Raw genomic sequence first — 354,886 nt, 5'->3', positions numbered from 1 at the left:
GCTGCGCCTGCTCGGCCCAGAAACCATCAGAATCCTCAATAGAACGCGCATACATCGCATCATAAGACGCACCATCAACATGCGCGCCAGAAACAATCGATGATGATGGCGGATAGGTTTTACTCATGGGGGTGTCCTCCTCAAACTTTGGGGGCAGGGAATAGGTCCCGGCCCCCAAGATCAAGACCGATCAAGGTCGCAAGGAGGCCGGGGCGCAATCAGATTGCGAGATATTCGGCGCGCAGCTCTTCATTTTCGAGAACTTCGGCGGCGGAACCGTCAAAAACGATGGATCCGGTGTCGAGAATCACCGCGCGGTCTGCCAGTTGCAGGGCGCGCACAGCATTCTGTTCAACGAGGATCGTTGTCATGCCCTGTTCCTTGATCACGCGCAGAGTCTTTTCGATCTCGTCCACGATTACAGGTGCAAGGCCCTCGTATGGCTCGTCCAGAAGCAGAACCTTTACGTCGCGCGCAAGGGCGCGTGCAATGGACAGCATCTGCTGTTCGCCACCAGAGAGGGTGACACCTTCCTGATTGCGGCGTTCACCGAGACGGGGGAAGAGGTCATAGAGGCGATCGATCGACCAGCCGATGGGCGGTGCGATCTGGGCCAGCTTCAGGTTCTCTTCCACGGTCAGGCCGGGGATGATGCGGCGGTCTTCGGGCACAAGGCCAAGTCCAACACCGGCCGCCTCATAGGACTTCATGTTGTGAAGCGGCTTATGGTCGAGCCAAATCTCGCCCTTGTTGACCTGCGGATCATCCAGCCGGGCAATGGCGCGCAGCGTCGTGGTTTTGCCCGCACCGTTCCGGCCGAGAAGCGCGAGAATTTCGCCTTCGTGGACGTTAAAGGAGATGCCCTGCACGATATAGCTTTCGCCATAGTAGGCATGCATGTCCCAGACCGACAAAAAGGCGGGTGCCGTTTCGGCGTGGTTTGCGTTCTTGGAGAAATCCGGACGAACGTTCATGGTTCTTGCTCCTTATGCGGCTTCGCCAAGATAGGCTTCCTTGACCTTCGGATGGCCCTTGATGTTCTCGGGGCTATCCTCGACCAGGGGTGTTCCCTGCGCCAGAACCGTGATCCGGTCAGCGAGGGAGAATACCACATGCATATCGTGTTCGATGATCGCGATGGTGATGTCGCGCTTTTCCTTGATCTCCTTGAGAAGATCGATGGTGTTGTTGGTGTCCGCACGGGCCATGCCCGCTGTCGGTTCATCCAGCAGCAATAGACGTGGGTTCTGCACAAGGCACATCGCCATTTCCAAACGGCGTTTGTCACCGCGTGACATGGCCGCCGAATGCATGTTCGCCTTGTCGAGCATGTTCACCTCTTCGAGCATCCGCTCGGCATCGGTGCGCAGCTCGGCTTCGCTGGCGACGGATTCAATGGCGTGCAGCCGGAATGCGCCGTCGCGTTTGGCGAACAGGGGGATCATCATGTTTTCCATCACCGAAAGATCGCCAAAGATCTCGGGTGTCTGGAAAACGCGGGAAATACCCATCTGACAGATCTCGAACGGGGTGCGCCCCAGAACCGAGTTGCCGTCGAACAGGACCGATCCGGTATCCGGGATCAGTTTGCCGACCAGGCAGTTCAGCAAGGTGGACTTGCCCGCCCCATTGGGGCCGATGATCGCGTGACAGGTGTTCTCCTTGACGGAGAGGTTCACATCACCAAGCGCCTGCAGACCGCCGAAGCGCTTGTTGACGTCCTTGACTTCAAGAATGCCCATTTGGCTGTCTCCTCACTCTGCAGGTTCAGTTTTGGCGGACTTGCCGCTGTCGTCATCGCTGGCTTTCTTACGGCCAAACAGGGCCGCAATCCGCTGACCGCCTTCAACAAGGCCGCCGGGCAGGAAGATCACAACGCCCATGAAGATCAGGCCAAGTGTCAGGTGCCAGCCCTTGCCGATGAACGGGTAGATGATCGCAACCACGAAATCTTCGAGACCATCGGGCAGGAAGGCAAACCAGCCGTGCAGGATGTCCGAGTTGATCTTGGAAATGATGTTTTCCATGTACTTGATCGCACCGGCGCCCAGAACCGGCCCAATCAATGTGCCGACACCGCCAAGGATTGTCATCAGAACCACTTCGCCCGAGGCTGTCCAGAACATCCGTTCCGCACCGGCGAGTGGGTCCATCGATGCCATCAACGCACCCGCCAGACCCGCGTACATGCCCGAGATCACAAAGGCAGCCAGTGTGTAAGGCTTGGGGTTCAGACCTGTGTAGTTCAGGCGCTGCTGGTTGGATTTGATCGCACGCAGCATCATGCCAAACGGCGAGCGGAAGATGCGGATCGACAGGTAGAAGGCTACCAGCATCACAATGGCTGCAAAGTAGTAGCCTACGTTGAAGGTGAAGACCCAAGAGCCCAGCACCAGTTCAGCACTGTCACGCATTTCCAGACCGAACAGACCCGGGACCGGGATGTTGCCTCCGGCTGTCTGGCTCGTACCGAGGATCCGCGGATCGTCGAGCGCCAGTTGAAGCCCGGTTTCGCCACCTGTGATGGGCGTCAGAACCGAATAGGCGAGGGCAAACATCATCTGGGCGAACGCGAGTGTCAGGATCGAGAAGTAGATCCCCGAGCGACGCAGCGAGATGTAGCCGATCAGCAGAGCAAAGAGCCCGGACATCGCAACAGCGAGGATGATGGCTGGCAGCACGTTCATGCTGAGCAGCTTGAACATCCAGACCGCTGCGTAGGAACCCACACCCAGAAAGGCTGCGTGACCAAAGCTGAGGTAGCCAGTCAGGCCGAACAGGATGTTAAAGCCGATGGCAAAGATGCCAAAGATCACAAAACGCTGCATCAGGTCCGGATAGCCTGCGTTGAACTGCGCCATGGCGCTGCCTTCGGGGAAGGGGTTCAGCAGGAAGGGGGCGAAGGCGACCAGCACTGCGACCAGCAGCAGAAGGCGCGCGTCTTTCTTTTCGAGACCGAACATGGATCAGTCCTCCATCACGCCTTTGCGACCCATAAGGCCACGGGGACGTGTCAACAGAATGATGATGGCGACCAGATAGATGATGACCTGGTTGATGCCGGGAATGATGTCGATGACTTCACGCATCGAAGCAAAGCTTTCCAGAATGCCGAGAACGAAACCGGCCAGTACAGCGCCGGGCAGCGAACCCATGCCGCCGACAACGACAACCACAAAGCTCAGTACGAGAAAGTCCATTCCCATGTGGTAGTTCGGCGAGTTGATCGGCGTGTACATCACACCCGCAAGACCAGCCACCGCTGCGGCCAAGCCGAACATGATGGTGAACCGCTTGTCGATGTTGATGCCCAGAAGGCCCACGGTTTCACGGTCTGCCATGCCGGCGCGAACGACCATGCCAAAGGTGGTGAATTGCAAGAAAGCAAACACGGCACCGATGATGAGCGCGGCGAAGGCAAAGTAAACAAGTCGCCAGTACGGATAGATGATCGTGTTTGGATCAAATCCAAGCATCGCACCAAAGTCGAAGGATCCGGCGAAGGCCTGCGGGGCAGGCGTCGGGATCGGGTTCGCACCGTAGTAGTACTTGATGATTTCCTGCAAAACGATTGCCAGACCAAAAGTCACGAGGATCTGGTCCGCGTGTGGACGCTTGTAGAAGTGCTTGATCAGGCCACGCTCCATGATCACACCAACGGCGATCATGACAGGGATCGCAAACAGGATTGCGAGCGGCACGGACCAGTCGATGATCGCAGCACCGGTGGATTCACCAAACCAGTCGTATATGTACGGAACGTCTTTCGTTTTGGGATTTCCCAGAAAGTCCGTTTCGCCCGGCACCAGCACTTCATGGCTGAGGCTGAACAGGCGGCTGAGCGTGACGGCGCAGAACGCACCGATCATGAACAGAGCACCGTGGGCGAAGTTGACGACACCCAAGGTGCCGAAGATCAGTGTCAAACCTAGCGCGATAAGCGCATAGGCCGAGCCCTTGTCGAGCCCGTTCAGGATTTGCAGGATTATTGCGTCCATTGTCCCACCCTTTGCGGTCGGATTGCGGAAAGATAAAAGGCCCAGGTCGGGCCGACAGGGAGAAGTGTGCGGGACAGGCGCATTGCCTGTCCCGCGAAACAGCGTCGCTTACGCGCCGTTGTTGCAGGTGCCCAGAGCGCCGCCCTGGAACTGCGGGTGGTCAGGTGCGTATGTAACCTGATCAACCGGCGTCACCTCGACGATTTCCAGAAGGTCGAATTCGGAGGTCGGGTTTTCTTTACCCTTCACAACGAGAACGTCCTTGAAGCACTGGTGGTCGTCTGCACGGTACAGTGTCTTGCCGTTGCCGAGACCGTCGAATTCGTAACCTTCGAGCGCTTCTGCAACCGCACATGGTGCGAACGAGCCTGCACGCTGAACAGCATCTGCATAGAGCAGGGTCTGAACGTAGCATGTGTGCGCGGCCTGCGACGGCGGGAAGCCGTACTTGGTGCCGAACGACTTGACGAATGCTTTGGAGCCTTCGTCCTGCAGCGACCAGTGCCAGTTTGTGGAACCAAAGATGCCCTTAACGTTGGCACCGGCACCCTTCGCCATCAGGCGCGAGTAGAGTGGAACAACGATCTGGAAGTCTTTGCCGTTAACCTGCTTGTCGCGCAGACCGAACTGAACAGCATTGGTCAGCGAGTTGACCATGTTTCCGCCGTAGTGGTTCAGAACCAGTGTATCGGCACCGGACTGCAGAACAGGCGCGATGTAGGAGCTGAAGTCAGTCTGTGTCAGCGGTGTTTTCACAGCTGCAACAGTTTCCCAACCCATGGCTTCGGTCGAAGACTTAACCGCTTCTTCCGTTGTGTAGCCCCAGTTGTAGTCGGCTGTCAGGTGATATGCCTTACGGTCGGTGCCGTATGCATTCGCCAGAACGGGCGCGAGCGCCGCACCGGACATGTACGAGTTGAAGAAGTGACGGAAACCGTTGGCCCGCTTGTCTTTACCCGTTGTGTCGTTCGAGTGGGTCAGACCCGCCATGAAGATAACGCCGGCTTCCTGGCAGAGCGCCTGTACAGCAACGGCCACACCCGAGGACGAACCACCGGTGATCATGATTGCGCCGTCTTTTTCGATCATCGACTTCGCCGATGCGCGAGCAGCGTCAGATTTGGTCTGCGTGTCACCGGTTACGTACTCGACCTTGCGGCCCAGAATGCCGGTGCCGTCCAGAACTTTGGAGCTGAACGTCGACATCATGCCGCCGTCGCCACCACCATTCAGGTGCTCTACCGCCAGTTCGTAGGCGCGCAGTTCGTCTGCACCTTCGTCTGCGTAGGGGCCGGTCTGGGGTACGTTGAAGCCCAGTGTAACGGAGCTGTCGCCCGGTGCGTTTGTGAAGCCAGAGTGGCTCGCAGCGGACAGATACGTCGGTACGGCAAGGCCTGCACCTGCAACGGCGCCGGTCTTGAGCACGCCGCGACGTGTCAGATTGGTCTTGGACATGTAATCCTCCCATTTCGTGATAGGCGAGGCCGGGCTCCTCTTCCCGGCAACGCGCGCACTTTAGTGCAAAGTCAGTATCGCAGGCCTATGTAAAGACGCGCAACAAGCCGTTTTGTCGCAACGATTTTTTTGTCAATGACTGAAAAGAATTCTGCGGTATACTGTAAAGAAATTGATACTGCATCGCAGAAAGCCTTTGATTCCGAACCCAAAGGCGGAAAGGTTGAATATGGCGCGCGACACACTGACCGGCAGTCGTATCCGTGAAAGACGTATTGCCAGTGGTGTAAAACAGGCCGAATTGGCCCGCGAGGCTGGTATCTCAGCCTCCTACCTCAATCTGATTGAACACAATCGGCGCAGAATCGGCGGCAAGCTTTTGTTGCGCATCGCAGAGGTGCTGCAAGTCGATGCCGGACTGCTGGCAGACGGGGCTGGGGTCAGTCTGATCGAAGCGTTGCGAGAGGCGGCGTCGGACATGCCCGGCGCTGGTGCCGAGCAAGAAAGGGTCGACGAATTTGCAGGGCGCTTTCCGGGGTGGGCGCAATTGCTGGCCGACAGCCGGGGCAGGATTGCGGCGCTCGAGCGGACAATCGAAACGCTCACGGACCGGATGACCCACGATCCGCATCTGGCGGCCTCGCTGCACGAGATGCTGTCAACGGTTACAGCGATCCGTTCAGCCGCAACCATCCTCGCCGAGCCGGGAGACATTGAACCCGAGTGGCAGGCCCGGTTTCATCGCAATATCTTTGAAGACAGCGCGCGGTTGGCCGATACGAGCCGGGGCTTGGTTAGCTATCTCGAAGCAGATGAACGCGAAACCACGCGCGTTGGCAGCCCTCAGGAAGAAATGGACGATGTGCTCGAAGAGTTGAGCCATCATGTTGCCGATCTTGAGCAGCCACAGTCCGATCTGGCCGCGATCAGTAAGGAGCTGGGCAAAGGGTTGTCCGCGCAGGCTGCTGCCTTATTGCAAGAATGGTTGTCGCAATACCAAAAGGACGCGCAGGCCATGCCGCAAGATGCGGTGCTAAGCGCGGTGCAAGACCACGGGTTAGAGGTCGGGCGTTTGGCGGTTGCGACGGGCCTTGCCCCCTCGCTACTCATGAGGAGGCTGGCTGCAATGCCTGATGACGCGCTGCCACAGCCCGTTGGATTGGCTATTTGCGATTCGTCCGGCTTTTTGCGGTATCGCAAGCCGCTTGCCGATTTTCCGATGCCCAAATTTGGCGCGGCTTGTCCGCTTTGGCCGCTATATCGGGCTCTAAGCCGGCCAATGGTTCTGCTCCAGACCCCGATCGAGCAGACCGGCCGTCAGGATGCGCGTTTTCTGGCAGAAACAGTGGCCGAGCCTGTCGGGCCGATCGCCGTTGCCCGTGATCCGCTTTTCGAGGCCCATATGCTGATAACTCGGGATACCCAGTCGCGCGACGCATCGGTCGAGACGCCGCTGGGGGTCGGTGTGACCTGCCGGATTTGCGCCAAGGTGCAATGTCCGGCGCGGCGCGAGCCCTCGATCCTGGCAACGTCGACTTGAACGGTTTTTGACACTGGGTATGTTCGCGCACTAGAGTTGGCAGCGCGCGGAAGGGAAAGCCAAAAAAGCCCCCGCGACGGAGGGGACCAAATGCCAGGATCAGTCTTGTTGATCGAGGATGAGCCAAACATCATCGAAGCGATCAGTTTTATTCTGTCGCGCGATGGCTGGCGCGTGGATACGCATTCCAACGGAATTGATGCGGTCGATATCGTACGGCAGAAAGCGCCGGATGTATTGATCCTTGATGTGATGCTGCCGGGGCGGTCGGGCTATGACATTCTGCGCGATCTTCGGGATGACCCGCAGACCGCGGATCTGCCGGTGCTGATGCTGACGGCGCGCGGACAGGCCAAAGATCGGGAACTGGCCGAACGCACCGGCGCAAACCAGTTCATGACCAAGCCCTTTTCCAATGCCGAAGTTCTGGACGCGGTTCGCGCGTTGTCCGCTGCATGAATGACGCGGGCCAAAGCGACCAACTGGACCGAGAGATCGAAGAGCCGGTCGGCTCTGTTTTCCTGCAAAAACAGACATATCGGAGACGCAGGCTTGCCGACAGCGCCCGCGTGCTGCCGGTGCTTGGTTTGTTGCTGTGGATGGTGCCACTGCTTTGGGGGGCATCCGGAAAAGGCCAAAGCGCGTCCAGCGCCTTGATCTATATTTTCGCAGTCTGGGGCGGTCTGGTCGTCTGCGCGGCGTTTATCATTTTGTTGCTTAACCGACGTGATCAGGGACGTGCTCCGGATGAAGGGGCAAGCCGCGAGGCCGGGCAATGAGCACACTGAATCTTTTGATTGCGATATCGCTGGGTTACGTGCTGCTGTTGTTCGCTGTGGCCTTTGTCGCCGAACGCGCTGCGCGCCAGGGCCGTGGATCGTGGTTGCGTGCGCCGATTGTCTACACGCTGTCGCTATCGATCTATTGCACGGCGTGGACATTCTACGGTGCCGTTGGCTCCGCAGCGCGTAGCGGGTTGGAATATCTGACTATCTATTTGGGACCGACGCTGGTGATGATCGGCTGGTGGTGGATTTTGCGAAAGCTGGTCAGGATTGGCCGCAGCCAGCACATCACGTCCATCGCCGACCTGCTGTCGTCGCGCTACGGCAAATCCAACCTTTTGGGGATCGGCGTGACGATCCTCGCGGTGATCGGAACGACGCCTTACATCGCGCTTCAGTTGCAGTCCGTCACGCTGAGCGTTGAGGTCTTTGCGGTCGGGGCAGAAGAAACCGGCCCGACCCAGCCACTAACCGCGTTCTGGGTCGCCACCGGTCTCGCCGTTTTCACGGTCATCTTTGGCACCCGAAATCTTGACGTTAACGAAAGACACCACGGCGTGGTCATGGCCATTGCGGTGGAAGCGGTTGTCAAACTGGCGGCTTTGCTCGCAGTCGGGATCTTTGTGGTTTGGGGTTTGTCTGGCGGGATTGGTCAGACGCTGGAGCGGATCGACAACTCTGATCTGGGGTTGTGGCAGATTGATGGGGGCCGCTGGGTTGGTCTGACCATGCTTTCCGCAGCGGCCTTTTTGTGCCTGCCCCGCATGTTTCAGGTGCTGGTGGTCGAGAATGATAACGATGCGCAGTTGCGAACCGCGGCCTGGGCCTTTCCGCTCTACCTGTTGCTGATGAGTTTGTTCATCGTGCCGATCGCCGTCGTGGGATTGGATATTCTGCCAGAAGGCTCAAACCCGGATTTGTTTGTTCTGACAGTTCCGCTCAGTCAGGGCCGGGACGGGCTGGCCTTGTTTTCATTCCTTGGCGGGCTGAGCTCTGCGACATCCATGGTCATCGTGGCGGCCATCGCCCTGTCCACGATGGTGTCCAACCATGTTGTGATGCCCATCTGGTTGCGGGTGCGGCAGGGCATGGCCAGCCAGTCAGGCGACGTGCGGCACGTGGTTATCCTGTCGCGCCGGCTGTCGATTGGGGGCGTCGTGCTGCTGGGATACCTCTACTATGCGCTCTCTGGCGGCGGTGAAGCGCTGGCGACCATCGGGTTGGTTTCCTTTGTCGGGCTCGCGCAGGTTCTGCCAGCAATGCTGGGGGGCATCTTTTGGCGCGGTGCGACCCGCGTGGGCGCTTTGGCGGGTTTGACCGTGGGATTTGCGGTTTGGCATTTCACACTGTTTTTGCCCAGCTTTGGCGAAGACATGATTATTCCGGCCAAGGTATTCGAGTCCGGGTTCTTGGGGTTGAGCTGGCTCAAGCCTCAGGCGCTGTTCGGAATCGAAGGGCTCGATCCGCTGATGCATGCGGTGCTGTGGAGCCTTTCATTGAATACGGTCACATTCTTTGCCGCATCACTTCTGAGCTTTCCGTCACCCTTGGAGCGGCTTCAGGGCGCGCAATTCGTCAATGTTCGTTATGCGCCCGGGAGTGCACGCAGCTGGTCCGGTGGGGTCGCAGAAGCCGAAGATCTGATGGTGATGGCGCAGAGAATTCTGGGCGCGACCGAAGCGCAGGAACTATTTGCCCAAGAGGCGCAGCGGCAGGGACTGGGCGGGCATCTGCCGGATCCGACCCCCGATTTTCTGGAGTCGCTCGAGCGCGAACTTTCGGGTTCGGTCGGCGCGGCGACCGCCCACGCGATGGTGGGGCAGATCGTTGGAGGTATGGCTGTTTCAGTTCAGGACCTGATGGCCGTTGCGGATGAAACCGCGCAAATGATGGAATATTCCGCCCGGCTGGAGGCACAGCAAGGCGAGTTGACCCGCACGGCACGGCAATTGCGGCAGGCCAATGACAAGTTGACCCGGCTGTCCGTGCAAAAGGACGGGTTCCTGTCTCAGATCAGTCATGAGTTGCGTACGCCGATGACCTCGATCCGGGCGTTCTCGGAAATCCTGCGCGACAATACGGGCATGTCCGAGGTCGATCAGATCAAATATGCGAGCATCATTCATGATGAGGCGGTGCGCCTGACCCGTTTGCTGGATGATTTGCTGGATCTCAGCGTGTTGGAAAACGGACAGGTCAATCTGAACCTGAACGACACGACGCTGGCTGAACTGCTTGACCGGTCGCTGGCGTCGGCTATGGCTGATGGCTCAGGACGCGCGATGACCATTGTGCGCACCAAAGCGCGGGAAAAAATGTCACTGCATACGGATGCAGATCGCCTGACACAGGTTTTTATCAACCTGATCGCCAATGCCCGGAAATACTGTGACGCCGACACGCCACGACTGGAAATCCGCGTCAGCGAAATTCAGGGGCGTCATGTGGTCGACTTTGTCGACAACGGCTCAGGAATCGCACCAGAGGCGCAGGACGTGATCTTTGAAAAATTCGCGCGCGTAAGCGATCAGAAGGCCGGGGGTGCCGGGCTTGGTCTTGCGATTTCGCGGGAAATCATGACGCGGCTTGGGGGCGAAATCACCTATCTGCCGGGGCAGGGCGGGGCCGCATTTCGCGTGGTTCTGCCACGCCCAATGGCCTTGGCTGCTCAATAGTATTTATCATTTGCGCCAATAAACCGTTCCGCAGTCAAGCGCTTGGTAACCAAATCCGCGCATAGTCCCGTGCAACAGCATGATCGACAGGCATGGGTTTATTGATGGCAGAAGCCAGCTCAGGCGACGTTTTGGGCCGAAAGGCTCAGGCGGCACAGCGCGCAATGGAGGCGCATGGCATGTCGCCGTCCAAGGCGATCCGCCGCGCGTTGTCACGGGCGGCTGATGTGCTTTGGGATCTGGCGTTGGTTTGTCAGTCTGTCACGGTCGAATTGCGCGATCAGGATGGAGTCGTGGCTTGCCTTACGGATGATGATCTGCTGCTCTTGCTGGACGGGCCAGATGGCGCGTTGGGACTGGCGGCAATAGACCGGTCGGTTTTGACCGGCGTGATCGAGGTTCAGACCATAGCGCAAGTCACGACCATGGAACCGGAAGAGCGTTCTGTAACATCGACCGATGCGGCAATGGTTGCCCCCTTGATCGACGCGGCACTGGCCCGGTTTGCTGAAAATTTGCACGCAGACCCGATGCATTCTCAGGTAAAGGGATTTCAGTTTGGCGCGATGGTTGAGGACCGGCGCGCAGCCGGTTTGCTGCTGGATGCGCCGCAGTATCACAGTTTCGAGGTACAGGTTGATCTTGCACTGGGTCGGCGTAAGGGGACCATTCGAATTATTCTGCCTCAGGGCCATCAGCCCGCCGCGCTTGAGACCACTGAAGCGTTACAGGAGGGCGAGCCAAACCCACACGCGCATATGCTGGAGCAACTTCAAGTCAGGCTGGCTGCGGTGCTGGGGCGTATTTCGCTGCCCTTGGGCAAGGCCCAATCCCTCAAGCCGGGCGATGTTCTGACCATTCACCCTGACAGTCTGGAAGATGTGCAGCTGCAGGCGGCTCAGGGTCATTTGGTGGCCCGTGGGAAATTGGGCCAGCTCAATGGAATGAAGGCTGTACGCCTGACCTGGCCAATCGCAAGCGCTCCGGCCGGTGCTGAAGAGGCCACTGATATTGATGCTGCGGCGGCGAAAACCAAGCGGCCCAAGGCGGCTTCGAAAAAGTCGCGGAAATCCGTGACTAAAGAACCCACTGTGCCGAGCGAGCAATCACAAGCGGACGCGGAGTCGCTACCAGATTTGCCACAGGAAACTCCCGGTTCTTTGAATTTCGACGAAGCGAGCGCGGACCGCGAATTTGCGGATCTGGCCGATCCGCTTCTGGATTTTGAACAAAGCCTGTTGGACTGATCAGCGCTCTGGGCGCCTGTTCTCAGCCCGCTTGCGCGGCGAGAGCCTCGAGTGTTGGGCGCAATCCTGCCAGATCATACCCACCCTTGGCTGCTGAGGCGATGATTTCATCGCTGGGCGTGTCGCCTGCTGCCCCCAAGGCCCAAATGATTGTGCTGCGGGTACCGGAGGCGCAATAGGCCAGCACCGGACCCTCGGCACCGGTGATCAGCGCAGATTGCGCAGCGATGTTGTCCGGTGTCAGCGTTTGATGCGTGATGGGCAGGATTTCGAAAGCAATGCCCGCTTCGCGCACGGCAGCGCCGATGGCCTCGGCGCTGTGGGATGGCGGCACTTCTACATCAGGCCGGTTCGCAATGACCAATGTGATGCCCGCCTGTTTGATTGCTTCGATATCAGCAAAGTCAATCTGAGGGCTGACGAAATAGCTGTCGGTAATCTGTCGCATATCCATGTCCCGGGATTACTCTGCTGCCACGGTCCTGTCCAGACGGCTTCGCACCACCGGCAGGAGCGCCATGCCGGCCAGCATCGCCGCGAGGAAGATATAAAGCGAGCCACCGCCGTACGACAACGAAGCGATAACGGGACCAGGGCAAAGGCCAACCAGTCCCCAGCCCATGCCGAACATCACCGAACCGGCGATCAGCGATCGGTCGATGCGGGTTGGCGGCTTGGGAGGGAACGATGTGCCCAGCAGGGCTGAGCTGCGGCGCTTTGTGATCATCCAAGCGACGGCCATCGGAAGCATTGCGCCGCCCATGACAAAGGCAAGGGTTGGGTCCCAGTCGCCGAAGACGTCCAGCCATCCCTGAACTTTGCGGGTGTCGGTCATGCCCGAAATAAACAGGCCTGCGCCAAAGAAACCCCCGGCGATCAGTGCAAAAATCAAACGCATGTCAGATTACTCCAAGCAGGTGGCGGAAAATGATGACACCGATGCCACCAGCCAGAATGTACGTAACCGAGGCTATGATCCCACGCAGAGACAGCCGTGACATTCCGCAAACGCCGTGCCCCGATGTGCACCCGTTGGCGAGGCGCGTCCCAAAACCAACCAGAAGTCCGGCGGCGATCAGGACCGGGATGTTGTCTGTGACATGGGTGTCCACGCTGCCGAACAGCGGCATCAGCAAAACAGGAAGCGCTGCAACGCCGGCGAGAAACACCAAACGTTCCGCGGCATCCGAATGGCCGGAGCCGTCCACCAATCCGCCAATGATCCCGCTGGCGCCCATGATGCGGCCATTCGCGAGCAGAAAGATTGCCCCCCCTGTGCCGATCAACAATCCGCCGAGCAGGCCAAATATCCAGTCCTGTTCCATAGACCCATTTCCTTTTTGTCCGTTTCCCCGGTTCGCGTCGGGGGAGTGACGCGCAATCTGCAATCATCGTGCGCGTCATCGTGATTGAATTGCTTCAGAGCTTGTCGACAGGCACTTTCAGATAGACGTTGCCATCGTCGTCCGCTGGCGGCATTTGGCCCGCGCGCATGTTGACCTGCAAAGAGGGGATGATCAGCTTGGGCATTGCGAGCGTCGCATCCCGGCCATCGCGCATTTTGACAAAGTCCGCCTTGGACTTGCCTTCGCCGACATGCACGTTGAGCGCTTTTTGCGCGCCGACTGTTGTTTCCCAAGCGTATTCTTCGCGACCCGGGGCCTTGTAGTCGTGGCCAACGAAAATCCGGGTTTCCTCGGGAAGCGCCAGAATTTTCTGTACAGAGTCGAACAACAGCTCGGACGAGCCGCCAGGGAAATCGCAGCGTGCCGTTCCAAAGTCAGGCATAAAGAGCGTGTCGCCCACAAAAGCCGCATCGCCAATCACATAGGTCAGGCAGGCCGGTGTGTGGCCGGGGGTGTGCAGAACATCGCCGCGCATTTGGCCAATGTGGAAACTGTCCCCTTCTTCGAAGAGTTTATCGAACTGGCTGCCATCACGCTGGAACTCTGTTCCTTCGTTAAAGACCTTGCCAAAGGTGTCCTGAACAACGGTGATCCGGTCGCCGATGCCGATTTTCCCACCCAGTTTTTCCTGAATGTAGGGCGCCGCCGAAAGATGGTCGGCATGGACATGGCTTTCCAGAAGCCATTGCACTTCATAACCTTTTTCCTGCACGAAGGCGATGACAGCATCCGCCGAACGCGTGTCTGTCCGGCCCGAGCTATAGTCGAAATCCAGCACTGAATCGATGATCGCGCAGGCGCTGCCCTCGGGGTCACGCACCACATAGGAAATGGTGTTGGTGGCGTCGTCGAAAAATCCGGTCACTTCAGGTGTCATGTCGCATCCTTTCGCGTGTTGAAAACACATATACATTTTTGCGAATATGTTTCAAGCGCTTTTGGTGGTGAATGAAATTTTTTTGTGAGTTTGACCTGTGTCATGGGCCAGCGGCTCTGGTCGTTCGATGATCGCGGCAATTGAACGGAGGTCATCATGGCGCAGGAACTTTTGGCAAGGCTTGACGCATTGCGCGAACAGATAAACGCAGCGTCCGAGTCTGAGCGTGCGGAACTCTTTGAGCATCTGGATGAAATTGTTCTGACCCTCGAAAGTAGTGGGACCACGGTTCCTGTCTGGGCCCGGCAACGCCTAGCGGATCGGATCGACGAAAGCGTCGAAGCGCAATTTGACAATATGCCTTTCTAAACGCGCCATCTTTGGCGGCGGCGGTTTGAGTCCTGCAAGTCACGTTTGCGGGCTTGTTTTGGGCTTGGATGGCCAAACGCTTGCCTGACGCCCTGCATTGCCCACATACTTGCGCCAAAGGGCGCATCAAGCGCTGCGCAGAATGGGGCCGGACGCGTTCGACATCCGGTATGACAGGCAAATGGCAGACAAAATCGGCTATTCCGTTGACGCCGGGGTTGCAGTTCTGAGCATCCGCAATCCGCCGGGTAATGCTTTGTCGCAGGCGGTGCGCGAGAGCTTGATGGATGCCTTGGACAGTGCCGAGGAAGACGAGGCCGTTCGGCAGATCTTGCTGATTGGCGAGGGGCAGACATTTCCCGCTGGCGCAGACCTGAACGAGTTTGACAAGGGCATCGGAGAGCCGACGCTTCGCGATCTGTGTGAGCGTGTTGAATACTGCGAAAAGCCAGTCGTCGCTGCCTTGCATGGAACGGTCTACGGCGCTGGATTTGAACTGGCTTTGTCCGCTCACTATCGTTTGGCTGCAAAGGGCACCCGGCTGAGCCTGCCGGATGTGCGTCTTGGCTTGCCGCCTTCGGCTGGTGGTTCGCAACGGCTGCCGCGCCTGATTGGCGCAAAACATGCGTTGGGCCTTTTGCTTGAAGGCAAGATCTGGACCAGCGAGATGCCCGAGGCGCGTCCGCTGATCGACGGGAACGCAGACGGTGATCTGCGTCAGGCGGGGCTGCGGTTTTGCGCGGTGCTTGGCGACAAAGATCAAGGCCCACGCCGGCTCAGCGATGAGACGCGTGGCTTCATGGATATGCAGGGCTTTGTCGCGGCTGTCGCGGCAGCGCGGGAAGACTTGCCCACGGGCTTGGGCGAAGCGCCTGCGCGGATCGTGGAGTTGGTCGAGGCTGCAGCCTTGCTTCCGTTCGAGGCCGGGCTGGCCATGGAAGAAGACGCGTTCGAAACCTGTCTGTCGGCTGAGACTGCTCGGGGGTTGCGCCATTCGTTTGTTTCCGAATGGCGGGCGGCCCGGTTCGAGCTGAAAGGCACACATGTCGCTAAGAAAGTCTCTTGCATCGCCGTGCTGGGCGGCGGGCCATTGGCGCTGCAGATTGCCCTTGTGGCGCTCAATTCAGGTTTGACCGTGCATTGGGGGACACGAGACCAAAAGCGCGCCGGAGAGGGTGCCGACCAGATCCGCCAAATTTTCGATCAGAACGTTGCAAATGGCGCGCTGTCGCGAAAAGCGGCTGACGGACATATGAGACGCCTCAAGACCGGGGAAAGTGAAGACATGGTCAGCGGCGCCGACCTGATCGTGCATGCGGCACCGGGGCAGGGCAACGTGCCAGCCCCTGCCGAGATGGTCCGTGTGGTCGCGATGCCGGGGCGGGTGGATGAGGTCGGTCTCAGATTTGCGCCGCCGGTGTTCCACGCGCGCATGGCCGAGGTCGTTCAGGGCCCTGACGGAACCGCAACGCAGGTCGCCATGGCGCAGTCTTTGGTTCAGCGCCTCGGAAAGGTGCCGGTCCAGGTGCGGTCGCAGGGGGACAGCCTTGTTGGACGGCTGAGCATCGCGTTGCATCGGGCCGTCGATGGATTGGTGGACAAAGGCGCAGACCCCTACGCAATTGATGATGCTCTTCGTGATTGGGGCTGGCCAATCATGCCGTTTCAGAACCGCGATTTGATCGGGTTGGCCCAACCATCCAAGGCTGACCGCGGCGACGGTGGGGTCAACTGGTCGGCGATTTTGTTGAAAGAAGGCCGCAAGGGGCAGGCGGCAGGAATGGGATTTTATCGCTGGGTTGATGGCAAAGCTGAAACCGACCCGCAGCTTGCCAGCCTGCTCGAAGCCAAGCGTCCGTCCAAAACATGGAAGCCAGACGATCTGGTTGCCGCCGTCACCGGTGCTGTGGTCAACGAAGGCCTGCGTGCACTGGACAGCGGCATGGCGCAACGTGCGTCCGATCTGGATGTGGTCAGTGTCTTGGGCATGCAGTTCCCGGCATGGCGGGGCGGCATCATGAAGGCGGTTTCATTGCGCGGTTTGCTCGCCACACAATCTGCGCTCCGGGCCGTGGATCACCCCGATCAGGCGTTTTGGACGCCGATTGATCTCTGGTCAGAGCTCATCAAGAACGGCAAATCGTTCGATCAGCTCTGAACGGGAATTCCCCTGAACAGTGTCAGCCCAGAAAGATCCCCAGCACCACCATCATCAGGCCAATGACGGACGCAAACAGCGCGCCCATGTTGATCGGAACAACGCCGCGCACGACATCGCGCAGCTCTTCATCGCTCAGATCGGCCTTGCGCGCACGCCATACACGCAAAATGCACCAGACCAGACCAGCCAAGCCTGCCAGCGAAATGGCCGTTCCAGCCCAAACCATCCAATCCATTGTGCTATCCTTTGCGCATGTGGTTTCAGCGCTTTGCGCTACAAGAGCATGACCCGTCCCGCAAGCCCTTGATGGTTTGGCGTGGTCGGTGTAGCCAAACCCCTCCATAGGCAGGAGAGACCCATGCAGGATTCATCTGAAGGCAGCTACGGCGTCGCCGCTGGCGAATTGCGCAGCTTCATCGAACGGTTTGAGCGTTTGGAAGCCGAGAAGAAAGACATCGCGGATCAGCAAAAAGAAGTCATGGCCGAAGCCAAGGGTCGCGGCTACGACACCAAGGTGATGCGCAAGGTGATTGCGCTGCGCAAGCGCGATCAGGACGACATTGCCGAAGAAGAGGCGGTGTTGGAGATGTACAAAAGCGCGCTGGGCATGGCCTGAGCCAATGCGGCGTGTCAGGGCGCGATAACGGTCACGCCCGGCATGCTCGCAATGAGATCCATGTCCTGATCGTATAAATCGGTCAGGGCATCGACATAGGCTTCGTCCCAGCCGGGCAGGTCCAGTTCTTCTTCGATAGCCTCATCCAGCGCGTATTTGTCGAGAAACGCCGACATGACCCGGCGTTTCTGCATTTCGTTGATGTTTGGATGTTCTTTCAGAAATGCGCGGAACCGTTTCATACCTTCGGTGCTGATGATGTCGGAAAAGACATCGAACGCCCCGATGATTTTCCGGGTCAGTTCAATACCAGCCATCTCGCGAATGACTTCACCCCAGATCAGGGGGGTGTCTTCGTTGCACCAAACCGTGATTGGGACTTGGGGCACATCTGTACGGATGCGGCGGATCAAATCCGACCATCTGACGTAGGCGGGATCAACACCGTTCAGGAAGCTTTCCAAGGTTTCGTGCGGTGTCGCTGCAAAGACGGCAGGCAGAAATGTGGCCGGATCGCGCAACCCCATAAAGAGTTCGACTTCATCGCCCTGAAACAGGTCGCAGATCATTTGCAGGCGGCTTTCAGCCTTGCGATAGAGCCGCCCGCCGCCGAGCAGCAGTTTGGGCACCGAAAACAGGTTTTCGTGGCTCAGTACCAGCCGGTCGACGTTCTCAGGATCTACGGTAAGAATGGTGTCCAGCAACACATCGCGCGCGTCCGGGGCTGGTTCGGCATTCGCCATTGAATTGACCGCGTCGGTCAGAAGCTGGCGGTACTTGCCCGGTCCGGGCACAGCGATCCCCTCATGGCGCCAGGTGTCGGCGTTGCGCAACAGGCACTTGAGCACCCGGTCTTCGTCCGTGCAATGCACGCCAGTATGAAGAATTACCTGCATGTGTCCGGTTTTCCCGTTTGCTTTGCGCCGCAGTATAAGCGCTTTTGCAGTTACGAACAGGGCACAGGCACAGAGCAGCCCAATACGTGCCAGCGATCACACACTTCGTTTGTCATTGGCCTGCCGGGTCACCGGGCCCCTCAACAAACGGCTGTTTGCAGTGGTACTGGATGGGATAAAGAAAAATGGAAAAAACCCGAAGATTTACGCTTGCAACAGCGCGCCAGAATGCCTTATCAGGTGCGCGCAGTGCCCCTATAGCTCAGCTGGTAGAGCAACTGATTTGTAATCAGTAGGTCCGCGGTTCGAGTCCGTGTGGGGGCACCATTTTATTCATAAAAGAAACATTAAAACAAAGCCTTAGGCCTTACCGCCCTGGTTATGCCCACCCTTTTGCCCACCTTGCTGCCCTCGCTTCACTGTACGAAAAGACAAATCTGATCGAGCCAATCCTTGATGACACGATTGGCTGGCGCATAAGCCGATTTTGCTAACCATGCGCACGCGTTGACATCGCCCGCACGCTTCTCCAATGCCTAGCATTCTGGCATAGGACCGCAAATTGGGGACGGGGTGAAGTTTACTTTGGAGGTCGCGTCTGTCCCATTCATCGCTTAACCAGTCTGCATTTCCGTAGGCCGATTAAAGAAAAATAGACGAATGACACGCCCCGCCGACGCCGTGCAGGCGCTCCCCAAGAAAGAACTCGTTAACCTGCTCGTGACCATGCAAAATATGTTTCAGAATCCCCGCTCCACCGATCTATCGCACCTGTCACCGAATGCCCTAGATGCGTTAATCAAAGTGTTGCAGACAGAGGGCAAGCGCAGGCAGGGCAAGCCTACCGCTTGAGGCGCCACAGGGCGCTATAACCGCTGAGAGAAGCCCGCACCGCTTACCACCCCTGCGTTGATCCAAGCGTCGCCCTGCGCGCATCGATCGGGAACACCCCACCCAAGCAAACAGGGCAGGGCGCTACCCCCACCCCCCCCAAAAAAAAGCCGGGCGCGCGCTCTGAGGTACATGCCATCGCCCGCACGCCTGAAATTTTTCGATGTCGATTATTTTTTCCTTGGTATGACTGTCGCTGTTTTGGTAACGCGAGATATGACTGCGAAATTGGCCCAAAGCTTAACGCAGGTAGGTATTCGTCTTTTGTTTTATGTGGTGGTTTTGTGAGCAAGCTATACCAAATACTCGGTCTATTTTTTTTCTCAATCTCAATAGCTTTCCCTGGGCGCGCAGATCTTTTTGGGTTCAGTGATGAAACCTTACGGCCAAAAAAGCCGACTGTAGTAACAGAAGCTGAGCGAGCAGAGGCTTACGAAAAACTGGAGCGCCAGATGCCCGTCGCGGATGGCGGACTCAACACGGCCGTTGTCTTTTCATTTCTTCCGGCCGACGATTACCGGAAATCCCTCAGCCGCGTCGATTTCATGTTTCCCGCAGGGCCGGTGCTGCTCCGTCTCGTATGCAAAACAGGGCATCCTCCGGTTGCATATCTGCATGCTGAGGAGAAACAGCAGTTTCTTCATGATTTTCAAAGTGCATTCCGAATATGGATAAGCGAAAAAACTCAAGCCGAAAAATTGAAGTCTTTCGGCGCGGTTCCCTATCAACCCGTTGACGATGCGACTCTGAAGCTTAACGAGGAAGCCTCTAGGCACTTTCTCAAGCTCCTGCTTGGTAGCGGCTCCATTTCGACCGATGATCAATTTTTCGCAACGCTGGAATTCCGTGGCCGTGAAATCAGGTCATACTTGGATTTGACCTTTTCCCTGCCTTCCACTGAGGTTGGTGCATTTATATCAAACTATTGTGAGTAGGCATGTTCATACGAGGTGCTTGTTCGTTTTGGACGGACCAATGCAAATTGCAGAGTATGAAACAGCAATGCCCCCTCGATCCCGACAAATTCCCCGCAGCTTTTGCACTGTTTGAGGCCGCTCGCGAACACAAACCGCGCGGTTCCCGCATGTCATCAGCCACAATTTCTGCTCTATGCTTGATGTGTGTAGGAGAAGCCCGCTTCGCGCGCGAAGCGGCAAGGAACGCAGGCGTGACAGAGGAGAACTTTTCGCGCGCTCGCCGTTCAAAACATGGCGTTGCGCTCGCCAATACCCTCGCCCGCCTCTTCCGGGAAAACGCAGGTCAAAGGGCAATTCGCAACATTGTGGAGTTGGCAAATCAGCGGGAAAACTTGAGCGTTGCCATGCGGGCGAGTGAATGGCTTGCAGGAATCAACGGAGTTTCACCTGCGCAGAAGGTCGAACACGTAGGCAATGCAGCACAGCCATCCGCCGGGATGGTCATAATTCACCCTGACGCGGCGACCCCTGAATTGCTGGCGCAGATATTCCCGAAGACAGAGGACGGCCCAACGCGCCACTGAGGGCGCGCGAGAGCGGCCTTTGCGGTACTCTGGGGTCAGTTGCGGATAGGGGCGGAAGCCTGCGCTAAGTTTACCGGGATGTTGTTTCCTCGTTCCTCGACAGCTCAATCATTTTCTGAAGGTGCTTAGAGCATGAAGTGAAGAAGTCGGAAATCTCGCTGATGCTCGGAAGTTGGACCTCTACCACACGATGGGCCAAGTCAGCTTTTTTCCGGTCTTTCTCAGAATTGGAAAGACCATGCCAAGTGCTTAGGAAGTCACTATTTATGACCGCTGGAGCGGGATCAAGGTTCTCGTACATATCAGCGAGGCACCGATGCGCAAAAACATAGTCTCTTGGGTGCTTTATGAAACCGGCCCAAAATCTGACATTTTTGTCTGCGTCCGTCTCGGCGTACCAGTCGGAAGGCAAAGCCGCGCGGATGTATTCCCGTAGAATATCAAGATTTACCAGGAAAATGTCTGACAGCTGAGCGCAGCCTTTATTTGATCTTGGAGAGGACAGAATGCGATCAATCGACAGGACCAAATTCGCGATGTTGCAAGCTTCGGCAACATGAAAGACAATCTCTTTGCCGTCTTCAGCAATCAGTGACAGCTTTCCTGTAGGGTTAGAACACTCGTACAATTCACAAGACAAAGGCTCCCCATCGTGGGTTGTCAGCTTCGCGTCGAGCAGATCGCGAAGCTCGGAGAAAGTTCTCAGATCGTATGTCAATTCCACCCTCCTTGGCGCAGTATGGACCTGCCCTGCGTCCCAATCGATCTACTGTCTGTCTTGGAAAAAAACGCTGTGAGGCAGATCAAAGGCTTATCGGGCGAGTTATCCTGCAAGTTCAAGTGGGACAGAAGCCCCCAATTTCGTTAGCGCAGGATTCCGCCTCTATCTGCAACCGACCCCTATTCTGGCCCCGACGCACGCAAGCCCTCGGTAGGTTCTCAGCGGGTCTTTTCTGCGCTCATGAAGGTTAAAACCATACACAGCAGACCAACGCTCTCGCGACAGCGTCCCAACGAACAAGGCCCTAAGTCAGACTTCAGGAAAGGCTCAAGATCCTATCGAATCGAAACCATTTCAACCTATCAGTGGTTAAGTCTTGGCCTTTCAAGTATTCGACCTTTAGGCCTCTTTTGGTAACGTACTCAGCTGTAGCGATGGGCCGTATTTTGCGAGTTGTTACGACACCATCTGAATTTTGATATTCGATGCTCTTCACGCGCATCTCAGAGGGCGGAAGTTCTTGCCATTCCAGATCTGGAAAATTGTTTACCCACTCCCTTGGTGCTCTTTGTGGTTTGCCAGGGAGCTTGTTATCAGGGAACGCGCCCGCATCTAAGAAGTCTTCAAATTCGGCTTCTGTGATTACGTCCACGCCGATCTGAGATGCCTTCTTTGCCTTGCCAGTTTTTAAAGATGCGGCCACCAAATAGTTGGTATCGTATGTTACCGTCGTGGAAAATTCTGCATCCAAAGACTCTATTGCGGCTTTGGCTTCTTTTCGTGTAAATCCTACCAGCTTACCCGTCACACATACTTTCACTTAAAATCTCCCAAACAAACCCTGCTGCCCGACGAACAAGGCCCCAATCGCCCGCCCCCTTGAATGACGATACGACAAAAACCACAGCGCCGACCATATAAAACCGCCGATCAGTAGACGGAGATTGAAACCCAAGCCAAGTATGGCGAGTAATGTGTAAGCGTTCAGAATCATTGCGCTCACTCAGAGACCTAATGGATTTCCAGCATAGACGCAGCCACCCGTGTTGAAAGCGCCTGAGGCCAACAGGTTTTTTTGAGCGAAACACTTTTGAAGCGTAGATCGCGGTGCCATCCGATCCAATTGAGGTGTGGCCCCAAGGCGATCCTTTGTCGTTGCCCAAAGCCATAGGGCCTATGGCAGAGTCTTAGAAATTGACCACTTTATGTGCAAGGAAACCGCGTGCGCATTGATCACTTTTTGGGCAATGCTTCAACACCCAGTTAAGACGCGCATTGATCACTTTTTGGGCAAGGGTATTGGTCACTTTCTGTGCGGGGTTTTTGTTTTTTCGACCCAATCCCTCGTCGGTGGTTTCGAATTGTAGCGCAAGTGCGTCAGGCGATACTTCGCTGCCCGACCGTAGCCGTTGGATCCTAGATGCGCAGGCACCTGCAGGACAATGAAACCTGCGTCTACCAGTTGCTTAAACGCGTTTCGCGCTGTTTGGCGTGATCCCAAGCCCAAAGCCTTGCAAGCTTCGTTCTCCGACATCGCCGCGAGCTCGTCTGAAGATCCGAACTGGCGCTGGATCAAAACAAGATGCAGCTTGACTGCGTAGCCGGATAAACTGAGCCAAGCAACGCTTTCTATGATTTCGGCTGGATATCTGGCGAACCTGCCGCCTCGCTGTTCGTTTCGTTTGTCGCGTCCCATGATCCCACAGTCGTCGGGCGAAACCTTGTTAGCGGACCCGTTTTTGGGTAGGCTATGTTTGCTTGAGAGCGTCGGTTTCGGCGGTGCAAATTAGAGGCCCGGCGCAGGCGGTGCGACCGGGCCTCGCTATTTCAAGTGATTGCTAGATCGGCCTTTGCCTCTCGCCACGCGCCCAGATCGAACTGGGCAGCATTCTCGGGCAATGTCCGCAGCGTCTCAATCGCGTCAGGGGGTGCATCAGCGCTGGTCAGGTTCCGGATCAGCGCGCGAAGGGTGACGCAGAACGACTCGTTGCGCCACGCCCTCTGACCGCCGCGTTTGCGCTGAATGATCCATTGTATTCCATCCTTGCACACGATCACCCGCCAGCCATACCACGCTGCAACCACTCCGACGTAGCGATCGGCTGTTTCGCTAAAGGGATGGGTCATTTTTCTGACCCAGCGTGCGATTGCGCGTCCAGCAACCAACTTTCGACTGTTGATTTGCGCCAGCGGGAGGTTCGCCCCAATTTTATCGGAGAAGGGAAAGTGCCTTTAGCGATCCATCCCCAAAGTGTTGGTACAGAGATTTGAAGCCAGCCGGCTACCTCGTCGACCTTCAGCAAGAGATCGACACCAATATCCGGCCGTTCCAACTCGCGGCGCGTGCGTTCCTGCTTACCACTGGGTTCGGAAGGAATTGCATGAGGGTAGTGTTGATTTTTGAGTATAGTCACTGCTTAGCTCCATCTTGAAAGATGCAGCCAAACTGGGAAGTACGATCGCGTAGATCAAAAGACAAATTCTAGAGTATTGCCCTCCAATGTGCTTCGGCCTCTTTAATTGAAAGCCCGTTCATGCCTTCTGTCACTTTCGCCAGAGTTTTGTGGCGTCTCCTCCATATTGTTGCGATGGTGTTCTCAGCGATGTTGGCCGCGTCAAAACCGTTGAGAATATCATATGCGAATCGCTCAGCGGTCTTTCCGTAATCCACTCGCGTTTCACTTGAGGTAATTGCCACGTTCATGCGATTTAGCTCCTTAAGGCCGGTGACCAGAGCAACATCGCGAGCCTTGGTGGCATTGAGCTTCTTTCCGCGACACAACCGCATCACCCGCGCAATTCGCGATCGTGTCACCATATCCAATGGGAATTTGCGATCCTCAAGTGCCGGAGGTATCCCTTGCAACACCCATGGGCCCAAGTGCACGATGCAAACCCGCCAAAGAAAATTGGCCCAAAATATCCGATCTGCATCTAGCCATTGCATGCGGGCAGCATCTTCGGGATCAAGAGGCAAACGAAACAATTCCGTAGGCGCGTGGGTGTTGGCCGAATGTGCGAAATGAGCGGCTCGCTCTAGCCAAATTCGGGCGTGAAGCATGGCGTCTTTGTGTTGCGTCTCTGCCGAGGCCTCAAGGTCTTCGATGCGCAAGAGCGGCTTAGCCATCAGAGGCCGCCAATCGCACCAGGGCACCGCTTTTGCCCGTTACGTGATCTGTCCAGCGCTGCATAAGGACGCGACGTTGTTCGAGATGGTCAGAGCGCTGATATGCTGCTTGAACGGCGTTCAGAATCTTGTGGCCTAGGACTGTTTCGGCGACCTCATGAGAAGCGTCCGTGCAATCAGCCAGCCAGCTACGCAAGCTCGCACGGAATCCGTGCGGTCGTGCATCCAAGCCGCGCCGTTCCATATGTCGCGACATGCTCATGTCCGAAATTGGGTTTTTCGCCCGTGGCGACGGAAACAGCCATCCGTTTCGCTCATGTGCCCGTGCATCCCGCAAAACAGTCATTGCTTCGTCTGACAGGGGAACCCGAAAATCGCGGGTCCGTCCCAAGCGGCCTTTGATATACTCGGCAGGTACCGTCCAAACGTCGCCTTCAATCTGTTCCCAACGGCAATGCCGAGCTGCGGCTGATCGAACCCCTGTCAGGATGAGCAAGCGCAACGCCAAATGAACAACTGTTCCATCGGAAAGGCTGTCGTAGAATTCGGGCACCTCTTGCCAGTGCATGGCAGGAATATGCTGCGGCACGTGGCGGGTTTTCCCAAGAAGCGCTTTTGCCTTGTCCGTCGCTTGTAGATCGACATTCAGGTCGATGGCGGCCGCGTGTTTTAGAACCAAACCCAATCGATTGAGCGCCTTACGAGCCGTGTCCGCTTTGCTGTGCCAAAGCGGTTTAAGTGCCTCTTTGATGGCGTGTTGGTCTATTTGTGTCACCGGCAAATGTCCCAGCTTTGGGAGGATGTGTCTTTCGAGAGGGGAAAACCACCTTCCAGCCTTGCCGTCTCCTTTCAGATCGGCCTTGCGTGCCTCAAATGCGTCTCTCGCAACATCCTCTAATAAATAGAGATTGCGTTTGGCCTCGCGGCGTTGCTTGTCGCGCTCGATGATAGGGTCAGTTCCGGCTTTTGCGAGTCCGCGCCATTTATCCGCGATTTCGCGGGCCTGGGCGAGACTCACAGTGTCGATGCCCCCCAAGCCCATTTCACGTCGTCTCCCATGCACCGTGACGCGGAGAACCCACTGCGTGGACCCGCCCTCTCGGCAATGCACCCAAAGGCCTCCGCCATCGTTTAGCTTCGTGCCAGGTCTTAGGTTTCTGACCTGACGGTCCGTCAGTTTGTATCTAGCGGCCATACTTGCCTCTCACTAGTGTCCACCTTTATGTCCACCTTTTATAGTGAGACCCACTAATACGCCTTTCAAGTAAAATATACCGAAATATAGCCCAAATCGCTGAAAAACATTAGGAAATAGAGTGTGGGAGACCGTGAGGTGTTAATCTGGTGTGCCGTGTGGGGGCACCATTAAAATCAATGAATTGTGTGCGCTCTCGGCATGAGTTTGGATTTGGGTCACCATGTCGGAGCGATTGGTCGAGCCATATCCATCCAGAGTCGCTGCGCGAAAAACAACTCGTCTCGACTTAACACGTGCAAGTCAAAGGCTTCTGTTCTTGGCGAGGTGGCCACACTTTCCAATAGCAACGTTCAAATTCATTTCGGTTGCGTCAATGCAGAGGCTGGGAAGCGGTCGTTTGGTCGGAGCGCTCAATGGTTTGCGGACATCTTCACGGTAGACGTCTTCAAAGTGGCGGTTTGATGAATCGAGAGCTTAGCAGGATGCTTCGACACCAGATCTGTAGATATCGCCGGTCAGCCATGCTGGCCAATCGCGTTCAAAAAAGGATTTGTCGCCATCGTAGCATCGGTTCGCGACATCCGTGATGACGAAATTCGTGCCATCAAGACGGACTTTCAACTGGCTGTTCTTGTCGGCCTCTCGTTCGGTGCGAAATCGAACTTCGGGCAGCGGTCCTTGCACTGACATCGGCAATGATTCACCCAGTGGGTCGCAAATCGCCCGGGCGCCACGGCTGCCGCCGCCTTTTGCGATATAGTGATCGAGGGCAGCAAGCACGGCTTCTGACGCAAGCGCCATCTGCTGCCATTGAACCGCGCGGACCATCTCGGCGTTTCGCGCCACAGCGATACCTAAATCATGGATCCGGGTGTTCAGGGCGCGGGCGTCGGTCAAGGCGTCTGACACATCGGCTGGGTTGCACAGAATGCCGGCATGGTCGCTCATGCGGGCCTGCACATCGGCCCGGATGTCCTTCCAGGTCAATGGGCTGTCGCTTTTTCGGTGGCCCGTGACGTTGGATATGGCCGTTGCGGCAGCACCCGACACATCGGATTGCGAGGGCGCGCGCGCGGTACCCGCTGCGCCGATGTGTTCGGCGACCCGCGTGCCAAAGACCTGACCTGCATTCAGGGCTGAACCTCCGGGTCGGGTCGCACCATGTGTGCCCGAGGCCTCACCCACCGCGTAGATGCCTGGAATATTCGTACGTCCCCAAGTATCGACCGCGATCCCGCCATTCATGTGCTGGTTGTTGACCGCGAATTCCAAAGGATCTGCCGAAATATCAACCTTGTATCGCTTGTACAGTTCGATCGCGAGCGGGTTCATGTGGCGCAAGCGGTCAATCGGCAGCGCGTGATCCGCACCGGCGCTGCGCAAATAGTCAGCCACATCGCTGTCCAGGCGCTCCAGACTGAACGGGGCGTCAATCGGTTCTGGATTGCGATTGAAATCCATAAAGACACGGCGGCCTTTCTGGCCTTCACGGAAGATTGCAAGATCAATAAGGCTTGATTGAAAATCCAGCATACGGCTTGCGTGAAAGGGCCATTGGTATCCCTTGCGGAAAATGTTCGAGGCCATTTCCTGCGTAGTCCGATAGTAATCGGCCAGGAAATGACGTTCTGTGCCGTCGCCGTCGACCGAGTAGATGTGCGGGATGACCTGCACATAGGTTCCCGACAGGTTCCACGGGAATCCCTCTCGTCGGGTGCTGATGCCAAACTGGCTTTCGGTGATATTTGTCAGTTCCAGCCCGGCCTCGAGCGCCATGCCCAAGGTGCCGAAACAGCCATTCGGAAACACGCTGTCGCGATACATCTCGCCCGGGCCACCAGCGGCAAATACCAATGCGGAGCAGGGAAAAACAGCCAACCCATAAGGGTTCGCGTCGGTGCTTTCCTTGGGGCGGATGGCCAGCAACCCGGTCACACCCTGCGTGTTCTTCAGCACCTTGATCGCTGTCGTCTGGTTGAAAAACGGGATATCGAGGCGGATTGCCTCTTCGGCCAGAACCTTGACCATCAAGCGCGATGTACGGGGGCCGCATGATGTCGCGCGCCCAACCTCATCGTGGTCGGTCTGATAGCGCAACGTGCCGCCCAGATGATCCTGAGGCAAAGGCAGGCCCAGATACTGTAGCGAGGCCATCGCGCGGACCGAGCCGACAGCCTCGATATAAGCGGTGTCCTCATCCATGGCTCCGCCTGCGCGGATCGCTTCGGCCATGGCCTGAAAGTTGTCACCTTGATCCTTGGTATTGGCGGTGTGCAGGGTCTGTTTGTCCGAGCCGGAACAGGCCGACGTTCCGCCCCATGCGCTCTGACTGACGATCGTCACATCAACGCCGCGCCGCTTCATTTCGACGGCCGCGCGCAAGCCCGCTGCGCCGCTGCCAATGACCAGGGCGCCGGTCCGATAGACCGGCAGATCAAAATCACCGATCCGGATCGTCTCAGCGGCCTTTGGCGCGGGTTTCAGGCGCGGCATCACCACATCTGTCAGCGCATCCAAAATCTTTTGTGGGACGGATAAGGACATGATCGTTCCTTCGGTTCAGGGAATATCGACCCAGGCACGCTTGTCCGAGGAGGCCATGCAGGCATCCACGATCTGACAAATGTGGTGGCCGTTTTCGAAGGTCGGCCACATGGGGGCATTTGACGTGATCGATTTGATCACTTCGGCAATCTCGATGATCTTGCCTTCGTTGTAGCCAAGCGCGAAGTTCGGCAGCGGCAGAAAGGCTGCATAGGTCGGATGCTCGGGGCCGACGTCGATCTCGCGAAAACCGCGTCGTCCGGCTGCATCGTCGTTGGTGTAAAACCGCAGGCGGTTCACCTCGTCGAACGTATAAGAAAGGCTGCCTTTGGTGCCATAAATCTCGTAGGTCTGCATGAACTTGCGGCCCGTGGCGATACGGCTGAAATCAATCAGCCCTTTGGCCCCGTTTTCAAAGGTGCACAGGATGTTGGTGCCATCGGCGTTCGTGACGTCGCCCCATTCCGTGTCTTCGGTGATGTCGGGTGCCGCATCGCCATAGCCAAGACCTTCGATCTTGGGCCGTTTTGGTGCCGTGATGTAGCTGTCTGCGATCAGGGAAGACACCCTGCCGACCAGAAACTCCATGAAGCTGAACACATGGCTGCCCGTATCCCCGATAATACCAGTGGGCGCGAGGCTGCCATCGGCCCGCCACATGTATGGGGCCAGTGGATCGCCGTAGATGTCGATATGCTGGCAGGCCTTGAACAGTTTGATCTCGCCGATCTCGCCTGCGTCGATGATTTCCTTTGCCCTGTCATGGATCGGGTTTCGGGGGAACGAATGACCGACACGGGTGATCAGGCCCTTTTCACGCGCGATATCGGCCAGTTCGCGGGCCTGTGCGGCTGTGTCCGCCAAAGGTTTTTCGCAATAGACATGCTTGCCGGCGAGAAGTGCCGCCTTGGCAACATCGTAGTGCAAATTGTCGGGCAGACAGATGTCGATCAAGTCGACATCGGGGTCATTCACGGCCTGTTGCCAATCGCCAAGAATTTTTGCGCCCGGTGCGCGAAAGGCCAGATCCTTGGCCGCTGCGGGGTTCGCCTCGACAAGCGCAACAACACGGGCCGTTCCACCCTCTTTGCCGAAGAAGTGAGGAAAGCTCTGATAGGCCATTGTGTGGGTCTTGCCCATCCAGCCGGATGCGCCGAGAACGGCAACCTTTACCTCAGTCATGTCAGTGTCCTTTTGTTCAATCGCTGCTGGATGCGCGGATAACCAACCGCACAGGGCTGCGGGATTCGGGGGGTGGGGCCTTGCCTTCCTTGATCCAAGCAACAATCTGCCGCGCGGTTGAGGCGGCGAAATCGGGAATGTTGCAACTGACGGTCGTCAGCGGCGGGTAGCTGTCCTGCCCGTCTTCGATGTCGTCGAACCCAACCACGCGCAGTTCACGGCCCGCCTTGATCCCAAGATCGGGGCAGGCGGCCAGAACGCCTAGCGCAACGAGATCGTTAAAGCAGATGACACCGTCCACGCCCGGATGATCTTTGCGCAGCTGCACTGCCATGGTCTTGCCAAAAGCGCGGGTCGACTGCCCGGTCAGGATCAGGGGTTCATGCCCGTGTTCTTCCAAGACGGAAAGATACCCGGCCATGCGTTCGCGCGTCACGGGACGTCCTTCCAGACCTCCGAGAAAAGCGATTTTCTTGCAGCCCTGAGCGACCAAGTGCTCCGCCGCCAACCGCCCGCCTGTCAGGTAATCGGGCGCGAGCAGCGGAAAGGTACGTCCTTCGGGCTCAAGTGTGCGGAAGACCTGAAGGGTCGGGGTGTTGGCAGCCTCCAGAACGGCCAGCGTCGAGGCTTCGTCACCGTAGGCGGGCGAGATGATGAAGCCCGAAACGCCATGTTCCACCAATGACGATATCATCTGGCTTTGCAGCTTTGGGTCTTCATCCGAATTGGCAAGAACTGTTGCAAAACCAGCCTGTGCCAGCTCCATCTGGAACAGTGCGGCGAATTCGGTAAAGAACGGGTTGCGCAGGTCGTTGATAACAAGCCCGATCAGACCAGATGAAGAAGACCGCAACGTCGCCGCTGACCGGTTATAGACATAACCGATCTCTGCCATCGCCTTCCGCACAGAGGCGCGTGTCTCATCCTTCACCGAAGATGCACCTTGCAAAACAAGGCTGACGGTGGATTTCGACACGCCAGCCTGTTTGGCGACGTCCAGAATGGTGGGGCGGCTTTTCATGTGCAGGTCTCCTTTGCCTCCTACCTACACGTTTAGGTCTAGAACCAGAATGCCGTCGATCCCGCCGACGGCGTTCGCCACAAGCTGACCGCCCAGAGCCTTGTGTTCTTTGTTATCGGCATAGGTCTGCAATGCGTCCCAGCTGTCAAAGTCGATGACAAAGCCGTGCATATAGCCGCGTTCGATCTGTTCGGGGCTTTCGGACCGCCCACCGGTGAAGTTCGCAGCACCAGGCAGTTTATCGGCCAAAGCCGCCAAACCATCGAAGATGCCTTTGATGGTTTCCTCGGACACTTCGGGTTTGAACTTGGTCAATACGATATGGCGGATCATATGGTCATTCCTTGGTCTTGTTTGATCATGTCAGCGGCTTTCTCGCCGATCATAATGGTCGGGGCATTGGTGTTGGAGGAGTTGACGGTCGGCATCACCGAGGCATCCGCAACCCGCAGCCCGTCGATCCCATTGAACTGAAGTCGCGGGTTCAGAACGGCCCCATCATCGGCGCCCATCCGGCATGTTCCGGCGCAATGGTGCGAAGTCTTTGAATGCACGCAGATGAAGTTGAAGTAATCTTCGTCTGTCTTCACATCCGGTCCTGGCAGCCGCTCGGCGAGGATGTATTTGCTCAACGCGGATTGCGAAAGGATATCCTGAACCAGCTTCAGACCTCGGATCGACATTTCTCGATCATAGGGATCTGACAGATAGTTGGGGTCGATCAGCGGCATATCGCTGGGGTTGTCCGATTGGAGCCTGACGGTTCCCCGGGACCGTGGGCGAAGATGGCAGGCGTTCAGGGTCACGCCACCATTGCGCATCGTTGCAACGCCTGCCTCGATCCCGGTTCCAAGCCCCAGATGCATCTGAATGTCAGGGGTTTCGGCGCTCTCATCCGCATACCAGAAACCACCGGTTTCAAAGAGGCTGGAAGCCACGGGTCCTTTGCGGGTGAAGATATATTGCAGCCCGGCGAGAGCGCTGAGGTGCAGCTTGGCGAAGCGATCATAAGTGTGAGGCCCTGTGACCTCGCAAATTGCATAGAGGTCGAGATGGTCCTGAAGATTGGCGCCGACGTTGGGCTGATCATAGACCACGTTGATTCCAAGACCCGCGAGATGGTCTGCAGGCCCAATTCCCGAGAGCTGAAGCAGTCGGGGCGAGCCTATGGCGCCCGAGGACAGGATCACCTCGCGGTCTGCCGTAATTACGGTTCCGTCTGCCATCTCGACCCCGGTTGCGCGGCCATGTTCGACGAGGATGCGCTTTATCTGGGCTTTCATCTGGATGGTCAGGTTTCGCCGACCGCGCGCTGGCCCTAAGAAGGCCATCGCCGCCGAAGAGCGCCGGGCGTTTCTTTGGGTCAGCTGGTAGTAACCGGCACCGTCCTGCTTTTCTCCATTCACGTCAGTTGTCTTGGGAATGCCCATCTGTCCGGCAGCTTCGATAAAGGCATCGCAGATCGGCAATGGCGCAGCAGGCATCGACACGCCAAGCGGGCCGCCCTTGCCATGATAGCGACCGTTGTAGGTGTCGTTGTCCTCGGACTTTTTGAAGTAGGGCAGCACATCCTCATAGCTCCACCCGTCGCAGCCCATCTGCCGCCAGCCGTCATAGTCCTGAGCGGCCCCGCGGGTGTAAATCTGCGCGTTGATCGCGGATCCGCCGCCAATGACCTTGGCTTGGGTGTAGGTGAAAACCTTGTCCTGCATCGCCTTTTGCGGCGATGTCGACCAGCCCCAGGACCCAATGCCTTTTGTCATCTTGGCAAATCCTGCGGGCAGGTGAAAAAACGGATGACGATCGCTGCCGCCAGCCTCCAAAAGCAGGACGCGGGCGCTGGAATCCTCGGACAGACGGGCGGCAATGACAGACCCGGCAGAGCCACCGCCAATTACGATGAAATCATATCCTCGGGCGGTCATGCGGCAAACTCCGTCTCGGTGATGTGGCGCCCGGCCCTCAGGGCCAGGGCTGCAATGGTCAGCGCCGGGTTGACGGCGGCTGAGGTCGGCAGAACGGATGCATCAACAATGAAAAGGTTTGTGTGGTCGTGGCTCCGGCAATGGCTGTTCACAACGCTCAAAGCCGGGTTATTTCCCATCCGCGCCGTGCCGCATTGATGCGACGGTGTGCGCCGGTCAAAAGCCCTCGACAATACGATCGGGAACCCGACGCGCCGCAAAACGGCTTTGAGTTCTTTGACCAATTGAACATGCACCTCCCAATTCGAGCGCTGCCAATCGAGCTTGATTTGCCCATTTTTCAAGGTGACGCGGCTGGCGGGGTTCGGCAGGTCTTCGGACATGGCGTAGAAATCGAAACTGCGGGCGGCAACCATTTGGGCCAGCCAGCGCGGCATCCATGTTGTTGCAGCCAAGATCGGCCCGGTTATCTTACCCAGCATCTGAACATTGCCGAGCGGGGGCCGGCTATTCGTACCTTGGTAAAAATCGTTCAACATCAGTGTTTTCTGATAGATGCTGCGATTGCGTCGCAGCGGGTGCAGGGCCAAAACAGCTGAACAATTGTGGTTCATAAAGTTCCGGCCCACCTGATCTGACCTGTTTGCAAGACCCGTAGGGCAATTGTCGTTGGCAGACCGCAACAGGAGAGCTGCCGTTTGCACAGCGCCTGCCGCCACCACGAAGAGCGGCGCAGTAACCACTTCGCCGCTGTCGAGAACTGCAGCCGTCACGCGCCCGTTTGGATCACTTTTCAGCCGGTCTACAGAACTGCCCGTGCGAAGGATCACGTTCTTATGGTTCAGCGCTTGGGCCAATCCACAGGTCTCTGCATCCATTTTTGCACCGCAGGTGTTGGGGTAGGCATCCCATGTTGTCTGCCCAGCCGCCAACCATTTGCTCACGTCAACGCCCAGCGGGATAGACGAAGGATGCAGTCCCGCGCGTTTCAAGCGATCCCTCAGGGTTGCCATATCCGGTTCATCGCAGACCGGGGGATGCGGGTAGGCGCCGGAATGGAGCGGTTCGGTCGGATCCACAGAGGCATCGCCGTGCACTTGATACAAAGACTCAGCGCTTTGATAGTCGCGTTCCAGTGCGTCGTAGTTGATTGGCCAGTGGTCACTATCAAAATCGGTGGCGCGATACCGGATCAAGGCGGCTCCGTAGAACTTCGAGTTGCCGCCGACGCAATAGTAATTGCCGGGGTTGAACGGCCTATCCTGTCCATCCAACCAGGCTTCGTCGGGGCGGAAAACACCCTTGCCAAAAATTGCATCCACATCGCGATCCAAGGGCGAGGGGCGCAAAGGCTCACCCCGCTCGAGGATCAAGATCCGACGACCTGAAGGCGCCAACGATGCAGCCAGCGTCGCACCACCCATGCCGGACCCGATGATGACGATATCTGCATCCATCAGGGAACAATCCGCATTTCGGTTTCAGGATCAAAGGCTACCGCCTTTTCCATGTTCACAGCGAACGGGAAATCCGCGCCGGGACGCACATCGGCGTCAGATCGCATCCGGGCGATCACATCCTTTCCGCCAAGGGTCATGGTGACAAACGTGTCAGAGCCTGCAGGTTCTGTCACCACAATCCGGTTCGTCATGTGGGCGATATTGGCCGAGTTCCGATCCGCGGCATCTTCATCCGTGATCGTCTCGGGCCGGATACCCAACATAATGTCCCGGCCATTCCAGGCCGCCATATTGTCCTGACTGAAAGGCAGAGACGTCGTCGTTCCATCGTGCAGGGCGACGACGGCAACAGGCTTTCCTGCTTCCATGGCCACCTTTGCGGGTACGACATTCATCGCGGGCGAGCCCATGAATGTGGCCACAAAAATGTTGGCCGGGCTGTCGTATATTTCTTGAGGCGTGCCCAACTGCTGGACATAGCCGCCGTACATGACCGCAATGCGGGTTGAGAGCGTCATCGCCTCGATCTGGTCATGAGTCACATAGACGATGGTGGTGCCCAGCTTTTGGTGCAACTTCTTGATTTCAGTGCGCATATCGACGCGCAACTTGGCATCGAGGTTCGACAAAGGTTCATCGAACAGGAACACATCCGGGTCGCGCACCAAGGCCCGGCCCATGGCCACCCGTTGGCGCTGACCGCCCGATAATGCGCCGGGCTTGCGGTCGAGCAACTGCTCGATCTGCAGCAGCTCGGCGACCTCCTTCATGGCCTTGTCCCGCTCAGGCTTTGGGATGCCGTGCATTTCAAGGCCGAAGGTGATGTTCTGGCCAACCGTCATGTTCGGGTAAAGCGCATAGCTTTGGAACACCATCGCGATGTTGCGCTTGGACGGGTGGACCCCGTTCATGACCTGATCCTTGATGCGAATTTCGCCGCTCGAGATTTCTTCGAGGCCTGCGATCATGTTCAGCAGCGTAGACTTGCCACACCCCGATGGACCGACGAGGACAAGGAATTCGCCTTTTTCGACCGAGATGTCGACCTTGTGCAGCACTTCCACCGCCCCATAGGATTTGGTGGTGTTGTCGATGTCGAGAAAGCCCATTGCTATCGCTCCATTTCTTGAATTGGGGCGAGCGATAGGCACTCGCCCCAGTAGGTTTACAAAGCCAGTTGGATGGCCTCGACAAGTTGCTCGGCGGCCTCTTGTGGCGTCATGTCTGTATTAAAGAACTCGGTGATGACATCCGTTGCAGCTCCAACCACACTGGCCTGTGCGGCGTGGGTTCCGGCAAAGGTTGGCACGGCAGTTCCGGCAACGTCGGTTGCAGAAAACTCCGCCGCCGTCGCCCGCGCGCAAGCATCAAGAGAAGACATGTCCACGTCGGTCCGTGCCGGGATCGCACCTTTTGCCTGATTGAAGGCCACTTGCACGTCCGGGTCCATGATGGCGCTTGCCAGAGTTGCCTGTGCGCTGGCCGCTTCGGGGCGGGGCTGGGTAAAGAAGCTCAGCGAATTGACCAGATAAACAAATCCGCCGTCTCCATTTTTTGGCACCGGTATGCACGCGAAATCCGCGCCCGGTGCTTTGCCGGCATTGGTGAATTCGCCCTTGGCCCAATCTCCCATGATCTGCATCGCGGCTTCGCCGTTGATCACCATCGAGGTCGCGATATTCCAATCGCGCCCAGAGAAGTTTTCGTCGACCATGCCGCGAATTTCAGCCATTTGCGCGAACACGGCCCGCATCGTTTCAGACCCAAGGGCTTCCAGATCCAGTTCAACCAGAGCTTTTCGGTAAAACTCGGCCCCACCAACGCCGAGTACCAGCGCCTCGAACATATAGGCTTCCTGCCAAGCCTGACCGCCATGCGCGATTGGGATAATCCCTGCTTCGACAAAGCGCGGCGCAAGAGCATTGAACTCTTCCCAAGTGGTGGGGTAGGCGGCCCCGATGGCTTCAAAGGCAGACTTGGATGCCCAGATCATATCCGTCCGGTGCACATTCGTAGGCGCGGCGACATAGTTTCCATTGACCTTGTTGAAGTCCTGCACGGCTTGCGGGAGCACGTCATCCCAGCCTTCTGCCGCGGCTACGTCATTCACGTCGCCCAGAATGCCTTCATTCGCCCAATCGATGATGTTTTGTCCCAGCATCAACATGGCGGCGGGCGGATCGCCTGCGGCAATACGGGCCTGAAGCGCAGTTTTTGCCTGATCTCCACCGCCCCCGGCGACTGGGGCATCTTCCCATGCGACACCTGCTTCGACGACCTTGTCTCGTATCACGCCCAGTGCTGCCGCTTCGCCGCCCGATGTCCAGAAGTGCATGACTTCTACACTACCGTCGGCAAAGGATGCGGTCGGTGATAAGACCATGGCTGTCGCCATAAGCTTGGCAATCTTTTTCATTTGTGTTTTTCCTCTCACGTTGGGATCGGCTCACGAAACCGATGGTTGTTGATCTCAACATGGTCGGAAGCGATTGCAGTCGACTTCCGACCAACTCTTTTATCCTTTCACTGATCCAGCCATCAGACCGCGCACGAAGTAGCGGCCGGCGACGATGTAAACGAGAAGGGTCGGCAGCGCGGCAAGGATCGCGCCTGCAAAGTGAACGTTGTATTCCTTAACCCCGGTGGATGACTGAACGAGATTGTTCAAAGCCACAGTCATTGGCTGGCTGTCCGCCCCGGCAAAAGAGGCGCCGAACAGGAAATCATTCCAGATGTTGGTGAATTGCCAGATGATCGAAACCACCGCGATGGGCCCAGACGATGGTAACAGGATCCGCCAGAAGATCTGGAAGAATCCGGCCCCATCAATCTGCGCGGCGCGTACCAGTTCGGTGGGAAAGACAGCATAATAGTTGCGGAAATACAGGGTCGTGAAGCCGATCCCATAGACCACATGCACCAGCACCAGCCCCCAGGTTGTGCCCGCCAAACCCATCAGGCCCAGCATCCGCGCCATCGGGATCAGAACGATTTGAAATGGGATGAAGCAGGCAAACAACATCAGGCCAAACAGGATGGTATCCCCACGGAACCGCCACTTTGTCAGCACGTAGCCATTTAGAGCCCCGAGAACGGTCGAGATGGCCACAGCCGGGACGACCATCTTGATCGAATTCCAGAAATAAGGCTTCAACCCGGTCGGATCGACCCCGATCTGCGCTGATGACCAGGCCTTGGCCCAGGGATCAAGCGTGAAAACCTTCGGCAGGTTCATCATGCCGCCACCGGTGATTTCGTCCAGCGGCTTTACCGAGTTCACGACCATCACATAGAGGGGCAGCATGTAGAACAGCGCAAACAAAAGCAGGACAAGGTAGATCAGTGTCCGGCTTACCCGGCCGGTGCGAATGGCGGTGTCTTGGGTGGCAACAGACATTATTTCTTCTCCCGCAATTCGGCATAGAGATAGGGGATCATGATCGCGGCAATGGTCATCAGCATGATCGTGGCGGATGCTGCGCCAATTCCCATCTGGTTGCGGCTGAAGGTGTAGGAATACATGAAGGTCGCAGGCAGCTCGGTCGCACGGCCGGGTCCGCCGCCTGTCAGCGCAATGACCAGATCAAACGTCTTGATGGCCAGATGGCTCAGGATCACGAAGGCCGACAGAAAGGCAGGGCGCAACTGCGGGATGATGATCCGTCGATATAGGTTCCAGTTCGACGCGCCATCCATCTGGGCCGCCTTCAGGATCTCATTGTCGATGCCGCGCAATCCGGCCAGAAACATCGCCATGACGAACCCGCTGGTCTGCCAGACTGCCGCCAAAACGACCGTGTAAATGGCAAAGTCACGGTTTTTGATCCAGTCAAATTCGAACGTCGTCCAACCCCACGTCTGAAGCACGTTCTCAAGCCCGATGCCGGGATCCAGAAACCACTTCCACGCAGTTCCGGTCACGATGAACGACAGCGCCATGGGGTACAGGTAAATCGTGCGAATGACCCCTTCGGCGCGCACCTTCTGGTCTAGAAAGATCGCAAGGCTCAGACCCAGAACAGTGCAGATTGTAATGTATAGGGCAGCAAAGATGCCCATGTTCGTGAGCGAGATTTCCCAATGGCTGAGCCGCCAGAGCTTGGAATAGTTTTCCCACCCGACCCAGCCATAGGACGGCAGTAAACGGCTGTCGGTAAACGACAAATATACCGAAAAGACAATGAAGCCGTAGACAAAGACCAGAACCATGGCCAGCGATGGTGACAGCACCAGCTTGGGCAACAAGGACTGTAGTCGCGTCTTGAAATCCGCGTCGGCAGTATGTGCCATCACGCGCCCCCTTTAGGCTGAAGAATGAGATTGTTTCGAGTGCGGCAGGGCGGAGTGTTGTCCGCCCCACCACCGGGAGGAACGCGCAGGATTTACTGTGCGATTTCTACCGCTGTTACGAGCTCTTCGACGGCGGTTTCGCTGTCGAATTCACCGTTGAAGTGGGCCGTGATCACGTCATACATGGCGTTTTTCACAGCCGCTTCGTTGGCGTGGCCATGGGCCATGGAGCCAAACAGGTTGCCACTGGAGGCTGCCGCAGCCAGATCGGCCATGCCTTGCTTGCCGCAGGCGTCAAAGTCAGCGTCAGAGACGTCTGTACGGGCCGGAACCGATCCTTTGACAACGTTGAACGCGGACTGGAAGGAAGGTGACAGAATTGCCGAGGCAAGAGCCGCCTGTTCCGCAGACACCGAACCACCCTGATCGAACATCATGAACTGGTCGGCATTAAAGGTGACCTGATCCTGCGTGCCCGGGAAGCGGAAGCACAGGAAGTCTTCGCCCGGCACTTGGCCTGCATTCAGGAATTCACCCTTGGCCCAATCGCCCATCATCTGGAAACCGGCTTCGCCATTGATGACCATGGCTGTTGCAAGGTTCCAGTCGCGGCCCGAGAAGTTTTCGTCGACATTTGCGCGGATCACGGCCATCCGGTCGAACGCTTCTTTCATCGCGTCACCGCCCAGAACCTCTGGGTCAAGATCCACGAAGGCAGCCTTGTAACCGTCCGGTCCAAGCACAGACATTGCCACGCCGTCAAAGACAGTTGCTTCCTGCCAAGCCTGGCCACCGTGCGCGATCGGGGTGATACCTGCGGCTGACAGGGCTTCAAGCGCCGCGACAAAGTCCTCCCATGTTTCCGGCGCGGCGATGCCATTGGCGTCGAGAACCGCCTTGTTGGCCCAGACCCAATTGGTTGAGTGGACGTTCACGGGGGCGGACACCCATGCGCCGTTGACCTTTGCAAACTGTTGCAAGGCCGTTGGTACCACTTCGTCCCAACCTTCAGCGGCCGCGACCTCGTTCAGGTTCGCCAAGGCACCTTGGTTGGCCCAATCTATGATGTCAAAGCCAAGCCCCTGAACGGCTGTTGGGGCATTGCCAGCGGTGACGCGGGCGCGCAGCACGGTCATCGCCTGTTCACCGCCGCCGCCAGCAACCGGCATGTCGGTCCAGCCGATGCCCTGACCTTCCAGATCGTCCTTGAGCACGTTCAGGGCCGCAGCTTCGCCACCGGATGTCCACCAGTGCAATACCTCTACACCACCGTGTCCATCTGCTTTGACTGAACCGACAGTCGCCGCCAGTGCCAAGGCAATCGCCGTTGTTTTCAAATAAAAACGCATGTTGTTTCCTCCCATATCGCGTTGCGTTTGGGCGCGTCTTTTACGCGCTCATCGTTACCCAAGGTGTGCGGCTGTCGCGTCCCACGCGCATCACCAGCGATTTCACCTCGAGAAATTCGTCAAATCCGTATTTGCCGATCTCGCGGCCCTGGCCGGATTGCTTGACCCCGCCAAAGGCAAGCTCGGGGTAGCCATCCATCCATGTGTTCGTCCAAACCGTGCCCGCATGGGCGCGGCGCGAGAATTCGAGACAGGCGTGGATGTCATTGCTCCAGATCCCCGCGGACAGCCCGTAGTCGCTGTCATTGGTCAGCGTGATAGCCTCGTCGAGCGTCTTGAACGTGAGAACGGACAGGACCGGGCCAAAGACCTCTTCGCGGGCGATGGCCATATCGGGGCTGACATTCGAAACCACGGTCGGTTGGTAAAACTGTGGACCAAGCCCATCGATCGAAAGTGGCGCGCCGCCGATTTCAACCTTGGCGCCTGCCTTGATTGCGTCCTGCACATAACTGTTGATCTTGGCGTTGTGCTCAGCCGTGACGATCGCGCCCACCTGTGTGCTGTCATCCAGCGGGTCGCCAAAGCGCACCTGCCGGGACAGCGCGACCACGCGGGCCACAAAGGCCTCGGCGATATCCTCGTGCACGATTATCCGGCTGGAGGAATTGCAGCATTGGCCCACATTGAAATAGACGCCAAAAGTCACTGCATCGGCGGCTTGTTCAAGATCCGCATCTGGCATGATCACCTGCGGGTTCTTGCCGCCAAGCTCCAAGGCGACCTTTTTCAAAGTCCCGGAAGCGGCCTGCGTGATCAGCTTGCCCACGGCGGTCGAGCCGGTGAAGGTCACCATGTCCACGTCTTTGTGTGTCGACATCAGGCTGCCGACAGGTTGGCCGTAACCGAGCACGATATTGCACACGCCTGCGGGCAGGCCGGCTTCGATCAGCAATTCGCCCATCATCACTGTCGAAGACGGCGTCATTTCGGAAGGCTTCACAACAACTGTGCAGCCCGCGGCAAGGGCGAAGGGCAGTTTCTGGCTGAGGATCCAGAAAGGGAAATTCCAAGGCGTGATGATCGAAACGACACCGATAGGCTCTTTGACCACGACGCCCAGCATGTCCTCGCCCAGACTATTATGACTGTCGCCGTGGGACGTCCGCGCGAGCGATGCGGCATACCGCCAAAGGTCCGCAGCGCCGCCAACCTCGCCCCGCGCCTGGGAAATCGGCTTGCCGCTTTCCAGCGTTTCTTGCACGGCGATCCGGTCAACATTGGTTTCGATCAGGTCCGCAACCTTGAGAAGCACGGCCGCGCGGTCCCTGGCGGAAATCCGGCTCCAGATCCCGGCGTCAAAAGCGCTGCGGGCAGCGGCAATCGCGGCCTCGGATTCAGCCTCACCGCCCAGGGCGCTGCGGCTCACGACAACATCATGGGATGGCGAGACACGCTCAAAAGTCTCGGGTCCATCGACCCAAGCGCCGTCAATCAGGTGCCGGCCGGCGAAAGCCGGGGGCAGATCAAAGGCGGTTGCCGCATTGATGGTCAGATCTTTCATCTTTTATTGCCCTGTAAACTTGGGGGAACGTTTGGTCAGAAAGGCATCAACGCCTTCATTGCGGTCCGCGCTGGCACCGGCAGCCGCCGCGCCCAAAGCCTCGATTGCAGCGCTGCGGTCTTCGCCTACGGCACCGTGGATCATCGCCTTTGTGATTTCGTTCGAACGGGGCGACACATCAGCAAGGTCCGATGCGATCTGTATGGCGACGCCCAAGACGTCCTGAGCCACGTCAGCCGCGAAACCGATGCTCATCGCGCGCTCGGCCGAAATGCGGCGACCGAAAAGGGCCATTTCCTTTGCGACAGCTTCTGGCAACAACCGCATCAGGCGCTGCGTGCCCGACCAACCCGGCACGATCCCGACCTTTGCTTCGGGCAAGGCCAACGTCGCGTCCGGGGTCATCACGCGGATGTCGCAGGCCGCTGCCAGTTCAAGCCCGCCGCCGAAAGCATGGCCGTTCAACGCGCCAATCGTGGGTTTCGACAGCCGGGCGAGGCGATCGAAGATCCGATGGCCATTGCGCACCCAATCGCGGGCAAACTCTGCAGGCGACAGTGCGCCCCATTCGGCAATGTCAGCGCCGCAGCAAAACGCTTTCGCGCCCGCTCCGGTCACAATGACAGCGCGCGTGTTGGCGCTGCGGTCTATCTGGGTCAGGTGATCGTCAAGCGAAACCAGCATCGCCGTGGTCAAAGCGTTCAGCTTTGCTTCGTTCGTGACGGTCAGCACCGCGATGGCGCCTTTATGTGACAAGGAGATCGTACTCATAGCGCCAGCCCCATTGGTGTATCCGCCAACAGCGCTTTCGGCATGGTTTTTGCGTTCTCCGCGACCTGCACCCGGCCTTGGGACGGGCCTACGATATGTTCCTGTGGATCAATGCCGGGCATGATTTCAGTCGCGACCAAGCCGTTGCCCTGCAGTGAGATCACGCAGCGTTCGGTGACATAAATCACGTTCTGACCCTGCTCTCGGGCACGCCTGCCGGAAAAGGTCACATGTTCAACCTCATCCACCATTTTGGTGAACTTGCCGGGGGTTTCGATGTTGATGCCCTTGTCAGTCAGGCCAATCTTGGCCCCTGCTTCGAACCAACCGGAAAAGACGATGTTCTTTGCCTTGGCGGTGATGTCGACAAAGCCGCCGCAACCTGCAGTCAGATAGGGTTTCTTGCCTAGCTTGGAGACATTGACGTTGCCTTCGACATCGACCTCAAGGAACGACAGGAACGACATGTCAAAGCCGGCGCCCTGAAAATAGATGAACTGCTGGGGTGACGGAACAAATGCGTCTGCATTCGAGGCGCAGCCAAAGGCGAAGCCTGTCAGAGGCATGCCGCCCACGGCGCCTTGCTCAATCGCCCAGGTAACCGCATCCGGATGGCCTTCTTCCAACAGGACCCGCGGGACCATGGCGCTGATGCCAAAGCCCAGATTGGCAGTCATTCCGCGTTTCAGCTCCATCGCGGCGCGGCGGGCGATCACCTTTTCAACCCCATGTTCCGCATAAGAAAAGCTGCCCCAAGGGCGCATGATTTGACCAGAAATCGCAGGGTCATATTGCGTTTCCGTGGTCTGCTTCTGATCGGGGTCGATGACGACGCAATCAACCAGATGACCCGGCACGCGTACATCATGCGGACGCAGCGATCCGTTCGCTGTCACCCGTTTGACTTGCGCAATTACCAGACCGCCGTTGTTGCGCGCTGCAATGGCCTGCTCGAGCCCGCCCAGATAGGCGCCCTCATGTTCATAGGTCAGATTACCACGCTCATCGGCGGTGGTGGCGCGGATGATGGCAACGTCAGGCGCGATATTGGGAAAGTGCAGCCAGGTTTTGCCGTCAAACTCTGCACGCCGCACGATGGGGGAGGATGCGCCCCTTTCGTTCATGGCGCAGCCTTGGCGCATGGGGTCAACAAAGGTATCGAGCCCGACGTCGGTCAGAACTCCGGGGCGCATGGCTGCGGCCTCTCGGTGCATGTCGAACATGATGCCGGATGGAACGTTGTAAGCGGCCACCCTGTCTTCGACGATCATCTTCCAGATTTCGGGCATCGGGGCACTGGAGGGACCAGACGGGTAGGAGCCGGCCAGAACACGCGACAGCAATCCGTCTTTGGCGATGTGGTCCATGCCTTTCACGCCATAAACATCGCCGGCTGCGATCGGGTGCAGGGACGTGATGTTTTGTGGATGACCTGTCGTTTCAAACCGAGCGCCGATAGCGGCCAACACGGCATCCGGGCATCCCAGTGTCGAAGAGGAAGACACGGTCACGACGGCCCCATCGGCAATCTGCGCGACAGCATCTGAAACCGGCACCACTTTGTTCATCTTGTCCTCCCTGCATTCCACAATCATCTGATTTGGAACGTTCCATTAATTGCTATTGGAACGTTCCATTTTTGACAAGCAGAAATCTTTTCTGGGAAAATGTGTTCTACTACAGTGTATTAGGGGGATTCGTAGAGTTCGAGCGGCAGGCCGTCGGGATCTTTGAAGAAAGTGAACCGTGCTTGTGTGTAGGGATCGATTCGAACTGGCTCCACCTCAACACCCTGGGCTTCCAATTGTGAAATCACATCGTCAAAGTCTTGCACACGAAAGGCCAGATGCCGCAAACCACATGCTTCGGGGCGGCTTGGGCGAGCAGGGGGATTGGGGAAGCTGAACAACTCGAGCTGACCGCCATCGGCCAAGGCTAGATCAAGTTTCCAGGACGCGCGGTCCTCACGATAATTCTCGGCCAAGATTCGCAAACCCAGAACATCGCAATAGAAGGCTTTCGAAGTTTCGTAGTCTTGAACAATCAAGGCGGCGTGGTGAAAATTCAGTCGCATGGCTTTCCCGTGGTGGATCCCAGCAGGACCAGCGGTAACCCAATCGAGACAATTCGACTAGAGCTGTGTCGATCCCGCCATATGGCTGCAAAACTCAGCCTGCATACCCCTTTGGATTTCCCAATCCTGAGTTTTTGTTGATAGTCTAAAGCGCACCCATGGCCAGTTGGCAGCCGGCAACGATCGGTATGTTTGGGGCACTGAGGCAATGTATCTGGGCAAAGGGAAAACGCGTAAGGGACCACGTCGTTTTCGACATGTTAGTGATCCAGTGAGCCACAAAAGACGCGCGGTCCGGGACCCGTGGGCTTACCAGTCCTCTTCGCTCAACCCGAGTTTCTTGATCCGCGAGTAAAGGGTCGTCGGCTTGATCCCCAGCAATTCTGCGGCACCCTTTTCACCTGAAACCCGGCCACCGGCTTCCTTCATACAGGCTATGATATTCAAACGTCGAAACTGTTCGACCTCTGCCTCTGTCAGCAAGGTGGACTTGGGCAAAGCGCCGTGAACCACGTCGGTTTGTATTTCGACCTGCAGTTTTTCGGATTGCGACACGATGGCCCCGCGCTCAATCACGTTGGCCAGTTCGCGCACGTTGCCGGGCCAATGATACTGCTGCAGTTTCTTCATGGCGCCTTCGGTAACGACCGGAACCTTGCGACCAAGGCGTTTGCAGGCGATGCGGAGAAGATGAGCCGCCAGAATGGGTATGTCCTCAGGGCGATCCCGCAAGGGCGGGCAGACTATCGGAAAGACACCAAGGTGCAGCATCAAATCCTGCCGCAAACGCCCGGCCTGCACTTCGCGATCAACATCGCGACTTGTCGAAGCGATGACGCGCAAGTCGAGGCTTCGGGCGCGATCATCGCCCAAACGGATCACTTCGCGGTTCTGTAGCGCGTCCAGCAGATGGCCCTGTAGCTCGATGGGAATGTCCGCGACCTCATCTATGAACAATGTGCCGCCGTGGGCCAGTTCCAGCTTGCCCGGTCTATCCTTGAGCGCACCCGCAAAGGCCCCGCGCACCTGACCGAATAACTCGCTTTCTATTTTTTCGGGGCTCACGGCACCGGCTTTGAAGTGGATCATCGGACGACGTTTGCGGCTGCTTTCGTCATGAACAGCCGAAGCAACCAGCGACTTTCCGACGCCGTTCTCTCCATGGATCAGGACACTTGTGTCGGTGGGCCCCACCAATTCGATCTGCGTGATGATGCCCTGGATCGCCTCTGAACGGCCGATGATGTCGTGATGTGCGCGCTCAATACTGATCGCTTCTTGCAGATAGGCGTTTTCCTCTTCCAGCTGATCGCGCAGGGCGGCAACCTGATCCATTGCCTCGCGCAGTCTGCGTTCATTCTCCCAGCGTTCGGTGATGTCGCGAAAGATCACAACGGCGCCGACCAGCTGTCTGCCATCGTAAATCGGGGTGGAGACGTATTCGACCCGGATTGGCTTGCCATCCTTGCGCCAGAACACCTCGTCTTCGATCCGGTTCACCTGCTCATATCGAAAGGACTGGTAGATCGGGCATTCATGCGACGGGTAGTGATCCCCGTTCAGGTGGTGATGGTGAATTTTCGCGTGGATATCACGGCCAAGCAGATCTTCTGTTGTCCAGCCCAGCATTTCCTGCGCGGCACGATTAACGAATGTCGTTTTGCCGTCTGCGTTCACGCCGTAGATCCCTTCACCGGCCGCATTCAAGATCAGTTGGTTTTCGCGCTCCAGATCCGCAAAAAAGCTCTGCGCCCGCTGCCACTCAATAAGACCGCCATTGTAGATGTTCCCAGCCGCAACCTCTGCGGCGTGTTGATCCAGACTTTCCAGATCGAGCACATGCAAAAGGAGCATTTCTTTGCCGTCGTGCTCAAGCGAACGCGCTGTGATCTCGGATTGGAGCGGCCCGCCATCTGCGTTGTGCAGTGTCACCTGCCGGGTCCAGGCGCTGCCGCGATGCAGAACCTCGGTTATGAAGACCACGAAAGTATCCATTCCGTCAGCGACGAAGCGGGCGAAAGGTGAGCCTTGCAAAGCGTGATCGGCGAGCAGTGTTTTGGCCTCGGGTGTTGCGGCCAGAATGATGTCCTGAGCAAGGTCGATCACAACAGTGGGGCCAAAGGCACCGGCGAGCAGGGAATCGTAGGATGTGTCCGTATCAAGCATCCCAAGAGGCGATGCGGAAACCTTTCAAAGCTCAATACGAAATGTCGTAAATTACGAAAATTCGTAACAAATACGGTGTCTGCTGGCGATTATTGCCTTGAAATTAATCAATAAAACAAATTTTCAGAATATCGGCGAATGCCTTCATTTGCGGTTTTGACCCTGCCAGCATGTTGGAAACAACAACCGAGGGCACAACATGTCTATCAAGTCTCTGGGGAATCCCTTCTCTTCAAAAACTGATTTGCGGCACGCTGCCGACTGCAGCTGTCACACCTGTAAAACGACCCTGCCGGAGGTGGATGACAGCATCGATCTGTCCACTTCAGAAGGAATGCTGGAACGCGCGGTTGAAAGCGCGATTGTCCGGTCGGTCTTTGGCCAGAGCGACATTGGACGTCGGTCGTTTATGGGGATGATGGGCGGCTCCACGATGGCAGCTGCGCTTGCTTCGGTCTTTCCGCTCAACGAAGCGAAAGCCGCCATTCTGGATGAACTGGGGCCGCCGGAAAAAACAGACCTCAATATCGGTTTTGTCCCAATTACCTGCGCGACACCAATTATCATGGCGCAGCCTTTGGGCTTCTATGAACGCTATGGTCTCAATGCTCAGGTGATCAAGACTGCTGGCTGGGCTGTTGCGCGCGACAAATCGTTGAACGGTGAATATGACGCGTCACACATGCTGACGCCGATGCCCTTGGCGATGACGCTCGGCGCAGGCTCAGTTGCAGAGCCGTACATCATGCCGGCTGTGGAAAATATCAACGGTCAGGCCATCGTTCTGTCGAACGAGCATCTGGACAAGCGCGATCCGTCACAGTGGAAGGGCTTTACCTTCGGCGTGCCGTTTGAATTCTCCATGCACAATTTCCTGCTGCGCTACTACGTGGCCGAATTTGGTCTGGACCCTGACGTCGATATCCAGATCCGCGTTGTGCCTCCGCCAGAGATGGTGGCCAACCTGCGGGCAGGGAACCTTGACGGCTACCTCTCGCCGGATCCGTTTAACCAGCGGGCCGTTTACGAAGGCATCGGCTTTTTGCACCTGCTGACCAAGGAAATCTGGGAAGGCCATCCATGCTGTGCCTTCGCCGCGCCGCTTTCCTTTGCGACAGAGCTGCCAAACACCTATGGCGCGCTGCTGAAATCGATCATCGACGCAACGCAATACGCGTCAAACCCCGAAAATCGCAAAGAAATCTCGGCCGCGATTGCCCCAACGAACTATCTGAACCAGCCGGTCACTGTCATCGAACAGGTTCTGACCGGTACTTATGCCGACGGTCTGGGAGAGGTGAAACGTGTGCCTGACAGGATCGACTTTGATCCGTTCCCATGGCACTCCATGGGGGTCTGGATCCTGACCCAGATGAAGCGCTGGGGCTACATCGAAGGCGATGTGGATTACCGCGGCGTGGCTGAACAGGTCTATCTGGCTGCCGACTGCAAGAAGGTCATGGAAGACCTTGGCTATTCCGCGCCCGATATCACCTACAAGTCGCATACGATCATGGGCAAGACCTTCGATCCGGCGTCGCCAGAAGCCTACGTAGACAGCTTTGCAATCAAGAAAGGGTAAGGGATGGACACCTTATCCCTGAACCAACGCGCGGCACTGTTGTCTGTGTTCATGCTCGTTGTCGGCCTCCTGATATGGGAGGCCGCCATACCCGGCCAGAAAGCCGTGGGCGAGCTGACCGAATACGAACGTCTGACCGGTGGTGGTGCACCCAAGGCCGGTGTGCCCCCGCCCAGCGACGTGATCGCCAAGGCCTGGGAGCAGCTAAGCAATCCGTTCTATGATGCCGGGCCCAACGACAAGGGGATTGGTATTCAGATCGGATATTCAATCTACCGGGTCCTGACCGGGTATTTTCTGGCGGCTTTGGTTGCGATCCCATTCGGGTTTCTGATCGGGATGAGCCAAGTTGCCTACAAGGCGTTCAACCCGTTCATTCAGGTCTTGCGGCCAATCTCACCACTCGCGTGGATGCCTCTGGCGCTGTTTATCATCGGTGACAGCGAAGCCTCGGCCATCTTTGTGATCTTCATCTGCTCAATCTGGCCAATGTTGATCAATACGGCCTTTGGTGTCGCAGGTGTTCGCGAGGACTGGGTCAACGTTGCCCGTACGCATGAACTGAGCCCGATCAAAACGGCCTTTACCGTGATCCTTCCTGCCGCCGCCCCGACCATTGTGACGGGTATGCGGATCTCGATCGGGATCGCGTGGTTGGTGATTGTTGCGGCTGAGATGCTCGTGGGTGGAACAGGCATTGGCTACTACGTCTGGAACGAGTGGAACAACCTCGATCTGACCTCAGTCGTTTTCTCAATTCTCATGATTGGTGTGGTGGGCATGCTGCTGGATGCCTTGTTCGGCCTGCTTCAGCGCCGCGTGACCTACGCCGAATAAAGGAAGACCCATGAAGCCATATCTAAGCATCGAGAAACTCACCCAACGTTTTCCGGATGGAAACGGCGGCGAGCTGACTGTCTTCGAAGACTCCACCTTCGGGGTCGAGAAGGGCGAGTTTGTGGTGATCCTCGGCCACTCCGGCTGCGGCAAGTCAACGATCATGAACATCCTCGCGGGACTGGCCGAGCCAACCAGTGGAGGTGTCATCATGGACGGCCAAGAGGTGAAGGGCCCCAGCCTCGACAGGGGGGTGGTATTTCAGAACTATTCTCTGTTGCCCTGGCTGACGACGCTCAAGAACGTCACCTTCGGGGTATCTGCCCGCTATCCGGATTGGAGCAAAGCCAAAGTCGAGGCGCATGCAACAGAGTTCCTCGCCATGGTTGGCCTTGAAGGGGATGTCATCCACCGAAAACCCAGCCAACTGTCTGGGGGTATGCGTCAGCGTGTGTCAATTGCGCGGGCGTTTGCGAACCATCCAAAGCTGCTTTTGCTGGATGAGCCATTTGGCGCTCTGGATGCACTGACACGCGGCACCATTCAGGATGAATTGCTGAAGATCTGGGGTCAGATGGAGCAGACGGTCTTCATGATCACGCACGACATCGACGAAGCGATCCTGCTGGCGGACCGTATCTTGCTGATGACCAACGGCCCGCAGGCGCGCGTGGCCGAAAGCGTCGAGATCACGATCCCGCGTCCGCGCAACCGGACCGAGATCGTCGAACACCCCAACTACTACGCGATCCGCAACCATCTTGTGCAGTTCCTGGGCAAGAGATCGAAAGAACTGGCAGGTCAGCCCACCGAGCCGGGCCAATCCAATGCACCAGAAACTGTCCGCATCGACAAAACGGAAAGTGCAGACGAGCCAGAGGAAAAACGACCCGCCTTAAAGGCCGTGAACAGCTAACTTCGGAGGAGACCAACATGAAAGACCTCGCAATGACCGAAATGATGAGCAAAGAAGACGTTACCGCCATGATCCTGTCTGCCAAAAAGCAAGCTGGCATGACATGGGAAGAGATCGCTGAAAAGATCGACATGTCCCCGGTCTGGACCCATTCTGCCGCCATGGGGATGAACGCCTTTCCAGCCGACAAAGCCAAGCTGATGGTCAGCGTCATGGGCCTTCCGCAAGAGGCAGAAAGCGTTCTGGCCGAAAGCCCCACCAAGATCTGGGAACAGGCCGTGCCGACAGATCCCTGCATCTACCGCTTTTACGAAATCGTTGGCGTCTATGGACCGACGCTCAAGGCGCTGATCCAGGAAAAATTCGGCGACGGGATCATGTCCGCGATCGACTTCGACATGTCCGTGACCCGCGTCGAGAACCCAAAGGGTGACCGCGTGAAGGTTGAGATGTCGGGCAAGTTTCTTGGCTACAACTCGTGGTGACGGCACAATGACACGTTTGCCAGTGCCGCCTTTTACCTATGATGATGCAGTCAAGAAAGTGCGTATGGCCGAGGATGCTTGGAATACGCGTGATCCGGACAAGGTGGCGCTGGCCTACACGGCAGACACAAAGTGGCGCAACCGCTCTGAGTTCCTCAATGGCCGGGACGAGGTGCGCGATTTTCTGACCCGAAAGTGGTCACAGGAAAATGGGTATCGGTTGATCAAGGAAATTTGGGCACACGGAGATAATCGCATCGCCGTGCGCTTTTGCTACGAATACCACGACGAAGCGGGCAATTGGTTCCGCGCTTATGGGAATGAGAATTGGGAATTCGACGCGGAAGGCTACATGGCCGTGCGACACGCTTCGATCAACGACGTCGCGATTTCTGAGGAAGAACGCCTGTTCCACTGGCCCCAAGGGCCGCGCCCCGCAGACCATGACGGATTGTCCGAACTCGGGCTCTAGGATCAGAGCCCATTGAACTCCGCTTGGCGTCATGTTTCACGGCTCGAAAACCGAGCGGTGAACATGTCTGATCATTTCTGGCTAACGGATGCTCAGATGGCGCGTCTTGAGCCTTCCTTCCCCGAATTCTATGGCAAGCCTCGTGTCGTTGACAAGCATGTTCTGGGCGGGATAATCTTCTTCAATCACAATGGCTTACGATGTCTGGCTGCACCGAGTGAATATGGCCTGCACAAAGCGTTCTACAACAGTTGGACGCGTTGGAACGAGAAAGGCATCTTTGCCCAGATGATGGTCAGCCTAGCGGCCAATGCAAAATTGCCGCTTACACCCGTGAACTAGTTCAAACGTTGCAAAAGTGACAACGAGCTTTCTAAAGCCATCCGGGGAAATTGTAATGTCAGGGTAAGAAGGGGGAGTGCCGTCGGGATATTATGGAACACCGCCCGGTTCCGTGCCATCGCCGGGCATAGTTTGGGTAGTGGCCACTGATCAGCCTCTTCATTTGGTCCAGCGCCGCATAAGGCCAGAAGGCCGCTGCGCGGCTATAAACAGACGTATGCCTAGACCTGGCCGCTTTGGCTGACAAAATTTGACCGGTATGCCGATGGCGTTTGCTTCTGAAACCTTTTGAAGCGCCGCGCAAAATAGGATGGGTCCTCATATCCAAGCCGGTAACCGATCTCGGCGACGGGCATTTGGGTGAAGGCCAGAAGCCTTGTCGCTTCGGTCATCGTGGCCAGCTCGATATAGGCGGTTGCCCCCAAACCAGTGGCCTGGCGGCACAGCCGGCTCAGATGCCCTGTGCTGATCGACATCGCCTCAGCATAGTCTGAGGCTGTCCAGCCATCACAAAGATGGGTTTGGATCAAATCATCAAGCGCCAAGATGTGATCCGGCAAAGGGCTGCCAACGGTGGACCCGTTTTTTGCGGCGCCTTCGGCGATCAGGCTGAGCACGGAATGTGCCAGAGCCACCGAGAGCTGCGCGCGAAATCTGCTTGGCTTGGTTGCGGCACTGGCCAATTGATCCGAAAGCTGGCTCAGAGCCTTGCTGATTTGTCCGGTCTGCACGTCTGCCAGCAGGCCTTGGAATTCGGATCCCGACAGCCCCACAGATTTCACCACAGCGCTGGGCAGAGAAAACACCCGTCCTTGCGTAAAGGGCTCAATGTCGAAGGCATGGACTTTTTGCTCTGGAATAAAAAGGAATTGTCCGTCACAAAGCGTGGCTTGCAGACGATCGACCTGCGCCGCAACACGGCCGTGTTCCACCATGAATATTTGAGCCATATCCGCATGGCGGTGCGGAGAAATGCGCCAGCCATGGTTCGAGGCGCGGTCTACGAATTCTTCGCAATGAACGACGTCGGGGAACCGGTTGGTTTCCCCGAAGAGTGCAAACACTGGAATCGAATTTTGCGCGCCCATGTTCGAAAAGTACCAGAGTTGGCGTGACCGGTCCATTCCTGCACAGGGCGGCCCGCCGTAGGTTTGCCCAAGTCAGGGGAGGGACCGAGATGAAAACGCAAGTCGCCATTGTCGGTGGTGGGCCGTCCGGTCTGCTTTTGTCTCAGCTTTTGAACCGGGCCGGTGTCGATACCGTCATACTGGAGCGCTCCAGTCGGGATCATGTTCTGTCCCGGATCCGGGCGGGTGTCCTTGAGGCGGGCACTGTGGCTTTACTGCGCGAAGCCGGGGTTGCAGATCGCATGGACAAAGAGGGCATCCCGCATGATGGGTGTTTTCTGACGGACGACGACCTGATGGTTCGGATCAACTTTCGCGAACTGACCGGAACGTCTGTCATGGTTTATGGCCAGACCGAAGTCACCACGGATCTGTATGCCGCTCAGGATGCCATTGGCACGACGATCGTGCACGGGGTTGAGGACGTCGTGCTGAATGATCTGGAAACCTCGGCGCCTTTTGTCGAGTACACGCTGAGAGGTGAGCGGCGGCGGCTGGATTGTCTTTTTGTGGCAGGCTGCGACGGGTTTCACGGTGTAAGCCGCAGAACGATCCCGGCCAACAAACGGCGCGAGTTTGAACGGGTCTATCCCTTTGGCTGGCTGGGCATCCTGTCCCGCACTCCACCGGCCAATCACGAGTTGATCTACGCAAACTCGAGTAACGGGTTTGCCTTGGCCTCCATGCGCAGCGAGACCCTGAGCCGGTACTATGTGCAGGTGTCGCTGGACGAGAAGGTCGAGGACTGGAGCGATGACCGGTTTTGGGAAAGACTGAAATCCTGCCTTCCGCAGGAGGTTGCCGCGACAATGCAAACGGGACCTTCGATTGAAAAATCCATCGCACCGCTGCGTTCTTTTGTGTGTGAACCCTTGCGTTGGGGCCGTCTGTTTCTGGTTGGGGATGCCGCGCATATTGTGCCGCCAACAGGCGCCAAAGGGCTGAATTTGGCTGTGTCGGATGTTTTCTATCTGCATCAGGCGCTGATCGCAGCGATCAAACAAAACGATCCCGGCGGGATCGACCAATACTCGGAACGAGCGCTTTTGCGGATATGGAAGGCCATGCGCTTTAGCTGGCAAATGACAACAATGCTGCATCGCTTTGAAGGGGAAGACAGCTTTGCAGCCCAGATGCGCAAAGCAACGCTGTCACATCTAGCGCGATCTGAAACAGCGCGCCGGGACTTGGCTGAGAACTATATCGGTCTGCCATTCTAGAAGCGCAGCGCGTGTTCAGAACGCAGCGGTCTCTTGCACAGTTGCGGTCAGAGGATGTGCGCAAACGCGCAGTTTCACCGGTTGAACCCCCGCGGTGCGGCCATCACCTAAGAGGCCAGCAACGAAAGGTGATGCCATGAACTCCTCAATGCCGACCTATTTCATTTCCCATGGTGGCGGGCCATGGCCGTATTTGCCGAAAATGCGGGCTGTTTTTGCAAACCTCGAAACATCACTGCGAAAAATGGTCGAAGATCTGCCCGAAAAGCCAAAGGCAGTCTTGATGATCTCGGGCCACTGGGAAGCGGACGACCTGCAGATTATGGCCTCTGAAAAACCGCCGATGGTCTATGACTATCATGGCTTCCCGCCGGAAACCTACGAAGTGGTTTATCCTGCTCCGGGCGCGCCTGGGCTGGCGCAAAAGGCTTTGACGCTTTTGACGGCTCAGGGGATCACGGCGCATCTGAACACCGATCAGGGGTTTGACCACGGCACCTTTACACCTATGGAAATCATGTACCCGGACGCAGATGTCCCGGTCTTTCAGATCTCCTTGCTCAGATCCTATGATCCGGCTGACCATTTTGCGATTGGACGTGCCTTGGCCCCTTTGCGAGACGAAGGTGTGATGATCGTCGGCTCAGGTCTCAGCTTTCACAATTTGCGTATGTTCGGGCCTGCCGCAAAGGCGCCGTCCGAGGCCTTCGATGCATGGCTTGGTCAGGCTTTGGAAAAACCCGCAGAGCAGCGCACCGCAGCCTTGCTGGACTGGGAAAGCGCGCCCTATGCACGGGTCTGCCACAAGCAAGAGGATCATCTCGTGCCGCTGTTTGTTGCGCTGGGTGCCGCTGAAAGCGGTAAGGCAACGCGGATTTACCACGATGTTGGCTTGATGGGGGGGGTGACGGCGTCCAGCTACCGGTTCGACTAGGGCGCGGAACGGGCAGGGCGACCAGAGCTTGGTTTCAGTCTTTGGTGCCCGTGACGGACGGAATGGTGGGGTGGACCGTGCCATTCTGTTCCTTTGCCGCGACGGCGAGTGCCAAGGCCTGTGCCAGACAAATGGGTGCCGTGAGCGACCGAGAGATCAGGCTGCTGTGTTCTGGTGCGGTCAGCAGCACGGTCGCCGATTTCGCAAGCGGTGACAGCGTGCTGTCGGAAATGGCAACAATCGGCACGTGGCTGGCTGCGGCCTCTTCGGCTATTGAAACGACCTCATTGGCGTAGAACCGGAACGATACGGCTAGCAAGGCATCACTGGGCCGGATGGTGCGCGCGATATGTGTCGACAGCCCGCCGCTGGGATCAAGCAGCAGGCATCTTTTGCCTGCCATGGTCAAAAGGTAGCGGATGATCTCGACCACGGGGGCTGACCGCAGTTGACCGAGCAAATAGATGGTGTCCGCCCCGCTGATAATGTCAGCCGCGGACGATAGATCATTCGGTGTGACTTCGTCGAGCAACCCCTGAACGGAAGCCGCGTCACTGACCACCAGATCGCGAAAGAATTCAGCGTCTTCGAGATCTTCGCGGGACCGCATCTCCTTTTCGAGGGCATTGACCCGCGCTTCGAATCCCGGTGCTGCGGTCGCCAGCCTTTGCTGGAACAAGGCCTGCAGATCCTTGAATCCAGAATAGCCCAAAGACTGCGCAAAGCGGACAAAGCTGGATGCGTGCACACCCTGACGTTCGGCAATGGCGTTCACGGAATGCACTGCAACATCATTGGGGTTCTGGGTCAGATACTCAGCGATTTTCTGATAGGTCCGGCTCATTTGGTCGAACCGATCGTGGATCAGCCGGATCAGGCCCTCATAGTCGGCAGGTGCATCTGTTTTGGTCATTGGCCTGCGCCGTTCCCTGATTTGGTGATGCTATACATCGATCCAACGGCCCTCGGTTGAGGATTTATGGATTTTTTCCACGAGGTCCTGAATACGCAGCCCGTCACGGAACGAAAACAGTTCAGATCCGTTGCCAGCAATGGCGTTTACGTAGCCGGCCACTTCAATTGCCTTGAGATCGTTGAACCCGATTTGGTGCCCGGGCGCGACGCAAAAGTTGCCATAGGGCGGATGTTCGGGGGCTGCTTCGATCCGGCGAAATCCGCGACGTCCGGGTTTGTCGTCATTCGAATAAAAGTGCAGTTCGTTAAAGCGTTCCTGACTAAAGCACAGGGCGCCCTTCGCGCCATGAACTTCGAAGTCATGCTGCATCTTGCGCCCGGTCGCGATCCAATTGCCTTCGATTGAACCCGATGCCCCATTCGCAAACCGGACGAATGCTCGCCCTATGTCGTCAACTTCGATGGCCTTGTGTCCGCCCTTGCCGTCGGGGCGTTCTGTGATCGCAGTCACGCAATCCCCCAGCACTTTGGTGATCGGCCCCAAAAGATACTCAGCCGTTGCCAGCGCATGGCTTCCCAGATCGGCCAGTGCGCCGCCACCCTCCGGATCATGCCGAAAGGTATAAGGGCCCTGCGCGTCTGACATATAGTCTTCTGCGTGCAGTCCGCGATAGGAACGGATTTCACCCAGTTCGCCGCCCTCGATCATCTCTTTTGCGAGGCGGAACAGGGGGTTGCACAGATAGTTGAAACCCACCTGTGTCTTGACCCCTGCGGCTTCGGCGGCCTTTGTCATTTCCAACGCATCTGCCGCCAGTGGGGCGAGTGGCTTTTCGCAATAGACGTGTTTACCGGCGGCAATTGCCTCCAGCGCCATTTGCTTGTGCAGCGCATTGGGAGCGGTGATGTCGATCACATCGATCTCAGGGTTGGTCAGCATGTCCCGCCAATTGGACGTGGCATGCTCAAAGCCGAATTCGTGAGCGGCCTTCGCGGCGGCCTCGTCAGTGATGTCCGCAACGGTGTGCAATCTGATCTGGAAGGGCAGGTCAAAAACCTTTTGCGCCGTCGCAAAGCCAAAGACATGGGCCTTGCCCATAAAGCCAGAGCCGATCAGGCCAATCGAAAGTGTTTTCTTGTCAGTCATGTCAGGGCATTCCGGTTGACGATCAAAGCTGGATCAATCGTCTGGTTCAGATAGTTCATCGCATTTTCGATCGACGCGAGAGCCATGCGCTCACTGGCCTCTTCAGTCAATCCCGCGGTGTGTGGTGATAGAATTGTATTGCTCAGATCGGCCAGTGGCAGATCCGGGGTAGGGGGCTCTGTTTCGAAAACATCGATTCCTGCCGCATGCACGCGGCCGCTGGCCAGTGCGCTTGCCAGAGCCTTTTCACAAATGATGCCACCACGGGCGGTGTTGGCGATGACGATACCAGGCTTCATCGCGGCAAATTCAGGCTCGGCCAGCAGGGGTTTGTCCCCCCTTGGCAGGTGCAACGACAGATAATCAGCCCAAGCCAGCCCCTCTTTCAGAGATGCTTCTGGCTCTGCAGTATCCGTGGGCCAGCCGTTGGCTTGCAGATAGGGATCATAGGCTCGCACCTGCATGTCAAAACCACTGGCCATCTTGGCGAGCCGCTGCCCGGCGCGGCCAAATCCGATGATAAAAAGGTTCTTGCCGAATATCTCGCGCTGCTCCAGACGATTTCGCCAACCCCAATCGTCAGGATTTCGCACGGCTCTGTCTGCGCGAATTGCCTGCTTGGCCCCCGCCAACAGCTGCATCATCGCGTGTTCGGCAACAGATATAGAATTGACATCACCGGCCACAGCCAGCGCAATCTTGCGACTGTTCAGGGCCTGCAGATCCACCGCATCATACCCGACCCCATGGCGGGACACGACCTTCAGGCGTTTGGCCTTGGCGATGGTTTCCGCCGACAAAGGCTGGGTCCGGATGACCAGTGCATCGGCTTCGTCAATATAGGGCGCATAAGACGGTTCGGAAATTTCCTGAACATGCGTGATGTCCACGCCTTCGGCGCTGAGTTGCTCCAGCCGCGCGACGCCGCTGGGATGCAATTTTCCGGCAACCAGCAGACGGGGCATCAATAAATCCCGCCTTCTTCGGTTTTGCCTTCGCGGCCGGTCAGCGATCGCCACGCGCCAACGGACGTGGCGGCTGCCTGTGCCAGCAATCGTGAATCGCCACTGACCGTGGTCAGGTTGAAGCCCCAGCCGATGGCCTGGGCTGCATACTCGGCAGTCCCGCAATGAAGACAGGCCGCGATTCCATTTGCTTTGCAGACCGCGGCGATGCGCTGGATCAGTTCGATCATTTCCGGCTCTTGCCGGTCCAGCGCGGGCGGGAGCCGCCCTTGCTGCGTGCCCAGCGTCAGATCGGCGGGTCCGACATAGATGCCGTCCAGTCCGGGCGTTGCGGCGATCTCTTCCAAGTTTTTGACGCCGTCTGCTGTTTCGATCATGGCAAGCGCCAGTACTTCATCGTTGGCGTCGGCCCCATATCCAGGCATTGCCACAACCGCGCGGGTTGGCCCAAAGCTGCGCTGCCCCAACGGTGGATACCGCATGTAGGAAACGAATTCCTCTGCTTCGGTGCGGCTGTTGATCATCGGGCAGATGATGCCCATCGCGCCCGCATCCAGCGCTTTCATGACGTAGCCGGGGTCGCGCCATGGCACGCGGGCCATCAATGTCGCGCCCGAGGCCCGCATCGCCTGAAGCATCGGCAGGGTTTCCGAATAGTCCAGTGCGCCGTGCTGCATATCGATTGTGACACTGTCATAACCCTGAGCGGCCATGATCTCGGCGGTGAAGGGGTTTCCGATGGAGCACCAGCCATTCAGGACTGGCTGGCCCTGGGCCCAAAGCTGTTTGAGTTTGTTGGATTGCATGATGGACCTCAGAGAACGATTTGAGAAAGTTTGGTGTCGAGGTAGTCCTCGATGCCTTCGCAGCCGCCTTCGCGGCCAAGTCCCGAATAATTGGTGCCACCAAATGGCGCTTCGGACGCGGCCAGCGCAAAGGAATTGATCCCGACCATGCCTGCCTTCAGCGTTCTGGTGGCCGTGCGTGCGCGGTCTGCGCTGCGGGTAAATGCGTAGGCGGACAGACCCATTTGCGATGCATTGGCGCGTTCCAGCGCTTCGTCGTCATCACGGAAACGGGTGATTGCAGCAATCGGGCCAAAGTTTTCTTCGGCAAAGACCCGCATGTCATCGGTAACGTTGCTCAGCACGGTGGGTTCATAGAAATGGCCGGCGTCAAAACCTTTGGCGGGCTGTCCGCCGGCTTCAAGCACCGCGCCGCGTTGCACGGCATCCTGAACAACGGCGTCCACGTCCCGTAGACGCCCCGCATTGATCAGAGGGCCCATCTCGGTCGCCTCGTCTTGGCCATTGCCAAGTTTGATCGCTTTCGCCCGCTGGGCAAATTCGGCAACAAATGCATCGTGCAGGGACTCGTGCACAAAGAAGCGGTCGGGCGTTACGCAGACCTGCCCGGCGTTTCCAAATTTGGAGGGAACACAGGCATCCAGCGCCGCGCTTAGATCGGCGTCGTCAAAGATGATGCATGGCGCGTTGCCCCCGAGTTCCATTGAGACCTTTTTGACCGTGGCTGCGGCGTCGCGGATCATCTGCTGACCCACGCGGGTCGACCCGGTCAAGGACACTTTGCGAACGCGCGGGTCGGCCATGACGGGCTCATAGGTGTTGGCCGTCGAGCCAACGACGAGATTGACCGCGCCATCCGGAAAGCCGCCAGCCCGCAGGCAATCGACCATGATCATGGCCACGCCCGGCGTCTGCGACGACGGACGCAATACCACAGGACATCCCGCTGCAAGGGCAGGGGCCAGTTTGCGCGCAGGCAGCGAGGCTGGAAAATTCCATGCGGTAAACGCACCGACGATGCCCACAGGTTCCTTGGTTACCTCGAACCTGCCGCCCGGCACGCGGCTTTCGACAATGCGCCCATAGATGCGACGGGCCTCTTCGGCGTACCAGCGGAATTGATCCACCGACAATCCCCATTCACGGGCCGATTGTGCGATTGGTTTTCCGGTCTCAAGGGTGATCATCCGGGCCGCTTCTTGGCTGCGGGTGGCCATTTCATCAGCAACGCGATGCAGCGCATCAGCGCGTGCAAAACCGCCCATGTCTTGGAGCGGAGCAAGCGCCTCTGCGGCCGAATCAATCGCCTGTTTGGTGTCTTGAACCGACGCTGTTGCAACAGATCCCAACGCCTGTTCGGTCGCCGGTGAGTGCACTTCCGATTGCGTGTCGGAAGACCGCCAAGCCCCTTTAATATATAGGCCAAATGCGTCGTACATATGCGATTTTCCCCTTGGGTGATGGTCGTTGTCCCGCTCAGTTCTGCAATGGCTTGCAACAAATTCGAGCAATTTCGCAATAATCGTTGCAGACATTGAATTTTGTCAATAAGCATTCCAATGCGAGTTTTCGAACCGCCAGTGGAGGAGCCGAAATGACAGCAAAAACCGTCAAGCTGACAGTGGGTCAGGCGCTTGTGCGTTACCTGATCAACCAGCACACCGAAATCGATGGCGAACGGGTTCAATTGTTTGCCGGTGTGTTCGGTATCTTCGGGCACGGCAACGTCACCTGTCTTTCCGAAGCGCTGGAGCAGGTTCAGGATGTGCTGCCAACATGGCGCGGTCAGAACGAGCAATCGATGGCGCTTGCGGCGATCGGCTACGGAAAGGCGAAACTGCGCCGCCAGATCATGATCGCAACCACGTCCGTTGGCCCGGGTGCCACGAACATGGTTACTGCGGCAGGCGTTGCGCATGCCAACCGTTTGCCGGTTCTGCTGTTGTCCGGTGATACCTATAACAACCGGCTTCCGGATCCGGTGCTGCAACAGGTCGAACACTTCGGCGAGCCGTCCACAACCGTGAACGACAGTTTCCGCGCCGTGTCGCGGTTCTGGGATCGGATCACGCACCCAGCGCAGATTTTATCGTCTCTGCCGCAGGCGGTAGCGACCATGATGGACCCGGCCGATTGTGGCCCGGCGTTTATTGGTTTGCCGCAGGATATTCAGGAAATTGCCTACGACTACCCGGTTGCGTTCTTTGAGCCGACGCTTTGGACCATTCCACGCAATCGTCCGGATCGTGATCAGGTGGCGGCTGCGGCTGAATTGCTGAAAACTGCCAAGAAGCCTCTGATCATCTCTGGCGGTGGCGTGCGGTATTCAGGTGCTGGTGAGGCCTTGGCCGATTTCGCAAAGGCGCGCGGCATTCCAATGGCCGAAACCATCGCGGGCAAAGGCGCGGTCGTGCATGACCATCCTGCCTACGTCGGGGCAATCGGCATCGAGGGCACGGACGCTGCGAAGGTGCTGGCGGAAAACGCAGATGTTGTCGTTGCGGTCGGCACGCGGCTGCAGGATTTCACGACCGGGTCCTGGACGACCTTTGCGCCGGACAGTCGGTTCATCAATATCAACGCGGCGCGTTTTGATGCGCGCAAACATGGATCTCTGCCGGTGGTCGGTGACGCGCTTGAGTGTATCGCCGAACTGGATCAGGCGATTGGCGACTGGGTCTGTGAGCCTGCAAGGATGGACGAAGCGCGCGGGCTTTATGCAGACTGGAACCAGATGCTGGACGAAGGTCAGGCCGCGACCAATGCGGCTGTGCCGAGCTATGCGCAGGTCATCGGGGTGGTCAACAAAATCGCCCGTCCTGAGGATACAATGGTTACTGCGGCGGGTGGCCTGCCGGGTGAAACTGTCAAGAACTGGCGCGTGAAAGCGCCCAATACCTATGATTGCGAATTCGGGTTTTCCTGCATGGGCTACGAAATTGCCGGTGCTTGGGGGCACGCGATGGCCAAGGACGGTGACGGCGTTCCAATCGTCATGGTCGGGGATGGTTCCTACATGATGATGAATTCAGACATTCATTCGTCAGTTTTGTCTGGTCACAAAATGATCGTGGTTGTTTGCGACAACGGCGGGTTTGGCGTCATCAACCGTTTGCAGACCGGCATGGGTGTGCCCGGCTTCAACAACTTGTTGAAAGACAGCCGTGTTGTGAACAAGCAAAACCCGCGCCGTGTCGACTTTGCCAAACATGCCGAAGCCATGGGTGCATACGCGCGCCACTGCGACAGCCTTGCCGATCTTGAGGCGGCGATGGAGTGGGCGCTGACAACGGATGGCACGACAGTCATCAGCATAGAATCGGATGCCTACACGTGGACCCCGGGCGGCGCCGATTGGTATGTCGGGGTTCCGGAAATCAATGACCGCGAAAGCATCCGCGAGGCCCGCAAAGGACAAGAGGCGTTCCGCGCGAAACAGCGGCAGGGCATCTGATGGCTGCGGGCGAGGGATAAGTCAGTGAACCGTGTGGATGGAAAGGTCGCCTTGGTGACCGGCGGAACGCAGGGATTGGGCGAAGCGATCGCGCGCCAACTGGCCGAGGCCGGTGCCAAGGGTCTGGCCATCGTCGGCCGGGATCAGAGCAAGGGTGAGGCCACAGCCAGACGGATTGAAACCGAGACCGGTGTGCCTGTGCTGATGGTTGCGGCTGATCTTGCTGACATCGATGCGGTTCAGGGGATCGTTGCCGGGGTGGATCAGCGTTTCGGTCAGCTGGACATTCTGGTCAATGCCGCCGGGTTCACGGATCGCGGCAATCTGCTGAACACAACACCAGAGCTCTTTGATCAGATGATGGCTGTCAACGTCCGCGCGCCGTTTTTCTTGATGCAGGCGGCCATTGGTGTGATGGAGCGCGAGAATTGCGAAGGCCGCATCGTTAACATCGGTTCAACATCCGAGAGGGCAGGGCAGCCGTTTCTTGCGCCCTATTGTGCATCAAAAGGCGCATTGGCCACGCTGACCCGTCACGCAGGATTTGCGCTGATGAGAAATCGCATCCACGTCAATCAACTCGATATTGGCTGGATGGCGTCTGATCATGAGCGCAAGATCCAAATCGAAGAGACGGGTGATCCGGACTGGGAAGAAAAGGCAAAGGCCCAATTGCCCTTCGGGCGACTGCTCGATCCAAAGGAAGTTGCACGTGCCGTGCTGTGGATGGCTTCGGATGACAGCGGAATGATGACAGGGGCCGTCATCCACTATGATCAATCGGTTTGGGGCGGCTACGACGGACAGGCGCCTGCACCCGAAAACCCACTGAAACCGTGAATAAAAATGGGAACAATTGTTGAAGTGCAAACAGACGGTGGATAAGGTTCATATAGCGCTATCATCGCCTGGCGACGCGCTCAAAAAATACCGCTTTGCGAATGCGGAGTTGGTCACGACCCCACACGACTGGGGCAATAGGGTCTGAATTCAGACTTCCGGATAAAGCAAGGTGCGCCGGACACCACATTTTTGGGAGGAACCAAATGAAAAAAGTACTTCTTGCTGCTGCAGCAGCATCCATGGTGGCAGGCGCAGTTGTCGCCGAAGAACGCTATGTCATGATCACGCACACACAGGGTACAGACCCTTTCTGGCCCGTTGTTGAAAAGGGTGGTCGCGATGCAGCAGAAGATGTTGGCGCAACTCTGGAATACAACTTCGACGTATCCGGCGACATGGCGGCAATGGCCAAGCTGATCGAAGCTGCGGCTGCGACCCAGCCTGACGGCATCATCGTTTCGCTTCCTGATGCGGCGGCGCTTGGCCCTGCAATCAAGGCGGCTGTTGCTGACGGCGTTCCAGTTGTCACAATCAACTCCGGTCTGGAGTCCTCTGCAGAACTGGGTGCTCTGATGCACGTTGGTCAGCCCGAGCGTCTCGCCGGTGAAAAAGCAGGCGCACGTGCGGCGGCTGAAGGTGTGACCAAAGGCCTGTGCCTGAACCAGGAATCGTTCAATACAGCTCTGGTTGACCGTTGCTCCGGTTACTTTGACGGCATCGGCGGCGATCTCAACATGATCGACGTTTCGAATGACCCTGCACAGATCGAAACCCGTACAGCTGCTGCTCTTCAGGCAGACGAGTCGATCGACGGCGTTCTGGCTGTTGGCCCACACGTTTGTGAAGCGGCAACCAAGGCGATCGAAGCCGTTGGCGCTGACGTGCACCTCGCGTGCTTCGACCTCAGCCCAGGTGTTATGGACATGATCGAAGACGGTCGCGCCGCATTCACCATCGACCAGCAGCAGCGCCTGCAGGGCTACATGCCCGTTATCGTGCTGCATCTCTACAACAACCACGCTGGTCTTCTCCCAGGTGCGAACATCCCATCGGGCCCAGGTTTTGTTGATGCATCCAACGCCGCATCGGTCAAAGCCCTCGCTGGCGTCGACAGATAAAATCAGCACTGCAGAACATAAGAACAGGCGGCATCCAGTCGCCTGTTTTTTTAGCTAAAATCAGCGATTAGGAGAGGGGTGCATTCATATGGCTGACCGAAACGAAGCCGACCGGCTACAGCAAGAAACCAAGCTACAACGCGCGATGCGACGACCTGAAATTGGCTCGTTCCTCGTGATGGTTGTGATCATCATTGCTTTGGCCATCGCATCAGAAGGCAAGTCGTTCAACGCACTTGGTCTGAAAAATAACATCGCCATCATTGCGCAGTACGGGATCATTGCGACAGGCGCTGCGGTTCTCATGATTTCCGGTGAATTTGATCTGTCTATCGGATCGATGATCGGTTTTGCCGGTATGTCCATGGCGATGATGCTGAAATGGGGTCTGCCATTTGGGCTGGGCGAAGCGACACCCTTTACCGCCTTCTTGCTCACACTGGTCATGACGCTGGCGATTGGCTGGATCATTGGCAACGTTGTCGTCCGATCGGGGCTTTCGAGCTTTATCGTGACCCTTGCCTTCCTGTTCTTCCTGCGGGGCGTGACCGAAGTCAGCTTCCGTCTGATCAACAAATCCACACAGATTTCCGGCCTGCCGGACTACAAGGAAACCAGCTGGTTTGCCGACCTGATGGGCGGTGAAGTCTTTGGCTGGTTCTATGACCTCTGGTTCATGCTTGGCGGCAACTTAAACCGTCGCGGAGAGCAATGGGTCGAGGGCTTTGATGCGCGTTTCTTGTGGTGGCTCGTGATTGCCGGCGTTGCATACTTTGTGCTGAGCCGTACACAAATCGGAAACTGGATCTACGCGACCGGTGACAATCAGGACGCAGCCCGCGCCAACGGTGTTCCCACCAACAAGGTCAAGATCGGCCTGTTCATGTTCACCGCGTTCTGCGCAACCATGTTCGCAGCTTGTCAGGTGTTCGACACCAACACATCCGACGCGGCCAAAGGCAACTTGATGGAACTCTTTGCCATCGCGATTGCCGTTGTTGGCGGCACGCTGATGACCGGCGGTTTCGGTTCGATCATCGGTGTTGTTTTCGGGGCGATCACGGTCGGTCTCGTGGCCAACGCGGTGTTCTTTATTCCCGCGATCGACGGCGCTTGGTTCCGTGTGTTCCTGGGCGGCATTCTCTTGGCAGCGGTGTTTGCAAACGAACGCATCCGCAAACGCATCACAGGAGGGATTTGATATGGCTACCCCGTATCTTCGCGTCAAAAACCTGGTCAAGCGTTTCGGACCTTTCACCGCGCTGGGCGGTGTTGATCTGGACGTCTATCCTGGCGAAGTGCACTGCCTTTTGGGGGACAACGGTGCCGGTAAATCGACCCTGATCAAAACCTTGGCTGGTGTTCACCAACCGACCGAGGGCACGATCATGATCGACGACAAACCCGTCAATTTCCAATCGCCGCGTGATGCGTCTGATGCAGGGATTGGCACGGTTTATCAGGACCTCGCTCTGAACCAGTTGATGAGTGTCACGCGTAACTTCTTTATGGGCCGAGAATTGAAGGGCCCGTTGGGAACCCTGCGCATGGAAGAGATGAACCAGATCGCGCATGATGAAATGCTCAAGATCGGGATCGACTTTTCGGATCCAACCCAAGCGGTCGGCACCATGTCGGGTGGTCAGCGTCAGACGCTGGCGATTGCCCGGGCTATTTACTTTGGCGCTAAGGTTCTGATCCTTGATGAACCGACGTCGGCCTTGGGGCAAAAGCAGCAGATGGGCGTTTTGAAAACGATCAAGAGAGTCCGCGCGCGCGGCGATATCGCGATCATCTTCATCACGCACAACGAGCTGCATTCGCGCCTTGTTGGCGACCGCTATACCTTCCTCGCACTGGGTAAGGTGATCGGCTCTGGTGTGGCGTCTGAAATCGGTGACGAAGAAATGCGTCGTCTGATGGCAGGCGGCACCGACATGGGCGATCTGAAAGAAGAGCTTGCTGCGATCTGAAGCTGGCGACATGGCCTGAGGTTTCGGCAGGCTTTGTTCCAAAGATCCATAAGAGCCAGAAAAAGGCCCCACAGATATGTGGGGCCTTTCTTGTTGACCTGCCTCGGAACGGGTGGTGCCGGATTTTTAGTGCCGGTCTTGCCGTTCGCTGCCGCAGTTTGGAATTGCCTCAAATCATTCTGGGGTCGCTTTTGCTCGGTGGCTCATGATGCCCGTTTGAATGCCTTTCTCGAAAACGGTCGATGTCTTGGATCACTGTGTCTGGACCGTGATCTGGACCATTTCGTAAGGGTCCAGTTCGACGTTGAAGACTGGTGAATTATAGGAGTAGTCGGTCAGTGTCGCGCCAACATCGTGTTCGTTCAGATAGTATGGTTCACCGTCAACCATTACGGATTCTGCATTTTGCCAGCCCATGCCCGGCACGTAGTGGCGCCCATTTGACGTTTCACGATCGTAGCCAATAACAACGCCTTGTGCTGAGACGAAGTCTTCAATGATGTCCGTTAGATCAACTGTGAAATTGACTGGCTCTGTGGAATTGCTGCCAATGTAGAACACGTACTCGCCGTCACCTTCGTAGGCCGCGATTTCCATGCCATTATCTACACCGTCAATGTCCACACGGATCAATTCTTTGCCGGGCAGCACGTCAGACATAAGGTCAAAAATCGCGCCCCTCAGGGTCTCGACAACGCGGCCCTGATCATCGGTGCGCACTTCGCCGTCGTCAGCCGGGCCGCCCAAATCGTTTGACGTGTTGTGCACCACAGGCCAAACGTAGGCACCATCGACGCCCATTTCGACCATGTTTTCCACCATTTCAGTCAGGATCGACGTGCTGCGCAGACCGTTGCAGGGACAGTTGCCCATCCGCAAGTTCCACTCTGTGACATAGAAATCCAGATCCTGATCGAACCGGCTCTGCCAGATTTCAAAATCGACGTTCATGTAACGAACTTCGGCGCGTGAATCCTCGAAAGGAATTGGCGACTGGTTCCAGTAGTAGTGTTCCACCACACCGTCGATTTCAGCCAGAGCGGTTTCACTGAACTGGTCAATGATCTGGTTGTTGGAGTCGTACAAACGATCCATGAAGGGGCGGTCGTCATCCGTGCCGTTGAACTCGGATTGGCCGAATGTTGCGCCCATCTGCACCAGAATGTCTGCGTCTTCTTCGCCTGCTGCGGCGATGCCGCGGGCGAGGGCTTCGACGGCGATATTCGCGCGTTGGCCGTACTCGGTTTCGCCCATTGCCGCCCAGTATTCGTTGCCGACCTCGAAAGCGATGACGACGTCACCGTATTCGCGCATCACCAGTTCCGCCCAGCGGTCCAGATCTTCGCCATAACTCTCGAGAGGAGCGTTTGTTGTGGGGATGGTAAGAACCACCGAGCCATCGACCGAGTCGAGAAAATTAGTCAATTCAGGCCGAAGCTCGCCCTCATCCGTGAGAGCAGTAATGTCCAGCCAACCTTCTCCATCGGCCTCTCGAGGGTCAAACTCTGCTTGGCCTGAGGGAAACCTGACAGTGTCGACTTCAAATTCTTCAAGCGCGCTTTCGAAAGTTTCAGTTGGAATGCCGTTGTCGGTGTGCACTGAGTAGACGGCATCGACGCCGAACATGTTTTCTGACACGAAAAGCCCGGTGCGATCGAAATTTTCGGTGGTATCGGTAATGACCGGATCGTCTTGGACGGTTTCGTCGCTCTGATCATGGTCGTCTTGTGTGTCGTTGTCGTCTCCGCCCGTGTCCATTCCACCTGCAAGGGCAAGAAGCATTGGAGCGAGAAGTAGTAACGCAAAACCCATCTTGGTAAACCTCCGCTCTTAGTTGTTTGTGACCAAATTGTGATCTCTTTGGGGGAGGGGCAATTCCTCAAAATTCGAAAAGCGGAATGTGAAAAATGAAAAACGCCATGCAAATGTTTCGTCACGGCCCTTATTTTTATGACCATTTTCAAAACCGCGATGCCATTGGAAACAGTGTGTTTTTCTCTTGGCTTTGTGTCCCCAAACCCAAAGAAATCTGATGTGTGAGGCGGTGAAATCGGATCGATTGTGCCGAAATGAAGGCGACGGCGGTCTTGTTGCCGCGGCTTAGCTCTCTCCGTTTCGCGGTCTTTTCAGCTGGTGACCGGTTCGATTAAAAGGCAGCGAAAGATCTGGGGTGACAGGCAGCAGGAGAAGGCCATTGACGGTTTTTGCTTTGAACGGATTGGGACGGATCGGTAAGCTGGCCCTGAAGCCCTTGCTGGAGCGCGGGGCGGAGATTGCTTGGATCAATGACGCCGTTGGTGATCCGGCCATGCATGCCCATCTTTTTGAGTTCGACACGGTGCACGGACGCTGGGACGCAGCGATTTCAAGCGATGATGACAGTGTCACGATCGACCGCACCCGGCTGCCTTTTATCGGCACTCGCAATATCGCTGACCTGCCGTTGGAAGGCGTCGATGTGGTCATTGACTGCACGGGTGTGTTCAAAACCGAAAGCAAGATTGCACCGTATTTTGCTGGAGGCGTGAAAAAGGTCGTTGTGTCGGCCCCAGTCAAAGACGGCGATGCTGTGAACATCGTCTATGGCGTGAACCACGACATTTATGAGCCGGATCGCCACTCTATTGTCACGGCGGCCAGCTGCACCACAAACTGTCTGGCTCCGGTGGTCAAAGTGATCCACGAGGCTTTGGGCATTAAACACGGATCGATTACGACCATACATGACGTCACCAACACACAGACGATTGTGGATCGACCGGCCAAGGACTTGCGACGCGCGCGATCGGCGTTGAATTCACTGATCCCGACCACGACGGGCAGTGCGACGGCCATCACGCTTATCTATCCCGAACTCAAGGGACGGCTGGATGGTCATGCGGTTCGGGTCCCGTTGCTGAACGCGTCGTTGACGGACTGCGTATTCGAAGTCGAACGCGAAACATCGGTGCAAGAGGTCAATGCGCTGTTCAAGGCGGCTGCGGATGGTCCATTGCAGGGCATTCTGGGATATGAAGAGCGCCCGTTGGTTTCGACGGATTACACCAATGATGAACGTTCGGGCATTGTGGATGCGCTGTCGACCATGGTGGTGAACGGAACGCAGGTCAAAGTCTATGCGTGGTACGACAATGAAATGGGCTATGCGCATCGGCTCGTGGATGTCGCTTTGATGGTCGGGGACTCCCTTTGACGAAATCTGCCCCTGACCGGCCTGAAGGGACATCTGCATATATCGCAGTGACCGGCGCTTATTGGGCTTTCATGCTGACCGATGGCGCGCTGAGAATGCTGGTCTTGTTGCATTTCCACAAACTGGGGTTTTCCCCGGTCCAACTGGCTTATCTTTTTGTTCTCTATGAAATTGCCGGCGTTGTGACCAATCTGTCCGCCGGCTGGATCGCTGCGCGATTTGGTCTGACATCAACGCTCTATGCTGGTCTGGGTCTTCAGGTTCTTGCGCTTCTGGCGCTGACACAACTGGATCCGGCTTGGACGGTCGGATTTTCAGTGATCTTCGTCATGTTGGTCCAAGGGGCCAGTGGGGTGGCCAAAGATTTGGCGAAGATGTCGTCAAAATCCGCCGTGAAGCTACTGGCTCCGCAAGAGGGTGGGGCGCTGTTTCGCTGGGTTGCTTTGCTGACCGGATCGAAGAACGCGGTGAAAGGGATCGGATTTTTTCTGGGCGCTGTCTTGCTGGGCACGGTTGGGTTTGTTTGGGCCGTTTTGGTCATGACACTGATGCTGGCCCTGATCCTTCTGGTTGTTCTGTTCGCTATGCCGCCTGGCCTGCCAGCGGGGCGCAAAACGGCCAAGTTTTCCGAAGTTTTCTCCAAATCGGCCAATGTGAACTGGCTGTCTGTGGCACGCGTCTTTTTGTTCGGGGCACGGGATGTCTGGTTTGTGGTCGGGATCCCGATCTACTTCTACGCGGTTTTGTCGGATGGAAGCGAGGCAGGCAATCGGACCGCATTCTTTTTGATCGGCAGTTTCATGGCAGTCTGGATCATTCTCTATGGCGTGGTGCAAACATTGGCACCTCGAATGCTGAATGCGCAGATGCGATCCGAAACCGATTTGCTGTCATTGGCCCCCGTGTGGGCATGGCGGCTGGCCGTGATACCCGGTGGTTTGATGGCCGCAACGCTCTTTGCGCAGTCCGGTGAAACATGGCTGACCGGTGTTTTGGTGGCAGGGCTTTTGGTGTTTGGTGCCGTATTTGCGATCAATTCGTCACTACATTCCTACCTGATCCTGTCCTTTACCAAATCCGAGCGTGTGACGATGGATGTAGGGTTTTACTACATGGCTAACGCCGCAGGCCGATTGATGGGCACGCTTTTGTCCGGCGTGACCTATCAAGTCGGCGGACTGACCGCGATGCTGGGAACTGCCTGCGTAATGGTGGCGCTTGCTGCGGTCGCCAGCGGCAAGCTGGAATTCGAAAAGACGGCAGCTTAGTGGTCGCTCAAAGCAATTCTTCGAGACGCCGGGCCGCAATGCGCAATTCAGGCAATTGCCGCGCGAGGCTTTCAACGCTGTGTCGCTGCGTTGGGGCATGGATCGACAACGTTGTCTGCAGACGTCCCTGACTGTCATTGATCGGAACCGCGATGGCGGTCATTCCGATCATGAATTCTTCGTTGTCTGTTGCGTAACCGCGGCCACGGGTCAGGGCCAGTTCTTCGAACAAAGCATCCGTGCTGATGATTGTTTGTTCCGTCACCTTAGGCAGTTCGAGCCATTTGAGAAACCGGTCCAGTTTGTCGGACCGCAGGGATGACAGATACATCTTGCCACTGGCCGTGGCGTGCAGGGGCACTTTGGTTCCGACGGGCAGCTGAATGCGCAGGGGCCAATGGGTTTCGACGCGGTCGAGATAAACCATCCCGAAACGCCCAGGTGCGGCGAGGTTGCAGGTTTCCTCTACAACCTCGGCCAGCTTTTTCATGATAACCAGACGTTCGGTGCGAATGCGCTGCGATGACAGCGTATTGGCCGACAATGTACGCATCCGTTTGCCGGGGCCAAACGACCGGCCGTCAATGTCGCGCTGCAGGAAACCCTGTTCCTCAGCCGTTGTCAGCAGTCGATGCATTGTCGGCTTGGGCAGGTTCAGCGCATCTGCCAGCGACGATGCCGAGACAGGGACACCCGCCTGCGCAACTTCTTCCAGGATCAGAAGAAGGCGCAGGTTGGTTGGGATTTGACCCTTTTCAGCATTGTGACCGTCGTCTGGCATGCCATTCCTTATCTATCCGGTAGCAGGGCCAAGGCCAGCTCTGGCGTCAGTGAGACGAGAACCCAGACACTGATCAAGGCGATGAGATAAGGCACCGTGTAACGCAACAGCCTGAAATACGGAACACCAGTGACGCCGGATGCGACGTAAAGGTTCAGACCATAGGGTGGCGTGATAAAGCCAATGGATGCACCCACGAGGAAGATCACCGAGAAATGGATCGGATCGATGCCCACGCTGGCCGCGATTGGCGCCAGAATAGGAGCAAGAATGATCGTGACCGGCAGCGATTCCAGCACCATGCCCGAGAAGAACACGATGACCATCGAGGTGAACAGAACCGCGTAGTATCCACCCATGGACGTCACGAAATCACCGATCACCTGCTGGGCACCCAGCAGCGACAGGATCTGCTGCATGACAACCGACACGGCAATCAGCGGCGCAAGGATGCCGGTGATTTCCGCCGAGCGCATGGTGATGCCCGGGATCTGGAACAGGGTAAAGCCTTCGACGACCAGCTGTTCGGCATAGGACTTCTCTTCCCATGTCTTATCCTGACGCAATTTGAGCAGGCGTGTGATCAGGTAAGAAGCCAGACCCGCGATGATACAAAAGCCAACGGTGACACCCGCTGCTTCGGTGGGAGAGAATTTGCCGGTGTAGATGCCCCAGAGCACCAGACCGATGGCAAAGAAACCCAGCCAAGCGCCAAAGGCTGTCTTGAGCACACGGTTCAGCTGAAGCGGGATCAGGTAGCCCCAGCCGTTGATGCGGCAGATAATCCAGCAGGCAACCTGCATGCCGATGACCATCAGCGCACCGGGAATGATGCCCGCTACGAACAGATCCGAAATCGGCAGGTTCATCAGGAAGCCGTAGACAATGAAGATGATCGAAGGTGGAATGATGATCCCAACCGTGCCGCCCGCAGCCGCGGTAGCAGCCGAGAAGCGTTCGTCATAGCCGCCCTTGACCATTTCAGGATGCAGCATCGAGCCGATCGTCGCCGTGGTGGCCGAGTTCGAGCCGGAGATCGCGGCAAACAGACCGCAGGCCCCCAAGCTGGCCATGGCCAGACCGCCACGTAGCCATCCCAGACAGGCATAGGCAAAGTCTGATAGCCTTCGGGCAATGCCGGATTTGTTAATCAAATCCCCGGTCAAAATGAACAGTGGCATCGCGAGAAGCGCAAAGCCTTTGTTGAAGACGTTCAGAAGCTCAGCGCCCATGTTGTCGAGCGTAAGGCCCAGCACGAAAGAGCAGCCGACAACCCAGTAGGCGATCACGAGAAAGACCGGCACGCCCAGCATGAACAAGAAGGTGACCCCAAGCGAGATCAGTGTAACAAGAGTTCCGTCGGTCATCACACATCTCCCCCGATCACGGCTTGTTTGATCAGCGGCTCGCCGCTGCGCCAATTGCGAATGTCGTCCCGGATGTTCTGGATCGCGCGCCCCGCCATCAGCAAGGCCGCGAAGGGTGCGGTAATCAGGAACCACCAGAGCATCGTGTTGTCTGTGCCCAGAACGATCGCAAAGTTGGATGCGGACAGGGCTGTCTGGCGGGCGGTTGTCACGAAGAGGATCAGCGCAAAGCCGAACCACAGTGCAGCGTCCAGCCAAAGGCATGCAAATTGCGCGCCGCGCGGCATGGCTGTCCGGAACTCGGAAAAGCTCAGGTGTGTGCGCTTGCGAATGTTAAACGACGCACCGAACCATGCCATGATCATAAACAGCAGGGGCGGGATCGTTGTCGACCAGGGTTGTTGGTTGGAAAAGATAAAGCGATCCACAACACCCCAGAAAATAATGAATGCGATGGCCAGATAGCTGACGACCATGATTGTCCGCTCGAGAGTACGCTCGATGAATGGTACCTTTTGATAGACAACCGATACGAGCCAACCGCCAATGAGCAGGGCCACGATGCCCAGCCACCACGTTGCGTCGCTACGCAGCGCGTTGCGGATTTCAAAACTGTCCTGAGACATTAGCGCTGCAAAGATTGCGCTGATATCAGCCCACATAGGCCGTCCTCCTCCCATATGTTTTGCCTCGGCCGGTTTTCCGGTCTTTGGAGGCATAAAGGTCGGCCCTAGCGACTAGGGCCGACCCAATTCAAAGCCTAACGTGGCTTTAGCCTTTCCACCAGCGGCGTGGCTCTACGTTTTCAGCCAGCGTGATGTCATGCTCACGGACTGTGTCGTAGATTTCCTGGTAGGTGTCGATGCCACCGGCCCAGCCGTTGATGCGCTCACGCCACTGTTCCCAGAGCTGTGGCTGGAACTCAGGCGAGCACATTTCCTCGGCCTTGCGGATTTCCGCGTCGGACAGTGCCGCAACGCGAACGTTGTTCTTGGCAAAGATTGTGTCCGGACCCTGATGTGGGTGGCTGAAGCCGACAGTGTTGACCAGCGCCGCTTCGTTGGCCGCCTGAACGTGTACCTGTGTGAGGTACGACGCTTCCATGACGGCGTCCTGAAGCTGACCGTCCAGCTTGTCAAAGCTGGATGCGTTCATCGCGGTGTGTTCTGTACCGCAGAAGAAGCGCAGGTCGACACACTGGGATACAACCGGCGACATGTTGGCGTATGCCACGGCCGAAGCCCATGTTTCCGCGCCGTCGATCAGACCCTGCTTAAGGCCGTCCAGCGTTTCTTCCCATGCGACCGGAACCGGGTTCAGGTTCAGGGCGTTCATGGCGATACGGCCAAGCTGTGTCCCTGTCACGCGGTTCTTGGTGCCGGCCAGCTGCTCAACGCTGGTGACGGTTGGCTTGTCCTGCCAGGCAAGGCCCAGCTGGATGCCGCGCAGTTCTGCGTGTGTGAACAGGAACTTCAGGCCGTGACGCTTTTCGAAGGGGTCACGCAGCACTTCCTGGCTCTTGGGATGGTACATGAAGTAGTACTGATCCGCACGCGAGCGGAACATGTAGGCATAGTCCAGAACGTTCAGGTAAGGCGCGCCACCGGCAGAGTTCTGTGTGGACGCAGCGTAAAAGTCCACGATGCCCTGCTGCGCTTTTTCCACGCAGGACAGCTGACCACAGATCTGGTTGTTGCCGATGAATTCGATACGGATCTCACCGTCTGTACGCTCTTCGAGATCACGTGCGAATTCGAGGCAGCCAGCCCGTTCAATCAGAAGGTTCTGCGGGTTAAAACCAGCCGCGCCGAACTTCATTTGGAACTTTGGCTCTTTCTTGTAGCGCTTGTTGTACGTTGATTCTGCGGCCTGGGCGAGATTCGCCGCAGTCATTGCGCCGCCAAATGCACCTGCGGCCATAAGCGTCGAGCTCATGCCGTAAGTTCCTGCGATCTTGAAGAAATCTCGACGTGAGACTCCCTTGATGCGATCGTAAACTCCCATTGCTTTCCTCCCGTTTTAGCAATTATTGAGAATAACTGTTTCAAAAAAGGCTAGACCAGTATTTGCGATTTGCATAGTGTTTTTGCAGGACGGGGAGGAAATTAACGTTGGAAGCAGATTATGTGATCGTAGGAGCGGGCTCGGCTGGGTGCGTTCTTGCCAACAGGCTGAGCGCTGATCCAAAGGCCAAGGTCGTGCTGCTCGAAGCCGGGGGCCGGGATTTGAATCCATGGATCCACGTGCCGGTTGGCTATTTCAAGACGATGCATAACCCATCGTTGGATTGGTGCTATAAAACCGAGCCGGATCCGGGCCTTAACGGCCGATCCATCGATTGGCCGCGCGGCAAAGTGCTGGGTGGATCGTCATCGCTGAATGGTCTGCTTTATGTACGGGGGCAGGCCGAAGACTATGATCGTTGGCGCCAGATGGGCAATGTCGGCTGGGCATGGGATGACGTGCTGCCACTCTTCCGGCGCGCTGAAAACAACGAACGCGGCGCGGATGATTTTCACGGCGACGATGGCCCTCTGTCGGTTTCAAACATGCGAATCCAGCGCCCTATCTGTGATGCATGGGTCGCGGCAGCCCAAGAAGCGGGCTATCCATTCAACCCCGATTACAACGGTGCCAAGCAAGAAGGTGTTGGTTATTTCCAGCTCACCACGCGTAACGGTCGGCGGTGCAGCTCTGCTGTGGCGTATCTGAACCCGGTCAAGAATCGTGAGAATTTGCAGATCATAACGCGGGCTATGGCGACCAAGATTGTCATGGACGGCAAAAGGGCTGTGGCCGTGCGCTATGCGACCCGTTCTGGCGAAGAAGTGGAAATCCGGGCGCGGCGTGAAATCATCCTGTCAGGTGGAGCAATCAATTCGCCGCAATTGATGATGCTGTCAGGCATAGGCGATCCCGAGGCGCTCAAGGCACACGGCATCGATCCCGTGCACGCATTGCCGGGTGTCGGAAAGAACCTGCAGGATCATTTGCAGGCGCGGTTGGTTTACAAATGCAATGAGCCGACACTGAATGACGAAGTACGCAGCCTGATTAATCAGGCCCGGATCGCGATGAAATACGCGCTCTTCCGCGCGGGCCCAATGACCATGGCGGCCAGCCTTGCCACCGGGTTCTTGAAAACGCGTCCGGATGTTGCGACCCCGGATATTCAGTTCCACGTGCAGCCGTGGTCGGCTGACAGTCCGGGCGAGGGGGTTCACCCGTTCTCGGCCTTTACCATGTCAGTGTGCCAGTTGCGTCCGGAAAGCCGGGGCGAAATTCAGTTGAACGATGCCAAACCCGGCAGCGCGCCGAAAATCATTCCAAAGTATCTGTCCACGCAAACGGACTGCCAGACTGTTGTCGAGGGTGTGAAAATCGCGCGCAACATCGCGCGGCACGCGCCATTGAGTTCAAAGATCTCGGAAGAGTTCCGTCCGACCAGTGATCTGGATATGGACGACTACGAAGGCACCTTGGACTGGGCGCGCAACCACTCGGTTTCGATCTATCATCCTACCGGGACCTGCAAGATGGGCGATGGGCCAGATGCGGTTGTTGATCATACGCTCAAGGTGCACGGAATTGCGGGTCTTCGAGTGGCCGATTGTTCGATCATGCCGGAAATCGTTTCGGGCAACACCAACGCACCGGCAATCATGATCGGAGAGAAAGCCTCTGATCTCGTGCTCAACGAAGCGTCATAAATTGACTGCGCCGCAATCAAGCGGCGCATCATGCTCCTTGGATGTAGATTAGGCCGCGCGACTGGCGCGCTCACGTCGTCAGGCGTCGCGCTCCATGATCCACTCAACCTCGGGGGCCGGGACGAAACGCCATTTGCGCAGCGGACCGGCCATCACATTGAGATAGTACATCTCAAAGCCATAGGGCGCGCCGCAGGGGTGATGACCACGTGGAACCAACACCACGTCTCCGTCGCTGACTGCCATTGTTTCGTCTAGCTGGCCGTCATCTGTATAGACACGCTGCACACCAAATCCTGATGCCGGGTTCAGGCGATGATAGTAGGTTTCTTCCAGATAGGTGATGCGGGGATAGTCGTCTTCGTCATGGCGATGGCTGGGGTATGATGACCAATGTCCAGCCGGAGTGAAGACCTCTGTGACCAGAAGGCTGTCGGCAAAGTCTTCGTTTTCCATCGCGATGTTGTTGATGTGACGGGTATTCGTCCCTTTGCCGCGTTCGGTCAGGGTAATCCCGTCCGGTCCGATGCGCCGGGCTTCGTGGCCGCTGTGGCCGGGGGCGGAGCAGACAGCCAGAACACAGTCCGTTTCGGCAATCGCTTCCCATTCGGTGCCATTTGGAAGGTAAAGACAGTGGGGCGCGGTTTTTTCGAACACGTTCATCCGCTCACCCAGAACGCCCCAATCCTGACCGGCGCCGGTGATCGCGGCCTTTCCCTCGACCATAACAAGGATCACTTCGCGATCACCTGTTACCTCTGCTGCGCGATCACCCGGTCTGAGCCGATAAAGAGAAAATCCCACATACCGCCATCCCGCACTTTCTGGTGTGATCTGGTGGACCTTGCCTCGGGTTCCAAACGGTTTGCACAAAAGATCAGGCATGGGGTTTTCCTTGGTCTGAAGATCGGTTCGTACCGCTGATGAAAGACTGCGATCCGTTTTACCGAAAAACTACGTATTCGAAAGGCCGCACCTCGAAAACCCTGCTTCCGCAAAACGAACATCAGCATTTTCGTTCCGTCCGTGCCAGTGCTGCCAATAAAGCGAATCCAAAGCGCGCCCTTTCTGCAGTGCAGCGATGGTGTGCTGCTGGATGCGGTGCGTTGCTGTCTAAAAAGCAGGCACATGCCCCAAAAAGGTGCTTCAAAAGCAGGCAAATGACGCGAAGACAGGCTTAATTCTGGCCGTAAGCTAGGAAAGGTGGCTGCGCTGTGACCCTCTGCAATCGCCCGATTTGGGGCACAGGGAACCCGCAGAGGCGCATCTTGGCCGATACCTCCCCTGCGGGACACAACATCACTGCTGTCCGGGTCAGATAATCTGCTCTGACCCACCTTCCAAGAGCGGACATGCTTTTTTTGGAACGGAAAGACAGCGCATCTATGAAGGACCGTAAAATATGGTGAACTTCCGTACGCTTTCGACCGTGGCCGTAGCAGGTCTGCTGTCCACTACCGCTGCCTATGCCTGCGAAGCCCCGATCAAGGTGGGCGTTCTGCACTCCCTCTCGGGCACCATGGCGATTTCCGAAACCACTCTCAAAGACACAATGGAACTGCTCATCGAAGAGCAGAACGCCAAGGGCGGCGTTCTGGGCTGCCAGATTGAGCCTGTCGTTGTGGATCCCGCATCCGACTGGCCGCTGTTTGCTGAAAAGGCGCGCGAGTTGCTGACCGTTCATGAAGTGGACGTGATTTTTGGCAACTGGACGTCGGTCAGCCGCAAATCCGTTCTGCCCGTGATCGAGGAACTGAACGGCCTGCTGTTCTATCCTGTTCAGTACGAAGGTGAAGAAAGCTCCAAGAACGTATTCTACACCGGCGCCGCGCCAAACCAGCAGGCCATCCCTGCCACCGATTACTTCCTTGATGAACTGGGCGTTGAAAAGTTCGCGCTGCTGGGCACTGACTACGTTTACCCACGCACGACCAACAACATCCTTGAAAGCTATCTCAAGGGCAAAGGTATCCCCGAAGAAGACATCTTTGTGAACTACACACCCTTTGGTCATTCCGACTGGGCGACCATTGTTGCTGACGTTGTTGCGCTGGGCGCCGATGGCAAGCAGGTCGGTGTGATCTCGACGATCAACGGCGACGCCAACATCGGTTTCTACAAAGAACTCGCGGCGGCCGGCATCTCGGCGGATGACATCCCGGTTGTTGCGTTCTCGGTGGGCGAAGAAGAACTGTCTGGCCTCGATACATCGAACCTTGTCGGTCACCTGGCGGCCTGGAACTACTTCCAGTCGGCAGAATCCGAAGCCAACGACGCATGGGTCGCCGCATGGAAAGCCAAAATGGGCGAAGAGCGTGTAACCAACGACCCTATGGAAGCCCACTACATCGGCTTTAACATGTGGGTTAACGCGGTCACGGATGCTGGCACGACCGAAGTCGACGCTGTGCGCGCCGCAATGTACGGTCAGGAGTTCCCGAACCTGACAGGCGGTACCGCTGTGATGCTTCCGAACCATCACCTGTCCAAGCCTGTCCTGATCGGCGAAATAACAGCCGACGGCCAGTTCGACATCATCAGCCAGACCGCTGAGGTTCCGGGCGATGCATGGACAGACTTCCTGCCTGAATCGGCTGTGCTGGTTTCTGACTGGAAAGAACTGGGTTGCGGTATGTTCAACACCGAAACCGAAACCTGTGTTCAGTTGACTTCGAACTACTAAACACGACCGGCGCGCGGCGTCTCCTCCCTGACCGTCGCGCGCCACATTAATCCCCCAAAACCACCATCAAAACTCAGGCTGCCTCATGTTCCGAAGGCTATTGCTCGTTTGTGCCCTTGCCTTGCTGCCCGTCGGGTTTGCGCAGGCCCAAACACTTCAAGATCTGCTTCAGTCGCACGCTGACGAAGTGCAAAAACCGGGGCGTCGAAGCGTTGGTGTTTTGATCGACGATCTGGTCGCAAGTGAACTGCCCCAAGCCGTGACGTTTCTCGAAGCATGGCGCGACCGCGAGATCGTGCGACGGGATGCGGACGGTCTGTTCTTTCGGGGGCAGGGCAAAGACCCGGTCGCCCTGATTGATCTGGACACGGGCGAAGATGTTGGCAGTGTTGGAAAATCCGAAGTCAGCCAATCACGCCCCAATGGCGGAGTCCGTAAGCTGATCGGCGAAGCGCTGGTGCAATTCCAGTTGCTGGATCCGGATCTGACCAAACGCTCAGAAGCAGTCGACGCCATTGCACGCAGCATGGACGCAAGCCAGTTGGCCCCGTTGCAGGGCTCTATCGACGCAGAACCGGACGCGGCACTGAAGGCTAGAAAAGAACGCCTTGCAGGCATGCTGACCGCGCAGTTCGGCGCGACGACGCAGGACCGGGTGCTGGCGATTGAAAAGATCTCGACTGATCTTTCCGTAGATGTGCGCGCGGTTTTGAACAGGCTGCTGACAACGCAGTCGAATGTTGCTGCCGAACTGCCGGCAAACGCCAATATCGCCAAAGTCTTTGAACTGGGCGCTGATCTTTCGGCAGCCGACGCGTACGGGCAGCTTGTCGACGCGGAACTGGCGCCACCGCTTGTGGGGGCTGACGCAATCCGCGAAGCACTGGTTGCCAACATTGAAGACGGTGCGGTTGGCGGTGTTCAGGTGCACGCCTTGAACAATGATGCGGCCCGCGCGCAGGCCTATGCCGCGCTTGCCGGACAGGGTCTGGTTCCGCCCTTGGTCACCCAAGCGGATCAACAGGCCAGCATAGCCGCACATCAGTTTTTCGAAGTCTATGAAGAACCTGACACGGCCGTCACTGACGCGGCCCTGGCGGCGCTTGAGGCGATTGAAACGCGGGTTGGTGTTTCGCAGGCTGTCGATCTGGGACTCGATGCGCTGTCACTGGCCTCAATCTACTTTCTTGCCGCGATTGGCTTGGCCATCACCTTTGGGGTTATGGGCGTCATCAATATGGCGCATGGCGAATTCATCATGATGGGCGCCTACACCGGCTACGTGGTGCAGCTTTTTGTGCCGGATTACACGCTGTCCATTCTGATTGCCCTGCCGCTGGCCTTTGCGGTGACATTCGGGGCAGGGGTGACAATGGAGCGGCTGGTCATCCGGCATCTGTATCATCGCCCGTTGGAGACGCTATTGGCGACCTTTGGGATTTCGATTGCCTTGCAACAGCTGGCCAAGAACATCTTTGGCACGCAGGCGCGCCCGCTGACGTCTCCGGCATGGCTGGACGGAGCACTGGTGTTCAATGACGTGATTGCCATCAGCTATATCCGCATCGCGATTTTCGTCATGGCGCTGGTGTTTCTCGGGCTGATCCTGTTCGTTCTCAAGCGAACCAGATTGGGTCTTGAAGTGCGGGCTGTGACGCAAAACCCCGGCATGGCCGCCTCGATGGGGATCAACCCGGACCGCATCAACATGCTGACCTTTGGTCTGGGGTCCGGCATCGCGGGGATCGCAGGCGTGGCCATCGGGCTCTACGCCAAGGTCACATCGGAAATGGGGGCGGACTACATCGTTCAAAGCTTTATGACCGTTGTGGTCGGAGGCGTCGGCAACGTATGGGGCACTCTGGCTGGCGCCGGTCTGATCGGCGGTCTGCAAAAAGGCATCGAATGGCTGAACCCGTCGAACACCCTCGCGGCGCAGACCTACATGATCCTCTTCATCATTCTTTTCATCCAATTCCGGCCAAAGGGCATCGTTGCCCTCAAGGGCCGTGCAGCGGCGGACTGATCCATGCAGCGTTCCTTTATCGCACAAAACCCCTCGGTGCTCTGGTTTCTGCTGGCGCTGTCCCTGTTCACGCTGGGTGTCACCATCCTGTCCGAAGCCTTTGGGTCCGGTTTGATTTCGACCAGTTTTGTAAAGACGCTGGGCAAGACGCTTTGCCTGTGTCTGATTGCCGTCGCAATGGATGTCGTCTGGGGCTACTGCGGTATTCTCAGTTTGGGGCACTTTGCCTTCTTTGGGCTGGGCGGTTACGCCGTCGGGATGTGGCTGATGTACGCCCGAACAGAAGCGTTGATAATCGAAAGCCTTGCCAGTCAGCCGATCCCGCCAACCCCGCAAGAAATCAGCGATGCCATCGGCAACCAGATTTTCGGTGTTGTCGGAAGCTCAGAGTTTCCGTTGATCTGGGCCTTTGCCGATAGCCTGTTTCTGCAACTTTTGATGGTCGTGCTGGTGCCGGGCCTGCTGGCGCTGGTTTTTGGCTGGCTCGCCTTCCGCAGCCGGGTCACGGGCGTTTATCTGTCGATCCTGACGCAGGCCATGACACTGGCGCTGTCGCTCTACCTGTTCCAGAACGACTCGGGCCTGCGTGGCAACAATGGCCTGTCCGGGCTGCAAAACATCCCCGGATTTGAACAGACCGGACAAGCGACCCTGTCGATCGTCTTTTTCTGGGCTTCGGCCTTCGCGCTCGGGGCGGGCTATCTGTTCTTCGCCTGGGTCGTCTCAGGCAAAATGGGAAGCGTGATCAAGGGTATCCGCGACAACGAAGCAAGGGTCCGCTTCCTTGGCTATCATGTCGAAAGCTACAAATTGTTTGTCTTCACGATCACCGCGGTGGTCAGCGCCATAGCCGGTGCGCTGTATTACCCGCAGGCGGGCATCATCAACCCCGGAGAGATCGCCCCCATCGCCTCGATCTATCTGGCAGTGTGGGTGGCCATTGGCGGGCGCGGGCGGCTTTATGGCGCCGTGATCGGGGCGGCGTTTGTGTCGCTGTTGTCCAGTTGGTTCACCGGTGGCGGTGCCCCGGACGTCCCGCTTGGTTTCTACACGATCCAATGGACCGATTGGTGGCTGGTGCTGCTGGGCCTGTCGTTCGTCGCCGTAACTTTGTTCTTTCCAAAAGGCATCGGCGGTCTGTTTGACTATGTATTCAGGAAACCGTCATGAGCACGCTTTTGGAAGTATCAGGCGTTTCCGTCACCTTTGACGGCTTTCGCGCGATCAACAATCTGTCCGTTCAGTTCGCCGAGGCCGAACTGCGCGCCATCATCGGGCCCAATGGGGCAGGCAAGACAACCTTTATGGATATCGTAACGGGCAAGACCAAACCTGACGAAGGCCGGGTGATCTGGGGTGAAAAGAACCTGTCTTTGCTCGGGATGTCTGAGTCCGAGATCGCGCTGCAGGGCATTGGACGCAAGTTTCAGAAACCAACGGTTTTCGAAGACCAGACCGTGCGCCAAAATCTAGCCATGGCGCTGAAAAACCCGCGCAGCCCGCTGGCGGTTTTGCTGCACAAAAAGACCAAATCCAATGCGGAACGGATCGAGGCAATCGCCGAGCAGATCGGTTTGACCGATAGCCTGACCCGTATCGCTGGAGAGTTGAGCCACGGGCAAAAGCAATGGTTGGAAATCGGGATGCTCTTGGCGCAGGATCCACGGTTGTTGCTGGTCGATGAACCGGCTGCTGGAATGACGGTGGAAGAGCGCGAGAAGACGACGGATATTCTGCGCGAAGCGGCCAAGACCCGCGCGGTGGTCGTGGTGGAACATGACATGGAATTTGTGCGCCGCCTCGATTGCAAAGTGACCGTTCTGCACGAAGGATCGGTGCTGGCCGAAGGGAGCCTTGATCACGTCACGTCGAACCAGCGTGTCATCGACGTTTATCTGGGGCGCAGCCATGCTTGATGTTGAAAACCTGACCCTCCACTACGGTCTCAGCCAAATTCTGTTTGATGTGACACTGTCTGCCAAGGCGGGCGAGATCACCACCCTTATGGGCAACAACGGCGTTGGCAAAACCAGCCTGCTCAAGGCCATTGCCGGGCGCCATCCGGCATCGGGCGGCTCGGTTAGCGTGGATGGCAAACAACAGGGCCGCGCCACGGCCTTTGCTCTGGCGCAAAACGGTATCGCCTATGTTCCGCAGGGGCGCGAAGTTTTCCCGATGATGACGGTTCGGGAAAACCTGGAAACCGGATTTGCCTGTCTGCCCAAGTCAGAGCACACGATACCGGACGAGGTGTTCGACTTGTTTCCGGTTCTGCGCGACATGGAAGCCCGGCGCGGCGGTGATCTGTCCGGCGGTCAGCAACAGCAATTGGCGATGGCACGGGCACTGATCACACGGCCAAAGGTGCTCTTGTTGGATGAGCCAACAGAAGGCATTCAGCCCAACATCATTCAGCAGATCGGTGAGACGCTGAAAACGCTGCGCAGCCGCAGGACCATGGCGGTCGTGCTGGTTGAACAGAATGCGGATTTCGCATGGGGGCTGGCGGACAAGATCTATGTGATGGAGCGCGGCACCATCAAACGCGGCGTGCGCAAAGCCGACTACAGCAAGGCGGCGCTGTTGGACGATCTGTCATTGCAGGGGGCCTGATCGGTTCGTGTCACGATCGCGGTTCAGCGACAGACCCGCGCATGACGACGTGAGATTCCAGCTCTTTTCCTACGCCGTCGGTTTTGTTTTCGATCATGTCCACCAGCTGCTGCGCGGCCAGCCGCCCCATTTGGCGGTGCGGCACGTGAACAGTGGTCAGGGCTGGGGTGACGACCTGAGCAAGTTCGATATCGTCAAAGCCGGTTATGGACACATCATCGGGCACTGATAGGCCCAGTTCGGCCGCACCGCGCATTGCGCCAACCGCCAGAACATCGTTGCCGCAAAGCACGAGGCTGGGCCGGTTCGGGCCGGTCATGAGCGTCTTGAACGCCTCGGCACCTTCGTTGATGTCGTAGGAAACCTCGACGACATACAAATCATCAGCCGAAAGACCATTTTGTTCCATCGCGATCCGCGCGCCCTCGATACGCATGCGCGCACGGTCGTTTTCTGCACTGTGGGCTGAAATCATCGCGACGCGCGTATGGCCCATGCCAAGCACCTGCGTGGTCAGTGCGCGCATTGCGCTTCGGTTATCAAAGCCAATGGATGGGATTGCGGCGTCGGGATCGAATGACCACGCCGCCAGAACCGGCACCCGTTGCCTTTGCAGATAGTCGTATAACGCTTGATCCCGGTCATATCCGATCAACAACAAACCGTCTGCGCCGCGAGCCACCAGCGCGCGGACCTGCTCTTCTTCGGCTTCGGCTTGATAGGCCGAACTGGACACAAGCAACGTATACCCGTGATGATGCAGTTCTTCCTGAAATGCCTGCAAGCCGCGTGCAAAGATCGCGTTTTCCATCGTCGGAATGATCGCACCGACGGTAAAGGTGCGTTGAACAGCCATAAAGCGCGCTGCGAAATTTGGCGTGTAACCCAGTGTCTTGATGGCGCTGTCCACGCGTTCACGGGTTGGGGCGGATACCATCTTCGGATCATTCAGACAGCGCGAAACCGTCGCTGTCGAAACCCCGGCAGCGCGGGCAACGTCATCGAGGGTTGGCGGGGCAGGGTGATCGGACATGGGGCTGTGCGTTTCGATATTGGGTGTGCTTGTGAATAGGCCTTCGCAGTGTCGTGTAAAACCGGCTTCAGCGCAACGGCAGTATGTAAGCGCTTGCATTTTGAATGTAAGCGCTTACAGTGCGCCTACAGTCACTACGCCTAGGGAGGGCGCAACTGATGTTCCTTTATGCCTCTGTCGCCGTTTTTGTTGTTTACTTTTCGAACGTTACGATGGGCGCCTTTTGGGACACTGCGTTTCTAGGAGATGTGGGCGAGTCGCTGGTACTCTTCGCGGCAACACTACTTTTCGTTGTTGCGATCCTGAAAAAAGAAGCTGACCGAGACAACAAAAACGGTAGCTGACCAAGTCCATTGGGAGGATGAAGAATGGATAACGAAACACGCGAACTGGCATCTGCTGAGCGCCGTAATTTCCTGAAGCTGGCGGCTTCGGGTTCGTTCACAGCCGCGCTGGTCGCAGGCGCAGGCGGTATGTTGTGGTCGTCCGAAGCAGCAGCGCAAACCGCGAACGAAGAGCGGGATCGCGAAAAGGCAGCCGAGCATGTCATGACGATTGCTACGGCCTATGTGCTGGGCGCGTCGCGCAGCTATCCGATCATGCAGCTGGACCTCAAAGAGAATATCCAGAACGCAACCAACGGCAAAGTCTATGTCAAGCTCGCCCCCGGTGGTCAGCTGGGCGCAGGCGGCGCGCTGGTTCAGGCGGTGCAGGGCGGCACAATTCAGGCTGCACAGCATTCGCTGTCCAACTTTGCGCCATTCGCATCCACAGTTGACCTGATCAACATGCCTTACCTGTGTGGCTCCAATCAGCGCTTCACCAACCTCGTGACATCCGACTTCTGGAAGTCCTCGGTTGAGCCGAAGGTTGAAGAAAACGGCTTTAAAGCTCTTTTCTACATCAACATCGATCCACGTGTTGTTGCAGTCCGTAAGGGTGGCGCTGGCGCCGTTCTCACACCGGGCGATCTGGATGGCGTCAAGTTCCGCGTTCCAGGCTCCAAGATGCTGCAGCAGTACTACCGCATGGTTGGTGCAAACCCGACGCCAGTGGCATGGGGCGAAACGCCCTCTGCGATCAAGCAGGGTGTTGCTGACGCGCTGGATCCATCCGTGGGCGCGCTGTACGTCTTTGGCTTCAAGGACATCCTGAGCCACGTGACATTTACGCAGGCGGTTCCGGACAGCCAAGTTTACTCGTGTAACCTCGAGTGGTTCAACTCGATGCCGGCCGACGTTCAGGAAGGCATCATGTGGGGCGCAGAAATGACAGCGCACCAGAACCTCGCCAAGGTGCCTTCGGCGCGTTCCTATGCCATGGCTGAGCTGGCCAAGGCCGGTGTTGAATTCCATAGCCTGAGCGAAGATCAGCTGGGTGAGTGGAAAGAAGCGGGTGGCTACCAGCGTTCCGAATGGGACGAGTTCAAGAAAGAGCTGGCTGGTTCCATGGACAACTTCGCCAAGATGGAAGAAGCCGCCGGTACGCAGGGCAAGTACTACGTGCACGACGCCTAATTACATCCACCGGGCGCCGAATGCCGGCGCCCGGTTTTTCCCCCGAAAAATTAAAGCGTTACAGGCTGGCCAATGTATGTCGGCAGTTTCGCTTTGTCCGAAACCGGAGCGATCTGATGAATTTCTTGCGCACATTGGACAAGAACGCCGAGCGCTGGCTGTTGTTGGTCTTCTACGTCATGCTGGTTATCACGATGGCGATCGAAGTCTTGCGACGAGAGATATTTTCATACTCGTCCATCTGGGGCGAAGAGATCGTTCGGTATTCGTTCATCTATCTGGCCTGGATCGGAGCCGCAGCCGCCGTCAAGGAACGCGCACACATCCGGATCGACGTTCTGATGCATTACGTCGGGCCGCGCGTTAAGGCACTTCTCTACATTCTGGGCGATCTGGTGATGTTCGGCGTAGCCATCATCGCGCTCTACTGGTCGCTCGAAACGGTTCATGTGTCCGCGAAATTCGGGTCTGTCACCGACGGGCTTCGGGTTTCGAAGGTCTGGTTTCTGATGGCCGTGCCGGTTGGATTCGGCCTGATGATGATCCGGTTGGTTCAGTCGCTGATCCGCGATTTCAAATCTCTTCGTGACGGAACGCCCGTCTACGAAGGCGACACTTTGTTTGACTAAGGGCGGTACGCGACATGCTTTGGAATACAATGAACCAAACCGTCGAACTGGGCTGGGATTTCTATACACCCGTCATCCTGTTCGTCGTTCTGATCGCGCTGGCCGTACCTGTCTGGGCTGCCATCGGCACCTCTGCGATCCTCATGCTGGTGATGTCCGGTGACCTGCCACTCAGCCTTGTGGGTGAACGTCTCTTTACCGGGATTGATGCCTTTGCGCTCACCGCTGTCCCGCTCTTCATCCTGACAGGTGACGTGCTGGTGCGGACCGGGCTTAGCCGCAAGTTTCTGGATGTTGCCGAAGCCTTGACCCAGTTCGCCAAGGGCGGGTTTGGTTCCGCGACCGTTCTGGTGTGCGGCATGTTCGCTGCGATTTCCGGATCTGACGCGGCGGGCGCCGCTGCTGTCGGACGGATGACTATCGCGCGTCTGGTGGAGTCGGGCTATCCGCGGCCCTATGCCTGTGCGCTCGTCGCGGCGGGTGCCTGCACCGGGATCCTGATCCCGCCATCCATCGCCTATATCATCATCGGCCTTGTTCTGGGTATTTCCGCATCAACCCTGTTTTTGGCTGCGGTCATTCCCGGACTGGCCATTCTGCTGTCGATCCTCGCCACCAACGTCATCATGAACCGGCTTTATGGCTGGGAAGGCGGCGGCAACATCTCGATGAAAGAGTATTTTGCTAATCTTGCCAAAGCTCTGAAGTCGGGTTGGTACGCCTTTATCGTGCCGGGCATCATCTTCTACGGTATCTTCTCGGGACGGCTGACGCCGACCGAAGCAGGCGCGACTGCTGTCGTGGTGACCATCCTTATGGGCTTTATCCTGCGGACCCTGACCTTTGCCGACTTCCCGGCAATGCTGGTCAGCTCGGCCAAGGTGAATGGTGTTATCCTGCCGATCATCGCTTTTTCTGTGCCTCTGGCCGAAGCTTTGGCCATCATGGGTGTGCCGCAGGGTTTCGTGACATCCGTCACCTCGCTCACCAATGAGCCATGGTTGCTGATCCTGCTCATGATCGGAATCCTGATCGCGGCGGGTTGCGTCATGGAAACCACCCCGAATATCGTGATCCTTGCACCAATCCTGAAACCGCTTGCTGACAACATTGGCATGAATGAAATCCAGTTCTGCATCATGATGATCACCGCCCTGGGCGTCGGCTTCATCACACCTCCGCTGGGTCTGAACCTTTTCGTGGTGTCGGGGATCACCGGAGAAAGCATCCTGAAGATCGCAGCCCGCGCTGTGCCCTTCGTTCTGTGCATGTTCATCGTTGTTCTGCTGATCGCCTATGTCCCGGCGATCTCCACCACTCTTCTGCCTGATATCTACAAATAGAAAGACCAACACATGGCTCGTGAATATCTCAAGAAAGCTGCCCTGACCCCGAAGTCCGATGCTTCGTCAGTGCATGACACAGTCGTATCCATCCTCAATGACATCGAAGAGGGCGGGGATGCGAAGGCGATGGAATATGCCGCCAAGTTCGACCAGTACGAAGGCAACGTGCTGCTGACCGACGAAGAGATTCAGGCGGCAATTGCACTGGTGCCCGAAAAGCTAAAGCAGGACATCCAGTTCGCACATGACAACGTTCGCCGGTTTGCCGAGTTGCAGAAAAGCACCGTTGCCAATGTCGAAATGGAGATCCAGCCCGGTTTTGTCGCCGGTCAGAAAGCCATTCCCGTCGATGCAGCCGGCTGCTACGTGCCCGGCGGCCGCTACAGCCACATTGCCTCGGCCATCATGACGGTGACCACTGCGAAAGTTGCCGGCTGCAAGCACATCACCGCCTGTTCGCCTCCGCGCCCAGAGGTGGGCGTCGCCCCGGCGATCGTCTATGCGGCGCACATCTGCGGCGCCGACAAGATCATGGCAATGGGCGGAGTTCAGGGCGTTGCGTCCATGACGTTTGGCCTGTTCGGCTTGCCCAAGGCCAACATCCTTGTTGGACCGGGCAATCAGTTTGTGGCTGAAGCCAAACGCATCCTGTTCGGCCGTGTCGGTATCGACATGATTGCGGGCCCGACGGACAGTCTGATCCTCGCAGACTCGGGTGCCGATGCGCATATCGTGGCCACCGACCTCGTCAGTCAGGCAGAGCATGGTTACAACTCTCCGGTCTGGCTTGTGACGGATGACCGGGCTCTTGCGCAAGAGGTCATGACCCTTGTGCCTCAGCTTATCGATGATCTGCCCGAGCTGAACCGCGACAACGCGGCTGCTGCTTGGCGCGACTATGCCGAAGTGATCCTTTGCGCGGACCGCGAAGAAATGGCCGCAACTTCGGATGAATACGCGCCCGAGCATTTGACCGTTCAGGCCGAAGATCTGGATTGGTGGCTGGAGCATCTGACCTGCTATGGATCGTTGTTCCTTGGTGAGGAAACCACTGTTTCCTACGGCGACAAGGCGACCGGCACGAACCACGTTCTGCCCACATCGCGCGCTGCGAATTACACGGGCGGTCTTTCGGTACACAAGTACATGAAAATCGTCACATGGCAGCGCGCAACGCGTGAAGCCTCCAAAGACGTGGCGATTGCGACCGCGCGGATCAGCCGCCTTGAGGGGATGGAAGGTCATGCCCGGGCCGCGGATGTACGTCTGGCCAAATACTTCCCGGGTCAGAATTTCGATCTGACTGCTGAGGGCTGAAGACTGATGCGCGATCCTCGTGATCTGTTTGACCTGACCGGACGGGTGGCCTGCATCACCGGCGCCAGCTCGGGCCTTGGCCGACAAGCGGCCAAGGCTCTGGCCGCTGCGGGTGCGCAGGTTGTTGGCGTGGCACGCCGCGCAGATGCGTTGGACAGTCTGTGCGCCGAAATCGGTGACGCGTCCGCTTCGGTCGCGGCAGACATTGCGGATCGCGCGCAGATCGGTGCACTGGCTGAACAGATCAGCGTGCCTTTCGGGGCACCTGACATCATTGTGCATGCGGCTGGTTTGAACACCAGACAGGCGGCCGATGACGTGACGGATGACGGCTGGGATCAGACCCTGGCGATCAATCTGTCTGCGCCATTCTTCCTGTCGCAGGCGCTCGTGCCCGCGATGAAGGCCAAAGGATGGGGACGGATAGTGAACTTTGCCTCGCTGCAAACCACACGCGCTTTCCCCGGTGGTATAGCCTATGGTGCGACCAAGGCCGGGGTTGGCCAACTGACCCGCGCCATGGCCGAAGCATGGTCACCTTTCGGCATTACCGCCAACGCAATCGGTCCGGGCTTTTTCCCGACCGAACTGACCAAGGCCGTTTTCGATGATCCGGACCGGGCCGCGCGCAACGCGACGCAGACCTGCATTGGCCGCAATGGCCGCATGGAAGATATGGACGGACCACTGATGTTTCTGTGCTCGGATGCGTCGAGCTATGTCACGGGGCAGGTCCTAATGGTTGACGGGGGGTTCACCGCAAAATGAAGGCTCTTGTTTACGAAGGTGTGGAAACACTTGGATTTCGCGATGTTCCTGAGGCTGTGCCTGCCGCCGGAGAACATTTGATCCGTGTTGAGGCTGTCGGCATCTGCGGCTCGGATATGCACGCCTATCTGGGCCACGACGAACGGCGCCCTGCGCCTTTGATCCTCGGACACGAGGCCGCAGGCGTCATTGTGGGTGGGCCGCGTGATGGCGCGCGTGTGACAGTGAACCCCTTGGTGACCTGCGGGCGCTGCAAGGCTTGCACAACGGGCCGCGAAAACATCTGCGCAGAACGCCAGATCATTTCCATGCCGCCCCGCGAGGGTGCATTCGCGCAATACATCGTGATGGGCGACGCAAATCTGGTTGAGGTGCCGCAGGATGTATCCTTTGCAAAGGCATGTCTGGCGGAACCGCTGGCGGTCAGCTGGCATGCCGCGCGGCTGGCGTTAGAGGCTCTGCATAAAGACATGGAGCGCAAGGCGCTGGTGATTGGTGGCGGCGCCATCGGTTTGGCGGCTGCACTTGCACTTCGGGCCATGGGCGTTTCGGATGTCACAGTGGCCGAGCCGAATGATGCGCGGCGTGCCTATCTCGCAGGGCAGTGCGACCAGACGGTCGTCGCGCAGGCCGAAGGCAGCTATTCCGTTGTGATCGACGCGGTGGGCTATGCTGCTACGCGTGCATTGGCGTCGTCGCTTGCTGCTCCGGGCGGTGTGATCGCGCATGTCGGTCTGGGTGAAAACACCGGCGGTCTGGACGTAAGGCGGATGACCCTTCAGGAAATCACCTTTATCGGGACCTACACCTACACGGCGCAGGATTTTCGCGATACCGCTCAGGCCATATTTGACGGTCGGCTCGGCACGCTGGACTGGGCCGAAGAACGTCCGCTTAGCGAAGGGGCAGAGGCCTTTCGGAACCTGCGCGCAGGTACAGTCGCGGCGCCCAAAATTGTTCTGACACCTTGGCCTTGATCCGAACCCGAGACGCAACCGCAGGAAAAACAGATGTATAACAAGATCCTTGTTCCCATGGCGCTCGACCACGGTGTATCGCCGATGACATTGGGCATTGCCAAGGCGCTGTGCGCCAAGGGTGGTGAAATTGTTGCCCTGCACGTGCACGAAGCGCCGCAGGGCTCGGTGATGGCCTATCTCGACGAAGAGATCATCAACGAAGGCTACGCCCGCGCCCGCAAACAGCTTGAGGAAAAGCTGAGTGATGTTGACGGCGTGAAGGCGGAAATCGTCAAGGGACACACCTATCGAACCATCATTGACTATGCAGCGGCCGAAGGCGTCGATTGTATTGTCATGGGATCCCACAAACCCGGGCTTAGCGACTACTTGCTGGGCTCTACGGCCGCCCGAGTCGTGCGGCATGCGCCCTGTGCGGTACATGTGCACCGCCCCGGCTGACCCCATTCCAGAATATAGAAAACGCGCAATTCGCGCCCTAACCTGAAAGGCCCATAAGTCCATGAGCATCGACAAGAAGATCACTGATGATCTTGTCGCCAACGATATCTCTTTTGTAACCACGGTGCCCTGCAAGCAGCTTGCTGGCGTCATCGAAGAGATCGACCAGCGCGAAGAGATATTTCACATCCCCTCCAACAAGGAAGACGAAGGCATGGGCCTTTGCGCTGGTGCGTGGATGGGTGGTAAACGCCCGGCCATCATCATGCAAAACACAGCCATTGGTGTCACCATCAATACCTTGGCGACCCTGATCCAGTACTACCGGATGCCGCTGCCGATGCTGATCTCGTATCGCGGCGAGTTGCGCGAACCTGTGGCTTGTCAGGTCGAAATGGCCGTGCACACCAAGGCGCTGCTGGCACAGATGAACATTCCGACCTACCACTTCCACAACCAGTCTGACGTGGAAGAACTGGACATGATCCTCAAGTACACCTTCATGTGCAACAAGCCGGTCGCAATCCTGACCGACGCCAACTTCTGGGGAGGCTACGGAGACCAATGATCCGTTCTGAAATTCTCAAGGAAATCGCCCCGATCCTGCGCGACCAGCTGGTTGTCTGCAACATCGGCATTCCCAGCCAGGAACTGCACGCAATCGACGATCAGCCGACCAACTTTTACATGTTGGGCACAATGGGCCTGTCGTCTTCGATTGGTCTGGGGCTTGCTTTGGCACAGCCCAAAACCGTGATCTCGATCGACGGTGACGGCTCTGTTCTGACCAACCTTGGCACATTGCCAACGATTGGGAACAACATGCCTTCGAACTTCATTTTGATGATCGTCGACAACGGGTCCTATGGCTCTACCGGTGACCAGCCAACCTATACCGGACGCAAGACCGATCTGGCAGGCATGGCGCGCGCGGCAGGTTGCGACAACGTCGTCGAAGTGCAGGACGTGGACACGGGCAAAGCCCTGCAGGAAGCAATCGACGCACAGGTCGGCACCGTGATGATTGTCAAATGTGACAGCGGCAACGCGAAAATGCCTGTTATCACAATGGACCCTGTCGTGATCCGCGATCGCTTTATGAAGGCTGTCGAAGCCTGATGACAGCAGGGGCCATTCATAGCGCCGAGGACGCCCGGCGCATTGCGCGCCGGCGTTTACCTTGGATGGTCTTTGACTACATTGATGGTGCCGCTGGCACTGAAACAGGGGCGGCGCGCAATCGTGCCGCCCTTGATGCGCTGACTTTGCGGCCCCGGGTGTTGCAGGACGTCAGCCAGCGTTCGATGGCTTCGTCGGTTTTCGGGCAGGCCACGGAACGGCCCTTTGGTATCGCGCCAATGGGGATGTGCAATCTGTCCGGCCCCGGCGCTGATCTTATGCTGGCGCGTCTGGCGGCGCGCTACAAGATCCCCCATGGAGTCTCGACCGTTGCATCGACCCCGTTGGAGCAGATCATCGAAACGGCTCAGGGTCACGCCTGGTTTCAGTTGTACTTTAGCGGCGACGGAGCAGGCACTTTCAAGTTGGTTGAGCGGGCAAAATCCGCTGGATATCAAACACTTGTTCTGACGGTCGATGTCCCCGAAGTGGGGCGCCGTCCGCGCGAGTTGCGGCACGGTTTCAAGATGCCCTTCAAGATCGGTCCCCGTCAGTTCGTTGATTTTGCGCTGCACCCCCGATGGTCCATCGGGAGCCTCTTGGCAGGCAAACCGCAGATGGCAAACTTTTTGATGGACGGGTATGAATTTGACCGAACCGAAAGCCGTGCCAAGGCGGACTGGAGCACTTTGGCCCGTCTTCGTGATGCGTGGCCCGGCAATCTGGTCGTCAAGGGTGTGCTGGATTCAGAAGACGCGCTGCGCCTGAAACAAGAGGGCGTGGACGCCATTCAGGTGTCCAGTCACGGCGCGCGGCAGCTGGAAAGTGCCCCGGCGCCGATCGCCTGTTTGGCTGCCATCCGCGAAGCCGTTGGCCCGGACTATCCACTGTTTTTCGACAGCGGGTTGCGTTCGGGCGAAGACGCGCTCAAGGCCTTGGTGCATGGGGCGGATTTTGTGTTTTTTGGCCGCATTCTGCAGTTCGCAATCGCCGCTGCCGGTGAGGCCGGGTTGGAACGGTTGTGGGATGTTCTCAGCGATGAGATGTCGATCGCAATGGCGCAAACCGGGATGCGCGACCTGTCCGGGCTGCGTGGCGCTTAACCTGCTGAAATAAAAATAAAAAGCCCGACCTCCAAGGGAAGGTCGGGCTTTATTTTTTCGTGCCTACAGGCAACCCAAAGCGTTAGCCAATCTCGGCCAAACGCGCGAGCGCGTCCTTGATCTGGCGCTCTTCTTCCTCGCGTGCGGCAAGGTTGGCCTTGGCTTCCTCGACCACTTCTTCGGGCGCAGAGGCTGCAAACTTGGGGTTGTTCAAACGCCCGCGCAATCCGCCCAATTCCTTGGCCAGCTTGCCCAGCGTCTTTTCCAAACGCGCCTTTTCCTCGGCGACATCGATGATGTCTGCCAAAGGCATTCCAAAGGTTGCTCCGCCCGCGGGAACGGTCACGCAGCCTTTGGGGAAATCCGTGACTTCCTCAAGGCTTTCAATCCGGGCCAGCCGCTTGATCAGTGTCTCTCCGCGTGCCCACATACCGCGGTCACGATCGCCAAAACCTGTGGCCAACAACGGCACATATAGTCCGGCGGGGACGTGCATCTGCGCACGGGCCGAGCGAACGCCTTCGATCACGCCAATAACCCAGTCGATCTCGGCAGCTGCTTCTTCGTCGACCAAATCGGCGGCGGAATAAGCTGGCCAATCGCCGTGCACCAGCATTTTGGGCCGCTGTGCCAATGCGCCCCACAGCTCTTCGGTGATGAAGGGCATGAAGGGGTGCAGCATCAACAGACATTGATCGATGACCCAGGCCATGGTCTGGCGGGTTTCATCGGCCAAGGCCTTGTCTTCGCTGCTGAAAAGCGGCTTGGAGAATTCTACGTACCAGTCACAGACCTTGCCCCAGACAAAGGCATAGAGCGCGCTGGCCGCGTCGTTAAAGCGATATTCTTCCAGCGCCTTGTCCACGCTTTCGCGAACTTTTGCGGTCTCTCCAATGATCCAGCGGTTCAGCGTCGCCTCTGGCGTTGGCAGGCTGCCGTCCGAGCCAATGGCATCGTTCATTTCGGCAAACCGGCAGGCGTTCCACAGTTTGGTGCCAAAGTTCCGATAGCCTGCGATGCGATCTTTGGACAGTTTCAGAACGCCCCCGATCGAAGCCATGGACGCATTGGTAAAACGCAGTGCGTCGGCGCCGTATTCCTCAACGATTTCAAGCGGGTCGATGACGTTGCCGGTGGTCTTGGACATCTTCTTGCCCTTCTCGTCGCGGACGAGCTGGTGCAGGTAGACGGTGTGGAAGGGGATCTTGTCGTTCACCGCCGTCGACATCATGATCATCCGGGCGACCCAGAAGAACAGAATGTCAAAGCCGGTGATCAGCACATCACCGGGGTAGAAGCGTTTGAGTTCCTCGGTGTCCTCGGGCCAGCCCAGCGTGCCAAAGGGCCAGAGGCCGGAAGAAAACCATGTGTCGAGCACGTCGGGGTCCCGGGTCAGTTTGACCCCGGCACCCGCCTTTGCCTGTGCTTCTTCCTCGGACGGCGCACAGTATTCATTCCCCGCTTCGTCAAACCAAACCGGGATCTGGTGCCCCCACCAAAGCTGGCGCGAGATGCACCATGGCTCGATGTTTTCCAGCCAGTGGTAATAGGTTTTTTCGCCGCTCTCGGGCATGATCTTGATCTCGCCCGAACGCACAACATCCAGCGCGGGTCCGACAACCTTTTCGGCGTCGACGAACCATTGGTCCGTCAGCATTGGTTCGATCACGACCTTCGAGCGGTCGCCAAAGGGCTGCATGATCGGTTTGGCCTCGACCAGCGCGACCTCGGTCACGGGCGGCTCTTCTTCGCCTTTTTTCAGCTTGGGCTTGGGGCCAAGGCGCGGGTCGTCCGAGGTGGTCATGACTGCCAGACCGTCCTCGGTGATCTCGCGCACCACGGCTTCGCGTGCTTCGAACCGGTCCAGACGGCGCAGGTGATCAGGAACGAGGTTGATCGCGTCGGCTTCGGCCTCAGTCAATGTGCGTTCGCCGTTGGCCACGGCCATGGCAATCGCCGCCGCCTCCGCGTAGGGCGCGCCATCGGCACGCATCGCGCCGCGCGTGTCCATCAGGCGGTACATCGGAATGCCGCCGCGCTTGGCCACTTCGTAGTCGTTGAAGTCATGCGCGCCGGTGATCTTGACCGCGCCCGACCCAAAGTCCGGATCCGGGTAAGGATCGGTGATGATCGGGATCAGGCGCCGGTGCTCTTTGGGTCCAACCGGAATTTCACAGAGTTTTCCAACGATTGGCGCGTAGCGCTCATCGTCCACATGCACGGCAACCGCACCGTCGCCCAGCATGGTTTCGGGGCGCGTCGTCGCGATTGAAATGTAGTCGCGCTCTTCTTGCAGCACGACATTTCCATCCTCGTCCTTCTCGACGTAGGTGTATGTCACACCGCCCGCGAGCGGGTACTTGAAGTGCCACATGTGGCCGGCCACTTCGATGTTCTCGACCTCCAGATCGGAAATCGCGGTTTCGAAATGGGGGTCCCAGTTGACCAGCCGCTTGCCGCGATAGATCAGGCCCTTTTCGTACATGTCGACGAAAACCTTGATCACCGCATCGTGGAAGTTGGGCGAATTTTCGTGCCCGGTCCGGGGATCACCGGGCGCGCCAGCCATGGTAAAGGCGTTGCGGTCCCAATCGCATGAGCAACCCAGCCGTTGCAGCTGATTGATGATGGTGCCGCCGTATTCGCCCTTCCATTCCCAGACTTTTTCAAGGAATTTTTCGCGGCCCAGATCGCGGCGACCGGGCTGGCCGGTGTTGGCCAGCATCTTTTCCACCTGCAACTGGGTCGCGATGCCCGCATGGTCCTGTCCGGGCTGCCACAGGGTGTCAAACCCGCGCATCCGGTGCCAGCGGATCAAGATATCCTGCAAGGTGTTGTTAAAGGCATGGCCCACGTGCAGCGCACCCGTCACGTTGGGCGGCGGGATCATGATGGTAAAGCTTTCGTCACGCGATTTATTGGCCCCTGCACGGAAGGCACCGACATCCAGCCAAGCCTTTGTCAGCTTGGGTTCCGCCGTTTTTGCGTCAAAGCTTTTGTCCAGTGCCATGGCCATCAATCCCGTGTGTTTCTTGGCCGCTTGAGATAGCGGCAGAGGCCGAGAATGGAAAGGGTTCATTGCTTGGAAACATGGGCGCGATTGGTGGTTGTCAAACGCGCGATAAAAAAACGGCGACACTCTGGGAGGAGAGTGTCGCCGTTCGAAGTTACAGGCACCCCAGGGAGGAGGAGAGGGGCCCTGATCTGAATTCCTGCGGCGACGCTAGGGAGGAGGAGAAGCGCCGCCGCTGATGTGTCGGGCCCAGGGAGGAGGAGAGGGCCTTTCACGTTGGAGCCGAAGCTCCGAATTTGAGAGGTGGCTAAGGGAGGAGCGCCACCTCTTGTTTCGAACCGGTCAGGGAGGAGGAGAGACCGATCCGAAAAATCTTAGAGTTCGTACGCAGCCTGATAGGCGATGCGGCGGATCTCGGTGCGGTTCAGGCCCAGATCAGCCAGTTCGCGGTTGCTGAGTGCCGACAGCTCACCAAAGGTTTGTTTGTAGACACGGCGACGTGCGAGGCGGGCGCGCAGATCCATGCGCCACTCTTCAAAGCGGGCAGCCAGTGCGGATTGCAGCGATACATTTGCGTTGCTTGTGTAAGCCATTGTTCTCTACCTCGTTGAGGTTTTGCGTTTCGTTGAGACAAAGATGGGGTAAATGCTGCAGCTGCACAATGGTTAGCTGGGTAATGCTGCTATGCAGAAAATGCATGGCGCAGAAGCTTGATTTAGAAGCATTTTGCACAATTGAACGCCTTTCTCGTTATCTGCTCTTGCCCCCCCGGCCTAGTCACGCCACGTAAAGCGGCAGGTTGATGGGAGATCACGCATGTCAGACAAAACAGCAGCTGTAAAAGAGGCTTTGTCCCGATTGGTCTTGCCAGACGGCGGAGACCTCATTTCCCGTGATATGATTCGAGCGTTGACCATCGAAGGCGACTCGGTCCGGTTTGTCATCGAAGCGCCCAGCCCCGAAATCGCAGGTCAGATGGAACCGTTGCGTCGCGCTGCAGAAGCGGCAGTGGGACAGGTTCCCGGCGTTGCAGCAGTTTCGGCCGTCTTGACAGCGCATGGCCCCGCAGCCGCGCCGCCCAAGTTAAAATTCGGCGGCCATGCCAAACCTCAGGAGGGCGTGATGAAGCCCGCGGGGGTCAAAACAATTCTGGCCGTTGGCTCTGGCAAGGGTGGGGTTGGCAAATCGACTGTGTCCAGCAATCTTGCTGTGGCTTTGGCCCGGGCGGGTAAATCCGTCGGATTGCTGGATGCAGATATTCATGGACCCAGCCAGCCGCGAATGTTCGGACTGACCGACAAGCCTGCCAGTCCTGACGGCAAGACGATCATTCCTCTCAAGGCCCATGGCGTCACGGTCATGTCCATCGGATCAATGCTGGCCGAAGACAAAGCTGTTGTATGGCGGGGGCCCATGCTGATGGGCGCTTTGCAGCAGATGTTGATGCAGGTGGATTGGGGCAATCTGGACGTGCTTGTAGTGGATCTGCCGCCGGGCACGGGCGATGTTCAGCTCTCGCTGTGTCAAAAGAGCGAGGTGGCTGGTGCGATTGTCGTATCGACACCGCAAGACGTTGCATTGCTCGATGCGCGCAAGGCGCTGGATGCCTTTGCGACGCTTGAAACCCGCGTATTGGGTCTGATTGAGAACATGGCTGTATTCACATGTCCGCATTGCGGTGAGGACAGTCATATTTTTGGTCACGGCGGTGTGGCCGCAGAGGCCGCCAAATTGGGTGTGCCGTTGCTTGCGCAGTTGCCGATTGATCTGGACACCCGTTTGGGTGGTGATGGCGGTCAGCCGATTGCCCTCGGAGATAGCCCAATGGCTGAGGCCTATGCGCAATTGGCAGATCGTCTGATCAAGGGCGGAATCGTTTGATGCGATGCGCTCCGGTGGAGCAGACCAAATTCCGCGTCGTTTTGGGGAAAAATGGTGGCGTGGGGGAGACTTGAACTCCCGACCTAACGATTATGAGTCGTTCGCTCTAACCAACTGAGCTACCGCGCCACTCTGTGGAGCCGGTGGGTAAGGCACCGGCCCGGCATCGTCAAGCGGAAATTCGGGCCAAAACCCCGTGTATTTCTCTGCATGTGGCGTCCGGTAAACCAAGCCTGCGTTTTGGGAAAACTTGTTCCGCCTTTTGGGCAGGCAACTTGCGTTTCTACGCAGGATTTGACGGGGGATTTCAACACTTAGCGATGTGCTGGACCGTTATATGGCAGTCGAAGGCTTGTGGGCGACAAAATTGTAGACTGAAGCGCAGGCCCGGCCAATTGAACTGCAAAATTTCAGGTATTATCGCAAATCGTCGCTTCTCATGCAGGTATTTACGCAAATTTGGCGCAAATCGCCAGGAGGGTTTTGCAAAATTGGGCGCATTGTTCGCAAAACGGAAACAGTGCTCCGCGTTTTGGCGTGTCCCTATTTCACGATCTTTTCGTCTTTGACGAACATGTTTGCCCAAGCCCGGTCGACCAGTTCTGGCGTCATCTTGTAGGGAAGACCCTCAAAATCGCACACCGCAATCATTTGGTCGATCAAGAACACAGGCTGATAGTTTGCGTAGATGTTCTTGATGGTTGGGTACTTGTTCTTGAGCAAGTGAACCAAACCGGATTCGTCCAGTTGCATTTTCTTCTTCCTGGCAACCAGCGCAAAGATCTTGAGGAAGTCTTCTTGGCTTGGACCGTCGATTTTGATCTTGAAAAAGATCCGGCGTAGGGCCGCTTGGTCAAAAATCTCGTTCGGGTGAAAGTTTGTTGAAAAGATAACGAGCGTATCGAAGGGGACTTCGAATTTTTCACCGGACTGGAGGGACAGAATATCCTTGGATTCTTCCAGTGGAACAATCCAGCGGTTGACCAGTTTTTGCGGCGGTTCTGCCTGACGGCCAAGGTCGTCGACGATAAAAATCCCGCCCGTGGATTTCAGCTGAAGCGGGGCTTGATAGGTTCGGGCCGTCGGGTTGTAAACCAGATCCAGCATATCAAGGCTGAGTTCACCGCCTGTGATAACGGTTGGACGCTGGCACAGGACATAACGGCTGTCAAAGCGCGCCGTGCGCCGAAGCTGTGTGGGGTTGTGATCGTCTTCTTCGGCCGAGCTGTGAACGATTGGGTCATAAACCGTGATGACCTGTCCCGAATACTCGATGGCGCGTGGGACAAAGATCTTGTCGCCCATCGCGTCGCGAATGCCGTTGGAAATTGATGACTTACCGTTTCCGGGTGGGCCATACATCAGGATCGATCGGCCAGAGCCGACTGCTGGGCCAAGGTTGCCGATCAGGCTGTCCGGCAGGATCAGGTGGCCCATTGCGTTGGTCAGCTGGTCGCGGGTGATCTGAATGTTGCGGATCGACTGGCGCTTGACCTGTTCGCGGTAGGAGTCCAGCGGAACCGGCATGTGGCCAAAATATTCGGACTGGGCCAAAGCATCCAGAGCGCGGGCCTTGCCTGCATCTGTCAACTGGTAGGGCATTTCAGAGCTGACTTCGCCCGCTGCCCCCAAGGTGCCCATTGCTTCCAACAAACCCTGCGAACGGGCCATGTCGACCAGTTCCTGCGTAATGGGCATGGGCAGCGCGATCGCCTTGGCAAGATGTGTGATCTTGTTGGTGTTCTTGCGGAACATCGTTTTGAGAACAATGTCGCGCATCATGACCGGGGAAAGCCCCACGTCTTCCATGGTCTTTGGCGAAGGGGGCGCCATGACGGCGCTGGTTTGCATGTTCATCCTGCTCTGCCTGATTGCTGGATCGTTTCAAGCAGAATGAACTTGTTTTGTGGCGCTTTGTTGGCCACAGCGGGAAAGCTTCGGGGCAGGGGGGTGTTGCTGCGTTATCTTCCGAAAAAGATACCCATAATCAGATAGATGGCCAACGTGCCACCCAGCGCTAATCCCATTGGAAAACGCTTGCCGCTCTGCCAGCTGTGCCAATCTGGTGCCAACCTGCGCAGTGGCGACAGTTTTCCGATGCGATGGGTCACAAAGGCCGCCAGCAAATTTGCCGCGAAGAGTGCGAGCAGGAACCGCAAGTCCCCCACATGAATGAAGGGAGCCGCTGCGGCGGCGAACTTGGCATCGCCTGCGCCCATCGCGCCGCCTGCATTCAGCGCAATCCCCGCCACCAGCACCACAACGAGATGCATGTATCGCCACATGTATGCGTCGAGGGGCAGGGCGATCAATCCAACCAGTGCAAACACCAGAAAAAGAACCACAACCGTGTAGTTGTAGATCTTCAATCCGCGCATGTCGGTAAAACAGACGTAAAAACAGATGGGTAGGACGAACGGCGCAAACCAGAGCGCCGCGCTTGATGATATCAGCACACCGCGCCTCAGTTCGTGCGGGTTACGGTGGATTCCAGCGCCGAGAGGCTGCGAGCCGCGGCCTCAAAGTGCTGAGGATGCGTTTCGATTGCGTCCCGCAACAGGCCCTTGCCGATTTCGATGTCGCCGCGTTTGATCGCCGCCAGTCCAAGTGAGTGCAACAGTTCCGCGCGCTCGATCTGGCTCATTGGGATCACGGGCATAGTGTAGTTGCCCTGTGCACCACGTGCGAGGATCAGATTGTTCTTGGCCGTGAACAGGTTCCGGTCGTGGCGAATAGCGTCGTGGAACATGCGCTCCGCGCCTGCATAGTCGCCTCGGGTCAGTTTGGAGTAGCCCCAGTTGTTCAGAACCGAAGCAGGCTGCGTGGTCAGGCCGGCGGCTGTTTCATAGAAAGCGTCGGCTTTCTTCCAGTCCTTGTTTCCGTCTGCGATCATCGCTTCGAGGCGGTACCGCTTGTAGGTTTCATGGGTCGGCGGGATGGCATTCAGCACTTTTTCGGCGGCTTCCCAATCGTTTGATCGGATCAGGGCGTCTGCCAGCTGGACGCGATCTTCGTTTCCGCTGTCCTTATGTTCCACCACTTTTGCCCAGGCACGCTTGGCTTCATCGTGGCGCTTGGCGCGCACGAGCGAAAGCGACAGCCCACGCATCAGATCGATGCGGTCAGGGTCTTCTTGCGTTGCGCGCTGAAAGTAATTGACGGCTTCGTTGGGGTCTCCAACGGTCAGCATCACTTCGTTCAGGTTGGTTTCATCAACAACATTGACCCCGGCGAATTCGCGATCGACTGCTTCTTTGTCGATACCTTTTTCGCACGCGGAAAGAATGAACGCCCCTGCAATGCAGAGGGATAGTGTGATGGGGTGGCGCATGTTTCTGCGTCCTTTTACTGCTCTGCCTCTATCCTGATGTCGGCCGGATGAGGAATGACCCCCGTCCACGACGCACCAGTTTGTATTCTTGCTCTAGTTCAACACCATACAAGGAATTTTCTTGTTTTGCGAGCGCCAAGCGCAAATTGTCCCGAATTGAGTCACTTTGGCCATCATCCAGTGCATAAGCGCGCCGGAACATTTCGGCCGCTTCCGCGGTTTTGCCGCGTTCAATCAGCACAACACCCAGATTGTTCCAACCTTCGGGCCAATCCGGTTCTTCTTTTACGGACCGACGCAGCAGTTTTTCGGATTGGTTCAGGCGACCCAAGGCAAGGTTTGCCGACCCCAATGCGACCAGCACCTCGGCTGTCAGCCCGCGTTTGCCTGCCGCGCGGGTGAATGCTTCGAGAGCCAGCTCGTGTTGACCGGCTTCCATCAGGCGATGACCCACTTCCAGACCATCAACTGCTTCTCCGCGTGGATCCAGACCAGGGGCATAAACGGCGTCTTTCTTGACGCCGCCGCCGAACAGTCCGCCACCAAGAGGGCGATCACCAAAAGCCGAAGGGCCGCCCGAAGAACAGGCGGCCATTAGCAATGTGATTGTCATGCATCCCACGAGGGACAAGCGCATGGTCAGTTTCCGATATTGCCCATTTCCGTGATGCCCACCGCGGAAGGTCCGACCAAGATGATCAGCAGCGGCGGCACTGTCAGCATCATAGTCGTAAGCGTCATCTTTGTCGGCAACTGGTTTGCTTTTTCTTCTGCACGCATGACTCTTTTGTCACGCATTTCAGAGGCATAGACCCGCAAAGCGTCGGAAATTGATGTACCAAAGGTTTGTGCCTGGTTCAAAACCGTCACAAAGGACGACACATCCTGCACGCCGCAACGTTCCGACATGTCTTGCAGAACCTGCGTTTTGTCCTTACCGGCTTTCATTTCGTGGCTGATGATTTCAAATTCATCGGCCAGTGCCGGGTAGGACGCCTGAAGTTCCTTGGAAACGCGGACGATGGACTGATCCATGGACTGACCGGCTTCGACGCACACCAGCATCATGTCGAGCGCGTCAGGGAAACCGGACTGGATCTCTTCTTTGCGTTTTTCGACGCGCTTGTTGATCCAGTATTTTGGCGCCATGTAGCCTGCGGCACCAGGGCCGAGGATATACATCAGTTTTTGCTGCATGGTCGCTGTGGCGCCATCGACAAAAATGAAGAAATACAGAACGCCAACGCCCAGCAGGCCAAGACCCAGCGCAAATTGCGCGAAGTAATAGAGCTGTACCGCATCCTTGGTCCGATAACCCGCCTGCAGCAGCTTCATCCGGATCGATGAAAGTTCTTTTTCATCCTGCGGTTCAAGGAACTGGGCGTATTTGTTCAGCTTTTCGTTCTTGCGCTTGTCACGCAAAACGGCGCGCGTTTCGGCGTCCAGCCGCTGTTGACCCGTTTTCTTTAGTTTGTCCAACGGGTCAGGCTTGGAGGTCAGCATCATTGGAATAGTCGCAATGATGAGAAGTGCGGCGAGACCGGCGACGACGATAAGTGGACCCGCGGGGCCCAGCATATCGATGATCATGGTGTTAAGACTGTCAAACATTGGAAAGGTCCTTACACCTTGATGTTAACCAGAGCGCGCATCACAAAGATGTTCAGCGTCAGCATGATACCCACGATAAAGCAGGCCGGAATAAACCACGGGTGATCCAGCACCTCGTCGTAGTAGTCGGGCTTGGCCACCTGAATGAAAATCAGTGCGCCGACCGGGAAGCCGGACAGGAATTTACCGGACCACTGTGCTTCGGCTGTGATCGCCTTGACACGGCGGAACAGGCGGAAGCGGGCACGGATCACCTTGGCCAGACCTTCGAGGATCTCGGCAAGGTTACCACCAGCCTGCTGCTGAATGGCCACGGCAACGGCAAGGAAGCGCAAATCCTGCATATCGAGGCGCTCGGCCATGTGCTTTAGCGCTTCACCGACGTCACGACCGTAGGTCGATTCATCTGCGATGATGCCGAATTCGGTGGCCAGAGGGTCCTGAATTTCCTTGGAAACGATCGAGATCGCCGAACTGAAGGGGTGTCCGACCCGCAGCGAACGAACCATCAGTTCAACCGCGTCAGGCAGCTGTTCTTCGACCATGCTCAGACGTTTCTTGGCCTTGTGGTTCACCCACATATACACACCGCCAACGCCCATCATGGTTCCCATGAGCAACCGAACAGGAAGGCTTGCCTCGGTTCCGATGGAAAGCCCAAAGAAGGAAAAGACGCTGACGGCCCCCATCAGCATGATCAACTGTTGAGGTGTAAAGGCGATCGCGGCCTTTTGGGCTTTGTCTGCCAGCACGGAATACAGCGGAAGAGACCGCGATTTCATGTGCTGGTCCATCTCCTTGCGGAGCTTGGCGAGAACCTCTTCGCGATGAGAGCCCTTGTCGAGCATCTCAAGGCGGCGATTTACCTTGTTGTTCAGGCTGATCGATTTGCCAAAGGCGACCAGATAGACCCCTTCGACCAGGATCAGGACGCCGATGAAGATCATACCGTAAATGATCGGTGTTGCGGTCACTGGACTTACTCCGGTCTGAAGGGTTCGTAGATTGATGGCGGAATGTCATAGCCCCACATCCGGAACCGTTCCGAAAAGTGGCTGCGCACACCGGTGGCAGTGAAGTGGCCGATGATCTTGTTGTCTGGCGTCAGGCCGACACGCTGAAAGCGGAAGATTTCCTGCATGGAAATCACTTCGCCTTCCATCCCTGTGATCTCGGTGATCGAGGTCATCCGGCGCGAGCCGTCCTGCAGACGCGAAGCCTGAACGATCAGGTTCACAGCCGAAGAAATCTGGGACCGCATCGCTTTGAGTGGCATTTCGATGCCAGCCATCGCGATCATGTTTTCCAAACGGCTCACGCCGTCGCGGGCGCTGTTGGCGTGGATCGTGGTCATCGATCCGTCGTGACCGGTGTTCATGGCCTGCAACATATCGATGACTTCTTCGCCACGCGTTTCGCCGACGATGATCCGGTCCGGACGCATACGAAGGGCGTTTTTCAAACAGTCGCGTGGAGTAACGGCACCTTTGCCTTCCACGTTGGGCGGACGGCTTTCCATTCGGCCCACGTGGGTCTGCTGCAACTGAAGTTCCGCGGTATCCTCAATTGTCAGGATACGTTCTGCGTCGTCGATAAAGGACGAAAGCGCGTTGAGCGTAGTTGTTTTACCTGAGCCTGTACCGCCAGAAACGATCACATTCAGACGTGTCGCAACGGCGGCTTGCAGGTAGACGGCCATTTCTTCGGTGAAGGCACCGAACTTGACCAGATCCTCGATGCCCAGCTTGTCCTTTTTGAACTTACGAATGGAAACAAGGCTGCCATCGATGGCAACGGGTGGGACCATCGCGTTGAAACGCGAGCCGTCTTGCAAACGGGCGTCAACATAAGGGTTGGATTCATCGACGCGGCGGCCAACGGCCGAAACGATCTTGTCGATGATCCGCATCAGGTGCTTTTCATCTTTGAAGGTCACGTCCGAAACAGACAGCTTACCATTCTGTTCGATAAAGATCTGATGCGGTCCATTAACCAGAATATCAGAAATCGTTTCGTCCTTGAGCAAGGTCTCAAGCGGACCGAGCCCTTTGACTTCATCGTAAAGTTCGGAATTCAGGACACGGCGTTCTTCACGGTTCAGAACAATGCCGCGTTCCTGCAGCGCTTCAGCGGCAACAGCATTGATTTCTTCGCGCAGTTCCGACTCTGAAGCCTGGTCGATCGCAGCTAGGTTCAGGTTTTCCAGGAGGGCGCGGTGCAGTTCGAGCTTGATCTCGCCCAGACGCTCCTTGCGCTTTTTCTCTTTGTCCGCGGGCGCGGACTTTGCGGCAACCTTGGGCGCGGGTTTGCGCATGGCTGGCTTTGGCTTGTTGACTGCTGCAGCCAAATCGCCCGCTGCGGCCGCCATTGCATTTGCCGGGGCTTTTGCCGGAGCTTGCGCCGCGGGCTGCGGTGCCGGCTTGGGTGCCGTTTCGGCAGGTTTCTTGTAACGCGAAAACATGGATTACCCCGTCTCAGGCCGCTTCTTCATCGGCGCCGCCGATGCTGTTCAGCGTTTCGGCCAATTTTACAATTTCTTTGCGAAGCGGATTCTTGGCTGCGTGGCTTGCCAAAGGCAGACCATGATCACAGGCCTGATCCACGATCTTACCCCCGTCTGGGAACTGGATGTCGATAGAGATTCCAAGGCTTTCGGCCATACGCTTGACGCGGCTCTTGCCCTGCAAGTCAGTGAATTTCGGTGCGCGGTTCAGAACGAAACGCAGCTTTTCGAAGGGTAGATCTTCGGCTTGCAACGCCCGCTTGAGGCGCAGTGTGTTTTGAGCCGAGCGCATGTCCAGCCCGATGACTGCAAAGTAGACCTGCGCTTCGTTCAATACGGTTTCGGTCCACTGCACCAGTGTTCCGGGCATATCAACGATCACGTAGTCAAAATGCTCGCGGGCAACGTCCAGCAGTTTTTCAACTTCGCCAGCGCCCAGCATATCCAATGGCAAAACGTCGGCTGGCGACGTCAAGACCTGCATCTTGTCTTCAAAACTGACCAAAGCCTGGGCGAAACTTTCACCATCCATCGAGTCGACGTCTGACAGCAGTTCCATGACGGCTTCGCGGCGCGGCAAATCCAGGTATGTCGCAACCGACCCAAACTGCAGGCCAAAGTCCATCAGGCAAACCCGTGGGTTCTTTTCTTTGTTGGCCGTCGCCAATTCGTAGGCCAGGTTCACGGCAATCGTGCTTGATCCAGCACCGCCGGCAAGTCCTTGAACTGCAATGAGAACACCATCGCCATCGCCGCGCAGGCGTACGGTTTCGGCAGCCTCGGGTGCCGCTACGGGCTCTGGCATCCGCAGTCGCTCAACTGCGGCGGCCAGTTCACCTTCGGGCAGAGGGTAGGGCACGAATTCGTCCGCGCCGGTACGCAGCAACTGGTGCAGCGCGGCGGGCGTGACATCTTCGGCAATCAAGATCACCTTGATGCCTTTTTCCTTGGCGCCCGTGATGATCGTTCCGAGCCGGGCAATTTCCGGCTCGTCCTGTGAATCGATCGCCATCGCGACAAACTCAAGCTGCGATGCTTCTGGCTGGTTCATGAAAGGAAGGGCTTCTTCAAAACCCAGATCCCCCCAATGCTCACCAAGGATAAGCTCCATATCCTCGATCAGCAGATCGAATTCCTGCACGTCCCTGCTGATTGTGCAGGCAACGATCGGTGCAAGATCGTCTTGCGTCGGTGCAGTGCTGGTCATTCGCCTTACGTCCTTTGCTCTTGCGGCACCGGACCGTGGTATGGCTTTGAAACAATTTACCCACCCGTGTCCGGACCACCCGCGCCCTTTTTTGCGGGCGCATTGATCCTCTGAAAGCGACTTTGAATGGGAAAGGCGGCAACATTTGGGCCAAAAAACCGAAATTGTACGGTTTTTCTAGACGGTCCGGGCGCAGGTTGCCGATCAGCGCCCGGGTCTTTTCACATTATTCTGTGGTGATGAAGTCGCTGCCCTTGATGCCGGTCAGAACCGTAGCGGGCTGTGCAGAGCGCACGTATTCGCGATAAATCACTTCTGCGTATTTGCCGTCCAACAGAGCAGGGTGCCCGGCCACAAGACCCGAAACTTCGGTCACTGTGCGACGATTGCGGCGTTCTTTGCCTTCGGTCACGATCAGAGGCTGCGTTTCTCCGAAAGAAACCAGCGCTTCGAGGCGTGAACGCTCAACACCCTGTGACACAAGGTAGTTTACGACCGCTTTCGCACGACGAAGACCAAGGGCCTTGTTGTAGCCGTTGCTGCCGACTTTGTCGGTGTGACCGTAGACGCGGAATGTGATTTCCGGGAACTGGCGGATAAAGTTGGCTTGCTCACGCAGTGTATCACGCGCGCCGGCATCCAGCGCCGCGCTGTTGAAGGCAAAGTTCACGGTTGTCATGACTTCGGACGCAAAGCGCTGAGCCATGTCATAGGTGAACTGCTTTTCGCCGTTCTGATACTGCGTGTTGTTCATTGTGGCGTGACCAAAGTCACCCCCGTCGACCAGCGCGCCCGCTTCGTGGAAAAACTGGTTGTTGATCGACGCAGAGTTTGAATTCGTGCAGCCCGCAAGCAGAACACCTGTACAGGCGATCGATGCCAACACGTTGATTTTATAGTGTTTCTGCTTCATGATCCTCAATCCATCACATAGCCGTAGGAGCCGTTGAAATCCTGCTTAGCCACTTCGCCAGCGGCACCCTTTTTAGGGGCGCGGCCGTCTTGTGCGACGCGGCCGAACAGGAACAGGTCTTTTTCGGTGGGCGGGCGGACCCGATCGGTTGGAAGCGCCAGTGCCTCACCCTTGGTTGGTGTAACCAGGTGCGGCGTGACGATGACAACCAGTTCAGATTGCTCGCGTGTGTATTCCGCGCTTCGGAACAGAGCGCCCAGAACCGGAATGTCGCCCAGCCATGGCACCTGACCATTCAGGTCACGGAAGTCATCCTGAAGAAGCCCGGCAATGGCAAAGCTTTCACCGTCCCGCATTTCCACGGTGGTTTGTGCTTCGCGGCGGCGGAAGGCCGGTACGGTGATCGTTTCGAATTCGAACGTATTGTCGAAATCAAGCGCCGATACCGCAGCTTCCAGCTCAAGATTGATCAGATCGCCATCAACCACGCGCGGGATGAAGTTCAATTCAACACCGAATGGTTTGTATTCGATGGAAATCGTTCCGCCCTGCTGTGCAACTGGGATCGGGAATTCGCCACCCGCGAGGAATTTCGCTTCCTGACCAGACAAGGACACCAGATTTGGCTCGGCGAGTGTTCGAACTACGCCTTTTTGTTCCAGTGCTTCAAGCAGAATGCCTACTTCGAGGCCGCCTGCATTAAAGCCAAACAAAACAGCACCTTGCGATGCGTTTGATCCAGACTGCGGGTTCAGTTTTCCGACAATCGTATCAACGTCGGCCAATGGGGCCGCGTTGCCTGTGCCGATTTCCAGACCGAGGTCGCCGCCCAGAACAGATCCGCCTGTGCCGACCGAGGCGCGCAGTGTTTTTGCGACGGACCGGGACATTTCTGCAAACCGAACCTTGAGCATGACCTGCTGAATGCCGCCGACGCTCATCAGGTTCGAAACGCGCTCTGGCGCGTAGCGTTCGGCAAGATCCAGAGCCCGCTGCATGCGCATCGTGCTGGATACTGTGCCGGAAAGAACGATGCCATCATTGGCTGTACGCACTTCAATCGCTTCGTCGGGAAGGATCTGGCGCAGCCGCTCTTTGAATTCGGTCACGTCTGCCGCGACACGCACATCCACGTTTGTAATGAGCTGCCCCGCAGCATCCAGGATGGTCAGCGTTGTTGTGCCGGGCGCTTTGCCCAGAACATAGATCGTGCGATCCGACAACGAAGAGATATCTGCGATCGCCGGGTTGGCGATGCTCAGCTCTGCGAAAGGTTTCTCGCTTTCCACCACGACCGCTCGGTTCATCGGCACACTGAGCACCGATTCCGTTCCTGTTCGAACCACGCGCAGAGTTTCTGCCTGTGCGTGATGTGCTGCAGGAACAGCAGCCATGGTCAGCCCAAGCAGGGCCGCCTTCAAAAATCTGTCAATTTTCATGTGACCTGCCTCTCGATCACGCCTCGTTGTACAGGTCTAGCGCCTGCATTTCGTCAAACCATGCGTCAACTTTGGTTTTTATGCAAGAATCAATGACTTCTGGATTGGGATTTATGTGGATAACCCGCAACAGAGGCTTTTACGTCACGGAAACACAAACAGGGCGCCCCGCGGGACGCCCTGCCGTATCTCTTTGCTTTTGTGTTAGTTCGTGCAGGGGATTGGAACTTCGATCCGCTCACCGCCTTTGTTGATGCGGGTGGTGCAGACTTCGAGTTTGCGTTCCACTTTCTGCTCCTGACGTTCAATTCCGAGCAGCGACCGCTGGTCCACTTCGATGACTTCGGCCACCGTATCGTCGTTGAAGGACATCAAAGACAGGGACAACCGTCCTGTGCTCTGCGCTTGGGCCAGACCGGCGACCTGCTGGGGCGTCGCTGCAACGGTGACGGTGCGGGCAATGGTTGCGTCCACGTTGTCGGCGTTGGCCATCTGGTCAATCGCAACGAGACGTACACCGGTTTCGATCAGCTTGGTCACATCACCTTCGGGCAGATTGGGATCGTTGCCCGGTATCCGGCCTGTCCAGTATACGTCAACCCGGTCGCCGGGGCGGAGGAAGCCCGAAACACCTGTGGCTACGTCAACTTTAATGGCAAAGGCGCGCTCACCGCGCTTAAGTCTGGATGTGATTCCGGCGTCGCCACCCGGCTCACTGACCTTTACATCGAGAAAGGCCTCGAATTTTTCCATCGGGCGAACAGCCACGCGCGGACGGTCACCGGCAACGAAGACAGGGTTCTCTTCACCAAAGTGGCCATCTGGCAAAATCTCTTTGGGCCATGGTGCCAGCTGCACATCTTCTTCCAGGATCTCTTCACCATAAGCGATTGCCCGTGTGGTTACGTAGATCGAAGTTGTATCGACGGCTTTGGTTGCCTTTTCGCGTTCCACGGCCAGCGCGTTTTCATAGGCGCCGATGTAGTTTTGCGCCATGTAGACTGCAAAACCGGCCAAGCCGAGCCCAGCAATCAAGACAAGTCCAAATACAAGTCGCATTAGTCACCTCTAGGTTCATGGTGCAAACCCGCGAAATGCGGGCGATTGTTCAGGGTTTATCGACGTATTGTGGCCAAAACGTGCCGTTTCCGCGGTGCTTCCAAGAATTAGGATTCTAACTGGAACGTGCGGAACCGGACCCTAAAAATAAAAAAAAGGCTGTTCCCTTCTGGGCCAGCCTTTCTCGCGTAGTCATGGGACCGTTTCTGTTAGATCAGAAATCGTTTTCCGCTGCGATCGCGCCACCGGCAGATGACATCAGTGCATTGGAGTTGTCTTCAATCACAAAGAACGAGATCGCGGACATTCCAACAACTGCGGCTGTGATAACAACCCAGTCAACTGTGACTGCACCTGACTGATCTTCGCGAAAAGCTTTCAAGAAGCGTAACATTTTCGAACCCTTTCCTGCTCTTGGTTGGGTGATCCCGAGCCAACAAAACGGCTCGGGACGAAAGCTTGCGCGAGAAAGACTTAGAAGTCGTTTTCTGCTGCCACTGCACCACCGGCTGCGGTGATCAGAGTGCTGGCGTTTGTCTCGATGGTCGAGTACGCGGCGATCGCCAGGCCAACAACAGCTGCGGTCAGGACGACCCAGTCAACAGTTACGGCGCCGTCTTCGTCTTTGCGGAATGTGTTCAGGAAGTTCATCATTGTATCTCTCCAGATAGCCCCAATTGGGGTATGTTTTGTATGCCCCAGCTTGGGGAATGCCGGCGCGCCGAGCGCGCCGACCCGTGCGGCGATTTCGCCGCGGAAAACTTAGAAGTCGTTTTCTGCTGCCACTGCGCCACCGGCTGCGGTGATCAGAGTGCTGGCGTTTGTCTCGATGGTCGAGTAAGCGGCGATCGCCAGGCCAACAACAGCTGCGGTCAGGACGACCCAGTCAACAGTTACGGCGCCGTCTTCGTCCTTGCGGAATGTGTTCAGGAAGTTCATCATGGTTTCTCTCCGTAGATAGGTTTTTGCTCACGTTCACCGCCTCGTCGTTGCCCCGGGTCCTCTCTCACAAGCCCGGCGTCGTTGCGGTATGGGGAGTTATAGACTTCGGTTTGAGGCAAGAGTGTGACACGAATGGTTTGATTTTGGCGTTTATGCAGGGCAAATGAATGAACTTCGCAAGTCACTGATTTAATTATTAAATAATTGAAAAAATTGGTTAATTTCTCGAAATAGACGGGTTTTCCGCGCCTATTTGTGGCGGTCTCGTTCATGATTTGGCAACGATACTGGTAATAAATCGCTGTTTGTGCGAAAATCGGAAAAAAACAACCCTAGGCAGTGATCGAGCAAACCCATGGGATTCATTAAAATTGTGATGGTTGCGTGCTGCGCAGCCTTGGCGAGTCCTGCAAGCGCCGAAGAACCGGCGCCTTTCAAGGATTTTTCAGCCAAAAGGATCAAGGTGCCCAAGAAGGGTGTCGGCAAACGCATCACCGTTCAGATCGCGCCGCGCGCAAATCCAGCGGTTGCCCCGCCGCCCAAAGCGGCGCCTGCGCCCCGAGCTGCAACAGCTGCCGCAGCCGCGCCCAAAAAGGGCGCGACGAATATCGGGACATACGCATGGTATTGGCAGACCGTCTCGCCTGATCTGGCCAGTTCGGGCCCGGGCCGTTTGTCTACGGCGCTCTCGGCGCTGAACAAGGGGCCACAGGGACAGTCGGTTGCCGCGCCGCGTTTGCAGTCTCTTCAGGACATCGCTGCCGCGCATGGGCGCGACATTCTTTTGGCGACAGTCGGAACACGCGTTTCCCCGGCACTGGCATTGGCCGTTATCTCTGTTGAATCGGCTGGTAAGAAATCAGCGGTCAGCGGCGCGGGTGCGCAGGGGCTGATGCAGCTCATGCCGGCAACCGCCGAACGCTTTGGCGTGAAAGACAGCTTTGACCCCGTTCAGAACATCAAAGGCGGGGTCGCCTTTCTTGATTTTCTCATGGAGAAATTCGAGGGCGATCCGGTTCTTGTTCTGGCTGGTTACAATGCTGGCGAAAATTCGATCCCCAAACACGGGGGCGTTCCGCCATTTGCTGAAACCCGCGATTATGTGCCCAAGGTTCTGGCCGCATTCCAGACTGCCAAGGGGCTTTGCATGACACCGCCGGAACTGGTGTCAGATGGTTGCGTCTTTCGTGTTTCATCAAAACTGGCGTCGAACTGACGGATAGTCTTAGCCCGTCGCTGGCAATACGGCACCGGGGTTCATGATCCCATCGGGATCCAGCGCTTGCTTAATGGCGCGCATAGCCGCCAGTTTCGCGGGATCGCCATATTTCTGCAGATCTCCGACCTTGAGCCGGCCAATCCCATGCTCGGCGCTTACGGATCCTCCCATTTCATGGGCGAGATCGTGTACCAGAGTTTTGATCTGCTCACGCTCGGTAACGTGGTCATCGCGAGATTTTCCGGGAACCGGAAAGACATTGTAGTGCAGATTGCCGTCCCCAAGATGCCCAAAGCAGTTGATCCGCCATTCGCCCAGCCGTGCGAGCGCTGGTCCTGCCTTTTCAATGAAATCCGGAATGCATCCGAGGGGCAGCGAGATATCGTGGCTGGAAACCGACCCGATCTTTCGGTTGGCCTGAGGGAAGTTTTCGCGCAGCGCCCAGAATTCGGCCGCTTGCTGATGGGATTGTGCGATGAGACCGTCCGTGACCAAGCCTGCTGATACCGCCTCTTCGAACAACAACTCAAGGCTGGCTTGCGGGTCGAGCCCGCGTGGAAGCCCCAGTTCGATCAGGACACACCATTCCGGGGGTGACTGCCAAGGTTGGCGGATCTCGGGCAGGGTTTCCGCCAGAAAATCAAAACCGGTTCGGTGGAGCAGCTCAAAGGCGCTGATGTTCTCTCCCAGTTGGGCGCGCGCCAAGGCGAGCAGCGACAGAGCGATCTTGGGGCTTGGCACCATCAACAGGGCTGTTGCGTTGCTGTGCGGTCTTGGCTGAAGCTTGAGCGCGGCGGCTGTAATCAATCCGAGCGTTCCTTCGGCACCAATCAGCAACCCGCGCAGATCATAGCCCGTATTGTCTTTGCGCAACCGCTTCAGCCCATGCCAGATCGTGCCATCCGGCAAAACAGCCTCGAGCCCGAGCACCTGGTCACGCGCGTTCCCGTAACGCAGAACATTGACGCCGCCTGCATTGGTGCTGAGCAGACCGCCGACGCGGGCAGACCCTTCGGATGCGAGTGACAGAGCAAATAGTCTGTCAGCTTCTTGGGCCGCAGATTGCACGTCGGCAAGGATCGCTCCGGCTTCGACGATGGCCACATTCTCTTCGGGATAGAGAGCGCGGATTTTTGTCATGCGATCTGTTGCGATCAACAACGGGGCGGGGCCGTCTTGCGACACTTGTCCGCCAACAAGCCCGGTGCCGCCACCATAAGGAACCAGGCCAACACGCGCTTTGGCGCAAAGGGCCACCAATTCTGCGGCTTCATCCGTGTTACGTGGCAAAGCCAGCCAGCCCGCGTTGCCTGTCCAGCGACCGCGTGGTTCTTCGCGGTGGCGCGCTTCGGTGCGACGCAGTGTGTCCGCAGGAAACCGGGCCTGTACCATTTCGGCAAAGGCATCATCAGCGGGGTTGAGTGTCATGTCTGCTCCGGACTGTTTTCTTGCTGATACCGCAATCGGTCATCTTGACCAAGCGGGGCTTTGACGGCCGCCTAGTCGCGTTCGGACAGCCACCGAGGCTTCAGAACGACCACGGTTGGGCGCTTTGGCAGATCACGCAGGGAAATCTCGATTGACGCACTGTCGCGAACATCAACGGCAAAACTGTCAGAGATGTCGCTGAGGAATTCGCCAAGCCCGTACTCTGAAAACCAGTGCATCGGAATGATGACCGAGCTTTTCATGCGGTTGAGCATGGACACGACGGTGGGCAAGGGCAGGGTGTAGCCGCCATCAACAGGAACCATGACGACGTCCAAACGTCCGATCGCTGCGTATTGCGCGTCGCTTGGTTCATGATGCAGATGCCCCAGATGCCCGATGCACAGACCTTCGACTTCGAAGATGAAGATGGAATTGCCGCGCTCTTCGGTGCCGCCCCATTGGCTGCGTATATCCGTAGACACATTGCGCACCAGCATCTCACCCAGATCAAGATGGTGCTCGATCCCTTCGCCGTGGGCCTTTCCCCAGCCGGGCAGAACATGCGGAATAGCTGGATCGGGCGAGGCCGTCCAATGCGTGTCGTGGGCATGGTTCATTGTAACGACATCCGGGATCAACGGGGTATTGCCGATAAAACCGGTGTAATCGGTCACGGCGCTCAGGCCGCTGCCGGTCTGCAATAGAAATGATGCATGCGCGATATAGTGCAGCCGGACCGAGAACTCTGGCACCGGGTCTTTCCAACTGGCCTTGTGTATATACTGCAGTCCGGGCGCGCGATCGGCGATCGCGATGCAATGGCTTGGGCGTCGGTCTTGTTGTTGCGCCTCAACAGGCGCAGCAAGAGTGAGCGAGATCAGGGCAAGGCAGATCCAGCGAAGCATGGCAGGGCTCCTTTTGCGATGCTTCGAAAAGGGTAGCACGAATCCCGCCTTTGCCCAGAGCGCTAAGATTGCAGGCACGCGCAATGGGCCGTCGACCGCTAGCCGACGTTGGTGCGTCCACGTCGGTCCGTGCGCAGCGCTGCATAAAGAACGTGGGTGCGCCAACGACCGTTTATTTGCAGATAGCTTTGCGCCACGCCTTCATATTTGAAACCGGTCTGTTCTAACAAACCACGCGATGCAACGTTTTCAGGAAGACACGCTGCCTCGATCCGGCTGAGCTGCAGTCGTTCAAAGGAATGATGCACCATGGCCGCAATCGCTTCGGCCATATAGCCGCGCCGGGCATAGCGTTCGCCAATCCAGTACCCTAGGGTCCCGGCCTGCGCCGGTCCACGGCGTATGTTGTCCAATGTGATTGCCCCGATCAGGCTGTCATCATCGCGCCGCACCAGAAACAGCGGAACAGCCGTACCGGCATGGATCGAGCGGGCCGCCCAATAGACCCGGTTGGTAAAGCCACGCCTCGAAAGATGATCGTCGGCCCAGGTCGGCTCCCACGGTGTCAGAAACTCGCGGCTTTCGCGGCGCAGCGTGGCCCAGTGTGTGAAATCGGCGTGCGACGGCGGACGCAACGACAGGCGTTCGGTTTCAAGCCGTAACTTGCGCCGCAATGTCAGCATCAGGCCGCCCTGCGTCCTTCGATCTGGGAAAGATCAGGCGCGCCCGCAATTGGGCCATAGAGCGCCAAAGCAGCCTTGGCCTGTGTCGCCTGTTTTTCCGCATAGTCGCGCAGACCATCCAGCGTGACCGCGTCAATCTTTTCGACGGTCCGTGTGATTGGTGGGACTTCGCCCCAGATCTGGATCATACGCGCCATACGTTCGGCGCGGGAAGACGGGCTTTCCAGCCCCATCAGCAATCCGGCTTTCATCTGGGCGCGGGCCCGGTCCAGCTCGGCGATGGACATATCGGATGCGGCCCGTTTCATTTCGTCCACGGTCAATTCCAGCAAGGCTCCGACCTCTTGGCCCGAGGTGCCAGCATAGATCGTTGTCATGCCGGTGTCCGCATACGCGCCGCATTGCGCGAAGATGGTGTAGCACAAACCGCGCTTTTCGCGGATTTCCTGAAACAGGCGCGACGACATCCCGCCGCCCAAAGCGCCCGCATAGACCTGCGCCGTGTAAAAATCTGCGTCCCGATAGCCCGGCGACTCGAAGGCCAATGCCACATGGGCCTGCTCAAGGGTCTTTTCCCGTCGCGCTTCGCCGCCAACAAACTGTGCTGTCGCCGCCGCAAGCCCGGGCCGGGGGGCAAGATGACCGAACAAGGATTGGGCCTGTTCCACCAGCGCCGCGTGATCCACAGCACCTGCCGCCGAGACGATCAGCTGTTCAGGGCCATAGTGCTCTGTCACGAAACCGGACAGGTCATCACGCCCATAGGCTTGGACACGGGCGGCCTCGCCCAGAATAGTCCGGCCCAATGGCTGATCGGGATAGGCCTGTTCCTGCAACCAGTCAAAGATCACATCGTCAGGTGTATCGAGGGCCTGACCGATCTCTTGCAGGATCACATGCCGTTCGACTTCGATTTCGCGCTCGTCAAAGACGGGGTTCATAAGAATGTCGCCAATGACGTCCAGCGCAAGCGCTGTGTCCGGCTGCAAGACCCGCGCATAATAGGCCGTGACTTCGCGACTGGTGTAGGCATTGATATAGCCGCCGACGTCTTCGATGGCTTCCGCGATCTGCAACGCGCTGCGGGTCTTTGTGCCTTTGAACGCCATATGCTCCAGAAAATGCGCAATGCCGTTCTGTTCAGCGCGTTCATGGCGTCCGCCTGCAGCAACCCAAACGCCGAGTGAGGCGGATTGCAATCCGGGCATCGCTTCGCTGACGACGCGCACGCCGTTGGGCAGGGTGGTCAGCTGGACCGCTGTGGTGGCCTGCGCAGGCATGGGGGGCGCCGATAGAGAAGTCACGTTTTGATACGCTCCTGAATGAGGGATTCGAGGCTGGCCAGATCGTTGTCGACCCGTGTTACCCGTTCTGATCGCTCATATAGGTCTGCCATGCGGTTGGGAAGAGGCGGGCGAATGCCACTGGCCTTTTCCACCGCGTCCGGGAATTTCGCAGGGTGCGCAGTGGCCAGAGTGATCATGGGAACATCCGCCGCGCGCTGCGCTTCGGCCACGGCCACGCCAATAGCCGAATGGGGGCAAAGCAATTCGCCCATGCTGGTGTTGGCCTTTGTGATCCAGTCCAGTGTCTCTTGTTCTGACACCCGGCCGCTGTCGAAATGTTCCCGCAGCGCTTCCAGAGCACCCTGGCTGACACTGAAACCGCCTTGTTTCAACTCGTCCATCAATTGCGCAACCGCGCCGCCATCGCGCCCATAGGCGTCAAACAGGGCGCGTTCGAAATTCGATGAGACCTGAATGTCCATGGACGGGCTGATCGACGGCTCGACGGTTCCGGTCTGATAGGCCCCGGTTTTCATGCAACGATCCAGAATGTCGTTCTGGTTGGTTGCGATGACCAGCCTGTCGATGGGCAGTCCCATGCGCTTGGCGATGTAGCCGGCAAAGATGTCGCCGAAGTTGCCTGTCGGAACCGTAAAGCTGACGGCGCGATCCGGTGCGCCCAAGGAAACGGCCGACGAGAAATAGTATACCACCTGTGCCAGAACACGCGCCCAGTTGATGCTGTTGACACCGGCCAGCCGCACGCTGTCGCGGAACTCGAAATGATTGAACATGTCCTTCAGCCGCGCCTGACAATCATCAAAGCTGCCGTCTAGCGCCAGCGCATGCACGTTGTCTTCGGGGGGGGTCGTCATCTGGCGGCGTTGTACTTCGGACACGCGGCCATGGGGGTACAGAATAAAGACATCGACGTTCTTGAGCCCCTTGAAGGCCTCAATCGCGGCGCTGCCCGTGTCTCCGCTGGTGGCGCCGACAATGGTCACACGTTCACCGCGCCGTTCTAGCGCCTCTTGAAACAGCTGGCCAATCAGCTGCATGGCAAAATCCTTGAACGCCAGCGTCGGGCCATGGAACAGCTCAAGCAGGAAATGGTTGGGAGCCAGTTGCACCAGTGGAGCGCGCGCGCCATGGCCGAAACCGGCATAGGCCTTGGCAATCAAATCAGCAAAGACCGCGTCGGAGAATCCGTCACCCACGAAAGGCCGCATCACGCGAAAGGCCACCTCTTCATAGCTTTGCCCCTGCATGGCCCGTATGTCATCGATGCTCAGCTGCGGGATGCTTTCGGGTACGTACAAGCCGCCGTCCCGTGCGAGACCGGACAGCATAGCCTCTTCGAATGACAGGGCTGGGGATTGTCCACGGGTCGAGATATAGCGCATAGCTTCAGCTTTCTTTGCCGTTTACGCGGCGTCTGATCCAGACGCCGGTCATCAAGAGCCAGACCGCAGCCAGTGAAAACCACGTTATGGCGTATTGCAGGTGATCGTTTGGAATGCCGCCGGTGTCCACAGGCAGCGGCGTAATGTGCCCGTCACTGGGGCTTGCTTGCCGCACCACGACCAGCAGTGGCTCGGTTTGCAGAGCTTCGGCCATCTGTGCGACATCGCGGGCGAACCATGTATTCTTGTCCAGGTCGTTTTCCGGCGTGGCGCTGCTGCGCTCGTCTGGCCAGAGCAGGTTGCCCGCGATGCTGACCGGTCCGGCAAACAGCGCGGCATCCTTTTGGTCCACACGGGCAAAGCCGCGGTCCACCAGAACGCGGCGACCGTCGTCAGTCTGAAGAGCGCTGATGACGCGCCAGCCCGCGCCTTGCCGCTTCACTGACACCAGAACGAATAGTGCTGTGTCTTCCAGTGTCCCGGAAACAGCCAGCGGCAGGTATTGCTGTGCGGATGGCTCTATGACACGGGGCAGGGGCTGCGCCTCGCCGGCAATGGTGGTTTCGATTTCGTTCAGGATGCCGCGCTTCCAGTCGAGACGCTGCATTTGCCAGGTGCCCAAAGCCACCAGGATGCCCGCGCCAATCAGGCCGATCAGGATAGGGGCAAGGATGCGTTGCATGAAACCTCCGACGTGGTTCCGGGTTTAGCGCAGAACACGGCAGGCGCAAGCTCCGTGCGCTTCTTCTTTTTTCAAATACGCAAAAAACCACATCTGCCAAAAGCAAAACGCCCGGGCTGGACCCGGGCGTTTGCAATGTCGAAAGTCCGGTTTGATCCGGCAGATGCCTATCAGCCACCCCAGACGTAGACGGCTGCAAAGAGGAACAGCCACACAACGTCAACAAAGTGCCAGTACCAAGCAGCGGCTTCGAAGCCGATGTGCTGCTCAGGCGTAAAGTGGCCTTTCATCAGGCGCAACAGGCAGATGAACAGGAAGATCGTGCCGACCACAACGTGGAAGCCGTGGAAGCCTGTCGCCATGAAGAAGTTGGCGCCATAGATGTTGCCTGCAAAGCCAAAGGCTGCGTGCGTGTATTCATAGACCTGGAAAACGGTGAAGATCGCGCCCAGAGCAATCGCAATGATCAGGCCCCACTTCATGTCTTCGCGGTTGTTTTCATGTACCAGCGCGTGGTGGGCCCATGTGGCCGCGGCGCCCGAGCACAGCAGGATCAGCGTGTTGATCAGTGGCAGGTGCCACGGGTCAAAGGTTTCGATCCCTGCGGGTGGCCATACACCGTCGATCGCGGGGCTGATGCCGTCGGGGTGCATCGGGTACATCGCGTGTTTGAAGAAGCTCCAGAACCAGGCGAAGAAGAACATCACCTCGGACATGATGAACAGGATGAAGCCATACTTCAGACCGATGCGGACAACCGGTGTATGGTCGCCGATCTGGCTTTCGTCCACCACTTCGGACCACCATGCAAACATGACGTAAAGAACGGCTGCAAGACCGATCAGGAACATCCATGGGCCGTTTTCCTGCATCCACATGACGGCGCCGAACAGCATGACAAAGCCGCCAACCGCGCCGACAAGTGGCCAGATAGAGGGGTTGAGAATGTGATAATCGTGGTTCTTAGCGTGTGCCATCGGTTCCCTCGTTAGGCTTTAGTTCAAAGACGCATCAGCGTCAGAGTTGGTTTCAAGAGCGGCCTGCACGTTTTCGGGCAAGTCGATCTCATAGAATGTGTAAGACAGCGTGATGTGCTTGGAATGCTTTGCATCGCTGTCGTTGATGATGTCCGGATCAACAAAGAAGCTGACCGGCATCTGCATGCGTTCTCCGGGCATCAGGACCTGCTCTTCAAAGCAGAAACACTGGATTTTGCTGAAATACCCGCCGGCACCGAAGGGTGCAACATTATAGCTGGCGCTGCCCGCAATCGGCCGGTCAGTGGGGTTGTAGGCCTCATAGAAGGCCAGACCCTCTTCGCCGATGCGGATTTCCATCTCGGTCTGCATGGGTTTGAACTCCCATGGCATGCCGCGTTCGAGCGATGCATCAAAGCGCACCTTGATCGTACGATCGAGCACTTCGCCGGTTGTGGCCTCGGCGACACCCGTGGCACCGCCATAGCCCGTAACCCGGCAGAACCAGTCATACAGCGGCACAGAAGCCCATGCCATGGCGCCCATGAAAACCACGACGCCGACGGTTTGAAGAACCGTCTTGTTCTTGCCTTCAATTGCCATTTGTCACCTGACCTGATTGCATTTGAAAACCGTCAGAATTGACCTTCACCACGGTCAGCCCAAAGATGATCGCGATAAAGGCTGCCAGCACCAGTCCGACACCCAGATTACGTCCCGAGCGCCGTGTATGCAGTTCATGTTCGCGGCGCAGGCTCATGACAGCACTCCAAAGCGGACCAGCGCCGAGTCGATCAGGATCGCGCCAAAGTGTGCAAAGAGGTAGAGCAGCGACAGTTTGAAGAAGCTTTTCTCAACCTTGAAGTTGTCATTTTCAGAGTCGTCCTCATCGCGGCGGTAGATGTCCCATGCGCCTTTGAGGAACAGGGCGTTCAGCACCAGTGCCGTAGCCAGATAGACAGGACCGCCGATAGAGGTGAATGCGGAAGCAATCGCAAGACCCGCCAGCAGGATGGTGTAGACAAGAATGTGAACCCGCGTCGAGCGGCGACCGTGGGTCACGGTCAGCATGGGAACGGTGGCATTGTCATAGTCCATCCGTACAAACAGAGCGAGCGCCCAGAAGTGCGGGGGGGTCCACATGAATGTCAGGCAGAACATCAGGACCGCTTCGACGCTGACGCTTCCGGTTGCCGCGGCCCAGCCAATCATCGGAGGAAACGCGCCCGCCGCGCCGCCGATCACGATGTTCTGCGGGGTCAGACGCTTGAGCCACATGGTGTAGATGGCCACGTAGAAAAAGATGGTGAAGGCCAGCAGGCCAGCGGCCAGCCAGTTGGTGGCCAGACCCAGAAAGACAACGGCAAAGACCGACAGTGTCAGGCCAATGGCCAAGGCTTCGTCCCGGGTGACCTTGCCAGCGGGGATTGGCCGCTTGGCCGTGCGGCGCATCACAGCGTCAATATCCGCGTCATACCACATGTTCAGTGCGCCCGAAGCGCCGCCGCCCACGGCAATAAAGAGGATCGCACAAAATCCGACAAACGGATGCACAGCAACAGGTGCCGCAAGAAGGCCGACCAGAGCCGTAAAGACCACAAGTGTCATGACGCGCGGCTTGAGCAGCGCGAAATAATCGCCGAACTGCGCTTCGGCCTCGTAGGCCTTGCTGTCAAAGCTTGCGTCGCTCATGTGATCTTCCTTCGGAGCAGCGCAGGGCGCCGCGGCAAGAAAAGGGCAGGGCGCGCTGTATCGCGCGCCCCGCTGGATTAGTTTGTCAGCACTTCGCGGACGTCTGTGTACTCTTCGGCTTCGATGGAACGCGCCAGCCATGCCTCATAGGCTTCTTCCGACACGACCTTTACGGTGATCGGCATGTAGGCGTGGGCGATGCCACAGAGTTCCGAACACTGGCCAAAGTAGACGCCTTCTTGGTCAGCGTTGAACCAAAGTTCTGCCAGACGGCCGGGAACGGCGTCTTGCTTTACGCCAAAGGCTGGAATGGTCCACGAGTGGATGACGTCAGCACCGGTGATCTGCATCACGATGGTTTTGCCAACGGGAACCACAACTGCTGTATCGGTCGCCAGCAGGAAGTCTTTGTTGCTGTAGCCAGCTTCTGTCAGCTGTGCCTCGACCTCAGGTGTCATGCGGTTGTCGCCACCTGTTGCAGGAGAGCCGATCATGTAGCTGTCGTAGGCCAGATCGGTGCCAACATACTCATAGCCCCAGTACCACTGGTATCCGGTTGCCTTGATGACGACGTCGCCTTCAGGGATTTCCTGCTGCTTGAACAGAACCGGCAGCGAGAACGCGCCGATGAAGACCAGAATGAAGATCGGGCCAATGGTCCAGGCGATTTCAATCGGTGTGTTGTGCGTAAAGCTGCTCGGCGTTGGGTTTGCTTTGCGATTGTAGCGCACAATCACGTAGGCCATCAGCGCAACCACGAAAAGCGAGATCGCGGTGATGATGACCAGCAGCATACCGTCGAGCCACTGCAGTTCGCGTGCCAGTTCGGTTACCGCTGGCTGGAAGCCCAGTCCGCCATCGACCGGGCGGCCAACGATTTCAAGATCCTGCGCCAGAGCCGGCGTCGCTGTCATGGCGCCGAGAAGTCCGGCCATCATGGTTTTCAGTTGCATGTCTCACCTTGATCGGTTGTGCGTCATTTATTCTGTGCAAAGTGGGCGGTTCCATGGCTCGAAAGCGCGGACTCACTCCTCCCATTGCGTATCGCTTGCTTAAAACCATATTCTTGTGAACCGATAAAGCGTATCGCTTGCGGCAAACCGCCGCTTTTCTTGATCTGGATCAATTCAGAGGCCCCCATGACAGACGCACCCTTTCGCCCCTTCGAAACCCATCTGGACGCCGAAAACACGACGAAAATCGTGCGTGAGGCGCTTTCGGGGGCTGAAGACGGGGAATTGTTTCTGGAGCGTCGACGCTCGGAAATGCTGGTTTTGGATGATGGCCGTGTAAAAACCGCCAGCTACGATGCCGCCGAGGGATTCGGGCTGCGCGCCGTCAAAGGTGAGGTCGCGGGCTATGCCCATGCGACCGAAATCAGCGAATCTGCACTGAAGCGCGCCTCGGATACGGCCAGACTTGCGATTGGTGATGGTGGCGGGGTCATGGCGCCGCCGCCAAAGGGTACAAACACACGGCTCTATACAGATGTCGATCCGATTGCCGGTGCATCCTTTCCGGTCAAGCTGGAAACCCTGCGGGAAATTGATGCCTTCGCCCGGGATCTCGACCCGCGTGTGGTTCAGGTCACCGCAACCATCGCAGCGTCTTTGCAAGAGGTCTTTATCTTGCGCCCGGAAGGCGGCATCACGTCAGACGTTCGTCCAATGACGCGGGTCAATGTTTCGGTGATTGTCGAAGAAAACGGCCGCCGCGAATCCGGCACCGCCGGCGGAGGCGGACGCGTTTCGCTCGACGGACTGCTGGCGCCGCAGGATTGGCAGTCCAAGGCTCGCGAAGCGTTGCGCGTTGCCTTGGTCAATCTCGAAGCAGAAGCGGCACCCGCCGGTGTCATGGATATTGTGTTGGGCCCCGGATGGCCCGGTATTTTGCTGCACGAGGCAATCGGACACGGTCTGGAAGGCGATTTCAATCGCAAGGGATCATCTGCCTTTGCCGGTTTGATGGGGCAGCAAATCGCATCAAAGGGCGTGACTGTTCTGGACGACGGAACGATCCCGGATCGCCGTGGGTCAATTACCATCGACGACGAGGGCACGCCTTCGGGCAAGAACGTCCTGATCGAAGACGGCAAGCTGGTTGGCTATATGCAGGATCGCCAGAATGCGCGCTTGATGGGTGTTGATCCGACCGGCAATGGGCGGCGCGAAAGTTATGCGCACATTCCTATGCCGCGCATGACGAACACATATATGTTGGGCGGTGACACCGATCCCGGCGATATCGTCGCCGATCTGAAGGATGGCATCTGGGCCGTTGGTTTTGGTGGCGGGCAGGTGGATATCACCAACGGCAAGTTCGTTTTCTCCTGCACCGAGGCTTATCGCGTGAAAGACGGCAAGGTCGGTGCGCCGGTCAAGGGCGCAACGCTCATTGGCGACGGAGCAAGCGCATTGAAGCACATTCGTGCAATCGGCAACGACATGGCGCTGGATCCGGGAATGGGCAATTGCGGCAAACAGGGGCAATGGGTGCCGGTGGGTGTCGGCCAGCCGACGATGATGATCGGGGGCCTGACGGTTGGCGGCAGCGCATAAAGGCTGCATTGTTGTGTGGCGGGCAGCGCTGAGCCCCCTGCGGCTGAGTGGCAATCCAATTGCTTTGCGCAAACTGACCGGGCTTGGGCAAGGCGGGAATCGCTGCGCGTTTTCGTTATCGCTGGTTGCGCGTCAGTGTTCCGGAGCCGGGTCTGCGATATGACGGTACGCCAAACCAATACCTGGCCTTTGGGGCTGCAATCTGAACCGATTGCGTGGCAGCAGGTTGGGATGTGGCGGCCTTTGCTGGCTGTTCTTGCAGGTTTTGCGATTCCCGGTCTGATCGCTTGGGGTTTGATTTTGCTTGCCGGGGTCAACAGTGCCCCCAGCGCATTGCGGATACACATCCTGCTTGTTCTTTATGCTTGGGCGGGTTCGCTGATTATCGGCTGGTTGAGTTTGCCGCTGACATGGCCTTTGGCGTTATTTCTGGCCGTGAAAGGCTGGGCCGGAGCCACCATGGTTGCGCTTTGCGCTGTTTCAATCGGATTGGTTGGTGCGCACATCTTGTTGCACGGCGATTTGACCACCGAAGCCCCCGAGGCTTTGCCGCATCTCTTTATTGCTTTGGTGATTCAGGGATTGTGCGGATGGGCTGTTTTGTGGGGTTTGCTGAACCGAAGCCGGAAGGTGCCGTAGCCTCAGGGTGCGGATTTCTTGGAAAAATCATCTAGAATACAGAGACTTGGTAAATTTTTTGGCTGGGCTCAATCTGGGTTTACCCGCAATTAACCAGTCCCGTGCGAGCCATAGTATAGCAAGCAGACGGGGTACGTGATGCGCGACGACAGCTACTCTTCCACTCACCCCCCACTCCCACCCACCACGGAAGACGATCGTGTCTTGTGGCTCCGTCTCTTGCGATCACGGCGCGTTGGCGTTGCTACGTTCTGGAGATTGCTCAAGGAACACGGCACAGCCGCCGCCGCGTTGGAGGCACTTCCGGATGTCGCCCGTGCCGCCGGGGTTCAGAAATACCAGATCTGCCCCGAAGCAGTTGTGCATGCCGAACTCAAGGCCGCCCGGGCCCATGGCGCTCGTCTGATTTGCCAAGGTGATCCTCACTACCCGAATGACCTTGCCACGATTTCAGATGCGCCGCCTTTGCTCTGGTGCGTCGGGGATCCCGCTGTTTTGGCCAAACCAATGATTGCGCTGGTCGGGGCGCGCAACGCGTCTTCGCTGGGACTGCGTATGGCGCGCACTCTGGCCGAGGGGCTGGGGCAGGCGGGTTACGTGGTGACTTCGGGTCTGGCGCGCGGTGTGGACACGGCGGCGCATCTGGCCGCGCTGGAAACCGGAACGGTTGCGGTCATGGGCGGCGGGGTTGATGTGCTCTATCCATCGGAAAACACTGGGCTTGCTGAACGCATCGCCGACGAGGGCGGTGCCCGTCTATCCGAACAACCGATGGGGCTACAGCCCATTGCCCGGCATTTTCCGGTGCGCAACAGGATCGTGTCCGGACTGGCGCGCGCTGTTGTCGTGGTTGAGGCGGCAGCGCGCTCAGGGTCTTTGATCACGGCTCGAAATGCGCTGGATCAGGGGCGCGAAGTCATGGCTGTGCCGGGACATCCGCTCGATGCGCGGGCCGGGGGATGCAACATCCTGCTGCGCGATGGCGCGCGGCTTATTCGAAACCCTGATGACATTCTGGAAGCGATGCCTCCTGACGATTCCCCACAGGCCGAACTGCCACTGGACGCAGCCGCGCCTAACGTCCCCCAGCCTGAGTCGCAACGCCGCAACCTGTCGGAAACTGCGGCGCTGCACAGTCAGATTTTGTCCCGGCTGGGGCCCTCGCCGCTGGCCGAAGACCAGCTCATACGTGATCTCAGGGCGCCGGCCGCAAACGTTGCCCCGGCTCTGACGGATCTCGAATTGGACGGTCGAATCGAACGGCAGGCGGGGGGTCTTTTGGCGCTGGTGCCCGGGCGAGACAGGGGCTGATGCGCCGGGCATTTCCGGTCACAAAAGCGGCGCAGCTCTGTCGCAGAGCGGGCTTCGTTTCAGGCAGACAGAGCAGCCATGATTGACAATTCCCCCTTGCGCCCCACATCTTGCGCGGCCATATCCGGCCTGCGCCATTGCTGCGGCATGGCCTAAAATTTCGCTCCAAGGGGTTGTGCAACTTATGCCAGTCGTCGTCGTCGAATCTCCGGCTAAAGCCAAGACAATCAACAAATATCTTGGTTCAGACTACACTGTTCTTGCCTCATATGGGCACGTCCGGGATTTGCCCGGAAAAGACGGATCAGTCGATACCGAGAACGACTTTGACATGACCTGGGAGATCGCTTCTGATTCGCGCAAACACGTCGCGGCGATCGCCGAAGCATTGAAAACCGACAACGCATTGATCCTCGCGACCGACCCCGATCGCGAAGGCGAAGCGATTTCCTGGCATCTTAAAGAAGCGCTGACCAAGCGTCGCTCTATCAAGAAAGACACGGACGTCAAACGCGTTACTTTTAATGCGATCACAAAGGCCGCTGTGACAGAGGCCATGAACAATCCGCGGGACATCGATGCGCCGCTGGTCGAGGCCTATCTGGCCCGCCGTGCGCTGGACTATCTGGTGGGGTTCAATCTTTCGCCGGTCTTGTGGCGCAAACTGCCCGGTGCGCGCAGTGCGGGCCGTGTGCAATCGGTTTGCCTACGCCTCGTTGTCGAGCGCGAAATGGAGATCGAGGCCTTCAATCCGCGCGAGTACTGGCAGGTCAAAGCTCAGTTCACGACACCGCGTGGTCAGAGCTTTGAAGCGCGGCTTGTTACGCTCGCCGGCAAGAAACTGGATCGCTACGATCTTGAAAACGCAACGCAGGCAGAGATGGCTGTTCAGGCGGTGGCATCGCGTGCTCTGACAGTCACCAGCGTTGAAGCCAAACCGTCTTCGCGAAACCCTTCGGCACCGTTCATGACCTCGACCTTGCAGCAAGAAGCTAGCCGCAAGTTTGGCATGGGAGCCAAGCAATGCATGAATGCGGCCCAGCGTCTCTATGAAGCGGGTCACATCACTTACATGCGGACTGACGGGATCGATATGGCGCCCGAGGCGGTGCAGGCTGCACGCGACGCCATCAAAGACCGCTATGGCGACAGCTATGTGCCGGCCAGCCCGCGTATCTACAAGAACAAGGCCAAGAATGCACAAGAAGCGCACGAATGTATTCGCCCGACCGATATGGCTGCAGACGTCGAAAGCCTGCGCCTGTCTGAACCGGATCAGCGCAGACTGTATGATCTGATCTGGAAGCGTACGCTGGCGTGCCAGATGGCTGGTGCGCGGCTGGAACGCACGACTGTCGAAATCGGCAGCGACGACAAACAGGTTGGCCTGCGTGCGACGGGGCAGGTGGTTTTGTTCGACGGTTTCCTGAAAGTCTATGAAGAGGGACGGGACGAGCCTGTTGAAGACGATGACAAGCGTTTGCCGCAGATCATGCAGGGCGAGGCTATGGGCTTTGACGCCGGTGCCATGCAAACGCAGTTCGACAAGGCGGCTGAAAAGTCATCCGATGTGATCGACGCTGGTGATGCGGGCGGAATGCGCAAGAATGGCGCAGCGGTTCTGGCTGAAAACGGCGCCGTGCTGGGCAGTCAGAGCTTTACGCAACCGCCGCCGCGGTACACCGAAGCGACGCTGGTCAAAAAGATGGAAGAGCTGGGCATCGGTCGTCCTTCGACTTATGCCTCGGTCCTGTCGACGATCGAAGACCGTGGGTATGTGGCCAAGGAAAAGGGCCGCCTGATTCCGCAGGACAAGGGCCGTATCGTCACGATCTTCCTGCTCAATTTCTTTAAGCGCTATGTCGAGTATGATTTCACTGCGGCGCTCGAAGCGGAACTGGACCATGTCAGTGCGGGCGAAGCGGACTTCAAAGAGTTGTTGGCGCGCTTCTGGCGTGATTTCTCGGCTGCAATTGCTGAAACGTCCGAGTTGCGCATTTCCGAAGTTCTGGATGTGCTGGATGACGCATTGGCGCCGCAGCTTTATCCGCCACGTGACGACGGCAGTGATCCGCGCATTTGTCCACGCTGTGGCGCTGGGCAATTGCATCTCAAGACCTCGCGCACAGGCGGTTTTGTAGGGTGCGGCAACTATCCTGAATGCACCTACACACGGCCAATCGCCGGTGAAGGCGCCGAAGGCGATGAACGTGTGCTGGGCGAAGATCAGGGCGAAGAAATCTGGCTCAAAGCCGGTCGATTTGGCCCCTATGTCCAACGCGGAGAGCCGACACCGGAAAACAAGAAGCCGCCGCGGGCATCCTTGCCAAAGGCACGTGGGGATTTCCTGCCGGGCTGGTCGCCGGACGACATGACCTTGGAAAAGGCGCTGACGCTGCTGACCCTGCCGCGCGAGATCGGTATGCATCCCGAAGGCGGGGTTGTCTCCAGCAACCTTGGCCGCTTTGGGCCATACATCATGCATCAGCTGCCAGATGAGGCAAAGCCGGTGTATGTGAACCTGAAGGATTTTCAGGACGTATTCGAGATTGGGATGAATCGTTCGGTTGAGCTTTTGGCCGAAAAGCGCGCGAACCCTGGTCGGGGGCGCGGCTCGGCAGCCAAGCCGCTGCGTGAACTGGGCGAACACCCCGAAGGTGGTGGCGCCGTGTCGGTCATGGAGGGGCGTTATGGGCCTTATGTCAAATGGGAAAAGGTCAATGCGACGCTGCCCAAGGATGTAACGCCCGAGGACGTGACTATGGCGCAAGCAGTTGAACTGATTGCGGAAAAAGCAGCCAAGAAGGGCGGCAAGAAAAAAGCCGCGCCCAAAAAGGCGGCGGCCAAGAAGTCTACGGCCAAAAAGCCTGCAGCCAAGAAAACCGCCGCCAAAAAGTCGAGCTGATCTTTAATGCGGCCGGGTGCCTGCATCCGGCTGTTGCCGCGCTGCGGCATAATCGTTGACTTCGGGTCAGACTGACGCCACAACTCCCGCAATTCAGGTTCTAGGGAGTGTGACCATGAAAAAGGTATACGGCTCGGCTGCAGAGGCATTGGATGGCCTCGTGCACGACGGGATGTTGATTGCCGCAGGCGGTTTTGGCCTGTGCGGCATTCCGGAATTGCTGATCGACGCTTTGGTCGACAGCGGTGTCAAGGACATCACCGTTGCCTCAAACAATGCCGGCGTTGATGGTTTTGGTCTGGGCAAGCTTCTGGAAACCAAGCAAATCAAAAAGATGATGTCGTCCTACGTGGGCGAAAACGCCGAGTTCATGCGCCAGTATCTGTCAGGCGAACTTGAGCTGGAATTCAACCCGCAGGGCACTTTGGCCGAACGCATGCGTGCTGGCGGTGCGGGCATTCCGGGCTTTTACACCAAGACCGGTGTTGGCACCGTGATTGCCGAGGGCAAGGAAGTGAAACAATTTGGCGGTGAGGATTATATCCTCGAAGAAGGCATCTTTGCCGATCTGGCAATCGTCAAAGCTTGGAAAGCAGACACCACTGGCAATGCTATTTTCCGCAAGACAGCCCGCAACTTTAACCCGCCAGCCGCCATGTGCGGCAAGGTCTGCGTGATGGAAGTCGAAGAAATCGTGCAGCCGGGTGAGTTGGACGGCGATCACATCCACCTGCCGGGCATTTATGTGCACCGCCTGATACAGGGTGAGCATGAAAAGCGGATCGAACAGCGCACCGTGCGCACGAAGGAGGGTGCATAATGCCTTGGGATCGTAACCAGATGGCGGCACGCGCCGCACAGGAACTCGAAGACGGTATGTATGTAAACCTTGGCATCGGTATCCCGACGCTGGTGTCGAACTACATTCCTGAAGGTGTCGAAGTCACGCTGCAGTCCGAAAACGGCATGCTGGGTATGGGCCCGTTTCCGTTTGAGGGCGAAGAAGACGCCGACCTGATCAACGCGGGCAAGCAGACCATCACCGAACTGCCGCAGACGTCCTATTTCGACAGCTCGCAGAGCTTTGGCATGATCCGGGGTGGCAAGATCGCCATGGCGATCCTCGGTGCAATGGAAGTTGCTGAGAATGGCGATTTGGCCAACTGGATGATCCCCGGCAAGCTCGTCAAAGGCATGGGCGGCGCGATGGATCTGGTGGCCGGTGTTGGCCGTGTGGTGGTCGTGATGGATCACACCAACAAACACGGTGACAGCAAGGTCCTTCAGGCCTGCACGTTGCCTCTGACCGGAACCGGCGTTGTGGACCGGATCATTACTAATCTTGGAGTGATGGATGTCGTGGAAGGCGGTTTGAAGATCGTTGAACTGGCCGATGGCGTCAGCGAAGCAGACTTCCGGGCCGCCACTGAGGCCACCTTGGTCTGAGGCATCCTTGCGCAGAACACCAAAGGCCGCCCCTGCAAAGGGCGGCCTTTTTTATTCGATGGTCAGGCCGATCTTGCCGATATGGGATTTTGACAAAAAGGCTTCTTGTGCATCGCTGATGCGCTGCAACGGAAAGTGGTCGGCCAGCATCGGGTGAATTTCCCCGCGCTCGATATAGCCAACCAGATCGGTCAAAACGCTATCGGGTTGCCAAGTGCTGCCGGCCAAAGACAAGTCACGCAGATACAGCGTGCGCAGATCCAGTTCGACAATGGGGCCTGCGATTGCACCCGATGTCACATAGCGCCCACCTTTGCGCAGCGTTTCCAGCAGTTCTGGCCAGCGCGGGCCGCCCACCAGATCCAGCACTGCATCAAAGGCTTGATCCGGCAGCGGATCATCGCGCGTCAGTATTTCGTCAGCGCCCAGATCGCGTAGCGCTGCAGCCTTGCTTGGGCTGGTCTGTGCGGTCACATGCGCGCCGCGCCGTTTTGCCAATTGGATCGCCGCCGATCCCACACCGCCAGAGGCGCCCGTGATCAATACGCGTTCAGCGCCCAGGGCAATCCGCTGGATCATGCCTTCGGCTGTTGTGAAAGCACAGGGAAAGCTGGCCAGTTCCAGGTCGCTGAGATCGGATTGAATCGCAACGGCATCCTTTGAGGCAATCGTCGCGTATTCGGCAAAGGCACCGTCGCGTTCCGAGCCGAAGGTGGCAAGGCTGTAGGGGGCCTGTGCGTCCAACGGGGTGTGCATCGGGCGAACCAAAACCCGTTCACCAATGCGCGCTGGGTCCACCTCTTGGCCAACGGCCACGATGGTGCCACAACAATCGGCCCCTTGAACAAGTGGGAAATCCAAAGCGCCGGCCCAACCGCCATCGGCATCGGCGTCTTCACCAAATCCTGCGTTCGCGCCGGTTTCCGTATCACCGCGGACAGACTTTGAGTACCAGCCGATCCGCGTATTGATGTCCGTGTTGTTCACGGCAGAGGCCCCAACCTTGATCAGGACATCGCGTGCATCGGGGTGGGGGACAGGCAGGTCCGTGCGCCATTCCAATTTGTCCGGACCGCCATGGCCGGTCAGAACAACTCCCTTCATGAATTCGGGCACGGTCATAGGGCAGATCCTTTGCGCAAAAGTGCTTTCCTTTCGTTCAGCGCTATTGCCCGGACTGGTCCGGGTCAAGCATGACGGAAGGCTACAAAAATCAAAGCCGCGCACAAAAAAAGGCGGGCTCCGAAGAACCCGCCTGGAATATTGCGCCCGATTTGGGAGGAGAAGGGCGCAAATCCCTTTGTCTGCGATGCAGACTTACTTTGCCGAAGCCGCTTTCTTTGCGGTTTTGGTCATCTCGTCTGTGGCTTTCTTGACAGCGGCAGTCGCGTCTTCGGACAGGTCCTTGCCAGCAGCCATCATCAGCTCAACAGTGTCCATCTGGACTTTCTTCGCGATCTCAGCGAACGCGGCCATGTTTTCGGCTGCAACTTCTGCCTGAGCGGACGCGAAGTCGGTCATCGCCTTGGCGTAGTCGGCAGGCTCGGTCTTGGCTTTGGACATGTCTGCCAGCTTGGACAGGGTGTCTTTGGTCCACTTGGCGGAAATCTCGGTGGATTTCTCAGCCGCTTCCAGAGCAACGCCGGACAGCTTTTCGTTCAGAGTTGCCGAAGTCTTGAAAGCATCTTCCATTGCTTTTGTATCAACAGGGAATGCGCCCATCATGTCTTTCATCATGGTGGTGAAGTCTTGCGTCTTGGCCATCTTGAAATTCCTTTCAGTCGCTTTGCGGGCCCACCCCGCGTTTCTGCGTCTGAAAAGAATATGTATGCTGCAGTGCAGAAATTCAAGTATTTTTTCTGCACTGCAGCAAAAATGACTAACCTATTGATTTTGCTTGGCTGCTTTCAGCTTCACATAGGTGCCGGGGGCCGGGCAGATCGCCTTGTAGCTCGACTCACCGGGCGTTCTGGGGGCAACTTTCTTGCCTGAACGCTTTTTCAGCCAGGCCTCCCAGTGCGGCCACCACGACCCGTCATTCAGGGTCGCGGCCTCTTTCCAGCTATCAAAATCGCCGGTCAGATCATCATTCACATAGTGGCCGTATTTCTTTTTGCTGGGTGGGTTCACAATGCCTGCGATGTGACCGGACTGGCCCAGCACAAACTGCTTGGACTTGGATCCCATCATTTGAACGCCGCGGAAAACGTCCCGGGCAGCGGCAATGTGGTCTGTCTCGGCGGCGATGGACATCAAGGGGACATCCACATCCTTGACGCTGAGTTGTTCGCCGAACAGCTCGAAGGTGCCGCTGGCAAATTCGTTGCGTTGGCACAAACCGCGCAAATACTGCTTGAACATCTTTCCGGGCAGGTTCGCGCCATCGCCGTTCCAATAAAGCAGATCAAAGGCAGGGGGCGTTTCGCCCATCATATAGCTTTTGATCGCGGGGCCATAGAACAGGTCGTTCGAGCGCAGGAAGGAAAAGGTGCGCGCCATGACAAAGCTGGGCAGGATGCCTTCCTGATCGATTTCTTCCTCGATGCCAGTGGCGAAATCCTCGTGCAGGAAGGGCGTAAATTCACCTTGGTCAGAAAAATCAGTCAGCGCGGTAAAGAAGGTGGCCGATTTTACGGATTTGTCCCCGCGTTTCTTGAGCAGCGATAGGGTCAGGCTCAGTGTTGTGCCGGCGATGCAATAGCCAACTGCATTGACCTGCTTGGTGCCGCAGACGTCCTTGGCAATCTCGATGGCCTTTAGATAGCCTTCGGCGACATATTCTTCGAGACCGATGTCCTTGTATGCGGGATCCGGATTGATCCAGCTGACCACGAACAGGGTATAGCCCTGATCGACGACCCAGCGGATCAGGCTATTGGTCGGTTTCAGGTCAAGAATGTAGAATTTGTTGATCCAAGGCGGGAACAAAACGATCGGCGTCTCGTGGACCTTTTCCGTTGTTGGCGCATACTGGATCACTTCCATCATGCGGTTGCGGAAAATCACTTCGCCTTCGGCCGTTGCGATGTTTTCGCCGATTTCAAACGCGGTTTCATCCGCAAGGCGCACCACCAATTCGCCGTTGTTGGCCTCAAGATCGGCGACAAGATTTTCCATACCCTGTACCAGACTGTCGCCTTCGGTCTCGACCGCCTTCATCAAGGCGTCGGGGTTTGTCGCCAGAAAGTTGGTCGGCGCGAACATGTCGGTGATCTGCTGGGCAAAGTAGCGCAGACGCTGCTTTTCCTTTGGGTTCATGTCCTCGATCTGTTCGATCGCGGTGCGGATGCTGTCCGCATTGATCAGGTACTGCTGCTTGATGAAGTTGAAATAGGGATTGCTGTCCCAAAGAGGGTTGGAAAACCTGCGATCGGTTGGACCTGTGTCCTCGGGGGGCGACAGGGTGCCTTTGGCCAGAGCTGCCTGAGCGTCAACAAAATGGCTGAGCGTTTTGCCCCAGTACTGGACCTGCTGTTCCAGAACCTGCGCTGGATTGGCCATCATGTGCTGCAGATAGGCCTGGGCCGCATCGGTGTAGAGCGTTGCGTCCGGACTAGACAACGCAGCCGGGGTCGGATGGCGCCGGGACAGGGCATTCATCAGGCGTTGCTGCAGCTCTTCCATGCGGGCGAGGTTCGCTTCGAGTTTCTGCGAATTTTCTGCTGCGGCATCGACGTTCGTTGCCATAATGAATTTTCCCTTCTATGTTGCACTTGCAGCATAACGTGGTGCGTTCATCGCGGCAAAGCGACGAAATGGCTCGGTTGCCACATAATTGTGCACCGTCCCGCCCCCAAATGAACAGGAGTGCCGCAGATGCGTTACATGGCAACCTACGACTTGATGGAAACCATGCGCAATACCAACCAATGGTTGGGCGCAACGGCAAAATCCATGGCGTCTTATCCGGCCTGGGCCATGTTGCCCAACCCGGCGATACAATGGATGGCCGCCTGGGGCGAAGTGACGGAGCGCACGTTTGAGCGCATGGTCGTGAAACCGGACTGGGCGATTCGAACCTTCACCTGCGAAGACGGTAAGGATCACCTGGTCAACATCGAGACCGTGGTGGAAAAGCCTTTCGGGGATCTGATCCACTTTAACGTGGTCGGGCGCGAAGAGCAGCCACGCAAGATTTTGCTGGTGGCACCGATGTCGGGTCACTACGCGACGCTGCTGCGGTCGACGGTGAAATCGCTGATCGTGAACTGCGAAGTGTATGTGACCGACTGGCACAACGCCCGCGACATCCCGGTTTCTGCGGGCAAGTTCGATATCGAAGACTACACGCTGTATCTGATGGACTTCATGAAAGAAATGGGCCCCGATACTAATGTGGTCGCAGTGTGCCAGCCTGCACCGCTGACGCTGGCGGCGACCGCCTATCTGGCCGAGCTTGATCCCGACGCGCAGCCCCGGACGCTGACGCTGATCGGTGGACCGATCGACCCTGACGCCACCCCCACGGATGTGACTGACTTTGGCCGTCGTGTCACCATGGGCCAGCTTGAAGAAACGATGATCCAGCGTGTGGGTTTCAAGTATCAGGGCGTTGGCCGGATGGTTTATCCGGGCCTTCTGCAACTGGCGAGCTTTATGTCGATGAATGGCGAACGCCATGGCAAGGCCTTTTCCGATCAGATCACACGCGTTGCGCGCGGCGAGGCCTCGGACCACGATGCGCACAACCGTTTTTATGATGAATATCTGGCGGTCATGGATATGCCGGCCGAGTTCTACCTTTCGACGGTTGAGCGCATTTTCAAAAACCGCGAAATCGCGAAGAACGAATTTGTTGTGGCCGGACACAAGGTCGACATCGGCGCGATTACCAATGTGGCGGTGAAAACCGTGGAAGGGTCAAAGGACGACATTTCCGCGCCGGGCCAATGCGTTGCAGCACTGGATCTGTGCACAGGCTTGCCGGACAGCAAAAAGGCTGCGCATGTGGAAGAAGGGGCCGGTCACTACGGTATCTTTGCTGGCAAAAGCTGGCGTAACAACATCCGTCCTCTGGTGCTGGATTTCATTGACAGCAATGCGGCCGCTCCGGCGCCAAAAGGCAAAGCCAAGATAAAGCCGCCCAAGGCCGCCAACGTCGCATAGCGTTGTTGAATAGCGCGCCTTACGGCGCAACAGTTTCAGAACAGGCCCGCCTCTGGCGGGCCTGTTCCGTTTGGCGCCCTTGCCGGATGGATTGCGCTAAAGGCGGTGTCTGGGTGTCAGAGGCCTTCGAAAGCGCAAAGCGCATGGACTTCCATACCCAAAGCTTCGAGCTTCTTGCGTCCTCCGAGATCAGGCAGATCGACAATAAAGGCGCATCCAATGATTTCGCCGCCTAGCCGTTCGACCAGTTTGATCCCTGCCTCGGCCGTGCCGCCCGTTGCCAGAAGGTCATCCACCACAAGAATTTTTTCCCCCGGCTTGATGGCATCGTCATGAATCTCGACGATCGCCTCGCCGTATTCGAGCTGGTATTCCTCGGAAATCACGGCGCCGGGGAGTTTGCCTTTCTTGCGGATCGGAACGAAGCCGACAGACAGTTGGTGTGCAATTGCGCCGCCGAGAATGAAGCCGCGCGCTTCTAGGCCGACGACCTTATCGAACTGCATTCCGGCATAGGGATGCAGCAGTTGATCGATGGCAATGCGAAACCCGCGCGGATCGGCAAAAAGCGTGGTGACATCGCGGAAGAGAATGCCTTCATGCGGGAAGTCTACGATGGTGCGGATATAGTCCTGAACCTGTTTCATGTGGCTCTCCGAAGGGTGGCGGTCATGAGGCCCATACCGATCAGGGTGATGCCGCCAACGCGTGACATCCAGGCCTGAATCGATGGGCGGGTGATGCGGCTGCGCATGGCATTGGCCGCCAGCGCAAAGGCAAGGGCGTTCAGGCCAGCGATGCCGACAAAGGTTGCGATCATGATGATGGCCTGAGGCGCAAAGGCTGCGTTGGGATCGATGAACTGGGGCACAAAGGCGATAAAGAAGGTGTTGGATTTCGGGTTCAGCGCCGTCACGAGACTGAGATCGCGGAACACTTTGCCTGCGCTGGCGCCCTCGGGTTTGCGGGTCAGCATTGGTTCTGATCCGGCAGAGCGCAGCATTTTCACGCCCAGCCAAAGAAGATAGAGCGCGCCGGCCCATTTCAGAACCGAGAAGGCTGTTGCCGAAGCCAGAAAGACCGCGCCCAGACCGATGATCGAGACGGTCATCGCAATCAGGTCGCCAAATGCGACGCCAAGTGCAGAAGCGACAGCTACGCGCCGCCCTTGGGTCAGGGCATAGCTGAGGACCAGCAAAATCGTCGGGCCGGGCATAACCAGCAGCACGGTCGAGGCGATGGCAAAGCCAAGCCAGAGGGTCGGGTCCATGCGTTTACTCCCGCGGTGGATAGTGGCGGCGCAAGACCATAAGATCCTGAGGTCCGAATGTCTTTGACGCGTTGCTGTCTTCGGAAAAGATCGACACGCCTTCATAGGCCGGGTTGCGGATATCGGTCAACAGACCCAAGGACTGTGTGAGCTCTTCGAGCATGGCTGATTCATACTGGCGAATGGACAGCCGGGTGCCAAAGACGATGCGGGCGCGATCGATGCGTCCGGTCTTGCGCTCGGCCCAGACCATGACACGGGCTCCGCGGACCGTTGTCCCGTCCACCCCCTCGATGCCAGTTCCCGAGATCGGGGCCGCGCCGTCCGTATCGATGAAATAGATCCGGATATCGGCCTGCGCCGCCTCTGCGGCCAGTTGTAGCGTCAGGCCCATGCCCGCGTCGTTCAGATATTGCAGAGCGCGGGCAAGCGCCGCATGGGCGCGTTTCTGTTTGCCGCCGAGAAAGGCGCGATCCATTCGGGCGATACCAACAGTCACGGCTTGATCGACGGGCCAGCGGGAAAACCGTTTGGTGCAATCGCCACCCGGGGGCGCGCCGCAGGCGGTCAATCTGTAGAAGTCGTCGTCGCTCAGCAGACCATCGGTTTCAATGAATTCTGGCTGAGCGACAAGGGTACTTCCCAACAGGCAAAATAGGCCAAGGGCGATCAGGCGTAACATGATGGAGGCGCGGTCAGCTGGATGCTGTCAGCATTCGGCCAGCAACCGCGTCCAGTTTTTGCATCAACGCCGGATCCCGGGCCTCGGGCGCGGTCAGAATGGCAAATTCCAACGCGCGGTCGCAGCCATGCGGGCAGGGCGCGCGATCTGCGCCCAACAGTGCTGGCAGGCCACGCACAAGTGCGCGTCCCTTGTCGGCATTGCCCATCAAGGTCTTGATGATTTCGGTGACGTCGACCTCGCCATGGTCGGGGTGCCAGCTGTCGTAGTCCGTGACCATGGCAATCGAGGCGTAGCAAAGCTCGGCTTCGCGGGCGAGCTTGGCCTCGGGCATATTGGTCATGCCGATCACATCCGCCCCCCACTGTTCGCGGTACATTTTGGACTCTGCGAGGGTGGAAAACTGTGGTCCTTCCATTGCGAGGTATGTGCCGCCTTTGTGGATCGTGATGCCAGCGGCCTGACCGGCGGCGTAGCAGGCATCGCCAAGGCGGGGGCAGGTGGGGTGAGCGACCGAAACATGCGCGACGCAACCGGATCCAAAGAACGATTTTTCGCGCGCAAACGTGCGGTCGATGAATTGATCCACCACAACAAAATGGCCGGGCGCATATTCTTCGCGGAACGACCCGCAGGCGGAGACCGAGATGACGTCGGTTACGCCGAGCCGTTTCAGCGCGTCGATATTGGCCCGGTAGGGCACAGTGGTCGGGCTGTGAACATGGCCTCGGCCGTGACGCGGCAGAAAGGCCATGGGCACGCCATCCAGTGTACCGGTGAGAATCTGATCCGACGGGGCGCCCCAGGGGCTTTCGACAGATTGCCAAGTGGCATCTTGCAGTCCGTCGATGTCATAGATGCCCGATCCTCCGATCACGCCAATCATGGTTTTGGTCATTGATGCCTCCAATTGTTCGCGGTGAAGTTGCACTGAGTTCGACGCAATGAAAAGCCACCTTCGCATCAAAGTGATGTCCAAGTTTGCGCAGGTCTTAAGCAACCGCGATGCGATCGAGTGCGTTTTTGTTCTTTGATCTGCTGAACAAGGAAGCTGCCACCCCGCATACCCAAGAATACCGTGCAATTCCGGCCCGGGCTGCTATGACCTGCAGCCATATCGGCATTGCATCTGAGCGCTGGCCTTTCCCGGTAACAGGCAGTAAGACCCGCGCGAACAGGAAGGACCTCCACCCATGAAAAAAGCCATCCTGGCGAGCTTTGCAGGCCGCCTTGCCATGCCTGATTTGTCGCTGATGCCCGATGAAAAGCTGACCGTCGGCAGATTGCGCATCGAATTGCTGGCCGGTCTGACCGTTGCTTTGGCTTTGGTGCCCGAAGCGGTGGCCTTTGCCTTTGTGGCCGGGGTTCATCCGTTGGTGGGACTGTATGCGGCCTTTTTGGTTGGTCTGATCACGGCATTGATCGGTGGCCGGCCCGGAATGATTTCCGGTGCGACCGGCGCGCTGGCGGTGGTGATGGTGGCGCTGGTTGCGCAACACGGGGTCGAATATCTGTTCGCGACCGTGGTTTTGATGGGGCTGCTGCAAATCTTTGCGGGTGCCATGCAATGGGGCAAATTCATACGGCTTGTGCCGCATCCCGTTATGCTGGGGTTCGTCAACGGGCTGGCAATCGTGATTTTCCTTGCGCAGTTGGGACAGTTCAAAGTGCCCGGTTCGATGGAAAACACCGGTCACGGCATGGGTGGCGGCGAATGGCTGTCGGGAATGCCGCTGTATTTGATGCTGGCGCTTACGGCGCTGACCATGGCGATTATCTGGGTGATGCCGCGGATCAGCCGCGTTGTTCCTGCACCGCTGGCCGGAATTGCGGTGGTTGCGGCGCTGGTCATTGGCTTTGGTCTGGATGTGCCGCGCGTGGGCGATCTGGCATCCATCCAAGGCGGATTGCCGCCATTCCATATCCCGTCTGTTCCACTGAACCTCGAAACGCTGCAGATCATCCTGCCTTATGCCGTAATCCTCGCGGCAATCGGACTGATCGAAAGCCTTCTGACGCTGAACCTCGTGGGTGAAATCACCGGCAAGCGCGGTGGCGCGAGTCAGGAATGCATCGCACAGGGCATCTCGAATACGGTCACGGGCTTCTTTGGGGGCATGGGTGGCTGTGCCATGATCGGCCAGTCGATGATCAACGTGAAGTCCGGTGCACGTACGCGAGTGGCCGGTGTGGCTGCCGCGCTGTTCCTGCTGATCTTTATCCTGTTTGCATCACCACTGATCGAACTGATCCCGCTGGCCGCTCTGGTCGGTGTGATGTTCATGGTGGTGATCGGCACCTTCGCATGGAACTCGCTGACCATTTTGCGCAAGGTCCCCCTGATGGACGCCTTTGTCATCCTGCTCGTGACAGTCGTGACGGTCATGGAAGACCTTGCGGTTGCGGTGGTTGTCGGCGTCATCGTCTCGGCGCTGGCCTACGCGTGGAACAATGCGCGCCGCATCCACGCCAAGACCCGGGAGTCCAACACCGAAGAGGGCGCCAAGGTTTACGAAATCCAAGGCCCGCTGTTCTTTGGATCGAGCGATGGGTTCATCGAACTCTTTGACATCGAAAATGATCCCGACGCGGTGATCATCGACTTTGACAACAGCCGCGTCGTGGACCAGTCCGCGCTGCAGGCAATCGAAGCGGTGGCGACCAAATACGAGGCGGCTGGCAAACGGGTCAAGCTGCGTCATCTGAGCCGCGACTGTCACAAGCTGCTGAACAAAGCCGGGCACCTTGTGGTCGATTCAGACGATGATCCGGATTACGCGCTTGCCGTAGACTATGGCGTTCGTACCGGCATTCTCGGCGGGCACTGACTGACGTGATGCGACGTTGCCCTGCCGCATCGGCGGGGCAACAGATCATCCCAGACTGCGCAAATACGCCATAACCGAATCCCGAACCGATTGATCGCCGCGCGCGCGGGCCTCTTCGATCAACCCGCGAACAACCGTCAGGTCAGAGCGCATCAACAGGCTTTTGACCGGTCCAATCGATGCAGGACGCATCGAAAGCGTCCGAAAGCCGATGGCCGCGAGGCAGAGCGCCTCAACAGGGCGTCCGGCGTCTTCACCGCAGAAACTGAGATTGGTTTCAGATGTGCGGGATCTATCCGCCACCATTTCCAGCAGGCTCAGGAAACTGACGTTCAGAGTGTCATAACGCCTGCGAACCCGCTCGTTTTCGCGATCCGCTGCAAAGAAGAACTGTTTCAGATCATTGCCGCCTACGGACAGGAATTCGACTTCGTCAAAGAATTTCTGTGAGGCAAAGGCCAGACTGGGCGTTTCCAGCATCGCGCCGACTTCGATCCGTTCCGGCAGGACGTGTCCCAGCTTCTTTTCACGCGCCAGCGCCTTGTCCACTTCGGCGCGGGCAGCCTGCCATTCGTTGTACTGGGCAATAAATGGGAACATCACCGACAGGGGTCGCCCATCGGCCGCGCGCATCAGCGCCTGCAACTGCATCCGTAGCACGCCGGGTTTGTCGAGCCCCACACGGATCGCTCGCCAACCCAGGGCAGGGTTGGGTTCGTCATGCGGCTTCATGTAGGGCAGTACTTTGTCTGATCCGATGTCGAGGGTACGGAACACAACCCGGCTGCCCTTGGCTGCGTCCAGAACCCTCGAATACAAGGCGGCCAGTTCATTTCGGCGCGGCATCTGGTTGCGCACGAGAAACTGCAATTCGGTGCGGAACAGCCCCACGCCCTCCGCGCCCGAGCTCTCCAGCGAAGGCAAATCCGCCATAAGACCCGCGTTCATCAACAGATTGATCCGTTCGCCGCTGGCCGTCACACAGGCAGTGTCGCGGATCGACGCATAGCGTTCCTGCGCCTTGGTCTGCATCGCGATCTTGTCGGAAAAGGCCGCGCGCACGGTATCGTCGGGACGCAAGTGAACGATCCCCTGTTCGCCGTCTACCAGAATGGCGTCGCCATTGAGCGCTTCGTTGGTGACGCGCGAGGCATGGATAACCAGTGGGATAGCGAGGGCACGCGCAACGATGGCCGCGTGCGATCCGACAGAGCCGCCCTCAAGCACGACACCGCGCAATTTGCGTCCGTATTCAAGCAACTCACCCGGACCGATATTGCGGGCAATCAGGATCGGGTCATCCGGCATTTCAGAACCGGTCTGCTGGCCCTGACCTGTCAGGATGCGCAGCAAACGGTTGCTGAGATCATCCAGATCATGCAGGCGTTCGCGCAGATAGGCATCTGTGACTTGCGACATTCGTGCACGGGCTGCGGATTGCTCTTTTTCGACCGCAGCCTCGGCGGACAGGCCCCGGGAAATGTCGTCTTCCATACGCCGGAGCCAACCTTTGGAGTTGGCGAACATCCGGTAGGCTTCGAGCACCTGCACCTGCTCGGCATCGCCTGAGGCACCGGCCAGCATCGCGTCAACTCCGACACGCATCTTGTCGACCGCTTCGCGCAGGCGAGCGCTTTCGGCAACGGGATCATCGGCAACCATATTGGTGACGACGACACGCGGTTCATGCAGCCAGACATGGCCCATCGCCGCGCCTTCCTGTCCTGTGGCGCCACGGAACATCACAGGCTGAGTATGGCGGGCTTTCAGCGCGGCGCCTTCGCCGACAAAGACGCCCAGTTCGGTCATTTCTGCCAGAACCATTGCGACCACTTCGAGGGCATAAATCTCGTCCGCGGTGTATTCCCGTGCTTGCTTGGACTGGACCACCAGCACGCCCAGCTTTTCACCCAAACGCTGGATTGGAACACCGAGGAAGCTGGAGTAAATCTCTTCGCCGGTTTCGGGCATGTAGCGAAAGCCCGGCGCGCTGGGCGCATCGGCGGTGTTCACGACCTTGCCGGTGCGTGCGACCCGTCCCACCAGACCTTCGCCCAGCTTCATACGGGTTTCGTGCACCGCTTCGGCGTTCAGACCCTGCGTGGCGCAGAGTTCCAGCGTTTCATCGTCGCGGAACAGGTAGATGGAGCACACTTCGGTGCCCATGGAGTCGGCCGTCAAATGCGTGATCTTGTCTAGTCGCGCCTGACCCGCAGCCTCTTCGGCCATGGTGTCGCGCAACCGACCCAGCAGTTTGCGGCTTTCGCTTTCGAAACTGTCCGGCATTCTGCCTCGCATCCCCCCCGTCGTCGCTTTCGGTATAGCGGTCTTCACGCCTTGTTGGAAAGAGGCCGTTGCGTCTATTGCGCAGCGCCCGGTCTTCTGCTCGTTTTTTCAGCACAGGGCTAAACGGCCCCATGGCGCGCTCTTCAGGGTTTACGCGCGATGGTAAACAGCCGCGGGGCCGTGCCTTTTTGCAGCAGCGTTTCATCGATCACAAAGCCGGCTTTTTGCAAACGATCGGTCAATTCGACTTGTGAAAAAATGCTGACATGCGGCGCTTTGCCGATCAGCCGCATCAGGGGGATCATGACGGCCAGATACCACGGACCATCGCGCAGACAGGCGGTTTTGGCGATGAATAATCCGCCTTGCGGCAAACGGTCGAATATCTTTTGGATCATGGCGTCGGCGTTTGGCACCAGATGAATGAGGTTCAGCGCAAGAACCACATCGGGCGAAAAATCGGGCAAGCCCGCGCCATCGGCAACAGCAAAGCGCAGATGCTCTGGCGTCTCGGCGTCGCGTTTGGCATTGGCAATTTCGATCATCTTGGGCGACAGATCCGTCGCCAGATAGTCCTGCACATGCTTTGCGATTTCCAGCGCCGTGCTGCCGGTGCCGCAGCCCAGCTCCAGAACACGGTGTTCGGGTTTCAGGCGGTCTACAATCATATCCCGCGTCTTGTGATACCCTTCCAGGTTCTCGATCGGATCGCTGGCATATTTTTCGGCAATTTTGTCCCAGAATGCGGCTTCGGTCATGTGAAAAGGTCCTGATAAATTGCGGCGGTGCAATTGCCCAAAAGTAAAATGCGGGCCGTAGAGGTAACAGCCCCAAGCTGACGGAAACAATTTCCGTCCTCAAGCATGTAAGAATTGTATCAGCGAAAAAAAGCCCGCCATGGGGCGGGCTTTGGGATCAGGCTTTTTCCAGCTCGAAGGCGTCGTGCAATGCCTGCACCGCAAGCTCCATGTATTTTCGGTCGATCAAGACCGAAATCTTGATTTCCGAGGTGGTGATGACCTTGATGTTGATGCTTTCCTGGCTGAGCACCTCGAACATCTTGGCGGCCACACCCGCGTGGCTGCGCATGCCGATGCCCACCACCGATACCTTGGCCACATCCGTGTCCGCGATGATATCGTGGAAATTGATCGAGCCGGCGTCCTTGGCGTCCTGCATGGCCTTTTCCGCACGCGCCACCTGATTGGTCGGGCACGAGAAGGTCATGTCAGTACGGCCTTCCTCGGATATGTTCTGGACGATCATATCCACGTTCACGCCCGCATCGGCCAAGGGACCAAAGATTGCGGCCGCGATCCCGGGGCGGTCGGCGACGGAGACGAGAGTCATCTTGGCCTCGTCGCGTGAATAGGCCACTCCGGCCACGACATTGCTTTCCATGATTTCCTCCTCATCGCAGACCAATGTGCCTGCTTCGTCAGATTGTTCCTCAAAGCTGCTCAGAACCCGCAGCCGAACTTTGTAGCGCATGGCCAGCTCAACCGAGCGGGTCTGCAAGACCTTCGCGCCCAGACTGGCCAGCTCCAGCATTTCCTCAAAGGCGATCTTGTCCAGTTTGCGGGCTTTTTCGCAAACCCGTGGGTCAGTGGTGTAGACCCCGTCCACGTCTGTGTAGATGTCACAACGTTCCGCGCCGAAAGCAGCCGCAAAGGCCACCGCCGTGGTGTCCGAGCCGCCGCGGCCAAGCGTTGTTATCCGGCCCTCCGGGCTGACACCCTGGAACCCTGCAACCACGGCAACCTTCATGCCTTCGTCGAATTTGGCGAGGATGTTTTCCGGTGGAATAGCCTCGATCCGCGCAGCAGCATGCGCCGACGTGGTCTGCACCGGCACCTGCCAGCCCTGCCAGCTGCGCGCAGGCACATCCATCTCCTGAAGCGTCAGCGCCATCAGGCCTGCGGTGACGTTTTCACCCGATGAGACAACCGCATCATACTCGCGTGCGTCATAGAGCGGTGACGTCTCATCGACATAGCCAACAAGTTTGTTCGTCTCGCCCGACATGGCCGATACGATGACGATCACATCGTAGCCTTTGGCGACTTCGACACCTACGCGCTTTGCAGCGCGCCGAATGCGGTCAAGCGTGGCGACAGACGTGCCGCCAAATTTCATCACTAGAATGGGCAAGGGGCCTCTCCCCGGATAAACTTGCGCGGGGTTTAGGCCTGCGGCGCCAAAAGGGCAAGGTGTCAAAGGCGCCGCATACTTACTGAGGCACCTTCGCTGTTTCCGATTTCATTGGAGAATAAACACTCGCCGCTTCCCTTCGATGCTTTCTACATCCAGTGCAGGCTGCACTTCGTCTGCGGAGCCTTGGAAGGGCTGGGCGGTATAGACGGCTGTCACATCAATCGGCGCCGAAGCAAAGATTGTAAGGAAGCCGATGTTAATTCGACCGGTTGCAAAGTCGTTGCGCCCGTACATTTCGCCGAGTTTGGTACAGTCATCCAACGTTGCGTGCTGGGCACGGAGTGTAAAGTTCTCCGTTCCTTGCTTGTCGATCTGCTGAGGTTCGCGAATGATATCTTTGCCTTTGTTTACCAGCGGAATTATCGACTTGCGGAGTTGAACGTCGTCAAACGTGTTGACGATGTTGATTTCCGTTCTGTAACGCCCGTCAGCCACAACATGGCGGACGTTTTCTGTAATATCCGGCGCGAAATGCCAGCCGCACAAATATTTAATTGAATAGGCATACCAAACTGCCCGGTTCGCGATCTGCACATCGGCGCAGCTAGGCGTTAAAGGAACGGTCGCCACATCCGTTGCGGCGGTTAACGTGGCACAATTGCTCAACATTGACGGCGTTTGGGTCGCCGCTACCGTGAAGTCAACAAACATTGGGTCAATCCCGCCCGAAGGAGCACCATTGGCTGGGGCTGTAAACGTGCAAGTTAGGGTCCCACCCGCCGCCGTACAGGCCCAATTTGGTCCGCCAGCGGCCGAAACGAAGTTCAGTCCAATAGGATATGTGTCCGTCATTGTGATTTGCTGCCCTGCAGCCAATCCGGCGCCGTCGACATCAACAAGGACTTCAAAGCGCACGGTATCGCCCGGGAAGGCAAGGTCTGCGGGGGCGAGTCGATTTTTTTGGATCGTTAAGTTAGGAGCGGAGCGGCAAAGTGTGACGTCCATCGATGAGCCGCCACCCAAGTTGGACCACGTGTTCAAACCCGGGTCATTGTCCACAATGAACCCTTCGCTGCCGGGTAGGTAACTTGCTGCTATACCCAAAGAGGTCACCTGATCGAAGCTGGTCAGAATTGTTGCACCCGCCATAATGTCAACGCGCGCGATGTTGAAGCCGGGAGCAGAAGCGGAAGCGGTGCCTCTTATAGAAAGGCAATTCCCTGAGGGGGTTAGATTGCCAATTGGCGTGGAGATATAGGCATCATAGTACTCTTGGCCGCTGACGAGACCTGTGAAGTCTTTGTTGCCGCCGTTAAGCGGCGGCGAAAGCCGTATGTAAAGGCGCTGGTCGCTTGGGTCGAAAAGAGGCAGCAGTTCGGCACTCGGTGTTCCGGTTACTTCCCAAATACGAATATCGGTTGCATTTGGAATATCGATAAGCGGTCCAGAAGCGGTTTGAGCTGATGAAATGGATGCCGCAAAAGAGAATCCGGCGCAAAGCACCGCGTTTCGTAGAAATGAAAAAAGCATTTAGGTAACCTAAAAAAGTCAAAAAATAGAAATGAAGAGCCTTGAGTATAGCATAGGTTGAGCGCCGCTTCACGACATTTGAACCCATTTGCTATAAAGTCGTGTCGAGTCTAAGAGCTCAAAGTGGATGAGCCTCGCCATCCCAGGTTTCAAAGCAGCCTGTGGTGTCCAGTGACAAATGATCGAAGCGGCTGATCAGCCCATTCGCGGCGTCCACTGGTGTGATGTCAGCCGCGCCGCCGCCCATGTCCGTCTGAACCCAGCCGGGATGGTAGATCCCGACCGCGATTCCCTGTGGGGCGAGGTCGGTGGCCAGATTGCGTCCTAGGTTCAGCGCGGCTGCCTTGGAGGCGCGATAGATGTAGCTGCCGCCCGGCGCTTTGGTGTTTGAGCCCATCTGCGAAGAGATGATTGCCAATTTTGGGGCCTTGGCGGCGCGCAGGTTCGGCAGCAAAGTCTTGGCGGTCAGGAAGACGCCGGTGACGTTGACGGCAAAGGTCTGATCCCAAAGCGCGGGGGCATACCCGTCCTCAACGCTTTGGCCTTTTTCAAGGTAAACACCTGCATTGCAGATCACCAGATCAATGGCTGCGCCGTCGAGCTTGTCCGACAGCCTTTCGAAATCCGCTTGGCGTGTCACATCCAAGGGCCAGTCAGCATCACCCCGGGAGCAGGCGATAACCTCATCGCCGCGGTCGCGCATCTGGCGGGCCATTTCCGCACCGATGCCTCGGTTTGCACCGGTGATCAAGACGCGCATCAGTTGCTCTTTCTGGTTGGTGTGAAGGGGAGGGGCGCCACTGGAATGCCCTCTTCGATCAGCGCCTTGGCTTCGTCCCCGCGCGCTTCGCCCCAAATGGACCGTTCGGGCACGTCGCCCAGATGCATTGCACGGGCCTCTTGGGCAAAATCTCCGCCCACGTAGTCAGAATTGGCCTCTACATGGGCTTTCATTTCGGCGATTGCCTGTTCGGCAGGATTGGCGGGGGCGCTGAGAGGTTGCTGCGGCGATGCCGGTTCTTCCGCGGCCTTGTCAGATGCGGTCACGCGCGGTGCCATCAGCGCTTTTTTCACATCAGCAGAGCCACAGACCGCGCAGGCGACATGTCCTGCGGCTTGCAGTTTGTCGAAAGCACTGGCCGATTGAAACCAGCTGTCAAAGCTGTGGCCTTGCTCGCATTTGAGACTGTATTGGATCATTACCGTGCTCGTGGTTGCCCAACAGAAGGATAAGCATATTCCGGGCAGGTTCAAGCGTGCTAGGCGCCGGGCAAGACCTTCAGAATGCAATCCAAAAGCGCGTCCATGTCCATTTCAGGTTTCAGCAACGTGGCCTGTGCACGGGCAAGCGTTTGTTGATCGTCCCTCTCTTTCAAGCGGATCAGCGCTGCGGCCAGAGTATCGGCATCTTCGACTTCGTTTGACACGCGCGCCGCGGCCAGTGCCAGTGCCGGGCTGGCAAAGTTGCGCATATCCATGCCGTACATCAGGGCGCATTCAAACGCTGCTGGCTCATATGGTGTATGTCCGCCCTTGGCGACCAGAGAGCCTCCGATGAAAACGCGACCCGACAGGGCGTACCATTTGTGCATTTCGCCGAAGGTGTCCGCGAGGTAGACGTCGACGCCCTCCGGGGATTCCCGATTGCTCCGGCGGGCATAGCTGAAACCCGCCCTTTCGACCAAAGCCTCGATCGCCTCGATGCGGTTTGGATGGCGCGGGGCGAGGATCAGTTTTAGGTCTGGCAATTGGCCGCGGGCGATCTGATGCGCGTTGAGAATGATGCCTTCTTCGCCTTCATGGGTTGAGGCCGCCAGCCATGTATTTGCCCGGTCAAAGGCAGAGGTCAAACTGGCGTCGGGCAAATCCGCTTCGGGCGCTTTGTAAAAGGTCTTCAGGTTGGCGACCGTGGCCTCTGCCCGTTCCGGCAAGCCAAGGCCGCGCAGGCGCGCCAGACTGCCGCTGTCCTGCGCAATCACCAGATCGACCTTGGCCAATGTGGCCGCAGCAAGGGTGGGAACGTGTCCAAAGGTTTGTGCGGTTCCCTCGCTCAGCCGCGCCCCAAGCAGGATCACCGGGCCGGGGCACTGCGCGAAACGGTGTGGCCATATTTCGGATTCCAAACTTATGTGCGCCTCGACATTCCATCGCCGCATCATGCGTTTTGTGACCCATGACAAATCCAATGGGGCCGGACGTACGGTTATTTCTGCAAAGCCCCAGCGTCGCACCACATCCAGGCCCGAAGCCGAGTTGCATGTCACCAACCAACGCAAATCGGGCTGCGCCGCGATCATGGCCTCCAGCACCCCGCGTGCTGAGGCCAATTCGCCGTTCGAGGCGCCATGCAGCCAGATGTGTGGGCCCAGTTCGGGCTCGGACAGGCCCAATCGCGCCTGAACACCTGCCCAGCCTTCGCGGCGCGCTGCGCGAAACAGCTCGATCACGGCAAACAGACTGATCAGGATTCGATACAGCAGCACTCTGGCACTCCCAACTTCTCTCAGCGGATTAGGCCCTGCCATGGGACTTTGGCAACTGCCAATTCGCGTTGCGACGCCAGTTCAGGGATTGCGGAGTTTGGGAAGATGGTGCTGCTGGAGAGAATTGAACTCTCGACCTCTCCCTTACCAAGGGAGTGCTCTACCTCTGAGCTACAGCAGCTCCGTTGCCGAAGCGTGCGGGGTGATTAGACCCAATTGTTCGGTCGTGCAAGCCTTATCTGGACCCTTTTTCGCCCCTGCGTTAGGAAGGGCGCATGGAGCGGAAATCACCCACCCCCAAAGCAGGCCAAACCAGCCGGGATGACCGGTTGAAAGCGGCATTGAAAGCCAATCTGGCCAGACGCAAGGCGCAGGCACGCGCAAGGCATGCTGGCGGAGAGGCTGCGGCAGGGGACACGGGTCAACAAGGCCGGCAAGAGCAGAAGGACTAGGCAGGTATGGATTCGATTGTTGTAACGGGTAATGGTGCGCTGAGCGGCGATATACCGATTGCGGGCGCCAAAAATGCCTGCCTCACACTGATGCCAGCGACATTGCTGAGCGATGAACCGCTGACGCTGACCAATGCGCCGCGATTGTCTGACATCCGGACCATGACAGCGCTGTTGCAGTCTTTGGGGGCCGAGGTCTCAGCCTTGCAGGACGGTCAGGTGCTGGCGATGTCCAGTCATGATCTGAACAACCTGACTGCGGATTATGACATCGTGCGCAAGATGCGTGCGTCGATCCTCGTTCTGGGGCCCATGCTGGCCCGGGCCGGGCAGGCTGTTGTTTCGCTTCCCGGCGGCTGCGCGATTGGTGCCCGCCCGGTGGATCTGCACCTCAAGGCGCTCGAAGCAATGGGCGCTGATCTTGAGCTGCGCGATGGCTATGTCCATGCCAAGGCGCCGTCCGGCGGCTTGAAAGGTGCGGTTGTTGAATTTCCCTTTGTGTCCGTCGGTGCGACGGAAAATGCTCTGATGGCTGCGACGCTGGCCAAAGGCACAACGGTGCTGAAGAACGCGGCACGTGAGCCGGAAATCGTCGATCTTGCACAATGCCTTCAGAAAATGGGCGCGCAGATCGAAGGTGAGGGCACCAGCACCATCACCATTCAGGGTGTCGACAGATTGGGCGGCGGGACCCACCGTGTGGTCACAGACCGGATCGAATTGGGCACCTACATGTTGGCACCCGCTGTCTGTGGTGGCGAAGTGACCTGCCTTGGCGGCCGGATCGATTTGCTCGAAGCGTTCTGTGAGAAGCTGGATCAGGCCGGTGTGTCCGTTGAACAGACGGAAAAAGGGCTAAAGGTCAGCCGCAAGGGCGACCGCGTCCGCGCCGTGGATGTAACCACCGAGCCTTACCCCGGTTTCCCAACGGATTTGCAGGCTCAGATGATGGCCTTGCTGTGCACGGCCGAGGGCACGTCTGTTCTGGAAGAAAAGATCTTTGAGAACCGCTTTATGCATGCGCCCGAACTGATCCGCATGGGGGCCAGCATTGATGTGCATGGCGGTACCGCAACCGTGACAGGTGTTGATCGCCTGAAGGGCGCGCCGGTCATGGCGACAGACCTGCGTGCTTCGGTATCGTTGATCCTTGCCGGTCTGGCCGCTGAAGGCGAAACCATCGTGAACCGCGTTTACCATTTGGATCGAGGCTATGAGCACGTCGTGCGCAAGCTCGAAAACGTGGGCGCCAAGATAGAACGGATCAAAGGCGAATGACCGAAGACGCTCGTTTCGAAGACGCCGGGGACAAGCCGCTTTTTCTGGGGGCGATGGACACTGATGATCTTGGTGTTCTGTCTGCTCTGGTTCAGGACGCGGTTTTCCCGATCACCGAGATGCGCTGGCAACCAAAGCAGAGACGCTTGGGTTTTTTGGTTAATCGGGTGCGTTGGGAAGACGTGGATGCCGCCACACGCCGTGGGCGCCCGGTCGAGCGTGTTCAGTCTCTGTTGGTCATCGACACGGTGCTGAATGTGTCTAGCCAAGGGGTGGATCGTTCGGATCAGGACATGATCTTTTCGGTTTTGAACGTGAGCTTTGAGCCAAGTGATGCACCATCGGGCCATGTCGTTCTGACACTGGCCGGGGACGGCGCCATCCGGGCCGAAGTCGAAGCGCTGGAAGTGTCACTGCGCGATGTGACGCGCCCTTACAAGGCACCCTCTGGGAAAGTGCCGCAGCACCCTCTGGACTAAGCCAGCTCTCTGACCTTTTGCAGGGCCCAATGGCCAATGGTTAATACAAAGTTAACCTATCTGTCGTTCGATGGGGCGGTGGGCTTGCTATGACCAGGTTGGGGAGTGCGATGACAGAGGTGTCGTATGATCTAGACGCGCACCGCTTTATCACGGGCGTGTCAGACAGTTGGGATCAGTTTGCTTCGGAAAATTACGGCACCAAGGTTAGTTCCCGAGATGTGATTGGTCAGAGCATCTGGAGCATCGTGACCGAACCTGACTTGCGCATTTACACCAACGCCATTTTCTTTGCGGTCCGGCACTGGAACCATCCTTTGAAAATTCCGATGCGATGTGATGCACCCGGATTGATCCGCGACGTGATCATGGAAGTTGCGCCAATGCAGGATGATGGCTTGCGGGTTTCGCATCGCATCATGAGTGAGCGGCCGCAGCGGACAGCGGAAACCGGGGCACAGTGCACGATCTGTCACGCCGTGATGCATGACAAGAAAAACACTGGGTCGCAATTCGTGTGCCGGTCATGCCGGAGCTTTGCCAGCAATCTCATCAGTCAGCTTGGGCGCCGCTACGGCTCGGCTGGATGTGATCCCTCCGATACCTCTAGAGATCAATTTCAACCACACCACCAGCCTGCGCTGCGCGGCTTTGGCACAGGATAATGCGCTCTTGTCTCTGCGCCTTGGAAAGCACGAAGTCACGATGCTCGACTTCGCCGGAAATCAACCCGCACTGACAAACGCCGCAAATTCCGTCGCTGCATTTCACATCGATATGAATGCCTGCTTTTGCCAAGGCGTCAGTCCCGGTTTCATCTTCTGAAACAGTGACTTCCTGCCCGCTTCTAAGGCGTAACGTGAAGGGATAGTTTTCATATTCTGGCAGGTCAGGAACTGAAAAGTATTCAAAGTGGCGGGCGTCTTCGGGAAAGCCTGCGGCCTGCGCCGTGTCGAGTACGGACTGCATGTAAACCTCTGGTCCGCAGGTGTAGACATGCGCCCCGTCGGCATAGCGCAGCGTTTTGGTCAGATCGCAGCGGCTGCCTTCGTCCGAGACATGAATGTGCACGTTTTCGGCCCATGGCACCTGCGCCAGATCATCTAGAAATCCCGCTGTGGCGCGTGACCGAACCGAATAGTGCAACGCAAATGGTTTGCCCAAAGCATGCAGCCGATGTGCCATGGCAATCATAGGCGTGATGCCAATGCCCCCACCCATCAAAAAGGACATGCTGGCGTCTTCGATCAGTGGAAAGTGATTGATCGGCCGCGAAACGAACACCCGGCGACCCTGTGCAAAAATGCGGTGCAGCAGTTTCGATCCGCCACGCCCGGCGTCTTCTCGCAAAACGGCAATTTGGTAGGCGGATCTGTCAGCCGGGTTTCCCGACATCGAATACTGGCGCAGAAATTCCGGGGCCACGACAATGTCGAGATGCGCACCGGCCTGCCATTCCGGCAAGTCAGCGCCGTCCGGACTTCGGAACTCATACTTGGTCACGCCGTCGGCCATCACTTCGGCCTTTGACACTTCGACCCGCAACACCGGGCTGTCGGTGTCATTTGAGTATCGATGCACCACCGAGTCGTCGCCGGCAGTTCGGCGATTTTGATACTCTTCGGCAGTGACCATGGCCTGATAGGCTTCGATCCCGGCCTCGCGATCCATTGCGAATGGGTAAGGATAGGGGTGTGGCGCTAGAGGCGCGGGATATACCGCAAGGGTCTGATCCTCGTATTTCAGGTCCAGATCCTTTTGAAGGCTGCGTTCATTGACCGGCTTTTGGGTTGGTCGGTACGCGCCGTCGGGTTCCAGTTCGAGATCCCACCACCATTTCTTGACCGGGTTCAGCCCGCCGCGCCCCACGGCATCGTCCAATTTGGCCAAAAGCGGCGCCGCACCGGGCATGTTCATTGCGGCCCAGCGAAACGGCGCCTCGGCGAACAGGCCTTCCAGGTTCCAGGGGCAGGTCTTCATGCACCGCCCGCACATGGCGCCACCTTCGGTCGTGATGCGGTATGTTGCGCATTTCTGGCTGTCGCTTTTCCAGATTTCATAGCCATTGAACATCAGTTTCGGCCCGGCGGTGATCGCGCCCGACGGGCATTCGCGTGCGCACTTGTTGCAAGACTCGCAAAAGGATTGCAGGCCGAAATCGATGGGTTTGTCGTGTGTCAGGGGCATGTCTGTGGTGACGACACCCGATTTCAGGCGCGGCCCCAGAAAGGGGTTCAGGATCACCTCGCCGATGCGACTGACTTCGCCCAGACCGGCCAACAACAACAACGGTGGCTGCAGCACCTCTCCGTCCATGACGCTATGGGCCTTGGCAGAATAGCCCATACGCCGGATCAAGGCAGCGACAACGCCGCCCAGAAGCGAAAAGCGCAGATAGGCTCGCATGCTTTGGGCGACGGAAATCCAGTCATCGCCGGATGCGCCTTCCATGGTTTCGAAACCCTGATCGACGATCATGGAAATGGCTTGATCATGCGGAGGATTGATCGGTGCCCCTGTCGCGTCATGGCTATACCACGCCCAATTCGGACAGCGCGATATTCCTACGGCGTCCACACCCAGAAAATAGCTGACGGCCTTGATGTTTCGGGCGAAATTTTCCGGATCCGGGGTCTGACGGTCTGTCGCGGCTTCGCCATCCTGCAATAGGACAAAGGCCCCGAGCAATCTGCGCTGTGCCGATGATGTGGCCGATTTTCTGACGTAATATCCACCGGTTGCGCCGGCCTGAAGGGTTTTACCCATGTCGCCGAACTGTGCGCGCGCAAACATGTCCGCGCGCTTTGGAACCCGCGCGACGGCCTCTTCGTCGATGTAAGTGGTCGGTTTGTCGACCCGGCGCAGGGTTTCAAACGGATGAGGGCCATCTGCGTAGTTGCGGCCTGCATAGGGGTCCTGTGTCCGAGCCGATTTCGCACTGTGTGTTCCCAGCCTCCATGCCAGCCCGGATAGGACAGATCGGGGTTGTTGCGCCATCGGCAGCAAAGGTGCATCGGTATGCAGGCCCAGTGTTGTCGATACCGCAGCGAGCCCAAATCGACGCCCAAGCCACGGGATTTGACCATCCGGGCAGGCCAATCCGGCGGCGATAGCCAATTGGTTCAGGTCCAGATCAGACGTTGTTGCGGTATGGGCTTTGGCATCCCAGCCGAGCAATCGGATGTAATTCGCAATCACCGTCGCCGTTTCGGTTGCCCGCAAACATGCCCGGTGTGCCTGAGCGTCCTTGATCCAGTCATACCCGGCCTCATCAGGGCGGGGATCGCGGTGGTATTCGTAGACGAAGACCAATACATGTTCGTGCGCGTCTATACCCTTGGGCGGCGCTTCCATCGACTCTTTCAGATCGGCCATGATCATATCGATGCCCGAGGCGAGTGTTTTGGTTTGCCGGGTTCTGAGCGCCTCGGCCAAGGATTGAATGCCTGCATTCACAACGGGTTGCGATAGCCGGGCGCTGGCGGGTAGGCGACCGCATCCAACCATGGAGGCATCCGAAAAATAGCCGAATGCCTTCAGATGGTTGCTGCGTTCCAGTGGATCAGCGGGAATGGCGCTTTGGGCTTTGTTGACAAAACCGTCGCGGATGGCGTCCATCATCGCCTGGTGTTCAGCCATCGCGCCAACAACGGAATGGGGCTTGCCTGCGTCGAATGTCAAAGGTTCCCAAACCGGACTGTTCGAGACATCAGCCGATTTTCCGCGGGCCAGTCGTTCAAGCGGATAGGGGCCGAGATGAACGGGGCGATTTCGGTCCGAAAACAAGCGATTGGGCATTTGTGGTCCTCCGCAGCGCAGCCTAACGGGCTCCTGCGGCAGCGCAAGCGCTTGAGACCGCCGCCTGCGCGCTATATCAGGCCTGCGAACAAGGAGCCTGTTATGCCTGTCTTTCTGAATACGACCGACGCCGGTTTTGAAGCGGACTTTGAAACTTTGCTGGGGGCCAAGCGTGAAGACAGCCCTGATGTGGATGATGTCGTGGCCGGTATCATTGCGGATGTGCGCACCCGCGGTGATGCGGCGGTTCTGGACCTGACGGCAAAATTCGACCGGCTTGAGCTGAGTGCCGAGCAAATGCGGTTCAGCGCAGAGGAAATCGCGCAGTACTGCGCGCAGGTGCCACCGGCCGAGCGGGCGGCACTGGAACAGGCCGCCGATCGCATTCGCGCCTACCATATCCGTCAGATGCCAGCAGACGAAAGCTGGACAGATGAGGCGGGGGCGACGCTTGGCTGGCGCTGGACGCCGGTTTCGGCGGCTGGGTTGTATGTGCCGGGCGGGTTGGCCAGCTACCCGTCTTCGGTTCTGATGAATGCGATCCCGGCCAAGGTGGCCGGTGTTGGGCGTCTCGCGATTACGGTTCCGACCCCGGACGGGCAGGTCAATCCGCTGGTCATGTTGGCCGCGCAGATCGCAGGGGTCGATGAAATCTACCGGATCGGCGGCGCGCAGGCGGTGGCAGCGCTGGCTTATGGCACCGAAAGCATCGCTGCCGTGGACAAGATTACCGGGCCGGGCAACGCCTTTGTTGCGGCCGCCAAACGCCGGGTTTTCGGGAAGGTTGGCATCGATATGATCGCGGGGCCTTCAGAAATCCTCGTGATTGCGGATGGTGAAAACGATCCGGATTGGATTGCTCTGGATCTGATGAGCCAGGCCGAACATGACGAAAGCGCCCAGTCGATCCTGATCACCACTGATGCTGGATTTGGGCGCGCGGTATCAGATGCGGTGGATAATCGCCTGACGTCTCTCGAACGGCGCGAGATCGCAGCTGCAAGCTGGCGCGACTACGGTGCAGTCATCACGGTGCGCGATCTGGACGAAGCGGCGGCACTATCCAACCGATTGGCGCCCGAGCATCTGGAGCTGTGCGTATCGGACCCCGACGGTTTGTCGGAAAAGATCGAGCACGCCGGCGCAATATTCCTGGGTCAGTGGACACCGGAGGCCATTGGCGACTATGTCGGCGGTCCGAACCACGTTCTGCCCACCGCACGGTCGGCGCGGTTCAGTTCCGGTCTGTCGGTGCTTGATTTTCTCAAGCGCACCACATTGGCCAAGATGTCGCCCGATGCGCTGCGCGCCATTGGCCCCTCGGCTGAAGTGCTCGCGCGGTCTGAAAGCCTTGAGGCTCATGGCCTGAGCGTGACAGCCCGGTTGAACAAGCTGAACCGCTGACCGGCAGGATTGAGGCAGGATGGCCGCCCGCCTCCGCATGAGTGCGGGTTTTTCAGCCGAAGGGTGGAATTGTTTCACGACGTTCCGCCGGATTGTGCTGCAGCGCCGCAAGAGGTAATGAGGCAGGCAAGTACCGAGAGATCTGCCATGACCCGTATTGCCCATATCGAACTGGATGACGGCAACCTGCCGCCACCCACACCCGAGATCGAACAGGAACGCCGCGTGGCGATGTTTGATCTGATGGAAGAAAACTCCTTTGCGCTGCCCGCGCGTGATGATCGCGACGTGCCAGCGGGCCCCTACAATGTGGGCCTGTCCATCCGGGAAAAACGTCTCGTGTTCGACGTGACCACGGAAGGCCATGAAAAGGCAGCGGAATTTCATTTGTCCCTGTCGCCGTTTCGGCAGGTGGTCAAAGACTATTTCCAAATCTGCAAATCGTATTTTGATGCGGTCAAGACGCTGCCACCCAGCCAGATTGAAACCATCGACATGGCGCGGCGGGGGATACACAACGAAGGGGCGCGCATTCTGCAAGAGCGGCTGGATGGCAAGGCAGAGGTCGATGATGCGACAGCGCGCCGGCTCTTTACCCTGATCTGCGTTCTGCATTTCGGGGGCTGATTTGGATCAGTTGCCCCAATCCATCCTGTTTTGCTGCGATCACAATGCAGTCCGGTCACCTATGGCCGAAGGGATCATGAAAAAGCTCTATGGTCACGAAACATATGTTCAGTCCGTGGGCGTGGTGAATGATCTTGAGATTGATGGCTTCGCGATCGCAGTTTGCGAAGAAATGGGGGTCGAGTTGTCCCGCCACCAGTCACGGTCGTTTGAAGAGCTTGAGCAAATGGGTGAGGCGCTGTCGGGTTTTGATCTGGTTGTGGCGCTTTCACCTGCGTCGCAGCGCAAGGCGCTTGATATGACACGGTTCTACCACCTGACGGTGGAATACTGGCCGATCATGGATCCGACCGGGCTCGGCGAAACACGCGAAGCCAAGTTGAACGCATATCGACAGACCAGAGATCAGCTGGTCGATCGGCTCAGGGACAGATGGAAGGCAGAATAGAGGCCCGGACATGAGTGACACAGGCGCGGTTCTTCAACGCTACTTTGATTACTTCAATGCCGGTGATGTGCCCGGCATGCTCGACTGTCTCAGCGAAGACGTGGCGCATCATGTCAACGAAGGACAGGTGCGCAGTGGCAAAGGCCCGTTTGAAGCATTCTGCTTGCATATGAGCCGCTGCTACCGCGAAACCCTGACGGACATGGTGTTGTTCGAAAATGCTGATGGCACGCGCGGTGCGGCTGAATATATCGTCAACGGCACCTATCTGGAAACAGACGCGGGACTGCCCGAAGCAAACGGCCAGACCTACCGGCTGCCGGCTGGGTCGTTCTTTTCGCTGGATAACGGCAAGATCACACGCGTTGTCACCTACTATAACCTTGCCGATTGGGTGCGGCAGGTTTCGGAATGACCGGATCGGTGCATGTTCGGGTGCTGCAAGGGGCTGCGCTGGACACTGCACTGAATGATGTGGCGCGCCTGCGCATTTCGGTGTTCCATGATTGGCCGTATCTCTACGACGGTGATCTGGACTACGAACGTGGATACCTCGAAGCCTACAGAAACAATGATCGAGCGGTTCTTGTCGGCGCCTTTGATGGCGATCAGTTGGTGGGCGCTGCGACGGGCACACCGATGGCCGATCATGCCGAAGATTTCGCCGCCGCCTTTGCAAATCATCCCGTGCCACTTGAGCAGATTTTCTACTGCGCCGAATCCGTTTTGTTACCTGAGTACCGGGGGCAGGGCATCGGGCATCGGTTTTTTGATCTGCGCGAGGAACATGCCCGCGCTTTGGGCAGTCATTATTGCGCCTTTTGTTCTGTTGTCCGGCCCGACGATCACCCGTTGAAACCCGATGGTTACCGCGCGCTGGATGACTTTTGGCGTGGGCGTGGGTATGATCCTTTGCCGGGTGTGGTTGCACAGTTTGCCTGGAAAGACTTGGATCAGCCGGGCCAGACGCAAAAGCCGCTGCAATTCTGGATGCGGGCGCTGTGATCCGTAAAGGCTCAAATCGGAAAGGGCTCAAATGAAAGTCGCCGCCGCCGCATATCCCTGTAGCGATCTCACCAGTTGGGACGCCTATGTGCAAAAGATCACCGATTGGGTCAGCGAAGCAGCCGGGGAGGGTGCGCAGTTGCTGGTCTTTCCCGAATATGGAGCGATGGAACTGGCCACACTGGAAGGGCGCGAAACAGCGCTCGACCTCGAAGCCAGCCTTTATGCGGTGAACAAATGGGTGCCGCAGGCCGATGCGCTGCATTCCGATCTGGCGGATCGGTTCGGCCTGCATATCCTTGCCGCTTCCGCACCGGTTTTTGATGAGGCTATCAGCGCCCGCCCGGTCAATCGCGCCCGGTTGTTCGCGCCGGGCGGCGCTGTGGCGCATCAGGACAAGCAGATCATGACGCGCTTTGAGCGTGAAGTTTGGGATATTGCGCCCGGCGGCCCGCTTCAGGTTTTTGATACGGCCCTCGGCAAAATCGCAGTGCTGATCTGCTATGACAGCGAGTTTCCATTGCTCGGCCGTGCCGTGGCTGAGGCTGAATTGATTCTCGTACCTTCGGTGACAGAGGCGCTGTCGGGGCACAGCCGAGTTTGTATCGGCGCTGCGGCCCGCGCATTGGAAAATCAATGTGTCTCCGTGATGTCTTCTGTCGTGGGCACAGCGGATTGGAGCGAATCCATCGACGTTTCGACAGGGCGCGGCAGCGTTTTTGGCCCGCCGGACCGGGGTTTTCCCGAAAATGGCATACTTGCACAGGGTAAATTGAATGCGCCCGGTTGGACCTATGCAACCGTCGATCGAAGCGCGATTGCCGATGTGCGGGCGGATGGCGTGGTGCTGAACAGAACCCATTGGTCAGAACAGTCCGGCCGTGACATGGTGGCCGCAATCACGCCTCTGCGTTGATTTGCAGGCTTGAAATTACAGCAAAACCGCACCATATCGTAGCGCGCTCTGCATGTGGGCAGAGTGATATGTGAAGGAGAGAACATGGCCAAGGAAGATACGCTCGAATTTCCCGGTGTCGTGAAGGAACTCCTGCCCAATGCGACGTTTCGGGTCGAGCTAGAGAATGGCCATGAGATCATCGCACATACGGCAGGCAAGATGCGCAAGAACCGCATCCGTGTTCTGGCTGGCGACAAGGTTCAGGTAGAAATGACCCCGTATGATCTGACCAAGGGTCGGATCAACTATCGTTTCAAATAAGCGATTGCGGTGTGCAGACCGCTTGAAACGCGGCTGAGTACGCGTACGACAAAGGCCCTTTGCAGGGCCTTTTTCTTGTTAGGGTAGACCGATGAACGACAAACCCCGTCTTGTTCTGGGCTCTGGCAGTCCACGCAGGCTTGAATTGCTGGCGCAGCTGGGTGTGACCCCGGATGATATTCGCCCGCCCGATATCAATGAAGATCCGGCCAAGGGTGAACAACCGCGCCCGTATTGTGTGCGGCTGGCGCGTGAAAAAGCCATGGCGATAGGCGCGGATGATGACGAAATCGTCCTGTCTGCGGACACAACCGTTGCTTTGGGGCGCCGGATTTTGGGAAAACCCGCCGACGCTGGCGAAGCCGCGGCCTTCCTTTCGCTGTTGTCCGGGCGTCGGCACCGCGTCATTACAGCCCTTGCGGTCCGGCGTGGGGATCAGCTCTGGGAACGGGATGTGGTGACGCAGGTCAAGATGAAGGCGCTCTCGAACGAAGAACTAAACGCCTATCTTGCGACGAATGACTGGCAGGGCAAGGCTGGGGGTTACGCCATTCAAGGCCCGGCCGGGGCGTTTATTCCGTGGATAAACGGGTCCTTTACGGCGGTTGTCGGATTGCCGCTGGCTGAGACGGCGAATTTGCTTGGGGCTGCGGGCTATCCGCTTTACAAGCCAGCGCCATGAAGGGACGTACAATTGCCTTGGACCAATGGCAGGGTCGAGAAGCCGCCGCACTGATTGTTGACGGTCGCCTTGAGGATTTGCTGATTGGTCATGATTTTCCGAGGCCCGGAGCGATCTATCGCGCCGTGGCCGATCGCCCGGTCAAAGGACAAGGCGGTATGTTCATGCGCACGCCGGACGGCAACGCCTTTTTGCGGCAGGTCAAAGGTCTGAGCCCGGGGCAGACACTCTTGGTTCAGGTCACTGGGCATGCCGAGCCGGGAAAAGCCATTCCCGTATCGACCCGTCTGCTGTTCAAGTCGCGCTATGCCATCGTCACGCCGGGCGCACCGGGGATCAACGTCTCGCGCCAGATCAAAGACGATGATCTGCGCGAAGCGGCGTTGGAAGCGGCACATGACGCGCTGGCCGAAGTACCCTTGCCCGAAGGGGCCGGGCTGATCCTGAGATCGTCCTGCGGTCTTGGTAAACCCGAGGCAATTGCCGAAGACGTGGCGGCGATGGCGGGCCTGGCAAATGCGGTTTTGGCCGATACGGACGGCGGGCCGGAATTGCTGGTCGAGGGTGATGGGCCCCATGATTTGGCCTGGCGCGATTGGTCTGAACCGGCTGATCTTGATGACCAGCCGGGCTGTTTTGAACATCATGACCTGCTGGAGCAAGTGGAAGAACTGACTGGCCCACGCGTGGCTTTGCCTGGCGGGTACTCCATGCTGATTGAACCGACTTCGGCGCTTGTGGCGGTAGACATCAATACCGGGGGCGATACCTCAGGGGCGGCGGGTCTCAAGGCGAACCTTGCGGGATTGCGCGATTTGCCCCGGCAGCTGCGGTTGCGCGGTTTGGGCGGGCAGATCATCGTAGATCCGGCACCCTGTCCCAAAAAGGAACGGCGCCAGTTGGAGCAGGTGTTGCGGGCGGCGCTGAAACGCGAACAGACTGAGACTATTCTGGCCGGGTGGACGCAGCTTGGGCTTATGGAAATTCAGCGCAAACGCGACCGACTACCGTTGCGGGAGATCCTGAAATGAGTTGCCCGATTTGCGAGCGCGACAGCGATGCCAAGTTTCGCCCGTTCTGTTCCAAACGGTGCGCTGACGTGGACTTGGCCAAATGGCTGAGTGGCAGTTATGCCATCCCCTCTGACGATCCCGAAGATATGCAGACAGCAGCAGAAGCCTTTGAAGAACATCTGCAAAATCCACAACGCAAGCCGCACTGACCCAAGAGGCCCCGATGTTTGACGACGCCCTATTGTCCGAAATTCGCAGCCGCTTTGCCCATGTTGATAGCTGTCCCTTTACGGGGCCTCGGGTGTTTTTCGAAAACGCTGGCGGGGCGTTGACGCTGAACTCAGTGGTGGAAACCTCTGCGCGTTTTGCGGCGATTCCGGATAACCAGGGGCGCAGCAACGCAGCGTCCAAGGCGCTGGACGAGATCATCACCAAGATGCGCGCCGATACCGCACTTTTCTTCAACGCCAGCGGCGGTGCGGTGATGGTCGGCGAAAGCGGCACGGAACTGTTGTTCCGGCTGGTGCAGGATGCCTGCCTTGGGGCGAAAGAGGGCGGTGTCGTGATCGGCTCGACCGTTGAGCACCCCGCATCCCGCAGCGCCTGTGCGCGCTGGGCGGATGTGTCGGGTCGCCCGCATGTTCTGGTAGCGCATGACGATGCAACCGGGCAGGTGACACCTGACGCCTATGCGGCGGCAGTGACTGATCAGACCCGGGTCGCCACGATTTTGCATACGTCGCCCGTGACCGGCATGGGGATGGATGTCGCCGGAATCGCTGCCGCGATCCGGGCCAAGGCGCCTGATGCATTTATCATCGTAGATGGTATCCAGCATGCCTGTCACGGCGGGATCGACGTCGATGCCATGGGCGTCGATGGCTATGTGATCTCACCTTACAAGGTGTTTTCCCGCCATGGATATGGTGTGGCATGGGCGTCTGACAGGCTGACGGCCTTGGCGCATGACAGTCTGGTCGGCGGACCTTCGGGTAAATGGGAGCTGGGAACCCGTGACACCGGGGCCTATGCGACGTTTTCGGATGTTGTCGACTATTTCGACTGGTTGGGCACGCAGGTCAGCGATCGAGAGGATCGTCGCGAAAGAATTGTGGCTGCAGGTCACGCGATCCATGCCCACGAAGCCGGTTTGACCGATGCGATGCTCAACGGCACGGACAACCTGCCCGGGCTTGTTGATCTGCCGGGGGTCCACATTCTGGGCGGTGCTGACAATGCATCGCGCGAAGGGCTGGTCTGCTTCTGGGCCGACGGTAAACCGTCGGGCGATATCGTAGATGCACTGAACGAAGAGGGTGTCCGCACCCATATTCGTAAAAACGATCACTATTCCGGCAATATCCTTGGCCCGCTCCAGCAGGATGATTGCATCCGGGTGTCGGTGGCGCACTACAATTCTCTGGGCGATGTGCGTGCCTTTCTGGGGGCAATGCAGCGCATCCTGATGGGCTGATGCAGCGCGCCTCTGGACAGGGGCAGTCTGCCGTGATGGTTTGGAGCAATACGGCCATTGAACGGAAAAAGAATGCCTGACGGATTCCCCAGAATTGACAGCGTTGGTCTGGATGGCCTGCTGGTTCGATTTGGTGATCGGCTTGACGAAGCGGCCAACCGGGCGGCTTTGGCCTTTCGCGCGGCGCTGGAAAAGCAAACGCCGCAGGGCGTCGAGGAGTGCTCAACATCGCTGGTCTCTGCTTTTGTCCGATTTGATCCGGTTGCCGTTGCACCCGAAGCACTGACAACGGCGCTTTCGCAGCTTTTGAACACACGCGATTGGTATGCCGAACCCTTGCCCGATGGGCGATCCTTTATCACCATTCCAACGGTTTACGAGGAATCCTACGCGCCTCAACTGGGCGAAGTGGCCCAGCTGGCCGGGGTTTCAATCGATGAGGCGGTGACCTCGATTTCGAATTCGCGCGTGCGCGTGACGGCCATTGGTTTTGCGCCGGGGCAGCCCTATCTGGGTGCGCTTGATCCGCTATGGGACATCCCCAGACAATCCGCGTTGACGCCGCAGGTCCCGGCAGGGGCGCTGGTGCTTGCGATCCGGCAACTGGTGTTGTTCACCAACGCGGCGCCAACAGGATGGCGGCACGTTGGGCAAACGGCGGCGCCCTTGTTCAAGCTGGGCGCAGAGCGGCCATTTCTGCTGCGCCCCGGCGATGAGGTTCAGTTCGTCTCGGTCAGTGCTGAAACCTTTGAGGCCATGAAAGCCGCAGGTGATGGCGGTGTCGTTCGGGAAGCCCTGACATGACGCAGACGCTGCAAATCCTGAGCGCCGGGCCCGGTGTCACGGTCCAAGACAGCGGACGTTTCGGCTATCTGGGGCAGGGGTTGTCGCGTGGGGGGGCGTCGGATGTGCAGGCCCTGCACGAAGGCGCAGCGCTGTTGCGCCAACCGGTTGGTGCGGCTCTGGAAATGGCAGGCTTCGGTGGACGGTTTTCCTCGGACACGCCACTACGGATCGCACTGACGGGTGCGCCGATGCGGGCCACTTTGGATGGCGCGCCTTTGATCTGGAATGCCAGCCATCTGATGCCCGCCGGTTCAGTGTTGGATATCGGGGGCGCGACGCAGGGCTGCTATGGCTATCTCACGATTGGGGGTGGGCTGGATCTTCCGGTGGTTCTGGGCGCGCAAAGCACGCATCTGGTAGCCGGAATCGGCGCGCCGCTGGGTGCAGGGGATCAGCTGCCCATTGGTGCGGATCACGGCGATACAGTTGGGCATTGTCTTGACGTGACGCCGCGATGGGGCGGGGGCGTTTTGCGCATTCTGCCCAGCCTGCAGACCGAAGTTTTCCCAAAAGAACAAAGAGACCGGTTTGTCAGTTCGCGGTTCACCCGTGATACGCGGGGCAATCGCATGGGCATTCGGTTGGTTCCCGAAGGCGACGGATTCGGGCTCAGCATAGGCGGGTCGATCCTGTCCGAAATCATCGTGCCGGGGGATATCCAGATTCCCGGAGATGGCGCGCCTTACATCCTGATGAGCGAATGTCAGACCACTGGGGGCTACCCTAGGATCGGAACGGTTATTCCGGCAGACATGCCGCGCGTGGCGCAAACCGCCGCTGGCGCCGAGCTGCGCTTTGTCTTTGTGACGCGCCAAGAGGCGCTGGCCGCCGAAGAAGGCTATCGCAAACAGATTGCCGAGTTGCCGCGCAAAACCCGGCCGTTGGTCCGCGACCCTGCAGACATCGCTGACTTGCTGTCCTACACTTTGATCAGCGGCGTCATAACAGGAGAGGAAGAACCATGAGCATAGCGGTCGATCTGAATGCTGACATGGGCGAAAGCTTTGGTGACTGGGTTATGGGGCAGGACGACGCTCTGCTCGAAGTGGTCACATCGGCCAATGTCGCCTGCGGGTTTCATGCGGGCGATCCGGACGTGATGGCCAGCACCATGGCACTTGCGGTTCAGAACGGTGTGGGCATCGGCGCGCATCCCGGATTTGGTGATCTTCAGGGGTTTGGCCGCCGCCGCATGGATCTGCCGCATCGCGTGTTGGCGCACATGGTCCAGTACCAGCTGGGCGCTGCACAGGCGATGGCACGGGCCTCTGGCGGTCAGGTCCGACACCTCAAGCTGCATGGCGCTTTGTCGAACATGTGCTCTGAAGACGAAACACTGGCCCGCGTGTGTTACGAGGCCGCGCTGGCGGTTGATCCCGATATCATCATCATGGTTCTTGCTGCCACGGCGCAGCAACGCGTGGTCGAGACACTGGGCTGTCGTTGGGCCGGTGAGATTTTTGCAGATCGGGCCTACAATCCGGATGCGACGCTGGTATCGCGCGGTCTGCCCGGTGCGGTTATCCATGATCCGGCCTATGCCGCCGAGCGTATCCTCGGAATGGTTCAGGCGGGTGCGATCCTGCCTGAAAAGGGTGATCCGATCCCAGCTGCAATCGATACGATCTGCCTGCACGGCGATGGCGAGACCGCTTTGGAAATTGCGCGCACCGTTCGCAGCGTTCTGCAGGATGCGGGGGTGACGCTGCGCACTTTTGAAGGGCGCAGCGGCGTTTTTGGCTAATCTGAGGCCGTTCGCTTAGGCCTTGGCGCAATCCACGAGGGCCTGTGCCATTCCTCCCATCAGGGCTGCATACTGCCCTGATCCTTCCGGCAGGTCTGTGCCGGCGGGGTCCACTGCGATCGTCGGGACCGAACTATCCGCAACCGCTGCTACGAGATCTGTATCTGTTGAGGGATCCAGAATGATGCAGGCTGGTTTTTGTTCTTCGACGAGTTCCTTCAACTCTGCCAGACGGGCAGGGCCCGAGGCTTTGGCATCGCTGTCCGAAACGCTGCCCAAGACCTCGAGATCGAAAGCGGCTTCAAAGTACTGATATGCATCGTGGGCGACCAGAAGAGGTGCGCCCTCCAGTTCATTCAGTTGGGCCTCGATCGTGGTCCGAAGGGACATGATCTCAGATTTGGCCGATTCCGCGTTGGCCATGTAGGTGGTTGCGTTTTCAGGGTCGAGGTCGGACAGCGCCTTTGCAATTGCGTCTACCCAAACCGCCGCGTTTGCCGGGTCGAGCCAGAGATGAGGATCGACACCGTCATGGGCATGATCGTGTTCGTCATCGTGACCATGTTCATCAGCATGCTCTTCTTCGTGGTCATGCTCGTCTTTGTGCTCATCGGCATGGTCGTGTTCTTCGTCGTGTTCATGCTCGTCTTTGTGCTCATCGGCATGGTCGTGTTCTTCGTCGTGTTCATGCTCGTCTTTGTGCTCGTCAGCATGATCATGTTCTTCGTCGTGATCCTCTTTGTGCCCATGCTCATCCGCATGTTCATCATCATGATGATCCAAGCCGAAATCGTCTGCTTCGCGGTAGTTCAACCGGATTGTTCCATCCGTTTCGGACAGTGTGAGGCGCACAACATCCGGCGCAAGGGCATCAAAACTGCGCTCAAGGCCGGGAGACAGATCAGGGCCGATCCAAATGATCAGGTCAGCCTTTGCAATTTCCCGCGCTTGGCTGGGTTTAAGCGCAAGATCGTGAGTAGAGCCCGCTTGCGTCATCAAACGCGACGGGACTCCGAGATCGCCGGAAACCATGGCGGCAAGGCTTTGAACTGGCGCAATGTCTGTAATGATGGCCGGCGCATCGGCATGCGCGATGCTGGTGGAGCAAGTGATTCCAAGGAAAAGGGCAGTTTTCTTCACGGTTTAGCCTCACACTAGGGGGTGTTATGATATAACATTTCACACACTTGTACTGCGTTACATTATAACATATCAAGACCCAAACTGTACCGGAGTGGAAATTTGGATCCTGTCGGCTTTGAGTCTCATGACCACGATCACTGCATCAGCACGGCCCTGACCGTGGCCGAGGCCGAGTGCCGGGAAAAAGGGTTGCAGCTGACGCCGGTTCGCAAGCGCGTTCTTGAGCTTTTGTTGTCCAGACACAAAGCCATGGGGGCCTATGATGTGCTCGAGACCCTGCGCGAAGAGGGGCTTGGATCGCAGCCACCGGTGGCGTATCGGGCATTGGATTTTCTTGTCACGCATGGGTTTGCACATCGGATTGAGCGGCTGAATGCCTTCATCGCCTGCGCGCACCCGGGCGAAAGACATGCACCTTCCTTTCTGATTTGCCGTGGTTGCTCGGCCGTGGCCGAAGCGCCGGGCCGGCCAGCGGCGCGGGCTTTGCGCGGCGCGGCAGAAGACATGGGTTTTGTGCTGGAACGCGTTATGATTGAAGCCGAAGGCCTGTGCCCTGAATGCGCACACGAAGGGAGCGCAGCATGACTGCGCTGATCTCGGCCAGTGGTCTTTCGGTTGCGATGGGCGCGCGCCGTGTCCTGTCAGGCGTCAATTTTTCGATTGATCCGGGCGAAATTGTCACTGTCGTCGGCCCGAATGGTTCCGGCAAAAGCACTTTTCTGCGTGCCTTGATCGGGGCTTTGCCCGCAACGTCAGGACATGTGACCCGAAAGGCTGATCTGCGGTTGGGCTATGTTCCACAAAGCCTGTTTGTCGATCCCAGTTTACCGATCACCGTCGCACGGTTTTTGGACCTGCCGCGCCGACAGTCGGCGCAGGCGAAGCAAAGAGTGCTGCTTGAAGCGGGCGTCGAGGGCCTTGAGAAACGGCAGCTCGCGGATTTGTCCGGTGGCCAGAAGCAACGTGTTTTGCTGGCCCGCGCCTTGCTGGGTGATCCGGAGCTTTTGTTGCTGGACGAGCCGACGCAGGGGCTGGATCAACCGGGGTCCGCGGCCTTTTATCGCCAGATCGAAACCCTGCGGGATCAAAAGGGCTGTGCAATTTTGATGGTCAGTCATGAACTGCATGTGGTCATGAGTGCGTCTGACCGGGTCATCTGCATCAACGGGCACATCTGCTGTGAGGGCCATCCGGAGGTTGTGGCCCAAGCCGATGCATACCGGGCGCTGTTTGGCAGCGGAACGCGCGGGGCCTTGGCGCTTTACAGGCATGAACACAGCCATCATCACCACCATGACCATGACCATGACCATGACCATGACCATGAAAATGGACAGGAAAAAGAGGCTGTCTGATGCTGGATGATTTTCTTGTTCGGGCCGTTTTGGGCGCCGTTGGTGTTGCCTTGGCTGCTGCGCCTCTGGGTGGGTTCATCGTTTGGCGGCGCATGGCCTATTTCAGCGATGCAACAGCACATGCGGCGATCCTTGGCGTTGCGCTTGCCTTTGCCTTTTCCGCGTCGGTCTTTGCCGGAACGCTTGTTGTATCGCTGGCCATGGCGCTGCTTGTGGCGCGTTTGACGGGGCGTGGGCATGGATCTGACATGATCCTCGGTGTTGCCTCGCATTCCGCGCTGGCGATCGGTTTGGTTGCCGTCAGTTTCGTGCCGGGTGTCAGGCTGGATCTCGGATCCTTTTTGTTCGGTGACATCCTCGCCGTGACGCGAGGCGATCTGGCGTTGATCTGGGGGGGCGGGGCCGCAGTGGCCGCATTGATTGCTTGGCGTTGGCAGGCGCTGTTGACCTCGACGGTTTCACCCGATCTTGCCTATGCCAGCGGGATTGATCCCGAACGTGAAAAACAGGTGTTGATGCTGGCCATGGCCTTGGTCGTGGCTGTCGCGTTGAAAATCGTCGGGGCTTTGCTGATCGGATCCTTGTTGATCATACCAGCCGCCGCAGCGCGCCCGTTCTCCGGTACACCTGAACAGATGGTGGCTGGCACGGCTGTGCTCGGGGTGCTTTCTGCTTTGGGCGGTCTTTGGGGCGCTTGGGTGTTCGACACACCTGCTGGCCCCAGTATTGTTTGCGCTGCCGCCGCGCTCTTTGCGATCTCGCGCGTGTCAGAGGCGCTGCGCGGCGCGCGCGCCTAAACGATCCGGATGTCTTGCCCCGGCAGGGCCAGCCCGTCCAAACGGGTGCGCCAGCGTTGACCCGATGAAATCGGAACGGCGTCGGTCAAGGTTCCGGTCGTGACCACCTCACCTTGGGTCAGGCTGCTCGCTCCGGGCATGCGCGGGATTTCCGCAATCAGATGGGCAAGCGCGTGCAAGGGCCCCCCGAGCACGTCGGACGCGGCCCCGGTCAGAGTCTGATCCGGTCCTTCAAGCGTCAGAGAGAACTGTTCCAAGGCGGCAGGGGTGAAGTCCTTGGCTGGTACGCGCGGGCCCAGCCAAAGACTGCCATGCATGCCCTGCGCAGCTGCCGCATCGGGTGCGGTGAATGTCCAGCCGGGATAGATTGACGTTACGATTTCAAAGCCATGCGCGATCCAGTCGATGCAGTGCAGAAGCGCATGAGCAGACATGCCCGGTTCGGGGCTGCGTGCAATTCCGAAAACAATCTCGGGCTCAAGCCGCAGGTTTGGCAGGGCAGGCAACGCGACGCGTCTATCCTGAGGGATGTCGTGCAATGTGCTGTCCCAGACGTAGTTCCAAACCGGCGCATCCACATTGTAGATTGGCCAGATAGAGCGGTTGGTGAAGCCGATTTTGCGCCCGACGATCCGATCGCCGCGTGCAAGGCGTGCATCGGCGATGCGGCTGGCAACGGCATAGCCATCGTCCAAACCCATCTGTCCGCCGCTGTTGAGAGGCTGGCTTTCCGCGTTTCTATCGAAGCTGTCCAGAATACGCCGCGCGGCGTTGTTCTGGTCTTCGGGTGTCATGCGGAATGCGCGCCATCAGCGAGTGTTTTCACAAAGCTCAGCACTTCGTCGCCGCTCTTGCCTGAGGCCAGTTCAGCAACGATTGCACTGCCGACCACGCAGCCATCGGCGACACCGGCGATTTCCTCGGCCACGTCCGGGGTACGGATGCCAAAGCCGACAATGACGGGCAGATCGGTCTGGGCTTTGATGCGGGCCACTTCTGGGGCCACGTCGGCCGCCTGGGCCGCAGCAGCACCGGTGATGCCTGTGATCGACACGTAGTAGACAAAGCCCGATGTGTTTTGCAGTACCTTGGGCAGACGCTGATCATCCGTTGTTGGCGTCGCGAGACGGATGAAATTCAGCCCGGCGTTTTGAGCCGGAATGCACAGCTCTTCGTCTTCCTCGGGCGGTAGATCGACCACGATCAGACCGTCGATGCCCGCTTCCTTGGCGTCGATCAGGAACTGGTCTACGCCCCGGTTGTAGATCGGGTTGTAATACCCCATCAGAACGATCGGGGTTGTGTCGTCATCGGACCGGAACGCACGGACCATATCCAGCGTCTTTTCCAAGGTCATACCGTTTTCCAGCGCGCGCTGACCGGCCAATTGGATGGTCGATCCATCAGCCATGGGATCGGTAAAGGGCAGGCCGAGTTCGATGATGTCGACGCCGGCAGCTGGAAGGCCGCGCATGACGCTCAGCGCCGTTGCTTCGTCAGGGTCGCCGGCCATCATGTAGCTGACAAAGGCCTTTTTGCCTTCGGACTTGAGCCGTTCAAACGTTGCGTCGATGCGTGTCATGGCCTGTCCCTCTTGCCGTGTTGCCGAGCCGTGTTGCCGCAAGCGAACGGGAAAATCAATGGCGGATGAACTGGCATTTGTGTTTCCGCTGCTTCGAATGCGGCCGGAACGGCAATGAAAGCAGGCGGGCTTGCGTCATTGGCACTGGTTTTCAAAGGGCCGACTACAAAATGCCGCGCCATTTGACCCGTATCAAAGCGCCTGTGACGGCTGGCGGTTATTCTTGGGACAACAAAGGAAAGGGAACCGCATGACAGCCGCCACAACCGCATCGAAACAAACCAGCTCAAACAGCAATGTGCCCAAAGCGCCGCCGCCCATCGCCAGTGTTGAGGCCCCTGCCGCAGGGTCAGGGCCGGATGCGGCCCGGCGTGCATTTGAGACAGGGGAATACCCCTATTCTGAAAAACTGTCGCGGGGTGCCTATGAGGCGGAAAAGGCGGATTTGCAGGCCGAATTGCTCAAAGTGCAGCATTGGGCTCAGGAAACCGGGCAAAAGTTCGTACTGTTGTTCGAGGGTCGGGATGCTGCCGGGAAGGGCGGCACGATCAAAAGGTTCACCGAGCACCTGAACCCGCGACTTGCGCGCGTGGTTGCCTTGAACAAACCCACCGATGAAGAGCGCGGGCAATGGTACTACCAACGTTATCTGACGCATCTGCCAACATCGGGGGAAATGGTTCTCTATGACCGGTCCTGGTACAATCGGGCTGGTGTCGAACGTGTCATGGGGTTTTGCGAGCCAACGGAATACCTCGAATTCATGCGGCAGACCCCGGAACTGGAACGCATGCTCGTGCGTTCGGGTATACAGCTTTATAAATATTGGTTTTCCGTGACACAGGACGAACAACGCCGACGCTTCAAAAGCCGCGAAACGGATCCGCTCAAACAGTGGAAGCTGTCACCGATCGACAAGGCCAGCCTTGATAAATGGGACGACTACACCGAAGCCAAGGAGGCGATGTTCTTTTATACAGATACTGCTGATGCACCTTGGACCGTGATCAAGTCGAACGACAAGAAACGCGCGCGCCTGAATTGCATGAAACACTTTTTGTCGGCGCTTGATTATCCTGGAAAAGATCTGAACGTCGCGACCGCACCGGACCCGCTGATCGTGGGCGGCGCACGGCATGTGATTCACAAGGCCGATCACATTCTGGGCACAGCGTTGCATCCGGAAGCGCGAAAAACCTGACATTCGAATTGGCTCCGCCGCCGCGGCGTGACGCCAAGGGAGGGGGCAGGGCATTCGGTCGAGGAGGGCCGAATGCCCTGTTTTTAATTGAAAATTCACCCGCAGCCACCAGGCAACTGGCCCGCGATGTCAGTGTCTTTGATTTGGAGAGTGGAGATGGTGGGCGACCCTGGAATCAAGATTGATCTCAAATCTGAGGGTCCCATTCCTCTTTTGGAATCAAAGCACTACATGACGCTAAAATATCACCCATGAGTGCCCGGTACCGAAAATTGCGCTTTCGGTACCGAAAAACCAGAGAGAAATCCATGTCTACTCGTTCCGAACCAAAGCCATTAGGCGGCGGAATTCGCCGTCGTCAGAATCGCTCTTCCACATGTTGATGAACCGAGCCACAACCTGTAGATTTCCGGCCTCGTAGTGCCCGTCACTGTCTACTCGATCCAAAGAGGGGCGCAGTTGATCATCTGGCCCATCAGGCTGCAACGCGAGCCCTGTTATGGCGCAACGATGGTCGGTTTCGTCGAGTAGATCATTCAGGTGCGCAATCAGCGCTTCCTTGGATAATCGGAGTTCTTTGTTTTTGACGGTGCGGTCGACGGTTTGGCCATTCGATTGCTTCGCGGTCTGCTCTGCTTGATTTGCCATGGTCCACACAGCTTTGAACCAGTCATTCTTGTAATGCCCAGTGTTCTGCCGTTCCAACTTGCTCACCCACCAGAGTGCGTCCAGCGTCCACAAGTCAACTCCATGGTCCTTTGCAAGATGGACCAATACGGCATTGATCAATTCGTACTTCTCGCCTTCCGTTGCGCCGCGAGGGAAAGCAGGCCACACCCCTCGATCCCGCATTTCGGGCTCGCTGGTGCCGTTCCAAACACCATATCGATCTGGGTAAGCCACCAATAGGATGGGGGTCAGGGTCGCCCAGTTCACCCCGTCAATTTGCGCTGCCGCGGTGTCGAACCGCACCGACAACCGGTGCGACTCATCGATCAGCGTGGCGATGGCATCTCGCAGATTGTCCATGTCGTCTGCGGCGGGTCGCCCCAAGCGTTCAAGCCCTGACCAGTGGTGATTGTGTTTGAGGCTAAGGAAATCGAGATAGTCTTGCTCGGTCAAACGCGACGGATCACGGAAAAGCGGCCCAAATCGTTCCAAAACACCGTCTCGTTTGGCGACTGAATTTCGAATGTCTGGCAGGCTCAGAGCGTTGTCGATGTCAAAAAGCATGGATGTCAATTCTCGTCTAAAACTTTCTTGCAGGGTGCTCAGTCGGCGCTCGCTCGAAAGGTGGGCGCTTTCCTGCCGTTGGTCCCAACTACCACTATGCGGGGGCAGCAATCTCCGCTGTTACAACATTAAAGATGTGCCTAAAGATTTCAAATTTCTCTGGCGGGAACTGAGGAACCGTTTCGCTGGCGAAAGTCGTCTTACTTCCCCTAAATTTGATCACTGGGCCGCGCCCGACAATGTCGCTAGAAGAGAAATGGTCGCCTAAGTTATCGGCATCGCAGAAAAGGTGCTCGATTGATAGGCACGCCCTTTCGGTGCCTATGGGGTTGCCGTCCCCATCCAGTGCGAGCCTCTTAAGCGCATCGTGTTCTGGCACTGGCAACAGCATCGCGTAATGCGAGGTATGAGCAAGCTTCTTTGCCGTGCAGCGGTGAGGGTCGTCTTGGACTATGCTATCGGCGGTAAGGCGATACCAGTCAGCGTACGCTTCATCAAAGTCGAACAAGGCGAACATCTTTCGGTCTCCATAGCGATTGGAAAGCTCGCCGCTTGCAAATAGTGTCCGTAGAAAGGCTCTGCCGAATGTTGGAACAATGTCAATTCCGGGTCGCTCGTCAGGATAAAGCTTACGAATTGCTTCATCCAAAATTCGTTTGTCTGATGGGCCCTCCGTAAACAGAATTGCCCCAGTCGTGTTTTCGACAGTCTCGTAAATTCCAAGACTTGCTTCCGTCTCGCTTAATGTGATCAGGCCTGCCGAAAGAGTTTCTACTACACTTGCTTTGGGCTTCGACGTCACTCCAACCCCGTTTTCACCTATCTCAAATATCTGAATCTCTGGCTTCTCAGACTTTGTGATGGTTGAAGCGCTATGGCTGCTTAAAAGCACGTGATTTGTTTGTGCCGCTTCGGTTCCGGCGATGTCGACAACCTGCTTTAAGAACTCAAATTGCCATTCAGGATGCAGGAAAGAGTCTGGCTCGTCCAAAAGTGTTACGCAGTTTCGATCCTTAAACAGCTCGGAGATTGCAAAAATGTATATGGATTGGAATTGCCCATCACTGAAATCTTTGACGAGTATGGGTTGCCCGTTGTCTAACCCAATGGGAATAGACAACGATTTAAACATCCCAAGAGTTTTTAGGTTGTCGAGGCTTCGAAACAAATCGGAAGCGGTGGTATTTTCGAACTCTTTCGCAAACAAATCCCGGTTGATTGGGATGGAGTAGAGGTTTTGCTCAGGATTGAATATCGAGTCACGACTAAAACCGCCTCGCACGCAATTCAGTAGACGCTCGACAAATGCCAGTGAAATGCCTTGCGAGCCCCATAGGAAAGACTGGGTATCACCGACTTCTACCGTTTGGTGGCGAAAACGGGGTGGGGTAAGGGTCAGTGTGGCAGTCTCGGACGTGGCATCAATACCTAGCTTTGTGCAAACATACTGCCGGGCGGCGCAATCATCTGACTGCATTAGAAGAATCGAAAGAAGCATCTCCTTGTATTCAGAGCCAATGCTGATGAACTTTCGAGCCTCGTCGCCGGTCCATTTCTTGTTTCTCCGCGCATAGCTTTTGGCATAGGCCCTGACAGTTTTGTCAATGGTGTCGCTGTGACCCGAATAGTAGATGATGAGATTGTCAGGCACCGGGACAGAGCCAATGGTTGCCCGCTGTCTACCGTTGACGACCATTTGACCGTTTTCGTAGTGAATTCTGACTTCTTGCCCAGTGATTTCGTAGACCAAATCGAAGCTAAAACCGATTTGGCTTCGGCGCTTTACGGAAGAAAATACAAAGTGGAATACTTCGACCAATGCTTCAAAAAAGTTCGACTTTCCGGTGCCGTTTTTTCCGACGAAAATGTCTAGGAAACTTTCTCCATCGAACGACAAGGAGAAATTTTGGAGATTCTTGTAGTTGCTGATCCAAATGGACTTTAATCGCATGATGCTTAATGTACTTTTCCAGTAAGAGTGTCAGCCAAAGTGGCAATGGATTCATTTTTATCCACAATCTTCTTCAACAATTTATCGCAATACTCAAAGAGCGAGTCGATTTGATAAATGACCTCCTTTTGCTCTTCCCGTGGAGGAATGGGGAATGCTATGGAGGCTAGTTCTGTAGAGTTAACGTTTTTCAGGCCCACGCCGTGGCGTATTGGGAGTTCAATTTGATCACGCACGAAGCGGGATTGGCTTACATACCAAATATAGCGTGGGTCTACGAAGGCCGGGTCGATCCGCACACGGACCAAGTAGCCCGCGAAGGCGTATTCACGATCAAGCTCTGGAACCCAAGCAAACCTTCCAACAATTTCCAAACTGCCGTTTGAGCGAATAATCAAAAGGTCGTTTTGGCGAAGCGCAAGGTCCGAAAGTTCCTTTTCTTCCAGCGGTCCGAATTTCATATCCTCAAGAGTGACTTGCCCGCCGGACACATTTGGAATTCTTAAAACTGGCGTCTGACTGTCGTCACGGCCACATTTTTTTGAAGTGCCGTACCGAAGGTCGAATGACAAGCTACCTAAGTTCGACCATGCCCAGCTCGGCGGAATTGGAAACGGGGGCTCCACTTCTCGAATTTTTGACATGATTGTACGGTGCCTAGAATTCGCCGTTTGCATGTTGCTCTGAAAAAGCTGTTCCAAAAGAACCGATGCAGGTTCATCAGGCGAATATCGCTTGGTCAATAGCCCCCGGATGGCCAAGCTGAGAACCGCATCGCGTAGACATTCCACGCTCTCTTCAGTCGTGAAGAGCGTATCGAAATTGGTTTCGATGCGGTTCCAGTTTTCGGTGAGCTCTTCGGGGGATTGGCTGTTGGTGAGGGTGGCGAGGCAGGTTTCTACCAGCGTTTGATGCGCCTTGAGGCTGTCCTCGGTCTGCGCCTCCAGCGCATCACAAAGCGTCATCAGCTCTTCGACCTTGGCCACAATGCGGTGTTGTTCAGCCATCGGAGGGAATGGAACGGGAAGAGCTAAAACTGTACTGACGTTCAATTCAACTTGCTTTGTCGTGCCAGACACCAACGCGTCTTCGTGTGTGGGCTCAATTCGATTTTGAATTCCAGACGATGACAAGTAGATTTCCAAGAAACGGGGGCAATCTGACAGCATGCGAATGACAGTCACATGGGAGTCTGCAACCAAACGATCATCGGTTTCTAGGGGCAAAGTAACGACGCGACCGACGGTCCCGGTTCCTGTGGAGTTCCAAAGAACATCCCCATCCCGTAGAAAGCGTTCTTGGCCATAGCCCTCAATGCTGTCTTCGCGAATGAACCTTGCTTTATCTAGGTCAAACCCGTTCCATTGGACGCACTTTTGCGAAATGACCCTGACTGCACCACTGTCAGCATATTTGGGGCCTTTCCCACGTTGGATGTATTCCGAAACATCTTGAAGCCGCGCCCAACTCCACCCATGCGGGATCGGGAATGGAAAATCGCCCTCATGCAACTCGTCGAGCTTCTTTGCCGTCTTGGCAAGCTTCTGCTTGACGAGTTCCTCTCTTTTTCGGGCCAGTTTCGCAACAGCCCCGCTGCCATCTCCTTCATTCTGATATTGGGGAACAAGCTTCCCCCTTACCGCCAACTCCAAAATCAAGCTTCGGAGCTTTTGAATCCCGTAAAGGCCAGTTTTCTTGCTGTTTCCACGACCAGAGCTGGGCTTTGCTTCAGTTGCGGTCGTCCAGATATCTAAGTGATCGGTGATCAGTGTATTCACATTGGTCACGGGCGGTCCCCGCTCAATGCATCAGACAGGATGACCTTTAGCTGATCACGCAATGTTTGGATGTCGTTTTGTGCTATGCCGTAGTTGACCAGCAATTGGTCAGGATCGTGAGAAACTTGCTCATCTTCATGCGGGTTCTTCAGATCGAAGTTATAGTTGTTTGCAGCGAGTTCATCGGCGCTAACGCGCCATGCTTGCGGCGTCTCAACACGAGTTTTGAATCCGTCTGCTTCGTCCCCCCACCAGTCAATCTCGGGTTTGAACTCGTCAAACTCCATCGGCTTGGTTTTGTTGTAGGCTTTCACACCATTGGGGAGCGGGTGTTCATAGAACCAAACATCCTTTGTTGGCTCACCCTTGGTGAAGAACAGGATGTTGGTTTTGATCCCTGTGTAGGGCGCAAAAACGGTGTTGGGCAGTCTGACGATGGTGTGCAGGTTGCACTCTTTCAAAAGCTTTTCTTTGAGGGTTTTCTTGACGCCCTCACCAAACAAGAAGCCGTCAGGCAGAACCACGGCAGCGCGCCCATGTTTGCGTAACCGTCGGATGATGACTGCTATGAAAAGGTCAGCGGTTTCGCGCGTTTTCAAGTCCGCCGGAAAATTGGTCTCGATCCCATCTTCTTCGATACCGCCAAAGGGTGGGTTCGTTATGATAACATCGACGTGGTCTTTTTCGGTATAGTCTTTGTAGGGATAGCTGAGCGTATTATCGAGGTTGATATGGCGAGGCGTGTCGATCCCGTGAAGGATCATGTTGGTTGTGCACAGCATGAAGGGCAGTGGCTTTTTCTCAACGCCCCGGATCGTGCGGGCAAGCTCTTCGTTGTTCCGGCTAGTCTTGATGTAGTTGTCCCGTTTGTGATCAATCGCACATGTCAAAAAGCCGCCTGTACCGCAGGCAGGGTCAAAGACGACTTCGTCGAGCTTGGGGTCAACGCGGTTGACGATGAATTTTGTGACGGCACGGGGGGTGTAAAATTCACCTGAGTTCCCCGCGCTTTGCAGGTCCTTCAAAATCTGTTCATAGATTCCGCCAAACGTGTGCCAGTCACCAGAATTGTTGAAATCGATTTCGTTGATCTTGTTGATGACCTGACGCATCAACGTACCGCGCTTCATGAAGTTGTTCGCGTCAGCGAAGATGCGTTGAATGACTTGTGCCTGCTCTCGACGAGGGCTTTTTAGGAGTTCCTGAGACTGGAGCGCCGGGAATAGTTTTGATTGAACGAACTCCATAAGCTCGTCACCGGTCATTCCTTCGCGGTCACCGGCCCAGTTACGCCAACGCAATTTTTCGGGAAGCGGCGATTGATAGTCGTCTTCAATCAGCTCAAGTTCAGCTTCGCGGTCGTCAAGGATCTTTAGGAAGAACATCCAGACCATCTGTTCGATCCGCTGCGCATCGCCGTTGATGCCAACGTCCTTACGCATGATGTCTTGGATCGCTTTGATGATGCTTGAGATGTTTCCCATTAGCTGCCTGCCTGTCGGTATAGTTCTTGTTCTAGGTCCTTGAGGGCTTCCTCATATCCCGCTTTGCCGCCAAAGACATCCTTTATGATTTCGACTGGCGTCCCAATCCTGTCGAACGGACGCATTCGAAGGACACGTGCATCCTCAATGGCTTGGATGCCCTCATCGGCATATTTTTCAAGGAGCGCATCAAGCACTTGGCGAGCCTGATCGCCGTACTTGGTAAAGTAATTGCGCTTTTTGACATTGTTGGCGCGCTCTGACCTTGTCAAAGGCGGTTGATCAAAGGCCACATGAAGAACCAGATCGAAATCGCCGAAATCCTTGCCGACCTCTTGAGCAAGATTTTCGAGCAAAACACCATGCTCTTCCAGTTCTGCAATGATGGCTGCTTTCTTGTCTGCGCTGTTCCAGCGCTGGATGAAGTCATCCAATGACGTGAATTCGGAGCGAACCTGTTTACGGGCGAAATCACGATAGGATTCTGTGATCAGCTCGCCATCCGGTCCCATGAAACTGACCCGTTCGGCTAGAATGCTGACTTCGACACCGCTGACCCGGATTTTCGTCGTCCCGGTCGTTGAGATTTCCTCATCGTCGCTGTCGTCGTCGCTGGTTGGGTCAGGAGGTTCCGGCGGATCGGTGTCGTCGGGCTCATAAATCACAACGGGTTCACCATCGAAATCCGGGTCATTGAACAACTCGGTAGCCTTCTTGAAATCCATGATGGTGAAGTAGAACTTCCCGTGCTCTTCATCGACGCGCGTACCGCGCCCTATGATCTGCTTGAAGGTCGTCATCGATGTTACCGACTTGTCGAGCACGATGAGTTTACAAGTTTTGGCGTCGACACCCGTGGTGAGCATCTCCGAAGTAGTCGCTATCACAGGGAATTTGCTCTCAGGGTCGATGAAGTTGTCGAGCTCGGCTTTGCCCTCGTTGCTGTCTCCTGTGATACGCATGACGTATTTCGGATTGTCGATTGCAATCTGTCCTGCTGCATTGACGATTGCCTTTCGCATTCGCTCGGCGTGGTCGATGTCCTCACAAAAAATGATGGTTTTTCCGAATGGGTCGGTTGCGTTTAGGAGTTTGACAACGCGTTCGGCAACAAGCTTTGTGCGCTTATTAAGGACCAATATTCGGTCCATATCCTTTTGATTATACGTGCGTTCCTCAATTTGGTTCCCCAAATCATCAATAGCCCCGGCAGGAGGAGTCCAGCCTTCAATATCTTTGTCGATATCGATTCTGACTACTTTGTAAGGGGCGAGAAAGCCATCCTCGATGCCTTGTTTCAGGCTGTAGGTGTAGACTGGATCGCCAAAATAGGAACTACTTGAAACGTACTTCGTCTCTTTGGGAGTTGCCGTTAATCCGATTTGAATTGCAGAACCAAAGTACTCTAATATTTCCTTCCAAGCAGCATCATCTGCGGCGCTTCCCCTGTGACATTCGTCGATTACGATTAGGTCGAAGAAATCTGGAGAAACAGACTTGAAGGCTTTGTCTGCCTCATCGGGGCCGGTTAGAGCTTGATACAAGCCGAGATGGATTTCGTAAGAGGGGTCGACAGTTCGATTTTTAATCTTGGTCATGACAGAGCCAAAAGGCTTGAAGTCATTGACCAACGTTTGATCAATGAGAATATTTCTATCGGCAAGAAACAGAATGCGCTTCGCCGCGCCAGCCTGCCAAAGTCTCCAGATAATTTGGAACGTTGTGTACGTTTTACCCGTGCCAGTTGCCATCACAAGCAAGGCACGGTCTTGTCCTTTGGAAATTGCCTCCAGCGTTCGATTGATCGCCTCGGCCTGATAGTATCGCGGTTCCTTACCGGAGCCATCATCATGATAAGGTTGGAGAAGTAGATCATCACGAGTGTTCTCTATACCTCGAAATGCTCTGTATCTTTCCCAGAGGTCTTCAGGCGTTGGAAACGAACCAATCGGAATAGTCTGCTCTATTGGCTCGCCTTCGTTCGGAAATTTGTTGTGGCTTTCAAACGCGTCGCCGTTGGAGCTAAATGCAGACGGAACTTTTAGGATTTCGGCATAGCCCAAAGCCTGCTGCATGCCATGTCCAACGGTATGGTTGTTGTCTTTCGCTTCTACAATCGCGACAGGCAGAGAAGGCTTCCAAGATAATACATAGTCAGCGAATTTTTTCTTTTTCTTGTTCCTTGAGGAAAGGTTGCCGCGAACAATGATTGGACCCGGTGTTAATGTTACTTCGCGCCTGATCTGTGTGAATGGGTCCCATCCAGAACTCTTTAGAGCGGGGGTAATGAACAGGTCGCAGATATCAGATTCGCTTAGCTGCTTTTTTTCTTTGTCACTCAGCAATCGGAATCCCCTTGGAAAGCGGCTAATGTGTTGCGGGATTTTTGCCTAACCCGTAGCTTTTTCGCCCGTCACGTCAAATACTCCTCCATCTTAAGGTAACATACCGAAATTTCTAGCTGATTTCTGTATGCAGTTACTTGGCCTTTCTTGGCCGGGAGGGGATACCCCCCTTTGGGTCCCTTGGAGTTCAGTCCCGACCGCGAATGCCATTCGCTTGCGCTGAAATCGAGCGGATTGTGCATCTTCCAAGGTGGGGGCGCAACTACTGATACGATCTTCAACATTTGTTCTGCTCACCTCGACGGGAGAGCGCATTCTTCACCGCGACGTGTGAGACTACAAAGCCGAACTCGTTCTTGACGGTTTCCGCTATCCCGCGAAGGCTGGACCCCTTTGCTTTGAGGCTAACCATGCGGTCAATGGCTCGTTGTTCTGCCTCTACAGGCTCTAACATTGCCCCGCGACCCTCGCCTAGCTTTCGGAAGCCGAAGGGCGCAGTGCCGCCAATATGGCCTCCTTTGGCTTTCTTAGCGGCACGGCCTTCGTCCATACGCTCGCGGATCAGATCGCGTTCGAATTCTGCGACCATGGACAGAATACCCATCATCAGCTTGGAAGTTCCACTCGCCGTGACTGGATCTGCCCCGAAAGCGACGACGATCAGATCGATACCGCTTTCCTGCCATTCCTTGACGGTCGTCAGAGCATCGGCTGCTGATCTGAAAAGCCGGTCGATCTTGCTGCAAACCACGGTGTCACCCGATTGTAAGAGAGCGACCAGTTCTCCGCCTGCTGGGCGCTCGGACAGCGGGACAGAGCCGGAGATGCCTGCGTCCGTGAAGATGTGGTCCACGGACAGACCCGCGACTGTGGCGATTGCCTCGATTTTCCGCTCTTGTTCATCAAGCGACGTACCTTCTGCCTGATCCAAGGTGGACACTCTGGTCAGTCCATATACAGCCATTTTCGCCTCCATTTGTAAGTCTCTATATGATCACATGGCTTACATGATTCGTTAAGCCCTTTTACGAGCCTTACAGAAGGATATCAAAATTAAATTCCTTGACAGCAGAATAAGTTAGACATGATGATTCGGGTCAGGCTTGCTGACCTAAAGGCGATCTAGCACGCATTAGCGCGCGCCGCTTATCCCCTATGATACTACCAGAATTCTCACCGGAAAATGAGTATCGCTTGGCTCGCCAGAAAGTCGGGTCGTGTCAAAATAAAAATGGGGACACGTCAAAAAAGCAAAATGACCATCCGTCAAATCACAAAAACCGCGCGAAACACAAAATTTCCCAGATTCTGATAACAGGAAGATATTATTGCGCGACGCGCGAGCGCCCGGCGGAGTGTGATTTCTATCAATCACGTGGATTGGCGTAATAATGCGGGCTATTCACGGCAAGGGCCACGATAGCCCAAAGATTGTTGGCGTTTCGTTGCCTTAGCGGCGAGCAAATTGAACGGCGCGGCGGGGATTGTCTTGCCGGTTGGTGGTGTTTGCTTTCGGCGATGGTGTTAACGCACGGCGGGTACACAGCCTCTTATCCGTTTGCGGTGATTACTGGGGTTGCGGGGGTTGTTCGGCCCAACCGCCATGCATTCGCGTGTGTGTGTCGGACGACTCTCTCGGGTGTGTGCACACACACATTGATTTCTATACCTTGGGCACCTCTTAAACCCCAGCAACCCCAGCAAAAATCCCTAATCACCTGTAATCGTTTACGAAAACCTTGCTGGGGTTCGCTCCAAACCCCAGCAAAACCCCAGCAACTCCCGCTGACGCGGGGTGCATTCGCTTATCCCACCTTTTTCTTGGTCATTTCAAAGAAGGTGGTCCCGCTGCTTGAGTCCTTACCGTTCATAAAGTGGAGGTCCCACGCCACAAATGATCCGTTTCCATCCGGCTTGTGCACGGTGTGCGGGCGGCGTGCGATATCTTTGAACTTGCGCCCGATCATGGTTGGGTTGGTGTACCTCTGCGCTTCCTTGTTAAGTGGACAGCCGGGGATCAAAATGGGATCGCCACCGGTCGCGTCGCAACCAGTATTCGCGATACGCATCAGTGACTCAAAAACACCTTCGTCGCTTCCGGCTTTAAATTTGGTTCCGTCCGGATATGTTGAAAGCTCAACCATAAAGACATTCAGCATGTCAGTTTCAAAGTCGCCAGCTTGTTCCTCCAAATCTTTGCGGTTGGCGAGGAAACCCTTGAGGCCAGCATCCCGAAGGATGCCACCCATGATGCGGGACCACTTCTCGTAGCTGTTCAGGATAACGCGCTTGTCGCCCTTCATGCCCTTGGCGACCCAGTTCTGAATCAACGTCAGGCAGGCCCAGACCAGTTCACCGCGATTTCCTGCGATGTATTCCATGATGTCATCGTGACGCCAGCCAGAACGTTCTCCCGGTTTTGCCACCTTGGCATCCAGATCGACCATAACCAACCGGCGGATCAGTTCTTGGGACATGCGGACGTTGTTACCGCACAGCACCCACACAGCGCGTACCTCAGCCTCAGCCATTTGAGACTTACCGAGGATACGTCCCCGGACCTTTGGTGCGGTCAGGGCGGAAGCGAACGTACCGCTATTCACATCCTTGTCGATATTGTCAAAGTACACGACGTTTGCGCCGTCGGCGATCAGGGTCAGAAGTGTTTTCTGCATTTCTTCGTTGTTCGGCGGAATAGGTTGTGCCGGGGTGGCCTCGCCATGTGCGATGGTCGAACAGACGTCGGTCAACAGCGACGCACCAGTGCCGGGCGTTGGCTTCGTCAGGAGGTGCCCCGGCGTCGGGCCGTCAATCAGTTCGCGGCAGAACATCAGCAGCAGCATCGACATGAGATTTGTAACAGCGGGGATGCCTTCTGGGTCTTTCGGATCGAGTGCCTTGGCGACGATCTCGTCGCGCTGCATCCCGCCCAACGGGAAGTCTGCGAACACTTCTTCCACAAGCAGGCGCTTTGCTTCGGAGACTTCTTCATCCGTCGGTACGTCACTGACTTGTGGGATATCCAAGTTGCCATTGTTCCAGTAGAACAGGCCACTTTCGTGGTATCCCGGAGTCGAGATAAGAGACCCATCCCGTGCAAACGTCGGCGTCGTCACCAAACCGCGAAGTTTAGGGTAAATAGTGTGCGCAGATGAATAAAGCTGCGAAACTACGTCCTTGGGTGCGGCAACTTCTTTACGACACTCGACGTCACCCATGGTGGACACATGCTGCCACTTGGTGAAGTGGTTCAACTCCGCTGAGAATTGCTTTTCCGTCAACATACGGATGCGAGGGATACACTCAGCATTCTCGTCGATCCGGGCAACTTCGTCGATGTAGTGGAACAGGCGTGGACGCTTGGCATTTGCGTCTTGAATACGCTTCTCGCCCCAACCGACCATGTCTCCAAAGTCCCATTGATTAACAACTGGTACGGTATCGTTATCGCCACCTTCCTCTTCGTCCCGTTCCCGCCGACGGAGAGCGATCTCTGCCCGAACGTCACGCCACATCTTATCAACTTCCTTCGGTGTGAACACCGTCACCCCCTTGCTGCGCGCGGTGGTGCCAAGCGCCTGCGTGATGCGCTTACAGGTCGCGGAATCCCGCCCCAGTTTTACCTGTTTTTTGAGGAACTTTTTCAGGTCTTCGGTTGAGGAATTTTCGTTGATACCCGCCTCCGAAATCAATTCGGCGACTTCGTCTTTTGTAAGGCTGATGGGCTGGGGTTCTTCTTCTGGCTCCAAGTCTTCATCCGGCAACGGAATGTTCCATTCGTCATCAGTCAGAACGTCTTCCGGGAACCATCCTTCATCGACCATTTCTTTGACGAAATGCAGCTTGTCGCGGCCTTTACACGCATCGTGTTGGCAGAACACAGTCCAGAACCCTGACTCACATTCATCGGGATTCCGGGCCATGGTGGCGGTACCACCTTCGGAAGAGTGTTCATGCTCGAACGGACATTCGAGGTGGACAGTCCCAGCCTTCTCACCGCCCGCCACGCGAACCTTGTCAGCGCAGTATGTTTCGATCACATCTGCCGCCATCCAGCGTTCTTTGTGCTTGGTATGCCAACGATTGAGGTTGAACCCGCTATCCGTGATGAACCGCTCGCGCTTACCTGTTTCAATATCTCCGCCAACTGTCGCGAACGGGTCACCCGGATCACGTTCTTTGACATACCGCGCCTTGCTGTACGGCTCGATTTCTTCAAACCGAAGCGGACGGCCCATGACTACAGCCGCGTACCATTCCGATCCTGCCTTATGGCGCGGCGTGAAGAACAAACGATTCACATCGGTTGATGTGGCGTCGAAAGACACGTCCAGCAGGTTGACGGCAACACCGGTCACGGCGTCCGCCCAGACGTCTTTCCACTGATTCACAGTCGCGCCCAGATCAGCCAGTTCAACAGGCTCCCACAGGGGAAGGATCACCCGGAACTTGTCGAGCGGGCGCGTCTTGAGGATCGTACGCAATCCGTCAGGAGTTTGCTTGCGAAGATCAATAATCTCGATGGATTGGATGAAATCTTCGTCGTAGCGATCCTTGTGGTGCTCACGCATGTAGATTTGGATTTGAGCCCGGTTCGGGCTTTCGTCCAGCTTGAGCTTGCGGATGATGTCGTCGTGCTTCAACACAAGTTCTGTGGTCTTGTTACGGAACGATGTGTACAGGATAGCGAACAGATTTTTTTCTTTCAGCTTGTTCTTCACTGCTTCCAGTTCTGCGCCGCTGTCGATATCGAGTCCGACTGCATACATCGTCTTGATTGCGCCATCCTTGCGGGCACCGTCGATGGCATCTGCCAGAACCAGCGAAGAGCCTTCTTTGGCCTTGGCTTCCGGGTGACGGGTCAAACCCCATTTTTCTGATACGGTCTTGCCGTTCAGTTTCTCGCCCTTTTCAGCGCCGATGAGCCACGCCAGCAGCGGCATTTCAACCCGTGCCCACTTGCCGTCTTGTGTGTTGCGGTTGTCGCGCTGTCCCCAGAGTTGTCCCTGCATGAAGACGAACGGCTTCTGCAACAGCGCCTGCATGTCCGGGTGATCCACACCCAGAAGCTCAGCGTCATTCATCATCTGGGGTTCATCCCCGACGGCGCGGGCTACCAGTTCATGCAGATAGTGCAGTTCGCCTTCCTGTTCTTCGATTTCCCAGCCTGTACCGACTGGAATCGCCTGTGCGAATTCCTCGGGCACATCCGAATAGGACACCGGCTCTTCGAGAACGTAGACGCCGAAAGCTTTGTCACCGTTGCGGGCTACCAGCGTGGCCATTTCAAGAGGCAGTTCGTCGGACCCGACGGCGTAGCATTTGCCGTCCAGAACCATATCCAACTGAGGGTCCGACATATCCAACGGTGCGGGATCATCAATTTCCCGTTCCGCAACGTCGTTAAAGACGACAACGCCTTCGGTAGTTTCGAAGATAACATGGGCGATTTCTTTGATCCCAGCACCGTTCAGCAGGGCGTCCACTACCACCCCACCCGCGTCAGCGGGTGAGCAACTCGCATTCAAATTTGTCACTTAATCTGGTCTCCATAGGTGCCGTGTAGCCTTGCAACACAACGTGTCTTCGGCTAATCTGGCGTTACATCAAGTTTTAGACCCGCCTCGTTTGGTTCTTCACCAAACATGCCGCGCCAACGGCAGGCGGGTCGATTTCGTTTTACAGCCGCAGCAATTTCGAATCAATGGATGTCGGCCGGACAAGAAACCGCGCCCGCTCCGAGATCAATGAATTGGCACATGTCAATATAATTTCGCGCGCAGCTAAAAATTCCGACTTGCACATTTTGTGACCACTTCTGATGCGATGCCTAAATATTGATTAATGAAACATACATCACATGATTGTGAGGTGTGTTTCATATCTCGTTTTCGGCTAAAACTGCAACCAGCCATCATTTACGCCCACTTGCCGCAGGCCTGATGTGACTTCACTACCCGTCATTGGGGGCGACCGATCCAGCGCCCATTCCAATACGTCATCCACGCTAAACATGCGCCCTGATGCTTCCCAATGAGCAATCAAAGCCGCGCGCAGATCGTCTTCATTCGTACACTCGACCCGAAGCCCAGCCGCCCTGCTAATCACGGTCGCGGGCAAATGGACGCAGTCCACGTCCAGCCCAGACCCGCTGTAGAAAGTGCCAAGCGGGCCAAGGTGAAAGGTAGAGTGTTTCGGGCGACTCATTCAGAGTTCCATTGTTCGAGAAGAGTTGCGGGCAGTTTGACTGGCATAGTTGGTTCGCGGTCTGGCGCATCGGTCCAGCGGACTTTACGACCTTGCGCGCTACGCGCGCGGATACCACACAGGCGGAGTGCCCAGTTCACGTCTTCCACACCGTGCAAAGCGCGAAGATCGTCGGCATCAACGTCCGCATACTGAACGTCTGCATAGTGAACCTTGGCAAAGATGTGCGCATCAATCGCACGCGCCAGTTCAAAGACTTCGCCGGGATTTTCAGCATATGCGCATGTCTCGGCGAATGCGGCTGCCATATCATCTTGCCCGTCCGGCATAGCTTCAAGCACTGCCAGATGAATACGAGCGCGCGTAGCGCGGTTCATGAAGAGGTTCATGTCATTGTTCCATTCGTTGTGTCCTCTTTGTCGGGTGAGAGGGATTGGGTGAAGTTGGGCCGGAATGACCCGTCGGGTTCGTTGTTGCTGCGACCGGAGCGAGCCCGGCACGCCGGAGAAAACGTGCCGGGCGGCTCAACGTCTGCCCACGTGTGGCAAACCTCACACGCGGCGCTGGGCAGGCTATTTGATACCCCCGCAACGTGGACAAAAGCCGTTCTGGTTGGCACGGAAAAGCAACTGAGCGGTCAGCAACAAATCTGGGTCATGATCGGGAACCCCGCCGTTCATTTTGTCTTCTGTGTCGGGCAGAACGTCTACGTACAAACGTGCAAGTTTCGAAAGGGCGGCACTGCAAACATCTGCCTCCTTACCCAGTGCGCGTAGAATTGGTTCGACCTGTTTGCCCCGTGCACTGTCAAGCCGCGCTGAAAGATCCGCGATCTGTGCCTTCGATTGTCGAACAACATAGATCAGGGACTCGGCGGTGCCAGTCATTGCAGGCACTCACATGGACGCAGACGAGCGATGTATTCCGCAACGGGGATCGTGGGGCCATCGTCTGCCGTTTTCGGGACACGGTTTTCGACGCGGTGGGCCCGCCCGGCGTGTGTCACAACACAGCGGCGTAGGTTTTGAGCGGTCGCAGCACTTCCGGCGCGCTGGGCGGCGGTGGCTGCACGCATAAGCGTCTGAGTGGTGTCCTTCATGATACTCGACAGGGACTCCGCTGTGATTGGTTCCGGCCTGTCCTCAGAAGCTGTTTCTGCGATCTGCCGTGCTTTCAGGTAGGCGATGCGGTCGGCACAACGTTTGGCCATCCGCGATGCTTGTACACGCGCAGAAGCGGTCGGTGCTGGCTTCGGGATTCCTTCTGCTGACTCACACCATGCCGACAAGTAGGTTTCTCCAAAGGAGACCAGATTTGCGAACCGCTCGTCACGCTCGCGAGGCATCGGCTGCGCAGCGGTGTCAGGCACGGTTCAGGCCCTCTTCGACGAATGTGTCGCGGCGCTGTTGCAGTTCCCCGGCCCGTTCGAGCCGAAGCGCTTCGCCCGTGTTGAGGGATGCATAAAAATCCTGTTCAAGCTTGGCGCGCAGTTCGGCAGAGGCGAAAGCGATGTTGCGTTGCGCGACCTCAGAACCCGTGACCAGATCGGACACGAGCGCAGAAATTGCCTTTTCATCATCGGCCCGGATTTCGAGGTCACTTCCACTAACGACATGATGAAACACGCGCGGGTCGGAAAGAAGTTCGTCGTTCAGAATGTGCCGCACAGTGATTGGTTTCAACTGCGGATAGCGTTTTGCAAGGGCAACCTCTGCACGAACGCGAATAGCATTCAGGCGTTCCCGTTCGGCGTGGTGGAGGCTATCCAGTGTGATGCGAGGATGGTCAGACATGTTGGGATTCCGTGTTCCGTTGTTTGAGGTCGATTTGGGCAAGGTCGCGCTCCATCCCACGGGTGAAGAAAGGTTGCTGCCGCAGTACCGGCAGAAGCACCCGCAAGGTCCAATAACGGCGTCCATTGCCGCCCTTCGGTCCACGGGCTTGAATGAAGTTGTTCGATAGCGCGGGATCAGTCAGAAGGTTGCGCATGGCGTAGCCAGTCAGGCTACAGACATGCTGAATATCCCGCGCACAGATCGTGTGATCTTTCATGTGCAGCGTCTCAAATTTTGGATGATGAGCGCCCCACCGGGGCGGTGACGGCCTTCACCGAAGGCAGTCTAATCTATGTCAGGAACACTGCCATAGTGAGCTTCAAATGTCAAGATTGACCGGGTCACGGTCGGCGGTTGGGTGCATCAACTCCGAAGCCGAAACTAAGCAAGACGCAGAAATCGAACGTTCTGCAAATTGCCAATCAGTCGCGTGGGTCCGCTTGCTCAACCCACTTTCGCAACAAATCGAAACTGGGACCGTCATCATAGTGGCGGATTGCGCCGCTTTCGACATGCCCAAGGATAGCGCGCCTGACGTCTTTGGGAGCGCCCGCGCGCCGCATTGCGTTCTGGAAAGTAGATCGCAGCGAATACAACGTTTTTCGCCGGTCAGTAATCGGCTGAGCCATTTTGGAGCGTACCAACCGCGAGAAGTTATGCCGAAGCACCGTCACGGTGTCCGTCTGGGCTTCCCCTGTTTTGCTATTGTGGAAGGCGGCGAGCCCACCCGCGTGAAGCCACGCCGGGAAATCGGCGATCTCAGGGTGTAGCGGGATTACACGCCACGAGCTTTTCGTCTTCCCGCCTTCGACGCGAATAGCTCGGTCGTCAACTTGATCCGGGCGCAATGCCATGAATTCGGCGGGGCGCATCGCAGTATGTGCCAAAACGCGCACAGCCATTCGTAGCGCGTCTCTGCGCTCATCTGACAGGCCTCGCACAGGTTGCCCCCACACGTCATCCAATGCCGCAAAGATGCGCGACACCTCATCAATATCAAAGGGCAGCCACTTCATTTCTTCAACCGCGCGACGTTCCTTGGGCAACTTGACACTGACCATTGGGCTGATTTCTATCAGTTCCTCGTCCACAGCGTAGCTAAACAGGCCCATGATCGGCGTGAATTCTGCCCTGATAGAAGAGGGGAGAAGTGGGCAACGTTTGTTCTTTAAATGGTCGCGATAATCGCGGAGCATACGCGGCGTGACCTGACCGACAGGAATGTCCCCAGTCTTCGCAACAAGTCGTTCGATTGTTCGCCGATATTTGTCTTCTGTTTTCTTTCGAAGCTGCGCGAACCGAAAGAACTTCTCTGCGACCTTGTTCAAGGTGTCCGGGTTTCGCGCTACGCGCGCTATCCGACGTTCCAGCAGCATTTTTGCGACATCAAAGGCGTCACGGTCTTCCGGAGCGCTTGGCGGTTGCACGTGATCACCAAACAAACTGCGATGAACATCAACCAAACGGTCATGGTATTCATCGTCGTCCATTGGTTCAGAAAACGGAGCGAACGAAATTCTGGATTTCGCGGCGTCGGTGGCATCCGCAACAAGAGCTTTGAATTCGGGGTGGGGCGGGAGTTCGACCTTGAAATCACCATCAGAGCGCGCCAACCGCCCGAGCAAGTTACGCACGCCGTCAATGTCGTCTTGCGTAGGGTTCATGTCTTTAGCGCGTTCATGATCGAACGCGGCTATCCAGCGATCCGCTTTCTCCCACGCGGGTTCGTCGTCTTCCCCATGAATTTCGAAGAATTCTTCCTCTTCCGTTTTAATGCCGCTCGTATGGCACCATTTTTCGTAGGCGGCGTCCTCCGCAGCCTTTCGGGCAGCCTTTTCGCCTTCGCGTTTGTGGCGCTGGGCAGTGCGATAGTCCTGACGCTCTTCGGGGCTCTTGAGGCGTTTGAGAAGGGTGTCGTGATCTGACTTGATTTCCTTCAAACGATCATAGGCTGTGTCGAAGTCGTCACCCAACGGCGCACGCCACTTCTTGCGCCCGACAGCGGTCTGAAATTCGAGCGGCACTTTGCGCTGATAGAAGTATCTGCCGTGCTCAATGAGCATGAACTTGGGCTTGGTTTGGGCCATGTCGGTACCGAAAAACTGGGTTTGGGTACCGAAAATAGGCACCAATTACGCCCATTATAAGGCGGAAATGCTTATTTTCCAACGCTCTAAGGAAAGTGGTGGGCGACCCTGGAATCGAACCAGGCGTGCGTCTCCGCGAGGGAGTTACAGTCCCCTGCCACACCTTGCGGCCTGTCGCCCACCGGCGCCGGGCTAACCCGGCGTGAGGGGGTGATTACAATCGGCCTAAAGGCGCGTCAACACCAAATTGACCACACTTGGCCTTGCGAGTGGGGCTTCGCCCGTGCAAGGGAAACAGACAGCAAAAAAGGCAAGCGCATGTCGAAGAAACCAAAGTGGGTTGTGGCCAAGGAACAGGCCAAAAAAGCGGCCAGTTCCGAAACGGTCTGGTTGTTTGGCTTGCATGCAGTGCGCGATGCTCTGGTCAATCCTGCACGCGAACGTCTGCAATTGATCGTGACGCCAAACGCTCAGGTCAAACTGGCCGACGCGATTGCCGACGCCGGTATTGAACCAGACGTGCAGGATCCACGCCGGTTCCGGGCTCCGATTGATGCTGGATCTGTGCATCAGGGCGCGGCGATGGAAGTCAAACCGCTGAATTGGGGCCGTCTCGAAGATGTTGCTCTGCGCGATGGTCCGGGGGCTCCGCGGCTGGTCTTGCTGGACCGCGTGACAGACCCGCACAACGTGGGCGCCATTCTCAGGTCTGCCGAAGTGTTTGGCGCCCGGGCCGTGATTGGCACAAAACATCATTCAGCCCCTGAAACGGGCGCCTTGGCCAAGACCGCCTCGGGCGCGCTGGAGCGTCAGCCCTATCTCAGAGAGACCAATTTGGCTGACACGATCCGCAAGTTGCAGGACATGGGCTATTTTGTCGTCGGGCTGGATGGAGAAGCGCCACAAACCATCGAAGAAGCGATGGCGGATCGGATCGACCGACCCGTGGCTTTGGTTCTGGGGGCAGAGGGGCCGGGGCTACGGCCGAAAACCCGTGAAACCGTCGACGCCTTGGTCCGAATCGACTTTGCGGGCGGCTTTGGTTCGTTGAATGTCTCAAACGCGGCGGCTGTCGCCCTTTACGCCACACGATCACCGGGCTGACGCCCCCGCGACGGCTTGTGATTGGCTGATGCGTGCATAAATATGGCGCATCGGCAGGACCGGGCCAAAAATGGCACAAAGCGAGAGACAGGATGCCCCAGACTAAGATTGCCACATGTTGCTACTGTGGAACGCGCGCGGCGCTGGTTCTCAGAGGCAAGGACCGACATGAGCTGTCCTGTTCGTCCTGTGGGGCCCAATTGCACGACATGAAAATGTTGCGCGCGGACGCAGTGGATGGACACGCGCATCCAACACCGATGTCCCGTCGCAGAACCCGCGCCGAAGTTCATGCAACGCCATTGCCGGCGTGGGAACGCGAGGCGCTGAGCAATGCGCGCCGCAGCAAACCCAAAAAGAAAAAGCGCAAAAGCCTGGCCAAACGGTTCTTTGAAGAAGCGTTTGACGTGATCGAAGACATTCTGGACTGAATTGGTGCTGTTTTGTCGGCTCGTTCCTTTCCGAGGTCGATGCGGCCAATGACGCGGGGGCACTTGATACGACATCAGGCCGGGTGCGGCGGCTTTGCACTGGCCTTTGCAGCGCCGCTGTCCTATTTGCGAAGCAGCAGATGGAGGCACCATGGCGGATTATGAAACCCCTGGTCCGGTTGAAGAGAACTGGAAAGACGCGATTTCCTCGGTTGAGGAAATCATTGATGACGCCCGCAATGGCCGGATGTTCATTCTCGTGGATCATGAGGACCGCGAGAACGAAGGTGATCTGGTCATCCCGGCACAATGGGCAACGCCCGATGCCATCAACTTCATGGCACTCTATGGCCGCGGTCTGATCTGTCTTGCGATGACATCGACGCGGATCGAGGAATTGGGCCTGAGCCTGATGTCGACCAACAACAGTTCGCGTCATGAAACGGCCTTTACAACCTCTATCGAGGCCCGCGAAGGCGTGACAACCGGCATCTCCGCCGCAGACCGCGCGCGCACTGTCGCTGTCGCAATCGATGCGTCCAAAGGCGAGGCCGATATCGCAACGCCGGGCCATGTGTTCCCGCTGCGCGCCCGTGCAGGCGGCGTTCTGGTGCGTGCCGGGCATACAGAGGCTGCGGTGGATATTTCGCGTTTGGCGGGGCTGAACCCGGCTGGCGTGATCTGCGAGATCATGAACGAAGACGGCACCATGTCGCGCCTGCCTGAACTGGTAGCCTTCGCACAGCGTCACGGTTTGAAGATCGGTACGATCAGCGATCTGATTTCCTATCGTCGCCGCAACGACAATCTGGTGCGTGTGCAGAACGAAGAGCAGATCCAATCCGAGTTTGGCGGCGATTGGACAATGCGCATCTACACTGACGAAACACATGGTGATGAGCACATCGTTCTGACCATGGGGGATCTTTCAGGCCCTGAGCCGGTACTGGTTCGGATGCACGCCATGGATCCGCTGCTGGATGTGATCGGGACAGGCCCCAAAGGCCGCGCGCATGAATTCCAGCATGCGATGATGGCCGTCGCAGAAGAGGGGCGCGGCGTCGTCGTTCTGCTGCGGGACACTTCGATGAAAATGGACCTGCACGATGAAGTCAGCCCCAAGACGTTGCGCCAATACGGGCTGGGTGCGCAGATCCTGTCGTCGCTTGGTCTGTCAAAGCTGACCCTTTTGACCAATTCGCCAACGCCCAAGATTGTTGGCCTCGAAGCCTACGGCCTTGAGATTGTCGGAACGCAAAAGATATCGGAGCTGGGCTGATGGCATCTTCTGAAACGCACTACACACTGCCGCGGGCGGAGTTCGATAAACCCGTCAAGATCCTGATCGTCGTTGCGCCGTACTACAAGGACATTGCCGATGCGATGGTTTCCGGTGCGAAAGCCGAGATCGAGGCCGCAGGTGGTGACTGGGATCTCATCGAGGTTCCCGGCGCGCTGGAAGTGCCGACAGCGATCGGTATCGCCGAGCGGATGAGCAATTTTGACGGCTACGTTGCGCTGGGTTGCGTCATTCGCGGCGAAACCACCCACTATGACACGGTTTGCAATGACTCGAGCCGTGGGATCACATTGCTGGGGCTTCAGGGGCTTTGCATCGGAAACGGGATCCTGACGGTCGAGAACTATGAACAGGCCCGCGTGCGGGCCGAAGTCGACGAACAAAACAAAGGTGGCGGCGCGGCCGCTGCGGCCTTGCACCTCGTGGCGCTGGCCCGTAAGTGGGGCGGCGCGCGCAAAGGGGTCGGATTCGCACCGGCGCGTGACGAATTCCAGATCGCGGGCGAAGGCAAGGGGCCAACCACTGCATGAGTGAAATCTCGGGCAACCAAAAGCGCAAAATGAAAAGCGCATCAAGGCTTTATGCCGTTCAGGCGCTGTTCCAGATGGAGGCGTCCAGCCAGCCCGTTGATGACGTGCGCCGTGAATTTCTTGAACACCGCTTTGGTGCGGTCACGCCCGAAGGCGATGAGATGCTCGATGGCGATATCGCGCTGTTCAGCAAGGTGATCGAAGAGGCTGTGAACTGGCAGGCCCGGATTGACCAGATGACGGATCGGGCACTGGTGGCCAAATGGCCAATTGCGCGGATTGACCCAACGCTGCGGGCGCTGTTCCGCGCCGCTGGGGCAGAATTGGTAGCAACCGACACTCCACCAAAGGTGGCGATCGTCGAATATGTTGATGTAGCACGCGCCTTTTTCCCGGACGGACGAGAGCCGAAGTTCGTGAACGCTGTGCTGGATCACATGGCACGCGAAGCCAGACCCGAAGCTTTCTGAGGTCGGGCCGGGGTTTCGATCCGACGCCGTTTTGACCTGTTACAGCAACGCTCTACGTTATATTCTTTACGTGGAATGTAATGCGGGGCGCTCAATGCCAAAGCTGATCAAATTATACATGCGTCATGTGGCGATCGGCTTTGGGCTGGCTGCGGTTTTCGTTGCCATGCTCTTGGGGTTCAACGTTGCCAATCTCAAGCATCTGGTCACGCATTCGGATGTTGGGCTGCTGGCCGTAGTGTTGCTGTGGTTCTTGAACGGGATTGTCTTTGCCGGCGTTCAATTCGGGGTTGCGATCATGCTGCTGCCCGGCGCCAATAGTGACGACAAGAACAATGCAGGATAGGCTGCACGACCTGCGTTTATGTTGTTTGGCGCGATAAGCGGCGGGAACCGCGCCGACCGTGTGGGTTTTGCATTCCCGAGGACCTGTATATACAGGTGGGCGCCAGGTAGCAGGGCCACGACCCAGCCAGAGCCAGCCCCCTCGGATTTGCTTAAGGCCACCGGAATGAACCCGTTTCACGCGAAGGGCAGAACCCGCCTGCTGCACACCTATGCCGCGCGGCAGCGATCGGCAAGGGGCCAGTGAAAATGCCTTTGTATTTGGGCGTCGTGGGCTGCGCGCAGGTTATTGCGGGGCTTCGACAAATCCGTAACGCTCAAGCTGCTCAGGCAAGAGAATATAGATCTCGTCTGCCGGTGTTCCGAGCGCGTGACTCATGACCATTGGGTCTATGCCCATTTCCGACAGATAGATCATGACTTCGCCCTGACCGCGCTGGATGTCCTCAACCGCCAGAAAGGCCGGAAGAAAGGTGTTTTCGCCAAAGGCATGTTGATGCACGCCGATAGATGCCCCGGTTTCGATGTCACGGGTTGGACCGCCTGCCAGCAGATAAGGGCAAGCAGAATAACAGATTTCTCCACTCAGAACGGCGGTCTCGATGCTGCGCGCGCGCAGGTAGCGGCCCAAACGCAGGGCTTCGTCTACCGCGCCTCCGGGGCTTTGCAACACCAGTTGCTGTGGAGCCTCGGCGCTGTCTTCGATTTGGGTGATGATGCGATCTGCGTCTCCGGCGGTTATTGCGCCTTCGAGCCGCCAGACACCCTCGGCGCGGGTCAGTGTCAGACGATCCGGCAAAGGGCCGGCGTTGCGCAGAGGCTGCACTGACGGGCGATCCCGGTCGGGCGCAAAGAGCCTGCGTTGATCGCCGGGCCGGACGGGTTCTGACAAGCGTGGTGCGTCCGGGCCCAGACCGGGCAGGCGCGGGGCCGCCAGTTGCATGTCGCCAAACACCAACAAGGCCCCGATCCCCAGCTGAAAAATCAAAACGCTGGCCAATACCCGAGAGACCGTGCGCGCATTCATGCAGTTTTGTCCTTGATATGCGCCACATCGGACGCGGTATCTGGCGCTTGGTTTTGCTCAGGCGGATCTTCGAGGTCTGGCAGTGCGGCTCGTGCGGATTCGACGTCGCGCAGCGCCGACAGTGCAGCGCGCAGTTCGGCCAGCGTCATGCGGTCTTCGACGCCTGCGCCGTCATGCCCTTCGCGGATCGCGCTTTGGGTGATGGCAAGGATAAAGACCAGCACAGCGGGTAGCAGGTCGATGGCAATGGCGCCAGCCCAACTGGGCACGAAGTTCCGGGCATAGAGGATGACCGCATCCGCTGCGGAAAGTGGCGTGTAGTTGACCTCGGGCGCGGGGGGCAAATTGATCACCGTTTGCGCGGCGCCTGCCAGAGTATCCGCACGCTGCGCGAGCACTTGAAGAACCGATGTTATGGTCGCCGACTGGTTGGTGCGGTTTTCTTCGGTGGAGGCGTCCAGCTCTGGCAATACGACCGAAGCGGACAAATCCTGAGCGGCCCGTTCCACCAATTGCGCCACCGACAGCTGGCGCAGCTGTGTGATCAGGCCTTGCAGGCGGACGGCTGCTTCTGAGAATTCAACGGACCGTGCTTCGACCGAGCCGGGTTCGACCGTCAGTGCGCGCATCCGCGACAGGATCGCATTGCCTTCGGCAAAGGCCTGTTCAATTGGTGCGGATTGCGCGGCGATTTGTGCTTCGAGCACACTCAGCTCTTCTGATTTCTGCCGCAGCACCCGAAAGACCGCCCCGCGGCCTGCCAGTCCGGACAATCCTCCCTGTGCTTCCTGCTCGGAAAGGTCTTCAAAGCTTTGGCGCACGCGGGCAACATCCCGTTCCAGCGCCTGAGCGGAGAGCGCCACTTCGTGCGCGCGTTCAAGGCTGGCCTGATAATCCTGCACGGTTTCGCTGAGATGCTGTTCAACGGCAGCCGACCCGGCAAGCGCTGCCGCGTTCAACCAAGAGGACATGGCCACAATGGCCAAAGACCCAAGACCCATGGCTGCCAACAGCCCGGTGCGGGCCCGGGTGGTGCGAACAGCAGGGAACAATCGCATCAGGTAGGACCAGAATACGAAAATACCTACAGACACGGCCACCGAATAGGCGATCGCGGCAAACACCGACATCGCGCCGTTTTCGTCGAGCAGGGACGAAACGCCAAGGTAGGTATAGATTCCCGATGCGACGGCGAGCACACCCAGCGCTGTTCCCGAAAAGGTCTCCAGCCACGTGACGTGGTCTTCCAGTTCGCGCGCATGTCGCACGCCACGCGCTTCGGCGCGTGTCAGTTGCGTTTCCTGTGGCATTGGCCGCTCCTGCTGATCCGTTTGATCAATTTAAGGCCTGCGCAGCAGTATGGAAGCGGGTTGTTGCCCGGCTGATCACTCAATGAGCGGAGCGCCGCCACCCGCAGTCATCCGCTCTATCATGGTGGCGATGCGTTCGGCGCGATCCTGTGCGCCCTCTGGTGGTTGGAAGTCGGCCAGTTTTTGCATCCAAAGGGCGGTGGCGCGTTCCTCAGCGGTTTGTCCGCCTGAGGCCATCCATGTTCCGTGGTTGGATAGGTCTGCCAACAAAGGTTCGGCGAATGCGTCGCGGTAGCGTTCCATGGTTTGTTGCGTGTCGAAGAAATGCCCGCCGGGATCAACCGAGATCAAGGCATCCCAACCCATGGCATCGTCGTCCGCGGCTGGCGGTTGGCACAGATGGGCAATGGTTTGCAGCATTTCGATGTCTGCCACGAACTTTTCAAAGCCCAGCGTTAATCCACCTTCGAGCCAGCCGCAGGCATGAAAAACCATGGTCGCGCCCGCTTGCAGCGTGCCCCATAGCGCCATTGAGGTTTCCTGCGCCGCTTGCATGTCATTGGCGTTTGATGCCGTTCCTGCGGCCGACCGCCAAGGCAGACCAATGTGGCGGGCCAATTGGCCGGACCCGATCGCCATCTGGATTTGTTCCGGTGTGCCGAACGCAGGCGCGCCAGAGCGCATGTCCACGTTTGAGCCGAAACCGCCGTAAAGGACCGGCGCGCCGGGGCGTACCAACTGGTTCAGGGTGATGGCGGCCAGTGCCTCGGCGTGCTGCAATACCAGTGCCCCAGCAACCGTGATTGGGGCCATGGCGCCCGCCAGACAAAAGGGCGTTACAATGGCCAATTGCCCGGCGCGTGCGAAATCCATCAGCCCCTGAGCCATGGGACGGTCCAGCAGGCGGGGCGAATTGGTGTTGATGACAGTCGAGCACCATGCACTGCCGGAGAAATCATCATCAGCAACGCCAAGCGCTTCGCGGATCAGCTCAAAGCTTTGTTCAACTTGGGCGCGGCCGCGTGCGTAGACCGTCAGCGGTTTGTCTGACAGTGAAATCTGTGTGCGCAGCATGGCGTAGTGGCGCAGATGGACAGGTATGTCCTGCGGTTCCGGCGCGGGCGAAAGTTTGTGAATGACGTCAAAGCTCTGCATCAGGCGCACCGCGTCGGCGTATGACGCCAGATCGCCTGGCCTGCGGCCATTGATGCGGTCAGAGACATTCGGGCACCCGCCGCCGGGAGAAAAGAGCAGCCGACCGGGATAAACATCCTGATCTCTTCCCGGGTTGGCGGCACGCATCTGGAAACGCTGTGGCGCTGTGCGCAATGCTTCTGTGACCATCTCGGGGCCAATCCGGACCCTTTGATCCGAGACTATCGCCCCGTTTTGCGACAGCAGGTCTATGGCCTCGTCATCCAGAACATCGATGCCGTGTTCCTGCAAAAGCCGGAGCGCCAAATTATGCATGTGTTCGACGCGATCCGTGGTGAAAATGGATTGCGGATCAAAGGGATGCGACAAATGACGCAGATTTTTGTCAGAGCCCGATGATGCTGGGCGTGTGCGGGATCTTCGGGCCATCTGCAGTCCTGTTTGCATAAGATGTGACCAGTCTAGATCGCCCCGGCGCGGCGTCTTGCTGGAAAACGACATCTGTCAGGGCATGATTGGAACTCGGTAAGCAGCTTGATTTTTGTTTACGGTTTGTTCATATCTGTGGGATGCGAGATCAGATGCAACCCGGCCAGCTATTGGCCCGCGGCGTTTGCCGCCTTTTGGCCAGTCATGGCTTTGCAGTGATCGAAGAATTCGTGCCGGATCGCGGGTTGCGCGTTGATGTCATGGGGCTCGGTCCCAAAGGTGAACTTTGGGTGGTCGAGTGCAAAAGCTCGCGGGCGGATTTCCAGAGCGACTGCAAATGGCAGGGGTATCTGGAATGGTGTGATCGGTATTTCTGGGCTGTCGATCAGGATTTCCCGACCGATCTTTTGCCGGATGGCAGCGGGCTGATCATTGCAGACGCCTATGATGGCGAAATCCTGAGGTTCCCGGATGAGACCAAACTGGCCGCGGCCCGCCGAAGCAAGCTGACACGCAAGTTTGCGCAGCATGCGGCCCGGCGCCTGCACAGCCTGCGTGATCCGGACGTGGTCTACAACTGACGTTCTATGCGCCGGAAACGGCTGCCACATGTTCGGCAATCGCCTTTTTGTAGAGCGCCTGAATTCGGGCTGTCACGGGGCGCGTGCCATCACCGATCGGTTTACCGTCAATGCTGGCCACTGGCGTTTGCGCACCAAAGGTGCCGGTCAGAAACGCTTCTTCGGCCCCGTAGGCTTCGACCAGCGAGAAGTTCCTCTCAAAGACCGGAATGCCGTTGGCTTGGCACAGTGAGATCACCTTGGCCCGTGTGACCCCATTCATGCAGTAGTCCCCGGTCGAGGTCCAAACAGCGCCTTTGCGCACGACAAAGAAATTGCAGGCATTTGTCGTGTTCACAAAACCATGCGGATCCAGCATCAGCCCTTCGTCTGCTCCGGCCTGTTCGGCCTGAAGGCAGGCGATCACACAGTTGAGTTTCGAGTGACTGTTGTATTTGGCATCCTGCGCCATGGGTAGCCCACGAACCTGCGGGACCGTGGCCAGACGGATGCCGGCATCCTTCAATTTGTCCACGGGTTTGGAGTGTTCCATGATGATCACCATGGTGGGCCCGGATCGCGACAGGGACGGATGCTGGAACGGGCGCACCTTTGGGCCGCGCGTGACCATCAGTCTGCAATGCACGTCGGCGTGCATGTTGTTGGCCGCGCGTGTTTTTTCGAGCGCATCCAATATACCGCTTCGGTCCATACCAACGTCGAGACTGACGGCCTTGCAGGCCTCGAAGAACCGGTCCATGTGCTCGTCGAAATAGGCCCAGACGCCGTCGTAGAGCCGCAGGCCTTCCCACATGCCGTCGCCCAGCATGAACCCACTGTCGTAAACCGAGACCTTGGCCTCATCACGCGGCACAAGGGCACCATTCACGTAGATCAGGATCTCTGCATTCCGCGGATCTTCGAGCGCGTCATGGGTGGTCAGGGCTTGGTCGATCATGCGCGGTCCGTTCGTTTGCTTTTGGAGTGGTCTGTCCCTCGCGGGCTCAGTCTGCGCCATCCGGCTGTGTCATTGGCCCCCCGTCGAGGCGGTGAATATGCGGAGCCATTTCCTGTGGGAAGTATTGGCGGATCAGCGGATCGTGGCCGGGAATGATCAGTCCGGGGTGCGATGCCAGACGGCGCAGCGTCGCAAAGCCATCCAACATGTCCTGAAGATCAACCACGATGGGAAAGGGCTTTTCACTATAGACGTTTTCGTAGAAATGGGCGGCGTCCGAGGCCAGCACCAACCACCCTGCGTGGGTACGGACCCGCACGCATTGCAGGCCGCGGCTGTGGCCACCAATACAATGCACGGTCAAACCTTCGGAGACCTCGGCGCTGCCGTCATGAAAGATCACCTTGCCGCTGTACAGTCGTTTGACAGCCTCGCAAACATGGGCGGCCGTAAAGGGCATGCGCAGCGTGTCGTGGCACATGCAAGGGCCGGTGGCATAGGCCATTTCTGCTGCTTGCATATGTAGTGTCGCGTTCGGAAAAAGATGCAATCCGCCCGCGTGGTCATAATGCAGGTGGGTCACGATGATCTGGGTGACGTCTTCGGGTTTTAGGCCGAAGGGTGCGAGCGCTTTGCCCGGGTCCAGCCGGATCGGCCTGTTGCGGGCCTTGGCTTCTTCATGATCATAACCGGTATCAACCAGAATGATCTCGTCGCCGCGCCGCAAGAGCCACATGAAATAGTCCATTGCATGCGGTGCGTCATGGTTGTCGTCGAAGATGAAGCTGTCGGCCCGGGTGCGTGCATTGCGATCGGCATATTTGATGCTGAAGACATCCCAATCGCCGGGCACAAGGGTCATGTCGGTACCTGATCAAAAGTCTGAAGATGCTTTGAGGCAATCATATCTGACACGGCTTCGTCAAATGCCTTGAAGTGGTCGCTGGCAAGATGTGCCTCAAAGGCGGCGCGATTTGTGTAGAGTTCGTAGAGAAAGATTTCGTCTGACCTGTCGCTGTCAGTACAGACGTCAAAGCGATGGCAACCCGGCTCCTGACCCAGCGAAAGAGCGGCGTTTGTCATCATTAACGGTAGAAATTCGGCCAGGCGTTCAGCCTTGATACGAATCCAAACAGTTACGGCATACATGGTGGGCTCGCTGAATGTGTTACGTCATTTCAGAGTGATAGCTACTCAATGCAACAAAATGTATCATAAAAGGACAGCAGGGCAAGCGTTGTGCATAAATTAATGTATGCATTAATTTAGAAATGTCGCTAAAGTAGACAAAAGTCGGCTCATTAAAGGAACCAAAATGTCGCAAAATTTCTCTGTCGCGGTATTCGAGGGCGATGGCATCGGGCCGGAAATCACCGGGCCGACTGTTGATATTCTCAAGGCGATTGCCGCTGAAAGCAATTCCTATGGGCTTACGTTTGCGCACGCGCCAGCGGGCGCGGCCCACTACGCCAAAACCGGCGAGTCGCTTCCCGAGCAGTCCATGAAAGTGGCCCGCGAGTCCGACGCAATCCTGTTGTCCGCAATGGGCCTGCCAGATGTGCGATACCCCGACGGCACTGAAATCTCGCCGCAAATCGATCTGCGCAAGGCTTTGACGCTGTTTGCAGGAGTACGCCCGGTGACGGTCAAACCGGGACAACCCAGCCCATTGACCTTGCCTCCGGGCAAACAGATCGATTTCGTCCTGATCCGTGAAAGCACCGAGGGGCTTTTCTACACGCAAGGCAGAGGCGAAGTCAGCGAAAACGAAGCGCGCGAAACCTTGTTGATCACACGCGATATCAGCGAAAAGCTGTTCCGTTTTGCTTTTGACCTTGCGGCCACCCGCAAGGCGGCGGGCCGTGGACGGGGGCACGTGACCTGCGTCGACAAAGCCAATGTCTTTCGCGCTTTTGCGTTCTTTCGGGATCTTTTTGACAAAGAGGCTGGTCGGCGTTCCGATTTGACCTCTGATCATGCCTATGTTGATGCGATGGCGCTTTGGATGGTCCAGCGTCCGTGGGATTTTGATGTGCTGGTGACGGAAAACATGTTTGGCGACATTCTTTCGGATCTGGGGGCCGGATTGATGGGCGGGCTCGGGCTCGCCCCGTCGGCAGACATCGGGCTGGATCATGCGGTGTTCCAGCCTTGTCACGGCTCGGCCCCTGATATCGCCGGGCAGGGTGTGGCCAATCCGTTTGCTATGATCTTGTCTGCGGCCATGATGCTCGACTGGCTTGGCGTGAAACACGACAATCTGGCCTTGCGCAGTGACGGCCAACGTCTGCGCGAAGCAACCGAAGCGGTGGTTGGTTCCGGTGCCGTGTTGACCCGCGATCTGGGCGGGCGCGCCACAACACAAGAAGCGGCGGACGCCGTCAAAGCGCAATTGTGGTCGCAGTGATGCCAAGGCCGCCCATACGCATAGCCTGTGTAGGCGCGGGTTATTTCAGCCGATTTCACTACGAAAGCTGGGCTCGGATGCCCGAAGTTGCCTTGGTCGGGGCCTGCGATCATGATCTGGCAAAGGCACATGCGACCGGGCTGCCCGGTTTTGTCGAGCTGGCCGAGATGCTGGAGCAGACCGTTCCAGATGTTCTGGACATCATCTTGCCTCCCGCCGGGCATTCAGAGGCCATTCGCACGGCCATTTCGGCTGGGGTCGGCACGATCATCTGTCAAAAGCCCTTTTGCAGCAGTCTGGACGAAGCAGAAGCCATGGTCGCTCTGGCCCAGCATGCCGGTGTCACGCTGATCGTGCATGAGAATTTCCGGTTCCAACCGTGGTACCGCGCCATCAAAAGCGCGATCCGCGATGGTTTGATCGGGCAGGTGCAACAGGCGACGTTTCGATTGCGGCCCGGCGACGGGCAGGGCCCGGATGCCTATCTGGATCGTCAGCCGTATTTTCAGAAGATGGAGCGGTTTTTGGTGCATGAAACCGCCGTGCATCTGATCGATACCTTCCGGTTTTTGCTGGGCGATCCGGTTTCGGTCTACGCAGACCTGCGCCGCCTGAATCCCGCAATCGCAGGGGAAGATGCCGGTTTGATCATCCTTGAACATCCGGGCAACACGCGCGCTGTGATCGATGGCAATCGGCATCTGGATCACGACGCCAGAAATTTGCGATGCACCATGGGCGAGGGTCTGTTCGAAGGCACCGAGGGCACGCTTTCGCTGCGCGGTGATGGTTCGGTCTGGCATCGTGCATTCGCGACGCGCGACCAGATCCAGCGTCTTGCGCCCACTGATGATGATAGTTTTGGGGGCGGCTGCGTGCACGCGTTTCAGCGCCATGTGGTCAACGGATTGGGCGGCACCGGACAGATCGAGACGCTGGCCGAGGAGTATCTTGAGGTGCTCAGGATCGAGGCCGCGGTCTATGCATCGGCGCAAAGTGGCGCGCGACACGTGTTGCAGGCGCGTGGAGCCTGATCCCGCAGATAGGCTGAACATGCGGCGCATGGCAAAGCGCCTTGCCGCGCTTGTCCTGACCGTCTCAGCCGTTACACCTTGCTTGGCAGAAATCCAAACAACGGCGTGACATGTCCCGGCCCAACACTTTGACCAAAGGCAAGCTTCTGAACGACATCCATGCGGTGATCGAAAGGAGCGGTTTATCCGACGGGGGATGCGTGTCGTTTCACCACCATCTGCGGAATGGAGATGGGGTCATGAATCTGATCCTGACTGCGTTGGGTGAGGCTGGGTTGAAGGGTCTGCACCTTGAGGCAACATCGCTGTTCCCCGTGCACGCCCCTTTGGTGGCGTTGGTTGAGAAGGGCGTGATCGCCAGTATTGCCACCAGCTATATGTCAGGCCCGCTCGCCCACGCGATCAGCCGCGGCGCATTAAAAACGCCTGTCCGTTTGCGAACGCACGGTGGTCGCGCGCGTGCGTTGGACTCCGGAGAGCAGAGGATCGACGTGGCATTTGTTGCGGCTTCGGCGGCGGATTGCCGTGGGAACCTGTCTGCGCGAACCGGGCGCGCGCCGTTTGGTGTTCTGGGTTACCCTATGGCGGATGTGGGGGCCGCCCAGCACGTGGTGGCTGTCACCGATACCATCGTTCCTTTTCCAGCCTGTCCGATAGATCTGTCGCAGGACCGGGTAGATATGGTTCTGCAGGTGGACCGCATCGGTGATCCGGCTGGTATCGGGTCCGGTGCAACGCGCCCGGCGATGGATCCGCAAAGCGTTGCGATTGCAGGCCAGGCGGCCGATGTGATTGCGGCCAGTGGACAGCTGATTCCGGGCTTTTCGTTTCAGACCGGGGCCGGGGGCATTTCCATTGCAACCGCACAGGCCGTTGGTCAGGCCATGACCACCCACGGAGTGCAGGGCAGCTTTGCCTGCGGGGGGATTTCCGGGTTTCACGTCAAAATGCTTGAGGCCGGGCTGTTTCGCAGTTTGATGGATGTTCAGTGCTTTGATCTCGAAGCGGTTGCGTCTCGCAGCCGCAATTCGGCGCATCAGTCGATGTCTGCATCGGCCTATGCTGGACCACACGTTGGCGGCGCGGTTGTTGACGAATTGTCGGCGGTTGTGCTCGGTGCGGCGCAGGTGGACACGGATTTCAACGTGAATGTCACCACTCGCTCGGATGGGCTCATTATTGGCGGCTCTGGCGGCCATGCGGATGCGGCCCAAGGCGCAGCGCTGACGGTTGTGACCACGCGCCTGACAGCGGCGGGCTTTGCAAAAGTCGTGCCAAAGGTCACGACGTTGACCACACCGGGGTCTTGCGTCGACGTGGTCGTTACTGGGGCGGGCATAGCCGTGAACCCGGCAAATGCAGCCTTGCAGGACAGGCTCGGGGCAGGGGGGCTGCCTGTTGTGTCGATCCAAGATCTTGCGGCCAAGGCAGCTGTGCAGGCGAGCCAAGCGACACCGCCGCGCGCATCGGGCCGCGTGGTGGCGCAGTCCGAACATCGCGAGGGATACGTTCTGGATGAAATCCGGATGATTGAATAAACCCAGTCAGCCCAGCGGGCTGGGCCGGAATGCCGGATCTAGCGGCGTTTGACGCGCCGAGCCGTGGCAGCAGCCGCGCGAATTTCCTCAGCGATTTCTTCGGCTTCTTCGGGCTCGAAATCCATGGGGATTTCGAGGTCACCCGAGAACATGAACAAGCGCACCATACCCTGATCGGTTGGCCCGATTTGCAGGTTGGCTTCGATGTCGCGTTCGTCGTTGATGCCCATGATGGCCTCCGCAAGCTGGCTGGGTGTGCCCTAGCGCTGCAGGGCTTGATTTGCAAGCGTGGGGACGTATCCATGGGGTCATGCCGTTTGAATTGCGCCATATGCAGCCGGGCGATGCTGAGTGGCTGGTCGAGCAACACCGCCAGCTTTACATGCGTGACGAAGGCTTTGATGAGAGCTTTGCGCCCTTGGTCGCCGACATACTGGCCGATTTTGAACAGTCCCATGATCCCGAATGCGAGCGGGCGTTTATCGCCTGTTCCGATGACCAGAGGCTGGGCAGTGTCTTTTGCGTTCGTCTGGATGAGAAGACCGCCAAACTGCGCTTGTTTCTTCTGGTGCCCGAAGCGCGCGGCCAAGGGGCCGGACGTATGATGCTGGACGCCTGGATGCGCTTTGCACGTCAGGCGGGCTATGACAGGGCGCAGCTTTGGACCCACGAAAGCCATAAAGCTGCCTGCGCGTTGTATCAGGCGATGGGGTGGCGGATCACCCGGTCTGAACCGGTTCACAGTTTTGGCGTGTCTCTGGTCGAGCAGACATGGGAAATCGATCTGTAGTCGGTACTGGTCGCGCCGCTGCCGGATTGGTATAGCGCGCGCATCAAGGCCTTTATGGCCGCAGGAGCCTGTATGTCCGACCCTTTGACCTTTGAAATCGCAGCGAACCCACCCGCACGGCTGGACAAGGCGCTGGCGCGCGATGTTCCGGAAGCGGCGGCACTGTCCCGAACACGCCTCGCAAGACTGATCGAAAGCGGTGCTGTGCAAATCGATGGCAAGGTCGCTTCGGACCCGAAAGCCAAGGTTGCAGAAGGCATGTTGGTTCAGATCGTGGTGCCAGCAGCGCAGAACTACGATGTCGTGGCACAGGACATCCCATTGGACATCGTGCATGAAGACGACGATGTGCTTGTGGTTAACAAACCGGCCGGAATGGTGGTGCATCCTGCCCCGGGTTCACCAGACGGGACGCTGGTGAATGCGCTGCTGCATCACTTTGACGGGGCCTTGTCTGGGGTTGGCGGCGAAAAGCGCCCCGGCATCGTGCACCGGATCGACAAGGATACCTCCGGGCTGCTGGTGGTCGCCAAATCGGATCGGGCGCATCACGGGTTGGCGGCTCAATTTGAAAAACATACTGCCCGGCGGTCATATCTGGCCGTGGTTCACGGTGTGCCCGACGTGGCAGATCCACGCCTGATGGGCACAAAAGGCGTGTCCAAAGCGCAGGGGGGCGGGATTACGATCACCAGCGGGCTGGCACGCCACAAGACTGATCGCCAAAGGCAGGCCGTGTTGTTCGGCGGGCAGGGCCGTCATGCCGTCACCCACGCAAGAGTGCTGGAGCGTTTCGGCTCCCCTGCGGCCTGTGCTTTGGTGCAATGCCGTCTGGAGACAGGGCGGACCCACCAGATCAGGGTGCATATGGCACATGCGGGCCACGGGCTTTTGGGTGATCCGGTCTATGGCGGGCGCCGAAAAATTGCCCCAAGCGCATTGAGCGCTGGCGCTTTGGCGGCAGTGCAGGGCTTTGATCGGCAGGCCCTGCATGCGGCAGAGCTGGGGTTTGTGCATCCGGTCAGCGATGAGCACATGCTCTTTGAGGCTGCTTTGCCACAAGATATGGCCGATCTGATAGAGGCCCTGCGTCAATAGCACGCCCTGTTGTCGATTGCTCGGCGCGCGCCCTTTACCCCGGGCGGGTCTTTTCCTATATCTTTTCTCAAGAATACATGAAGGACAGGTCATGAACGACGCGAGCCCCCCGCTTGAAGGTGCGCCCCTGATTGCGCCATCCAGCACGGATCATCCGCTTTACGATCAGGTTGTTGAGGCCTGTCGCACGGTCTATGACCCTGAAATTCCAGTGAATATCTATGATCTGGGCCTTGTCTACACCATCGAGATCGGTGCCGAAAACGAGGTGCGGATCATCATGACGCTGACTGCGCCGGGCTGTCCTGTGGCCGGTGAGATGCCGGGCTGGCTGGCCGAAGCGGTGGAGCCGTTGCCGGGGATCAAGCAGGTGGATGTCGAAATTACCTGGGATCCGCCTTGGGGAATGGACATGATGTCCGACGAGGCGCGGCTCGAGCTGGGCTTTATGTAAGCAGCGCTTGTCCGGTTGGACAGCCATGCCTAGATTGAACGGGAAGGAGAAACGTCATGTTCGGTATTCCTGGCAAACAAGCGGTCAGCATGACCCCGGCTGCGATTAAGCAGATCAGCAAGTTGATGGACCGCGACGGCCGTCACGGCCTGCGCATCGGCATCAAGAAGGGTGGCTGCGCGGGCATGGAATATACCATGGACTACGTGGATGACGCCGATCCCAATGATGAAGTGGTTGAGCAGGATGGCGCGCGTGTATTGATCGCGCCCATGGCACAGATGTTTCTGTTCGGAACCGAGATCGACTACGAAACTTCTCTTTTGGAGTCGGGCTTCAAATTCCGCAATCCCAACGTCGCGGATGCCTGCGGCTGCGGCGAGTCGATCAAGTTCAAGGACGTCGAGGAACTGACGGCCGAGCAGGGCAAAGCCTGACATGGCAGTATCGGACGAAGAGATCGCCTTTGCGGTGGATCTCTTTTCCGATCTTGGCGGCATTACCACGCGAAAGATGATGGGCGGGCTGTGCCTCTATCAGGATGGAACGATCTTTGCGATCATTCACAGCGACTTTGGCCTGATGATCAAAGGTGCGGGCGCATTTGCCGAACGTCTGGAGGCGATGGGCTGCACACGGTTCAGCTATACCCGCAAGAACGGCACGACCACGGCCATGCCTTACTGGACCTTGCCCGACAGTGCGCGAGATGATCCCGAAGAAGCGGTTGCGCTGGCGCGTGAAGCCCTTGCGTATTTGTAACGCCGCTTGAGCGGACTTTGTTGATCGATTGGGGGCCAGCCCCCAAACCCCCGGAGTATTTGGACAAAGAAGAAGGTCACGTTTGTGGCCCGCCCAAGTGCATTTGTCGTTGTAACGCACTGCACATGCGCGTGAGCGCACGTAACCAACCCTTACACCGACGGAAAACTTTCTTAACTACGTATCAACCTTTGAGAGCCAAAACGCTTGAAACTGCGCCACAGGCTTCCTAAATGAATGTTAAGCCGCGTAACATCGCGGGTCCCAAGGAGGGAGAGTGCCATGTCCAGTTATGCAAATCTGCCGGCCCCGTCGCCGGAAGCCGGTCTGAACCGTTACTTGCAGGAAATCCGCAAGTTTCCGCTGCTTGAGCCGGAAGAGGAATATATGCTCGCCAAGCGGTGGGTGGAAAACGAAGACACTGAAGCCGCGCACCAGATGGTGACGTCGCACCTGCGTCTCGCGGCCAAGATTGCCATGGGCTATCGCGGCTATGGCCTGCCGCAGGCTGAAGTGATCTCGGAAGCCAACGTAGGCTTGATGCAGGCGGTCAAGCGCTTTGATCCCGAAAAAGGTTTCCGTCTGGCGACCTATGCCATGTGGTGGATCCGTGCCTCGATCCAGGAGTACATCCTGCGGTCCTGGTCGCTGGTCAAGCTGGGTACAACTTCGGCGCAAAAGAAGCTGTTCTTCAACCTGCGCAAGGCCAAGAACCGCATCGGCGCGCTGGAAGAGGGTGACCTGCGACCGGAACATGTCGCGCGGATTGCGCATGACCTTGGCGTCAATGAGGCCGAAGTGATCTCTATGAACCGGCGGATGTCGGGCGGTGACGCGTCGCTCAATGCTCAGGTCGGAAGCGACGGCGAAGGCACGATGCAGTGGCAGGACTGGCTGGAAGACGAAGATGCCAACCAGGCTGAAGACTACGCCGAAAAGGACGAGCTGGAAGCGCGCCGCGCTATGCTGGCACAGTCCATGGATGTGCTGAACGATCGTGAAAAGGATATTCTCACCCAGCGCCGTTTGTCCGATCAGCCGGTTACATTGGAAGATCTGTCTTCGGTTTATGACGTCAGCCGCGAGCGGATTCGCCAGATCGAAGTGCGCGCCTTTGAAAAGCTGCAAAAGCGCATGCGTGAGCTTGCGAAAGAGCAGGGGATGCTGGCAACGGCGTAACCACAAATCTGCGACGATCAGTATAGGCCTCTTCGCTTTGGCGGAGGGGCCTTTTCCGTATGGGGATGGATTGTCGTCCTTTCGGGTTGGAGCCCATAGCTACCAATGCCGCATCTTGCACGGATGGCTGCGAAGTGCGGATTGCTGACATTGGGATTTGTAAGGACGGCCCGAAGCCGACCTTGGCCGGTAGTTCACGATACTGCAGTCGCTGCCCGCATTGCCGACATTCGCCGCGAGTGCAAAACCTGAGACCACTCGAATTCACGCTTTGCGGTACTTTTCTGCCGTTTGAAGTTGGATTGAGCCAATTGCTTGATGGGATTGCTCAATATTGCGATTTTGGCTCTTCTTCAGACAATGCAGTCAGAAGCGAAAAAATCAGCCGCTTCCTTGTCTCGGGATCAACCGACTTGTCTGAACTGTGTTTGGCAAGGGTCTGGACGGCCGTTGTGAATGCATCAACGGCTGCGGCAAGGGCTGCTTTTGACATGGAGCTGCGACGCTTTTCGGCGATATCCATCATCTTTTCATGCAGGTTTTGGACAACCTCAATCTGGGCGTCGCGGATTTCCTGTAGGAGCGCATTATCGTCTTCGATCAGGGACCTTATCTGAAAAACGACGGCATCACGGCCGCCAAAATTTTGCACCGAGTGAACAACGATTTCATCTATCAGCGTTTTGGCATCTGAAGCTTGGGAACCGGCAATTATTGCCAGCGCCCGGGTGCGCATTTTCTTGATTTCACGACGAACGATATGCCGCAGAATGGCACCTTTGTCCGGGAAATACCGATACAGTGATCCAATCGAAACCCCGGCGCGTTCGGCAACATGGTTCGTGGTGAATTTTGCGACTCCGGCTGTATCCAAAAGCTGAATAGCGGCCTCGGAAATGTCATCGACCGTGCTTTCTGAACGTTTCTGACTTGGTGTTCTTCGCATGATTTCAAAACATTGCGCGTCTGTTGTAGTTTAATTCATCCCTAACGAAAGGCGAGTAGCAATCCAATAGCAAGTACTTCACTCTTGGACGTAACCCACGAGAGCCGTCCCGCACTTTGTGGGCATACGAAAAGGAGTGTTTTACATTGTTGCAGCGTGTTTTTCCAACGTCACTGGACAACCAGTTTCCCGGTCACAAGATCGCACTTTATGTTTTTTATGCGCTGACGGCCCTGACCCTTTGGCGCAGCCAACATCATCTGTTTGCACATGATGGAGGCGCGCAAAGCATTGCCTCCATTCCACTCGATACATATTCGAGCAACGCCGCTGAAACGGTGGTTGGAATCTTCGGGCTGTGGGGGTTGTCTCAGCTGATCATCGGCCTGATTTATCTTCTTGCAGCAATCCGGTACAGAGCGCTGATCCCATTCCTCTACGTGCTGTTCACGCTTGAATACGCGATGCGACTTTGGGTAGGCGCGAACAAGACAATCGAAACCGCAGGCACTGCGCCTGGCAGTATGATCAATCTCCCATTCATGATTGCGGGTGTGGTTCTGTTCGCGCTCAGTATTTGGCGCAGTAAAGCGAGGCCCTTGGGGGAAACAATTAGACGGCCTGAGCCGAAGTAATTCGGGCCGGCTAAAAGTCGTAACTGGCAGAATGGGCTCCGAGCCGACTTGGGGCAGTGCAGAGGTTTACCTCAGTTCAGGGAAAATTGAATGTCGGCTTCCGCCTTTCCGACGTGAATAGCTCGCGCCCGCAGCGAATGACCGCTTCCCGCCCATGCTTCTTTCCGCTTCATCAGCAACCTGAAAAAGCGGCCATTGGTTAAATTTGCTTCAACGTCAGCTTCTTCCCGCACAGCAGACATATGAGAGTGTGAGGAGCTTGGTGTTCTCGGCGGTATTTTTGGGGTTCCAAATAGGTTTCCTCTGGATGTCTTTGCCTCTCCACCCCAACATTGCCTAAAGTCAGCGCAAATGAGGGAGGGATATCATGACCGATCATGTACGTTGGGGCATTCTTGGGGCCGCGAACTTTGCGCGCGAGCATATGGGACCAGCCATTCATCTGGCGAAGCGCGGGCGGCTGGCGGGTCTGGCAACCAGTTCGGCCGAAAAGGCTGCGCCGTTTGCAGCGCTCGCACCGGGCTTGCAGGTCTTTGACAGCTATGAGGCTTTGTTGGCAGATCCCGAGATCGACGCGGTCTATATCCCGCTGCCCAACCATCTTCATGTGGAATGGGCTCTGAAAGCGCTGGATGCGGGCAAACATGTTCTGGTGGAAAAACCGCTGGCAATGAAAGCCGATGAATTCGATGCGGTTATCGAGGCGCGGAACCGGACCGGACTGCTGGCCGCAGAGGCCTATATGATTGTTCATCACCCGCAGTGGCAAAAGGCCAAGGCGCTTTTCGAAGACGGTGTGATCGGACGCCTGATCCGTGTCTCCGGGGCCTTTTCCTATGACAACCGGGCCGACGTGGGGAACATTCGGAACAAGCCGGACACGGGCGGCGGCGCAATCCCCGATATCGGTGTCTATATCTACGGCGCCGCGCGGTTCGTGACGGGCGAAGAGCCAGAGCGCATTTTGTCGGCGCGGATCAACCGTGAGAACGGGGTTGATGTCTGGTCGCACATCACCGCCGATTTCCCGTCGTTCCATTATACCGGCGTGGTGTCGATGCGGATGGCACAATGGCAGGACATGACGTTTCATGGTAAAGATGGCGTCATGCGCCTGACAGCTCCGTTTAACCCACAGGTCTACGGGCAGGCCGAGATCGAGTTGCACCGCAAGACGGCCTCGGGCGAGCCTGAGGTCAGTACAATCCGCTTCCCGGCGGTCAATCACTACGTCGAGCAGGTTTCAGCCTTCAACAGGTCAGTGCTGATGGGCTCTGACTATCCCTGTCCACTGGAATTTTCACGCGGCACGCAGGCGATGATCGATATGGTTTGGGCGGCTGAGCGCGCAGGTTAGTGGAATGGGCGGGATGGAGACGCCGCTTGTGGCCGCTGGCCACGTCGCCCCGCCCACCATCCCGTCATTTGTCCGGGCGCGGTCAGTCTGTGATCCGGATGACAACCTTGCCGGTTGATTTGCGGCTGCGCAGCAACTCCATGCCTTCGGCAGTTTGCTCAAGCGGCAAAACGTGGCTGACGTGGGGTTTGAGCCGGCCTTCGCCGTACCAGCCCAGAAGCGTTTGGAGCGATCCGGTCAGGGCGGCAGGTTTGAATGCCAGATAACCGCCCCAGTAGAGGCCGAGAACGGAGAGGTTCTTGACCAGAAGATGATTGGCCTTGATTTGCGGCACTTCGCCTGAGGCGAAGCCAATAGTCAGAATGCGGGCCTCTGGCCGGCATGAGCGGAAAGCGGCTTTGAACTGATCGCCCCCGACCGGGTCGTAGACGACATCGGCGCCGCCCAGTGCTTTCATCTCTTCGCGAATGTCCTGGCTGGCAGCGTCGATCAAGTGATCGGCCCCTGCCTGGCGCGCCACGTCAAGTTTATCCGCGCCACGTGCGCAGGCCACAACGCGGGCGCCCATGAGTTTCCCGATTTCAACCGCCGTCAATCCGACGCCGCCGGCAGCGCCGAGCACCAAAAGGGTTTCGCCAGCACCCAGACGCGCCCGATAATCCAGCGCGAGATGGGAGGTGCCGTAGGCGATCTGGAAGGCTGCGGCATCTTCCCAGCTCATGGCATCAGGGATTTTGACCGCACGGGCCGCTTCGAAACAGCCAAATTCGGCGAGCCCGCCCTGACCGCCAAAGACCGCGACGCGATCTCCGGGTGCGAAGCCGGACACGCCATCGCCGACTGCGTCGATTGTGCCAGCCACTTCCATACCCATGACAAAGGGCAGGGCAGGTGTGTCCTGATAGCTGCCATTCAGCATCAGCAGATCAGCGAAATTGAGGCCGCAAGCCGCGATTCTGACGCGAATTTCGCCTGATCCGGGTTCTGGTGCGGGAATGTCGCGCAGCGATGGTGGTCGTTCGTGTGATTCGAGAAAAAAGGCGCGCATGTTCGGCTCCGAAGTGTTTGGGTATCTGGCCTGATGCTGACACTTGTGTCAAACATGTGGCGGTGTCGGAAAGACCGTTTTCAAAAGCGCGACAGTGTGCAGCGTAATTCAACTTTGTGGAGAATGGTATTTTTTTTCACAACGATCGACTGTCCGTTATGCTTGATTTTGAATACAATTATGATGTAGCCATACTCAATCTTTCGGCGCATTCTGGTGTCGACTGAAACCTCAGTCCGGGCCATTTTTTGGACCGTCCGGTTGAAACGAGAAATAGGAAACGAATAATGGCACATCCGGTCGATGTTCATGTTGGTAAGCGAGTTCGCCACCGTCGCTGGCTGGTCGGTATGACCCAGCAACAGCTGGCTGAAAAAGTGGGTATCAAATTCCAGCAAATCCAGAAGTACGAGACCGGTGCCAACCGCGTCAGTGCGTCCCGCCTTTGGGATATCGCCGATGCGCTTGATGTTCCGGTCAGCTTTTTCTTCGAGGGGCTGGAAAACGGTGTTGAGGCTGAAGAAAAGCCTGACAACGTTCCGGCAGACATCCTTGGTGACAAGGAAGCGCTGGATCTCGTCCGCTCTTACTATGCAATTCCGGAAAACCAGCGCCGCCGTTTGTTCGAACTGGCGCGTGTTTTGTCCGACGTCGCTTGAGCCGACGCGCGCGACGGGGTAGGCCTTGCTGGTCTATCCCGGAGTGACGATGACAAAAGAGCATCAACAGTCAGCCTCTGAACTCATTGAGGTTGCAAACGCAATGGCCGACGCAGCGCGGGCGGCCATTCTTCCGTATTTTCGGGCTACTGGCCTTGGCGTGGAAAACAAGCTCAGTGATGGGTTTGATCCCGTGACGGTTGCAGACAAGGCAGCCGAGAGAGCGATGCGGGATGTGTTGGCGGAACTCCGCCCGGCTGACGGAATTTTCGGTGAAGAATACGGCCAGCAAGAAGGCAGCACCGGTCTGACATGGGTGTTGGACCCGATTGACGGCACGCGCGGGTTTTTGGCGGGAACGCCGACCTGGGGTGTGCTGATTGCCCTTTCGGATGCCTCAGGCCCCATTTTCGGAATTATCGACCAACCCTATGTTTCAGAACGCTTTATTGGCGGACTGGGCCGGGCAGACTGGGCCGGACCACACGGTGGCGCTACTCTGGTAACCCGAACAACCAAGGGCCTGGAAGACGCCATTCTGTTCACGACTTTTCCTGAGATCGGCACGCCGCAGGAACGGGCGGGATTTGAACGGGTTGCGCAGGATTGCAAGCTGGTACGCTATGGCATGGATTGCTATGCCTATGCGCTGCTGGCCGCCGGTCAGATCGATCTGGTGATCGAGGCAGGGTTGAACGCTTATGATATTCAGGCCCCAATTGCGGTGATCAAGGCAGCCGGAGGCATTGTGACAGATTGGGAAGGCAACCCCGTACATGACGGCGGTCGCGTGGTTGCAGCGGCAAACAGCGCCTTGCATGCGGCGGCATTGGAGCGGTTGAACGCGGGCCGATAGCCCGCTCCGTTCTGTCGTGCGTCCTTCCCTTTTCTGGCGCGGCAGAACGATCTTGCACCGAAAAGGGGGTGTAGGAGGCTTCAAATGAACCAGTCAGAAACATTGATCCGGGGCGCCAGCTACGTCCTGACCATGGATGACAATAGCCGCGAGCTAAACGGCGCAGATATTTTGATCCGCAACGGCATTATTGCCGAAATCGGTTTTGGATTGACCGGAAACGGCCGGATCATCGAGGCAAACGGCTGCGTGGTCACGCCCGGTTTGGTCAACACCCATCACCATCTTTATCAGACCCTGACCCGTGCAGTGCCGGGGGGGCAGGATGCCTTGCTCTTTGGTTGGCTGCAGACGCTGTATCCGATCTGGTCCAGATTCGGGCCCGAAGAGATGTTTGTCTCGGCGCAGATCGGACTGGCCGAGCTTGCCTTGTCCGGCTGTTCACTGTCTTCGGATCACCTGTATCTATACCCCAACGGGGCTCGTCTCGACGACACAATTGAGGCCGCGCGCACTTTGGGGATTCGGTTTCACCCAACCCGAGGCTCCATGAGCATCGGGGAATCAGATGGTGGATTGCCGCCCGACAGGCTGGTCGAGGATGAGGCCGCGATCCTAAAAGACTGCATTCGGGTCATCGACGCGTTTCATGACTCATCCGAAGGGGCCATGGTTCGAGTTGGTGTCGCGCCTTGTTCCCCTTTTTCCGTCAGCCGTGAGTTGATGCGCGACGCGGCGCTTTTGGCGCGGGACAAGGGCGTGATGTTGCACACGCATCTTGCGGAAAATGACGAAGACATCGCCTACAGTGAGGCGAAGTTCGGGTGCAGGCCGGGACAATATGCCGAAGAACTGGGGTGGACCGGCCCGGATGTCTGGCACGCCCATTGCGTCAAACTCGATGCGCAGGAAATCGGCTTGTTTGCGGCATCGCGCACAGGCGTTGCCCATTGCCCCTGTTCGAACTGTCGGTTGGGCAGTGGCATTGCACCTGTGCGTGCAATGCGCGACGCCGGGGTCAAAGTTGGGCTGGGTGTTGACGGTTCGGCCAGCAATGATGCTGGAAATCTCGTGCTTGAGGCGCGTCAGTCCATGCTGTTGCAAAGGGTCGCCCGTGGTGCAGATGCCATGAGCGCGCGTGAGGCGCTCTGGATTGCAACACGCGGCGGCGCGCAGACGCTGGGCCGGGAGGATTGCGGTCAGATCGCGGTGGGCAAGCGCGCGGATATTGCCGTCTGGGACATCAACGGAATCGAAAGCGCAGGCAGTTGGGATCCTGCGGCTTTGCTCCTTGCTGGGCCGACGCGGGTCAAACATCTGCTGGTTGAAGGCCGCAGCGTTGTCAGCAACGGTGAGGTGGTGACAATCGATTTGCCACAAGCCATTGTTAGGCAGAATCAGCTAGCCAAGAAATTGTCTGAAAGCCTTTGATGTCACGGAGTGTTTCCATGCTGCGCGCAGCCCTTTTTGCATTGATCATTCTCGGCCTCAGTGGGGCTGAGGCGCAGGCGCAGCAAGTTCGCCAGATGCTGAACGGTTTGCGCGCAGAGCAGGGGCTTGATCCGGTTACGCCGTCACCGCGGCTCGAATCTGCTGCGATGGCGCATGCTCTGGACATGCTGGACAACGGTTTCTTCGGGCATACGGGCAGCGATGGCAGCGCGGTTGGCGATCGCGCCCGGCGTGCCGGATACGGCTATTGCCTGATCGCTGAGAACATCGCGCAGGGGCAAGGCAACCTCGCCGAAGTCATGGGTGCTTGGGCCAATTCGCCGGGCCATCGGGCCAATATGCTGCGCGAAGACGTCAAGGACTATGGTTTGGTGCGCGCGCAGGGGAACATCTGGGTGATGGTTTTGGGGCGCGACGGCTGCTAGGCCACCGCTGGACAAAACACGCCGCTTTGGGCTGTTCTAGGATGTTGCCCCGGCTTTTTGACCGCCAACCCATGTCTCTTTGATCGTCCGGTCATCGCCCAACATGATCGTGGCAAAGATGGCTTCCCAAATGTCATCTGCCCGCTGTGTCCGCTGCGCAAGGGCCGGTGTTGCCGCTAAATCCAAAACATTAAAATCGGCTTCCAACCCTTTGGCAAGGTTTCCGATTTTGCCTTGCATATGCAGGGCCGCCGCCGATCCGCTCGTTCCAAGCCAGAGCAACTCGCTCGCATGGAGTGCACGACCACGCAACTGGCCGATTTCATAAGCCGCAGCCATCGTCCGAAGCATGGAAAATGACGATCCGCCCCCGGTATCTGTGGCAAGACCGATGCGTTGGCCCTCTCGCAAGAGCCCGTCCATGTCAAACAAGCCTGATCCGATAAAGGTGTTTGACGTCGGACAATGCACCAAAGCCGCACCTGTCTCGCGCAGGCGATCCCTTTCGCGCTGTTCCAGATGAATTGCGTGCCCATAAAGACCGCGCTTTCCCAGCAGTCCAAAAGCCTCGTAGGTGTCCAGATAATCCCGGGCGTCGGGAAACAGACTGCGGACCCAAGCGATTTCGTCGGTTTGTTCGCTCAGGTGCGTTTGCATCAGGCACTCGGGGTGTTCGGCCCAAAGTGCGCCCAAGGCTTCGAGTTGCTCGGGTGTTGATGTCGGCGAAAACCGGGGCGTGATCACATAGTCAAGCCGCCCGGTTCCATGCCAGCGCTGCAAGAGCGCCTTGCTGTCGTCATAGGCGCTTTGGGCGGTGTCGGTCAGGCCTTCCGGGGCGTTGCGGTCCATACAGGTCTTGCCTGCCGCAACGCGCATCCCACGCGTGTTCGCAGCGTTGAAGAACGCATTCACCGATTCCGGATGGATGGTCGCATAGCTGCAAACCGTCGTCGTTCCGTTTGACAGCACCAGGTCAAGATAGCGACCGGCAATTTCATTGGCATAGCTTTCATCAGCCAGCCGCATTTCTTCGGGGAAGGTGTAGTCGTTCAACCAGTCGATCAGCCGTTTGCCCCAACTGGCAACGATCGCTGTCTGAGGATAGTGAACGTGAGCGTCGACAAATCCTGGCACGATGATTCCGTCTCCGTGATCGATCACCTGGGCCTGTGGATTGGCCCTGTGCAGAGCGTCGGCATCGCCCAGCTCGGAAATGCGACCCGATTCGACCAAAAGCGCTCCACGGCTGTCGTGAATGGCGGCTGAAATCCCATCTGCGGTAGGGTTTCCGTCAAAGCGTATCGTCTGGCCGATATGCAGCTGTGCGGTTGTCATGAAGAGCTCCGGAGTTTTAGCTCAGATTATGCGCATGTCCGGGGTAGGTAAATGCAACCAAGCCCTGTTTCTTTGGTTTGGCTTGGCCTAAATTGCGACCAAAGAGCGGAGGGCATCATGAGCGACGATACCGAGGTGTTGGCACCCGAAGAGCCCCGCGAAGACGACGGTTATGCGCTGGATCGCAAGGCCGTTGCCCGTATCCTCTATGCCGTCGACATCGAAGACCGCGAACAGTTGATCGCCTTGATGGACCCGCTGCATCCGGCGGATATCGCGGACCTTCTCGAACAGGTGAATGCCTTCGACCGGATGCGCCTGATCCGGCTCTATGATCGCGAATTCGACGGTGAAATCCTGTCGGAACTCGATGAGACGATCCGAGAGGAAGTCATCGGGGTCCTGCGCCCGCAGGTGCTGGCAGACGCGGTACGCGATCTGGAATCCGATGACGTGGTTGATCTGGTCGAAGACCTCGATGCTCCGCAACAAGAGGCGATCCTCGACGCGCTGGAAGACAGTGACAGGGTCGCGGTTGAACAGTCGCTGACCTATCCGGAATATTCTGCCGGTCGTTTGATGCAGCGCGAAGTTGTCATGGCGCCAGAGCATTGGAACGTCGGTGAAGCGATTGATTTTCTGAGAAACTCCGACAACCTGCCGGAACAGTTTTATCACGTGATCCTCGTTGATCCCCGCCTGCGTCCGGTTGGAAATGTGACCCTTGGAAAGTTGATGGGCTCGCGCCGTGAAGTTCTGCTGAAATCAATCACGGAAGAGACGTTTCATGTCATTCCTGCAGCGCAGGATGAGGGCGAGGTGGCCTATGCGTTCAACCAGTACCACCTGATTTCCGCGCCGGTTGTCGACGAAAACGAACGTCTGGTCGGCATGATCACCATCGATGATGCGATGGTCGTTCTGGATGAAGAACACGAAGAAGACATACTGCGACTGGCCGGCGTTGACGAAGAAAGCCGGATTTCTGACCGCGTGATCGACACCACAAAACGGCGTTTCCCATGGCTGGCGGTCAATCTGGTTACCGCAGTTCTGGCCAGTATGGTGATCGCGCAGTTCGAGGCTGCTATCACGCAGATCGTGGCTTTGGCGGTGTTGATGCCGATCGTGGCATCGATGGGCGGCAATGCCGGCACGCAAAGCCTGACAGTGGCCGTGCGCGCCTTGGCGACCAAGGATTTGACCGGCTCGAACCTGTGGCGGGTTATCCGCCGAGAAGTGCTCGTCGGGGCGGTGAATGGCGCCATATTCGCGGTGATCATGGGGATCGTTGGCCTGATTTGGTTTGGCTCTGCCCAGCTGGGCGGCGTAATCGCAGCCGCGATGGTAATCAATTTGGTCGTTGCCGGACTAGCGGGCATCGTGATTCCGGTATTGCTTGAAAAAGCTGGGGTCGACCCAGCGCTCGCGTCCGGGGCCTTTGTGACGACGGTTACGGATGTTGTTGGTTTCTTTGCCTTTCTGGGCCTTGCAGTCACGGTATTGCTCTAGGGGTTGCGCATGACGTTGGAACAGAAAAAAGCCGCTGCGCGCAAAGCCGGTTTCGCGCGGCGCAAGGTGGCTTTTGACGCGCGGGGGCCGGGTGTCGCTGGCAAACTCAGCGAGGTTCTGGCCGGGTATCGCGGTGTTTCACTGTCGGGTTACATGCCGATCCGAACCGAAATCAATCCATTGCCCGCCATGGAAGAAGCCTCGGCGCATGGGCCGGTTGGTGTGCCTGTGATCGATGCGGCTGGGCAGCCGTTGCGATTTGCGCAATGGGAGCCTGATTGCGCGATGATCGAAGGTGCCTTTGGCGCGCAGATCCCGGCCAATCCGTCGTTCTTTGAGCCAGAGATCGTGATTGTGCCATTGGTTGCCTTTTCACGCACGGGCGGGCGTCTTGGGTACGGCGGGGGCTTTTACGACCGCACGCTTGAGCTCTTGCGCTCCAAAAGGCCGACCATGGCCATCGGTTTTGCCTTTGCCGCGCAAGAAGATCCGGACATCCCGCTTGAGGCGACGGATCAACCGTTGGATTTGATCGTGACCGAAGCAGGACTGATTCAACCCGGCGCGTGACGGGCTCAGGCTTCGAGGCTGTCGAGCAGCGCGGGCAGGGCAGAGGCAGGCAGGCTGGGACGCGCCCGCCAAGGGGCATTGGTCAGCGCGACCCAAATGCCAAATCCGCTGAGGGCCAGAATTGGCACAGAGGCTTCGATCATCCGGTCCGGGCTGACACCGGTCATCAGGGCAGCGATGGGAATGCCCAATCCGAAAACGATGGCCAGAACACCGATGGCAAACATGGCCATCCGGGCCCCATCACCTTCGCCAATGGAAACGGACAAGCCGGGTTGATGCTCTGCCGGAGTCGAGGCAACAGCATGGATCAGGGCAAAATGCTCGGCGCGGTCCGGATCGCTGGGTGCCGTGTCTGCGGATATGTTGAGCGCGATCCGCGTGGTCGTATCTGGCAACTCGATATCGAGGCGACGCAGCAACTGGCCCCGAAAGCGACGCTCTGCCAAACGCAGTCCCGTTGCTGCGCGCAGATCGGTTTGCCCGTCCGGGCCATGCAGGATCGTCCCGTCGAGCGTCCAGTCCTGCGCCTTTTGCAACAAGGCGGGCTTGTAGCGAAAGCGCCTAGCCAAGAGCACGCCAGCCGATGTCCCGCCGGAAGAACCCGTCTGACCAGTCGACAGCGTCAGCCAGCGAATAGGCGCGTTGTTGAGCTTCGGCCAGTGTCGCGCCTCGGGCCGTGGCGTTCAGAACGCGCCCGCCACTGGCAACCACGGATTCTCCGTCGCGGCGGGTTCCGGCATGAAACATCTGGTGAAAGCTGTCCTCGGGCAGATCGCTCAAACCGCCGATCACCGTGCCCTTGGCGTAGCTTCCGGGATAGCCCTTGGCTGCCAGCACGACTGTCATCGCGTGATCGTCCGCCCAGGTCACACCCGTGTCGGCAAGACGGCTCTCGGCGCAGGCATGCATCAGGTCAAAGGCCTGCGCACCCAGACGCATCATCAACACCTGACATTCAGGATCCCCGAAACGCACATTGTATTCGACCAGTCGGGGCTGCCCGTTCTCGATCATCAAGCCCACGTAGAGCACGCCCTGATAGGGCATGCCGCGCTGAACCATTTCGGACATGGTCGGGCGGACAATTTCGTCCAGCGCTTTTTGAGTGACGGCATCCGTCATGACCGGGGCAGGGGAATAGGCGCCCATACCGCCGGTATTCAGACCGGTGTCTCCTTCACCGACCCGTTTGTGATCCTGTGCGGTGCCGATGGGCAGGCAGGTTTCACCGTCCACGAGAACAAAGAACGAGGCTTCTTCGCCTGTCATGAACTCTTCGATCACCACTTCTGCGCCAGCACCTCCAAAAGCCCCGCCAAACATGTCGTCGATGGCGGCTTCGGCTTCGGCCACGGTTTCCGCGATAATCACCCCTTTGCCCGCAGCAAGCCCGTCTGCCTTGACCACGATCGGCGCGCCCTGATCGCGCACATAGGCCTTGGCCGCTTCGGCATCGGTAAAATGCCCGTAAGCGGCGGTGGGCGCCCCAGCGGCGTCACAGATTTCCTTGGTAAAGCTTTTGGATGCTTCTAGGCGGGCTGCGGCGGCAGAGGGGCCAAAGACCAAAAGGCCTGCGTCACGTAAACGATCCCCGACGCCAGCGGCCAATGGGGCTTCGGGGCCGATGATGACCAGATCGATGGCATTCTCGGATGCGAATTCCGCCACGACGCCGCTGTCCTCGATATCCAGCGCGGCACATTCGGCAATCTGGGCGATGCCCGCGTTGCCCGGCGCGACGATCAGCTTGTCGCACTTGGGGTTTTGCATGGTTGCCCATGCCAAGGCGTGTTCGCGCCCACCGCTGCCGAGAATGAGGATATTCATGAGCCGGTCTCCTGACTTGTGCCGTATCGGGGGCGCTGCCCCCGGACCCCCGGGATATTTAGAGCCCAAAGAAGCAGGGGCGCTTTCGCCGGAATTGGCTGTGGTTTATGCTGAGTGCAAAGTGAGAGCAAGCGAGGCGGGCATGGATCTGATCGACGAAGATACAGAGCAGGGCGGCAATACGCCGGAATTTTCCGTTTCCGAGCTTTCGGGTGCCGTCAAACGCATGATTGAAGGCGAGTTTGGCTTTGTTCGGGTGCGGGGCGAAGTCGGGCGGGTTTCGCGCCCGCGGTCCGGGCATGTCTACATGGATCTCAAGGACGACCGATCGGTTATTTCCGGGGTGATGTGGAAAGGTGTGGCCGCTCGCCAGCAAACCCAGCCCGAAGAAGGAATGGAAATTATCGCCACCGGGCGCATGACGACCTTTCCGGGGCAAAGCAAATACCAGATTGTGATCGAAGACATTCGCCCTGCTGGCGCGGGCGCCCTGATGGCGATGCTGGAAAAGCGCAAGGCCATGTTGTCCGCCGAAGGCTTGTTTGATCCGGCACGCAAGAAAGCACTGCCCTATCTGCCCGAGGTTATCGGGGTGGTCACGTCGCCGTCGGGCGCGGTTATCCGCGATATCCTGCATCGTTTGCGTGACCGCTTTCCGCGCAAGGTTCTGGTGTGGCCGGTGGCGGTTCAAGGCGCGGCCTGCGCCCCCGAGGTGGCCCGCGCCATCGAAGGGTTCAACCGGCTGTCGGTGGGTGGCGCACTGCCGCGCCCCGATCTTTTGATCGTTGCCCGCGGTGGCGGCTCGGTCGAAGATCTTTGGGGGTTCAACGAAGAGGTGGTTGCCCGCGCGGCGGCCGCATCGGACATTCCCCTGATCTCAGCGGTTGGACACGAAACCGATACGACACTGATCGATTTTGTTTCGGACATGCGCGCGCCGACCCCTACAGCGGCGGCGGAATTGGCAGTGCCGGTCCGGATGGAACTTCTGGCCTTTGTGGGCGACAGCGGCGCACGGATGACCCGGGCCATGGGTCAGCGGCTTGAAATGCGATCACAGCGGTTGCGCGATCTGTCACGTGCATTGCCGCGCCCGCAGGAATTGCTGGAAACTCCGCGACAAAGGCTCGATGTGCTGAGCGACCGCCTTCCTTCGGCCCTGATCCGGCTGCTGGATCGTCAAAAACTGCGGCTGTCGGAACAGTCCGGCAGTCTGCGCCCCAGTGTTCTGACGCGTGCGTTGCGCAGCGAAACCCAGCGGCTGGACGACCGTGCGGCCCGTCTGGCGCCAGCCTTGTCACGCATGGTCAGCGCGCGTCGTGAAGCATTGGCACGCCGGTCGGACAAACTGAGCCTGCGATCGGTGCAGCGGGATATTGTTGTGCAGTCAGAAAGGCTGTCTTCCATGGTGCGCCGATTGGATGATGCGCAACGGGCCCGCGTCGAGGCCCAACGCGCGCGTCTGGACGCGCTGGAGCGCCTGCGGGAAACCTTGGGATATCGCGAAACGCTGCGCCGCGGCTACACGGTTGTGCGGGGTGAAGGAAAGGTGTTGACGACCAAGGCTGCGGCCGAGGTTGCCTCTGGACTTGAGATTGAATTTGCCGATGGCACACTGAAGCTTGGCGGCGGTGCGGGCACTCGCAAATCGGGCAAGACACCCCCACCGGAACAAGGCAGCCTGTTCTGATCAAATCCAGACACAAAGACGCAGAATGCTGCACAGGCTTCCTTTTCCTGCTGCACTCGCATAAGCTTTTCTGCAACGCTGCATTCCGGGGGGAGGGAAACCCATGGCTGACACCGAAAAACCGCTGCTGATCAAGCGCTACGCCAGTCGTCGTTTGTACAATACCGAAACGTCTGATTACGTCACGCTCGAGGATATCGCGGGGTTCATTCGGGATGGGCGCGAGGTACAGATCGTTGATCTGAAATCCGGTGATGATCTGACCCGCCAATACTTGCTTCAAATCGTGGCCGAACACGAAAGCAAAGGCGAAAGCGTCTTGCCGATCAACGTGTTGACCGATCTGGTGCGCAGCTACACCACGCAAAGCGCCACGATGGTTCCACAATTTCTGGCCGCCAGCTTTGAAATGTTCCGCGACAGCCAGTCGAACTGGGTGGAAAAAATGGGGTCCATGAACCCTATGGCCAATATGCCCGGCTTCGAAGCGATGCAGGCGCAGCAAGAGGCTTTCCTGAAGGCGATGACCGGTGGTCTTGGCCAGCAGTGGTCCGGCCCGGGCGGAAAAGAGCAAGAGTCCGAAGGCGAAGAGCTCGATTCCATCAAGCAGCAGCTTGCGGACCTTCAGGCCAAACTGAGCAAGCTCGACAAGTAATCCAGGCAGGGCCTTACGCGCAGGCCGGTTCCATGACCTTTTGGGCTGCGCGGATCAAAACATCCGCGACAGCGTCACAGTCTGATTGGGTCAGCCGGGCGGGCAGTCTCGTATCGCAGGCCCGCATCAGCATTTTGCGCGTTGCAGGAAGTTTCGGCATTTCGGGCAGGAATTCCCAGTTCCAATAGGCGCGGGCATTGTCTGTCGTCAGGCCAAAAACCTGCACTTTGACCCCTTGTGCATCTGCTTCTTTCACAAAGGCGCGCACGTCTTCGTCGGTCATGTCGACAAGGTTGAACTGGAGTGAGTCCGGGGCTCTGATTTCCGGGGGCAGTTTGTCAGGCACAGAAATCCACGGACTTGCGTTGATCCGCTCTGCTGTGTGATCGTGATTGCGCCGACCGTCCGCGACTCTGCGAGGGATTTCAGTCAGTTGTGGGCGGATCACAGCGGCAGACAGGTTGGACAGACGCAGATTGTAGAGCGGCAGTTTGTTTTGCCAGCGGGCAAAGGCCTGTTCCAGTTCGGCAGAGTTGTCGCCGGGGCTCATGTGTTTGGCCCAGTTGTGTTCGTAGGCTCCTGACAGGATCACGGCACGGGCGACCAGATCGGCGTCATCGGTAATCAGAATGCCACCTTCGCCTGCATTAACCAGCTTGTATGACTGGAAGGAAAAGCAGCCAATGCAGCCCAGCGTTCCGATCTTTTGCCCGTTCCACAAAGTGCCTAGGGAATGCGCGGCATCTTCGATGACCGGAACACCCAGTTCACTGCAAAGCTTCAGAACCGCGTCCATGTCAGACGTGTGACCACGCATGTGGCTGATGATGACTGCTTCGCATCCCGGCAAGCGGGCTTCGAAATCAGCCAGATCAATGCGGTAGTTTTCCCCGACTTCGCACAAGACAGGGATGCAATCTGCATGCACAACAGCGGAGGGCACCGCGGCAAATGTAAATCCAGGGATCAAGACCCGTGCGTTTTGCGACAGACCCAAAGCCTTGAGCGAAAGGAATAATGCGGCCGAACAGCTTGACACTGCCAGCGCGTATTTGGTGCCCATCAAGGCCGCAAAGTCACGTTCCAACAGGGTGACGGGCGCGTCCTGTGCGGCGGTGTAGCGGAACAGATCCCCCGATTTCAAAAGCCGTTCAATCTCGGCGCGTGCGGTTTCCGGGATTGGCTCAGCATCGTGCATATTCGGGAGCATTGGATTGTCTTCCGCTTGGGATCTTCCCGGGCGTTTTAATCCTAGCAATGAAAGACAGCCAAGTGACAAAGCCATTCATTGCGCCGGTTTAGCACATGTAAGTGCTTGCATCCCAAATTCGCGGCGCTTCAGACGCCAAGTCGATCCCGCAGGGCGTACCAAGTCATGGCCAGTGCAAGAATCGGGCTGCGCAATGTGCCGCCCCCCGGGAACCTCGGACTGCGCAGGGCAGCAAAGGTATCAAAGCCGCTGGATTGCCCTGCCACCGCATCAGCCATCATTTTTCCCGCCTGAATGGCATTGCCGACACCGTGACCAGAATAGCCCGAAGCGTTCAGAATGTTCGCGGCGGGCCGCGCCATATAGGGCATGCGTTTTACCGTGATCCCCAGCGTGCCGCCCCATGCATAGTCCAGTTTGACATCATGCAGGTGCGGAAAGACCTTGAGCAATGGTTTGCGAACCACTGCCCGAATGTCGTTGGGGAACCGGTATCCATAGCTTTCGCCGCCCCCAAACAGCAGTCGCCCGTCATGGGACAATCGGAAATAATTGACCACAAAGCGGTCGTCGGCGACGGCGATGTCCTGCGTCAGAACCTCGGTGGTCCGACTGCCCAGTGGTTCGGTTGCGACGATGAAATTGTTGATTGGCATCACCCGCGCTGCGACCTGCCGGTTCAATCCGCCCAGATAGCCATTGCAGGCCAAAATCAGATGATCGGCCTGAACACGCCCGGCTTCGCACTGTACCGTGACTGGATTGCCTTCGTGAATTTCGTGCACGAGCGTGCGTTCGTAAATGCGCACGCCGGCCTTGGCAGCAGCCTGCGCCAAGCCAAGGGCAAGCCTGAGCGGATGCAGATGGGCAGCCCCCTGATCCACGATGCCGCCGTGATAATCGGGCGAGGGGCACAGCGCTGCAAATCCATCTTTGTCCAGAACATCCATGGCGTAGCCGTAGTTGCGGTCCATGTGTTCGGCGTATTCAACCAGTTCATTCGCTGCGGCTGGGCTGGTCGCTGCGTCAGCGATGCCATCGCGCAGGTAGCATTCAATCGAATGTTCGCACACCAGATCGCGAACCAGTTGTTTGGCTGCTTCGCCCAGTTCCCAGAATTTTCGCGCGTCTTCCTTTCCGACCGAGGTTTCGAGTGCCTGTTGATCCTGCCTTTGGCCGGAACCAAGCTGACCACCGTTGCGGCCAGACGCGCCGAAGCCGACCCGGTGCGCATCAATCAGAACCACGTCCTGCCCCGCTTTGGCCAGATGCAATGCAGCCGAAAGACCGGTGAAGCCGCCGCCCACGATGCAGACATCTGCCTTGATCTGCCCTTTGAGAGGGGCAAAGGGCTCAAGGGGCTCAGCGGTCGCAGCGTACCAGCTTTGCGGGTAGGCGCCGCGCGTGTCATTGGCAAAGAGCAGGTTCAAACCAAGGCGTCCTTACAGTGCATGTGCGCATCAATGCGCGCGGGATAACATGGCGCAAAATATCGGTGTGGTTCCGGTCAGACGTTCAACAGCAGGTGTTCGCGTTCCCACGGGCTGATGACTTGCAAAAATTCCTCGTATTCGGCGCGTTTGACGATGGAGTAAACGCGGGCGAAATCCTCACCGAGAACCGCGTGGAGCGCTTCTGCGCTATCGAACATTTCCAGAGCCTGCCCCAGAACCGGTGGAATATCTCCGTCGCCTTCGTATGCGTCGCCGCGGAACTGCCGGTCGGGGCGGCGTTCTTCGATCAGGCCCAGATACCCACAAGCCAGCGAGGCTGCGATACCGAGGTAAGGGTTGCAATCCATCCCAGCGAGCCGGTTTTCAACGCGCCGGGCCTCGGGGCCCGACAGCGGCACCCGGATGCCTGTTGTGCGGTTGTCCCGACCCCATTCGAGATTGATCGGCGCAGCATGGTCTTTCACGTAGCGGCGGTAGCTGTTCACATAGGGCGCAAGAACAGCAATCGCGGATGGCAAGTGATACTGAAGGCCGCCAATGAAGTGGTAGAACATGTCGGTTTCACCGCCCTGCGGTCCGGAAAACAGGTTTTGCCCGGTTTCTGAATCGAGGATTGAGTGGTGAATGTGCATGGCGCTGCCGGGCTCGTTTTCGATCGGTTTGGCCATGAACGTGGCAAAACAGTCGTGCCTCAACGCCGCTTCGCGGATCAACCGTTTGAAATAGAATACTTCGTCGGCCAGCTTGACCGGATCGCCGTGGCGCAGGTTGATTTCTAACTGGCCAGCGCCGCCTTCCTGCGTGATGCCGTCGATTTCAAAGCCCTGCGCTTCGGCAAAGTCGTAAATGTCGTCGATCACCGGGCCAAATTCATCCACGGCAGTCATGGAATAGGCCTGACGTGCTGCGGCGGGCCGCCCTGAACGGCCCATCATCGGTTCAATCGCCTTGGCGGGATCGAGATTGCGCGCGGTCAGAAAGAACTCCATCTCGGGCGCGACGACCGGCTCCCAACCGCGGTCGCGGTAAAGCTGGCAAACCCGGCGCAGAATGTTGCGCGGCGCATAGGGAATGGGCGCGCCTTTGCGGTCATAGGCGTCGTGGATCACCTGCAAGGTCCAGTCCCCGGTCCATGGCGCAGCGGTGGCTGTGCTCATGTCAGGCTTCAGGATCATATCTTTTTCGATAAAGCCATCTTCATCGGCCGCTTCGCCCCAACCACCCGTGATGGTTTGGAAAAAGATCGAATCCGGCAGGTGAAAGTAATCCTGTCTGGCAAACTTTGAGGCAGGCACCGCCTTGCCGCGCGCAATGCCCGGCAAATCGGCGATGACGCATTCAACTTCGTCCAGCCTGCGGCCTTCCAGATAGGCCTGTGCCGATTCAGGCAGCGCTTCGGTCCAGTCGCTGTCCTTCATGCGATGCTCCTTTCCCGAAAAAATCGGGCAAATTGTAAACCAAGGTCTGCACGATCAAGCGGGCCACCCATCTTGGCCGAAGCCTCTTCCAAAAGAGGGGCGGGCACCACGCCCGGACCGCGTGTTTCAAGCAGGCCATGGATGAAGGTGTCGTCAAACTCGGGGTGCGGCTGAACCGTGTATGCCTTGCCGGGATAAAGAACGGCGGCGTTTTTGCAAAACTCATTGCTGGCGACCACTTGGGCCCCTTCGGGCAGTGCCGTCACCTGATCCTGATGCCAGGCCTGTATGGTCTTGGCGCCATCCGGGAACGCATAGGTTTGCGGACCTATCGCCCAACCACCCGCAAATTTCTCAACCTTGCCGCCCAGGGCCTGTGCGATGATCTGGTGGCCAAAACACACACCAATCAGCGGTTTGTCTGCCGCAACGATGGCGCGGATCAAATCTTCGAGCGGGGCAATCCATTCGTGATCTTCATAGGCGCCATGCCGCGATCCGGTGACCAGCCAGCCGTCTGCGTCCTGTGGCCCGTCGGGGAACACGTTCTGGACAACGCTCCAGGTTTCAAAGTCGAACCCATGCGGTTCGAGAAACCGTTCGAACATTGCGGGGTATTCGCCTGTTGTGTCGGCCAATTCCGTTGGAACCAGTCCGGTTTGCAGGATACCGATTTTCATGCATCACCTGTTGTATGCTTGGCCCAAGCTAGGCGCCGCCCGGCATCTGCGCAAGGCTGCGCCCGATCGCGTCAGACCGTGTCGAGATAAATTTCCACCTGCTCGCTTGGCGAGAGTTCTGCCATATAGCGGGCTTCCTGTCGCTTCGTAAGGACAAGGTTGTCGATCAGTTCCTGCGAAAACAGTCGCTTGACCACGTCGCTTTTCTCAAAGGCGTCAATCGCGGCGGACCAATCGGTCGGAATGCGCGGAAGATCCAGATCGTATGCATTGCCGGTGATTGGGTCGGGCGGAGATTTACCGTCTTCGATACCGTTCAGCGCAGCTCCCAGCACAGCCGTCAACGCAAGGTAGGGGTTCACGTCGCCCCCTGAAACCCGGTGCTCGATCCGGCGCGCGCGCGGATCTCCGGAAGGCACACGGATCGCAGCGGTGCGGTTTTCATAGGCCCAGCAAACGCCGGATGGTGCATGGGCGCCGGGCACCACGCGATCGTAGGAATTGAGGTGTGGTGCAAAGACGAGAGCACTGTCGTGCATCGCCTCCAGACAGCCATTCAGCGCGTGCAACAGGGCCTTCGTTCCCTTGGGGCCGCCATCGTCAAAGATATTGCGCCCATCATCATCCAGAACCGAGAAATGCGCGTGCATGCCAGAGCCGGCGTAGTCTTCGTATGGTTTGGCCATAAAGCTGGCGGCAAAGCCGTGGCGCCGGGCCAGACCTTTGACCAGCATCTTGAAAAGCCACGCGTCATCGGCAGCCTTTAGCGCGTCGTCGGTATGCACCAGATTGATTTCGAATTGTCCCAGACCGGCCTCGGAAATGGCGGCATCTGCCGGGATATCCATGGCGTCACAGGCTTCGTAGAGGTCGGTGAAAAAGGCATCAAAGGCATCCAGCGCGCGGATCGAAAGGATTTCTGCCGCCTTGCGCCGTTTGCCGGACCGTGGGCTGACCGGCACCTGAAGATTGCGCGTGCTGTCATCAATCAAGAAGAACTCGAGCTCGACCGCCACAACAGGGCGCAGCCCGCGGGCGCGATACCGTTCGACGCAGGCGCGCAAGGCGTGGCGCGGGTCAGACATGTAGGGGCGGCCATCTTCGTGGTACATCCAGATCGGGAGCAGCGCCGTGGGTGCTTCGAGCCAGGGCATAGGCACAAAACCGCGTTCGGTGGGATGCAAAACACCATCGCGGTCGCCCGTTTCGTAGACCAGCGGGCTGTCTTCGATGTCTTCACCCCAGATATCAAGATTGAGCACGGACATTGGAAACCGGGTTCCATCTGTCAGCAGTTTTTCAGCGCTGCGCGCAGGCATCCGTTTGCCACGCGCTACGCCGTTCAGGTCACAGGCAGCCGCGCGCACCGTGCGCACAGCGGGATTTTGGCGGAGCCAGTCTTGCGAGGGGGCGGGCATTCTTTGTCCTGATCTAAAAATTTGATCAAATTGTTACGCGGGCTTTGCGCAACTGGCAAGAGCGCTGATGCCGGCGCCGGTATTCGGGCCTGTTTTCCGCACTCCATTTGTGCAGGGCAGCCAAAACCAACAGGCTTTTGTCCATGCCGGGTTTATCGCGTTTTTCCATACTTGCGTGGCTGTGTGGCCATCCCGTATCCCTGATCCCATTGTTTTTCTCATTCGCGACCGGAGTGCGCCATGACCCGCCAGATCCTGAGCCGGATTTTGTTTTGCAGCCTTTTGGTGCTTTGGCCTCTGGGCGCATTTGCGCAGGACAGCGGTCCAACGGATGACGAGGTCACTGCAACAGAACAGGCCGTCGACGTCACTCCGGTGGCGCGGGACGATCAGATCGACACCCGGATCACGAACATTCTGGACGCGACAGGGTGGTTCCGGAATATCCGAGTCCGCGTCGAAGACGGGATCGTGTTTCTGGATGGACGCACGGCCAGCGAACAGCGTCAGCTCTGGGCACGGGATCTGGCCGCCAAGACTTCGGGCGTCGTTGCGGTCGTGAACCGGATCGAGGTGGATGCCAAAGCGGACTTTAGCCTCGATCCTGCCATTTCGGCTGTCGAAGATCTGGGTACGCGCATTTTTCTGGCACTGCCGTCCATCATCCTTGCGATCGTGGTTTTGCCGTTGGCATGGTTTGCCGCGAGTTTCGTGCGCCGCTTTGCCCATTGGATGCTGCGCGGGCGCATGCAATCCGGCTTCTTGTCTGATCTATTGGCACGGATCATTGCCCTGCCGGTTTTCCTGATCGGTCTTTACGTGGTCTTGCAGGCCGCCGGGCTGACCAAGCTTGCCTTTTCCGTCGTTGGCGGTGCGGGTGTGTTGGGGATCGTGATCGGCTTTGCCTTTCGCGATATCGGCGAAAACTTTCTGGCATCATTGCTCTTGTCCCTGCGCCAGCCGTTCCGGCGCGGCGATTTCATCTCGGTTGCCGGGCAAAAGGGGTTGGTGCATTCGATGAACACGCGTTCCACGGTTTTGGTGTCCCCCGAGGGCAATCACATCCAGATCCCCAATGCTTCGGTGTTCAAATCGATCATCGAGAACTTTACGGCTGTGCCCAACCGGCGCGGTGAATTGGATGTTGGCATTGGGTATGATGCTGCGGTGTCGGACGCACAGGCCATCATCCGCGATATTCTGGAGGCTCAAGAAGGCGTCATCGCATCGCCAGAACCGATGGTTCTGGCGGACGCGCTGGGCGCCTCGGCGGTGATGCTCAAGGTCTACTACTGGTTCGACGGGGAGGCGGTTTCACCGCTCAAGCTGAAATCCTTGTTGATCCAGCGCATCAAGCAGGGATTGACGGATGCGGGTATTTCGATGCCGGGCGAGGTCCGCGAACTGGTGTTCCCGGATGGTATGCCGACCGGTGTCGAAGTGGCCGCCGCTGCTTCTGTATCCAGTCCTGTGGAACAGGCCCGCGCCGATCAGGTCGAGGCCCCCCGCGAAGATTTGCAGGACGTGGAGGACAGCGATCTGTCAAACGAAACCGAATTGCTCGAAGAACAGCTGGCCGCGCCCATCGAAGGCGACAGCGATCACGATCTTCTGGCTTCATGACCACAGGTATTTTCTGTCTGAAAGATGGTACCGCCTCCCCGGCTCGAACGGGGGACCTCTTGATCCACAATCAAGCGCTCTAACCTACTGAGCTAAGGCGGCACTGGCAGGCGGGATACAAAGCCCGCTTCCCGATTGCAAGAGCCAATTCAGCCCGAGACCCCCGGAAAATGTCACACCGGCGCGGCGCTAGCGAATGATGTTCAGCTTCAGCTTCATCTTGGATCGGGCATCTTGTGGCAAATGCCGGTTGAGCCGTTTGTTGATCAGGCCGAACAGGCCGATCACGACCAGCGTCAACAGGATGAAGTAGCCCGCCAGAATTGGATAAGGCACAAAGGGATTGAAGGTCTTGTCCGCAAAGTAGTTCGCATAGTAAAGCGCGTCGCCCTTTTGCTGGCGCGCCGGAAAGCCGCTGAAAAAGACCAGCGTAGTGGCGTGAAAGAGGAAAATCGCTTCGTTCGTGTAGGCGGGCCATGCCAGTCGCAGCATGGTTGGCCATGTGATTTTCGAGAACTTTTTCCAGCCGGAAAATCCATAGGCGTCCGCCGCTTCGAGGTCGCCCTTGGGGATCGACAACAACGCACCATAGAAGATTTCGCCGGAATAAGCGGCCGTGTTGAAAAACAGAACGATCAATGCACCGGCCCAAGCTGCGGTCAGCGGGTCAAAGACCGGAGAGACAGCCTTGAGGCTGAGGAACAGGAAATAAGCAAAGAAGAACTGAATAAAGAGGGGGCTGCCTCGAAAAATAAAGATAAACCACTCGGCCGCCTTGCGCGCCGGGCCAAAGCTGGACGCCTTGCCGACCGCGAGGGCCGTGGCGAGAAAAAAGCCTGAGGTCAGAGCAAGCACACCGAAATAAATGTTCCAGATCATGCCTGAGCCGATCAGGGTGAATTGCTGGCACAGGGTAAATCCGTCACGCGGCAGCAACCGTTCGCCCATTCCAAGGCTGCGCAGGCCGTAGTCAGCAATGGTCTCGATACAGCTCATGCGGTTTTCCTCTGGGCTTCGCCGCCCATCGTGGCCTGCCCGTGGGTCAGACGCTTCATCAGCCTGTCGAGGACGACCTCGGAAACCCGCGTGAACAAAAGGTAAAAAACCAAAAGTGCCAGAAAATACCACATCCGCCAGTCGCCGTGTGGATAGTCTGTAAAGCGGGCGGTTTTCGCGCCGCCCAATTCGCGTGCCCAGTAAACGATGTCTTCGACACCGAGCAAGAACAGCAGCGGCGTTGCCTTGATCAGCACCATCCAGAGGTTGGACAAACCGGGCAGGGCAAAGACCCACATCTGCGGCACCAGAATGCGCCAGAAACACTGACGCGGTGACATCCCATAGGCTTCGGCTGTTTCCATTTGTGCCCGTGGTACGGCGCGCATTGCGCCATAGAGGACATTGGCCGCAAAGGCACCAAAGACGATGGCAAAGGTCAGAACCGCGAGGAAAAACCCGTAGGTTTCATGCACCCATTGCGCAGCATTGCCCAGCGGCAGTTTGGCCTCGGCGCAGACGACAAAGTCATTGCCTTGTCTGATGGGTTCCTGCCAATCGGGGCATTTGACCGAATGGCGCATCCATTCAAAAAACTGGTCCAGCGCGATCACGAAAAACAGGAAAAACGCGATGTCCGGCACGCCGCGCACCAGCGCGATATAGGCCCGGCCCAGCACGGACACCGGCAAAAACCGCGACCGAGCGGCCGAGGCCCCCGCGAACCCAAAAGCCAGTGCAGAAGGCGCGGTAATCGCCAAGAGCAACAGTACCGTGCCGACCGACCAATAGAGCGACATATGCTTGCCTGTTGTCAGGTAGCAGGCCAGCCAGGACAGGTTTGCAAGGGAATCAGGATCAGTGCAGTAGCTGAACATCTGGAACTTTCGTGTTTGACCCAGAGGGCCCAAAGTGACCGGCGCTGTCAATGCCCCGGCGCGGGCTTGTTTGAAAAATGCGCAGAGGCGCAGCCGCTTTGGCGTGAGACAAGCCATCTTGCCACCGTGCCGGGCGCGGTCCATCTTTGGGGCAGGGCCGTCTATGCACAAAGGAAACCGGTATGGCGCAAAAGGTTGTGGTCGTCGGTGCCGGTATTTTGGGCGCGCAAGCGGCCTATCGGATGCAAAGCGCCGGAGCCGATGTCACCGTGATCGACAAACGCGGTCCGGGCGGCGTTGCAACCGCAGCCTCATTCGGCTGGATCAACGCCAGTTTTTATCTGGACGATCATCATTTTGCATTGCGCCGTTCGGGCATGGCCGCATGGCAGCGGTTGATCCATGAGGTGGATTTGCCGGTTCAGCGGTGCGGCGCGCTCAGCTGGGAACATCAAGGCCCGGCACTGGACGCCGAGTGCGCAAGCCTGTCAGCCAAAGGATATGCTGTCGAAGTCGTGGGATCAGGCACAATCCGGTCATTGGTGCCCAGCCTTGGAAACCCGCCGGATCGGGCGCTTTGGTTCGCAGATGAGATGGCTGCGGAATCCGAACAGGTGGCCGCGCGGTTGTTGCAGTTGGCGGTGTCCAAGGGCGCGCGGCTTCTGACAGGTGCGGCGGTCACTGGGGTGAGCCAACAGGCCGGGACTGTAACAGGCGTTCAGACCGAAGCAGGCGCCATCGCGGCGGATGAAGTGCTGCTGTGCACAGGCACGCAAAGCGGGCCTCTGCTGGCGCCGCTTGGCATTGAGGTGCCGATGGCGCGGCGACCCGCCTTGATGTTGCGCACGCGACCGGTTGCGCAGTGTCTGGGCCCTGTGTTGGTCACACCGGCCGGTGAAATCCGGCAATTGCCCGACGGCAGTATCCTGATGCCAGCGGCCATAGGACATCAGGGCGCATCGGATGAGACGCTGACAGGCACACCAGAGGACGCCGAACGGGACGGGTTGGCGCGCTTGCGCGCGCTATTTCCGGACCTCACACTGGAGATCGCGGGAATGATGCTGGCGCAAAGGCCCTATCCAGCAGACGGTTTGCCCGTCGTTGGCAGCGTTGCAAAGGGGGTGACCCTGGCGGTCATGCATTCGGGGATCACGCTGGGTGCCTTGATGGGTGAGCTTTTGTGCGGCGAAATTCTTGATGGTCCCAGCAATGTCTCGTCCGATTTGCTCGCTCCATACCGACCGGACAGGTTCCAGTGATGCATAGCAAAACGGGCCCCGAAAAGGGGCCCGTCTGCAGAATTTAGATCCTGAGTGGAAATCAGAACTTTTCGCCGATTTCCCACTTTTCGATCAGGGCGTTCAGCGATCCGTCGTCCTTCATGGACTGAATGGCTGCATCAAACTTGGCGCGCAGCTCGCCATCGCTTTCGCGCAGGCCCATGCCCACGCCGCCACCGATCAGCACGCTTTCGCCCGCCAGAGCCAGTTCCGCATCTTCGTCCGCGATGGGTGTCAGATAGGCTTTGTCGGCAAGAACCGCATCTGCCTCGCCATTGCGCACAGCAGCAATGGTTTCATCAGGCGTTGCGAATTCGATCAGTGTTGCACCTGCTTCGGCGATGTAGGACGCCTGAATGGTGTTGGCCTGCGCTGCAAAAACGCCGCCGGCCAGATCGATCGTCGTGCCTTCCATGGCGAGGAATGCAGAAGGATCAGGCTGGGTGTAGTTCTGAGTGAAATCAATCACTTCGTCACGCTCAGCCGTGATGGACATACCGGCGATGATGGTGTCGTAGTTGCCCGAGACGAGGTTTGGAATGATGGAATCCCATTCGTTGGTCACCCACTCGCAGGTCAGTTCGGCACGCTTGCAGAGCTCATCGCCCAGTTCACGCTCAAAGCCGTCGACTTCGCCGGCGTCATTCAGAAAGTTGTACGGAGGGTAGGCGCCCTCGGTGCCCATACGGACAACGGAATGGCCGTCAGCCAGCGCAGCACCGGCGGTCAGGGCAAGCGCGGCAGCGCCAAGGATCAGTTTTTTCATGGTGGTCTCCCTAGTGTCAGAGCCCGCGCGCTATGGCGCGGTTGGTGCCCCAGCGTTAAGCGATTGCGCAGGATTGGCAAGGGGGCAATCAGCAGTTCCGTTGGGGCAGGTTAAAACCGCACCCAGCGATGCCTGTTCCGCTGTCAGTGGGCCATTGTGGCCGAAAGGAACCCACGCAGACGTTCGCTCTTGGGTGAGCCAAAGACCGCCTCGGGTGTGCCTTGCTCTTCGATCAGGCCCTGATGCAGAAAAACAACCTGATCGGAAACATCAGCGGCGAGCTTCATATCATGGGTGACGATCAGCATGGTGCGGCCTTCTTCGGCCAGCGCCTTGATGACGCGCACAACTTCCTGTTCCAGCTCTGGGTCCAGCGCCGAGGTCGGTTCGTCAAACAGCAAGGCTTCGGGTTCCATGCACAGTGCCCGTGCAATCGCGGCGCGCTGTTGCTGTCCGCCAGACAGTTGCGCCGGATAGACGTCGCATTTGTCGCCGATACCAACCTTGTCCAGATATCCGCGCGCTGCTTCTTCGACCTCGGCCTTGTCTCGTCCCAGAACGGTGACTGGTGCTTCCATGACGTTTTGCAGAATGGTCATGTGGGCCCACAGATTGAATTGCTGAAAGACCATGGAAAGGTTGGTGCGGATACGCAGAACCTGTTTGGCATCGGCAGGGCGGCGGGAATGACCGGTTCCGCCCCAAGTCACAGGCTCGCCCTTGAACAGAATCTCGCCTTGCTGGCTGTCCTCAAGCAGGTTGCAGCAGCGCAAAATGGTGGATTTGCCGGACCCCGATGAGCCAATCAGCGAGACAACATCACCACGCCCGGCCTTGATCGACACGCCCTTGATGACCTCAAGATCGCCATAGGCCTTGTGCAGGTTCTGAATTTCGATGACTGGTGTGTCGCTCATTTGGGTGTCCCGAACGGTTTGACCCACAGCTTGAAGTGATTTTCAGCAGAAGTGCAATATTCAATCATGAACGGGCGGTGCAGGGGGCACAGGAATGGCGTGGTATGCCGCCTCATCCAGCACCAGAATGGTCATCGGGCCGCCCATGTCCATGGCGTCTTTGGGAATAAAGCGAAGGGTTGCGTCACGGATTGCGCGGCGCAGCGGTGCGGGATCGTGGTCTTTGGCACAGATCAGCGGCAGAGCGGGCGTTCCGGGCGTATTGGCCATAACGCGCAGTGTCTGCATTTCCGGCTCAAACCGCTTGAGCAATCGCCAGCTCACCGCATCAATACAGGCCATGTCTGCGCGGCCCTCCAGTACGGCGCGGGCGGATGCGGCATGGCTTCCGGTTTCCAGATAGTGATTGATCGCACCGAGATGAGGTTGTGCAGCGGCCCAGCCAGATTGGCTGTCCGACGAATTGTAGGCCAGTGTCAGGCTGTTTCCCGGTTCAGGATCCGAGCGCGTGATCACACGCGAATAGTAATAGCCCGGCGTAGCGTTCAGTCCGAAAAACAACGTGCCAACATACGTTACCCGGTTTTTCAGAGCCGTCCGGAACGGCAGCCCGCAGGTCATGGACAACACCAGATCATCCCGCAGCCAGTGATCCGTCCAGGGTTCGGGAATGTCTTCTGGCGGTGTCAGGGCGGGCAAGTCGATCCCGTCGCGCTGTGCGGCGTCCTGCACGGCGGCCCAAAACCTATTCCAAAGATCGGCGTTCTCTGCCCGCCAATACATGGGCAGGCTGGCAATCACGCGCCGCTGACCCTTTGGCGCGCCAACGCAGAATCGCGGTCATTGATCCCCAGAAGGTTCGACACCAACCGCAGCAGCGCGTCTTCTTCGGCCTCACGCACGCCATCAGCCAGCACCACCTGCCAGAGCGCCTCGATCACCTTGATGCGGTCCTCATAGATCACGGCATCCTTTATCGCGCGGGTAAAGCGCACGGTGTCGGGTGCCTCGGCCTCCAGCGTTTCGGCGTCGCCGCGCAGGGCGCTGGCTTCAAACGGCGACAGGCCGTAGCGGGCGGCGGTGATCTTGTCGATCCGATCGCGCTCTTCGGCATCATAGGCGCCATCGGAACGCGCGACCCTTACCAAAAGGGCAGTCAGGGCAAGCCGCGCGTCCTCATCAGGCAGCGGGGCAGGATCGGTTGCGGTCAGCCGCTTCAGGAAATCTGCAAACATGGTGTGGATATAGACCTGCTATGGGGCGGAACCAAGGGCCTCAGGGAATGCTGGCCGCAGCGCGGGCGGCCTGACTGTCATCGCGGGCCATGCCCAATTGTTCTTCGATCAACTCGACCGCGGCGGTTTCACGTTCATCGGTGATGCCATCGGCGATCACGACCCGCCACAGCGCTTCCATGGTTTCACGGCGGTGATCATAGTCGACCGCTTCGCGGATGACGCGGGCCATTTCGCCATCGTCTTCGACGGAAAACGCCAGTTTTTCGCAGGTCGCACGCATTTTGGCAGCTTCGATCGGCGTCAAACCATAGGCCTCGGCCAGAATGCGGTCGATCTGCTCAACCTCTTCAAACAGATAGGCCTTGTCGGCCATGGCGACCCGCACCAGAAGCGTGCCAAGAGCAAGCCGGGCGTCTGGTTCTGGCAGTGGTGCATCCACCGGCGCGCGGCTTTTGAAAAGACTGGTCAGGCGTTCGAGCATGGCATTCCCCCTTTTGCCAGCCAGTCTGAGGCAGGGCACGCGCCGGTGCAATGGGTATTCGAGGCCGGGTTCCCCGACGTGCGGCGCGGTTTCAGAGCTTTTTGAACTGCTTGACCAGCTTCGCCGCCGCGTCGCCCAATCCCCATGGTGGATTGAGGATGAACATCCCCGAGCCGACCATGCGGTGCCCGTCACGGGCCGGCGGGAACCGGACCTCGCTGCGCAGGGCCTCGGGGTGGTCGTTCTCAAGCATTTTCAACATCTTGATATGTAGCCCGTCTGTCAGAATCGGATACCACAGCGCAATAACGCCAACGTTCCACTTGCGGTGCACCTGAGCGATCTGGCGGGGCAGATCGCTATAGTCGGATTTGATCTCATAGCTTGGGTCGATCAGCATCAAGCCACGCCGCGGAGTGGGCGGGCAAAGGCTTTGTGCAAGGGCAAGGCCGTCTTGCCTGTATGTCTTGGTGTTGCGTGCCCAAGCATTGGATTTCAGCGCTGCAAACTCGGCCGGATGCAGTTCGGCCAGATGCAGGCTGTCGGTGGGGCGCAAAAGCGCCTGCGCGATCAAGGGCGAGCCGGGATAGGCCTGTGCGCCGTGCCTGTCGTGCACGGCTTGTCGTGCACGGCTGTAGGGATGATCCGGGGCAAACCATTGGTGTGTCTTGGAAATACCCTGCGCCGCCTCGCCGGTTTTGACAGCCTCGGGGGCCGTCAGATCATAGAGCCCGCGCCCGGCATGGGTTTCGATATAGCTGAGCGGTTTGTCTTTTTGCGTCAGGTAATCAAGCGCAGTGGCCAAAAGCGCGTGTTTGTGCACATCGGCCAGATTTCCGGCGTGGTAGCTATGTTGGTAAGACAGCATTGGGTGGGGATACGCGATGCAGGGGGCAGGGGCAATGCATGCACAGAGTATGCATGGGAGGTGTGTTTGGTGTGGTGGGGAGGGACGGCGGGGTAAACTCCGCCCTACGGGTGACCGTGAGCCCGCGCGGAAACAAGGCCACAGGCCGCCGCGCGTCATGCCGGAGGCATGCCTTTGGCATGACGCGCCGCCCGTCGCACCAAAGTTGCGCGGATTATGGTTGGCTCGCCTCCGGCGAGATGGCACGGCGATTTGGCTGATCTTCGCGTGAGGCTTCGAGGTCACACGGGTTTGGCCGAGATAAACTGCCAGATCACGGCTTGAGGATCGCCGCACCGCGGCCCGTCGATACGCGGCTTGGCCACCGGCGAATTACAACCAACAGACCAATGGTAAGTGCCTACTGGCCTTGTTCATCATCGATTATGTCTGGAATAAAGTCGAGCCAACGCCTCTGGCTTGGAGAAATCAGATCATTTGAAGTGAGCCATCGCTTGTATCGAGGAAAAAGGCCCAAAACAAAGAAAAATATGAAAGCCCCGGCCATTGAAAAATAGAAGACAAAGAAAAATATCCCGCCATACCCGTCATCTATCAAAGTTTCCGCATGCCCTAGTGCCGCGAACACGAAACATACGATTACCAAATTCAGGCAATAAAAACCGATCTGAAGATTGCGTCGATTTTTGCTTCTGGTGGTCGTGAGCGTATTGCGTTTCATGTAATTCTTCCGACCATAGAAGACCTAGTTAAGGCGTTCCAAAATCATACCAATCGCGACACCTCTTTCGCCGCCCGTACAAAGTCTCTGAACAACGGGTGCGGGTCAAATGGTTTTGACTTCAGCTCTGGGTGGAATTGCACGCCGATGAACCACGGGTGGTCGGGCCATTCCACGATTTCAGGCAGGGATCCGTCGGGCGACATGCCGGAAAAACGCAGGCCGGCTTTCTCAAGGGCTTCGCGGTATTTGATGTCCACCTCGTAGCGGTGGCGGTGGCGTTCGTCGATGGCTGTGGTTCCATAGACCTCGGCCACCTTGGACCCTTCGGTCAGCACGGCGTCGTAAGCGCCCAAGCGCATGGTGCCTCCTTTGGCATCGGTTACCTTGCGCGACACTTTCTGGTTGCCCTGCACCCATTCCTTGAGGTGATAGACCACCGGCTCAAAGCGTTTGCCGCCGGCTTCGTGGTCAAACTCTTCGGATCCGGCCTTGGTCACGCCTGCGACGTTGCGGGCGGCCTCGATCACGGCCATTTGCATGCCAAGGCAGATGCCAAGGTAGGGGATGTTGTTCTCACGCGCGTATTGCGCGGCCTTGATCTTGCCTTCGGTGCCGCGTTCGCCAAAGCCGCCGGGCACGAGGATGGCGTTGAATTTTTCAAGGTGAGGGGCGGCGTCTTCGCGTTCAAAGATTTCGGCATCGACCCAGTCGACGTTGACCTTGACCCGGTTGGCCATGCCGCCGTGTGTCAGCGCCTCGGCGATGGATTTGTAGGCATCCTCAAGCTGGACGTATTTGCCGACAATGGCGACGTTGATTTCGCCCTCAGGGTTGTGGACGCGGTCGCTGACGTCTTCCCACTTGGACAGGTTCGGTTTTGGTGCCGGTGTGATGCCAAAGGCGTCGAGCACGGCCTGATCCATGCCTTCGCGGTGATAGGCCAGCGGGGCGTCGTAGATGGTGCTGAGGTCCTGCGCGGCGATCACGCTATCGGGGCGCACGTTACAGAACAGCGCCAGCTTTTCACGTTCCTTTTCAGGAATCGGCCCTTCGGACCGGCAGACAAGGATATCAGGGGCCAGACCGATCGAGCGCAATTCCTTGACCGAATGCTGGGTCGGTTTGGTTTTCAACTCGCCCGAGGCCTTGATCCAAGGCAGCAGTGTCAGGTGCATGAAAATGCATTGGCCACGGGGTTTGTCCTGACTGAATTGGCGGATCGCTTCAAAGAAGGGCAGGCCTTCGATGTCGCCCACAGTGCCGCCGATTTCGCAAAGCATGAAGTCGACCTCATCCTCGCCGATCGAGATGAAGTCTTTGATTTCATTGGTGACATGCGGGATCACCTGAATGGTTTTGCCCAGGTAATCGCCGCGGCGCTCTTTCTCGAGCACGTTGGTGTAGATGCGGCCAGAAGAAATGGAATCGGTCATCCGTGCAGGCACGCCGGTAAAACGTTCGTAGTGGCCAAGATCGAGATCGGTTTCGGCGCCATCATCGGTCACAAAGACTTCGCCATGTTCAAAGGGCGACATCGTGCCGGGGTCGACGTTCAGATAGGGATCCAGTTTTCGCAGGCGTACCGAAAACCCACGGGCCTGCAACAGGGCACCCAACGCGGCAGAGGCGAGACCTTTGCCCAGACTCGAGACCACACCACCGGTGATAAAGATAAAGCGTGCCATAGTGCTGAGTGTCCCCGTGTTTTCAGCCGGTTGTTTCCGGCTGTGTCAGCTTGCGAATCTGATCACCCGTCGCCTGAGTTCGGCGACAGCATCACGGGATTTGACCAGTAGTGGATTCGGAATGATTTGTCCAGTCGGCCCCCAAGATGCTGTTGGGGCCGGCGGGCGATTGTCTAAGTGTAGTGTGGGTTGGTGCGTTTAGTCTGCGCGCGGAACCAAGGGGGCGTCTTCTTCCGCTGTCGGCGGAGGCAGAAGCGCGTCGGTGTCGATCTCGCCATCACCCTGCGCGGCTGCAGGCGCAGCGGCACCGCCGATGCGATCCATCACGGAGGTGCCCTCGGCGTTGCGCGCGGAAATGATTGTCAGCGACAGGGAAACCGCCATGAAGGCGATGCCAAAGATCCATGTAAGCTTGGTCATGGCTGTGGCCGCCGAGCGTTCGCTCATGGCGCCGCCACCACCGCCGCCCATGCCAAGGCCGCCGCCTTCGGAGCGCTGAAGCAGCACTACGCCAATCAGCGCAAGCGCCAGAAGCAGAAGGACGATCAGTAGGACATTTTCCATGGAGCAGCGCCTGTCGTGTTGAACCGCGTGTTTCGTATCGTGCTCATGTAGGCGAACCGGGCTTTGCGTGCAACCCGGGACTTGCGCGATGAGCGGGCAGGCGTCATCCTTTGTGCATGCCACATGACCACCACGACCACGACGATGATCACGCCCTGCTGCCGCCAGACCCGGCGCTGCGGGTCAAGGCTCTGGAAACCCTGCTGACGCGCAAAGGGTTGATTGATCCGGCCGCGCTGGATGAGATCATTGAAACCTACGCTCACAAGGTGGGGCCCAGAAACGGTGCGCAGGTTGTGGCCAAGGCATGGTCTGATCCGGCATTCAAAGAGCGGTTGCTTGATGACGCCACTTCGGTGTGTGCGGATCTGGGCTTTTATGGCCGGCAGGGTGAACATCTGGTCGCCGTCGAAAACACGGCTGAGCAACACAACATCGTCGTGTGTACCTTGTGTTCGTGCTATCCTTGGCCGCTCTTGGGCATTCCGCCGGGCTGGTACAAATCCGATGCATACCGCGCCCGCGTCGTGCGAGAGCCGCGGGCGGTTCTGGCTGACTTCGGGGTGCAGTTGCCGGATGGGCAGGCCGTGCGCGTCTGGGACAGCACAGCCGAGATTCGCTATCTGGTTGTTCCGCAAAGACCTGAAGGAACCGATGGCCTTGATGAAGCAGCGCTGGCTGATCTGGTCACACGCGATAGTATGATTGGCTGCGGATTGGCGAATACCCCATGAGCCGTGTGCATGATATGGGCGGACGATACGGCGATGGTCGCGTCAAACCCGACCCGGAAGATGGCCCAGTGTTTGAAAGGGACTGGCACGCTCGCGCTTTGGCCGTCACGCTTGCCGCCGGTGCGCTGGGTCAATGGTCGCTCGATACATCGCGGCATGCCCGCGAAAGACTGAGCCCCAAGGACTACACCCGGTTTTCATACTATGAAAAATGGATGGCCGGTTTGGCCAACCTGCTGGTGGCGAATGGTGTTGTCAGCCGGGATGAATTGGCTGGCGGGCCACCTGAGCCGTCGCCACTGTCCGCCCGCCGACTGCCAGCAGACCGCGTGGCCGGTGTTCTGGCCTCGGGTGGGCCCAGCCTGCGCGAAGGCCCGGAGCCACGGTTTCAGCCCGGTGCGCGGGTCCGAACCCGCAAACCTGCCGGAAATGCACAGGTTCCGGGCGGACACACACGGCTGCCCGGCTATGCGGCCGGTGCCGTTGGTACGGTCATTTTGCGCCATGGCTGTCACGTCTTGCCGGATGCCAATGCACATGGGTTTGGCGAACAGCCTGAACCGCTCTACACGGTTGTGTTCGATGCTGCCGATCTGTGGAGCCAGCCCGAGCGGGCCGGGGACGAAGTGACCTGCGATTTGTGGGAAAGCTATCTGGAGCCCGCATCATGACCCAAGCCCCTCAGCCTGTCTTTGAGGCACCATGGCATGCGCAAGCCTTTGCCTTGGCCGTTCATCTGAACGAAAAAGGCGCTTTTGCCTGGCCGGACTGGGCCGAGGTCTTCGGTGCTGTCTTGGCAGAACATGGGCTGACCAAAGAGCTGGACGGTGGCGATGACTACTTTTTGGCGTGGATCGACGCGCTTGAACGGATCTGCACCCGCAAAAACTTTGCCGAGGCTGAGGCGCTTGCGGGTTTGAAGGCGCAGTGGGAACGCGCGTATTTGAACACGCCCCATGGCGATCCGGTTCGGATTGACGCTGGCTAAACGCGACGGGCCAGACGGTTGCGGCTATTCCTCGACGTCGTCCATATCGACCTGTCCGGACAGCTTGCGCCGCACGATGGACCAGCTGAGGCCGATCCCCAAAACGATCGAAAGCGCAAAGATACCGATCCAGGTGGTCAGTCTGGGGTTGCTCAGATCGAGCCAGCCAAAGTCAAAAGCAACCCAGAGAATCGCGCCGACCAGAGCAAGCACCAGCGCCATGCCAAAAACGCCGATCGAACGCAGGGTGGCACGCAAATAGATGATGTAACCAACCAGCAAAACGAGACCGAACAGAACGGTCAGGGGCAATTGCGTGTCCGCATTCTCCGTGGCCCACCGAACAAAATTGAACCGAGTCGGATTGTATGTTGCGGCGAGAAGGATGAAGGCAAACAGCCAGCGCAGTAAAAAACTCATGTCTTGCGTCTCCGGTCTTTCGTCCTTGCTGCCTGCAAAATTCGCCCCTGTCCAGCATGGTTCCCGCGCCCTGCGGTCATTTAGCAGTTTCGCGCAGGCGCAGGCATCGCTATACGGGCGCGGGTTTACTTTCAGACAAAGGCTATCAGCATGGCAAATGTGGTCGTCGTGGGCGCTCAGTGGGGCGATGAAGGCAAAGGCAAGATCGTGGACTGGCTGTCCAGCCGCGCCGATGTGATCTGCCGCTTCCAGGGCGGGCACAATGCTGGCCACACGCTTGTGGTGGATGGCAAGGTCTACAAGCTGCACGCGCTGCCGTCAGGTGTTGTGCGCAGCGGCAAGCTTTCGGTGATCGGCAACGGCGTTGTGCTGGACCCCTGGCATCTTGTGAAAGAGATCGAAACGGTTTCTGCGCAGGGCGTTCAGATCAATCCGGAAACGCTGATGGTTGCGGAAAACACACCGCTGATCCTGCCGATCCACGGCGAATTGGATCGCGCGCGCGAAGAAGCGGCCAGCAAGGGCACCAAGATCGGAACAACCGGTCGCGGGATCGGCCCGGCCTACGAGGACAAAGTTGGCCGGCGTTCGGTACGTGTGGCAGATCTGGCGGACGATGCGACCTTGGTTGCGCGTGTTGATCGCGCGTTGCAGCACCACGATCCTCTGCGCAAAGGTTTGGGAATCGAGCCGGTTGACCGCGAAGCACTGCTGGCAAATCTGCGAGAGATCGCGCCCAAGATCCTGCCTTATGCCGCGCCGGTTTGGAAAGTTCTGAACGAACGCCGCAAGCAGGGGCAACGCATCCTGTTTGAAGGCGCGCAGGGCGCGCTGCTCGACATCGACTTTGGCACCTATCCCTTTGTCACGTCGTCAAACGTCATTGCCGGTCAGGCTGCGACTGGTGTTGGAATGGGGCCGGGATCGGTCGACTACGTGCTGGGCATTGTCAAAGCATACACTACGCGCGTCGGCGAAGGCCCTTTCCCGACCGAGTTGGAAGATGCCGATGGGCAGCGTCTGGGTGAGCGCGGACATGAATTTGGCACCACCACGGGTCGCAAGCGCCGCTGTGGCTGGTTCGATGCCGCGCTGGTCCGCCAGACCTGCGCCACATCCGGTGTGAATGGCATTTCGCTGACCAAGCTGGACGTTCTGGACGGTTTTGAAACGCTGAAAATCTGCGTTGGCTATGAGTTGGATGGCGAACGTCTGGACTATCTGCCGACCGCGTCTGATGAGCAGGCTCGTTGCACGCCGATCTACGAAGAGATGGCGGGCTGGAGCGAAAGCACAGAAGGTGCGCGCAGCTGGGCAGAGTTGCCCGGAAATGCTGTAAAATACGTGCGCCGTGTCGAGGAGTTGATTGGCTGCCCGGTGGCTTTGCTGTCCACCTCGCCGGAACGGGATGACACCATCCTTGTCACCGACCCCTTCGCGGACTAACTGGCAGGCATGGCATTGCGTTACAAAACCCGGCGGCGGCTGTCGCTTTTGATCCTTCTGGTTGGACTGCCGCTTTATATCATGGCGGCGGTGACAGTGATGAACTGGCTGGACCGGCCACCGATCTGGCTCGAATTTCTGGTCTATGTCGCTCTTGGCATCGTTTGGGCTCTGCCGTTCAAGTTCGTCTTCAAAGGGGTTGGTCAGGCTGATCCGGACGCGCCGCCCGAGGACTGACGGGACCGTTGGATGGCGCTCCTGCGCGCTGCGCAGATCGCCCCACCCACCGTCCCATCGGGCAGTGTTTGAAGGCACAACGAAAAAGGCGGGCCAAAAGCCCGCCTTTCGTCTGTCAGTCTTGGAGGTGTTCAGCCTGCTTTGCGCGGCTTGAAGCTGATCCGGTCGGATGCGGTGTAGCGTCCGCCCGATGTCTTTTCGATCTTACCTTCGCGCAGCAACTGTCCAAAGCTGCGCAGGCGATCTTCGCGGCTGCTCTCTGCCCCTTCTGCCTGGCGCAGGATTGTCATCAACTGAGGGCGCGAGAATTGATCGCGGCCTTCCACGAAGGACATGTAGGCAGCGGCCGCTTCCAGCAATTCTGGCAGCTCGCGGGCGCCAACACCTTCTGCGTAGTCCGAAAAACCGCCACTTGCCGCTGCCGCTTCAACAGCGGCCGGAGCGGCCTCGATGCGGCGCGAGACGCGGCGTGGGCGTACAGGCGCGGCCGGTTCTGCGGGCTGTTCCGGGATACGCTGTTCGGCAACCAGTTTCAGAGGGGCAGGGCGCGCATCCGAGGCACTGCGTTCACCGGTTGCCTGCGGACGGCGGGGCCGCACGACATTGGCAAGGTCTTCGCGGTAGGGCTCGGCCTGTTGTTCTGCGTCGGGCTTGCGTCCCAGCAGCCGGTCAGCCTTGGTCGCGGCGACTGCGGCCCGCAGATGTGCGATGGCGCTGCGGCGGCGGTTGCCTTCTGGCTCGTCCAGTTCTTCGTTGGTCTGATCGAGAATCCGCGAGGTATCGTTGTCTTCGACGTTTTGCTCGGTCAGCATGGCGCGTGCCGGGCTGGCCATCTTGACCGCTTTGCGCGCGCTTTCCAATGCGGAATCCTCAAGCGTTTCGGCGTCGGTCTGAAGCGCTTCGACGGCGGCTGCCTTGGCATCCAGTGCGTCGAAATCAGTGTCCCATTCGCGGTCTGTCGTTACCGGATTGTCGAGGCGAAGAGGCGCGCTGGCTTCGGCCATTGCATCATCTTCTTCATCGTCCTCGTCCCAGTCGTCATCCCAATCGGAAGACGCGGCTTCTGCACTGGGTGCTTCGACCTCAGGCGCTGCAGCAAAGGCGTCGCCTTCTTCGGCTTCATCATCCCAGCCGCCAAAATCCCCGGCCAGTTCAGCCTTGACCGCTTCGAGTTCACGGGCAAGTTCTGCCTCATCTTCGTTGGTCAGCGAGGTCTCACTGGCCTGGCTTGCAGCGGGCGCTTCATCTTCGACTTCTTCAAGCTGGCCTTCGGCAACCGCTTTTTCGAACTCGGCCCGTTTGACCTTGATGACGCGGGCGCGCACCGGGCCTTTTACTGTGGCTGGCACAACTTCGGGTTCAGGTTTCGGGTCAGCGACGGCCTCGGCATCGGATGTCAGTTCTTCGTCATCCTGCCAGTCCGCGTCAGAGAATGCGTCCCATTCATCTTCTGCCGATGCATCGACTTCCGAGGTATCTGTTGCTGTGGACACCATCGGATCGTCGCCAGCGTCAAATTCGGAATCATCTTCGTCGTCGAACAGGGTGTCGAGATCAGACAAGTCGTCTTCGGCATCCAGCGCTTCATCTTCGGAAGCCATCAAGGCGGCAACCGAATCTGTGAACATATTGGTGTCTTCGGCCTCTGTCACTTCGACCGCAACTTCAGCTTCGGCAGTGTCGAACACATCTTCGGCCTGATCCTTTTCGAGATCACCGAGGATCGACGAAAGCGCGCCTTCGTCGAATTCGGCTTCCTCTTCGCGGTCGCTGTCTTCTGCAACATCCGAACCGGGGTCCAGATCGTCTGCATTGTCGGACACGACAGCGCGGATACGGCTGAGCTTCTCAGCCATGGATTCCTGCGTGGCGGAAAGCGGAGCAGGCGCTTCCTCGGCCACGGGCTCATCCTCGGCTTCCAGTACAGAGCCAAGGTCGAAGTCTTCTGTTTCAATTGCGTCTACGGCAGCGTCGTCAAAGGCAGCGGTCTCGCCGTGATCGGCATCATCTGCTTGCTCAACCAGTTCAGCGGCGATGGCGGCCGCCTCAATTGTATCGTCGTCTGGCAGGTCTTCAGCGGCAGGCGCGCGGGACGGACCGGCGGCGAGGGCTGCGCTGAGGGCACCGGCCGAGGCAGCAGCGGCAGCGCCACCAAGCGCGGGGCGCAGCGTGATTTTGCCTTCTGCAGATTCGGTTTCGATCTGCTGGGCCAGCAGCGCGCTGGCCATTTCCGGATCGTACTGAGGCGGTTCCGCCCCAAAGAATCGGTCTTCGCTGACCACACGGCGGAAAAAATGTGTGGTGTCCTTCATGGTCTCCAGCGGATCCTCGAACCCTTCCACCGTGCAGGAGAAGGTGCCATAGGAGACTGTAAGAATTTTGCTCGAACTCGCCATCGGGTGCTCACTTTCTGTCGTAACGCAACACGGTGTTTACCATGACCTCCAAGACCAAAGCTGATCGAATCTGTGCCCTGCAGGGTATCATTTCGTGACTTGATTGTGATCTGTTTCGCAAAAGGCCATTAATTCGACATGAAATCCACGATTGTTCACAGTTCTGGGCCAGTTGTTCTGGTGGGCGGCGGAGATTGTCAGGAAAACCTGCTGAAATCGGCGCTTGAGCGCGCGGATTGTATCGTAGCCGCGGATGGTGGTGCCGAAATAGTCCTTTGTTTGGGCATGATCCCCCATGCGGTGTTCGGAGACATGGATTCGCTTGCGCCGAATCTTCAGGCTCAATTGCCCGGTGGTGTGCTGCGCCGGATCGCGGAACAGGACAGTACCGATTTCGACAAGGCCTTGCGCCATATCGAGTCGCCACTGGTGTTGGCTCATGGATTTCTGGGCAAGCGACTGGACCACACACTGGCCGCGTTGACCGTTCTGGCGCGGCGTGCTGATCGTCTGTGTGTTCTGATTGGCCGCGATGATATCGCCGTGATCTGTCCGCCACAGCTGCATCTCGATCTGCCCAAGGGCACACGCCTGTCCCTTTTTCCGATGGGCCCGGTTCGCGGCCAAAGCCTTGGGCTGCGCTGGCCGATTGACGGGATCGACTTTGCCCCTTCGGGAACGGTGGGCACCTCGAACGAGGTCACGGATGCTGTTAGTCTGACGATGGAAGCGCCCGAGATGGTGCTTATTCTGCCGCAGAGCGGTCTGGATGCGCTGCTGTCCGGGCTGGATCAGGCCCCGCGGTGGCCCGCTCGCGCATGACGATATAGACGCCGGCTGCCATGGTAATGGCAATGCCGAGGCTGGCCAGCGGACCGGGCAGGTCGGAAAAGAGAATGTATCCGACCAGCGCGGCCATCGGGATTTCAAGATATTGCATCGGGGCCAATGTGCTGGCCGGCGCGTAGCGCAGCGACCAGCTCATCAACAGATGCCCGACCGTGCCACACAGACCCATGGTCGCGATCAGCCACCAGCTTTTGGCATCAGGGGGCGTCCAGTCCAGCGCGGGCAGGGTGCCTTGTGGTACGATGCTCATGATCGGTACGAGGATCACAAGGGCGATCACGCCAGACAATGCCTGCACGCCTATCGGGTCCGTGGCTTGGGCGATCTTGCGTGTCACCAGCATGTAGGCCGCAAAGATAAAGGCAACGATCAAGGGCAGGATGGCGGGCCAGCCAACGTCAGCAAAGGCAGGTTGCAGCACCAGCAGGGTACCGACAAAGCCGACGACACAGGCACCAATGCGGCGCCAGCCAACTTCCTCGCCCAGAAACCAGTGGCCAAGCAGCAGCATGATAAAGGGCATGACATAGGCGATCGCAATCGCATCCGCGAGCGGCAGATACAAAAGAGCGGTGAAAATCGTACCGATCCCGGCGATGTGCAAAAGCGTGCGAAAAACAACCAGCCATAAGACAGGCCCACGCAGGCGCATTACCCGCCCTGTTGCCATGGCCAAGGGAACGAGGATCAGCACCTGAAATACAAACCGCAGCGTGACCAACTGACCGACACCCATCGATGGGCCAAGTAATTTGGCCAGCGCATCGGCAAAAGGCGCCAGCACGCAAAAGCCCAGCATCAGGGCGATGCCCAGAAGGGGGCGATCTTGTACCATGCCGCCACGCTAGAGCAGAAGCACCGAGGGTGGAAACCGGTTTTGCCTAAAAGCGTTTGATAGGAAACGAAACGGGCGCCCCAAGAGGGACGCCCGCCAATATTCGTCTTGCGCTGCTCTGCCGGGTCAGGTCGGCAGTTTGGCTTTGCGCAGGTAGGGCAGCACTGTTTCGATTGCGCCGTATTTTGCGATTGCATCCTCGTCCGAGACGGCAACCGGTACAATCACGTCCTGTCCTACGGTCCAGTTCGCGGGCAAAGCCACGTTTTCACGGGCCGAGGTTTGCAGCGCGTCCAGCGCGCGCAGCACTTCGGCAAAGTTCCGGCCAACCGTCATGGGGTAGGTCATCGACAGCTTCAATTTCTTGTCCGGACCAATTATAAAGACGACGCGGACTGTCGCGGAATCTGCCGGGGTGCGGCCATCAGGCAAGACATACTCGGCTGGAAGCATGTCAAAGGCTTTGGCCACGGTCAGGTCTTCGTCGGCGATAATCGGGAAACCTGCCTTGGCTCCCGAAGTTTTTTCGATGTCACCCTTCCAGCCTTTGTGCTCTTCGACGCCATCGACTGAGATGCCCATCACCTTGGTGCCGCGCTTTTCCCATTCGTCAGCCAGTTGCGCCACGGCGCCGAATTCCGTCGTGCAGACAGGTGTGTAATCCTTTGGGTGCGAGAACAGGATCGCCCAGCTGTCACCGATCCAGTCATGCAGGCTCAGTTCGCCGTGATCCGTGGTTACGGTCAGGTTCGGGATTTCATCATTGATACGCAGGCCCATCGGTCTCTCCTTGGGGGTTGGTCTTGTCTACTCAAGTAAGCGCGGCACAGGCCGAGTTAAAGGCCATCTTGCGGGCGCGGGGGCAGAGTGACAGAGTGTCGCGAGCACATCGCAATGCCTGAACAAGAGGGAACTCTGATGATCGAACGCAAACAGTTTTATATCAATGGGCATTGGACCGATCCGATTGCCGGTTCTGATCACGCAGTGATTGACCCTTCGACAGAAGAACCCTGTGCGGTGATTTCGCTGGGCGGTCAGGCTGACACCGATGCCGCGGTGGCCGCGGCCAAGGCCGCTCTGCCGGGCTGGATGGCAACCCCGCCCGAAGATCGCATTGCCGCGCTTGAGCGCATCTACACAGCCTACAAGGCACGGATGTCTGATCTGGCTGACGCCATGAGCCTTGAAATGGGTGCGCCGATCGAAATGTCCCGGACGCAACAGGTGGGTGCCGGGCTTTGGCATCTCAAGGGCTTTATCAACGCGGCGAAGGCCTTCGAATGGGAAGCGCCGCTGGGCGATCACGCCCCGAGCGACCGCATCATCCACGAAGCCGTGGGCGTTTGTGCGCTGATCACGCCGTGGAACTGGCCGATGAACCAGGTCACGCTCAAGGTTGGCGCCGCGCTGGTTGCAGGCAATACCATGGTTCTCAAACCATCCGAGGAAAGCCCGCTGGATGCGATGATCTTTGCCGAGATCATGGATGCAGCGGACATACCCGCAGGGGTCTTCAATCTGGTCAATGGTGATGGCGTGGGCGTCGGCAGCCAGCTTTCGGCCCATTCGGATGTGGATATGGTCAGCTTCACAGGCTCGACCCGCGCGGGCAAGCTGATCTCCAAGGCGGCGGCCGATACGCTCAAGCGGGTTCATCTGGAACTGGGCGGCAAAGGCGCCAACCTCGTGTTCGCCGACGCCGATGAAAAGGCCGTGAAACGCGGCGTCCTTCATATGATGAACAACACGGGCCAGTCGTGCAACGCGCCGAGCCGGATGATGGTCGAGGCATCGCGCTATGATGCGGCGGTCGAAGAAGCCGGGGCTGTCGCTGCCAAGGTCACAGTCGGGCCGGCATCCGAAGAAGGCCGCCACATGGGACCGGTCGTCAACGCGGTGCAATGGGGCAAGATCCAGGATCTCATTCAAAAGGGGATCGACGAAGGCGCGCGTCTGGTGACAGGCGGGCCCGGCCGGCCTGACGGACTGAACAAAGGCTTCTATGTCCGGCCAACGGTCTTTGCCGATGTCACGCCCGACATGACCATCGCGCGCGAGGAAATCTTTGGGCCGGTTCTGTCGATCATGAAGTTCGAGTCCGAAGAACAGGCCGTCGAGATGGCCAACGACACGCCGTATGGCCTTACCAACTATGTGCAATCCTCAGATGGCGCCCGGCGCAACCGTCTGGCCCGGGTTCTGCGCTCTGGCATGGTCGAGATGAACGGTGAAAGCCGCGCAGCCGGCTCACCCTTTGGGGGGATGAAGCAATCGGGCAACGGGCGTGAAGGCGGCAGCTGGGGGATCCACGACTTTGTCGAGGTCAAGGCGGTCAGCGGCTGGTCCGCAGACTAAAGCCCGGGGTCCGGTCTATGGCGGGGGCGGCGGCCTGTCGGTCTTTCGCCCCAGATCACGCTCTCTTGCGAACAGGAACAGCCCCGAAGCCACAATGATTGCGACTCCAAGCCACGTCAGCGGCTTGGGAAAATCATTGAAGGCAATGTAGCCCACGGCTGTCGCGCCGACGATCTCGAGGTATTGCAGAGGCGCGACGGTCGATGCCGGGGCAAAGCGCAGGGCATAGGTGATGCACAGGTGCGAAACTGTCGCGATCAGCCCAACACCCAAGAGCGTCCAGATCGCCAACCCGGTCGGCCAGACCGGATCGAAATAACGCGATCCGCTGCCATCCATCGCAATCAGCGGCGGGAACACGATAAGACAGGCCGCCAGTGCCGTGTGGGCCTGAAGCGTCAATGGATGCAGCCTTTGTGACATGCTGCGGGTCAGCAGCATGTAAACTGCAAAGAAAAACGCTGTGCTGAGCGGTAGCAAGGCAACCGCTCCGAGGCCGGTAAAACTGGGCCGGATGACCAGCAATGCCCCGCCAAAGCCGACAAGGCAGGCGCTTACTCGGCGCCACCCCACGGTTTCCTTCAGAAATACGGCGCCCAGCAGTGTGGTCACGAAGGGAGAAACGAAAAAGATCGCAATTGCGTTTGCGATCGGCATGTATCGCACCGCAGTGAAAAAACAGGCGGTGGCAGCCAATAGGGCAGCGCCGCGTGCAAGATGCAGGCTGATGTCTCGCCCGATGGGGCGTGCGGCCAACTGCAGTGCAAGGGCCAAGGGCACAAGGATCATGACCTGAATGCCAAATCGCGCCGCGAGGATCTGGGCGACCGGCACATGTTCGGGCGTTGCCTTGGCAAAGGCATCCATAACCGGAGCGATGATGCAAAAAGCAACCATGAACAAAACGCCAAGCATGGTTCTGTTCTGATCGGGCACACTCATGGCAGCACCGCCAGCCAAAGCCATGCGGTCACAACCGACAGGGCCGTAGCAATCAGCACGCCAGAGGCCGCAACGCGCCGCGCTCTGCCGTACATGTTGGCAAATACATACGTGTTGATACCGGGCGCCATGGCCGCCGTCAGAACGGCAGAGCGGAACGCCTGCTTTGGCAGATCGAACAAGGTTCCCAGCGTCCAGGTGATTGTCGGGTGCAACACCAGCGAAACGACGCAGATATAGGCAATGACCCGCAAATCGCCTTGGGGCTTGTAGCGATAGAGGACCCCGCCCATCCCGAACAAGGCAGCGGGCAGCGCCGCGCGGATCATCATGTCCAGCGCATCAGTAACCGGCAGAGGGATCTGAAGTTGCATGAGGTTGGCCGCCAAACCCAGCGCGATCCCGATCACCAGCGCATTGCGGAACATGGCGCGCAGGACGGTGCGGGGCAAATGGCGCGCGGGCGTGCCCCGGGCACGCAGGATTTCCATCGCCGTGATCCCGATGCCGTAGCAAAACGGTGAATGCAGCGCCACGATCACGTAGTTCGCTTCAAGTGCATCGCTGCCATAGGCCCGTTCGGTCAGAGCCAGTCCAATCATGACCGAATTGGCAAACAGGCAGCAGAACCCGATTGCCACGGCATCTTCCCACTCACGGTTGAACAGATACCGCGCACCCAAAAGCCCGGCGGTGAAACCCGTGGCCGATCCGGTGTAGAAACTGACCAGCAGCAGAGGATCGAAATTCGGCCCGATGTCGAGCGTCCAGAGCGCGCGGAACAGCAGGCAGGGAATGGCGAAATTCTGGGTGAAGGCCATCAGGCCATCAACCGCGCTGTCGCTGAACCAGCCACGCCAGACAGCCGCATAGCCCGCACCAATCACCAAGAAGACCGGTAAAATCACATCCAGCAACGCCTGCATGTCAGCGCTGCCCGGTCATGGCGCCACCAGCACCGCTGCATTGCCGTCGGATTTGCGTATTTGGAAAAAGAAGAAGGTTCCGGGATCTTTTCGGATCCGCCGCCCGTTCACCGGGCCTTAACCATGCTGCGACATTGTGAGCCTGCGGTACAGGCTGGCGAGCCGATAACCGCAAAAGGAGAAGCCCTGCCGTTTGCCTTTGGGATGCCCTGAGGGGCCGGGCTGTCGGCAGGGCGGTTCCCTGTGCTTCTTCTTTTTGAAAAATACGCAATCCGGCGCTGGCCAAGGTTTGCACAGTTGGACTACAGCGCATAACGGATCACCATGCCGTCATAGGCCGGGGTCACATTATCGGGCGTTTCGGCTCTTACGGTTTCGTAGTCCAGATCAATATGCATGTTTGTCAGCACCGCGCGGCGCGGTGAAACATGCGCAATCCACTCCAATGCCAGATCAAGATGGGCGTGGGTGGGGTGGGGTGTTCGTCTGAGTGCATCCAGGACCCAGCAGTCCAGATTTTGCAAAATTGCAAAGGCATCTTCATTCATCTCTGCGACATCTGGCAAATACGCAAGGTCCCCGATGCGAAAGCCGAGCGAGTCGATGCTGCCATGGTTGACCTCGAACGGTGTCAGCGTGATCGGGCCGCCAGCGCCATCAACGGTCACTGGGCCGTCGATCGTATGCATGTCCAGAATGGGCGGATAGGGCGAGCCCTTGGGCTGGACAAAGGCATAGCCAAATCGCGAAAAGAGATCGTTCTGCGTATGGCCGTCGGCCCAGCATTTCAGCCGTTCGCGCATATTGAAAACGATCATGCGCAGATCATCCACACCATGGGTGTGGTCGGCGTGGGAATGCGTCCAGACGACTCCGTCGAGCGCGCCGACACCGGCCTGCAGCAGTTGGTTGCGCAAATCCGGTGATGTGTCGATCAGAACGCGTGTCACCCCGTTGGGTGTTTCCCGCTCCACCAGCATCGAGCAGCGTTGGCGGCGGTTCTTGGGGTTTTCGGGATCACAATCCCCCCAGTGCCCGCCGAGGCGCGGCACACCGCCGGACGATCCGCAGCCCAAAATGGTAAATCGCAGTTCGCCCTTGCTCATGCGGCGGCTTTCCATTGGGCGGCCTTGGAAAAGAGCCGGTCAAAGTTCGCCTCGGTGGCTTTGGCAAAGTCCTCGTAGCTGAGGTCAAAGGTTTCCGCAGCGCGCCGCCCGGTGTGGGCGACATAGGCCGGTTCGTTGCGTTTGCCGCGGTGGGGCGGCGGGGCAAGATACGGGCTGTCGGTCTCTACTAGAATACGATCCAGCGGTGCCGCGGCAAAGATGTCGCGCAGATCGCCGCTTTTGGGAAAGGCGGTGATGCCGGACATCGACAGGTAAAACCCCAGATCCAAGGCCGCTCGGGCCAGTTCCGGCGAGGAAGAAAAACAGTGCATGACGCAGGAATAGGGGCGCTGCCGATAGCCGTCGGTCAGGATGCGCGCCATGTCGTCATCGGCATCACGGGCGTGGATGATCAGTGGCAGACCGGTTTCCTGTGCGGCCTCAATGTGGATCTTCAGGCTTTGTTTCTGAATATCGGCGCTGTCGGCGGTGTAGTGATAGTCCAGCCCGCTTTCGCCGATGCCGACGAACTTGGGGTGCTGGGCCAGCGCGACCAGTTCTTCCAATGTTGCCAAAGGTTCGTCTGCAGCGCTCATCGGGTGGGTTCCCGCCGCGTAGAAGACTGGCGCGTGGGTTTCGGCAATGGCCCGCACCTGCGGTTCGTGCCGCAGACAGGTGCAGATGGTCACCATGCGGTGGACACCAGCCTGCAGCGCGTTTTCGATGACCTGCGCCCGATCGTCGTCAAAGCTGTCAAAGTCGAGATGGCAATGGCTGTCGGTGATCAAGGTCATGGCGGGTCCTGTGCTCTTCCTTCGGGAGGTATCGGTCGGACCAAGCCGGGTCAAGGGATGGGGTGCCTTGAGGGGATCAGCGCGAGAACCGCAGCGAAACCGAAAAGCTGTAGCTGGATTGGTTCAGCCCGCCGGGGGCGCGGGGGAAGCGGGCGCGTCTGATGGCCTGCAGGGCTGCTTTGTCCACGGCGCTGCTGCCAGAGGAGCGGCTGATCGAAACTGATTGCAATCTGCCCGACGGAGACAGCGCAAAGCGCACTGACGCTGTCCCTGATGCACCGCCACGCGGAGCGCGCTGGGCCCGGGCTGCGGCACGTGACACTTGTGCCGCCCATTTTGCCTTCAGTTTGTTTTGCTGGGCCTTGCTGGGACCCTTGCGAACGGTTGCCTTGGGTTTGGCGGCCGGTTTGGCGGCTTTTGCACCGCCGCCGGATCCAGCGGCGCGCTGGGCCGGACGGGCCTTGGCGGCAGGCTTTTTCTTGGACGGTTGCGCTACGCGTTTCGGCGGATTGGGCGCAGGCGGCGGTTTAAGCCCGTCCGGACGCAATGCCGGGCGGCGCGACGTTGCCGGGGCCAGTGGCGAGGTGGCCGTTGCAACATCCACATTTGGCAGCTTTGGCGCCTCGGGAGAGGCAAAGGGCTGCGGCGGTCTGGGCGCTGCCGGTCGGTTTGGCGAAAAGACTGTTTCCAAATCGGCTTTGTCGGTGGGTGCTTCGACCACTGGCATTTCGGGTGGTTCTGGCGGTGCAAGGCGGGGTTGAGCCGGAAGCCGTGTGTCTATTTGCGGTCTTTCGTCCAACGGGGCAGTGCGCAGTGCCGGGGCGGGCAGCGCAACCCGCGTCACCGTCTGGTCTGGTTGCGGTGCTGTTTGTTGTAGCGTGGGTTCCGGTGCCAAGTCTGCGGCATCGGGTTCAGACAGGGTTGGGATGTCGGGCATCGCGAGCCTTGGCTGGGCAGGCAGGCGTGGATCCAAAAGCGGTGCGGTTTCCGATTGCGGTGCCAAAAGGGCCGTGCGTACATCCAAGTTGCCGGGCGGATTTGGCCCGGGATTTATCAGCGCAGGCGGCGCCGGGTTCGTAGAGGCGGCTGCGGGCTGCATCTGGTCGGGTAAGGCGGGCAATTCGGGTGGTTTGACCCACTGTGCCACAAGCTCTTGCAGATCGCCGGGCGCAGCACGCAAAGTCACTTCGGACCGCCCGCCCGCGCCGCCTGCCATTTGCGATCCCGTGGTGTCGCTCAGGGAAAAGGCGGCAATGTGCAATGCGCCCGCCAGAGCCAAAAAGGCCGAGCCTTCCAGAAACCTCATTGCTGCGGCTCCTGTGTAACAAGCGTGATGTCGATGGCGCCCATGGCCACCAGATCAGACAGCGCCCGCGCCAAGCTTTGGGCGTCTGCTTGGGCGTGTGCCTGCAGGATCACGGGCCCAGCAGCGGCGGCCGCGGCCAGTGCGTCTGCGCCGCGTGCCTCTCCATGCGCCAACAGGCCGTCACGCGACAAAAACAGCGGAAGCGCCACTGACTCGGTGGGCTGGCCCTCTGCTTCGGGCAACGCCATTTCAAACGGTTCCGGCGGCGCGATCTGCGCGGTCATCAGGAAAAAGATCAACAGCAGGAATACGACGTTGATCATCGGTACGATGGGTTCGGCCTGCCTGCGGCGGCTGGAAGTGGAGGTAAACCGCATGGCCTATTCCACCACGGCAGCGCCGGTGTAACCGGCGGCGCGCAAGTCAGACAGCACGGTGATCAAACGTTGAACCGTTACGTTATCGCCGGCGCGAAGCGCGATCACATCGGATGGATCTGCAACAAGAGGCTGCAAGGCGCCTGCGAGGTCGGCAACCTCAATGCCATTCAGCAGCAAACGATCTGGCAGAACTGTGACCAGCCGTGGGGCACCGGTATAGCCCGCGCCTTGGCCACCAAGCTCGACCGGCTGTGAAACAGGCGCGCCAAATCGGGCCGCAAGCATAAAGAACACAAGCAGCAAGAAGACCACGTCGATCATCGGCGTCAGGCTGGGGCGGCGCCTGCGCGGGTTATGATCGGCGAGGTTCAGCATTAATCAGCAGGCCCGTTCGGCATCGGCGCGGTGAAGAGCCGCGTTGCAAGGTCTTCGAGGTCATGGGCAAGACCATCGGCCAGCCCGTCGAACCATGACAGCGCGATCGAGGCTGGAATTGCGACACCCATGCCTGCCGCAGTGGTCAGCAGCGCCTCCCATATGCCACCGGCAAGCGCAGCTGCATCGGCGCGGTTCCCCGAGGCTTGAAGCGCCTGAAACGCTTCGATCATCCCCAGCACGGTCCCCAAAAGCCCGATCAGAGGCGCAATCGTGACAACCAGATCAAGCGGGCGTAGACCCGCGCGGGTTTCGGTCAGGGCCGCTCGGGCAAGACGGGCCGTTTCCTCTCGCGCGTCGGCTTCGGGCAGGTTGACCCGGGCCTGCATAGCGCCGCGCAGCACACGGGCGCGCAAACCGGGTCGATTTTCCAGATGGGCGATGGCCTCTTCCGGCTGCCCCGAAATCCAGGTTTGCAAGGCCTCTTCCGCGCGGGCCGTGCGCCACAGGCCCATGCGCGACAGGGAAAACACCTTCCAAAGGATCAAGGCCAGCGCCCCGACCGAAAGTGCGGCAATGGCCCAGAGCGCGGGGCCACCCAGAGACAGGAACTCAAAAATGGGCGTTAACATACCGTTTCCTTTTGCCGGTTTGCGACAGGGTCGATGACCCGGACCAAGGCTTCAAGCCCTTCGGTGAGCGCTGCCGGGCCCGGCGCCAGCAGCAAAGGGGATTTGATCTCGTAGACGCGCTCATTTTGGACAGCAGGAATACTGCCCCACCCTTGGCGCGCCATGATGCGTTCCGGGCGTACCTTCTTGCCGCACCATGATCCGATGATGATGTCTGGTTGCGCCTCAATGATCTGCGCTTCGCTGACAATCCGGCTTTGTGCGTCCTGTTTGCGCGCCAGCGGGGCAAAGACATCTTCGCCCCCCGCAATTGCAATCAGTTCCGATACCCATCCGATGGCTGAAATCAGCGGCTCGTCCCATTCCTCGAACCAAACCCGCGGTCGAATCTGCAAGGTGCGGGTCTCAAGCGCGGTGCGGCGGGCATCGAAACGGTCAATGATGGCCTGCGCGTCTGCAGCGCTGCCTGTCAGGGCGCCCAGGGTTTCGATCATGTCGAGAATGCCGGCAACGCTGCGCTGGTTGAAGGCCAGAACGGACAGCCCCGACCGGATCAGTTCTGCGGCTATGTCAGCCTGCAGGTCCGAAAAGGTCAGCACCAGATCAGGGTTCAGCGCCTGAATCTTGGGCACATCCGCAGTGGTAAAGGCGCCAACCCTCGGCTTTTCCTGCCGCACCCGGGGCGGGCGCACGGCGTAGCCTGTTACACCGACAATGCGATCCTGCTGGCCCAGCAGATAGAGCGTCTCGACCGTTTCTTCGGTCAGGCAGACGATGCGCTGAGGCCCTTTCACGACAGGGGGGGTCATCGCGTTGTCTCCAGCGGTTGGACGATTGGCCCTTCGGGCGTTTCGTGAATGCGCGCCCGCAAATGGAATGTCTTGGCGAGGTTGGGCTGTGTGAGCACCTCGACGGGTGGCCCATCTGCAACCTTGCGTCCTTGATCCAGCATGATCAGGCGTGAACAGAACCGGGCAGCAAGGCTGAGATCGTGCAATGACAAAAGCACCGCGCGCCCCTCTCGCGACAAATCCCGCAAGACGGTCAGCGTGGACAATTGCGCGGCGGGATCCAGCCCGGCGATAGGTTCGTCGGCCATCAGCAAGGGCGTGTCCTGTGCCAGTGTTCGCGCGATCAGAACACGCGCCTGTTCCCCGCCGGAAAGCTGCGTCGCCGGACGATCGGCAAAGGTCTCGAGCCCCATTCTTGCCATGGCGGCCTGAATGGCTTCCTCGTCAGCGGGGCCGGATTTGCGCCCATGCGGCAAACGACCCAAGGCAACCAGATCGCGCACGGGAACGGGCCAGGCAATTTCGCGTGACTGCGGCAGCCAAGCGGCCTGGGCGGCACGATCACGCGGCGCCATCTGAGCGAGGCTCGACTGGCCCTCGTGCGGCAGCAATCCAAGTGCAGCACGCAGCAGGGTCGTTTTGCCTGCGCCATTCGGACCGATCAAACCGACACACTCACCCGGCGTGATCTTCAGCGAGACATCATCCACAACCGGACAGCCATCGCGGCGCACTGTGAGATGGTCGAGATGCAGAAGGCCCGTCATGCGTCCAGCCTCCGGGTCTTGTAGATCAAGTGCAGAAACAATGGCGCGCCGACGATCGCCATTAGCACGCCAAGTTTGAGATCCCTATCCGGCAAAATCAGGCGCGTGGCGATGTCTGCCGCCAGAACCATCGCTGCACCGCCCAAAGCCGAGGCCCACAACAAGCGTGATGGGCGCGCGCGGCAAAAGGGTCTCAGGATGTGCGGTACGATCAATCCGACAAAGCCGACAGCGCCAGCCACCGCTGTTGCCGCACCGACGGCAGCCGCAGTGCCCAGCAACAACCTCAGGCGCAGGCTGCGCAGGGAAACCCCAAGGCTTTCGGCAGCATCTTCACCCAGCGTCAGGGCATCCAGACCGCGCGCCAGCGTCGCAAGAAGCACAAACCCCAAGGCCATGATTGGCGCGGCCAGCCAGACATGCTGCATGGAACGATCGGCTACGGATCCCATCATCCAGAACACGATCTCGGAAGCAGCATAGGGGTTGGGTGACAGGTTCAGAACGAGTGATGTCAAAGCACCGGCCAGAGCGGAGATGGCGATGCCTGCCAGAATAAGGGTCAATGAGCCACCACGCGGGCCAGCCAGCGCGAGGATCAATGCAACGGCCAGCAGCGCAAAGGTCAGGGCGGTCAATGGCAAGGCCAGCGCAAAGGTTGCGGCAAACCCGGTTTGCAGGGCTATGACGGCGCCCAAGGCGGCGGATCCTGACACGCCGATCAGGCCGGGTTCGGCCAGCGGATTGCGCAGGTAGCCCTGCATGGCCGCGCCTGACAAACCCAGCGCTGCACCGATCATGGCAGCCAAAAGTGCGCGGGGCAGGCGGATCTCATGCATCACCATCTGGTGCAGCGGCTCTCCGGCGCCGATCAGCCCGGTCAGGGCAGCGCCAAGGGGCAAGGTGCTGTGCCCAATCATGAGCGAGGCCAGAAACAAGACGACGGTCAGCGCGGCCAATACCAAACCCAGTTTCATTGGCTGGCCTCCCACTGGCGCCGTAGGGCGATCAGCTCCTGCACAGCATCCAGTAGATGCGGCAACTCGCAGGTCCAGCTTGGGCCTGTTTCAATCTCGTGCAGTGCGCCGGATCTTTGCAGGGCGGGATGTGTCAGCAACTCAGTCGCGCGCGCATGGCCGCCGTAGGGCTGGCCGATCAATACAAGGTCCGGGTCTTCCAGCAAAAGGCTTTCGAGCGGCAGTCGGCCGCCAAAGGGCAAGCCACGTTCTTCGGCGATGTTGGACATGCCCGCGGCATCCAGCAAATCGCCCGGCATGGTTTCCCGTCCTGCGGTGTTCCCCAGTGCATAGTAAAGCGCTACGCGAGGTGATTGGCCGGATTGCGCGCGCAGGGCCTCAAGCTTGCTGTCAAAGTCAGCGATCATTTGCTCGGCCTTCTGGGTTTGGCCCAACAAAACGCCCATACGCCGGATCGTTTCGCGCACATCGGACAGTGCATTGGCCGGAGCAAAGAGCTCGACCCGGTAGCCCAGCCTTTCCAGCATTTGAACCGTTGACTGTGTCGTCCAAGTTCCTGCAATCACGAGATCGGGTTGCAGCAGGACAACCGCTTCGGCGCTCCCATCGTTTGACGGGATGGCGCGGGCCTGCTCGGCCAGAACTGCGGTTCGGGCGTCATGGGCCAGCCGCGAGACCGAAACCAGTTGGCCGGGCTGCGCAAGAAGCAGGGCAAGCTGATCGGTGCAGACGTTCAGCGAAACAACGCGTGCCGGGACTGGCGCTGCAGTCTGTGTTTGCGCCGTGGCCGGGAAAGCCGCCGCACTGCAAATCAGCAGCGCGGCGGCCTTTATGGTCTTAGAAAGAAGCATTGACCCCAAAGTACACCGAGCGGCCCGCCCGGTTGTAGTCAGGGATGCGTGCATTGTCGGCATCGAGCAGGTTTTCGACGCGCACATAGGCTTCGATTCCGTTGTCGAACTCATAGCCGATGCGGGCATCGACCGTAGTGAAGTCATCCACGGAAACCGGCGAGAAGCCGACACCGAACGTGTCAGGGAAGTCCACCTGATGCTGCACGCTCAACATACCGGTCAGACGGTCTGTCAGTTGGCTTTCGACGGCCAGAGACAGGTCATAGCGCGGAACGCGTTGCTGCGGGTCACCATTGGAGTCGCGCGAGTCGGTGTATGTAAAGCTGCCCATCAATTCCGTGCGATCGCCCAGCGGCATCATGCCCGACAGTTCCAGACCTTTTGTTACGCTCTCGCCGGGAACCTGCGCATATCCACCGGGGATCGGGCCAAGAAACCCATCCGGATCGAAATAGGCGATCAGGTTGTCGATCTCGGTGTAGAACAGTGTGCCGCGAATGCTGCCGCCATTGGCAAACAGACGTTCCGCACCCAGCTCGGCGCTGCGGCTTTTTTCGGGCTCAAGGTTCGGGTTGCCGTAGAATGGGTTGTAAAGCTCATCCAAAGCGGGAGCGCGGAAGCCGTTGGACAACACGGCCCGGATTGTCCAGTCCGGGGTGGCCTGCCACGCGACCGTCGCACGGCCCGACGTGAAGTCGCCAAACGCGGAATGATTGTCCTGCCGCAACGAGAATGACAGATCCAGCGTGTCGTTCGGGCTCCAGTGCGCTTCGACAAATGCGCCCCGGTTGGTCACCGCTTCTGGCGCGGCGGCGGCGTCTTCACGCTTCCAATCCAGACCGTAGATCAGTGTATAGGCTTCGGAGGCATCCCAGATGCCCTTGTAGCTGGCCGCATCACGTTCGCCTGCGAAGGTGCTGACCGGGCCGGAGAAGAAGCTGCCCGAGTTGGTCAGCGTTCTGTCGATCCGGTACTGGCTGATGTCAAAGCTGTGCTGGATCGCGCCAGTTGTCAGTTCCGCATAGGCGCGCAGACCGCGACTGTCGGTTTCCGACAGACCGCTTGCCGGGATTGTGGCGCCGGGGCTGTCGTAGCCCGCGCTGGAGCGCAGAACAAAGCCGGTCAGACCAAGACGCAGGTCAGGCGTCACGTCCACATAGCTGTCAAAAGACAATTGCGTCCCGCTGTAGCCGTCATCGTCATCATAGAGCGGACCATCGACCGCGCTGAACCCATCTGTCGCAACCGAAGCGATGGAAAGCGCAAACCCTGCGTTGTCGGTCGAGAAGCCCATCGACAGGTTTCCGCGGCGTGTGTTGTAGCTGCCGTACTCAAGGCCATAGGACAGCAGGCTGTCGCCACCTTCGGGTGCTTGAGCGCTGTTCATAGCGATCGTGCCGGCAACGGCGCCTGCACCAAACCGGGCCGACTGAGAGCCGCGCAGAACTTCGACACGGTCAATTGCGCCGGGCAGGGCGTTGGCGAAATCGAACTGGGTGTAGACGCCAGAGGGATCTGCGACTTCGATGCCATTGTAATAGACAGGTGTGTAACGTTCGGGCAGGCCGCGCACGCGCAGTGCAGTGGAAGCGCCGATGCCGCCATTTGATGTCAGTGAAACGCCGGGAACGGAATCCAGCGCATCGCCAAGGGTGAGGGCGTTATTCACGACCTCAGCTTCAAGCACATCAACGGTCGTGCCTGTGCGCTCAAGTTCAAAGTCCGACTGCAGGGCATAGAGAGTCAAAGTGCCAAGATCGATCACATCGTCCTGCGCCTGAGCGGCGCTTGCCATGGCGAGTGTCGATGCGGTCAGCCAAAACGTTCGGCCAAAACGAGTCATAATACGGATCCTTTCCAGATCACTTATGCGCCCAACCAAGGGCACAAGGGGTATTGTCATGTTGCTTTTGGAAAGGCGAACAGCCCTCCGCAAACGGTGAAAGAATGCCACCACGCCGGAGAACCGTTCCAACAAGTGCGCCCCGCACCCCTGGATGGGTGATCACCTCGGCAGGTCTCCTGACTTGCGGGTCGACACGATGTCTGGGCCTTCCCGGGATATCCCAGTGGCGAATGCCAGACACGCTCTCCGCTTACAGTTGCGGGGGCAGTCGCGGATTTTCACCGCGTTCCCTTTTCACCGGACAATGCCCGGACCGAAGCAATCCTTGCGTAGCGTTACACCCGCCGAGTCGCAAGCGCGCAAAGCGACGCTGTCTGATATAGCGACGACATAGCCTTATGGTTGGCGGCAAAAGGTGTCCGTGGGAATTTATGGGACAGCTATGGGAGGGAGGGGCCCAATACGTGGGAAATCCTGTGATTCGAATCAGTTTTCGGCGCTGTTTGGGGCGAAATTCCTCTGATTTCCCCAAAATTTCGTGCTCTTCGGGCGCATTCTCGCGAAACTTTCCGAAAAAATTGGGAGATTATGGGAAATCATCTGGCTTGTCGCGGCAATCAACATGTTGTGTTCGATTTTAGGTAAAACCACCATTTGTGCTGACGGATTGCCCGAAATGGGCACAAGATGTTGTTTCGCAAGGGGTGCGCGAACAAGATGCTGTGCCGATTTCCCATAAAAAACTGTTGCGTACCATGTATTCCCATGGCATCCCTAGTTCACACGATGAGGAACGGACACGGGGCGACAAAGACCCCACCGACCAAATCAAAAAAATAAAAGAGCAGGTTTCATACAGGCTTCGCTTTTCATCGTGACAAAAGAATCCGGCGCGCGGGCGAGCAGACATCCCCCCAGGTGGCGCGCGCAGTCGGAGTTACCCGCCAATGCGGGTCAGCGGCGGGTTGATCAGTGGCAGCAGATCAACCCGCCCATTTCATTTTCAGGCCCCACGATCCGGATGTGAGGCCAGGGACAGAAAGGGCCAGGCAGTGAGCCGCAGGCTGAGATTCAGAGGCGAGAGTCGACACAAGGTCGACACGAAGGGGCGGGTGTCTATCCCAGCCTCTTTTCGCCGTGTTCTCGAAGCGGGTGATCCTGACTGGACCGAAGGGCTTAATCCGAATTTTGTCGTCGTCTACGGCGATCACCGCCGCAAATTCCTCGAATGCTACACGGTCGAGGAAATGGAAAACGTGGAATCCAAGATCGAACGGATGCCGCGCGGGTCGCAAAAACGCAAACTGCTAGAGCGCCTCTATTCCACGCAGTCCTTGATTACATCTGTGGATGATACAGGCCGTATCGTTCTGCCTGCCAAGTTGCGGGAAAAGATCGGGATCAAGGCTGAGGCCTATTTTGCATCCAACCTCAACACCTTCCAGATCTGGGAGCCGGGCACCTTTGAGGCCGAAGAGCTGGCCAAGATGGAAGAAGAGTTGGACGATTTGCCAGACGATTTTGATCCGGCGCAATTCCTGGATGAAGAGGAGGTCTAAATGGCCTCCGTGGTCAGCGCCTCCGACGTTCCCCACATTCCCGTTCTTTTGCGGCCGCTTCTCGAGGCGGTTTCGCCTGTTGAAGGGCATTGGATTGATGGGACGCTTGGGGCTGGCGGGTATACGCGGGGCTTGCTGGACGCAGGCGCGGCGCGCGTGATTGGCATTGACCGTGATCCTTTGGCCTTGTCCATGGCGTCGGAATGGGGGCGGGCCTACGGGGATCGTTTGCAACTGGTGCAGAGCAATTTTGCACAGATGGACGAAGCCGCCGAAACGGTTGATGGCGTTGTGCTGGACCTTGGCGTTTCATCCATGCAGTTGGATCAGGCCGACCGCGGGTTTTCATTCCTGCGCGATGGGCCACTGGATATGCGTATGGGTCAGGAAGGCCGCAGTGCTTCCGACATCGTGAATGAAGCCAGCGAAGAAGACTTGGCTGACATCCTCTATTTTTTTGGAGAGGAGCGCGCCTCGCGCCGGATCGCAAAGGCCATCATGCGTGAGCGCGAAGCCGGGCCCATCACCCGCACGTTGCAACTGGCGGATTTGATCGAGGCCACCATCGGCCGAAGCAAGAAGGGCCAGAGCCATTCCGCGACGCGCAGCTTTCAGGCACTCCGGATTGCGGTGAATGCCGAATATGACTCGCTCTGGCAGGGATTGATGGCCGCCGAGCGCGTGTTGGCCCCCGATGGCTGGCTTGCGATCGTGACGTTCCATTCTGTCGAAGATCGCATGGTGAAACGCTTTTTGCAGGCCCATGGGGCCAAAAAGGTGCGTCAGAACCGATATGGCGCCGCACCCGAAGCTCCGAGCGAGCCATTTGTCATTGTCACCCGCAAGGCCATCGGCCCCGATGCCGAAGAGCTGGCACAAAACCCACGTGCACGGTCCGCAAAGTTGCGGGTTGCACGGCGCACGGCTGCGCCAGCCCGCGACGTTGATGCCGATGCGCTGGATATGCCCATTTTAAAGAGGAGCGTCTAAGGTCATGAGAACGCTTTTGTTTCTTCTGGCGGCCATGGCCGTTATCGGTTCTGGTTTCTGGGCCTATCACGAAAACTACAAGACGCAGGCTGAACTGGATCATGCCGACGATCTGCGCCGCGACATCACGCAGGCGCGCGAAAGACTGGCCATTCTTCGAGCAGAATGGGCCTATCTGAACCGTCCGGATCGCTTGCGGGATCTGGCTGACCTGAACTTTGAACGGCTGGGCCTTTTGCCCCTGCGTCCGGACCAGTTCGGGATGGTCGATCAGGTGATTTTCCCGGAGCCGCCAAAGCTCGACATTACAATGCCCATCGAGGTGACCAGCGCCGGGGCAGATCAAGCCGGAGCAGACCGATGATCCGCACACCGCTGCGCCCCTTGGCGCGTATTCTCGAAGCACGCCAGAACGGCGAAAACCCCGACGCGATCGAACGGGAAAACCTACGCATCCGGCACGAACAGATGCGCGACAAATCCCGGGTGCGAGCCGAGGGCCGGTTGCTGGTGCTTGGAATTGCGTTCTTTTGTGCATTCAGTGTGATCGGCGCGCGGATGGGTATGCTGGCTGCATCCGAGCCAGCCGAACCGCGGGCGCAGGTGTCTGGCCATTCCATTATTGCCAGCCGCGCAGACATTGTTGATCGTCACGGGCGAGTTCTGGCGACCAATATGTCCACGCACAGTCTATATGCGCATCCCCAGCAGATGATCGAACCTGATCGGGCCGCCAATGCACTTGCGGGAATTTTTCCCGATATTGATCCAGACCGGCTTGCGGCACGATTTAAGGACCCGAAGCGCAAGTTTCTGTGGGTAAAGAGAAAAATCAGCCCCGAACAGATGCAGGCTGTCCATGACATTGGAGAGCCGGGCTTGCTTTTTGGTCCGCGCGAAATGCGTTTGTACCCAAATGGTGCGCTCGCCGCGCATGTTTTGGGCGGGGCCTCTTACGGGGCCGAGGATGTCCATGCGGCCGAAGTGATCGGTACCGCAGGTATCGAAAAGTTTCTGGATGAAGAGTTGCGTGACCCGTCGCGCGCGGGCGCACCTTTGGAATTGTCCATCGATATGACCGTTCAGGCCGCCGCCGAAGAGGTGCTGGATGCGGGAATGAAGCTGATGAATGCCAAGGGGGCAGCGTCTGTCTTGATGGATGTTCGCACCGGCGAAGTGATCAGTATCGTTTCCCTGCCTGATTTTGACCCCAACGACCGTCCAAATCCGCTGGTCGAGGGCAATCCTTCCGACAGCCCTCTGTTTAATCGCGCTGTACAGGGCGTTTATGAACTGGGCTCCACTTACAAGATCTTTGCGGCGGCTCAGGCCATCGACATTGGTTTGGTCAACAAAAACACGGTGATCGACACCAAGCCGCCCTTTGAAGTCAGCGGCTTCAAGATCGGCGAGTTCGCAAACAAGAACTATGGCGAGCTGAGTGTTGAGAAGATCATCGTGAAAAGTTCGAACCGGGGTACCGGCAAGCTTGCGCTTGCGATCGGGCCAAAGCGTCAAAAGGAATTCCTCAAGACGCTGGGGCAGCTCGATGCAACCCCGCTGGAAATCGTTGAGGCCAAAGGTGGCGCTCCTTTGTTTCCCAAGCGCTGGACTGATCTGTCTGCGGTCACGATTTCCTACGGCCACGGCATTTCCACATCTCCCCTGCATCTGGCAGCAGGTTATGCGGCGTTGGCCAATGGCGGCATCTACGTCAATCCTACCTTGCTTAAACGGAATGAGCCGGCGACCGGCACGCGCGTCATGAGCGAACAGGCCGCCGCCACGGCGCGGGGTATCCTGCGCAAGGTGGTCACTGAAGGCACCGCAAGCTTTGCCGAAGTTCCCGGTTATCATGTTGGGGGCAAGACTGGCACGGCGGACAAACCCAAGGAACGCGGGGGCGGCTACTATGATGACAAGGTCATCGCGACCTTCGCCTCTATCTTTCCCGCGCATGATCCGCGCTATGTGCTGATCGTCACACTGGATGAGCCGGTCGAGACGTCGGGCAAGAAGCCGCGTCGCACAGCCGGTTGGACTGCAGTTCCGGTAGCTGCCGAGATGACCGGACGCATTGCGCCGCTTTTGGGGCTGCGCCCTGATTTTGGAGAGCCGGGGCTGGAAAAGATTTTCAGCACCTCACGCTAGGCGCCATCTGGTACAGCCCTATGGATTTGCGTATGTCATTCGCCAATGCAGTCAAACAGGGGCGGGCGACATGAGCGGTCCGAAAACTCTTTCACAACTGGGGCTGACCGCCCGCGGCGGACGCGAGGCGAAGGTCACCGGGCTGGCGGTGGACAGCCGCGAGGTCAAAGAGGGCTTTCTCTTTGCTGCGCTTCCGGGAACGCAGGTTCATGGCGGTGAGTTCATCCAATATGCGCTGCGCATGGGTGCGGCAGCAATTTTGACCGACGCAGAAGGCGCGCGGATTGCACAAGCTGAACTGGACGCGTCCGACGCAGCTTTGGTCGTGGCGGCTGATCCGCGGCAAACGCTGGCCTTTACTGCGGCGCTTTGGTTCGGAATGCAGCCTGATTGCGTCGTTGCCGTAACGGGCACCAATGGAAAGACATCGGTGGCCGCGTTCACCCGGCAGCTTTGGCAGGAACTGGGGTTTCGGGCGATCAATCTGGGCACAACGGGTGTTGAGGGGGATTGGCAGGCACCGCTGGCACATACAACACCAGAGCCGATCACATTGCATCGTGCACTCGGCGGCGCAGCGCAGGCCGGGGTGACGCATGCCGCAATGGAGGCCTCCAGTCACGGGCTTGAGCAGCGACGGCTCGACGGTGTGCAGCTGGTTGCGGCTGGGTTTACGAACTTCACTCAGGATCATCTGGATTACCACGCCACCTTCGAAGACTATTTCGCCGCCAAGGCTGGCCTCTTTGCGCGTGTGTTGCCAGAAGACGGGACAGCCGTGATCAATATCGATGACGCGCGCGGTGTGGATATGCTGGCAATCGCCAAGGCCCGCGGGCAGGACGTGATCACCGTCGGGCGCGATGCGGCGGATCTGTGTCTGGAAAACCAACGCTTTGACGCGACCGGACAGGACCTGCGCCTGTCTTGGAAAGGCGGCGTGCGGCAGGAGCGTCTGAACCTGATCGGCGGCTTTCAGGCTGAGAACGTTCTGGTGGCGGCCGGGCTGGTGATTGCGGCGGGCTGCGATCCTGATGATGTCTTTGACATGCTGCCAATGCTGGGCACAGTGCGCGGACGCATGCAACTGGCGGCAACCCGCGACAATGGCGCGACGGTGTTTGTCGACTACGCCCATACACCGGACGCGGTCGAAACGGCGATCCGTGCTCTGCGGCCGCATGTGATGGGCCGTTTGGTGGCCATCGTGGGTGCAGGCGGTGATCGGGACAGCACCAAACGGCCTTTGATGGGGCAGGCGGCACAGGAAAACGCGGATCTGGTGATCGTGACGGACGATAACCCCCGGTCCGAGGACCCCTCGGTCATTCGGGCGGCGGTCATGGCCGGAGCGCCTGATTCAACCGAAGTGGGTGACCGGGCCGAAGCGATCCTGCGCGGCGTGGATGCGCTAGGACCCGGCGATGCCTTGCTGATTTGCGGCAAAGGTCATGAAACCGGCCAGATCGTCGGCGACACGGTCTATCCCTTTGACGATGCCGAACAAGCCAGCGTTGCCGTGGCCGCATTGGATGGGAGAGGGCTATGAGCGCTTTGTGGACTGCCGCCGAAGCGGCCGAGGCAACAGGCGGGCGGGCCATCGGGGACTGGTCGGTAAATGGCGTTTCGATCGACACACGCACCATTGAGCCGGGCGAGATGTTCGTGGCGCTCAAGGCGGCAAGGGATGGCCACGACTTTGTCGCTACCGCTTTGGAAAAAGGCGCAGGGGCTGCTTTGGTCAGCCGAATTCCCGATGGTGTTTCTGAAGATGCGCCATTGCTTTTGGTTGATGATGTGCAAACCGGGCTTGAAAATCTGGGTGTTGCGTCACGGGCGCGGTTCAAAGGCCGCGTGGTTGCGGTCACCGGCAGCGTTGGCAAGACCTCGACCAAGGAAATGCTGCGTACTGTTCTTGGGGCGCATGGCAGCGTGCATGCTGCCGAAAAGAGCTACAACAACCATTGGGGCGTTCCGCTGACCTTAGCGCGCATGCCGCGCGATCGCGATTTTGCCGTGATCGAAATCGGGATGAACCATCCCGGCGAAATCGCACCTCTGGCCTGCATGGCCCGTCCTCATGTGGCCATGGTGACCATCGTGGCGCCAGCGCATCTGGCGGCCTTTGAAAGCCTCGAAGGCATCGCGCGCGAAAAAGGCGCGATCTATGACGGGCTGGAACCGGGCGGCACGGCGATCTTCAACGGAGATTTGGACGTCAGCCCGATCCTTGCCGATCTGGCGCAGGCCGCGGGGCATCCGGTGGCGTTCGGCGAAAAAGCCGGGCACCCGTTTCATCTGGCCAAAGTGACCGTAGGTGACGCGACAACTGTGGCGCAGGCCGAAATTCACGGCGCACCGGTGTTGTACAAGGTGCAGGTGCCCGGACGGCATTATGCGCAGAATGCAATGGGGGTGCTGGCGGTCTGTGACGCTTTGCAGCTGGATCTGGCGCTCTCGGTGACGGCTATCGGCAACTGGTCTCCGGGTGCGGGGCGCGGGGCGCGTGAAGTCATTACACTGGATGCTGTGGAAACGCAGATGACGGTCGAGCTGATCGACGACAGTTACAACGCCAACCCGGCGTCGCTTGGCGCAGCCCTTGAGGTGTTGGCCGCAGCCGAGCCGCAACATGACATCGGCCGCGTGTCCAAGGGTCGGCGGATTGCCTATCTGGGGGATATGAAGGAACTGGGCAGCACTGAAGCGCAATTGCATGCAGGGATCGCGGCGCTGCCATCGATGGCGCGCATCGACAAAGTGCACTGCGTTGGTCCTTTGATGCGCCACCTGTGGGAGGCACTGCCCGAAGAAAAACGCGGGCGGTGGTGCGAGCAAAGTGCGGATATGGCCGCCGGGGTCATGCGTGACCTGGATGCCGGGGATGTGGTTTTGGCCAAAGGGTCATTGTCCATGGGGCTGGCCCGTGTGGTTGACGCGATCCGCAAAATGGGCCAATCCCCCGCGGGCGGTGAAGGGTAAAGGGGCAGCAGTATGCTATTTTGGTTGACAGAACTCAGCGACGGCGGGGATTTTTTCAACCTGTTCCGCTACATCACGTTTCGGGCCGGGGGCGCATTTCTGACCGCGCTGATCTTTGGTTTCCTGTTTGGAAAGCCGCTGATCAACGTTCTGCGAAAGCGTCAGGGCAAGGGGCAGCCGATCCGTGACGATGGCCCCGAAGGTCATTTCGTAAAAGCCGGAACGCCCACCATGGGCGGGTTGTTGATCATCGGCGCTTTGGTGACGTCGACATTGCTCTGGGCGCGATGGGACAATCCCTTTGTCTGGATGGTGCTGTTTGTCACGATCAGTTATGCCGCCATCGGATTTGCGGATGACTATGCCAAGGTGAAAAAGCAAAATACCGCTGGTGTGTCTGGTAAGGTGCGGCTTTTGCTGGGCTTTCTGATCGCAGCGATTGCCGGTTGGTGGGCGGCTCAGTACCACCCCGAGGCGCTTTCGGGACGACTGGCGTTGCCGATTTTCAAAGATACCCTGATTAATCTTGGCTATTTGTTCGTGCCGTTTGCTGTTGTCGTGATCGTCGGCGCGGCCAATGCCGTCAATCTGACGGATGGGCTGGACGGGCTGGCCATCATGCCGGTCATGATCGCAACTTCGACGCTGGGTGTCATCGCTTATGCCGTGGGCCGGGTCGATTTCACAGAATATCTGGATGTGCACTATGTGCCGGGGACTGGCGAGATCCTGATCTTCGCGGCAGGTGTTGTCGGCGGGGGGCTTGGCTTTTTGTGGTACAACGCGCCTCCGGCGGCCGTCTTCATGGGCGATACTGGATCGTTGGCGCTGGGCGGGGCTTTGGGCGCAATCGCGGTTGCTACCAAGCACGAATTGGTTCTGGCGATCGTTGGCGGGCTTTTTGTGGTTGAGGCGCTTAGCGTGATCATTCAGGTGCTCTACTTCAAACGCACGGGCAAGCGTGTGTTCCTGATGGCACCGATCCATCACCATTATGAAAAGAAGGGCTGGGCCGAGCCGCAGATCGTGATCCGGTTCTGGATCATTTCGCTGATCCTCGCCATCATCGGTCTGGCAACCCTCAAAGTACGCTGATCGCAACACATTGACCGGGGTATTGATCTAGCGGGGCGGCTTTGCCGCGCCGCTTGGTATGCGTTCAGGCCACGCAGGCCTTGGGGGCGATGCCCCCAAACCCCAAAGGCATTTTCCAACCGGGCAAGAACAGACTCGCCTCATCGCGCAGTGTCAACTATAGTTGACACATTCGGATTGACAGGAGGCGAGCGATGGATGGTGGGCAAACTGGGCTCAGGGTTCCCAATATCGGTGGCGCGCCCAGAGCCGGGCTATGCACCGACTGCGGCATCAGCCGGATAGGGGATGGCCGCGCCTGTGGGCGTGCCTGTCAATTCATTGCGCCGGACTATCCGGCCCTGGAACGGTCGGTCCATGGGCGGGTTGCCGAAACCGGCGACGAAGCGTTCTTTGGTGTATTTCAAACCATGCACCGTGCGCGGTTGGAGCCAGCGGCCGAAGGTGCGCAGTGGACGGGCCTGACCACGGCTCTTGCGGCGGAGTTGCTGCGTGCCGGCGCGGTGGATGCCGTTCTGGCCACCGCGCCCGATCCGCATGACCGATGGAAGCCGATGCCTGTCATTGTCACCGAGGCGCAGGATATGGCGCAGTGCCGCGGTATGCGCATGGGGTACGGACCCTTGCTTGCTTTGCTGGAGCCGGCTGCCGCGGCGGGCCACCGCCGGATCGCCGTGGTCGGGGTGCCTTGTCAGGTCTACGCGCTGCGCGCTCTCGAAGCGGAACTGGGCTTTGACGAAATCACCGTCATCGGAACGCCGTGCAGTGACAACACCACAACCGACCGGTTTCACACGTTTCTGGGTCTTTTGGATGATCGCCCCGAAACGGTGAGCTACCTCGAATTTCGCGCCGACTACAGTGTCGAGCTACGCTTTGATGATGGGCGCAAGCCGCGCTTCATTCCCTTTTTGAAGCTGCCGATTTCGGATCTGCCCGCAGATTTCTTTCCCATGACCTGCAAGACCTGTGTGGATTACACCAACCGGCTGGCCGATATCACAGTTGGCTACATGGGCGGCGATGGTGAGCAATGGCTGATCGTGCGCAATGCGCGCGGCGCCAAGGTTCTGGAGCGGTTGCAGGGTCGGGCGGTTTTGTCGGAGTTGACGGACAAGGGCAAACGGGAAGCCGCGGTTCGGGGGTTTGTGACCAATACGGAACGGGCGGCTGGTGGTCTGCCGTTGCGGCGCATGCCTAATTGGGTGCGGCCGATCGTGGCCTGGCTGCAACCCCGCACCGGGCCCCGGGGGCTGGAATTTGCCCGCGCGCGTGTCGAGATGAAGGCCGCCGAGACCGTTCTGCATCTGCGCAGGGCCCATCCGGCCAAGATGAAAAACATGATCCCGGATCACGTCTGGCATCTGGCAGAGCGCTATGGGCTGATAGCGGAGCCCGGCGAGCGCAGGGACCGGTAAGAGCCATTTCTGCATTTTTGTGCAGCCGAGCCAGAGGCAGGGCTTTCGCGTTTTGATCGTTTGCGGTAGCGCTGGTGTCGCAGAATATAGCGGCGACGGCGGAGGCAGCGATGATCCCGGTGCAGGGTTTTGAAGGGCAGGGGGTGGCCGTGCTTGGTCTGGGACGGTCCGGGCTGTCAGCGGCGCGGGCGCTGCGGGAAGGCGGCGCGCAGGTCGTCGTCTGGGACGACAACCCCAAAGCGCGGGACAAGGCAGAGGCAGAAGGCTTTGCAGTTCGCGATCTGACACGGTCGGAAGCTGTTGAGGATCTGGCCTGTCTGGTTGTCAGTCCGGGCATCCCTCATTTGTATCCCACACCCAACCCGGTCATTGCAGCGGCACTGGATGCCGGTGTCCCTGTAGACAATGACATCGGTTTGTTTTTCCGGTCGCTCGGGGCCGGATGGGACCAATTTGATCGCGCGCCGCGCGTCGTTGCGATCACTGGTTCTAACGGCAAATCCACCACGTCGGCATTGATTCATCATGTGCTAGAAGCTTCGGGCCGGGATGCACAGCTGGCAGGTAATATCGGACGCGGCGTGCTGGATATTGATCCGCCCGGAGATGGCGGCATCGTCGTGCTGGAGCTGTCGAGCTACCAGACCGATCTGGCGCGTGCCCTGACCCCGGATGTGGCGGTCTGGACAAACCTGAGCCCGGATCATCTGGACCGCCATGCTGGGTTCGGTGGATATTTTGCGGCCAAGCGTCGGCTTTTTGCCGAAGGCGGGCCGGACCGCGCCGTGATCGGCGTTGACGAGGTCGAGGGCCGCTTTCTGGCGGGGCAAATGAGCGAGGGGCGCAGCGACGATCGGGTTATCCGCGTGTCATCGGGGCGCAAGCTCAGCGGACCGGGCTGGCATGTGTTCGCACGCAAAGGATTTCTGGCCGAATGGCGCAAGGGCCGTCAGGTGGCATCGATCGACATGCGCGACATTCCCGGCCTTCCGGGTGCACACAACCACCAAAACGCCTGCGCGGCCTACGCCGCCTGCCGGGCGCTTGGGCTTGGTCCTCGTGATATCGAAAGCGGTCTGCGGTCGTTCGGTGGATTGCCGCATCGGTCGCAGCGCATCGCAGAGGCGGGCGGGGTGTCTTATGTCAACGACAGCAAAGCGACCAACGTTGACAGCGCGCTCAAGGCTTTGCAGGCCTTTGGCAAGATCCGCTGGATCTGCGGCGGGCTGATGAAAGAGGGTGGGTTGGAGGCTCTCAAGCCAGCGTTGGAGAACGTGATCAAGGCCTATGTGATTGGACGTGAAGCCGAAGGGTTCGCGCTTCAATTGCCGGGTGTTGATGCGGAGATATGCACAACGATGGAAAGGGCCGTGGCCCATGCCGTGGCGGATGCGCAGCCGGGCGAGGTGGTTTTGCTGGCCCCGGCCGCAGCAAGCTTCGACCAATATGACAGTTTCGAAAAGCGCGGCGATGATTTTGCTGAGCGCGTCACTGAAGAACTGGCCAAGCGCTGAAACGCGCCGGCAAGAAAGCGCCCTCAGGACATCAGAATCAATGGACAGCCATCGTCCGGGCTGGCACAGTCCGGGTGTGATGGTGACCAATGGGCGATGGCCCGGCGGTCCAATAGGGAACGCGGTGTAATTCCGCGACTGCCCCCGCAACTGTGAGCGGCGAGCCGATCTGGCACAAGCCACTGGGACCACGTCCCGGGAAGGCCCAGACCCGGCGCTGACCCGCAAGTCAGGAGACCTGCCATCACCCCGGTGCAATCATTGTGCCGGGCGTTTGCAACCCGGGCGGGGTGCCCCGGTCAGAGCGCGCAGGTAAACCGGCCGCTGGCCGCTCACCCGTATCGTTTCTGTCCGGTTCGCTTTGCCCTCGGCGCGGAGGGCGCTTTGATGATGATAGAACGAACGTTAACTGGACTGCGAGGCCAGCATATTCCACCGGCGCGCGCCAAGGAACTGGGCCAGCTTGGCTATATGCAATGGCTCGGTGCCTTGCCCGGCCATTCAAGCTATGAATATGAAGCGGTGCGCGCCTATCTGGATGTGGCCATGTATATCCGGACAGATCCGGCAGTCGCCGAGTTTTGCTTTCTGATCTGTGAAAGCCTGCGATTCCCGTTGCAGCCACTTGATTTGGGCATGCCTAAGCCGCGCCGCAGGGGCGGGGCCCGCGAGCGGCGCCAGCAGGTCTAGCGGTCACGGTCCGGCGCCGAGAGGCGCCGGCCGTTTGCTGTTGCTTTAGGCAGCGTATCAGGTGTTGCAGGCTTTGCGCTCAGTACCGAAAACAGCTTCGAATCCATGTCGCAGGGCAACGTCTACGTCGTCCATGGTGACAGGAAGGCCCAGATCCACCAGCGATGTGACGCCGTAATCTGTGATCCCGCAGGGCACGATGCCGTCGAAATGTTCCAGATCGGGTTCCACGTTGATGGAAATGCCGTGAAAGCTGACCCAGCGGCGCAGACGAATGCCAATCGCGGCAATCTTGTCTTCGGCCATTGCATCGGAAGCCGTGCGCGGTTTGTCCGGTCTTTCGATCCAAACCCCGACGCGTCCGTCGCGGATATGACCGGTCAGGCCAAATTCCCCCAACGCAGTGATAACCCATGCCTCAAGGTCGCGCACAAAGCAGCGCACATCCCGACCGCGTTTGCCAACGTCCAGCATCACATAGGCCACCCGTTGACCGGGTCCATGGTAGGTGTACTGACCACCCCGTTTGGTTGCGTGCACCGGAAAGCGCTCAGGGTCCCTGAGGTCTTCGATCCGGGCCGAGGTTCCGGCGGTGTAAAGGGGAGGGTGCTCTAGCAGCCAGATGCATTCGGCCGCCTCGCCCCGTGCAATCGCCTCGGCGCGGGCCTCCATGAAGTCGAGCGCCTCTTGGTAGGGCACCAGCGTGTCGCTGATCTTCCATTCAACTGAGGAAATGTCTGTCATTGTGAACGCGGCAGCAGCCCCGCCTCCTTGATCTTTGCGATATTGGCGCGACTGACCGGGATCTCTGAGTCATTGCTCATCGTCAAAATCGCCCGATCCCCTTCGCGTCGTACAGCACGCACCTGCGCAAAGGCTATCCAGTGTGAGCGGTGAACCTGAGCGCCCGCGGTCTCACCGGTTTCGCGAATGGCATCGGACAACCGCATCAGAACCATTTCCGTGCCTTTGGTCGTCGCAATCCGCACGTAGTGATCCTCGACCGAAAGAGCAACCAACCGGCCCCGTTTCTCGAGCGGGATGCGATCAAGCAGGGCGACCGGCTTTGGCGTGGCGGTCGCCGCAGGGGCAGCCGCTTCGCCCCGGCGCAATCCTGCATAGTAAAGCGCGCCCGTCACGATGTAGCTGATGGCCATGACCGTCCCGAAAAAGGTCGGCCATTCATTCAGCGGCGGCACAAAATCGAAGACGATCCAGTTGATCACCATAACGATCAGACAAATGCCCAGCCCGGTCACGCATCCGGCAACTAAAATGATAAGCGCAATTGGTGCCTTGCTCATCCAGTGGCGGATGACCTCATTGGACAGGGCGCCAAAACCGAAGGTCAGCGTCACGGTTACGATCCAGTATAGCAGGCGATGAATCAGGCCCAGCGTCTGATCCGTGCCGAATGGGCCGAGCAACGACAAAATTGCGGCTGTGCCCATCAGCGCAACCCATGTGATCGGGTTGCTCATATCCGTCCGCCATTCACGAAGCGCGAGTTGCGTTTTGCTGTCGTTCACGAAGCCAGCCCCGTTTTGTACGCAGTTTCAATGGCATGGCCCAAGGGGATTTGTCCAGTGTGTGACCAGTTTCGCCCAACTCGAAAAACCGGCGAGGCCCGCACTGTCGATCTGAATACCCAAGGAGTTTTACGATGACACTAGAGCCATACATGAGCACGAACCTAATCACCCAGATCCACATCGTCACCGCGACGATTGCTGTAGTGATCGGGCCCTTTGCTCTGTTCCGCCGTCGCAGGGATCGCCTGCACAAGATGTCCGGCTACGTATGGGTGATCGCCATGGCGACGGCTGCGCTGAGCTCTTTCGGGATCACCAGTTTTGGTGTTGTCGGTCCATTCAGCCCCATCCATCTGCTGGCAATCCTGGCGCTTTGGTCCTTGTGGGTTGCAATGCGCGCTGTGTTCGCGGGAAAGATCAAGACCCACGAAGAAGCAATGAAGTCGCTGTATTGGAACGGCTTGCTGGTGGCCGGGGCCTTTCAATTCCTGCCCGGTCGCAGCACCAACCGTGTCTTCTTTGGAGATCAGCAGGAACACGGCTATATCGTGTTGGCCTTGGTGCTTGCGGCGATCGTTGGTCGGGTGATCCGCCGGCGCATGACGATTGCCGCAGTGTCTGCGTAAGAGGCGTATTTTTCGCTTGAGCCTGTCGCAGGGTTGGTCTAATCCCCCGCTACCAAGTCATTGGCAGTGCGGTCGTGGCGGAATTGGTAGACGCGCAGCGTTGAGGTCGCTGTGGGGTAACTCCCGTGGAGGTTCGAGTCCTCTCGACCGCACCAACTTTCCAGAGCGTTTCAGTTTGACGTGGTCGAATGGCCGCTTCGCAGATGAAACATCTGCGCGCGTTGTACGGCTTCAGATGTTTTGCTTGAAATGCGGCCGACCAAAAACAGAAACAACGGCAAGCATGACGCATAGGGCGCAGGTCGCGGTCGTAGTGCTAAGCCATTCCCACCTGAGTTCGGATAGGGCCGGCGTCATCGGGCCGGCTCTCGATGTATCCGATCAGCCTGGCCCGCAAATCAGCATGCTCGGGGTCATCGAACAGATTGACGGTTTCGTCCGGATCAGCAGCCATATCGTAGAGCTCGCCCGCGCCGGATTGCAGGTCAATCGTGAGCTTATGGGTCTTGGTTCGCACCGTCCGCAGGCTCAGCCCGACACCCGTACGTGTTGGCATAAGTTCCCATTCGTTCAAGGCAAAGTCACGCACAGCCGTTTCGGTTTCGATAAGGGGCCGAAGTGATGCGCCATGTTGCGTTTGCAGCGCCGTCGCTTCTCCGTAGTCAAAAAAGGTTGCTCCAAGGTCGAGCGTGGACACCGGTTCGTCCACTTTCTTGCCTTTGGGGATTCCGGGCCCGCGCATGATCATCGGAACACGTAGCAAACCATCATAGTGCATGGGGCCTTTCAGGATCAGACCGTGGTCACCGAGCCAGTCGCCATGGTCCGAGATGTAGATGACGATGGTGTTTTCGGCCAGACCGGCTTCTTCCAGCGCGATCAGGATACGCCCTACGTTGTGATCGATGAGCGCGATCTGTCCGTAGGTGTTCGCGATAATCTCGCGCAACTGTTCATCGGATTGTTCGCTGATCCGGCTATAGGCTTTCCTGATTTCCGCGCCCTTCTTGTCGCCCGTTGGCTCGGCCGTGAGAACCTGTTCATGCCACCAAGGGCGGCCTTTGAAGGTCCGCGTACGGTTTTTTGGCAGGTCTATATCTGCCGGGTCATGCAGACGTGACCAAGGCTCGGGCGCATCGAACGGATGGTGTGGATCCGGGAAACTGACCCAAGTGCAAAACGGGTCTTCACTGCGCCCATGTTTGAGCCATTCGATCGTTCGATCCGCTGTCCACGTCGAATTGTGCCATGCGACAGGCAGCTTTGAATGCCATGTCTGCGCGGCCTCTTTGGTTTCGCCCGCGTTCTGACGGTAAAGCGCGTTCTTCTCGTCGCCACGCCCATCTGCATAGAACCAACGTTCGTAGTGCTGACCATGCGGTGGTTTTTCCGGCAGGAACCAATTGTGCCCGACCAGCATCATTTCGACATGGTTGAATCCCATATAGGGGCCGAACCAGGTGTCGGGGTAGTTGGCGGAAGACTTCAGGCATTCGGGCGTGCCGGTCGCTTCAAACGTGTGGTAGGTTGAAAAATGTGCCTTGCCGAAGAACGCGGTTTCATAGCCTGCTGTAGCCATGGACCCTGCAAAGCCTTTCTCGCCAACCGCTGGGTCAAGGTCGATCCCGTTGTCATGCACCCCATGGGTTCGGCAAAGCTGCCCGGTTAGAATTGATGCGCGGGCGGGCTGGCATACGACCGTTGGCGTGATGCAATTGGAAAAATGCGTCCCATCGGCGGCCAGTTGATCCAGATGCGGCGTCTTGATCTTGCGCCCTTCAAACCCGAAACAATCGGCACGGTGTTGGTCTCCCGAGATCAGCAGAATATTCGGTCGCGTCATGAAACTGGCTTTCTGAGGTTGAAGGCAACGACACCAATCGCGAGGGCCATGAAGACAAATGCGATCGGGCTGTTGAATAGGAAAAACGGATCGGCCCCGGTGGCTGCGAAGGCTTGACGTGCGGTGGCTTCGAGGTTGCCGCCAAGGATAAAGGCGATCACGAAGGGCAGGGGCGACATGCGGATACGCCGCATGACGTAGCCCAAAAAGCCAAAGAACAGCGTGATCCAGACGGCGACCATCGAGGTCTCTTGCACATAAATCGCGGTGAGCGTCAGCAACAGGACGATGGGCAGCAGCCGTGCTTTGGGAATTCGTGTCATCACGCCGACCCAGCGCATGAAGATGCCGCCGATGGTCCAGTTCAGACCATTGGCGATGAACATCGTCGTGAAGATACCGAAGGCCATGACCATTTCGGGATTAAGCGCACCTTCATTGATCCCCCCGCCTAACTGAAAGACCGACGGGCCGGGATTGAACCCGCCGATGGAGTCCATGGCAAGGATCAGGAACACCGCCGCAGCGTTTCCGGGAATGCCCAGCGACAGCACCGGGATCAGGTTGGCGCCTGAAACCGAGCTGTTGGCCGCCTCTGTCGCCGCAATCCCTTCGGGTGCGCCCTCTCCGAACGCAGGGGAGTTGGCATCGGGCCGATTGGCATGGCGACGTTTGGCTGAGGTGTACCCCAACGTGGCCGCAAGAGTGGACCCGACACCCGGCAAAGCACCGATGCATGTCCCGATGATGGCAGAGCGTCCAATGGTGGGAATAAGCCTGCGCAGGTCTTTTGACTTGGCTCCGCCTTGTACATTGGTCTGTTCGGGCGGCTTGGCCTGCGCTTCGCCCCGATAGATGTCTTCGAGCGCTTTGAAGACTTCGCCGAGGATCAATACTCCAAGGATTGCGGCGGCGATGGGAATACCTTCGGCGAGCGCGGGTTGGTTCAGCGTCAGGCGCGGGTAGAAATCCTCTCCGGTTGCGATCATTGCAGCCAGCAGGCCAAGGCCCATGGAGATGATGCCCTTGCCAACAGAGTTGCCGATAACCGATGCGATGAAGGCCAGTGACAGGATCAGCAGCGCCGTCTTTTCGGGCAGGTCGAGATAGCGTTCTACAAGGATGGCAAGAAAGGGCGCGCAAACGACGAGCACGATGTCCGAAAAGGTATCCCCAGAGGCGGATGAGAAATGCGCGATGCGCAAGGCACGCCGTGCCTCGCCCTTTTGGGCCATCGGATATCCGTCAAGCGTGGTCATAAAGGCGTCTGGTGTGCCGGGCGTATTGAACAGGATCGCAGGAACCGCGCCGCCGATCGTAGCTCCTTTCATGATCCCAATCAGAAAGCCCAGAACCGGTAGCAACGCATCGGCGGAATATCCGAAGATCGAAATCAGGATCGGAAGTGAAATCGCCATCGCCATCGGCCCGGCAAGACCGGGCGTGGCACCAACGGTTATGCCAAGCAGAAAGCCGAGAAGAACCATCAGCAGAACGATCGGTATGCCCAGAACGGGATCCGACTGAAGTACGGCCAGGAAACCTGCGACGACGTGATCCCAGACACCCATCACAGGTCTCCGTTGGGCGGAAGGATCAGGTCTTCAAACGGCAGATCATAAAGAAGCGCGATTGCGAGGGCCGCAACGAAACCGATGACAAAGTCTCGTGGTGCGAGACGCCGGGATGCCAATCCCGTCAGTCCCCCAATCATCACCGTACCGCCAATGAGAAACCCGATATAGTTCCAAGGCGGCGTTGCGCGAAGAGGGCGGTAGCCTGTTTCGGTAAAGCTCGCCGCGATCGGGCCAGCGTACCGCATCAGAAGCAATGAGACCGCAAAAAGGGCGAAAAGGCCAAGCATCCAGTAAAGGTTTGTCTTTGTCAGCGCCTTGCCTTCGCTTGGCCGCATCATGACGAGCACGGCCCCGATGGCGATCACCGCCGCAGCGACGGTCGGTCCAAGCGCATCGCCAATGATGAACTTGCGCCGCACCTTTTCAACAAGACCTGTGCCCGTGTCCAAAGGCACCCAGACAAAGATGAGCACGGCGGCAAAAGTCAAAAAGAAAAAGGCCAGCCAAAATTCCGCAGAAGCTCTGGGTTTCATTGGCTGACCTCGTTCGGGTTGCTCGGATTTATTGCGCGGCTTCCATCAGCGCGCCGGCGGATTTGAAGTCAGCTGCCATCAGAGCATCGAGTTCTTCACCCTGAATGTTGACGGCGCCACCAAACGCCTTTCCGATCATGCCCGCAGCCTTGCCGGAGTTTGTTGCTTCGACAATTGCGGCCGTAATCGCTTCGCGAGCAGCCGGGTCCATGCCTCCGGGTGCGACGAACACAAAGTAGCCGTCCGCATTGAATTCAACACCGAGATCAGAAAACTTGGGCGCGTCGGGCGTTTGCACGAGCGGCGCGGACAATGCCGACGCGAGGTTCACCAGGTCGCCGGAAGCGACGCCCTTACGCTGGATGCCAGCCATGAAGCCGAGGTCCATGTCACCTGCCTGTACGCCGTCCATCACGGCGCGACCGCCGCGAACCTGAACAATGTTGAACTCGACGTCATGCGCTTCGCCAAGCAAGAAAGCCAGATCTGAAAGTTTTGGCGACATTGTTCCAAACCGCAGGTCACCGTCTTTTGCCGCGGCGATCATGTCTTCGAAAGAGGTCCAGCCTTTGTCGGCCTTGGCCACGACACCCATCTGGAAGCCGGCGGTTGTCGTCAACCCGGTGAAACCGTCTGGTGCAATGCCCGATCCCTTGGCAGCCGCTGCGTTATAGCCAAGCGACTCGGTCACAACCAGGGCGATGGCTGAGCCATCAGCTGGCATGTCTTTCAACGCAACCAACGCGTTCACGCCGCCCTTGCCTGTGATCTGCTCGGGGATGATTTCCCAACCTGTGGCCGTTTGAATGTCATCAGCGATCAAGCGTGCCTGTGTGTCGGCACCGCCGCCTGCTGCAAAGGCGATGATCATCTTGATCGGGCCGTCAGGTTTCCACCCATGGCCATCTGCCAAGGTTGACGTTGCCGCAACGACCGACAGTGCAGACGCAGCTGCAATCCTTTTCAGGAAATTCTTCACGATAACTCCTCCCAAGTTCGTTGGCAGGTAGGAATCCATAATTTAGTTGACCTGTCAAATTGTTTTTGCAAACCTATATGTATGAACAAAAAATCACGACCAAGTTTCAGATCTCCGGCCTCATTCGTGACGTTTCGGCTGGCCAAGCTACAAGCCAGCCTGAATGCTCAGGCAACGGGATTACTCAAAGCCAAGGCCGGAATTTCGCTGGTAGAATGGCGTCTGATACAGACGCTGCGAATGCAGGAAACTGCGTCGATGACTGAGCTTGCTGGCCTCGTCCAAATGGACAAGGGACAGTTTAGCCGTAAGATAAAGGCGATGGTTGAAAAGGGCCTTTTGCGAACAGCAACGGACAAGAAGGACCAACGGGTTCAGCACTTGAAACTGACCGCAGCGGCGGAACAGTTGAGCGAAAACATGATGCCCACGATGGAAACCCGGCAAGATCTGCTTTTGGCGGAAATATCAGAAGCGGACCTCGCCACGTTCTACAGCGTCGTGGACAAGCTCGAGAAAGCCTCGAAGGTGAGAGATATCCCATGACATCAAACATGCTTGTTATTATGTCGGACGAGCATCAGGCCCGGGCGATGGGCTGCGCCGGGCATCCATTTGTGCAAACGCCAAACCTAGATGCACTTGCTGCCCGCGGCACACGGTTTACCAACGCCTACACACCCAGCCCCATTTGCGTGCCTGCGCGAGCGAGTTTCGCCACGGGGCTGTATCCGCACCAAACGCGGCTATGGGACAATGCAATGCCCTATACCGGCGCGATCCGCGGGTGGGGCCATGCACTGCAGGACAAAGGCGTGCCGGTCGAAAGCATCGGCAAGCTGCACTACCGCGCCGAGGAGGACCCCGCAGGCTTTGACGTCGAACATATCCCGATGATGGTGGCCGGCGGTGTGGGCATGGTCTGGGCTAGCATTCGCAAGGAAGACGAACGCATTCATGGCCCCAAGCGGATGCTGGGCGATTACATCGGTCCCGGTACAAGCAAGTACACCGAGTATGACGCGTCAGTGGTTGAGCGCACAAAGCAATGGATCGCTGAGCGTGCCGCGGATGATCAGCCTTGGTGCCTCTACGTGGGGCTGGTCGCGCCGCACTTCCCGCTTGTTGTCCCGCAGGAGTTTTACGATCTCTATCCGAATGACATCCTGCCAGCGGTCAAGCTTCATCCCGACGAAGGACATCCACGTCACCCATGGGTCGAAAAGCAAAACGCTTTCATGGACAGCGAAGGCCTGTTCAAAGACTCGGACGAACGTCTGGCCGCGATGCGGTCCTACTTTGGGCTTTGCACATGGCTCGACTTTAACGTTGGGCAGATACTCGAAGCGTTGGGCGACGCAGGTCTCACGGATAAGACAACGGTCGTCTACACATCGGACCATGGTGACAACGTTGGTGCGCGCGGACTTTGGGGCAAATCGAACATGTATGAGGAAAGCGCTGCGATCCCGATGATCATGGCTGGGCCCGAGGTTCCGGTGGGCCCCTGTGATACGCCGGTAAGCCTGCTCGATCTCTCGGTTACGATCGCCGCCCATTTTGGGGCCGAGATTGACGCAGCAGAGGGGGCAGTAGGCCTCGAGAAAATCGCCACAACGCCAACAGACGCCAATCGCGTCGTCTTCTCGGAATACCACGCAGCAGGCGCGGTTTCCGGCGCGTTCATGCTGCGCCAAGGGCGCTGGAAGCTTATTCATTACGTCGGCTTCCCAGATGAGCTTTTTGACCTCGAGAATGACCCGGAAGAGCTGTTTAACCGTGCGTCAGACCCCGCTTGTGCGGATATCTTGAGAGGCCTTCATGCAGAACTCCGTGCAATATGTGATCCAACAGAGACGGATGCATTGGCCTTCAAGGATCAAGCGGATTTGATTGCGGGGTATGGTGGACGCGATGCCGCCCTGAGCCTCGGCGCTCCGGGGGCAACACCGCCCCCAGAGGCCGTCACATGAAACTGACCATTCTCGGATCTGGATCGCCCGAAGCCTACCTGCGTCGGGCGTCGAGTGGGTACCTGCTCGAAGTCGGGCAGGACCGCATCCTGTTCGATTGCGGTGGGGGCGTTTTCGACAATTTGCTTCGATCCGGTCGGCTGCCTTCTGACATCACCCATATCGTCTTTTCCCATCTCCATTCTGATCACATGATGGACTACGCCCGTCTTGTTCACGCAGCCTGGGACGAGGGTGGGGCGCCCATAAAGGTGTTTGGGCCGCAGCCGATTGCAGCTGTCACCGAGGCATACTTTGGACCGACCGGCGTTCTGTCTCACGACCTTCGCGCCCGCACCGAACTGCCGCAAAGCCAAGAGGTCTGGGTCGCGCGCGGTGGTACCTTGCCGCGTCCATGGCCCGCTCCAATCGTGACGGAAATTTCCGCCGGAGACACAATAGAAGGCGATGGCTGGCGCATTCAATCCTGCGCTGCGCCACACGCACAACCGTTGCTCGAATGCTTGGCATTCTCACTGATCGATGCTGAAAAGAAGTTTGTCTATTCGGGTGACGCAGGACTCTGCCCAGCCGTCGAAGCACTGGCCAAAGATGCGGACTGCCTTTTGCATTGGTGCTACCGTCTTGATGGTGAAAAAGCCTCTGCAAAAATGATGGCTCTGACGCCAACACCTTCGGAAATCGGCGCGATGGCACGGCGGGTTGGTGTGGGCCGATTGATGCTGACGCACTTCCGGAAACACATGGATGCTCCAGAGTCCTCAGCCGCGGCTGAACGGGCTGCCTCAACAGCCTTCGGGCAGCCTGTCGCCATCGCCGAGGATCTCCAAGAGATCGATATTTAGCGGATCGCAAGGGAACAACGGGTGGACCTACTGGAAGGGCTTGCCTTGTCGATGCGAGGCACGCCCGACCAAATGGCGCTGCAGTTGATCAAATGTCCGCTCTGAGTCCACAGTGTCGAATGCAACGAACCGCGATTAGCTGCTTATTGTCAGTGTTTTACGCCTCCGCGTAAGCGGCTCATTGTGACAGGTGTGATCCCCAGAAAGGACGCAATCAATGTATGGACAAAGATGTCTTCATAGCCCGGGAATGCTTGGCGAAACCAAGTGAGCCGCTCCGCCCCTTTAAGAGCCGCAAGGCACCACTCTCTGTCTACTTTCCGGCTTAGCGCGTCCCGCAGAACTCCATTGGCCCAATTTCGAACGGGTTCAGATGAAATCATCCAGTTTGAAAGCAGATCACTGTCGATCCTGTTAAGCAGGGCATCGGTCGTTGCCACAATGGATACGAGCGACATACCGTTGCGCGTTCGAGCAATATTTGGCGTGACAACGCAGGGGCCCACATAGAACCCGACGCAAACTTCTTTGCCGTCTTGGTCGCAGATACTGCTTACTAGGCACCCTTCCAAAAGAACAAATTCATTTGTTTCGGGTTGTTCTTGCCGTGCAAGGTGCGCGCCCCTGTTCAAGCGCTCTTGTTTCCATTCAGACGCAAAATCGCCCGCGCCAACCAAATCTGACAGGTCAGGTGATTGCATCAGGAATGTTCGTAAATCCATTTTGGCGTGCCTTATCAAATGATAATGCGGGTGGCTTCCATTGAGCGCATGTGTGGCACAGTTCAAGGAGATTACAAAATAATGAATAGAATTGAGTCAAAGAAGATCGGCATGATTGCGGTTGGTGCCGGGCTCATCGGTGCATCAATCTATGCGTTGATGATAAATGTCACCCTTGCCCATATCGAAGCGGTCTCAGGGCATGTACCCTTCGACATGCGTCCCTTCGGCTACGGCCCCACACAGGCAGCGACACTTCTAGAAGCGCTGGGCGTGGACGGGCGCGCGTATTATCTCAGTCACCAACTCGCTTTGGATTTACTCTATCCAGCCATGCTCACTTTGACATTGATCGCCACGATCTGCTGGTTTGGGCAACTCACGCCAAATAGAAGAACCATCCGCTTTGGCATTGCCCTTGCGATCGGGAGTGCTCTTTTTGATTATGTCGAAAACCTTGGCATCGCGACGATGATTTGGAACTGGCCAGAGGTTTCCGTTCCGCTGGTTTATGCCACCAGCACAGCGACAATTCTTAAATCCACGCTAACAACTTTAGCCGTGCTGCTAACGCTTCTGGTGGGGTTCAACTGGGCACGTTTTTCTAACGTGGAGTCTCGTGCGTAGGCGGGCAACGGCGGCTTCTGAATGATTTAGATGCTGCGGTATGTATGATTGGCCGCTTCGCCAATGCCGACCCGCTGTTTTGGCTACTTCGTGTCCTTTGACAGAGTGATGTCGAAAGTGACGTGAAGAAAGGGCTCTGTGACTTTCCCGGAGATCGCAAGCCCTTCAGGGAATGCGCTGGCCGGTCGTTCGTCGTAATGCATAACAAGATCCGAGCGCACGCCAAAAACGGTGTCTTCATCGAGGTAGGGATCGTCATCGGGGAAGATCTCGGTCACGAGCGGGCGGTAGCCGGGGGCGGTCACGATATAGTGCAGATGCGAGGGCCGCCACGGGTGCCGCCCGCAGGCGCGCAGGATATCTCCGACCGGGCCATCCGAGGGCACAGTGTATTCTACTGGTTTAACGGTTGTGAAAGCGTAGCGCCCGTCGTCGCCCACGGTCATCAACCCGTGAAAAGAATATGTGTCCTGTTCTTCGTCCTGGCTTGCATAGAGACCGTTTGGCGCGGTTTGCCAGATATCCAGTTCCGCGCCCGCGATAGGATTGCCTTCGGTGTCACGAATGGTGCCCTCAGCAAGCAGTACCGGACCACCGTAGTGCCGTTTCATATCGCCGCCATAGGCGAGGGGCGGTGCCCCCGAGACATGGAACGGGCCCAGTACCGAAGAACTGGTCGAAGCCGGTTCAGAATGGATCATGTCAATCAGTGACGACAGCCCAAGAACGTCCGATGCGAGGACAAATTCATGACGGTCCTCGGATTCAACAGCGGCGCAGCCCTCTAGAAAGGCGATGCCCCGGCGCCATTCTTCGTGTGTCAGTCGGGTTTCGCGGGCAAAGTCGTGCAGGTGTTTCACCAGCGACCCCATGATCTCGCGCAACCTCGGATCAGTGTCTTCCGCGAGATAGCCCATGAAGACCTCTGTGATGTTTTCGGCGGTCACGTTGCGCATGAGCGATCTCCTAGATGAGGGCGAGGCTGAGAATTGGGAATTCGATCAGGATGAACAGAACGATCAGCATCACACAGGCAAAGGGCAATGCCCCAAGGAACACATCCTTGAGCGAAATCCGATCGTCATCGATGGTCGACTTGATGACGAAACACGATATTCCGAGTGGCGGGGTCAGAAGGCCAATCTCGGCACCGACAACGGTGATGATGCCGAACCAAATCAGAGACATATCCATCGCTTCTGCCAATGGCAGGAACAGCGGAACCACGATCAGAATGATGGATGCCGTGTCCAGAAGCGTTCCCAGAAAGAGCATCAGCAGCACATAGAGCAACATGATACCCCAGAACGATGCTTGGCTGCCGACGAGCAGGTCTTCCAGTTGATTGGGCAGGCCCGCAAGGCCGAGCATTCGAGAATAGATCGATGCCGCAGTGATCAGGAAAAGGATCGCCGCAGTGATGTGTCCGGTCTCAAGCAGGGCGTCCCAGAATGCCCGCGGTGTCATAGACTTGCGGACAATCGCGATGATCAGCGCCACGAGAGCGCCTGCGGCCCCAGCCTCCACGGCGGTCAGCCATCCGGTGTATATGCCGCCCAGAACGATCGTGATGATCGAAACCGTCGGCAAGGTTTTGGAAGCAACCTCGCGGCTCGACATCCGTTCGCTGTCGTCAACCACGCGCCCGCCAACGAAGGCAGGTGTGAAGCGTCCCATGAACCAGATCGCAATGACATAGGCAAAGGCCAGAAGGATGCCCGGTATGACACCGGCAAGGAACATGTCGCCAACAGATTGCTCGGCCACGAAGGAATAGATGATCAGCATTGCAGACGGCGGAATGATCATCCCCAGAACCGACGATCCCGCCACCACGCCCACGGCAAAGCGAGGGTTGTATTCTTGTGCGATCATCTGGGGCACGGAGACTTTGGTAAAGACCGAGGCTGACGCGATGGACGATCCGGTCACGGCTGCAAAGACTGCATTTGCCCCAACGGTGCCCATGCCGATCCCGCCTTTGACACGGCGAAAGCGCATGGTCATGACTTCGTAAATGTCTCGGCCCAAGCCGGCTTTGGAGACGATCAATCCCATAAAGGTAAAGAGCGGTATGGTGGCGAATGTATATTCCATCGCGCTGTCGCCAACGGCGACCTTCAAAAGGTTCAGCGCAAGGGTAAAGTTGTCCCGCATGAGCCAGATCGAGACAAAGCTGACCATGCCCAGTGCGATGGGGATATAGACCCCGGAATAAATCAGAAAGACGATGGCAACGACCGAGATCAGGCCAATTTCGATCGGTGTCATTGGTCTGCCTCGTCATGTTCGGGCGCGCGGATAAGGGCTGGCCGGTCCTGCGCTGTAATCACCTTGATCACGAAGATCAGGCAGGACAGGGCGGTTCCGAAGGTGATGACCATCTTCACGGGCCACCATGGCAGCGTAAACAGCCCCGGGACGCCAAAGTAATCCTGCGTTTCCCACATGTGCAGGAACTCTGGGAAGGTGATGTAGGCGATCAACCCCATGAAAATGGCCGAAAGGGCATTGATGATCCGGCGCAGGTTCGCGGTCAAAGAGGGACGGCGATTATAAAGCAGGTTCAGAAAACCGTCGGATCGGGTGAGGCGGTCAACCCGGACCACATCGGCCAATTGAAGAAAGACGATCAGCACGACCGAAAATTGCACCATTTCGTAGGTGCCGGGGATCGGCGAAGAGAACACGCCGCGCATCAGTACGTCTACATTCAGGATGACGACCAACGCCAACACAACAAGTGTGCCAAGGGCGTTGGCGGTCATGGCCATGAAGTTTACGACCCGAGACAGGCCAGCCACTGCAGTTTTCAGCATCTGTCAAACCTTTCCTGGGTCATCTTTGCCAAGTTACTCGGCGGACCAGTCGCGGATTGGCGTGAATCCGGCGGCTTCCAGTTTGTCGACATAGGCAGAGAGCATTTCGTCCCCGGCTTCGCCGCGCTCGTTCAGCGTTGTGGCAAGCTCTTTGGCGATGTTCGGCATCGCATTGGCCCATGCGGCGCGATCCTCATCCGACAGCTCGGCAATGGTCCCACCGCCTTCTACATATGCGGCACGAGACGCCTCGGCGCGGTCCATGGCAATCCCTGCGACGTGGTCACGGTAATCAATTGCGACGGCCTGCAAGACTTCCTTTACTTCATCGGGCAAAGTGGCCCAGTAGTCGGCATTCACGGTCACGGTCTTGGAGTTCACCGCACCAAGATCAGCGCGAAGCATGTAGGGGGCGACCTCGGCGATGTTGAATGTCTTGGCAGCTTCCGGCCAGAGCATCCCGCAATCGACCAGGCCGGTCTGGAGCATGTTGTAGAAATCAGTCAGACCACCACGGACGCCTGCGGCTCCGGGAATGCCTTCAAGATAACGAAGGTTCAGACCCGCGCCCGCGATCTTACGCCCCTCAAGGTCTTTGACCGATGCCACCGGATCGCTGCAGAACACCTGATAGGTGTCGAGCACAACGCCGGTGGCCAGATAGACCTGGTTCTGGGCTTTGAACTCGTTGTTCATCGACGGAAATTCCCGCGCGATTTCGTCGACGGCCTTGGCCACAGCGCGCGCGTCAGTTGCGATAAAGGGCGTCGAGCCCGAGAGACCCTGGCTGGGCAGTTTGGACGAATGGAAAATCGTCGTCACAATGCCGATATCGCCCAGTCCAAGTTGAATGCCTTCAAGAACGCCGCGCGGCTTTACAATGGAACCGCCGTAGTTTTCTTGCCAGTTCATTTCGTAGTTGCCGCTCTCGGCCAGTCGTTTGTCGACTTCTGGAATAAAGAAGTTCGTGAACTCCTTCACCCAAAGGGCGCGTGCCGGATATCCGTCGATCACGACCGCACTGACGGTTTCAGCCGCCATCACGGGTGCAGCAGTTGCCGCTGCAAGCGCGAAGCCACAAAGGTTCTTCTTGATCCAAGTTTTCATTTGGTCCTCCCATTGTCTGCGGCTCTCACAACCGCAATTTTGATCAGTTTGTTTTCACCCAGTCCACGACAAGATCTGTGCCGGCCTGGCTAAAGAGCTTGGCAATCGCGCAATACTTCGCCGTTTCCACACCAACTCTTGTCAGGTCTTCTTGTGTGGCTGGCGTGTGGCAATTCACGGTTAGGGTGATTTTCGGAAACGGCACGTCGATCTCTTCCTCCATGAGCACGCCGCGCCGGTCGAGCTTGCAATCCGCATCGATGGATACCTCGCCCAAATCGACTCCAAGGCGATGCGCGTTCTTGTGTCCGATCACGTTTGTGCAGGCGATAAGTGCGGCCAAAGCTGCTTCGGTCGGGGCAGGGCCAAGGTTGGTGCCTCCGCGTTCAACCGGCTCATCGATAACCACCTTCAAATCACGCACTGCCACTTCGGTGCGCGCGTGTGTGGGGCAGTCGGCTTTTGTGCGGTAGGTGACGATTGGTTTTATCTTGATGGCCATCTGTTGACCCTCCTACGCAAAGCTACAGACATCTTGGAATTCGAAGCGCGGCAGCTTTTGAAACAGCGCGCTTTCGTCGGCGTACCCAAGGTTGCAAAGGAAGTTTGAGCGCAGGCTGGTGCCCGCGAAAAACGTCGCATCCACAATCTGGTTCGAGAAACCCGACATGGCGCCGACATCGAGACCCAGTGCCCGCGCTGCGATCATGAAATACGCTCCTTGCAGCGTGCCGTTCCGAAAGGCGGTCTGCGCGATATGCTCAGCCTTGCCTTCGAAGAGGTGACGGCGGTCTTCATGCGGGAACAGGAACGGCAGGTTTTTCCAGAAATCGAGATCATGCGCGATGATCGCCGTGACAGGCGCCCCCATCATCTTGGGCTGGTTTGCCGGCTTGAGCGCCTGGGCGAGGCGTTCCTTGCCTTCCGCCGATTTGACGAAAACGATCCGGGCCGGGCAAGTATTCATGCTCGTTGCCCCGTTGATCATGATCTCGAAGATCTCATGCAGCAGGGCGTCGTCGACAGGTTTGTCAGTCCACGCGTAGTGCGAACGGGCTTTGCGTAGGATCAGGTCGATTTCACCCGCACCCAAACGCGCCACCCGCGCACGCAAATCCCGATGCTCTTGCTGAGCCTGCGCCCGAAGTTTTTCGAGCTCTGCGCCGGTCGGAGCGTTCATTCGGCAGCCACCTTCTTGCCGGGGTCTGTCTCATCAACGATGGGGCTGGCACAGATGCCGATACCTTCGATCTCGATCTCGACGGTTTCACCAGGACGCAGCCAGCGCGGGTTTGGCTTTTTGGCATGCCCGACGCCCGGAGGTGTCCCGGTGGCGATCAGATCGCCGGGTTCCAGCGTCGTATAGGCGGAAATCGTTGCGATGATCTGACGTACGTTCCAGATCATGTTGGCGGTGTTCGAGCTTTGCAGGATTTCGTCGCCGACGCGGCTTTCAATCTTGAGCCCTGAAGCGCCTTCGGGAAGTTCATCGGGGGTAAGCGTATAAGGCCCGACCGCGCCTGTGTTGTCGAAGTTTTTGCCGGGGGTCCACTGATGGGTCTTGCGCTGATATTCACGGACAGAGCCATCATTGAACACTGTGTAGCCAAAGACATGATCGAGGGCGTCGTCTTCGGAGATATGGCGACCTGCCTTACCGACAATCAGCATCAACTCGGCTTCATAGTCGAGCGTCTCAGACGCTGCAGGGCGGACCATGGGCGCACCCGCCGGCATCATGGAATTCCGGCCGCGCATGAAGAGCGCGGGATAGTCCGGAATATCGTATCCACCTTCCTTGATGTGCTCGACGTAGTTTAGCCCCATGCATATGATCACGCCGGGCGCCTTTACCGGCAGTGCAGGGGTGATCGAACTGACTGGAACGGATGGCGCATCGGACATCTGGCTTTTCAGCGATTCGACGAGTCCAGGGGTCTTGATCAAACCCATCAGATCCTCTCCGACCCGTTCGTCCAAAGCGGACAAATTCACGGCATTTCCATCATTTACGGAAAAAACCGCAGTCCCTGTCGACGTTTGCCCAACCAAGTACTTCATCGATTTTCTCCACCTGAATGACATTCCAATTTGACAGATTTCTGCCCACAATATATCTCGATGTCAAATAATATCGATATTTTGGAGTTGCAGATGGTTTCGTGGACAAACTACAAATCAGAAGCCAAGGCGCGCGGCGCGCTTGCGTTGGAGCTCTATGCTGCGGTGAGCACGCCGGCAGGCGAACCCGAGGATGTCAAAGCCAACCTGCCCGCACATTTGGCGTATCAAGCAGAGCTTGAACGGTCAGGGAACCTTGCCTTCGCGGGGCCGATGTCCGATGAAAGTGGTGACAACATGCAGGGTATCGGCCTGATCATCTATCGCGCCGAGAGCTTTGAAGAGGCAATAAGCCTCGCTGAGGGTGATCCGATGCATGCAAGCGGTGCGCGCAGTTTTGTGCTCCGCAGATGGTTGATCAATGAAGGGTCGCTCACCCTGAGCGTTGGTCTGTCGACTGGCCACGCGGTAATGGGCTAGGCCGCGCGGAAAGCGCTTTGGGAGACACTCGATGAACATGGTGCCCAGCACGCAAGGCAAAGAAGCCTCCACAACGCGGGAATGCTATCTGAAACTCCGCCAGCTCATTCTGGCCGGAGATTTGCCGCCGGGCAAAAAGCTCAAGATCGAAGAGTTGCGTGCATTGCTCAAGACGGGGGCAAGCCCGGTGCGCGAAGCGCTGAGCCTTCTGACCTCGGACATGCTGGTCGAGCGGATCGATCAACGGGGGTTCCGCGCCGCGCCTGTCAGCAAGGCGAACTTTCAGGAAATCCTTACACTGCGCTGCTCGCTTGAAGACATGGCGCTGCGGGCCTCTATCGTCAACGGTGACACCGCTTGGGAAGAGCGGGTCGTGCTGAGCCATCACCGGATGAGCCGCACCGAAAGAAACAACACCGAGCTGTTCGAAGAAGTGCACAAGATGTTTCATATGGCGCTGCTGAGCAATGCGGACATGCCGATGCTCTTGCGCTATTGCGACCAGCTGTATGATCTCAATATCCGCTATCGGTATCTCGCCGCTGACGGACCCAGATATGGCGAACGCAGCGTTGCTGCAGAGCATGAAGAGATTTTCGACGCAACGCTGCGGCGGGATGCCGACGCTGCCTCTGAATTGTTGATCAGCCACTACAGACGAACGGGTGAATACTTCATCTCGCAGATGGAGGGCTGATCCATGCGCCGCAATTGGGTCTTCAGTGATCTTCTGCCGCGTATTTTCGAGCGGTCTGGCAACGTGGCAAGACATACAGATCGGCGCAGCATGGAGGAATTGTGCCAAGCGCTGCTGTCCGAAGAGGGCGAGGTTTCCGGCTATGCGCTCGCTGCGACGCTGCTTGATCGCTACCGTACTGCCGATGAACAAACACGGCTCGGCTTTTTCAAATACATGAACACGCATCTTGATGTGGATGCAGATCGCGTAGCAGATCTCGCCAAGATCTACGCGGACGACCCAAGCCCCGAGGCCTTCCGCCTTCTTTGCGAAGTTTCGGAGCCCGGTCGTCAGGAGCTCTTGCGGAGATTGAACCAACCGGTAGGCGCGACCCGCGATCTGGTTGAAATGCGCGTTGATCTGCTGCGGTTTGTCAAAGACCACCCGGAGCTTGCCCGGACAGACTTCGATTTTGTGCATTTGCTGAAGTCGTGGTTCAATCGCGGCTTTCTGGTTCTTGAGCAGATCACTTGGGCGACCCCCGCGCGGATTCTCGACAAGATCGTTGCCTATGAGGCGGTGCATCAGATCAGTGATCTCGAAGATCTTCGCCGCCGGCTTGCCCCGAGCGACCGGCGGTGCTTTGCGTTTTTTCACCCGTCCATGCCTGAAGAGCCGCTTATTTTTGTTGAGTTGGCTTTGATGAATGGCATCCCGGATTCAATCGAGGATCTTTTGGCTGATGACCGACCTGCCATTGCTCCTGAAACAGCGGACACTGCGGCGTTCTATTCGATCTCGAATTGCCAAAAGGGGCTCGCCGGGATCAGCTTTGGCAATCTGTTGATCAAACAGGTGGTCGCGGAGCTATCCATGCAGCTTCCGGGGCTTCAGACCTTTGTCACCTTGTCACCGATCCCGCGCCTGAGTGATTGGCTACACCAGCAAGAGCAAGATCCTGAACTGGGTCCGGTGGCCCGCGACGCGCTGGATGGCAGGGTGAGCGATGATACTGTGGGGCGACTGGCTGCACGTTATTTGCTCAGCGCAAAACGCTCTGACGGATTGCCATTCGATCCTGTGGCCCGTTTCCATCTCGGAAATGGCGCCGAAATCCATGATATCCATTCTCACGCTGATTTGTCCGAAAAGGGCAAGCAGCAATCCCTGTCAACGATGGTGAACTACAAGTATGATTTGGCCGCAACCGAGCAGAACCACGAGGATTTCGTGCTGAACGGAAAAATTGCTGCGACGAAGACAGTCAAAGCCATGGCGCTCGGTTCATTGGACAGCACGCAAAAAGGAAAAGTCGCGTGAACAATACGCTTTATGATGCCCTGATCGCCCCCCACGCGCAGGAGGAAAAGCCGTTTCTGGTTTGTGACGACCAAAGCGAAGTCACGTTTCAGGGGTTCGTTGAAAGAGCTGCACAGATGGCCCATGTGCTGGCCGGACAGGGCATGCAGCCGGGTGACAGGGTGGTGGTCCAAGCGCCCAAGACCGCCGATATGCTGGCGCTCTATGCAGGCACGGTGCAGGCGGGCTGCGTATTCATGCCGTTGAACACATCCTACACGCTTGCAGAGCTGACCTATTTCGTGACGGACGCAACGCCGAAACTGATCGTTTGCGAACCCGGAAGCGAAGAAGACATTCAGCAGCTCGCCGCGAAAACGGGCGCGCGTGTGCTAACCCTGTCTCAGGATCAAACGGGTAGTCTGACCGCCGAAGCAGATCAGCAGCCGACTGAGTTCGACACGGTTGACCGCGGACCCGATGACCTTGCTGCGCTGCTGTACACCTCGGGAACAACGGGGCGCTCAAAGGGCGCCATGCTCTCGCATAAAAATCTTCTGTCGAATGCGGCTGTTCTGACGGATCTGTGGAAAATCACGGACAAGGATCGGCTGATACATGCTTTGCCGATCTTTCACACCCACGGCCTGTTTGTCGCGATCAACACCAGTCTTCTGGCCGGCGCGCAGGTTCGTCTTATGCAGGCCTTTTCGCTCGATACTGTATTTGCTGAACTTCCAAGGTCCACTTTGATGATGGGGGTTCCGACCTTTTACACCCGATTGCTGGATGATGCGCGACTTGGTGAAGCGGTCGTATCCGGAATGCGGCTGTTTATATCCGGCTCCGCGCCATTGCTTGCCGAGGTCCACCGCGCATTTGAAGACCGCACCGGGCACGCGATTCTTGAACGCTATGGGATGACCGAAACCAACATGATCACCTCGAACCCATATGATGGTGATCGTATCCCCGGAACAGTGGGGTATCCGCTGCCCGGAACCGAGGTCAGGATCACGAATGCCGAAACCGGTGTGCCGCTTTCTGTCGGAGAAATCGGCATGATCGAAGTGCGCGGTGACAACGTGTTTCAGGGCTATTGGAATATGCCCGAGAAAACCGCCGAAGAGCTGCGCACCAACGGTTTCTTTCTGACCGGGGATTTGGGCCAAACAGACCAGGACGGCCGGATCACGATCGTCGGGCGCGCAAAAGACCTGATCATCGCCGGTGGCTACAATATTTATCCCAAGGAAATCGAGGATGTTCTCAACGACTTCGACAGCGTTCTTGAAAGCGCGGTCTTTGGAATTCCGCACCCTGATTTTGGTGAAAGTGTTGTGGCGGCACTCGTGGCGGACAAGGATCAAACCATCGACATCGATGCCATCAAAACTGGTGTTGAAGAGAAGCTTGCGCGGTTCAAGCATCCACGCAAGTATCTGATTTTGAATGAACTGCCCAGGAATACGATGGGCAAGGTACAGAAAAACCTGCTTGCCGCGAACCATCAAGACTAGCCTTCGGGGACGTTGTTTGACCGGGCCAATCGCGCCCGGGCAAACAGGACCATTCCACAGAGCGTGCCCACGTCGACACAAGCGTGTTTTTGAGCAAGGTTCTTAGTCACTCGTCAACTTGATAGAGTGCCGCAAAGTCCGCCTTGCTCATTGCCCAACCATCGATTTCGCGTTCGTCTCGAAACACGACCATGTCGCCGGCATGGTACTGCGTGAAACCTGACGTGGACTGGACCTGTCCGTCACTTTCGGCCTCTCTGGCCCATACGTGAGCGGTCTTTGTGTAAATGCCCTGGCTCACTTTTGCATAAGTTGCCTCGAAGGCCTCACCATCCACCGTGTAGACGTCGCCGTTGTTGTCGACGAGCCAATCGCCGGGGCGGACGATCTGTTCGCCGCCCCATTTTCGATAGGTGAAGCCATCGGTTTCCATATCGATTTTTATGGCCGTCACATTGGTTTGTTCGCGGCGGGTATATCGGGTGAGTTTGCCCATTCGACAATCCTTAGAAATGACCAGCTTATTTCAGATCAAACACCTTCGGGAAATGCTGGTCATCGATTGCGTTTTGCGCGTCCTGAGCCGCAAGGTCGTGGAGAAGTTGCATGTTTTCAGGTTCGTCCATAACCGTCAAATTGCTCAGGTGTTCGTCTGATATGCCCGGCTTCAGTTGGTCAACTTTATCGCGCATCAGGCTCAGATCATACCGTGCATAAGTAAACTGTGGTTTGCCCCCAATGCTGTCCTCGGCAAGGTCCCCCATTTCTCGGTCGATAATCCTGTGTGTCTGCCCGGTCGAGAGCCATTGGACGATTGTCTCAACCAGTGCGCTGGCATCATCCATGAGCGAAAGAAGCGCTTGAACCGCGCCTTTCGCCATTATCCATGTGGGATCTTTGCTGGGATCGCCGCGGCCTGTGCCAATTGATACAACCATCATCTGGTCAGCGCCTGTGTCCCAATTGACCTTATGGCCCTTTACAGTTGCATAGATGAATGCCTGCAGCGTCGGGTTGTTGAAGGGGCTGACACCGCCATCCACAAATTCGCCAACCGCCTGCTGCTGCCCAAGCGCTTCACTGATCGTGATCTGTTCGGGATTGAAGAAACTGGGTGCTGCGGTCGATGCGCGTACCACGCGCCACAGGGGATAGTTCTTGTTGGCCAGCCATTCGCCATCATGCGGCGCTTCGAAAAAGATGCCTTTGGGGTTGTTGCCAAGCACCCATGGGCTGCCGGTGTCCATCCGTTTGGTGACAACCAGCAATCCGGTTTTCAACTCGTTGCTGCCAAGGGTGGTATCCTCGCCCAACACGGCCTTGAGATGTGTGGTCAGTTTTTTGTGGCTGTAGCGGGCCCGTAAAATGCCTTTGCGCCACATGCTCTTGTAAAAGACTTCCCGACCAAGCTTGAAATAGATGTCCGTGATCTCTTGGACGGACATACCCCGTGCCAGTCCGGCAGCAATGATTGCGCCTGTTGAGGTTCCGGCGATCAGGTCGAAATAGTCGGCCAGTCTAAATTCATCTGACCCGCCCATGCGCGCGCGCAGCAGGTCTTCTACACGTTGCAGGTAGGCCAGCGTCACAATCCCGCGCAAACCGCCACCGTCCAATGCCAAAATCCGTTTCGGGCCCGGTGCTTGAAAATGCTCGTCTCTCGTCAATACTCGGTAGGCCAAAGGTAGTGTCCTTTCAAAACTGATACTCTCAAGTACAAACCCTTTGCACATCAAGTGTATGGTTGGTTGTTGCGATCAAGGTGAGAGGTCGCGTGCCACACGCATCCCGATGTTGTATCCAAGCACATCCGGCGCCAGCGGAACGCGTGCAGCAGGACGCAGAAGATCAATGTCTCCGATCCATGATCCGCCTTTCAGAACGCGGTCGCAGTTTCTTGGGGCATCTGAAACCCAAGGTCCGGCGCCGATGTTGTCTGGGCGGTCTCTGTGGCTGCCATGCCAGCAATCGGCGACCCATTCCGATACATTGCCAGCCGTATCGTAGAGCCCGAATGCGTTCGAATTGTATGTGGCCACTTCACTAAGGAGTTTGTCATTCTCAGGCTTTTGACCTGTGCAATCGTGGCCTCTGCGCCGAACATCAAGTGATGCAGGCATATCCGGGTTAAGCAGGTTGGCGTGCTGACAGGCGCCTTTCATGCCGGGGCCCCAAGAAAACACGGTGCGCGGCTGAACGCCGCCTCGGGCGGCATATTCCCATTCAGCTTCGGAAAGCAGCCGGTAGGGGCCTTCGGTGCTGCCACTGACCCTCAGGTTCAGCCACGCGATGTAATCCTGAGTGTCGTGCCAAGAAATGGTTTCGACCGGCTCATTTTTGAAGGCCTCGGAATAGACCAGTTCCTTGCACCGAGGCGCACCTTCGTCAGCCTGCCGGGTTGAAAGCACGCAGGCATGCCACTGTTCCTTGGTAATCTCGGTCATTGAGACAGCAAAGGCAGGGATTTCGACCGGGGTGGGCGGGCCCTCCCAATCGTTTGGTGCAAAGTCCTCTACATACCCGATTTCGTACTGCGCTGCTGGCAGCGGAACCATTTCCGGACAGCGGCTGTGATCATCACAATCGAGAAAGCCCTGGTCGGTTTGCATCGTCGTTGCGAAACTGCGGTCGACCTGCCGTTTGGCAATCATGTCGGCCACAAAGGAGGGGAAGGCCAATCCAAGCCCGACAACGGTCAGCAGGAAAGCGGCCGCAACCAGCCCGACACGCGCCAAAATACGCTGGCGGCGCGCCACCTTTGCGGCATTGGACACGCGCGTGATTGCCTTCTCGATTTGTTCGGCGGTGAACCCGGTTGGCAAAGGATCAGACAGGGCAATTCCCTGCACAGACGCGCACAGGGTTTCAAACCGCGCTTTTGCGCTGCCGGTAAGGTCTTTGGCCTGCGGGTTATCGACCAGCAGCGGAATGACCGTTTTGTTGCCGTAAAAAGACGATCGATATTCGGCAAAGCACTCTTCGGAATCCAACCAGCTGGACGTCACATAAAGGATCATCAGATCAGCACGAGACGCCTCGCGGCGTAGGGCTTCATCCCATGATGTTCCGCCTGTAATGTCCCGATGGTCGATAAAATGGTCTTTGTGGCCTTGCTCGATCAGCCAGCCTGACAGAATATCGACCGCTTTATCGTCATCGTCAGTGCTTCTATGGGAAATGAAGATACGTGGCATTCAACTGGCCAATGCTGCGGCGCGCGCTTGGAACCGGGCTTGAGTAAACACCTCGTAGTGACCCGCAACCGTCAAAGCAGATGTTGTGGCCCGGGCAGCGATTTCGTCTGGAACGTCAAAGACAAGTTCGCGACTTTCGCCGATGGATAGACTGCAAACCGGATCGCGCAGCGGAAAGACCTGATCGACCTCGTCGGCAAATTTCAGTGTCAGATAGCTGCCGGTCAGAAAGGTCTCTTCGTGTTCGCGCTCTGACAGGCGGAACCGTGTGCGTACGTCCGGAAAACGGCGTGTGTCTACGCCTGCCTTGTCGGGGCCATCGCAGGCCTGCAGAACCTTGCCGTGCTCAATCCACTCGCCTGCGCGGGGGCACCAGCTCTCGAGATAGGGGCACGAACAGCAATTGGCGTATGAGGCCAGAATGACCGCATTGTGCGAGCGTCCGTCGAAGGGATGCGCGACGCCGTCGACGATGACCCCTTTTGGCAGCAAGGCTGTGCCATATACTGCACGCGTCTGCCTGATCTCTTCCCCGTCCAGACCATGAGAAACGGGCTCTCTTCGAAAAAGCAGGCGTTGGACAACCATCATGCTTTGGGCCGGAGCAAGGGTGATCGGTTCAAAGTTGAAACGGATTTCCTGAGGTGGGGTCGCAGGATCGTAGAGGCGCAATCCTTCGGTCTGGTCCGCCGCACCAAACAGGTCATCGATCCTGACGGGGCGTGTGCCGTCGTTCCGAATGACGGCGACATCAACATAGAGCGCCGGCGGCATGAAGGTCGCGCCGCCACTGGCTTCAATGCTGCATCCCCCGACATGGAATTTCGAAAAGAAAAGCGGAATGAAACCCGGCACTGACCCGGCATCAATTTCGGCCAGCATGCGGATGTTTCCGAATTGCGCGCTGCTGCGGTCAGCTTCGGGATGTGCATCCCAGAGCGCGGTATAGTCATTGATCTTGGCCTCAAGATCGCTGAAATCGGACGGATTGGCGAACCTTAGAAAATTGCGCACTCTCGGTGCGTCCTCGGACATGTCCATCGCGCGACGCAGTTCGTCCGGCAGTGGGAACATCGGCAGCCCGTACACGTGCACGGTATCGTTCCAGACACCCAATGTCCGCCAACGTGGCCCTATTTCAGATCTGATTTCTTCAATATTGTAGTCCGAGCGACCAAAGCTGCCGGCAGCGCGCAGGTCATACTCCAGTTCAAGGTTTTCAGGTTCGAAGGCGAAGGAGTGTTTTTCGAATAGCCGGGTAAAGGTATCCAACGTCTTTGTCGGCACAAGGCTGTGTCCCTGCACCAGCGATTGATACTCTCCCATTTCTCTGGGCAAAGGGGCCGCACCGGCACTGTCAAACATGACATCGCTCAACCGCATGAAGGTCGTTGTGACCGTCTGTCGTTCGCCAACCTGGCACTGGTAGGATTTGGTCGGAACCCCGCCGATATTGTCGCGCCAGACATCGCAATTTGCCTGTGCCTTGCTCGCGATCAGTGCGGCGCTTGCCCCCAAGGAAGCAATTAAATCTCGCCGATTAACTCGAACCATCGCGGGCTCCTATGCGAAAGTGTTTTCTGAAATACTATCGCTATAATAGAAGTCGCATTCCGCACAAAAGACAACAAGTTTCCAGTTTTACCGCTTTGCCAGAGCCCTTTTCCTGTCGGCGCGATATCTTGAGGACATTGGTTCCAGACGATTGGCGAATTGCATCGAACGCCAGCCCGGAAAAGGTGCGCTGGTCGATCAAAGGCGCAACGAGATTCTAGAACCTCTCGCCAAGAAGCCGATAGCACCAGAACGCCTCATCCTCGGCGATCCGTTGGTTGAGGTGAACCGGCGAAAATCCGGTTACCCGTTTCAATGCGCGTCCCATATGCGACTGGTCCGCAAAGCCCGCGCTGGCCGCGAGTTCAACAGGTGCGGTCGATGGCTCGGTCGCGATCAGGGCATGCAGATCATCAATCTGTGCGAAGAGATTGAGCGTTTGCATGCTGTGGCCGGTCCACCGACGCACGCGGCGTTGTGCAGAGCGCAGGCTACGGCCTGTGCCGGATTGTGCGGCCCGGCTCATGAGGTAATACGTCCAGGACTTGATCCGATCAGACCCATTCCAGCGCGCAGATCGATCCGCCTGCAATGCAGCCGCCCAGGCGTCTTTCATTTCGTCCCAAAAAAGCGACCAGGCCTGTGCATCGCCGTGGGTTTCAAAATGCGCCAAGGCAGAGGGCAGGCAATCCGGCGGCGTGCCGTCAAATCCTCCGCCCAAGGTTGCCCATGCATCGGGGTAGAAGGCGACGGTCAAGCCAGCAATCGGGCCGGGGCTCCAACTCATGTGTGGTGCGCTTTTGGGTTTCGCGTACATACGCGCAGGGCTGACCGGCTGACGTTTGATCTGGTGCAAGGGCATCAGTTCATCGGCCACATGAAGCTGGCCCTCCAGCATGATCGACGCGGCAAAAAAAGGTGATGCGGGGAAGTAATTCAGCCGCTCCTCGTCCTGCAGGGCCACGCCGCGTGTATCGCGATAAATGCCCCCAACGATGCAACTGGCGAGCTCTTTTGGAGGAAAGATGAATTGGCTGATGGAGGACATTGAAGAGGCTCTGAAGCGCAGTGACGCAATCGTTCTATAGCCTGCCGCGCGAATGTGCCAGTTACTGAGCAACCAAAGAGGGTTCGCTTATGCTGCATTGAAGTCCGGTAGGGACACAGCCGCAGCGTTTTGAATCTGCTTTGTCTGGGAATGCTTTGTTCAGTCGGTGATTAGCCATGTCTTTTGAAGTTGTGAATGGAAACGCGTTTTACAAAAGTCTCGGGACCTTCCTACGGGAACTGTCGCAAGACTACGTCGGCAATCTGGCCGAGATACAGCGTCAGCACGGGGACCTTGTTCACTGGAAAGCGCTCAAAGGCTTTGTGAACTTCGCTTTCATCAGCGACGCCGCGACGAACCGCGAGCTGTTTGTTCGCAACACCGACGCTTTGGCCAAGTCGCCCTCGCAAATACAGACCTTTCTATACGCTGCTGGCCCCAGCGTGGCGACGGCCCATGGCGAAGACTGGCGGACCAAGCGCAAAGAAGCCAACAGTCTGTTTTCACGGCAGATCGTTGAGGCGTCCTGGCCCGGACAGGTGTCAGTCACACGCGACTTTGTGCAAAATTGCGGGACAGGGCCCCTGAATGCAATTCAGTTGTCCAGACGTCTTGCTGCTTTGACATCCAGTCGAGGCATTCTGGGCCGTGCCATTTCATTGGAAGAGGCAGATACACAAATCGCCTTCAGCACCGCCGCCTCGGATCGGTTCAATGCGGAGTCTGCGCATGTCTTTGCACGGCCGCATTGGATGTTGGCGCCTTGGCGAAGAGAGCTAAGACGCCGCAAGCATGAAGTCTTCCCGATTGTGAGAGCAGCGGTGGAGGATCTGCGCAAATCAAATGCGCCCAATGACGGGCTGATGAACCACTATGTGAACGGGGATTTCATTACATCGAACGATGATGAGATGTTGACGATCCTTGTGGGCCTTTTGATGGGCGCGCAGGACAACATCGCGTCAGCGGCCGGGTGGGTTTTGGCCTATTTGGCCCACCATCCGGAATTGCAGGCCCAAATTGGCGCAGAGGTTCAAACTGTCGGGGCAGGCGGGGCCGATCTGCACGGTTGCGCGCTTTTGAGATCTGCCGTGATGGAAGTGCTGCGCATGCGCCCACCGGCACCGGCGAACCAGCCGCGCATTCTGAAGCGACCGGTCGAGATTGCAGGATATACACTTCCCAAAAGGACGTTCGTCCTGAATTCGTTTTTCAACATGCATCACAACGCATCTGCCTTTGAGTCCCCAAAGACGTTTGACCCCTCAAGGTTTCTGGACAAGAAACTGGCAAGTTCGGCCAGTTTTGCACCATTCGGCCACGGCCCACGAAACTGCGTGGCGCAAGGCATGGCCGTGCAACAATTGATGGCCATCGTGGTCGGGATATTGCAGGACAGCCGACTGTCGCCCTGTGACAGCGCGTTCCCGGGAATGGAACAGAATCCGTTTTTGACACCAGCAGCGTTTAAGGTGCAGTTCAGCGCCGCTTAGCGCGACGCCACCGCGCGCGAAACTTTTCCGTATCCGGGGTCTGAGCGAGTTCCATTGCCATATGCATGGCCCCGTCCAAGGCGCTGCCTTTTGGCGGCTGCAAGGTCGCACGCATTGGGGCTGGCAGGTGTGCGGCATAGGCCGGGCCCAGGCCGCCAGACAGGCAAACCGTCAGGCCTTCAGTCCAGTCCAAGGATTTCAGCCCCTCGGCAATGTATCGGGCTCCGGCCTGCATCATGGCAACGGCGTTGTGGTCACCGTCTTCGGCGGCCTGCGTAATCTGCGGTGCAAGCGTCGCATAATCTGCGGGTCTTGCCAGGGCGCAAAATGCGACAATTCCGGTTGGCTGCCCGCCAAAGCGCGTCAGCAGTGCATCGATCAGGGGGCTGGTTTCTTTCAGGCCATCATGCACAAGCAACGCCGTTTCCAGCGCCTTTCGGCCCAGCCAAGCGCCCGATGCCTGATCGGACACTGCGAAACCCCAACCGCCGGCAAAGCGCGTGCCAGTGTTGGTGCGGCAGGCCAGAAATGAGCCTGTGCCAATTGCAGCCATCGCGCCCTGAGATTGGCCCAAGGCGCCGCGCAGCATGGTCGGTCGGTCTTCGGTTGCGATGATCCGACCGCAGGGCAGAGTAGCCGCCAGCCCGTCTGCCTGAGCCTTGGTTTGCAATCCGGCCAATCCCAGAACGATGGCACTGTCTAGGAGTGCGGCTTTGTCCAGATCGGCCTCGTTCAGCACATCGTCCAGTGTTTCGCGGATGTTCAGCGCGCTTTGTTCGGGATTGGTCGTCAGGTTGGCCGGGCCGCCCCGGGCCTCTGCCAGGACCTGTAGATTTGCCATATCGGCCAGACGGATACGGCATCCGCTGCCCCCGCCGTCCACCGCAATGGCAAAGGCAAGTGGGCCAGTACGGTTTGACGTTGTGGTGCCCAAAATCATGCTCTTGCCTTAACGCGACTGCGGCCTTCGCAAAAGACACTTTTTCAAAGTGCTGCCGCAATCAGAATTGTGGATAAGGTGCACAACGTAAGGAATTTCCCCGTTGCGGTTCCCGTCTCAATTGGACCATCTTCGCGCATCGAATGCAGTGCGTGAGGGTTTTGGCCCTGCGCGAACCTTGCGGGGGGTACACAATGAGGAAGGTAATCGGTGGTGTCGCACTGATCGCGGGCGTCGGCGGGCTGAGCTATTGGGGCTCGCAGGATCAAGCGGAAACCATGCAGTCACTTGTGACGCAGCGTGCAGCTGAAGCCGTGTCCGGATCCGTTCATCGCGCAGAAGCCAGCGTTGTCGGGCGGGATATCACATTGACCGGTCTGGCCGATACCGCGGCCGAGCGGGATGCGATGCTGGCCGCGCTTGATGAGGTCGAGGGCCGCAGGATTGTCCGCGATGAGACTGAGATCCTTCCGGCTTTGTCGCCCTTTGTAACCGAGGGCGCGTTGACGCCGGATGGAGAGCGTCTTTTGAAGGGCGCTGTTCCAACCGAAGCGGCACGTGCTGCGCTGGGTGACCGGGCGGGTGATCTGGAACTGGCCTCGGGTGCGCCTGCGGGCTGGTCCGCAATGGCCGAAAGCGCCGAGGCGGCGCTAGATCAACTGGCGCGCGGAAAGTGGAGATTGGTCGACGGTGTGTTGACGCTCAGCGGTGTTGCGCGCAGCGAAGATGACAAAACCGCCGCTGTTGATCTGCTGACCGACTTGCCGGGCGAGGCCAGCGCCGAAATTGATGTCATTCCCCTGATTGAGCCGTTCAATACGACAGGTATTCTCGATAGCACCGGGCAATTGTCGCTGGCTGGTTTTGTACCCGGCCCGGAACAGCGCGAAGTTCTGGGTGCCGCTGCGTCTGATCTCAGCCGGGCCGATGGGGCTCCTGACGATTGGCTGACCCTTGTTAGTGCCGGTCAGCAATCCCTTTCGTTTCTGGCTGAAGGTGAATTCGCCTTGTCTAACCGTGATTTGAGGGTGACAGGCAAGGCGCGCAGCGCCGAAGATCGCGACATGGCTCTGGCGGTTCTGGATGCGCTAGAAAACGAAACAGGTGCAAAGGCTGCCAGCGATATAATTGTCGTGCCGCTAATCGACAATTTCCTGACAGAGGGCAGCAAGCCGTCTGGCGGTGCTGTCAGCTATTCCGGCTATGTGCCGTCTGACTACGCACGCAGCCTTCTGGGCGATGGGGCCGGTGCGCTGGTTCTGGCGGATGGCGCGGATCCGGAATGGGAAGCGCTGGCACCGGCTGGTGCGGCGGCGCTTTCTGCATTGGACAGCGGAAGCTGGACACTGGAGGGCGCACGTCTGAGCGTAACAGGGATTGCGCGCACCAAAGAAGCGCAGGATTTCGCACTGGCGGCGGTCGAAGGGCTTGCCGATCCTGATGATGTTTCGGTGGAGCTGGTGCCGTTGATGGCCCCCTTCACCACATCAGGCGACAAGGTACTGGATGGTGACGTGGCATTGTCGGGTTTCGCGCCGCGTCCTTTGGCGGATGATCTGGGCCTGACACGCGCAGATGGAGCGCCGGAGAACTGGCAGCGTTTGACCGAAGGTGCCCTTGGCGCACTCGAAAACCTTGCCGAAGGCAATTTTGCCCTGTCCGATCGCGATCTGATGGTCGCAGGCAAGGCGCGCGATGCAGAGAGCCGCGACGCGGCTTTGGCGGCATTGAATGACATCGGTTCGGTCAACCTGATGACCGAGATCACGGTGATCCCGCTGATCAGTCCTTTTGTCACCGAAGCGGTCAAGGCACCGGGAGGCACGCCCCAACTGTCCGGCTTTGCCCCGGCGACCTATGGGATTGAGCTTTTTGGCGATGCAGGTGCCACGTTGGAACTGGCGGACGGAGCGCCGGGAAACTGGGAAGCGCTGGCTGAGGCAGGCAATGCTGCTCTGGCGCCCTTGCATCAGGGCCAATGGCTGCTTGAAGACGATGCGCTTGTGTTGACGGGCGTCGCCCGGAGCCAGGCAGATCGCGACGCTGCATTGGCCGAATTGGCGGAAACGCCAAATGCCACTGCGGATATCACCGTCATTCCCGAAGTGTCCCCCTATGTGACGGCTGGCACCTTTGCCGCCGATGGCGAAGAGTCTTTGACCGGGCATGCGCCGGATGCCCAAGCTTTGCAGGAACTGGGTGCCGCAGGCACTGCTGTTGCGCTGGGTGTTGGGGCCCCGGAAGACTGGGGAACGGCCGTTGCCGCCGCCCGCAAAGCCATGCAGCCGCTGGATCGGGGCAGTTGGGAGCTTTCGGACCGGCAGCTTGTGTTGCGCGGTGTCGCACGGACCGAAGACGCGGCTGATCAGTCATCGGCAGCCGTGGCAGATTTGAACGGATTTGCGATCCGCAATGAAATCGAGACGATCGCCCTGATCGAACCCTTTGTGACCGGCGCCCGCCGTGAAGAGGGTGGTGCGTTGGCTTATACAGGCTTTGCACCGGTTGGCGCAGACCTGAGCAATTGGGGCGATGCAGCCGCTGATTTGCCAACCGCTGAGGGCGCGCCAGAGGACTGGAACGCGCTGACGCAGGCCGGAAGCGATGCACTTGCAGCCTTGGCCTCGGGAGGCTGGTCCGTTGAAGGGTCGTCTTTGCGTGTTACAGGTATCGCCCGGTCTCAGGACCAACTGGATGCCGCCAATGCCGCAATTGCAGGGTTGGGGGACGCAGCGACTTTGGATGCAGCACTTGAGCCGCCGCGCTTTGCGGTAACCATCGGTGCCGGCGAAGGTGGCAAGGTTGATGGTTTGCTTCCGGGCGGACTGGGCAAGGCAGATCTGGCCGGGGCCATCGGACTGGCGGACTTGGCCGGTGATGCCAATGCGACAGAGTTTGGCGATGCGCAGGCTGCTTTGGATGCCGTGGGTGCATTGAAGCCATGGTTGGGGCAGCTCGAAAGCGCCAAAATCGACGTTGTCGAAGGCGTTGCCGCAATCGAGGCGCAGGTTGTGCCCGGTGCCGATCCTGATTTTGTCAAAGCAGGGCTGCTCGAAGCCTATCCCGGCGCCGCACTGTCGGTCGGAACGGCTCAGAAGCCTGCAGACGGGACTTTGCGCCGCAATGCGCTGACCGGGGCAGAAGAACGCGCGGTTGCCGGGTTCTGGTTGCCCGTGGTGGACTTTTCACCAACGATCGACAGCTGCCCTGTGCAGTCGGACAAGGCCTTGGCGCAGTCACAAATCCAGTTTGTGACCGGATCGGCTAACCTGAGCCCGCGTTCCCTGGCCGCGATCAATAGAATGGCTTCGGTCATTCGCCCGTGCATCTTGCAAGGTGGATTGGTTGCTGAGCTGGGCGGTCACACCGACTCGCAAGGCGCTGAAGAGGCCAACTACGCACTGAGCCTTGCGCGGGCCGAAGCCGTGCGCGCGGCGCTGGTGTCGCGTGGTGTGCCCGTGCGGTCCATCAGTGCAGTGGGCTATGGCGAAACACAGCCTATTGCAGACAACGAAACAGAAGAGGGCCGTGCGATGAACCGCCGGACCACCATTACGTGGGCCGCTGGCCCCGAAGTCGCACCGGAGGAGTAAGCAGATGTTCCGTGATTGGGGATTTTTGATCAGTGAAATGGTAGGCCTGATTGTGCTTGCCGCACTGTTGGGACTTTTGGCCGGTTGGCTGATCTTTGGGGGACGCAAGACCACCACAGTGACGTCCAGCGGGGATACAGGCGAGGCTGCCAAGCTGAAGGCGGATCTGGAGGCTTGCGGCAAGGCTCGCGCTGATCAGGACAAGCGTATTGCTGCGCTTCGCGAGGATCTGGATACAGCGCGCGATGAACGCGACGCTGCACGCAAGGAACTGGCGGATGCACAGCGCGACGCGGAACGAGAAGCCGCGAAGGCTGAAGCCGAGGCCGCCGATGCGCGCCGTCGTGCGGCGGCCGAAGCAGCCCGTGCCGCGCTGACCGCGTCTGACGCAGCGGACGCCGCCAAAGATGACAACGATCAGGATCCTGCAGGTGGTGACTTCCACGAACAGGATTACGACAAAGATGGCGTCGTCGAAGGCAAGGACGAAGGCATCAAGCCTGAAGCTCTGACCGAGGCGCGGGGCGGCCAACCTGATGATCTGAAACAGATCAAAGGCATCGGCGTGAAGCTTGAAAAGCTGTGCCACAAGTTGGGCTTTTTCCACTTCGACCAGTTGGCCAACTGGACCGATCAGGAGGTGGCCTGGGTCGACGCAAATCTCGAAGGCTTCAAGGGTCGGGTCAGCCGCGACAAGTGGGTGGAACAGGCGCGCTTGCTGGCCGATGGCGGGGAAACCGAGTTTTCCAAGCGGGCCAAGGATGGCAAAGTCTATTAAGCTCAAGCCTGGCAACGCGAATTCGAAAGGGCGCCTAAAGTGGCGCCCTTTTCTTTGTCTGCACAACGACCGGAGGTGTGGCCAAGACTGATTCCTGCGCAGGTTGCCGCGTCGGCAATGGTGTCGATTTCCCTGCTAGGGCCGCCCAACCCTGTTCAGATCCGCCTAAACTTGTGACGCTAGGCAATTCTGTTCATTCGGGAAATCAAGACTGGCGCGCGCCGCGCCAATAAAAAAGGCAATTGCCTTGCGCCTCTGCTCGTTTGCTGTCTAATCTCGGGTGCGGGAAACTCTCCCGGGGGGACAAAATGACTGCGACGCTGAACCAGCGTCTGGCCGACTGCCTATCGGCCTTGCGCGCGCAGAGAGGTTGGACACTGGACCAGCTGGCCGGGGTCAGCGGCGTCAGCCGTGCGGCACTGTCGCGTCTGGAAAACGCCGAGGTCAGCCCGTCAGCAGATGTTTTGTGGAAGCTCGCCGGCGCGCATGAAATGACGCTGTCGCGGCTGATGTCACTGGCCGAAGATGGCTTTACCCCCCACGTTCGCCGAGACGATCAACCAACCTGGAGAGACGAAAACAGCGGCTTTACCCGCCGAGTTGTTTCGCCTGGATCAGGATCGCTGGGCGTCGAGATCGTCGAGTGCAAACTGCCGCCGGGAACCGAACTGGGCTATGATGCGCCCCCGGCCGCCGGACAAGAGCACCATCTGGTCATGATCTCGGGGTACATGAAGGTGCTCAACGACGAAGGATCGTATGATCTGGGGCCGGGCGACAGTCTGCGCTACAAACTCTATGGGCCGTCCCATTTTGTTACCGCCAAAGGGCAGGGCGCTCGGTATCTGATGTGCCTTGTCGGCTGACACCCCGATGAGCGCCATTCCGGCGCCGAACTTCAGCAGTTGGGAATATTGACTGCCAGACCGCCAAGCGAAGTTTCCTTGTATTTCTCGGACATGTCCGCCCCGGTCTGACGCATCGTTTCGATACAGGCATCCAGTGGCACCAGATGCTGCCCGTCGCCGCGCAGCGCCAAAGACGCGGCAGAAACGGCCTTGATCGCACCCAGCCCGTTGCGTTCGATGCAAGGAACCTGAACCAACCCTTTGACCGGATCACAGGTCATTCCCAGATGATGTTCGAGAGCGATTTCAGCCGCATTTTCGATCTGCTCGGCGCTGCCACCCATCACGGCACAAAGACCTGCTGCGGCCATGGCCGATGCGCTGCCCACTTCGGCCTGACAACCGGCTTCGGCCCCGCTGATGGATGCGTTGAATTTCACCAGACCGCCAATGGCCGCAGCCGTCAGCAGGAAATCCGGAATTTGTCGCGGCGTTGCGCCGGGCACATGATCCAGCCAATAACGGATAGTTGCCGGAACAACGCCCGCGGCACCATTGGTCGGGGCGGTGACGACCTGCCCACCGGCGGCGTTCTCTTCGTTGACGGCCATGGCGTAAACGCTCATCCAGTCGTTGATCGTATGCGGGGCAGTCAGGTTCATCCCGCGTTCCGCCATCAATTGATCGTGGATATCCTTGGCCCGTCTGCGCACTTTCAGCCCGCCGGGTAGAATTCCATTGTTGGTCAGACCGCGTTCAATGCAATCGTTCATCACCTGCCAGATCCGCGCGACGCCGTTTTCCAGACTGTCGGCACAGCCGCGGGACACTTCGTTCGCGCGCTTCATTTCGGCAATCGACTTTCCCGATGTCTTGGCCATCTCGAGCATTTCGGCGGCTGTCTTGAAAGGGAAGGGAACCGGCGCGCCTTCGTCGGTGTCTTTGCCCGCTTCCAACTCGGCTTCTGTCATCACAAAACCGCCGCCGATCGAATAGTAGGTTTCCTGTGCAATGACATCGCCCTGCGCGTCAGTCGCCATCAGGATCATTCCGTTGGCGTGCCCCGGCAGGTTGGGGCCAAAATCAAAGGTCAGATCAGTTTTCGGGTCAAAGGCCAGAGGCGGCAGACCTTCGGGGCAGACCTGTTTGTCATCCCGAATTGCAATCAGTGCTGCCTCGGCCTTTTCGGCGTCGTAGGTATCGGGAACAAAACCCGCCAGACCCAAAACCGTGGCCCGATCCGTCGCATGACCAACGCCGGTAAAGGCCAGCGAGCCGTGCAAAGATGCCCGCAAACCATGGGCCGCAAAGGGCGCGGCGCGCAATCGGTCCAGAAACCGGGCAGCGGCAACCATGGGGCCCATGGTGTGCGAAGACGATGGGCCGATGCCCACCTTGAACATGTCGAAGACAGATAGGAACATGACGGTGCCTTTGCGTGTGTTGGCCCAAGCAATAGGGCTTTGGCCCGCTGTGTCACCCCCCGAATACGACAGCTGCCCCACGCAAAACGGCGGCAGCAGTCAGATGGCTGTGCCTTCCGGCGGATTGGCCGGCATGGGTTCGCTGAACGGTTTTGGCCCCAGCCCTTCGGCCTTGGCCACCCGTTCCGCCGAAGGGCGGGTTTCAATGCGCTTGGCCAGATTGAGCAACGCTGGATATTCGGTTAGCTGAAACCACTGCGTGTTGCCTTTTGGATAAAGCCCGCACCAACGCAGCATGGCTGCGACATAGCAATCGAGCACCCAAGGCTGAACCCGGTTTTGGTTCGGGTCTTGGGCATAGAAATCGTCAAGCAGGCGCAAGGCTCCGGGCAGGTTTACGCGGCCCGGGTGGGCCGTTTGCAGATGCCTGCGCAACGCGGTTTGTGCAGCAGTGTCTTCGCCTGCATACTGATCTGGATAAAAGCTTATGCGTAGCTGCGCATGAAGTGTGTTCGACGCAAAGAACAACCACTTCAGAAACTGAGACCTTTGCGGATCCTGCGGTGACGGCGCCATTGCGCCATGCTGCTCTGTCAACCAAAGCAGGATTGCGGCGGTTTCAAACAGGGTGCCCTGTGGTGTTTCCATCGCCGGGATCAGCCCGGCGGGGTTGATGGCCCGATATTCCTTGGTCGTTTGCGCTTTGACCGATCGATCAACCAGAACCGTCCGGTAGGGCAGTTCCAGCTCTTCCAAGGCCAGACGCACGATCAGCGAAGCGTTGTCGGGGGCGTAATGCAGCACGTAGGTCATGGGTTTATGCTGCCCGCATGCAAGGCCGAGGCTGTTCCCGCTGCGACCCACGTTCTGCAATGTCCGCCATCTGATACGCATTTTGCGCAAAACAGGCTCGCCTCGGAATGGTTGTCTGCCTATAAGGATTTTGCTGCTTGTGTGTACGATCATCTATCTGGGGACCATCATGACCGGAGAGCTTTCACCCATAGACAAGGCGAAATTCGTGGCTGCAAAGCGTGCGGCTGAATTCGTCGAGGACGGTATGCGCGTCGGTCTGGGGACAGGGTCCACGGCTGCGTGGCTGGTGCGATGCCTGGGCGAAATGGTGCGCGAAGACGGCCTGAAGATCCGCGGTGTGCCGACATCTTCCCGCACGGCCGAACTGGCCCGGGATGTTGGGATCGATGTGATTTCGCTGGATGAGGCCCGTTGGCTGGATCTGACCATTGATGGTGCAGATGAATTTGACGCTGACTTGTCGCTCATCAAAGGGGGCGGGGGCGCATTGCTGCAGGAAAAGATCGTGGCCACGGCGTCGGATCAGATGATCGTGATTGCTGATGCGGCCAAAGAGGTCGGGCACTTGGGCAGCTTCCCTTTGCCGGTTGAGGTGATCCCTTTCGGCTGGCAAACCTCACAGGCCCTGATCGAAGAGACGCTGGTTTCGATGGACGTCATGGGCCGCAAGACAACCTTGCGCATGAACGGTGACCGGGCCTTTGTCACCGACGAAGGCAACTTCATTCTGGATCTGCATCTCGGGCGGATCGGCAATGCACGGCAACTGGCCATGGTGGTCAACCAAATCCCTGGCGTGGTGGAAAACGGCCTGTTCATCGATATCTGCGATCAGGTTGTGATCGGCTATGGCGATGGCAGGGTCGAAGTGCGCGACATCAACGCAGGCACGGTTAGCGAAGACAGGCTGGATTTTGTCGAGGAAGAGAACCTGTTTTCTGATCTAGGCGACTGATTTTCATCGGTTTCCCGATGTGCTGGCTGATCAGTGGGCTGGCGGCTTCTCTGCGGTATTCGCCGCAAATTTTCACAATATGCGTGCCAGTTTGCCCGATCGGGCTATGCTCTTTCTCAAATCACGTTTGCTTGAGGTCAGGAATGCCAGCCTTTGGTGTTGCGTGACAGCACCTATGTTATGCACACTGACAGGAGGCAGGCCGCCCGGCGTCCCGAACGGGTGGGCTGGCAGAGACAAGGAGTTCCAAGTGAAACTGCAATCCCTCGCATTTCAACGACAAACCGCTACACCCATGCGTCTGTTCTGGCTGACAACGCTGTCCATGATGCTGATCGTGTCACAGACGCTGATGGCACAGGCCCGTGGTGTTCCCGAAAGCTTTGCGGATCTTGCTGAGCGTATCAGCCCATCGGTGGTCAATATCACCACGTCGACGACTGTGGCTGGTCGGACAGGACCGCAGGGCATTGTCCCCGAAGGATCACCCTTTGAGGATTTTTTCCGCGAATTTCAGGATCGTGGCGGACAGGGTGATCGCCCGCGCCGCAGCTCGGCCCTTGGGTCCGGCTTTGTGATTTCAGAGGACGGTTTTATCGTCACCAACAATCACGTGATCGAAGGCGCCGATGAAATCCTGATCGAATTTTTCGAAGGATTTGAATTGCCTGCAACTTTGATCGGCACCGACCCCAACACCGATATCGCACTGCTGAAGGTCGAAGCTGAGGCACCGCTGAAGTTCGTCAGCTTTGGTGACAGCGACACAGCCCGTGTCGGCGATTGGGTGATGGCCATGGGCAACCCGCTGGGGCAGGGCTTTTCGGTATCGGCAGGCATCGTATCGGCCCGCAACCGCGCGCTGAGCGGCACTTACGATGACTACATCCAGACCGATGCAGCGATCAACCGCGGCAACTCTGGTGGTCCCTTGTTCAACATGGACGGCGACGTGATCGGCGTGAATACCGCGATCCTGTCGCCCAACGGTGGCTCGATCGGGATCGGTTTCTCGATGGCCTCAAACGTGGTGACACGCGTGGTCGACCAGCTGAAGGAATTTGGCGAAACACGCCGCGGCTGGTTGGGTGTACGCATTCAAGACATCGACGAAGACATGGTCGAAGCGCTGGGTCTGGAAAACGCAAAAGGCGCGCTGGTGTCTGATGTTCCAGAAGGCCCGGCCAAGGAAGCGGGCATGCTCGCGGGTGATGTGATCCTGTCCTTCGACGGTGTCGAAGTGGATGACACACGCCAGTTGGTGCGCGTTGTGGCCAACTCGCCGGTTGGCAAAACCGTGCGCGTCGTGGTCAGCCGTGACAAGAAAACCGAAACCCTGCTGGTGACACTGGGCCGCCGCGAAGAGGCGCAGGCCGCCGTTCCGGCAGCACAGATTGACGAAGCCCCTGAAGAGCCATCCAAGATGGAGCTGATGGGCTTGACCCTGAGCCCGCTGGACGATGATCTTCGCGAGACGCTTGAGCTCTCTGCAAATACAGAAGGTCTGGCAGTGATCGACGTGGATCAGGATTCCGAAGCTTATGAAAAGGGTCTGCGCGGCGGTGATGTAATCAACGAAGCAGGGCAAACATCGGTCAAGACACTGGAAGAGCTGCAGGCGCAGGTTGATGCGGCGAAAGAGGCCGGACGCAAGTCCATCCTGCTGCTGGTGCGTCGCGGTGGCGACCCTCGGTTCGTTGCGCTTAGCCTCGACCAAGGTTGATCTGATAGGACGAGACAAAAAGAAAGGGCGCCCACCGGGCGCCCTTTTTGCTTTGTCTTGGCGACGAGATCAGTCGCCCAGTTTGACCAATGCGTGCCGCTTCTTGCCAGCAGACAGTTTGACCGGGCTCGACAGGGCGGCTGCGTCCAACATCAGGCCCGCATCGGTCAAAGGTGCATCATCAATGCGCGCGCCGTTTTCCGCGATCAGACGTTTGGCTTCCTTGCCCGATTTAGCCAGGCCGGATTTGACCAAAGCCTGAACGATCGAGAGCCCATCGCCCAGCTCTTCTGGGCTGAGTGTCAGGGTTGGCAGGTCGTCGCCCACACCGCCCTTTTCAAAGACTTCGCGTGCCGTCGCTTCGGCTGCTGCGGCGGCATCGGCTCCGTGGCACAGGGTTGTAACGGCATTGGCCAGAACGATCTTGGCATCGTTGATCTCGGAGCCAGCAAGCGCCCCAAGCCGTTCGCATTCGTCGAGCGGCATTTCGGTGTAGAGCTTGAGGAAACGGCCAACGTCAGCATCCGTTGTGTTGCGCCAGAATTGCCAAAACTCATAGGGGCTGCGCATATCGGCATTCAGCCAGACCGCACCATCCTGAGACTTGCCCATTTTCTTGCCATCGCTGGTGGTCAGCAGCGGCGAGGTCAGGCCATAGATTTCGTGGTCCAGAACACGGCGGGTCAGGTCGATCCCGTTGACGATGTTGCCCCACTGATCCGATCCGCCGAACTGGACCAGACAGCCATAGCGACGGTTCAGTTCAAGGAAGTCATAGGCCTGCAGGATCATGTAGTTGAACTCGAGGAACGACAGGCTCTGTTCTCGATCCAGCCGCGATTTCACCGATTCAAACGAAAGCATCCGGTTGACGCTGAAATGCCGGCCGATATCGCGCAGAAACTCGAGATAGTTCAGGCCATCCAGCCATTCGGCGTTGTTCAGCATCAAGGCGCCTGTGGGCCCGTCATCGTAGCTGATGTATTTCGCGAAGACCTGTTTGATCCCGTCGATGTTGGCGTCAATCTGCTCGGTTGTCAGCAGGGGCCGCTCATCCGCTCGAAAGCTGGGATCCCCAACCTTCGTGGTCCCACCACCCATCAGAGTGATCGGCTTGTGTCCGGTCTTTTGCAGCCAGCGCAGCATCATGATCTGGATCAGAGATCCGACGTGAAGCGATTGCGCGGTTGCGTCAAAACCGATGTAGCCCGGCACCACCCCTTTGCTCAGCGCCTCATCGAGGCCCTGATAATCGGTGCAGTCAGCCAGAAAGCCGCGCTCGATCATGACGCGCATGAAGTCCGATTTGGGATGGTAGGTCATGGGATACCTCTCGTATATTGCGCGGGCAGCTATAGTCAGGGCAGGGGCAAAGGTGAAGGGCAAGTTCAACGCAGAACCGGTTTGGGCGCTAGGCGCGATGTCCGGCACGTCTCTGGACGGGGTCGATGCGGCAATGATCCTGACCGACGGGGAACGCATACTGGAGTTTGGCCCCTCCCGATACCGGGCATATTCCGACGCGGAACGCGGCGTTCTGAAAGCGGCGCTCGGAAAATGGCAGGATGAAGAATGCGCAGCGGCCCGCGAAGTCATCCAATCCGCCCATCAGGAGATTCTGTCTGGCTTTGACGATGTGCAGCTTGTGGGCTTTCATGGTCAGACACTGGCCCATGATCCGGGCGGACGCGGCACACATCAATTGGGAGATGGCCAAGCGTTGGCCGAAGCCTTGGGCATTCCGGTGGTCTGGGATTTTCGCAGCGCAGATGTAGCGCTGGGAGGGCAGGGCGCACCTCTTGCCCCGTTCTTTCATCACGCATGCGCCCAGTGGATGGGGGCGGATTCCCCGGTCGCCTTTTTGAACTTGGGCGGTGTCGGCAATCTGACCTGGGCCGACCCAACCTGCCAGCATCCGCAGGATGATGGAGCCTTGCTCGCCTTTGATACGGGCCCCGCGAATGCGCCGATCAATGATCTGATGCACGAACGGCTCGGGCTGGCGTTTGACAAGGATGGCCAGACCGCCCGCAAGGGCCGCGTCGAAGACGGCGCGCTCGAGTTGTTTCTCGACGAAGGCTATTTTCGCAAGATGCCTCCCAAGTCATTGGACCGGGACGACTTTTCCATGATGCTCGATTTGGTGCGGGAACTGCCCGATGCCGATGCCGCGGCCACCATGACAGCGATGGCGGCGGCAGCTGTGATGCAGGGGATGGAGCATTGTCCCAGCCTGCCCAGCCGGTTGCTGGTCACCGGCGGCGGGCGCAAAAACCCTGTCATGATGAAAATGCTGGCCGCAGGAATCGATTGCACGGTGGAAGCCATCGAAGAGGCCGGCCTTGATGGCGACATGCTCGAAGCGCAGGCCTTTGGCTATCTTGCCGTGCGCGTGGCCCGGGGCCTGCCGACCTCGGCACCGATGACAACCGGGGTCGGGGCGCCTGTCGGGGGCGGCCAGATCAGCCGGCCCAACGCATGAGTCGCAGCGGGCCAAGCCTTTTCGATCGTGCGGGTCGCCTTGGCCGGATATGTGCGCTGGGCAATGCCCTGTTGCTGCTGGCTCTGCCGATCAGCTGGACATTGCCACTTTTGAAGCAGACCGCATTTATCTGGCTAGAGTCGAAATTCTCGGTTCTTCAGGGGGCCATGACGCTGTTTTCAGAGGACCTCTTCCTGTTTCTGGTGCTTGTGGTCTTTGCGATGATCGTGCCGATGTTGAAAACGGCGCTCTACACATACCTGTGGTTTGCGCCGTTCCAAAAGTCCCCCCGGCTGTATTTCGCAGGCTCCGTCATGGCCAAGCTTTCGATGATTGACGTCATGGTCGCTGCTGTCCTGATTGTTGCCGTCAAAGGAATCGGCGTCGGCAAGGTCGCAGCAGAGCCGGGCCTGTACCTGTTCAGCGCGCTGGTGTTGTTTTCAATGCTGGTATCCGTTGTCACAGATATTTCAGCCAAACGGGCGCATCTCGCCTAGCGTCTGAACTTGTCTTCTTTGTGCCTGAAATATCCCGGGGTTTGGGGCAGAGCCCCAATCGCGCCTTGCGCAAAACCAGTGCGCCGCAGGCGCGCCTTAAAACTGTGCGGGCTCAGCCGCCGGTGTGGCTCATATGGCGGGACACGCGGCCATCCACGGTTTGACGGGAATAGTCAAAATCATGTCCCTTTGGCTTGCGCAGGATGGCCGAACGGATCGCATCCTCCAGCGGTGCATCATCGCCGGGATGATTGCGCAGGGCCGAGCGCAGGTCGGCGTTGTCTTCCTGTCCCAGGCACATGAACAGCTCTCCGGTGCAGGTCAGGCGCACCCGGTTGCAGCTTTCGCAGAAGTTATGCGTCAAAGGTGTGATAAAGCCGATCTTCTGTCCGGTTTCTTCCAGACGAACATAGCGGGCCGGACCGCCGGTGCTCTCGGGCAGGTCGGTCAGCGTATAGTGTTGCGCAAGCTGCGTGCGCAGATCATCCAGCTTCCAATATTGATCCAGTCGATCTTCGTTGCCGATGTCGCCCATGGGCATGACTTCGATCCAGGTCAGGTCCATGTCGCGTTCTGCGCACCATTCGGTCATGCGCAGCAACTCATCGTCATTAAAGCCCTTCAGTGCGACTGCATTGATTTTGACACGAAGCCCGGCGTTTTGTGCCGCATCAATGCCCTTGAGCACCTGTGGCAGTCGTCCCCAGCGCGTGACATCCGCGAATTTTTGCTCATCCAGCGTGTCCAGCGAGATGTTCACACGGCGCACGCCTGCATCCCACAGGTCAGAGGCAAAGCGCACCATCTGGGACCCGTTTGTTGTCAGCGTCAGCTCCTTGAGCGTGCCTGCATCCAGATGCCGGGTCATCGAGCGGAAAAACGTCATGATATTGCGGCGTACCAGTGGTTCACCACCGGTAATGCGTAGTTTTTCAACGCCCAGACGCACGAATGTGGAACACATACGGTCCAGTTCCTCAAGCGTCAGAAGCTCTTTTTTGGGCAGGAATGTCATGTTTTCCGACATGCAATAGACGCAGCGAAAATCGCAGCGGTCTGTTACAGAGACGCGAAGATATGAGATCGGCCGTGCAAACGGGTCAATAAGGGGCGCTGTCATGATACGGACCCTAGCCATCGGCGAGGAATTGAGCAAGTCTGCGCCTGTATTTGTAACCATGGGACCAAGGTCTTAGAGTAACGATCATGAGAGCAGTATTTTTATCAGCCGCGATCCTGGCGATTGCGGGATGTACGCAGGGGCCGTTGGGCAAGATAGTCGGCAAGCCATCAGATGATGGCGCCGTCAGCGCAGCGCAGCCAGCAGACGGGCAAATTCGTCCGCAGGCCCGTCCGGGCGATCTGGATACGACCACCCGCGTCGCGCCGCCTCCACCGCGCGATGCGCGCACGGCCGAGGAATTCGACACCACGACAGCGGCTGAGCGCCAAGAGGCGGCAGCCGCGCCGGCCGAGCCTGCAGGCGAGCGAAGCCTCGGCACAACGGTCGCCTCGCTCGGGGATGTCGCAAAACCCGGTTTTTGGCTGGAAACGCCCTTGGTCAAACAGCCGGGCAAGGGCCGGGTGTTCTATCCCGCATCCGGTAAGTCTGCGCAGGTCGATCTGATTCCTATCGATGGGCCAGCGACTGGTGGCAGCCGGATATCGCTGGCTGCGATGCGCCTGATCGAAGCGCCGCTGACCGAGCTGCCGACACTTCAGGTCTTTACAGGCGGGTGACAGCAAAACAGCCGGATCACGTCCGGCTGTGTTTGCTATCTTGCTGAACTATGTGGGACGGCGCTGTCAGGCGCGCCGTGCCGTCATTTTCATGTCTGACTGAGACCCTTCGAAATGTGCGACGATGTCTTCGACAATCGGCTCACGGATCGGAGCGGCTTCCATCAGCACTTCGTGTTCGCCATTCGGCGCCATGACCAGCCGGCCGTTCGGCCAGCGTGACATCCGATCTTCGATACGCGGTACATCGACGATGCGTTCATTGGTTCCACAGATGCACAGGCATGGAACGGATGGCGAAGGCATGCGTGCAAGGGTTCGGCATTCGGCCAGCGCCTCATGCAACCAGTGCAGCGAAGGACCACCCAGCTGTAGCTTTGGCTCGGCCAGAACCTGTCGGCGCATGTAGTCCCACATGGCCGGATCGGTGGTCAGTGTGTTGTCATCGAATTCACCGGTGGCCACATAGCTTTCGGTGCCGGTGCCCGGCGCGAAAAGGTGGCTCAGCCCGACGCGTTTGCTGCCCCATGTCAAAGCCCAAGCTGCGGGCCGCACGGGTTGGGCAATGCGGATGCCCCACATCGGGCCGGTAAAGACGGCCGAGGCGACCTCCAGTCCTTCGTAAAGGGCACGCAGACCAATGCAGCCCCCCATCGAGTGACCGATCAGGTGATAAGGTTTCGGCAGGCTGAGCGCTTTCGCGGCCTGAACCATCGCCGCCACATCGCGCTGATAGTCGGCAAACATGTCAACGTGGCCAACCTTGGCATCGTCGAGCATACGATCTGCCAGTCCCTGACCACGCCAGTCGATTGCCAGTGTATGATAGCCGCGTGTGGCCAGATCATCAGCCAAGCGTCCATATTTTTCGACATATTCTGTGCGGCCGGGAAACAGCAGCACCGTGCCGCGGGCGTCATCTGCCGGGTAATGGGCAACCCGCAGGCGCAAGCCGTCATCGGCCTGCACCCACCAGGCGCGAGCCTCTGCCGGGCCTTCGGCCAAATCGGCATGAAAAGGGGCAGAGGACATGCTCATTACGACAGAACCTGTGCCAGTTTCATCGCGGCGCCCATGTCGCCGTCGATTGCCAGTTTGCCTGACATGAATGCAGTTGTTGGGTTCAACTCGCCCTCGAATATTTGCTGAAAGGTTTCCACGTCTGCGGTCAGCGTCACGTCAGCATCGTCGTCGCCCATGCGCGCGCCGCTTTCGTCGATGACAAAGCTGCCTTCGTCGCCAAGGACGAATTTCGCTGTACCGTCAAACCCGGAACCTTCCATTTTTTCGTTCAATGCGGCCACGGCAGCCGTCAGGGTATCGCTCATGTGTTACCTTTCTCTCTAAATCGTGCGCTGGCAATTCGCCGCGCAAGCGCTACACTCGGTACAGTTATGAGCACGGGTCCCATGAACTTCAAATCTACCGTTACGGCATTTTGGGCCGTAGTCATGATTTCCATACCCTGCCACGCGGCATGGGCGGAAAGTCGCGCGGATGAATTGTTGCAGGAACTGGCGCAGGCCAAGGATGCAACCACCGCGCAACGTCTTGAAAATCAAGTGATTGATGAGTGGTCCAAAAGTGGATCACCCGCCATGGATCTGCTTTTGAAGCGGGGACATGACGCGCTTGAGGTCAAACAGGTCGACGCAGCACTGGAACACTTCCGCGCGCTGACCGATCACGCCCCTGAATTTGCCGAAGGCTGGCACGGTCTGGCCCTTGCTTATTTCCAGGCCGAGCGCTTTGGCCCTGCGATGGATGCGCTTGAGCGTGTACTGGCGCTTAATCCACAGCATTTCGGTGCCTTGCGCGGCGTCGGGGCCATTCATGAACAAACCGGCAAGCAGGCTCTGGCCTATGACGCCTATGAACGGGTGCAGGAAATGCGCCCTCACGACGAAGACATCACAAAAGCGCTGGAACGGCTCGAGAAAACCGTCAAAGGTGTGCCGCTCTGATTCCTCGGATGACGTGGACAGGGGCAGGCTAAGCGGAAGGGCCAGACATGGCGCACAGCGCACGGATCGCGGCAGTCTTGGGGCCGACGAATACCGGAAAGACGCACTACGCGATTGAACGGATGCTCGGGTATCGGACCGGAGTGATCGGTTTGCCGTTGCGGTTGTTGGCGCGTGAAGTCTACGACAAGATCACGGCTATTCGTGGCCCTTCGGTGGTGGCATTGGTGACCGGCGAAGAACGCATCGTGCCCCCGCGCGCGCAATACTGGGTCTGCACGGTCGAGGCGATGCCGGAGGGTATGGGTTGTGATTTCGCCGCCATCGACGAAATTCAGCTGTGCGCTGATCCGGAGCGCGGGCACGTGTTCACCGACCGCCTGATGCGGATGCGTGGAACCCACGAAACCCTTTTTCTTGGCTCCGACACGATGCGCGGCCCGATTGCATCGCTCGTGCCCGGTGTCGAATTTGTTCAGCGCGAACGCATGAGCCAGTTGGCCTATTCGGGGTCCAAGAAAATCAGTCGGTTGCAACCGCGCAGCGCGATTGTCGGATTTTCCGTCGACAATGTTTACGCCATTGCCGAACTGCTGAAGCGGCAAAAGGGCGGCGCTGCCGTGGTTATGGGCGCGCTCAGCCCGCGCACCCGGAATGCACAGGTTGAGCTCTACCAAAATGGCGACGTTGACTATCTGGTCGCAACCGATGCCATTGGTATGGGGCTCAACCTCGACATCAATCACGTCGCGTTTTCGTCCCTGACGAAGTTTGATGGTCGCCGGATGCGGCCCTTGCAGCCCAATGAACTGGCTCAGATCGCGGGTCGGGCCGGGCGCGGTATGAGCGACGGTACATTTGGCGTGACGGGGGATGCGGGTGCGTTGCCCGAAGAATGGGCTGACGCGATTTGCAGCCATCGCTTCACGCCGCTGCGAAAACTGAATTGGCGCAACGCGCATTTGTCCTTTGGATCCATCGATGCGCTGGAGCGCAGTCTCGAAGTTGCGCCAGATCGCGAAGAACTGGTCAAGGCGCGCGAAGCTGATGACCTGCGTGCGCTGCGCAGTCTTGCCGGTGAAGCGGATGTGCAGGCCCGCGCCAGCAACCCCAGATCGGTTCAGTTGCTCTGGGATGTATGCCGTATTCCCGATTTCCGCGGGATTTCGCCGAACGAACATGCGGGCATGTTGGGGGTCATTTTCGGACACCTGCACGAAAAAGGGGCTGTTCCAGACGACTTTCTGGCCCGCCAAATCAATCGGATAGACCGAACGGATGGCGATATTGACACATTGTCGAAACGATTGGCCTATATCCGGACGTGGACATATGTCGCGCAGCGCAAAGGCTGGGTAAATGACGAAGACCATTGGCGTGGACGCGCGCGCGCTGTAGAAGACGCGCTATCGGACGCGCTGCATGAGCGTTTGACACAACGATTTGTGGACCGGCGGACCAGTGTTCTGCTTCGCCGGCTCAAACAGAAGGAGGCCCTTTTGGCCGAAGTGAATGACAAAGGTGAGGTGACCGTCGAAGGCGAATTCGTCGGTAAACTCGAAGGGTTCCGGTTCCGCCAGGACAAGGATGCAACCGGCCAGGAGGCCAAGACTCTGCGTCAGGCAAGTCTGCAGGCGCTGGTGCCACAGTTCCATTTGCGGGCAGATCGTTTTTACAACGCGCCAGATACCGAGCTGGATTTCACAGAGCAGGGTGGCCTGATGTGGGGCGATCAGGCGGTTGGCAAATTGGCCAAGGGTGATGATCCGCTGAAGCCGCGCGTGGTTGCCTTTGTTGACGAAGAAGCTGGTCACGACGTGATGGAAAAGGTGCAGCGCCGGTTGCAGCACTTTATCGATCGCAAGATCGCCGCTTTGTTTGAGCCGCTTCTCAAGATGCGCGACGACGAAGAAATGGCAGGGCTCGCACGTGGCTTTGCGTTCCGTCTGGTCGAGGCGATGGGCATTGTTCCTCGCGCGGATGTGGCCGATGAGGTCAAGGCGCTGGATCAGGATGCCCGTGGTGGCCTGCGCAAGCATGGTGTGCGTTTTGGCCAGTTCACGATTTTCATGCCTTTGCTTCTGAAGCCCGCACCGACGCGTTTGCGCCTTGTGCTTTGGAGCCTGACGAATGGGCTGGATGAATTCCCCGAAGCGCCGCCTCCCGGTCTGGTGACGGTCCCGAATATGGATGCGGTTCCGGCACAGCACTATTCGCTGGGCGGGTATCGCAAGGCTGGCGCGCGCGCGATCCGCATCGACATGCTGGAACGTCTGGCCGACATGCTGCGCGGTGAAGACAGCCGCGGCGGCTTTGAAGCCAAGGCGGACATGCTGTCGATCACGGGTCTGACGCTGGAACAGTTCGCGGATCTGATGCAGGGACTGGGCTACAAAGCTGCAAAGGCCGAACGCGAGAAGGTCAAGGCGGCGGTTGAAGCGCCTACGGATGAAGTTGCTGCCACCGACGCAGCAGAACCAGCCGAAACGGCCGCGCCTGAGCAGGCCCCGGCTGAAGCGGCGCCTGAAACGGTGGATGCAGCAGAGGGCAGTGCACAGCCTGAAGGCCCTGAAATGGAAGTGTTTTACACCTTCACATGGGGCGGCAACCGACCGGCACGCAGTGGCGGCAATCAGCGACGCGAAGGTGGCGGCAACAAGCAAGGCGGTCGCGGCAAGCCAAAAGGCAAGGGCGGCGCGCCACGTGGCAAAGGTGGCCCGCGTAACCAGGGGGCCAAGACCTTTGAGGCGCGTCCTCCGCGCAAGGAAAAGGCCATTGATCCGGACAATCCTTTTGCGGCGGCTCTGATGGGGCTGAAGGACAAGACCTGATTGTCCGACCCGGCGGCCAAGATACGCATCGACAAATGGCTGTGGCATGCGCGTTTTTTCAAGACGCGCAGCCTCGCCGCCAAGGTGGTCTCTTCGGGTGGGTGCCGGGTCAACAGCCTTCCGGTTTCCAAACCAGCCTATGGGGTCAGCGCCGGCGATGTGCTTACCTTCAGCAAAGAACGTGATGTGCGCATAATCCGCATCGTTGCGTTGGGTGAGCGGCGGGGGCCAGCCACTGAGGCGCAGGCTCTCTATGAGGATCTGGATCCGCCCAAGCCGCGCGAACGGCCGGATCGGGCGCCTGGATTTGATGGTGGCGGGCGGCCAACCAAACGGGACCGCAGACAGTACGAAAAGACACGTCCGGATGCGCTTGAATGATCCGGGGTGGTGGTCTAGCTAGACTGTAACCCACGGTTTACACAGACGAGACATCCATGACCTATATCGTCAACGACAATTGTATCGCTTGCAAGTACACCGACTGTGTCGAAGTTTGCCCGGTCGATTGCTTTTACGAAGGCGAAAACATGCTGGTGATCCACCCGGACGAGTGCATCGACTGCGGTGTATGCGAACCGGAATGCCCTGCGGATGCGATCCGTCCTGATACGGAACCGGACATGGACAAATGGGTTGAGTTCAACCGGAAGTATTCGGAAATGTGGCCGGTCATCATCACCAGAAAGGATCCGCTGCCCGAGGCAGACGATCGCGATGGTGAAAGCGGCAAGCTGGAAAAGTACTTTTCCGAGAAGCCGGGCGAAGGCGGCTGAGCCGATTCGTCCACTGCGGGAAGATCTGGGGAAATTCCCCTCGGTTTGCCTTTAACGCAATGAAATCGTTAACATAAATGCGTCATCGGCTGTGTCCTAGTGTGATGCGCGAAAATGTGTTACATTCTTTGCATATATGGAACCGTTCAGCTTGGGGTGCCGCCGCGTATCGCGGCGTATGGGTTAAGCAATCTAGACGAAATGCAGTGACCGGAGATCGTCAGATCACCGTGCACTTTTTTTGTCGCCAGATGTGCCCGAAATGAACGAGCGTAAGGAAGAAGACTGCATGAGCAAAGCTAAGAAATCTGAATTTCGTCCAAACGATTATGTCGTGTATCCGGCCCACGGCGTTGGCCAGATCCTCTCCATTGAGAAAGACGAAGTGGCGGGATTCGAACTCGAGCTTTTCGTAATCCTGTTCGAAAAGGACAAGATGAAGCTTCGGGTGCCTACCAATAAAGCGACCGAAGTTGGAATGCGTTCGCTCAGCTCCCCTGATGTTGTGAGTCAGGCCATGAAAACCCTGAAGGGTAAGGCCAAGGTCAAGCGGGCCATGTGGTCGCGCCGCGCTCAGGAATATGAGCAAAAGATCAATTCCGGAGATCTGATCGCCATCGCCGAAGTGGTGCGTGATTTGCACCGAGCCGACGATCAGCGTGAACAGAGCTACTCTGAGCGTCAGTTGTATGAAGCGGCACTGGAACGTCTGACACGCGAAGTTGCTGCGGTTGCCGGTGGCGATGAAGTCGCCGCGGCCAAGCAGGTTGGCGATGTTCTGGATCTGCGCGCAGCCTGATCCTGATCCACGGCCAAGAATAGGAACGCGTCCCGGTTGGGGCGCGTTTTTTTATTTAGGCACTGTCCTTGATGGTGCTGTCCAGCGCCGTAAAGAGCGCCGTTTCCAGTTCTTTTTCCAGTTCCCGCGCCCGCGCGATGTAGGCCGCGTTTTCTGCGGCGGGAATGCCCGGGTCCCAGAGCGTTGCCAAGTCGCGCACAGTCTTGCGGTCATGGTGAAAGAACGTCTCTTCGGCGATTGCGGCCTCATAGTCGGACATGCCAATATTCTCAAGCACATAGCGACCTGCGCGCAGGGAGCTATCGAAGAGTTCCCGAACGATGTCGTTGGCGCCAGCCTGATAGAGCGAATACACATGTGTGCGGTCACGGGCCCGCGCAACGATGTGCAGATCGGGTCTAACCCTGCGGGCATAGGCCACCAGTTTCGTCGTCGCCTTGGGATCATCCAGCGCGACCACCAACACCCGCGCGGATTCGATACCAGCAGCATGCAGCAGTTCGGGGCGGGTGGGATCGCCGAAGAATCCCTTGAACCCGAAGCGGCGCATCAACTGAATGGTCTGCATATTGTGATCCAGAACCACGGTTTTAAAGCCGGACGATTGAACCAAGCGGTTCACGACCTGCCCAAAACGTCCAATTCCGGCGATGATGACCGGGCCCTCTTCGTCAATCTCGTCTGGTTCGTGATCGGTTGTGGCCTCTTCCATGCGCTTGGACAGCACATCGTAGAGAATGAACATCAGTGGCGTGATCAGCATCGAAAGCGCCACAACCAGCAACAACCGGCTACCAAGCGCCGTTGTGATGACGGATTGCTGAAGCGCGAAGGAAACCAGCACAAAGCCAAATTCGCCAGCCTGCGCAAGGCCAAGCGTAAAGAGCCACTGGTTGCGTCCGCGCAGCCCAAAGAGGCGCCCCAGCGCATAGAGCACGATGCCCTTGATCAGGATCACACCCAAGGCCAGCCCGAACAGAGTTACGGGTTCTGCCAACAGCGCGCCGACGTTGATCCCCGCGCCGACTGTTATGAAAAACAGGCCGAGCAGCAAACCTTTGAAGGGCGCAATGTCCGATTCGAGTTCGTGCCGGAATTCCGAGTTGGCCAGCACGACACCCGCCAGAAAGGTTCCGAGGGCCGGGGACAGGCCGACGAGGATCATCAGGAAGCCGATCCCGACCACGATCAACAGCGCGACGGCTGTGAACATCTCGGGCAGGTGGGCTGCGTGGATATACCGAAACAGCGGACGCGCGCCGTAAACGCCGCCTACGATTATGGCGGCGATGGCCGCTAGCGTCACAAGAGCCACGCCCCATCCCGGCAGTCCCTCAACCAGTGACATGGAATGATGCGCTGCGTCGTGGTGATCGGCGCCACGTGCAATGGACCCGTCCGGGGCCAGCGCCACACCCGGCGCGATAGCCAGCAAGGGCAGGATCACCAACATCGGAATGACGGCGATGTCCTGTGTCAGCAGAACCGAAAAGGTGTTTCGGCCCCCGGCGGTCTGCATCAGACCCTTTTCAGACAGGGTTTGCAGCACGATCGCTGTGGAGGACAAAGCGAGGATCATGCCAACAGCCAGTGCCGACTGCCATGCAAGGCCAAAGGTCATGCTGATGACCATGATCAAGGCCGTCGTGACGCCGATTTGCAGCCCGCCCAATCCGATCAGCCGGTGGCGCATGTCCCACAGGGCTCGTGGCTCCAGTTCGAGGCCAATCAAAAACAGCATCATCACAACGCCGAATTCCGCGAAGTGTTGAATGTCTTCGGCGTTTGCAACAAGGCCAAGGCCCGGGCCAATCACCAGACCGGCCAGCAGGTATCCAAGGACCGATCCCAATCCCAGGCGTGCCGCAATTGGAACGGCGATGACCGCCGCTGCCAGAAAGATCGATGCCTGGAATAAAAAGCCGTCCATGAAGACCCCCGTGCTTTCCTTATGATGTGTCCGCCGCTGGGGGAAAGGCAACCACTCGGGCGGTATTTGGACGGATTAAATGATGCCTCCGGTATGATGGATCAAGATCAAGGCTCAAGGTTTGGGCAGGCATTGCGATTGTCGGGCTGATACGGCTCGTGATGGAACCAATCCGCAGAAATGGGCCCTCAGACCGCTTGAACTTGGCAAGCAACAGCGGTATTCGGACCACCGAGGCGATTTGTTACCGGATTGCGGGCCTCGTTAAACAAACCGCTAAAGAGGTCAGACGAAGGGCTCCTTTCGCTTGACCGCGACTGGGGCTTTTTTGTTGCGCGGTTGAGCGCGCAGAGGTGAATTATGACACGAGATAAGCGCACCAACCTGGTGCACGGCGGAACCAAACGCAGCCAATGGAACGAAGTTAGTGAGGCGATCTTTCTGACGCAGGGGTTCGTCTATGACAACGCTGAAGCGGCGGAGGCACGGTTTCTGAAATCCGGGCCGGACGAGTACATCTACGCCCGCTACGGCAACCCGACCGTCGCGATGTTCGAAGAGCGGATGGCCTTGCTGGAAGGGGCCGAGGACTGCTTTGCCACGGCTTCGGGTATGGCTGCTGTCAATGGAGCGCTGATGTCATTGTTGCGCGCCGGCGATCATGTGGTTTCGGCGCGCGCGCTGTTTGGATCCTGTTTGTACATCCTCGAAGAGGTGCTGACACGCTACGGTGTTGAGGTCACGTTTGTGGATGGTGCAGACCTTGCACAGTGGCAGAGTGCGATCCGTGATGACACCAAGGCGGTCTTCTTCGAGTCCATGTCGAATCCCACGCTGGAACTTGTTGATATAAAAGCGGTTTCTGATCTGGCTCATGCCGTGGGTGCCAAGGTGGTGGTGGACAATGTGTTTTCAACGCCGATTTACTCAAAGGCAATCGAGCAAGGCGCTGATATTGTTGTCTATTCCACAACCAAGCATGTGGATGGGCAGGGTCGTTGCCTTGGCGGTGTGATTCTGGCCACCCAAGAGCATATCCGCGGCGTCGTCGAGCCGTACATGAAACATACGGGCGGCTCGCTCAGCCCCTTCAACGCATGGGTCATGCTCAAAGGTATGGAAACGCTGGATCTGCGTGTGCGGGCTCAGACCGCAGGCGCAGTGGCTCTTGCCGAAGCGGCAGGACAACACCCCGCGCTCAGCCGGCTGATCTATCCCGGCAGCCCGAGCCATCCTCAGCATGATCTTGCCATGCGGCAACTGGGGGCGGGCGGCACAATGCTGGCGCTGGACATCAAAGGCGGCAAGGACGCAGCCTTCCGTTTTCTGAACGCATTGGACGTGGTGCTGATTTCGAACAATCTGGGCGACGCCAAATCGATTGCCACCCATCCGGCAACCACGACCCATCAACGTCTGACCCCTGAACAAAGGGCTGAACTGGGTATCAGCGACGGGCTGGTTCGACTGTCTGTTGGTATTGAAGCCCCCGAGGATCTGGTGCGCGATGTCTGTACGGCGCTTGACGCTGTGTAGCGTCTTTTTGCGGGAAAATCTTTGATCCGACCTGCCGTTTTGCGCGTACAGAGTGACGAGAATGGAAATCGCTGCACGCGATACTTATCTATTGTAAGGTAAGGGCCAAGCGAAGGGGCTTAACTGATGAACGTTCATACGCCAGAGATCGACCGCGAACCGAGCCGTGAAGAGACCGAGCAGGCTCTTGCGGTGCTACGGCGTTGGGCGGGCAAGGCGCAGGACAGCGCTCGTCAGGCATTGGCCGAGGATGCCGATCTGGCTTTTTTGCTGGGCCCCGATGGTGCAGATGCCTACCCGGCGCTGCGTCGTGCTTACCCAGAAGATTTTCAGGTAGACGAGGGCTACAAATCTGGCCTGCCGGACCTGCAAAATGGCCCCAGCAGCCTGATCCGTGGGGCGAACCGGGCGATTCAGCATGTGGGAATTTCCAACTTCCGCCTGCCGATCCAGTATCATACCCGCGACAACGGCGATTTGCGTCTGGAAACGTCGGTCACAGGGACGGTCAGCCTCGAGGCAGACAAAAAGGGCATCAACATGTCCCGGATCATGCGTTCCTTCTACGGACACGCAGACAAGACCTTTAGCTTCGAGGTGATCGAGGCGGCGCTGGACGATTACAAATCCGACCTCGAGAGCTTTGATGCCCGCATCAATATGCGCCTGAGCTTTCCGATGAAGGTAGACAGCCTGCGTTCGGGCTTGTCCGGCTATCAGTACTACGACATTGCGCTGGAATTGGTCGAAGTTGACGGTGTCCGCCGCAAGATCATGCATCTCGACTATGTCTATTCGTCCACGTGCCCCTGTTCGCTGGAGCTTTCGGAGCACGCCCGCCGTGAACGCGGCCAATTGGCAACGCCGCATTCGCAGCGCTCTGTTGCGCGCATTTCCGTGTTGCTGAACGAAGACTGCAACTGCCTGTGGTTCGAAGACCTGATCGACATGTGCCGCCGGTCTGTGCCGACGGAAACGCAGGTTATGGTCAAACGCGAGGACGAACAGGCCTTCGCCGAACTCAACGCTGCGAACCCGATCTTTGTCGAGGACGCCGCACGGCTTTTTGCCGAACAATTGCAGGCCGATGCGCGGATCGGCGACTATCGTGTTGTGGCCAGCCATCAAGAGAGCCTGCACAGCCACGACGCGGTGTCGGTTCTGACCGAGGGCGATACATTCGCAGCCGACAGTCTGGATCCAAAGCTGTTTTCGACATTGTTCCACGTCGGCTGACAGACCGCACAGCAGATGATTTTAAGCGCTCGTTTCCGGACGGGCGCTTTTCTTTGTCTTGCTGGTCGGCTGAGGCGCAAAAAATACACGGGACGGGACGCTATTCACATCCGGCGTGGCGTGCTTGACAGTGACAGCCAGCAGGGCCAAGCCTTTGGCCATGTTTGATATCCGCCCAGTCGCCTATGTCATTGGACTGCTCGTGGCTTGCCTCGGGGCAACCATGGTGCTGCCCATGCTCGTGGATATTGCCGAGGGCAAGGGGGAATGGCCGGTCTTTGCCGAATGCGCGATGATCACCATTCTTGCGGGTGGCATGATCTCCCTTGCCTGTGCAAACGCCGTCGAAGAGGGTCTGACAATTCAGCAGACCTTTTTGCTTACAACCGGTGTCTGGGTGGCTTTGCCGGTGTTTGGCGCGTTGCCCTTTGTTCTGGGGGCTACGCAGGCCAGCTTTACCGATGCGTTCTTTGAAGCGATGTCAGGTCTGACCACCACGGGCTCAACCGTGCTGTCCGGGCTGGATGAGCTGCCCAAGGGCCTGCTGCTATGGCGTGGATTGCTGCAATGGTTGGGCGGGATCGGGATCATTGTTGTGGCTATGGTTTTCCTGCCCGAATTGCGGGTGGGTGGTATGCAGATCTTCCGGTCGGAAGGGTTTGATACGATGGGCAAAATCCTGCCGCGGGCCACGCAGATTTCGTCGTCGATTTCTACAATATATGTTTCGCTGACTTTGTTGTGTGCCGGGTCCTACATCGCAACGGGCATGAATACCTTTGATGCCACGGTGCATGCCATGACCACTGTGGCGACCGGAGGGTTTGCCAACTATGACGCATCGTTCGGGGTGTTCGGCCCGGGCACGGAATATGTGGCGGTGGTGTTCATGATGCTCGCGGCGCTGCCCTTTGTTCGGTTCGTTCAATTGTCGACAACGCGGGACCCCGGGCCAATCCTGCGTGACAGCCAGATCCGCGGCTTTTTCAGCACTGCCCTTGTGCTGGTGGTTCTGGTCACGATCTGGCGCATGCAAAGCGGCGACGCGACCGGCGAGCCGGCGTTCCGCAAGGCGCTCTTCAATGTGGTGTCGATTCTGACGGGCACGGGCTATGCTTCGGCAGACTATGGTGTCTGGGGGCCTTTCGCGGTCTCGCTATTCTTTTTTGTGGGATTGATCGGTGGATGCGCGGGATCAACGGCATGTTCCGTCAAGATTTTCCGCTATCAGTTGCTCTTTGCATCGATCCGGGTGCAACTGCGGCGCATTCAAGCGCCAAACGGGGTCTTTGTGCCCCGCTATGAAGGCCGGCCAGTTTCCGACGAGGTCCTGTCGTCAGTTATCTCGTTCTTTGTTTTCTTTGTCGTGACGCTGGGCGTTTTGTCTGTTGCGCTGGCTCTGACAGGGCTTGATTTCATCACGTCGGTTTCCGGAGCGGCAACCGCTCTTGCCAATGTGGGCCCGGGTTTGGGCGACGAGATTGGCCCGTCTGGCAATTTTTCGGGCCTGAACGATACGGCAAAATGGATGCTCAGCTTTGCCATGCTTCTTGGGCGGCTTGAGCTCTTGGCCGTCTATGCAATTTTCACCGCTCGGTTCTGGAGAGCATGATGCAAAGACCACTCGGGGCGCAACTGTCCCATATGTTGAAGGACCGTGGTGTCCGGACCATTTTCGGCATTCCCGGCGTTCACAACGTGGAAATGTACCGCGGCATAGAAGAGGCGGGGATCACCCATGTTCTGGCGCGCCATGAACAGGGCGCTGCCTTTATGGCCGATGGGTATGCACGGGCAACCGGAACACCGGGTGTGTGCTATCTGATCACGGGACCGGGTTTTGTGAACGCGATGACAGCGCTGGGGCAGGCCTACAGCGACAGCGTTCCGGTTCTGGCGTTGGCGTCCTGTCTGGATGAGACCGCTGCAACGCGGGGACAACTGCACCAGATGCGCGATCAGGTGGGGGCGGGGCAGACCGTTTGTGACTGGTCCGAAGAGGCGCGCAGCGCCGATGCGGCCTTTGCATTGGTGGATCGTGCGCTGGGGGAGTTTGCTTCGGCCAGACCGCGCCCCAAGGCCATCCATGTCCCGATTGGCTTGTTGTCCGAAGACGCCGCGCCGCACAGTGCCGGACCGGCTGAGTTGTCGCCGCCGAAACCGGATCAGGATCTGATGCGACAGGTGGTGGACGCGATCCTTGCGGCAGACAAGCCACTGTTTGTCTTTGGCGGCGGTGCTGTCGGCGGCGCGGAGGCGATTGATGACGTTTTGCGCCAAACCGGTGCGGCGGCATTCACCACCTATGCAGGTCGCGGCGTGGTTGGTGCTGAATATCCGTTGTTCCTTGGCTCCTTTCTCGCGCGTCCCGACAGCGAAGCGGTAATCGCCGAAAGTGATCTGGTGATTGCTGTGGGAACGGAACTGTCCGAGACCGACCTCTGGCGGCGTGACTTGGGCCAGACAGGGCGCATGATCCGTGTCGATATTGATCCCGAGATGCTTTGCAATCTTGGGTCTGAAGATTTGGGAATTCTGGGCAGTGCAGAGGCGTTTTTGCAGGCCTTGAGCGTGGCAATCCCTGCCAGAGTGGATGACCGGGCACCGGCATGGGATGCCGACTTCGTCAGCCAAAAGCGCAAGGCGTGGCGGGCGCAGGTGCAAAGCGAACGTCCGGGCATCGTTGAGGTAACTGAAGCATTGCGGGCTGTCATGCCGCCCGAGGCCATGATCTATTCGGACATGACGCAATTTGCCTATGGCGCAAAGGAAGTCTGGGATATGCCGCGTGCCGGACATTGGCATCACCCTTGTGGTTTCGGCACGCTTGGCTATGCGCTTCCGGCTGCGATCGGCGGGGCCGTGGCGCGCCCAAATCTGCCAACCGTCGCGTTGCTGGGGGATTACGGCCTGCAATACACGCTTCCCGAATTGGGCACGGCGGTCGAGTTGGGGCTCAGCTTGCCAATTCTGGTCTGGGACAATGGCAAACTGGGCGAGATCGAAGACTCGATGGTGCGCAGCCAGATTGCACCGAATGCGGTGGTCGCCCGCAATCCTGATTTCCTTGCACTGGCGCGGGCCTATGGCGCGCGTGCAGAAGAACCGGGGTCACTGGAGGCTTTGCAGCAGACCTTGGCCGAAGCCTTTGCCGCCCCGGTCCCGACCCTTATTCGCATGACGTCAGCCATGCTTTGACATGGGGCTGGGACCTCTGGCTGGACTGGCTGATCTGACAATCGAAAGGCAATAAAACCATGCCGAACATCAATGACTTTGGCACTGCCCCTGATGGCACGGCGGTCAAAAGGATCATTCTGGAACGGGGTGATTTGCGCGCGCAGGTCATCACCTGGGGCGCGAGCCTTCAGGCGCTTTATCGGCGGGGTGCGGACCATTCCCTTGTGCTGGGGGCTGATGATTTTGGATCGTACCTTGGCCCAATGCGATATTTCGGGGCGATTGTCGGCCGGGTTGCCAACCGGATCGCTGGCGGTACAGCGGTGATCGATGGCCAGCGGTATGCCTTTGATCAGAACGAAAGAGACTGCACCACACTGCACGGAGGTCGGTCCGGAACCGGCTCTTGCAACTGGGTGCTGGAAGGTGCGACAGATTCAAGTTGCACACTGTCCTTGGTTCTGCGCGATGGGCAGGATGGCTTTCCCGGCGCGCTGCGCCTGACGGCCTTGTACGAACTGGACGGGCAGGGTGGTGTGACAGTCAGCATGACGGGCCAGTGTGATGTGCCCACGCTTTGCAATTTGGCGCACCATGCCTATTGGAACCTTGATGGCGCACCGACCACCGCAGATCATTTGATGCAAGTTCCGGCAAAACACTATCTGGCGGTTGATGAGCTACAGATCCCAAAGGGACCACCGCAGCCCGTGCAAGGAACCCGGTTCGATTTCCAAAAGCCACGCGTGATCAACAATCCCGACGAGCCAATTCTGGACCACAACTTTTGCTTTGAAACGGCTCAGCCGGACGCTGTGCTGTGCCGTTTGTCGGCTGGCGGTCTGATGATGACGGTACACAGTGATCAGCCGGGTTTGCAGGTCTATGACGCAAGCGGCATGAACACGGCACCGCAGGCCGGACTGGGCGGAATTGCCTATGGCCCGCACGCCGGCATCGCGATTGAGCCGCAACACTGGCCAGACGCGCCGAACCGGCCGGATTTTGAACAGGTCACGCTCCTGCCCGGTGAAACCTATCGCCAAACCAGCCGCTTTCACTTTGCTGAAGGTGGGCTCTAACGCCGCAACCCACGGGTTTGTGTGTGCTTTTTCCGATGTTGGTGTTTGTGCGTCTTTGCACGAAAGCGCAAAAAGTGCTTAAATCTGCACTGCGCTCAACTTTGGGGTTAGAATCCGCTCGATGCCGCCTGCGTCCTTGTCTTTGCGCGCCATGGGAAGCTGTGGCGTGGATGTTTATGCGAGCCCTGTGTTGCAGGGCAAACGGCGGTCTATTGCTCTGATTTTCTATGTGGCCATGACGGCGCCGCATCGTTTTACGCGGGCCAGTCTGGCAGCGTTGCTTTGGCCTGACAGTGACGAAGAACGCGCGCGATCCTCTTTGCGTCAGGCACTGAGCGATGTGCGCAAGGGGTTGGAAGGGCTGGAAGAAGGCGCGCTTGAGATTACGGCGCACGATGTTGCGCTGGACCCCAAGCAAATCGAGACTGACATCGACCGGATGCTGTCTGGCATTCGGGATGGCAGTTTTGACGATGACCTGAGCGCCGAACAGATCGAGGCGAGCTTTTTCGGGGGACTTTGGGGCCTGTCCGAGCCGCTGGATACATGGCTGACAGCAGCACGGGGACGCTTTGAACAGGCTATTCAAAAAACCTGTTCTGATGTGATGGAGCAGGCTGATCTGCCTGTCGCGCACCGCATTCGGGCCGCTCGTCTGGCTGTGCAACTGGATCCGTTGAACGAAGACGCGGCCCGGCTGGCCATGGCCGCCTTGGCACAGATGGGTGAGACCGGGCCGGCGCTGCGCATTTATGCGGATCTGTATGAGCGGCTGGATGACGAACTGGGGATGGAGCCGTCGCGCGCCACACAGGATCTGGCTGTGTTGATCAAGACAGATGACGAAGGCGCGCCGCAAAGCGCCACGCCTGCACAGGTTGCTGCGGCCACGCCGTCCGGGGCCGGGGCCAATGCCAACATGACCCAGCCACCGCGGTTGGCCATTCTGCCGTTCACTCAGCTGGGCCCGCATGAGATGCAGCCGTTTTTTTCCTACGGCATCATGGACGACATGGTGTCGCTCATGGCGCAGCTGCGCGAGTTGCGGGTGTATTCGTCCAACAGCACCCGACAATTGGGCGCGCAGGTCACCGGTGCAGACGCCGCACCAGTTTTGCCGACAGCGGGAATGCCCGGTGGTCTTGAGGCCGAATATTGCGTCAGCGGGTCGGTGCGCAGCGATGGCAACAGGTTCCGCGTCAATGTGCATCTGACCGATGCCCGTAGCGGTCTGGTGGAATGGGCTAGCGACTACATCGTCGACGATCACGAATTGTTCGATATGCAGTCTGAACTGGCCGCCTCGATCGCGCACCAGATCACGCCGAATGTCGGCAATGCCGAATTGCGCCGCATCGAAGGCACCCGGCCTTCGGATTTGGGGGCGTATCATCTAATGCTGCGCGCCAGAGAGATCGCCTTTGCCTTGGACCCAACCACCTTTGGTGGTGCGCGGGGCCTTTTGGAAATGGCCGTCCAGCGTGACCCGAGTTATTCGACCAGTCAGTTGGCGATGGCGGATTGGCTTTCGATCCAGTTGGGCCAAGGTTGGGCTGATGATCCGGCAGGGGATGCGCGGGCATTGCACGAAACCGCCGAGCGGGCTGTCCAGTTGAGCGGGCAGAGTGCACGGGCATTGACGCGCTTTGCGCACAATCAAACCGCTTTGTCCGGCTACCGCGAGACGGCCGTAGACACGTGCCGCAGGGCTTTGCGGGCCGCCCCTCGGGATGCGGAAACGCTGCTTTGGTCTGCCCCGACGCTGACATTCGAAGGGCAGACGGCACAGGCGATCGAAAACACGCAGGCCGCGATCGAGTTATCGCCGTTTGATCCGTATATCTTTCGGTTCTTCCACTTTTTGAGCATCGCACACTACGCGGCGGGCGAGTATTTGGAAGCTGCCGAGGCGGGCAGGCGGTCTTTTCAGGCGAACCCGCATTACACCTCGAATTTGCGCATGACTGCGGCGGCTTTGATGGAAATTGGTGAAATTGACGAAGCGCGCAAAATGGCAGGGCAGGTCAAGCGCCACGATCCGAATTTCCGTGTCGGCGCGTTTTTGGCCAAACAACCGTTTCGGGACGTGCAGATCGGACAGAAATACGCGTCTCGCCTGATCGAAGTGGGATTGCCGCAATAATCTTGCCGCGAAGTTTCACGCTGGATTGACGCGGCAATATCTAAACAGTTCATTAATAGAGCAAGTGATTTTTTAAGGGAGGCATTAATGCCAAGAATTACCGTGGGCGCACGAGATGGCGCCGTGGATGGAGCGGTGGACGGCGCTGTTGATGGCGCGGTCGACGGAGCAGTCGATGGAGCAGTGGACGGAGCGGTCGATGGCGCTGTGGATGGGGCGGTTGATGGCGCTGTAGACGGGGCGGTATCGCCCTACCGGATGGCCGGGGCATCACGCCGTGTTCCGTTTTCCGATCCATTGGCCAGCGTGGATGAACGCGGCTTCCAGATCATGACCGGGCTCAAGTTCCCGGCGGAAGCCTGGGCGCCGATCTATGGCATCAAGGAAATGTTGCGGGTTTTCTCCAAGACCGATTGGGAAACCAAGCTTGTCGTCTCACCTCCGCCGGATGAGAATTCTGCGACCGATCCGCAGGCGGCCGAGGCGCTCCGCCAAGAAGTGGCTGAGTTGATCCGGATGCGCAATGAAGAGCGGCCCGGCCGGGGCAGCGAGATTCGCGCGCAGATCAAACTGTCCGAAGCCTATTGGTCGAACATGTTGATGATGGGGGCCAGCAACCGACCTGCGACCCGCACGCTGATTACATTGTCGATGCTTCTGGCAAGCATGGTGGCGCAGTATAACAAGCAGATTCACAATCGGGCGCGTCCGGTGCAAGTCTGCCCGGCCTTGATGCCCGAAATTCCGACACCGGGCCATTCGTCCTATCCCAGTGCCCATGCAACGCAATGTCATCTGGTGCATTTGATGTTGGATCGCGTGTGGACACAGGCCGCAGGCGGGCAGGCGCACCCCATGAGCGCCTATAGTCTGGCGATGGCCAATCGCATCGCACGCAACCGCGAGATCGCGGGTGTCCATTATCACAGCGACTCCGTGGCCGGGCAGCGATTGGCCGAAGCGACCTTTGCTTTGTTCAACGCCGAGCTGAAAGCGCAGATGGACGCGCTGGTCACACAGGCCGTGGCCGAGTGGCCGACACCGGACGCTTCGGCAGGGCAGACCATTTCGGTCATGCCCGAGAACCCCTCAGAGATGGAGGGCGCGCCGAGCTATGCCGACTACATTGCGCAGCGAGTGATCAACGCACTGCAGCCTTCGCCGCCCGTTGGGCCCGAGCCTGACACCAGTGATGATCCGGGGCTTGTAGGCTGATGTTGAGTGCATTTTTATCTCAAACGCTCGATTTTTCGGGCTATGCCGTGCCGCCTTCGGTGGCAAAGCTATGCGCCTCTCACAGTTATCCTGATGAGGTGCAGGCGCGGCCGGTCTCGCAGATGGCGGCGTGCAGCGTTCTGCGCGATGCGCCGGACACTTGGCACGCTCCGTCGCAGGGTATCCGGGGCACCTGTACGGCCTTTGCGGTGGCGCACTGCGCTGAAATTCTGATGTCGCAAAGTGGTGAGACACCGCCAAAGCTATCACCGGAATTTCTGTACCACTTCATGCGCAAAGCCGCCGCGGATCAGGCCGATTCAGTCATCGACTATGATCTGGGTGCCTGTTTTCTGGAACACGCGATCGAGCCGTTGCAAATCAGCGGTCTGTGTCATGAAGCCCATCTGCCCTATGCCGATGAACTGAGTGACCTGCCTGCAGGGGCCTTTGCGCTTGAGCCGGATGCGGATGCACTGGCCGATGCGCGCAACCACAAGTTCCTTTGTGCAGGGCATGCGAACTATGGCTCGGATATTCAGCCGCCCGAAGAAGTCGGGGACTGGATCTACAAACTGCTGGCTGATGATGGCCTGCCGGTTGCAATCGCCTTGCCTGTTCTGAAGATGGACAGCCCGGGTCGAACCAATTGGCGCTATCCCGGCGCTTTCAATGCTGGCCGCGTTCCCGGCCCCTATTCGATGATCCATGAATTTGGGGAGACATTGGATGAACGGCGGGTCTCGGCCCATGCGGTGTGTCTGACGGGCTTTGTTCCAGGACCCGAGGAAATCGGTGGGGGATGGTTCACCTTCCGCAACAGCTGGGGCACCCGTTGGGGCCGTCATGGCGCGCCTCGGGGCCATGGTTATTTGTCGATGAATTATGTGCGCGGCTACACGATCGAATATCTGGCGATCAAGAAAGCCTCTTGAGATCATTGAAATCCGTTCAGGGCCGTGGGTGCGTGGCCCTGAGCACTCGCGATACAGAGGGGCTGGCCCAATTGCCTCTGTGTCGATAGAGTTTGCGGGACAGGCTATCGTTGCCCGTCCAAGATAATTGGGAAAGTGGACGAAGTTGAGCCGGGGTACATTCAAGCTGGACCCGCTTGAGCTGCCGCAAGAGCAGCCAGCAAAAGTCGCCAAGGTGTTGGACCATCCTGCGCCCCGCGCCACCCGTTTCATTGTGACTATCTATGGCGATGTGGTGGCCCCGCGTGGCGGCACATTGTGGATGGGGACGTTGATTTCGGTCTGTGCGGTGCACGGAATCTCCGAAAGCCTTGTGCGAACCGCCGTGTCCCGGCTGGTTGGGGGCGGGCAGCTGGAAGGCGACCGCATTGGCCGCAAAAGTTACTATCGATTGACCGAGGCTTCATCGCGCGATTTCGCCCGCGTTGGCCAGCTGTTCTATGATCCGCCAAGCGCGCCACAAGGTTGGTATGTGGCCATTGGGCATCGTCCGGACAGCGCGGGCTGGGCGCGGCTTGGATCGCAGGCCGCCATCGCGCCGGCGAGGGCCGATATTGACCGCCCGGAAGGGGCCTTGATGCGGGCCGATACCTACAGCGGCTTGCAGGACTTGCGTGCGTTTGCGGCAGACAGTTGGCCTGTTTCCGAAGCGGCCAAGGCTTATCGGGCGTTTATCGAACGTTTTGACGTATTGTCCGACACAGTGGCGGAATTGCCGGGGCAATTGGCGCTGGCTCTGCGGTTGCAGGCGATTCATCAATACCGCCAAGCCGTTCTGTCAGATCCGAGGCTTCCAATCGACGCGCTGCCCTCTGATTGGCCCGGGCAGGACGCTGCCCGCTTGTTTGCGCGGCTTTATCTGCAGCTTGCGCCGCAGTCAGATGCACAAATCGCCCGCAGCTTTGCTGATGCACGCGGTGTTCTGATGGCAGAAACCGACCAAACAAAAGCCAGACTCAAATCACTGAGCAAAACGGCAACAGCCTGAAGCATCACGTGGTTTAGATTTTTTGTCTTTTCGCGTGATGTTTTGTCGTCTATGGTGTCGCAATATGTCAACGCAGGGGAGGCTGCGATGTATGCACAGATGGTGAAATCCGAAGGAAAGCGCCCCGGTGAGGCCCTTAGCCCCGAGGAGCAGGCTTTTCAGGATCGTATCGATGCAGGAGAGCGGATCGAGCCGCGCGACTGGATGCCAGAGGGCTATCGCAAAACGCTGATCCGGCAGATTGGACAACACGCCCACTCCGAAATCGTGGGTCAGCTGCCCGAGGGCAACTGGATCACACGCGCCCCGACGCTGGAGCGCAAAGCCATCTTGCTGGCCAAGGTTCAGGACGAGGCGGGGCATGGGCTCTATCTCTATTCGGCTGCTGAAACGCTCGGCGAAAGCCGTGATGAGATGACGCAAAAACTGTTGGACGGGCGTATGAAATACAGCTCGATCTTCAACTATCCCACGCTGACATGGGCCGACATCGGTGCAATCGGCTGGCTGGTCGATGGCGCTGCGATCATGAATCAGGTGCCCTTGCAGCGTACGTCATACGGACCCTATGCGCGTGCTATGGTGCGGATTTGCAAGGAAGAAAGCTTTCACCAGCGCCAAGGCTATCACATCATGATGAAGATGGCGCGCGGCACGGATGCGCAGCGTGAGATGGCACAGGATGCGCTCAACCGGTTCTGGTATCCGTCGTTGATGATGTTTGGCCCGTCTGACAAGGAATCCGTGCATTCGGCGCAGAACATGGCTTGGAAAATCAAGATCAACACCAACGATGAGCTGCGTCAGAAGTTCGTCGATCAAACCGTTCCTCAGGCCGAGTTTCTTGGGCTGACCGTTCCGGACGAAACGCTTTGCTGGAACGAGGAAAAGGGCGGGTACGATTTTGCCGAACCCGATTGGAACGAGTTTTTCGAAGTGCTCAAGGGCAATGGCCCGTGTAATGCAGAACGCATCGGGGCGCGTCAAAAGGCCTGGGATGATGGCGCGTGGTTCCGCGATGGTCTGAGCGCCTATGCCGACAAGCAGCAAGCGCGCAGAATGGCCGCTGAGTAAGGCAATTTGGCTGTTAATTGGCGTCTTTGGGCCGGTAGCAGCCAATAGCCGTTTGCCACCCCGCACAGGAGATATCGCATGAGTCAGGAATGGCCGCTTTGGGAAATATTCATCCGCGGACAGCACGGGATGAGCCACCGCCATGTCGGCAGCTTGCATGCGCCTGACGCGGAAATGGCCATTCGCAATGCCCGCGACGTCTATACGCGCCGCAAAGAGGGTGTGTCGATTTGGGCAGTGCGCAGCACGGATATTGCGGCGTCCAGCCCGTCAGAAAAGGGGCCTTTGTTCGATCCGGCCGACAGCAAGGTCTACCGGCACCCCACTTTTTACGACATCCCTGACGACGTGGGGCATATGTGATGACGCAAACGGCAGACGTGACCGCGTCCGCTTTGGATGAGGCGCTGGTGCAATGGTTGCTTCGCATCGGGGATACAAGCCTGATCCTCGGCCACCGTGTATCTGAATGGTGCGGGCACGCGCCTGTGCTGGAAGAAGATATTGCACTGGCCAACACGGCGCTTGACCTGATTGGCCACACGCAGATGTGGCTTGGACTGGCAGGGCAGATCGAAGGCAAGGGCAGGGATGCAGATGCCTTGGTCTATCGGCGGGATGCGATGCATTATCGCAACCTCAAGCTTGTTGAATTGCCCAACGATGACATGGCCATCACGGTTATGCGTCTTTTCCTGTTCGATGTGTTCCATCAGGCATTGATCGAAGGATTGACGCAAAGCAAAGATCCGCGGATCGCTGAAATCGCCGCAAAGGCGCTCAAGGAAGTGACGTACCATTTGGAACGTTCGTCTGATCTGGTTGTGCGGCTGGGTGATGGCACCCAGCAAAGCCATGACCGAATGCAGGCGGCGCTTGAGCATCTGTGGCCCTATTGCGGTGAAATGTTCTGGTCTGATGCGGTTGATGAAACTTTGGCTGACGCGGGATTGGCCCCGCATCCTGACAGGCTGCGTGAAGGCTGGTTGGCGACCGTTCAGGACATCCTTACCGAAGCAACGCTGAAAGCCCCCGAGGGACGGCTGGATGTCCATCTGGGCGGCAAGGTTGGGCGTCATACAGAACACTTGGGTTTTCTGCTGGCCGAAATGCAGTTTTTGCAAAGGGCATATCCGGATGCAGACTGGTAGCGTCTTGCCCGATACGGCCCGTATCATGGGCTGGCTGGATGACGTGCCTGACCCCGAGATCCCAGTGGTATCGGTGACGGAACTCGGTATCGTGCGCGAAGTGTGGTGGGAGGATGCAACACTGGTCGTGGCTGTGACGCCGACCTACTCCGGTTGCCCTGCCACCGCAGTCATCGCCCTTCAGATCGAAACCAAGCTGCGCGATATGGGCATAAGCGATTTGCGCATCGAAACGCGTTTGTCGCCGCCGTGGACCACGGATTGGATCACCCAGGGCGCGCGGGATAAGTTGCGCGACTACGGTATTGCGCCGCCGGTGGATGGCACCGCATCGGGCGGTCTGGCCGCCGCGCGCGCTGCGCGTATGGGTGGGGGCGGCAATCTCGTCATTGAATGCCCGCGTTGCGGATCGGGCGACACCCGGCGTGTCAGCCAGTTCGGATCGACCCCGTGCAAGGCGGCCTACCAATGCCAAGCCTGCCTTGAGCCATTCGACTATTTCAAATGCCTTTGACGGCTCCGCCCGGAGAAAATCAATGCCTCGTTTTCACCCTTTGACCGTTACGGACATCCAGCGCGAAACACGCGACGCCGTTGCAGTGACGCTTGCCCCGCAGCCACAAGATGCCGGTGCCTTTGCATTTGTGCAGGGGCAGTATCTGACGTTTCGACGCGATTTCGATGGTGTGGAATTGCGCCGGTCTTATTCCGTTTGTGCCGGACTGGACGAAGGGCTGTTGCGGGTCGGGGTCAAGCGGGTCGATGGGGGCGCCTTCTCCAGTTGGGTCAATTCCGAGCTGAAGGTGGGGGACACGCTCGAAGCGATGCCGCCCATGGGCAATTTCCACACGCCGATCGAACCGGACAAAGCCAAGCACTATCTGGGCTTTGCGGGTGGTTCGGGCATCACGCCGGTCCTTTCGATCATCAAGACCGTTCTCGCGCGCGAACCGCTCAGCCGCTTTACCCTGATCTATGCAAACCGCCAGTTGTCATCGATCATGTTCCGAGAAGAACTGGAGGACCTCAAAAACATCCATCTGGGCCGCTTGTCGGTCATCCACATTCTGGAAACCGAAGCGCAGGAAATCGATTTGTTCACGGGCCGGATTGATGCTGCCAAGATGGATATGCTGTTCCGAGTCTGGATCGATGCCGGGTCTGTGGACACGGCGTTTATCTGCGGGCCTGAGCCTATGATGCTGACCATCGCCGACAGTCTGCGCCAAAACGGACTGACGGACGATCAGATCAAGTTTGAACTTTTTGCCTCGGGCCAGCCGGGACGGGCCAAGCGCAAGGCCAGTGCAGCAGGCGGCGCAACGGCGGCGCAGGGTTGTTCGGTTTCCGTGACGCTGGATGGGGCCACACGGAATTTCACCATGCCGCGTGACGGCACGGCGGTTCTGGACGCTGCGCTGGCGCAGGACATGGACGCGCCTTACGCCTGCAAGGGCGGTGTTTGTTCAACCTGCAAGGCCAAGGTTCTGGAAGGCGAGTTCGAGATGGAAGTGAACCACGCGCTTGAGGACTACGAAGTGCGCGCGGGTTATGTGCTGTCCTGCCAATGCGTGCCTCTAAGTGATCGGCTGGTGCTGAGCTACGACGAATGACCGGCAATGGCGCGGCCCGCCGCCACGCCCGAAGACCACGCCCATTGGAAATTGTAACCGCCTAGCCAGCCTGTCACATCAACCGCTTCGCCGATGGCGTAGAGGCCGGGTTGGTGTTTTGACATCATCGTGCGTGAATCGATGCCATCCGTATCAATCCCGCCCAGTGTCACCTCGGCTGTGCGGTAACCTTCGCTGCCCGTAGGCGTCAGCTGCCAACTGTGCAGCATATCGCTGAGTCCTTCAATTCGGCTGTTCGACAGATCCGCGATATTGCCTTTTAGGTCATAGTGTTGCCCCAGAAAGTTAACCAATCGACCCGGCAACAATGTGGCCATTTCGGTGGTCAGGTTTTTGCGGCCGCCGCTGCTTCTCTGGGCTTGAAGGATATCGATCAGATCCGTGCCGGGCAGAAGGTCCAGCGCGACGCTTTCGCCTTCGCGCCAATACGAGGAAATCTGCAAAATGGCTGGCCCGGATAGTCCACGGTGGGTAAAAAGCATACCTTCTTCGAAGCTGGCTTTGTCGTTTTTTGCCAGAGTGTTGAGGGACACTCCTGAGAGTTCTTCAAAGCGACCCTTTTCAAAAGTGAATGGTACCAGAGCGGGACGCGTGTCGGTCAGAGAGTGCCCAAACTGCTGTGCCAGATCATAGGAGAGCCCCGTCGCGCCCATCTTGGGGATGGATTTTCCGCCAGTCGCCAGAATTATATTTTTTGAAATGACTTCAATGGCTTTTCCGTCTTTCTTTATCCCCGTTTTGAACTGGCCTTTTTCAAAGGTGCAGCCTGTGACCTCACTTTTCAGCCACAACTGTGCACCGGCCTTGTCCATTTCGTTCAGTAACATGGCCACGATTTGCGTCGCCTTGCCGTCGCAAAACAACTGGCCAAGTGTTTTCTCATGCCAAGCGATGTTGTGACTCTGCACAAGATCGAGGAAGTCCCACTGGGTGTAGCGGGCCAGTGCGCTTTTGTGAAAATGCGGGTTGTTCCCAAGAAAGCGGGCGGGTTCGCAGTACATGTTGGTAAAATTGCACCGCCCGCCGCCGCTGATCCGGATTTTCTCGCCGGGGGCTTTGGCATGGTCAACCACCAGAACGCCGGGGCCCGCGTGGGCGGCAGCCATCATGCCGGCAGCGCCAGCGCCTAGGATCAGGGTTTCGATTTGCATGCAGGGGGTGATGCGTCAAAGCGTGGAAAATGTCACGCACGCATTGGCTCAAAAGCATCGGTAAAGCCGCAAAAAGCTGGCCAGCGACCCGAAGATTCGGTAAGCTTTGCGCAGACCCGGAAAACCGGGCGTCGCTTTGGCGACAATAACAGAGGCAGTAAGCGGTGTTATCATGACCGAAATGGTGTACGGCACGGTTCCCGTGCAGGGTGGCGAGCCTGTCTTGCCCAAATGGTGGCGAACGGTAGACCGTTGGTCGCTGGCCTGTATCCTGATGCTATTTGGCGTTGGTATCCTGCTGGGATTGGCCGCGTCGGTGCCTTTGGCCGAACGCAACGGATTGCCGAATTTCCACTATGTACAGCGGCAGGCCGTCTTTGGCGGTTTGGCGCTGATCGCACTGTTTGTCACGTCGATGATGAGCCCCCTGATGGTGCGGCGCCTTGCTGTGCTGGGCTTTCTTGGCGCTTTCATTGCTTTGGCGCTTTTGCCGTTTTTCGGAACGGACTTCGGCAAAGGCGCAGTCCGCTGGTATTCCTTTGGCTTTGCATCGGTTCAGCCTTCGGAATTCCTCAAGCCGACATTCGTCATTGCCGCAGCCTGGCTGATGGCCGCTGCGCAGGATCTGGGTGGACCTCCGGGGCGGCTTTATTCGTTTGGATTGACGGTTTCCATTGTGCTGATGCTGGCCATGCAGCCCGACTTTGGTCAGGCCTGTCTGGTCTTGTTTGGCTGGGGCGTCATGTGGTTCGTGGGCGGTGCGCCCATGCTGCTGCTGATCATGCTGGCAGGGCTGGTGGTTCTGGGCGGAATGTTTGCCTACAACATGTCCGAACACTTTGCCCGGCGTATCGATGGCTTTCTGACGCCGGATGTCGATCCGACCACGCAGCTTGGCTACGCCACAAATGCAATCCGCGAGGGTGGGTTCTTTGGCGTTGGTGTTGGTGAAGGTCAGGTCAAATGGTCTTTGCCTGATGCACACACCGACTTCATCATTGCCGTGGCCGCCGAAGAATACGGGCTGATCATGGTTCTGGCGATCATCCTGCTCTACGCCACTGTCGTTGTGCGCAGCTTTGTGCGCCTGATCCGCGAACGCGATCCGTTCATTCGTCTTGCCGGGACGGGACTGGCCGCCATGTTCGGCGTGCAGGCGATGATCAATATGGGCGTTGCTGTGCGCCTGCTGCCTGCCAAGGGCATGACCTTGCCCTTTGTCAGCTATGGTGGCTCGTCGCTGATTGCTGGCGGTATTGCCGTTGGCATGTTGCTGGCTTTCACTCGAACACGACCACAGGGCGAAATCGGAGAAATCCTCCGTGGACGCCCGCGCTGATTCATGACGCAGTGTCCGATGCGCAAGGTTTTGCCTGTCGCCATAGACGAGACGCTATGGCTGGTATATGGCGCGCAGAGATGGTGATGGAGTAACACGGATGGCCGAGCGCAAGCCCTTGTTGGTGATGGCAGCGGGTGGAACCGGGGGGCACATGTTCCCGGCGCAGTCGCTGGCCGAACTGATGTTGCGCAGAGGCTGGCGGGTCAAGCTGAGCACTGACGCGCGCGGTGCCCGCTACACCGGTGGTTTTCCTCACACGGTCGAAATCGAGCAGGTCGCCAGCGCGACTTTTGCGCGGGGTGGTATCCTGGCCAAAGCCGGTGCTCCCTTCCGCATTGCCGGTGGGGTGATGTCCATGGCGTCGCGCATGCGCAAGGATCGCCCTGACGTGGTTGTTGGCTTTGGCGGGTACCCGTCGATCCCTGCGCTGTCGGCTGCGGTGATGCTGCGTCTGCCCCGCATGATCCATGAACAGAACGGCGTGCTGGGCCGGGTGAACAAACTGTTTGCCAAGCGCGTGGACCGGATCGGCTGCGGCACGTGGCCCACCGATTTGCCTGAGGGCGTCGAAGGTGTACACGTGGGCAATCCAGTGCGTATGGCGGTGCAGGAACGCGCTGCTGCGCCTTATATCCCGCCGGGTCTCTATCCCATGTCAATCTTGGTGATTGGTGGCTCGCAGGGTGCGCGCATTCTGTCAGATGTTGTGCCACCCGCGATCGCGGCTTTGCCCATGGCAGCACTTGAGCATTTGCGCATCGCACATCAGGCCCGCGGAGAAGACGAAGACCGCGTGGCCCAGTACTATGCAGAGCACAACATCAACGCGGATGTTCAGCCGTTCTTTACCGATGTGCCGCGCCGTATGGCGGATGCGCAGTTGATCATCTCACGTTCGGGTGCGTCCAGTGTTGCCGATATCAGCGTGGTCGGTCGCCCCTCGGTTCTGGTGCCCTTTGCAGCGGCAACAGGTGACCACCAGACCGCCAATGCACGCGGATTGGTGGATGCCGGGGCTGCGATCCGTATCCCGGAAGGCAAACTGACCGTCGAAGCGATGAGTGAGGCCATTCTCGCTATTCTTGATAATCCACAAGGCGCCGAACAAATGGCGCAGGCCGCGCTGAGCGTGGCAAAACCGCAAGCAGCCGAAGAGCTGGCCGATATGGTCGAAGAACTGGCAGGCAGAAAAGGGGCAGGGCATGAAGGATCTGGAGCTTGAAAGGGGCGCAACAATGATGGGCGCAACGAAACTTCCCGGAGATGTGGGCGCGATCCACTTTGTCGGAATTGGAGGCATCGGCATGTCCGGCATCGCCGAAGTGCTGTTGAACCACGGCTATGTGGTGCAGGGCTCTGATCTCAAAGCCTCGAAGATTACTCAGCGGCTTGAGGCCCTTGGTGCGCATATCTTTGAAGGCCAGCGCGCTGAAAACCTCGAGGCCGCCGAAGTTGTGGTGATCTCATCGGCGATCAAACCGGGAAACCCCGAACTTGACGAAGCGCGCCGCCGCGGTTTGCCGGTCGTGCGCCGCGCGGAAATGCTGGCCGAACTGATGCGGCTCAAGTCCAACATCGCCATTGCGGGAACGCATGGGAAAACCACTACGACCACCATGGTCGCGACGCTGCTCGACGCGGGAAAGTTTGACCCTACGGTGGTCAATGGCGGGATCATTCATGCCTATGGCTCGAACGCGCGCATGGGGCAGGGCGAATGGATGGTGGTTGAAGCGGATGAATCGGACGGCACCTTCAATCGCTTGCCGGCGACTATCGCCATCGTGACCAATATTGACCCCGAGCACATGGAACATTGGGGCACGATCGAAAATCTCAGACAGGGGTTTTACGACTTCGTTTCGAACATTCCGTTCTACGGTCTGGCGGTGTGCTGCACGGATCACCCCGAAGTGCAGGCTCTGGTCGGCAAAATCACCGACCGCCGGGTCATGACCTATGGCTTTAATGCGCAGGCAGATGTGCGGGCTGTGAACCTGACCTACAAAAAGGGCGTGGCGCATTTTGATATTGCGCTGCAAGCCGACGACACGGTGATCGAAGGCTGCACACTGCCCATGCCGGGCGATCACAACGTCTCGAACGCGCTGTCCGCTGTTGCGGTGGCTTTGCATCTCGGGATGACGGGCGACGAGATCCGCGAAGCACTGGCCGCCTTTGGTGGCGTCAATCGGCGCTTTACCCGCGTGGGCGAAGTCAACGGCGTGACGATCATCGATGACTATGGTCACCACCCGGTGGAAATCGCAGCGGTGCTCAAGGCCGCCCGTCAGGCGACCGAGGGCCGCGTGATCGCAGTGCATCAGCCGCATCGCTATTCGCGTCTGCATCACCATTTCGAGGACTTTTGCACCTGTTTCAACGAGGCCGATGTTGTGGCCATCGCTGATGTCTACGCGGCTGGCGAGGATCCGATTGAAGGCGCAAGCCGTGACGATCTGGTCGCTGGTCTGGTTCGGCACGGCCACCGCCATGCGCGCGCGATCGTGGATGAAAACGATTTGGAACGTCTGGTGCGCGAACAGGCGCAGTCTGGTGATATGGTGGTGTGCCTCGGCGCGGGTACGATTTCCGCTTGGGCCAATGGTCTGCCTGAACGCCTGAAGGGCTAAGGCCCTGCAACATTGATCTTGAGAAGTTAAAGGGCTGGTTCCATTGAGGAATTCAGCCCTTTTTGTTCAGAGCTAGGTGTCTGCTAGCCAGCAAGAAGGGCACGGGCTGCGGCACGCGCCTCGTCTGTAACCGTATCGCCTGACAGCATCCGCGCGATTTCAGACTCGCGTTCGGCTGCGGTCAACGGAACCACCTCTGACGTGGTCATGTCGGATTTGACGTGCTTTTGAACGCGCCAATGATGCCCGCCCAGTGCGGCGACCTGCGGTGAGTGTGTCACCACCAGAACCTGCCCACTGTCGGCCAATGCCTTTAGTCGGCGCCCCACAGCATCGGCTGTGGCGCCACCAACCCCGCGATCAATTTCGTCGAAGATCATGGTCACGCCTGCATCGCGCTCTTCGGTCAGGCAGACCTTGAGCGCCAATAGAAAACGGCTGAGTTCGCCGCCCGAGGCGATCTTGTTCAACGGGCCTGACGGCGCACCGGGGTTTGTCGCAACCGTAAACTGGACGGTGTCGCGGCCATCGGGGCCCGCCGGGGCCTCTTCGATGCGGGTAGTAAAGACGGCACGATCCATCTTGAGAGGGGCCAGTTCGCCCGACACGGCCTTGTCCAGCCGTGCAGCGGCTTTACCCCGCGCCTCAGTCAAGGCGAGGGCGGCACTATCATAGGCCGCCTCGGCGCTTTTCAGTTCGTGCTTGAGGTCCTCAATCGCGGCCTCGCCAGCATCCAGTGCGTTCAGGCGCGCGCTGAGCGTTTCGGCAAGTGTTGCCAGATCATCCGGAAGAACCTCATGTTTGCGCGCCAGCGCGCGCAGGGCGAACAGGCGTTCCTCGGTGTCTTCCAATTCCGACGGGTTGAACTCCAGCGCATCGAGGCAATCGGCGACACCGCGCGAGGCTTCATCCAGTTCGGCCATAGCGCGGGTCAGGGCCGCGATGGGTGCATCCAGACGCCCCTCGGCGCGTTCTGCTGCTCCTTCGAGCCAGCGCAGAGCACTTGCCATTGCACCTTCGGCGCCATCATAGCCTAGCGCATTGCTGGCCTGGCCAATGTCGTCGCGAATTTTCTCTGCGGCCTGCATCATACGGCGGCGGGTATCCAGATCGGCCTCTTCGCCGGGTTCCGGGCCCAGTTTGCGCAGCTCGGCAACGGAATGGCGTAGAAAGTCTTCTTCGGCGCGCACAGCGTCCAGATCGGCCTGTGCCTTTTCCAAAGCCTTGGCTGCCGCGTTGCGTGTCTTCCACGCGGAACGCACGGTTTCTATCTTGCCTTGCAGCGCGCCGTATTCATCCAGAATGGCGCGGTGCCCCTTGGGATCAAGCAATCCGCGATCATCATGTTGGCCATGCAGTTCGATCAGGGTTGCTGACAATTGACGCAGCACCTCGCCTGAGGCGCGCCGGTCATTGATCCAACCGGTTTTGCGCCCATCCGCGGTGTTGACGCGGCGCAGGATCAGCTCGTCACCGCCCGGAAGCCCGGCTTCGGCCAGAACGGCATGAGCTGCGTGATCTTCGGGCAAATCGAAAACAGCCGTTACCTCACCCTGCGCGGCCCCGGCACGAACCAGTTCGGCACGGCCACGCCAACCCAGCACAAAACCCAGCGAATCCAACAGGATAGATTTGCCTGCGCCGGTTTCGCCGGTCAGCACGTTCAAGCCCGGCTGGAACGCAAGTTCCAGTCGGTCAATGATCAGCATATCGTGGATTTCAAGCGCCCTGAGCATGTGCCGCGTCCTGTGGGGCGGGGATTAGCCCGCCGCTCCTAGAGCCACTCGCCCTTGACCATCTGACGATAGACCGCGCTGAGCCAATTGTTCTTGAAAACCTTCGGCTCAAGCCCTTGTCCCTGCAAAAGCTTGTAGGTGTCTTCGTACCAATCGGTGGACTGATAGTTGTACCCAAGGACTGCGCCTGCGGTTTGCGCTTCTTCGGTCAGGCCAAGCGACAGATACCCTTCAACCAGTCGATGCAGGGCTTCGGGCGTGTGGGTCGTGGTCTGGAAATCTTCGACGACCACGCGGAAACGGTTGATCGCCGCACCAAAATGGTCGCGCTTCAGATAAAAGCGGCCAATTTCCATTTCCTTGCCAGCCAGATGGTCAAAGGCAAGGTCGAATTTCAGAATAGAGGATCGCGCATATTCGCTGTCAGGATAGCGCTCAATCACGGTCCGCAATGCCTGCAGAGCCTGGAACGTCAGGCCCTGATCGCGGCCCACCAATTCGATCTGATCGTAGTAGGACAGCGCCAGCAGGTATTGTGCATAGGCGGCGTCATCATCTGCCGGATAGAAATCGATATAACGCTGTGCCGCGGAACGGGCGTTCTCGTAGTCCTTGTCCTGATGATAGGCATAGGCCTGCATGATCAGCGCGCGTTTGGCCCAGTCAGAGTAGGGATAAAGCCGCTCGACTTCGCCGAAATAAAAGGCCGCGTCTTCTGCGTCTTTTCTCGACAGTTCATATTCGCCACGTTCAAAGATTTGCTCGGCCGTGAACGCCTCAAGCGGAGCACCGCCCGGACCGCGATCTTTACGGTTCAATTCACCGCACCCGGCAAGGGTCAGTCCGGCCAAAGCCATCAGGACAACGGTACGGTTCGCTCTGCCCCCAGCCATGTGTGACTATCCTCTAATACCACCCGTGCAAGCCCCGAAGGAGCCGCGTTTCGTACTGTCCTAGCACAGAATTTTCCGGTGCAAAACGCCTAAGCGGCGATTTCCTGCTGCCCAAATGAACGAAACTGTGCAGGCCTAATTTCTGCAATGTCCCAGACGCGGGCCATTGCCCGTTAAGGGGTTGTCTTTAATTGATAATTTTAAGTTTGTTTGCGCCGCTTGGGTTCAAGCGACGGCTGGTACTTCGTGACGCTCGACACCTGCGCCGGGCAGGCGGGCCGCCGTTGCTTCATCGCAGGTTACAAGACGATAGGCATCCGGGTTGGCGAACAATTCACGAAGGAGCGCGTTTGTCATGGCGTGACCAGCCTTGTGGCCTTCGTAGTGACCAAGCACCGGAGCACCAGCCAAGGCCAGATCGCCCAGGGCGTCCAGCATCTTGTGACGCACAGCTTCGTCGGTGTGACGCAGCCCGCCGGGCGACAAAACTTTGTCACCATCAACGACCACAGCGTTCTCAAGCGTTCCGCCCAGTGCCTTACCAGCGGCGTGCATGGCTTCGACGTCCGAGTTGCGGCAGAAGGTGCGGCTGTCGCACAGTTCGCGCACGAACGCGCCGTTTGCCAGATTCAGCGTTTTGTTTTGCGTGCCAATGGCGGCATCCGCAAAATCGATGTGGAACGACATTTCCGTACCGCGTGCCGGGCTCAAACGCGCCCAGCCGTTTGCCGTGTGGACGGAAACAGGGCAGAGCACTTCGATCACGCGAACCGGTGCCGTCAACTGTCGGATGCCACGGGCGAGAATGCCGCGGACAAACGGGGCTGATGAGCCGTCAAGGATGGGGCATTCCGGCCCATCGATTTCGACCAGTGCATTGTGAACGCCACATCCAGCCAGCGCCGCCATCACATGTTCAATCGTCGAGACAGCAACGCCGTCCCGGTTCACGATATGCGTGCAAAGCGGAGAGGTTTCCACCGCATCCCACCGGGCAGGCACAAGCGGATCACGGAACGGTTCGTCGTTCCGTTTGAACCAAATGCCGTGTTCTGCCGAAGCAGGATGAATGGTGAGCTTTGCCGGTTTGCCAGAGTGAAGGCCGACGCCCTGAAAGCTGATCGCGGATCTTATGGTCGTTTGCACCAGGTTGCCCTTTGGTCATTGCACACGCCCCCCCAACGAGCGCTGCTTTCTTGCCGTCGGGGATAAGTCAGCCTGTGAAATGGCTCAAATCAAAGATTGTAACCAAGTGAAACATCTCTGAAACATGGTCGGCGGAACCCTGCCACGCAGTAAATCTGGCAGGGTAAGTCGATGAAATACCACGATAAAAACTGACTTCTATCCAGCCTTGGAAATTGGATTTGTTTTCAGGTTTTTTGCCCGTTGCAGGCGATATTTCACTTTGTGACAGGTGAAATACACGTTTGCCCATTTGGCAGATGAATCAGTTTCGGGCACTCAAAACGCAAAACGCCCCCGGAAAATCCGGGGGCGCTCAAGACCGGGATCGGCTAATTTAGTTTGCCTGACGGCGCAGGAATGCAGGGATTTCGATCTTTTCCTGATCGGCATCGGGCTCTGCGTCCTGAACTGGTGCGGGGGTATGCGCCTGCATCGGAGGCTGCTGGCGGCGGGCTGCGGCTGGCGCAGGATCTTGCGCGCCACCGGTCATCCGGCCAATCAGTGAATTAACGCTAAAGCGTGGCTTGTCAGCTTCCGCAGCCGGAGCGGCTGGCGCCGCTGCTGGCTGAGCCGGTGCAGCCTGATTGCGGGCTGCTGCGGCTTTCAGGCGGGCCAGAGTGTCGGCGCTTGGCGTGCCTGCGGCAGGGGCCTGCGGCGCAACAAAGTCTTCTGGCTGCGCTTCGAGTGTGTCTTCACGCGGCTGGAACGCAGCAACCTGAGGCTGGTAGGCCGGAGGTGGCAGATCATCTGTCGCTTCTTCTTCGAAGATGTCTTCCATCTGGTCCTGTGCAGCGGCCTGTTCGGTGTTCATGCCTTCAAACAATGACGGCTCTTCGACCTGTGGCTCTGGCTGGGCTGCCGGTGCGGCGGCTGCAACCGCTGCTGCTGCCGCTGGCGCCGGTGTTTCTTCGATCTGTTCAGGCTGCTTGAGCGGCTGCGCAAGGCTGCGGCGGGGCAGGGGTGTTTCGGCGTGCGAAACGCTTGCGTCGATGCCCGTTGCAACAACAGAGACCCGCATCACACCTTCCAT

345 protein-coding genes, 6 tRNA genes, 1 pseudogene and 3 riboswitches (1 of these 355 only partly in view) are annotated in these 354,886 nt (G+C 58.1%); of the genes and pseudogenes, 163 read left to right on the top strand and 189 right to left on the bottom strand.

Translation table 11 applies throughout. From position 1 onward, the window contains the following. Positions 1-218: 218 nt before the first annotated feature. The 5 genes from PFY00_RS12740 to PFY00_RS12720 all read right to left on the bottom strand — a co-directional run bounded on the left by PFY00_RS12740 (position 219) and on the right by PFY00_RS12720 (position 5,453). Positions 219-974, bottom strand: a complete 756-nt coding sequence (locus tag PFY00_RS12740) for an ABC transporter ATP-binding protein (RefSeq protein WP_271432929.1) — start codon at positions 972-974, stop codon at positions 219-221. Between the two features lie 12 nt (positions 975-986). Further along, a complete protein-coding gene (locus PFY00_RS12735) occupies positions 987-1,742 on the bottom strand; it encodes an ABC transporter ATP-binding protein (RefSeq protein WP_271432928.1) in 756 nt (251 codons plus the stop codon). Between the two features lie 12 nt (positions 1,743-1,754). Continuing rightward, positions 1,755-2,963 (bottom strand): branched-chain amino acid ABC transporter permease, encoded by a 1,209-nt coding sequence (locus PFY00_RS12730; RefSeq protein ID WP_271432927.1) that lies wholly within the window; start codon positions 2,961-2,963, stop codon positions 1,755-1,757. A 3-nt stretch (positions 2,964-2,966) separates the two neighbouring features. Then, on the bottom strand, positions 2,967-3,998 hold the full coding sequence (locus PFY00_RS12725; RefSeq protein ID WP_271432926.1) for a branched-chain amino acid ABC transporter permease: 1,032 nt from the start codon (positions 3,996-3,998) through the stop codon (positions 2,967-2,969). Positions 3,999-4,106: 108 nt separating this feature from the next. After that, the gene (locus PFY00_RS12720) at positions 4,107-5,453 is read right to left on the bottom strand and encodes a substrate-binding protein (protein WP_271432925.1); all 1,347 of its coding nucleotides are present in this window, start codon (positions 5,451-5,453) and stop codon (positions 4,107-4,109) included. A 229-nt stretch (positions 5,454-5,682) separates the two neighbouring features. Between PFY00_RS12720 and PFY00_RS12715 the strand changes: the two genes are divergently transcribed. From PFY00_RS12715 to PFY00_RS12695, 5 genes are all read left to right on the top strand, one after another. Continuing rightward, positions 5,683-6,993 carry a helix-turn-helix domain-containing protein gene (locus tag PFY00_RS12715; protein ID WP_271432924.1) on the top strand — a complete coding sequence of 437 codons (1,311 nt, stop codon included), beginning with the start codon at positions 5,683-5,685 and terminating at the stop codon, positions 6,991-6,993. 90 nt (positions 6,994-7,083) lie between these two features. Further along, positions 7,084-7,452, top strand: coding sequence for a response regulator transcription factor (locus PFY00_RS12710; RefSeq protein WP_271432923.1), 369 nt, complete (start codon positions 7,084-7,086; stop codon positions 7,450-7,452). After that, a complete protein-coding gene (locus tag PFY00_RS12705) occupies positions 7,449-7,772 on the top strand; it encodes a hypothetical protein (RefSeq protein ID WP_271432922.1) in 324 nt (107 codons plus the stop codon). The genes PFY00_RS12710 and PFY00_RS12705 overlap by 4 nt, the downstream gene beginning before the upstream one ends. Continuing rightward, positions 7,769-10,453, top strand: coding sequence for a sensor histidine kinase (locus PFY00_RS12700; RefSeq protein ID WP_271432921.1), 2,685 nt, complete (start codon positions 7,769-7,771; stop codon positions 10,451-10,453). The genes PFY00_RS12705 and PFY00_RS12700 overlap by 4 nt, the downstream gene beginning before the upstream one ends. 92 nt (positions 10,454-10,545) lie before the next feature. Further along, positions 10,546-11,700, top strand: a complete 1,155-nt coding sequence (locus tag PFY00_RS12695) for a FliM/FliN family flagellar motor C-terminal domain-containing protein (protein WP_271432920.1) — start codon at positions 10,546-10,548, stop codon at positions 11,698-11,700. A 22-nt stretch (positions 11,701-11,722) separates the two neighbouring features. On the opposite strand, the gene PFY00_RS12690 is transcribed toward PFY00_RS12695, so the two are convergent. The 4 genes from PFY00_RS12690 to PFY00_RS12675 form a co-directional block, all read right to left on the bottom strand. Next, a complete protein-coding gene (locus PFY00_RS12690) occupies positions 11,723-12,154 on the bottom strand; it encodes a TIGR01244 family sulfur transferase (RefSeq protein WP_271432919.1) in 432 nt (143 codons plus the stop codon). A 9-nt stretch (positions 12,155-12,163) separates the two neighbouring features. After that, positions 12,164-12,598 carry a DUF6691 family protein gene (locus PFY00_RS12685; protein WP_271432918.1) on the bottom strand — a complete coding sequence of 145 codons (435 nt, stop codon included), beginning with the start codon at positions 12,596-12,598 and terminating at the stop codon, positions 12,164-12,166. A 1-nt stretch (position 12,599) separates the two neighbouring features. Then, positions 12,600-13,025: a YeeE/YedE family protein gene (locus PFY00_RS12680; RefSeq protein ID WP_271432917.1), complete on the bottom strand. Its 426-nt coding sequence runs from the start codon at positions 13,023-13,025 to the stop codon at positions 12,600-12,602. A 94-nt stretch (positions 13,026-13,119) separates the two neighbouring features. Continuing rightward, entirely contained in the window at positions 13,120-13,983 is an 864-nt protein-coding gene (locus PFY00_RS12675; RefSeq protein ID WP_271432916.1) for an MBL fold metallo-hydrolase, read from the bottom strand. A 156-nt stretch (positions 13,984-14,139) separates the two neighbouring features. Between PFY00_RS12675 and PFY00_RS12670 the strand changes: the two genes are divergently transcribed. Next, positions 14,140-14,352: a hypothetical protein gene (locus PFY00_RS12670; protein ID WP_271432915.1), complete on the top strand. Its 213-nt coding sequence runs from the start codon at positions 14,140-14,142 to the stop codon at positions 14,350-14,352. A 181-nt stretch (positions 14,353-14,533) separates the two neighbouring features. Beyond that, positions 14,534-16,510: an enoyl-CoA hydratase/isomerase family protein gene (locus PFY00_RS12665; RefSeq protein WP_271432914.1), complete on the top strand. Its 1,977-nt coding sequence runs from the start codon at positions 14,534-14,536 to the stop codon at positions 16,508-16,510. Positions 16,511-16,532: 22 nt separating this feature from the next. On the opposite strand, the gene PFY00_RS12660 is transcribed toward PFY00_RS12665, so the two are convergent. Continuing rightward, entirely contained in the window at positions 16,533-16,748 is a 216-nt protein-coding gene (locus tag PFY00_RS12660; protein WP_271432913.1) for a hypothetical protein, read from the bottom strand. Positions 16,749-16,871: 123 nt separating this feature from the next. Here PFY00_RS12660 and PFY00_RS12655 point away from each other — a divergent pair, with 123 nt between their 5' ends. Beyond that, positions 16,872-17,129, top strand: a complete 258-nt coding sequence (locus PFY00_RS12655; protein WP_271432912.1) for a DUF2312 domain-containing protein — start codon at positions 16,872-16,874, stop codon at positions 17,127-17,129. A 14-nt stretch (positions 17,130-17,143) separates the two neighbouring features. Here PFY00_RS12655 and PFY00_RS12650 read toward each other — a convergent pair whose 3' ends face one another. After that, positions 17,144-18,025, bottom strand: a complete 882-nt coding sequence (locus PFY00_RS12650; RefSeq protein WP_271432911.1) for a hypothetical protein — start codon at positions 18,023-18,025, stop codon at positions 17,144-17,146. Between the two features lie 251 nt (positions 18,026-18,276). On the opposite strand from PFY00_RS12650, the gene PFY00_RS12645 reads away from it, so the two are divergent. The 4 genes from PFY00_RS12645 to PFY00_RS12630 all read left to right on the top strand — a co-directional run bounded on the left by PFY00_RS12645 (position 18,277) and on the right by PFY00_RS12630 (position 20,417). Then, positions 18,277-18,352, top strand: a tRNA-Thr gene (locus PFY00_RS12645). Between the two features lie 333 nt (positions 18,353-18,685). Next, a complete protein-coding gene (locus tag PFY00_RS12640) occupies positions 18,686-18,877 on the top strand; it encodes a hypothetical protein (RefSeq protein ID WP_271432910.1) in 192 nt (63 codons plus the stop codon). A gap of 323 nt (positions 18,878-19,200) precedes the next feature. Continuing rightward, entirely contained in the window at positions 19,201-19,851 is a 651-nt protein-coding gene (locus PFY00_RS12635) for a hypothetical protein (protein ID WP_271432909.1), read from the top strand. A 56-nt stretch (positions 19,852-19,907) separates the two neighbouring features. Further along, the gene (locus PFY00_RS12630; protein WP_271432908.1) at positions 19,908-20,417 is read left to right on the top strand and encodes a hypothetical protein; all 510 of its coding nucleotides are present in this window, start codon (positions 19,908-19,910) and stop codon (positions 20,415-20,417) included. A gap of 70 nt (positions 20,418-20,487) precedes the next feature. Here the strand turns inward: PFY00_RS12630 and PFY00_RS12625 are convergent, their stop codons facing one another. From PFY00_RS12625 to PFY00_RS12515, 23 genes are all read right to left on the bottom strand, one after another. Then, complete coding sequence (locus tag PFY00_RS12625) at positions 20,488-21,135, bottom strand: hypothetical protein (RefSeq protein WP_271432907.1); 648 nt, start codon at positions 21,133-21,135, stop codon at positions 20,488-20,490. Positions 21,136-21,454: 319 nt separating this feature from the next. Then, positions 21,455-21,958 carry a BRCT domain-containing protein gene (locus PFY00_RS12620; RefSeq protein ID WP_271432906.1) on the bottom strand — a complete coding sequence of 168 codons (504 nt, stop codon included), beginning with the start codon at positions 21,956-21,958 and terminating at the stop codon, positions 21,455-21,457. 483 nt (positions 21,959-22,441) lie between these two features. Next, entirely contained in the window at positions 22,442-22,834 is a 393-nt protein-coding gene (locus PFY00_RS12615; RefSeq protein ID WP_271432905.1) for a Fic family protein, read from the bottom strand. Between the two features lie 131 nt (positions 22,835-22,965). Next, a complete protein-coding gene (locus PFY00_RS12610) occupies positions 22,966-23,265 on the bottom strand; it encodes a hypothetical protein (RefSeq protein WP_271432904.1) in 300 nt (99 codons plus the stop codon). Further along, the gene (locus PFY00_RS12605) at positions 23,262-23,552 is read right to left on the bottom strand and encodes a helix-turn-helix transcriptional regulator (protein WP_271432903.1); all 291 of its coding nucleotides are present in this window, start codon (positions 23,550-23,552) and stop codon (positions 23,262-23,264) included. Before PFY00_RS12605 ends, PFY00_RS12610 begins: the two co-directional genes overlap by 4 nt. A 68-nt stretch (positions 23,553-23,620) precedes the next feature. Next, entirely contained in the window at positions 23,621-24,250 is a 630-nt protein-coding gene (locus PFY00_RS12600) for a hypothetical protein (protein WP_271432902.1), read from the bottom strand. Positions 24,251-24,257: 7 nt separating this feature from the next. Next, on the bottom strand, positions 24,258-25,460 hold the full coding sequence (locus tag PFY00_RS12595) for a tyrosine-type recombinase/integrase (RefSeq protein ID WP_271432901.1): 1,203 nt from the start codon (positions 25,458-25,460) through the stop codon (positions 24,258-24,260). Between the two features lie 477 nt (positions 25,461-25,937). After that, complete coding sequence (locus PFY00_RS12590) at positions 25,938-28,007, bottom strand: FAD-dependent oxidoreductase (RefSeq protein WP_271432900.1); 2,070 nt, start codon at positions 28,005-28,007, stop codon at positions 25,938-25,940. Positions 28,008-28,022: 15 nt separating this feature from the next. Then, entirely contained in the window at positions 28,023-29,189 is a 1,167-nt protein-coding gene (locus PFY00_RS12585) for a Gfo/Idh/MocA family protein (RefSeq protein ID WP_271432899.1), read from the bottom strand. A gap of 16 nt (positions 29,190-29,205) precedes the next feature. Continuing rightward, positions 29,206-30,210, bottom strand: coding sequence for a LacI family DNA-binding transcriptional regulator (locus PFY00_RS12580; RefSeq protein WP_271432898.1), 1,005 nt, complete (start codon positions 30,208-30,210; stop codon positions 29,206-29,208). A 24-nt stretch (positions 30,211-30,234) separates the two neighbouring features. Next, positions 30,235-30,543 (bottom strand): Dabb family protein, encoded by a 309-nt coding sequence (locus tag PFY00_RS12575; protein ID WP_271432897.1) that lies wholly within the window; start codon positions 30,541-30,543, stop codon positions 30,235-30,237. Then, positions 30,540-32,135, bottom strand: coding sequence for a GMC family oxidoreductase (locus PFY00_RS12570; protein ID WP_271432896.1), 1,596 nt, complete (start codon positions 32,133-32,135; stop codon positions 30,540-30,542). The genes PFY00_RS12575 and PFY00_RS12570 overlap by 4 nt, the downstream gene beginning before the upstream one ends. Then, complete coding sequence (locus PFY00_RS12565) at positions 32,132-33,592, bottom strand: GMC oxidoreductase (protein ID WP_271432895.1); 1,461 nt, start codon at positions 33,590-33,592, stop codon at positions 32,132-32,134. Before PFY00_RS12565 ends, PFY00_RS12570 begins: the two co-directional genes overlap by 4 nt. Further along, positions 33,592-34,704, bottom strand: coding sequence for an ABC transporter ATP-binding protein (locus PFY00_RS12560; protein ID WP_271432894.1), 1,113 nt, complete (start codon positions 34,702-34,704; stop codon positions 33,592-33,594). The genes PFY00_RS12565 and PFY00_RS12560 overlap by 1 nt, the downstream gene beginning before the upstream one ends. A gap of 56 nt (positions 34,705-34,760) precedes the next feature. Continuing rightward, the gene (locus tag PFY00_RS12555) at positions 34,761-36,011 is read right to left on the bottom strand and encodes an ABC transporter substrate-binding protein (protein WP_271432893.1); all 1,251 of its coding nucleotides are present in this window, start codon (positions 36,009-36,011) and stop codon (positions 34,761-34,763) included. Positions 36,012-36,110: 99 nt separating this feature from the next. Further along, positions 36,111-36,992, bottom strand: a complete 882-nt coding sequence (locus PFY00_RS12550; RefSeq protein WP_271432892.1) for a carbohydrate ABC transporter permease — start codon at positions 36,990-36,992, stop codon at positions 36,111-36,113. Further along, the gene (locus tag PFY00_RS12545) at positions 36,992-37,885 is read right to left on the bottom strand and encodes a carbohydrate ABC transporter permease (RefSeq protein ID WP_271432891.1); all 894 of its coding nucleotides are present in this window, start codon (positions 37,883-37,885) and stop codon (positions 36,992-36,994) included. The genes PFY00_RS12550 and PFY00_RS12545 overlap by 1 nt, the downstream gene beginning before the upstream one ends. 92 nt (positions 37,886-37,977) lie before the next feature. Then, complete coding sequence (locus PFY00_RS12540) at positions 37,978-39,234, bottom strand: ABC transporter substrate-binding protein (RefSeq protein ID WP_271432890.1); 1,257 nt, start codon at positions 39,232-39,234, stop codon at positions 37,978-37,980. A 40-nt stretch (positions 39,235-39,274) separates the two neighbouring features. Then, the gene (locus tag PFY00_RS12535; protein WP_271432889.1) at positions 39,275-40,798 is read right to left on the bottom strand and encodes an aldehyde dehydrogenase family protein; all 1,524 of its coding nucleotides are present in this window, start codon (positions 40,796-40,798) and stop codon (positions 39,275-39,277) included. Between the two features lie 3 nt (positions 40,799-40,801). Beyond that, entirely contained in the window at positions 40,802-41,569 is a 768-nt protein-coding gene (locus tag PFY00_RS12530; RefSeq protein WP_271432888.1) for an enoyl-CoA hydratase/isomerase family protein, read from the bottom strand. Continuing rightward, positions 41,566-43,137: an acyl CoA:acetate/3-ketoacid CoA transferase gene (locus PFY00_RS12525; RefSeq protein WP_271432887.1), complete on the bottom strand. Its 1,572-nt coding sequence runs from the start codon at positions 43,135-43,137 to the stop codon at positions 41,566-41,568. The genes PFY00_RS12530 and PFY00_RS12525 overlap by 4 nt, the downstream gene beginning before the upstream one ends. A 119-nt stretch (positions 43,138-43,256) precedes the next feature. Further along, positions 43,257-43,643, bottom strand: coding sequence for an SMU1112c/YaeR family gloxylase I-like metalloprotein (gene gloA2 / locus PFY00_RS12520; RefSeq protein WP_271432886.1), 387 nt, complete (start codon positions 43,641-43,643; stop codon positions 43,257-43,259). A 309-nt stretch (positions 43,644-43,952) separates the two neighbouring features. After that, the gene (locus PFY00_RS12515; RefSeq protein ID WP_271432885.1) at positions 43,953-45,809 is read right to left on the bottom strand and encodes a sigma 54-interacting transcriptional regulator; all 1,857 of its coding nucleotides are present in this window, start codon (positions 45,807-45,809) and stop codon (positions 43,953-43,955) included. A 298-nt stretch (positions 45,810-46,107) separates the two neighbouring features. On the opposite strand from PFY00_RS12515, the gene PFY00_RS12510 reads away from it, so the two are divergent. The 6 genes and pseudogenes from PFY00_RS12510 to PFY00_RS12485 form a co-directional block, all read left to right on the top strand. Further along, positions 46,108-47,391 carry a CmpA/NrtA family ABC transporter substrate-binding protein gene (locus tag PFY00_RS12510; RefSeq protein WP_271432884.1) on the top strand — a complete coding sequence of 428 codons (1,284 nt, stop codon included), beginning with the start codon at positions 46,108-46,110 and terminating at the stop codon, positions 47,389-47,391. Positions 47,392-47,394: 3 nt separating this feature from the next. Further along, the gene (gene ntrB, locus PFY00_RS12505) at positions 47,395-48,228 is read left to right on the top strand and encodes a nitrate ABC transporter permease (RefSeq protein WP_271432883.1); all 834 of its coding nucleotides are present in this window, start codon (positions 47,395-47,397) and stop codon (positions 48,226-48,228) included. A 10-nt stretch (positions 48,229-48,238) separates the two neighbouring features. Then, on the top strand, positions 48,239-49,144 hold the full coding sequence (locus tag PFY00_RS12500; RefSeq protein WP_271432882.1) for an ABC transporter ATP-binding protein: 906 nt from the start codon (positions 48,239-48,241) through the stop codon (positions 49,142-49,144). Between the two features lie 17 nt (positions 49,145-49,161). Further along, a complete protein-coding gene (gene cynS, locus PFY00_RS12495; protein ID WP_271432881.1) occupies positions 49,162-49,629 on the top strand; it encodes a cyanase in 468 nt (155 codons plus the stop codon). Positions 49,630-49,636: 7 nt separating this feature from the next. Then, on the top strand, positions 49,637-50,101 hold the full coding sequence (locus PFY00_RS12490; RefSeq protein ID WP_271432880.1) for a nuclear transport factor 2 family protein: 465 nt from the start codon (positions 49,637-49,639) through the stop codon (positions 50,099-50,101). 63 nt (positions 50,102-50,164) lie between these two features. Further along, a pseudogene (locus tag PFY00_RS12485) lies at positions 50,165-50,410 on the top strand (transposase); the annotation flags it as partial. A gap of 254 nt (positions 50,411-50,664) precedes the next feature. On the opposite strand, the gene PFY00_RS12480 reads toward PFY00_RS12485, so the two are convergent. Then, positions 50,665-51,567 carry a helix-turn-helix domain-containing protein gene (locus PFY00_RS12480; RefSeq protein ID WP_271432879.1) on the bottom strand — a complete coding sequence of 301 codons (903 nt, stop codon included), beginning with the start codon at positions 51,565-51,567 and terminating at the stop codon, positions 50,665-50,667. Between the two features lie 53 nt (positions 51,568-51,620). Between PFY00_RS12480 and pobA the strand changes: the two genes are divergently transcribed. Further along, on the top strand, positions 51,621-52,790 hold the full coding sequence (pobA, locus tag PFY00_RS12475) for a 4-hydroxybenzoate 3-monooxygenase (RefSeq protein WP_271432878.1): 1,170 nt from the start codon (positions 51,621-51,623) through the stop codon (positions 52,788-52,790). 136 nt (positions 52,791-52,926) lie between these two features. Next, entirely contained in the window at positions 52,927-53,724 is a 798-nt protein-coding gene (locus tag PFY00_RS12470) for a DODA-type extradiol aromatic ring-opening family dioxygenase (protein ID WP_271432877.1), read from the top strand. Between the two features lie 34 nt (positions 53,725-53,758). Here PFY00_RS12470 and PFY00_RS12465 read toward each other — a convergent pair whose 3' ends face one another. Genes PFY00_RS12465 through PFY00_RS12445 form a run of 5 tightly spaced genes read right to left on the bottom strand, consistent with a single transcriptional unit; the run spans position 53,759 to position 58,996 of the window. Then, complete coding sequence (locus PFY00_RS12465) at positions 53,759-54,637, bottom strand: MurR/RpiR family transcriptional regulator (protein ID WP_271432876.1); 879 nt, start codon at positions 54,635-54,637, stop codon at positions 53,759-53,761. A 30-nt stretch (positions 54,638-54,667) separates the two neighbouring features. Continuing rightward, positions 54,668-55,786, bottom strand: coding sequence for a Gfo/Idh/MocA family protein (locus tag PFY00_RS12460; RefSeq protein ID WP_271432875.1), 1,119 nt, complete (start codon positions 55,784-55,786; stop codon positions 54,668-54,670). After that, positions 55,783-56,751 (bottom strand): hydroxyacid dehydrogenase, encoded by a 969-nt coding sequence (locus tag PFY00_RS12455; RefSeq protein WP_271432874.1) that lies wholly within the window; start codon positions 56,749-56,751, stop codon positions 55,783-55,785. The genes PFY00_RS12460 and PFY00_RS12455 overlap by 4 nt, the downstream gene beginning before the upstream one ends. Then, positions 56,751-57,557 carry an HpcH/HpaI aldolase family protein gene (locus PFY00_RS12450; protein WP_271432873.1) on the bottom strand — a complete coding sequence of 269 codons (807 nt, stop codon included), beginning with the start codon at positions 57,555-57,557 and terminating at the stop codon, positions 56,751-56,753. Before PFY00_RS12450 ends, PFY00_RS12455 begins: the two co-directional genes overlap by 1 nt. A gap of 8 nt (positions 57,558-57,565) precedes the next feature. Continuing rightward, positions 57,566-58,996: an NAD-dependent succinate-semialdehyde dehydrogenase gene (locus PFY00_RS12445; protein ID WP_271432872.1), complete on the bottom strand. Its 1,431-nt coding sequence runs from the start codon at positions 58,994-58,996 to the stop codon at positions 57,566-57,568. Positions 58,997-59,151: 155 nt separating this feature from the next. Between PFY00_RS12445 and iolD the strand changes: the two genes are divergently transcribed. The 5 genes from iolD to PFY00_RS12420 all read left to right on the top strand — a co-directional run bounded on the left by iolD (position 59,152) and on the right by PFY00_RS12420 (position 64,945). Beyond that, positions 59,152-61,011 carry a 3D-(3,5/4)-trihydroxycyclohexane-1,2-dione acylhydrolase (decyclizing) gene (iolD, locus tag PFY00_RS12440; protein ID WP_271432871.1) on the top strand — a complete coding sequence of 620 codons (1,860 nt, stop codon included), beginning with the start codon at positions 59,152-59,154 and terminating at the stop codon, positions 61,009-61,011. Between the two features lie 24 nt (positions 61,012-61,035). Further along, a complete protein-coding gene (locus tag PFY00_RS12435) occupies positions 61,036-61,851 on the top strand; it encodes an SDR family oxidoreductase (protein WP_271432870.1) in 816 nt (271 codons plus the stop codon). Between the two features lie 206 nt (positions 61,852-62,057). Then, positions 62,058-62,972, top strand: coding sequence for a sugar ABC transporter substrate-binding protein (locus PFY00_RS12430; RefSeq protein WP_271432869.1), 915 nt, complete (start codon positions 62,058-62,060; stop codon positions 62,970-62,972). Positions 62,973-63,060: 88 nt separating this feature from the next. After that, positions 63,061-64,173: an ABC transporter permease gene (locus PFY00_RS12425; protein WP_271432868.1), complete on the top strand. Its 1,113-nt coding sequence runs from the start codon at positions 63,061-63,063 to the stop codon at positions 64,171-64,173. A 1-nt stretch (position 64,174) separates the two neighbouring features. After that, positions 64,175-64,945, top strand: coding sequence for an ATP-binding cassette domain-containing protein (locus PFY00_RS12420; RefSeq protein ID WP_271432867.1), 771 nt, complete (start codon positions 64,175-64,177; stop codon positions 64,943-64,945). A 252-nt stretch (positions 64,946-65,197) separates the two neighbouring features. Here the strand turns inward: PFY00_RS12420 and PFY00_RS12415 are convergent, their stop codons facing one another. Continuing rightward, complete coding sequence (locus PFY00_RS12415; protein WP_271432866.1) at positions 65,198-66,727, bottom strand: hypothetical protein; 1,530 nt, start codon at positions 66,725-66,727, stop codon at positions 65,198-65,200. A gap of 412 nt (positions 66,728-67,139) precedes the next feature. Here PFY00_RS12415 and PFY00_RS12410 point away from each other — a divergent pair, with 412 nt between their 5' ends. Next, the gene (locus PFY00_RS12410) at positions 67,140-68,138 is read left to right on the top strand and encodes an ArsJ-associated glyceraldehyde-3-phosphate dehydrogenase (RefSeq protein WP_271432865.1); all 999 of its coding nucleotides are present in this window, start codon (positions 67,140-67,142) and stop codon (positions 68,136-68,138) included. Continuing rightward, complete coding sequence (gene arsJ / locus PFY00_RS12405; protein WP_271432864.1) at positions 68,135-69,406, top strand: organoarsenical effux MFS transporter ArsJ; 1,272 nt, start codon at positions 68,135-68,137, stop codon at positions 69,404-69,406. Before PFY00_RS12410 ends, arsJ begins: the two co-directional genes overlap by 4 nt. A 7-nt stretch (positions 69,407-69,413) precedes the next feature. On the opposite strand, the gene PFY00_RS12400 is transcribed toward arsJ, so the two are convergent. From PFY00_RS12400 to PFY00_RS12385, 4 genes are all read right to left on the bottom strand, one after another. Beyond that, on the bottom strand, positions 69,414-70,187 hold the full coding sequence (locus PFY00_RS12400; RefSeq protein ID WP_271432863.1) for an IclR family transcriptional regulator: 774 nt from the start codon (positions 70,185-70,187) through the stop codon (positions 69,414-69,416). 8 nt (positions 70,188-70,195) lie between these two features. After that, positions 70,196-71,554 (bottom strand): TRAP transporter large permease, encoded by a 1,359-nt coding sequence (locus PFY00_RS12395; RefSeq protein WP_271432862.1) that lies wholly within the window; start codon positions 71,552-71,554, stop codon positions 70,196-70,198. Beyond that, complete coding sequence (locus tag PFY00_RS12390) at positions 71,554-72,216, bottom strand: TRAP transporter small permease (RefSeq protein ID WP_271432861.1); 663 nt, start codon at positions 72,214-72,216, stop codon at positions 71,554-71,556. Before PFY00_RS12390 ends, PFY00_RS12395 begins: the two co-directional genes overlap by 1 nt. Positions 72,217-72,325: 109 nt before the next feature. Further along, positions 72,326-73,558 (bottom strand): TRAP transporter substrate-binding protein, encoded by a 1,233-nt coding sequence (locus PFY00_RS12385; RefSeq protein WP_271432860.1) that lies wholly within the window; start codon positions 73,556-73,558, stop codon positions 72,326-72,328. Positions 73,559-73,665: 107 nt separating this feature from the next. On the opposite strand from PFY00_RS12385, the gene PFY00_RS12380 reads away from it, so the two are divergent. Then, a complete protein-coding gene (locus PFY00_RS12380; protein ID WP_271432859.1) occupies positions 73,666-75,264 on the top strand; it encodes a GMC family oxidoreductase in 1,599 nt (532 codons plus the stop codon). A 78-nt stretch (positions 75,265-75,342) separates the two neighbouring features. Here the strand turns inward: PFY00_RS12380 and iolB are convergent, their stop codons facing one another. Further along, a complete protein-coding gene (iolB, locus tag PFY00_RS12375) occupies positions 75,343-76,149 on the bottom strand; it encodes a 5-deoxy-glucuronate isomerase (protein WP_271432858.1) in 807 nt (268 codons plus the stop codon). A gap of 517 nt (positions 76,150-76,666) precedes the next feature. Between iolB and urtA the strand changes: the two genes are divergently transcribed. From urtA to urtE, 5 genes are all read left to right on the top strand, one after another. Further along, positions 76,667-77,947 (top strand): urea ABC transporter substrate-binding protein, encoded by a 1,281-nt coding sequence (gene urtA, locus PFY00_RS12370; protein WP_271432857.1) that lies wholly within the window; start codon positions 76,667-76,669, stop codon positions 77,945-77,947. A gap of 85 nt (positions 77,948-78,032) precedes the next feature. Next, positions 78,033-79,973: an urea ABC transporter permease subunit UrtB gene (urtB, locus tag PFY00_RS12365; RefSeq protein ID WP_271432856.1), complete on the top strand. Its 1,941-nt coding sequence runs from the start codon at positions 78,033-78,035 to the stop codon at positions 79,971-79,973. 3 nt (positions 79,974-79,976) lie between these two features. Beyond that, positions 79,977-81,143 carry an urea ABC transporter permease subunit UrtC gene (gene urtC / locus PFY00_RS12360; RefSeq protein WP_271432855.1) on the top strand — a complete coding sequence of 389 codons (1,167 nt, stop codon included), beginning with the start codon at positions 79,977-79,979 and terminating at the stop codon, positions 81,141-81,143. After that, positions 81,140-81,889 (top strand): urea ABC transporter ATP-binding protein UrtD, encoded by a 750-nt coding sequence (gene urtD / locus PFY00_RS12355; RefSeq protein ID WP_271432854.1) that lies wholly within the window; start codon positions 81,140-81,142, stop codon positions 81,887-81,889. The genes urtC and urtD overlap by 4 nt, the downstream gene beginning before the upstream one ends. Beyond that, the gene (gene urtE, locus PFY00_RS12350; RefSeq protein WP_271432853.1) at positions 81,882-82,586 is read left to right on the top strand and encodes an urea ABC transporter ATP-binding subunit UrtE; all 705 of its coding nucleotides are present in this window, start codon (positions 81,882-81,884) and stop codon (positions 82,584-82,586) included. The genes urtD and urtE overlap by 8 nt, the downstream gene beginning before the upstream one ends. A 10-nt stretch (positions 82,587-82,596) precedes the next feature. On the opposite strand, the gene PFY00_RS12345 is transcribed toward urtE, so the two are convergent. Then, a complete protein-coding gene (locus PFY00_RS12345; protein WP_271432852.1) occupies positions 82,597-83,619 on the bottom strand; it encodes a LacI family DNA-binding transcriptional regulator in 1,023 nt (340 codons plus the stop codon). Positions 83,620-83,777: 158 nt separating this feature from the next. Here PFY00_RS12345 and PFY00_RS12340 point away from each other — a divergent pair, with 158 nt between their 5' ends. From PFY00_RS12340 to PFY00_RS12290, 11 genes are all read left to right on the top strand, one after another. Next, positions 83,778-83,963 (top strand): hypothetical protein, encoded by a 186-nt coding sequence (locus PFY00_RS12340; protein WP_271432851.1) that lies wholly within the window; start codon positions 83,778-83,780, stop codon positions 83,961-83,963. Between the two features lie 24 nt (positions 83,964-83,987). Beyond that, the gene (locus PFY00_RS12335; RefSeq protein ID WP_271432850.1) at positions 83,988-85,136 is read left to right on the top strand and encodes a TRAP transporter substrate-binding protein; all 1,149 of its coding nucleotides are present in this window, start codon (positions 83,988-83,990) and stop codon (positions 85,134-85,136) included. A gap of 116 nt (positions 85,137-85,252) precedes the next feature. Continuing rightward, on the top strand, positions 85,253-85,765 hold the full coding sequence (locus tag PFY00_RS12330; protein ID WP_271432849.1) for a TRAP transporter small permease: 513 nt from the start codon (positions 85,253-85,255) through the stop codon (positions 85,763-85,765). Between the two features lie 14 nt (positions 85,766-85,779). Further along, entirely contained in the window at positions 85,780-87,108 is a 1,329-nt protein-coding gene (locus PFY00_RS12325; protein ID WP_271432848.1) for a TRAP transporter large permease, read from the top strand. A gap of 12 nt (positions 87,109-87,120) precedes the next feature. Beyond that, a complete protein-coding gene (gene hisD / locus PFY00_RS12320; RefSeq protein ID WP_271432847.1) occupies positions 87,121-88,428 on the top strand; it encodes a histidinol dehydrogenase in 1,308 nt (435 codons plus the stop codon). 6 nt (positions 88,429-88,434) lie between these two features. Then, a complete protein-coding gene (locus PFY00_RS12315; RefSeq protein WP_271432846.1) occupies positions 88,435-89,196 on the top strand; it encodes an SDR family NAD(P)-dependent oxidoreductase in 762 nt (253 codons plus the stop codon). Next, positions 89,193-90,173, top strand: a complete 981-nt coding sequence (locus PFY00_RS12310; RefSeq protein ID WP_271432845.1) for an alcohol dehydrogenase catalytic domain-containing protein — start codon at positions 89,193-89,195, stop codon at positions 90,171-90,173. Before PFY00_RS12315 ends, PFY00_RS12310 begins: the two co-directional genes overlap by 4 nt. 33 nt (positions 90,174-90,206) lie before the next feature. After that, complete coding sequence (locus tag PFY00_RS12305) at positions 90,207-90,617, top strand: universal stress protein (protein WP_271432844.1); 411 nt, start codon at positions 90,207-90,209, stop codon at positions 90,615-90,617. 61 nt (positions 90,618-90,678) lie between these two features. Beyond that, positions 90,679-91,185, top strand: coding sequence for a sulfopyruvate decarboxylase subunit alpha (comD, locus tag PFY00_RS12300; RefSeq protein WP_271432843.1), 507 nt, complete (start codon positions 90,679-90,681; stop codon positions 91,183-91,185). After that, complete coding sequence (gene comE / locus PFY00_RS12295; protein WP_271432842.1) at positions 91,182-91,736, top strand: sulfopyruvate decarboxylase subunit beta; 555 nt, start codon at positions 91,182-91,184, stop codon at positions 91,734-91,736. The genes comD and comE overlap by 4 nt, the downstream gene beginning before the upstream one ends. Beyond that, entirely contained in the window at positions 91,736-92,839 is a 1,104-nt protein-coding gene (locus PFY00_RS12290) for an alpha-hydroxy acid oxidase (protein WP_271432841.1), read from the top strand. The genes comE and PFY00_RS12290 overlap by 1 nt, the downstream gene beginning before the upstream one ends. A gap of 82 nt (positions 92,840-92,921) precedes the next feature. On the opposite strand, the gene PFY00_RS12285 is transcribed toward PFY00_RS12290, so the two are convergent. Both PFY00_RS12285 and PFY00_RS12280 read right to left on the bottom strand, forming a co-directional pair. After that, positions 92,922-95,849, bottom strand: coding sequence for a valine--tRNA ligase (locus tag PFY00_RS12285; protein ID WP_271432958.1), 2,928 nt, complete (start codon positions 95,847-95,849; stop codon positions 92,922-92,924). A 377-nt stretch (positions 95,850-96,226) separates the two neighbouring features. Next, positions 96,227-96,445, bottom strand: a complete 219-nt coding sequence (locus PFY00_RS12280; RefSeq protein ID WP_408648460.1) for a DUF1127 domain-containing protein — start codon at positions 96,443-96,445, stop codon at positions 96,227-96,229. 223 nt (positions 96,446-96,668) lie between these two features. Between PFY00_RS12280 and PFY00_RS12275 the strand changes: the two genes are divergently transcribed. After that, positions 96,669-97,733, top strand: coding sequence for an Mrp/NBP35 family ATP-binding protein (locus tag PFY00_RS12275; RefSeq protein WP_271432840.1), 1,065 nt, complete (start codon positions 96,669-96,671; stop codon positions 97,731-97,733). Positions 97,734-97,785: 52 nt separating this feature from the next. Here PFY00_RS12275 and PFY00_RS12270 read toward each other — a convergent pair. The 16 genes from PFY00_RS12270 to PFY00_RS12195 all read right to left on the bottom strand — a co-directional run bounded on the left by PFY00_RS12270 (position 97,786) and on the right by PFY00_RS12195 (position 111,209). Then, positions 97,786-97,862 (bottom strand) — tRNA-Met (locus PFY00_RS12270). Positions 97,863-98,276: 414 nt separating this feature from the next. Then, positions 98,277-99,590, bottom strand: a complete 1,314-nt coding sequence (locus PFY00_RS12265; protein WP_271432839.1) for an ATPase — start codon at positions 99,588-99,590, stop codon at positions 98,277-98,279. A gap of 104 nt (positions 99,591-99,694) precedes the next feature. Further along, on the bottom strand, positions 99,695-100,189 hold the full coding sequence (locus PFY00_RS12260) for a prepilin peptidase (protein ID WP_271432838.1): 495 nt from the start codon (positions 100,187-100,189) through the stop codon (positions 99,695-99,697). Between the two features lie 8 nt (positions 100,190-100,197). Continuing rightward, entirely contained in the window at positions 100,198-101,064 is an 867-nt protein-coding gene (locus PFY00_RS12255) for a tetratricopeptide repeat protein (protein WP_271432837.1), read from the bottom strand. A 28-nt stretch (positions 101,065-101,092) separates the two neighbouring features. Next, positions 101,093-101,677 carry a tetratricopeptide repeat protein gene (locus tag PFY00_RS12250; RefSeq protein WP_271432836.1) on the bottom strand — a complete coding sequence of 195 codons (585 nt, stop codon included), beginning with the start codon at positions 101,675-101,677 and terminating at the stop codon, positions 101,093-101,095. A gap of 26 nt (positions 101,678-101,703) precedes the next feature. Continuing rightward, positions 101,704-102,675, bottom strand: a complete 972-nt coding sequence (locus tag PFY00_RS12245) for a type II secretion system F family protein (protein ID WP_271432835.1) — start codon at positions 102,673-102,675, stop codon at positions 101,704-101,706. An 11-nt stretch (positions 102,676-102,686) separates the two neighbouring features. Next, a complete protein-coding gene (locus PFY00_RS12240) occupies positions 102,687-103,649 on the bottom strand; it encodes a type II secretion system F family protein (RefSeq protein ID WP_271432834.1) in 963 nt (320 codons plus the stop codon). Positions 103,650-103,654: 5 nt separating this feature from the next. Then, positions 103,655-105,136 (bottom strand): CpaF family protein, encoded by a 1,482-nt coding sequence (locus tag PFY00_RS12235; protein ID WP_271432833.1) that lies wholly within the window; start codon positions 105,134-105,136, stop codon positions 103,655-103,657. A gap of 13 nt (positions 105,137-105,149) precedes the next feature. Next, positions 105,150-106,385: an AAA family ATPase gene (locus PFY00_RS12230; RefSeq protein ID WP_271432832.1), complete on the bottom strand. Its 1,236-nt coding sequence runs from the start codon at positions 106,383-106,385 to the stop codon at positions 105,150-105,152. Positions 106,386-106,611: 226 nt separating this feature from the next. Further along, entirely contained in the window at positions 106,612-107,298 is a 687-nt protein-coding gene (locus tag PFY00_RS12225) for an OmpA family protein (RefSeq protein WP_271432831.1), read from the bottom strand. A 5-nt stretch (positions 107,299-107,303) separates the two neighbouring features. Beyond that, positions 107,304-108,737, bottom strand: coding sequence for a type II and III secretion system protein family protein (locus PFY00_RS12220; RefSeq protein ID WP_271432830.1), 1,434 nt, complete (start codon positions 108,735-108,737; stop codon positions 107,304-107,306). A 204-nt stretch (positions 108,738-108,941) separates the two neighbouring features. Further along, positions 108,942-109,796 (bottom strand): Flp pilus assembly protein CpaB, encoded by an 855-nt coding sequence (gene cpaB / locus PFY00_RS12215; RefSeq protein ID WP_271432829.1) that lies wholly within the window; start codon positions 109,794-109,796, stop codon positions 108,942-108,944. A gap of 214 nt (positions 109,797-110,010) precedes the next feature. Further along, the gene (locus tag PFY00_RS12210) at positions 110,011-110,190 is read right to left on the bottom strand and encodes a hypothetical protein (protein ID WP_271432828.1); all 180 of its coding nucleotides are present in this window, start codon (positions 110,188-110,190) and stop codon (positions 110,011-110,013) included. A gap of 80 nt (positions 110,191-110,270) precedes the next feature. Further along, a complete protein-coding gene (locus PFY00_RS12205; protein WP_271432827.1) occupies positions 110,271-110,450 on the bottom strand; it encodes a Flp family type IVb pilin in 180 nt (59 codons plus the stop codon). A 108-nt stretch (positions 110,451-110,558) separates the two neighbouring features. Next, entirely contained in the window at positions 110,559-110,738 is a 180-nt protein-coding gene (locus PFY00_RS12200; RefSeq protein WP_271432827.1) for a Flp family type IVb pilin, read from the bottom strand. A gap of 249 nt (positions 110,739-110,987) precedes the next feature. Continuing rightward, entirely contained in the window at positions 110,988-111,209 is a 222-nt protein-coding gene (locus PFY00_RS12195; protein WP_271432960.1) for a hypothetical protein, read from the bottom strand. Here PFY00_RS12195 and PFY00_RS12190 point away from each other — a divergent pair. Next, positions 111,115-111,954: a lytic transglycosylase domain-containing protein gene (locus tag PFY00_RS12190; RefSeq protein WP_271432956.1), complete on the top strand. Its 840-nt coding sequence runs from the start codon at positions 111,115-111,117 to the stop codon at positions 111,952-111,954. The two genes, PFY00_RS12195 and PFY00_RS12190, sit on opposite strands and share 95 nt — an antisense overlap. 9 nt (positions 111,955-111,963) lie before the next feature. Here PFY00_RS12190 and PFY00_RS12185 read toward each other — a convergent pair whose 3' ends face one another. From PFY00_RS12185 to coxB, 11 genes are all read right to left on the bottom strand, one after another. Further along, positions 111,964-113,385, bottom strand: a complete 1,422-nt coding sequence (locus PFY00_RS12185) for an FAD-binding oxidoreductase (RefSeq protein WP_271432826.1) — start codon at positions 113,383-113,385, stop codon at positions 111,964-111,966. A gap of 71 nt (positions 113,386-113,456) precedes the next feature. Next, positions 113,457-114,293: an MBL fold metallo-hydrolase gene (locus PFY00_RS12180; protein ID WP_271432825.1), complete on the bottom strand. Its 837-nt coding sequence runs from the start codon at positions 114,291-114,293 to the stop codon at positions 113,457-113,459. A gap of 98 nt (positions 114,294-114,391) precedes the next feature. Next, positions 114,392-114,976: a GNAT family N-acetyltransferase gene (locus PFY00_RS12175; protein ID WP_271432824.1), complete on the bottom strand. Its 585-nt coding sequence runs from the start codon at positions 114,974-114,976 to the stop codon at positions 114,392-114,394. Beyond that, a complete protein-coding gene (locus PFY00_RS12170) occupies positions 114,976-116,256 on the bottom strand; it encodes a M16 family metallopeptidase (RefSeq protein WP_271432955.1) in 1,281 nt (426 codons plus the stop codon). Before PFY00_RS12170 ends, PFY00_RS12175 begins: the two co-directional genes overlap by 1 nt. Positions 116,257-116,276: 20 nt before the next feature. Then, on the bottom strand, positions 116,277-117,665 hold the full coding sequence (gene thrC / locus PFY00_RS12165) for a threonine synthase (protein ID WP_271432823.1): 1,389 nt from the start codon (positions 117,663-117,665) through the stop codon (positions 116,277-116,279). Positions 117,666-117,669: 4 nt separating this feature from the next. Next, positions 117,670-118,347: an SURF1 family protein gene (locus PFY00_RS12160; RefSeq protein WP_271432822.1), complete on the bottom strand. Its 678-nt coding sequence runs from the start codon at positions 118,345-118,347 to the stop codon at positions 117,670-117,672. 170 nt (positions 118,348-118,517) lie between these two features. Then, positions 118,518-119,324, bottom strand: a complete 807-nt coding sequence (locus PFY00_RS12155; RefSeq protein ID WP_271432821.1) for a cytochrome c oxidase subunit 3 — start codon at positions 119,322-119,324, stop codon at positions 118,518-118,520. 18 nt (positions 119,325-119,342) lie between these two features. After that, the gene (locus PFY00_RS12150; RefSeq protein WP_271432820.1) at positions 119,343-119,927 is read right to left on the bottom strand and encodes a cytochrome c oxidase assembly protein; all 585 of its coding nucleotides are present in this window, start codon (positions 119,925-119,927) and stop codon (positions 119,343-119,345) included. Further along, positions 119,917-120,084: a hypothetical protein gene (locus PFY00_RS12145; RefSeq protein ID WP_271432819.1), complete on the bottom strand. Its 168-nt coding sequence runs from the start codon at positions 120,082-120,084 to the stop codon at positions 119,917-119,919. Before PFY00_RS12145 ends, PFY00_RS12150 begins: the two co-directional genes overlap by 11 nt. Continuing rightward, the gene (cyoE, locus tag PFY00_RS12140) at positions 120,081-121,016 is read right to left on the bottom strand and encodes a heme o synthase (protein ID WP_271432818.1); all 936 of its coding nucleotides are present in this window, start codon (positions 121,014-121,016) and stop codon (positions 120,081-120,083) included. Before cyoE ends, PFY00_RS12145 begins: the two co-directional genes overlap by 4 nt. 77 nt (positions 121,017-121,093) lie before the next feature. Then, positions 121,094-121,969: a cytochrome c oxidase subunit II gene (gene coxB, locus PFY00_RS12135; RefSeq protein WP_271432817.1), complete on the bottom strand. Its 876-nt coding sequence runs from the start codon at positions 121,967-121,969 to the stop codon at positions 121,094-121,096. A gap of 186 nt (positions 121,970-122,155) precedes the next feature. Between coxB and tldD the strand changes: the two genes are divergently transcribed. From tldD to PFY00_RS12105, 6 genes are all read left to right on the top strand, one after another. Further along, positions 122,156-123,574 carry a metalloprotease TldD gene (gene tldD / locus PFY00_RS12130; RefSeq protein ID WP_271432816.1) on the top strand — a complete coding sequence of 473 codons (1,419 nt, stop codon included), beginning with the start codon at positions 122,156-122,158 and terminating at the stop codon, positions 123,572-123,574. 159 nt (positions 123,575-123,733) lie between these two features. Next, complete coding sequence (locus tag PFY00_RS12125) at positions 123,734-124,213, top strand: hypothetical protein (protein ID WP_271432815.1); 480 nt, start codon at positions 123,734-123,736, stop codon at positions 124,211-124,213. 138 nt (positions 124,214-124,351) lie between these two features. Further along, positions 124,352-125,524, top strand: a complete 1,173-nt coding sequence (gene dprA / locus PFY00_RS12120) for a DNA-processing protein DprA (RefSeq protein WP_271432814.1) — start codon at positions 124,352-124,354, stop codon at positions 125,522-125,524. A 184-nt stretch (positions 125,525-125,708) separates the two neighbouring features. Continuing rightward, positions 125,709-128,429 carry a type I DNA topoisomerase gene (gene topA, locus PFY00_RS12115; protein ID WP_271432813.1) on the top strand — a complete coding sequence of 907 codons (2,721 nt, stop codon included), beginning with the start codon at positions 125,709-125,711 and terminating at the stop codon, positions 128,427-128,429. 115 nt (positions 128,430-128,544) lie between these two features. Further along, positions 128,545-129,249, top strand: a complete 705-nt coding sequence (locus PFY00_RS12110) for a CoA transferase subunit A (RefSeq protein ID WP_271432812.1) — start codon at positions 128,545-128,547, stop codon at positions 129,247-129,249. Further along, on the top strand, positions 129,249-129,875 hold the full coding sequence (locus PFY00_RS12105) for a 3-oxoacid CoA-transferase subunit B (RefSeq protein WP_271432811.1): 627 nt from the start codon (positions 129,249-129,251) through the stop codon (positions 129,873-129,875). The genes PFY00_RS12110 and PFY00_RS12105 overlap by 1 nt, the downstream gene beginning before the upstream one ends. A 51-nt stretch (positions 129,876-129,926) precedes the next feature. Here PFY00_RS12105 and PFY00_RS12100 read toward each other — a convergent pair whose 3' ends face one another. From PFY00_RS12100 to PFY00_RS12090, 3 genes are all read right to left on the bottom strand, one after another. Beyond that, positions 129,927-130,997: an alcohol dehydrogenase family protein gene (locus PFY00_RS12100; RefSeq protein ID WP_271432810.1), complete on the bottom strand. Its 1,071-nt coding sequence runs from the start codon at positions 130,995-130,997 to the stop codon at positions 129,927-129,929. Positions 130,998-131,192: 195 nt separating this feature from the next. Next, a complete protein-coding gene (locus PFY00_RS12095) occupies positions 131,193-131,639 on the bottom strand; it encodes a phasin family protein (RefSeq protein WP_271432809.1) in 447 nt (148 codons plus the stop codon). Between the two features lie 120 nt (positions 131,640-131,759). Further along, on the bottom strand, positions 131,760-133,562 hold the full coding sequence (locus PFY00_RS12090; protein WP_271432808.1) for a PHA/PHB synthase family protein: 1,803 nt from the start codon (positions 133,560-133,562) through the stop codon (positions 131,760-131,762). Between the two features lie 129 nt (positions 133,563-133,691). On the opposite strand from PFY00_RS12090, the gene phaZ reads away from it, so the two are divergent. Continuing rightward, positions 133,692-134,981 carry a polyhydroxyalkanoate depolymerase gene (phaZ, locus tag PFY00_RS12085; protein WP_271432807.1) on the top strand — a complete coding sequence of 430 codons (1,290 nt, stop codon included), beginning with the start codon at positions 133,692-133,694 and terminating at the stop codon, positions 134,979-134,981. Positions 134,982-135,097: 116 nt separating this feature from the next. Here the strand turns inward: phaZ and PFY00_RS12080 are convergent, their stop codons facing one another. Genes PFY00_RS12080 through PFY00_RS12065 form a run of 4 tightly spaced genes read right to left on the bottom strand, consistent with a single transcriptional unit; the run spans position 135,098 to position 137,831 of the window. Then, complete coding sequence (locus PFY00_RS12080; RefSeq protein ID WP_271432806.1) at positions 135,098-135,628, bottom strand: adenine phosphoribosyltransferase; 531 nt, start codon at positions 135,626-135,628, stop codon at positions 135,098-135,100. After that, the gene (locus PFY00_RS12075; RefSeq protein WP_271432805.1) at positions 135,625-136,251 is read right to left on the bottom strand and encodes a LysE family translocator; all 627 of its coding nucleotides are present in this window, start codon (positions 136,249-136,251) and stop codon (positions 135,625-135,627) included. Before PFY00_RS12075 ends, PFY00_RS12080 begins: the two co-directional genes overlap by 4 nt. A gap of 4 nt (positions 136,252-136,255) precedes the next feature. Continuing rightward, positions 136,256-136,897 carry a DUF2927 domain-containing protein gene (locus PFY00_RS12070; protein ID WP_271432804.1) on the bottom strand — a complete coding sequence of 214 codons (642 nt, stop codon included), beginning with the start codon at positions 136,895-136,897 and terminating at the stop codon, positions 136,256-136,258. 49 nt (positions 136,898-136,946) lie between these two features. Then, a complete protein-coding gene (locus PFY00_RS12065) occupies positions 136,947-137,831 on the bottom strand; it encodes an S-methyl-5'-thioadenosine phosphorylase (protein ID WP_271432803.1) in 885 nt (294 codons plus the stop codon). A 295-nt stretch (positions 137,832-138,126) separates the two neighbouring features. Here PFY00_RS12065 and PFY00_RS12060 point away from each other — a divergent pair, with 295 nt between their 5' ends. Continuing rightward, positions 138,127-139,761, top strand: coding sequence for a SulP family inorganic anion transporter (locus tag PFY00_RS12060; RefSeq protein ID WP_271432802.1), 1,635 nt, complete (start codon positions 138,127-138,129; stop codon positions 139,759-139,761). A gap of 45 nt (positions 139,762-139,806) precedes the next feature. On the opposite strand, the gene ptsP is transcribed toward PFY00_RS12060, so the two are convergent. The 8 genes from ptsP to PFY00_RS12020 form a co-directional block, all read right to left on the bottom strand. Beyond that, positions 139,807-142,047 (bottom strand): phosphoenolpyruvate--protein phosphotransferase, encoded by a 2,241-nt coding sequence (gene ptsP / locus PFY00_RS12055; protein ID WP_271432801.1) that lies wholly within the window; start codon positions 142,045-142,047, stop codon positions 139,807-139,809. Positions 142,048-142,190: 143 nt separating this feature from the next. Next, positions 142,191-142,805, bottom strand: coding sequence for a class I SAM-dependent methyltransferase (locus PFY00_RS12050; protein ID WP_271432800.1), 615 nt, complete (start codon positions 142,803-142,805; stop codon positions 142,191-142,193). Positions 142,806-142,962: 157 nt separating this feature from the next. Next, positions 142,963-144,198 carry an aspartate kinase gene (locus PFY00_RS12045; RefSeq protein WP_271432799.1) on the bottom strand — a complete coding sequence of 412 codons (1,236 nt, stop codon included), beginning with the start codon at positions 144,196-144,198 and terminating at the stop codon, positions 142,963-142,965. Between the two features lie 108 nt (positions 144,199-144,306). Further along, complete coding sequence (locus PFY00_RS12040) at positions 144,307-145,731, bottom strand: hypothetical protein (RefSeq protein WP_271432798.1); 1,425 nt, start codon at positions 145,729-145,731, stop codon at positions 144,307-144,309. 118 nt (positions 145,732-145,849) lie between these two features. Further along, positions 145,850-146,491, bottom strand: a complete 642-nt coding sequence (locus PFY00_RS12035; RefSeq protein WP_271432797.1) for an SDR family NAD(P)-dependent oxidoreductase — start codon at positions 146,489-146,491, stop codon at positions 145,850-145,852. Continuing rightward, complete coding sequence (locus PFY00_RS12030; RefSeq protein ID WP_271432796.1) at positions 146,491-146,931, bottom strand: DUF1178 family protein; 441 nt, start codon at positions 146,929-146,931, stop codon at positions 146,491-146,493. Before PFY00_RS12030 ends, PFY00_RS12035 begins: the two co-directional genes overlap by 1 nt. Before the next feature lie 59 nt (positions 146,932-146,990). Further along, positions 146,991-148,214 (bottom strand): 3-deoxy-D-manno-octulosonic acid transferase, encoded by a 1,224-nt coding sequence (locus tag PFY00_RS12025; RefSeq protein WP_271432795.1) that lies wholly within the window; start codon positions 148,212-148,214, stop codon positions 146,991-146,993. Positions 148,215-148,320: 106 nt separating this feature from the next. After that, positions 148,321-148,395 (bottom strand) — tRNA-Thr (locus tag PFY00_RS12020). Positions 148,396-148,489: 94 nt separating this feature from the next. Between PFY00_RS12020 and PFY00_RS12015 the strand changes: the two genes are divergently transcribed. The 4 genes from PFY00_RS12015 (at position 148,490) to PFY00_RS12000 (ending at position 151,088) form a co-directional block, all read left to right on the top strand. After that, entirely contained in the window at positions 148,490-148,666 is a 177-nt protein-coding gene (locus PFY00_RS12015) for a hypothetical protein (RefSeq protein WP_271432794.1), read from the top strand. 6 nt (positions 148,667-148,672) lie between these two features. Next, positions 148,673-149,944 (top strand): UDP-N-acetylglucosamine 1-carboxyvinyltransferase, encoded by a 1,272-nt coding sequence (gene murA / locus PFY00_RS12010; protein WP_271432793.1) that lies wholly within the window; start codon positions 148,673-148,675, stop codon positions 149,942-149,944. Next, positions 149,941-150,423, top strand: a complete 483-nt coding sequence (locus tag PFY00_RS12005; RefSeq protein ID WP_271432792.1) for a DUF2948 family protein — start codon at positions 149,941-149,943, stop codon at positions 150,421-150,423. Before murA ends, PFY00_RS12005 begins: the two co-directional genes overlap by 4 nt. A 110-nt stretch (positions 150,424-150,533) precedes the next feature. After that, complete coding sequence (locus PFY00_RS12000) at positions 150,534-151,088, top strand: hypothetical protein (RefSeq protein WP_271432791.1); 555 nt, start codon at positions 150,534-150,536, stop codon at positions 151,086-151,088. Here the strand turns inward: PFY00_RS12000 and PFY00_RS11995 are convergent. Continuing rightward, the gene (locus tag PFY00_RS11995) at positions 151,030-154,221 is read right to left on the bottom strand and encodes a 2Fe-2S iron-sulfur cluster-binding protein (protein WP_271432790.1); all 3,192 of its coding nucleotides are present in this window, start codon (positions 154,219-154,221) and stop codon (positions 151,030-151,032) included. The two genes, PFY00_RS12000 and PFY00_RS11995, sit on opposite strands and share 59 nt — an antisense overlap. Positions 154,222-154,323: 102 nt before the next feature. On the opposite strand from PFY00_RS11995, the gene hisD (PFY00_RS11990) reads away from it, so the two are divergent. From hisD (PFY00_RS11990) to PFY00_RS11925, 14 genes are all read left to right on the top strand, one after another. Beyond that, positions 154,324-155,625: a histidinol dehydrogenase gene (gene hisD, locus PFY00_RS11990; protein ID WP_271432789.1), complete on the top strand. Its 1,302-nt coding sequence runs from the start codon at positions 154,324-154,326 to the stop codon at positions 155,623-155,625. Between the two features lie 147 nt (positions 155,626-155,772). Then, the gene (locus PFY00_RS11985) at positions 155,773-156,252 is read left to right on the top strand and encodes a UPF0262 family protein (RefSeq protein ID WP_271432788.1); all 480 of its coding nucleotides are present in this window, start codon (positions 155,773-155,775) and stop codon (positions 156,250-156,252) included. Between the two features lies 1 nt (position 156,253). Then, positions 156,254-156,700, top strand: coding sequence for an arsenate-mycothiol transferase ArsC (locus PFY00_RS11980; protein ID WP_271432787.1), 447 nt, complete (start codon positions 156,254-156,256; stop codon positions 156,698-156,700). A gap of 10 nt (positions 156,701-156,710) precedes the next feature. Next, entirely contained in the window at positions 156,711-157,115 is a 405-nt protein-coding gene (locus PFY00_RS11975; RefSeq protein WP_271432786.1) for a ketosteroid isomerase-related protein, read from the top strand. Then, positions 157,112-157,705: a GNAT family N-acetyltransferase gene (locus PFY00_RS11970; protein ID WP_271432785.1), complete on the top strand. Its 594-nt coding sequence runs from the start codon at positions 157,112-157,114 to the stop codon at positions 157,703-157,705. The genes PFY00_RS11975 and PFY00_RS11970 overlap by 4 nt, the downstream gene beginning before the upstream one ends. 31 nt (positions 157,706-157,736) lie before the next feature. Continuing rightward, positions 157,737-158,621: a carbon-nitrogen hydrolase family protein gene (locus PFY00_RS11965; RefSeq protein ID WP_271432784.1), complete on the top strand. Its 885-nt coding sequence runs from the start codon at positions 157,737-157,739 to the stop codon at positions 158,619-158,621. 84 nt (positions 158,622-158,705) lie between these two features. Then, the gene (infA, locus tag PFY00_RS11960) at positions 158,706-158,924 is read left to right on the top strand and encodes a translation initiation factor IF-1 (protein WP_005978431.1); all 219 of its coding nucleotides are present in this window, start codon (positions 158,706-158,708) and stop codon (positions 158,922-158,924) included. A 91-nt stretch (positions 158,925-159,015) separates the two neighbouring features. Beyond that, positions 159,016-159,606 carry a Maf family protein gene (locus PFY00_RS11955; protein WP_271432783.1) on the top strand — a complete coding sequence of 197 codons (591 nt, stop codon included), beginning with the start codon at positions 159,016-159,018 and terminating at the stop codon, positions 159,604-159,606. Continuing rightward, the gene (locus PFY00_RS11950) at positions 159,603-160,637 is read left to right on the top strand and encodes a ribonuclease E/G (RefSeq protein WP_271432782.1); all 1,035 of its coding nucleotides are present in this window, start codon (positions 159,603-159,605) and stop codon (positions 160,635-160,637) included. Before PFY00_RS11955 ends, PFY00_RS11950 begins: the two co-directional genes overlap by 4 nt. Continuing rightward, complete coding sequence (locus PFY00_RS11945; RefSeq protein ID WP_271432781.1) at positions 160,634-160,828, top strand: DNA gyrase inhibitor YacG; 195 nt, start codon at positions 160,634-160,636, stop codon at positions 160,826-160,828. The genes PFY00_RS11950 and PFY00_RS11945 overlap by 4 nt, the downstream gene beginning before the upstream one ends. Before the next feature lie 14 nt (positions 160,829-160,842). Next, the gene (locus PFY00_RS11940) at positions 160,843-162,093 is read left to right on the top strand and encodes an aminotransferase class V-fold PLP-dependent enzyme (protein WP_271432780.1); all 1,251 of its coding nucleotides are present in this window, start codon (positions 160,843-160,845) and stop codon (positions 162,091-162,093) included. Between the two features lie 72 nt (positions 162,094-162,165). After that, a complete protein-coding gene (locus PFY00_RS11935; protein ID WP_271432779.1) occupies positions 162,166-162,897 on the top strand; it encodes a 5-oxoprolinase subunit B family protein in 732 nt (243 codons plus the stop codon). Continuing rightward, positions 162,894-163,904, top strand: a complete 1,011-nt coding sequence (locus tag PFY00_RS11930; protein WP_271432778.1) for a 5-oxoprolinase subunit C family protein — start codon at positions 162,894-162,896, stop codon at positions 163,902-163,904. The genes PFY00_RS11935 and PFY00_RS11930 overlap by 4 nt, the downstream gene beginning before the upstream one ends. Beyond that, complete coding sequence (locus PFY00_RS11925; protein WP_271432777.1) at positions 163,901-164,683, top strand: LamB/YcsF family protein; 783 nt, start codon at positions 163,901-163,903, stop codon at positions 164,681-164,683. The genes PFY00_RS11930 and PFY00_RS11925 overlap by 4 nt, the downstream gene beginning before the upstream one ends. A 15-nt stretch (positions 164,684-164,698) precedes the next feature. On the opposite strand, the gene PFY00_RS11920 is transcribed toward PFY00_RS11925, so the two are convergent. Then, entirely contained in the window at positions 164,699-165,823 is a 1,125-nt protein-coding gene (locus PFY00_RS11920) for a zinc ABC transporter substrate-binding protein (RefSeq protein ID WP_271432776.1), read from the bottom strand. Between the two features lie 102 nt (positions 165,824-165,925). On the opposite strand from PFY00_RS11920, the gene PFY00_RS11915 reads away from it, so the two are divergent. From PFY00_RS11915 to PFY00_RS11905, 3 genes are read left to right on the top strand one after another with little or no spacing between them, the layout of a single operon-like run. After that, complete coding sequence (locus tag PFY00_RS11915; protein WP_271432775.1) at positions 165,926-166,411, top strand: helix-turn-helix domain-containing protein; 486 nt, start codon at positions 165,926-165,928, stop codon at positions 166,409-166,411. Beyond that, positions 166,408-167,181, top strand: coding sequence for a metal ABC transporter ATP-binding protein (locus PFY00_RS11910; protein WP_271432774.1), 774 nt, complete (start codon positions 166,408-166,410; stop codon positions 167,179-167,181). The genes PFY00_RS11915 and PFY00_RS11910 overlap by 4 nt, the downstream gene beginning before the upstream one ends. Beyond that, positions 167,181-167,978, top strand: a complete 798-nt coding sequence (locus PFY00_RS11905) for a metal ABC transporter permease (RefSeq protein ID WP_271432773.1) — start codon at positions 167,181-167,183, stop codon at positions 167,976-167,978. Before PFY00_RS11910 ends, PFY00_RS11905 begins: the two co-directional genes overlap by 1 nt. Here the strand turns inward: PFY00_RS11905 and PFY00_RS11900 are convergent. Then, entirely contained in the window at positions 167,975-168,772 is a 798-nt protein-coding gene (locus tag PFY00_RS11900; RefSeq protein WP_271432772.1) for a 2-keto-4-pentenoate hydratase, read from the bottom strand. The genes PFY00_RS11905 and PFY00_RS11900 overlap by 4 nt on opposite strands. Beyond that, a complete protein-coding gene (gene trpA / locus PFY00_RS11895) occupies positions 168,769-169,560 on the bottom strand; it encodes a tryptophan synthase subunit alpha (RefSeq protein WP_271432771.1) in 792 nt (263 codons plus the stop codon). Before trpA ends, PFY00_RS11900 begins: the two co-directional genes overlap by 4 nt. A 250-nt stretch (positions 169,561-169,810) precedes the next feature. Here trpA and ppk2 point away from each other — a divergent pair, with 250 nt between their 5' ends. Next, positions 169,811-170,761, top strand: coding sequence for a polyphosphate kinase 2 (gene ppk2 / locus PFY00_RS11890; RefSeq protein WP_271432770.1), 951 nt, complete (start codon positions 169,811-169,813; stop codon positions 170,759-170,761). A gap of 312 nt (positions 170,762-171,073) precedes the next feature. Here ppk2 and PFY00_RS11885 read toward each other — a convergent pair whose 3' ends face one another. From PFY00_RS11885 to PFY00_RS11855, 7 genes are all read right to left on the bottom strand, one after another. Next, positions 171,074-171,994 (bottom strand): hypothetical protein, encoded by a 921-nt coding sequence (locus PFY00_RS11885; protein ID WP_271432769.1) that lies wholly within the window; start codon positions 171,992-171,994, stop codon positions 171,074-171,076. A gap of 94 nt (positions 171,995-172,088) precedes the next feature. Then, the gene (locus tag PFY00_RS11880; RefSeq protein ID WP_271432768.1) at positions 172,089-173,945 is read right to left on the bottom strand and encodes an ATP-dependent nuclease; all 1,857 of its coding nucleotides are present in this window, start codon (positions 173,943-173,945) and stop codon (positions 172,089-172,091) included. A 5-nt stretch (positions 173,946-173,950) separates the two neighbouring features. After that, positions 173,951-175,732, bottom strand: coding sequence for a restriction endonuclease subunit S (locus PFY00_RS11875; protein ID WP_271432767.1), 1,782 nt, complete (start codon positions 175,730-175,732; stop codon positions 173,951-173,953). Then, positions 175,729-177,207 carry a type I restriction-modification system subunit M gene (locus PFY00_RS11870; protein ID WP_271432766.1) on the bottom strand — a complete coding sequence of 493 codons (1,479 nt, stop codon included), beginning with the start codon at positions 177,205-177,207 and terminating at the stop codon, positions 175,729-175,731. The genes PFY00_RS11875 and PFY00_RS11870 overlap by 4 nt, the downstream gene beginning before the upstream one ends. Next, positions 177,207-179,549: an EcoAI/FtnUII family type I restriction enzme subunit R gene (gene hsdR, locus PFY00_RS11865; RefSeq protein WP_408648463.1), complete on the bottom strand. Its 2,343-nt coding sequence runs from the start codon at positions 179,547-179,549 to the stop codon at positions 177,207-177,209. The genes PFY00_RS11870 and hsdR overlap by 1 nt, the downstream gene beginning before the upstream one ends. Positions 179,550-179,829: 280 nt before the next feature. Next, positions 179,830-180,516 carry a recombinase family protein gene (locus tag PFY00_RS11860; protein ID WP_271432764.1) on the bottom strand — a complete coding sequence of 229 codons (687 nt, stop codon included), beginning with the start codon at positions 180,514-180,516 and terminating at the stop codon, positions 179,830-179,832. A gap of 841 nt (positions 180,517-181,357) precedes the next feature. After that, entirely contained in the window at positions 181,358-184,639 is a 3,282-nt protein-coding gene (locus PFY00_RS11855; protein ID WP_271432763.1) for a hypothetical protein, read from the bottom strand. Here PFY00_RS11855 and PFY00_RS11850 point away from each other — a divergent pair. Then, a complete protein-coding gene (locus tag PFY00_RS11850; protein WP_271432762.1) occupies positions 184,604-185,065 on the top strand; it encodes a hypothetical protein in 462 nt (153 codons plus the stop codon). The two genes, PFY00_RS11855 and PFY00_RS11850, sit on opposite strands and share 36 nt — an antisense overlap. 382 nt (positions 185,066-185,447) lie before the next feature. Here the strand turns inward: PFY00_RS11850 and PFY00_RS11845 are convergent, their stop codons facing one another. The 8 genes from PFY00_RS11845 to PFY00_RS11810 form a co-directional block, all read right to left on the bottom strand. After that, the gene (locus tag PFY00_RS11845; RefSeq protein ID WP_271432761.1) at positions 185,448-185,759 is read right to left on the bottom strand and encodes a hypothetical protein; all 312 of its coding nucleotides are present in this window, start codon (positions 185,757-185,759) and stop codon (positions 185,448-185,450) included. Continuing rightward, positions 185,756-186,148, bottom strand: coding sequence for a hypothetical protein (locus PFY00_RS11840; RefSeq protein ID WP_271432760.1), 393 nt, complete (start codon positions 186,146-186,148; stop codon positions 185,756-185,758). The genes PFY00_RS11845 and PFY00_RS11840 overlap by 4 nt, the downstream gene beginning before the upstream one ends. 183 nt (positions 186,149-186,331) lie before the next feature. Further along, positions 186,332-186,646: a hypothetical protein gene (locus PFY00_RS11835; RefSeq protein ID WP_271432759.1), complete on the bottom strand. Its 315-nt coding sequence runs from the start codon at positions 186,644-186,646 to the stop codon at positions 186,332-186,334. After that, positions 186,643-186,858, bottom strand: a complete 216-nt coding sequence (locus tag PFY00_RS11830; RefSeq protein WP_271432758.1) for a hypothetical protein — start codon at positions 186,856-186,858, stop codon at positions 186,643-186,645. Before PFY00_RS11830 ends, PFY00_RS11835 begins: the two co-directional genes overlap by 4 nt. A 262-nt stretch (positions 186,859-187,120) precedes the next feature. Beyond that, the gene (locus PFY00_RS11825) at positions 187,121-187,552 is read right to left on the bottom strand and encodes a hypothetical protein (protein ID WP_271432757.1); all 432 of its coding nucleotides are present in this window, start codon (positions 187,550-187,552) and stop codon (positions 187,121-187,123) included. Next, positions 187,545-187,811, bottom strand: a complete 267-nt coding sequence (locus PFY00_RS11820; RefSeq protein ID WP_271432756.1) for a hypothetical protein — start codon at positions 187,809-187,811, stop codon at positions 187,545-187,547. The genes PFY00_RS11825 and PFY00_RS11820 overlap by 8 nt, the downstream gene beginning before the upstream one ends. 205 nt (positions 187,812-188,016) lie before the next feature. After that, a complete protein-coding gene (locus tag PFY00_RS11815; protein ID WP_271432755.1) occupies positions 188,017-189,681 on the bottom strand; it encodes a tyrosine-type recombinase/integrase in 1,665 nt (554 codons plus the stop codon). A 96-nt stretch (positions 189,682-189,777) separates the two neighbouring features. Next, a tRNA-Tyr gene (locus tag PFY00_RS11810) sits at positions 189,778-189,861 on the bottom strand. A gap of 138 nt (positions 189,862-189,999) precedes the next feature. Between PFY00_RS11810 and rlmB the strand changes: the two genes are divergently transcribed. The 6 genes from rlmB (at position 190,000) to PFY00_RS11780 (ending at position 193,862) form a co-directional block, all read left to right on the top strand. Next, entirely contained in the window at positions 190,000-190,785 is a 786-nt protein-coding gene (rlmB, locus tag PFY00_RS11805) for a 23S rRNA (guanosine(2251)-2'-O)-methyltransferase RlmB (protein ID WP_271432754.1), read from the top strand. 92 nt (positions 190,786-190,877) lie between these two features. Next, complete coding sequence (locus PFY00_RS11800; protein WP_271432753.1) at positions 190,878-191,216, top strand: hypothetical protein; 339 nt, start codon at positions 190,878-190,880, stop codon at positions 191,214-191,216. Between the two features lie 151 nt (positions 191,217-191,367). Continuing rightward, a complete protein-coding gene (gene ribB / locus PFY00_RS11795; RefSeq protein WP_271432752.1) occupies positions 191,368-192,495 on the top strand; it encodes a 3,4-dihydroxy-2-butanone-4-phosphate synthase in 1,128 nt (375 codons plus the stop codon). Continuing rightward, on the top strand, positions 192,495-193,046 hold the full coding sequence (locus tag PFY00_RS11790; protein ID WP_271432751.1) for a 6,7-dimethyl-8-ribityllumazine synthase: 552 nt from the start codon (positions 192,495-192,497) through the stop codon (positions 193,044-193,046). The genes ribB and PFY00_RS11790 overlap by 1 nt, the downstream gene beginning before the upstream one ends. Then, on the top strand, positions 193,043-193,516 hold the full coding sequence (nusB, locus tag PFY00_RS11785) for a transcription antitermination factor NusB (RefSeq protein ID WP_271432750.1): 474 nt from the start codon (positions 193,043-193,045) through the stop codon (positions 193,514-193,516). The genes PFY00_RS11790 and nusB overlap by 4 nt, the downstream gene beginning before the upstream one ends. A gap of 94 nt (positions 193,517-193,610) precedes the next feature. After that, complete coding sequence (locus PFY00_RS11780; protein ID WP_271432749.1) at positions 193,611-193,862, top strand: hypothetical protein; 252 nt, start codon at positions 193,611-193,613, stop codon at positions 193,860-193,862. A gap of 285 nt (positions 193,863-194,147) precedes the next feature. Here the strand turns inward: PFY00_RS11780 and PFY00_RS11775 are convergent, their stop codons facing one another. From PFY00_RS11775 to PFY00_RS11765, 3 genes are all read right to left on the bottom strand, one after another. Then, the gene (locus PFY00_RS11775; RefSeq protein ID WP_271432748.1) at positions 194,148-194,888 is read right to left on the bottom strand and encodes a COG3904 family protein; all 741 of its coding nucleotides are present in this window, start codon (positions 194,886-194,888) and stop codon (positions 194,148-194,150) included. Beyond that, positions 194,885-196,198, bottom strand: coding sequence for an AAA family ATPase (locus PFY00_RS11770; protein ID WP_271432747.1), 1,314 nt, complete (start codon positions 196,196-196,198; stop codon positions 194,885-194,887). Before PFY00_RS11770 ends, PFY00_RS11775 begins: the two co-directional genes overlap by 4 nt. Before the next feature lie 75 nt (positions 196,199-196,273). Next, complete coding sequence (locus tag PFY00_RS11765) at positions 196,274-197,782, bottom strand: trimethylamine methyltransferase family protein (protein WP_271432746.1); 1,509 nt, start codon at positions 197,780-197,782, stop codon at positions 196,274-196,276. Positions 197,783-197,922: 140 nt separating this feature from the next. Here PFY00_RS11765 and PFY00_RS11760 point away from each other — a divergent pair, with 140 nt between their 5' ends. Next, positions 197,923-198,363 (top strand): MmcB family DNA repair protein, encoded by a 441-nt coding sequence (locus PFY00_RS11760; protein ID WP_271432745.1) that lies wholly within the window; start codon positions 197,923-197,925, stop codon positions 198,361-198,363. A 4-nt stretch (positions 198,364-198,367) separates the two neighbouring features. Here PFY00_RS11760 and PFY00_RS11755 read toward each other — a convergent pair whose 3' ends face one another. From PFY00_RS11755 to PFY00_RS11745, 3 genes are read right to left on the bottom strand one after another with little or no spacing between them, the layout of a single operon-like run. Further along, entirely contained in the window at positions 198,368-199,300 is a 933-nt protein-coding gene (locus PFY00_RS11755; protein ID WP_271432744.1) for an aminotransferase class IV, read from the bottom strand. Between the two features lie 46 nt (positions 199,301-199,346). Beyond that, the gene (locus tag PFY00_RS11750; RefSeq protein ID WP_271432743.1) at positions 199,347-200,162 is read right to left on the bottom strand and encodes an N-acyl homoserine lactonase family protein; all 816 of its coding nucleotides are present in this window, start codon (positions 200,160-200,162) and stop codon (positions 199,347-199,349) included. Continuing rightward, positions 200,159-200,449: a putative quinol monooxygenase gene (locus PFY00_RS11745; protein ID WP_271432742.1), complete on the bottom strand. Its 291-nt coding sequence runs from the start codon at positions 200,447-200,449 to the stop codon at positions 200,159-200,161. The genes PFY00_RS11750 and PFY00_RS11745 overlap by 4 nt, the downstream gene beginning before the upstream one ends. A 166-nt stretch (positions 200,450-200,615) precedes the next feature. Here PFY00_RS11745 and PFY00_RS11740 point away from each other — a divergent pair, with 166 nt between their 5' ends. The 3 genes from PFY00_RS11740 (at position 200,616) to PFY00_RS11730 (ending at position 204,279) form a co-directional block, all read left to right on the top strand. Continuing rightward, positions 200,616-201,707, top strand: coding sequence for an isocitrate/isopropylmalate dehydrogenase family protein (locus tag PFY00_RS11740; protein ID WP_271432741.1), 1,092 nt, complete (start codon positions 200,616-200,618; stop codon positions 201,705-201,707). Continuing rightward, on the top strand, positions 201,707-202,741 hold the full coding sequence (locus PFY00_RS11735) for a Gfo/Idh/MocA family protein (protein WP_271432740.1): 1,035 nt from the start codon (positions 201,707-201,709) through the stop codon (positions 202,739-202,741). Before PFY00_RS11740 ends, PFY00_RS11735 begins: the two co-directional genes overlap by 1 nt. A gap of 110 nt (positions 202,742-202,851) precedes the next feature. Next, complete coding sequence (locus PFY00_RS11730; protein WP_271432739.1) at positions 202,852-204,279, top strand: citrate lyase subunit alpha; 1,428 nt, start codon at positions 202,852-202,854, stop codon at positions 204,277-204,279. A gap of 38 nt (positions 204,280-204,317) precedes the next feature. On the opposite strand, the gene PFY00_RS11725 is transcribed toward PFY00_RS11730, so the two are convergent. Next, a complete protein-coding gene (locus tag PFY00_RS11725) occupies positions 204,318-204,509 on the bottom strand; it encodes a DUF6324 family protein (protein WP_271432738.1) in 192 nt (63 codons plus the stop codon). Positions 204,510-204,589: 80 nt separating this feature from the next. On the opposite strand from PFY00_RS11725, the gene PFY00_RS11720 reads away from it, so the two are divergent. The 6 genes from PFY00_RS11720 (at position 204,590) to rpoH (ending at position 208,562) form a co-directional block, all read left to right on the top strand. Continuing rightward, positions 204,590-205,069 carry a GNAT family N-acetyltransferase gene (locus tag PFY00_RS11720; protein WP_271432737.1) on the top strand — a complete coding sequence of 160 codons (480 nt, stop codon included), beginning with the start codon at positions 204,590-204,592 and terminating at the stop codon, positions 205,067-205,069. Between the two features lie 72 nt (positions 205,070-205,141). Then, entirely contained in the window at positions 205,142-206,167 is a 1,026-nt protein-coding gene (locus PFY00_RS11715) for an RluA family pseudouridine synthase (RefSeq protein ID WP_271432736.1), read from the top strand. Positions 206,168-206,258: 91 nt separating this feature from the next. After that, a complete protein-coding gene (locus tag PFY00_RS11710) occupies positions 206,259-206,621 on the top strand; it encodes an SUF system Fe-S cluster assembly protein (protein ID WP_271432735.1) in 363 nt (120 codons plus the stop codon). Between the two features lie 56 nt (positions 206,622-206,677). Next, entirely contained in the window at positions 206,678-207,058 is a 381-nt protein-coding gene (locus PFY00_RS11705; RefSeq protein WP_271432734.1) for a HesB/IscA family protein, read from the top strand. A gap of 1 nt (position 207,059) precedes the next feature. Further along, complete coding sequence (locus PFY00_RS11700; RefSeq protein ID WP_271432733.1) at positions 207,060-207,383, top strand: TfoX/Sxy family protein; 324 nt, start codon at positions 207,060-207,062, stop codon at positions 207,381-207,383. Between the two features lie 282 nt (positions 207,384-207,665). Further along, positions 207,666-208,562 (top strand): RNA polymerase sigma factor RpoH, encoded by an 897-nt coding sequence (gene rpoH / locus PFY00_RS11695; RefSeq protein ID WP_271432732.1) that lies wholly within the window; start codon positions 207,666-207,668, stop codon positions 208,560-208,562. A gap of 328 nt (positions 208,563-208,890) precedes the next feature. Here rpoH and PFY00_RS11690 read toward each other — a convergent pair whose 3' ends face one another. Next, entirely contained in the window at positions 208,891-209,508 is a 618-nt protein-coding gene (locus PFY00_RS11690; RefSeq protein ID WP_271432731.1) for a TetR/AcrR family transcriptional regulator, read from the bottom strand. 146 nt (positions 209,509-209,654) lie between these two features. Between PFY00_RS11690 and PFY00_RS11685 the strand changes: the two genes are divergently transcribed. Together PFY00_RS11685 and PFY00_RS11680 are read left to right on the top strand one after the other, a co-directional pair. Beyond that, on the top strand, positions 209,655-210,143 hold the full coding sequence (locus PFY00_RS11685) for a hypothetical protein (RefSeq protein WP_271432730.1): 489 nt from the start codon (positions 209,655-209,657) through the stop codon (positions 210,141-210,143). A gap of 367 nt (positions 210,144-210,510) precedes the next feature. Continuing rightward, on the top strand, positions 210,511-211,500 hold the full coding sequence (locus PFY00_RS11680; RefSeq protein WP_271432729.1) for a Gfo/Idh/MocA family protein: 990 nt from the start codon (positions 210,511-210,513) through the stop codon (positions 211,498-211,500). Between the two features lie 82 nt (positions 211,501-211,582). Here the strand turns inward: PFY00_RS11680 and PFY00_RS11675 are convergent, their stop codons facing one another. Continuing rightward, complete coding sequence (locus tag PFY00_RS11675) at positions 211,583-212,548, bottom strand: NADPH:quinone oxidoreductase family protein (protein WP_271432728.1); 966 nt, start codon at positions 212,546-212,548, stop codon at positions 211,583-211,585. A gap of 287 nt (positions 212,549-212,835) precedes the next feature. Between PFY00_RS11675 and PFY00_RS11670 the strand changes: the two genes are divergently transcribed. The 4 genes from PFY00_RS11670 to PFY00_RS11655 all read left to right on the top strand — a co-directional run bounded on the left by PFY00_RS11670 (position 212,836) and on the right by PFY00_RS11655 (position 215,940). Continuing rightward, positions 212,836-213,207: a helix-turn-helix domain-containing protein gene (locus tag PFY00_RS11670; protein WP_271432727.1), complete on the top strand. Its 372-nt coding sequence runs from the start codon at positions 212,836-212,838 to the stop codon at positions 213,205-213,207. 49 nt (positions 213,208-213,256) lie between these two features. Continuing rightward, positions 213,257-214,063 (top strand): histidinol-phosphatase, encoded by an 807-nt coding sequence (hisN, locus tag PFY00_RS11665; protein ID WP_271432726.1) that lies wholly within the window; start codon positions 213,257-213,259, stop codon positions 214,061-214,063. 84 nt (positions 214,064-214,147) lie between these two features. After that, a complete protein-coding gene (locus PFY00_RS11660) occupies positions 214,148-215,494 on the top strand; it encodes an 8-oxoguanine deaminase (RefSeq protein WP_271432725.1) in 1,347 nt (448 codons plus the stop codon). A 17-nt stretch (positions 215,495-215,511) separates the two neighbouring features. After that, entirely contained in the window at positions 215,512-215,940 is a 429-nt protein-coding gene (locus PFY00_RS11655; protein ID WP_271432724.1) for a CAP domain-containing protein, read from the top strand. A 36-nt stretch (positions 215,941-215,976) separates the two neighbouring features. Here the strand turns inward: PFY00_RS11655 and guaD are convergent, their stop codons facing one another. Then, positions 215,977-217,275 carry a guanine deaminase gene (guaD, locus tag PFY00_RS11650; protein ID WP_271432723.1) on the bottom strand — a complete coding sequence of 433 codons (1,299 nt, stop codon included), beginning with the start codon at positions 217,273-217,275 and terminating at the stop codon, positions 215,977-215,979. Positions 217,276-217,392: 117 nt separating this feature from the next. Between guaD and mgtE the strand changes: the two genes are divergently transcribed. Both mgtE and PFY00_RS11640 read left to right on the top strand, forming a co-directional pair. Beyond that, positions 217,393-218,787 carry a magnesium transporter gene (gene mgtE, locus PFY00_RS11645; protein WP_271432722.1) on the top strand — a complete coding sequence of 465 codons (1,395 nt, stop codon included), beginning with the start codon at positions 217,393-217,395 and terminating at the stop codon, positions 218,785-218,787. A gap of 9 nt (positions 218,788-218,796) precedes the next feature. Continuing rightward, positions 218,797-219,357 (top strand): 5-formyltetrahydrofolate cyclo-ligase, encoded by a 561-nt coding sequence (locus PFY00_RS11640; protein WP_271432721.1) that lies wholly within the window; start codon positions 218,797-218,799, stop codon positions 219,355-219,357. Positions 219,358-219,362: 5 nt separating this feature from the next. On the opposite strand, the gene PFY00_RS11635 is transcribed toward PFY00_RS11640, so the two are convergent. After that, a complete protein-coding gene (locus PFY00_RS11635; protein ID WP_271432720.1) occupies positions 219,363-219,929 on the bottom strand; it encodes a hypothetical protein in 567 nt (188 codons plus the stop codon). Next, positions 219,922-221,187 (bottom strand): phosphoribosylamine--glycine ligase, encoded by a 1,266-nt coding sequence (gene purD / locus PFY00_RS11630; RefSeq protein WP_271432719.1) that lies wholly within the window; start codon positions 221,185-221,187, stop codon positions 219,922-219,924. The genes PFY00_RS11635 and purD overlap by 8 nt, the downstream gene beginning before the upstream one ends. Positions 221,188-221,329: 142 nt before the next feature. Here purD and xseA point away from each other — a divergent pair, with 142 nt between their 5' ends. Both xseA and phaR read left to right on the top strand, forming a co-directional pair. Next, positions 221,330-222,877 (top strand): exodeoxyribonuclease VII large subunit, encoded by a 1,548-nt coding sequence (gene xseA / locus PFY00_RS11625; protein ID WP_271432718.1) that lies wholly within the window; start codon positions 221,330-221,332, stop codon positions 222,875-222,877. A 103-nt stretch (positions 222,878-222,980) separates the two neighbouring features. Continuing rightward, positions 222,981-223,532, top strand: a complete 552-nt coding sequence (gene phaR, locus PFY00_RS11620; protein WP_271432717.1) for a polyhydroxyalkanoate synthesis repressor PhaR — start codon at positions 222,981-222,983, stop codon at positions 223,530-223,532. 13 nt (positions 223,533-223,545) lie between these two features. On the opposite strand, the gene PFY00_RS11615 is transcribed toward phaR, so the two are convergent. From PFY00_RS11615 to PFY00_RS11595, 5 genes are all read right to left on the bottom strand, one after another. Further along, positions 223,546-224,742: a DegT/DnrJ/EryC1/StrS family aminotransferase gene (locus PFY00_RS11615; protein WP_271432716.1), complete on the bottom strand. Its 1,197-nt coding sequence runs from the start codon at positions 224,740-224,742 to the stop codon at positions 223,546-223,548. A 128-nt stretch (positions 224,743-224,870) separates the two neighbouring features. Then, positions 224,871-226,172, bottom strand: a complete 1,302-nt coding sequence (locus PFY00_RS11610) for an NAD(P)/FAD-dependent oxidoreductase (protein WP_271432715.1) — start codon at positions 226,170-226,172, stop codon at positions 224,871-224,873. 77 nt (positions 226,173-226,249) lie between these two features. Next, entirely contained in the window at positions 226,250-227,614 is a 1,365-nt protein-coding gene (locus PFY00_RS11605) for a glutamine synthetase family protein (protein WP_271432714.1), read from the bottom strand. Then, on the bottom strand, positions 227,611-228,294 hold the full coding sequence (locus PFY00_RS11600; RefSeq protein WP_271432713.1) for a type 1 glutamine amidotransferase: 684 nt from the start codon (positions 228,292-228,294) through the stop codon (positions 227,611-227,613). The genes PFY00_RS11605 and PFY00_RS11600 overlap by 4 nt, the downstream gene beginning before the upstream one ends. A 71-nt stretch (positions 228,295-228,365) precedes the next feature. Then, on the bottom strand, positions 228,366-229,712 hold the full coding sequence (locus tag PFY00_RS11595) for a glutamine synthetase family protein (RefSeq protein ID WP_271432712.1): 1,347 nt from the start codon (positions 229,710-229,712) through the stop codon (positions 228,366-228,368). 240 nt (positions 229,713-229,952) lie between these two features. Between PFY00_RS11595 and PFY00_RS11590 the strand changes: the two genes are divergently transcribed. Further along, positions 229,953-231,335: a mechanosensitive ion channel family protein gene (locus PFY00_RS11590; RefSeq protein ID WP_271432711.1), complete on the top strand. Its 1,383-nt coding sequence runs from the start codon at positions 229,953-229,955 to the stop codon at positions 231,333-231,335. A gap of 25 nt (positions 231,336-231,360) precedes the next feature. Here the strand turns inward: PFY00_RS11590 and PFY00_RS11585 are convergent. From PFY00_RS11585 to PFY00_RS11575, 3 genes are all read right to left on the bottom strand, one after another. Next, positions 231,361-231,437: transfer RNA gene (locus PFY00_RS11585), tRNA-His, on the bottom strand. Positions 231,438-231,524: 87 nt separating this feature from the next. Then, entirely contained in the window at positions 231,525-232,331 is an 807-nt protein-coding gene (locus PFY00_RS11580) for an ABC transporter permease (RefSeq protein WP_271432710.1), read from the bottom strand. Beyond that, positions 232,328-233,209 carry an ABC transporter permease gene (locus PFY00_RS11575; RefSeq protein WP_271432954.1) on the bottom strand — a complete coding sequence of 294 codons (882 nt, stop codon included), beginning with the start codon at positions 233,207-233,209 and terminating at the stop codon, positions 232,328-232,330. The genes PFY00_RS11580 and PFY00_RS11575 overlap by 4 nt, the downstream gene beginning before the upstream one ends. Before the next feature lie 182 nt (positions 233,210-233,391). Between PFY00_RS11575 and PFY00_RS11570 the strand changes: the two genes are divergently transcribed. Next, positions 233,392-234,471 carry an NAD(P)/FAD-dependent oxidoreductase gene (locus PFY00_RS11570; protein ID WP_271432709.1) on the top strand — a complete coding sequence of 360 codons (1,080 nt, stop codon included), beginning with the start codon at positions 233,392-233,394 and terminating at the stop codon, positions 234,469-234,471. 61 nt (positions 234,472-234,532) lie between these two features. On the opposite strand, the gene PFY00_RS11565 is transcribed toward PFY00_RS11570, so the two are convergent. The 9 genes from PFY00_RS11565 to secG all read right to left on the bottom strand — a co-directional run bounded on the left by PFY00_RS11565 (position 234,533) and on the right by secG (position 241,735). Then, positions 234,533-235,258, bottom strand: coding sequence for a transporter substrate-binding domain-containing protein (locus tag PFY00_RS11565; protein ID WP_271432708.1), 726 nt, complete (start codon positions 235,256-235,258; stop codon positions 234,533-234,535). A gap of 143 nt (positions 235,259-235,401) precedes the next feature. Then, on the bottom strand, positions 235,402-236,175 hold the full coding sequence (locus PFY00_RS11560) for an ABC transporter ATP-binding protein (protein WP_271432707.1): 774 nt from the start codon (positions 236,173-236,175) through the stop codon (positions 235,402-235,404). A gap of 60 nt (positions 236,176-236,235) precedes the next feature. Then, on the bottom strand, positions 236,236-236,958 hold the full coding sequence (locus tag PFY00_RS11555; RefSeq protein WP_271432706.1) for a phosphate/phosphite/phosphonate ABC transporter substrate-binding protein: 723 nt from the start codon (positions 236,956-236,958) through the stop codon (positions 236,236-236,238). A 14-nt stretch (positions 236,959-236,972) separates the two neighbouring features. Next, positions 236,973-237,410, bottom strand: a complete 438-nt coding sequence (locus tag PFY00_RS11550) for a tellurite resistance TerB family protein (protein ID WP_271432705.1) — start codon at positions 237,408-237,410, stop codon at positions 236,973-236,975. A 40-nt stretch (positions 237,411-237,450) separates the two neighbouring features. Next, complete coding sequence (locus PFY00_RS11545; RefSeq protein ID WP_271432704.1) at positions 237,451-237,894, bottom strand: tellurite resistance TerB family protein; 444 nt, start codon at positions 237,892-237,894, stop codon at positions 237,451-237,453. A gap of 91 nt (positions 237,895-237,985) precedes the next feature. Continuing rightward, the gene (locus PFY00_RS11540) at positions 237,986-238,762 is read right to left on the bottom strand and encodes a 23S rRNA (adenine(2030)-N(6))-methyltransferase RlmJ (protein WP_271432703.1); all 777 of its coding nucleotides are present in this window, start codon (positions 238,760-238,762) and stop codon (positions 237,986-237,988) included. Between the two features lie 400 nt (positions 238,763-239,162). Then, entirely contained in the window at positions 239,163-239,483 is a 321-nt protein-coding gene (locus PFY00_RS11535) for a UbiA prenyltransferase family protein (protein ID WP_271432702.1), read from the bottom strand. Between the two features lie 44 nt (positions 239,484-239,527). Then, the gene (locus PFY00_RS11530) at positions 239,528-241,171 is read right to left on the bottom strand and encodes a CTP synthase (protein ID WP_271432701.1); all 1,644 of its coding nucleotides are present in this window, start codon (positions 241,169-241,171) and stop codon (positions 239,528-239,530) included. A 198-nt stretch (positions 241,172-241,369) separates the two neighbouring features. Then, positions 241,370-241,735, bottom strand: a complete 366-nt coding sequence (secG, locus tag PFY00_RS11525) for a preprotein translocase subunit SecG (protein WP_271432700.1) — start codon at positions 241,733-241,735, stop codon at positions 241,370-241,372. 116 nt (positions 241,736-241,851) lie between these two features. Between secG and nthA the strand changes: the two genes are divergently transcribed. The 3 genes from nthA to PFY00_RS11510 are packed head-to-tail and all read left to right on the top strand — an operon-like array spanning position 241,852 to position 243,457. Continuing rightward, positions 241,852-242,469 (top strand): nitrile hydratase subunit alpha, encoded by a 618-nt coding sequence (gene nthA / locus PFY00_RS11520; RefSeq protein WP_271432699.1) that lies wholly within the window; start codon positions 241,852-241,854, stop codon positions 242,467-242,469. Next, complete coding sequence (nthB, locus tag PFY00_RS11515; protein WP_271432698.1) at positions 242,466-243,140, top strand: nitrile hydratase subunit beta; 675 nt, start codon at positions 242,466-242,468, stop codon at positions 243,138-243,140. The genes nthA and nthB overlap by 4 nt, the downstream gene beginning before the upstream one ends. Beyond that, a complete protein-coding gene (locus PFY00_RS11510; RefSeq protein WP_271432697.1) occupies positions 243,137-243,457 on the top strand; it encodes a nitrile hydratase accessory protein in 321 nt (106 codons plus the stop codon). Before nthB ends, PFY00_RS11510 begins: the two co-directional genes overlap by 4 nt. A 24-nt stretch (positions 243,458-243,481) precedes the next feature. Here PFY00_RS11510 and PFY00_RS11505 read toward each other — a convergent pair whose 3' ends face one another. Continuing rightward, positions 243,482-243,877: a DUF6524 family protein gene (locus tag PFY00_RS11505; protein ID WP_271432696.1), complete on the bottom strand. Its 396-nt coding sequence runs from the start codon at positions 243,875-243,877 to the stop codon at positions 243,482-243,484. A gap of 150 nt (positions 243,878-244,027) precedes the next feature. On the opposite strand from PFY00_RS11505, the gene PFY00_RS11500 reads away from it, so the two are divergent. Continuing rightward, positions 244,028-245,323 carry an adenylosuccinate synthase gene (locus tag PFY00_RS11500; RefSeq protein ID WP_271432695.1) on the top strand — a complete coding sequence of 432 codons (1,296 nt, stop codon included), beginning with the start codon at positions 244,028-244,030 and terminating at the stop codon, positions 245,321-245,323. A 9-nt stretch (positions 245,324-245,332) separates the two neighbouring features. After that, complete coding sequence (locus PFY00_RS11495; protein WP_271432694.1) at positions 245,333-245,560, top strand: DUF2842 domain-containing protein; 228 nt, start codon at positions 245,333-245,335, stop codon at positions 245,558-245,560. Between the two features lie 131 nt (positions 245,561-245,691). Here PFY00_RS11495 and PFY00_RS11490 read toward each other — a convergent pair whose 3' ends face one another. Then, positions 245,692-247,956 carry a hypothetical protein gene (locus tag PFY00_RS11490; protein WP_271432693.1) on the bottom strand — a complete coding sequence of 755 codons (2,265 nt, stop codon included), beginning with the start codon at positions 247,954-247,956 and terminating at the stop codon, positions 245,692-245,694. 138 nt (positions 247,957-248,094) lie between these two features. Between PFY00_RS11490 and PFY00_RS11485 the strand changes: the two genes are divergently transcribed. Continuing rightward, positions 248,095-248,778, top strand: coding sequence for a thiamine diphosphokinase (locus PFY00_RS11485; protein ID WP_271432692.1), 684 nt, complete (start codon positions 248,095-248,097; stop codon positions 248,776-248,778). Here PFY00_RS11485 and PFY00_RS11480 read toward each other — a convergent pair. Further along, entirely contained in the window at positions 248,702-249,640 is a 939-nt protein-coding gene (locus PFY00_RS11480; protein ID WP_271432691.1) for a DMT family transporter, read from the bottom strand. The genes PFY00_RS11485 and PFY00_RS11480 overlap by 77 nt on opposite strands. Before the next feature lie 126 nt (positions 249,641-249,766). After that, complete coding sequence (locus PFY00_RS11475; RefSeq protein ID WP_271432690.1) at positions 249,767-250,420, bottom strand: peroxiredoxin; 654 nt, start codon at positions 250,418-250,420, stop codon at positions 249,767-249,769. Between the two features lie 138 nt (positions 250,421-250,558). Here PFY00_RS11475 and PFY00_RS11470 point away from each other — a divergent pair, with 138 nt between their 5' ends. After that, positions 250,559-251,998 (top strand): aldehyde dehydrogenase family protein, encoded by a 1,440-nt coding sequence (locus PFY00_RS11470; RefSeq protein ID WP_271432689.1) that lies wholly within the window; start codon positions 250,559-250,561, stop codon positions 251,996-251,998. Positions 251,999-252,013: 15 nt separating this feature from the next. Here PFY00_RS11470 and PFY00_RS11465 read toward each other — a convergent pair whose 3' ends face one another. The 13 genes from PFY00_RS11465 to PFY00_RS11405 form a co-directional block, all read right to left on the bottom strand. Further along, positions 252,014-252,940, bottom strand: a complete 927-nt coding sequence (locus PFY00_RS11465; RefSeq protein WP_271432688.1) for a DMT family transporter — start codon at positions 252,938-252,940, stop codon at positions 252,014-252,016. Beyond that, the gene (locus PFY00_RS11460) at positions 252,937-253,866 is read right to left on the bottom strand and encodes an AEC family transporter (RefSeq protein ID WP_271432687.1); all 930 of its coding nucleotides are present in this window, start codon (positions 253,864-253,866) and stop codon (positions 252,937-252,939) included. The genes PFY00_RS11465 and PFY00_RS11460 overlap by 4 nt, the downstream gene beginning before the upstream one ends. A 302-nt stretch (positions 253,867-254,168) precedes the next feature. After that, positions 254,169-254,972 carry an MBL fold metallo-hydrolase gene (locus PFY00_RS11455; protein WP_271432686.1) on the bottom strand — a complete coding sequence of 268 codons (804 nt, stop codon included), beginning with the start codon at positions 254,970-254,972 and terminating at the stop codon, positions 254,169-254,171. Continuing rightward, positions 254,969-255,766, bottom strand: coding sequence for a TatD family hydrolase (locus PFY00_RS11450; protein WP_271432685.1), 798 nt, complete (start codon positions 255,764-255,766; stop codon positions 254,969-254,971). The genes PFY00_RS11455 and PFY00_RS11450 overlap by 4 nt, the downstream gene beginning before the upstream one ends. A 76-nt stretch (positions 255,767-255,842) precedes the next feature. Then, positions 255,843-257,072 (bottom strand): TonB family protein, encoded by a 1,230-nt coding sequence (locus tag PFY00_RS11445; RefSeq protein WP_271432684.1) that lies wholly within the window; start codon positions 257,070-257,072, stop codon positions 255,843-255,845. Beyond that, complete coding sequence (locus PFY00_RS11440; RefSeq protein ID WP_271432683.1) at positions 257,069-257,449, bottom strand: ExbD/TolR family protein; 381 nt, start codon at positions 257,447-257,449, stop codon at positions 257,069-257,071. The genes PFY00_RS11445 and PFY00_RS11440 overlap by 4 nt, the downstream gene beginning before the upstream one ends. A gap of 3 nt (positions 257,450-257,452) precedes the next feature. After that, the gene (locus PFY00_RS11435; RefSeq protein ID WP_271432682.1) at positions 257,453-257,827 is read right to left on the bottom strand and encodes an ExbD/TolR family protein; all 375 of its coding nucleotides are present in this window, start codon (positions 257,825-257,827) and stop codon (positions 257,453-257,455) included. After that, positions 257,827-258,459: a MotA/TolQ/ExbB proton channel family protein gene (locus tag PFY00_RS11430; RefSeq protein ID WP_271432681.1), complete on the bottom strand. Its 633-nt coding sequence runs from the start codon at positions 258,457-258,459 to the stop codon at positions 257,827-257,829. Before PFY00_RS11430 ends, PFY00_RS11435 begins: the two co-directional genes overlap by 1 nt. Next, complete coding sequence (locus PFY00_RS11425; RefSeq protein WP_271432680.1) at positions 258,453-259,268, bottom strand: cobalamin-binding protein; 816 nt, start codon at positions 259,266-259,268, stop codon at positions 258,453-258,455. The genes PFY00_RS11430 and PFY00_RS11425 overlap by 7 nt, the downstream gene beginning before the upstream one ends. After that, entirely contained in the window at positions 259,265-260,017 is a 753-nt protein-coding gene (locus tag PFY00_RS11420) for an ABC transporter ATP-binding protein (protein ID WP_271432679.1), read from the bottom strand. Before PFY00_RS11420 ends, PFY00_RS11425 begins: the two co-directional genes overlap by 4 nt. After that, complete coding sequence (locus tag PFY00_RS11415) at positions 260,014-260,994, bottom strand: FecCD family ABC transporter permease (RefSeq protein ID WP_271432678.1); 981 nt, start codon at positions 260,992-260,994, stop codon at positions 260,014-260,016. Before PFY00_RS11415 ends, PFY00_RS11420 begins: the two co-directional genes overlap by 4 nt. Next, positions 260,991-261,845, bottom strand: coding sequence for an ABC transporter substrate-binding protein (locus PFY00_RS11410; protein ID WP_271432677.1), 855 nt, complete (start codon positions 261,843-261,845; stop codon positions 260,991-260,993). The genes PFY00_RS11415 and PFY00_RS11410 overlap by 4 nt, the downstream gene beginning before the upstream one ends. Then, positions 261,832-263,691, bottom strand: a complete 1,860-nt coding sequence (locus tag PFY00_RS11405; protein WP_271432676.1) for a TonB-dependent receptor plug domain-containing protein — start codon at positions 263,689-263,691, stop codon at positions 261,832-261,834. The genes PFY00_RS11410 and PFY00_RS11405 overlap by 14 nt, the downstream gene beginning before the upstream one ends. 152 nt (positions 263,692-263,843) lie before the next feature. Next, positions 263,844-264,027, bottom strand: a riboswitch (cobalamin riboswitch). A gap of 719 nt (positions 264,028-264,746) precedes the next feature. On the opposite strand from PFY00_RS11405, the gene mraZ reads away from it, so the two are divergent. The 10 genes from mraZ (at position 264,747) to PFY00_RS11355 (ending at position 276,093) form a co-directional block, all read left to right on the top strand. After that, positions 264,747-265,253, top strand: a complete 507-nt coding sequence (gene mraZ / locus PFY00_RS11400) for a division/cell wall cluster transcriptional repressor MraZ (RefSeq protein WP_271432675.1) — start codon at positions 264,747-264,749, stop codon at positions 265,251-265,253. Further along, positions 265,254-266,243 carry a 16S rRNA (cytosine(1402)-N(4))-methyltransferase RsmH gene (gene rsmH / locus PFY00_RS11395; protein WP_271432674.1) on the top strand — a complete coding sequence of 330 codons (990 nt, stop codon included), beginning with the start codon at positions 265,254-265,256 and terminating at the stop codon, positions 266,241-266,243. Positions 266,244-266,247: 4 nt separating this feature from the next. Continuing rightward, a complete protein-coding gene (gene ftsL / locus PFY00_RS11390) occupies positions 266,248-266,607 on the top strand; it encodes a cell division protein FtsL (RefSeq protein WP_271432673.1) in 360 nt (119 codons plus the stop codon). Further along, positions 266,604-268,394 (top strand): peptidoglycan D,D-transpeptidase FtsI family protein, encoded by a 1,791-nt coding sequence (locus PFY00_RS11385; RefSeq protein WP_271432672.1) that lies wholly within the window; start codon positions 266,604-266,606, stop codon positions 268,392-268,394. The genes ftsL and PFY00_RS11385 overlap by 4 nt, the downstream gene beginning before the upstream one ends. Positions 268,395-268,464: 70 nt before the next feature. Further along, entirely contained in the window at positions 268,465-269,943 is a 1,479-nt protein-coding gene (locus PFY00_RS11380; RefSeq protein ID WP_271432671.1) for a UDP-N-acetylmuramoyl-L-alanyl-D-glutamate--2,6-diaminopimelate ligase, read from the top strand. Then, on the top strand, positions 269,940-271,376 hold the full coding sequence (locus PFY00_RS11375) for a UDP-N-acetylmuramoyl-tripeptide--D-alanyl-D-alanine ligase (protein WP_271432670.1): 1,437 nt from the start codon (positions 269,940-269,942) through the stop codon (positions 271,374-271,376). Before PFY00_RS11380 ends, PFY00_RS11375 begins: the two co-directional genes overlap by 4 nt. Before the next feature lie 12 nt (positions 271,377-271,388). Next, a complete protein-coding gene (gene mraY / locus PFY00_RS11370; RefSeq protein WP_271432669.1) occupies positions 271,389-272,471 on the top strand; it encodes a phospho-N-acetylmuramoyl-pentapeptide-transferase in 1,083 nt (360 codons plus the stop codon). A gap of 194 nt (positions 272,472-272,665) precedes the next feature. Continuing rightward, the gene (locus tag PFY00_RS11365) at positions 272,666-273,889 is read left to right on the top strand and encodes a Coenzyme F420 hydrogenase/dehydrogenase, beta subunit C-terminal domain (protein ID WP_271432668.1); all 1,224 of its coding nucleotides are present in this window, start codon (positions 272,666-272,668) and stop codon (positions 273,887-273,889) included. A gap of 110 nt (positions 273,890-273,999) precedes the next feature. After that, positions 274,000-275,403, top strand: a complete 1,404-nt coding sequence (gene murD / locus PFY00_RS11360) for a UDP-N-acetylmuramoyl-L-alanine--D-glutamate ligase (RefSeq protein ID WP_271432667.1) — start codon at positions 274,000-274,002, stop codon at positions 275,401-275,403. A gap of 63 nt (positions 275,404-275,466) precedes the next feature. Beyond that, positions 275,467-275,663: riboswitch (cobalamin riboswitch) on the top strand. Positions 275,664-275,790: 127 nt separating this feature from the next. Further along, on the top strand, positions 275,791-276,093 hold the full coding sequence (locus PFY00_RS11355; protein ID WP_271432666.1) for a hypothetical protein: 303 nt from the start codon (positions 275,791-275,793) through the stop codon (positions 276,091-276,093). Between the two features lie 57 nt (positions 276,094-276,150). On the opposite strand, the gene lipB is transcribed toward PFY00_RS11355, so the two are convergent. Next, on the bottom strand, positions 276,151-276,837 hold the full coding sequence (lipB, locus tag PFY00_RS11350; RefSeq protein WP_271432665.1) for a lipoyl(octanoyl) transferase LipB: 687 nt from the start codon (positions 276,835-276,837) through the stop codon (positions 276,151-276,153). After that, complete coding sequence (locus tag PFY00_RS11345) at positions 276,834-277,622, bottom strand: LytTR family DNA-binding domain-containing protein (RefSeq protein WP_271432664.1); 789 nt, start codon at positions 277,620-277,622, stop codon at positions 276,834-276,836. The genes lipB and PFY00_RS11345 overlap by 4 nt, the downstream gene beginning before the upstream one ends. A gap of 134 nt (positions 277,623-277,756) precedes the next feature. Here PFY00_RS11345 and PFY00_RS11340 point away from each other — a divergent pair, with 134 nt between their 5' ends. Both PFY00_RS11340 and PFY00_RS11335 read left to right on the top strand, forming a co-directional pair. Beyond that, complete coding sequence (locus tag PFY00_RS11340) at positions 277,757-278,251, top strand: DUF2306 domain-containing protein (protein WP_271432663.1); 495 nt, start codon at positions 277,757-277,759, stop codon at positions 278,249-278,251. A 68-nt stretch (positions 278,252-278,319) separates the two neighbouring features. Beyond that, positions 278,320-278,406 (top strand) — tRNA-Leu (locus PFY00_RS11335). Positions 278,407-278,567: 161 nt separating this feature from the next. Here the strand turns inward: PFY00_RS11335 and PFY00_RS11330 are convergent. From PFY00_RS11330 to PFY00_RS11315, 4 genes are read right to left on the bottom strand one after another with little or no spacing between them, the layout of a single operon-like run. Next, positions 278,568-280,094 carry a sulfatase-like hydrolase/transferase gene (locus tag PFY00_RS11330; RefSeq protein WP_271432662.1) on the bottom strand — a complete coding sequence of 509 codons (1,527 nt, stop codon included), beginning with the start codon at positions 280,092-280,094 and terminating at the stop codon, positions 278,568-278,570. Then, the gene (locus PFY00_RS11325) at positions 280,091-281,665 is read right to left on the bottom strand and encodes a tripartite tricarboxylate transporter permease (RefSeq protein WP_271432661.1); all 1,575 of its coding nucleotides are present in this window, start codon (positions 281,663-281,665) and stop codon (positions 280,091-280,093) included. The genes PFY00_RS11330 and PFY00_RS11325 overlap by 4 nt, the downstream gene beginning before the upstream one ends. Then, complete coding sequence (locus tag PFY00_RS11320) at positions 281,665-282,204, bottom strand: hypothetical protein (RefSeq protein ID WP_271432660.1); 540 nt, start codon at positions 282,202-282,204, stop codon at positions 281,665-281,667. Before PFY00_RS11320 ends, PFY00_RS11325 begins: the two co-directional genes overlap by 1 nt. Positions 282,205-282,232: 28 nt before the next feature. Next, positions 282,233-283,183, bottom strand: a complete 951-nt coding sequence (locus PFY00_RS11315) for a tripartite tricarboxylate transporter substrate-binding protein (RefSeq protein ID WP_271432659.1) — start codon at positions 283,181-283,183, stop codon at positions 282,233-282,235. Between the two features lie 81 nt (positions 283,184-283,264). Here PFY00_RS11315 and PFY00_RS11310 point away from each other — a divergent pair, with 81 nt between their 5' ends. From PFY00_RS11310 to PFY00_RS11300, 3 genes are read left to right on the top strand one after another with little or no spacing between them, the layout of a single operon-like run. Beyond that, positions 283,265-283,729, top strand: coding sequence for a MarR family winged helix-turn-helix transcriptional regulator (locus PFY00_RS11310; RefSeq protein WP_271432658.1), 465 nt, complete (start codon positions 283,265-283,267; stop codon positions 283,727-283,729). An 8-nt stretch (positions 283,730-283,737) separates the two neighbouring features. Continuing rightward, on the top strand, positions 283,738-285,156 hold the full coding sequence (locus PFY00_RS11305; RefSeq protein WP_271432657.1) for a sulfatase-like hydrolase/transferase: 1,419 nt from the start codon (positions 283,738-283,740) through the stop codon (positions 285,154-285,156). Beyond that, a complete protein-coding gene (locus tag PFY00_RS11300; RefSeq protein ID WP_271432656.1) occupies positions 285,153-286,001 on the top strand; it encodes an MBL fold metallo-hydrolase in 849 nt (282 codons plus the stop codon). The genes PFY00_RS11305 and PFY00_RS11300 overlap by 4 nt, the downstream gene beginning before the upstream one ends. Before the next feature lie 149 nt (positions 286,002-286,150). On the opposite strand, the gene PFY00_RS11295 is transcribed toward PFY00_RS11300, so the two are convergent. Further along, positions 286,151-286,789, bottom strand: a complete 639-nt coding sequence (locus tag PFY00_RS11295) for a Crp/Fnr family transcriptional regulator (protein ID WP_271432655.1) — start codon at positions 286,787-286,789, stop codon at positions 286,151-286,153. 15 nt (positions 286,790-286,804) lie between these two features. On the opposite strand from PFY00_RS11295, the gene PFY00_RS11290 reads away from it, so the two are divergent. Beyond that, positions 286,805-287,350 carry a hypothetical protein gene (locus PFY00_RS11290; protein WP_271432654.1) on the top strand — a complete coding sequence of 182 codons (546 nt, stop codon included), beginning with the start codon at positions 286,805-286,807 and terminating at the stop codon, positions 287,348-287,350. Between the two features lie 83 nt (positions 287,351-287,433). On the opposite strand, the gene PFY00_RS11285 is transcribed toward PFY00_RS11290, so the two are convergent. From PFY00_RS11285 to PFY00_RS11255, 7 genes are read right to left on the bottom strand one after another with little or no spacing between them, the layout of a single operon-like run. Beyond that, positions 287,434-288,306, bottom strand: coding sequence for a dioxygenase family protein (locus PFY00_RS11285; protein ID WP_271432653.1), 873 nt, complete (start codon positions 288,304-288,306; stop codon positions 287,434-287,436). Positions 288,307-288,316: 10 nt separating this feature from the next. Beyond that, on the bottom strand, positions 288,317-289,621 hold the full coding sequence (locus tag PFY00_RS11280) for a TRAP transporter large permease (protein ID WP_271432652.1): 1,305 nt from the start codon (positions 289,619-289,621) through the stop codon (positions 288,317-288,319). After that, positions 289,618-290,169, bottom strand: a complete 552-nt coding sequence (locus tag PFY00_RS11275; protein WP_271432651.1) for a TRAP transporter small permease subunit — start codon at positions 290,167-290,169, stop codon at positions 289,618-289,620. The genes PFY00_RS11280 and PFY00_RS11275 overlap by 4 nt, the downstream gene beginning before the upstream one ends. Positions 290,170-290,202: 33 nt before the next feature. Next, entirely contained in the window at positions 290,203-291,276 is a 1,074-nt protein-coding gene (locus PFY00_RS11270) for a C4-dicarboxylate TRAP transporter substrate-binding protein (protein WP_271432650.1), read from the bottom strand. A 43-nt stretch (positions 291,277-291,319) separates the two neighbouring features. Further along, a complete protein-coding gene (locus tag PFY00_RS11265; protein ID WP_271432649.1) occupies positions 291,320-291,778 on the bottom strand; it encodes an OsmC family protein in 459 nt (152 codons plus the stop codon). 12 nt (positions 291,779-291,790) lie between these two features. Next, positions 291,791-292,456 (bottom strand): malonic semialdehyde reductase, encoded by a 666-nt coding sequence (locus PFY00_RS11260; protein ID WP_271432648.1) that lies wholly within the window; start codon positions 292,454-292,456, stop codon positions 291,791-291,793. After that, positions 292,453-293,337: a fumarylacetoacetate hydrolase family protein gene (locus PFY00_RS11255; protein ID WP_271432647.1), complete on the bottom strand. Its 885-nt coding sequence runs from the start codon at positions 293,335-293,337 to the stop codon at positions 292,453-292,455. The genes PFY00_RS11260 and PFY00_RS11255 overlap by 4 nt, the downstream gene beginning before the upstream one ends. 60 nt (positions 293,338-293,397) lie before the next feature. Here PFY00_RS11255 and PFY00_RS11250 point away from each other — a divergent pair, with 60 nt between their 5' ends. Genes PFY00_RS11250 through PFY00_RS11235 form a run of 4 tightly spaced genes read left to right on the top strand, consistent with a single transcriptional unit; the run spans position 293,398 to position 297,315 of the window. Beyond that, the gene (locus tag PFY00_RS11250; RefSeq protein ID WP_271432646.1) at positions 293,398-293,817 is read left to right on the top strand and encodes a YciI family protein; all 420 of its coding nucleotides are present in this window, start codon (positions 293,398-293,400) and stop codon (positions 293,815-293,817) included. A 31-nt stretch (positions 293,818-293,848) separates the two neighbouring features. Continuing rightward, the gene (locus PFY00_RS11245) at positions 293,849-294,514 is read left to right on the top strand and encodes a GntR family transcriptional regulator (RefSeq protein ID WP_271432645.1); all 666 of its coding nucleotides are present in this window, start codon (positions 293,849-293,851) and stop codon (positions 294,512-294,514) included. Positions 294,515-294,517: 3 nt separating this feature from the next. Beyond that, entirely contained in the window at positions 294,518-295,816 is a 1,299-nt protein-coding gene (locus PFY00_RS11240) for a malonyl-CoA decarboxylase (RefSeq protein WP_271432644.1), read from the top strand. Beyond that, the gene (locus tag PFY00_RS11235; RefSeq protein WP_271432643.1) at positions 295,813-297,315 is read left to right on the top strand and encodes a malonate--CoA ligase; all 1,503 of its coding nucleotides are present in this window, start codon (positions 295,813-295,815) and stop codon (positions 297,313-297,315) included. Before PFY00_RS11240 ends, PFY00_RS11235 begins: the two co-directional genes overlap by 4 nt. Positions 297,316-297,421: 106 nt before the next feature. Here PFY00_RS11235 and PFY00_RS11230 read toward each other — a convergent pair whose 3' ends face one another. The 5 genes from PFY00_RS11230 to PFY00_RS11210 all read right to left on the bottom strand — a co-directional run bounded on the left by PFY00_RS11230 (position 297,422) and on the right by PFY00_RS11210 (position 303,111). Then, positions 297,422-297,811, bottom strand: coding sequence for a hypothetical protein (locus PFY00_RS11230; RefSeq protein ID WP_271432642.1), 390 nt, complete (start codon positions 297,809-297,811; stop codon positions 297,422-297,424). Positions 297,812-297,836: 25 nt separating this feature from the next. Next, a complete protein-coding gene (locus PFY00_RS11225) occupies positions 297,837-298,982 on the bottom strand; it encodes a patatin-like phospholipase family protein (RefSeq protein WP_271432641.1) in 1,146 nt (381 codons plus the stop codon). Positions 298,983-299,072: 90 nt separating this feature from the next. Continuing rightward, positions 299,073-300,509: an SUMF1/EgtB/PvdO family nonheme iron enzyme gene (locus tag PFY00_RS11220; protein ID WP_271432640.1), complete on the bottom strand. Its 1,437-nt coding sequence runs from the start codon at positions 300,507-300,509 to the stop codon at positions 299,073-299,075. Continuing rightward, positions 300,510-302,063: a hypothetical protein gene (locus PFY00_RS11215; protein ID WP_271432639.1), complete on the bottom strand. Its 1,554-nt coding sequence runs from the start codon at positions 302,061-302,063 to the stop codon at positions 300,510-300,512. A 217-nt stretch (positions 302,064-302,280) separates the two neighbouring features. Beyond that, the gene (locus tag PFY00_RS11210) at positions 302,281-303,111 is read right to left on the bottom strand and encodes a helix-turn-helix domain-containing protein (protein ID WP_271432638.1); all 831 of its coding nucleotides are present in this window, start codon (positions 303,109-303,111) and stop codon (positions 302,281-302,283) included. Between the two features lie 176 nt (positions 303,112-303,287). On the opposite strand from PFY00_RS11210, the gene PFY00_RS11205 reads away from it, so the two are divergent. Continuing rightward, positions 303,288-304,604, top strand: coding sequence for a cytochrome P450 (locus PFY00_RS11205; RefSeq protein WP_271432637.1), 1,317 nt, complete (start codon positions 303,288-303,290; stop codon positions 304,602-304,604). Here PFY00_RS11205 and PFY00_RS11200 read toward each other — a convergent pair. Then, positions 304,591-305,544, bottom strand: a complete 954-nt coding sequence (locus tag PFY00_RS11200) for a BadF/BadG/BcrA/BcrD ATPase family protein (RefSeq protein WP_271432636.1) — start codon at positions 305,542-305,544, stop codon at positions 304,591-304,593. The two genes, PFY00_RS11205 and PFY00_RS11200, sit on opposite strands and share 14 nt — an antisense overlap. A gap of 194 nt (positions 305,545-305,738) precedes the next feature. Here PFY00_RS11200 and PFY00_RS11195 point away from each other — a divergent pair, with 194 nt between their 5' ends. The 3 genes from PFY00_RS11195 (at position 305,739) to PFY00_RS11185 (ending at position 310,781) form a co-directional block, all read left to right on the top strand. Further along, entirely contained in the window at positions 305,739-309,137 is a 3,399-nt protein-coding gene (locus tag PFY00_RS11195; RefSeq protein ID WP_271432635.1) for an OmpA family protein, read from the top strand. A 4-nt stretch (positions 309,138-309,141) separates the two neighbouring features. Further along, positions 309,142-309,915 (top strand): hypothetical protein, encoded by a 774-nt coding sequence (locus PFY00_RS11190; RefSeq protein WP_271432634.1) that lies wholly within the window; start codon positions 309,142-309,144, stop codon positions 309,913-309,915. A gap of 308 nt (positions 309,916-310,223) precedes the next feature. Further along, positions 310,224-310,781, top strand: coding sequence for a helix-turn-helix domain-containing protein (locus PFY00_RS11185; protein ID WP_271432633.1), 558 nt, complete (start codon positions 310,224-310,226; stop codon positions 310,779-310,781). A 32-nt stretch (positions 310,782-310,813) separates the two neighbouring features. On the opposite strand, the gene PFY00_RS11180 is transcribed toward PFY00_RS11185, so the two are convergent. Continuing rightward, positions 310,814-312,187 (bottom strand): L-serine ammonia-lyase, encoded by a 1,374-nt coding sequence (locus PFY00_RS11180; protein WP_271432632.1) that lies wholly within the window; start codon positions 312,185-312,187, stop codon positions 310,814-310,816. Between the two features lie 99 nt (positions 312,188-312,286). Further along, positions 312,287-313,081, bottom strand: coding sequence for a glutathione S-transferase family protein (locus PFY00_RS11175; RefSeq protein WP_333908209.1), 795 nt, complete (start codon positions 313,079-313,081; stop codon positions 312,287-312,289). Positions 313,082-313,169: 88 nt separating this feature from the next. Between PFY00_RS11175 and rpiA the strand changes: the two genes are divergently transcribed. Further along, entirely contained in the window at positions 313,170-313,958 is a 789-nt protein-coding gene (gene rpiA, locus PFY00_RS11170; protein ID WP_271432631.1) for a ribose-5-phosphate isomerase RpiA, read from the top strand. Positions 313,959-314,253: 295 nt separating this feature from the next. Then, entirely contained in the window at positions 314,254-315,681 is a 1,428-nt protein-coding gene (locus tag PFY00_RS11165) for a DegQ family serine endoprotease (protein WP_271432952.1), read from the top strand. A gap of 69 nt (positions 315,682-315,750) precedes the next feature. Here the strand turns inward: PFY00_RS11165 and tyrS are convergent, their stop codons facing one another. Continuing rightward, complete coding sequence (tyrS, locus tag PFY00_RS11160) at positions 315,751-317,004, bottom strand: tyrosine--tRNA ligase (RefSeq protein WP_271432630.1); 1,254 nt, start codon at positions 317,002-317,004, stop codon at positions 315,751-315,753. A gap of 97 nt (positions 317,005-317,101) precedes the next feature. On the opposite strand from tyrS, the gene PFY00_RS11155 reads away from it, so the two are divergent. Together PFY00_RS11155 and PFY00_RS11150 are read left to right on the top strand one after the other, a co-directional pair. Next, the gene (locus tag PFY00_RS11155; RefSeq protein ID WP_271432951.1) at positions 317,102-318,163 is read left to right on the top strand and encodes an anhydro-N-acetylmuramic acid kinase; all 1,062 of its coding nucleotides are present in this window, start codon (positions 317,102-317,104) and stop codon (positions 318,161-318,163) included. Beyond that, positions 318,160-318,660, top strand: a complete 501-nt coding sequence (locus tag PFY00_RS11150) for a paraquat-inducible protein A (RefSeq protein ID WP_271432629.1) — start codon at positions 318,160-318,162, stop codon at positions 318,658-318,660. The genes PFY00_RS11155 and PFY00_RS11150 overlap by 4 nt, the downstream gene beginning before the upstream one ends. 112 nt (positions 318,661-318,772) lie before the next feature. Here the strand turns inward: PFY00_RS11150 and moaA are convergent, their stop codons facing one another. Next, entirely contained in the window at positions 318,773-319,780 is a 1,008-nt protein-coding gene (moaA, locus tag PFY00_RS11145) for a GTP 3',8-cyclase MoaA (RefSeq protein ID WP_271432628.1), read from the bottom strand. A gap of 86 nt (positions 319,781-319,866) precedes the next feature. Between moaA and PFY00_RS11140 the strand changes: the two genes are divergently transcribed. After that, positions 319,867-320,400 (top strand): hypothetical protein, encoded by a 534-nt coding sequence (locus tag PFY00_RS11140; RefSeq protein ID WP_271432627.1) that lies wholly within the window; start codon positions 319,867-319,869, stop codon positions 320,398-320,400. A gap of 66 nt (positions 320,401-320,466) precedes the next feature. Here the strand turns inward: PFY00_RS11140 and PFY00_RS11135 are convergent, their stop codons facing one another. Together PFY00_RS11135 and PFY00_RS11130 are read right to left on the bottom strand one after the other, a co-directional pair. Beyond that, positions 320,467-321,438 carry an alpha/beta hydrolase gene (locus tag PFY00_RS11135; protein ID WP_271432626.1) on the bottom strand — a complete coding sequence of 324 codons (972 nt, stop codon included), beginning with the start codon at positions 321,436-321,438 and terminating at the stop codon, positions 320,467-320,469. After that, positions 321,438-321,728 (bottom strand): SCP2 sterol-binding domain-containing protein, encoded by a 291-nt coding sequence (locus PFY00_RS11130; protein ID WP_271432625.1) that lies wholly within the window; start codon positions 321,726-321,728, stop codon positions 321,438-321,440. The genes PFY00_RS11135 and PFY00_RS11130 overlap by 1 nt, the downstream gene beginning before the upstream one ends. A gap of 81 nt (positions 321,729-321,809) precedes the next feature. On the opposite strand from PFY00_RS11130, the gene PFY00_RS11125 reads away from it, so the two are divergent. From PFY00_RS11125 to PFY00_RS11105, 5 genes are all read left to right on the top strand, one after another. Then, positions 321,810-322,364: a tetratricopeptide repeat protein gene (locus PFY00_RS11125; RefSeq protein ID WP_271432624.1), complete on the top strand. Its 555-nt coding sequence runs from the start codon at positions 321,810-321,812 to the stop codon at positions 322,362-322,364. A gap of 47 nt (positions 322,365-322,411) precedes the next feature. Beyond that, complete coding sequence (locus PFY00_RS11120; RefSeq protein WP_271432623.1) at positions 322,412-325,195, top strand: helicase-related protein; 2,784 nt, start codon at positions 322,412-322,414, stop codon at positions 325,193-325,195. Next, positions 325,196-325,576: an RNA-binding S4 domain-containing protein gene (locus PFY00_RS11115; RefSeq protein WP_271432622.1), complete on the top strand. Its 381-nt coding sequence runs from the start codon at positions 325,196-325,198 to the stop codon at positions 325,574-325,576. Positions 325,577-325,632: 56 nt separating this feature from the next. Then, entirely contained in the window at positions 325,633-325,971 is a 339-nt protein-coding gene (fdxA, locus tag PFY00_RS11110; protein WP_271432621.1) for a ferredoxin FdxA, read from the top strand. 289 nt (positions 325,972-326,260) lie between these two features. Beyond that, a complete protein-coding gene (locus PFY00_RS11105) occupies positions 326,261-326,770 on the top strand; it encodes a CarD family transcriptional regulator (protein WP_271432950.1) in 510 nt (169 codons plus the stop codon). A gap of 55 nt (positions 326,771-326,825) precedes the next feature. Here the strand turns inward: PFY00_RS11105 and PFY00_RS11100 are convergent, their stop codons facing one another. Beyond that, on the bottom strand, positions 326,826-328,700 hold the full coding sequence (locus PFY00_RS11100; protein ID WP_271432620.1) for a monovalent cation:proton antiporter-2 (CPA2) family protein: 1,875 nt from the start codon (positions 328,698-328,700) through the stop codon (positions 326,826-326,828). A gap of 223 nt (positions 328,701-328,923) precedes the next feature. Further along, positions 328,924-329,001: riboswitch (SAM riboswitch) on the top strand. 59 nt (positions 329,002-329,060) lie between these two features. Between PFY00_RS11100 and metZ the strand changes: the two genes are divergently transcribed. The 14 genes from metZ (at position 329,061) to paaE (ending at position 344,892) form a co-directional block, all read left to right on the top strand. Next, positions 329,061-330,236, top strand: coding sequence for an O-succinylhomoserine sulfhydrylase (gene metZ, locus PFY00_RS11095; RefSeq protein WP_271432619.1), 1,176 nt, complete (start codon positions 329,061-329,063; stop codon positions 330,234-330,236). Between the two features lie 126 nt (positions 330,237-330,362). Further along, on the top strand, positions 330,363-331,472 hold the full coding sequence (gene folE2, locus PFY00_RS11090; RefSeq protein WP_271432618.1) for a GTP cyclohydrolase FolE2: 1,110 nt from the start codon (positions 330,363-330,365) through the stop codon (positions 331,470-331,472). 160 nt (positions 331,473-331,632) lie between these two features. Beyond that, on the top strand, positions 331,633-333,084 hold the full coding sequence (locus PFY00_RS11085; protein ID WP_271432617.1) for a TrkH family potassium uptake protein: 1,452 nt from the start codon (positions 331,633-331,635) through the stop codon (positions 333,082-333,084). Further along, positions 333,084-334,670: a thiamine pyrophosphate-binding protein gene (locus tag PFY00_RS11080; RefSeq protein ID WP_271432616.1), complete on the top strand. Its 1,587-nt coding sequence runs from the start codon at positions 333,084-333,086 to the stop codon at positions 334,668-334,670. The genes PFY00_RS11085 and PFY00_RS11080 overlap by 1 nt, the downstream gene beginning before the upstream one ends. Before the next feature lie 59 nt (positions 334,671-334,729). Beyond that, positions 334,730-335,734, top strand: a complete 1,005-nt coding sequence (locus PFY00_RS11075) for an aldose epimerase family protein (RefSeq protein ID WP_271432615.1) — start codon at positions 334,730-334,732, stop codon at positions 335,732-335,734. 121 nt (positions 335,735-335,855) lie between these two features. Beyond that, on the top strand, positions 335,856-337,877 hold the full coding sequence (locus PFY00_RS11070) for a BTAD domain-containing putative transcriptional regulator (protein WP_271432614.1): 2,022 nt from the start codon (positions 335,856-335,858) through the stop codon (positions 337,875-337,877). A gap of 87 nt (positions 337,878-337,964) precedes the next feature. Beyond that, positions 337,965-339,092 carry a phosphatase PAP2 family protein gene (locus PFY00_RS11065; RefSeq protein WP_271432613.1) on the top strand — a complete coding sequence of 376 codons (1,128 nt, stop codon included), beginning with the start codon at positions 337,965-337,967 and terminating at the stop codon, positions 339,090-339,092. After that, on the top strand, positions 339,092-340,027 hold the full coding sequence (locus PFY00_RS11060) for a C1 family peptidase (protein WP_271432612.1): 936 nt from the start codon (positions 339,092-339,094) through the stop codon (positions 340,025-340,027). Before PFY00_RS11065 ends, PFY00_RS11060 begins: the two co-directional genes overlap by 1 nt. A gap of 145 nt (positions 340,028-340,172) precedes the next feature. Next, positions 340,173-341,054 (top strand): PaaX family transcriptional regulator C-terminal domain-containing protein, encoded by an 882-nt coding sequence (locus PFY00_RS11055; protein WP_271432611.1) that lies wholly within the window; start codon positions 340,173-340,175, stop codon positions 341,052-341,054. An 87-nt stretch (positions 341,055-341,141) separates the two neighbouring features. Further along, positions 341,142-342,128 carry a 1,2-phenylacetyl-CoA epoxidase subunit PaaA gene (paaA, locus tag PFY00_RS11050; protein WP_271432610.1) on the top strand — a complete coding sequence of 329 codons (987 nt, stop codon included), beginning with the start codon at positions 341,142-341,144 and terminating at the stop codon, positions 342,126-342,128. Between the two features lie 78 nt (positions 342,129-342,206). Beyond that, entirely contained in the window at positions 342,207-342,491 is a 285-nt protein-coding gene (gene paaB, locus PFY00_RS11045) for a 1,2-phenylacetyl-CoA epoxidase subunit PaaB (protein WP_271432609.1), read from the top strand. Then, complete coding sequence (gene paaC / locus PFY00_RS11040) at positions 342,491-343,279, top strand: 1,2-phenylacetyl-CoA epoxidase subunit PaaC (protein ID WP_271432608.1); 789 nt, start codon at positions 342,491-342,493, stop codon at positions 343,277-343,279. Before paaB ends, paaC begins: the two co-directional genes overlap by 1 nt. Beyond that, entirely contained in the window at positions 343,266-343,793 is a 528-nt protein-coding gene (paaD, locus tag PFY00_RS11035; RefSeq protein ID WP_271432607.1) for a 1,2-phenylacetyl-CoA epoxidase subunit PaaD, read from the top strand. Before paaC ends, paaD begins: the two co-directional genes overlap by 14 nt. Before the next feature lie 22 nt (positions 343,794-343,815). Further along, the gene (paaE, locus tag PFY00_RS11030; protein ID WP_271432606.1) at positions 343,816-344,892 is read left to right on the top strand and encodes a 1,2-phenylacetyl-CoA epoxidase subunit PaaE; all 1,077 of its coding nucleotides are present in this window, start codon (positions 343,816-343,818) and stop codon (positions 344,890-344,892) included. Here paaE and PFY00_RS11025 read toward each other — a convergent pair. Beyond that, positions 344,880-346,064, bottom strand: coding sequence for a BaiN/RdsA family NAD(P)/FAD-dependent oxidoreductase (locus PFY00_RS11025; protein ID WP_271432605.1), 1,185 nt, complete (start codon positions 346,062-346,064; stop codon positions 344,880-344,882). The two genes, paaE and PFY00_RS11025, sit on opposite strands and share 13 nt — an antisense overlap. A gap of 172 nt (positions 346,065-346,236) precedes the next feature. Between PFY00_RS11025 and PFY00_RS11020 the strand changes: the two genes are divergently transcribed. The 3 genes from PFY00_RS11020 (at position 346,237) to murC (ending at position 350,039) form a co-directional block, all read left to right on the top strand. Next, a complete protein-coding gene (locus tag PFY00_RS11020; RefSeq protein ID WP_271432604.1) occupies positions 346,237-347,403 on the top strand; it encodes a peptidoglycan glycosyltransferase FtsW in 1,167 nt (388 codons plus the stop codon). Positions 347,404-347,503: 100 nt separating this feature from the next. Further along, positions 347,504-348,628 carry a UDP-N-acetylglucosamine--N-acetylmuramyl-(pentapeptide) pyrophosphoryl-undecaprenol N-acetylglucosamine transferase gene (locus PFY00_RS11015; RefSeq protein WP_271432603.1) on the top strand — a complete coding sequence of 375 codons (1,125 nt, stop codon included), beginning with the start codon at positions 347,504-347,506 and terminating at the stop codon, positions 348,626-348,628. 13 nt (positions 348,629-348,641) lie between these two features. Then, positions 348,642-350,039: a UDP-N-acetylmuramate--L-alanine ligase gene (murC, locus tag PFY00_RS11010; protein ID WP_271432949.1), complete on the top strand. Its 1,398-nt coding sequence runs from the start codon at positions 348,642-348,644 to the stop codon at positions 350,037-350,039. A gap of 83 nt (positions 350,040-350,122) precedes the next feature. On the opposite strand, the gene recN is transcribed toward murC, so the two are convergent. From recN to ftsZ, 5 genes are all read right to left on the bottom strand, one after another. Further along, positions 350,123-351,775, bottom strand: coding sequence for a DNA repair protein RecN (gene recN / locus PFY00_RS11005; protein WP_271432602.1), 1,653 nt, complete (start codon positions 351,773-351,775; stop codon positions 350,123-350,125). Between the two features lie 38 nt (positions 351,776-351,813). Further along, a complete protein-coding gene (locus PFY00_RS11000) occupies positions 351,814-352,668 on the bottom strand; it encodes an outer membrane protein assembly factor BamD (protein WP_271432601.1) in 855 nt (284 codons plus the stop codon). Positions 352,669-352,893: 225 nt separating this feature from the next. Next, complete coding sequence (gene lpxC / locus PFY00_RS10995) at positions 352,894-353,814, bottom strand: UDP-3-O-acyl-N-acetylglucosamine deacetylase (RefSeq protein WP_271432600.1); 921 nt, start codon at positions 353,812-353,814, stop codon at positions 352,894-352,896. A gap of 67 nt (positions 353,815-353,881) precedes the next feature. Then, positions 353,882-354,106 carry a hypothetical protein gene (locus PFY00_RS10990; protein WP_271432599.1) on the bottom strand — a complete coding sequence of 75 codons (225 nt, stop codon included), beginning with the start codon at positions 354,104-354,106 and terminating at the stop codon, positions 353,882-353,884. Positions 354,107-354,190: 84 nt separating this feature from the next. Then, positions 354,191-354,886, bottom strand: partial view of a cell division protein FtsZ gene (ftsZ, locus tag PFY00_RS10985; RefSeq protein ID WP_271432598.1) — the 3' portion only. 915 nt of this gene lie beyond the right edge of the window; the window shows 696 of its 1,611 coding nt (coding positions 916-1,611); its start codon lies beyond the right edge, outside the window; its stop codon occupies positions 354,191-354,193.

Source organism: Thalassococcus lentus, assembly GCF_028023555.1.
GTDB lineage: Bacteria > Pseudomonadota > Alphaproteobacteria > Rhodobacterales > Rhodobacteraceae > Thalassococcus_A > Thalassococcus_A lentus.
Note: the sequence above shows the minus strand (reverse complement) of the source record. Positions and strands in the feature narration are given on the sequence as shown.

Excerpts from the sequence above, each read along its gene's own strand:
- PFY00_RS12075 (WP_271432805.1), bottom strand. The coding sequence starts at position 136,251 with ATGGACCCGACCCTCTGGCTTGGCTTTGCCATCGCCTCGACCGTGCTG.
- PFY00_RS12590 (WP_271432900.1), bottom strand. The coding sequence starts at position 28,007 with ATGTCCTTATCCGTCCCACAAAAGATTTTGGATGCGCTGACAGATGTG.
- PFY00_RS11475 (WP_271432690.1), bottom strand. The coding sequence starts at position 250,420 with ATGGGCCTGCGTATCAATGATGAAATCCCGAACCTGACCGTAACCACG.
- PFY00_RS12725 (WP_271432926.1), bottom strand. The coding sequence starts at position 3,998 with ATGGACGCAATAATCCTGCAAATCCTGAACGGGCTCGACAAGGGCTCG.
- PFY00_RS11285 (WP_271432653.1), bottom strand. The coding sequence starts at position 288,306 with ATGCGCAACGTGACCGCCGAAAACATCACAGAGGTCTTCATGGGCTAT.
- PFY00_RS11075 (WP_271432615.1), top strand. The coding sequence starts at position 334,730 with ATGCCGAACATCAATGACTTTGGCACTGCCCCTGATGGCACGGCGGTC.
- PFY00_RS11700 (WP_271432733.1), top strand. The coding sequence starts at position 207,060 with ATGGCAGTATCGGACGAAGAGATCGCCTTTGCGGTGGATCTCTTTTCC.
- PFY00_RS12630 (WP_271432908.1), top strand. The coding sequence starts at position 19,908 with ATGAAACAGCAATGCCCCCTCGATCCCGACAAATTCCCCGCAGCTTTT.
- mgtE (WP_271432722.1), top strand. The coding sequence starts at position 217,393 with ATGAGCGACGATACCGAGGTGTTGGCACCCGAAGAGCCCCGCGAAGAC.
- PFY00_RS12095 (WP_271432809.1), bottom strand. The coding sequence starts at position 131,639 with ATGGCCAAGACGCAAGACTTCACCACCATGATGAAAGACATGATGGGC.
- PFY00_RS12670 (WP_271432915.1), top strand. The coding sequence starts at position 14,140 with ATGGCGCAGGAACTTTTGGCAAGGCTTGACGCATTGCGCGAACAGATA.
- fdxA (WP_271432621.1), top strand. The coding sequence starts at position 325,633 with ATGACCTATATCGTCAACGACAATTGTATCGCTTGCAAGTACACCGAC.
- PFY00_RS10990 (WP_271432599.1), bottom strand. The coding sequence starts at position 354,106 with ATGGGCAAACGTGTATTTCACCTGTCACAAAGTGAAATATCGCCTGCA.
- PFY00_RS12155 (WP_271432821.1), bottom strand. The coding sequence starts at position 119,324 with ATGGCACACGCTAAGAACCACGATTATCACATTCTCAACCCCTCTATC.
- PFY00_RS11910 (WP_271432774.1), top strand. The coding sequence starts at position 166,408 with ATGACTGCGCTGATCTCGGCCAGTGGTCTTTCGGTTGCGATGGGCGCG.
- PFY00_RS11210 (WP_271432638.1), bottom strand. The coding sequence starts at position 303,111 with ATGTCCTCCATCAGCCAATTCATCTTTCCTCCAAAAGAGCTCGCCAGT.
- phaR (WP_271432717.1), top strand. The coding sequence starts at position 222,981 with ATGGCTGACACCGAAAAACCGCTGCTGATCAAGCGCTACGCCAGTCGT.
- PFY00_RS11870 (WP_271432766.1), bottom strand. The coding sequence starts at position 177,207 with ATGGGAAACATCTCAAGCATCATCAAAGCGATCCAAGACATCATGCGT.
- PFY00_RS11150 (WP_271432629.1), top strand. The coding sequence starts at position 318,160 with ATGAGTCGCAGCGGGCCAAGCCTTTTCGATCGTGCGGGTCGCCTTGGC.
- PFY00_RS11790 (WP_271432751.1), top strand. The coding sequence starts at position 192,495 with ATGGCATCTTCTGAAACGCACTACACACTGCCGCGGGCGGAGTTCGAT.
- PFY00_RS11270 (WP_271432650.1), bottom strand. The coding sequence starts at position 291,276 with ATGAAAACTTGGATCAAGAAGAACCTTTGTGGCTTCGCGCTTGCAGCG.
- PFY00_RS11595 (WP_271432712.1), bottom strand. The coding sequence starts at position 229,712 with ATGCCCGCCCCCTCGCAAGACTGGCTCCGCCAAAATCCCGCTGTGCGC.
- guaD (WP_271432723.1), bottom strand. The coding sequence starts at position 217,275 with ATGACAACCGCACAGCTGCATATCGGCCAGACGATACGCTTTGACGGA.
- PFY00_RS12735 (WP_271432928.1), bottom strand. The coding sequence starts at position 1,742 with ATGGGCATTCTTGAAGTCAAGGACGTCAACAAGCGCTTCGGCGGTCTG.
- PFY00_RS11320 (WP_271432660.1), bottom strand. The coding sequence starts at position 282,204 with ATGAAACCCAGAGCTTCTGCGGAATTTTGGCTGGCCTTTTTCTTTTTG.
- PFY00_RS11060 (WP_271432612.1), top strand. The coding sequence starts at position 339,092 with ATGTTGAGTGCATTTTTATCTCAAACGCTCGATTTTTCGGGCTATGCC.
- PFY00_RS11495 (WP_271432694.1), top strand. The coding sequence starts at position 245,333 with ATGGCATTGCGTTACAAAACCCGGCGGCGGCTGTCGCTTTTGATCCTT.
- PFY00_RS11245 (WP_271432645.1), top strand. The coding sequence starts at position 293,849 with ATGAACATGGTGCCCAGCACGCAAGGCAAAGAAGCCTCCACAACGCGG.
- iolD (WP_271432871.1), top strand. The coding sequence starts at position 59,152 with ATGACAGCAAAAACCGTCAAGCTGACAGTGGGTCAGGCGCTTGTGCGT.
- rsmH (WP_271432674.1), top strand. The coding sequence starts at position 265,254 with ATGGCCTCCGTGGTCAGCGCCTCCGACGTTCCCCACATTCCCGTTCTT.
- PFY00_RS12460 (WP_271432875.1), bottom strand. The coding sequence starts at position 55,786 with ATGACTGACAAGAAAACACTTTCGATTGGCCTGATCGGCTCTGGCTTT.
- paaB (WP_271432609.1), top strand. The coding sequence starts at position 342,207 with ATGAGTCAGGAATGGCCGCTTTGGGAAATATTCATCCGCGGACAGCAC.
- gloA2 (WP_271432886.1), bottom strand. The coding sequence starts at position 43,643 with ATGCGACTGAATTTTCACCACGCCGCCTTGATTGTTCAAGACTACGAA.
- PFY00_RS11830 (WP_271432758.1), bottom strand. The coding sequence starts at position 186,858 with ATGAAGGACACCACTCAGACGCTTATGCGTGCAGCCACCGCCGCCCAG.
- PFY00_RS11555 (WP_271432706.1), bottom strand. The coding sequence starts at position 236,958 with ATGTATTGGCGGGCAGAGAACGCCGATCTTTGGAATAGGTTTTGGGCC.
- PFY00_RS12700 (WP_271432921.1), top strand. The coding sequence starts at position 7,769 with ATGAGCACACTGAATCTTTTGATTGCGATATCGCTGGGTTACGTGCTG.
- PFY00_RS11765 (WP_271432746.1), bottom strand. The coding sequence starts at position 197,782 with ATGGCCCGAAGATCCCGCACACGCCCAGCATCATCGGGCTCTGACAAA.
- PFY00_RS12690 (WP_271432919.1), bottom strand. The coding sequence starts at position 12,154 with ATGGATATGCGACAGATTACCGACAGCTATTTCGTCAGCCCTCAGATT.
- PFY00_RS11640 (WP_271432721.1), top strand. The coding sequence starts at position 218,797 with ATGACGTTGGAACAGAAAAAAGCCGCTGCGCGCAAAGCCGGTTTCGCG.
- PFY00_RS12390 (WP_271432861.1), bottom strand. The coding sequence starts at position 72,216 with ATGTGGGCTGATATCAGCGCAATCTTTGCAGCGCTAATGTCTCAGGAC.
- PFY00_RS11000 (WP_271432601.1), bottom strand. The coding sequence starts at position 352,668 with ATGGCTGGGGGCAGAGCGAACCGTACCGTTGTCCTGATGGCTTTGGCC.
- PFY00_RS11190 (WP_271432634.1), top strand. The coding sequence starts at position 309,142 with ATGTTCCGTGATTGGGGATTTTTGATCAGTGAAATGGTAGGCCTGATT.
- PFY00_RS12040 (WP_271432798.1), bottom strand. The coding sequence starts at position 145,731 with ATGCTTTTTTCATTTCTACGAAACGCGGTGCTTTGCGCCGGATTCTCT.
- PFY00_RS11450 (WP_271432685.1), bottom strand. The coding sequence starts at position 255,766 with ATGACCTTGATCACCGACAGCCATTGCCATCTCGACTTTGACAGCTTT.
- PFY00_RS12565 (WP_271432895.1), bottom strand. The coding sequence starts at position 33,592 with ATGGATGCAGATATCGTCATCATCGGGTCCGGCATGGGTGGTGCGACG.
- PFY00_RS12425 (WP_271432868.1), top strand. The coding sequence starts at position 63,061 with ATGGCTGACCGAAACGAAGCCGACCGGCTACAGCAAGAAACCAAGCTA.
- PFY00_RS11020 (WP_271432604.1), top strand. The coding sequence starts at position 346,237 with ATGACCGAAATGGTGTACGGCACGGTTCCCGTGCAGGGTGGCGAGCCT.
- PFY00_RS12420 (WP_271432867.1), top strand. The coding sequence starts at position 64,175 with ATGGCTACCCCGTATCTTCGCGTCAAAAACCTGGTCAAGCGTTTCGGA.
- PFY00_RS11220 (WP_271432640.1), bottom strand. The coding sequence starts at position 300,509 with ATGCCACGTATCTTCATTTCCCATAGAAGCACTGACGATGACGATAAA.
- comD (WP_271432843.1), top strand. The coding sequence starts at position 90,679 with ATGAGCATCGACAAGAAGATCACTGATGATCTTGTCGCCAACGATATC.
- PFY00_RS12080 (WP_271432806.1), bottom strand. The coding sequence starts at position 135,628 with ATGAAACAGGTTCAGGACTATATCCGCACCATCGTAGACTTCCCGCAT.
- PFY00_RS11195 (WP_271432635.1), top strand. The coding sequence starts at position 305,739 with ATGAGGAAGGTAATCGGTGGTGTCGCACTGATCGCGGGCGTCGGCGGG.
- PFY00_RS12615 (WP_271432905.1), bottom strand. The coding sequence starts at position 22,834 with ATGGGACGCGACAAACGAAACGAACAGCGAGGCGGCAGGTTCGCCAGA.
- PFY00_RS12250 (WP_271432836.1), bottom strand. The coding sequence starts at position 101,677 with ATGACAATCACATTGCTAATGGCCGCCTGTTCTTCGGGCGGCCCTTCG.
- PFY00_RS12290 (WP_271432841.1), top strand. The coding sequence starts at position 91,736 with ATGACAGCAGGGGCCATTCATAGCGCCGAGGACGCCCGGCGCATTGCG.
- PFY00_RS11310 (WP_271432658.1), top strand. The coding sequence starts at position 283,265 with ATGAACAAAAAATCACGACCAAGTTTCAGATCTCCGGCCTCATTCGTG.
- PFY00_RS11025 (WP_271432605.1), bottom strand. The coding sequence starts at position 346,064 with ATGCAAATCGAAACCCTGATCCTAGGCGCTGGCGCTGCCGGCATGATG.
- PFY00_RS11440 (WP_271432683.1), bottom strand. The coding sequence starts at position 257,449 with ATGCGGTTTACCTCCACTTCCAGCCGCCGCAGGCAGGCCGAACCCATC.
- iolB (WP_271432858.1), bottom strand. The coding sequence starts at position 76,149 with ATGCCTGATCTTTTGTGCAAACCGTTTGGAACCCGAGGCAAGGTCCAC.
- cynS (WP_271432881.1), top strand. The coding sequence starts at position 49,162 with ATGAAAGACCTCGCAATGACCGAAATGATGAGCAAAGAAGACGTTACC.
- PFY00_RS12500 (WP_271432882.1), top strand. The coding sequence starts at position 48,239 with ATGAAGCCATATCTAAGCATCGAGAAACTCACCCAACGTTTTCCGGAT.
- PFY00_RS11460 (WP_271432687.1), bottom strand. The coding sequence starts at position 253,866 with ATGCAGGCGTTGCTGGATGTGATTTTACCGGTCTTCTTGGTGATTGGT.
- folE2 (WP_271432618.1), top strand. The coding sequence starts at position 330,363 with ATGAACGTTCATACGCCAGAGATCGACCGCGAACCGAGCCGTGAAGAG.
- PFY00_RS11240 (WP_271432644.1), top strand. The coding sequence starts at position 294,518 with ATGCGCCGCAATTGGGTCTTCAGTGATCTTCTGCCGCGTATTTTCGAG.
- PFY00_RS12185 (WP_271432826.1), bottom strand. The coding sequence starts at position 113,385 with ATGACACTCAACCCCGCTGATGATGCCTTTGCCGAAATGGTACAGGCC.
- PFY00_RS12455 (WP_271432874.1), bottom strand. The coding sequence starts at position 56,751 with ATGCCCCGTCTGCTGGTTGCCGGAAAATTGCATCCCAGCGGCGTCGCG.
- PFY00_RS11365 (WP_271432668.1), top strand. The coding sequence starts at position 272,666 with ATGGATGGTGGGCAAACTGGGCTCAGGGTTCCCAATATCGGTGGCGCG.
- PFY00_RS12535 (WP_271432889.1), bottom strand. The coding sequence starts at position 40,798 with ATGAAAGATCTGACCATCAATGCGGCAACCGCCTTTGATCTGCCCCCG.
- PFY00_RS11900 (WP_271432772.1), bottom strand. The coding sequence starts at position 168,772 with ATGACACCCGAAGACCAGAACAACGCCGCGCGGCGTATTCTGGACAGC.
- urtD (WP_271432854.1), top strand. The coding sequence starts at position 81,140 with ATGAGCACGCTTTTGGAAGTATCAGGCGTTTCCGTCACCTTTGACGGC.
- PFY00_RS11430 (WP_271432681.1), bottom strand. The coding sequence starts at position 258,459 with ATGTTAACGCCCATTTTTGAGTTCCTGTCTCTGGGTGGCCCCGCGCTC.
- PFY00_RS11435 (WP_271432682.1), bottom strand. The coding sequence starts at position 257,827 with ATGCTGAACCTCGCCGATCATAACCCGCGCAGGCGCCGCCCCAGCCTG.
- PFY00_RS11470 (WP_271432689.1), top strand. The coding sequence starts at position 250,559 with ATGATCGAACGCAAACAGTTTTATATCAATGGGCATTGGACCGATCCG.
- PFY00_RS11455 (WP_271432686.1), bottom strand. The coding sequence starts at position 254,972 with ATGAGCAAGGGCGAACTGCGATTTACCATTTTGGGCTGCGGATCGTCC.
- PFY00_RS11940 (WP_271432780.1), top strand. The coding sequence starts at position 160,843 with ATGTTTGACGACGCCCTATTGTCCGAAATTCGCAGCCGCTTTGCCCAT.
- hisN (WP_271432726.1), top strand. The coding sequence starts at position 213,257 with ATGACAAAAGAGCATCAACAGTCAGCCTCTGAACTCATTGAGGTTGCA.
- rpiA (WP_271432631.1), top strand. The coding sequence starts at position 313,170 with ATGACCGGAGAGCTTTCACCCATAGACAAGGCGAAATTCGTGGCTGCA.
- PFY00_RS11200 (WP_271432636.1), bottom strand. The coding sequence starts at position 305,544 with ATGATTTTGGGCACCACAACGTCAAACCGTACTGGCCCACTTGCCTTT.
- PFY00_RS11215 (WP_271432639.1), bottom strand. The coding sequence starts at position 302,063 with ATGGTTCGAGTTAATCGGCGAGATTTAATTGCTTCCTTGGGGGCAAGC.
- PFY00_RS11720 (WP_271432737.1), top strand. The coding sequence starts at position 204,590 with ATGCCGTTTGAATTGCGCCATATGCAGCCGGGCGATGCTGAGTGGCTG.
- paaA (WP_271432610.1), top strand. The coding sequence starts at position 341,142 with ATGTATGCACAGATGGTGAAATCCGAAGGAAAGCGCCCCGGTGAGGCC.
- PFY00_RS12335 (WP_271432850.1), top strand. The coding sequence starts at position 83,988 with ATGGATAACGAAACACGCGAACTGGCATCTGCTGAGCGCCGTAATTTC.
- PFY00_RS12280 (WP_408648460.1), bottom strand. The coding sequence starts at position 96,445 with ATGGCTTACACAAGCAACGCAAATGTATCGCTGCAATCCGCACTGGCT.
- PFY00_RS11380 (WP_271432671.1), top strand. The coding sequence starts at position 268,465 with ATGAGCGGTCCGAAAACTCTTTCACAACTGGGGCTGACCGCCCGCGGC.
- PFY00_RS11420 (WP_271432679.1), bottom strand. The coding sequence starts at position 260,017 with ATGACGGGCCTTCTGCATCTCGACCATCTCACAGTGCGCCGCGATGGC.
- PFY00_RS11780 (WP_271432749.1), top strand. The coding sequence starts at position 193,611 with ATGCCAAAGCTGATCAAATTATACATGCGTCATGTGGCGATCGGCTTT.
- PFY00_RS11770 (WP_271432747.1), bottom strand. The coding sequence starts at position 196,198 with ATGCCACAGGAAACGCAACTGACACGCGCCGAAGCGCGTGGCGTGCGA.
- PFY00_RS12740 (WP_271432929.1), bottom strand. The coding sequence starts at position 974 with ATGAACGTTCGTCCGGATTTCTCCAAGAACGCAAACCACGCCGAAACG.
- PFY00_RS11740 (WP_271432741.1), top strand. The coding sequence starts at position 200,616 with ATGTCGCAAAATTTCTCTGTCGCGGTATTCGAGGGCGATGGCATCGGG.
- PFY00_RS11275 (WP_271432651.1), bottom strand. The coding sequence starts at position 290,169 with ATGCTGAAAACTGCAGTGGCTGGCCTGTCTCGGGTCGTAAACTTCATG.
- PFY00_RS11965 (WP_271432784.1), top strand. The coding sequence starts at position 157,737 with ATGAAAGTCGCCGCCGCCGCATATCCCTGTAGCGATCTCACCAGTTGG.
- PFY00_RS11085 (WP_271432617.1), top strand. The coding sequence starts at position 331,633 with ATGTTTGATATCCGCCCAGTCGCCTATGTCATTGGACTGCTCGTGGCT.
- PFY00_RS11575 (WP_271432954.1), bottom strand. The coding sequence starts at position 233,209 with ATGTTCAGCTACTGCACTGATCCTGATTCCCTTGCAAACCTGTCCTGG.
- cyoE (WP_271432818.1), bottom strand. The coding sequence starts at position 121,016 with ATGAGCGACGCAAGCTTTGACAGCAAGGCCTACGAGGCCGAAGCGCAG.
- PFY00_RS11300 (WP_271432656.1), top strand. The coding sequence starts at position 285,153 with ATGAAACTGACCATTCTCGGATCTGGATCGCCCGAAGCCTACCTGCGT.
- PFY00_RS11120 (WP_271432623.1), top strand. The coding sequence starts at position 322,412 with ATGGCGCACAGCGCACGGATCGCGGCAGTCTTGGGGCCGACGAATACC.
- PFY00_RS11735 (WP_271432740.1), top strand. The coding sequence starts at position 201,707 with ATGCCAAGGCCGCCCATACGCATAGCCTGTGTAGGCGCGGGTTATTTC.
- PFY00_RS12395 (WP_271432862.1), bottom strand. The coding sequence starts at position 71,554 with ATGACCGACGGAACTCTTGTTACACTGATCTCGCTTGGGGTCACCTTC.
- PFY00_RS11405 (WP_271432676.1), bottom strand. The coding sequence starts at position 263,691 with ATGACTCGTTTTGGCCGAACGTTTTGGCTGACCGCATCGACACTCGCC.
- hisD (WP_271432789.1), top strand. The coding sequence starts at position 154,324 with ATGCCTGTCTTTCTGAATACGACCGACGCCGGTTTTGAAGCGGACTTT.
- PFY00_RS12175 (WP_271432824.1), bottom strand. The coding sequence starts at position 114,976 with ATGCTGACATTGCGGCGCAAGTTACGGCTTGAAACCGAACGCCTGTCG.
- PFY00_RS11680 (WP_271432729.1), top strand. The coding sequence starts at position 210,511 with ATGACCGATCATGTACGTTGGGGCATTCTTGGGGCCGCGAACTTTGCG.
- PFY00_RS11175 (WP_333908209.1), bottom strand. The coding sequence starts at position 313,081 with ATGCGTATCAGATGGCGGACATTGCAGAACGTGGGTCGCAGCGGGAAC.
- PFY00_RS11355 (WP_271432666.1), top strand. The coding sequence starts at position 275,791 with ATGATGATAGAACGAACGTTAACTGGACTGCGAGGCCAGCATATTCCA.
- PFY00_RS12245 (WP_271432835.1), bottom strand. The coding sequence starts at position 102,675 with ATGTTTGACAGTCTTAACACCATGATCATCGATATGCTGGGCCCCGCG.
- PFY00_RS11690 (WP_271432731.1), bottom strand. The coding sequence starts at position 209,508 with ATGCGAAGAACACCAAGTCAGAAACGTTCAGAAAGCACGGTCGATGAC.
- PFY00_RS11730 (WP_271432739.1), top strand. The coding sequence starts at position 202,852 with ATGTCCCGGCCCAACACTTTGACCAAAGGCAAGCTTCTGAACGACATC.
- PFY00_RS11905 (WP_271432773.1), top strand. The coding sequence starts at position 167,181 with ATGCTGGATGATTTTCTTGTTCGGGCCGTTTTGGGCGCCGTTGGTGTT.
- PFY00_RS11655 (WP_271432724.1), top strand. The coding sequence starts at position 215,512 with ATGCTGCGCGCAGCCCTTTTTGCATTGATCATTCTCGGCCTCAGTGGG.
- PFY00_RS11155 (WP_271432951.1), top strand. The coding sequence starts at position 317,102 with ATGTCCGGCACGTCTCTGGACGGGGTCGATGCGGCAATGATCCTGACC.
- PFY00_RS12480 (WP_271432879.1), bottom strand. The coding sequence starts at position 51,567 with ATGGACCGGTCACGCCAACTCTGGTACTTTTCGAACATGGGCGCGCAA.
- PFY00_RS11670 (WP_271432727.1), top strand. The coding sequence starts at position 212,836 with ATGGCACATCCGGTCGATGTTCATGTTGGTAAGCGAGTTCGCCACCGT.
- PFY00_RS11985 (WP_271432788.1), top strand. The coding sequence starts at position 155,773 with ATGACCCGTATTGCCCATATCGAACTGGATGACGGCAACCTGCCGCCA.
- PFY00_RS12450 (WP_271432873.1), bottom strand. The coding sequence starts at position 57,557 with ATGCAATCCAACAAACTCAAACAGCTTTGGGCCCAGGGCCAGCCAGTC.
- PFY00_RS12345 (WP_271432852.1), bottom strand. The coding sequence starts at position 83,619 with ATGTCCGATCACCCTGCCCCGCCAACCCTCGATGACGTTGCCCGCGCT.
- PFY00_RS11545 (WP_271432704.1), bottom strand. The coding sequence starts at position 237,894 with ATGCTCGAACGCCTGACCAGTCTTTTCAAAAGCCGCGCGCCGGTGGAT.
- urtA (WP_271432857.1), top strand. The coding sequence starts at position 76,667 with ATGGTGAACTTCCGTACGCTTTCGACCGTGGCCGTAGCAGGTCTGCTG.
- PFY00_RS12515 (WP_271432885.1), bottom strand. The coding sequence starts at position 45,809 with ATGCTTGATACGGACACATCCTACGATTCCCTGCTCGCCGGTGCCTTT.
- PFY00_RS12285 (WP_271432958.1), bottom strand. The coding sequence starts at position 95,849 with ATGGCACTGGACAAAAGCTTTGACGCAAAAACGGCGGAACCCAAGCTG.
- PFY00_RS11480 (WP_271432691.1), bottom strand. The coding sequence starts at position 249,640 with ATGGTACAAGATCGCCCCCTTCTGGGCATCGCCCTGATGCTGGGCTTT.
- PFY00_RS12035 (WP_271432797.1), bottom strand. The coding sequence starts at position 146,491 with ATGCGCGTCTTGATCACCGGTGCAAACCGAGGCATCGGTGCGGAAATG.
- PFY00_RS11465 (WP_271432688.1), bottom strand. The coding sequence starts at position 252,940 with ATGAGTGTGCCCGATCAGAACAGAACCATGCTTGGCGTTTTGTTCATG.
- murD (WP_271432667.1), top strand. The coding sequence starts at position 274,000 with ATGATCCCGGTGCAGGGTTTTGAAGGGCAGGGGGTGGCCGTGCTTGGT.
- PFY00_RS11485 (WP_271432692.1), top strand. The coding sequence starts at position 248,095 with ATGAAATCCACGATTGTTCACAGTTCTGGGCCAGTTGTTCTGGTGGGC.
- PFY00_RS11775 (WP_271432748.1), bottom strand. The coding sequence starts at position 194,888 with ATGAATGCGCGCACGGTCTCTCGGGTATTGGCCAGCGTTTTGATTTTT.
- PFY00_RS11855 (WP_271432763.1), bottom strand. The coding sequence starts at position 184,639 with ATGATGAATGACGCTGAGCTTCTGGGTGTGGATCACCCGGACATGCAG.
- PFY00_RS12145 (WP_271432819.1), bottom strand. The coding sequence starts at position 120,084 with ATGAGCCTGCGCCGCGAACATGAACTGCATACACGGCGCTCGGGACGT.
- PFY00_RS11925 (WP_271432777.1), top strand. The coding sequence starts at position 163,901 with ATGAGCATAGCGGTCGATCTGAATGCTGACATGGGCGAAAGCTTTGGT.
- PFY00_RS12125 (WP_271432815.1), top strand. The coding sequence starts at position 123,734 with ATGACGGTACGCCAAACCAATACCTGGCCTTTGGGGCTGCAATCTGAA.
- PFY00_RS11065 (WP_271432613.1), top strand. The coding sequence starts at position 337,965 with ATGCCAAGAATTACCGTGGGCGCACGAGATGGCGCCGTGGATGGAGCG.
- PFY00_RS12550 (WP_271432892.1), bottom strand. The coding sequence starts at position 36,992 with ATGTCTGTTGCCACCCAAGACACCGCCATTCGCACCGGCCGGGTAAGC.
- infA (WP_005978431.1), top strand. The coding sequence starts at position 158,706 with ATGGCCAAGGAAGATACGCTCGAATTTCCCGGTGTCGTGAAGGAACTC.
- PFY00_RS11675 (WP_271432728.1), bottom strand. The coding sequence starts at position 212,548 with ATGCGCGCCTTTTTTCTCGAATCACACGAACGACCACCATCGCTGCGC.
- PFY00_RS12660 (WP_271432913.1), bottom strand. The coding sequence starts at position 16,748 with ATGGATTGGATGGTTTGGGCTGGAACGGCCATTTCGCTGGCAGGCTTG.
- ptsP (WP_271432801.1), bottom strand. The coding sequence starts at position 142,047 with ATGCCGGACAGTTTCGAAAGCGAAAGCCGCAAACTGCTGGGTCGGTTG.
- PFY00_RS12655 (WP_271432912.1), top strand. The coding sequence starts at position 16,872 with ATGCAGGATTCATCTGAAGGCAGCTACGGCGTCGCCGCTGGCGAATTG.
- PFY00_RS11425 (WP_271432680.1), bottom strand. The coding sequence starts at position 259,268 with ATGACCCCCCCTGTCGTGAAAGGGCCTCAGCGCATCGTCTGCCTGACC.
- PFY00_RS12090 (WP_271432808.1), bottom strand. The coding sequence starts at position 133,562 with ATGGCAACGAACGTCGATGCCGCAGCAGAAAATTCGCAGAAACTCGAA.
- PFY00_RS11975 (WP_271432786.1), top strand. The coding sequence starts at position 156,711 with ATGAGTGACACAGGCGCGGTTCTTCAACGCTACTTTGATTACTTCAAT.
- ppk2 (WP_271432770.1), top strand. The coding sequence starts at position 169,811 with ATGACAGCCGCCACAACCGCATCGAAACAAACCAGCTCAAACAGCAAT.
- PFY00_RS11260 (WP_271432648.1), bottom strand. The coding sequence starts at position 292,456 with ATGAACGCTCCGACCGGCGCAGAGCTCGAAAAACTTCGGGCGCAGGCT.
- PFY00_RS11185 (WP_271432633.1), top strand. The coding sequence starts at position 310,224 with ATGACTGCGACGCTGAACCAGCGTCTGGCCGACTGCCTATCGGCCTTG.
- PFY00_RS11860 (WP_271432764.1), bottom strand. The coding sequence starts at position 180,516 with ATGGCTGTATATGGACTGACCAGAGTGTCCACCTTGGATCAGGCAGAA.
- PFY00_RS11015 (WP_271432603.1), top strand. The coding sequence starts at position 347,504 with ATGGCCGAGCGCAAGCCCTTGTTGGTGATGGCAGCGGGTGGAACCGGG.
- hisD (WP_271432847.1), top strand. The coding sequence starts at position 87,121 with ATGGCTCGTGAATATCTCAAGAAAGCTGCCCTGACCCCGAAGTCCGAT.
- PFY00_RS11165 (WP_271432952.1), top strand. The coding sequence starts at position 314,254 with ATGCGTCTGTTCTGGCTGACAACGCTGTCCATGATGCTGATCGTGTCA.
- PFY00_RS12065 (WP_271432803.1), bottom strand. The coding sequence starts at position 137,831 with ATGACCAAAACCATGATTGGCGTGATCGGAGGATCGGGCATCTATGAC.
- PFY00_RS11945 (WP_271432781.1), top strand. The coding sequence starts at position 160,634 with ATGAGTTGCCCGATTTGCGAGCGCGACAGCGATGCCAAGTTTCGCCCG.
- PFY00_RS11490 (WP_271432693.1), bottom strand. The coding sequence starts at position 247,956 with ATGGCGAGTTCGAGCAAAATTCTTACAGTCTCCTATGGCACCTTCTCC.
- PFY00_RS12430 (WP_271432869.1), top strand. The coding sequence starts at position 62,058 with ATGAAAAAAGTACTTCTTGCTGCTGCAGCAGCATCCATGGTGGCAGGC.
- PFY00_RS11500 (WP_271432695.1), top strand. The coding sequence starts at position 244,028 with ATGGCAAATGTGGTCGTCGTGGGCGCTCAGTGGGGCGATGAAGGCAAA.
- PFY00_RS12720 (WP_271432925.1), bottom strand. The coding sequence starts at position 5,453 with ATGTCCAAGACCAATCTGACACGTCGCGGCGTGCTCAAGACCGGCGCC.
- metZ (WP_271432619.1), top strand. The coding sequence starts at position 329,061 with ATGACACGAGATAAGCGCACCAACCTGGTGCACGGCGGAACCAAACGC.
- thrC (WP_271432823.1), bottom strand. The coding sequence starts at position 117,665 with ATGCGCTATATCTCGACCCGTGGACAATCCCCAGCCCTGTCATTCGAA.
- PFY00_RS12030 (WP_271432796.1), bottom strand. The coding sequence starts at position 146,931 with ATGATCCAATACAGTCTCAAATGCGAGCAAGGCCACAGCTTTGACAGC.
- PFY00_RS11265 (WP_271432649.1), bottom strand. The coding sequence starts at position 291,778 with ATGGCCATCAAGATAAAACCAATCGTCACCTACCGCACAAAAGCCGAC.
- recN (WP_271432602.1), bottom strand. The coding sequence starts at position 351,775 with ATGCTCAGGGCGCTTGAAATCCACGATATGCTGATCATTGACCGACTG.
- PFY00_RS12695 (WP_271432920.1), top strand. The coding sequence starts at position 10,546 with ATGGGTTTATTGATGGCAGAAGCCAGCTCAGGCGACGTTTTGGGCCGA.
- moaA (WP_271432628.1), bottom strand. The coding sequence starts at position 319,780 with ATGACAGCGCCCCTTATTGACCCGTTTGCACGGCCGATCTCATATCTT.
- PFY00_RS11705 (WP_271432734.1), top strand. The coding sequence starts at position 206,678 with ATGTTCGGTATTCCTGGCAAACAAGCGGTCAGCATGACCCCGGCTGCG.
- PFY00_RS12685 (WP_271432918.1), bottom strand. The coding sequence starts at position 12,598 with ATGCGTTTGATTTTTGCACTGATCGCCGGGGGTTTCTTTGGCGCAGGC.
- murC (WP_271432949.1), top strand. The coding sequence starts at position 348,642 with ATGATGGGCGCAACGAAACTTCCCGGAGATGTGGGCGCGATCCACTTT.
- PFY00_RS11340 (WP_271432663.1), top strand. The coding sequence starts at position 277,757 with ATGACACTAGAGCCATACATGAGCACGAACCTAATCACCCAGATCCAC.
- PFY00_RS11305 (WP_271432657.1), top strand. The coding sequence starts at position 283,738 with ATGCTTGTTATTATGTCGGACGAGCATCAGGCCCGGGCGATGGGCTGC.
- PFY00_RS11375 (WP_271432670.1), top strand. The coding sequence starts at position 269,940 with ATGAGCGCTTTGTGGACTGCCGCCGAAGCGGCCGAGGCAACAGGCGGG.
- paaD (WP_271432607.1), top strand. The coding sequence starts at position 343,266 with ATGCAGACTGGTAGCGTCTTGCCCGATACGGCCCGTATCATGGGCTGG.
- PFY00_RS12200 (WP_271432827.1), bottom strand. The coding sequence starts at position 110,738 with ATGATGAACTTCCTGAACACATTCCGCAAGGACGAAGACGGCGCCGTA.
- PFY00_RS12490 (WP_271432880.1), top strand. The coding sequence starts at position 49,637 with ATGACACGTTTGCCAGTGCCGCCTTTTACCTATGATGATGCAGTCAAG.
- PFY00_RS12150 (WP_271432820.1), bottom strand. The coding sequence starts at position 119,927 with ATGGCAATTGAAGGCAAGAACAAGACGGTTCTTCAAACCGTCGGCGTC.
- PFY00_RS12110 (WP_271432812.1), top strand. The coding sequence starts at position 128,545 with ATGAAAAAGGTATACGGCTCGGCTGCAGAGGCATTGGATGGCCTCGTG.
- PFY00_RS12585 (WP_271432899.1), bottom strand. The coding sequence starts at position 29,189 with ATGACTGAGGTAAAGGTTGCCGTTCTCGGCGCATCCGGCTGGATGGGC.
- PFY00_RS12580 (WP_271432898.1), bottom strand. The coding sequence starts at position 30,210 with ATGAAAAGCCGCCCCACCATTCTGGACGTCGCCAAACAGGCTGGCGTG.
- cpaB (WP_271432829.1), bottom strand. The coding sequence starts at position 109,796 with ATGCGACTTGTATTTGGACTTGTCTTGATTGCTGGGCTCGGCTTGGCC.
- tldD (WP_271432816.1), top strand. The coding sequence starts at position 122,156 with ATGACAGACGCACCCTTTCGCCCCTTCGAAACCCATCTGGACGCCGAA.
- PFY00_RS12170 (WP_271432955.1), bottom strand. The coding sequence starts at position 116,256 with ATGCCTGCGCAGGCCACCACAGCGGTCCAGCTGACCACCCTGCCCAAC.
- topA (WP_271432813.1), top strand. The coding sequence starts at position 125,709 with ATGCCAGTCGTCGTCGTCGAATCTCCGGCTAAAGCCAAGACAATCAAC.
- nusB (WP_271432750.1), top strand. The coding sequence starts at position 193,043 with ATGAGTGAAATCTCGGGCAACCAAAAGCGCAAAATGAAAAGCGCATCA.
- PFY00_RS11385 (WP_271432672.1), top strand. The coding sequence starts at position 266,604 with ATGATCCGCACACCGCTGCGCCCCTTGGCGCGTATTCTCGAAGCACGC.
- PFY00_RS11615 (WP_271432716.1), bottom strand. The coding sequence starts at position 224,742 with ATGCTCCCGAATATGCACGATGCTGAGCCAATCCCGGAAACCGCACGC.
- PFY00_RS12050 (WP_271432800.1), bottom strand. The coding sequence starts at position 142,805 with ATGACCGAAGCCGCATTCTGGGACAAAATTGCCGAAAAATATGCCAGC.
- PFY00_RS11130 (WP_271432625.1), bottom strand. The coding sequence starts at position 321,728 with ATGAGCGATACCCTGACGGCTGCCGTGGCCGCATTGAACGAAAAAATG.
- PFY00_RS12680 (WP_271432917.1), bottom strand. The coding sequence starts at position 13,025 with ATGGAACAGGACTGGATATTTGGCCTGCTCGGCGGATTGTTGATCGGC.
- PFY00_RS12005 (WP_271432792.1), top strand. The coding sequence starts at position 149,941 with ATGACCGAAGACGCTCGTTTCGAAGACGCCGGGGACAAGCCGCTTTTT.
- PFY00_RS12100 (WP_271432810.1), bottom strand. The coding sequence starts at position 130,997 with ATGACCGTGCCCGAATTCATGAAGGGAGTTGTTCTGACCGGCCATGGC.
- PFY00_RS11935 (WP_271432779.1), top strand. The coding sequence starts at position 162,166 with ATGCCTGACGGATTCCCCAGAATTGACAGCGTTGGTCTGGATGGCCTG.
- PFY00_RS11760 (WP_271432745.1), top strand. The coding sequence starts at position 197,923 with ATGCGAGATCAGATGCAACCCGGCCAGCTATTGGCCCGCGGCGTTTGC.
- PFY00_RS11135 (WP_271432626.1), bottom strand. The coding sequence starts at position 321,438 with ATGAGCATGTCCTCTGCCCCTTTTCATGCCGATTTGGCCGAAGGCCCG.
- comE (WP_271432842.1), top strand. The coding sequence starts at position 91,182 with ATGATCCGTTCTGAAATTCTCAAGGAAATCGCCCCGATCCTGCGCGAC.
- PFY00_RS11950 (WP_271432782.1), top strand. The coding sequence starts at position 159,603 with ATGAAGGGACGTACAATTGCCTTGGACCAATGGCAGGGTCGAGAAGCC.
- nthA (WP_271432699.1), top strand. The coding sequence starts at position 241,852 with ATGCCACATGACCACCACGACCACGACGATGATCACGCCCTGCTGCCG.
- PFY00_RS12675 (WP_271432916.1), bottom strand. The coding sequence starts at position 13,983 with ATGACACCTGAAGTGACCGGATTTTTCGACGACGCCACCAACACCATT.
- PFY00_RS11845 (WP_271432761.1), bottom strand. The coding sequence starts at position 185,759 with ATGAGTCGCCCGAAACACTCTACCTTTCACCTTGGCCCGCTTGGCACT.
- lipB (WP_271432665.1), bottom strand. The coding sequence starts at position 276,837 with ATGACAGACATTTCCTCAGTTGAATGGAAGATCAGCGACACGCTGGTG.
- PFY00_RS11230 (WP_271432642.1), bottom strand. The coding sequence starts at position 297,811 with ATGGGCAAACTCACCCGATATACCCGCCGCGAACAAACCAATGTGACG.
- PFY00_RS12015 (WP_271432794.1), top strand. The coding sequence starts at position 148,490 with ATGGAGCGGAAATCACCCACCCCCAAAGCAGGCCAAACCAGCCGGGAT.
- purD (WP_271432719.1), bottom strand. The coding sequence starts at position 221,187 with ATGAATATCCTCATTCTCGGCAGCGGTGGGCGCGAACACGCCTTGGCA.
- PFY00_RS12575 (WP_271432897.1), bottom strand. The coding sequence starts at position 30,543 with ATGATCCGCCATATCGTATTGACCAAGTTCAAACCCGAAGTGTCCGAG.
- PFY00_RS11140 (WP_271432627.1), top strand. The coding sequence starts at position 319,867 with ATGAGAGCAGTATTTTTATCAGCCGCGATCCTGGCGATTGCGGGATGT.
- urtE (WP_271432853.1), top strand. The coding sequence starts at position 81,882 with ATGCTTGATGTTGAAAACCTGACCCTCCACTACGGTCTCAGCCAAATT.
- pobA (WP_271432878.1), top strand. The coding sequence starts at position 51,621 with ATGAAAACGCAAGTCGCCATTGTCGGTGGTGGGCCGTCCGGTCTGCTT.
- PFY00_RS12310 (WP_271432845.1), top strand. The coding sequence starts at position 89,193 with ATGAAGGCTCTTGTTTACGAAGGTGTGGAAACACTTGGATTTCGCGAT.
- nthB (WP_271432698.1), top strand. The coding sequence starts at position 242,466 with ATGAGCCGTGTGCATGATATGGGCGGACGATACGGCGATGGTCGCGTC.
- secG (WP_271432700.1), bottom strand. The coding sequence starts at position 241,735 with ATGGAAAATGTCCTACTGATCGTCCTTCTGCTTCTGGCGCTTGCGCTG.
- PFY00_RS12210 (WP_271432828.1), bottom strand. The coding sequence starts at position 110,190 with ATGTTACGCTTCTTGAAAGCTTTTCGCGAAGATCAGTCAGGTGCAGTC.
- PFY00_RS12325 (WP_271432848.1), top strand. The coding sequence starts at position 85,780 with ATGCTTTGGAATACAATGAACCAAACCGTCGAACTGGGCTGGGATTTC.
- urtC (WP_271432855.1), top strand. The coding sequence starts at position 79,977 with ATGCAGCGTTCCTTTATCGCACAAAACCCCTCGGTGCTCTGGTTTCTG.
- rpoH (WP_271432732.1), top strand. The coding sequence starts at position 207,666 with ATGTCCAGTTATGCAAATCTGCCGGCCCCGTCGCCGGAAGCCGGTCTG.
- PFY00_RS11105 (WP_271432950.1), top strand. The coding sequence starts at position 326,261 with ATGAGCAAAGCTAAGAAATCTGAATTTCGTCCAAACGATTATGTCGTG.
- PFY00_RS12665 (WP_271432914.1), top strand. The coding sequence starts at position 14,534 with ATGGCAGACAAAATCGGCTATTCCGTTGACGCCGGGGTTGCAGTTCTG.
- paaE (WP_271432606.1), top strand. The coding sequence starts at position 343,816 with ATGCCTCGTTTTCACCCTTTGACCGTTACGGACATCCAGCGCGAAACA.
- PFY00_RS12470 (WP_271432877.1), top strand. The coding sequence starts at position 52,927 with ATGAACTCCTCAATGCCGACCTATTTCATTTCCCATGGTGGCGGGCCA.
- ribB (WP_271432752.1), top strand. The coding sequence starts at position 191,368 with ATGGCGGATTATGAAACCCCTGGTCCGGTTGAAGAGAACTGGAAAGAC.
- PFY00_RS11505 (WP_271432696.1), bottom strand. The coding sequence starts at position 243,877 with ATGAGTTTTTTACTGCGCTGGCTGTTTGCCTTCATCCTTCTCGCCGCA.
- PFY00_RS12715 (WP_271432924.1), top strand. The coding sequence starts at position 5,683 with ATGGCGCGCGACACACTGACCGGCAGTCGTATCCGTGAAAGACGTATT.
- PFY00_RS11820 (WP_271432756.1), bottom strand. The coding sequence starts at position 187,811 with ATGAAAGATCACACGATCTGTGCGCGGGATATTCAGCATGTCTGTAGC.
- trpA (WP_271432771.1), bottom strand. The coding sequence starts at position 169,560 with ATGACACGCATCGACGCAACGTTTGAACGGCTCAAGTCCGAAGGCAAA.
- PFY00_RS11970 (WP_271432785.1), top strand. The coding sequence starts at position 157,112 with ATGACCGGATCGGTGCATGTTCGGGTGCTGCAAGGGGCTGCGCTGGAC.
- PFY00_RS11290 (WP_271432654.1), top strand. The coding sequence starts at position 286,805 with ATGAATAGAATTGAGTCAAAGAAGATCGGCATGATTGCGGTTGGTGCC.
- PFY00_RS12190 (WP_271432956.1), top strand. The coding sequence starts at position 111,115 with ATGGTTGCGTGCTGCGCAGCCTTGGCGAGTCCTGCAAGCGCCGAAGAA.
- PFY00_RS12560 (WP_271432894.1), bottom strand. The coding sequence starts at position 34,704 with ATGGGCTTTCTCGACATCGACAACACCACCAAATCCTATGGGGCGGTG.
- PFY00_RS12545 (WP_271432891.1), bottom strand. The coding sequence starts at position 37,885 with ATGGCACATACTGCCGACGCGGATTTCAAGACGCGACTACAGTCCTTG.
- PFY00_RS11825 (WP_271432757.1), bottom strand. The coding sequence starts at position 187,552 with ATGTCTGACCATCCTCGCATCACACTGGATAGCCTCCACCACGCCGAA.
- PFY00_RS11255 (WP_271432647.1), bottom strand. The coding sequence starts at position 293,337 with ATGAAGTACTTGGTTGGGCAAACGTCGACAGGGACTGCGGTTTTTTCC.
- PFY00_RS12705 (WP_271432922.1), top strand. The coding sequence starts at position 7,449 with ATGAATGACGCGGGCCAAAGCGACCAACTGGACCGAGAGATCGAAGAG.
- PFY00_RS11600 (WP_271432713.1), bottom strand. The coding sequence starts at position 228,294 with ATGAAAATCGGTATCCTGCAAACCGGACTGGTTCCAACGGAATTGGCC.
- PFY00_RS11330 (WP_271432662.1), bottom strand. The coding sequence starts at position 280,094 with ATGACGCGACCGAATATTCTGCTGATCTCGGGAGACCAACACCGTGCC.
- PFY00_RS11325 (WP_271432661.1), bottom strand. The coding sequence starts at position 281,665 with ATGGGTGTCTGGGATCACGTCGTCGCAGGTTTCCTGGCCGTACTTCAG.
- PFY00_RS12105 (WP_271432811.1), top strand. The coding sequence starts at position 129,249 with ATGCCTTGGGATCGTAACCAGATGGCGGCACGCGCCGCACAGGAACTC.
- coxB (WP_271432817.1), bottom strand. The coding sequence starts at position 121,969 with ATGCAACTGAAAACCATGATGGCCGGACTTCTCGGCGCCATGACAGCG.
- urtB (WP_271432856.1), top strand. The coding sequence starts at position 78,033 with ATGTTCCGAAGGCTATTGCTCGTTTGTGCCCTTGCCTTGCTGCCCGTC.
- PFY00_RS12225 (WP_271432831.1), bottom strand. The coding sequence starts at position 107,298 with ATGAAGCAGAAACACTATAAAATCAACGTGTTGGCATCGATCGCCTGT.
- PFY00_RS12730 (WP_271432927.1), bottom strand. The coding sequence starts at position 2,963 with ATGTTCGGTCTCGAAAAGAAAGACGCGCGCCTTCTGCTGCTGGTCGCA.
- PFY00_RS12315 (WP_271432846.1), top strand. The coding sequence starts at position 88,435 with ATGCGCGATCCTCGTGATCTGTTTGACCTGACCGGACGGGTGGCCTGC.
- PFY00_RS12650 (WP_271432911.1), bottom strand. The coding sequence starts at position 18,025 with ATGCAGGTAATTCTTCATACTGGCGTGCATTGCACGGACGAAGACCGG.
- PFY00_RS11125 (WP_271432624.1), top strand. The coding sequence starts at position 321,810 with ATGAACTTCAAATCTACCGTTACGGCATTTTGGGCCGTAGTCATGATT.
- PFY00_RS11605 (WP_271432714.1), bottom strand. The coding sequence starts at position 227,614 with ATGAAGGACAGCGACTGGACCGAAGCGCTGCCTGAATCGGCACAGGCC.
- PFY00_RS12205 (WP_271432827.1), bottom strand. The coding sequence starts at position 110,450 with ATGATGAACTTCCTGAACACATTCCGCAAAGACGAAGACGGCGCCGTA.
- PFY00_RS11955 (WP_271432783.1), top strand. The coding sequence starts at position 159,016 with ATGAACGACAAACCCCGTCTTGTTCTGGGCTCTGGCAGTCCACGCAGG.
- PFY00_RS12000 (WP_271432791.1), top strand. The coding sequence starts at position 150,534 with ATGACAGAGGTGTCGTATGATCTAGACGCGCACCGCTTTATCACGGGC.
- PFY00_RS11540 (WP_271432703.1), bottom strand. The coding sequence starts at position 238,762 with ATGCTGTCTTACCAACATAGCTACCACGCCGGAAATCTGGCCGATGTG.
- paaC (WP_271432608.1), top strand. The coding sequence starts at position 342,491 with ATGACGCAAACGGCAGACGTGACCGCGTCCGCTTTGGATGAGGCGCTG.
- PFY00_RS12180 (WP_271432825.1), bottom strand. The coding sequence starts at position 114,293 with ATGCTTCGCTGGATCTGCCTTGCCCTGATCTCGCTCACTCTTGCTGCG.
- PFY00_RS11715 (WP_271432736.1), top strand. The coding sequence starts at position 205,142 with ATGTCCGACCCTTTGACCTTTGAAATCGCAGCGAACCCACCCGCACGG.
- PFY00_RS12525 (WP_271432887.1), bottom strand. The coding sequence starts at position 43,137 with ATGAACAAAGTGGTGCCGGTTTCAGATGCTGTCGCGCAGATTGCCGAT.
- PFY00_RS12445 (WP_271432872.1), bottom strand. The coding sequence starts at position 58,996 with ATGTACGACGCATTTGGCCTATATATTAAAGGGGCTTGGCGGTCTTCC.
- PFY00_RS11745 (WP_271432742.1), bottom strand. The coding sequence starts at position 200,449 with ATGTATGCCGTAACTGTTTGGATTCGTATCAAGGCTGAACGCCTGGCC.
- PFY00_RS12230 (WP_271432832.1), bottom strand. The coding sequence starts at position 106,385 with ATGACCAGCACTGCACCGACGCAAGACGATCTTGCACCGATCGTTGCC.
- PFY00_RS12465 (WP_271432876.1), bottom strand. The coding sequence starts at position 54,637 with ATGACCAAAACAGATGCACCTGCCGACTATGAGGGCCTGATCCGGCTG.
- PFY00_RS11070 (WP_271432614.1), top strand. The coding sequence starts at position 335,856 with ATGCCGCCTGCGTCCTTGTCTTTGCGCGCCATGGGAAGCTGTGGCGTG.
- PFY00_RS11565 (WP_271432708.1), bottom strand. The coding sequence starts at position 235,258 with ATGAAAAAACTGATCCTTGGCGCTGCCGCGCTTGCCCTGACCGCCGGT.
- xseA (WP_271432718.1), top strand. The coding sequence starts at position 221,330 with ATGGATCTGATCGACGAAGATACAGAGCAGGGCGGCAATACGCCGGAA.
- PFY00_RS12400 (WP_271432863.1), bottom strand. The coding sequence starts at position 70,187 with ATGCCAGACGACGGTCACAATGCTGAAAAGGGTCAAATCCCAACCAAC.
- PFY00_RS12530 (WP_271432888.1), bottom strand. The coding sequence starts at position 41,569 with ATGAGTACGATCTCCTTGTCACATAAAGGCGCCATCGCGGTGCTGACC.
- PFY00_RS12595 (WP_271432901.1), bottom strand. The coding sequence starts at position 25,460 with ATGGCCGCTAGATACAAACTGACGGACCGTCAGGTCAGAAACCTAAGA.
- PFY00_RS11415 (WP_271432678.1), bottom strand. The coding sequence starts at position 260,994 with ATGAAACTGGGTTTGGTATTGGCCGCGCTGACCGTCGTCTTGTTTCTG.
- PFY00_RS11250 (WP_271432646.1), top strand. The coding sequence starts at position 293,398 with ATGTCAAATAATATCGATATTTTGGAGTTGCAGATGGTTTCGTGGACA.
- PFY00_RS11835 (WP_271432759.1), bottom strand. The coding sequence starts at position 186,646 with ATGACTGGCACCGCCGAGTCCCTGATCTATGTTGTTCGACAATCGAAG.
- PFY00_RS12235 (WP_271432833.1), bottom strand. The coding sequence starts at position 105,136 with ATGTTTTCGCGTTACAAGAAACCTGCCGAAACGGCACCCAAGCCGGCA.
- PFY00_RS11550 (WP_271432705.1), bottom strand. The coding sequence starts at position 237,410 with ATGTTTGCAGATTTCCTGAAGCGGCTGACCGCAACCGATCCTGCCCCG.
- PFY00_RS11445 (WP_271432684.1), bottom strand. The coding sequence starts at position 257,072 with ATGAGGTTTCTGGAAGGCTCGGCCTTTTTGGCTCTGGCGGGCGCATTG.
- rlmB (WP_271432754.1), top strand. The coding sequence starts at position 190,000 with ATGTCGAAGAAACCAAAGTGGGTTGTGGCCAAGGAACAGGCCAAAAAA.
- PFY00_RS11660 (WP_271432725.1), top strand. The coding sequence starts at position 214,148 with ATGAACCAGTCAGAAACATTGATCCGGGGCGCCAGCTACGTCCTGACC.
- PFY00_RS11100 (WP_271432620.1), bottom strand. The coding sequence starts at position 328,700 with ATGGACGGCTTTTTATTCCAGGCATCGATCTTTCTGGCAGCGGCGGTC.
- PFY00_RS11995 (WP_271432790.1), bottom strand. The coding sequence starts at position 154,221 with ATGCCCAATCGCTTGTTTTCGGACCGAAATCGCCCCGTTCATCTCGGC.
- PFY00_RS12160 (WP_271432822.1), bottom strand. The coding sequence starts at position 118,347 with ATGCAACGCATCCTTGCCCCTATCCTGATCGGCCTGATTGGCGCGGGC.
- PFY00_RS11930 (WP_271432778.1), top strand. The coding sequence starts at position 162,894 with ATGACGCAGACGCTGCAAATCCTGAGCGCCGGGCCCGGTGTCACGGTC.
- PFY00_RS12415 (WP_271432866.1), bottom strand. The coding sequence starts at position 66,727 with ATGCTTCTTGCCCTTGCAGGTGGAATGGACACGGGCGGAGACGACAAC.
- PFY00_RS11750 (WP_271432743.1), bottom strand. The coding sequence starts at position 200,162 with ATGACCCTTGTGCCCGGCGATTGGGATGTCTTCAGCATCAAATATGCC.
- PFY00_RS11755 (WP_271432744.1), bottom strand. The coding sequence starts at position 199,300 with ATGATCGACCAAGCCCTGACCACCCATGACGCGCTCGAAGATCCGCGG.
- PFY00_RS11725 (WP_271432738.1), bottom strand. The coding sequence starts at position 204,509 with ATGGGCATCAACGACGAACGCGACATCGAAGCCAACCTGCAAATCGGG.
- PFY00_RS12610 (WP_271432904.1), bottom strand. The coding sequence starts at position 23,265 with ATGACCCATCCCTTTAGCGAAACAGCCGATCGCTACGTCGGAGTGGTT.
- PFY00_RS11560 (WP_271432707.1), bottom strand. The coding sequence starts at position 236,175 with ATGAGCGACACACCAGTCATCGAAATTCAGAACCTGCACAAGGCCTAT.
- PFY00_RS12340 (WP_271432851.1), top strand. The coding sequence starts at position 83,778 with ATGTTCCTTTATGCCTCTGTCGCCGTTTTTGTTGTTTACTTTTCGAAC.
- PFY00_RS11410 (WP_271432677.1), bottom strand. The coding sequence starts at position 261,845 with ATGCTTCTTTCTAAGACCATAAAGGCCGCCGCGCTGCTGATTTGCAGT.
- PFY00_RS11535 (WP_271432702.1), bottom strand. The coding sequence starts at position 239,483 with ATGAAACGCAATACGCTCACGACCACCAGAAGCAAAAATCGACGCAAT.
- ntrB (WP_271432883.1), top strand. The coding sequence starts at position 47,395 with ATGGACACCTTATCCCTGAACCAACGCGCGGCACTGTTGTCTGTGTTC.
- PFY00_RS11510 (WP_271432697.1), top strand. The coding sequence starts at position 243,137 with ATGACCCAAGCCCCTCAGCCTGTCTTTGAGGCACCATGGCATGCGCAA.
- PFY00_RS11080 (WP_271432616.1), top strand. The coding sequence starts at position 333,084 with ATGCAAAGACCACTCGGGGCGCAACTGTCCCATATGTTGAAGGACCGT.
- PFY00_RS11885 (WP_271432769.1), bottom strand. The coding sequence starts at position 171,994 with ATGCTTTTTGACATCGACAACGCTCTGAGCCTGCCAGACATTCGAAAT.
- PFY00_RS12570 (WP_271432896.1), bottom strand. The coding sequence starts at position 32,135 with ATGACCGCCCGAGGATATGATTTCATCGTAATTGGCGGTGGCTCTGCC.
- PFY00_RS11710 (WP_271432735.1), top strand. The coding sequence starts at position 206,259 with ATGAACGACGCGAGCCCCCCGCTTGAAGGTGCGCCCCTGATTGCGCCA.
- PFY00_RS12255 (WP_271432837.1), bottom strand. The coding sequence starts at position 101,064 with ATGCGCCACCCCATCACACTATCCCTCTGCATTGCAGGGGCGTTCATT.
- PFY00_RS11205 (WP_271432637.1), top strand. The coding sequence starts at position 303,288 with ATGTCTTTTGAAGTTGTGAATGGAAACGCGTTTTACAAAAGTCTCGGG.
- murA (WP_271432793.1), top strand. The coding sequence starts at position 148,673 with ATGGATTCGATTGTTGTAACGGGTAATGGTGCGCTGAGCGGCGATATA.
- mraY (WP_271432669.1), top strand. The coding sequence starts at position 271,389 with ATGCTATTTTGGTTGACAGAACTCAGCGACGGCGGGGATTTTTTCAAC.
- PFY00_RS11815 (WP_271432755.1), bottom strand. The coding sequence starts at position 189,681 with ATGGCCCAAACCAAGCCCAAGTTCATGCTCATTGAGCACGGCAGATAC.
- PFY00_RS12385 (WP_271432860.1), bottom strand. The coding sequence starts at position 73,558 with ATGGGAGTTTACGATCGCATCAAGGGAGTCTCACGTCGAGATTTCTTC.
- PFY00_RS11570 (WP_271432709.1), top strand. The coding sequence starts at position 233,392 with ATGGCGCAAAAGGTTGTGGTCGTCGGTGCCGGTATTTTGGGCGCGCAA.
- PFY00_RS12710 (WP_271432923.1), top strand. The coding sequence starts at position 7,084 with ATGCCAGGATCAGTCTTGTTGATCGAGGATGAGCCAAACATCATCGAA.
- PFY00_RS11800 (WP_271432753.1), top strand. The coding sequence starts at position 190,878 with ATGCCCCAGACTAAGATTGCCACATGTTGCTACTGTGGAACGCGCGCG.
- PFY00_RS12275 (WP_271432840.1), top strand. The coding sequence starts at position 96,669 with ATGTCAGACAAAACAGCAGCTGTAAAAGAGGCTTTGTCCCGATTGGTC.
- PFY00_RS11530 (WP_271432701.1), bottom strand. The coding sequence starts at position 241,171 with ATGGCACGCTTTATCTTTATCACCGGTGGTGTGGTCTCGAGTCTGGGC.
- PFY00_RS12305 (WP_271432844.1), top strand. The coding sequence starts at position 90,207 with ATGTATAACAAGATCCTTGTTCCCATGGCGCTCGACCACGGTGTATCG.
- ftsL (WP_271432673.1), top strand. The coding sequence starts at position 266,248 with ATGAGAACGCTTTTGTTTCTTCTGGCGGCCATGGCCGTTATCGGTTCT.
- PFY00_RS11590 (WP_271432711.1), top strand. The coding sequence starts at position 229,953 with ATGACCCGCCAGATCCTGAGCCGGATTTTGTTTTGCAGCCTTTTGGTG.
- PFY00_RS11180 (WP_271432632.1), bottom strand. The coding sequence starts at position 312,187 with ATGTTCCTATCTGTCTTCGACATGTTCAAGGTGGGCATCGGCCCATCG.
- PFY00_RS12540 (WP_271432890.1), bottom strand. The coding sequence starts at position 39,234 with ATGCGTTTTTATTTGAAAACAACGGCGATTGCCTTGGCACTGGCGGCG.
- tyrS (WP_271432630.1), bottom strand. The coding sequence starts at position 317,004 with ATGACCTACCATCCCAAATCGGACTTCATGCGCGTCATGATCGAGCGC.
- PFY00_RS12060 (WP_271432802.1), top strand. The coding sequence starts at position 138,127 with ATGAAAAAAGCCATCCTGGCGAGCTTTGCAGGCCGCCTTGCCATGCCT.
- PFY00_RS11280 (WP_271432652.1), bottom strand. The coding sequence starts at position 289,621 with ATGACACCGATCGAAATTGGCCTGATCTCGGTCGTTGCCATCGTCTTT.
- phaZ (WP_271432807.1), top strand. The coding sequence starts at position 133,692 with ATGCGTTACATGGCAACCTACGACTTGATGGAAACCATGCGCAATACC.
- PFY00_RS11880 (WP_271432768.1), bottom strand. The coding sequence starts at position 173,945 with ATGCGATTAAAGTCCATTTGGATCAGCAACTACAAGAATCTCCAAAAT.
- PFY00_RS11580 (WP_271432710.1), bottom strand. The coding sequence starts at position 232,331 with ATGAGCTGTATCGAGACCATTGCTGACTACGGCCTGCGCAGCCTTGGA.
- PFY00_RS11840 (WP_271432760.1), bottom strand. The coding sequence starts at position 186,148 with ATGAACCTCTTCATGAACCGCGCTACGCGCGCTCGTATTCATCTGGCA.
- PFY00_RS12640 (WP_271432910.1), top strand. The coding sequence starts at position 18,686 with ATGACACGCCCCGCCGACGCCGTGCAGGCGCTCCCCAAGAAAGAACTC.
- PFY00_RS12555 (WP_271432893.1), bottom strand. The coding sequence starts at position 36,011 with ATGAAAAAGATTGCCAAGCTTATGGCGACAGCCATGGTCTTATCACCG.
- PFY00_RS12220 (WP_271432830.1), bottom strand. The coding sequence starts at position 108,737 with ATGAAAATTGACAGATTTTTGAAGGCGGCCCTGCTTGGGCTGACCATG.
- PFY00_RS12330 (WP_271432849.1), top strand. The coding sequence starts at position 85,253 with ATGAATTTCTTGCGCACATTGGACAAGAACGCCGAGCGCTGGCTGTTG.
- dprA (WP_271432814.1), top strand. The coding sequence starts at position 124,352 with ATGCGCGACGACAGCTACTCTTCCACTCACCCCCCACTCCCACCCACC.
- PFY00_RS12265 (WP_271432839.1), bottom strand. The coding sequence starts at position 99,590 with ATGAACATGCAAACCAGCGCCGTCATGGCGCCCCCTTCGCCAAAGACC.